The 381,605-nt window shown below is 70.3% G+C and carries 333 protein-coding genes, 6 tRNA genes and 15 pseudogenes; 200 read left to right on the top strand and 154 right to left on the bottom strand.

Going from position 1 to position 381,605, the window contains the following annotated elements:
* Positions 1-93: 93 nt before the first annotated feature.
* Both ABZT93_RS08170 and ABZT93_RS08165 read right to left on the bottom strand, forming a co-directional pair.
* Positions 94-1,125, bottom strand: coding sequence for a phosphatase PAP2 family protein (locus ABZT93_RS08170; protein ID WP_356100681.1), 1,032 nt, complete (start codon positions 1,123-1,125; stop codon positions 94-96).
* Between the two features lie 238 nt (positions 1,126-1,363).
* Complete coding sequence (locus tag ABZT93_RS08165) at positions 1,364-2,635, bottom strand: mannosyltransferase family protein (protein ID WP_356100678.1); 1,272 nt, start codon at positions 2,633-2,635, stop codon at positions 1,364-1,366.
* A gap of 262 nt (positions 2,636-2,897) precedes the next feature.
* Here ABZT93_RS08165 and ABZT93_RS08160 point away from each other — a divergent pair, with 262 nt between their 5' ends.
* Both ABZT93_RS08160 and ABZT93_RS08155 read left to right on the top strand, forming a co-directional pair.
* Positions 2,898-4,499, top strand: a complete 1,602-nt coding sequence (locus ABZT93_RS08160; protein WP_356100675.1) for an MFS transporter — start codon at positions 2,898-2,900, stop codon at positions 4,497-4,499.
* Between the two features lie 115 nt (positions 4,500-4,614).
* Positions 4,615-5,787, top strand: coding sequence for an acyl-CoA dehydrogenase family protein (locus tag ABZT93_RS08155; RefSeq protein WP_356100672.1), 1,173 nt, complete (start codon positions 4,615-4,617; stop codon positions 5,785-5,787).
* Between the two features lie 36 nt (positions 5,788-5,823).
* On the opposite strand, the gene ABZT93_RS08150 is transcribed toward ABZT93_RS08155, so the two are convergent.
* Positions 5,824-6,264: a cell division protein SepF gene (locus tag ABZT93_RS08150; protein WP_164428030.1), complete on the bottom strand. Its 441-nt coding sequence runs from the start codon at positions 6,262-6,264 to the stop codon at positions 5,824-5,826.
* A gap of 1,318 nt (positions 6,265-7,582) precedes the next feature.
* On the opposite strand from ABZT93_RS08150, the gene ABZT93_RS08145 reads away from it, so the two are divergent.
* Entirely contained in the window at positions 7,583-8,485 is a 903-nt protein-coding gene (locus tag ABZT93_RS08145) for a S1 family peptidase (RefSeq protein WP_356100669.1), read from the top strand.
* A 77-nt stretch (positions 8,486-8,562) separates the two neighbouring features.
* On the opposite strand, the gene ABZT93_RS08140 is transcribed toward ABZT93_RS08145, so the two are convergent.
* Positions 8,563-9,447, bottom strand: a complete 885-nt coding sequence (locus tag ABZT93_RS08140; RefSeq protein WP_356100665.1) for an alpha/beta hydrolase — start codon at positions 9,445-9,447, stop codon at positions 8,563-8,565.
* A gap of 88 nt (positions 9,448-9,535) precedes the next feature.
* On the opposite strand from ABZT93_RS08140, the gene ABZT93_RS08135 reads away from it, so the two are divergent.
* The 16 genes and pseudogenes from ABZT93_RS08135 to ABZT93_RS08060 all read left to right on the top strand — a co-directional run.
* Positions 9,536-10,384, top strand: coding sequence for a slipin family protein (locus ABZT93_RS08135; protein WP_356100662.1), 849 nt, complete (start codon positions 9,536-9,538; stop codon positions 10,382-10,384).
* Positions 10,385-10,617: 233 nt separating this feature from the next.
* Positions 10,618-11,700, top strand: coding sequence for a S1 family peptidase (locus ABZT93_RS08130; RefSeq protein ID WP_356100659.1), 1,083 nt, complete (start codon positions 10,618-10,620; stop codon positions 11,698-11,700).
* A gap of 215 nt (positions 11,701-11,915) precedes the next feature.
* Entirely contained in the window at positions 11,916-12,116 is a 201-nt protein-coding gene (locus tag ABZT93_RS08125; RefSeq protein WP_356100656.1) for a hypothetical protein, read from the top strand.
* The gene (locus ABZT93_RS08120; protein WP_356100655.1) at positions 12,113-12,520 is read left to right on the top strand and encodes a hypothetical protein; all 408 of its coding nucleotides are present in this window, start codon (positions 12,113-12,115) and stop codon (positions 12,518-12,520) included. Before ABZT93_RS08125 ends, ABZT93_RS08120 begins: the two co-directional genes overlap by 4 nt.
* Before the next feature lie 78 nt (positions 12,521-12,598).
* Positions 12,599-13,174, top strand: a complete 576-nt coding sequence (locus ABZT93_RS08115; RefSeq protein WP_356100652.1) for a phage tail protein — start codon at positions 12,599-12,601, stop codon at positions 13,172-13,174.
* Between the two features lie 67 nt (positions 13,175-13,241).
* Entirely contained in the window at positions 13,242-13,532 is a 291-nt protein-coding gene (locus ABZT93_RS08110; RefSeq protein WP_356100650.1) for a hypothetical protein, read from the top strand.
* A gap of 47 nt (positions 13,533-13,579) precedes the next feature.
* The gene (locus ABZT93_RS08105; RefSeq protein ID WP_356100718.1) at positions 13,580-13,945 is read left to right on the top strand and encodes a hypothetical protein; all 366 of its coding nucleotides are present in this window, start codon (positions 13,580-13,582) and stop codon (positions 13,943-13,945) included.
* A gap of 13 nt (positions 13,946-13,958) precedes the next feature.
* Positions 13,959-14,708: a hypothetical protein gene (locus ABZT93_RS08100; protein WP_356100648.1), complete on the top strand. Its 750-nt coding sequence runs from the start codon at positions 13,959-13,961 to the stop codon at positions 14,706-14,708.
* 43 nt (positions 14,709-14,751) lie between these two features.
* A complete protein-coding gene (locus ABZT93_RS08095) occupies positions 14,752-15,951 on the top strand; it encodes a hypothetical protein (RefSeq protein ID WP_356100645.1) in 1,200 nt (399 codons plus the stop codon).
* Positions 15,948-16,808 carry a phage tail protein gene (locus tag ABZT93_RS08090; protein ID WP_356100642.1) on the top strand — a complete coding sequence of 287 codons (861 nt, stop codon included), beginning with the start codon at positions 15,948-15,950 and terminating at the stop codon, positions 16,806-16,808. The genes ABZT93_RS08095 and ABZT93_RS08090 overlap by 4 nt, the downstream gene beginning before the upstream one ends.
* A 38-nt stretch (positions 16,809-16,846) precedes the next feature.
* Positions 16,847-17,929, top strand: a complete 1,083-nt coding sequence (locus ABZT93_RS08085; protein ID WP_356100639.1) for a hypothetical protein — start codon at positions 16,847-16,849, stop codon at positions 17,927-17,929.
* A 25-nt stretch (positions 17,930-17,954) separates the two neighbouring features.
* Positions 17,955-18,956 carry a hypothetical protein gene (locus tag ABZT93_RS08080; RefSeq protein ID WP_356100636.1) on the top strand — a complete coding sequence of 334 codons (1,002 nt, stop codon included), beginning with the start codon at positions 17,955-17,957 and terminating at the stop codon, positions 18,954-18,956.
* Entirely contained in the window at positions 18,956-20,083 is a 1,128-nt protein-coding gene (locus tag ABZT93_RS08075; RefSeq protein ID WP_356100631.1) for a hypothetical protein, read from the top strand. The genes ABZT93_RS08080 and ABZT93_RS08075 overlap by 1 nt, the downstream gene beginning before the upstream one ends.
* Before the next feature lie 16 nt (positions 20,084-20,099).
* Positions 20,100-20,273 carry a hypothetical protein gene (locus ABZT93_RS08070; protein ID WP_356100627.1) on the top strand — a complete coding sequence of 58 codons (174 nt, stop codon included), beginning with the start codon at positions 20,100-20,102 and terminating at the stop codon, positions 20,271-20,273.
* Positions 20,274-20,387: 114 nt separating this feature from the next.
* Positions 20,388-21,394: pseudogene (locus tag ABZT93_RS08065) on the top strand (PHP domain-containing protein); the annotation flags it as partial.
* A 346-nt stretch (positions 21,395-21,740) separates the two neighbouring features.
* Positions 21,741-23,396, top strand: a pseudogene (locus ABZT93_RS08060) (PHP domain-containing protein); the annotation flags it as partial.
* A 380-nt stretch (positions 23,397-23,776) separates the two neighbouring features.
* Here the strand turns inward: ABZT93_RS08060 and ABZT93_RS08055 are convergent.
* A complete protein-coding gene (locus ABZT93_RS08055; RefSeq protein ID WP_356100624.1) occupies positions 23,777-24,892 on the bottom strand; it encodes an XRE family transcriptional regulator in 1,116 nt (371 codons plus the stop codon).
* Between the two features lie 242 nt (positions 24,893-25,134).
* On the opposite strand from ABZT93_RS08055, the gene ABZT93_RS08050 reads away from it, so the two are divergent.
* The 5 genes from ABZT93_RS08050 to ABZT93_RS08030 are packed head-to-tail and all read left to right on the top strand — an operon-like array spanning position 25,135 to position 28,865.
* A complete protein-coding gene (locus ABZT93_RS08050; protein WP_356100621.1) occupies positions 25,135-26,043 on the top strand; it encodes an AAA family ATPase in 909 nt (302 codons plus the stop codon).
* A 46-nt stretch (positions 26,044-26,089) separates the two neighbouring features.
* Entirely contained in the window at positions 26,090-26,509 is a 420-nt protein-coding gene (locus tag ABZT93_RS08045) for a hypothetical protein (protein WP_356100619.1), read from the top strand.
* On the top strand, positions 26,506-27,009 hold the full coding sequence (locus ABZT93_RS08040) for a hypothetical protein (protein WP_356100616.1): 504 nt from the start codon (positions 26,506-26,508) through the stop codon (positions 27,007-27,009). Before ABZT93_RS08045 ends, ABZT93_RS08040 begins: the two co-directional genes overlap by 4 nt.
* A 24-nt stretch (positions 27,010-27,033) precedes the next feature.
* Complete coding sequence (locus ABZT93_RS08035) at positions 27,034-27,900, top strand: CBASS oligonucleotide cyclase (RefSeq protein WP_356100612.1); 867 nt, start codon at positions 27,034-27,036, stop codon at positions 27,898-27,900.
* Positions 27,897-28,865, top strand: coding sequence for an S-4TM family putative pore-forming effector (locus tag ABZT93_RS08030; protein ID WP_356100610.1), 969 nt, complete (start codon positions 27,897-27,899; stop codon positions 28,863-28,865). Before ABZT93_RS08035 ends, ABZT93_RS08030 begins: the two co-directional genes overlap by 4 nt.
* 103 nt (positions 28,866-28,968) lie before the next feature.
* On the opposite strand, the gene ABZT93_RS08025 is transcribed toward ABZT93_RS08030, so the two are convergent.
* The 5 genes and pseudogenes from ABZT93_RS08025 to ABZT93_RS08005 all read right to left on the bottom strand — a co-directional run bounded on the left by ABZT93_RS08025 (position 28,969) and on the right by ABZT93_RS08005 (position 33,914).
* Positions 28,969-30,708, bottom strand: coding sequence for an AIPR family protein (locus ABZT93_RS08025; protein ID WP_356100607.1), 1,740 nt, complete (start codon positions 30,706-30,708; stop codon positions 28,969-28,971).
* A 218-nt stretch (positions 30,709-30,926) separates the two neighbouring features.
* Complete coding sequence (locus ABZT93_RS08020; RefSeq protein ID WP_356100604.1) at positions 30,927-32,387, bottom strand: UvrD-helicase domain-containing protein; 1,461 nt, start codon at positions 32,385-32,387, stop codon at positions 30,927-30,929.
* Positions 32,388-32,396: 9 nt separating this feature from the next.
* Positions 32,397-32,900 (bottom strand): hypothetical protein, encoded by a 504-nt coding sequence (locus ABZT93_RS08015; protein WP_356100715.1) that lies wholly within the window; start codon positions 32,898-32,900, stop codon positions 32,397-32,399.
* Between the two features lie 207 nt (positions 32,901-33,107).
* Positions 33,108-33,491 (bottom strand): annotated as a pseudogene (locus tag ABZT93_RS08010) (DUF6083 domain-containing protein); the annotation flags it as partial.
* 159 nt (positions 33,492-33,650) lie between these two features.
* A complete protein-coding gene (locus ABZT93_RS08005; RefSeq protein ID WP_356100601.1) occupies positions 33,651-33,914 on the bottom strand; it encodes a helix-turn-helix transcriptional regulator in 264 nt (87 codons plus the stop codon).
* A 624-nt stretch (positions 33,915-34,538) separates the two neighbouring features.
* Between ABZT93_RS08005 and ABZT93_RS08000 the strand changes: the two genes are divergently transcribed.
* The 3 genes from ABZT93_RS08000 to ABZT93_RS07990 all read left to right on the top strand — a co-directional run bounded on the left by ABZT93_RS08000 (position 34,539) and on the right by ABZT93_RS07990 (position 39,897).
* Complete coding sequence (locus ABZT93_RS08000) at positions 34,539-35,135, top strand: hypothetical protein (protein ID WP_356100598.1); 597 nt, start codon at positions 34,539-34,541, stop codon at positions 35,133-35,135.
* A 329-nt stretch (positions 35,136-35,464) separates the two neighbouring features.
* Positions 35,465-38,920 (top strand): DNA polymerase III subunit alpha, encoded by a 3,456-nt coding sequence (gene dnaE / locus ABZT93_RS07995; protein WP_356100595.1) that lies wholly within the window; start codon positions 35,465-35,467, stop codon positions 38,918-38,920.
* Positions 38,917-39,897: an ImpB/MucB/SamB family protein gene (locus ABZT93_RS07990; RefSeq protein WP_356100592.1), complete on the top strand. Its 981-nt coding sequence runs from the start codon at positions 38,917-38,919 to the stop codon at positions 39,895-39,897. The genes dnaE and ABZT93_RS07990 overlap by 4 nt, the downstream gene beginning before the upstream one ends.
* A 126-nt stretch (positions 39,898-40,023) precedes the next feature.
* Here the strand turns inward: ABZT93_RS07990 and ABZT93_RS07985 are convergent, their stop codons facing one another.
* A complete protein-coding gene (locus ABZT93_RS07985; protein WP_356100589.1) occupies positions 40,024-40,608 on the bottom strand; it encodes a helix-turn-helix domain-containing protein in 585 nt (194 codons plus the stop codon).
* Positions 40,609-40,908: 300 nt separating this feature from the next.
* Here ABZT93_RS07985 and ABZT93_RS07980 point away from each other — a divergent pair, with 300 nt between their 5' ends.
* From ABZT93_RS07980 to ABZT93_RS07955, 6 genes and pseudogenes are all read left to right on the top strand, one after another.
* Positions 40,909-41,394 (top strand): 2Fe-2S iron-sulfur cluster-binding protein, encoded by a 486-nt coding sequence (locus ABZT93_RS07980; protein ID WP_356100711.1) that lies wholly within the window; start codon positions 40,909-40,911, stop codon positions 41,392-41,394.
* Positions 41,391-42,386 (top strand): xanthine dehydrogenase family protein subunit M, encoded by a 996-nt coding sequence (locus tag ABZT93_RS07975; protein WP_356100586.1) that lies wholly within the window; start codon positions 41,391-41,393, stop codon positions 42,384-42,386. Before ABZT93_RS07980 ends, ABZT93_RS07975 begins: the two co-directional genes overlap by 4 nt.
* On the top strand, positions 42,383-44,626 hold the full coding sequence (locus ABZT93_RS07970; RefSeq protein ID WP_356100582.1) for a xanthine dehydrogenase family protein molybdopterin-binding subunit: 2,244 nt from the start codon (positions 42,383-42,385) through the stop codon (positions 44,624-44,626). Before ABZT93_RS07975 ends, ABZT93_RS07970 begins: the two co-directional genes overlap by 4 nt.
* Before the next feature lie 46 nt (positions 44,627-44,672).
* Positions 44,673-45,800: pseudogene (locus tag ABZT93_RS07965) on the top strand (XdhC/CoxI family protein); the annotation flags it as partial.
* 345 nt (positions 45,801-46,145) lie between these two features.
* On the top strand, positions 46,146-47,444 hold the full coding sequence (locus ABZT93_RS07960; protein WP_356100579.1) for an SNG1 family protein: 1,299 nt from the start codon (positions 46,146-46,148) through the stop codon (positions 47,442-47,444).
* 247 nt (positions 47,445-47,691) lie between these two features.
* Entirely contained in the window at positions 47,692-48,249 is a 558-nt protein-coding gene (locus tag ABZT93_RS07955; RefSeq protein WP_356100576.1) for a TetR/AcrR family transcriptional regulator, read from the top strand.
* A 35-nt stretch (positions 48,250-48,284) separates the two neighbouring features.
* Here ABZT93_RS07955 and ABZT93_RS07950 read toward each other — a convergent pair whose 3' ends face one another.
* Positions 48,285-49,058, bottom strand: coding sequence for a maleylpyruvate isomerase family mycothiol-dependent enzyme (locus tag ABZT93_RS07950; RefSeq protein WP_356100573.1), 774 nt, complete (start codon positions 49,056-49,058; stop codon positions 48,285-48,287).
* A 547-nt stretch (positions 49,059-49,605) separates the two neighbouring features.
* The gene (locus ABZT93_RS07945) at positions 49,606-50,196 is read right to left on the bottom strand and encodes a TetR family transcriptional regulator (RefSeq protein ID WP_356100570.1); all 591 of its coding nucleotides are present in this window, start codon (positions 50,194-50,196) and stop codon (positions 49,606-49,608) included.
* A 129-nt stretch (positions 50,197-50,325) separates the two neighbouring features.
* Here ABZT93_RS07945 and ABZT93_RS07940 point away from each other — a divergent pair, with 129 nt between their 5' ends.
* From ABZT93_RS07940 to ABZT93_RS07925, 4 genes and pseudogenes are all read left to right on the top strand, one after another.
* Positions 50,326-51,753, top strand: coding sequence for a coniferyl aldehyde dehydrogenase (locus ABZT93_RS07940; RefSeq protein ID WP_356100568.1), 1,428 nt, complete (start codon positions 50,326-50,328; stop codon positions 51,751-51,753).
* Between the two features lie 303 nt (positions 51,754-52,056).
* Positions 52,057-52,881 carry an SDR family oxidoreductase gene (locus ABZT93_RS07935; RefSeq protein WP_356100565.1) on the top strand — a complete coding sequence of 275 codons (825 nt, stop codon included), beginning with the start codon at positions 52,057-52,059 and terminating at the stop codon, positions 52,879-52,881.
* Positions 52,882-53,146: 265 nt separating this feature from the next.
* Complete coding sequence (locus tag ABZT93_RS07930) at positions 53,147-54,448, top strand: DUF3533 domain-containing protein (RefSeq protein ID WP_356100562.1); 1,302 nt, start codon at positions 53,147-53,149, stop codon at positions 54,446-54,448.
* A 169-nt stretch (positions 54,449-54,617) separates the two neighbouring features.
* A pseudogene (locus ABZT93_RS07925) lies at positions 54,618-55,186 on the top strand (TetR/AcrR family transcriptional regulator).
* A gap of 200 nt (positions 55,187-55,386) precedes the next feature.
* On the opposite strand, the gene ABZT93_RS07920 reads toward ABZT93_RS07925, so the two are convergent.
* The 4 genes from ABZT93_RS07920 to ABZT93_RS07905 form a co-directional block, all read right to left on the bottom strand.
* Positions 55,387-57,204: a GMC family oxidoreductase gene (locus tag ABZT93_RS07920; RefSeq protein WP_356100559.1), complete on the bottom strand. Its 1,818-nt coding sequence runs from the start codon at positions 57,202-57,204 to the stop codon at positions 55,387-55,389.
* Positions 57,205-57,444: 240 nt separating this feature from the next.
* Positions 57,445-58,161 carry a flavin reductase family protein gene (locus tag ABZT93_RS07915; protein WP_356100556.1) on the bottom strand — a complete coding sequence of 239 codons (717 nt, stop codon included), beginning with the start codon at positions 58,159-58,161 and terminating at the stop codon, positions 57,445-57,447.
* Positions 58,162-58,202: 41 nt separating this feature from the next.
* A complete protein-coding gene (locus tag ABZT93_RS07910; protein ID WP_356100553.1) occupies positions 58,203-58,991 on the bottom strand; it encodes an enoyl-CoA hydratase/isomerase family protein in 789 nt (262 codons plus the stop codon).
* A gap of 44 nt (positions 58,992-59,035) precedes the next feature.
* Positions 59,036-59,215, bottom strand: coding sequence for a hypothetical protein (locus tag ABZT93_RS07905; protein ID WP_356100550.1), 180 nt, complete (start codon positions 59,213-59,215; stop codon positions 59,036-59,038).
* A gap of 308 nt (positions 59,216-59,523) precedes the next feature.
* Here ABZT93_RS07905 and ABZT93_RS07900 point away from each other — a divergent pair, with 308 nt between their 5' ends.
* Both ABZT93_RS07900 and ABZT93_RS07895 read left to right on the top strand, forming a co-directional pair.
* The gene (locus ABZT93_RS07900) at positions 59,524-60,177 is read left to right on the top strand and encodes a CGNR zinc finger domain-containing protein (protein ID WP_356100547.1); all 654 of its coding nucleotides are present in this window, start codon (positions 59,524-59,526) and stop codon (positions 60,175-60,177) included.
* A 260-nt stretch (positions 60,178-60,437) separates the two neighbouring features.
* Positions 60,438-61,382, top strand: a complete 945-nt coding sequence (locus ABZT93_RS07895) for an alpha/beta hydrolase (RefSeq protein WP_356100544.1) — start codon at positions 60,438-60,440, stop codon at positions 61,380-61,382.
* Positions 61,383-61,769: 387 nt separating this feature from the next.
* Here the strand turns inward: ABZT93_RS07895 and ABZT93_RS07890 are convergent, their stop codons facing one another.
* A complete protein-coding gene (locus tag ABZT93_RS07890; RefSeq protein WP_356100541.1) occupies positions 61,770-62,405 on the bottom strand; it encodes a TetR/AcrR family transcriptional regulator in 636 nt (211 codons plus the stop codon).
* A 105-nt stretch (positions 62,406-62,510) separates the two neighbouring features.
* Here ABZT93_RS07890 and ABZT93_RS07885 point away from each other — a divergent pair, with 105 nt between their 5' ends.
* Positions 62,511-63,932: an aldehyde dehydrogenase family protein gene (locus ABZT93_RS07885; RefSeq protein ID WP_356100538.1), complete on the top strand. Its 1,422-nt coding sequence runs from the start codon at positions 62,511-62,513 to the stop codon at positions 63,930-63,932.
* 99 nt (positions 63,933-64,031) lie between these two features.
* Here ABZT93_RS07885 and ABZT93_RS07880 read toward each other — a convergent pair whose 3' ends face one another.
* Positions 64,032-64,253: a hypothetical protein gene (locus tag ABZT93_RS07880; protein WP_356100535.1), complete on the bottom strand. Its 222-nt coding sequence runs from the start codon at positions 64,251-64,253 to the stop codon at positions 64,032-64,034.
* 164 nt (positions 64,254-64,417) lie between these two features.
* Between ABZT93_RS07880 and ABZT93_RS07875 the strand changes: the two are divergent.
* Positions 64,418-64,525, top strand: a pseudogene (locus ABZT93_RS07875) (IS5/IS1182 family transposase); the annotation flags it as partial.
* A gap of 393 nt (positions 64,526-64,918) precedes the next feature.
* Here the strand turns inward: ABZT93_RS07875 and ABZT93_RS07870 are convergent.
* Positions 64,919-65,098: pseudogene (locus ABZT93_RS07870) on the bottom strand (YdeI/OmpD-associated family protein); the annotation flags it as partial.
* 20 nt (positions 65,099-65,118) lie between these two features.
* On the opposite strand from ABZT93_RS07870, the gene ABZT93_RS07865 reads away from it, so the two are divergent.
* On the top strand, positions 65,119-65,337 hold the full coding sequence (locus ABZT93_RS07865; RefSeq protein WP_356100721.1) for a hypothetical protein: 219 nt from the start codon (positions 65,119-65,121) through the stop codon (positions 65,335-65,337).
* A 186-nt stretch (positions 65,338-65,523) separates the two neighbouring features.
* On the opposite strand, the gene ABZT93_RS07860 is transcribed toward ABZT93_RS07865, so the two are convergent.
* Positions 65,524-66,444: an AraC family transcriptional regulator gene (locus ABZT93_RS07860; protein WP_356100708.1), complete on the bottom strand. Its 921-nt coding sequence runs from the start codon at positions 66,442-66,444 to the stop codon at positions 65,524-65,526.
* Positions 66,445-66,640: 196 nt separating this feature from the next.
* Here ABZT93_RS07860 and ABZT93_RS07855 point away from each other — a divergent pair, with 196 nt between their 5' ends.
* Positions 66,641-67,423 (top strand): MBL fold metallo-hydrolase, encoded by a 783-nt coding sequence (locus ABZT93_RS07855; RefSeq protein WP_356100532.1) that lies wholly within the window; start codon positions 66,641-66,643, stop codon positions 67,421-67,423.
* Positions 67,424-67,485: 62 nt separating this feature from the next.
* Positions 67,486-68,217 (top strand): annotated as a pseudogene (locus tag ABZT93_RS07850) (nuclear transport factor 2 family protein); the annotation flags it as partial.
* A gap of 84 nt (positions 68,218-68,301) precedes the next feature.
* On the opposite strand, the pseudogene ABZT93_RS07845 reads toward ABZT93_RS07850, so the two are convergent.
* The 3 genes and pseudogenes from ABZT93_RS07845 to ABZT93_RS07835 all read right to left on the bottom strand — a co-directional run.
* Positions 68,302-68,571, bottom strand: a pseudogene (locus tag ABZT93_RS07845) (helix-turn-helix transcriptional regulator); the annotation flags it as partial.
* Positions 68,572-68,746: 175 nt separating this feature from the next.
* Complete coding sequence (locus ABZT93_RS07840; RefSeq protein ID WP_356100529.1) at positions 68,747-69,664, bottom strand: alpha/beta hydrolase; 918 nt, start codon at positions 69,662-69,664, stop codon at positions 68,747-68,749.
* Between the two features lie 2 nt (positions 69,665-69,666).
* Positions 69,667-70,842 carry an alpha/beta fold hydrolase gene (locus ABZT93_RS07835; RefSeq protein ID WP_356100526.1) on the bottom strand — a complete coding sequence of 392 codons (1,176 nt, stop codon included), beginning with the start codon at positions 70,840-70,842 and terminating at the stop codon, positions 69,667-69,669.
* Positions 70,843-71,063: 221 nt separating this feature from the next.
* On the opposite strand from ABZT93_RS07835, the gene ABZT93_RS07830 reads away from it, so the two are divergent.
* On the top strand, positions 71,064-71,912 hold the full coding sequence (locus tag ABZT93_RS07830) for an MBL fold metallo-hydrolase (protein ID WP_356100523.1): 849 nt from the start codon (positions 71,064-71,066) through the stop codon (positions 71,910-71,912).
* 35 nt (positions 71,913-71,947) lie between these two features.
* Here ABZT93_RS07830 and ABZT93_RS07825 read toward each other — a convergent pair whose 3' ends face one another.
* Positions 71,948-72,541, bottom strand: coding sequence for a CGNR zinc finger domain-containing protein (locus tag ABZT93_RS07825; protein ID WP_356100520.1), 594 nt, complete (start codon positions 72,539-72,541; stop codon positions 71,948-71,950).
* 214 nt (positions 72,542-72,755) lie between these two features.
* Here ABZT93_RS07825 and ABZT93_RS07820 point away from each other — a divergent pair, with 214 nt between their 5' ends.
* Genes ABZT93_RS07820 through ABZT93_RS07810 form a run of 3 tightly spaced genes read left to right on the top strand, consistent with a single transcriptional unit; the run spans position 72,756 to position 75,335 of the window.
* Positions 72,756-73,499 carry a 3-oxoacid CoA-transferase subunit A gene (locus ABZT93_RS07820; RefSeq protein WP_356100518.1) on the top strand — a complete coding sequence of 248 codons (744 nt, stop codon included), beginning with the start codon at positions 72,756-72,758 and terminating at the stop codon, positions 73,497-73,499.
* Positions 73,496-74,167, top strand: coding sequence for a 3-oxoacid CoA-transferase subunit B (locus tag ABZT93_RS07815; protein ID WP_356100515.1), 672 nt, complete (start codon positions 73,496-73,498; stop codon positions 74,165-74,167). The genes ABZT93_RS07820 and ABZT93_RS07815 overlap by 4 nt, the downstream gene beginning before the upstream one ends.
* A gap of 1 nt (position 74,168) precedes the next feature.
* Positions 74,169-75,335 carry a thiolase family protein gene (locus tag ABZT93_RS07810; protein ID WP_356100512.1) on the top strand — a complete coding sequence of 389 codons (1,167 nt, stop codon included), beginning with the start codon at positions 74,169-74,171 and terminating at the stop codon, positions 75,333-75,335.
* Positions 75,336-75,544: 209 nt separating this feature from the next.
* On the opposite strand, the pseudogene ABZT93_RS07805 reads toward ABZT93_RS07810, so the two are convergent.
* From ABZT93_RS07805 to ABZT93_RS07785, 5 genes and pseudogenes are all read right to left on the bottom strand, one after another.
* Positions 75,545-75,730: pseudogene (locus ABZT93_RS07805) on the bottom strand (winged helix-turn-helix domain-containing protein); the annotation flags it as partial.
* A 181-nt stretch (positions 75,731-75,911) separates the two neighbouring features.
* Positions 75,912-78,476, bottom strand: a complete 2,565-nt coding sequence (locus tag ABZT93_RS07800; protein ID WP_356100509.1) for a TniQ family protein — start codon at positions 78,474-78,476, stop codon at positions 75,912-75,914.
* Positions 78,477-79,475: an AAA family ATPase gene (locus ABZT93_RS07795; protein ID WP_356100506.1), complete on the bottom strand. Its 999-nt coding sequence runs from the start codon at positions 79,473-79,475 to the stop codon at positions 78,477-78,479.
* A gap of 128 nt (positions 79,476-79,603) precedes the next feature.
* Positions 79,604-81,793 (bottom strand): integrase, encoded by a 2,190-nt coding sequence (locus ABZT93_RS07790; protein ID WP_356100503.1) that lies wholly within the window; start codon positions 81,791-81,793, stop codon positions 79,604-79,606.
* The gene (locus ABZT93_RS07785; protein ID WP_356100500.1) at positions 81,790-82,551 is read right to left on the bottom strand and encodes a TnsA-like heteromeric transposase endonuclease subunit; all 762 of its coding nucleotides are present in this window, start codon (positions 82,549-82,551) and stop codon (positions 81,790-81,792) included. Before ABZT93_RS07785 ends, ABZT93_RS07790 begins: the two co-directional genes overlap by 4 nt.
* Before the next feature lie 278 nt (positions 82,552-82,829).
* Here ABZT93_RS07785 and ABZT93_RS07780 point away from each other — a divergent pair.
* From ABZT93_RS07780 to ABZT93_RS07760, 5 genes and pseudogenes are all read left to right on the top strand, one after another.
* Positions 82,830-84,635 (top strand): annotated as a pseudogene (locus ABZT93_RS07780) (DNA polymerase III subunit alpha); the annotation flags it as partial.
* Positions 84,632-85,612 carry an ImpB/MucB/SamB family protein gene (locus tag ABZT93_RS07775; RefSeq protein ID WP_356100497.1) on the top strand — a complete coding sequence of 327 codons (981 nt, stop codon included), beginning with the start codon at positions 84,632-84,634 and terminating at the stop codon, positions 85,610-85,612. The pseudogene ABZT93_RS07780 and the gene ABZT93_RS07775, both read left to right, overlap by 4 nt.
* 533 nt (positions 85,613-86,145) lie before the next feature.
* Positions 86,146-86,583, top strand: coding sequence for a VOC family protein (locus ABZT93_RS07770; protein WP_356100495.1), 438 nt, complete (start codon positions 86,146-86,148; stop codon positions 86,581-86,583).
* A 716-nt stretch (positions 86,584-87,299) separates the two neighbouring features.
* A pseudogene (locus tag ABZT93_RS07765) lies at positions 87,300-87,967 on the top strand (DNA polymerase III subunit alpha); the annotation flags it as partial.
* On the top strand, positions 87,964-88,932 hold the full coding sequence (locus tag ABZT93_RS07760) for a hypothetical protein (protein ID WP_356100492.1): 969 nt from the start codon (positions 87,964-87,966) through the stop codon (positions 88,930-88,932). The pseudogene ABZT93_RS07765 and the gene ABZT93_RS07760, both read left to right, overlap by 4 nt.
* A gap of 1 nt (position 88,933) precedes the next feature.
* On the opposite strand, the gene ABZT93_RS07755 is transcribed toward ABZT93_RS07760, so the two are convergent.
* Positions 88,934-89,308: a cupin domain-containing protein gene (locus ABZT93_RS07755; protein WP_356100489.1), complete on the bottom strand. Its 375-nt coding sequence runs from the start codon at positions 89,306-89,308 to the stop codon at positions 88,934-88,936.
* Positions 89,309-89,402: 94 nt separating this feature from the next.
* On the opposite strand from ABZT93_RS07755, the gene ABZT93_RS07750 reads away from it, so the two are divergent.
* Positions 89,403-89,846, top strand: a complete 444-nt coding sequence (locus ABZT93_RS07750; RefSeq protein ID WP_329290333.1) for a MarR family winged helix-turn-helix transcriptional regulator — start codon at positions 89,403-89,405, stop codon at positions 89,844-89,846.
* Between the two features lie 171 nt (positions 89,847-90,017).
* A complete protein-coding gene (locus ABZT93_RS07745) occupies positions 90,018-90,881 on the top strand; it encodes an alpha/beta fold hydrolase (RefSeq protein WP_356100487.1) in 864 nt (287 codons plus the stop codon).
* Between the two features lie 56 nt (positions 90,882-90,937).
* On the opposite strand, the gene ABZT93_RS07740 is transcribed toward ABZT93_RS07745, so the two are convergent.
* Positions 90,938-91,927: a lytic polysaccharide monooxygenase gene (locus ABZT93_RS07740; protein WP_356100484.1), complete on the bottom strand. Its 990-nt coding sequence runs from the start codon at positions 91,925-91,927 to the stop codon at positions 90,938-90,940.
* A 140-nt stretch (positions 91,928-92,067) separates the two neighbouring features.
* Here ABZT93_RS07740 and ABZT93_RS07735 point away from each other — a divergent pair, with 140 nt between their 5' ends.
* On the top strand, positions 92,068-92,517 hold the full coding sequence (locus tag ABZT93_RS07735; protein WP_356100481.1) for a GNAT family N-acetyltransferase: 450 nt from the start codon (positions 92,068-92,070) through the stop codon (positions 92,515-92,517).
* A 21-nt stretch (positions 92,518-92,538) separates the two neighbouring features.
* On the opposite strand, the gene ABZT93_RS07730 is transcribed toward ABZT93_RS07735, so the two are convergent.
* Positions 92,539-92,673 (bottom strand): hypothetical protein, encoded by a 135-nt coding sequence (locus ABZT93_RS07730; protein WP_020117828.1) that lies wholly within the window; start codon positions 92,671-92,673, stop codon positions 92,539-92,541.
* A 141-nt stretch (positions 92,674-92,814) separates the two neighbouring features.
* Between ABZT93_RS07730 and ABZT93_RS07725 the strand changes: the two genes are divergently transcribed.
* Positions 92,815-93,426, top strand: coding sequence for a class I SAM-dependent methyltransferase (locus ABZT93_RS07725; RefSeq protein ID WP_356100478.1), 612 nt, complete (start codon positions 92,815-92,817; stop codon positions 93,424-93,426).
* Here ABZT93_RS07725 and ABZT93_RS07720 read toward each other — a convergent pair.
* Together ABZT93_RS07720 and ABZT93_RS07715 are read right to left on the bottom strand one after the other, a co-directional pair.
* Positions 93,423-93,932 carry a DUF402 domain-containing protein gene (locus ABZT93_RS07720; RefSeq protein ID WP_356100476.1) on the bottom strand — a complete coding sequence of 170 codons (510 nt, stop codon included), beginning with the start codon at positions 93,930-93,932 and terminating at the stop codon, positions 93,423-93,425. The two genes, ABZT93_RS07725 and ABZT93_RS07720, sit on opposite strands and share 4 nt — an antisense overlap.
* Entirely contained in the window at positions 93,913-94,842 is a 930-nt protein-coding gene (locus ABZT93_RS07715) for a GNAT family N-acetyltransferase (RefSeq protein WP_356100473.1), read from the bottom strand. The genes ABZT93_RS07720 and ABZT93_RS07715 overlap by 20 nt, the downstream gene beginning before the upstream one ends.
* A 71-nt stretch (positions 94,843-94,913) precedes the next feature.
* Here ABZT93_RS07715 and ABZT93_RS07710 point away from each other — a divergent pair, with 71 nt between their 5' ends.
* Complete coding sequence (locus ABZT93_RS07710; RefSeq protein WP_355745049.1) at positions 94,914-95,285, top strand: GntR family transcriptional regulator; 372 nt, start codon at positions 94,914-94,916, stop codon at positions 95,283-95,285.
* Here ABZT93_RS07710 and ABZT93_RS07705 read toward each other — a convergent pair.
* Together ABZT93_RS07705 and ABZT93_RS07700 are read right to left on the bottom strand one after the other, a co-directional pair.
* Entirely contained in the window at positions 95,270-96,001 is a 732-nt protein-coding gene (locus tag ABZT93_RS07705) for a DUF72 domain-containing protein (protein WP_356100470.1), read from the bottom strand. The two genes, ABZT93_RS07710 and ABZT93_RS07705, sit on opposite strands and share 16 nt — an antisense overlap.
* 15 nt (positions 96,002-96,016) lie before the next feature.
* A complete protein-coding gene (locus tag ABZT93_RS07700) occupies positions 96,017-97,111 on the bottom strand; it encodes a DUF5925 domain-containing protein (protein ID WP_356100467.1) in 1,095 nt (364 codons plus the stop codon).
* A gap of 167 nt (positions 97,112-97,278) precedes the next feature.
* Between ABZT93_RS07700 and ABZT93_RS07695 the strand changes: the two genes are divergently transcribed.
* On the top strand, positions 97,279-98,700 hold the full coding sequence (locus ABZT93_RS07695; RefSeq protein WP_356100464.1) for a xylan 1,4-beta-xylosidase: 1,422 nt from the start codon (positions 97,279-97,281) through the stop codon (positions 98,698-98,700).
* Here the strand turns inward: ABZT93_RS07695 and ABZT93_RS07690 are convergent.
* From ABZT93_RS07690 to ABZT93_RS07655, 8 genes and pseudogenes are all read right to left on the bottom strand, one after another.
* Entirely contained in the window at positions 98,690-98,857 is a 168-nt protein-coding gene (locus tag ABZT93_RS07690) for a hypothetical protein (protein ID WP_356100461.1), read from the bottom strand. The two genes, ABZT93_RS07695 and ABZT93_RS07690, sit on opposite strands and share 11 nt — an antisense overlap.
* Positions 98,858-98,865: 8 nt before the next feature.
* Positions 98,866-99,367 (bottom strand): annotated as a pseudogene (locus tag ABZT93_RS07685) (sensor histidine kinase); the annotation flags it as partial.
* A 164-nt stretch (positions 99,368-99,531) separates the two neighbouring features.
* Entirely contained in the window at positions 99,532-103,344 is a 3,813-nt protein-coding gene (locus ABZT93_RS07680) for a lipopolysaccharide biosynthesis protein (protein WP_356100458.1), read from the bottom strand.
* Complete coding sequence (locus ABZT93_RS07675; protein ID WP_356100456.1) at positions 103,337-104,137, bottom strand: polysaccharide deacetylase family protein; 801 nt, start codon at positions 104,135-104,137, stop codon at positions 103,337-103,339. The genes ABZT93_RS07680 and ABZT93_RS07675 overlap by 8 nt, the downstream gene beginning before the upstream one ends.
* On the bottom strand, positions 104,130-105,119 hold the full coding sequence (locus tag ABZT93_RS07670) for a glycosyltransferase family 2 protein (RefSeq protein ID WP_356100453.1): 990 nt from the start codon (positions 105,117-105,119) through the stop codon (positions 104,130-104,132). Before ABZT93_RS07670 ends, ABZT93_RS07675 begins: the two co-directional genes overlap by 8 nt.
* The gene (locus ABZT93_RS07665) at positions 105,116-105,937 is read right to left on the bottom strand and encodes a glycosyltransferase family 2 protein (RefSeq protein WP_356100450.1); all 822 of its coding nucleotides are present in this window, start codon (positions 105,935-105,937) and stop codon (positions 105,116-105,118) included. The genes ABZT93_RS07670 and ABZT93_RS07665 overlap by 4 nt, the downstream gene beginning before the upstream one ends.
* A gap of 363 nt (positions 105,938-106,300) precedes the next feature.
* On the bottom strand, positions 106,301-107,422 hold the full coding sequence (locus tag ABZT93_RS07660; RefSeq protein WP_356100447.1) for a GNAT family N-acetyltransferase: 1,122 nt from the start codon (positions 107,420-107,422) through the stop codon (positions 106,301-106,303).
* Between the two features lies 1 nt (position 107,423).
* Entirely contained in the window at positions 107,424-107,816 is a 393-nt protein-coding gene (locus tag ABZT93_RS07655; RefSeq protein WP_356100444.1) for a hypothetical protein, read from the bottom strand.
* A 186-nt stretch (positions 107,817-108,002) separates the two neighbouring features.
* On the opposite strand from ABZT93_RS07655, the gene ABZT93_RS07650 reads away from it, so the two are divergent.
* A complete protein-coding gene (locus tag ABZT93_RS07650) occupies positions 108,003-108,797 on the top strand; it encodes an SGNH/GDSL hydrolase family protein (protein ID WP_356100441.1) in 795 nt (264 codons plus the stop codon).
* Between the two features lie 7 nt (positions 108,798-108,804).
* On the opposite strand, the gene ABZT93_RS07645 is transcribed toward ABZT93_RS07650, so the two are convergent.
* From ABZT93_RS07645 to ABZT93_RS07630, 4 genes are all read right to left on the bottom strand, one after another.
* The gene (locus ABZT93_RS07645) at positions 108,805-110,385 is read right to left on the bottom strand and encodes a serine/threonine-protein kinase (RefSeq protein ID WP_356100438.1); all 1,581 of its coding nucleotides are present in this window, start codon (positions 110,383-110,385) and stop codon (positions 108,805-108,807) included.
* Positions 110,386-110,460: 75 nt separating this feature from the next.
* Positions 110,461-112,137, bottom strand: a complete 1,677-nt coding sequence (locus tag ABZT93_RS07640; RefSeq protein ID WP_356100435.1) for a sulfite exporter TauE/SafE family protein — start codon at positions 112,135-112,137, stop codon at positions 110,461-110,463.
* Positions 112,134-113,588: a hypothetical protein gene (locus tag ABZT93_RS07635; protein ID WP_356100432.1), complete on the bottom strand. Its 1,455-nt coding sequence runs from the start codon at positions 113,586-113,588 to the stop codon at positions 112,134-112,136. The genes ABZT93_RS07640 and ABZT93_RS07635 overlap by 4 nt, the downstream gene beginning before the upstream one ends.
* Positions 113,589-113,698: 110 nt before the next feature.
* A complete protein-coding gene (locus tag ABZT93_RS07630; RefSeq protein WP_356100430.1) occupies positions 113,699-115,231 on the bottom strand; it encodes a DUF4331 domain-containing protein in 1,533 nt (510 codons plus the stop codon).
* Positions 115,232-115,438: 207 nt separating this feature from the next.
* Here ABZT93_RS07630 and ABZT93_RS07625 point away from each other — a divergent pair, with 207 nt between their 5' ends.
* The 3 genes from ABZT93_RS07625 (at position 115,439) to ABZT93_RS07615 (ending at position 117,198) form a co-directional block, all read left to right on the top strand.
* Positions 115,439-115,981: a sigma-70 family RNA polymerase sigma factor gene (locus tag ABZT93_RS07625; RefSeq protein WP_356100428.1), complete on the top strand. Its 543-nt coding sequence runs from the start codon at positions 115,439-115,441 to the stop codon at positions 115,979-115,981.
* Entirely contained in the window at positions 115,978-116,802 is an 825-nt protein-coding gene (locus tag ABZT93_RS07620; RefSeq protein ID WP_356100425.1) for an anti-sigma factor, read from the top strand. The genes ABZT93_RS07625 and ABZT93_RS07620 overlap by 4 nt, the downstream gene beginning before the upstream one ends.
* Before the next feature lie 126 nt (positions 116,803-116,928).
* Entirely contained in the window at positions 116,929-117,198 is a 270-nt protein-coding gene (locus tag ABZT93_RS07615) for a hypothetical protein (protein ID WP_351991936.1), read from the top strand.
* A gap of 181 nt (positions 117,199-117,379) precedes the next feature.
* Here ABZT93_RS07615 and ABZT93_RS07610 read toward each other — a convergent pair whose 3' ends face one another.
* Complete coding sequence (locus ABZT93_RS07610) at positions 117,380-118,162, bottom strand: ABC transporter permease (protein WP_356100422.1); 783 nt, start codon at positions 118,160-118,162, stop codon at positions 117,380-117,382.
* A complete protein-coding gene (locus tag ABZT93_RS07605) occupies positions 118,159-119,097 on the bottom strand; it encodes an ATP-binding cassette domain-containing protein (RefSeq protein WP_356100420.1) in 939 nt (312 codons plus the stop codon). Before ABZT93_RS07605 ends, ABZT93_RS07610 begins: the two co-directional genes overlap by 4 nt.
* Before the next feature lie 63 nt (positions 119,098-119,160).
* On the opposite strand from ABZT93_RS07605, the gene ABZT93_RS07600 reads away from it, so the two are divergent.
* The gene (locus ABZT93_RS07600; protein WP_356100418.1) at positions 119,161-119,874 is read left to right on the top strand and encodes a TetR/AcrR family transcriptional regulator; all 714 of its coding nucleotides are present in this window, start codon (positions 119,161-119,163) and stop codon (positions 119,872-119,874) included.
* Here ABZT93_RS07600 and ABZT93_RS07595 read toward each other — a convergent pair.
* From ABZT93_RS07595 to hmgA, 3 genes are read right to left on the bottom strand one after another with little or no spacing between them, the layout of a single operon-like run.
* Positions 119,871-121,025: a type ISP restriction/modification enzyme gene (locus ABZT93_RS07595; RefSeq protein WP_356100415.1), complete on the bottom strand. Its 1,155-nt coding sequence runs from the start codon at positions 121,023-121,025 to the stop codon at positions 119,871-119,873. The genes ABZT93_RS07600 and ABZT93_RS07595 overlap by 4 nt on opposite strands.
* A 40-nt stretch (positions 121,026-121,065) precedes the next feature.
* Positions 121,066-121,815 (bottom strand): GntR family transcriptional regulator, encoded by a 750-nt coding sequence (locus ABZT93_RS07590; RefSeq protein WP_356100413.1) that lies wholly within the window; start codon positions 121,813-121,815, stop codon positions 121,066-121,068.
* A gap of 44 nt (positions 121,816-121,859) precedes the next feature.
* Entirely contained in the window at positions 121,860-123,197 is a 1,338-nt protein-coding gene (gene hmgA / locus ABZT93_RS07585; RefSeq protein ID WP_356100410.1) for a homogentisate 1,2-dioxygenase, read from the bottom strand.
* Positions 123,198-123,367: 170 nt separating this feature from the next.
* On the opposite strand from hmgA, the gene ABZT93_RS07580 reads away from it, so the two are divergent.
* The 11 genes and pseudogenes from ABZT93_RS07580 (at position 123,368) to ABZT93_RS07530 (ending at position 136,682) form a co-directional block, all read left to right on the top strand.
* Positions 123,368-124,228: a hypothetical protein gene (locus tag ABZT93_RS07580; protein ID WP_356100407.1), complete on the top strand. Its 861-nt coding sequence runs from the start codon at positions 123,368-123,370 to the stop codon at positions 124,226-124,228.
* A gap of 480 nt (positions 124,229-124,708) precedes the next feature.
* Positions 124,709-125,329, top strand: a complete 621-nt coding sequence (locus ABZT93_RS07575; RefSeq protein WP_356100404.1) for a TetR/AcrR family transcriptional regulator — start codon at positions 124,709-124,711, stop codon at positions 125,327-125,329.
* 77 nt (positions 125,330-125,406) lie between these two features.
* Complete coding sequence (locus ABZT93_RS07570; protein WP_356100401.1) at positions 125,407-127,638, top strand: molybdopterin oxidoreductase family protein; 2,232 nt, start codon at positions 125,407-125,409, stop codon at positions 127,636-127,638.
* Between the two features lie 210 nt (positions 127,639-127,848).
* On the top strand, positions 127,849-129,270 hold the full coding sequence (locus tag ABZT93_RS07565) for a citrate:proton symporter (protein WP_356100398.1): 1,422 nt from the start codon (positions 127,849-127,851) through the stop codon (positions 129,268-129,270).
* A gap of 33 nt (positions 129,271-129,303) precedes the next feature.
* Complete coding sequence (locus ABZT93_RS07560; protein WP_356100395.1) at positions 129,304-130,542, top strand: MFS transporter; 1,239 nt, start codon at positions 129,304-129,306, stop codon at positions 130,540-130,542.
* A 101-nt stretch (positions 130,543-130,643) separates the two neighbouring features.
* Positions 130,644-131,300 carry a hypothetical protein gene (locus ABZT93_RS07555; RefSeq protein ID WP_356100392.1) on the top strand — a complete coding sequence of 219 codons (657 nt, stop codon included), beginning with the start codon at positions 130,644-130,646 and terminating at the stop codon, positions 131,298-131,300.
* Positions 131,287-132,024 carry a class F sortase gene (locus ABZT93_RS07550; RefSeq protein WP_356100390.1) on the top strand — a complete coding sequence of 246 codons (738 nt, stop codon included), beginning with the start codon at positions 131,287-131,289 and terminating at the stop codon, positions 132,022-132,024. The genes ABZT93_RS07555 and ABZT93_RS07550 overlap by 14 nt, the downstream gene beginning before the upstream one ends.
* Before the next feature lie 231 nt (positions 132,025-132,255).
* Entirely contained in the window at positions 132,256-133,587 is a 1,332-nt protein-coding gene (locus tag ABZT93_RS07545) for an ABC transporter ATP-binding protein (protein WP_356100387.1), read from the top strand.
* Positions 133,588-133,779: 192 nt separating this feature from the next.
* Positions 133,780-134,064: pseudogene (locus ABZT93_RS07540) on the top strand (DUF3574 domain-containing protein); the annotation flags it as partial.
* 139 nt (positions 134,065-134,203) lie between these two features.
* A complete protein-coding gene (locus ABZT93_RS07535; protein ID WP_356100384.1) occupies positions 134,204-135,592 on the top strand; it encodes an aldehyde dehydrogenase family protein in 1,389 nt (462 codons plus the stop codon).
* A 10-nt stretch (positions 135,593-135,602) separates the two neighbouring features.
* Positions 135,603-136,682, top strand: a complete 1,080-nt coding sequence (locus ABZT93_RS07530; protein WP_356100382.1) for a Zn-dependent alcohol dehydrogenase — start codon at positions 135,603-135,605, stop codon at positions 136,680-136,682.
* Positions 136,683-136,743: 61 nt separating this feature from the next.
* On the opposite strand, the gene ABZT93_RS07525 is transcribed toward ABZT93_RS07530, so the two are convergent.
* The 3 genes from ABZT93_RS07525 to ABZT93_RS07515 all read right to left on the bottom strand — a co-directional run bounded on the left by ABZT93_RS07525 (position 136,744) and on the right by ABZT93_RS07515 (position 139,168).
* Entirely contained in the window at positions 136,744-137,694 is a 951-nt protein-coding gene (locus ABZT93_RS07525; protein WP_356100379.1) for a DMT family transporter, read from the bottom strand.
* Between the two features lie 72 nt (positions 137,695-137,766).
* Complete coding sequence (locus ABZT93_RS07520; protein WP_356100376.1) at positions 137,767-138,480, bottom strand: winged helix-turn-helix domain-containing protein; 714 nt, start codon at positions 138,478-138,480, stop codon at positions 137,767-137,769.
* 46 nt (positions 138,481-138,526) lie between these two features.
* Positions 138,527-139,168, bottom strand: a complete 642-nt coding sequence (locus tag ABZT93_RS07515; RefSeq protein WP_356100374.1) for a TetR/AcrR family transcriptional regulator — start codon at positions 139,166-139,168, stop codon at positions 138,527-138,529.
* Positions 139,169-139,244: 76 nt separating this feature from the next.
* Here ABZT93_RS07515 and ABZT93_RS07510 point away from each other — a divergent pair, with 76 nt between their 5' ends.
* From ABZT93_RS07510 to ABZT93_RS07500, 3 genes are all read left to right on the top strand, one after another.
* Positions 139,245-140,399 carry an acyl-CoA dehydrogenase family protein gene (locus tag ABZT93_RS07510; RefSeq protein WP_356100370.1) on the top strand — a complete coding sequence of 385 codons (1,155 nt, stop codon included), beginning with the start codon at positions 139,245-139,247 and terminating at the stop codon, positions 140,397-140,399.
* A gap of 56 nt (positions 140,400-140,455) precedes the next feature.
* Positions 140,456-140,743, top strand: a complete 288-nt coding sequence (locus ABZT93_RS07505) for a YiaA/YiaB family inner membrane protein (RefSeq protein WP_020117785.1) — start codon at positions 140,456-140,458, stop codon at positions 140,741-140,743.
* A gap of 318 nt (positions 140,744-141,061) precedes the next feature.
* On the top strand, positions 141,062-141,688 hold the full coding sequence (locus ABZT93_RS07500) for a TetR/AcrR family transcriptional regulator (RefSeq protein ID WP_356100368.1): 627 nt from the start codon (positions 141,062-141,064) through the stop codon (positions 141,686-141,688).
* A gap of 4 nt (positions 141,689-141,692) precedes the next feature.
* On the opposite strand, the gene ABZT93_RS07495 is transcribed toward ABZT93_RS07500, so the two are convergent.
* Entirely contained in the window at positions 141,693-142,154 is a 462-nt protein-coding gene (locus ABZT93_RS07495) for a MaoC family dehydratase (protein ID WP_356100365.1), read from the bottom strand.
* Positions 142,155-142,261: 107 nt separating this feature from the next.
* Here ABZT93_RS07495 and soxR point away from each other — a divergent pair, with 107 nt between their 5' ends.
* Both soxR and ABZT93_RS07485 read left to right on the top strand, forming a co-directional pair.
* Complete coding sequence (gene soxR, locus ABZT93_RS07490; protein ID WP_356100362.1) at positions 142,262-142,783, top strand: redox-sensitive transcriptional activator SoxR; 522 nt, start codon at positions 142,262-142,264, stop codon at positions 142,781-142,783.
* Positions 142,784-142,916: 133 nt separating this feature from the next.
* Positions 142,917-143,651 (top strand): hypothetical protein, encoded by a 735-nt coding sequence (locus ABZT93_RS07485; protein ID WP_356100359.1) that lies wholly within the window; start codon positions 142,917-142,919, stop codon positions 143,649-143,651.
* On the opposite strand, the gene ABZT93_RS07480 is transcribed toward ABZT93_RS07485, so the two are convergent.
* Together ABZT93_RS07480 and ABZT93_RS07475 are read right to left on the bottom strand one after the other, a co-directional pair.
* Complete coding sequence (locus ABZT93_RS07480) at positions 143,597-144,319, bottom strand: 3-keto-5-aminohexanoate cleavage protein (protein WP_356100356.1); 723 nt, start codon at positions 144,317-144,319, stop codon at positions 143,597-143,599. The two genes, ABZT93_RS07485 and ABZT93_RS07480, sit on opposite strands and share 55 nt — an antisense overlap.
* 90 nt (positions 144,320-144,409) lie before the next feature.
* Complete coding sequence (locus ABZT93_RS07475; protein ID WP_031043581.1) at positions 144,410-145,012, bottom strand: hypothetical protein; 603 nt, start codon at positions 145,010-145,012, stop codon at positions 144,410-144,412.
* A 232-nt stretch (positions 145,013-145,244) separates the two neighbouring features.
* Between ABZT93_RS07475 and ABZT93_RS07470 the strand changes: the two genes are divergently transcribed.
* On the top strand, positions 145,245-148,031 hold the full coding sequence (locus ABZT93_RS07470) for a penicillin acylase family protein (RefSeq protein ID WP_356100353.1): 2,787 nt from the start codon (positions 145,245-145,247) through the stop codon (positions 148,029-148,031).
* 46 nt (positions 148,032-148,077) lie between these two features.
* Here ABZT93_RS07470 and ABZT93_RS07465 read toward each other — a convergent pair whose 3' ends face one another.
* On the bottom strand, positions 148,078-149,391 hold the full coding sequence (locus ABZT93_RS07465; RefSeq protein WP_356100350.1) for a serine-threonine protein kinase: 1,314 nt from the start codon (positions 149,389-149,391) through the stop codon (positions 148,078-148,080).
* Between the two features lie 72 nt (positions 149,392-149,463).
* Positions 149,464-150,695: pseudogene (locus ABZT93_RS07460) on the bottom strand (DUF1343 domain-containing protein).
* Between the two features lie 113 nt (positions 150,696-150,808).
* Between ABZT93_RS07460 and ABZT93_RS07455 the strand changes: the two are divergent.
* Genes ABZT93_RS07455 through ABZT93_RS07445 form a run of 3 tightly spaced genes read left to right on the top strand, consistent with a single transcriptional unit; the run spans position 150,809 to position 153,866 of the window.
* The gene (locus tag ABZT93_RS07455; protein ID WP_356100347.1) at positions 150,809-151,582 is read left to right on the top strand and encodes an SDR family NAD(P)-dependent oxidoreductase; all 774 of its coding nucleotides are present in this window, start codon (positions 150,809-150,811) and stop codon (positions 151,580-151,582) included.
* Entirely contained in the window at positions 151,579-153,246 is a 1,668-nt protein-coding gene (locus tag ABZT93_RS07450) for an AMP-binding protein (protein ID WP_356100344.1), read from the top strand. The genes ABZT93_RS07455 and ABZT93_RS07450 overlap by 4 nt, the downstream gene beginning before the upstream one ends.
* A gap of 26 nt (positions 153,247-153,272) precedes the next feature.
* On the top strand, positions 153,273-153,866 hold the full coding sequence (locus ABZT93_RS07445) for a TetR/AcrR family transcriptional regulator (RefSeq protein WP_031043591.1): 594 nt from the start codon (positions 153,273-153,275) through the stop codon (positions 153,864-153,866).
* Positions 153,867-153,874: 8 nt separating this feature from the next.
* Here the strand turns inward: ABZT93_RS07445 and ABZT93_RS07440 are convergent, their stop codons facing one another.
* The 7 genes from ABZT93_RS07440 to ABZT93_RS07410 form a co-directional block, all read right to left on the bottom strand.
* Positions 153,875-155,098 (bottom strand): acyl-CoA dehydrogenase family protein, encoded by a 1,224-nt coding sequence (locus tag ABZT93_RS07440; protein ID WP_356100341.1) that lies wholly within the window; start codon positions 155,096-155,098, stop codon positions 153,875-153,877.
* Positions 155,099-155,103: 5 nt separating this feature from the next.
* Positions 155,104-156,138 carry a phosphotransferase family protein gene (locus ABZT93_RS07435; protein WP_356100338.1) on the bottom strand — a complete coding sequence of 345 codons (1,035 nt, stop codon included), beginning with the start codon at positions 156,136-156,138 and terminating at the stop codon, positions 155,104-155,106.
* Positions 156,139-156,333: 195 nt separating this feature from the next.
* The gene (locus ABZT93_RS07430) at positions 156,334-156,630 is read right to left on the bottom strand and encodes a hypothetical protein (protein ID WP_356100335.1); all 297 of its coding nucleotides are present in this window, start codon (positions 156,628-156,630) and stop codon (positions 156,334-156,336) included.
* Positions 156,631-157,028: 398 nt separating this feature from the next.
* A complete protein-coding gene (locus tag ABZT93_RS07425) occupies positions 157,029-157,352 on the bottom strand; it encodes a DUF202 domain-containing protein (protein ID WP_356100333.1) in 324 nt (107 codons plus the stop codon).
* On the bottom strand, positions 157,349-157,741 hold the full coding sequence (locus ABZT93_RS07420) for a DUF202 domain-containing protein (RefSeq protein WP_356019809.1): 393 nt from the start codon (positions 157,739-157,741) through the stop codon (positions 157,349-157,351). The genes ABZT93_RS07425 and ABZT93_RS07420 overlap by 4 nt, the downstream gene beginning before the upstream one ends.
* Before the next feature lie 87 nt (positions 157,742-157,828).
* Positions 157,829-158,344, bottom strand: a complete 516-nt coding sequence (locus ABZT93_RS07415; protein ID WP_356100330.1) for an NUDIX domain-containing protein — start codon at positions 158,342-158,344, stop codon at positions 157,829-157,831.
* A gap of 845 nt (positions 158,345-159,189) precedes the next feature.
* On the bottom strand, positions 159,190-160,083 hold the full coding sequence (locus ABZT93_RS07410; protein ID WP_356100327.1) for a DMT family transporter: 894 nt from the start codon (positions 160,081-160,083) through the stop codon (positions 159,190-159,192).
* A 541-nt stretch (positions 160,084-160,624) separates the two neighbouring features.
* Between ABZT93_RS07410 and ABZT93_RS07405 the strand changes: the two genes are divergently transcribed.
* From ABZT93_RS07405 to ABZT93_RS07390, 4 genes are all read left to right on the top strand, one after another.
* On the top strand, positions 160,625-161,575 hold the full coding sequence (locus ABZT93_RS07405) for a hypothetical protein (RefSeq protein ID WP_356100705.1): 951 nt from the start codon (positions 160,625-160,627) through the stop codon (positions 161,573-161,575).
* Positions 161,576-161,604: 29 nt separating this feature from the next.
* Positions 161,605-163,137, top strand: a complete 1,533-nt coding sequence (locus ABZT93_RS07400; RefSeq protein WP_356100325.1) for an APC family permease — start codon at positions 161,605-161,607, stop codon at positions 163,135-163,137.
* Between the two features lie 93 nt (positions 163,138-163,230).
* Positions 163,231-163,959: a molybdopterin-dependent oxidoreductase gene (locus tag ABZT93_RS07395; RefSeq protein ID WP_356100322.1), complete on the top strand. Its 729-nt coding sequence runs from the start codon at positions 163,231-163,233 to the stop codon at positions 163,957-163,959.
* Positions 163,943-164,563, top strand: coding sequence for a cytochrome b/b6 domain-containing protein (locus ABZT93_RS07390; protein ID WP_356100319.1), 621 nt, complete (start codon positions 163,943-163,945; stop codon positions 164,561-164,563). The genes ABZT93_RS07395 and ABZT93_RS07390 overlap by 17 nt, the downstream gene beginning before the upstream one ends.
* Positions 164,564-164,594: 31 nt before the next feature.
* On the opposite strand, the gene ABZT93_RS07385 is transcribed toward ABZT93_RS07390, so the two are convergent.
* Together ABZT93_RS07385 and ABZT93_RS07380 are read right to left on the bottom strand one after the other, a co-directional pair.
* Positions 164,595-165,992: a gluconate:H+ symporter gene (locus ABZT93_RS07385; protein ID WP_356100316.1), complete on the bottom strand. Its 1,398-nt coding sequence runs from the start codon at positions 165,990-165,992 to the stop codon at positions 164,595-164,597.
* Positions 165,993-166,050: 58 nt separating this feature from the next.
* Complete coding sequence (locus ABZT93_RS07380; protein WP_356100313.1) at positions 166,051-166,557, bottom strand: gluconokinase; 507 nt, start codon at positions 166,555-166,557, stop codon at positions 166,051-166,053.
* Between the two features lie 147 nt (positions 166,558-166,704).
* Between ABZT93_RS07380 and ABZT93_RS07375 the strand changes: the two genes are divergently transcribed.
* Positions 166,705-167,406 carry an FCD domain-containing protein gene (locus tag ABZT93_RS07375; protein ID WP_356100310.1) on the top strand — a complete coding sequence of 234 codons (702 nt, stop codon included), beginning with the start codon at positions 166,705-166,707 and terminating at the stop codon, positions 167,404-167,406.
* Between the two features lie 17 nt (positions 167,407-167,423).
* Here the strand turns inward: ABZT93_RS07375 and ABZT93_RS07370 are convergent, their stop codons facing one another.
* From ABZT93_RS07370 to ABZT93_RS07355, 4 genes are all read right to left on the bottom strand, one after another.
* The gene (locus ABZT93_RS07370) at positions 167,424-167,816 is read right to left on the bottom strand and encodes a YchJ family metal-binding protein (RefSeq protein ID WP_356100307.1); all 393 of its coding nucleotides are present in this window, start codon (positions 167,814-167,816) and stop codon (positions 167,424-167,426) included.
* The gene (locus ABZT93_RS07365; RefSeq protein WP_356100304.1) at positions 167,813-169,189 is read right to left on the bottom strand and encodes a M1 family metallopeptidase; all 1,377 of its coding nucleotides are present in this window, start codon (positions 169,187-169,189) and stop codon (positions 167,813-167,815) included. The genes ABZT93_RS07370 and ABZT93_RS07365 overlap by 4 nt, the downstream gene beginning before the upstream one ends.
* 77 nt (positions 169,190-169,266) lie before the next feature.
* On the bottom strand, positions 169,267-173,133 hold the full coding sequence (locus ABZT93_RS07360) for a Pls/PosA family non-ribosomal peptide synthetase (RefSeq protein WP_356100299.1): 3,867 nt from the start codon (positions 173,131-173,133) through the stop codon (positions 169,267-169,269).
* A 297-nt stretch (positions 173,134-173,430) separates the two neighbouring features.
* A tRNA-Leu gene (locus ABZT93_RS07355) sits at positions 173,431-173,518 on the bottom strand.
* A 198-nt stretch (positions 173,519-173,716) separates the two neighbouring features.
* On the opposite strand from ABZT93_RS07355, the gene ABZT93_RS07350 reads away from it, so the two are divergent.
* From ABZT93_RS07350 to ABZT93_RS07340, 3 genes are all read left to right on the top strand, one after another.
* On the top strand, positions 173,717-175,042 hold the full coding sequence (locus ABZT93_RS07350) for a M20/M25/M40 family metallo-hydrolase (RefSeq protein WP_356100296.1): 1,326 nt from the start codon (positions 173,717-173,719) through the stop codon (positions 175,040-175,042).
* 166 nt (positions 175,043-175,208) lie between these two features.
* Positions 175,209-175,442 (top strand): chaplin ChpH, encoded by a 234-nt coding sequence (gene chpH, locus ABZT93_RS07345; protein WP_020117753.1) that lies wholly within the window; start codon positions 175,209-175,211, stop codon positions 175,440-175,442.
* Positions 175,443-175,588: 146 nt separating this feature from the next.
* A complete protein-coding gene (locus ABZT93_RS07340; RefSeq protein WP_356100291.1) occupies positions 175,589-176,440 on the top strand; it encodes a chaplin family protein in 852 nt (283 codons plus the stop codon).
* Positions 176,441-176,501: 61 nt separating this feature from the next.
* Here the strand turns inward: ABZT93_RS07340 and ABZT93_RS07335 are convergent, their stop codons facing one another.
* Entirely contained in the window at positions 176,502-176,690 is a 189-nt protein-coding gene (locus ABZT93_RS07335) for a DUF5703 family protein (RefSeq protein WP_007380901.1), read from the bottom strand.
* 47 nt (positions 176,691-176,737) lie between these two features.
* Between ABZT93_RS07335 and ABZT93_RS07330 the strand changes: the two genes are divergently transcribed.
* A complete protein-coding gene (locus ABZT93_RS07330) occupies positions 176,738-177,406 on the top strand; it encodes a hypothetical protein (protein WP_356100288.1) in 669 nt (222 codons plus the stop codon).
* A 59-nt stretch (positions 177,407-177,465) separates the two neighbouring features.
* On the opposite strand, the gene ABZT93_RS07325 is transcribed toward ABZT93_RS07330, so the two are convergent.
* Both ABZT93_RS07325 and ABZT93_RS07320 read right to left on the bottom strand, forming a co-directional pair.
* On the bottom strand, positions 177,466-179,913 hold the full coding sequence (locus ABZT93_RS07325; protein ID WP_356100285.1) for an ATP-dependent RecD-like DNA helicase: 2,448 nt from the start codon (positions 179,911-179,913) through the stop codon (positions 177,466-177,468).
* Complete coding sequence (locus ABZT93_RS07320) at positions 179,910-180,893, bottom strand: aldo/keto reductase (protein WP_356100282.1); 984 nt, start codon at positions 180,891-180,893, stop codon at positions 179,910-179,912. The genes ABZT93_RS07325 and ABZT93_RS07320 overlap by 4 nt, the downstream gene beginning before the upstream one ends.
* 175 nt (positions 180,894-181,068) lie before the next feature.
* Between ABZT93_RS07320 and ABZT93_RS07315 the strand changes: the two genes are divergently transcribed.
* Positions 181,069-182,124 (top strand): LLM class F420-dependent oxidoreductase, encoded by a 1,056-nt coding sequence (locus ABZT93_RS07315; RefSeq protein ID WP_356100281.1) that lies wholly within the window; start codon positions 181,069-181,071, stop codon positions 182,122-182,124.
* A 401-nt stretch (positions 182,125-182,525) separates the two neighbouring features.
* Complete coding sequence (locus ABZT93_RS07310) at positions 182,526-183,314, top strand: ferritin-like domain-containing protein (RefSeq protein WP_356100278.1); 789 nt, start codon at positions 182,526-182,528, stop codon at positions 183,312-183,314.
* 7 nt (positions 183,315-183,321) lie between these two features.
* Here ABZT93_RS07310 and corA read toward each other — a convergent pair whose 3' ends face one another.
* A complete protein-coding gene (gene corA / locus ABZT93_RS07305; RefSeq protein WP_356100276.1) occupies positions 183,322-184,317 on the bottom strand; it encodes a magnesium/cobalt transporter CorA in 996 nt (331 codons plus the stop codon).
* 61 nt (positions 184,318-184,378) lie between these two features.
* Here corA and ABZT93_RS07300 point away from each other — a divergent pair, with 61 nt between their 5' ends.
* The 5 genes from ABZT93_RS07300 (at position 184,379) to ABZT93_RS07280 (ending at position 188,994) form a co-directional block, all read left to right on the top strand.
* Entirely contained in the window at positions 184,379-185,065 is a 687-nt protein-coding gene (locus ABZT93_RS07300; RefSeq protein ID WP_356100273.1) for a histidine phosphatase family protein, read from the top strand.
* Between the two features lie 96 nt (positions 185,066-185,161).
* Complete coding sequence (locus ABZT93_RS07295; RefSeq protein WP_356100269.1) at positions 185,162-185,752, top strand: DUF3090 domain-containing protein; 591 nt, start codon at positions 185,162-185,164, stop codon at positions 185,750-185,752.
* Positions 185,716-186,528: an SCO1664 family protein gene (locus ABZT93_RS07290; protein ID WP_356100266.1), complete on the top strand. Its 813-nt coding sequence runs from the start codon at positions 185,716-185,718 to the stop codon at positions 186,526-186,528. The genes ABZT93_RS07295 and ABZT93_RS07290 overlap by 37 nt, the downstream gene beginning before the upstream one ends.
* Before the next feature lie 101 nt (positions 186,529-186,629).
* Positions 186,630-187,859 carry a cysteine--1-D-myo-inosityl 2-amino-2-deoxy-alpha-D-glucopyranoside ligase gene (gene mshC, locus ABZT93_RS07285; RefSeq protein ID WP_356100263.1) on the top strand — a complete coding sequence of 410 codons (1,230 nt, stop codon included), beginning with the start codon at positions 186,630-186,632 and terminating at the stop codon, positions 187,857-187,859.
* Between the two features lie 208 nt (positions 187,860-188,067).
* Complete coding sequence (locus ABZT93_RS07280; RefSeq protein WP_356100261.1) at positions 188,068-188,994, top strand: superoxide dismutase; 927 nt, start codon at positions 188,068-188,070, stop codon at positions 188,992-188,994.
* A 44-nt stretch (positions 188,995-189,038) separates the two neighbouring features.
* Here ABZT93_RS07280 and ABZT93_RS07275 read toward each other — a convergent pair whose 3' ends face one another.
* The 8 genes from ABZT93_RS07275 to ABZT93_RS07240 form a co-directional block, all read right to left on the bottom strand.
* The gene (locus tag ABZT93_RS07275; protein ID WP_356100258.1) at positions 189,039-190,055 is read right to left on the bottom strand and encodes a PAC2 family protein; all 1,017 of its coding nucleotides are present in this window, start codon (positions 190,053-190,055) and stop codon (positions 189,039-189,041) included.
* Between the two features lie 181 nt (positions 190,056-190,236).
* The gene (locus ABZT93_RS07270) at positions 190,237-190,908 is read right to left on the bottom strand and encodes a FadR/GntR family transcriptional regulator (protein ID WP_356100255.1); all 672 of its coding nucleotides are present in this window, start codon (positions 190,906-190,908) and stop codon (positions 190,237-190,239) included.
* A 65-nt stretch (positions 190,909-190,973) separates the two neighbouring features.
* Entirely contained in the window at positions 190,974-192,269 is a 1,296-nt protein-coding gene (locus tag ABZT93_RS07265; RefSeq protein ID WP_356100253.1) for an amidohydrolase, read from the bottom strand.
* Positions 192,266-193,027, bottom strand: a complete 762-nt coding sequence (locus tag ABZT93_RS07260; protein WP_356100252.1) for a nucleoside phosphorylase — start codon at positions 193,025-193,027, stop codon at positions 192,266-192,268. The genes ABZT93_RS07265 and ABZT93_RS07260 overlap by 4 nt, the downstream gene beginning before the upstream one ends.
* Entirely contained in the window at positions 193,024-193,893 is an 870-nt protein-coding gene (locus ABZT93_RS07255) for an ABC transporter permease (protein WP_356100250.1), read from the bottom strand. The genes ABZT93_RS07260 and ABZT93_RS07255 overlap by 4 nt, the downstream gene beginning before the upstream one ends.
* Positions 193,893-194,945, bottom strand: a complete 1,053-nt coding sequence (locus tag ABZT93_RS07250; RefSeq protein WP_356100248.1) for an ABC transporter permease — start codon at positions 194,943-194,945, stop codon at positions 193,893-193,895. Before ABZT93_RS07250 ends, ABZT93_RS07255 begins: the two co-directional genes overlap by 1 nt.
* A 1-nt stretch (position 194,946) precedes the next feature.
* Positions 194,947-196,488, bottom strand: a complete 1,542-nt coding sequence (locus ABZT93_RS07245; protein WP_356100245.1) for an ABC transporter ATP-binding protein — start codon at positions 196,486-196,488, stop codon at positions 194,947-194,949.
* Positions 196,469-197,524, bottom strand: coding sequence for a BMP family ABC transporter substrate-binding protein (locus ABZT93_RS07240; RefSeq protein WP_356100242.1), 1,056 nt, complete (start codon positions 197,522-197,524; stop codon positions 196,469-196,471). Before ABZT93_RS07240 ends, ABZT93_RS07245 begins: the two co-directional genes overlap by 20 nt.
* Before the next feature lie 308 nt (positions 197,525-197,832).
* Between ABZT93_RS07240 and mtnA the strand changes: the two genes are divergently transcribed.
* Positions 197,833-198,864, top strand: coding sequence for an S-methyl-5-thioribose-1-phosphate isomerase (mtnA, locus tag ABZT93_RS07235; protein ID WP_356100239.1), 1,032 nt, complete (start codon positions 197,833-197,835; stop codon positions 198,862-198,864).
* A 52-nt stretch (positions 198,865-198,916) separates the two neighbouring features.
* Here mtnA and mtnB read toward each other — a convergent pair whose 3' ends face one another.
* Genes mtnB through ABZT93_RS07220 form a run of 3 tightly spaced genes read right to left on the bottom strand, consistent with a single transcriptional unit; the run spans position 198,917 to position 200,822 of the window.
* On the bottom strand, positions 198,917-199,525 hold the full coding sequence (gene mtnB / locus ABZT93_RS07230) for a methylthioribulose 1-phosphate dehydratase (RefSeq protein ID WP_356100236.1): 609 nt from the start codon (positions 199,523-199,525) through the stop codon (positions 198,917-198,919).
* The gene (gene mtnC, locus ABZT93_RS07225) at positions 199,522-200,241 is read right to left on the bottom strand and encodes an acireductone synthase (RefSeq protein ID WP_356100233.1); all 720 of its coding nucleotides are present in this window, start codon (positions 200,239-200,241) and stop codon (positions 199,522-199,524) included. The genes mtnB and mtnC overlap by 4 nt, the downstream gene beginning before the upstream one ends.
* Positions 200,238-200,822 carry a cupin gene (locus ABZT93_RS07220; protein WP_356100230.1) on the bottom strand — a complete coding sequence of 195 codons (585 nt, stop codon included), beginning with the start codon at positions 200,820-200,822 and terminating at the stop codon, positions 200,238-200,240. The genes mtnC and ABZT93_RS07220 overlap by 4 nt, the downstream gene beginning before the upstream one ends.
* Before the next feature lie 515 nt (positions 200,823-201,337).
* Here ABZT93_RS07220 and ABZT93_RS07215 point away from each other — a divergent pair.
* The 4 genes from ABZT93_RS07215 to mtnK are packed head-to-tail and all read left to right on the top strand — an operon-like array spanning position 201,338 to position 206,228.
* Entirely contained in the window at positions 201,338-202,435 is a 1,098-nt protein-coding gene (locus tag ABZT93_RS07215) for a substrate-binding domain-containing protein (protein WP_356100227.1), read from the top strand.
* Entirely contained in the window at positions 202,422-203,972 is a 1,551-nt protein-coding gene (locus ABZT93_RS07210; RefSeq protein WP_356100223.1) for a sugar ABC transporter ATP-binding protein, read from the top strand. The genes ABZT93_RS07215 and ABZT93_RS07210 overlap by 14 nt, the downstream gene beginning before the upstream one ends.
* Before the next feature lie 25 nt (positions 203,973-203,997).
* On the top strand, positions 203,998-205,044 hold the full coding sequence (locus ABZT93_RS07205) for an ABC transporter permease (protein ID WP_356100219.1): 1,047 nt from the start codon (positions 203,998-204,000) through the stop codon (positions 205,042-205,044).
* A gap of 11 nt (positions 205,045-205,055) precedes the next feature.
* Complete coding sequence (gene mtnK / locus ABZT93_RS07200; protein ID WP_356100216.1) at positions 205,056-206,228, top strand: S-methyl-5-thioribose kinase; 1,173 nt, start codon at positions 205,056-205,058, stop codon at positions 206,226-206,228.
* Here mtnK and ABZT93_RS07195 read toward each other — a convergent pair.
* The 5 genes from ABZT93_RS07195 to ABZT93_RS07175 all read right to left on the bottom strand — a co-directional run bounded on the left by ABZT93_RS07195 (position 206,217) and on the right by ABZT93_RS07175 (position 212,156).
* Complete coding sequence (locus ABZT93_RS07195; RefSeq protein ID WP_356100212.1) at positions 206,217-206,795, bottom strand: SMI1/KNR4 family protein; 579 nt, start codon at positions 206,793-206,795, stop codon at positions 206,217-206,219. The two genes, mtnK and ABZT93_RS07195, sit on opposite strands and share 12 nt — an antisense overlap.
* Before the next feature lie 149 nt (positions 206,796-206,944).
* Positions 206,945-208,561 carry a glycerol-3-phosphate dehydrogenase/oxidase gene (locus ABZT93_RS07190; RefSeq protein ID WP_356100209.1) on the bottom strand — a complete coding sequence of 539 codons (1,617 nt, stop codon included), beginning with the start codon at positions 208,559-208,561 and terminating at the stop codon, positions 206,945-206,947.
* A 56-nt stretch (positions 208,562-208,617) separates the two neighbouring features.
* Entirely contained in the window at positions 208,618-210,156 is a 1,539-nt protein-coding gene (gene glpK, locus ABZT93_RS07185; protein WP_356100205.1) for a glycerol kinase GlpK, read from the bottom strand.
* A gap of 93 nt (positions 210,157-210,249) precedes the next feature.
* Positions 210,250-211,050 (bottom strand): MIP/aquaporin family protein, encoded by an 801-nt coding sequence (locus ABZT93_RS07180; protein ID WP_356100202.1) that lies wholly within the window; start codon positions 211,048-211,050, stop codon positions 210,250-210,252.
* A gap of 332 nt (positions 211,051-211,382) precedes the next feature.
* The gene (locus ABZT93_RS07175; RefSeq protein WP_356100199.1) at positions 211,383-212,156 is read right to left on the bottom strand and encodes an IclR family transcriptional regulator; all 774 of its coding nucleotides are present in this window, start codon (positions 212,154-212,156) and stop codon (positions 211,383-211,385) included.
* A 284-nt stretch (positions 212,157-212,440) separates the two neighbouring features.
* On the opposite strand from ABZT93_RS07175, the gene metH reads away from it, so the two are divergent.
* The 4 genes from metH to ABZT93_RS07155 all read left to right on the top strand — a co-directional run bounded on the left by metH (position 212,441) and on the right by ABZT93_RS07155 (position 220,487).
* Entirely contained in the window at positions 212,441-215,962 is a 3,522-nt protein-coding gene (gene metH / locus ABZT93_RS07170) for a methionine synthase (protein WP_356100196.1), read from the top strand.
* 127 nt (positions 215,963-216,089) lie between these two features.
* Complete coding sequence (locus ABZT93_RS07165; protein WP_356100192.1) at positions 216,090-216,788, top strand: HAD family phosphatase; 699 nt, start codon at positions 216,090-216,092, stop codon at positions 216,786-216,788.
* Between the two features lie 435 nt (positions 216,789-217,223).
* Positions 217,224-218,828 (top strand): ABC transporter substrate-binding protein, encoded by a 1,605-nt coding sequence (locus ABZT93_RS07160; RefSeq protein ID WP_356100189.1) that lies wholly within the window; start codon positions 217,224-217,226, stop codon positions 218,826-218,828.
* Between the two features lie 78 nt (positions 218,829-218,906).
* Entirely contained in the window at positions 218,907-220,487 is a 1,581-nt protein-coding gene (locus tag ABZT93_RS07155) for an ABC transporter substrate-binding protein (RefSeq protein WP_356100186.1), read from the top strand.
* A gap of 108 nt (positions 220,488-220,595) precedes the next feature.
* Here ABZT93_RS07155 and ABZT93_RS07150 read toward each other — a convergent pair whose 3' ends face one another.
* Together ABZT93_RS07150 and ABZT93_RS07145 are read right to left on the bottom strand one after the other, a co-directional pair.
* Positions 220,596-221,267, bottom strand: a complete 672-nt coding sequence (locus ABZT93_RS07150; RefSeq protein WP_016434400.1) for a response regulator transcription factor — start codon at positions 221,265-221,267, stop codon at positions 220,596-220,598.
* Positions 221,268-221,281: 14 nt separating this feature from the next.
* Entirely contained in the window at positions 221,282-222,166 is an 885-nt protein-coding gene (locus ABZT93_RS07145) for a RecB family exonuclease (protein ID WP_356100702.1), read from the bottom strand.
* 913 nt (positions 222,167-223,079) lie between these two features.
* Between ABZT93_RS07145 and ABZT93_RS07140 the strand changes: the two genes are divergently transcribed.
* A complete protein-coding gene (locus ABZT93_RS07140) occupies positions 223,080-224,639 on the top strand; it encodes a site-2 protease family protein (RefSeq protein WP_356100181.1) in 1,560 nt (519 codons plus the stop codon).
* A 19-nt stretch (positions 224,640-224,658) separates the two neighbouring features.
* Here the strand turns inward: ABZT93_RS07140 and ABZT93_RS07135 are convergent, their stop codons facing one another.
* The 13 genes from ABZT93_RS07135 to solA all read right to left on the bottom strand — a co-directional run bounded on the left by ABZT93_RS07135 (position 224,659) and on the right by solA (position 238,760).
* Positions 224,659-225,573, bottom strand: a complete 915-nt coding sequence (locus ABZT93_RS07135) for a phosphotriesterase (RefSeq protein ID WP_356100178.1) — start codon at positions 225,571-225,573, stop codon at positions 224,659-224,661.
* A 127-nt stretch (positions 225,574-225,700) separates the two neighbouring features.
* The gene (locus ABZT93_RS07130; protein ID WP_356100175.1) at positions 225,701-226,993 is read right to left on the bottom strand and encodes an FAD-binding oxidoreductase; all 1,293 of its coding nucleotides are present in this window, start codon (positions 226,991-226,993) and stop codon (positions 225,701-225,703) included.
* A gap of 29 nt (positions 226,994-227,022) precedes the next feature.
* Positions 227,023-227,688 carry a haloacid dehalogenase type II gene (locus ABZT93_RS07125; protein ID WP_356100172.1) on the bottom strand — a complete coding sequence of 222 codons (666 nt, stop codon included), beginning with the start codon at positions 227,686-227,688 and terminating at the stop codon, positions 227,023-227,025.
* Between the two features lie 44 nt (positions 227,689-227,732).
* Entirely contained in the window at positions 227,733-228,671 is a 939-nt protein-coding gene (locus ABZT93_RS07120; RefSeq protein WP_356100170.1) for an aldo/keto reductase, read from the bottom strand.
* Positions 228,668-230,122, bottom strand: coding sequence for an aldehyde dehydrogenase family protein (locus tag ABZT93_RS07115; RefSeq protein ID WP_356100167.1), 1,455 nt, complete (start codon positions 230,120-230,122; stop codon positions 228,668-228,670). The genes ABZT93_RS07120 and ABZT93_RS07115 overlap by 4 nt, the downstream gene beginning before the upstream one ends.
* Complete coding sequence (locus ABZT93_RS07110) at positions 230,119-231,072, bottom strand: M14 family metallopeptidase (RefSeq protein WP_356100164.1); 954 nt, start codon at positions 231,070-231,072, stop codon at positions 230,119-230,121. Before ABZT93_RS07110 ends, ABZT93_RS07115 begins: the two co-directional genes overlap by 4 nt.
* Before the next feature lie 50 nt (positions 231,073-231,122).
* The gene (locus ABZT93_RS07105) at positions 231,123-232,517 is read right to left on the bottom strand and encodes an aminotransferase class III-fold pyridoxal phosphate-dependent enzyme (protein WP_356100161.1); all 1,395 of its coding nucleotides are present in this window, start codon (positions 232,515-232,517) and stop codon (positions 231,123-231,125) included.
* Positions 232,514-233,383 carry an ABC transporter permease gene (locus ABZT93_RS07100; RefSeq protein ID WP_356100158.1) on the bottom strand — a complete coding sequence of 290 codons (870 nt, stop codon included), beginning with the start codon at positions 233,381-233,383 and terminating at the stop codon, positions 232,514-232,516. The genes ABZT93_RS07105 and ABZT93_RS07100 overlap by 4 nt, the downstream gene beginning before the upstream one ends.
* Positions 233,380-234,300 (bottom strand): ABC transporter permease, encoded by a 921-nt coding sequence (locus ABZT93_RS07095; RefSeq protein ID WP_356100156.1) that lies wholly within the window; start codon positions 234,298-234,300, stop codon positions 233,380-233,382. The genes ABZT93_RS07100 and ABZT93_RS07095 overlap by 4 nt, the downstream gene beginning before the upstream one ends.
* 5 nt (positions 234,301-234,305) lie before the next feature.
* The gene (locus ABZT93_RS07090; RefSeq protein WP_356100153.1) at positions 234,306-235,439 is read right to left on the bottom strand and encodes an ABC transporter ATP-binding protein; all 1,134 of its coding nucleotides are present in this window, start codon (positions 235,437-235,439) and stop codon (positions 234,306-234,308) included.
* Positions 235,432-236,532 carry an ABC transporter substrate-binding protein gene (locus tag ABZT93_RS07085; RefSeq protein ID WP_356100150.1) on the bottom strand — a complete coding sequence of 367 codons (1,101 nt, stop codon included), beginning with the start codon at positions 236,530-236,532 and terminating at the stop codon, positions 235,432-235,434. Before ABZT93_RS07085 ends, ABZT93_RS07090 begins: the two co-directional genes overlap by 8 nt.
* A 90-nt stretch (positions 236,533-236,622) precedes the next feature.
* A complete protein-coding gene (locus ABZT93_RS07080) occupies positions 236,623-237,621 on the bottom strand; it encodes a succinylglutamate desuccinylase/aspartoacylase family protein (RefSeq protein ID WP_356100147.1) in 999 nt (332 codons plus the stop codon).
* Positions 237,622-237,626: 5 nt separating this feature from the next.
* Positions 237,627-238,760, bottom strand: coding sequence for an N-methyl-L-tryptophan oxidase (solA, locus tag ABZT93_RS07075; protein ID WP_356100144.1), 1,134 nt, complete (start codon positions 238,758-238,760; stop codon positions 237,627-237,629).
* Positions 238,761-238,946: 186 nt separating this feature from the next.
* Between solA and ABZT93_RS07070 the strand changes: the two genes are divergently transcribed.
* Positions 238,947-239,693, top strand: a complete 747-nt coding sequence (locus tag ABZT93_RS07070) for an IclR family transcriptional regulator (RefSeq protein WP_356100700.1) — start codon at positions 238,947-238,949, stop codon at positions 239,691-239,693.
* Between the two features lie 33 nt (positions 239,694-239,726).
* Here the strand turns inward: ABZT93_RS07070 and ABZT93_RS07065 are convergent, their stop codons facing one another.
* The 3 genes from ABZT93_RS07065 to ABZT93_RS07055 are packed head-to-tail and all read right to left on the bottom strand — an operon-like array spanning position 239,727 to position 245,292.
* Positions 239,727-241,166, bottom strand: coding sequence for an NAD-dependent succinate-semialdehyde dehydrogenase (locus tag ABZT93_RS07065; protein WP_356100141.1), 1,440 nt, complete (start codon positions 241,164-241,166; stop codon positions 239,727-239,729).
* On the bottom strand, positions 241,163-244,027 hold the full coding sequence (locus ABZT93_RS07060; RefSeq protein WP_356100138.1) for an FAD-binding and (Fe-S)-binding domain-containing protein: 2,865 nt from the start codon (positions 244,025-244,027) through the stop codon (positions 241,163-241,165). The genes ABZT93_RS07065 and ABZT93_RS07060 overlap by 4 nt, the downstream gene beginning before the upstream one ends.
* Positions 244,024-245,292, bottom strand: a complete 1,269-nt coding sequence (locus tag ABZT93_RS07055; protein WP_356100136.1) for an aminotransferase class III-fold pyridoxal phosphate-dependent enzyme — start codon at positions 245,290-245,292, stop codon at positions 244,024-244,026. The genes ABZT93_RS07060 and ABZT93_RS07055 overlap by 4 nt, the downstream gene beginning before the upstream one ends.
* 238 nt (positions 245,293-245,530) lie before the next feature.
* On the opposite strand from ABZT93_RS07055, the gene ABZT93_RS07050 reads away from it, so the two are divergent.
* The 3 genes from ABZT93_RS07050 to ABZT93_RS07040 all read left to right on the top strand — a co-directional run bounded on the left by ABZT93_RS07050 (position 245,531) and on the right by ABZT93_RS07040 (position 248,958).
* Positions 245,531-247,204, top strand: a complete 1,674-nt coding sequence (locus ABZT93_RS07050) for a PucR family transcriptional regulator ligand-binding domain-containing protein (protein ID WP_356100133.1) — start codon at positions 245,531-245,533, stop codon at positions 247,202-247,204.
* Between the two features lie 58 nt (positions 247,205-247,262).
* A complete protein-coding gene (locus ABZT93_RS07045; RefSeq protein ID WP_356100130.1) occupies positions 247,263-248,165 on the top strand; it encodes a tRNA (adenine-N1)-methyltransferase in 903 nt (300 codons plus the stop codon).
* Between the two features lie 214 nt (positions 248,166-248,379).
* Entirely contained in the window at positions 248,380-248,958 is a 579-nt protein-coding gene (locus ABZT93_RS07040; RefSeq protein ID WP_356100127.1) for a hypothetical protein, read from the top strand.
* A gap of 57 nt (positions 248,959-249,015) precedes the next feature.
* On the opposite strand, the gene ABZT93_RS07035 is transcribed toward ABZT93_RS07040, so the two are convergent.
* The gene (locus ABZT93_RS07035; RefSeq protein WP_356100124.1) at positions 249,016-249,321 is read right to left on the bottom strand and encodes a ferredoxin; all 306 of its coding nucleotides are present in this window, start codon (positions 249,319-249,321) and stop codon (positions 249,016-249,018) included.
* Positions 249,322-249,565: 244 nt separating this feature from the next.
* Here ABZT93_RS07035 and arc point away from each other — a divergent pair, with 244 nt between their 5' ends.
* The 6 genes from arc (at position 249,566) to prcA (ending at position 255,730) form a co-directional block, all read left to right on the top strand.
* Positions 249,566-251,332 (top strand): proteasome ATPase, encoded by a 1,767-nt coding sequence (arc, locus tag ABZT93_RS07030; RefSeq protein ID WP_356100121.1) that lies wholly within the window; start codon positions 249,566-249,568, stop codon positions 251,330-251,332.
* A gap of 245 nt (positions 251,333-251,577) precedes the next feature.
* Positions 251,578-253,089, top strand: a complete 1,512-nt coding sequence (dop, locus tag ABZT93_RS07025; RefSeq protein ID WP_356100118.1) for a depupylase/deamidase Dop — start codon at positions 251,578-251,580, stop codon at positions 253,087-253,089.
* A 155-nt stretch (positions 253,090-253,244) separates the two neighbouring features.
* Positions 253,245-253,463 carry a ubiquitin-like protein Pup gene (locus ABZT93_RS07020; protein WP_007380863.1) on the top strand — a complete coding sequence of 73 codons (219 nt, stop codon included), beginning with the start codon at positions 253,245-253,247 and terminating at the stop codon, positions 253,461-253,463.
* 48 nt (positions 253,464-253,511) lie between these two features.
* Positions 253,512-254,117 (top strand): endonuclease VII domain-containing protein, encoded by a 606-nt coding sequence (locus ABZT93_RS07015; protein ID WP_356100115.1) that lies wholly within the window; start codon positions 253,512-253,514, stop codon positions 254,115-254,117.
* The gene (gene prcB, locus ABZT93_RS07010) at positions 254,069-254,914 is read left to right on the top strand and encodes a proteasome subunit beta (protein ID WP_329261561.1); all 846 of its coding nucleotides are present in this window, start codon (positions 254,069-254,071) and stop codon (positions 254,912-254,914) included. The genes ABZT93_RS07015 and prcB overlap by 49 nt, the downstream gene beginning before the upstream one ends.
* Before the next feature lie 60 nt (positions 254,915-254,974).
* Positions 254,975-255,730: a proteasome subunit alpha gene (prcA, locus tag ABZT93_RS07005; protein WP_356100112.1), complete on the top strand. Its 756-nt coding sequence runs from the start codon at positions 254,975-254,977 to the stop codon at positions 255,728-255,730.
* A 69-nt stretch (positions 255,731-255,799) separates the two neighbouring features.
* Here the strand turns inward: prcA and ABZT93_RS07000 are convergent, their stop codons facing one another.
* Positions 255,800-256,816: a LacI family DNA-binding transcriptional regulator gene (locus ABZT93_RS07000; protein WP_356100109.1), complete on the bottom strand. Its 1,017-nt coding sequence runs from the start codon at positions 256,814-256,816 to the stop codon at positions 255,800-255,802.
* An 88-nt stretch (positions 256,817-256,904) separates the two neighbouring features.
* Between ABZT93_RS07000 and ABZT93_RS06995 the strand changes: the two genes are divergently transcribed.
* From ABZT93_RS06995 to ABZT93_RS06945, 11 genes are all read left to right on the top strand, one after another.
* Entirely contained in the window at positions 256,905-258,164 is a 1,260-nt protein-coding gene (locus ABZT93_RS06995) for an MFS transporter (protein WP_356100106.1), read from the top strand.
* A gap of 9 nt (positions 258,165-258,173) precedes the next feature.
* A complete protein-coding gene (gene pafA / locus ABZT93_RS06990; RefSeq protein ID WP_020117715.1) occupies positions 258,174-259,535 on the top strand; it encodes a Pup--protein ligase in 1,362 nt (453 codons plus the stop codon).
* Between the two features lie 127 nt (positions 259,536-259,662).
* Entirely contained in the window at positions 259,663-260,667 is a 1,005-nt protein-coding gene (locus ABZT93_RS06985; protein WP_356100104.1) for an FKBP-type peptidyl-prolyl cis-trans isomerase, read from the top strand.
* Positions 260,668-260,756: 89 nt separating this feature from the next.
* Positions 260,757-261,128 (top strand): FKBP-type peptidyl-prolyl cis-trans isomerase, encoded by a 372-nt coding sequence (locus tag ABZT93_RS06980; RefSeq protein WP_007380855.1) that lies wholly within the window; start codon positions 260,757-260,759, stop codon positions 261,126-261,128.
* A 188-nt stretch (positions 261,129-261,316) separates the two neighbouring features.
* The gene (locus ABZT93_RS06975) at positions 261,317-262,270 is read left to right on the top strand and encodes a WYL domain-containing protein (RefSeq protein WP_062230116.1); all 954 of its coding nucleotides are present in this window, start codon (positions 261,317-261,319) and stop codon (positions 262,268-262,270) included.
* A 19-nt stretch (positions 262,271-262,289) separates the two neighbouring features.
* Positions 262,290-263,354, top strand: a complete 1,065-nt coding sequence (locus ABZT93_RS06970) for a WYL domain-containing protein (RefSeq protein ID WP_356100099.1) — start codon at positions 262,290-262,292, stop codon at positions 263,352-263,354.
* The gene (locus tag ABZT93_RS06965) at positions 263,351-263,641 is read left to right on the top strand and encodes a hypothetical protein (RefSeq protein ID WP_280852532.1); all 291 of its coding nucleotides are present in this window, start codon (positions 263,351-263,353) and stop codon (positions 263,639-263,641) included. The genes ABZT93_RS06970 and ABZT93_RS06965 overlap by 4 nt, the downstream gene beginning before the upstream one ends.
* Positions 263,642-263,660: 19 nt before the next feature.
* On the top strand, positions 263,661-263,855 hold the full coding sequence (locus tag ABZT93_RS06960; protein WP_356100096.1) for a hypothetical protein: 195 nt from the start codon (positions 263,661-263,663) through the stop codon (positions 263,853-263,855).
* 258 nt (positions 263,856-264,113) lie between these two features.
* Complete coding sequence (tatA, locus tag ABZT93_RS06955; protein WP_356100093.1) at positions 264,114-264,404, top strand: Sec-independent protein translocase subunit TatA; 291 nt, start codon at positions 264,114-264,116, stop codon at positions 264,402-264,404.
* Between the two features lie 48 nt (positions 264,405-264,452).
* Positions 264,453-265,412: a twin-arginine translocase subunit TatC gene (gene tatC / locus ABZT93_RS06950; protein ID WP_356100090.1), complete on the top strand. Its 960-nt coding sequence runs from the start codon at positions 264,453-264,455 to the stop codon at positions 265,410-265,412.
* Positions 265,413-265,521: 109 nt separating this feature from the next.
* A complete protein-coding gene (locus tag ABZT93_RS06945; protein ID WP_356100086.1) occupies positions 265,522-268,386 on the top strand; it encodes a DEAD/DEAH box helicase in 2,865 nt (954 codons plus the stop codon).
* Positions 268,387-268,447: 61 nt separating this feature from the next.
* Here ABZT93_RS06945 and atzF read toward each other — a convergent pair whose 3' ends face one another.
* Genes atzF through ABZT93_RS06925 form a run of 4 tightly spaced genes read right to left on the bottom strand, consistent with a single transcriptional unit; the run spans position 268,448 to position 275,097 of the window.
* The gene (atzF, locus tag ABZT93_RS06940) at positions 268,448-270,094 is read right to left on the bottom strand and encodes an allophanate hydrolase (RefSeq protein ID WP_356100083.1); all 1,647 of its coding nucleotides are present in this window, start codon (positions 270,092-270,094) and stop codon (positions 268,448-268,450) included.
* 46 nt (positions 270,095-270,140) lie between these two features.
* Positions 270,141-273,683, bottom strand: a complete 3,543-nt coding sequence (locus ABZT93_RS06935; protein ID WP_356100080.1) for a 5-oxoprolinase/urea amidolyase family protein — start codon at positions 273,681-273,683, stop codon at positions 270,141-270,143.
* Positions 273,680-274,276 (bottom strand): urea amidolyase associated protein UAAP2, encoded by a 597-nt coding sequence (locus ABZT93_RS06930; protein ID WP_356100078.1) that lies wholly within the window; start codon positions 274,274-274,276, stop codon positions 273,680-273,682. The genes ABZT93_RS06935 and ABZT93_RS06930 overlap by 4 nt, the downstream gene beginning before the upstream one ends.
* Complete coding sequence (locus tag ABZT93_RS06925) at positions 274,273-275,097, bottom strand: urea amidolyase associated protein UAAP1 (protein WP_356100075.1); 825 nt, start codon at positions 275,095-275,097, stop codon at positions 274,273-274,275. Before ABZT93_RS06925 ends, ABZT93_RS06930 begins: the two co-directional genes overlap by 4 nt.
* Before the next feature lie 478 nt (positions 275,098-275,575).
* Between ABZT93_RS06925 and ABZT93_RS06920 the strand changes: the two genes are divergently transcribed.
* The 6 genes from ABZT93_RS06920 to ABZT93_RS06895 all read left to right on the top strand — a co-directional run bounded on the left by ABZT93_RS06920 (position 275,576) and on the right by ABZT93_RS06895 (position 281,188).
* Positions 275,576-276,289, top strand: a complete 714-nt coding sequence (locus ABZT93_RS06920) for a helix-turn-helix domain-containing protein (RefSeq protein WP_356100072.1) — start codon at positions 275,576-275,578, stop codon at positions 276,287-276,289.
* 249 nt (positions 276,290-276,538) lie between these two features.
* Positions 276,539-278,128 (top strand): ATP-binding protein, encoded by a 1,590-nt coding sequence (locus ABZT93_RS06915; RefSeq protein WP_356100069.1) that lies wholly within the window; start codon positions 276,539-276,541, stop codon positions 278,126-278,128.
* A complete protein-coding gene (locus tag ABZT93_RS06910; protein WP_007380839.1) occupies positions 278,125-278,532 on the top strand; it encodes a roadblock/LC7 domain-containing protein in 408 nt (135 codons plus the stop codon). The genes ABZT93_RS06915 and ABZT93_RS06910 overlap by 4 nt, the downstream gene beginning before the upstream one ends.
* On the top strand, positions 278,529-278,951 hold the full coding sequence (locus ABZT93_RS06905) for a DUF742 domain-containing protein (RefSeq protein WP_020117698.1): 423 nt from the start codon (positions 278,529-278,531) through the stop codon (positions 278,949-278,951). Before ABZT93_RS06910 ends, ABZT93_RS06905 begins: the two co-directional genes overlap by 4 nt.
* Positions 278,932-279,552, top strand: coding sequence for an ATP/GTP-binding protein (locus ABZT93_RS06900; RefSeq protein ID WP_356100066.1), 621 nt, complete (start codon positions 278,932-278,934; stop codon positions 279,550-279,552). The genes ABZT93_RS06905 and ABZT93_RS06900 overlap by 20 nt, the downstream gene beginning before the upstream one ends.
* 166 nt (positions 279,553-279,718) lie before the next feature.
* Positions 279,719-281,188, top strand: a complete 1,470-nt coding sequence (locus ABZT93_RS06895; protein ID WP_356100063.1) for a cytochrome P450 — start codon at positions 279,719-279,721, stop codon at positions 281,186-281,188.
* A 15-nt stretch (positions 281,189-281,203) separates the two neighbouring features.
* Here the strand turns inward: ABZT93_RS06895 and ABZT93_RS06890 are convergent, their stop codons facing one another.
* Positions 281,204-282,148 (bottom strand): RluA family pseudouridine synthase, encoded by a 945-nt coding sequence (locus ABZT93_RS06890; RefSeq protein WP_356100060.1) that lies wholly within the window; start codon positions 282,146-282,148, stop codon positions 281,204-281,206.
* A 94-nt stretch (positions 282,149-282,242) separates the two neighbouring features.
* Positions 282,243-283,367 (bottom strand): hypothetical protein, encoded by a 1,125-nt coding sequence (locus ABZT93_RS06885; protein ID WP_356100057.1) that lies wholly within the window; start codon positions 283,365-283,367, stop codon positions 282,243-282,245.
* A 1,463-nt stretch (positions 283,368-284,830) separates the two neighbouring features.
* On the opposite strand from ABZT93_RS06885, the gene ABZT93_RS06880 reads away from it, so the two are divergent.
* Positions 284,831-285,412 (top strand): GNAT family N-acetyltransferase, encoded by a 582-nt coding sequence (locus ABZT93_RS06880; protein ID WP_356100055.1) that lies wholly within the window; start codon positions 284,831-284,833, stop codon positions 285,410-285,412.
* Between the two features lie 23 nt (positions 285,413-285,435).
* Here the strand turns inward: ABZT93_RS06880 and ABZT93_RS06875 are convergent, their stop codons facing one another.
* Positions 285,436-286,962, bottom strand: coding sequence for an amino acid permease (locus ABZT93_RS06875; RefSeq protein WP_356100052.1), 1,527 nt, complete (start codon positions 286,960-286,962; stop codon positions 285,436-285,438).
* Positions 286,963-287,221: 259 nt separating this feature from the next.
* On the opposite strand from ABZT93_RS06875, the gene ABZT93_RS06870 reads away from it, so the two are divergent.
* The 3 genes from ABZT93_RS06870 (at position 287,222) to ABZT93_RS06860 (ending at position 289,758) form a co-directional block, all read left to right on the top strand.
* Positions 287,222-287,812, top strand: a complete 591-nt coding sequence (locus tag ABZT93_RS06870; RefSeq protein WP_356100051.1) for a PadR family transcriptional regulator — start codon at positions 287,222-287,224, stop codon at positions 287,810-287,812.
* 183 nt (positions 287,813-287,995) lie between these two features.
* Positions 287,996-288,985 (top strand): ATP-binding cassette domain-containing protein, encoded by a 990-nt coding sequence (locus tag ABZT93_RS06865; RefSeq protein WP_356100047.1) that lies wholly within the window; start codon positions 287,996-287,998, stop codon positions 288,983-288,985.
* Positions 288,982-289,758: an ABC transporter permease gene (locus ABZT93_RS06860; RefSeq protein ID WP_356100042.1), complete on the top strand. Its 777-nt coding sequence runs from the start codon at positions 288,982-288,984 to the stop codon at positions 289,756-289,758. The genes ABZT93_RS06865 and ABZT93_RS06860 overlap by 4 nt, the downstream gene beginning before the upstream one ends.
* Before the next feature lie 54 nt (positions 289,759-289,812).
* Here the strand turns inward: ABZT93_RS06860 and ABZT93_RS06855 are convergent, their stop codons facing one another.
* Positions 289,813-290,658: a siderophore-interacting protein gene (locus ABZT93_RS06855; protein ID WP_356100040.1), complete on the bottom strand. Its 846-nt coding sequence runs from the start codon at positions 290,656-290,658 to the stop codon at positions 289,813-289,815.
* Between the two features lie 93 nt (positions 290,659-290,751).
* Positions 290,752-291,681, bottom strand: a complete 930-nt coding sequence (locus ABZT93_RS06850; protein WP_356100697.1) for a 5'-3' exonuclease — start codon at positions 291,679-291,681, stop codon at positions 290,752-290,754.
* Between the two features lie 194 nt (positions 291,682-291,875).
* On the opposite strand from ABZT93_RS06850, the gene ABZT93_RS06845 reads away from it, so the two are divergent.
* The 4 genes from ABZT93_RS06845 (at position 291,876) to ABZT93_RS06830 (ending at position 297,118) form a co-directional block, all read left to right on the top strand.
* Positions 291,876-292,940, top strand: coding sequence for a betaine/proline/choline family ABC transporter ATP-binding protein (locus ABZT93_RS06845; RefSeq protein WP_356100037.1), 1,065 nt, complete (start codon positions 291,876-291,878; stop codon positions 292,938-292,940).
* A complete protein-coding gene (locus tag ABZT93_RS06840; RefSeq protein WP_356100033.1) occupies positions 292,933-295,542 on the top strand; it encodes an ABC transporter permease/substrate binding protein in 2,610 nt (869 codons plus the stop codon). Before ABZT93_RS06845 ends, ABZT93_RS06840 begins: the two co-directional genes overlap by 8 nt.
* Before the next feature lie 293 nt (positions 295,543-295,835).
* Entirely contained in the window at positions 295,836-296,405 is a 570-nt protein-coding gene (locus ABZT93_RS06835; protein ID WP_356100030.1) for an XRE family transcriptional regulator, read from the top strand.
* Positions 296,402-297,118, top strand: a complete 717-nt coding sequence (locus ABZT93_RS06830) for a helical backbone metal receptor (protein ID WP_356100027.1) — start codon at positions 296,402-296,404, stop codon at positions 297,116-297,118. The genes ABZT93_RS06835 and ABZT93_RS06830 overlap by 4 nt, the downstream gene beginning before the upstream one ends.
* On the opposite strand, the gene ABZT93_RS06825 is transcribed toward ABZT93_RS06830, so the two are convergent.
* Positions 297,030-298,154 (bottom strand): TDT family transporter, encoded by a 1,125-nt coding sequence (locus ABZT93_RS06825; protein ID WP_356100025.1) that lies wholly within the window; start codon positions 298,152-298,154, stop codon positions 297,030-297,032. The two genes, ABZT93_RS06830 and ABZT93_RS06825, sit on opposite strands and share 89 nt — an antisense overlap.
* A gap of 70 nt (positions 298,155-298,224) precedes the next feature.
* Between ABZT93_RS06825 and ABZT93_RS06820 the strand changes: the two genes are divergently transcribed.
* Positions 298,225-299,151 carry a LysR family transcriptional regulator gene (locus ABZT93_RS06820; RefSeq protein WP_356100022.1) on the top strand — a complete coding sequence of 309 codons (927 nt, stop codon included), beginning with the start codon at positions 298,225-298,227 and terminating at the stop codon, positions 299,149-299,151.
* Here ABZT93_RS06820 and ABZT93_RS06815 read toward each other — a convergent pair.
* Positions 299,148-299,840 (bottom strand): gamma-glutamyl-gamma-aminobutyrate hydrolase family protein, encoded by a 693-nt coding sequence (locus ABZT93_RS06815; protein ID WP_356100019.1) that lies wholly within the window; start codon positions 299,838-299,840, stop codon positions 299,148-299,150. The genes ABZT93_RS06820 and ABZT93_RS06815 overlap by 4 nt on opposite strands.
* A gap of 67 nt (positions 299,841-299,907) precedes the next feature.
* Positions 299,908-300,645: an FCD domain-containing protein gene (locus ABZT93_RS06810; protein ID WP_356100016.1), complete on the bottom strand. Its 738-nt coding sequence runs from the start codon at positions 300,643-300,645 to the stop codon at positions 299,908-299,910.
* A gap of 96 nt (positions 300,646-300,741) precedes the next feature.
* On the opposite strand from ABZT93_RS06810, the gene ABZT93_RS06805 reads away from it, so the two are divergent.
* From ABZT93_RS06805 to ABZT93_RS06790, 4 genes are read left to right on the top strand one after another with little or no spacing between them, the layout of a single operon-like run.
* Entirely contained in the window at positions 300,742-302,100 is a 1,359-nt protein-coding gene (locus ABZT93_RS06805; RefSeq protein ID WP_356100013.1) for a glutamine synthetase family protein, read from the top strand.
* 27 nt (positions 302,101-302,127) lie between these two features.
* Positions 302,128-303,501 carry an aldehyde dehydrogenase family protein gene (locus tag ABZT93_RS06800; RefSeq protein ID WP_356100010.1) on the top strand — a complete coding sequence of 458 codons (1,374 nt, stop codon included), beginning with the start codon at positions 302,128-302,130 and terminating at the stop codon, positions 303,499-303,501.
* Complete coding sequence (locus ABZT93_RS06795) at positions 303,498-304,298, top strand: 3-oxoacyl-ACP reductase (protein ID WP_356100008.1); 801 nt, start codon at positions 303,498-303,500, stop codon at positions 304,296-304,298. Before ABZT93_RS06800 ends, ABZT93_RS06795 begins: the two co-directional genes overlap by 4 nt.
* Positions 304,299-304,319: 21 nt before the next feature.
* A complete protein-coding gene (locus tag ABZT93_RS06790; protein WP_356100006.1) occupies positions 304,320-305,078 on the top strand; it encodes a DUF2510 domain-containing protein in 759 nt (252 codons plus the stop codon).
* Between the two features lies 1 nt (position 305,079).
* Here the strand turns inward: ABZT93_RS06790 and ABZT93_RS06785 are convergent, their stop codons facing one another.
* Positions 305,080-306,282, bottom strand: coding sequence for an amino acid deaminase/aldolase (locus ABZT93_RS06785; protein WP_356100003.1), 1,203 nt, complete (start codon positions 306,280-306,282; stop codon positions 305,080-305,082).
* Between the two features lie 1,618 nt (positions 306,283-307,900).
* Between ABZT93_RS06785 and ABZT93_RS06780 the strand changes: the two genes are divergently transcribed.
* Together ABZT93_RS06780 and mycP are read left to right on the top strand one after the other, a co-directional pair.
* A complete protein-coding gene (locus ABZT93_RS06780; protein ID WP_356100694.1) occupies positions 307,901-308,704 on the top strand; it encodes a hypothetical protein in 804 nt (267 codons plus the stop codon).
* Positions 308,701-309,885 carry a type VII secretion-associated serine protease mycosin gene (gene mycP / locus ABZT93_RS06775; protein WP_356100000.1) on the top strand — a complete coding sequence of 395 codons (1,185 nt, stop codon included), beginning with the start codon at positions 308,701-308,703 and terminating at the stop codon, positions 309,883-309,885. Before ABZT93_RS06780 ends, mycP begins: the two co-directional genes overlap by 4 nt.
* Before the next feature lie 15 nt (positions 309,886-309,900).
* Here the strand turns inward: mycP and ABZT93_RS06770 are convergent, their stop codons facing one another.
* Positions 309,901-310,890, bottom strand: coding sequence for a serine hydrolase (locus ABZT93_RS06770; protein ID WP_356099997.1), 990 nt, complete (start codon positions 310,888-310,890; stop codon positions 309,901-309,903).
* Between the two features lie 150 nt (positions 310,891-311,040).
* On the opposite strand from ABZT93_RS06770, the gene ABZT93_RS06765 reads away from it, so the two are divergent.
* A complete protein-coding gene (locus ABZT93_RS06765) occupies positions 311,041-311,772 on the top strand; it encodes an SseB family protein (protein ID WP_356099994.1) in 732 nt (243 codons plus the stop codon).
* Between the two features lies 1 nt (position 311,773).
* On the opposite strand, the gene ABZT93_RS06760 is transcribed toward ABZT93_RS06765, so the two are convergent.
* The gene (locus ABZT93_RS06760) at positions 311,774-312,139 is read right to left on the bottom strand and encodes a DUF1844 domain-containing protein (RefSeq protein WP_356099992.1); all 366 of its coding nucleotides are present in this window, start codon (positions 312,137-312,139) and stop codon (positions 311,774-311,776) included.
* A 372-nt stretch (positions 312,140-312,511) separates the two neighbouring features.
* Here ABZT93_RS06760 and infC point away from each other — a divergent pair, with 372 nt between their 5' ends.
* The 9 genes from infC to ABZT93_RS06715 all read left to right on the top strand — a co-directional run bounded on the left by infC (position 312,512) and on the right by ABZT93_RS06715 (position 322,248).
* Positions 312,512-313,195 carry a translation initiation factor IF-3 gene (infC, locus tag ABZT93_RS06755; RefSeq protein ID WP_356100691.1) on the top strand — a complete coding sequence of 228 codons (684 nt, stop codon included), beginning with the start codon at positions 312,512-312,514 and terminating at the stop codon, positions 313,193-313,195.
* 109 nt (positions 313,196-313,304) lie between these two features.
* On the top strand, positions 313,305-313,499 hold the full coding sequence (rpmI, locus tag ABZT93_RS06750) for a 50S ribosomal protein L35 (RefSeq protein ID WP_003977225.1): 195 nt from the start codon (positions 313,305-313,307) through the stop codon (positions 313,497-313,499).
* 97 nt (positions 313,500-313,596) lie between these two features.
* Positions 313,597-313,980, top strand: a complete 384-nt coding sequence (rplT, locus tag ABZT93_RS06745; protein ID WP_356099989.1) for a 50S ribosomal protein L20 — start codon at positions 313,597-313,599, stop codon at positions 313,978-313,980.
* A 155-nt stretch (positions 313,981-314,135) separates the two neighbouring features.
* Positions 314,136-314,981: an RNA methyltransferase gene (locus tag ABZT93_RS06740; RefSeq protein WP_356099986.1), complete on the top strand. Its 846-nt coding sequence runs from the start codon at positions 314,136-314,138 to the stop codon at positions 314,979-314,981.
* Between the two features lie 49 nt (positions 314,982-315,030).
* Positions 315,031-316,149 (top strand): ATP-binding protein, encoded by a 1,119-nt coding sequence (locus ABZT93_RS06735; RefSeq protein WP_356099983.1) that lies wholly within the window; start codon positions 315,031-315,033, stop codon positions 316,147-316,149.
* 139 nt (positions 316,150-316,288) lie between these two features.
* Positions 316,289-317,410, top strand: coding sequence for a phenylalanine--tRNA ligase subunit alpha (gene pheS, locus ABZT93_RS06730; RefSeq protein ID WP_125191436.1), 1,122 nt, complete (start codon positions 316,289-316,291; stop codon positions 317,408-317,410).
* Positions 317,410-319,908, top strand: a complete 2,499-nt coding sequence (gene pheT / locus ABZT93_RS06725; RefSeq protein ID WP_356099979.1) for a phenylalanine--tRNA ligase subunit beta — start codon at positions 317,410-317,412, stop codon at positions 319,906-319,908. The genes pheS and pheT overlap by 1 nt, the downstream gene beginning before the upstream one ends.
* 384 nt (positions 319,909-320,292) lie before the next feature.
* The gene (locus ABZT93_RS06720) at positions 320,293-321,633 is read left to right on the top strand and encodes a transcriptional regulator (RefSeq protein ID WP_356099976.1); all 1,341 of its coding nucleotides are present in this window, start codon (positions 320,293-320,295) and stop codon (positions 321,631-321,633) included.
* Between the two features lie 75 nt (positions 321,634-321,708).
* On the top strand, positions 321,709-322,248 hold the full coding sequence (locus ABZT93_RS06715) for an NUDIX hydrolase (protein ID WP_356099973.1): 540 nt from the start codon (positions 321,709-321,711) through the stop codon (positions 322,246-322,248).
* A 47-nt stretch (positions 322,249-322,295) separates the two neighbouring features.
* Here ABZT93_RS06715 and ABZT93_RS06710 read toward each other — a convergent pair whose 3' ends face one another.
* Complete coding sequence (locus tag ABZT93_RS06710) at positions 322,296-322,553, bottom strand: hypothetical protein (protein ID WP_356099970.1); 258 nt, start codon at positions 322,551-322,553, stop codon at positions 322,296-322,298.
* Between the two features lie 210 nt (positions 322,554-322,763).
* Positions 322,764-323,639: a 3-hydroxybutyryl-CoA dehydrogenase gene (locus ABZT93_RS06705; RefSeq protein ID WP_356100690.1), complete on the bottom strand. Its 876-nt coding sequence runs from the start codon at positions 323,637-323,639 to the stop codon at positions 322,764-322,766.
* Positions 323,640-323,820: 181 nt separating this feature from the next.
* On the opposite strand from ABZT93_RS06705, the gene ABZT93_RS06700 reads away from it, so the two are divergent.
* On the top strand, positions 323,821-325,080 hold the full coding sequence (locus ABZT93_RS06700) for a family 10 glycosylhydrolase (RefSeq protein ID WP_356099967.1): 1,260 nt from the start codon (positions 323,821-323,823) through the stop codon (positions 325,078-325,080).
* Here the strand turns inward: ABZT93_RS06700 and ABZT93_RS06695 are convergent.
* Together ABZT93_RS06695 and ABZT93_RS06690 are read right to left on the bottom strand one after the other, a co-directional pair.
* Positions 325,049-325,249 (bottom strand): DUF1918 domain-containing protein, encoded by a 201-nt coding sequence (locus tag ABZT93_RS06695; RefSeq protein ID WP_356099965.1) that lies wholly within the window; start codon positions 325,247-325,249, stop codon positions 325,049-325,051. The genes ABZT93_RS06700 and ABZT93_RS06695 overlap by 32 nt on opposite strands.
* Before the next feature lie 85 nt (positions 325,250-325,334).
* Complete coding sequence (locus tag ABZT93_RS06690) at positions 325,335-326,249, bottom strand: DMT family transporter (protein ID WP_356099962.1); 915 nt, start codon at positions 326,247-326,249, stop codon at positions 325,335-325,337.
* Here ABZT93_RS06690 and ABZT93_RS06685 point away from each other — a divergent pair.
* The 3 genes from ABZT93_RS06685 (at position 326,248) to ABZT93_RS06675 (ending at position 328,837) form a co-directional block, all read left to right on the top strand.
* Positions 326,248-327,711, top strand: a complete 1,464-nt coding sequence (locus ABZT93_RS06685; protein WP_356099959.1) for a PLP-dependent aminotransferase family protein — start codon at positions 326,248-326,250, stop codon at positions 327,709-327,711. The genes ABZT93_RS06690 and ABZT93_RS06685 overlap by 2 nt on opposite strands.
* 18 nt (positions 327,712-327,729) lie before the next feature.
* Positions 327,730-328,170, top strand: coding sequence for a GNAT family N-acetyltransferase (locus ABZT93_RS06680; protein WP_356099956.1), 441 nt, complete (start codon positions 327,730-327,732; stop codon positions 328,168-328,170).
* Between the two features lie 73 nt (positions 328,171-328,243).
* Positions 328,244-328,837 carry a histidine phosphatase family protein gene (locus ABZT93_RS06675; RefSeq protein ID WP_356099953.1) on the top strand — a complete coding sequence of 198 codons (594 nt, stop codon included), beginning with the start codon at positions 328,244-328,246 and terminating at the stop codon, positions 328,835-328,837.
* Between the two features lie 711 nt (positions 328,838-329,548).
* Here ABZT93_RS06675 and ABZT93_RS06670 read toward each other — a convergent pair.
* Positions 329,549-330,025 carry a DUF6314 family protein gene (locus ABZT93_RS06670; protein WP_356099950.1) on the bottom strand — a complete coding sequence of 159 codons (477 nt, stop codon included), beginning with the start codon at positions 330,023-330,025 and terminating at the stop codon, positions 329,549-329,551.
* 138 nt (positions 330,026-330,163) lie between these two features.
* Between ABZT93_RS06670 and ABZT93_RS06665 the strand changes: the two genes are divergently transcribed.
* Positions 330,164-332,641, top strand: a complete 2,478-nt coding sequence (locus ABZT93_RS06665) for an alpha-L-arabinofuranosidase C-terminal domain-containing protein (RefSeq protein ID WP_356099947.1) — start codon at positions 330,164-330,166, stop codon at positions 332,639-332,641.
* Here the strand turns inward: ABZT93_RS06665 and ABZT93_RS06660 are convergent.
* Positions 332,628-333,065: a carboxymuconolactone decarboxylase family protein gene (locus tag ABZT93_RS06660; RefSeq protein WP_356099944.1), complete on the bottom strand. Its 438-nt coding sequence runs from the start codon at positions 333,063-333,065 to the stop codon at positions 332,628-332,630. The two genes, ABZT93_RS06665 and ABZT93_RS06660, sit on opposite strands and share 14 nt — an antisense overlap.
* Positions 333,066-333,299: 234 nt before the next feature.
* Between ABZT93_RS06660 and ABZT93_RS06655 the strand changes: the two genes are divergently transcribed.
* The 6 genes from ABZT93_RS06655 to ABZT93_RS06630 all read left to right on the top strand — a co-directional run bounded on the left by ABZT93_RS06655 (position 333,300) and on the right by ABZT93_RS06630 (position 340,799).
* Positions 333,300-335,903, top strand: a complete 2,604-nt coding sequence (locus ABZT93_RS06655) for a YfhO family protein (RefSeq protein WP_356099941.1) — start codon at positions 333,300-333,302, stop codon at positions 335,901-335,903.
* A gap of 65 nt (positions 335,904-335,968) precedes the next feature.
* Positions 335,969-336,997, top strand: a complete 1,029-nt coding sequence (argC, locus tag ABZT93_RS06650; RefSeq protein ID WP_356099938.1) for an N-acetyl-gamma-glutamyl-phosphate reductase — start codon at positions 335,969-335,971, stop codon at positions 336,995-336,997.
* Entirely contained in the window at positions 336,994-338,145 is a 1,152-nt protein-coding gene (gene argJ, locus ABZT93_RS06645; protein WP_356099935.1) for a bifunctional glutamate N-acetyltransferase/amino-acid acetyltransferase ArgJ, read from the top strand. Before argC ends, argJ begins: the two co-directional genes overlap by 4 nt.
* Positions 338,142-339,050, top strand: a complete 909-nt coding sequence (argB, locus tag ABZT93_RS06640) for an acetylglutamate kinase (RefSeq protein WP_356099933.1) — start codon at positions 338,142-338,144, stop codon at positions 339,048-339,050. Before argJ ends, argB begins: the two co-directional genes overlap by 4 nt.
* Positions 339,047-340,234 (top strand): acetylornithine transaminase, encoded by a 1,188-nt coding sequence (locus tag ABZT93_RS06635; protein ID WP_356099931.1) that lies wholly within the window; start codon positions 339,047-339,049, stop codon positions 340,232-340,234. Before argB ends, ABZT93_RS06635 begins: the two co-directional genes overlap by 4 nt.
* A gap of 19 nt (positions 340,235-340,253) precedes the next feature.
* Positions 340,254-340,799: an arginine repressor gene (locus tag ABZT93_RS06630; RefSeq protein ID WP_356099929.1), complete on the top strand. Its 546-nt coding sequence runs from the start codon at positions 340,254-340,256 to the stop codon at positions 340,797-340,799.
* 71 nt (positions 340,800-340,870) lie between these two features.
* Here ABZT93_RS06630 and ABZT93_RS06625 read toward each other — a convergent pair whose 3' ends face one another.
* From ABZT93_RS06625 to ABZT93_RS06605, 5 genes are all read right to left on the bottom strand, one after another.
* The gene (locus tag ABZT93_RS06625) at positions 340,871-341,659 is read right to left on the bottom strand and encodes an FAD:protein FMN transferase (RefSeq protein ID WP_356100687.1); all 789 of its coding nucleotides are present in this window, start codon (positions 341,657-341,659) and stop codon (positions 340,871-340,873) included.
* Positions 341,660-341,663: 4 nt separating this feature from the next.
* Entirely contained in the window at positions 341,664-342,458 is a 795-nt protein-coding gene (locus ABZT93_RS06620; RefSeq protein WP_356099927.1) for an FMN-binding protein, read from the bottom strand.
* Positions 342,459-342,486: 28 nt separating this feature from the next.
* Entirely contained in the window at positions 342,487-343,869 is a 1,383-nt protein-coding gene (locus ABZT93_RS06615) for a ferredoxin reductase family protein (protein WP_356099925.1), read from the bottom strand.
* Positions 343,870-343,946: 77 nt separating this feature from the next.
* Positions 343,947-344,375 carry an FMN-binding protein gene (locus tag ABZT93_RS06610; RefSeq protein WP_356099923.1) on the bottom strand — a complete coding sequence of 143 codons (429 nt, stop codon included), beginning with the start codon at positions 344,373-344,375 and terminating at the stop codon, positions 343,947-343,949.
* Positions 344,376-344,385: 10 nt separating this feature from the next.
* Positions 344,386-345,738: a ferredoxin reductase family protein gene (locus tag ABZT93_RS06605; RefSeq protein WP_356099920.1), complete on the bottom strand. Its 1,353-nt coding sequence runs from the start codon at positions 345,736-345,738 to the stop codon at positions 344,386-344,388.
* Between the two features lie 167 nt (positions 345,739-345,905).
* Here ABZT93_RS06605 and ABZT93_RS06600 point away from each other — a divergent pair, with 167 nt between their 5' ends.
* Together ABZT93_RS06600 and ABZT93_RS06595 are read left to right on the top strand one after the other, a co-directional pair.
* Positions 345,906-346,646 carry a response regulator transcription factor gene (locus ABZT93_RS06600; protein ID WP_356099917.1) on the top strand — a complete coding sequence of 247 codons (741 nt, stop codon included), beginning with the start codon at positions 345,906-345,908 and terminating at the stop codon, positions 346,644-346,646.
* Positions 346,643-348,121: a HAMP domain-containing sensor histidine kinase gene (locus tag ABZT93_RS06595; protein ID WP_356099914.1), complete on the top strand. Its 1,479-nt coding sequence runs from the start codon at positions 346,643-346,645 to the stop codon at positions 348,119-348,121. Before ABZT93_RS06600 ends, ABZT93_RS06595 begins: the two co-directional genes overlap by 4 nt.
* 1 nt (position 348,122) lies before the next feature.
* On the opposite strand, the gene ABZT93_RS06590 is transcribed toward ABZT93_RS06595, so the two are convergent.
* Positions 348,123-348,710, bottom strand: coding sequence for a pyridoxamine 5'-phosphate oxidase family protein (locus ABZT93_RS06590; protein ID WP_356099911.1), 588 nt, complete (start codon positions 348,708-348,710; stop codon positions 348,123-348,125).
* Positions 348,711-348,831: 121 nt separating this feature from the next.
* Positions 348,832-349,728 (bottom strand): hypothetical protein, encoded by an 897-nt coding sequence (locus tag ABZT93_RS06585; protein WP_356099908.1) that lies wholly within the window; start codon positions 349,726-349,728, stop codon positions 348,832-348,834.
* A gap of 199 nt (positions 349,729-349,927) precedes the next feature.
* On the opposite strand from ABZT93_RS06585, the gene argH reads away from it, so the two are divergent.
* The 4 genes from argH to ABZT93_RS06565 all read left to right on the top strand — a co-directional run bounded on the left by argH (position 349,928) and on the right by ABZT93_RS06565 (position 354,609).
* Positions 349,928-351,358, top strand: a complete 1,431-nt coding sequence (argH, locus tag ABZT93_RS06580) for an argininosuccinate lyase (RefSeq protein WP_356099905.1) — start codon at positions 349,928-349,930, stop codon at positions 351,356-351,358.
* A 104-nt stretch (positions 351,359-351,462) separates the two neighbouring features.
* Complete coding sequence (locus tag ABZT93_RS06575; protein WP_356099902.1) at positions 351,463-352,440, top strand: aldo/keto reductase; 978 nt, start codon at positions 351,463-351,465, stop codon at positions 352,438-352,440.
* An 82-nt stretch (positions 352,441-352,522) separates the two neighbouring features.
* Entirely contained in the window at positions 352,523-353,089 is a 567-nt protein-coding gene (locus ABZT93_RS06570) for a helix-turn-helix domain-containing protein (protein WP_356099899.1), read from the top strand.
* Positions 353,086-354,609: an MFS transporter gene (locus tag ABZT93_RS06565; protein ID WP_356099897.1), complete on the top strand. Its 1,524-nt coding sequence runs from the start codon at positions 353,086-353,088 to the stop codon at positions 354,607-354,609. Before ABZT93_RS06570 ends, ABZT93_RS06565 begins: the two co-directional genes overlap by 4 nt.
* An 80-nt stretch (positions 354,610-354,689) precedes the next feature.
* Here ABZT93_RS06565 and ABZT93_RS06560 read toward each other — a convergent pair whose 3' ends face one another.
* Complete coding sequence (locus tag ABZT93_RS06560) at positions 354,690-355,361, bottom strand: lysophospholipid acyltransferase family protein (protein ID WP_356099894.1); 672 nt, start codon at positions 355,359-355,361, stop codon at positions 354,690-354,692.
* Positions 355,362-355,732: 371 nt separating this feature from the next.
* Here ABZT93_RS06560 and ABZT93_RS06555 point away from each other — a divergent pair, with 371 nt between their 5' ends.
* From ABZT93_RS06555 to ABZT93_RS06545, 3 genes are all read left to right on the top strand, one after another.
* Positions 355,733-356,902 (top strand): glycerophosphodiester phosphodiesterase, encoded by a 1,170-nt coding sequence (locus ABZT93_RS06555; protein WP_356099891.1) that lies wholly within the window; start codon positions 355,733-355,735, stop codon positions 356,900-356,902.
* A gap of 75 nt (positions 356,903-356,977) precedes the next feature.
* Positions 356,978-357,484 carry a sigma-70 family RNA polymerase sigma factor gene (locus tag ABZT93_RS06550; protein ID WP_356099887.1) on the top strand — a complete coding sequence of 169 codons (507 nt, stop codon included), beginning with the start codon at positions 356,978-356,980 and terminating at the stop codon, positions 357,482-357,484.
* 45 nt (positions 357,485-357,529) lie between these two features.
* Positions 357,530-358,030 carry a GNAT family N-acetyltransferase gene (locus tag ABZT93_RS06545; protein ID WP_356099885.1) on the top strand — a complete coding sequence of 167 codons (501 nt, stop codon included), beginning with the start codon at positions 357,530-357,532 and terminating at the stop codon, positions 358,028-358,030.
* A 98-nt stretch (positions 358,031-358,128) separates the two neighbouring features.
* Here ABZT93_RS06545 and ABZT93_RS06540 read toward each other — a convergent pair whose 3' ends face one another.
* Together ABZT93_RS06540 and ABZT93_RS06535 are read right to left on the bottom strand one after the other, a co-directional pair.
* On the bottom strand, positions 358,129-358,560 hold the full coding sequence (locus ABZT93_RS06540) for a hypothetical protein (protein WP_356099882.1): 432 nt from the start codon (positions 358,558-358,560) through the stop codon (positions 358,129-358,131).
* Positions 358,541-358,900 (bottom strand): hypothetical protein, encoded by a 360-nt coding sequence (locus ABZT93_RS06535; RefSeq protein WP_007380763.1) that lies wholly within the window; start codon positions 358,898-358,900, stop codon positions 358,541-358,543. The genes ABZT93_RS06540 and ABZT93_RS06535 overlap by 20 nt, the downstream gene beginning before the upstream one ends.
* A gap of 69 nt (positions 358,901-358,969) precedes the next feature.
* On the opposite strand from ABZT93_RS06535, the gene ABZT93_RS06530 reads away from it, so the two are divergent.
* The 9 genes from ABZT93_RS06530 to ABZT93_RS06490 all read left to right on the top strand — a co-directional run bounded on the left by ABZT93_RS06530 (position 358,970) and on the right by ABZT93_RS06490 (position 371,457).
* On the top strand, positions 358,970-359,620 hold the full coding sequence (locus tag ABZT93_RS06530; protein ID WP_356099878.1) for an HAD family hydrolase: 651 nt from the start codon (positions 358,970-358,972) through the stop codon (positions 359,618-359,620).
* A 320-nt stretch (positions 359,621-359,940) separates the two neighbouring features.
* Positions 359,941-360,972 carry an ATP-binding cassette domain-containing protein gene (locus ABZT93_RS06525; RefSeq protein WP_356099875.1) on the top strand — a complete coding sequence of 344 codons (1,032 nt, stop codon included), beginning with the start codon at positions 359,941-359,943 and terminating at the stop codon, positions 360,970-360,972.
* A complete protein-coding gene (locus ABZT93_RS06520; protein ID WP_356099872.1) occupies positions 360,969-361,694 on the top strand; it encodes a methionine ABC transporter permease in 726 nt (241 codons plus the stop codon). The genes ABZT93_RS06525 and ABZT93_RS06520 overlap by 4 nt, the downstream gene beginning before the upstream one ends.
* A gap of 66 nt (positions 361,695-361,760) precedes the next feature.
* Positions 361,761-362,585 (top strand): MetQ/NlpA family ABC transporter substrate-binding protein, encoded by an 825-nt coding sequence (locus ABZT93_RS06515; protein WP_356099869.1) that lies wholly within the window; start codon positions 361,761-361,763, stop codon positions 362,583-362,585.
* A gap of 156 nt (positions 362,586-362,741) precedes the next feature.
* Positions 362,742-363,380, top strand: coding sequence for a GNAT family N-acetyltransferase (locus tag ABZT93_RS06510; RefSeq protein WP_356099866.1), 639 nt, complete (start codon positions 362,742-362,744; stop codon positions 363,378-363,380).
* A gap of 118 nt (positions 363,381-363,498) precedes the next feature.
* A complete protein-coding gene (gene cbiE, locus ABZT93_RS06505) occupies positions 363,499-364,710 on the top strand; it encodes a precorrin-6y C5,15-methyltransferase (decarboxylating) subunit CbiE (RefSeq protein WP_356099863.1) in 1,212 nt (403 codons plus the stop codon).
* A gap of 376 nt (positions 364,711-365,086) precedes the next feature.
* Positions 365,087-369,091, top strand: a complete 4,005-nt coding sequence (gene cobT, locus ABZT93_RS06500) for a nicotinate-nucleotide--dimethylbenzimidazole phosphoribosyltransferase (RefSeq protein ID WP_356099860.1) — start codon at positions 365,087-365,089, stop codon at positions 369,089-369,091.
* A gap of 241 nt (positions 369,092-369,332) precedes the next feature.
* On the top strand, positions 369,333-370,574 hold the full coding sequence (cobA, locus tag ABZT93_RS06495) for a uroporphyrinogen-III C-methyltransferase (RefSeq protein ID WP_356099857.1): 1,242 nt from the start codon (positions 369,333-369,335) through the stop codon (positions 370,572-370,574).
* A gap of 64 nt (positions 370,575-370,638) precedes the next feature.
* A complete protein-coding gene (locus ABZT93_RS06490; protein ID WP_356099854.1) occupies positions 370,639-371,457 on the top strand; it encodes an RNA methyltransferase in 819 nt (272 codons plus the stop codon).
* Between the two features lie 54 nt (positions 371,458-371,511).
* Here the strand turns inward: ABZT93_RS06490 and ABZT93_RS06485 are convergent, their stop codons facing one another.
* Complete coding sequence (locus ABZT93_RS06485; RefSeq protein WP_356100684.1) at positions 371,512-372,945, bottom strand: protein kinase; 1,434 nt, start codon at positions 372,943-372,945, stop codon at positions 371,512-371,514.
* Positions 372,946-373,141: 196 nt separating this feature from the next.
* On the opposite strand from ABZT93_RS06485, the gene ABZT93_RS06480 reads away from it, so the two are divergent.
* The 4 genes from ABZT93_RS06480 (at position 373,142) to ABZT93_RS06465 (ending at position 375,805) form a co-directional block, all read left to right on the top strand.
* A complete protein-coding gene (locus tag ABZT93_RS06480) occupies positions 373,142-373,417 on the top strand; it encodes a hypothetical protein (protein ID WP_007380750.1) in 276 nt (91 codons plus the stop codon).
* A gap of 196 nt (positions 373,418-373,613) precedes the next feature.
* Complete coding sequence (locus ABZT93_RS06475) at positions 373,614-373,796, top strand: hypothetical protein (protein WP_028809711.1); 183 nt, start codon at positions 373,614-373,616, stop codon at positions 373,794-373,796.
* Positions 373,797-374,465: 669 nt separating this feature from the next.
* The gene (locus ABZT93_RS06470) at positions 374,466-375,413 is read left to right on the top strand and encodes an aminoglycoside phosphotransferase family protein (protein WP_356099851.1); all 948 of its coding nucleotides are present in this window, start codon (positions 374,466-374,468) and stop codon (positions 375,411-375,413) included.
* An 80-nt stretch (positions 375,414-375,493) separates the two neighbouring features.
* The gene (locus ABZT93_RS06465; protein ID WP_031054045.1) at positions 375,494-375,805 is read left to right on the top strand and encodes a zf-TFIIB domain-containing protein; all 312 of its coding nucleotides are present in this window, start codon (positions 375,494-375,496) and stop codon (positions 375,803-375,805) included.
* 48 nt (positions 375,806-375,853) lie between these two features.
* Here ABZT93_RS06465 and ABZT93_RS06460 read toward each other — a convergent pair.
* The 5 genes from ABZT93_RS06460 to ABZT93_RS06440 form a co-directional block, all read right to left on the bottom strand.
* A tRNA-Val gene (locus ABZT93_RS06460) sits at positions 375,854-375,925 on the bottom strand.
* 33 nt (positions 375,926-375,958) lie between these two features.
* Positions 375,959-376,030: transfer RNA gene (locus ABZT93_RS06455), tRNA-Val, on the bottom strand.
* A 34-nt stretch (positions 376,031-376,064) separates the two neighbouring features.
* Positions 376,065-376,136 (bottom strand) — tRNA-Val (locus ABZT93_RS06450).
* A 1-nt stretch (position 376,137) separates the two neighbouring features.
* Positions 376,138-376,211, bottom strand: a tRNA-Cys gene (locus tag ABZT93_RS06445).
* A gap of 40 nt (positions 376,212-376,251) precedes the next feature.
* A tRNA-Gly gene (locus ABZT93_RS06440) sits at positions 376,252-376,324 on the bottom strand.
* Positions 376,325-376,502: 178 nt separating this feature from the next.
* Between ABZT93_RS06440 and ABZT93_RS06435 the strand changes: the two genes are divergently transcribed.
* From ABZT93_RS06435 to ABZT93_RS06425, 3 genes are read left to right on the top strand one after another with little or no spacing between them, the layout of a single operon-like run.
* Positions 376,503-377,546, top strand: a complete 1,044-nt coding sequence (locus ABZT93_RS06435; protein ID WP_356099848.1) for a chorismate-binding protein — start codon at positions 376,503-376,505, stop codon at positions 377,544-377,546.
* On the top strand, positions 377,543-378,364 hold the full coding sequence (locus ABZT93_RS06430; RefSeq protein ID WP_356099845.1) for an aminodeoxychorismate lyase: 822 nt from the start codon (positions 377,543-377,545) through the stop codon (positions 378,362-378,364). The genes ABZT93_RS06435 and ABZT93_RS06430 overlap by 4 nt, the downstream gene beginning before the upstream one ends.
* Positions 378,365-378,414: 50 nt before the next feature.
* A complete protein-coding gene (locus tag ABZT93_RS06425) occupies positions 378,415-379,242 on the top strand; it encodes a GNAT family N-acetyltransferase (RefSeq protein WP_356099841.1) in 828 nt (275 codons plus the stop codon).
* Between the two features lie 7 nt (positions 379,243-379,249).
* Here ABZT93_RS06425 and ABZT93_RS06420 read toward each other — a convergent pair whose 3' ends face one another.
* Positions 379,250-379,771, bottom strand: coding sequence for a DsbA family protein (locus ABZT93_RS06420; protein ID WP_356099838.1), 522 nt, complete (start codon positions 379,769-379,771; stop codon positions 379,250-379,252).
* Positions 379,772-380,012: 241 nt separating this feature from the next.
* Here ABZT93_RS06420 and ABZT93_RS06415 point away from each other — a divergent pair, with 241 nt between their 5' ends.
* Complete coding sequence (locus ABZT93_RS06415; RefSeq protein ID WP_356099835.1) at positions 380,013-380,459, top strand: hypothetical protein; 447 nt, start codon at positions 380,013-380,015, stop codon at positions 380,457-380,459.
* Between the two features lie 156 nt (positions 380,460-380,615).
* Positions 380,616-380,768 carry a hypothetical protein gene (locus ABZT93_RS06410; protein WP_356099832.1) on the top strand — a complete coding sequence of 51 codons (153 nt, stop codon included), beginning with the start codon at positions 380,616-380,618 and terminating at the stop codon, positions 380,766-380,768.
* A gap of 77 nt (positions 380,769-380,845) precedes the next feature.
* Here ABZT93_RS06410 and ABZT93_RS06405 read toward each other — a convergent pair whose 3' ends face one another.
* Entirely contained in the window at positions 380,846-381,406 is a 561-nt protein-coding gene (locus tag ABZT93_RS06405) for a CGNR zinc finger domain-containing protein (RefSeq protein ID WP_356099829.1), read from the bottom strand.
* Positions 381,407-381,605: the final 199 nt, after the last annotated feature.

Here is a 381,605-nt window from a genome sequence, read left to right as displayed (position 1 = left end):
TGTCGTGGCCCCCGGCTCCGTGGGAGGGAGCCGGGGCCCACGTCATGCCCGGGGTGGTGGTGCGTACCGGCCCCGTCGGCTTCTGGGTGAGGATCAGCCTTCCGGCACCGGCCGGGTGGCCGGGGACGGCGTACCGCGCACGATGCGGTCCGGGTGCGGCGGGCGGCGGCTGCCGAGCGGGGTGACCGGGGCGCGCTCCGAGCGCGTGCTGTGCGGGCCCGGGGCCAGGTGGGCGGGTGACCTGGGGCCACGTGCCGGGGCGGCGGCCTCGCGGGCCGCCGTCTCGTTCTGTGGGGCGGTGAGCGGCTTGAGCCGCGCGGGCGCGGGCGCCGTGACGGGGGTGACCGGGGCCGGGGCCTTCGCGCCGCCGCGGGCCCGCCAGCGGTCGCGCAGGTCGAAGGCGTAGTCCTCGGTGCGGGCGATCAGCGGCTCGAACCAGGGCAGCGCCAGCAGGATCAGCAGGCCCGCGATCCAGCCCAGCAGGACGTCGCTCAGCCAGTGCGTACCGAGGTAGACGGTGGCCATGCCGACGCCCAGCGAGGTCACCGCGGAGATCGCGGACAGCCAGCGGCGGGCTCTCGGGGTGGAGGCCAGATACGCCAGGATTCCCCAGGTCACCACGGCGTTGGCGGTGTGGCCGCTGGGAAATATATCGCCGCCCAGGCCCATCTCGTTCGATCCGATGACGGTCGCGTAGTGCGGTCCGAGTCTTCCCATGCCGTACTTGGCGGCGCCGACCGTGATGTTCAGCAGCAGCAGCGAGGCGCCCAGGGTCAGCAGCGGGCGCAGGGTGTGCTGGCGCCAGGAACGCCAGCCCAGCCAGGCCGCGACCATCACCGCGGTCGGTCCGCGCTGGCCCAGGACCACGTAGTAGTCGACGAACCAGTGGATGGACGCCCACTGCTGGTACGGCCGGAAGAACATGACCTGCCAGTCGAGGCGGACCAGCCACGAGGTGGTCACCACGAGCCACACGATCGCCAGGTAGAAGGCCAGTGCGGCGATCGCGAGGACGGTCCGGTGTCGGCTCGCCCTGGGCACGCTGAGGTTGGCCGGCCGTTCCGGCTCACGGTCCAGCCTGGCGAACACCCGGTCCAGACGGGTGGGGTTTCGTTCGGTACGCACCCAATCGACGTTACAGCGAGTGAGCTCTGTTCCCTGGCGAATCAACGGCTTTGTGATGACGATGTGATGTGGGATTCCTCTCAGCCGGGGGTTTATTTCCAGGGATTCCGCAAAGGCAGGCGGCCCGGTCCTTCAATTCCTTTGATCATTCCGGGTTCCGGTTTTATGGCCCTTATGAATTCGTTCACCGAATCATGGGGTGGAATTCTCCGGACGCTCATCGACGCCCCGGAGTCGATCATGGCGGACCGGAGCCGTTCAGCCAGAAGGCGCCGTACAGGGCGGACGCGGTGGCGAGCAGCGCCACGATCACGGCTGACCTGCGGGTCCTCGTGCGGGCGAGGGCCAGGGCGAGGGGGAGCAGCAGGGGGAAGGCGGGCATCAGCAGGCGCGGTTTCGAGCCGAAGTAGCTCGACGCGCACAGGGCGAGCGCCGTGACGACCCCCGCGTACACCAGCAGCGGCAGCGGCTGGCCCTGCCGTACGCAGACGACGTACAGCCACACCACCAGTCCGACGCCGACGATCAGCCCGACCCCGGCCAGGGCCGACGGGAACGACGTGAACTTGTCGGCGACAAAACGGGCGAACGCGTACCCGCCGTCGAAGCCGTTGCGCCAGCCCGCCTGTACGTCGAGGTAGCCCAGCGGGCCTTTGCCGGTGCGGTGGCCCACCCACAGGACGTAGGCGGCGGCGCCGAGGGGGGCGAGGGCCAGGCCCAGGGCGCGGCGGGCGGGGGTGCGGGGGGAAGCGGCGTGGGGGGCGTGTTCGGCGGTGTGGGCGACGCCCGCCCCGGCCGCGCTTCGGTTCCGCACGAAAGAGAGGGCGTCGGAGGTGGGCGGGTGACCGAGGGCCGCGGTCTCCGGGCTTTTGCCGGTCTCCCGGTCCCGCAGGAACGCGGTGATCCCCGTCGCCCAGACCGCCGCGACCACCGCCAGGCCCACCGGGCGGGTCAGGCCCGCCAGGGAGGCCAGCAGGCCCGCCGTCACCCAGCGGCCGGTCAGCACCGCGTACAGCGACCAGGCCGCCAGCGCCGTGAACAGCGACTCGCTGTACGCCATCGACTGGACGATCCCGACGGGCAGGACCGCCCACAGCAGGACCGCGCAGACGCCCGCCCGAGGGCCGTACACCTGGTCCGTCACCGCGAAGACGCCCCAGGCCGCGGCCAGAGAGGCGAGCAGGGCCACCACGAAGCCCGCGTCGGCGTACGACAACGGGGTCACCGCGGACAGCAGCCGCTCCAGCCACGGGAGGAGCGGGAAGAACGCCAGGTTCGAGTGCACGTCGCCGTTCGGTAGTCGCACCTCGTAGCCGTAACCGAGTTCGGCGACCCTCGTGTACCAGAGGGCGTCCCAACGGGCGGTCAACAGGGTGTACGCGCTCTTGTCGCGCGCCGCGCTCCACAGGGCCAGCGTGAGGAGGCCCAGGGCGCGTACGGCCGCGTAGCCGAGCAGCGCCGGGGCGGCTCGGCGCAGGGCCGGTTCGGTGCGGAGTCCAAGATCGGTCACGGGTCCGATTATCGACCGGCCGCCGCACCCGCCCGGCCGCCGGGGTGGGGCGGCAGGCAGGGGGAGTGGCGTACACCACACGCGTTACGTCCGAAGTCTGAGAGGTCCGCCACTGGGCCTCGGCGCGAACTCGCGTACGCTGACGTGTCACCCGCCGTTCGCTGCGCGGGCCGGAGAACGCCGCTCCTCTCCGGCCGAGATCATGGGGAGTCCCCACCCCGTGTGCCCGCCGAACGCCAGGGAACATCTGGGAGGTACGTACATGTCCGGGACGACCACGGCCGCCGCAGTGCTGCGCCGTCGGGCGGCCGGGGCCGGTGCAAACCGCTGGGTCGTCCTCGTCGTCCTCTGCGTGAGCCTGCTCCTGGTCGCCCTCGACGCGACCGTGCTGCATGTGGCGGTGCCCGCCGTCACCGAGGACCTCAAGCCCGGCGCGATGCAACTGCTCTGGATCGTCGACGTCTATCCGCTCGTCTGCGCCTCGCTGCTGATCCTCTTCGGCACGCTCGGCGACCGCGTGGGCCGCCGCAGAGTCCTCCTCCTCGGCTACGGCCTGTTCGGCGTCGCCTCCGGTGTCGCCGCCGTGGCCGACACCGCCCAGGTGCTGATCCTCGCGCGGGCCCTGCTCGGCGTCGGCGGCGCGATGATCATGCCGGCCACGCTGTCGATCCTCCGCCAGGTCTTCCCCGACCGGCGTGAGCGGGCGCTCGCCATCGGTATCTGGAGCGCCGTCGCCGCGGTCGGCGCGGCGGTCGGGCCGCTGCTCGGCGGTTTTCTGCTCGAACACTTCTGGTGGGGCTCGGTCTTCCTCGTCAACATTCCGTTGATGCTGGTCAGCCTGCCGATCGGCCGACTGCTGCTGCCCGAGTCGAAGGGCGACGGGAAGGGCCCCTGGGACGTGGTCGGCGCGCTGCTGGCCGCCGCCGGGCTGTTCGCCCTCGTGCTCGGTGTGAAGCGGCTGGGCGGCGGGGACCTCGACGCGTTCACCGCGGTGCCGCTGATCGTGGGTGCGGCGCTGCTCGTCCTCTTCGTACGGCGGCAGCGACGGCTCGCGCATCCCCTGGTGGACCTGCGGATGTTCGCGCGCTCCGCGTTCAGCACCTCGGTCGGCTGCATCGTCCTGGCGATGCTCGCCCTCGTCGGGCTCGAACTGATCGCGGCGCAGTACCTCCAGCTGGTTCTCGACCTGTCCCCGCTGGAGACCGGTCTACGACTGCTGCCGCTGACGATCGCCGCGATGGCGGCGGGGCTGGCCGGAGCGCGTCTGCTGCGGCGGTTCGGGCCGCGCCGGATGGTCAGTGCCGGGTTCTGCCTGACGGCCGTGGCCGTGCTGCTGCTCACCGCCATGGGCGACGCGGACAACACGGGCCTGCTGGTGTCCGGGTTCGTTCTGCTCGGGTTCGGCCTGGAGACGACGCTCTTCGGGGCGTACGAGTCGATGCTCAGCGAGGCGCCGCCGGAGCAGGCGGGCGGGGCCGCGGCGATAGGCGAGACCTCGTACCAGCTCGGGGCGGGCATCGGGATCGCACTGCTCGGCAGCGTGATGAACGCGGCGTACACGCCCGGCCTCTCGGGCGTGTCCGGTGTCCCGGAGTCGGCGTCCAGGTCGGCCGGGCACTCCCTGGGCGAGGCCTACGAGGTCGCCGGACGCCTCGGCGGACCCGCCGGGGTGGCCCTGCGCCGGGCCGCCCGGGACTCCTTCGTGCACGGGCTGCACGTGACCTTGCTGGTGAGCGCGGGGTTGTTGCTGCTGGGCGCGGCGATGGCGCTGCGGCTGCCGCGCACGATGCAGTGCGGTGAGGCACCCGCGGCGGTCGAGCTACCGGCGCCCAGGGAAGTCTCGGAGTCGCGGGTCTCCGCCTGACCGGCGTCTGGATGTGCGGCACAGCGCGCTGTAACGTCGGCGACGGAAGCTTAAATTAGCGGTGCTAGTTTCCAGTCGCCCCGCCCGCTGGAGCCCTTCTGCCGGAGGATGTGCCATGCCCCCGTTCGACCCCGCCGACCCCCTCGGCATCGACGACCTGCTGGAGCCGGAGGACCTCGCGATCCGCGAGACCGTGCGGACCTGGGCCGCCGACCGCGTCCTGCCCCATGTCGCCGACTGGTACGAGAAGGGCGAGCTGCCGGGGATCAGGGAACTCGCCCGGGAACTCGGCGAGATCGGCGCCCTCGGGATGTCACTCAGCGGCTACGGATGCGCGGGCGCCTCCGCCGTGCAGTACGGGCTCGCCTGTCTGGAGCTCGAGGCCGCCGACTCCGGGATCCGCTCCCTCGTCTCGGTGCAGGGCTCCCTCGCGATGTACGCCGTTCACCGGTTCGGCAGCGAGGAGCAGAAGCAGACCTGGCTGCCCCGCATGGCCGCCGGTGAGGTGATCGGCTGCTTCGGGCTCACCGAACCCGACCACGGCTCCGACCCCGGAGCCATGCGGACGTACGCCAAGAAGGACGGCACGGACTGGGTCCTCAACGGGCGCAAGATGTGGATCACCAACGGGTCGGTCGCCGGGGTCGCCGTCGTGTGGGCGCAGACCGACGACGGGATCCGCGGGTTCGTGGTGCCGACCGACGCGTCCGGCTTCTCGGCGCCCGAGATCAAGCACAAGTGGTCGCTGCGGGCCAGCGTCACCAGCGAGCTGGTCCTGGACGACGTACGACTGCCCGCCGACGCGGTGCTGCCGGAGGTCGTCGGGCTCAAGGGGCCGCTCAGCTGTCTCTCGCACGCCCGGTACGGGATCGTCTGGGGCGCGATGGGGGCGGCGCGGTCGTGTTTCGAGACCGCCGTCGACTACGCGAAGACTCGGGAGCAGTTCGGGCGGCCGATCGGGGGCTTCCAGCTCACCCAGGCCAAACTCGCCGACATGGCGGTCGAACTGCACAAGGGGATTCTGCTCGCCCACCATCTGGGGCGGCGCATGGACGCCGGCCGCCTGCGTCCCGAGCAGGTCAGCTTCGGCAAGCTCAACAACGTCCGCGAGGCCATCGAGATCTGCCGTACGGCGCGGACGATCCTCGGTGCCAACGGGATCTCCCTCGAATACCCCGTGATGCGGCACGCGACGAACCTCGAGTCGGTGCTCACGTACGAGGGCACCGTCGAGATGCACCAGCTGGTGCTGGGCAAGGCGCTCACCGGCTTGGATGCCTTCCGGTAAACCCTGCCTGGGGCAGGGCCGGCGAGCGGCCCTGCCTCAGCTCTGGTTGAAGAAGCCGTCTGTGCGGTGCTGCGCGGGATCGCCGTTCACGATCTCGGTGTTGGCGGGGGTCAGCAGGAACACCCGGGTGGACACGCGCTCGATGGAGCCGCGCAGTCCGAAGATCAGCCCGGCCGCGAAGTCGACGACGCGCTTGGCGTCACCGGCCTCCATCGCGGTGAGGTTCATGATGACGGGGACCCCGTCGCGGAACAGTTCGCCGATGGCGCGGGCGTCCCGGAAGCTGTCCGGGGTCACCGTGCCGATACGTCGGCCCTTCTCCTCGGCGACGTCCGAAGCCACCTTGACCCGCGGGTCGGTGACCCAGGCATCCCCGGGCTCGGTCCCTTCGGAGTATCCGTCGTCGTCGTAGTAACGCTCGTCATCGTTGTCGTCAACGAGGCCCAGCCAGGCACTCGCCTTGCGCACCGATCCCATGGACGCCTCCTCTCACAGCAGTTTCTCTTGCTTCTGTATCCCTATGGTCATCCATGATGCGGATCGCGCGCCAAGTGAATAGCCGCCGCGCGGGGGGTTTGTGACGGTACTGGTGCACAGCGAATACGTCGAGAGCCCAGGTACCCCAAGGGTCGTTTCCCATACGGCTGCTGACTGTGAGTGAAATATGATTCTTCACGGCGTACGGGTGAGGGCTGGAGCGTACGGGTGAACGGGCCGGCCGGGACGAACCCGCTGCTCAACGCCGTGCCGACCACGGGAAAACACCGTGCCCGGGATTCGCAGGTCCCGCTGCGGTCGGCTTGCGGTATCGATTCTGACGGCGGATCAGGTGCTCGCGCCAGGGTGCGATGTTGTCAAAGTGAAAGGCGCCCCGCGGAAGCAGGGTGCGCAGAGGGTCAGCACAACAGGAAGAGGACAAGGAGCCTTCGCCTGTCCCGCGACCCCCTCGACCAAGCCCCCGCCGCACCGGACGCGGCCTCTGCCGCACGCATCAACTGTGCTCCACGGCGGCGGATTCCAGGTGCCGTCCCGACGCGACACGGTGATCGCCGGCCTGGGTGACGGCGAGCACACAGCTGCGCCGGGGCACGGCGGAGCGGCTCTCGCCGGAGCACGCAGGGGTTGCCGCACCGGGGGCCCTGTCGACCTCGCGGAACTGATCGCCACCGGGCACGGCGAGAGTGTCGCCGACGGCTTCCTCCTCATATCTGCGGATCCGCCGCGCGGCCTGGAGCGGCTCGCCGACGGCACAGTGGCGCTGTTCGGGCGCCCCGGACCGGGGCGCCGGCGCGGGGCGGGCCGATTCGCGGTCGGGGTCTCGGGGGGCGGGAGTTGGCGTTGTGGGGCGCTGGGCGGGGCAGCTCGCGGGGGGCGGTTTTCGGCGATACGGCGAGCGGGGCGGGGAGTCGCCGATTCCGGTTTCCGTGTCCGTTCGCGCCGGACGCAACCCGCCGGACGACAGTCGGAGTCGACCGGGCACCGCGGACGCACCGCGCCCTCACCGACCTCGGATTCTGTCGCTTTCCGCCGCCGGGGAACGCCCTCAGCGGCGCCGTAGGGGCGAGGGAGACGGACGTGGTTCGAGGCATGTCCGTTCCCTCTGGAGCACAAAGGTCTTTCAAAGCCTGGCGGCCGAAAGGCGCCCTTGCGCCGACCGTCCGTTCGGCCGAATACTCCCCCTCAGCGCTTGTCAGGGGCACGGCGTGTTCGAAAACCGGACAGCCGCACCGCTGACTGCGCCTCACGGGCCCCGACCCCACGCGGGCCCCCGAATTCCCCTGGGAGGGAACGAAACGTGAGGATCAAGCGCACCAACCCCCGCAGTGGCATTTCGAGACGGACCCGGCTGATCGCCGGTACCACCGGCCTCGTGGCCGCGGCCGCGATCGCGGTCCCCAGTGCGAACGCGACCGCTGCGACCCCGTTCAGCACCGCAGAACTCAAGAGCGCCAGCAGCTCGGTGCTCAAGGCGGACATCCCGGGTACCGCCTGGGCTGTCATCAACAACCGTGTCGTCGTCACCGCCGACAGCACGGTCTCGCAGGCCGAGATCGCCAAGATCAAGGAGCAGGCGGGCAGCAACGCCGACGCGCTCACGATCAAGCGGACCCCGGGCAAGTTCAACAAGCTGATCTCCGGCGGCGACGCCATCTATGCGAGTAGCTGGCGCTGCTCCCTCGGCTTCAACGTCCGCAGCGGCAGCACCTACTACTTCCTGACCGCCGGTCACTGCACCGACGGCGCGGGCACCTGGTGGTCGAACTCCGGGCACACCACCACGCTCGGTTCGACGGCGGGCTCCAGCTTCCCGACCAACGACTACGGCCTCGTCAAGTACTCGACGAGCTACCCCACGTCCTCGATCTCCGGCACCGTCGGCAGCGTCGACATCACCAGCGCCGCCACCCCGAGCGTGGGCACCACGGTCTACCGCCGCGGTTCCACCACCGGCATCCACAGCGGCCGGGTCACCGCGCTGAACGCGACCGTCAACTACGGCAGCGGTGACGTCGTCTACGGCATGATCCAGACCACGGTCTGCGCCGAGCCCGGCGACTCCGGCGGCCCGCTCTACTCCAACAGCGGTATCGCCTACGGTCTGACCTCCGGCGGCAGCGGCAACTGCTCCTCCGGCGGCACGACCTTCTTCCAGCCGGTCACCGAGGCGCTGAGCGCGTACGGCGTGAGCGTCTTCTAGGACCGGAACGGCCGCGTTCTCGGCCGGCACCTGGTGAGCCCTCGTACGCGTCTGTCGTGTACGGGGGCTCACTGCGGTCAGGACGCGGTCCGCCCCGGGGCGGCGCACAGCCAGTCCAGTACGGCCGGCAGGGCCTCCAGGGCTCCGAAGTGCCCGGTGTCCTGCTGGAGGACGGGGCGGACGCGGGGGATGCGGTCCGCCAGCCACGTGAAGTGACCGACCGGGGTCAACGCGTCCTGGGCGCCGTGCCACAGCAGGACGGGCCGGGTCACGGCCGCCGGGTCGAAGCCCCAGTCGCTGAGCAGGGCGAGTTCGTCGTCGAGCCAGCCGTACGACGAACCGCGCAGCGCCTCCCGGTAGGTGCGCAGCAGCAGCTCGCCGACCGCCGGGGCGGAGACGATCCGCCGGTCGGAGTCCGTGAGCCCGTCGCGCAGCGAGACGAGCAGCTGAGCGGGGTCGCGGCGGATGTCGGCGGCGCGGGCGGCGAGACGCTCGGCGAAGGCGAGCGGGTCGGTCAGCGCCCGGGTGCACTCCTCGACCCGGGACGCGGCCATGCCGTCGAACCAGCGCAGGTCCCTGGCGTCCGGCGGCGCGGGGGACGCCAGTGCCGCCGCCCGCCGTACCCGGGAGGGCAGCAGCGCGGCACAGGCCAGGGCGTGCGGGGCGCCGCCGGAGTGGCCGAGCACCGAGAACCGGCCGAGGCCGAGGGCGCCGGCCAGTTCCGCCACGTCCCGGGCGGCGTCGGCCACACGGCGTCCGGGCAGACGGTCCGAGTCGCCGTAGCCGGGACGGTCGTAGGCGATGAACCGGATGTGCCGGTGCGCGGTCACGACCTCCGGGGACACGACGCCGAAGCGGCAGCCCGGGGTGTCGTGCAGCAGTACCACCGGTGTGCCGTCCGGGTCGCCGTACTCCTCGACCGTCAGCCGGCGGCCGTCGCGCGTCCTGATGCCGTGGACCACCCGTGTCCTCCGTCTCCCTTTGTGTACACAGCGGAGTTACCGTCGAAGTACACACCTTGAGCGCCTGGTTCGGACCCTGGGGGTCGCGATGGTCGAGGAGCTGGTGGCGGCGGGCGTGACGCTCGTGTCCGCCGGAGCGGTGTACGTGATGGCGGCCGCCCGCGTCGTCAAGCAGTACGAACGGGGCGTGGTCTTCCGCCTCGGAAAGCTCCGGCCGGAGGTGCGCGGACCGGGGTTCACGATGATCGTCCCGGGCGTCGACAAGCTCCGGAAGGTCAACATGCAGATCGTGACCATGCCGGTGCCGGGGCAGGAGGGCATCACCCGGGACAACGTCACGGTGCGGGTGGACGCCGTCGTCTACTTCAGGGTGACCTCGCCGGCCGAGGCGGTGGTCCGGGTCGAGGACTACCGGTTCGCGGTCGCGCAGATGGCACAGACCTCGCTGCGGTCGATCATCGGCAAGAGCGAGCTGGACGATCTGCTGTCCAACCGCGAAAAGCTCAACCAAGGGCTGGAGTTGATGATCGACAGTCCCGCGGTGGAGTGGGGGGTCACCATCGACCGGGTCGAGATCAAGGACGTCTCCCTGCCCGAGACCATGAAGCGGTCCATGGCCCGGCAGGCCGAGGCGGACCGGGAGCGGCGGGCTCGGGTCATCAACGCCGACGCGGAGCTCCAGGCGTCGAAGAAGCTGGCCGAGGCGGCCAAGGAGATGTCCGAGCAGCCCGCCGCGCTGCAACTGCGTTTGCTGCAGACGGTGGTGGCGGTGGCTGCGGAGAAGAACTCGACGCTGGTGCTGCCGTTTCCCGTGGAGCTGCTGAGATTCCTGGAGAGGGCGGCGCCGACGCCACAGCAACCGGTGCAGGAGCAACCTCCGTCTCTTGAGCCCCGGCTGGATCCGGATCCCGAAGGGGCGAATTCAGGACAGGACTAGACCTCACCGGTTGATGAGGTGTTACTCGCTCGTAGTGTTTGCGGGGTGAATGGCCCGGGGTGACCGTGGACTGTCAAAAATGGCAGGGGCGCGCAACCGCGTTCTACGCGCGTCCGGAAGTCACCCTTGTGTGCTCCCTGAGGGGTTCGGAAGAGTAAGGGCTCGTCAACCAGCCTTCCGGTCCACGAGATCCCCACAATCTCCTGGGCCGACCCCCCACAGGAGGACGCGAGTTGAAGCACCGACGCATACCCAGGCGGCGGATCGTCATGGCAGGTGCGGGCGTTACCGCGCTGGTCGCTGCGGGAGTCACCTTGCAGACTGCGAACGCCAGCGAGACGCCGGCCCCGCCCGAAGTCAAGAACCTCTCGGCCCCAGCGGCCGGAAAGCTCGCCTCGACGCTCGGGGCGGAACTCGGTGCGGACGCGGCGGGGACGTTCTACGACGCGAAGACCCGGAGTCTCGTCGTGAACGTGCTCGACGAGGACGCGGCGCGGACCGTCTCGGCGGCCGGGGCCTCGGTCAGAGTCGTCTCCCACTCCCTTGCCGAGCTGAAGAGTGCGCGTACCACGCTCGCCGATGACGCGACCGTGCCGGGGACGTCCTGGGTGACCGACCCCACCACCAACAAGGTCGTCGTCACCGCCGACCGCACGGTCTCCGCCGCCGAGTGGGCCAAGCTCACCAAGGTGGTCGACGGGCTCGGATCGGTGGCCGAACTCCAGCGCACGAAGGGGGAGTTCAAGCCCTTCATCGCCGGCGGCGACGCGATCAGCGGATCCGGTGGCCGGTGCTCGCTCGGGTTCAACGTGGTCAAGGGCGGACAGCCGTACTTCCTCACCGCCGGGCACTGCACCGAGGCGATCTCGACGTGGTCGGACGCCGGCGGGAACAAGATCGGCACCAATGAGGTGTCGAGCTTCCCGGACAACGACTTCGGGCTGGTGAAGTACACGGCCGAGGTCGACCACCCGAGCGAGGTGGACCTCTACAACGGCTCGGCGCAGGCGATCACCGGGGCGGCTTCGGCGACCGTCGGCCAGTCGGTGACGCGGAGCGGGTCCACGACCCAGGTGCACTCCGGGAAGGTCACCGGCCTGGACGCGACGGTGAACTACGGCAACGGCGACATCGTGAACGGGCTGATCCAGACCGATGTGTGCGCGGAGCCGGGGGACAGCGGCGGGTCGCTGTTCTCGGGGAGCAGCGCGATCGGGCTGACATCCGGTGGCAGCGGTGACTGCACCTCCGGCGGGGAGACGTTCTTCCAGCCGGTGACGGAGGCGCTGTCGGCGACGGGTGCGTCGATCGGCTGACGGTGGGCCTGTCGGTGTGCTGAGCCCCGTCCCCTGTGTGGGGGCGGGGCTCTCACGCTTCCTGTCATCGTTATCCGTTCGAGACCTCAAGTGCCTCACGCTGCCCTTGGGGCGGCCGTTACATTTGCGGTTCCTGGGGCATCAACTTCCCTTTGACCGATGGAAGTTGATCACTCATCAGATCCTTCACAGGCGATCGTTTCGGGGGAAGCGCTGTGCAGAAGATCCAGTTGACCTATTGGTGGAACGGGCACGAGCCCGGTGACGTCGTGGACGTCGACGACCCGACCGCGCGAGGACTGCTCGACGTCATCGCGCGGCCCGCGGAGGACTCCGAGAGCTCCGAGCACTCCGCCGAATCCGAGCACCCCGACGACGTCGAGGACGGCGGCGAGGAGCCGGAGTCCGGGCGGTGAGCGAGCCGTACGTCACCTTCCCGGACGTGGAGCAGCTGGTCGTCGACCTGCTCAAGGACCGGAGCGAGCTGGCCGGTGTCGTCGTCGATGTCACGCCCCCCTCCGGGTTCGACGGCTCGCAGCGCGCCGTACTGGTCTCCCGGATGGGTGGTGCCTGGGCGGAGGACCCCCGGCTCGACAACCCGCTGGTCGACCTGGAGGTGTACGGCCCCTCCAAGTCCGCGGCCCACACCGTCTCCCTCGTGGCCCGTTCCCTGATGCTCCAGCTCAGGGGCGTGCGCTACGGCGGGGCGACCGTCGTGGACGTCGTCGAGGAGGACGGGCCCCGCTGGCTGCCCGACTACCGGCACGCCAGTGCCAACCGCTATGTCTCCACCACCCGCCTGGTGGTCCGCCCGGCCTGAACGGCCGTGTTCCCGGCGCGACTTCGCCGTACTCCCACACACCAGCACGTCATGTCCATCTCCCAGCAAGGAGCAGTGATGGCCGGAACGAACGCCAAGGAGATCCGGGTCGCGGGCAGTGGCCGTGTGCTCATCGCCCCGCTCGCCACCGCACCGCCGGCCGACACCGCCGCGGCATGGGGTGCCGGGTGGAAGGACCTCGGCTACACCACCACCGACGGGGTCAAGATCTCCAAGAAGGACAAGCTGGACCCCGTGGACACCTGGCAGAGCGTCAGCTCGGCGAGGTTCGTCTACTCCGACCGCGATCTCAGCTTCAAGTTCCAGCTTCTCCAGCTGAACGAGGACACCCTGCCGTTCTTCTTCGGCGGCGGGCAGGTCAAGGAGACAGCGACCGGGTCCGGCCTCTACAAGTACGAGCTGGCGGCCGAGCCGAAGTTCGACGAGCGGATGCTCGGGCTGGAGTTCGCCGACGGTGACGACGTCAAGTACCGCATGATCGTCGCCCGCGGCCAGGTGACCGAGACGGAGGAGCTCGCCCTCGTCCGTACGGCCCCCGTGAAGCTCGGCGTCACCTTCACCGCGCTGGCCACGGTGGACGGTGCCCCGCTGGCGACCTTCCTGATGAAGGACCCGAGCTTCAGCGCGGCCTGACCTCTTCGTCCGTCTCGCGTCATCTCGCTTCGTCTCGCGTCATCTCGCAGCAAGGAGCTCCACCGACATGGCCCCCTTCAACGTCAACGCCGCCCGTGCCCAGCGTCTCGAAGCAGTCGGAAAGAACTGGGAGTTCGAGGTGGACGGCGATGTGTTCCGGCTGCCCACCGAGTTCCCGCGCAGTATCGCCGGGCAGATCGCCGCGCTGGAGGACAACGACATCGACGGGCTGCTGGCACTGCTGCTCGGAGAGGAGCAGTTCGAGCGCTTCTGCAAGTACGACACCAGTGTCCAGGACGTCTCCGCGATCCTGGAGGCGTACGGCAACGACACCGGTATGTCGTTGGGGGAAGGCTGAGCCTCGGCGCGCTGATCGAGGAGCACGCCGAGGCTCTGGAGGCGGATCTGCTCCGCCACTACGGGGTCGACCTCCTCGACTGGCACCGGGGCAGGCTCTCCTCCCGCCGTCTGCGGGTCCTCGTCGAACACCTTCCCGCGGACTCGTCCTTCGCCCGGGCGGTCCACGGTGAACAGGCGGAATGGACGGTCACGGACCATCTGCTCGCCGCGGTGGTCGACCATCTCGCGGTCGCCAATTGGATGTTCGCGACGGTGCATCGGGACGAGGACGCGGAGCCGGCGGAGTATCCGGAGGCGGTGCCGCGGCCGTCGGGGGCAACGGTCGAGGCCGTGGAGACCCTCCAGGTCGCGGGAGAGGGGGGCGCCGCGACACCCGCCGAAATCGTGGCATTTCTCAGTTCTCCCGGATGACAGGACAGTGATCGTGACTTCGCCTCCCGACCCCCGAAAAATCCCTGACTGGGTCCAGGGTTTTATCGACTCGCAGATGTTCAGGACCGCTGTCGATGCGAGGGTCCAGAGTTTGAAGTCCTCCGTCGATCAGCAGATCGGCGAACTGCGGAGCAAGGTCGATGAACTCAAGGCCGACGCCGAAGCCGCCATCAGCCGCAAGCTGCATGCACAGGTGCCCGTCAGCGGGTTCAAGGAGGAGATCGCGGGTCTGAATGCCGCGGTCAACGGGATCAAGGCCGAGTTCAATGTCTTCGATCCCGTCAAGATCTTCGGGATCCAGGACAAATATGACGAGTGGCTCCTGAAAAAGGTTCGCTCGCTGGGTAAGAAGAAGGAGGCCGGGGATCAGAAGCCTGAAAAACCTCTGACTCAGGAAGAGATCACCAAGGATGAGATCAAGAGGGCCAAGAACCGGCTACAGGCGTTGGAAGAAAGGCTTAACAAGCCGCCGACCCTCGATAAACTGCGCAAAGACATCAGTGCGAACCGGACATGGGCCGAGGGCCAATTCAAAGAGCTGAGGGGCAAGAAGCATGCGCCTGATGCTCCCCCCAAGGGCAGGAAATCCGACGCCGTCCCAAGCGTTCGTCAGCTGCAACGGCAGGAGCAGCAACTCAGAAAGACCATCGCGCAGTTCGTCCGTGTGGTGAAGGGAGCGATTCCTGAATCGGCTGCCCTTGCCCAGGAGATGGCCAACATCGAACGGCAATTGAAGAGATGAGCTTTTTGGCCCGCCTGCCCCGCCCGTCCCACAGGAGTCGACCATGAGAACCGCACTGGTCCAGGCAACGAGCGCGCTCACCCGCTTCCGGACCGCCATGACCCAGACGAGCGCGGCCGGAAGTCGACTGCGCACCGCTGCGACCGGGGCCAGCAGTTCGGTCGATCGGCTCAAGAGCTCGGCCACTCAGGCAAGTACCGCCACCGGTCGGCTGCGGACCGGGGCCACTCAGGCAAGCGCCGGGCTGAACCAGGTGCGGACCGCCGCTACCCGGGCCGCCGCCGATGTGCAGCGGGCCGGGCGGAGTGCCGCGTCGGGGGGTGGTCTGTTCTCCCGGTTCAGTCAAGGACTGCGCACTGCCACAACCGCCCAGCGCGGGCTCAACACCGCCATGAAGGCCAACATCCTCGGTGCGATCCTCGCCCTCGTCATGCCGCTCATCACCAAGCTCATCGACATGGCGATGCAGTCGAAGACCGTGCAGGCCGTCATGCAGGCGGCGTTCAAGATCATCGGACAGGTGGTGGGGGCCGTCATGAAAGGGGCGTCGGTCGCCATCAACTGGCTGATCGACGCCGGGAAGAACGTCGTCAACTGGCTCAAGGCCAACTGGCCTCTGCTCGTCGCCATTCTCACCGGACCCGTCGGGATCGCCGTGCTCGCGATCGTCAAGAACTGGGACCGGATCAAGGAAGCGGTCGCGTCGGTCCGGGATTGGATCGTCGACAAGTGGAACGCCGTGGTCGGCTTCCTGCGAGGAGTCCCCGGGATGATCTGGGGTTTCTTCGCCCAACTTCCCGACCAGCTCAGGGGTTTGGGCGGCGACCTCGTCATGGGGCTCATCAACGGCATCAAGAACTCGGCCTCGGCGCTCGTCAACACCGTGAAGAACTTCATCGTCAACACCATTCCCGGGCCCATTCGCAGCATCCTCGGCATCGCGTCCCCGTCCAAGGTGATGATGGGTTTCGGCGGCGATGTCGGCGAAGGGCTCGCCCTCGGCATGGAGGGCGCCGGGAACCGGGTCGCGGGCGCTGCCGGACGGCTGGCCACCACCACCGCGCGGAGCGTGATCGGACCCGGTTACAGCCTCGCCGGAGTCGCCGGCGGCGCGTCGCGCCGGCCCGGAGCCGTCGCCGCGAGCGGATCCGTCACCGTCAACGTGCACCCCCGCCCCGGCCAGTCCGAGTACGAGATCGGCCGGATCACCGCCCGCGAACTCGCCTGGGCGGCCAAGCGATGAGCGGCCGCCAGCTCCAGCAGCCGGTGTTCGAGGTGGACGGCTGGGCCGGGAACACCGTCGACGACGACGGCGTCGAGTGGTGGGTCACCAGCGAACAGGGTTGGGCCGCCACCCCGCCCGTCCGGCTCACCCTGACCGACCGCCCCGAGCGGCACGGCGCGTTCGACGCCCCCTCCTACCGGGGCCCTCGCGTGGTCACCCTGGAGGGCATGGCCATCGCCCCCGAACGCGCCGTACGGGAGGAGGCCAAGGACCGGCTGGCCGCCGTACTCGCCGACGGCAGCACGCTGTCGCCGCTCGTCGTCACCGAACCGCACCGCGTCCGGCGGGCGTTGGTCCGCCTCACCGCCGAGACGAAGATCGTCGACCGCAAGTCCGGGGCCTTCGAGTTCTCCCTCACCATGACCGCGCCGGACCCGCTGCGGTACTCGTACGGGCTGAACACCAGCACCTGCCCGTTGCCCTCCTCCAGCGGCGGTGTCGCCTTCCCCCTCACCTTCCCCCTGGACTTCGGCAGCGGCTCCTCGGGCGGCCGGCTGCTCCTCGAGAACAAGGGCACCGTCCCGGCCTGGCCCGTCTGGCGGATTGTCGGGCCCTGCACACAGCCGGTGATCAGCAACACCGAGACCGGAGAGGAGCTCGCCTTCGAACTCACCCTCCAGAACGGCGAGTTCCTCCTCGTCGACACCGACGCGCGCTCGGTCCTGCTCCAGGGCACGGCCTCCCGCCGCGCCACGCTGCTGCCCGGCTCGGACTGGTTCCCGCTCAGGCCGGGTGCGACGCCCGTGCTCTTCCGCGCCCGCGACTACGAACCGGCCGCCCGGCTGACCGCCGAATGGCGCGACGCCTGGCTCTGATCCCGTCCGCCCTCAGCTACCAGAAGGAACGCACTCGCATGGCTGACTTCGAGCGTGACTCCGGATGGCTCTCCGGAAGCGTCGTCGACGCCGAGGACGCCCGGCTCGCCACTGGCGTGCTCGCCTCGGCGGCCGCGGACCCCGGCAACCCGATCGCGGCCCGCACCGGCATCAGGCCAGGCCCCGGCAGCCCGGGCAACGTCGAGGCGACCTCCACACCCTCGCGCAATGTGACGGTCCGTCCCTTCCAGGGGGTCATCCAGGGCACCCGTACGACCGCCGCGGGCGCGTATCTGATCACGCTCGCCCAGCAGAAGACCCTCGACGTGCTGACCGCGGCCCCGGCCCACTCGTCGTACGCCCGGATCGTCCTCGTCGTGGCCCGGCAGACCGACCGGCAGTACGGCGACGAGAGCGACGGCATGCTGGTGCAGGTGGTGGCCGGGGCGCCCGCGGTGACGCCCGTCGCGCCCACGGTCACCGGTGACCACCTGCGCCTCGCGCAGATCACCGTGCGGGCGAACGCGGGCTCCGTCACCCAGGCGGACATCAAGGACCTGCGGGTGTCCACCGTGGCCGCGGGCGGGGTGCTGCCGTTGCAGTCCCACGAGTCGCTCCCGGCCGAGGGCTACACCGGACAGCGGCTGTACGACCTCGAGACCGGCCTGGACCTGGTCCGCACCGGCACGGACTGGCGTCCCGCGGCCACGGGCGCGGTGGAGTTCTTCGGGCCGGCGGACACGGGCTGGCCGCTGACCAGCGGCTCGGCGGGGGCCACCGGGTACACCTTCAACCAGGTGACCGTGTCGGCGGCCCCGTACCCCCGAATGCTCCTGGTGACCGCGCAGTTGACCGCGCAGACCTCGGGTGCCAACGAGCGCTGGGACCACCTGGTGCGCATCCAGGACGGGACGCCGGTGTCCCTCGCCTGCTTCCACGGCGGCCCCACGGGGATCACCACCAGCGTCGCCCAGGGCCATCGGCTGCTGCCCGCGGCGACCCCGCTGGTGCTGACGCAGTACGTGGCCCGGGGCGGCGGGATGACGACCGGTACCGCCAGTGTGTTCTCGCCCGCCGCGCACTACACCGGCCTGCGCGTGATGGCGTTCCCCGTCCCGTGACCCTGCGACCAGAAGAGGCACGCCCATGAGCACGCCCACCCCAGAACGCGACTCCGGCTGGATCTCCGGTGGAGTCGTCGACGCCGAGGACGCCCGGCTGGCCACGGGCGTGTTCGCCGCGCCCGGTCCGAGCCCGGTCCAGGCCCGCAGCGGTATACGGCCCGCCACCGGGGACCCCGGCCGGGTCCAGGCCACCGCCACCGTCTCCGGCAAGGTCACCGTCGCGCCCTTCCAGGGCGTGATCCAGGGGACCCGGGCCAGTGCGACCGGCGCCTACCTCGTCACCCTCGGCCAGCAGAAGACCCTCGACGTCCTCGGCACGAACCCCGCGGACTCCAGCAACCCGCGCAACGACCTCGTGGTGGCCCGGCAGCGCGACGCGCAGTACGGCGACGCCACCACCGGCATGACCGTGGAACTCGTCAAGGGAACCGCCGCGGCCACCCCCGTCGACCCCGCGGTGACCGGTGACTTCATCCCGCTCGCCCGGATCAGGGTGGCGAAGAACGCCTCGTCCGTCGGCGTCGCCGACATCGACGACCTGCGTCCCTGGACCGCGGCGGCCGGCGGCATCCTGCGGGTGTGGGGCGAGTCCGGCCGACCCACGTACCCCTACCCCGGCATGTACATCCACCGCGGGGACACCAACCATCTGGAGTGGTACGACAGTTCGGGGAGCTGGCGGGCGGTCAACAACGACAGCGGCTGGGCCACGCTCACCCTTCCCGCCGCCTGGACCGTGTACAACGGCGAGACACCGGCCGTCCGCAGGGTCGGTGCGGTCGCCTACCTGCGCGGCGCGATCCGCACCAGTACTGCCCAGTCGGCCAACCCCACGGTGGTCATGACCCTCCCGGCCGCCTTCCGCCCTGCGGTACGGCACCACTGGTACGTGGTGCTCGGCGGCACCCGGACGGGTGTGGAGGGCATCGTCGACACCGACGGCAGCGTGAACCTCTACCCGCAGACGACCGCCCTGCCCGTAGACCAGCTGGTCTATGTCAACACCACCTGGCTGGTGGGCTAGTGGACGGCCGGCCCACCCGCTACACCTACTACACCGCCGACCTCGCCACCGGCGCCATCACCGACGAACTGCCCCTGTACGACGCCACGTTCAGCACCGAGCTCAACGAAGCGGGTGAGTTCCGCGCCCGGTTGCCGCTCGGTGACCCGCGGATCGCCGTCCACCGCCCCCGCGAGCTCACCGAACCGGGACGCGCCGCCCTCTACGTGGAGCGGGACGGCGTGCTCGTCTGGGGCGGGGTGGTGTGGACCGTCAAGTACACCTCCGCGGACCAGCACCTGGAGATCGGCGCGGCCGGTTTCCTCTCCTACTTCGACCACCGCCGCGTCCTTCCCGCGGCCTTCGACCCGGCCGTGTCCGACCTGGCCTCGGTCGCTGTTCCCTTCACCGACCGCGACCAGTCCGACATCGCCCGCGAACTCGTCGCCATCGCGCAGGCGCACCCCGGCGGCGACATCCGCGTGCGCCCCGAGTCCACCGCCCCCTCCGGCATCACCCGCACCCTGGTCTACCCCGGCAGTGACCTCAAGAGCACCGGTGAGGCGCTGCGCGAGCTGGCCAGTCTGGAGGACGGCCCCGACTTCGTCTTCGACATGGCATACGGCAGCGACGGCCGTCCCGTGCGCAGACTCCGCGTCGGCACCCCGCACCTGGGCCGGCAGGGCACCCCGCACGTGTGGGAGTACGGCGCCAACCTCACCGGCTACAGCTGGCCGGTCGACGGCGCCTCCACCGCGAACCGGGTCTTCGCCCTCGGGGAGCAGGGTGAGGGCAGCCAGCTCGTCGCGGTCGCCGAGGACTCCGGCACCGGGCGCCCGCTCACCGAGACCGAGGTCTCCTACGTCCATCTCACCGACGCGGCCCTGCTGCACTCCCAGGCCCGCTCGGCCCTCGCCGCCGTCTCCGTCCCCGTGGTGCTGCCCGAGCTGACCGTGCGCGCCGACCTGGAACCCGTTCTCGGCTCCTACCAGGTCGGCGACGACGCCCTCGTCGTCATCAAGGACGTGTTCTTTCCCGAGGGCACCCGGTTCGGTGTACGGATCACCGGGATCGAGGTCACCCCGGGCAACGACGCGGGTGAGGAGCAGGTCCAGCTGACCGTCACCCCCGCCACTGTCATCCCATGAACCCCAGGAGTACCCCGTGACCAGAATCAACCGCCCCGACACCCTCCTCACCGAGCTCCGCGACATCAAACGCCGTCTGCACGCCCTGGAGACCGCGCAGCGCGCGACGCCCGCGGGCGCCCGGCCGACCGCCGGGTCCGAGCCCCTCGCCGAGGAATCCGCCGAGACCGACACATCCGGGTCCGAGTAGCCGTTTTCGAAGGTGGGAGGCGATTCGAACGCTGCCGTACGCATGTTCGGGTTTTGGCCTATGGCGGAGGTGAGGCGATAGGGAACTGATGTTGTTCGAGAGCGGGAGGTGCGGATGCCTGGCTTCACCCATCTGCACACCGTCTCCGGGTTCTCCCTGCGCTACGGCGCCTCGCACCCGGAGCGCCTCGCCGAGCGCGCCTTCGAGCGGGGGATGGACGCCCTCGCCCTCACCGACCGCGACACCCTCGCGGGCACGGTCCGGTTCGCCAAGGCTTGCGCGAAGGCGGGAGTGCGGCCGGTGTTCGGGGGTGGGTCTGGCCGTGGAGGAGGCCGAGCCCGTACGACAGGATCGGCGCCGTGCGCCCGTGCGCGGCGGTGCCTTCGTCGACGAATCGGCTCCCCGTGTCACCTTCCTCGCCCGCGACGGCGCCCGCGGCTGGGCCGACCTGTGCCGGCTCGTCACGGCGGCGCACTCCGACAAGGGTGAGCGGGGCACGCCGCTGCTGCCCCGGACCGAGAACCGGGGGGACGGGCTGACCGTGCTGCTCGGGCCCGACTCCGACGTCGGCCGTGCCCTTGCCGCCGGCCGCCCCGACCGGGCCGCCCGGCTGCTCACCCCCTGACGGGAGACCTGCGGCGAAGCCCTGCGCCTCGAAGCCGTCTGGCGCGGACGCAAGGGCACCGGCCCGGGCTCCCTGCGGCTGGCCGCCCGTACCGTCGCATTCGCCGCCGAACAGCGGATCCGGCCCGTGCTCAGCAACGCCGTACGCTACGCCGACGCCGGGCCCCTGGGCCCGGTCGCCGACGTCCTGGACTCCGCCCGCCGCCTCGTCCCCGTCGGAGCCGTCAAGTAACTGGACTCCGGCGAGGCCTGGCTCAAGGACGAGGGCGCCACGCCGGCGGCCGCGGAGCGGATCGTCGAGGCCGCGGGCTTCCGGCGCGAGGCCGCCTACCGGCTGCTGGAGCAGACGCAGGCGACGGCCGCCGAGTGCCTGGTCGACCCCGAGGACGACCTCGGCATCGGCACCGTCCACTTCCCCGAGCCGCACCTCGTCGGCGCGGGCCGCCGCAGCGCCCAGCGGGGCCCTGGCCTCGCGGGCGGCGGCCGGGATGGTGCTGAAGCCTCCGCCTGGGCCGTGATCCGCTCCCGTGGAGTGAGTTGGAGCAGGCGAAGACTCGGAGGATCCGTGCTGGGAGCTGCCGCCAGGGCTGGTCTGAGGCTGTTCGTCTGCCCTGGGGTGCTGGATGACAAGGGTGCGGGGGGTGGTTTTCCCCAACTGCTATGCCTCGATGGGGAGGTGGCGATCGGTGCCTGCGTTCGGATGCTGCTCACCTCGCCAAAGAATCGCTTACACGTTCGAATCTAGTCGCTGACCGGGGCTGATGGGGTTAGAGTAATCGAACGAGCGTACGATGCAGATATCGGGCATATAGCCGAAAAGGGGTGGAGTGATGGAGGTGCGGCATGACGGGCTTCGCCCATCTGCACGTCGCGTCCGGTTACTCCGCTCGCTACGGCGCCGCCCATCCCGAGCATCTCGCCCGACGGGCGGCCGAGCGGGGCGTGGCAGCGCTCGCGCTCACCGACCGGGACACGGTCACCGGTACCGTCCGGTTCGCGCAGGCGTGTGCGAAAGAAGGGGTCCGGCCGATCTTCGGTATCGACCTCGCAGTGGAGGCTCTCGCACCTCCGCCGCCCACTCCGCGACGCCGTACTCCGGCGCGCGGTGGTGCGCACGTCGTCGAACCGCCCCTGCGGTTTGTGCTGCTCGCCCAGAACCGAGCGGGATGGGCTCGGCTGTGCCGCATCACGTCGGCCGCCCATGTCGGTGCCGTGTCCGGTACGGCGCCGGTGGTGCCGTGGGAGGCGCTGCGCGAGTACGGCGGCCCCGGCCTGACCGTGCTGCTCGGGCCACTCTCGGAGCCGGTGCGGGCACTGTCGCTGGGCCGGGAGGACGTCGCGATGAAGCTGCTGGCGCCCTGGAAGGAGGTCTTCGGGAGGGACGTCCGATTGGAAACCGTTGCGCAGAAACGTTCCGGCACCGGTCCGGGATCCTTGCGCCTGGCCGCCCGCACCCTGGCGCTGGCCGACCGCACCCGCACCACCGCGGTTCTTTCCAACGCCGTCCGCTACGCCGACCCCGACCAGCACCGCCTTGCCGATGTCCTGGATGCAGCGCGGCTACTACGCCCCATCGACCGGCGTCACCTGGACAGTGGGCAGCGCTGGCTCAAGGACGAGAGAGGAATGGCGAGCGTGGCGCGGATGATCACCGAGTGCGCGGGGACGGATGCCCGCCGGGCCCGGCGTCTGATGGCCGACACAGTTACCACGGCGACCGAGTGCACCGTCGACCCGGCAGCGGACCTCGGCCTCGGTACGCCGCACTTTCCGGAGCTCTCGCTCTTCGGAGCTGAGCCAAGAGCGGGAGGGGCCGCCCAACTGCTGCGCAGGCAGTGCGAGGCCGGCCTGGCCCGACGCGGTCTCGACCGAGACCGTATGGCGCTCGAGCGGATGGCCGATGAGCTGGAAGTGATCTCCACGCTGTCCTACGACTCGTACTTCCTTGCCGTCGGCCAGGTCGTGGCCGACATTCGGGCCAAGGGCATCAGGGTCGCCGCCCGCGGTTCGGGCGCCGGGTCGATGGTCTGCCACGCGCTGGGTATCGCCACGGCCAACCCGCTCGACCATCGTCTGCTGTTCGAACGCTTCCTGAGCGTGCGCCGGGCTTCGCTGCCCGACATCGACATCGACGTGGAGTCCGCCCGGCGCCTGGAGTGCTACGACACGATCTTCGAACGGTTCGGCAAGGAGCGGGTCGCGGTCACCGCGATGCCCGAGACCTACCGGGCACGCCGGGCCCTGCGGGACACCGGCCTCGCACTGGGGATCGCCCCGGCCGAGGTCGACCGGATCGCCAAGAGCTTCCCGCACCTGCGGGCATCGGACATCACCAGCGCGCTCGCCGAACTGCCCGAACTGCGGCAGCTGGCCGCCGAGGCCCACCACTACGGACCGCTGTGGGAGCTGGCCGAGGGTCTCGACGCCCTGATCCACGGCATGGCCATGCACCCCTGCGGTGTGGTCATCAGCGACGCCACCCTCCTGGACCGACTGCCGTGTAGGGTGCGCAGATTTGCGCGCAACGTCAGAGCTGTGACCTGCGGTTCCAGGAGACGTGCGCAACCGATTCTGACCGGCTGTCCGAGGGAAATGCGCAACACGCGAAGACCCCGACAACTAACCGTCACTCTCTGTGAGATCCAGAGCCTGGAGGCGTCAGGAGGATTTGACCTGCTTCTGATGAAGGCCTGGTAGAACACCGGCCCACCCGCGAGAGCCGCAGGGGGCCCGGTGTGTTGTCGACAGGGTAGGGCGGTGTTCCTCCGCGGCGCGTCGCCTGGGTATCCCGAGCGGCGAGTGCCGAAGTCGTGCCACCAACCGCAGAGCTCGTCGAACTACGTGAGCGCCGGGACGACCACCACTGGCCTGGTGGTAGGTCAAAATTCCACGCGAGGTCGTTCGCGGATATCACGGCTGAGCAGGTTACGAATGTCGGCTTCGGGAAGTCCGGAACGGCTGATGAAATCGTCGAACGAGAGTCCCGTTGTTTCCATGAGTTCTAGCGCGCGTTGCAGCAGTACCGGAGCCTCTGGATTCCCCAGAGAGCCTGGCTCTGTTTTCCTCCATCCTCGGACGGACAATGCTTTCCATCCCTGGGCGTAAGTGTGTTCGCTCATGACGCCGAGCGTTTTCGCCCTGACCAGGAGGGCGGCTAGAGAGACGTGCCATTTGGCCTTCAGGCGAAGAAATGCGGGCCAGTCGAGCCGGTCCGGAAGTTCGGATTTAATGTCGTCGGCCGGCATGAGAAACGCGGCGGCAAACTCGTGTGCTTGACTCTCGGTTTCCTTATCGCCAATTTTTCCATTGACGCCATGCAGTACAAGATGGCCTAGCTCGTGGGCCGCATCGAAGCGGGAGCGGTCGCGCAGGCCCTTGTCGGCCCCAAGGGCAACAACGGGTCTATCGGGGAAGTCGACGCAGAACGCATCAACTTTTTCGATGCTGACGCGGAAACGGACGACAATAATTCCATTCATTTCCATTAGTCGCACGACATCTTGAACTGGACCTCGTGAGACGTCCCAGTGGTCGCGGACCTGGGCTGCCGCCTGTTCGATATCGGCGGAATGAAGAGCCTGTCCTTCGTCGATCGGGGCACGCGGCAGATTGAGTTCGGGCAATGCGACGTGTTTTTCGAGCTCAAGTGCGAGTTCCCGTGCAAGGTGCACGTAGGCGAGTGCTTGTTGGCGATCTCGGGGGGAGGTGGACCGAAGGCTGCGGAAGTACCCGTTGATCTGATCTTGGACAGGGGGGCGGGCTGGGGCGGCGAAGAACGCCGGAGGTACCCGCAAGGCGACCGCGAGTCGGCGAAGCGTCGCTGTGGCGGGCTTGGTGTGTCCGTTCTCGAACTGGCTGATCGAGGCTGCGGTGACGGAACCGACTTCCCGGGCCAGTTGCACCTGGGTGAACCCGCGAAGTTCGCGTGCCGTTCGGAGCCGGCTGCGATCGAACAGCGCTGCGATGTCGCCGGGGTCCAGTTGCGGGTCGTTCACGTCGCTCGTCTCCGGGCCAGTCGATGTCCGCCGATCAGCGGACGATTCTCGATCTTGGATGCTCCGCTCGCATCTTAGGCACACCTTGGTTACTGGTCGGTCAAATCACTCGGCTCCAGCGGAACACGCCAGAGCGAAGTGTGTCGAGTTGCATCTCCGTCATGTCGTGTACTCTACCCAAAACGCGGAAGATGATGTTCAGATCTGAGGTGACCCGCCCAGTGTGGGAGGACGGAGCTGAGGTGACGAAAGTCCAGGAGTGCGTGCTGTCGGACGAGGTGATCACCGCCGACTCGGCGGAGGTCGCGTTGTGGGACGCCATCGTGGTGCCGGAGGACATCAAGGAGCGGTTGCGCAATCAGACCGTGTTGTCGCTGCTCGTGCGGCCTGACCTGCCGTTCGCGGTGACGGCGTTGCACGGCTTGTGCACGCTCTACGGCCCTCCCGGCACCGGCAAGACGACCCTGGCCAGGGGCTTGCCAGCACAGGTCGCCCCGTACGTCGCCGGAGGTGTGGTCCGGCGGATCGAGATCAACCCGCACGGGCTGATGAGCGCCGAACACGGGCAGTCGCAGCAGCGGGTAAGCGAGCTCCTCGGCGAGTACGTGCCAGGTCTTGCGTCGGACGGTGTGCCGACCGTGGTGATCCTCGACGAGGTCGAGTCGATGGCGGTCGCCCGCTCGGCGGCGTCGCTGGCCGCAAACCCGGCCGACGTCCATCGCGCCACCGACGCGGTGCTCACCGCCTTGGATCTCAACGCTGCCGAGCACCCGCATCTGTTCTTCGTTGCGACCAGCAACTTCACCACCGCCCTGGACGAAGCGTTCCTCTCCCGCTCCGACGCCGCCATCTTCGTACCGCTTCCCGAGCCGGAGGCACTGCGGGCGATCCTTGCCTCCACGCTACTGACGTTGGCCGACAAGTACCCGGCCTTGGGTGAGCTGGCACGCTCCTCGGTGATGGAGCGCGTCGCCGAGGCAGCTCAGGGATTGGACGGCCGACGTGCGCGCAAGGCGGTCTTCGAAGCCCTGGCGCAGCGGCTGGACACGGTGCTCGACCCCGGCCTCCTCACCGAAGACGACCTGGCCGCCGCAGTGCGCAGCGCCGTAGGGGAGACGGGCCAGCCGGAGGTGTCCCGTGCGGCGTACTAGGCAGGTGGCGGCCTCTCCCGTGCGGAGCGCCAGCGGAACCTGGACGGTGATCGCGGACCTCGTGGCTGACACCGTGGAGCAGTCCTCCGCGCTGTCCCGCGACGAGGCGGTGCAGGCGATGTCCGCCGCCGAATCGGTGGGGCGGATGCTGATCGCGGCAGGGCACCTGCACCAGTACCCGATCACCTTGGTTGCGGGCAAGGTGCACTGTGAGATCACGACGGTGTCCGGCACGGAGGCGCTGACGTTGGAAGAGAACCTCAACCCTGTCCCCGGCGCGGCGGGCGCTGACGATTTCACGATCCACCTGCCGTCCCCGGCGCCGCTGAAGGAGCAGGTGAAAGCAGCCGTCGACGGTCACGCCCGGTTGTCCGACGCAGTTCCGCTCGCTCCGGAGGCGAAGGCGGCCACCTTTGGTTCGCTGATCGACCGTGAGGCCCTGCGGCGGGCGGTGACTCAGCGATGACCTCCACGTACACCTACAGCTACACCCGGACCCACACCGCCACACACCTGACCGACGTCATCCTGGGCACCATCACCGACATCCTTGCTGACCTGGGAATCAACATGGACCGGTTCCGTCGCGATTGGGTGCAGAACGAAGACGCGATCAAGGCGTGGATCGAGGAGGGCTCCCTCGACACGGTCGTCCTGGAGTGCCACCAACCCTCGGGCGTCGTGGCGCCGGTGATCGAGTTCCCGGTGTCCTACACCGCCTCCGGCGACGGCAACGCCGCATTCACTGCCTCCCGCGCCCGGGCCGCCCGGTTCCGAGCCAAGCTCGACCGGGTACCCACGAGCACCACCTACCGGCTGTTCTGCACCTTCAACGGGCCCCGCACCCCGCAACCAGGTTGGGGCCCCGGTCACCGGGCGAGCACCGATGGCCTGCGTGGCATCACCTTCGGCACCCTCGGCTCCGCCCCGCACGCCTCGACTGGCATGCGGTATTTCCACACCTGAGACCAAGAGCAGGGACACACGGCTATGGGATACATCGACGACGCCTTCGCCAACCTCAAGCACAACCTGGAGATCACCCAGACCGAACAGGACCTGGCGAAGGCACGGCACGAGACCATCCGTGACTTTGTCCGGTCGCACTGGGACCTCGCCGACGACTTCCTCACCGGGAGCTACCGGCGCGACACCAAGACGAAGAAGCTCAAGGACATCGACATCTTCGTGGTCCTCGACGCCGACGGCTCTCAGGCTGGCTTCCGCGATCAGGCTCCCATCCAAGTGATCAACGCCTTGGAGACCCTGCTCCGCCAGAAGTGGAGCTCCGCCGCCCGTGACGGTATGGCCGTCGTCATCCCCTACGGCCCCGACGACGACGTCATGTCGATCGATGTAGTCCCCGCCTTCAAGCGAGACGGTGGCGGCTACTACATCCCCGATCCCTCTGCTGGCGGCTGGATCGCGACCAACCCCAAGCGTCACCACGAGCTGAGCATTGCCAAGAACACCGATTGCGACGGTAAGTACGTACCCTTCGTCAAGATGGTCAAGGGCATCAACCGCGAACTCGGCGAGCCCGTTTCCCCCTCCTTCCTGCTGGAGGTCATGGCGCAGTCGCTGGTGAAACCGCCGATCGGGCGCTTCCAGGACGAGATCGTGCTGTTCCTGGCCACCGCCGCCGAACGCATCGGCGACGAGTGGCCCGATCCAGCCGGCCTGGGCGGTGACGTCAACGCCGTCATGAACGCGACCCAGAAACTTGCCGCAGCCAACGCGCTCGACCAGGCCCGAGCCATCGCGGAGAAGGCGGTCGACCTGGAGGACGAGGAGCAGGAACGCGCCGCCTTCGACGAGTGGAAGAAGCTGTTCGGGAACCGGATGACCAGGCCATGAACCTCTCCACCAACCCCGACGGCGTCCACGGGATCCCGCCTCGGGCCATTCACGAGCGACAGCTCGACGACGACATGCTGCTCCTCCAACGCGCCGCGTCGGCAAGCCACCAGCGCGGCCAACTCCTCGAAGCCGTACGTGTCGCCTTCGCTGTCGCCTTCGCCGCCGTCGGCGTCCTGATCACGCTGGTTGGCCACGGACGGACAGTCGTCTCGATCGTTGGCTTCCTCTGGTTCGTCGTCTCCGCGTTTCTCCTCAAGGGCCTCGCCGGGAACACCGCCCGCCAGGGCGCTCTGCTCCAGGAGATGTTCGACATCGCCCTGTTCCACTTGCCGTGGCGTGCAACGGTTGCGGGTGATCCCGTCCCCGAACCCGATGTCCGCCGCCTAGCGCGCAGCCTCGCCAGAGGTGGTGCAAAAGACAGGCGCATCACGGACGGCTGGTATGACCCGACTAACGACGTACACCATCCCTATGACGTTTTCATCGCCCAGGAACAGAATCTCGCCTGGGATGCCCGCCTCCGCCGCCGATACAGCAACCTCATCGCCGCTACCGCTGTGCTGTGGGCTGCCGTTGGATTCGTCGCCGGTCTGGTAGTCGCGGACGCCACTCTGGGCGACACCCTCCTCAGCTTCTTCGTCCCTTCCCTGGCGGTGTACCAGATCGCTTACGAGATCTGGTCCGGCCAACGCAAGGTGGCTGATGAACGCGACCGGCTCACCAAAGTCGTCAACACCGAGTTGCAGAACGGGCGCCCCGGGCCCGTCCCTGACGACGAATGGCACCGCCTACGGAACGTCGCACGGGACGTGCAGGACGGCGTACTCCGCACGCGCCTGGACCCCACCCGAGTACCCGAGTGGTTCTATAAACGCTTCCGTGACGGCGACGAACGCGACTTCGGTGATACCGCAGAAGGCCACCGACTTCGCCTCGCCCAAAACACGCCCCCACCCCCGTAGCCCCTGCCAGGAGGCAGGCTCCACGCCGCTCGCTCAGTCAGGCTGCTTCAGTTGAACGTCGAACCGCCTCGCCCCGACATTCACACGTAGCAGTTGCCGCCAGTCATCGTTCGATGTGGTATCGGCTTTGAGAGACAACTGCCTGCCGGAGCTTGGCGGTGAATTCAGGTGTGCGGGCGATGCGGTCGACGCCGCCAGCCTTGCTCTGGCGCAGGGCGCTCTTGAAGTTCTGTTCCAGCGTGCCCGTCATGCGGGACATGAGGTCGTCGCTGAGATGGGCGAGATCGATGTTGAGTAAGTCCCGCGGGGTGGGCTGCCTCAGCCTGGTCAGGGTGTGGGCGGACATAGCTGCTAGCGGGTAGAGCCAGTTCTCCAAGGTTTCCCCGAGCAGCGGGCGGTCTTCGGCGTACTTGGCGAGGAAGGTCCGCAGGCGGGTGTGGACGTCGAGGCAGAGGCGGTAGATGTCCAGGTCGTGGCGGGGGGAGAAGATCTGCGCGTAGTGCTGGTCGTCCAGCAGCAGCGCGTCCGAGTGGCGCAGGGCGGTGTGTGGTTCGCGCTGCACGAAAGCGGTGAACTCCCGGGCCAGGCGGGTCATGCTGATGACCCGGTCGAGAGGGAAGCCGAGGTTGCGGTAGTAGCTGGCCCGGCGTTCGTAGTAGTAGCCACCAGCGTGCCCCAGGCTTTCCTCGATGTCTTTCTGGATGGCTTCGGTGGCTCGCAGGGCGCCCGCCGGCAGCTGTGTCTGGCTGTTTGTGGCTCGGATGATGCGGTCGCGGGCGGTGCCGGACTCGGGTGCGACCACGATCTTGACCAGAAGGGAGCGGTCGCGGTGCTGGCCTCCGTTCTGGAAGTAGCTGTAGATCTCGTGGCTGGTCTGCAGCCCATTGACGATCTGCGGCTCTTTGACGACGATCCTCTTGCCTGCGATCTGGGCAGCGTCGGCGACGACGGTGACACCGTTGTTGAACCACCAGAAGTCTTCGCCCGTGCCGGACTTGAGGGTCTCGCCGATTGCGTTGTTCACCGCAGTGGACCCGGCGTAGTCACGCACGTTCGATTCGAACAGTTCCAGGCGCAATGCTTCGTTGTCCGAGGTTATGAAGCGGTAGTACTCGTCCAGACGGGCCAGGCAAACGTACCCCTCGCCGAGCGAGGTGCTCATCGGGGTTTCGGTGAACACCAACTGCGCGACGGCTTTGGCCCCTCGGGCGGTGCGTTCGCGTAGATCAGCAGCGTTGAGGTACTCCAGATCCGCCTTGGTGTCCGACGTGATCTTCGCGAGCTCTCGCCGCAGCCGATCTCCCTTTGCCTTCACGTTGGGGTGCGGCGTCTCGGCGGCTTTGTTGGCGTAGATCACCTTGATGCGGACCTGCGGGAACGATGACGCCAGCTCTTCGAGGATGTGTAGGAAGCGCCGTGTGCGGTCCAGGAGCTTGGCGTTCGTGTGCGCGACCAGGTCCTCTTCGTCCCGGCTCATGTCCAACAGCGTCGGCAGATGGAAATGCAACTTCTCTACCACGGTCTCCTGGTAGCCGGTCGAGGTCTTGGCCTGCAGGATCACCAATTCGATCTTGCTGGCACGCGACGGCAGGAACTGATGGGCATCAGCGGTGACGTAGCGCTCGTCAACGAAGGTCCAGATGCCATCGATGCCGCAGTCGTGAGCCCCGTCCACGATGCCGTCCATGATTTCGTCGTTGTCGAGGTCCCAGTCCTGCAGGGCCTTGTCGGCAGCGAAGAACGTGAAGAAGTCATCCCTGCTCTTGTCCGGTGCCAGCTTCCGGTGCTGGTCCTCCAGAATGCGGTCGAGTAGCCGCTGGTCGTTGTTCTGTACGGACGTCATACAGCACCACCCCCACCAAGGCGTCGAACCCGGACAATGATGTTGACAGGCTGCTGAGCCGGTGAACAGGCCGCGTACTGCGCAGAGTTGGAGAAAGCTCCTGGTGTTTCAGGGGCGAGCCCCCAGGTCTCTGACTCTTAAGGCGCCACGGCCCCTGCAAGCTCAATGGAGATCCTGGGGTGCTTGTGTCGGCGGGTGCAGGACCAAGTGATGGGCGATCAGTTTCCAAGGTGGCTGTCGATCCAGGACAGTCCACCGAGGTCGAGATGGTGACGCGCTCGGGTGACTGCGACATAGGCGAGGCGGGCGTCAGTATCGCTGACAGGTTCAGGGATGGGACGGCCCTCGGCGTCCTGCTGGTCGGTGTCCTTGGGGGGTGGGAAGTCGTCACCGATCCGGACGGTTGGCCATTCGCGGCCCTTAGCCTTGTGAGCCGTCGATACCGTGACGTCGGCATGGTCCTCGTCGGTGAGCTCGTCGACCGCGGCGAGGATTGCCTCGGGACCATGTGTGTCGACTAGGTCGACGAAGGGCTGGAGGTCGCCGCCGGAGGGGTCGTAAGCCGCGTAATCCTGTACTTCGCCCCAGGAGGCGAAGAGGACGAGTTCGGGATGGTTGGTTCGGCGGCCTTCCTTGAGGTCGCGCGCGGCCAACGCCAGTCCGGCGAGGGTGTGTCCGCCGCGGGCCAGGGCGACGCGGTGACCTTCGGAGAGGAGCCGCATGACCTCGGCCATGGCGCCGATGTTGGTGCGGCACAGCACTGCATCCGGGTTGGCGATTTCTCCGACCTCCGTGGGCATCGTCTCGCTTCCGGTCAACCGGATGGGGGCCTCGGCAAGTTCGAGCCAGCGGTTGGCCTGTTCGGCGAGGAGGGGGCCGAAGCGGAAGGAGCGGGTGAGAGTGAGTGCGGTGGCGTCGGTGAAGTCGGTCATCACGTCCCGGGCGCCGCGCCAGCCGTAGATGGCCTGTGCGGAGTCGCCCACCATGACGAGCTGGGCGTGTTCACGCTGGGCGTTGAAGACTTGCTCAAGGACGGGGTTCGTGTCCTGGGCTTCGTCGAGGAAGAGGAAGTCCGCTTCGATCTTCGGCTGGGTCAAGGCCCACATCTTCAGATAGTGGTCGTGCTCGAATTGGACGACGCCCTGGTGGGGGTTCTGAAGGTCGGCCCACGCCTTCACCGCGAACGGAAAGACTACGTCGGCGAGTTGGGTGTGCTCGGCAATTGTCGCCAGGCGGCGAAGCCGCGGTACATGATGGCGGCCGAGAGTCCGGTCGGCGGAGTAGCAAAAGCGCTTCACGGCGCGTAGCGCCGCGTTGGAGAGCGTCCTGTGGCTGATCTCGTGATCGCCGATGCGGATGGGCCGGGTGAGGCCGAGGGCCTGACCGGTCTTCCAGGCGGGCTGGCGTGGACCGTTGAGACGACCGCCATAGCTGTGGCCTAGGGCGGCGTACGCGGTCGCGTGGGCGGTTCTGCACGTCACCGTACGCGGGAAGCGCGTAGCGGCGTGGCAGGCGATGTCTTTGTTGAAGGCGATGTAACGGCCGCGTCGATTGGTGCTGGCGGCAAGCATCTCAAGGGTGGTGGTCTTGCCGGTACCGGCTCCCGCTTGCAGGGAGAGGTGGTGTCCCGCGCGGAAGGCGTCGACGGCGTGGACCTGCTCGTCGGTCGGGGTAGACACAAAGGCTCCTCAGGAGGGGCGGGCGGCGCACTTGCCTCTTGGCCGGCGGTGGGGATGGCTGAGGAGAGTGCTCGCTGCGCAGAGCAGTAGTTCTTCCGGGGTGTGCTCGACCAGCAGCTCTTCTAGTCGGCTTGTCAGATGGCGGGCCCGCTCTTCTCCGTGCCTGGCCACGGCATCGGTCACGACCTGGCCCAGGAAGTCCCGGGGCCGTTGGGCCCAGGCCGCCGCAGCCCGACGGACGGTGGTGCGGGCGGTGGGGCAGAGGGCGACGTTCAGCAGGACCTGGCCCTGCCGGTCAGGGTAGTGGGTGGTGAGAACGTCGATGGGGAGTACGGCATCGAGTCGGTGGCGTAGCGCCCGCAGCGCACGGCCAGGAGTCTTGGCGCGCTGTAGGGCCAGCAGCCTCGCGCGGCTGGTGTCACTGGCCAGAGCCACGACACGACGGGCACGACACAGCTCATCGTCGGTGGCGGGCCGGGTCAGGACGATCTCGATCGCGTGGTGCGCGGTCACAGCTGTGGTGCCCTCCTGCTCCGGTCGGCAGGCCCTGGACGTCGGGTGAGCGTCGGGAGCCGGGTGCGGACGTGGTCGTGGTGGAGGAGGGGATCGAAGGGACAGGAGCTGCACGACCGGACGGGCCGGCCGGCACGTAGTCGTCGGCGAGGCCTCGGCGTTCGGCGGAGCGGAAGGGGGAACGAATGTGCCGCGGTCGATCAGGCGGCGAGTGTTGACCGCCAGAGCGCGTCGCAGTCCTGCCAGTTCGGAGGCAGCCGGAAGGGCATCGCGGGCAGGGCACAGCAGAGCGTGCGGCAGTCGGCACCAGTCGCTGCCGTCGCCCGCCGGATGAGCGACACCGCGGCTGACGTGCCAGTGACAGGTAACAGGCACCTTCTCAGCGGGCAGTTCGTCAGGGTGCAGGCGGACGGGCTGCTCGTTGGTGCGGTGGTACCACTCGATGCGGTTACCGCAATCCCGGCAGCAGTCGCTTTGGCCGCACCTCAGCAGACGGCTGGCACTGTCGCCGCTGACGTGGAGAGAACGCCTCGCGCGGAGGTGGGAGGGGCTGCCGTCCCGATGGTGCGGGGAAGGGGGTGTGGAGCGCATGCGGGCGAACCTGTCAGCCAACACGCCGCTCGAGCAGTATCGCTGCCGCAGTTGTCCCCTGGATGGCCGTATTTGCTAAGACTGGCTTTCGAGGGTGCGACCGCACGTTCGCTTCAGGTCACCAATTCGAGCGGTTGGCGAATGCTGTCCTGAAGCCGGTCAGCCGTCGGCCTTCGACGGGGGTTCGTGTCCGTTGCACAGGGCGGAGAAGAACTCGTCGAGTGGAGTGCCGAGGGCGTGCGCGAGGGCGTGCCAGGTCTTCAGAGTTCCGATCGTGCGGCCCTGCTCGATCTCGATGAGAGTGCGTCTGGCGAGGCCACTACGGGCGGCGAGCTCGTCGTAGCTCCACCCTCGGTCCGCCCGCAGGCGCGCGAGCTCCAGGTGGAGCGCCTCGAAGTCAGGATCGGGCGGAAAGATCGTCACCTGACCATCCGACGGGGCAGACACCTGCCCTGTCAGTGCAGACCTCTGCCCTATTTCCCCAGGTGGCGGCCCGGGCGAGAGGGCAGAGGTCTGCACTACCGTGTGCTGCCGCTCCCTTGAGCGGACAACGGCGCGGGACAGGACTGGGAGGAGCGCGCGCCCATGAGGCTCCGCACAACATGCCCGACAGCGCGGCGTGCCTGGACAGTGGAGCTGCGGCCCGGCTCCGGCGGTCCGCAGCTCGTATGTCAGCAGTGCGACCACCGATGCGTGCTGCCCGCGGCGGTATCCGCGCGATCTGCGGCACTCGAACACCTGGCCGGGCATGCCCGACGCGGCGTTCTGCCGTCGTACCTGCGCACCTGTCAGTGCCACGAACGGGGCTGCCGCTGGCACCCCCGTCACCGCGGCTGCGCCGGCCCTGTTCGACTTCTTCTCGCCCGCGAGAGGGGAGGACGGCTTTGGAGACTCGCTGATGCCTGCACGGCCTGTGCCTCGGTGACGGGGCAGGCCGCTGTGGTTCCGGAAACCTTCCTGCGTGTGACCAGGAGGCCGACGGACGGTGCCTCACAGCGGCGTAAACGACAGCCCAAAGGGCCGGGCGATCAGGCCCGGGTGCGGGAGATGCTCAGCTACCTGGCCGCAGCCCTGCCGAGCCATGTCGGGGCTGCAGCCCGACTGCTCGCCGTGCAGTGCGCCCTGCGCATGAACATCGACGGCCAGGTCAGATTGCCGACCGGAGTCCTGCGCAGTCTCCGCCTGAGCCGCGATCCGCTTCCTTGGAGTGAACTGGAGCAGTCGCGATGTCTCCGCAGAGCACCGGCTGCCCCGGGCTCTGCCGACAGTGGGATGGTCGCCCAGATCCTCGACAGTGGGCTGTTTGCCCAGCATCCAGCCCGCCCGGATCGCAGGAGGGCTGCTGACTGGGCACTCCGCATGGCAAGAGAAAGCTGCGCGAGCGCCGACGGCCCGGCTTTGCGGCTGACCGCCCTCTGTCTTGTGGCGCACACGGATTCTGCGGTCGGTCGCGGTTGCGTCGAAGTGGACCGGATCGCGCGTGAGTGTGGGCTCGTTCCCGAGGCGTTGTTCGCAGTGTTCGATCGGTTGGAGGCACTCCTCGCCTCCTGGAGTGTGGCCCTTGATACAGGAGATCTGCACTGGGAGCTGCTGTCAAAAGGTGAACGGCGTCAGTGGGCAGATCCGCGCTGGCGTGAAACCTAGGGCTGACGTGACCGCGACCTCAGGCCTCCGATTGCGGCGAGAGTCGAGAGGGCCGTTCGTGCTGCAGGTCGTTGCCTGTCGATCCTGCCTTGAGCCGCTGAGCGGTGGCGGCGCGGTGTGCGCCCGGGGACGGGTTTCCCCAACTGCTTTGTCGGGTCGGCGAGGTGGCGGGGCGGCCCCGTTTTGGCCAGCTTCACGCCACCGCAGAATCGTTATTGTGTTCGAATCTAGTCGCTGACCGGGGCTGACGGGGTTAGAGTAATCGAACGAGAGTACGATGAACATATCGGGCGTTCGGCCGAAAAGGGGTGGAGTGATGGAGGTGCGGCATGGCGGGCTTCGGCCATCTTCACGTCGCGTCCGGTTACTCCGTTCGCTACGGCGCCGCCCACCCCGAGCACCTCGTCCGACGGGCGGCCGAGCGGGGCATGGCTGTACTCGCGCTCACCGACCGGGACACGGTCACCGGAGCTGTCCGGTTCGCGCGGGCGTGCGCCGGGACCGGGGTCCGGCCGATCTTCGGCGTCGACCTGGCGGTGGAGGCCCTTGCGCCCCCGCCGCCCGCCCAGCGCCGCCGCACCCCGGCGCGCGGTGGCGCGCATGTGGTCGAGCCTCCGCTGCGGTTCGTGCTTCTCGCGCAGAACCAGGAAGGGTGGGCGCGGCTGTGCCGGATCACCTCGGCCGCCCACGCAGGCACCGCGTCCGGTGCAGCTCCGGTGGTGGTGTCGTGGGAGGCGCTGCGTGAGTACGGCGGTCCCGGACTGACCGTGCTGCTCGGGCCGCTCTCGGAGCCGGTGCGCGCCTTGGCGGCCGGCCGGGAAGACGTCGCGATGAAGCTGCTGGCGCCGTGGCAGGAGATTTTCGGGAGCGGGGTCAGGCTGGAAGCCGTTGTGCATAAACGTTTCAGCATTGGGTCCGGATCGCTGCGGCTGGCTGCCCGCACCCTGGCGTTGGCCGACCGCGCCAACATCACCGCAGTGCTCTCCAACGCCGTCCGCTACGCAGATCAGGACCAGCACCGCCTCGCCGACGTCCTGGACGCCGCGAGACTGCTGCGCCCGATCGACCGGCGCCGCCTGGACAGCGGGCAGCGCTGGCTCAAGGACGACAAAGCGATGACGGTCATTGCGCAGATGGTCGCCGAGTGCGCCGGAGGGGATGTCCGGCGGGCCCGCCGTCTGATGGCGGACACCGCTGCCACAGCGGCTGAGTGCACCATCGACCCCGCAGCGGACCTCGGGCTCGGCACGCCGCACTTCCCGGAACCGTCACTCTTCGGCGCCGAGCCCGGGCCGGGCGGAGCCGCACAGTTGCTGCGTCGGCAGTGCGAGGCCGGCATGGCCCGGCGCGGACTCGACCGCGACCGTGCGGCGCTCGATCGGCTGGACCAAGAACTCGAGGTGATCTCCACGCTGACCTACGACTCGTATTTCCTCGCTGTCGGCCAGGTCGTCGCCGACATCCGGGCCAAGGGCATCCGTGTCGCGGCCCGCGGCTCGGGTGCCGGATCGATGGTGTGTCACGCGCTGGACATCGCCACGGCCAACCCGCTCGACCACCGCCTGCTGTTCGAACGCTTCCTGAGCGTGCGCCGCAGGTCGCTGCCCGACATCGACATCGACGTGGAGTCCGCCCGTCGCCTGGAGTGCTACGACGCGATCTTCGAACGCTTCGGCAAGGAACGGGTCGCTGTCACCGCGATGCCCGAGACCTACCGGGCCCGCCGCGCCCTGCGGGACACCGGCCTCGCCCTCGGGATCGCGCCCGCGGACGTCGACAGGATCGCCAAGAGCTTCCCGCACCTGCGGGCCTCCGATATCACCGGCGCCCTCGCCGAACTGCCCGAACTGCGCCAACTGGCGGGCGAGATGGATCGCTACGGGCCTCTGTGGGAGCTGGCCGAAGGCCTCGACTCCCTGGTCCACGGCATGGCCATGCACCCCTGCGGTGTGGTCATCAGCGACGCGACCCTCCTCGACCGGCTACCAGTGCAACCCACCCCACAAGGCGACTACCCGATGGCCATGGCCGCAAAGGAGGAGATCGAGGATCTGGGCAATATCAAATTGGACGTCCTGGGCGTCCGGATGTTGTCGTCGATGGCCCATGCAATCGCCGAGATCGAACGGACGACCGGCAACCGCATCGACTTGGACGATCCACGACAGGTGCCGCTCGACGACGTCTTCGCCTTCAAGCTCATTCAGGAGAGTCAGACCCTGGGCCTGTTCCAACTCGAGTCGCCCGGTCAGCAAGATCTCTTGTCTCGGTTGCAGCCACGCGATCCGCAGGACGTCATCGCCGACATCAGCCTCTTCCGTCCCGGTCCGGTCGCCGGTGGCATGCCCGAGCGGTACATCGCTGCCCGCCATGGCGGCACGCCCTCGTATGCCCATCCGGATCTTGAGCCGGTGCTGGCCGACACCTACGGCGTGACCATCTGGCACGAGCAGATCATCGAGACCTTCTCGGTGATGACCGGCTGCGACCACGCACTTGCCGAGCTCGCCCGGCGGGCGCTCGGCGACAAGGGGCGACTTCCCAGGATCAAGGACTGGTTCCACCGCCAGGCGCAGACCCGGGGCTACAGCCCGGCGGTGAGGGACGAGGTCTGGAAGACCATCGAGGCCTTCGGCGCGTACGGCTTCTGCCGGGCCCACGCGGTCGCCTTCGCCGTACCTGCCCTGCAGAGCGCCTGGCTCAAGGCGCACTATCCGGCGTTCCTGTTGGCCGGTCTTCTCGAACACGACCCCGGGATGTGGCCCAAGCGCGTCCTGGTCTCCGACGCCCGCCGACGCGGTGTGCCGATTCTGCCCATAGACATCAACCACTCCAAGGTGAAACACGCCGTGGAGAAGGTCGACGGAGATCAGTGGGGCATGCGGCTCGCACTGTCCGCGGTGCACGGCATCAGCGAGGAGGAATGCGCCCGGCTCGAGCAAGGGCAGCCGTACGGATCACTGTCGGACCTCTGGCAGAGGGGCCGCCCCAGCAGACCGGTCGCCGAACGCCTCGCGGAGATCGGCGCCCTGCACTCCCTCCACGACGGACGACTCACACGCCGCGACCTGCTGCTGCAGATCGCCGAACTCCATCGGGCCTCCCGCACCCGGTCGGCAGGCAACGGCCAACTGCCCATCGAGGCGGGCGCCGTCGGCGGTGCGGAGCCGAGCGGCTTGCCGGAGATGACCGGACGCGAAGCCCTGAGCGCCGAGCTGAGCACCCTCGGTATCGACGTCTCCAGGCACCTGATGGAGCACCACCACCGGCTGCTGCGCGAGATCGGCGCGACCGACGCGGCGCATCTGGCAGGTATGCGTGCTGGGCAGCAGGTGCTGGTCGCGGGCGTACGGGCCTCCACCCAGACCCCGCCCATCGCCAGCGGCAAACGCATCATCTTCGTCACCCTGGAAGACGGTTCCGGCCTGGTCGACCTGGCTTTCTTCGAGGACTCCCACCCGGCCTGCGCACACACCGTCTTCCACAGCGGGCTGCTGCTGGTGCGCGGCACGGTCCAGGTGCGCGGCACCCGCCGTACCGTCGTCGGCACCATGGCCTGGGATCTGGACGAGATCGCCGCCGCCCGCCGTGACAACGGTCCCGAAGCCGCACTCGCGCTCCTCGGAGCCGGTCATCCGCACCCGACACCTGCACAGCCACAGCGCACCCTGGCCAACGGCACCACCGGTGCCCGCCTGCACCCCTACGCCGATCTCCAGCCCGCCGGCACCCGCTCGGCCGACCTGAAGAAGTTCGGCCATCGCAGTCCAGGGAGCGCAGGATGACCACACGGCAGCGGCACATCGCCCACCTCCACCTGCACGCTGCGCTGAACGAGGCTCAGTACGACGCTATAGTCGAACTAATGTCTGGTATCACGCCTCACGTCCAGGCTGTCCCGCCCAACGCCGTCCAACTCGACCTGACGTCGGCGCTCAGATACTTCGATCTGTCCCCCTACGACGTCGTCCAGTTGGCGATGCTCAGACTGAAGGCCCTCTACGGCATCGACAGCAGCGCCGGACTCGCGGGCAACCGCATGCTGGCCGCGATGGCGGCCGACGCGTCCGCGCCGGGCGACACCACCTGGGTCCCCGCCGGGCAAGTGGGCAACTGGCTGTACCCGCGGCCGGTCACCGCACTGCCAGGAATCGGCCGTGCCACAGCGGAGACGCTCAGCAGGTACGGGCTGCACACCATCGGGCAGATCGTCGATCTGCCTGCGGGAACCCTGCAGCGCCTTCTCGGCGTGGGCCCCGCGCGGCTGCTGGCCGAGCGGGCTCGCGGTCATGACCCCCGGCCGGTCATTCCTTCAGAACCGGCGGCGCACCTGATCGCCGACCTCGTGTTGGAGCGGGACTGCCTCGACCCGGCGCAACATCACCGAGTGGTCCTGGGACTTGCCGACCAGATCGGCCAACGCCTGCGCGGCGAACGTCAGATCACCAACCGACTCGCCCTCACTGTGAGGTACGCCGACCGCAGCTCCACTACACATACGCGTGCGCTGCCAGAACCCACCAACCACTCACCAGCCCTCGCGGTATCTGCCCTGGGCCTGCTGAATGCTCTGGGGCTGCAGAGAGCAAGGGTCCGCGCCTTCGTGATCCGCGCCGACGCTCTGCTGCCGGCCGACAGTGCGTACCACCAGCTCTCTCTGGATCCCGGCGACGATCGCGCCCGCGCAGCCGAAGCCGCCGCTGACCGTGCCCGTCGACGTTTCGGGCCGGAAGCCATACGTCCAGCAACCCTGGCTGACTGACTGCTTTGCCAAGAATCACTGGTTTCTGGCAGAAGAGGGCCGCTCTTCTGTGTGCCGGGGCACTGTCGACCGTCGTACGGGCGGCGGCGGAAGGCGAGACGAGACGGGGCCACAGAACCGGGCGGTTCAGCCGTGGGGTCCCATGCCGCGCAGGAAGGTGTCGACGACGAGCGTGGCCAGTGCGTCCGCGTTCTGCCGGACCTGCTCCGGGTCGCGATCCGCGCCGCCTCCGTGCTGGGCCTCGTCGACGAGGGCGTAGTAGGCCCGCCGCGCCCACAGGAGGTCCGCGTCCGGGGCGAGGAGCCCTTCGCGCTGGGCGCGGGCGAAGAACTCCAGGACGCCGGCGTTGATCTCGGACCAGATCACCTCGGTGAGGGGGGTGTCGGCGAGGGGGTGGCCGAGGGTGAACCGCCAGACACTCTTGGTCCGCAGTACGTTCGCCGTGCCGCGGTGCAGTGCCACGAGCGGTGGGGCGGTGTCCATGTGGGCGTCCTCTACGGCCTCCAAGAGCTGCCGCTTCGCCGAGGCGGCGAGGGCTTCGATGAGGGCCTGGCGGTTGGCGAACCGCCGGTGCACGGTCGTTCTGGCTACGCCCGCCTGCTCGGCGATCTGCTCCATGGAGGCGCTGGGGTCTTCTGCCAGGACCTGCTCGGCCGCCTCCAGGATCGCGCGCACAGTGCGCGCGGCATCGGCCCGCAGGGGTCGGCCCATGACCTATCCACTCCCGGTGTTGATTCGTGATGCACCGACGACCATACGCCTGACCTGCGAATTTGTACTGATTTGCATCAATACTGTTGCATGGGAATGTAAAGTTGCGACAAGGGTGATGCGAGTAATTGGTCTAACTGCTACGTTCCTGTTTTAGATCATGGACCTCCTCTCATGATTCGGCTCCCCGGTCGACGGTTTCCGAAGTCCGCGGAGCGGAGTCCCTCTGGTCCTGGCCTATGTGCCTGATGGCCCCCCTCAAGAGACCGAGCCCTCGGGTGAACCGGAGGAATGACCACGATGGAGATCGAGCTGCGGATCAACGGATCCGCCCAGAAGCTGGACGTCGCGCCGCAGGTGAGCCTGCTCGACGCGCTGCGTGAGTACTTGGGGTTGACCGGTACCAAGAAGGGCTGCGACCAGGGCGCGTGCGGTGCCTGCACGGTGCTCGTGGACGGCCGGCGGATCAACGCGTGCCTCGCGCTGGCGGTGCAGTACCAGGGCCGTGAGATCACGACCATCGAAGGGGTCGACCACCCTCTGCAGGCGGCGTTCATCCGCACGGACGGTTTTCAGTGCGGCTACTGCACGCCGGGCCAGATCTGCTCGGCGATCGGGATGCTCGCCGAGCACAAGGAAGGCGCGCCCAGCGCGGCGACCGAGCAACTCACCGACACCGGCGGGGAGTTGGACGAGGCAGAGATCCGGGAGCGGATGAGCGGCAACCTGTGCCGCTGCGGCGCTTACAACGGCATCGTCTCGGCGATCAAGGAGGTCGCGAAGTGAAGTCGTTCTCCTACCTCAGCGCCCCGGACACGGCCACGGCGCTGCGCACTATCGCCGACTCTGATGACGTCAAGTTCCTCGCGGGCGGGACGAACCTTGTCGACCTCATGCGGGAGGGCATCGAGCACCCGGCGACGGTCGTGGACATCACCCGGTTGCCGCTGACCGGGATCGAGGAACTGCCCGACGGCACCCTCCGCGTCGGCGCCCTGGTGACCAACAGCCGGCTCGTCGCGGACCCCCTGATCAGGACCCGCTATCCGGTGCTGGCCAAGGCGATCCTGCTGGGGGCCTCCGCCCAGCTGCGGAACATGGCGACCGTGGGAGGCAACCTTCTGCAGCGCACCCGCTGTATGTACTTCTACGACGAGGCCTCCGCGTGCAACAAGCGTGTGCCGGGCAGTGGTTGTGACGCGATCGGAGGGTTCTCCCGCGGCAGCGCCGTGCTGGGGACCAGCGAGCACTGCATCGCCACTCATCCCTCGGACATGGCGGTGGCGCTGGTGATGCTCGACGCCGTCGTCGAGGTGGAGAGCGTACGCGGAGTACGACGCATCCCCGTCGCCGACTTCCACCGGCTGCCCGGCGACACACCGCACATCGAGACGGTGCTGGCCGCCGACGAGCTGATCACGGCCATCGAGCTGCCCCAGATACCGGTCGCGGCACACTCGCTCTACCGCAAGGTCCGCGACCGCGCGTCCTACGCCTTCGCTCTCGTCTCCGTCGCCGCCGCACTGTCCGTCGAAGACGGGCTGGTGACCGGGGTCCGGCTCGCACTCGGCGGCGTCGCGACCAAGCCGTGGCGGGCGCGCATCGCGGAAGAGTTGTTGCTCGGCGCCGAAGCCACCGACGAGAACTTCGCCAGGGCCGCGGCAGCCGAACTCGCCCCCGCCCTGCCGCTGCCCGACAACGCCTTCAAGATCGACCTGGCCCAGCGGACGGTCGTGGCCGTGCTGCGGAAACTCAACGCCGAGCGGAGCGCATCGTGACCACACACACCTGGACAGGCTCCGAGCCCGGCACAGGCGCTTCTGTGCCCGTCGGGGGGGCGGTCGGACGGCCGGTGGACCGCCGGGACGGCCACGCGAAGGTGACCGGGGCCGTCCGGTTCACCGCCGAGCACCACTACCCCAACCTCACGTACGCGACGCTCGTGCATGCCACCGTCGCCCGGGGCACGATCACCGGCATCGACACGACCGCGGCGGCCGCGGTGCCCGGCGTCGTTGCAATCCTCACCCACCTCAACGCGCCGAGGATCCGCTCGGTACGCAACCACAACATCGTGCGGGACCTGGGACCGAGTGTGTCGGGCACCAGCCTCGACTACCTCAACACCGATCAGGTCCACTGGGACGGCCAGCCGATCGCCGTCGTGGTCGCCAATACCTCGGCTGCGGCGAACGAAGCCGCTCCGCTCGTCGAAGCGACGTACGACCCGCTGCCCGCACGGGTGGACTTCACCGTCGAGCAGAAGAACGCCACCCCGGCGAAGGGCGACCTCACCTTCGCCGGCCACACGAAGAAGGGCGACGCCGAGGCGGCACTGGCCGCCGCGGACGTCTCGGTCGACCTGCGCTACACCACGCCCGGCCTGCAGCACAACGCGATCGAGCCGCACGCGACGGTCGCCGTCTGGGACGGTGACCACCTCACCGTGCACGACACCACCCAGGCCACGGACCAGAGCCGTCGCTACCTGGCCTGGCGGTTCGGTGTGCCGGTGTCCCACGTCCGCGTCCGTGCCGAGTTCCTGGGGGGCGGCTTCGGGGGTAAGTTCGCCGTCTGGCCCGGCACGGTCATCGCGGCGATGGCGGCCAAGGCCGTCGGGCGGCCCGTGCGCCTGGCCTTGAGCCGCACGGCCGTCAACCGCGCCACCGGCGGGCGTACCGCCTCCACCAACCGGATCGCGCTCGGTGCGACCCGCGACGGCCGGCTCACCTCGCTGATCCAGGACAGCGTCACCCGCACCGGCTCGGCCGGCGGCCTGCTGGAGGCGACCAGCTCACCGGCCCGGCACCTCTACGGCGCCCAGAACATGCTGACCCGGCAGAACCTCGTCGCGATGGATCTGATGCCCAACACCTGGCTGCGCGCCCCTGGCGAGGCGATCGGCAGCTTCGTGCTGGAATCGGCGATGGACGAACTCTCCTACGAGCTGTCCATGGACCCGATCGCCCTACGGCTGCGCAACGAGCCCACAAAGGACCCGACGGGCGGCAAGAAGTTCTCCCAGCGGAATCAGCGTGAAGCATTCGAGAGGGGCGCCGAACGCTTCGGCTGGGCGGACCGCGACCCCGAACCCCGCTCCATGCGTGACGGCGAGTGGCTCGTCGGGATGGGCACGGCCAGCGCCTACCACCCGACTCTGCGTCTGGTCGCCGACGTCAAGGTGCGTCTGAGCGACGACGGCAGCGCGCTCGTGCAGTGCGGTTTCCACGAGATGGGTATGGGCGCCGCGACCGTACAGGCACAGATCGCTGCCGACGCGCTCGGCATCGCGTACGAGAAGGTTCGCGTCGAGTATGGCGATACGGCCCTGCCGACGGGCCCGATGGCCGGCAATTCCAACCAGACGGCGACGGTGGCCACCAGCCTCCTCGCCGCATGCGCCGAGCTGACCCGGAAGGTGACCGCTCTGGCCCGGCGAACGGGCACGACCGGCCAGGAACCGGCGGCCGCCCTGCGCGCAGCGGGGCGACCGTTCCTCGAGGCCTCGGTCGGGTCGGACACCCGGCGGGGTCTGCTGGGCAGTCAGGGCCGGTTCCTCACCAACTTCCTGAAGGACCAGCGCTGGTCCAAGGCAGCCCGCGGCGCGCAGTTCTGCGAGGTGCGGGTGAACGCCGACACCGGCGAACTGCGGATCTCACGCTGGCTCGGCATGTTCGACGTCGGCCGCATCATCAACCCCAAGACCACGGCCAGCCAGCTCCGCGGGGCTGTGGTCATGGGTATCGGCATGGCGCTGTCGGAGCAGAGTCTGGTCGATCCCCGCAACGGGCGCACCATGAGCGCCGGACTCGACTCCTACTACGTGCCGGTGCACGCCGACATCCCTCCGATCGACGTCGCCTGGCTCGACGAACCGGACAAGACGATGCCCCTGGGCATCATCGGGCTGGGCGAGGTCGGCACGACCGGCGTGGCGGCCGCGATCGCGAACGCCGTTTATCACGCGACCGGAAAGCGGATCCGGGACCTGCCGATCACGCTGGACAAGCTGCTCTGAGGACGGCCCGGTCTGCGCAACACGACACGACGAGAAAGCCACTCCCATGCTGGACATCGCGGACGAGCTGAACCGATGGCTTGAGAAAGGGCGGGACTTCGCCGTGGCCACCGTCGTGGCCGTGGGCGGCAGCGCACCGCGTGGGCCGGGCGCCGCGCTCGCCGTCGACGCCGACGGCACCGCCATCGGGTCGGTCTCCGGCGGTTGTGTGGAAGGCGCGGTCTACGACCTGTGCATGCAGGCGCTCGCCGACGGCCAGACGGTGCGCGAGCGGTTCGGCTACAGCGACGAGGACGCTTTCGCCGTAGGCCTGACCTGCGGCGGCGTCCTCGACATCCTGGTCACCCGGGTGCCCGCCGACGGACCGGACAGGAAGGTGTTTCAGACGGCGCTGTCGGCGGCCACCCGGGGCGAGGCGGTGGCGCTCGCCCGCGTGGTCCGCGGCCCGGCAGAGCTGCTCGGCCGGGTGCTGGCGGTCCGTCACGACGGATCCTACGAGGGTGAACTGCGCGGACGCCCGGACCTGGACCGAGCCGTCGCCGACGAAACCCGCTCCCTGCTCAACGCCGGCCGCACCGCCACCTTCGACATCGCACAGGACGGCTCCCACTGCGAGCCCGGCCTGAGCGTTCTCGTCGAATCGAGCGTGCCGCCGCCGCGCATGCTCGTCTTCGGCGCGATCGACTTCGCCGCAGCACTGGTCCGCGTGGCCAAGTTCCTCGGCTACCACGTCACCGTGTGCGACGCCCGGCCCGTCTTCGCCACCCGGACACGCTTCCCCGAGGCCGACGACATCGTCGTCGACTGGCCGCACCGCTACCTGCTTCGCACCCGCACCGACGACCGCACAGTTGTCTGCGTCCTCACCCACGACGCCAAGTTCGACGTACCCCTACTAGAAGCGGCCCTGCGCCTGCCGGCCGCCTACATCGGTGCGATGGGCTCCCGTCGCACCCACGCAGACCGCGACCGCAGACTCCGCGAAACGGGCCTCACCGAAGCCGAACTGACCCGCCTGCACTCACCCATCGGCCTCGATCTCGGCGCCCGCACGCCCGAGGAGACGGCCCTGTCCATCGCGGCCGAGATCGTCGCCACCCGCCACGGCGGAACAGGGCTGCCCCTGAGCGACTCACACACGCCGATCCACCACGACACCGAAGCACTCCGGCCGGGGGTGAGCAGCGCGGGTGGCCGTGTGACACGACCGCGAGTCGACCGTCAGGAGCACCAGAACAGCCTGAGCCCTGTCCGGGTCGGCGTGGCCACCTCGATGCCGGCAGCCCGTGATCAAGACGGGGCCTTCCCGGGGACGGCGGTGGTCGATTTGAATAACGAAAATGATCGGTTTAGTATTAACGTGAAACCGGTCGGTTTCCTCATGGGGGGCGGCCGAGACCGTGATCCACGGTTGCCTTCGTGTGCTGAAGGGTTTTGAGGTTTGCAGGTCCCCCGGTCCGGCGATGGTGCCGTCCGGTCATCTCCCGATGTATCTGTGTTGTCCAGGCCGGAGTAAGTCATGAATGGAATGCACCCCTTCCGCGTGCTGCGCGCGAAACCCCTGTGGATCGCCAGCGGCGTGATCACGGGCGTTCTCGCGCTGCTGTTCGCCGTGCTGTACGTCGGCGCCAACATCGACCCGGCCGGCCACATGAAGGACCTTCCGGTCGGCCTGGTCAACGCCGACAAGGGAGCTGCCGTCGGCGGCAAGCAGGTCAACCTGGGCGCCCAGATCACCGACTCGATCAGCAAGTCCACAGCCGGAGGGGACAAGATCGACTGGAAGGTGATGGACGAGCGGGAGGTGAAGGAGGAACTCGGCAAGGGCAAGCTGTACGGCGCGCTCGTCGTGCCCGCCGACTTCACGTCCTCTGTCACCGCCCTGACCAGCACCACGACCGCCGAAACTCCGGCCCGCCCGGCGCTGACGGTGCTGACGAACCAGTCCGCCGGCAGCCTGGGCTCCAGTCTGGCGCGGGTCGCGACGACGCAGGCGGCCGAGAGCGCCTCGCTCCACATCGGCAAGGAACTGACCGCACAGATCGGCGCCCAGCAGGCGAAGCTGCCCGCGGCGGCACGCGTCCTGCTGGCGGATCCTGCCGCCGTCACGGTGAAGGACGGTCATCCGCTCGACTCGCACAGCGGCCTGGGCCTCACCGCTTTCTACTACGCGCTCGCTCTCGTGGTCGTCGGCATGCTCTCCGCCAACGTCATCAGCGGCCAGGTCGACCACACCCTCGGCTACACCCACAACGACCTGGGCCCGCTGCGCCTGCACCGCCCGCTGATCCGCGCGACCCGGGTGCAGACCCTCGCCATCAGCAGCACCCTCATGGCGGCCCTGTCCCTCCTGATGGGCACCCTGGTCATGGTCGGGGCGGTCGGCATCATGGGCATGGACGCCTCCCACCTGCCGCTGCTGTGGCTGTACTCGGTCTGCGCCGTCGCGGTCTCCGGGATCGGCGCGCTCACCCTCCTCGCGGTCTTCGGCACCCCTGGCATGCTGGTGGCCACACTGGTCTTCATCGGGATGGCGGTGCCGACTGCCAACGCCACCACGCCGATCCAGGCACTGCCCGGCTTCTACCGCTTCCTTGCGGAGTTCGAGCCGCTGCGACAGATCGCCGGCGGCATCCGCGCGATCCTCTACTACGGCGCGCAGGGCGACGCGGGTCTGACCCGGGGCTGGGTGATGATGGCCGTCGGTCTTGTGGCGGCCGCACTGTTCGGGTTCGGCGTGCTGGGGTGGTACGACCGCAAGGGGCTGCACCGCATCCCGGTCGAGACGGAGCCCGAGAAGAACGCCACCCCGGTGTAGCGGAACTCCTTTTGCATCTTCCAGGCCGGGGCCGTTGTGCGGAGTGGCCCCGTGTGTGCCGCCCCCGTGGGGACGGAGGGCGTGCACACCATCAGGGCTCGGCAACGGTCCTTCTCTCCCGCGACCGTCGCCGAGCCCTGAGCGGATTTCAGCGCCCCGGACGGCGCCGTCGGTTCCCGACACCCTGAAGACCGATCGGTTTCCCAATGCGTCCGATGCGAGTCAACCTCACGACAGGACCACCGAAGTGAAATCAACTTCCAGAGAGCGCCTGCTGGAGGCGGCGGCCACGCTCACCTACCAGGACGGCGTCAATATCGGCGTCGACGCGCTGTGCAAGGCGGCGGGCGTGTCGAAGCGCTCCATGTACCAGCTGTTCGAGAGCAAGGACGAACTGCTCGCGGCAAGCCTGAAGGTGAGCAGTGCCGAATTCGTGGCCGCTCTCCTGCCCCCGGCGGCCGACGGATGCTCCCCTCGTTCGCGCATTCTGCACGTCTTCGGGCAGCTGGAGTCACAGGCGGGCGCGTCCGCCTTCCGGGGCTGCCCGTACCTGGCCGTGCAGATCGAGCTGAAGGACCAGAGCCATCCCGCGAGCCAGGTGGCACACCGGATCAAGGCGAACCTGACGGCCTTCTTCCGTGCCGAGGCCGAACGTGGTGGCGCGAGCGACCCCGGCCTGCTGGCCCGGCAGCTGATCATGGTCTTCGACGGAGCCAGCGCCCGCGCGGGGATCGGTGCCGACGCGATGACGGGACTCGTCGCCCCCACGGTGGTCACCCTGCTGGACGCGTCAGGCGTGCGCTGACGCCTCATCCTCCCCACGGGCTTCCGGGTCCTCGTCTACGGCGCGGTGAAGAGCAGCGGGAAGCGCAGGCCCAGCCACGGTTTGCGGCCCCAGACAACGACCTTGGCACGGGCCATGACGGTGGGGGCGGTCCAGCGGCCCAGGGCGAGGAGGAGGAAGGCGACGGGGTCGATGGCTATCGTGCAATCGGGGCGCCTGGGCGGGGTGTCGGCGGCCGTGGGCACACCGTCCGCGAAGGTGACGGCGAAGCGGGCGCGGCCGATCCGCAGCAGATAGCACGCGTGGTGGCCGGCCGCGCCGGCGTTCACCGCGCGCGGCATGGCCTGTCGCATGAAGGGCAGCGTGAGCGCGACCATGTCCCGGTCGACCATGTGGGGCCCGCGCAGCGCGACCGCGATGTCGTATCCGTGCCCGAGCAGGTGCGTCAGCAGGTACGAGCCCAGGGTGGACAAGTCCATCGGCCCCATCGGCGTCAGCACCGCCTGCCGCGGGTCACGATCGGCCGCGGCCGCGACGAAGGCCCGGGCGGTAACGGAGATTTCCGCGCCGAGGACTGCCGGATCCCGCTGCGGGAAGAGGTCCAGAGCGGCACGGTTGGCCGCCGCGAGACCGCTCGGCGTCCCATCGCCGTACGGCCGGTCCTCGCCCGCGCCGATGTCCGCCATCAGCTTCCCCGCCAGCGCGAGGTGCGCAGCCGCTTCCCCCACCGTCCACTCCGCGCCCCGCAGCGGGGTGTGCGGGTCGGCCCCCGCCTCCAGCAGCTCGGCGATCCGGTCGGCAGTGGCGACAATGGCATCCTCGGGTGTCATGAACGCGATCGTGGCTGCGCCCGGACTTGCTGTCCAGTGCCCTGCCGGTCCTGCTCCCGCCTGTACCTGAAGGACTTATCGTGGGTACGGCGTTCATGATCGGGTCCGGCCAGCGAAGGGGCCGTCTCGGTCAGGAACGAACTCCACGGCTCCCTGGGCGAGAAGGGCGCCTTGGCCGATGCGATCGCGTGGGAGTCGGTCCCGGTGCACCGGCCCGGGGAATCGCCCGGGCCATTGGGCGAACCGCCGCACCCGCCCCTGCCGACCAGCAACAAGCGTTGCCCGGCAGGTGGCTGCGCGTCCCACCGGGGCGATGGCACCGAAGTCGATCCGGCCGCCCACATAGAGGTCGTCTCGGACTGGCGAACGGCTTCGGACGCCACCTTCTCCAGCCCGACCGCGTCGAATGGCCAGGTGGCTCACGGCGGCCGGATCGGGCGCCCTTGCCGGGTGCGTAAGGCGCTTCGGTCCGGTCCCTGTTTCCCGTCGGCCCGGCCTCTGTTTCCCACGCCGACGAGCGCGGTGGCGGAGCCGGCTGCGGTGGGTTTCAGGTGGGGCGGCGGATGGCCTGTACGGCGGCGTCGTAAAGGTCGAACATGTCGGCCTGTCCGCCCAGGCGTACCCATTCCTCGTTGGCCGCCTGCATGCAGACGATCGCCGCGGCCGCGATCGCGCGGGCCTGCAGGGTGCGGTGGCTGGAGTGGGGCAGTCGCGGCTCGATGTGCGGAGCGAACAGGTCCTGCCAGCGGGCCTGTTTCTCGGTGTGGCCGGCGCGCAGGGAGTCGTTGCCGAACAGCAGCGTGATGAACTCCAGGCGCCCCTCGGCTGTTATGTCGATCTCCTCGAGCACCTGGAACGCCGCGCGCAGCGCCGTCCAGGCGTCCTCGTCGACCGGTCGTTCGGCGAGGCGCGCGGCGATGAGTTCGCCTTGTTCGTCGAGGCCGCTGAGGGCGAGGTCCTCCTTGTTGCGGAAGTAGTTGAACAGGGTCCGCCGGGAGACACCTGCGGCGGCGGCGACCTCGTCGAGGGTCGTGGTGTCGAAGCCCTTGGTGGCGAACAGCTCGATGGCGGTCCTTGCCAGCAGTGATCGGACCACGGAGCGGGTCTGTTCCCGGATGGGGGCTGGTTTCTGCGTCATGCATCGATGGTACTTCGTTTCTCGTGATGCATCTACTTGCACTCAGTGCAAAGACGTGCGTAGAGTGAATGCCATGAGCGACGTCGACTCCGTCCCCGCCGCCCTCGTCAACAGTTAAGGAACACCGTCATGACCATCACCGACGTCACCACGCAGCCCACCGACGCGGAGCGCTTCCTTCACGTCCTGCAGACCCAGCGCGCCGCCTACCTCCGCGACGGGACGCCCTCCCTGGAGGCGCGGCGCAGCGATCTGAGCAGGTTCAAGAAGGCGCTGATCGCCCGGCGCGGCGAGATCGAGGAGGCGATCGACGCCGACTTCGGTCATCGCTCACGGCACGAGAGTGCGCTGATGGAAGTGGTGGGCGTCGTGCAGGGGATCGACTACCTGCATCGCAACCTTCGTCGGTTCATGCGCCCGACGCATCGCCACATCGAGCTGGTGCTGCGTTTCGGCGGCAACCGCATCGAATACCAGCCGCTGGGCGTGGTCGGCGTGATCTCGCCGTGGAACTATCCGGTCAACCTGTCGCTGATGCCCGTGGTCACCGCGATCGCGGCCGGCAACCGCGTCATGCTCAAGCCGTCGAAGCTGACCCCGGCGACGAACGCGGTGCTCGCGTCGCTGCTCAGCGAGCTCTTCCCGCCCGAGCAGGTCACGATGGTCAGCGGCGACGGCTCCGCGTTCTCCTCCCTGCCGTTCGACCATCTCGTCTTCACCGGCAGCACCGAGGTCGGGCGAGCCGTGATGAAGGCGGCCGGCGACCACCTCGTCCCCGTCACGCTGGAACTCGGCGGCAAGTCACCGACCATCGTGGCCAAGGGGCACGTCCGGGACCAGGTCGTGTCCGACATCGTCTTCGGCAAGCTCCTGAGCGGTGGCCAGACCTGCATCGCCCCCGACTACGCGCTGGTGCACGAATCCGAGATCGACGCCTTCGTCGCCGCCTACGACCGACTGGTGAAGACCGCCTACCCCGACGGCCCGACCAGCGACGACTACACCTCGATCATCGACGGCAAGCAGCACCGGATCCTCACCGACCTGCTCGACGACGCCCGCGCCCACGGGGCGCGGATCATCGAGGTCGGACACCGGCCCGGCGACGCGGCCCTCCGCCCCCACACCCTCGCGCCGACCGTCGTCCTCGGCGTCACGGACGACATGCGCATCGCCCACGAGGAGATATTCGGCCCCATCCTGCCGGTCTTCGGGTACCGCGACATCCACGACGCCATCGACTACGTCAACGCCAGGCCGCGGCCGCTCGCGCTCTACTACTTCGGCGACAACGGCCCCGAGCGGCGCAAGGTCCTCGACCGCACGACCTCCGGCAACGTCACCGTCAACGGCACCATCATGCACGTCGCCCAGGACGACCTCCCCTTCGGCGGCGTCGGCGCCAGCGGGATGGGCAAGTACCACGGCATCGAAGGCTTCCGCACGCTCAGCCACCCCAAGGGCATCCACGTACAGGGACGCTGGAACGCCACCCGCATGCTGCGCGCCCCCTTCAACAAGCGCACCGAGGCCCTCCTCAACTTTCTGCTCCGATAACGGAGCCGTCCGGCTGATCGCGACCTCGTTCTCGTCTCCGGCGCCGGCGGTACAGGCCGACTCGTCACCGAGCGGTTGCGCGCCCAGAACGTGCCGGTCCACGTACCTCCGCCGCGAGGACGACCGCGCGGCCGAGGTGCCGCCATAGGGCACCGAGGTCGGCACCGGGGACACCTCACACGTCACGACCATCGCCCAGGCGGGCTCCGAGCCCGCCTCGGCAACAGATGAAGCACTCGATGACGGTCACAGACCGTCGCAAGCATGGAAAGGAGGAGGGGAGGTGGTGCCCGCGAGGGTGCCGTGTCCCCGACTGCCATGAAGAAGATCGACTACCGCAGCCAGACCACATTGATCACGGGGGCGAGTGCCGGGCTCGGCGCGGAGTTCGCCCGCCAGTTCGCCGAGCGCGGCTCGAACCTCGTGCTGGTCGCCCGCCGCGCGGACCGGCTTGAGGCCCTGGCCGACGAACTGTCCGCGAAGCACCAGGTCACCGTCACGGTCGTGCCGTTCGACCTCACGGTGCCGGCCGCGGGCGAAGCGCTGGCCCAGGAGGTGGCGCGGCGTGGGATCACTGTCACCAGCCTCGTCAACAACGCCGGTTTCGGCACCCACAGCCCGTTCCGCCAGGAGGATGCGGCACGGATCCAGCAGGAGATCAACCTGAACGTGGCCAGCCTCGTCGACGTCACCAGGGCGTTCATCGGCCAGCTGACCGGTGTTCTGGTCAACACTGCCAGCTCACTGGGGTACCAGCCGTGGCCGAACGCCGCCGTCTACGGGGCGACCAAGGCCTTCGTGCTGAACTTCACCGAGGCGCTGTGGCAGGAATCGCGAGGGACCGGCCTGCGGGTGCTCGCCCTCTCCCCGGGTCCGACCCGCACCGAGTTCTTCGACACGGCCGGCTCCGACAACATGGCCCGCGGTGTCCGGTTGCAGACGCCGGCCCAGGTCGTCACCACCGCACTGCGCACGCTGGACCGGCGCAACCCGCCGCCCAGCGTCGTCTCCGGCACCTTCAACTGGGCGATGACCCTGACCTCCCGCTTCACCACCCGCCGAGCCAACGTCCTGGCCTTCGGCGCAATGACCCAGTGGCAGATGCGCTCAACCCAGCCCGGCCACTGACCTGCTCCAGACCCCCGTCAATCGGAGGTCCCCGACTTCTGCCGCGCCGGCGAGACCTCGACCATCCACAGGCGACGCCGACCAATCGCTCGCGGCGGTGAACTGCCCACCGCCGCCCCCTCGGGAGTGCGTGAGTTGCCGAGCGGTCACCGTGTTCCCCCGCGGTTGTGCAAGCCGAGGGTTGAACCCCCAGAGGCTCCCGGCCCGCAATGGCGCCGTCCGGTCTCCTCCCTGTGTATATGTGCTGTCCAGACCGGAGTAAGTCATGAACGGAATCCACCCCTTCCGCGTGCTGCGCGCCAGGCCCCTCTGGGTAGCAAGCGGCGTCATCACAGGCGTCCTCGCGATCCTGTTCGGCATCTTCTATGTCGGCCCCAACGTCGACCCGGCCGGCCATACCAAGAATCTGCCGGTCGGCCTGGTCAACTCCGACAAGGGGGCCACTGTCGGTGGCAAGCAGCTCAATCTCGGGGCGCAGATCACCGGGTCGATCAAGGCGTCCACTGCGGGCGGGGGCAAGATCGCCTGGAAGGTGATGGGCGAGAAGGAGGTGAAGGAGGAACTCGGCAAGGGCAAGCTGTACGGTGCGCTCGTCGTCCCCGCCGACTTCACCTCCTCCGTCACCGCGCTGACCGGACCCTCGGCAACCGGGAATCCAGCTCGCCCTCAGCTGTCGGTGCTGACCAACCAGTCCGCCAGCAGCGTGGGTTCGAGCATGGCCAGGCAGGCGACGACCACGGCGGCCGAGCGTGCCTCGCTCCAGGTGGGCAAGCAGTTGGCCGCGCAGGTCGGCGCCCAGCAGTCCGAGCTGCCGACCGCGGCACGCGTCCTGCTGGCCGATCCGGCGGCGGTGACTGTCAAGGACGGGCATCCGCTCGACTCGCACAGTGGCCTGGGCCTGTCGGCGTTCTACTACGCGCTCGTCCTGGTGGTCTGCGGCATGCTCGCCGCCAACGTGATCAGCGGCCAGGTCGACCACGCCCTCGGCTACACCCACAACGACATGGGCCCGCTGCGCATCCACCGTCCGTTGATCCGGGCCACCCGGGTGCAGAGTCTCGCCATGAGCAGCACCCTTATGGCCGCCCTGTCCCTGCTGATGGGCACCCTGGTCATGGTGGGAGCGATCGGCATCATGGGTATGGACGCCTCCCACCTGCCGCTGCTGTGGTTGTACTCGGTGGCCGCCATCGCCGTCACCGGGATCGGCGCCCTCACGCTCCTCGCCGTCTTCGGTACGCCCGGCATGCTGGTGGTCACGCTGGTCTTCATCGCGATGGCGGTGCCGACGGCCGGCGCCACCACCCCGATCGAGTCGCTGCCCGGCTTCTACCGTTTCCTCGCGGAGTTCGAGCCGCTGCGGCAGATCAGCGGTGGCGTCCGCTCGATCCTCTACTACGACGCCCAGGGCGACGCGGGCCTGACCCGGGGCTGGGTCATGATGGCCGTCGGCCTCGCGTCAGCCGCACTGTTCGGCTTCGGTACGACGAGCTGGTACGACCGCAAGGGGCTGCACCGGACCACCGCCGCGCAGGCGCAGCCCGAGGAGCCTGCCGTCAAGGCGTAGCGGACCGTACTCACGTACGCCAAAGACGGGGTCATTGTGCGGAGTGGCCCTCAGTGCGCGCCGCTTCGTGGGGACGGGGAGGCGTGCACACCCCAAGGGCTCGGATCCCCTACGGCCATGAAAAAACCGATTGGGTTTCCTTTCGTCGGACTGGAGTTGACCTCTAACTATGACAACCCAGGCCAAGGCGACTCCCCGCGAGCGCCTACTGGAGGCAGCCGCCACGCTCACCTACCAAGAAGGCGTCGGCGTCGGTGTCGACGCGCTGTGCAAGGCCGCAGGGTGTCGAAGCGTTCCTTGTACCAGCTCTTCGAGAGCAAGGACGAACTCCTGACGGCGAGCCTGGAGGAACGCATCACTGCCTTCGCGGCGCGACTCCTGCCCGCAGCGGACGATGGTCGCCCGCCGCGCGAACGGATCCTGCACGTGTTCGAGCAAGTGGAGTCTCGGGCGGGCGCGCCGGAATTCCGAGGCTGCCGCTACCTTGCCGTACAGATCGAGCTCGAGGATGAGGGCCACCCCGCAAGCCAGGTGGTCCGCCGGGTCAAGGGGAATCTGGCGGCCTTCTTCCGTACCGAGGCCGAACGGGGTGGGGCGAGCGATCCCGACCTGTTGGCCGAGCAGCTCAGCCTCACGTTCGACGGCGCCGTAGCCCGCGCCGGCATCAGGGCCGAGAATCTGGCTGGGCTCATCGGGCCCACCGTGGGAGTCCTGCTCGACAGTGCAGGCATGCGCTGACGCACCTCGCGACCGATCCGGTCCGCTCTTGGCGGCACTTCACGTGCCTGTAGCCGCCTGCAGACGTCGCGGTGGGCGCCCGCCGCGGTTGACCTATGCCGAGCTGGTGAATTCGGCGCCGGCCCGCTGTGGGCCTGATCAACGCCCAGGGCGTCTCGTGTCCGTCCGAGCCCCTGCTCAGGAGGCGCGGTGCGGTGTGGCTACCTCTTCGGCGGCACTGTCGGCATCCCCAGGAAGGGCAACTTCAGGGCGCCGAATGCATCGGACGGGACTGCCGGGCTGTGAGGCGGTACAGGGGTCAGGCGCTTGTAGGCCTCTCCCTGCGCTGGACGCGGATCTTCCTCGCCCTTGTTGGGCCAGGCCGACATCGCGCGCTCGGCCTGGGCCGTGATCGTGAGGGACGGGTTGACTCCGAGGTTGGCGGAGATCGCCGCTCCGTCGACGACGGAGATGCCAGGGTGTCCGTACAGCCGGTGGTACGGGTCGATCACGCCGGTCTCACGGGTGTCGCCGATGGGGCAGCCGCCCAGGAAGTGCGCGGTGAGTGGCATGCCCATCAGCTCGCCCACGTTACTGCCCGCGAAGCCGTCGACCTCGGCGGCCATGAGCGATGCGGCCTCCGAAGCCACCTTGATCTGCTTGGGGTTGGGCGACCCATGGCCCTGACGGGACATCAACAACCCCTTCCCCACGCCCTTCGGCTTCAGACAGGTCGTGAGGGAGTTGTCCAGCGATTGCATCACCAGACCGATGAGCGACCGCTCGGACCAACGGCGGTTGGAGAGCGAGCGGGCCATGAACACCGGGTGCTTCGCCACGTTGGCCAGCCAGCCCAGGAACCTCGATGCGCCCTCGGCGTGAGGGACTTGCAGGACGATCCCGGCACCCATCGCGTTCGATCCCTTGCCGTAACGGACCGGCTCGATGTGGGTGTTCTCGTCGGGGTGGATCGAGGAAGTGATGGCCACACCGCGCGTGAAGTCGACGCTCCGCCCTCCGGCGGCCTTGCGATACCGCCGGACGCGTGCGTGCACACTCACCAAGGCTTCGGAGTTGGTACGCGTCAGATCGCCCAGCCTGTCTGAGATGTGCGGGAGTTGGCCACCCGTTCTCATCCGGTGCAGCAGCGTCTGCGTACCGTACGTACCGGCCCCGATGACGACCTTCCGCGCCCTGAAGGTGCGGCCCTCGCCCTTGCGTTTCCGGTCCGTCGGCTGGGTCCTGACCGTGTACCCGCCCGGTGAGTCGTCCGTGATCGAGACGACGGTCGTCATGGGGTGGACGACGGCGCCCGCCTGCTCGGCGAGATAGAGGTAGTTCTCGTTGAGGGTGTTCTTCCCGCCGCGGCGACAGCCCGTCATGCACTCACCGCACTCGACACAGGCCTTGCGTGCCGGGCCGACGCCACCGAAGTACGGGTCGGCCACCACCTCTCCCGGCCTGGTCTTCGCCGTCCCGTCGGCGTCCTGGCCGTCGCCGAAGAAGACCCCCACGGGGGCCATGTGGAAGCTGTCGCCCACGCCCATCCGTTCGGCGACCGCCTGCAGCAGTACGTCGGCCTGGGTCATCGTCGGGTTGAGCCGCACCCCGAGCATGCGCCGGGCCTGGTCGTAGTACGGCTTCAGCTCGCCTTCCCAGTCGGTGATGTCCTTCCACTGCGGGTCGTCGAAGAACTGCTTCGGCGGTACGTACAGGGTGTTGGCGTAGTTGAGGGAGCCGCCCCCGACCCCGGCCCCCGCCAGCACCACCACGTTGCCCAGCGGGTGGATGCGCTGGATGCCGTAGAGGCCGAGCTTCGGTGCCCAGAGATAGTTCCGCACGTCCCAGGAGTTCTTGGGCAGCGAGTCGGGTGTGAACCTGCGGCCCGCTTCCAGCACGCCTACGCGGTAACCCTTTTCGGTGAGCCGAAGGGCGGTGACGGATCCGCCGAAACCGGAACCGACGACGATGACGTCGTAGTCGTACGCGGAGTCGTCTCCGGGTTCGTCTGGCTTCGTGGAAGAGTTCTTCCGTGACACGTGCTCTCCTCATTGAGAACGGGTGACTCGGAGCCGTTCTGGTGGGCGGCTGCGCGGTCGGGCGGGTGAAGCAGGCAGTGACAGGCTTGCTGAACCAGACGCTTATGACGTCTCAAGCAATTGAGCGGACGGGTGCGAGGTGACACACCGGCGGGTCGCGTGGTCCGCACCGGACTCGGGGTGCTGGAGAGGCGGTCTGCCGGACCCGTGAGGGGTGTCACCTCGTCACGTCCTGGCGGTCTAGTCGAGTGTCGTTGTGGAGCCGGACGGCGACCAGGCGTCCGTGTCGATCGGTGAGTAGTGCGTGTCCTTGCGGTCCAGACGCAGCATTCGGCGACTGGCGCGTTCCTGGATCACGTCGGCGTCGAGCGGTGTTTCGAACGTGTTGTCCACAACGGTGTATTCGGCGGCGAGGCGTCCCACCGGGGCGATGGCGCCGAAGTCGATCCGGCCGTCCACGTAGAGGTCGTCTCGGACGTAGAAGCGCACCACGTTGCCCCAGACGATGTTGTTGAGTCCGTCGGGCGCCGAGAAGATGTGCTCGACGGTGCACTCGAAGGCGATGGGCGCGCCCTTGATGCGCGGCGGGCGAACGGCTTCGGACGGTTCCTTCTCCAGCCCGACCGCGTCGAACTCGTCGACGTCGGGCTCGAACTCGAAGGCGCTGCGGTTCAGACCGTTGATCTGCGGCAGGGTGGCCATGTTGGTGACGAACTCGCCGGTGTCCCGGATGTTGACGAAGCTGTCCTTGAGCGTGGCCCCGTCCGAGCGCGGCTGGATCGACAGCGAGATCCGGGGCGGCTTGCGCCCGACGACCGTGAAGAAGGAGATGGGGGCCAGGTTGCCCACGCCTTCGGTGGACAGGGTGCTCACCCAGGCGATGGGGCGGGGAATGACACTGCCGATGAGCAGCTTGTAGGCGGACTTCTCGTCCAGGTCCGCGGAGTCGATGATCATGTGGTGTCCCTTGGTGGTGAGTGTGGGGGGAGGGTTGGGGGTCAGCGGCCCTTGAAGGGGAGGACGGGGCGGGGGCGGCCCTCCTTGAGGGCCTTGGCGGCGGAGGCAAGGCCGTCCTTGACGTCCTCGGTCTCGTAGAGGGGGACGGCGAGGTCGAAGAGCTGCTGGTCGGCGGACGCAATGCCGCCCGTGGCCCAGGCGCGCAGCAGCGCCTTGTGGACGACGTGGGCCCGGGTGGGGCCCTGGGCGATCTTCCGGGTGAAGGCCTCGGCTTCGGCGCGCAGTTCGTCGTCGGGGACGACGCGGTTGATGACACCGGCCTCGGCCATGACCGTGGCGGGTACCTGCTCGGAGGTCAGTGCCCATTCGTAGGCGCGGGCCCGGCCGGCCCGTTCGGCCACACGATGGATTCCGCCAAGGAGGGTGACGATGCCGAGCGACTGCTCGGGATGGCCGAAGCGGGAGCTCTCGCCGGCGAGGATGATGTCGGCGCGCAGGGCGAGTTCGAAGCCGCCGCCGAAGCACAGCCCCTGGACCGCGGCCACGACTGGGAGCCGGAGCTGTTCGAACCGGTTGATCACGGCCATGATCTCGTCGAAGTCCGCGCGCAGGCTGGTGCGGTCGGCGCCGAGCCAGGGCCGGAAGTCGCCGCCCCAGCTGAAGTCGGGTCCCTCGGCCCGCAGTAGGACGGCGCGGGCCGGGCTGCGGGTGATGGCGTCGACGGCTTCGCTGAGTTCCTGGGCGAACTCGGGTGCCAAGCGGTTCTGCGGGGGGTTGTCGAGGACGATCGTGGCGACGTCGCCGTCGAGGGAGTGGGTGAGAACGGACATGGGACTTCCTTGGCTCGGGACAGTGCGGACGGGGTCGCCGTCGGTCAGGTGAGGTGCTTGCCGGACCAGTCCAAGGTGGACTGCGCGGCTATGGGGGACTGCGTGCTGCATGGGGCGAAGTGGCCACCGCCGATGCACGTCAGCCGCTCGGGTTCCAGGGCTCGTTCGTGGGCCGTCAGCGCGAGGTCGGTGGGGATGAGGTGGTCGTCGAGGCCGACGATCATGAGGGCAGAAGTCGACCGCGGCCTGCGTGCGGGGTGGGTGCCTGGGACACGGCGCGTTGCGGCGATCGGCGTCGCCGACTCGGCGAACAGCAGACCCCGCTGGGGCAGACCTCGGCCTGTCCTGCCGCCCGGCCCCGCGGTGGCAGAGGGAGCCTCCTGAGTGCTCCGGGGGTCGGACGAGCTCATGAGCGACACCCTTCCTGTGGCCGCGTCACCAATCAAGATGAAAGGACCTTACGCCTTTAGCTCCTTTCACTTCAAGGGGAGGCGATGTCGTACCCTGAGCCAGTGGCCAAACGGTCACGGTCATGTCGGTAGAGCCGGACGGTCAGCGAGAGGGAGGCGTGGTCATGGTGTGGTCCGCGTCCACGCGGTACGAGGTCGAACCGGCGCCGGTCGGGCTGGCGCTCGTGCACGACCTGCTCAACACCATTTCTGCTGGCCGGCCCCGGGCGGCAGATCTCCTGGACGGCCTAACCGACGCACAGGCGTGGGTCGATCAGGCGCTGGACTGCTGGGCCCGCGAGAGGGGGCAGGTCGCCGCGCAGGTGTCTCTCACCGAAAGTGATCTCGAGGAGTTGCGCGGCCTGCGTGCAGAGTTGCGGCGGCTTCTCGCCTCACGAGACGAAGACGGCACGGACACCGACGAGCAGACCGTAGCGCCGGCCGTTCATGTCGCGGCCGCGGCGGTGCGGATGGACCGCACCGGCCGGGCCGTCCTGGAGCCTCGCGGTCAGGGCTGGCGGTATGTGGCCGGCCTGGTGCTCCTCGAGGTGTTCCAGGCTCAGCAGGCGGACGCCTGGCGCCGACTCAAGATCTGCCGTAATGCGCGCTGCACGACGGCGTTCTTCGACCGCTCCCGCAACAACAGCGGTGTATGGCACTCCACCAAGACCTGCGGGAACCCTGAGAACCTGCGTGCCCACCGGGCCCGTCAGCGTGTCCGTACCGGCGGGTTGTAGAAGTCGTCCGGGTCGGTCACCCGGCGGGGGTGTTCAGCGAAAATCGGCACGGTGGGTCTGCTCCTTGCGATGGCGAGCACGGCTTTCGCTTGCGCTGAAATAAGCGAAAGTCGTACGGTTGTTGCCTGCTGGCAGGTCTCCGGCGATAGGCCGACCCTCATGACGTCGTCGTGACCCTGCTCGATGACGTCAGGACTCACGACTCGGTCCGGGCCTGTCGGCCCGTGACGCCGCGACAGCGGCCGGGAGAGGTTGAACGCATGGCATCCCAGACACAGCGACCGCCGACGCCTTCTTCCGGCGAGGACTCGATGACAGGTGGGTCCTCCGCCGGTGACGGTGTCCGTCGCCGGACGATTCAGGCTGGCGCTCTGGAGGTTCCGATCCTGGAGGCCGGCAGCGGGCCGCTCGTCCTGTGCCTCCACGGTTTTCCTGACCATGCAGGCTCCTGGGCAGGGATGCTCGACCGCCTCGCACAGGACGGCTACTGGGCGGTCGCTCCCGCACAGCGCGGATACTGGCCGGACGGCGCGGCGCCCGACGGCTCCTATCGCGCGTCAGCGACCGGGCAGGATGTCCTGGACCTGATCGAAGCGCTCGGGCGCGACCGTGCGGATCTCATCGGTCACGATCTCGGCGCCCGGGCGGCGTACGCGGCGGCGAGCCTTGACGCGACACGCGTCCGCAAGCTTGTCGGGATGGCGGTTCCGTACGGGCCGCAGCTGCGAACCGCCTGGCTCACCGACGGCGACCAGCAGCGACGCAGCTGGTACATGTTCTTCTTCCAGACGGCCCTGGCGGAGTCGGCCGTCGAGTTCGACGACTTCGCCTTCATCGACCGGCTCTGGCGGGAGTGGTCGCCCGGCTACGAGCTGCCGGATGCGGAACGTGCCGCGCTCAAGGAAACCCTCCGTGCTCCAGGAGTGCTGACCGAGATCCTGGGCTACTACCGTCAGCTGTTCTCACCTCCCGCCGACGAGGCGGCGCGAGCGCTGGAGGCCCGGGCGAGCGGCGCCGTCACCGTCCCGTCGCTGTACCTCCACGGTGCCGACGACAACTGCTTTTCCGTGGAGGTGAGCGACGGCATGGACGCCGTGTTCAAGAACGGCTTCGACCGCATCGTCGTACCCGGGGCCGGACACTTCCTGCACCTCGAACAGCCCAAGCAGGTTGCCGATCACATTCTGAGCTTTCTGGACAACTGACTCATCACTCTGCCCCCGAAGCCGCCGTGAGCCGGATGGCCGGGGCGGCGGGTCCAGGGCAGTCGGCCGCGACGTGGCGGAGGTGTGCGTGAAGTACCTGGTGGACCGGCGCCGCACAACCCGAAGGGCACGGACCTGGCCGGGCATCCGCATGCGGCAGCGCACCTGAAGACTCTGGCGCGGACGGTCGCCGACGGACGTTACGGCGTTGTCAATGACGAGCTGGAACGCTTCCCGTGGGTGATGAAGGCCGCTGCCTCACGGACGTCCGCGCCCAGTCGGCACGCGCCGCCACGGGGTCTAGGCGAGCGTCGCGTACGCCGCCGTCCCATGCGTCTGCCTGTCGGCCCGGTCGTGGTCCTCCTCGAAGAGCTGCCAGCCGGTCAGCTACTCATCGCTCGCCACCGTGCCTTGCCTCTGGTGTCCGAAGGCGCGCAAAAGAAAGAACACCATGGATTCGGCGGTCTCCGCGGCAATGGCGGGGTCGACCTGGTTCGGCGGCAGGGGAGTGAGGAAGAACCTGCTCATCATGGGACCGATCACCAGGTCGCCGAGCAGGTCGGCGTGCTCCACCGGTGGGATCTCACCCCGGTCCACCGCACGTTGCGTTATCTCCTGCATGCGTTGGCGCACGGGCAGCATGAAGGCGTTGGTGAGGGCCTCGGCCAGGGAGGGGCTGTATGCGGCCTCGCCGATCAGGGTGCGCAGCACCCCTCCCTCGTTGCCGGTCAGAGAAGTTGCCTTGTCCCGGAGCAGGGCGCGCAGGTCGCCTTCGAGTGTGCCGGTGTCCGGCTGCGCCGTCAGCTCCTTGGCGTACGCGGCGGCGGCGTCGACGACCATGACCTCCTTGGACGGCCAGCGACGGTAGAGGGTGGCAGTGGACACTCCGGCGCGGGCCGCGACGGCGGCCGTGGTCAGTCCGCTGTAGCCGCTCTCGGTCAGGACGGCCATGGTCGCGTCCAGCAGTGCACGGTCGCGAGAGGCATCGCGGGGGCGCCCCCGACGTGCCTGCGTCCCGGTCATCGGACGGCTCCCGAAGCGGAACGTTGAGTAAGGGTGGGGTAGGTCACACAACAAGCATACAGGCATACGAAACGAAAGGCTTTCGTTTCGTATATGCTTCTGGACATGAACACCCACGTACCCACCGGCGGTCAGCCGGACATTGCCGTTACGGCGGCCCCTGCCGCGGAGACCGTGGCGCGACTGCGGGCCACCTTCAACACCGGCCGCACCAAGCCCGTCGCCTGGCGCAAGCAGCAACTGCAGGCGCTGAGGCGTCTGCTGACGGAGCATGAGGACGTGTTCGCGCAGGCGCTGCACACCGACCTCGGCAAGAGCGCGACCGAGTCCCACATGGCGGAGATCGGCTTCCTGGTCAGGGAGATCGACCACACCCTGAGTCATCTCGACCGGTGGCTGCGTCCGAAGAGGGTCTCCGTGCCCCTGTCGCTGATGCCGTCCCGGGCGTGGACCGTGCGTGAGCCGCTGGGTGTCGTGCTGGTCATCGCCCCCTGGAACTACCCGGTCAATCTGGCGCTCGCGCCGGTCATCGGTGCCCTGGCCGCCGGCAACGCCGTCGTCCTCAAGCCCAGCGAGGTCGCCCCCGCGACCTCGGCCGTGCTCGCCCACTGGCTGCCCAAGGTCCTGGACCCGCAGGCCGTGGCCGTCGTCGAGGGCGGGGTGCCGGAGACGACCGCCCTGCTGGAGGCGCGCTTCGACCACATCTTCTACACCGGCAACGGCGCGGTCGGGCGCATCGTCATGACCGCCGCGGCCCGTCATCTCACCCCGGTCACCCTGGAGCTGGGCGGCAAGAGCCCCGCCGTCGTCGAACCCGGCACCGACCTCGCGACGGCCGCCCGCCGCATCGCCCTGGGCAAATTCATGAACGCGGGCCAGACCTGCGTCGCACCCGACTACGTGCTGGCGATAGGTGAGGCGGGAGCCGAGATAGAGGCCCACCTGACGCAGGCGGTCCGCGAGATGTACGGCACCGATCCGGCTCGCAGCAACGACTACGGCCGCATCGTCAACGAGCGCCACTTCGACCGGCTGGCCGACCTGCTGAAGGACGGCCGGACTGTCGTGGGCGGCGACCACGACCGCGACGACCGCTACATCGCCCCGACCGTGCTGGCCGACGTCGACCCCGACTCCCCGGTGATGCGCGACGAGATCTTCGGCCCCATCCTGCCCATCGTCCGGGTCCCCGACCTGGACGCGGCGATCGCCTTCATCACCGGACGGGACAAGCCGCTGGCCCTGTACGCCTTCACCGCCTCCAAGCGTTCCAAGCGGCGCCTGACCGCGGAGACGTCCTCCGGGGGCCTGGTCTTCGGCCTCTCGCTCCTCCAGCTCAGCGTGCCCGACCTGCCTTTCGGTGGCGTCGGTGAGAGCGGTATGGGCCGCTACCACGGCTCGTACTCCCTGGACACCTTCAGTCACCTCAAGTCCGTCCTCGACAAGCCACTCAAGCCGGACACGCTGGGCGTGGCCACCCCGCCCTACACCCGCGGCAAGGACCGCATCCTGCGACGCATCACGTGAGCCGGATCAGCGACGAGCCCGCGAGGGCGCCGTGTCCCCGACTGCCATGAACAAGATCGACTACCGCAGCCAGACCCCTCCGGTCCTCGCCCGACAAGGTCAGCACGCTGCCGGTACAGGCCACGTTGACCTGGTGGGCGGACTCGGCGCGGCCGTCTCGACCCGGACCTCGGTGTCGTACGACAGCCACTTCACGGTGAGCGCCCCGACACGGACCGCCGCGAGTCGCAGAGCGAAGCGGGTCCGGTCGCCGAGGACATCGAGATCATGGGCGTGATACAGATCCGTGCCCAGGGGCCGCGCCTCATCGATGTCGGTCACACACTTCCCGACCGCCGCCGTGGCGCACGACTCCTGATCACGAAGAGCATCCCGTACGCGCCGACAAGGCGTACACCTCCCGCGAAGAACCGCGCCTACCTGCGGCGGCGGGGGATCCACTGCACCATCCCGGATGAAGCTGACCGGGCCGGCAACCGTAGGAGCGCGGCGCACGCGGCGGTCGGCCGCCGAGGTTCGACCCACAGGACTACAAGGCTTGGCACGATGTCGCGTACGGCATCAACCGCCTCAAGAGGCATCGGGCCGTGGCGGTCCACGATCCGGCTGGGTGTCCTCGCCACGCGCCGTCGTTGACCGGATGACGCCACACCGGTGCACGTGTTGCGTCGGCAGCCCCGCAAGGGCTGCGCCCTCTCCGGTTGAACCGGCCGGTGATGGGCGGCTCCGGACGTCATGGCACCGACACCTCCGGAGCGGCCGCTCCTCAACCCGACGGGGACAGTCCACTGCGATGTCGCCGGCGGAGACTTCCCCAACCGGCCCCTGCGGCAGAAACACGCCCCGCCATCCCAGCGCAAGCCCCTGGGTGGCATCGGAAGAACCGACATCGCAGGCTCGGATAGAAGGTGTTCCCCGTCAAGTACAGCGCGTTGAACCCCTGACGGAGTAACCGCCCGCACAAGGTCGGCGACCGGCGCTCGCCCGATCCGGCGCGCCTGGGTCTCGGCCTTCGTGGAGTCCTGGATCCGGTACCGGATCGCGTAGCGGTTCTGCCGGTCCAGTGTCTCGAAGAACTCCGCCGCGGCCGGGTCGGCGGTCAGGGCCGCCGTGAGGTCGTCCGGCAACGTGGCGGCCTTCGCGTCGTCGTAGGCCGCTTCCCATCGTGGTCCCGGGCCATGGCCCGGTGGGCGGGCAAGAGGTGTTCGACGACACCCGTGCCTGGCTGGAGGACTACCAGGAGGTGGCCAAGCCACGGGTACCCGTCGCCGACATCGCCCGCGAAATGAGCCGCCGACACCCCGACCGTGCCCTGCCCATGCTGCTCTGGCTCACCCGAGGCCCCTCGTTCGGGCTCGTCGGAGCCAAGGAACTCGGAGTGCCGCCCGAGGTGTTGGGAGGCTGAGCCGGAAGCGCCCGCCTTGGAAGGGCGAACTGCTGCGACCGGGTTCGGCGCCCCCTTCGGGCCGGTCCGATCGGCCCAGTCAGGCTTTCGGCCCACGGGATGGAATCCGTTGCTCGTGACTCCAACGGGCCAGCGCCCAAAGCAGCCCTCGCCGAACTTGTTCACGCAGTCAGGTGGCGTGGGCGGCTACGCAGGCGGCGACGGACTCTGGGAGGCGCGGAAGGCCAGGGGGGTGCGGCCGGTATGGCGTTGGAAGAACTTGCCGAAGTGGGTGGCGCTGGTGAAGCCGAGGTGGGTTGCGATGGTGGAGGCGGGTTCGGTGCCGTGGGCTAGGAGCCGCTTGGCCTCCAGGACGAGGCGCTGGTCGAGGTAGTCCTTGGCGCTGAGGCCCGCCGCGGCCTGGGTGGCGCGGGTGAGGGTGCGGGTGGAGTAACCGAGCTCGCGGGCGTAGTCGTCGATGCGATGAGTGCGGGTGAAGCCTCGTTCGACCGCGTCGCGGAAGCGCAGAAAGGGCTCGGGGGCCGATTCAGCGGCCTGGCCGTGCTGCCGCAGGTGGGCCAGGCGCAGGAGGACGACGTCGAGCAGGCGGTGCAGCAGGGCGGTGTGGACCGGCAGCGGCTGGCGGTCGGACTGGGAGAACTCCGCGGCCAGTTGCTCGGCCGCAGCTGCCAGCGCGGGAGCCTCCGAGGGATCGGGGCTGTACAGGGGCATCGGGGCAGTGCCGGTGCCCAGTCCGGCCAATTCCGCGGTCTCGGGGGCGACGAAGTCCTCCTGGAAGAAGATCAGGACGGCCTCGACCTGGTCAAGGTTCTGCCATTGGTGCACCTGGCCAGGCCGGATCCACAGCCAGGAACCGGGCGGCAGTACGTACCCGGTGAAGTCGACGCGGTGGCGCAGGGTGCCGGCGGTGACCAGCATCAGGGCGTGGAAGCCCGCCCGGTGCGGAGTGGCGATGTGCCAGGGCCAGTCACGGATGCGGTCGCGGAAGTCGGCCAGGGTCATGACCTCCACGCCCGCCGGGGTTCCGGCCGGAGGCTGGAAAGCCACCTTCGGCAGGCCCGTCTCCCGCTGACCGGGCTTCTGCCGTGCTTGTCGCCTGTGGACCATCACGAGACCGCAGCGTACCTCGCGGGGCATCCGGTTCCGTCCCAGTATGGAGTTGTTCCAGGGGCTCGGGCCCGCGGGATGGAAAACCGGCCGTGTCCGCTGCGGCCGATGACCGGTCGTGAGCCGGCCATCAACGATCCGCCCCTCACCTCGTCCCCTCATCACCGCTCATCCGCACTTCGACAGGAGCACAGTCATGCACGGCACCCTCACGGTCATCGACAAGGGCCAGGTCCGCATCCACAGCTACGTCTCGCCCGAGGACGGCCTGGGCGTCACCACTCAGCTGATCGAGACGCCGTCGCGGATCATCGCCGTAGACGCGCAGTTCGTCCTGGCCTACGCCGACGAGGTCGTCGCCTACGCCAAGAGCTTGGGCAAGCCGCTCGACCGCCTCGTCATCAGCCACGCGCATCCGGACCACTACCAGGGCGCGGCCCGCTTCGGCGTCCCCGTGCACGCGCTGCCCGAGACCACCGCGGAGATCGTCGCCATGGGTGCCAAGACGGACCTGCCCACCGGCGCCGAGATCCCGCTCGCCGATATGACTCCGACCGTGGAGATCACCCCGGGCACCGAGGTCATCGACGGCATCCCGTTCGTGTTCGAGAAGGTCACCGGCGGCGAGATCCACACCACCCTCGTGATCAAGCTGCCCGAGCAGGGTGTCCTGGTCGCTCAGGACGTCGTCTACAACCACACCCACCTGTGGTTCCTGGACAAGGACTTCGACGGCTGGCAGGCCAACATCGACCGCTTCGCAGCCGAGACCGAGTACGACACCATCCTGCCCGGTCACGGCGAGCCGACCACCCCGGCCGTCTGGGCCGAGCTCACCGACTACGTCAACGCCGGCCGGGAGCTGCTCGGGGACGACGGCGACGCCTACAAGAAGGCCATCACCGAGCGCTACCCCGCCTACCAGGGCGCTGCCCTCATCGACGTCGCCAACGCCTACATGTTCGGCCCCAAGAACTGAGTCAGTCCGACCTTCCAGGAAAGCGCCCGAGTCCCAAGAGAGAGAACACCGGGACTTCCCACATGCCCAACCGGCGCATGGCTACCCGTCGCATCCTCCTCGCCACGGTCGCCACGTCCGCCCTGGCGGGCGCCGCGACCGTACCCGCCTTCGCCTCGCCGCCTGTCAGCGCGGGTCACGCCGTCGGGCACGTCGACGGCGGCGCCCGGCTCGACTACCAGAAGACCGTTGCCGTACGTGTCCTCAAGGGGGCGTTCGAGCGGGGTGACACCGCGGTCGTGGACAGGTTCGTGCGGGCCGACTACATCCAGCACAATCCCCTCGCGTCCGATGGCCCCGAGGCGTTGAAGAACTTCGCTGCCGGGTTGCATCAGCAGTTCCCCGACACCAAGTACGACGTCAAGCGGGTCATTTCCGAGAACGACCTCGTCGTGGTGCACTCCAACCTCGTGCTGACGCCGGGAAGTCGAGGCTCGGCCGTATTCGACATTTTCCGGTTCCAGGACGGCAAGATCGCCGAGCATTGGGATGTGCTTCAGGATGTCCCCGGCAGCAGTGTCAACGGCAACGACATGTTTTCCACCGTCAGTCGGCCGCAGACCGGGCGACCTGGTCCGCGCGGGCTCACCGCCTCCAACAAGGACCTCGTCACCAAGGCATTCGACCGGCTCATCGTCGACAAGGATCTGTCCGCGCTCGACACGTACTGGAGCGCCGGGTACCACCAGCACAATCCCGGTATCGCGGATGGTGTGGCCGGTGCGCGGGACGGCCTTGGTGCGTACTTCCGGGCGTTCCCGGAGCTGACCGTCTCCCGCAAACGCGTCGTTGCCGAGGGGGATCTGGTCGCGTGCCTGCTGCTCCTTATCCTCCGCGCGTGCTGCCGCTTCCTCGTCCGCAGCCTTCCACCGCAGCTCCCACTCGGCCGGGTCCGCCCCGCACGCCTGCGCGTACGCCAGCACCACCGCCAGCGACGGCAGCCGCTCACCCGACGCCGCCTGCGCCAGCACGCTCACCGAAAAACCCGCCCGCCCAGCCATCACCCGGTACGTCGGTTTCACGGCCGCCTCGCGCAGCACCCGCAACTCATTGGCGAAACGCTGCACAGCACCGGCCCGAGGATCCACCGGCCGCTCAGGACGTCCCACAACCGCTCCGTTCACTTGCTTTCACAAGACAGAGGGGAAGTTAACCTTTGGCCGTTACGGGGCAATGACGCTCTTCGGCTCCAAAACGCTCATGGCGGTGGTGTAACCGACTGTGACAGGGCGCGGTCACCTGCCTGTGAAGGCGGTTCCAGCAGCAGCCGGAACCGCCTCCGTCTCACGAGCCGATCGAGGCCGCGTCCGGGTCGAGGTGGGTGCGGAACCACGACAGCGCGGCGCCGCTGGATTCTTCGAAGTGCACCTTGTAGGCGTCGAAGTGGCCGCCGGGCAGCAGTACCAGTTCCTTCGGGGCCAGTGCTCGCTCGTAGGCGGCCAGTTGGAGGTCGGTCGGGATCACCGTCTCGCCGGTCTCCACGATCATCATGAGCGGCTTGGGCGAGATGCGGGAGATCCAGACGCCCGGCTCGTACAGGCGCGCGGCCCGGCTGGAGCGCGTCGTCACCGTGTTGTGCTCGCGGCCCGGCGGAACCAGGTCACGGTAGAAGCGCACGGCGTCCGGGCTGTTGTACAGGGCCGGGTCGGCCGGATCGTCGCCGATGGAGGTCTGGTACGGCAGTTCCCCGCCGGCGGCCAGGGCGCGTTCGGCGTCGGCCTGGGCGAGTTCGAAGGCGGCGATGCGCTCCGGCGGGACCTTGCGCTGCCACTGCTCGAATCCGCTGATGGTGGGCACCTGCGAGACCACGGTCTTGATCCGCACGTCGGTCGCCCCGAGCACGATCGCATGGCCGCCCGCGAAGCTCGAACCCCATACCCCGATGCGGTCCGCGTCGACCTCCGACCGGGCCTCCAGGAAGCTGATCGCGCGGCGCCAGTCCGCGATCTGACGCCACGGGTCGACGTCGTTGCGGGGCTCGCCGTCGCTGGCGCCGAACGTGCGGTGATCGTGGATGAGCACCACGAACCCGGCGTCGGCGAACTTGCGCGCGTACGGGTCGAGGCCCATCTCCCGGTTGGCGCCGAATCCGTGCGCCATGGTGATCGCGGGGCGCGGGCCCTCGGCGTCCGGCAGGTAGAGCCAGCCGCGCAGGGTCACGCCCCCGTCCGCCGTGAATTCCACGTCGATGCGTTCCGTCATGGTCACTTGCCTTCCGTGAAGTCGAAGTACTCGGCGGGGACGAGGCCGGCCTCGACGAGGGGGCCCCCGACCTTCGCGTTGATCTGCAGAACGGCGCCGATGGGCCGGTGGTGGATGGCGATCTCCGTGATGAGCCCCTCGTCATCACGCGTGAGGATCGTGATCCCCTTCATCTGGAAGCCACCGAACGCGGCGGCCTCCCACTCCAGATACGTCCGCGGGCCGTCCTGCGCCTTCCGGACGAACTCGAGCCGTTCGTACACGGAGCTCACCGCGGTCATGAGGGCCTCGACGTGCTCCTTGCGCTCGACCGGCTTGGCGAGCGCGCTCGCCTCCATTCGCACGTTCGGCGAGAGCGCCGCCGCGAAGGAGTCCTGGGTGCGCTGCTCGAACGCGGCTGTCCAGGCCGTGGCGGGGCGGCTGTCGGCCGCGTTGGACGCGGTCTCCTCGACGACCGAGGTGATGACGGCGGCGACCGCCGCCGGGTTCTCTGCGTGCGCCCAGTGGCCCGCGTCGACGATCGTCTGTGCGGCGGCGTCGGGGAAGCGGGGCACGACGTACGCGGAGACGATCTCTTCCGTGACGAAGGGGTCGTTCTCGCCGCGCAGGACGGTGACGCTCCCGGTGTACTTGCTGGGCTGCTGCCCGTCCGGGTGGCCGTTGTTCCACGCAGTCGCCGTATCGGCGATCGTCGACGGGTCGACGTGCAGCGCCACTTGGGCGAGCCGGTCGTTCTCCTCGGCCGGGAACGCGGTGGCGAGCGAGGCGCGGAAGGCGCGCTGAGCGTCGAGTCCGAGATCCGGTGCCTGGAAGGCGGCGATCTGCTCCGGGGGCAGGTGAGTGCCGGCCAGCGGGATCGGATTGACCAGCACGAGCGAGCGCACCTGCTCGGCCAGGCGGGCGGCGACGAGCTCGGCGATCTGGCTTCCCATGCTGTGGCCGACGAGTACGACAGGGCCCTCCGTCGTGCGTACGACGGTCTCGAGGTCGTCGGCCCAGCGGGCGAGCGTGAACGGCCCTCGATCCGAGGCGCGCGTACCCATGCCGGCGAGCTCGAACGCGATCGAGGGGACCGACCGCTCGTCGAGGACGGCTCGGACGCTGTTCCAGATGGCGCCGTCGTCCAGGTATCCGTGGACGAGCACCGCGGTCGGCGTCTGCGTCGCTGGGCTGTTCATCTCGTGTCTCCTTTGACGATCGCTCTGTTGCGGCGACGAATCGGAGCCAGTGGCTCTCGGGATTTCTCGGTCGACGCGAGCCCTATGACGTAAGCATAGGGTCTATGCTTGCGTCAACGTCATCGCTCTGTGATCGACGGAACGAGGCCCGGCCCCCGCCGGCGCCCCCCGCGCTCCGGCCGGAGTGGGAGCGACCATCAGAGAATCCGAGGAGTCCACCAATGACGTCGAACGCCTTGACCTACGCGGTTCACATCGCGGACGGCATGCCGACCACCAACGCGGACGTGCCGCCCGATCAGAGCGAGCGCTCCTGGTCGCCGACGTCGAGCATCCTCATCTCGAACGGGGGAGAGGCGCTGCTGGTGGATCCGCTGTTCACGATCGCGCAGTCGGAGGGCCTGCTGCGGTGGCTCGGCGAGCGTGGTGCTCCGGTGACTAGCGTGTACGTCACGCACGGCCACGGGGACCACTGGTTCGGTCTCGGAGCCGTTCTGGAGCAGTACCCCGCAGCGCGCGCCTTCGCGCTGCCCGAGGTCGTCGAGGACATGGCCTACCAGTCCTCGCCCGAGGTCCTCAAGGCGGCCTGGCGCGCATGGTTCCCTGAGCAGATCCCCGAGCGACTGGTGCTCGCCGAACCGCTGGAGGGCGACGTCCTGACCGTGGGCGGGGCGGAGGTCCGCCCGGTCCGTCTGGGGCACACCGACAGCGACAACACCACCTGCCTGCACGTTCCCGACCTGGGCCTGGTCGTCGCGGGCGACGTGATCTACAACAACGTCCACCTCATGCTCGCGGCCTCGGACGCGGACGGGCGGGACGAGTGGCTGAGGGCTCTCGACACGGTCGAGGCGCTGGCGCCGACCGCGATCGTCGCAGGGCACAAGGATCAGACCGCCGATGACGATCCCCGTCACGTCGAGGAGACCCGCCGCTACATCCTCGATTTCAACGCCGGGGTGCGTCGCACCGGCAGCACCCTCGAACTCTACGAGTACATGCTGGAGCGTCACCCGTCACGCATCAATCCCGGTGCGCTGTGGGGCTCCTGCCGGGCGGCGAAGGGCTGAGCAGACGGCCCGTCGGTCGGGTGGCCTGCGGCGCGCTACGCGCGCGCGGCCGCCCGACGCTGCCGCGACGCCCGGAGGTTCACGGCGTTGCCGCAGATGCGCACGTCATGCCATGCGCCGTTGTTGGGGTTCGTGCCGTCATAGAAGGCAACCGAGCAGACCCGGTTACGGCACATCTTCAAACGACGCCACGTACCCGTCAGTTGGGCGTTCGTGATCTCGTTGAGCACGGCCGCGACGACCCACGCGACGTCCTTGCCGCGCGGCGCCACCGAGAAGACACCATCGGCGTCGATCCGCACCTCGAGCGCGCCGCTCACCCCCTTCGGTGCGGATCGGACCGGAGCATCGCGCACTGCACCCGAGACGGTCATCTGCAGCGACGCGCGTAGCTGCTGAAGCCGCACCATCCCCGGTTCGTCGACCTCGATGGCCGGCGCCTCCGCTCCGGTATGCCGACTCCACTCGGCCAGCGCGCCGGAGAGCCACGACGTGGCGGATTCCGGGGTCGAGAGCAGGTCCTCGAGTGCGGGCTTGCCGGCGGCGCGGGTGTTCAAGACCTCCTGGACGAGGATGAGCGGTCCGGTGGCGATGCGGTCCGTGTAGCGTGCGCTCGCGAGATCAGACATAGGCATAGCTTATTAGCTCCAGTCTTCATTGGCGAGGAGAGCGGGATCGCCGCCCTGTCGTCGAGCCCTCCGAGGCATCCATGATGTGGTATGACATAAGCATAAAGGCTATGCCTATGTCGGGTGGTGTCGATCGTTGTGCACCGTCACCCCGCGGGCCGGCCAAGTGAAATCGCTGGAGAGGTCGCGCGATGCCCGAACGCGTGGAGGAACAATGATCGACAAGACCGTCGAGGACGCCGCAGCCGCCGTCTCAGGGATCCGCGACGGCGCCACCGTGATGATCGGTGGGTTCGGCCGCGCGGGCCAGCCGGTGGAGCTGATCGACGCGCTCATCGCACACGGAGCACGCGACCTCACCGTCGTCAACAACAACGCAGGCAACGGCGACACGGGACTTGCCGCGCTCCTGGCGGCGCGAAGAGTACGAAAGATCATCTGCTCGTTCCCGCGGCAGAGCGACTCGTGGGTGTTCGACGGTCTCTACCGCGCGGGAGAGATCGAGCTGGAGCTCGTGCCACAGGGGAATCTCGCCGAACGCATCCGCGCCGCGGGCGCGGGTATCGGCGCGTTCTTCTCGCCGACGGGCGTCGGCACCCAGCTCGCGGAGGGCAAGGAGGTGCGCACGATCGACGGCCGCGACTATGTGCTCGAGTACCCGATCCGAGCCGATGTCGCCTTGATCAGCGCTCTGCGGGCCGACCGTTGGGGCAACCTGGTCTACCGCGAGACCGCCCGCAACTTCGGCCCGATCATGGCGGCCGCGGCGGCTACCACGATCGCCCAGGTCGACCGGATCGTGCCGCTCGGCGACATCGACCCCGAGACCGTCGTGACCCCCGGCATCTTCATCGACCACGTCGTCGCGGTGGGAGAACGCCACTGGCTCGACGAAGGCGTGTTCATCGGCGGAGTCGACGTCGAGGGGAACCCGCTGGCACAGGAGGAGAGCCGATGAGCACTCGCATCAGCCGCACCGACCTCGCTCGTCTCATCGCGGCCGACATCCCCGAGGGAGCGGTCGTGAACCTCGGCATAGGCGCCCCCACCCTTGTCGCCAACTACCTGCCCCACGACACCGAGGTCGTCCTGCACACCGAGAACGGAATGCTCGGCATGGGCCCCGCACCCGAGCCCGGCACCGTCGACCCCGACCTGATCAACGCCGGCAAGCAGCCCGTCACCGCACTGCCGGGCTCGGCGTATTTCCACCACGCCGACTCCTTCGCCATGATGCGCGGCGGTCACCTGGACGTGTGCGTCCTCGGCGCGTTCCAGGTGTCGGAAACCGGCGATCTCGCGAACTGGTCGACCGGCGAGAACGGCGCGATTCCCGCCGTCGGCGGAGCGATGGACCTCGCGATCGGCGCGAAGTCGGTCTACGTGATGACCGACCTGCTCACCAAGCAGGGCACGCCGAAACTCGTCGCCGCCTGCACCTACCCGCTGACCGGAGTCGGCTGCGTGACCCGCGTCTACACCGATCACGCGGTGTTCGACGTCACGCCCGACGGACTGCGCGTGCGCGAGACGTTCGGCGACAACACCGTGGCCTCCCTGGCCGCCCTGACCGGCCTCGACCTCACCCACGTCACCGACGCTGCGGCACCCCTGGAAGGTAACTGACATGCCCGCGAGCTTCGTCTACGACGCCGTCCGCACCCCCTTCGGACGGTACGGCAAGGCCCTCGCCGACGTGCGCCCCGACGACCTCGCCGCGATCGTCATGCGCGCGACCGTCGAGCGCACCGGCCTGGATCCCGCGCGCATCGACGACGTGATCTTCGGCGATGCGAACCAGGCAGGCGAGGACAACCGCGACGTCGCACGCTTCGGCGCGCTGCTCGCCGGCTTCCCCACCTCGGTCACGGGCGTCACGGTCAACCGCCTGTGCGGGTCCTCGGTCGAGGCCGTCATCCAGGCGTCACGAGCCGTCGAGGCAGGAGACGCCGACATCGTGCTCGCGGGCGGCGTGGAGTCGATGAGCCGCGCGCCGTACGTCGTCGAGAAGAGCGCAAGGGCCTTCCCGGCGGGCAACCAGACGATGTGGAACACGTCGATCGGATGGCGCATGGTCAACCCCCGCCTGCCGGAGGAATGGACGATCTCCAACGGCGAGAGTGCCGAGAAGCTCGCCGAAATCCACCGGATCTCCCGTGAGGAGCAGGACGCGTTCGCAGCGCGCAGCCATCGCCTGGCCGCCCGCGCATGGGCGGGCGGCGTCTTCGACCACGAGATCGTCCAGGTCGACGGCCACCACCTCGCCCGCGACGAAAGCATCCGCGACGAATCCACGGTGGAAGTTCTCGCCAGCTTGCGCCCGGCATTCGCCGCCAACGGCACGGTGACCGCCGGGAACTCGTCGCCCATCAACGACGGCGCCTCCGCCGTGCTCGTCGCCCGTGAAGGTGCGCTCGACGGCGAACCCCTCGCCCGCATCGCCGGCCGCGCGGCCTTCGGCAACGACCCCGACGTCTTCGGAGTCGCTCCCGTCGAGGCGGCCAACCGCGCACTCGCCCGTGCCGGGCGCACGTGGACCGACGTCGACCTGGTCGAGCTGAACGAAGCCTTCGCGGCGCAGTCCCTCGCCTGTCTGCGGCTGTGGAGCGACCTCGACCCGCGGAAGGTGAACGCGCACGGAGGCGCCATCGCGATGGGGCACCCGCTCGGAGCGTCCGGAGGACGCATCATCGGTCGCGCGGCCCACGAACTCGCTCGCCGGGGTGGTGGCATCGCCGTCGTGGCCATCTGCATCGGCGTCGGCCAAGGTCTCGCTGTCGTGCTCGAGAGGTGAAGGGCGGCCGAGCCGCGGGCCGGAGCCGGTCGCAGCGCCTTTGCACCGAGCGATAGACGGCGGCGACACCAGCTATCCCGTCGGCACCGCTCCCGCCCTCCCCGGCATCACCCGGATCAGGCTGCTCTCTGCTCCACCTCCCTGCTACGACAGGTCGGCGGCGACGGTCTCTCACCTCCACACGAAACACAGCGCCTCACGGCGCAACTCGAAGACGATCCACGCATCGAGCGCCGCCGCGGTCCTTCCACCTGCGGCCATGTCTCCTTCACCCAGCCGGTGACCTTCTCCTCGTCGCGTTCGACGGCCCGCCTGGCCGGCACCTGGCAGGAGAACCCGTGCCGGATCAGCAGCTTGCGTACGCCCTATAGGGTGTAGCACTTGTGGAAGCGCCGCGATCACCGAATTCGGCTCGCCCAGAGCGAACCGCTCAGCGGTCATCAGCCGAATGCCCTCGCGGAACTCGCGGCGCTCGTCCCGCTCTGCGTGTACCTCATGTCAACGGCATACCGCGAGGATCAAGCCCTGTCACCCGCAACGACAACCCGAGTTCAAGCTCAGTAACTGTTCGATAGATCAGGTTAGTTTGCTATTGGTCCGTTGGTCGAGAAGGGCAAGTAGTCGCTTTGCTTCAGCGATAAAAGTTGCTCCGTCTGGGGTCGCATTGAGGGGCTTTGTGGGCGTGATGATCGCGAAACCTGCAGCGTTTTCGACCTGGACAAGCTGGTAGCGGATGCTGCTGCTGGGGATACCAAGAGACCGACATGCCGCGGCGATGTCATGATGGCCCGGGAGCCGGACGATGTTGCGCAGTCTTTGGGCGTGGTTTCTCAGCTCACTGACAGCAATCATGGCGGGCGACATTTTTACACCGAGGCGTACAAACGGGCTGCAGACCGCGAAGAGCGGTCGGGTTGGGATTTCGGCTTGTCTGAGCAGTTGTGAAACGTAAGCATTGTGGCAGTCAATCTCATTTGCGATTTCCTTTGTGGTTCTTCCCAGATCTGTATAGTGGCGCCTCAGCCAGTCTGTCGTCACCAATGTCCCATCGGCTGCCCGCAGAGGTTCCTTCCTGCGGCGTCGGGGGATGCCTGCTTGCTCTAGGTGTAATCCGATGGTTGAGGAGCTGCAGCCGACGAGGGCGGCGATCTGAGGAGTCGACTTACGTTCGGATACGTACAGCTGAAGCAGTTCTTCCGGCGTCAGACGCCGCCACTGCGACGTCCGGTGATTCTGCGACTGGATCTTCCGGCGAACCCTTCTTGGTCGTTCTGAAGGCACGGGCAAGTCTGCGGGGGTTGCATATTCAATGTAGAGGCGGAACTTGTCGTCGCTGATACCAACGGCCTGAGAGACATCGTCAATGGGTAGGCGCAATGCCAGCTGTTCAGCGACTTCTTCCCGATCGATGTCTTCCGGAGGCAAGCCGGGCCAAGGCAACGTCGGGAGCCACGCTTGCGGAGGTTCCCATTGAAGTGGTTCATGGATTCCATGGGCTTGAAGGTTGGCTTCGGCTTGTTGGTATGCGAGTGCTCGGAGTTCACTGTCAACCAGGTGAGAGTTTTGCATGTGCCACGCCTGGCTACGCGACGAAGATCCAGGCTCTGCTCCGAGAAGGAGGCTTTTGACGTACCAAAGTAGCTGCTCGAATAGGGTTTCGTTGTACAGGCGTCGATTCTGGCGGCAGTACGTGCGAAATGCCTTTGAGTCGAGCGTGACCTCTCCTTCGGAAAATAGGACACGACGGCGGTGGTAGTTGATCGGTGAGTCTTGAACATCTAAGACACGTCCGAGTTGAACGAGGGTTGTGGTCAGGACGGTGCAGTCCTGCTCGCTGACAATCGCCGTGAGGGCTTTCCAGCTAGTCACTGGCAGATTGTTGCCGAGTAGTTTCGCGGCCTGTTGATAAGTTAATTGGGTGGCCGGCAGCAGCAAGAGAGCCGCGGCAGCACGGCGGAAACCCGCCAGTTGGTGCCCAGTTGACGCACCTTGGAGGACACGCATGGTCCATCCGGGCCAGAGCATGGATGGTGTGCGCGAGGCTCGGCGCCGAACCTCTTGCTGGCCGAGTGTGGGCCAGGTGGGAGCCGACGTGGTGGTGCCGTACCGGATTCGGGTAACCCACGACACTTTTTCGTCGACGCTTACGAGGGCACGCGTGGCCAGCCGAGGCCCTGCCTCTTGGTATAAAGCGTGCGCCCAAGTGATGGGGTATGAGGCTTTGGTGCGTGACGATGCGTTGGCGTGCATCAGCCATGGGAAGATCGCATCATATTCGGATGAGTTGTTGTTCAGGACTGTGACTGCAATGCCGGAGCCGACCGCCATGCTGTGGGGGTCACTTCCTTGTCGTTGCCGCCCTGCCGTGGTTGGCAGAGCATCTCCACACTCGGCGAGAACCTCATGTACGAGGGCTGGTGCCGTACTTGCGTGTGATGGAAGGGCACGGAGTACGCGTTGAGCGATGATGCTGATCTCTCTCGTGTGCTGGCGGACATCGGAAAGTTCCCGTGTCGGGCCTAACACCGTTGAGTTGATGTGTTTCTGCCCACGCATCACGCGACCATCCGGGTCGAGTTCCACGCACGAGGCGTAGGAGAGCGGAAACCCGCAGCGAGTGTCACCGGTGCCTTCGATGCAGATACCGGGCTGGGTTCGAATACGGCGTTTGTTGATGTAAGGGAAGTTTCCACAGTTGGGGCAACGGTCAAGGAGGAGTTTGTCGTGGCGGGGGCAGGCGTAGCTCCATGGCAGACGCCACGAGAGTTGCCAGCGCCCCTCTGTTTCTCGCAGGCAGGGCGGGCAGAAGCGGCTGTACCTGCCGGTATGTTGCAGTGTGGGCGGAAGACCAAACTTGCGGGTGGCGAGATCCAGATTGATGACCAGGCCGTTCCAGGGCTCAAGGGTCATGGCGGTCAGGTCGACCGGGCTGACGCCTGTTCGGCTGGCCAGGGCTTCCCGTTCATGGCTGGTCAGTGCCCGCACCATGAAGTCGAAGCTCGCAGTGCCCAGTTCGAAGTATTTGATGAGGTCTGCCTCTGCAGCGTTCAGACGTCGCGCGTAGGCGGCCAGCCAACTGTCCAGGGCTTCGCCGGGAACGGGGGGAAGCCAGATAGGGATGCGATCCGGACTCCAACTCATTCAGGCCGTCTTTCGAGGAGCGGAGGGCTGAGGCCTCGCGGTCAGCAGGCCAGCTTCGATGGCCGCGGCCAACTCCAGGCGAGCCTCCTCGGCTGCAGCGTCATTCTTGACCTTCTTCATCAGCTCGACATCAAGCTGCTCATGCCCGCTGCGGATCGCGCGGTAGCAGCCGCGGTTGATCAGGGCCATGAGGGAAGCGAAGTGGCCACTCGAACGGGCATAGAGATCGTCCGCGAGATCGTCAGCGAGCATGCCGGGATATTTTTCTGCGAGCACGAGTTTTTTCTCGATCGTCAGTAGTAGTTGGCGAAACTGGGCGCGACCTGCCTCGTCCTCCACCTGGAAGGGATGCAACGTCAGCGAGGTGGTCCGGCGCCCGAACTGGGCACGGAGTGCCTCGGACAGAGACCGTCCCTCGCTCAAGATGCCTCGCGCTTGAACTCCCACGCCGACGTAGACCAGGGTCACCGGGAAGGTGTTGGAGAGGAACTTCAACTGGTTGACCATCCGCGTAGGGCTGGAGTTGGGCGATGCCAAGAAGTGGATGTCATCGATGATGAACACAGATGTCTTCAGGCTCAGCACAGCGTCGACAGCCCGCGCCGCCAAGGTATCCGCGTCTCCTGAAGTGGGCAGGGAAAAGAAGCGGCAGATTGCTGCGTTGAGGCCGCGGATCTGAGTATTGCCAGTCAGCGCGATGTAGGCGACTGGCACGCGACGGTGGCCGCCTGGCGTGGTCTCTCCGCGTATGGCGACCTGCTCGATGTGGAAGTCGCGGCCGAACTCCCGCACAGCGGTGCTCTTGCCGATGCCGGGATAGGCGTCGAGCAGTGCTGCTGGCTTCGCTTTGTCTCCGTCCTGTCGATTCGAGTTGACGATTTCGAACAGATCTTGGTGAAGGTTCAGGAGTTGCTGGGTCTTGATCGGGCCGATGTTCGCGTGCCAGACATGGCGATCGTCGTTGTAGCGAAGCAGTTCGGCCGAAGACAGGGACAGCATTTGTCTACGCGACAAGTGGGGTGGCTGCGATCGCCCGGGTCCATTTACGATTTCCAACCACCCATCAAGGCGGGTAGGGGAATACTGGCGATCGCCGCCCTCAAAAATCAGTGAATTGGCTGATGTCTTCAACGGCTGTCCAAGACATCGGCATAGAATGCATCCTCGTCGATTTCGTCGACTCCCATTTCCTCACCGGGGAAGGTGGCTTCGCACTCGTCGTCCGCATCGTCGTCTCCGCCCAGCCCCACATCTGGATCAGGGACGACTTGCGGCTCCTGCGTCGCTCCCGGGACCTCATCTGGAACTCGGCCGGAGGGATCGCTCATTGCACGGATTCGACCGACCGTCGGCAGGCTACTGACCTCGTCGTCGGGTTCGTCGTCACCGATGATGCGGAACCGCTGCTGCGACAGCCGGATAGCCATGCGGCGCTCCGCGCGATCTGCCGTCAACCCCACTCCCCAGCGCTCGAGTAGTTCGACCAGGGCACGCCGGGTGTCGGGAAAGCGGTGCGTCTTCGCGGCGATTTTGCGAGCGTACTGCAGGGCTTCCAGGCTGGCAGGACCGTTCAATGCCGGTGCGTGTTCCCAGTCCAATGAGTGCCATTCAAGTGTCTTTGGATGTTGGAAGTAGACCTTCCTAATGTCGTCGCGGTCCACAGAAATCGGCCACTTACCGGCATGCTGGCCCTGATAGGGACTGGTCTGGTTATAAAACCCTTCCAATGCTGGGCCGTCGTACACCAGGGTGTTGACCTGGACTCCATAGTGCTGGATCGTGCACCACTCTTCCTCTAGTAATTCGAGGGCAAGTCCCGGGCGCGAGGGAATGCGCAGCGGACCAGCACGCATGATGCCGTGCTCGTACATCTCCAGCGGGCTCAGTTTCAGCCCAGGAATCTCCGGGATCTTCAATCCTCGGTGGTGACGGCGATGATAGATCAGTGTGATCCACTCTCGGATTACGGCTTCAAGCTCGTCCACGAAGAAGTAGGCCTCTTCCTCCACCTTTTCGCCGCGGCTGTAGACGTCGGGCCCCTTGTATCCGGGCAAGGCTGCCAACAGTCCCTCATTGAGGGTGCGAAACCAGCGCTCGACCGGCTTGTCGGTCGGGGTATGCGGACGGGCCGGCTGCAGGGTGATATCCAGCTTGGCGCACACGCTCTCGATATGGTTGGACACGTAGATGGCGCCGTGGTCGTACACGATCGCTTCAGCCGCGACACTGGGCAGCAGGCGGTTACCCTCGGCATCCACAAGCTTTTCGGCGTCCAGCACTACCGCGGAAGGCACCCCGCAATAGGGCAGTGTTTCATTCGCAGAGCCGCTCTTGGCTGGTCCGCGTGAGCGGATGGTTTCGTACAGTACCCCGGCGACATCGACGGACTTCGTCGACACGGGAGTCACACGCAGTCCGCAGATGCAGCGGCTGTAAAGATCCATCGCCACCGTAAGCTCGCACCTCACGCATCGGCAGGTGATGGGTTCCATGGCGAACACATCGAGACTGTTGGTGTCGAGGATGACGTACTCGCCCGGTCGTGTGGCCCGCAGTTTTCCGTATACCCCTTGTGGCCTCTGCGCGATGGAGCGCTTTCCCTTGGTGCTGCCGTCGAAGGCGTTCGTCCCCCGGGCAAGTTCCCTCAGAAGATCGTAGGCGGTGCTGCGTTTCGGAATCTTTACCGAGTTTCGACCGTGCTTATTGGTCAGGCGTTCCTCGATCTCGATCAGGATGAGATTCTTCACGGGGCGGCTTTCCTTTTCCCGCTCTTTGAGGACGGTGCGGGCCAAATCCAGCCAACGAGGGTCGACTCGATCGAGGATGTGGGTGGCTCGGCCCCTGCTCACCAGACCGGCGGGGCCCTCTTCTTTGACCTTGGCCACCCATCGGCGCACGGTGGCGGGGTCCACTCCGAGTTCTCGTGCTTTGGCCTCATAGCGACGCATCAAGGGGACGCCGGGCGCGTAATCCGGGCGAGGCTCGCCGGCGAGAGCCAACTCGGGCGAGCCCAACTTGTAGCTGAAACGCACCTCCTGAACATGCTGGTAGCGGACCGTGACTTCTTCGTCCTCCTCCCCACAAAGGCTGCCAAAGAGTGCGGCCGTGCCTGATTGCTGCGGCGGAGCGGGAACCAGGAACTCAGTTGATGGATGGCTGAGAAGCAAGGCGAGGTCCACCTGGCGCCACTGCGGCCGGCTGTCCAGACCTGCGTGTTGCAACAGAACGCGGCGTCCGTCGAGCTCGGCGATGGTGCACTGCTGGCCGTCGTAGACCAACGGCAGCCCGATCCGAAGCGACGTTGTCCATCCGGTCACCGAGACCTCCGTAGAATCCACTCGCCAGACAGAGGCAGGGTCAAGTCCGTGCTCAGCCGTCCTGCCCACACCAGAGACAGGATCGGGGGACGGGCTTCGTGGAGCTCCCGATCGAGTGCCTTGGCCAGCCGGTGCTCAGCCGATGCCAGTTGCTCACCGTCCTGCACCGTTTCCCACGCCAGGTCGATCTCTTCGGTGGGAACTACGCCGGGCCGTCGGTATGCGGCAAGGAACCGAACGTTCTTCAAGAGGGCGGGATCGTCGCCCGACCAAACTTCATACGCCCATCCATGTTGCCGGATGAGCTCACCAGGCCAGGCAAGAGCTTGTGCGATCTTGGGATCGGCAAGCAGCTCTGCTGGTTTGACATTGACGACCTGGACCGTGCCTGAGCCGGTGATTAGCAGGAAGTCAGGTACATGGTGACGCGTCTTACCGTCGACGCGGGCGACCACCCGACAGGGTTGCGCATAAATGTGTCGCACCTGCGGGTCGAAATCGGCCAGCAGCAGCCGTGCCAGCTCAAGTTGACTCTCATACACCACGTGCCCGCCCGTGGTCATGGAGGCGTATTTCCCCGAGAAGTGATCCAGTCCCTTTACTGAGCGGACCCGCCGCCAGGGAACTGTCCCGTCGAAGTCCGCTAGTCGCAGCTCAGACAGGGGCAGTTCTCGAAGGGGATCTTTGTTGTCCTCATAGCGAATCCATACCGTCGGCGGCTGGTGAGCGAGGTGTGCTCGGCCTGTACTTGTCGTCATGGACCCCAAGGTAGGAGCGCCGCTGCAACCACAGCACACGAAGATCAAGATGGTGCGCGAGCTGTTCGATATGGTGTGCAATAAGTGCGCATGGTGATCTGGATTTGCGCATTGGGTGCGCAATGATCCTGGCTCTTGCGCACTAGTGATTGGAGGAGAAGCCGACGAGCGTCGTTCCCGTTGGGGGATTACTCTGCGTGTGCAGTGGGCGCAGTCTCTGGAAATGCGTAACCATTGCGCACTGAGCGCCGACATTGCGCATTAAGTTGTGGACCCTACAGCTGCCGGTGCAACCCACCCCACAGGGCGATTACCCCATGGCCATGGCCGCGAAGGAGGAGATCGAAGCGCTCGGCAACATCAAACTCGACGTCCTGGGCGTCCGGATGCAGTCCGCGATGGCCCACGCCGTCACCGAGATCGAACGCACCACCGGCCACCACATCGAGCTTGATGACCCCCAACAGGTGCCACTCGACGATGTCTTCGCCTTCAAGCTCATCCAGGACAGCCGGACCCTGGGTTTGTTCCAGCTGGAATCGCCTGGCCAACAAGATCTCTTGTCCCGGCTGCAGCCACGCGATCCGCAGGATGTCATCGCCGACATCAGCCTCTTTCGCCCCGGTCCGGTCGCCGGCGGCATGCCCGAGCGGTACATCGCCGCCCGCCACGGTGGTACGCCCTCGTACGCCCACCCGGACCTGAAGCCGGTGCTCGCCGACACCTACGGTGTGACCATCTGGCACGAGCAGATCATCGAGACCCTGCATGTGATGACCGGCTGCGACCGGGCTCTCGGGGAGATCGCGCGGCGGGCGCTGGGCGACAAGGAGCGGTTGCCGAAGGTCAGGGACTGGTTCCATGCCCTGGCGCGCGAGCGTGGCTACAGCCAGGCCGTCCGGGACGAGGTCTGGAAGACCGTCGAGGCCTTCGGTGCGTACGGCTTCTGCCGTGCCCATGCGGTCGCCTTCGCCGTGCCTGCCTTGCAGAGCGCCTGGCTCAAGGCGCACTATCCGGCGTTCCTGCTGGCCGGCCTGCTCGAACACGACCCCGGGATGTGGCCCAAGCGTGTCCTGGTCGCCGACGCCCGTCGGGGTGGCGTGCAGGTCCTGCCGGTCGACATCAACCACTCCCAGGTGAAGCACACCGTGGAGAAGACCGACGGAGACCAGTGGGGCGTTCGGCTCGCACTGTCGGCGGTGCATGGCATCAGTGAAGCGGAGTGCAGGCGAATAGAAGAAGGGCAGCCATACGGATCACTGTCGGACTTCTGGCAGCGGGCCCGTCCCAGCAGACCGGTCGCCGAACGCCTCGCCGAGATCGGCGCCCTGGGCTGCCTGCACGACGGCCGCCTCACCCGACGTGATCTCCTGCTCCAGATAACGGAGTTGCACCGGCAGTCCCGTACCCGCTCCGCGCATGAGGGCCAACTGCCCATCGACGCGGGCGCCGTCGGCGGAGCCGATCCGAGCGGCCTGCCGGAGATGACCGGACGTGAAGCCCTCAGTGCCGAGTTGAGCACCCTCGGCATCGACGTCTCCAAGCACCTGATGGAGCACCACCACCGGCTGCTGCGTGAGATCGGTGCAACCGATGCCGCCCACCTCGCCGGGATGCGGGCCGGGCAGCAGGTCCTCGTTGCCGGCGTACGCGCCTCCACCCAGACCCCGCCGATCGCCAGTGGCAGGCGGATCATCTTCGTCACCCTGGAGGACGGCTCCGGCCTGGTCGACCTGGCCTTCTTCGAGGACTCCCATCCGGCCTGCGCGTACACCGTCTTTCACAGCGGACTGCTGCTGGTACGCGGAACCGTCCAGGTGCGCGGCACTCGCCGTACCGTCGTCGGCACCATGGCCTGGGACCTCGATGAGATCGCCGCCGCCCGCCGCGACAACGGTCCCGAGGCCGCGCTCGCCCGCCTGGGCGAAAGCCGTCCGCACCCGACCCCCGCCCAGTCGCAGCGCACCCTGGCCAACGGCACGACCGGCGCCCGCTTGCACCCGTACGCCGACCTTCAACCCGCCGGCACCCGCTCGGCCGACCTGAAGAAGTTCGGCCACCGCAGCCCCGGGAGCGCGGGATGACTACTCGGCAGCGCCACATCGCCCACCTCTACCTACACGCCGCCCTGACCGAGGATCAGTACGACGAAGTAATCGAACTGATGTCTGGCATTACGCCCCACGTCCAAGCCCTGCCTCCCAATGCCGTCCAACTCGACCTGACCTCGGCACTCAGATACTTCGACCTGTCTCCGTACGACATCACTCAGTTGGCGAAACTCAGACTGAAGGCTCTCTACGGCATCGACAGCAGCGCCGGGCTCGCCGGAAACCGCATGCTCGCGGCCATGGCGGCCGACGCGTCCGCGCCGGGCGACACCACCTGGGTTCCCGCCGCGCAGGTGGCTGACTGGCTGTATCCACGGCCGGTCACTGCGCTGCCAGGGGTCGGCCGCGCCATAGCGGACACGCTCAGCAGATACGGGCTGCACACCGTCGGGCAGGTCATCGACCTGCCCGCGGGAACTCTGCAGCGCCTTCTCGGCGTAAGCCCCGCCCGGCTGTTGGCCGAACGCGCCCGCGGTCACGATCCGCGCCCGGTCGCGACGTCGGAACCGGCAGAGCGCCTGATCGTCAACATCGTCCTCGACCGGGACTGCCTCGACCCGATGAAACACCATCAAGCAGTCCTGGGGCTCGCCGATGAACTCGGTCAACGCCTGCGTGGCGAACACCGGATCACAGGCCGGCTCACCCTCACCGTGCGGTACGCCGACCGCAGCTCTACCACGCGCACATGCCTGCTGTTGGAACCCACAAGCCACTCACCCGCCCTCACGACGTCCGCCCTGGGGCTGCTGAACGCATTCGGGTTGCAGCGGGCGAGAGTCCGCGCTTTCGCGATTCGCGCCGACAATCTGCTGCCGGCCGATGGCGCCTACCGCCAGCTCTCTCTGGATCCCGGCGCCGACCGCGCCCGCGCGGCCGAGGTTGCTGCTGACCGCGCCCGCCGACGCTTTGGGCCGCAAGCTGTGCGTCCGGCGACCCTGGCCGACTGACCGCTTGTCCTGAGAACCGCTGGTCCCTGACGAAGGAGAGTCAGCAACAACGGAAGACCACCGTCTCTGCCCGATCAATCAGCTCATGAAGGCATACCGAACAGGCCGACGTGCCAACCAGTTTGCGGGGCCTCGGCCCAGACGTCGTACTCCGCAGGTCCCCCTCCAAAAGGCTGAGGAAGACCCTCCCCGAGGCAGGCCAGTCCCCGGCACGCCGGATGGGAGAATGGAATAGCAAACACGCACTAGCAACATTCTCCTGTTGATGGTGCCCCGTTGCCCTGCGGAACGAGGCATGACTGAAAGGCCACCGAAGGTGTCTGCCTGGTCCATTGCCTGGAAAGCAAGTGGATGTGTGAGGGTGCGAGAACTGCTCGGTTCCGATCGAACTGGCGGATACTGATTCGCTCGGCCCCCAGGGTGATCGAATCCGTCTGATCAGCCCAACCATCAACTGGTACACGCCACTTGGCTGGAAAGGATCAGCATGATGGACCCGCCTGTCTCGTCGCGGCTTCACAGAAGGACTTGTCGTGCCCGAACTCGACCACACCATCGTTCACAGCTCCGACCGTTTCGCGGGTGCCCGCTTTATCGCTGATCTTCTGGAGGCGCCAGAACCCAAGGCGTTCGGACCCTTCGCCGTCGTTCGCCTCGGCAATGGAATTTCCCTGGACTACGCCGAGCACCTTGTCAGGGGCAAGGACTGGGTACCCGGCCACTATGCCTTCCGCGTCACCGAGGAAGAGTTCGATGCGATCTTCGCGAAGATCCAGGAGCGCGACCTGCCCTACTGGGCCGACCCACGGCACAGCAAGCCGCAGGAAATCAACCATCTGGCAGGCGGCCGCGGCGTCTACATCCATGACCCCGACGGCCACTACATGGAGTTTCTCACCGTCACCCACACCGATGAGTTCCTGACCAGTCTGACGATCCCCGGCTATGACGAGGAGACCGCCCGCTCCTGACGGGGCACCAGCCCGGGGGTTCCGAGCGGCGTGCGGGAACACCCGGGCCGAGGGGGGCCCAGTGCTGTTATAGCCATCGTTTTCCTGCGCCGGCATGCCCGCACCGCCCAGCGTGGTGGTCCCTCATGCGCTCAGAGGTGAGGACCACTCGCCCCCGCAGACCCCGTGCCCCCACCAACCGGTCTGCCTATGCGCCTGTTCGGATGCCTGCGCCCGTGCGACGCGCAGGGTCAGCCGGGCTCCTCCGCCCGCGGCGCAGCCGGTCGCGCTTGGCGTGATCGCATGCGTACTGCGGCGCGAACGTGTGCTGGACAGTGATGCCGCGCTCTTTGGTTACCTGTACCCCGCCGACGTCACCCCCGGCCACCTGCCGCCAACCGTGGAGTACCCGGCGCGATCCGCACCATCCCCGACACCCCTGCGGACATCGTCGCCGTCCCAGGCACATGGTGCAGGGGGGAACTGAGCGCGGCCAGGAGCCACTGAGGCCCGCTGTGTGAGTGCCGAGCGGCGGATGACACTGCACACGGCGATTCGGCTGACGGTTGCGGTGGTGGGGCCAGCACTCATGACGGGGATGAGCTGCCATATTCCATCTGAGGGATGAGGCGTTTGAGATAGGTGATCTCGTCTCAAAGGGCTTGGTCGCCGACTGTGGGCGGTCGAAGTGCGCGGAGGCATCTTCGATCACTTGGGCCGCGATCTCGCGGATGCCCAGGCGAGACCTGCAACTGCACCTGACCGAGCTGCACCGGGGCGCACGCGCCGGCCGCGGGGGGCCAACTCCCCTTGTCCGGCGGGCGGAAGACTGCCCCCGCCGGACTGCGCAATCTGATGGACGACCACCGGGAGTTCCTCGCGGAGTTGGGCGTGGTCAGCGCGCGACGGCTGCGCGAGGCGCGGCACGGCGAGGCCGTGCTGGTCGCGGGGGCCAAGGCGGCCACCCAGACACCGCCGATCCGGTCCGGCAAGCGGGTCATCTTCACCACCCTGGACGACGGCACAGGGCTGGTCGACCTCGCCTTCTTCGACGACTCCCACGACGCCTGCGGGCACACACCGTCTCCACTTCTGGCTGCTGCTGGTGCGCGGTGTCTTGCAGCGGCGCGGCCTGCCCAGCCTCAGCGTGGTGGGCGCGGCCGCCTGGAACCTCGCCGAACTGGTCGAACTGCGGGACGGGGAGGGCCTCGACACGGTGGCGGCGCGACTGGCGGAGCCGGTGCCGGCGAGATCCGGTGGCGAGGGCGACGATCCGACCGGCGGCCGGCGAATCCAAATGCCGACGGGATACGAACTGCATCCGTGGGCCGATCTGCGACTGGCGGGTCAAGAGGCTTCACGGGTACGGAAGTTGTGGCACCAGAGTCCGGGGAGTGCGGGATGACCATCCTCTGCGTACGTTTCCAGCTGCCGCCGACGCGGGAGGCGGCCCTGCCCGAACTGCTGGGTCTCCTGGAGGAGTTCACCCCGGTCGTCGAGGCGCTGCCACCGGACCGGGCACTGGCCGATCTGTGGGGCGCCGAACGCTACTTCAAGCGGGACGCCGTCGAACTGGCCTCGGTGATCCGGGTCCGCGCCCTCACCCTGCACGGCGTCGACTGCGCGATCGGCGCCGGACCCGGACCGATGCTGGCCCGCATGGCACTGAAGGACGCCCGCCCCGGGGTGACCCGCTCGGTTCCCGGGGACGCGGCGGCCGACTTCCTCGCAGGCCGCCCCGTCGCCGCGCTCCCCGGCGTCGGCACCGCGACCGCCCGCACCCTGTGCGAGTACGGTCTCGACACCCTGGGCCGGGTCGCCGCCGCGCCCCTGTCCACGCTCCAGCGTCTGGTCGGCGCCAAGGCCGGCCGCGAACTGCACGAGAAGGCCAACGGCGTGGACCGCGGCCGCGTGGTCCCGAACGGCGTCTCCCGTTCACTGGCCACCGAACGCCCCTTCACCCGCGACGAGTTGGAGCCCGACCGGCACCGTCGCGCCCTGCTTTCCGCCGCCGAGGAACTGGGCTCCCGGCTGCGCGCCCTCGACAAGGTCTGCCGCACCCTGACCCTCACCGTCCGCTACGCCGACCGCACCGCGACCACCCGCAGCCGCACCCTCGGCGAACCGACGGCCCACTCGGCGGCCCTCACCAGGGCTGCCTACGGCATGTACGAGGCCCTCGGCTTCCAGCGCGCCCGGGTCCGCTCGATCGCCCTGCGCGCGGAGGGCCTCGACCCCGCCGAGCAGGCCTCCCACCAGCTCACCTTCGACCCCACCGACGACAAGCTCCGCCGTATCGAGGAGGCCGCGGTCCGCGCCCGGCCGAGGTTCGGGCCGCTGGCGGTGCTGCCGGGGGCGCTGGCCGCGTAGCTCAGTTGGCCCACGGCGGAGTGATACGGGTGCCGTCCGCCAGCGTCGCCTCCAGGCCGATGGAGGTGGTGACCCAGGTGAGGGCGGTGTGGTCGGTGGGGTTCTCGACGGTGAAGGTCGCCCCGGGGGTGACGATCACGGTGTCGCCGGCGGTGATCCGCTGGGTGCTGTCGTCGAGCGTGATCAGAAGTTCACCGATGAGCAGATGGAAGATCTCCTCGCGGTTGACGGTGTGCGCCGGTGCCTTCGTGCCCGCGGGGATCTCGCCGCGCCAGGCGCAGAGCTCCTTGGCGCCGCTGAGGGGAGTGGCGTACGAGACGAAACGGGCGCCGTGAATCTCATGGGTGACGGCATCGGACGAGCGGACTACGGGCATGCGGGGCCTCCGGGGCAGATGGTCAAGCAGCTTGACTATATGACTTCATAGTCAAGCTGCTTGACCAATTCGTCAAGGGTGTTTCAATGCCTGAGTGCAGAACTCCGAAGCCCTCGCCCTGGCCGCCGCCCTGCTCGCCGCCGCTGGTGACCTGACCCAGCGCATCAACGACGGGGTGGTCGCCCGGGGTTTCGAGGCGCGTCCCGCCTGGGGCTTCGCGTTCGCGCGGCTCGCGCCGGACGGGGCCACGGTCACGGAGCTGGCCGCTCATCTCGGCGTGACAAAGCAGGCCGCGAGCCAGCTGGTGGACGAGATCGTGCGTAAGGGCTATGCCGAGCGGCGGCCGCATCCCGCGGACGCGCGGGCCCGGCTCGTCGTACTGACCGAGCGGGGGTGGGCCTGCACCCGTGCGGCGGAGGAGGCCGCCGCGGAGGCCGTTCGGGCGTGGACCGATGTACTCGGTGAGGGTGAAGTGCGCGCGTTGCGCGAGCGATTGGGGCGTATCGCTCCCTATGGTCCCATCAGGCCCGCCTGGTGACGGTTCATCAGTAGATGCATATGAACTGGTTAGCACTGGAAGTTTTTACTGACGCGTAACTTCACAAGTGCACTACTCGTCCGTAACTTTCGAATTGAACAGCATCCTCGTGATCCGGGTCACAGGGCGTAAGGCCATCGCAACTCCCTTGAGCCGCAAGGAGATCACCCGATGCTGCCCTGGAAACGACTGCTCAGACCCCTCGCCGCCCTGCTGCTGACCGCCACGGTCGCCGTCGTCCCCGCCGCCACCGCCGCCCACGCGGCCGACGCCCCGAGCCGGGGCTGGAACGACTACTCCTGCAAGCCCTCCGCCGCCCACCCCCGCCCCGTCGTCCTCGTCCACGGCACCTTCGCCAACTCCGTCGACAACTGGCTGGCCCTCGCCCCCTACCTGGAGGACCGCGACTACTGCGTCTTCTCCTTCGACTACGGTCAGCTCTCCGGCGTGCCCCTCTTCTACGGCCTCGGCCCCATCGACAAGTCGGCGGAGCAGCTGAAGACCTTCGTCGACAAGGTGCTCGCCGCCACCGGCGCCCCCGAGACCGACCTCGTCGGTCACTCGCAGGGCGGTCTGATGCCCCGCTACTACCTCAGGTTCCTCGGCGGAGCAGCCAAGGTGAACGCCCTCGTCGGCATCGCCCCCGACAACCACGGCACCACCCTGTCCGGCATCACCAACCTGCTGCCCTACTTCCCGGGCATCCAGGACCTGCTCACCACCAGCACGCCCGCCCTCGCCGACCAGGTCGTCGGCTCGCCCTTCCTCACCAAGCTCAACGAGGGGGGCGACACCGTCCCCGGCGTCAAGTACACGGTCCTGGCCACCAAGTACGACGAGGTCGTCACGCCGTACCGGAGCCAGTTCCTCAGCGGGTCCGGCGTCCACAACGTCCTGTTGCAGGACCTGTGCCCTCTCGACCTCTCCGAGCACGCGGCCATCGGCCTGTTCGACCGGATCGCCTTCCATGAGGTGGCCAACGCGCTCGACCCGGCCCACGCCACCGCCACCACCTGCGCGTCGGCCCTGAGTTGAGCGCGGCCGGGGTCTGTCCGGCCTGAGCCGCCGGTCAGACCCCGGAGTTCAACAGGTCAACGCCCGTTCCGTCCACCGCTGTTCGCCGTGCGCCGACGCACCGAACCGAACAGGACCGCCGTGCCGGCCGCGAGCGTGGCGGCGCCGCCCATCGCGAGATACCCCGTACTGCTGTCGCCGCCCGTCTCGGCGAGCTTCGGCGAAGTGCCCGCCGCCCGCACGTCATGGGCCGGAAGGCTCTCGGGCTCGGGGGCGTCCACCGGCTCCGCCGACGTACCGGCGTCGTCGTCACCGTGCCCGTGGTGCTCGACCGTCGACTTGCCGGCGCCGTCCTCGATCTGCTCCTCGGAGGGTGCGGAAGCGCTCGGCGCGGGCGTCGAACCGCCCGCCGTGCCGGCGGAGTTGTCCCCGCCCCCGAACGTCACGTCCGAGCAGGAGTAGAACGCCTCCGGACTGTCCGAGCGCTGCCAGACGGCGTACAGGAGCTGTCTGCCGGAGCGCTCGGGGAGCGTGCCGGAGAACGTGTAGAAGCCGCCCGAGGCGACCGGGTCGGTGGCCGTCGCGACCGGGTTCGACAGGTCCAGGTCGTCCCAGGCCAGCGGTTGCGTCGGGTCGTAGCCCGGCTTGGTCAGGTACACCTTGAAGGTGCCCTTGTGCGGGGCGGTCACGCGGTACCTGAAGGTGTACGACCCACTGCTCACGCTCGTCGCCGGCCAGTCCGCGCGGGCCAGGTCGAGCCCCTTGAACTCGTCGTTGTTCGCGCTGCACAGCCTGCCGTCCGGGATCAGCTCCTGGTGCCGCCCGTTCGCGTCGCCGATGCGGATGCCGTTCCAGTCGTAGAGCGCCTGGGTACCGCCGGCCGCGACCGCCGCCCTGCACGCGCCCGACCTCGGACTCTCGGGGCCCTCCGCGTAGCACTGCGAGACCCGGCTGACCGGGTCGCCCATCGAGCCGTGCGCGGTCGCGGGCGCGGCGGCCAGCGCGGTCAGGGCGAGCGGGGCCAGACCGACGGCGACGACGGCTGCGACCTTGCGGCGTGCGGGCATGAAGGATCTCCTCGGAACCGGTACCGATGGGTGCCGGATCAAAGAAACCGCGAAATCCCCGGCCTGTGACGGTCGGTGGCGATCTTTATGGCCCTCTTAAGGGAGCGCTGAGACGGAGATCAGGTAGGTAGCGTGCGGACATGACGAACGAGGAGATCCGACGCGCAGAGGCAGCCGACGCACCGACCGTGAAGGCCGTCACCGACGCGGCGTACGAGCACTACATCGAGCGCATCGGACAGGTGCCGCAGCCCATGGAACGGGACCACGCGGCGAACGTGGCCGCGGGGCAGGTGTTCGTCACGGGCGACCCAGTGGTCGGGCTCGTGGTGGTCGAGGAGCACCCGGACCATCTGTACCTCGACAACCTCGCCGTCCGCCCCGACGCCCAGAGACAGGGCGTGGGCGGACGGCTGCTGCGGTTCGTCGAGGCACACGCGCGTGCGCTGGGACTGCCCGAGGTCAGGCTCTGCACGAACGCGATGATGTGGGAGAACCAGGAGATCTATCCGAAGTTCGGTTATGAGGTCGTGGAACGGCGAGTGGACGGGCCCTACGACCGCGTCCACTACCGCAAGCGACTGGTCTGACACGGGGCATGCCTGCCGCCGTCAGCCGTCGGGCCACCAGGTACGCGCGATGTCCTTGCGGACCTCGGGTCGTCCCGCGGGGCGCTCGTCGGCCTCCTCGGGGAGTCGCCGGGCATCGGTCCTCTTCAGGGGCTTCTGCACGGTGGTACGGCGCATGGCTGCCTCCTTCAAGGCCTACCGAGTTCCCGCGTTCTCACGGAGGTAGACCCTTTCGGGGAGAGTTCCTCATCGCTCACCGGTCTGTCAGTGGCGGCTGTCACGATTCGGCTGTCAGTGGCGGGTGTCACTCTTGGGTGCATGACGGAGAACCGTGAGGGCTGGGGCGGGGCGGCTGACGTGGACTGGGACGCCGAGGCGGGGTCCTTCGACGAGGAGCCGGATCACGGGTTGCGGGACCCCGAGGTGCGGGCGGCCTGGGCCGAGCGGCTGCGGGGGTGGCTGCCGGGAAGGGCGTGCGACCTCCTCGATCTTGGCTGCGGGACCGGGAGCCTGTCGCTCCTCGCGGCCGAGCAGGGACACCGGGTGACCGGGGTGGATCTCTCGTTGGCCATGGTGGAGCTGGCGCGCGCGAAACTCGCCGGACGTGACGCGGTGTTCCTCGTCGGTGACGCCGCGATGCCGCCGGTGGGGGAGCAGCGGTTCGATGTCGTGCTGGTGCGGCATGTGCTGTGGGCGCTGCCGGATCCCGGGCGGGTGCTGCGGCGGTGGTGGGGCTTGTTGCGGCCCGGCGGGCGGTTGGTGCTGGTGGAGGGGGTGTGGGGGGAGGCCGGGATATCGGCCGAGGTGCTCACGGGACTGGCGGAGCCGCTGGCTGGTCACGTGCGGGTGGAGCCGTTGTCGGAGGACTCCCTGTTGTGGGGGAAGGACGTGGACGACGAGCGGTACGCGGTGGTGGTGCGGGGCGACTAGAGGGGTGGGAAGCGGTGTGGTGCTTCGGCGCCGGGGTGTGTCAGCTGCTCCAGTTCGTTCAGAGCCGCCCATGCCGCCGAAGCCGCCTCGGGGTCCGTCCGCGCCAGACCGCTCTCCTCGAACTCGTCCTCGTCCAGGCGCAGGACTTCCCTGCCGTCCGCGGAGACCCACAGGTCGAGGTCCAGATCCTCCACGACCAACTCGGCGCCGCTCACAGTGGCCGGGCGGGTGATGTCGCAGTACCAGCCCTTCAGGGTGCCGTCCGGGGAGCGGACCTCCTTGACGGCGTACCAGCGGTCCCGCCAGTAGTGCTCGGTGAACACGTCGCCCGGCTCGAATCGGACGAAGCCGAAGTCGCGGACGCCCTCGCCCGCCCAGGGAGCGCGGACCGTGACGCGGTTGCCGTCGTCGGCCAGGAGCTCGGCCTCGTAACGGATCTTCGTGCGGCCCGCCTTGAGCAGGACGACGTCCACCCGCCGCAGGGGCTCAGACCAGTTCGCGGACATGACGTACCTCCGTGGCGCAGATCTCGTACCCGAACCACTTGTTGATCGCGAGCATGGGTTCATTGGCCGCGTCGTTGCCCGTGAGGGCCTCCGTGCAGCCGGCGGCGCGGGCGCGGTGCAGGGAGGCGTTCTTGGCGAGCTTGGCGAGGCCGCGGCCGCGGAAGGCGCGGGCGGTGCCGGTCATGGCGGTGGCGTAGCGGCCGGAGCCGTCGGTGTGGGCGGCGCTGAAGGCGGCCGGACGGCCGTCGACCACGGCGATCGTGGTCAGGGCATGGTCGAGGAGCGGGTGCTTCCAGTTCTCCTCGATCCACCTGGCGTAGTCCGTGAACTCGGTGTTCACGTCGCTCGGTTCGTCTTCCGCCGTCTCCGCGTCCAGCTCGAAGAAGGGCCGCGGGTCGTCGGCGAAGTCGGCGGCGGTGCGCAGTTCGACGCCGGGGGGAAGGGGCTGGAGCGGCGGCAGTGTGCCGTTGGCCAGGTCCAGGCGCAGGAAGTGTGCGGAGCGGCTGGGCCGGTAGCCGTGCCGCTCGGCGAACACCCGGTTCTGCGGCTCGTCCAGGACCCAGGAGAACAGCTTGGTCGCCCCGTGCGCCGCCAGGTGCTCCTCGGCGGTGCGGACGAGGAGGGCGCCGGCGCCGCGCCGGACGCGGTCCGGGCGTACGTAGATGTTGTGGTAGCCCTGGCCCGGCTCCGGGCTGTCATGGGCGAGGCCGATCTGGGCCGTGCCGATCACCTCGCCGTCCTCCTCGGCCACGAGGGAGCGGTAGTGCGCCTCCGGAGGGGTGTGGGCGAGGCGGTGCAGCACACCGGCCGGGGTCCACAGCATGAGCGGGAGGGCCAGGTGGCGCGCGTGGGCGAAGCTCTCGACGTCGGCCGGGTCCTGGGGGCGAAGGTCACGCACGATCACAGTCATGAAGGCGCACGTTACGGGCGAGGCCTGCCCGGGTGCCTCTCATTTTCCGGTGGGTGCGGGACAATCGGCTCGTGACCTTGAAGATCCACATCGATGACAGCGCACCGCCGTACGAGCAGGTGCGGGTGCAGATCTCCGAGCAGGCGCGGGCGGGGGTGCTGCCGGTCGGCTACCGGCTGCCGACCGTGCGGGGGCTCGCCGAGTCGCTCGGGCTCGCCGCGAACACCGTCGCCAAGGCGTACCGGGCGCTGGAGAGTGACGGGGTGATCGAGACGCGGGGCCGCAACGGCACGTTCGTGGCTGCCGCCGGCTCGGCCGCGGAACGCGAACTGGCGTCGGCCGCGCAGGCGTACGTCGAGCGGGCCCGGCGCCTGGGGCTCACGGAGAACGACGCCCTGGCAGCCGTACGGGACGCGCTGCGGGCGGCTTACGGGGAGGGCTGAGACAGTGCGGTGAAGGTCTTCGCGTTGCGCACGGCGGCACCGTTCGGGTCGTTGTTGAAGTAGGCGTACACGTCCTCGTGCCCGGCCCAGGTCTCCCGGATCCGCTCGGCCCAGGTCTGCAGGGACCGTCTGCCGTAGTGCGGCCACTCCTGTGCCCGGCCCTCGTGGAAGCGGACGTACCCCCAGTCGGTGGTGCGCCAGAGCGGGGTCACCGGGCGGGCGCGGACGTCGGCCCAGCACAGGGCCGCGCCCCGGGTCTCCAGGACCTTGCGGGTCTCGGGCGTCCACCAGGACACATGGCGGGGTTCGACCGCGACCCGCGTCGACGCGGGGAAACAGGCCAGGCAGGCGTCCAGCAGTTCCGGGTCGGCCCGCAGGGTCGGGGGCAGTTGGAGGAGCACCGGGCCCAGCCGCGGGCCCAGCCCTTCCGCGTGGCTCATCAGGCGGTGGACCGGTTCCTCCGGGTCCTTCAGCCGCTTGATGTGGGTGAGGTACCGGCTCGCCTTCACCGCCACCACGAAGTCCCCCGGCACCCGCTTCCGCCACGCCTCGAAGGTCTCCCGGCTCGGCAGCCGGTAGAACGCGTTGTTGATCTCGACCGTCGGGAAGTGCGCCGTGTACTCCTCCAGCCAGAGCCGCACGGGAACGCCGTCGGGGTAGAGGACGCCTCGCCAGTCCTTGTACTGCCACCCCGAGGTGCCGACGAACAAGGTCATACACCCATCAAAGCACTACAGGTACAACCCCGCGTCCGCCCCGGGCCGCGGCTCCGGCACCGCCGTCGGTGACGTCCCCCGGCGCAGCGCGTACAGCTCCGCCAGAGTCGCTCCCTCGCGGCCCACGCCCTCCTCGGTACCGAGCCAGCCCACCGCCTCCCGGCGGGTCAGCGGACCCACCTCGATACGGGCCAGACAGCGGCCGGGGCGGACGACGGCGGGGTGCAGGCGCTCCAGATCCTCGTTGGTCGTGACGCCGACCAGGACGTTGCGGCCCTGGCCCAGCAGGCCGTCGGTCAGGTTCAGCAGCCGCGACAGGGCCTGGCCCGCCGTGTGCTTGGCCTCGCCGCGGATCAGCTCGTCGCAGTCCTCCAGGAGCAGGAGCCGCCAGCGGCCCTTGCCCGTCGAGTCGTCCTCGCCGATCGCGATGTCCATCAGGTAGCCGACGTCGCTGAACAGCCGTTCCGGGTCCAGGACGCAGTCCACCTGGCACCAGTCCCGCCAGGAACGGGCCAGCGTGCGCAGGGCGGAGGTCTTGCCGGTGCCCGGCGGGCCGTGCAGCAGGAGCAGACGCCCCGCGATGTCCTCCGGGGTCGTCTTCATCAGGCCGTCCATCGCGTCCGCGACCGGCGCCGTGTAGTTCTGGCGGACCTCGCCCCAGGTGCCCGCGGAGATCTGGCGGGTCGTGCGGTGCGGGCCGCGCCTGGGGGAGACGTACCAGAAGCCCATCGTCACGTTCTCCGGCTGGGGTTCGGGCTCGTCCGCCGCGCCGTCGGTGGCCTGGTCGAGGACCTTCTTGGCCAACTTGGGGTCGGTCGCCGTGACGGTGACGTCGGCGCCGCGGTTCCAGCGGGAGACCAGCAGGGTCCAGCCGTCGCCCTCGGCGAGCGTCGCGCTGCGGTCGTCGTCGCGGGCGACGCGCAGCACCCGGGCGCCCTGCGGCAGGAGCGTGGCCCCGGTGCGGACCCGGTCGATGTTGGCCGCGTGGGAGTACGGCTGCTCGCCCGTCGCGAAGCGACCGAGGAACAACGCGTCGACGACGTCGGACGGCGAGTCGCTGTCGTCGACGTTGAGCCGGATCGGCAGCGCGTCGTGTGGGTTCGCAGACATGGGGCCCATGATCCGGCACGGACCCCCCGTACGCACCCGGTTTCTGTGGTGCGTCGGTTGTGTCGCGCCTGTCCCGTGTTTCCGGTCTGTCCGCTACCTCCTGTTACAGAGCTGTGCATCTCCGACATCTGCCCCCACAGGCGTGTTCGCGGATACCGTTGCCCTCGATGGGACGTCATGAGTGGAATTCGGGGGCACGGCGGTGGCGGCTCACCGCTCTGCTCGGAGTGGGCGCGGTGGCTCTGGCACTGATCGTGACCCTCCTCAACACGCTTCCGGGCAGCGGCGCGGGCACCGACGGCACCTCACGCAACGGCGACAGGGTCCACGGCGCCCCGACGACCACACCCGACGCGGACACCCCGGAGGTCGGCTGGGGCTTTACCCACACCCAGTTCAGCGCCGACGAGGGCAGCTCCGAAGCCGGCGAACGGGTCGGACAGCGGATCGAGGACGCGGGCGGACTCCCGCAGAACCAGCACATCATGGGCTGGGGCGCCGCCAACCCCGAGCCGGTCAAGGGGCGTTACGACTTCGAGGACCTGGACCGGCGCATCGACTTCATCCGCGCCTCCCACTCCACACCGACCATCACTTTGTGCTGCGCGCCGGACTGGATGAAGGGCGGCGAGGCGGGCGTCGGCAACACCGACTGGAGCAAGGCCGCGCTGGAGACCGCCCCGGATCCCGCGCACTTCGAGGACTACGCCGCGCTCGCCGCGACCGTCGCCAAGCGGTACCCGGACGTCCGCCACTTCATCGTCTGGAACGAGTTCAAGGGCTTCTGGAACGACGCGAAGTCCCGTTGGGACTACGAGGGTTACACCCGGCTCTACAACCTGGTCTACAAGGCGCTCAAGAAGGTCGACCCCAAGATCATGGTGGGCGGGCCGTATCTCGTGATGGACAGCGTCGACCCGCGCTCCGAGGACGCCTCCGCCACCTTCAAGGGGGCCTGGGGCGCGATGGACCAGCGGATCCTCGACGCCTTCGACTACTGGAACAGGAACAAGGCCGGCGCCGACTTCGTGGTCGTGGACGGCTCCAGCTACACCAACGACGACGAGCTGCTGCCGAACGAGTTCGCGGCCACCGACAAGTTCACCGCGGTGAGCCGGTGGGTGCGGCAGCGGACCGGGAACCTGCCGCTGTGGTGGGCCGAGTACTACGTCGAGCCCGCCGACAGCCGGGACGAACGCGAGGGCTGGTCCGAGAACCGCAGGGTCGCCGTGCAGGCCGCCGGAATGATCGCGCTGGCCAGGGGCGGCACCACGTCCGCCCTCTACTGGAACCCGGAGAACGAGAAGGGCACGGCCTGCGCGGGCTGTCTGTGGACGCCGACCAGCGGCGGCGGTGGCGGGCAGAAGCTGCCCATGTTCGACCTCGTCAGCCGGTTCGGCAAGGCCTTCCCGCCGGGAACCACGTACCGGACCGTCTCCGTCGCCGCCGACGACGTGCCCAACGTCCGTGTCCTCGCCACCGACAGGACGGTCCTGGTGGTCAACACCCTCGACCGGCAGATCAGCGCACGGATCGACGGCAAGCGGTTCGACATGCAGGCGTACGAGGTCAAGTGGCTCAGCCGCTGAGCGGGTCCCAGAACCCGCAGTGATGGCGGAGCCTCGCGGTGCGGGTCGGGACGACGTGGTCCGGTGCCAGGGACAGCACCGTGCGCCGGGACCAGCGGGGCGACGAGGGACCGCCCGGGTCGCCGGCGCGGGCGAAGCGGGTCCAGTAACCGATCATGGTGTCGGCGAGACGGTGTGCGCCACGTCGTCGTGCACCTCGCGCGCGATCCGTGCCCGCTCCTCCACCACGGCCCGGCGCATCTCCGCCCTCGTCCGTTCCCGCTGCGCCCGGCGCCACTGACCCGCGGTCCACGCCAGAGCCACCGTCAGCAGATACACGGCCAGTCCCGTGGAGCCGCCCGCACCGAACGCCAGAGGTGCGGGCAGGCACATCGCCGCGAGCGCCCGTGCCGACACCCGCCGCGGCCTGGTGGCCGAGAGCACGCACAACGAGATCTGCGCCGCGAGTCAACGCTCCCGTCAAGGTCACCTCGGGCATCAGCCCCCACACGGCGAGCCCCGTCACTGCGTTCACGGCCAGTACCAGGGCCGGGGCGCGCGCCTGCCACCGCAGAGCACAGACCTGGGCGAGGATCAGGGCCACGGCGAAGGGCAGTCGCCGGCCGTGTTCCGTGCCCACGAGAGTGCCGAGGACGAGCAGGGGAGTGCCGAGGACGGTGAGCACCATCCCGGCCGACGCCCACCACAGCCTGCGGGCCGTCCGGGGCGAAAGCTCGCCCCGCGCCTCCCCGTCGGACAACTCGTCCGGCTGCTGACCGCCGCGCTCCACGCCCGCACCCTATCGGCGGAAACCGGGGCCGCCGAGGAAGGCGGACCCGGTTCGCACCGGACCTACTTCATGGTCAGGAACCGCTGCACCAGCGCCGCCAGGAACACCGCGAGCAGCGGCAACGCGAACCAGAAGCTGCTCTGCAGCCACCGCAGCTGCCGCACCCCCGGCCGCACCGCGACCCGCACCACCTCACGGGCCGAGAGCAGCAGGATCAGCGCCAGCGCGGCCAGCGCCCCCACCACCGACCAGGGCGTCCAGGTCACCTGCGGACCGATCGGCCCCGGATCGGCCTTCGGGACCTTCCCGGCCGGCTGCTCCCGCAGGGCGTACATGGTCACGTCGTCGTTGGTGAGGACCCGCTTGAGTTCCTTGCGGCTGTCGAGGTTGTCGAGCAGCCGCGGCTCCCACGTTCCCGAATAGCCCACGTCGAGCCGCAGATACGTGACCTGGCTGACGTTGACCATCAGATACGAGTTCGGGCCCGCGTCCTTCAGCGCCTTGACCAGTCCGGACACCAGCACCGGGTCGGTCGGAGCCAGCGTGGGCACATAGGACACCTTCTCCATGTCCTTCGCGCCCCACGGCATCGCCGGCGTCACATTGTCGAGCGTGTCGTTGGACAGCCACAGCAGCCGGACCGTCGGATCGTCGTGGGCGTAGACGTAGTCCATGGCGGCGACCTCGCCGGGCTGGATCCGCTCGAACGGCTCGTTGCCCCAACGGGCCACCAGGAAGCCTCCGATGAGCAGCAGACCCGCCATCAGCGCGGCCACCGGGGCGAGGCTGACCCGGTCCTTCTCGCGCTCCTTCGCGGTGACCCCGGTGCGCGGGAAGAGCGCCAGCGCGGCGAGCAGGCCGGCGCCCGGCAGGGCGAACATGAAGACCCGCAGGGCCATCTCGCCGCCGTACGACTGCATGCCGAAGCCGAGGAACGGCACGAAGGTGAGGACGAGCAGCGCCGCTTCCCGGTACTTGTGGTCCCGGCGCCGCCACCAGCCGTAGCAGGCCAGCGCCATGACCCCGCCGGCCAGCAGCACGCGTACGTACAGGACCAGCTTGTGGCTCGAACTGCCGCCCTCGATACGGCCCGAGACCGAGGAGGAGACGTTTCCGCCGACCCCGCCGACCCCGCCGAACAGGTCGTCGAAGTGACCCGACCAGTACGGCTCGGCCATCCAGCCGATCCAGGCGGCCACCATGACGGCGAACAGGACGGGCAGACCGCGCAGTTCACTGCGGCCGATCAGCACGAGCACCGCCAGCACACCGAGCATCACGAACGGGGTGAGCTGGTGGGCGGGCACGCTCGCCGCGAACAGCCCGATCAACACGGCGAGCAGCACGGCCCGTTGGCGGCGGTTCGTCGGTTCGACCTCCGCCTCGCCGGGGCGCCGCTTCGTCCAGATCACGCGCGGGGCGCGGAACCAGACGAGCAGGACCGCCACGAACACCAGGTACAGCAGATAGGTGAAGCCCTGCGGGGAGAAGTAGTCCTGGCCGACCCAGCCGCTGAGGACGAAGATCCAGATCCCGGTCCACTTGGCCCGCCAGCTCGCCCGCATGTGCCGCACGAGCAGGAACATCGGTACCAGATAGGCGAGTTGGATCGCCGTCGGCCACCAGCGGATGATCTCGGTGAAGTCCGTGACCCCACAGGCCCGCGCGACGAACGCGGCCACCGCGAAGAAGCCCGGCCAGCTCCAGCGGGCGTCCAGGTCGGGCACCGCGGAGCCGGTCCGGTCGATGTAGTCGATGAACCCGAGGTGCTGCCAGGCCGTCGCGAACCTCGGCTCGGCCTCGATCACCGCGGGCAGCGCATGCAGTGAGAACACGGTCGCCACCAGCGTGACCAGCAGCAATGCCTTGTGCTCGCGGCCCAGCCAGAGCAGCGAGGCGAAGACCACGACGAGGAGTGCCGCGCCGACCAGCGTGGGCAGCGGCAGGACCGAGATCAGCCCGAGTCCGCCCATCCGGTCCAGGTCGGCCTCGCCCAGGCCCAGCGCCGGTACCCAGTAGAGGAGCAGCGCGACGGCCAGCAGACAGCCGAGGAACACCCCGAGCCAGGTGGGCTGCAGCCGCTCCCGCAGGGGGAGGGGCCGCGGCGGCTCCGCGGACTGTGCCACCTCCTCCGGTACGGCGGGTTCTTCCGGTACGTCGACCTCCTTGCCGGCGTCGAAGGCCACCTCGAACGGCGCGTCCACCTCCGTCTCGGACGGCCCCAGGGAGGACTCGGACCCCGGCTCCCGCTCTTCCACGGGCAGCCCGAGTTCGGGCGGCTTCTGCAGCGCCCACGTGGGCCGGTCGCGGGTCACGCCCGGCACGGGTGTGCCCGTGGGCGGGGTGCCGGGCCCCGGGCGTACGTCGGGGCGGCGTTCCTGGTGGTCGAAGTCGACGTGGATGCCCAGCGCGAGGGTGTCCTGGTCGAGCGCCCAGCCGGGGCGGCGGGTGCGGCCCGCGGCCGGAACCTCACGCGCACCGAGGTCGGCGAGGTCGCCGTCGGGAGCAGCGCTCGCGGGGACCTCGGCGGCCGGTGCGTGCCGGATCGTCCGGTACAGCCTGGGGGCGGCGATCGCGACGATCACCGCGAGCGAGGAGATCTCGGCGACGCCCGCTCCGGTCAGCCCCATGCGGGGGAGCAGCAGCAGCGTCAGACCGAGCACCATGGCACACAACAGGCCCTGCAGCCAGGCGAGTCCGGAGGTGCGGCTCTGCGCGCGCAGCACCGCGAAATACGTCTCCATGACGACCCGCAGCACCGCTCCGACGGCGAACCAGCGCAGCAGCGGGGTGGCCGCGTCCGCGTAGCCCGATCCGAACACACCGAGGATCCAGGGCGCCCCGAAGAACAGGATCCCGGCCACCGGCAGCATGATCCGCGCCATCCGCTTGAGTGCGGCACGGGTGTTGGCGGCCAGCCGACCGGGGTCGTGCGAGCCCTCGACGGTCAGGGAGGCGCCCATGTTGATGGCGAGCAGGTTGCAGGTGCCGCCGATCGTCGTGGTGATGTAGAAGTACGCGTTGTCCTGGGAGCTGACCTGGGCGGCCACGATCACCGGGACCAGATAGACCACGGCGAGCGAGAACAGCGAGCCGGTGTAGTCGCCCGCGAGGAAACGCCCGATCTCCCTGAGGGACGGCGGCTTCGCGTGGTCCTCGGTCGCCTTCACATGGCGCGGCGCCAGCCGCCGGAACACCATCCAGCCCAGCGGCAGCACGGAGACGGCGATCGCCGCGACCCACGACACGAAGACACCGGCCGTCGGGATCGCCACCGCGAACGCGACCAGGAGTCCCAGCTTGACCGCGGAGAACACGGTGTTGCCGACCGGCACCCACAGCGCGCTGCGCAGCCCGGTCAGCACGCCGTCCTGGAGGGTGAGCACGTTCCAGGCGACGACTGCGGCGATGAAGCCGAGGCCGTTCACCGGCCCGTGCAGGAACCGGTACGACGGCCCCCACGCGTCCAGGGTGAGCAGGAAGACCACCGCGGCGATCGCCACGAGCACCGAACTGCCCATGTACGTACGGGCGATGAGACGCCCGGTGGCCCGGCCCGCCACCGGTATGAAGCGGGCCAGCGCCCCGGTCAGGGTCACCGCGGTCAGTCCCGCGAGGAGTTTCATCGCGGCGATCGCGGCGGAACCCTGGCCGACCGCCGACTCGGAGTAGTAGCGGGCGGCCGCCAGCCAGAAGCCGAGGCCCAGCACAGCGGAGATACCGGTGTTGAGCATCAGCGCGTAGGCGTTGCGGAACAGCTGGTTGCCGCCCCCTCCGCCCCTGCCCAGTCCGGGCAGGCGAAGGCGGCGCCCCGACTGCTCGGGCGCCTTGGCCGCGGTCGACTCGGGCTCGGTCGTGGTCGTCGTGTCAGACACGGGAACGGGAGACCTTCCGGCGGACCTGTCGTGCTCTTCGGACCAACGCGTACCCCTTGGTGAGGGCACGGTCCCTGGCGAAGTCCCGGGCGATCGCACGGCCCTGGACGAGCCGCTCGAACTCCTCGGCCGTGGTGGCGCGCCGCACGGTCAGCCGCGTCAGGGCGTAGGGTCCCTGGCGGCGCCGCGCCAGGCCGTTGTTCACGGCGAGCGCCTGGCCGTACCCGGTCTCGCGCACCGCCCGGCGCACCCGGCGGCTGGAGTAGCCGTACGGGTAGGCGAGCGAGACGGGCGCGGTGCCGAGTTCGTCGGTGACGATCTCCCTGGAGTGGATCAGCTCGTGGCGCAGCGCGCTGTCGTCGAGCTGGTCGAGTTGCGGGTGCGTGTGGGTGTGGCCGCCGATCTCGACGTCCGCCGCGGCGAGTTCGCGGACCTGGTCCCAGTCCAGCATGGTGTCCAGGCCGCCTCCCGTGTCGTACGCGCCCCGGATCCAGCCGGTGGAGACGAACACCGTGGCCGGGAAGCCGTGCTTGGCGAGCACGGGCAGGGCGTGCCGGTGGACGCCCTCGTAGCCGTCGTCGAAAGTGATCAGGACGGGCCGCGCGGGCAGTGGCCGGCCGGTGCGCCAACAGGCCGCGAGATCCGCCGTCCTGATCGGGGTGAGCCCCAACTCTCCCACCAGCTCCATTTGTTGGGCGAAGGCTTCCGGGGACACCGACAGCACGCGGGTGGCGTCGTTCGGGTCGGTGGCGACCGAGTGGTACATGAGGATCGGTACGGGCGGCTCAGCCATCTCTCTCCCCCTCGATCTCCACGATCGAGAACGTGGCCCCGCCGCGTCGCGCCCGCAACGTGCCGACCACATATCCGCCGGCCGCCGTGAGCACCCCGGCGACGATCGCGCCCGCCCGGCCCGCGCCGCCCGGCCGGGACAGCGCGGCGTCCCGCAGCCCGCGCACCACCCCGGACGGCAGCACCCGGGTGGCGTACCGGCGCTCCGACTCAAGTCCCTTGTCCGCACCGACACTTCGGGCCACCAGCGCCTTGGACAGGCCCTCCGCGTACGCGCGCGTGCGGAAGTACCCGAAGTGCTCGCGCGCCTCGGGCACCCGGTGGTGGATCACCGCCCGGTCGTCGATCAGCAGGACCGCGTCCGGTCTGGCCCGGCTCAGCCGGATGCACAGTTCGGTCTCCTCGCAGCCCAGCGGGCGCTTGTCGCCGTCCCGTCCGATACCGGTGGCGAAGCCGCCCGCCGCGTCGAACGCGCTGCGGCGGAAGGAGGCGTTGCCCCCGAGGACGTTGCGCACCTGGATCAGGCCGGACGGGATGCCCCTGTAGGTGCAGCCGACCACCCAGTCGAACTCCTCGGGGAACCAGGCGGGCCGGTGCCCCGACGCCCAGATCGGCACCGTACGGCCGCCGACGGCCATCACCCGCGGGTCGGCATAGGCGGCGGCGAAGTGCCGCAGCCAGTCCCGTTCGGCGACGGCGTCGTCGTCCAGGAAGGCGATCACCTCACCGTGCGAGGCCGTGATCCCCGTGTTGCGGCCCGCGGACAGGCCCCGGGGGCCCGCGTTGGCGAACACGCGGACCTCCCGGACTTCCTTGTACTCCTTGGTCAGGCGGTCCAGGAGCGCCGGATTGTGGTCGACGACCAGCAGCGTCTCCCGGGCCGGGTACGACTGCGTCCGCACCGAGGCGACCGCCGCGAGGATGTCCTCCCAGCGGTCCTCGGTGTACACGCAGATCACGACGGAGATGTCGGGATCGCTCAAGACACCTCTCCCCGGCGCGAGTCGAGCATCGGCGAGTGATGGGCGCGGCGGCGCAGCGCGCGCCGGTTCGACCGCTCCCCGAGGATCACCTTGAGCACCCGGAACCCGTCCCGTACGGCCCGCAGATTGCTCGCGCCGTGGATGCGCAGGTACTCGTAGCTCGGGATCTCCTGCACCTTCAGCCCCGCCTTGACGACCCGGATGTTCATCAGGGTCTCCACCTCGAAGCCCGTGCAGTCGAGGTCGATCTTGTCGAGGCAGTGCCGCCAGAAGGCGTTGTACCCGTAGCAGAGATCCGTGTAGCGGGCGCCGAACTTGCGGTTGACGATGGTGCACAGCGCCCAGTTGCCGAGCTTGCGGATGAAGGTCATGTCGTCGGTGCCGCCGCCGTTGGCGAAGCGGGACCCCTTGGCGAAGTCCGCGCCCGAGACCAGGGCGGAGACGTAGGAGACGATCTCGTTGCCGTCGGCCGAGCCGTCGGCGTCGATCATGACGACGATGTCACCGGTGCAGGCCTCGAACCCGGTGATCAGGGCGTCCCCCTTGCCCTTGCCGTGCTGCTCGACGACCTTCACCTCGGGCCACAGCTCGCGGGCCACCGCGACGGTGTCGTCCGTGGAGTTGCCGTCCACCAGGACCACTTCGTGGATCCAGTCGGGCAGGGTCTTGAAGACGTATGGAAGGTTGTCCGCCTCGTTCATGGCGGGTATGACCACACTCACCGGTGGCGCGATGGCCAGGTGGGTGGAGATCGGCCGGTACTGGCTGGCTGTCGGCACATCCTGGCCCGTAGCCGCCGGGCGCAGAACTGAACTCATGAGTCTGGTTCCCTCTCGTCCGGTGGACCGCCCGCCCCTGGGCGGTCCGGCTTGTTGCTCCGGTTCGAAAGGGGGGTTCTCACGCACGGCATGCCGGAAGGAATCTCCGTACACGCCGGGTGAGCTGGCAAAGCTGGCCGACCGCCGTCGTGCTGTGCATGTTTCGAAGAAACGACAGCCGGTCGCGCGGCACGACTCGGTCACAAAGTGCGGTCACCGAGCACGGCACCCCCCTACCGCGCCCCGCACCCCCGTCGCGGTCCTTGAGCCCTCCCCTAGAGCCGCTCGATGACGGGACGGTGCGGGTGTGATGTATGACGGTATTGACATTTGAACCTGTATGGCAAGACCTGGAACGAGGCCTCACGTTTTTGATGGTTTGACCGTTACAGTCGCACCGGAGCGGATCTTTCCCACTTTCTTCAGCAGTCTGTCGGCGGGTTCGAACAGCTCCGGCCGCGTCACCACGGCGTTGCGCAGTGCCCGTACCGGAACCCGGCGGACGCGGTGTCCGACCGCGACCGGGTGCCGACGGGTCACCCACCCCTCCGACACGGTCAGTTCCCGTGTCTTCAGGGAGTCCTTGTACTCCTTCTGCCCCCGGCCCAGATCGAGGTACGCGACGCCGTCGGTGGCGGCCGCCTCGGCCATCCGCAGATGCAGGACCAGGCCGGGGGAGTACTTCGCGTACTCCGGGTCGTACGCCGGGAACCAGCACGCGAGGACGCGTTCGGTGCGCAGCCCGAAGTGGGCCGCGACCGGCTTCCCGTCGGCGTACAGCACCGAGAGGATCCCGGCGAACGGCTCGGAGCGGGTGTGGAACAGCTGCTCCACCAGCCGGGTGATCCAGTCGTGCGCGAAGCGGTCGCTGCGGCCCGTCCTGCGGTACTGGGCGGACTTCCAGTCCATCAGGGTGCGCAGGGCGGCGGGGTCGCGCTCGTCGTGGACGTAGCGCACCTCGCCCGCCGTGCGGGTCAGTCTGCGTTCCTTGGCGAGGGTGGTACGCGTGAACTTAGGTGAGCGCTCCCGCAGCCCGGCCAGATACGTCTCGTACCCCTGCTCGACGTCCATGACCGGAGAGGGGAACCTGCCGGAGGCTTCCGCCTCGAACGGCCTCTGGCCCTCCACCAGATGATCGAACTCCCAGACGGCCAGCCCGCAGGCGCGCAGCAACTCCCTCGCCTCCCAGCGGAACCCGGGCCGGTGCACCAGCCCCTGCGCGTCCGAGATGCCGAGGCCGACGGCCCGGCCGACCCCGGCGGCGGTTCTCTGGAAGGGGAGGAACGCGGCCGGCTCGCCCTGTTCCCGTACGACCGCGATCCGCACGCCCCGTCTGCACCGGCCCACCGCGAGCGCGAACTCGGGGGACAGGAACGGGTTCGCGAGGCCCGGCGCACCGTGGAGATGGGCCTTGGACTGCATGGCGGTCCAGGCCACCCGATCGGCCGCGCTCAGCTCGCCGGGGCGGTACACGCTGATGTCCACGTCAGAGGTCCTGCCCCTTCGCCGTACGCCGCCGCATCAGCACCAGCAGGAGGATCAGGACACTGATCACCGCCACCGCCAGGACGCCACCGCGCGCCGACCAGCGGTGCGTGGCCAGCATGCCCTGGGCCACCAGCATGTTGAGGACGACCGAGCCGGCCAGCGAGGCCAGCACCCGGGCGAACGGATCGAAGCCGCGCAGTGCGGCGGCGACGCCGGCGGCGGGTGCCGCGAGCAGGAAGAAGAGCGTGAGCGGGGCGCGCAGCGGTGAGTCGGAGCCGGTGAGTGCGAGCAGTGCGCCGAATCCCCCCACGGTGGTCGCGGCGCCCGCGAGCAGTGGCGTCAGGTCTCTGCCCGACGCGTCCGAACACGTTTCGGTATGTGTGGTCTGCATGGGCGACGTTTCCCCCCAGAAAGCGCCGGATGCCGGGCTTCAATGTCGCGCAGTGTCTGGGGGACCGTCAAGAGCGCACCACGTAGCGGTCCATGGTGCCGGCACCGATTTTGGCATGGACACTTCCCGTCGCCGCGTGTCGTTGCTACGACGGATACGGCAGAGATCCTGCTAAAGGGAGGTTCCATGAGACGTTCCCGATTTGCCGCGTACGTCGGCTCACTCCTCCTAGCTCTCGCCGCAGTCCTCACCGGGACAGGCACCGCCCATGCCGCCCAGGGCCCCTACGTGGCCCTGGGGGACTCCTATTCCTCGGGTGTCGGCGCGGGCAGCTACATCAGTTCGAGCGGCGACTGCAAGCGCAGCACGAAGGCCTACCCCTACCTCTGGGCGGCCGCCCACTCACCCTCGTCATTCACGTTCGCCGCATGCTCGGGCGCCCGTACGGGTGATGTTCTGGCAAACCAGCTGACCCCGCTCAGCTCCGCCACCGCGCTCGTCTCCATCACCATCGGAGGCAACGACGCCGGCTTCGCCGACGTCATGACGACCTGTGTGCTCCAGTCCGACAGCTCCTGCCTCTCGCGGATCAACACCGCGAAGGCGTACGTCGACTCGACGCTCCCGGGCCAACTGGACAACGTCTACTCCCAGATCAGCGGCAGGGCCCCCAACGCCCACGTGGTCGTCCTCGGCTACCCCCGCTTCTACCAGCTCGGCGCCACCTGCCTCGGCCTGTCCGAGACCAAGCGCAAGGCCATCAACGACGCCGCCGACTACCTCGACACCGCGATCGCCAAGCGGGCCGCGGACCACGGCTTCACCTGGGGCGACGTCCGCTCCGCCTTCACCGGCCACGAACTCTGCTCCGGCAGCGCCTGGCTGCACAGCCTCAACCTGCTCAACATCGGCGAGTCCTACCACCCGACCGCGGCCGGCCAGTCCGGCGGCTACCTCCCGGTCCTGAACAGCGCGGCCTGATCACCCCTCACGGGGACTCAGTGGGGGAGGCCTCGCCGGTGCCGGTCGGGGTCTCCGCCACGCAGGTCAGCGAGAAGGGGACCGAGTTGGACGTCTTCTCGACGGGGTCGCGGACCTCCACGCTGATGGTGTCCTGGAACGTCCCGCTGTCGTCCTGCGTGGTGACGAACCGCCTGTCCTGCTGGGTCTTCCCGCCCCCGGCCGGGAAGGTGAGCGACTTCCAGTTGCCGTTCACCGAGCCGTTCTTCGACACCCAGCGGTAGGTCACCGTCGCCGGGAGCCGGCCGACCGTCAGCGTGACCGTGAAGGTGGGCGCCGCGGACCTGTCCGGCGGACAGGAGCCCGTGTAGTCGGTGTTCGAGCCCGACAGCGAGACGTTCACCGACTGCGGCGCAGGCGCGCTCGAGGTGCTCTTGCTCGGACTCGGGGACGGGGTGTCCTCACCGGTCTCGTCCGTCCCGGTCTCCGCGGGCGAACTCACCACCGGAGTGGTGCCCTTGGCTGTCTCCCCGTCCTTGTCGCCGTTGTCACGGTTCAACAGCGCGTACGTCAGCCCCGCGATCGCCAGCGCCAGTACCAGCACGCCTGCGACCAGGACGGCACCGGTGCGGCGATTGCGTTCCGGGGGCCCGGAGGTCGCGGTGGGAGTGGAGGTCGGCGTGGGCGCGGGCCGGTACGGGGCCGTCGGCGGCTCCTGCGGGAAGGGCGCCGCCATGGTCGGGGCGAACGGACCCGCCTGCACGGCGTCCGCCCGGGGCGTGCCTCCCGCCCCGATGATCCGCAGCTCCTGCTCGGCCCGGTCGGCCGGCAGCCGCTCCGCCGGGTCCTTGCGCAGCAGCCCCTCGATCACCGGCGCGAGCGGACCGGCCCGGTACGGCGGCGGCAGTTCCTCGTCCACGATCGCGCGCAGGGTGCTGAGCGGGGTGTTCTGGCGGAACGGGGAGTTGCCCTCGACGGCGGCGTACAGCAGCACGCCGAGCGACCACAGGTCGGACTCCGGGCCGGGGGTGCGGCCGAGCGCCCGCTCCGGGGCCAGGAACTCGGGGGAGCCGATGACCTCGCCGGTCATCGTCAGCGCGGAACTCCCCTCCACCTGGGCGATGCCGAAGTCGGTGAGCACCACGCGGCCGTCGTTCGACAGCAGTACGTTGGCGGGCTTCACGTCCCGGTGCAGCACCCCGGCCTCGTGCGCGGCCCGCAGCGCGGAGAGCACCTCGGCGCCGATGTGCGCGGTCCGCTGCGGGCTGAGCGGGCCCTCCGCGTCCAGGAGCTCGGCGAGTGAGATGCCGCGCACCAGCTCCATGACGATCCACGGGCGGCCGTCCTCGGTGGCCACGTCGTACACCGTCACCACATTGCGGTTGGCGACCCGCGCCGCCGCCCACGCCTCGCGTTCGAGGCGGGCGTACAACCGCTCGACCTCGTGTGTCGCCAGCCCGTGCGGCGCCCGCACCTCCTTGACGGCGACCTCGCGGTGCAGCACTTCGTCACGGGCGCGCCACACGGTTCCCATGCCGCCCTCGCCGAGCGGGGACAGGAGGCGGTAGCGGCCCGCGATCACTCGTTCACTGCCCGGTTCTTCGGACACGGGCGTCCCCCATTCGCATCCGGGCGAAATCTCCACTCCGCGTGATGTCGCACGTGATTTCTGTACAAAAGTAGCTCAGCCGAGTGCGGATGCCGCCCCCTTGAGCACCAATCCTGCCCCGAGAGCCACTACGACGAACGCCGACATCAGAGGTGCGGTCCTGCGTACCAGGGCGGTCATCGGGCTCGCGGCCAGGCGGGGGCGCCTGTCCAGCAGCCGTGTGACTCCACTGCCCAGCCTGACGACGGCGAATCCGGCCGCGGTCAGGGTCAGGGCGAGCCCGACGCCGTACGCCACGACGAGCAGCAGACCGAACCAGGCCTGGCCCAGTGCGGCGGCCCCGACGAGCACGACGACGGCGGAGGGGCTGGGCACGAGACCGCCGGCGAAGCCGAGCAGGATCGTGCCGCGGACGGTGGGGGCGACGGCGTGGGTGTGGGTGAAGCCGCCGTGGGTGTGTTCCAGGGCGTGGGGGTGGTCGTGGGGGTGGGGGTGCGGGTGGTCGTGCTCGTGAGTGTGGCTGTGCCCGTGATCGTGGGTGTGTCCGGGCGCGTGGGTGTGCGTGTGCGTCTCCGCCGTCGCCGGGGCGGTCGCCACCGGGGCGGTCTCCGCGTGCGCGGCGACCAGGACCAGCGAGCGTTCCTCGGATTCCTCGGCCTCGTGCGAGTGGTCGTGAGTGTGCCCGTGCCCGTGCCCATGCCCGTGCCCGTGCTGGTGCGCGCGGGTGCGCAGGGCCCGGCGCAGCAGGGTGACGCCCGCCGCGGTCACCATCACCCCGCTCGCGATGCCCAGCCACGCGATCACCGAGGGCGCCGCCGCCGAGCCGGCCGTGACGAGGAGGCCCAGGGCGACCACGCCCAGGGTGTGGGTGACGGTCACGGAGGCGGCCAGCGGCAGGACGTCCTTCATCCGGGCCTTGCCACCACGGGCGGCCGCGACGGCGGCCATCAGGGTCTTGCCGTGCCCGGGGGCCAGCGCGTGCATCGCGCCGAGGACGACCGCGATGAGCAGGGCGAGCGCCGCGAAGCCGACGGTGAGGTCGTGCCGGGCCACCAGGGAGTCCAGGGCGCGGGTCCAGCGGTCGGCGCCACGGGGCAGCACGGAGGCGGCGGGCGCGTCCGAGCGCTCCTCGGCGAGAGCCGGTCCACCGGGCCGCACACGCAGGGAGGCGGTCACGGTGTCGGCGGGGGAGGAGAGCAGCTCCTGGGGATATGTGGTCAGCTCGTCCGAGACCGACTTCGAGGGGACGTCCGACCTCGTGAGCGTCATCCGGTCGCCGCGCGCGGTGATCTCGCGCCAGCCGGGGCCGGAGTCGGTGCCCGCGCTGTGGAAGCCGAGCGTGACGGTGGCGTCCTCGGGCAGCGGGGCGGTCAGCCGGCACTCCACACGCAGAGTCTCCAGCCCGGCCTGCCCGGGACGCACGCGCGCGTGGCTGTTCCGCACGCTCAGGGCGACCGCACGGCCGTCGACGGAGACCTTGCCGCCCTCCGCCGCCTTCCGGCAGCGCTGCGCCGCCCACTCGGTCATGCCGAGCTTCTCGATGTCCGGCTTGGCCTGGGTGGCCGGGATCTCGGCGAGGTCCTCGACGTGTTCGACGCGCAGTACGCCGGGGGCGGCGACGAGACCGTCGTAGCGATTGACGGTGAAGTTGCCGAGGGGGTGGGCGCTCGCGCTGCTGGAAGGGAGCAGCGCGAGCGCACAAGCCGCCGTCAGGACGGCCGTGAGGGACGCGAACAGCCGGCGGGGCCTCACTTGGACGCCTCCTTGAGAGCCTCGCGGGCCTCGCGGGCGCCGAGGGGGGAGAAACCGGGGTTGAGCTTGAGGGCGGAGCCGAGATGGCTCCGGCCTTCCTTCTTGTCACCCGCGGCGAGTTCGATGATCCCGCGGTGGTAGAGGAAGGAGGCGTTGCGGTAGCCGGTCGCAGTGGCCTGCCGGGCGTACGGCAGGGCCTCCTTGTCCCGGCCGTTCACGTGCAGGGCCCAGGCGAGGGCGTCCGCGGTGTGCACGGTGTGCCGGCGGGCCCACTCGGCGCGGGCGGCGCGCAGGGCGGCCGCCTTGTCGCCGTGGTCGGCGGCGGCCATCGCGGTGTCGAGGTCGGCGTTGACGCCGTTGGCGCGGGCGAGGGCCGTCCAGGCGTCCACGAGCGCGTACTGGTCCTGGGCCTTCGCCTCGTCGCCGTCGGCACCCCGGTCCTCGTACAGCTCCCCGAGCGCGACGAGCGGCCCGGGCAGCGGATAGCGGGCCACGACGGCCTCCATGCCCTTGATCGCGGCGGCGCGGTCCCCGCTCGCGGCCTGGGCGCGGGCCCTGCCCTCCAGGGCGGGGAGGTAGGCGTCGTCGGCGGCCAGCGCGCGGGCGTAGTCGGTCAGGGCCGTGTCGTAGTCGCCCTGGTTCCAGGCGAGCTGGCCCAGCGCGGAGGCCACGTAGGCGATGTCGCCGGGGGTGGTCGCGGTGGACAGGGCCCGCTCCAGGACGGTGCGGGCGGTACGCACGTCGCCGCGGAGTTCGTGGACATAGGCGTAGCGGGTGAACACCGGGATGCCGGGCCGCCGTTCGTCCGCGAGGTCGGCGGCCTTCGACGCCTCCTCGTAGCGGCCGAGTTCGACGAGGGCGTCGATCCGGGACGAGAGGGCGCGTTCGTTGTACGGGTTCTGCTTCAGGGTCTTGTCGGCGTAGGTGAGCGCGCCCTTGAAGTCGTGCCGGGCGGCGGCGAGCGCGGCGAGACCGGCGAGGGCCTGCTCGTTGCCCGCGGCCGACTTCAGTGACTTCCCGAGGGCTTGCTCGGCCTGCGGATACCGCGAGGGGTCACCCTTGGTCCGTGCCTGCTCGACGTAGGCGAGCCCGAGCGTGGCCCAGCTGCCGAAGTCCTTCGGCTGGCTGCGCAGATGGGCCTGGATCGCCCTGATGCCCGCGTCGAGGTCCCCACTCGCCATGAGCCCGGGCGAGAGTGCCGACGACGAACTGGCGACCGTGGCGGTGCCACCGTCCCGCAGCGCCCCGAAGGCGATCGACCCGCCCGTCAGCGCGACGGCCAACAGAGCCGCGCATCCGGCGAGTTGAGCGGCCCGCCACCGCCTTTTGGCCTCGGAGACCCGCCGCACGGCGGCGACCTTCTCGTCATCGGCCTGAGCAGCGGGCTCCACGGCCTCCGACGAACCGCTCTGCTCGTCCTCGGGTGCGCTGTCGGTCGTAGACCCGGACATGCCCTCTCCTGATTCGTTCGTGATCGATCGTGTACCGCGGCGCGGCCCGCACCGTGGGGGATGAGTCGTGCGGGCCGCGCCAGTGAAGGGGGGTGGGAGCCTCGGTGGGCCTAGTAGGCGCGCCGCCGCATCCGGCGCCACCACATCAGCGCCGCCCCGATGAGCACGATTCCGGCCGCACCCGCACCCGCGGACCCCGCGATCAGGGACATGTTGTCCGACCCGGACGTCCCCGCGGGGGAGAGCGCGTCCCCGAGCTGGTTACGGACGTCGTTCCCACCGGACGTGCCCTTGGCGAGCGGACCCCGCGAACCCTCCGTGGGCAGCGCCACGTACGGGAACGACTTCTCGAAGTCCTTGTCGTTCTTGTCGACCGCGTCACCGAGGTCGTTCTTGGACCCGACCAGCTCACCCTCGACGACCTGGAGCGAGGCGTCGATCACGTCGTCGGTGAGCCGGCGGCCGTTCGGGAATCCGGCGTTGTCGCCATCAAGCACACCGAGCCGCTTCGGAGAATCGGTGGGCTTGATGGACGTGTTGAGGCGCAGTTCCTCCGCGGGGCGGACGTGGGGCGGCTGGTTCAGCCCCTTCACACCCTTGAGGAACACGTCCACGAGGTCGTTGCGGGGCTCCTTCGGGGCGGGGATCTTGTAGATCGCCTCGATGAGCTTGGGCAGTTCGGGGTTGGTCACGTTCTTCAGGAACTGCCCGTCCTCCCACGGCGAGGACGCGTTGAACTTGTCCTTGTCCTTGAGCGGGTTGACGACCTCGTTGACGAGCGGGTTGCCGAGGCGCGAGACCTGGGAGTAGTACCCCTGCGCGTTCCTGCGCTGGGTCGTCGACCAGATGCCCACCACCGGCTGGTGCGAGGACTCGGCGATCATCTCCGTCGGGACCTGCAGGGCGATCGAGTTGACGTTGTAGCCCTTGAGCGTGTCGTTGCCGACCTCGCTGAGGTTCCCGCCGTACAGGAGGTCGAAGACGCGCAGGTCCGCGAAGAACGGGTCGTCGGCCTGGCCGGCGAACGCCGTCGCGTCGCCGGGGAGCTTGTAGACCGCCTGGTCGCGCAGCTTCTCGTAGTTCGGCATGGACGCCTTGCCGACGTTCGACGGCGCCACCGGGATGTCGTCGGCGACCTTCGTCTTGTACTCGACCTTCTGGTGCTTCAGCCGGAAGAGCTCGATGTCGTACGTCTGTGTGACGTTGAGGTCCGGGTCGTCGAGGCTCTCGACCACGCCGGTGTTGTACAGGAACGACTTCTTGTTCTTGACGTGCGTCTTGAAGGTGAAGCGGTACAGCAGATCGCCCTGTCCGTCACCGTTGTTGTCGATGTGGAGGTCGTACTGCGCGTCCTCGGCGAACTGGTAGAAGTTCGGGCCGCCCCCGGGTTCCTCGAACGGGATCCAGTTCGCGACGATCGTCGTCGAGTCCGGCTTGTCGGGGCTGACGAACGCGTACACGTCCGTGTTGTCGTACTGGGGGTCACCCGAGATCAGCGGGGCCTCCCGGTGACTGGAGGCGGAAGCCGCCCCCGGTTCCAGCGTGGCCACACCGGCGGCTGCGAGCCCCCCGGCGGCCAGCGCACCACATACGAGAGTCACGAGACTCCTGCGTCCCGAGCCGCTCCTGGAGATAGGTGTCATGCCGTCCGTCCTCAGTCCAACTTGCCTGACGCTCGGGGATTCGGAGCGGTGGGCGGGGCGGATTGGTCGAATCTCAAAACTTCTTTTCTGCTGCTCGACCCGCGTTTTCGACGTTCTGATCCGTAACCCCATCCGGAGGTGTGTTCGTTGCGAATACCTCGTGGGACGGGACGGCCCAGGTGCGGCTTTGCGGGAGGGGGCGGCGAGTTGGAAGCGGATGAGCTTCTGTTGCTCGTGGCGGGCGGGGACCAGATGGCGTTCGAGGAGCTCTACGGGCTCGTCGCCGGGCCGGTGTTCGGGCTCGTACGGCGTGTGGTGCGGGATCCGGCGCAGTCGGAGGAGGTGTCGCAGGAGGTGCTGCTGGAAACCTGGCGGTCGGCCGCGCGGTTCGACCCCCGCCGGGGCAGCGCGCTGTCCTGGATCCTCACCCTCGCGCACCGCCGCGCCGTCGACCGGGTGCGCAGCGCCCGCGCGGCCGGTGAACGCGAGCAGCGCGAGGCACACCGGGCCCACCACCCCGCCTTCGACCAGGTGACCGAGGAGGTGGAGGCGGGCCTCGAACGAGAGTGGGTACGCCGGTGCCTGGACCGGTTGACCGAACTCCAGCGCCAGTCGGTCACCCTCGCCTACTACGACGGCTACACGTACCGTGAAGTGGCCGAGCGGCTCTCGCTGCCGCTGGGGACGGTGAAGACGCGGATGCGTGACGGACTGACCCGCTTGCGGGAGTGCCTGGGAGGTGCGGCATGAGCCTCTTCCGCCGGGAAGATCTGCACTCCCTCGCGGCCCCGTACGCCCTCGACGCGCTGGAGCCGCCCGAGCGGGCCCGCTTCGAGAGGCACCTCAAGGACTGCGACAGCTGTGCGGCGGAAGTGCGTGCCCTGTCCGAGGACGCGGTACGGCTCGCGTGGTCGGCCGCCGCGCCGCCGCCGTCCGCGATGCGCGACCGGGTGCTGGCCGCCGTACGGACCATTCCGCAGGAGTCCGCCGTACGGCCGGAGCCGGCCCGCGCGCGACCGGAGCCGGTACGGGCGCGCAAGTCGCAGCTGCCGCCCCATGTCTGGGGCGTGCAGCCGCCGCCCAGGCAGCGTCAGCGGCGTCCCCTGTTCGTGCCCTTCGCGACGGCCACCGCGGCCGCGGCGCTCGTCGTCGCCTCGCTGTTCGCCGTCCAGGCCAACCGGACCCAGGACGAACTGGACGCGCAGAAGGTCCAGGCCAGTGAGATCGCCCACGTTCTCCAGGCCGCGGATGCGCTCACGACCCGGGGGCAGGACGCACAGGGCCGAACGATCGGAGTGATCGCTTCCGCATCGGAGGGGCGTGCGGTCGTCACCCTGAGCGGGTACAGCGCGCCCCCGAGCGGCCGCGTGCGCCAACTGTGGGTGATGCGCCCCAACGGGCAACCGCGCTCCCTCGGGCTCTTCGCCGCCGACACGCCCCTGGTGGCGAGCGGACTCGACAAGTCCGCGACATCACTGGCTGTGACGGTCGAGCCCGACGGTGGGTCACCGCAGCCCACCACCCAGCCGATTGTCCAACTCGCCCTGAAATCTGTTGGATTCGGAGAGTAATCATGGAGGGGTCGTCAACACCCTTACGGGGAAGGTGAATCCTGTGACGCCGATACACGTGTGCTCCGACGGGGCGATAGGGTTACCCTGCCCGGGCCGGGTGGACTCGTACGGGTGGGGAGTGACATGGAACAGATAACAGTGCGCAGGGCGAGGGTCCCTGCGATCACCTGCGGGAGCAGCGCGACCAGTTCGCGCCTCGACCGCCATCTCTCGGTGCTTTCGGGACCTGCCGTCCCGCAGCGTGAGGCGGCCGAGGCGACGTCACTGATGCGCGAGCTGACCGCGCGTGACACCAGCAAGCAGGAGCGCAGTGACAGGGGTGCGCGGGTACGCCGCGTCTCGCTGTTCGCGCCGCTGCGCCGACTGCGCCGTTCGCTGTTCGGCGGGCACTGAGCCCTCGCCGCCCGGTATCGTGCTGCGTTCCTGTCCGTCATCCCCACGGCGTGCAGCACGATCCAGGTGAGTCTCCCGAGCGTGGGGCACGTCCCCCAGGCTCGGTCTCCCGTACGCAACACCTTCGGCTGCCCGCTCCGAGGTCGGCCCGGGCCCGAACTCCCCTCCCGGCAAGAGGCGTTCAGCTCTCCCCGCGCGCATGTCTCCGTACGGCGAGCGGTGCGAAGACCGCCAGCAGCACCGCACACCACAGCAGTGACCCGGCGATCGGATGTGCCACCGGCCAGGCGTCCCCCTCCGGCACCGGGGCGTTGCCGAAGAGGTCCCGCAGGGCCGTGGCCACCGCGCTGATCGGGTTCCACTCGGCGAGAGTGCGCAGCCACCCGGGCAGTCCCTCGGTCGGGATGTACGCGTTGGACAGCAGCGGCAGGATGAACGTCGCGCCGCCCAGCTGACCGGCGGCCTCCTCGTTGCGGGTGAGCAGGCCGAGGAAGATCCCGATCCAGGTGGTCGCGAACCGGAACAGCAGCAACAACGCGACGGCGCCGACCGCTTGGAGCGCGGACCCCTCGACCCGCCACCCCACCGCGAGCCCCACCAGCAGGAACGGCACGGTGCCGGCGGCGGTCACCACCACGTCCGCGACCGACTGGCCGAGCGGCACGGCCGCCCGGCTGATCGGCAGGGTGCGCAGCCGGTCGGTCACGCCCCGGTGGACGTCCTGCGCCGCCTGGAACATCCCGGTCATGATCCCGTTCGCCGCCGTCGCCACCAGCAGGCCCGGCACCAGGAAGGACCGGTACTCCTCGCCCGGCATCGCCAGTGCGCTGCCGAAGACATAGCCGAAGAACAGCAACATCGTGATCGGCATGGTCTGGGTCAGGATCAGCAGCCCCGGGTTGTTCCGGACCCGCCGCAGCTGACGGCCCAGCATCGCGGTGCCGTCGTAGGCCAGCATGCTCATGTCGCAAGCTCCTTGGTGAGTCGCAGAAAGACGTCGTCGAGGGTCGGCGGCCGAATGCTCGCGTCGAGCAACGGCACACCCGCCGCGTCCAGTTCGCGCACCAGCCGGGGCAGGGTGAGCGTGGGGTCCCGGGTGACGGCGCCGACCGAGTTCCGGTCGTGGTCGAACGACGGTTCCCCGCCGGTGAGTTGATCGAGGACCCCGGCCGCCTTCACCAGGACGTCCGGGTCCGCGACGACGATCTCGACGTACGCCCCGATCAGCGCCTTGAGCTGGGCCGGCGAACCGGTGTGGGCGACCCGCCCCCTGTCCACGAGGGCTATGTCGTGGGCGAGTTGGTCGGCCTCCTCCAGGTACTGCGTGGTCAGCAGCACGGTCGTGCCGTCCACCGTCAGCTCGCGCACGGCGTCCCGGACGAGGTTGCGGCTTGCCGGGTCGAGTCCGGTCGTCGGCTCGTCGAGGAACAGGATCTCGGGGCGGCGGATGAGACTCGCCGCCAGGTCGAGACGGCGGCGCATTCCGCCCGAGTAGCTGGACGTGGCCCGGTCGGCGGCCTCGGTCAGTCCGAAGCGGTCGAGCAGCTCGGCGGCCCGCTCGGCCGGCCCCCGCACCCGGTGCAGCCGGGCGAACAGCCTGAGGTTCTGCCGCCCGGTGAGGTCCCCGTCGACCGAGGCGTACTGCCCGGTGACGGCGATGGCGCGCCGTACCGCCTCCGGCTCCCGGACGAGGTCGTGCCCGGCGACCCGGGCGGAGCCGGCGTCCGGCCGCAGCAGCGTGGTCAGCAGCCGTACGGCCGTGGTCTTGCCCGCGCCGTTGGGGCCGAGGATGCCGCAGACCGTGCCCGGAGCGACCGCGAGATCGAGGCCGCGCAGGGCATGGACCTCCCCGAACCGCTTTTCCAGACCTTCACTAAGTACAGCGTACGTAGAAGTCATGCCAGGACCATAGCGCACTACGTACGCTGTACGTAACTAGGATGGTGGCCGAGGTGATGATCGATGGCGGGCCGAGCGGCCGTACCCGAAGTGATCTGGGCCCGTCCCGAGCGGGCCGGGCGTGGACCGAAACCCGCGTTCACCAGGGCTGACATCGCGGCGGCGGCCGTGCGGCTGGCCGACGCCGGGGGCCTTGACGCGGTGTCGATGCGCCATGTCGCGGCCGAACTGGGCTGCGGGACCATGTCGCTGTACAACTATGTCCCCCGTAAGGAGGACCTGTACGAGCTGATGGTGGACGCGGTCAGCGGCGAGCACGAGCTGTTCGAGCCGACCGGTGACTGGCGGGCCGACATGCTGCGCAACGCCCGCCAGACCAAGGCGCTCATGCACCGGCACGCCTGGATGGTGCGGCTGATGTCAGGCGTGTACGGCTTCAGCCCCAACGCCCTGCGCTACCTGGAACACTGCCTCGCCTGCCTCGACCCGCTGGACGCCCCCGCCGGCACGAAGATCGAGCTGGTCGCGATGCTCAACGGGTGTGTGACGACGTACGTCTCGAACGAGCTCTCCACCGCCGAGCGGGTGCGGTCGCTGCCCTGGTCGCAGGAGCAGGAGAACGCCGTCCGGATCGCGTACCTGGGCAGTCAGGTGGCGTCCGGGGCGTATCCACGGCTTGCGGCGTCGTTCATGGAGGACGCGGGGCCGATCGATCTGGACGCGGTGTTCGAGCGGATGCTGGGGCGGGTCCTGGACGGCTTCGAGCCCAGGAGCTAGAGCAGTGCGAGCTGCCCCTCCGGCCCCTCCTCGTGCCCGTCCAGGACCGACGCCGGCCTGCGGGCCGGGTCCGGGACCGGCAGCAGCCCCGCCCCGCGCAGATCGGTCGCGGTGATCTGCGACGTCAACTCCTCCTGGAAGGGCTGGATATCGGCCAGCAGGGCCAGCACGGTGATCAGTTCCAGGAGTTCGGACGTCCACGTCTGGGGCCAGGTCGCCGGACGGATCGCGGACAGCGTGCCCGGCTCCGCTTCCGTGACGCGCGCCGCGAACCACTGCTCCAGCACCCGCACACCCCCCGCCTCGAAGTCCCAGGCCTTGGGCGGTACGGGGGAGACGCGGCCCTCGTCCAGCAGCAGGGCCTCCTCTTCGCGGTCGTAGTCCAGGATCAGCGGCCGGGACGGCAGCGGAGCACGGACGTACGGGCGACGGCCTCCGGGCAGCTTCGGACGGTCGCCGTCGCGGCGCATCAGCCACAGGACGCGGTGGCCCGTCTCGACGCCACGGGACCACAGTTCGGGGTCGCCGGTGAGCGGGACGGTCAGGTCCGGGCGGACCGTCGCCATGATCCAGGCGAGGACGTCCAGGGGTTGCACCGAGATCCCGAGCCGGGTGCGCAGGTGCTCCAGGAGGCCCGGGGTCAGGTTCGGTTCGGTGCCGCCCGGCCGGCGGTACAGCGGGCGGATACGGCCCGGGCGCAGCAGGGGGAGCAGCGAGGTCGCGAGGAGCTGGGGGCCCCGGCCGTCCGTGGGGGTCTCCACCACGAACACCTGCTCCTCGTCCGCCACCCGCCACAGCTCGGGCCGGGCCGCGTCGATCAGCCGGTGGTCCGGGATCAGCCACTGCTCGTCGAAGGGCGCGTGCAGGACCCGCACCGGCTCCGGGCAGGGCCCGGTGGCGCGCGCGAGCCTCTCCGTGCCGCCCGTGCGCCCCGGCAGCGCTCCGACCGCCGAGCGCAGGGTGCGGGAGCGGGTGGGCTCGAACAAAGCCTCCCGGTCGGGCCCCTCGGCCTTGAGCAGAGCGTCCCAGCGGGCTTTCAGGGACGCCGCGTCGGGGCCCGTCGGCCACCCCCGGCCGAGCCGCGGCGGTGCGACGGACCACGGCATGAGGTCCGCCAGCGGCGGAGCGTCGTCGTGCGTCACGCTGGGCATCGTACGACCTTCCGCCGACAGGCAGCCGGGGCCGGTGAGCTCATGTGGCGTCCAGGGTCACCGTGAAGGAGAACCGGTCGCCCCGGTAGTGGATCACCGCCGCGTCGAGCACCCTGCCGCCCGTGTCGTAGGTGACTCCCGTGTAGTGCAGGATCGGGCTGAGCAGCGGGACTTGGAGCAGCCGGGCGGTCTCGGGGTCCGCGAGCCGCGCCTCCACCGTGTCCGTGATGCGGCTGATGTCCGCTCCGACCACGTCCCGCAGCACCTTGGTCATCGGCCAGCGCACCAGGTCCGACGGGTCGATGCGCGCGGCCAGTTCGGGGCGGACGTAGTTGCGGGCGTGGTTGGTCGGCTCGCCGGTCTTCTCGTCGCTGCGCAGTCGGTGGTACGAGGCCACCTCGTCCAATTCCGGGAAATATTCGGCGAGTTCGCTCGGGATCGGCGACTTGCCGTGCTCCAGCAGTTCGGTCGTCATGCCGGACTGCTGGGCCACGATCGCGTCCACCGAGCCGAGCAGCCGGACCGGGCTGCCCCGGCGGGCGTCCGGCTCGATGAAGGTGCCCCGGCGCCGGTGACGGGTGATCAGCCCCTCGTCCTCCAGCTCCTTCAGCGCCTGCCGCATGGTCAGCACGCTCACGCCGTAGTGCCCCGCCAGCTGTTCCTCGGTGGGCAGGCGCAGCGGGTCCTGGGGTGAGCGGCCGAGTATCGAGGCGCGCAGGGACTGCGACACCTGGTACCAGAGCGGCAGCTTGCGGTTCAGGACGATCGAGTCCGGGGCGAAGGAGGTCACGGGCTATCCGTACCTTTCGCGGATCGGTCAGTGCAATGGTCGGCTCAGCGCGACGGGCGGAAGTGGCGTTCCAGGCCCCGCCACACGGCGTCGTAGTGCGGCTGGAGGTGGTCCGCCCGGGCCGCGTGCGCGGTGAGCGTCACCGGCCAGCGCGTCTCGAACATGAACGCCAGCCCGTCGTCCACCTTCTGCGGCTTCAGCTCGGCCGCGCTCGCCCGGTCGAACGTCTCCCGGTCCGGCCCGTGCGCCGACATCATGTTGTGCAGCGAGCCGCCGCCCGGCACGAAGCCCTCCGCCTTCGCGTCGTAGGCGCCCTCGATCAGGCCCATGTACTCGCTCATCACGTTCCGGTGGAAGTACGGCGGCCGGAAGGTGTCCTCGCCGACCAGCCAGCGTGGCGCGAAGACCACGAAGTCGACTCCGGCCAGCCCCGGGGTGTCCGACGGGGACGTCAGCACGGTGAAGATCGACGGGTCGGGGTGGTCGTAGGAGACGGAGCCGATGACGTTGAAACGGCGCAGGTCGTAGACGTACGGCACATGGTTGCCGTGCCAGGCGACCACGTCCAGCGGGGAGTGGTCGTAGGTCGCCGTCCAGAGGTTGCCGCAGAACTTGTTGACCACCTCCACCGGCCCCTCGACGTCCTCGTAGGCGGCGACGGGGGCGAGGAAGTCACGGGCGTTGGCGAGGCCGTTGGCGCCGATCGGGCCGAGGTCGGGGAGCTGGAAGGGGGCTCCATAGTTCTCGCACACATACCCCCTGGCCGACTCGTCCAGCAGCTCCACACGGAAGCGCACCCCACGAGGGATCAGTGCCACGTGTCCCGGCTCCACATGGAGCAGCCCGAACTCGGTGCGCAGCAGCAGCCCGCCGCGCTCGGGGACGATCAGCAGCTCGCCGTCGGCGTCGCTGAAGACGCGGTCCATGGAGTCGGTGGCGTGGTAGAGGTGCACGGCCATGCCGGTGCGCTGGGTGACGTCGCCGTTGCCGCCGAGGGTCCACAGGCCGGCGAGGAAGTCGGTGCCCTCGGGGGGCTCGGGCAGCGGGTCCCAGCGCAGCCGGTTCGGGTCGGGGACCGACTCGGTGAAGGGGGCCGTGCGGATCCGGCCGTTGTGGGTGTGGGTGAACGGTGGGTGCGCGGCGGAGGGGCGGATCCGGTACAGCCAGGAGCGGCGGTTGTGGGCGCGGGGCTCGGTGAACGCCGTACCGCTGAGCTGTTCCGCGTACAGGCCGAGGGGGGCGCGCTGCGGGGCGTTGCGGCCCTCGGGGAGGGCGCCGGGGACGGCCTCCGAGGCGTGCTCGTTGCCGAATCCGGAGAGGTGGGTCAGGCTCTCGGCGGTCTTGCGTGCGTCGCCGCGCGTGATCGCTGCGTCCCCGCTCATGATCGCTCCCTTGCGGTCTGATTCCTATGGAACACCGTAGGATTGCGGTCTGGTCGGCGCAAGAGGGGGTTTTCTGGAACCGATGTCCCGCTCGTGACCTCCTCAGGGAGGAGGAGAACCAGACCCCAGGGGGATTCGCGTTGTCGGACCTGTGTTCTACGCTCCCCGGCATGTCGTGGACGCGGGGACTTCTTGCCCTGCTCGCGGTCTGTGTCCTGCTGGTGACCGGATCCGTGAGCTGTGGCGCCGATGGGGCACGGAAGCAGAAGGACGGGCAGTCGGTCTCACCGGTGGGCAAGGTCCTCGACGACACCGATCACGAGGGTCGGCACTACCGCGAGGTGGACAAGGACAACGCCCCCGATGTCGGCATAGTGGTGCAGCCGGACACCGACGACAGCTGGTCCGTGCGGCTGACCGTCGAGAACTTCACCTTCTCGCCCGCCGCGGCGCGGGCGAAGGCGGTCTCCGGCCGCGGTGTCGCCGTCCTCTTCGTGGACGACCGCCCCGTCACCACCCTGCGCGCCCCGTCCTGCCACCTCCCGGCCACGTACGTCCCGCAGGGCACCCACAAGCTCACCGCCCGTCTCTACGCCGACGACGGCACCGTCTGGGCCGTCGACGGAGCCCCGGTGGAAAGCACGGCAGACGTTACGGCGTCGAAGCCGCGGGCGATGGGGGGTGCGGGTTCGGGGAGCGGTGCTTCGGGGTCGGGGTCGGGGTCCACGGGGAGCGCGGGCGTTGCTTCGAGCCTGCGGTCCACGACGGGCGCCGCCCGTGGTACTCCGGTCTCACGGCTCAGGACGAGCGCGGGCGGCGGCGGGGTTGCCTTGGCGCAGCAGCCCGCGGTGAGGGCGGACGACGGTGTCCCGGCCCGCCAGGGCGTCACGGGCACCGGCGTCCCGGCCCAGCGGAGTGGCGCGGGTGCCGGCGGCGCGGTCTCGGGTGTGGGGCTCGTGGCGGGTGCGGGTGCGGGCGGGTTGGGCTTGCGGTTCACCACGCACGCGCGCGTGAGTGGCGGTGGCTTGTGAGTGCGGCTTGCGGTGAGGGTGGATGGCGGTGTCCCGGCCCCGCAGGGCGGCACGGGCACCCGTGGCACGGTCTTGGGTGTGCGGCCCACGGCCGGCCGTGGGCCGGCGACCCGGCCCCGCAGGTCGGCACGGGCATCGGCGGCGCGGTCTCGGGTGTGGGGCTCGTGGCGGGTGCGGGTGCGGGCAGGGGCGGGGGCGGGTTGGGCTTGCGGTTCACCACGCGCACGCGCGTGAGTGGCGGTGGCTTGTGAGTGTGGCTTGCGGTGCGGGTGGGTGCTGGTGGCCAGGCCCCCGGCAGGGCGGTACGGCCACTGGTGCCACGGTCTCGGACGCGCAGCGCACGGGCGGCCCCGTCCCCGCCCCGCAGGCCGGTCTCGGAAGCGCGGCTCGCGGCCCGTTCCGACGGTGGCCGATGAGTGCCGCGGGCCCCCGGCCCCGTACCAGGTGGCAGGGTTCACCGGACGACGGCGGAAAGGCATCATGAAGCCCGTGCCCCAAGCGACCTCGCTTCGCCGTGCGCCCGTGCAGCGGCGCAGTGCCGAACGGCTGACCAGAATCCTCGACGCCTGCGCCGACCTGCTCGACGAGGTCGGCTACGACGCCCTCAGCACCCGCGCCGTCGCCCAGCGCGCCGGCGTGCCCATCGGCTCCGTCTACCGCTTCTTCGGCAACAAGCGGCAGATGGTCGACGCCCTCGCGCAGCGCAACCTTGAGCGGTTCACGGTCGCCGTCACCGACCGCCTCAAGGAGTCCGGTGCGGAAGGAGGCTGGCGTACGGCGATGGACGTCGTGCTCGACGAGTACCTCGCCATGAAGCGCACCGCCCCCGGCTTCTCCCTCGTCGACTTCGGCAACCAGATCCCCGTCGGCGCCCGCCACGCCGAACCCAACCACCGCGTCGCCGACCGCCTCACCGACCTCCTGTCCGGCTACCTCTCCCGCGAACCGGACGACGATCTGCGCCGCACCTTCCTCATCGCCGTGGAAACCGCCGACACCCTGGTCCACCTGGCCTTCCGGATGGCGCCCGAAGGTGACGAGCGGATCATCCAGGAGGCCCGGGAGATGCTGCGCGCCTACCTGGCGCGGGTTCTGGACTGACCGTCGACAACCCCTCCCGCCCATCCCTACCGGTCGGTATGCTCACCGGGACAGGCACCGCTGCCCCGGGAGGACCCGTGTCCCGCACCGCTCTGCGTATCTGCCCCCTGTGCGAGGCCACCTGTGGTCTGACGCTCACCGTCGAGGGGACCCGGGTCACCGGCGCCCGCGGGGACCGCGACGACGTGTTCAGCAAGGGCTTCATCTGCCCGAAGGGCGCCTCCTTCGGGGCCGTCGACGGTGACCCCGACCGGCTGCGCACGCCTCTCGTACGACGGGACGGGGAGCTGCACGAGGCCACCTGGGAGGAGGCCTTCGACGCGGTCGCCGCCGGCATCCGGGCGGTCGTGGAGGGACACGGGGCGAACTCCGTCGGGGTCGTCCTCGGCAACCCCAACGTCCACACCATGGCCGGCGCCCTCTACCCGCCGGTGCTGCTCGCCGGACTGGGCACCCGCAGCGTCTTCACCGCGTCCACGGTCGACCAGATGCCCAAGCACGTCTCCAGCGGGCTGCTGTTCGGCGACGCCAACGCCATCCCCGTGCCCGACCTCGACCACACCGACCACCTTCTCCTCATCGGCGCCAACCCCCTGGAATCCAACGGGAGTCTGTGCACCGCCCCCGACTTCCCCGGCAAGCTCAAGGCGCTCAAGGCGCGCGGCGGCACCCTCACCGTCATCGACCCCCGCCGCACCCGCACCGCGAGGCTCGCCGACCGCCACATCGCCGTCCGGCCCGGTACCGACGCGTTGCTGCTCGCGGCGATGGCGTACGTGCTCTTCGAGGAAGGGCTCGTCGACACCGGGGAGTTGACCCCGCATCTCCAAGGGCTCGACGAACTCCGCGCAGCCGTACGGGACTTCACTCCGGACTCCGTCGCCGACGCCTGCGACGTCGACGCCCCCACCATCCGTACCCTCGCCCGCGAACTCGCCGCCGCCCCAACCGCCGCCGTATACGGTCGCATCGGCAGCTGCACCGTCCCGCACGGCACCCTCGCGAGCTGGCTCGTCGACGTGCTCAACATCCTCACCGGCAACCTCGACCGGCCCGGCGGCGCCCTCTTCCCGCAGGCCGCCACCGACCGGACGCCCCGGCCCGCGGGACCCAGCCACGGGTTCGCCCTCGGGCGCTGGCACTCCCGGGTGAGCCGACACCCCGAGGCCAAGGGCGAGTTGCCGCTCTCCGCGCTCGCCGAGGAGATCGACACCGCGACCGAGCAGGGCGAGCCGATCCGGGCGCTGATCGCAGTCGCCGCCAACCCCGTACTGTCGGCCCCCGACGGCGACCGGCTCGACAAGGCCCTCGGCTCGCTCGACTTCATGGTCAGCGTGGACCCGTACCTGAACGAGACCTCGCGCCACGCCCACGTCGTGCTGCCGCCGCCCCCGCCCTCCCAGAGCCCGCACCACGACTTCGCCTTCAACACCCTCGCCGTGCGCAACCAGGTCCGCTACACCCGCCCCGCCGTCCCGCTGGAGCCCGGCCGGATGGCGGAGACGGAGATCCTCGCCCGGCTGATCCTCGCCGCGACCGGCATGCACGGCGCCGACCCGTCCGCCGTGGACGACCTGGTCATCGGCCAGACCCTCGGCAAGGCGGTCAAGGACGCCCACTCGCCCGTGCACGGCCGCGAACCACTCGAGCTGGCGGCACTTCTGCAGGGCGACACCGGGCCCGAGCGGCGGCTCGACATGATGCTGCGACTAGGCCCCTACGGCGACGGTTTCGGCGTACGCCCGGACGGGCTGAGCCTCGCGCGGCTGCTCGCGCATCCGCACGGCATCGACCTCGGCCCGCTGAAGTCCCGGCTGCCGCAGCCGCTGAAGACCAGGAGCGGCAAGGTCGAACTGCTGCCGCAACCGATCGCCGACGACCTGCCCCGGCTGCGCGAGGCCCTGCGGCACAAGGCCGACGGGCTGGTCCTCGTCGGCCGCAGGCACCTGCGCTCCAACAACAGCTGGATGCACAACGTCCCCGCCCTCACCGGCGGCACCAACCGCTGCACCCTGCACATCCACCCCGAGGACGCCGAGCGGCTCGGCCTGAGGGACGGCGCCGCGGTGCGGGTCAAGGGTGCCGGGGGAGAGGTGGTCACCGAGGCCGAGCTCACAGACGCGATGCGTCCCGGCGTGGTCAGCCTGCCCCACGGCTGGGGTCACGACCGGCCCGGGACCCGGCTCGGCCACGCCGCCAAGGACCCCGGCGTCAACGTCAACCAGCTCCTCGACGGCAGCCTGCTCGACCCGCTCTCGGGCAACGCGGTCCTCAACGGCGTACCGGTACTGCTTTTCCCCGGGGGCTGAGTCGATATGCGGCTACCGCCGCGCGGCCCCCGGACCCCCAGCCGAAAAACAGCCGCCGTAGCGACGCTGTGAGCAGTGCAAAGCTGTGACCAGCAGTTTTGCGCTTATTGCTCGCATGTCAACGTCTTGTTAACGCCGCTTGACGGGTCCTAACGTCATCGCACTGCCGACTCCGGTGGGAGTTCAAGGGCGAACGTTAGGTATCCACTCATGTTGACCATCCTCGGCTTCGCCATGATCGCGACCTTCCTGGTCCTGATCATGATGAAGAAGATGTCGCCGATCGCGGCGCTCGTACTGATCCCGGCCCTGTTCTGCGTCTTCGTCGGGAAGGGCGCCAAGCTCGGTGACTACGTCATCGACGGCGTCACCAGCCTCGCCCCCACCGCGGCGATGCTCATGTTCGCGATCGTCTACTTCGGTGTGATGATCGACGTCGGCCTCTTCGACCCGGTGGTGCGCGGGATCCTGAAGTTCGCGAAGGCCGACCCGATGCGGATCGTCGTCGGTACGGCGATCCTCGCCGCGATCGTCTCGCTGGACGGTGACGGCTCGACCACCTTCATGATCACCGTCTCGGCGATGTACCCGCTGTACAAGCGCCTGAAGATGAGCCTGGTCGTGATGACCGGCGTCGCCGCCATGGCCAACGGCGTGATGAACACGCTGCCCTGGGGCGGTCCGACGGCCCGCGCGGCCACCGCGCTGAAGCTCGACGCCAGCGACATCTTCGTCCCGATGATCCCGGCCCTGGCCGTCGGCCTCTTGGGCGTCTTCGTCCTCTCGTACGTGCTCGGCATGCGCGAGCGCAAGCGGCTCGGCGTGCTCACGCTGAACGAGGTCCTGGTCGACGAGAAGGTCGAGGAGACCGAGACCGTCCTGGTCGGCGCCGGTTCCGGTGCCTCCGGCCCGGGCAAGGCCGCGCCGGCCACCGGCGGCTCCGGCTCAGGCACCGACGCCGAGGACGACGAGGCCGGCGACGCCGAGCGCTTCCAGGTCCTCGACCCGAACCGGCCCACCCTGCGCCCCAAGCTGTACTGGTTCAACGCGCTGCTCACGGCCATCCTGCTCACCTCCATGATCATGGAGTGGCTGCCGATCCCGGTGCTGTTCCTGCTCGGCGCCGCGCTCGCGCTCACCGTGAACTTCCCGCACATCCCCGACCAGAAGGCCCGCCTCGCCGCCCACGCAGACAACGTCCTCAACGTCTCCGGCATGGTGTTCGCCGCCGCCGTCTTCACCGGCGTCCTCCAGGGCACCGGCATGGTCGACCACATGGCCCGCTGGATGGTGGACGTCATCCCCGAGGGCATGGGCCCGCACATGGCCCTGGTCACCGGCGTCCTGAGCCTCCCGCTCACGTACTTCATGTCCAACGACGGCTTCTACTTCGGCGTCCTGCCGGTCCTCGCCGAGGCCGGCGCGGCGCACGGCGTCACCCCGCTGGAGATGGCCCGCGCCTCGCTCGTCGGTCAGCCGCTGCACATGTCGAGCCCGCTCGTCCCGGCCGTGTACGTCCTGGTCGGTATGGCCAAGGTGGAGTTCGGCGACCACACCCGGTTCGTCGTCAAGTGGGCCGCGCTCACATGCCTGTTGATCCTCGGGGCAGGGATCCTCTTCGGAATCATCTGATCCGCTTCTTTCCCGTCCACGGAGGACTTGATCATGGCGCCCGGTGGGAACCGCGGCTGGCTGCTCCGCCTCGTCATCGCCTTCAGCTTCGCGCAGGGGGCGGTGTCGATGGCCCGGCCCGCCGTCTCCTACCGGGCCCTCGCGCTCGGCGCGGACGAGCGGGCGATCGGCGTCATCGCCGGTGTGTACGCGCTGTTGCCGCTCTTCGCCGCCGTACCGCTGGGCCGCCGTACGGATCACGGGAGGTGCGCGCCGCTGCTGCCGGTCGGGGTCGTGCTCATATCCGGTGGTTGCGCGCTGAGCGGGATCGCGGGCTCCCTGTGGACCATGGCGGTCTGGAGCGGGGTGATGGGCCTCGGTCACCTCTGCTTCGTCATCGGCGCCCAGTCCCTCGTCGCCCGCCAGTCCGCCCCGCACGAACAGGACCGCAACTTCGGCCACTTCACCATCGGCGCCTCCCTGGGCCAACTGGTGGGCCCGGTCGCGGCGGGCGCGCTGATCGGCGGCTCCGACATGGCGGGCACGAGTGCGCTCGCGCTGCTCGTCGCGGGCGCCGGGGCGGCCTTCGCGTGCCTGTCGCTGTGGCGCATCGAGCACCGCGACACGGCGGCCAAGTCCCGTACCGGGCACGGCGACCCGGTCCCCGTCGGACGCATCCTCAGGACCCGGGGCGTTCCCGGGGGCATCTTCGTGAGCCTGTCCGTGCTGTCCGCCACCGACATCCTCACCGCGTATCTCCCGGTGGTCGGTGAGCACCGGGGCATCGCCCCCTCGGTGATCGGCCTGCTGCTGAGCCTGCGCGCGGCGGCCACGATCGCCTGCCGGCTGGTGCTGACTCCTCTGCTACGGCTGCTGGGGCGCGCGTTGCTCCTCACCGTGACGTGTCTGCTGGCGGCCGTGCTGTGCGCGGGCATCGCGCTGCCGGTCCCGGTGTGGGCGCTGGCCGTCGTGCTCGCACTGCTCGGCTTCTGTCTCGGCGTGGGACAGCCGCTGTCCATGACGACGGTCGTCCAGGCGGCCCCCGACGGCGCCCGCTCCACCGCCCTCGCCCTGCGGCTGACCGGCAACCGCCTCGGCCAGGTCGCCGCGCCGGCCACCGCGGGCCTGGTCGCGGGAGTGGCGGGGGTGGCCGCACCGTTCGTGATGCTCGGGACCTTGCTGCTGCTGTCGGCGGGGGTGGCGTTGCGGTCGCCGGGGCGGACTGAAGGGACCGGACCGGCTGCGGGGAAGCAGCCGAAGCGCCCGGGGTTGCGCCGCACGAGCGATATCTGACGGCGCGCCGGGCATTGATGCGGCCGACCGTCGCGCGCATGAAGGACAGTGCTGCCGAAAGAGCGATTTGTATGGAAATCGTCTGAATCGGAGGAGCGCGCATGCCCACCCTGAAACTCCCACGTACCTTCCGCGTCCGCACGGGCGCCTCGGTCGTCCTCACCGCCCTCGCGGCGGCCGGTGCATCGTGGGTGGCGGCGCCGAACGCATCGGCCGCAGGCGAGAACGGCGACATCAGGATCCACCATGTGGGCGTGCCTTTCGGCGTCGCCAAGGATGATCCCCGGGTCTGCAAGTTCTACCTGGATGCCGTCAACTTCGACGTCCTCACCACCATCGCCTACACCATCACGCCCCAGCCTCCGCTGCCCACCGCGGCCACCGTCGCCGGCACCATCCAGCTCGCCGGGGGTGCCGGTCACACCGACCCGCTGGGGGTGGCGGACGGGCAGTACAAGATCACCTGGATCGTGGCCGGCCTCCCCAAGGAGAAGGTCTTCCGCGTCAACTGCCACGACGGCAGGCGCGACGCGGAGCGACGGCCGGGCGACCAGATCGAGGACCAGCGCGACGGCGGGGGCTGGAGCCAGAGCGATCCCGGCGGCCCGAAGGGCGGTGTGCACGCGGGTGGCGGTGGTCTCGTCGACACCGCCGCCGCGTTCGCTCCGGTGACCGCGGCGGGGGCCGTCGGCCTGGTGGCGGTCGGCGGTGTCGCGTACTTCCGGCTGAACCGCCGTCGCCCCGATGGCGCCGCGTAGGCGCAGACGCAGGCCCTGGTACCGGACCCGCGCCTACCGCCTCACCAGGACGGCTGTGCTCACGGTCGTCCTGGTGACGGTGGGGGTCCGGTGTACGGGTGACGACAGGCCGACCGCGCCGGACGGGCCCGACGGTCCGGACACCGTGGTGGCCGCCGGCCCGGACGCGGCGGCCGGTGAGCCGCCGGCCTCAGCCCGCCCCACGCCCACCCGAACGCCCCCGCCCCGCCCGCTGCCCCGGTCCCGCCCGACGACCTTCCGCATCCCCTCCCTGGGCATCGACGCCCCGGTCGTGGGCCTCCGGCTCATCAGAGGACGCGAGTTGGCGACACCACCGGTCGACAAGCCCAAGCTCGTCGGCTGGTACCAGGGCGGCGCCACGCCCGGTGAGTCCGGGACGGCGATCGCCGTGGGCCACCGCGACACCAGGACCGGCCCCGCCGTCTTCGCCGCGCTCGCCCAGGTGAAGCCGGGCAAGAAGATCGAGGCGGGCCGCGCGGACGGCCGTATCGCCGTCTACACCGTGGACCGGGTGAAGGTCTTCGACAAGGCGGGCTTTCCCGACAAGGAGGTCTACGGCCGGGCCCGGCGCCCGGAACTGCGCGTGATCACCTGCGGCGGACTCTTCACCCGCCGGACGGGCTACACCAGCAACGTCGTCGTCTTCGCCCACCTCACCCAGACCCGCGAGCCGCGGCCGGCGCAGAGCGCGACGACGCGCTGAGTACGTGAGGGGCGCGCTGCGTGCGTGACGGCCCGCTGAAGAGCGTGTCGACGCGCCGAGTCCCGCCGTCCGTCGTCTCGCAGGCTGGACCAAAGCGTCTGATCCCGCCCGCTCTCTTCCCTCGGCCGCATGCATTCCGTTAACTTCCGTGACTCACAGCCCCGTACGACCCGCACGGGGCCTCTCGACCGCGGAGCACCAGCGCCTGATCCAGCCCCCGGGGGCACCGTCATGACACGCGCCATATCTCTGCACCATGTGAGCAAGACCTACACCCGGGGAATCCGGGTGGTGGACCGGCTCTCGCTGGACATCGCGCCCGGTGAGTTCCTCGTCCTGCTCGGCCCCTCCGGCTGCGGAAAATCCACCGTCCTCAGGATGATCGCCGGTCTGGAGGAGATCACCGAGGGCCGGCTCGACCTCGACGGCGAGTACGCCAACGACCTGCTGCCCGCCGAGCGGCGGATGGCGATGGTGTTCCAGAACTTCGCCCTCTACCCGAACATGACCAGCCGGGGGAACATCGGCTTCCCGCTGCGCATCGAGGCTCCCGGCGAGGACCCGCGCGCACGCGTGGACGCCACCGCCCGCATGCTCGGCATCGAGGACCTCCTCGACCGCTACCCCGGTCAGCTCTCCGGTGGCGAACGCCAGCGGGTGGCGATGGGCCGGGCCATCTCCCGCCACCCCTCCGCCTTCCTCATGGACGAGCCGCTGTCCAACCTCGACGCCAAGCTCCGCAATCACCTGCGCGCCGAAATAGCGGGCCTCACCCGGGAGTTGGGCGTCACCACGGTCTACGTCACCCACGACCAGGCCGAGGCGATGTCGCTCGGCGACCGGGTGGCCGTCCTGCGCGGCGGAGTCCTCCAGCAGGTCGGCACCCCGCGCTCGGTGTACGCACTGCCCCGCAACGTCTTCGTCGCCGCCTTCATCGGCACCCCGCGGATCAACCTGCTGCGTGGGCTGGTGCGGGCCCCGCTGGACGGCGCGATGACCATCAGCCTGGGCAAGCAGTATCTGCGGCTGCCCGAACCCCTTTCCCTGGACCACCAGTTGCTCCGTGTTCAGCAGGGCCGCGAGGTGATCGTGGGCCTGCGCTCGGAAGCGATCCGCATCGCCGAACGGACCTCCGCCCGCCCCGGGGAGATGCCGATCACCGGTCTGGTGGAGCACGTGGAGTTCCAGGGCCACGAGGTCCTCGTCCACTTCAACACCGGCTCCAGCCCCGCCCTCGTCCCCGACCTGGAGGCCCCGCGCCCGGCCGCGCGCCCGCCCCGGCGCCGCCGCCGCGACGGCACGGTCCTGGACCGCCTGAAAGACCGCGCGGTCTCCCTCCGCGCGGGCCCCGTCGTGGTCCTGGAGGACCCACCGGACCGCGAGCCCCCCGCGGCCGACCCCCGCCTCCCCGGCGACCTCGTGGTCCGCACCACCCCGGACATCGACCTGCGCCGCGGCATGCAGGTCCCCCTCCTCGTCGACATCTCCCACCTCTTCGTCTTCGACCAGCACGGCGAACGCATCTGCCCGTCCCCGGACCGCCTTCCGGACCTGGACGAGTGAGGCGGGCGGCGCGGGGCAAGGGGGGAGAGCAGGCAGACCACGGCCGCCCCGCCCCGGCACCCTCGACCTGATGGAGTGAACTGAGGGCGCGGCAACCGGACTTGGCCGCGCCCTCCCGCTAGGCAGGTGCGTATGACCACACACCTCACCAGGGTCAGGACGCTCCTCACCGGGGCCAGGACCGGACCCGGGATCAGGTCCCTCCTCGCCGGCGCCGCCCTCCTGTTCTGCGCCGCCGCCCCCACCACCTACGCCACCCTCGCCGAGGCCGACTCCTCGGCGCCGGAGCGCGGGGCGCCGTACATCGAGACGCGGCTCTTCTTCGGTACCGCGCGGCCCGACGGAGCGGCGGCCGTCACCGACCGGCAGTTCATGGCCTTCGTCGACAAGGAGGTCACCCCCGGCTTCCCGAACGGCCTGACCGTGCAGAGCGGGCGTGGGCAGTGGCGGGACGCGAGCGAGAAGATCGAGAAGGAGTCGGGCGTCGACGAGCGGGCCCGTGTCGACTTCTGATGTCCGTGGAGGGTCCCGCCCGCTCTGGCGCAAGAAAACTATCGTCGCTAGTTTATGGGGTCGGACGACGAGCACGTCACGGCCCAGCCCGGAAGGACGCACCATGAAGGCGCACGACGGCATGTACATCGAGGGTGAGTGGCGCCCGGCCACCGGCCCGGACGTGATCGAGGTCGTGAACCCGGCCGACGGGCAGGTCATCGCGCAGGTCCCGGCCGGCGCCGCCGAGGACGTGGACCTGGCCGTACGGGCCGCTCGCGCCGCCCTCCCGGCCTGGGCAGCGACCGCTCCGGCCGAGCGCGCCGCCCGGCTGGCCGCCCTGCGGGACGTCCTGGCCGCCCGCTCGGACGAGATCGCCGAGACGGTCACCGCGGAGCTCGGCTCGCCGCTGAAGTTCTCGCAGAACGTCCACGCCGCCGTCCCCGTCGCGGTCGCCGCGTCCTACGCCGAACTCGCCGCGACGCACCCCTTCGAGGAGAAGGTCGGCAACTCCACGGTCCACCAGGAGCCGATCGGTGTGGTCGCCGCGATCACGCCCTGGAACTACCCGCTCCACCAGATCGTCGCCAAGGTCGCCCCGGCCCTCGCCGCGGGCTGCACGGTCGTCCTCAAGCCCGCCGAGGACACCCCGCTGGTCGCCCAGCTCTTCGCCGAGGCGGTCCACGAGGCCGGGATCCCGGCCGGCGTCTTCAACCTGGTCACAGGACTCGGCCCGGTCGCGGGTCAGGCCCTGGTCGAGCACCCGGACGTCGACCTGGTCTCCTTCACCGGCTCCACCGCGGTCGGCCGCCGGATCGGTGCGACCGCCGGTGCCGCGCTCAAGAAGGTCGCCCTGGAACTCGGCGGCAAGTCCGCCAACGTCATCCTGCCGAGCGCCGACCTCGCCAAGGCGGTCAATGTCGGCGTCGCCAACGTGATGTCCAACTCCGGCCAGACGTGCAGCGCCTGGACCCGGATGCTGGTGCACACGGACCAGTACGACGAGGCCGTCGAGCTCGCCGCCGCGGCCGCCGCGAAGTACGGCGAACGCATCGGACCGGTCGTCAACGCCAAGCAGCAGGCACGGGTGCGGAGTTACATCGAGAAGGGTGTCGCCGAGGGCGCCCGGCTCGTCGCGGGCGGCCCCGAATCCCCGCGCGAGCAGGGCTATTTCGTCGCCCCGACCGTCTTCGCCGACGTCACCCCCGACATGACGATCGCGCAGGAGGAGATCTTCGGCCCGGTCCTGTCCGTCCTGCGCTACGAGGACGAGGAGGACGCCCTGCGCATCGCCAACGGCACGGTCTACGGCCTCGCGGGCGCCGTCTGGGCCGGCGACGAGTCGGAGGCCGTGGCCTTCGCCCGCCGGATGGACACCGGGCAGGTCGACATCAACGGCGGCCGCTTCAACCCCCGTGCCCCCTTCGGCGGTTACAAGCAGTCCGGCGTCGGCCGCGAGCTCGGCTCGCACGGTCTCGCCGAGTACCTCCAGACCAAGTCCCTCCAGTTCTAGGAGCCTTCCCGTGGTTCGTGCCGCCGTCCTTCCCGCCGTGGGCGCTCCCCTGGAGATCACCGACATCGACCTCCCGGACCCCGGCCCCGGCCAGGTCCGGGTCCGTCTCGCCGCCGCCGGGGTCTGCCACTCCGACCTGTCCCTGTCCAACGGCACCATGCGCGTCCCCGTCCCGGCCGTCCTCGGCCACGAGGGGGCGGGCACGGTCGTCGCCGTGGGGGAGGGCGTCACCGGTGTGGCGCCCGGCGCCGAGGTGGTCCTCAACTGGGCGCCCTCCTGCGGCAGTTGCCACGCCTGCTCGCTCGGCGAGGTCTGGCTGTGCGCCAATGCCCTGAGCGGCGCCGCCGACGTCTACGCCCGCACCGCCGACGGCACCGACCTCCACCCCGGCCTGAACGTCGCCGCGTTCGCCGAGGAGACGGTCGTCTCCGAGTCCTGCCTCCTGCCCCTCCCCGAGGGCATCCCGCTCACCGACGCGGCCCTGCTCGGCTGCGCCGTCCTCACCGGCTACGGCGCCGTCCACCACTCGGCGCGGGTCCGGCAGGGCGAGACGGTCGCGGTGTTCGGCGTCGGGGGAGTGGGCCTGGCCGCGCTCCAGGCCGCCCGGATCGCGGGCGCCTCGCGGATCGTCGCGGTCGATGTCTCCCCGGAGAAGGAGGAGTTGGCGCGCGCCGCCGGGGCCACCGACTACGTGATCGCCTCCGACACCACCGCCCGCGAGATCCGGGGCCTCACCGGCAAACAGGGCGTCGACGTCGCCGTCGAGTGCGTCGGCCGCGCCTCGACCATCCGCACGGCCTGGGACTCCACCCGCCGCGGCGGCCGTACGACGGTCGTGGGCATCGGCGGCAAGGACCAGCAGGTCACCTTCAACGCCCTGGAGATCTTCCACTGGGGACGCACCCTCACGGGCTGTGTCTACGGCAACTCCAACCCCGCCGAGGACCTGCCCGTGCTCGCCGAGCACGTCCGGGCGGGCCGCCTCGACCTCGGGGCCCTGGTGACGGAACGGATCGCGCTGGACGGCATCCCGGCGGCGTTCGACAACATGCTGGCGGGCAAGGGCGGCCGGGCACTGGTGGTGTTCTGACCGACGGTCGCGCGGATCTCGCCTCGGGTGCTCCGGTCAAGGTGCTCGCGGGCAGGGCGCGTCACACGGAGTCCGAGGCCTTCTCGGGCCGCGGCTCCGGCTCCCGTGCCGTCACCGGGGCCGCGGCCGCCCGTGCGCCGGACCGGGACCGGGACACCGCCACGCCCGCCAGGCACAGCGCCCCGCCCGCGAGCGTGAGCAGGCCCGGGACCTCGCCGAGCGCCAGCCATGACATCAGGACGACCAGGGCGGGGACCGCGTAGGTGGTCGCGCCCATGCGGCTGGCGGTCGTACGGGCGAGGGCGTAGGCCCAGGTGGTGAAGGCCAGGGCGGTCGGGAACGCGCCCAGGTACACCATGTTGAGGGTCGCCGAGGCGGGGGCGTCGGCCGCCTCCGACACCAGCTGACTGGCGAACGGCAGGCAGACGACCGCGCCCGTGATGCAGCCGAACGTCGTCACCTGCAGCGGAGTCGCCGAGCCCAGGGCCGGCTTCTGCGCGACCACTCCGCCGGCGTAGGCGATCGCCGCGAGCAGACACAGGACCACGCCGAGCACCGAGGAGCCACCGTCGTCCGACATCGACAGGCCCACGGTGACAGCGCCGGCGAAGGAGACCGCCATTCCGGCCAGCAGACGGGGCGGCATTGCGTCTTTGAGCAGGCGTGCGCCGAGCAGGGCGATCAGGATCGGGCCGATGTTCACGACCAGGGCCGCGGTGCCCGCGTCCACCTGCTGTTCGCCCCAGTTCAGGACGACCATGTAGAAGCCGAACCACAGGACGCCGGAGATCGCGATGCCGCGCCAGGCGGAGCGTGGGGGAAACCCTTCCCGGCGTAGCAGGCAGATCACGCCCAGGGCGAGCGCGCCGGACAGGAGCCGGCCGAGAGCCAGCGCACCGGGGGAGTAGGCGGCGCCCGCGCTGCGGATCGAGACGAAGGCGGAGGCCCACAGCACGACGGTGACGGTCGCTGCGGAGGCCGCGAGGAGTTCGGTGCGGCGGAGGGAGTTCATCACTCTCCAGAGGCTAGAGAAGGGTGGGGTGGGGAAGCTCGCGGATTTCGGACGGGGTCGGTCGCGAAGACCTCAGTGCAGCGTTTCCGCGGCGATTCCCAGGTGTTCGGCCAGCGCTCGTTCTCCCGTCGCCGTCACCTTCACCGCCCGCTCCGAGCCGATGCGTACGCACCAGCCCGCGTCCAGCGCGTGTCGGCACAGGGCCGCTCCCGCCACGCCGGCCAGATGCGGGCGGCGTTCCGTCCAGTCGAGGCAGCCTCGGGCCAGGGGGCGGCGGCCCTTGCGGTCGAGCAGGATGCCCATGTCCTCGAACCAGGCCAGGCCCGCGTCCGTGAGGGCGAAACCGGTGTCCTGGCGCAGTAGTCGACGCGAGGTCAGGGCGTCGGTCAGGGCGATGCCGAGGCGGCCCGCGAAATGGTCGTAGCACGTGCGTCCCCGGGCCATCGCCGAACCGGCGCTCGACTCCCGCAGGTTTCGGGGGCGCGGGAACGAGTCCGGATCCGGGGAGACCTGTGCCGCCAGGTCCTCCACCAGGTGGGCCACCCTCGCGTCGGCCAGCCGCACGTACCGGTGGCGTCCCTGCCGCTCCTGTGTCAGCAGACCGCCGGCGACCAGCTTGCCCAGGTGTTCGCTCAAGGTCGACGCGGCGACACCCGCGTGGCGGGCCAGCTCGCCCGCCGTCCAGGCCCGGCCGTCGAGCAGGGCCAGCAGACAGGCGGCCCGGGTCTCGTCGGCGATCAGTGCGGCGAGCCTCGCCAACCGGTGGGCCTGCGGGTCCTTGGTCATGCGTCCAGCATCGCGCAGCAACGCTTCGGCGCCCACCGAAATATCCCTACGCCATGAGCCTGACCTGCTCGTACTGCTGCGCAAGCCCGTCCAGCAGAGCCTGCAGTCCGGTCTCGAACGCCCGCTCGTCGATCTTCTCCTGCCGCTCGGCGAGAAGGTGGGCCTGGCCGAGGTGGGGATAGTCCGCGGGGTCGTACGCGCTCTTGTCGTCCACGAACCCCCCGGCGAACGAACCGAGCGCCGAGCCCATGATGAAGTACCGCATCAACGCGCCGATGGACGTGGCCTGCGCCGGGGGCCAGCCCGCGTCGACCATCGCGCCGTAGACCGCGTCGGCCAGGCGCAGGCCCGCGGGACGGCGGCCGGGGCCCTGGGCCAGGACCGGGACGATGTTGGGGTGGTCGCGCAGGGCGGTGCGGTAGGAGAGGGCCCAGTCGTGCAGGGCGGTCCGCCATGCCCGGCCGTCCTCGAACATCGACAGGTCGACCTGGGCGCTCACCGAGTCGGCGACGGCCTCCAGGATCTCGTCCTTCGTCCGGAAGTGGTTGTAGAGGGACGGGCCGCTGACGCCGAGTTCCGCTGCCAGTCGGCGCGTGGACAGTGCCGCGAGGCCCTCCGCGTCCACGAGCGCGCGGGCCGTCTCGACGATCCGGTCGGTGCTGAGGAGGGGCTTGCGCGGTCGGGCCATGGCGCACATAGTAGGGCTGCGGAACAGAAACTAGCAGTGCTAATTTAAAGGCGCCGCTCTCAAGTGAGGTGATCTCGTGGTCGACCTGGGGCTCAGCGAGGAGCAGGCCGCCGTCCGGCGGCTGGCGCGGGACTTCGTGACCCGGGAGATCGCCCCGCATGTCGTCGCCTGGGACCGCGCCGAGGAGGTCGACCGCTCCATCGTCAAGAAGCTCGGCGAGGTCGGTTTCCTCGGGCTGACGATCGACGAGGAGTACGGCGGCTCGGGCGGCGACCATCTGGCGTACTGCCTGGTCACCGAGGAGCTGGGGCGGGGCGACTCGTCCGTGCGCGGGATCGTGTCCGTCTCCCTGGGGCTCGTCGCCAAGACGGTCGCCGGATGGGGGAGCGAGGAGCAGAAGCGGCGCTGGCTTCCCGGGCTCACCTCCGGCGAGTACGTCGGCTGCTTCGGCCTCACCGAGCCCGGCACCGGCTCCGACGCGGGCAACCTCGCCACCCGTGCGGTGCGCGACGGTGAGGACTACGTCATCGACGGCACCAAGATGTTCATCACGAACGGCACCTGGGCCGATGTGGTGCTGCTGTTCGCGCGGTCGACGGACGCTCCCGGCCACAAGGGCGTCTCCGCCTTCCTCGTGCCGACAGATACACCGGGCCTCACCCGCCGGACCATCCACGGCAAGCTCGGCCTGCGCGGCCAGGCCACCGCCGAACTGGTGCTCCAGGGTGTGCGCGTGCCCGCCTCCGCGATGCTCGGCGAGGAGGGCAAGGGGTTCTCCGTCGCCATGTCCGCGCTGGCCAAGGGGCGGATGTCGGTGGCGGCGGGGTGTGTCGGCATCGCCCAGGCCGCGCTGGACGCGGCCGTCCGGTACGCCGGTGAGCGCGAGCAGTTCGGCAGGCCGATCGCGGGGCACCAGCTGGTCCAGGAGCTGATCAGTGACATCGCCGTCGACGTGGACGCGGCCCGGCTGCTGACCTGGCGGGTCGCCGACCTGATCGACCGGGGTCAGCCGTTCGCCGTCGAGTCCTCCAAGGCCAAGCTCTTCGCCTCCGAGGCCGCCGTGCGCGCCGCGAACAACGCCCTCCAGGTCTTCGGGGGGTACGGGTACATCGACGAGTACCCGGCGGGCAAACTGCTGCGGGACGCCCGGGTGATGACCCTCTACGAGGGCACGAGCCAGATCCAGAAGCTGGTGATCGGGCGGGCGTTGACGGGGGTCTCGGCGTTCTGAGTACCTGAGTACCTGAGCGGATGTGGCGGGGGACACAGTCGGACGAGACTCTGGCCATGAGTGACACACCGGTCAAGCAGCAGAACACGGCCGCCTTCTACGGTCAGGCCGTCGCCTCCTTCGCCGTGGCCATGGCCGCCACGGCCGTCGGCATCTTCCGCCTGAACGCCGACGCCTGGGTGCGCGGCTTCCTCGCGATCGCCGTCCTGTACCTCGTCACCTCCGCCTTCACGCTCGCCAAGGTCATCCGAGACCGCCAGGAGGCCGGCCAGATCGTCAGCCGTGTCGACCAGGCCCGCCTGGAGAAACTCCTCGCGGAGCACGACCCCTTCGAGAAGCTGTGACGGGGCCGCCCGGAGGACCGACCGACCCGGTGCCGGTTTCGCGGGCCGGGTCCGGGAGCCTTGAGCGGGCCTGACCCGGCTCGGCCCCTGTCCGGCTCCGCGGACGCGCTGTGCGAGCTTCCCGCTCGGCCGAGGGAGCCCAGGGACCGACCGGTCCTTGGTCGAGCGGCGCCCCCGGGCCCACCCCGAGCCGCTCCCGCGGCACGGCCCCTTTCGTCCCGCTCCGGCCCGCGGTCGGCCTCCGCCGAGCGGGGAGGCTAAGCGCTCGCTCAGGTTCGGCGGTATGGTGGGGGTTCTGACAGTGGAGAGGGGCGTGCGATGAGTACGGCGGAGGAGACGGCCGACGGCGAGATGTCGGCGTGGGGCGAGGTCACGCCCGACGCGGCGCGGCGGCTGCTCGTCGCCGCGGTGGAGGCGTTCGCCGAGCGCGGCTACCACGCCACCACGACCCGGGACATCGCGGGCCGGGCGGGGATGAGTCCCGCCGCGCTCTACATCCACTACAAGACCAAGGAAGAGCTGCTGCACCGCATCAGCCGGATCGGTCACGCGAAGGCGCTGGAGATCCTCCAGGTCGCGGCCCGCCGCGAGGGCACCGCGACCGAGCGGCTCGCGGACGCGGTGAGCTCCTTCGTCCGCTGGCACGCGGGCGGCCGTACCACCGCCCGGGTCGTCCAGTACGAACTGGACTCCCTCGGTCCCGACGCCCGCGCCGAGATCCTCGACCTGCGCCGGCAGTGCGACGCCGAGGTGCGCGGGATCATCGAGGACGGCATCGCGTCCGGCGAGTTCGACGTGCTCGACGTGAAGGGCACCACCCTCGCCGTCATGTCGCTCTGCATCGACGTGGCCCGCTGGTTCAACGTCGACGGCCCCTGGACGCCCGACGAGGTCGGCGCGCTCGACGCCGACCTCGTGCTGCGGATGGTGGGCGCGGCCAAGTGACCGCCTACAGGTAGTACCGGGACACCGACTCCGCGACACACACCGGCTTGTCGCCGCCCTCGCGCTCCACGCTGAAGGCGACGGTGACCTGGACACCGCCCGCCACGTCGTCGACGCCGGTGATCTGCGCGGTGGCCCGCAGGCGGGAGCCCACCGGGACCGGCGCGGGGAAACGCACCTTGTTCGTCCCGTAGTTGACGCCCATCTTCACGCCCTCGACCTTGATCAGCTGCGGTCCGAACAACGGCAGCAGGGACAGGGTGAGGTAGCCGTGCGCGATCGTGGTGCCGAAGGGCCCCCCGGCGGCCTTCTCCGGGTCGACATGGATCCACTGATGGTCACCCGTGGCGTCCGCGAACAGGTCGATGCGCTTCTGGTCGACCTCCAGCCAGTCGGTGTACCCCAGCTTCTCGCCCACCGCCGCCTTCAGGTCGTCCGCACCCGTGAAGATCCTCGGCTCTGCCATGTCCCGGCCTCCTCGCCACATGATGTCTAAGCGACTGCTTAGCATGGTCGGCTCGGAAGCCTCTGTCAACGGACCGCGAGGGTGACGGCATGGGTAGGGTTCGAGGGGTGCCCCAGATTCCCGAGAAGATCCATGAACTCACGGTCGGCCAGCTCGCCGCCCGCAGCGGCGCCGCCGTCTCCGCCCTGCACTTCTACGAGTCCAAGGGCCTGATCAGCAGCCGCCGCACCACGGGCAACCAGCGCCGCTACTCCCGTGACGCGCTGCGCCGGGTCGCCTTCGTGCGGGCCGCACAGCGCGTCGGCATCCCCCTGGCCACGATCCGTGACGCCCTCTCCGAGCTCCCCGAGGAACGCACCCCCACCCGCGAGGACTGGGCCCGCCTCTCCGAGGCCTGGCGCTCCGAACTCGACGAACGCATCAAGCAGTTGAACCGGCTCCGCGACCACCTCACCGACTGCATCGGCTGCGGCTGTCTCTCCCTGGACACCTGCGTCCTGTCCAATCCGGACGACATCTTCGGTGACCGGCTGACCGGGTCGCGGCTGCTGGTGGAGCGGGGCGCAGGCTCGCAGAAGGACGGGCGCCGGGGTCCGGAACGGCAGGAGACGGCGGACGACTGCCGCTGAGCCGTACGGCATGTGTCCCCGTCGGTGCCAGGCGTCACCGTAAACCGCTGGTGTCCCTCCCCGGCGCCTGGTAGCGTCGCGATCTTCGGTCGGCGGCAACACCGCGCCCGGAGTCCTGACGGGACCAACTCCCATGACATCAAAGGCCCTTGACGTGGCCCTCGCGGACATCGACACCGTGTTCAGCGGCTTCGCCAGCCCCACCGAGACCGGCTGCAAGCGGTGTTACCTCCCCGAGGAGACGGCTTTTCTGCGTACGCCGTACACGCGGGTGCCCGACGATCTGGTCCGCCGGTTCGTCTTCGAGGGCCCCGATCACTTCGTGGATCACGCGGCGGTGATGCGCCGTCTCCTGCCGCAGACGGCGCACGCCATGGCCGACGGCAGCATGGACGGCATCGGCTGGGGGGAGCACGGGCTGAGCCGGGTGGACTGGCGGGCCTGGCCGCCCGAGCAGGCGGCAGCCGTCGAAACGTTCCTGCACGCGTGGTGGGGCGACACACTCACGACGCCCGAGCCGCCGTATCGGGTCCATGAGGTGTTCGAGACCTGCGCCACGATCCTGGGCGACCTGACGCCGTTCCTGGACCGGCTGCGGACGCAGCCGGGCACCGAGGCGCATCTCGTCACCTGTGCGAGGGCCTGGATGTTCGACCTGATCACCGACGACTCGCCGTTCCACTGGTGGTACCCCCGCGACGAGCCCTCCCTTGTCGCCGAGCTCCAGTCCTGGCTGGCGGCCCACGCGCCCACCGGTCTCCGTGCCCGGAACGAGCCCGAGTTGGCGCTGCGGGCCGAACTCCTCGGCCTGCCCTACGACGAGCGCTGGGACCACCCGAACTGGACCAGTGCCTCGGCCACCAACTGAGCGTTGGACACGGCCCGTTCACCGTCCGGCAGGAACAGCGTGTCCTCCAGGCCCATCCGGGTCGCGAGGCCCAGCCGCCCGGCCAGCCGCAGTACCGGCCAGGCGCCGGCGTCCTCGCCGTGCAGCAGGACGGGGCGGCCGTGTGCCGGGCCGAGTCCGGCGAGGAGTGTGTGCGCGGCGGCCTCGGGCGTGTCGGTGTCCGTCACTTCCGCGAGGACACGCAACACCTTTGGTCCGAGCGGTGACATCGCGAACCGCGCCGCCGCGTCCGTGCCCGACCAGATACCGGCCTCCACACCGACTCCCAGGTCGATCAGGGCGGCGGCGGTCTCCTCGGCGCCCGGCTCGTGCCAGTTCACCGAGGCGTGGTCGGGGAGCACTCTCCAGGCCCGGACACGGGCGAGCCGGGCCGCGGGGTCCGGTTCGGCCCAGGCGCCGGTGGTCACACCGACCGGGACCGACACCCGCGCACGGATCGCCTCAAGAGTCGCCGCGACCACTCGCGGCGACAGACTGTCCCGCCCACACGGCGTCTTGGGGTGGACATGGATGTCCGTGGCGCCCGCCGCGACGGCCTCGGCCGCCGCCTGCGCCATCGACTCGGGCGTGAGCGGCACCGCCGCACCGTCGGCGGCCCCGCGCGGGCCGTTGAGACACACCTGCACCATTCCTCGATGGTGCCAGGCGGCACCGACAGTTCGACCCTGTCAAACAGGGGGTGCGGCATCCCCGGCGCACCCCCGGTGCGCTCGTACGCTCTAGGCCGACATCAGCAACCGTCCGCGCCTGGCGTCCGCCAGGGCCTCGGGGGTGAGCACGGGCCGCGGCACCAGGATTCCGCAGTCCACGCAGACCGGACCGGTCGAGGGTTCGTGGTCCAGTTCGTACTTCCAGACGAGCCGCTCCCCGTCGCACACCGGGCACACCGCGCCCGGTTCGCGCTCCAGCGCGGAGATCAGCCTGCGCAGCACCTCGGCCAACGAGTCATCGGGGTGCACCCGGGGGTCGTCGCACCACGCGACTCCGAACCCGCCCCAGGTCAGCCGGTGCCAGTCGTCCACACTGCCCGGCCTGCGCAACCCGTCGTGCTTCTCCTTCTTGCGCCGCTCGGCGAACTCGACCTCGTAGGCCAGCCAGACCGAACGCGCCTCCTCCAGTTCCTCCAGTGCGGCCACGAGCCGCGCCGGATCGGGGGAGCGGTCCTCGGGACCGAATCCCGCCCGGGAGCACAAGTGGTCCCAGGTCGCCCTGTGCCCGTAGGGAGCGAACCGCTCAAGGCACTTGCGCAGCGAGTAGCGCCTAAGCGCCAGATCGCACCGCGGATCCCGCACCTGTCTCGCCAGACTCCGGAAACCGGCCATCGCCCTGCACCTCCGTCACACCTGCACCTGTACTTCGGTCACTTCGGCGTCGCCGCACGGACTTCCCGCGGCGTTGCCGAATAGACGTATCGACAAGCGATTTGGCTCCATCCGATTTCCGATGCCCCCCATAAGCTCGAGAACCCCTGCCAAAACTTGACGCATGTTCATCTTCAATCCCGGGGATACCGGCGGTAACGTCCGGCCACACCCCCCGTCGGTTGGAGCTGCCATGCCACGGCGCACCTCACGCACCGCACTCGACAGACTGAGAACTCCCGGCAGACTCACCGGGTTCCTGAAGTCCGCATCCATATGCGTCCTGATTGCCGGTCTTTTGTCCCCGCTTGCCCAGACGGCGTCCGCAGCCGAGACCACGGCGGCCAACGACTACTGCGGCGGCCAGTGTTCCGACATCCTGCCGCCCGGCGAGAACGGCAACGCCACCCTCGCGCAGGTCCTCCTCAACCAGGCCTTCGGCACCCAGCCCGACCACGCCGAGGACCAGCTCGGCCCCTACGCCAACCTGGCCAAGGGGTACCCCTCGCTCACCAGTTCCACGATCAACACGTTCTTCAACGACGCGTCTTTCGGAGTCGCCTCCGACCAAGTCGCCTCCACCCTGAGTCCCGCGGGCCGCACCGACGTGACGATCGTCCGTGACAAGAAGACGGGCGTACCGCACATCACCGGTACCACCAGATACGGCACCGAGTTCGGCGCGGGCTATGCGGCCGCACAGGACCGGCTGTGGCTCATGGACGTCTTCCGGCACGTGGGCCGCGGCCAGCTGACCGCCTTCGCGGGCGGCGCCGCCTCCAACCAGGGCCTGGAGCAGCAGTTCTGGCGCAACGCGCCCTACAGCGAGGCCGACCTCCAGGCGCAGATCGACAACGCGGTCGCGTCCAACGGCGCCCGCGGCCAGCAGGCCCTCGCCGACGCCAACGCCTATCTCGCCGGCATCAACTCCTACATCGACGCCTCCGACAGCGGCCGCTACTTCCCGGGCGAGTACGTCCTGACCGGACACAAGGACTCGGTCACCAACGCCGGCACCATCGACCACTTCAAGATCACCGACCTGGTCGCGCTGGCCTCCGTCATCGGCTCCCTGTTCGGTTCCGGGGGCGGCGGCGAGGTCAACAACGCGATCTCGCTGATGGCCGCCCAGGAGCACTACGGCGTGACGAAGGGCACCGAGGTCTGGGAGTCCTTCCGGGAGCGCAACGACCCCGAGGCCGTCCTCACCGTCCACAACGGCGAGAGCTTCCCGTACGCCACCAAGCCCGCGAACGCGCAGGGCGAGGCGTTGCCCGACGCCGGTTCGGTGACCACCGAGCCCCTGGTCTACGACCCCACGGGCACCGGCGCCGACCAGAGCGCGAGCGCGGCCTCCGCCACGGCGACCGCGAACGCCCTCACCTCCGCAAAGCGCGGCATGTCCAACGCCCTTGTGGTGAGCGGCAAGTACACCGCCAGCGGCCACCCCGTCGCCGTCTTCGGACCGCAGACCGGCTACTTCGCCCCCCAGCTCCTCATGCTCCAGGAGATCCAGGGCCCGGGCATCAGCGCCCGGGGTGCCTCCTTCGCGGGCCTGAGCATGTACGTCGAACTCGGCCGCGGCCAGGACTACTCGTGGTCCGCCACGACCTCCGGCCAGGACATCATCGACACCTACGCCGTCGAGCTGTGCCAGGACGACTACCACTACCTGTACCACGGCACCTGCACGGCCATGGACAAGATCGAGCAGAAGAACTCCTGGGCCCCGACCACGGCCGACAGCACCGCCGCGGGGTCGTACACGATGAGGGTCTGGCGCACGAAGTACGGGCCGGTCGAGTACCGGGCGACCGTCGGCGGCAAGAAGGTCGCCTACACCACCCTGCGCTCCTCCTTCATGCACGAGGCCGACTCGATCATCGGCTTCCAGATGCTGAACGACCCGGACTACGTCAAGAGCCCGCAGACCTTCCAGAGCGCGGTGCAGCACATCAACTACACCTTCAACTGGTTCTACGCCGACTCCACGCACACCGCGTACTACAACAGCGGGAACAACCCGGTGCGCGCGTCCGGCGTCGACGCCGAGTTCCCGGTGTGGGCGCAGGCGGCGTACGAGTGGAAGAACTGGAACCCGACCACGAACACAGCCGACTACACGCCCGCCTCCGCGCACCCCAACTCGATCGACCAGGACTACTACATCTCCTGGAACAACAAGCAGGCCAAGGACTACACGACCGCGTCCTGGGGCGACGGGTCCGTGCACCGTGGCAACCTGCTGGAGGACCGGGTCAAGAAGCTGGTCGCGGCGGGCGGGGTCACCCGGGCCTCGCTGGTGAAGGCCATGGCGGACGCGTCCCTCGCCGACCTGCGCGCGGAGGACGTCCTCCCGGATCTGCTCAAGGTGGTCAACAGCTCGACGGTCACCGACTCCACGGCCGCGGCCGCGGTCAGCAAGCTCCAGGCGTGGCTGACGGCGGGCGGCAAGCGCACCGAGACCTCGGCCGGTTCGAAGAAGTACGCCGACACCGACGCCATCCGCATCCTGGACGCGTGGTGGCCGCTGCTGGCGAAGGGCATCTTCGAACCGGGCCTCGGCACGAGCCTGTACACCGCCATGCAGTCCAACCTGCCCGTCGACGAGTCCCCGTCGGCCGCGCACGGCCCCACCGGCGCCCACGCGGGCAGCTCCTTCCAGTTCGGCTGGTGGAGCTATGTCGACAAGGACGTCCGCGCGGTGCTCGGTGAGAGCGTGCAGGGCCCGCTGGCCGACAAGTACTGCGGCGGGGGCAGCCTCAGCGCCTGCCGGGACATCCTGATCAGCACCCTGAAGACCGCGGCCGGCAAGACCGCGGCCCAGGTCTACCCCGGCGACGACCTGTGCTCGGCGGGCGACCAGTGGTGCGCCGACTCGATCGTGCAGCGCACCTTGGGCGGCATCAAGCACTACAACATCAGCTGGCAGAACCGTCCGACCTTCCAGCAGGTGGTCGAGTTCACCTCGCACCGGTAGAAGCACCTGGAGAAGCACCGGCAGCGGTACGGCTGTTGGCGGCGGGTCACTGGATACGGCCCGCCGCCAGCACCAGTCGGGCCAGCTCACGGTGGCAGATGTCGCTGTGCGCGCCCGCGGGCGGTCCACCGCGTCTGACGACGGCCGCCGCGTCGACGTTCACGCAGCCCTTCACGGGCAGCTTCTTGAGGGCGTCGGCGAGCCTCAGGGACACCGTGCCCGGCACCGCCTGTACGCCGTCGTGTCCCATCGCGCCCCACTTGTCGCCCAGCATCCGGCCGATGCCGAAGGCCGCGACCCCCTGCGCGTCGCCCGCCATCCGCGAGGCCAGCGGATACAGCGTGCCGAGTGCCGAGTCATGGCTGGAGAAACAGCACACGAGCGGCCCGTCGACCCGGTTCTGCTGCCCCTGGAGCACCCCTCCGGCCCGCGCGTCGTGCGGCAGCCGGGTCGCGAACGCGTAGTGCGAGAAAGCGCCTTGGAGCAGCGTGACGGACTTGACCGTCCGCACCCCCTCAGGCAGCCCGCGCAGCGCGAACGACACCAGCCGGCCACCGAAGCTGTGCCCCACGAGGTGCACCCGCATGTTGGGCGCCACCTCCGCGAGCTGCCCCACCACCCGGCCGAGTCCCCGCTCGCCGACGGTCCCCGCGCGCCGCTTCATCGCGTAGTACGTCCCCTGCCGCAGCAGTTCGTGCGCCCCGTCCCACGGGTTGGGAATCGTGAACTCCTGTGCGCCCTGGGGGGATTCGAGACCGGCAAGGACCTGCGCGAACTCCTCGCACACGGCGGCCGCGGGTCCGGCGAGGATCTCCGGCTCGTCCTGCGGCACCCCCTCCGCCAGAGTGTCCGCCGCGAACCACGCCTGCGGCCCCGGCGGCACGACCTCCACCAGCAGGCGCACCAGCCGTCCGAACTCCTCCAACGCGGCTTCGTCGCGAGGCTGTTGGTCCAGCATCCGGGCCAACTGGTCGATCACGGTGGCCCGGCCCGGGAATGTCTCGAGCAGCGCGTGCCGGGTGTCCTTGTCGAGCACCGGACGCGGCGGCATCTCGGCGGCCACCGCCCGCGGGAAGTCCGGGATCGGCTCGTCCGAGAACCGCATCGACGGCCATACGACCCCCACGTAACCGAGCCTCGCGGTCGGCGCGAGTTCCGGGAACGGGGCGAAGAAGTGGCTGTAGAGCCGGGTCGCCCCCGAGCGGTCGCTGTTCCAGCCGTGCGAGAAGACGACCAGGTCCTCGACGCCCCGGTCCACCACCTCCGCGAGCAGCCGGTCCCGCCGGCCGGTGTCCGGGTCCCCGTCCGCGTCGAACGTCAGCTCCCAGTACGGCGTCACACTCATCGCCGGATCCGCCATCACCGACCCCCTCGTCCCCCGCAGTGGTGCGCATCGTCCTGCTACCGGGCGAGGTTGGCCATACTCCACGGCTCATCCGTAGAGGAGGTAGTTCTTTCGAATCCGCCGGAACGTGCTCAGCTCCTCGCGCCAGCCCGCCACGACCTCGTCGGCGGTGGCACCGGCATCGACCATCGTGCGGACCCGGGTGGAACCGGTGAGCTTGTCGATCCAGTTGTCCGCACGCCAGGCGAACCCGGACCAGGTCCGCTTGGCGGTCACGAGCAGGGCGATGCCGGTGCGGACGGGGTCGTACGCGGACCTGTCGTGGACGTGGATCTGGACGCCGCCGATCGTCTTCCCCTGGAACTTGGAGAACGTCGGCGCGAAGTAGGCCTCCCTGAAGTGCACGCCGGGCAGGCCGAGTTCGTTCGCGGCGGCGGCCCAGCGGCCGTCCAGGCCCTCAGCGCCGAGTAGTTCGAAGGGGCGGGTGGTGCCGCGGCCCTCCGAGAGGTTCGTGCCCTCGAAGAGACAGGTACCGGAGTACACCAGGGCGGTGTCGGGGGTCGGCATGTTCGGGCTCGGGGGGACCCAGGGGAGGTTCCAGGCGTCGTAGAACTCCGAGCGCTTCCAGCCCGTCATCAGGACCGTGTCCAGGGGACCGGGGTGGTGAGGAACTCGCCGTTGAAGAGACGGGCCAGCTCCGCGACGGTCATGCCATGCGCCTGGGCGATGGGCTGTCGGCCCACGAAGGTCGCGAACTCCCTGTGCAGGACCGGGCCCTGGGCCGCGCGGCCGGTGACCGGGTTCGGGCGGTCCAGGACGACGAAGCGCTTTCCCGCGAGCTGGGCCGCCTCCATGCAGTCGTACAGGGTCCAGATGTACGTGTAGAAGCGGGCGCCCACGTCCTGGATGTCGAAGACGATCGTGTCCACGCCGGAGGCGGTGAAGATGTCGGCGAGGGGCCTGCCGCTCTTGAGGTAGGTGTCGTAGACGGGGAGGCCGGTCGCGGGGTCGTCGTAGCGGCCCTCGGAGCCGCCCGCCTGCGCGGTGCCCCGGAAGCCGTGTTCGGGGCCGAAGACGGCCCCTACGTTCACTCTTTCGTCGGCGTGCATCACGTCGACGATGTGCTGGACGTCCCGGGTGACGCCGGTGGGGTTGGTGACGATGCCGATACGCTGGCCGCTGAGCTGGGCGTATCCGGATGCGGCCAGGTTCTCGAAACCGGTTCGCCGGTGAGGGTGCGCTGCCTGGGCGGGTGCTGTGGGGGTCAGTGACGCCGTTGCCGTTGCTGCTGCCAGCAGGGTTCGTCTGGATAGGCGCATGAGGTGCACGGTAGGCGCTGCCGCGGGTCGTGGGGAGGTTTCGCTCACCCTTTCCTTCAACATACCGACCGGTTAGTCTGGGCCTGCAGTCGAGCCGGAGTCGAAGGAGACCGATGGTGGAAGCCCTGCAGGGTGCCGGAGTGGTTGTGACCGGGGCGGGAGGTGGCATCGGGGCCGCGCTTGCGCGGCGGTTCGCTGCGGAGGGGGCCCGGGTCGTCGTCAATGACCTCGATGCCGGGCGGGCCAAGGCCGTCGCCGAGGAGGTCGGAGGGATCGCCGTCGCCGGGGACGCCTCGTCCGTCGTCGCCGAGGCTCGTGACGCCCTGAACGGCGTCGTCGACGTCTACTGCGCCAACGCCGGTGTCGCCTTCGGGGGCGGGAACGCCGACGAGCCGCTCGACGAGACCGGCTGGGCCACTTCCTGGGACGTGAACGTCATGGCCCATGTCCGGGCCGCCCACGCGCTGCTTCCCGGGTGGCTGGAGCGGGGCAGCGGGCGGTTCGTGTCGACCGTCTCCGCCGCCGGGCTGCTGACGATGATCGGGGCCGCTCCCTACGCCGTCACCAAGCACGGGGCGCTCGCCTTCGCCGAGTACCTGTCGCTGACGTACCGGCACCGCGGGATCAAGGTGCACGCGATCTGTCCGCAGGGAGTGCGCACCGACATGCTCGCGGCCACCGGGACCGCGGGTGACCTGGTGCTCAAGCCGACCGCCGTCGAGCCGGAGGATGTGGCCGAGGCCCTGTTCCGGGGGATCGAGGAGGACCGGTTCCTGATCCTGCCGCATCCGGAGGTCGCCGAGTACTACCAGGCGCGGGCCGCCGAGCCCGACCGCTGGCTGGCCGGCATGAACCACCTCCAGCGCAAGTGGGAGGAGGTCCGATGAGCGAGTCCCGGTACGCCGCCAAGCCCTGGCTGGGGCTGCTCAGCGAGGCCCAGCGCGGTCCGGTCGAGCCCGACGACTCCCTGGTGCACGCCCTGCGGCGGGCCGCCGCCGAGGCGCCGGAGCGGCCCTTCCTCGCCTACTTCGACGGGCGGCTCGGCTACCGCGAGGTCGACGAGCTCAGCGACTCCGTAGCCGGGCACCTGGCCGCGCGCGGCCTGGAGCGCGGGGACCGGGTGGCGATCCTGCTCCAGAACTCGCCCCTGTTCGTGCTCGCCCTGCTCGGTGCCTGGAAGGCGGGCGCGGTCGTCGTGCCCGTCAACCCCATGTACAAGTCGGGGGAGGTCGGCCATGTCCTCGGGGACGGCGGGGTGGCCGCGCTGATCTGCTCCGACCGGGCCTGGGAGTCGTATCTGCGCGAGACGGCGGCCGACTCGCCGGTGCGGATCGTGCTCACCGGGTGCGAGCTGGACTTCCAGACCCGCGGGGACGCGCGCGTGCTCACCTTCGAGCGGCTCCCGCAGGCCGAGGACGCCGACGACCTGGTCGCGGTCGCGCGGGCCGGGCACAAGGCGCCCGAGGGACGGGACGTCACCCCCTCCGACATCGCGCTGATCAGCTACACCTCCGGCACCAGCGGCACACCCAAGGGCGCCACCAACACACACGGCAACATCATGTACAACGCCGAGCGGCAGCGGACCGGGCTCGGCCTGCCCGAGGGGCCCGTGTACTACGCCCTGGCGCCCCTGTTCCACATCACCGGCATGGTCTGCCAGCTCGGGGCGTGTCTGAACAGCGTGGGCACGCTCGTGCTGACCTACCGCTTCGAGGCGGGCGTGGTCCTGGACGCCTTCGCCGAACACCGGCCGCACTACACGGTCGGCCCGTCGACCGCGTTCATGGCGCTGGCCGCCCACCCGGACGTCACCCGCGAGCACTTCTCGTCCTTCGTCAACATCTCCTCGGGCGGTGCCCCGCTGCCGCCCGCCCTGGTGGAGAAGTTCCGGGCCGGTTTCGGACCGTACATCCGCAACGGCTACGGGCTCACCGAGTGCTCCGCGCCGTGTGCCTCCGTACCGCCGGAGCGGGAGGCGCCGGTCGACCCGGTGTCCGGGACGCTCGCCGTGGGCGTGCCGGGGCCTGAGACGGTCGTTCGGATCGTCGACGACCAGGGCGTCGAGGTGCCCTTCGGGGAGCAGGGCGAGATCGTCGTGCGCGGTCCCCAGGTCGTGCCCGGCTACTGGCGCCGTCCCGACGCGACCGCCGAGACCTTCCCGGACGGCGAGCTGCGCACCGGGGACATCGGGTTCATGGACCCCGAGGGCTGGCTGTACGTCGTCGACCGCAAGAAGGACATGATCAACGCGTCCGGCTTCAAGGTGTGGCCGCGCGAGGTCGAGGACGTGCTGTACACGCATCCCGCGGTGCGCGAGGCGGCCGTCGTCGGGGTGCCCGACGGGTACCGCGGGGAGACCGTCAAGGCGTACATCAGCCTCCGTCCGGGTGCCGAAACCGACCCCGATGCGCTCGCCGTGTACTGCAAGGAGAGACTGGCGGCCTACAAATACCCGCGGCAGGTGGAGATCCTGCCCGAGTTGCCGAAGACGGCCAGTGGGAAGATCCTCCGTCGGGAACTCCGTTCCCGACCGCACGACAACGATTGACCTCTCGGAAGGCAGGTGGCGGCACAGTGCCCAGGACGACGGACGGAGACGGTACGCCCGTCCCGCAGCGGCTGCTGGCCGCCGCCACCCGGCTCTTCGCCGAGCAGGGCTACGACCGCACCTCCGTGCAGGAGATCGTCGAGGCGGCCGGCGTCACCAAGGGGGCGCTGTACCACTACTTCGGCTCCAAGGACGACCTCCTGCACGAGGTGTACGCGCGCGTGCTGCGCGTACAGCAGGAGCGCCTCGACGCGCTCGCGAACGCCGACGAGCCGATCGAGAAGCGGCTGCGGGCCGCTGCCGCGGACGTCGTGGTCACCACGATCGAGAACCTCGACGACGCGATGATCTTCTTCCGCTCGATGCACCACCTGAGCCCGGAGAAGAACAAGCAGGTGCGGGCCGAGCGCCGCAAGTACCACGAGCGCTTCCGCGCGCTAGTCGAGGAGGGCCAGGAAGCGGGCGTCTTCTCGAAGGCGACCCCGGCCGACCTCGTCGTGGACTACCACTTCGGCTCCGTCCACCACCTGTCGACCTGGTACCGCCCCGACGGCCCGATGGGCCCGCAGGAGGTGGCCGACCATCTGGCCGACCTCCTTCTGCGGGCCCTGCGGCCGTAGCGCGCCTCCTACAGGTACTTCTTCAGCTCGCGGCGGGCGAGCGAGCGCTGGTGCACCTCGTCCGGCCCGTCCGCGATCATCAGGGTGCGGGCGCCGGCGTACAGCTCGGCGAGCGGGAAGTCCTGGCTGAGGCCGCCCGCGCCGTGCAGCTGGATGGCCCGGTCGATGATGTCGACGACCGCGCGGGGCGTGGCGATCTTGATGGACTGGATCTCGGTGTGGGCGCCCCTGTTGCCGACCGTGTCCATCAGCCAGGCCGTCTTCAGGACCAGCAGACGCAGCTGCTCGACGGTCACGCGCGCGTCGGCGATCCAGTTGTGGACCACGCCCTGCTGGGCCAGCGCCTTGCCGAAGGCCGTGCGGGAGACGGCCCGCCGGCACATCAGCTCGATCGCCCGTTCGGCCATGCCGATCAGCCGCATGCAGTGGTGGATCCGGCCCGGGCCGAGGCGGGCCTGGGCGATGGCGAAACCGCCGCCCTCCTCGCCGATCAGGTTCGATGCGGGTACGCGCGCGTGGTCGAAGATCACCTCGGCGTGGCCGCCGTGGTAGTGGTCCTCGTAGCCGAAGACCTGCATCGCCCGCCTGACCGTGACGCCCGGGGTGTCCCGGGGAACCAGGATCATGGACTGCTGGCGGCGGATGTCCTCGCCGTCCGGGTCGGTCTTGCCCATCACGATGAAGATCTTGCAGTCCGGGTTCATCGCCCCGGAGATGTACCACTTGCGGCCCGTGACGACGTACTCGTCTGTGCCTTCCGGGGACCGCTCGATGTACGTCGTGATGTTCGTGGCGTCCGAGGAGGCCACCTCCGGCTCGGTCATCGCGAACGCCGAGCGGATCTCACCGGCCAGCAGCGGCTCCAGCCACTGCTTCTTCTGCTGCTCGTCGCCGAACTGGCTCAGGACCTCCATGTTGCCGGTGTCGGGCGCCGCGCAGTTCAGCGCGGTGGGCGCGAGCTGCGGGGAGCGGCCGGTGATCTCGGCGAGCGGGGCGTACTGGAGATTGGTCAGCCCCGCGCCGTACGCGGGGTCGGGCAGGAAGAGGTTCCACAGTCCCTGCCTGCGTGCCTCGGCCTTGAGCTCCTCGACCACGGCCGGGGTGTCCCACGGCGAGGCCAGCTGGGCGCGCTGCTCCTCCGCGACGGCCTCGGCCGGGTAGACGTACTCGTCCATGAAGGCGAGCAGCTTGGCGCGCAGCTCCTCGGTGTGCGCGTCGAACGCGAAGTCCATGCGGATCAGCCTTCCTGGATGCCGTCGTGAAGAGTGGTCAGACCGTGCTGGATGAAGACCGGGACGAGGTCGCCGATGCGGTCGAAACCGCGGCCGACCGTCTGGCCCAGGGTGTAGCGGTAGTGGATGCCCTCCAGGATCACGGCGAGCTTGAACCAGGCGAACGCCGTGTACCAGGACACCGCCGAGACGTCCCGGCCCGAGCGCTCGGCGTACCGCGCGATCAGTTCGGCCGGCTCCGGGTGGCCCGGGGCCTCGGCCGTCGTGGAGACGGGGGAGTCGGGCATGCCGAGCGGCAGGCTGTACATCACCAGCAGGCCCAGGTCGGTGAGCGGGTCGCCGAGCGTCGACATCTCCCAGTCGAGGATCGCCTTGATGCGGTCGTCGTCGCCCATCAGGACGTTGTCGAGCCGGTAGTCGCCGTGCACGACGGTGGCGGCGGGGGACTGCGGCAGGTGGCGGCCGAGAGCCGCGTGCAGCTCGTCGATGCCGGCCAGGTCGCGGTTGCGGGAGGCGTCCAGCTGCTTGCCCCAGCGGCGCAGCTGGCGGTCCAGGAAGCCCTCCGGGCGCCCGAAGTCCGCGAGCCCGACCTCCACCGGATCCACCGCGTGCAGCTCGACGAGGGTGTCGACGAGGGACAGCACGGCGTCGCGGGTGCGCTCGGGGCCCAGGGGGGCGAGCTGGTCGGCGGTACGGTACGGGGTGCCCTCGACGAACTCCATGACGTAGAACGGCGATCCGAGCACCTCCTCGTCCTCGCACAGCAGAACCGGGTTCGGCACGGCTACGTTCGTGGGGTGCAGGGCGCTGATGACCCGGTGCTCGCGCTTCATGTCGTGCGCGGTGGCCAGGACATGGCCCAGCGGGGGCCGCCGTACGACCCACTTCAGGGTGCCGTCCGAGACCGCGTACGTGAGGTTCGACCGGCCGCCCTCGATGAGCCGGCCGGTCAGGGGGCCCTGCACCAGGCCGGGCCGCTCGCGGTCGAGCAGGCCGCGCAACCGGTCGAGATCGAGGCCTGGCGGATGGTCGGGGCTCATCGGGGCTCCTTACGCGCGCGGGAACGGGTACCGACCATCATGCCGACTGGTCGGTATGTCGTCCAGGGGGAACGCGGTGAACGTGATCCGGCCCACGATAGGCCGACAGCTCCCCGCGCGGGTGCGGCGGGGAGCTGTCGGTGGTGCCTGTCAGTGTTTATCGGTTCTTTTGCTTATCAGTTCTTTGCGGTCGGATCAGTGGTCGTCCCAGTGGCCCTCGTGGGCGGCGTGCCGGTGGCCGTCGTGCAGGTAGTCGACGTGATCGCCGTGCAGGACGCTCTCGTGTCCGCAGTCCTGGCCGTGCCGGTGCTCGTGCCCCTCGTGTGCGACATGTCCACCGGACTCGCATTCGTCCCAGTGGCCCTCGTGCTCGCGGTGCAGATGCCCGTCGTGCGCGTAGTCGACGTGGTCCTCGTGCGGCACTTCGGTGTGTCCGCAGTCCGAGCCGTGCGTGTGCGCGTGGGAGGCGTGTTCGTGGTGGAGGGTGGTCATGGGGCTCACCTTCGAAGCGACGGGCGATGACGTCGGACAGGCTGCCATGGGTGGGGTGCATATCGGGCGATTTGGTGTGTGCGTGGCGTGGGGGTGGGGCGGCTGGGGGCGAGGCGGGGGTGGTGGGTGTGGGAGGGGTGAGGTGCGTGGCGTGAAGGGGGACAGCACTCCCACGCGGTCGGTACGCCCCCAGTCGGTGAGCCCTGGGGTCGCATATGCGAGGCCGCGGGACCCCGACGCGCGGCTCGGCCGGGTGCGTGGCCGTGTCGGCGGGTGCCGGACGCCGGTGTTCGGACCTCGCTCGCAGGACGCTGTTCTCCGGCCCTCGTCCTGCGGTGCCTGGTCTCCGGACGCCGCTCTCCGGCCCGCTCTCCGGACGTCTCTTTCTCCGGTCCCCTTCAGAACAGCAGCGCCGCCCCGCACGCCGCCATCGCCACCGTGCACAGGACCGTCGTCGTGGCGGTTCGACGGGTGAGGGTCGGTGGGGTGTCTGACGAGGTCAGGGTGTGGATGCGGCGGTGGGCGACGTACAGGAGGCAGAGCCAGAGGGTGCAGCACAGGGCGCCGGTGATGAGTGCGGCGGAGGACGGACCGCCGTGCAGGGCCGTCTTCATGGCGAGCACGGCGGAGACGGTGCCCGAGAGCGTCGTACGGCGCCAGGCGAGCCGGGTGCGTTCGGGCTGGAGCCCCGGGTCGCGGTCCGCGGTGGCGCTCGCGCTCACCCCTCCCACCCGACGAGCACCACGAAGACCATGGCCACGGCCACCACCGCGACCACCAGGCTGAGCAGTGCCGGGAACCTCGACACCGGCAGATCCTCGCCCCGCCGCATCGCCCGCTCGCAGCGCACCCAGTGGTTGACCGCCCGCAATGAACACAGCACGCCCGCCGCGAGCAGTGCGAGCGCCAGCCCGACGCGCCAGCCCCAGCGCAGATCCGGCAGGAACTGGTCCACGGCGAAGCCGCCGCCGATCAGTGCGAGCGCGGTGCGCAGCCAGGCCAGGAAGGTGCGCTCATTGGCCAGCGAGAACCGGTAGTCGGGGGTGTGGCCCTCCTGGCGGACCTCCTCGGGGGCGAACCAGACGCGGACGTTCCGTGCGAAATCGATCACGCGCACGAGCCTATCGGCCGGGTGCTGGAAGGGCGGTGTCCGGGGCGGTCCCGCGGGGGCGCAGACGCACGCTCACCTGGTCGACGCTCATCCCATCGAGCGGTACGCCTTGAGCCGCTCGTACGCCGCCAGCCCGTCCGGCACCCACTCCCAGTCCCGCAGGCGCAGCTCCACCTCGTCCTCCGGCAGGAAGTCGTGCCACGCGACCTCCTCGACCTGGGGGCTGACCGTCAGCTCGCAGCGGACCTCGTAGACCGCGGACCACCAGGTCCGGTCGGCGCCGTCGTCGTAGAGGAACTTGAAGAGGTACTCCGGGCGGGGCAGGCCCTTCACGCCCAGTTCCTCCTCGGCCTCGCGCAGGGCCGCGTCGTCGTAGGACTCGCCCGCGCCGACCACTCCGCCGACGAACATGTCGTAGAGGGACGGGAAGACCAGCTTGGTGGGGGTACGGCGGTGGACGAAGAGGCGGCCCTCGGCATCCCGGGCCTGGATGAAGACACAGCGATGGCGCAGGCCCTTCGCGTAGGCCTCACCGCGCGGGGACTGTGCGACGACGTTGTCGTCTTCGTCGACGATGTCGAGAATCTCGTCAGCAGCGCTCATGCCCCCCATCCAAGCAGGGGCCCGCAGCCGCAGAGGATCCCGCATCGATGCCGGGTCCGCTGTCCGAGCCGGGCCCCGCTCCGGTGCGGGAACTCGCGGCCACGCCCGCTCCCGCAGCGGGGGAGGGTCCGCATCCATGCGGGAGCCGGCAGCCACGCCTGGCCCGGCAGCCGCAGAGGATCCCGCATCGATGCCGGGTCCGCTGTCCGAGCCGGGCCCCGCTCCGGTGCGGGAACTCGCGGCCACGCCCGCTCCCGAAGCGGGGGAGGGTCCGCATCCATGCGGGAGCCGGCAGCCACGCCTGGCCCGGCAGCCGCAGAGGATCCCGCATCGATGCCGGGTCGCTGTCCGAGCCGGGCCCCGCTCCGGTGCGGGAACTCGCGGCCACGCCCGCTCCCGAAGCGGAGGAGGGGCCCGCATCCATGCGGGAGCCCGCAGCCACGCCTGGCCCCGCAGTCGTAGAGGAGCACGTATCCACGCCGGGTCCGCTGTCCGAGCCGGTACCCGCCCCTACGCGGGCCCGCAGCCACATGGCGGCCCGCAGCCGCAGAGAACCGCACACCCACGCCGGGGCCTACACCCCCTCCCGGCCCCACACCCGTAGAGAACCCCGCACGCACGCGGGAACCCGCAGCCAAGCCGATGTCTGCGCCCATGCCGGTGCCCGCAGTCCCGCCCGGCCTCGCTGTCGAGAAGGGGCCCGCCCCCGCGCAGGAACCCGCAGCCAAGCCGGAGCCCGAGCCCGCAGCCCCGCTGTCGAAAAGAGGTCCGCCCCCGTGCCGACGAACCCGGCCCGGCAGAGACACGCGCCCGCGCGGAGGCCCATGCCCCCGCTCGCGTCCGCGTCAGCTCGGCTGGAGGTTGCGCGCAGGTTCCGGCCGGTTGGCTCCATCGGGCATCGCGGGGTGCATCCCCAGGAGCACGATGCCCGCGACGACGGCCGCGAGCCCCACCGCCTCCCAGGTCAGCGCGCCGGTGTCGGTGCGCAGGCGGTCGCCCAGGAAGCCCACCCCGCACACGATCCCGGCGAGCGGCTGGGCCGCGGTCAGGGCGGGCAGCGACATCCGTAGCGGGGCGGTCTCGAACGCGCTCTGCACCAGGACGAGCCCGGTGATGCCGAGGGCCAGCACGGCGTACGGCTGCCAGCCGGTCAGCAGTTCGACGAGGCCGCCCTCGGAGAAGCGCTGGCCGCTGACCCGGGTGAGGGCGTCCTGGACGCCGTACAGCAATCCGGCCGCCAGGGCCAGCAGGACCGGGCCCGAGCTGAGGCGGGAGCGCTTGGCGTAGGTCGTGAGCAGCAGGGCGAGGCCGATCATGACGCCGATGATCAGCCAGTGCCGCAAGGGGTCGGTGACCGCCGTACCACCGCGCGGCTCGCCCGCCACGATGAACGCGGTCACCCCGCCCGCCAGCAGCGCGAGCCCCGCCCAGCCCTGGCGGCCCAGTGGCTGCTTGGTCTGCTTGCGGGACAGGGCGAGGGCGAACAGCAGGTTCGTGGCGAGCAGGGGTTCGACCAGGGACACCTCGCCCTGGCCGAGCGCGATCGCGCCCAGCACCATGCCGGCCACCATCAGTCCGATACCGCCGAGCCAGCGCGGCACCCTCACCAGGTCGAGGAGAAGCCGGGGGGAGAGGAAGTCGCTCAGCGGGGCCTGACGGGCCGCGTTCTGCTGGAGCACGAAGCCGAAGCCCAGGCAACAGGCAGCACTCACGGCGAGAATCAGAACCAGAACCGACACGCTGCGTACCTCGATCGTCCGGCCGGGCGGCAGGGGGTAGTCGCCGACTGTAGCGTCCCAGCGTCCGGCTTGCCCCTGGGAGTACCCGGATTCGGGCCGTCGACTCGGCCACCGAACGAAACTCGGCGGCGGGGTGTCCTGTCATGGTGCGGTGCCGGGGAGGGCGGCGCCATGGCGTACGCCACAGACGGGGGACCTTGACCCCGCCCCACCAGCACCAATTCGTCACAACTTCCCCTCAGGTATGGAGAGTTGACGCGTGTAATGCGCCTTCGGCTCTTGACGCAAACCATTGGCGGGGGGTTGGCTGTCCGTGATCAGTCGATGGCGGTGAGAATCAGCCCCCACCTGCCCGCACGACTGTCGATCCGCCCCGCACCGACCGTCGGCCTCCCGGCGTCCGCCCAGACAGCCCCCTCCCACCCCACCCGCAACGCCGTATCGGCCTGCTCGTCCCACCTGCCCCACGCGCACACCCACTCACGCAGCTCCCTCCAGCCCCACCCGCCACCACCCACGTTCCGTGAGGAAAACCCACACGGTGTCCCCGCCCCCGCCCCCCTTCGGCCGCAGTCGAAAACGCGCCGCTCAGGCCTTCGACGCGGCCCTCGACGACGCCGAACTCATCGACGCGCGCACCGCGCTGGTGCAGGGCAGGTGGCAGGCGGTCCGGGCGCTGCTCACCCGGACGGGTGATGACTGGGACTGCCGGGGCCACCGCGTCACGGTGCTCGCGGCCGAGCCGTACAGCGAGGCCTGGGCCAGGGACTGGCTGGTGGCCGAGCCGGACTCCGCCGACGCCGCCGTGCTGCTCGCCCTCGCCCTGGTCCAGCGCGTCCTGCGGGGCAAGGGGAAGCCGACCGCAGCCCGCGAGGCCTGCCGGACCGCGGCCCATCTCGTGCCCGCCGATCCGACCCCCTGGCTCGGTCTGCTGATGCTGGAGCGCGACCTCGGGGCGGCGGACGAGGTCGCCGACGTCTTCGGCGAGATCCGGCAGCGGCACGCCGACCACCACCACGCCCACCATCTGATGGTCGCCCGGCTCGCCGAGCGCCGTGCCGAGACGGGCCCCGACCCGCTGCACGAGGTCTACGACTTCGCCAACTGGGCCGCCGAGCAGGCCCCCGCCGACTCGCCGCTCGCGATCCTGCCGGTCATCGCGCACGCCGAGCGCTACCGCGCCCTGGCCGCCGCCGGACACGAGCCGAACGACCCCGCCGCCTCCGGCCACTGGACGGGACGCCGGGCCCGGCAGGTGATGAAGGCGGCCTTCGACTGGTGGCTGGAATGGGAGCACGAAGGCCACCCCCGCCGCCTGGTCGACCTCAACTTCCTCGCCCACGCGAAGGTCTGCGAGGGCCGCGGCGCCGAGGCCGCCGCCCTCTTCCACCGCATCGGCGAACGCCCCACCCCGGCCCCCTGGTCCTACCCGGACCGCGAGCCGTACTCCGCCTTCCGCGCCGCCCGCGATCACGCACTCGGCACGGTGTGACACCCCCGAACCCCAGAAGGACGGTCCCCATGGCCACCGAGAGTTCCAGCAAGAGCAGACCAGGCATCAGTACCTTCAAGGGGCAGGACCGCGTGCTGCGGGCCGGCCGCCTCGGCACCGGGGGCCTGCTGCTCTCCGTCCTCGCGGCGACCGCCCCCCTCATGGTCGTCGCGGGTGTCATGCCCACTACATTCGCGGTCATGGGGATCGTCGGGCAGCCCCTTCTCTTCGTCGTCCTCGGCCTGGTCCTCGTCCTGTTCAGCGTCGGCTACGCCGAGATGAGCCGGCACGTCCACAACGCGGGCGCCTTCTACGCCTACATCTCCCGCGGCCTCGGCGGCACCGCCGGGGCGAGCGCGGCCCTCGTCGCCCTGGTCGCCTACAACGCGCTCCAGGTCGGCATCTACGGCATCTTCGGCTTCGAGGTCTCCGGACTGTTCGCCACCTACGCCGACCTGTCGGTGGCCTGGTGGATTCCGGCGCTGGTGGCCGCGCTGGTCGTCGGCGCGCTCGGCTGGCTGAAGATCGACGTCAACGCGCGTGTGCTCGGCGTCCTGCTGATCATCGAGGTCACCCTGGTCGTCATCTTCGACATCGCCGCCGTCTCCGACCCGGCCGCCCAGGGCCTGTCCCTGCACGCGTTCAACCCGGACACCCTCAGCGGCGTCGGCGTCGGTACCGCCCTGTGCTTCTGCATCGCCGCCTTCACCGGCTTCGAGCAGGCTCCCGTCTACGCCGAGGAGACCAGCCGCCCGCATGTGCTCGTCCCGCGCGTGATGTTCCTCGCCGTCGGCGGAGTCGCCGTGTTCTTCGCGCTCAGCAGCTGGGCCCTGACCGTCGCCACCGGACCCTCGGCCATCGTCGGCGAGGCCCAGAAGCAGAGCGCGGGACTGCTCTTCGGCCTCACCGAGGACCGCCTCGGCACCACCTTCACCGATGTGCTGCACTTCCTCTTCGTGACCGGCATGTTCGCGGCCCTGCTCAGCTTCCACAACGTCGTCGCCCGCTACGCCTTCGCCATGGGCCGCGAGGGCCTGCTGCCCGCCGCCTTCGGCCGCACGAACAGCGCGAGCGGCGCGCCCGGCACCGGCTCGCTCCTCCAGACGGCCGTGTCCGTCGTGGTCATCGCCGTCTTCGCGATCGCCGACGACAAGCCCACGGGCGACCCCACCGTGCCGGTCCTGCACCTGTTCACCTGGCTGGGCAACATCGGCTCGCTCGGCGTGATCGTGCTGATGGCGGCGGCCTCCGCGTCCGTCATCGTCTTCTTCGTCCGGCGCGGCGCGGCGGGCGCCCAGGCCTGGCGCCTGCTCACCTCGGCCCTCGCCGGGATCGCCCTGCTGGTGATCGCCGTCTACACGGTGAAGGACTTCGACGTCCTGGTCGGCGCGGGCCCCGGCTCCTCGCTGAGCTGGGTACTGCCCGGCATCATCGGCCTCGCCGTGCTGGTGGGACTGGCACAGGGCCTGGTCATGCGGTCCCGCAGGCCCGAGGCGCACGCCCGGATCGGGCTCGGCAACGAGGCGTTCCAGCTGGAGAAGGCGGCCGAAGAGGCGTCGTGACTCTCTGAGAACGCCCTGAGAAGTGGTTACGGAAGTCTGACGAGCACCCGCGATTCCTGGTCCCGCAGGCCTCGCGGGTGTTCGAATGAGTAGGTGAACTCCGAACAGCCCGAGGAGCAGCGCGGTCAGCCGATCGGCCGCCGCGTCCTCCTCGGCACCCTCGGCCTGGGCGCGCTCGGCGTGGTCGCCGCGCCCACCCTGCAACGCGGCCTGGAGGCCTTCCTCGGCAGCGCCGCCGACAAGGACCCCACCGGTCTGACGGGGCTGCTCCCCAACGGCGGCGGCTTCCGCTACTACTCGGTGACGTCGTCGGTGCCGCACAAGGACGCCGAGAACTACCAGCTCAAGATCGACGGACTGGTCTCCCGCCCGGGCACCTACACCCTCGCCGACCTGCGGGCGATGCCCCAGACCCGGATCGTCAAGGACGTGCAGTGCGTGACGGGCTGGCGGGTCCCGGACACGCCGTTCGAAGGCGTACGGCTGGCCCGGCTGCTGGACGCCGCCGGGGTGCGGGCGACCGCGGGCGCCGTCCGCTTCACCTGCTTCGACGGGGCCTACTCCGAGAGTCTCACCCTCGACCAGGCCCGCCGCCCGGACGTCCTGGTGGTCCTTCGCATGCAGGACAAGGACATCGGCCACTCCCACGGCGGCCCGGTCCGCCTCTATGTGGCCCCCATGTACTTCTACAAGTCCGCCAAGTGGCTGTCCGGCATCACCGTCACCGAGGACGTCGAGCCGGGCTACTGGGAGGACCGGGGCTACGACGTGGACGCCTGGGTGGGCCGATCGAACGGGCGGGACGATGAGCCTACGAGTTGACGCCCCCGCGCGGACCCGCGTCCGGCGTTTCGGCCGCAGCCAGAAGTGGGTCCATCGGGCCACCGCCGCGCTGATGGGCGTCTGCGTGGTGACGGCCGCCTGCCTGTACGTCCCCCAGTTCGCCGAACTCGTCGGCCGCCGTGAGCTGGTGGTCCGTATCCACGAGTGGGCGGGCCTGGCCCTGCCCGTACCGGCCCTGGTGGGCCTGGTCTCCCGCGCCTTCCGCGCCGACCTGGGTTTCCTGAACCGCTTCGGCCCGCACGACAAGGTCTGGCTGCGGGCCGCCCTGCACCGGGACAAACGCCGGGACTCCCGCCCCGCGGGCAAGTTCAACGCGGGCCAGAAGGTCTACGCCGCCTGGATCGCGGGCGCGAGCCTCGTCATGCTCGGCACCGGCCTGCTGATGTGGTTCACCCACCTCACCCCGATCCAGTGGCGCACCAGCGCCACCTTCGTCCACGACTGGCTGGCCCTGAGCATCGGCATCGTCCTCGCGGGGCACATCGGGATGGCACTGGGCGACCCCGAGGCGAGAAGAGGGCTCAGGACCGGGGAAGTGAGCCAGGAGTGGGCGGAACGCGAACACCCCCTGTGGCGGCCGTAGCCGGACAGGGGGCGCCGCAGCCGCCGTACGGCTAGATGACCAGCGAGAGCAGCAGCACCAGGCCGCCCGCGACCACCGAGATGATCGTCTCCATGACCGACCAGGTCTTGATGGTCTGGCCGACGTCCAGGCCGAAGTACTCCTTGACCAGCCAGAACCCGGCGTCGTTGACATGGCTGAAGAAGAGCGAGCCGGCGCCGATGGCGAGGACGAGCAGGGCCGTGTGGGTGGTGGACATGTCGGCGGCGAGGGGGGCCACCAGGCCGGCCGCGGAGACCGTGGCCACCGTCGCCGAGCCGGTGGCCAGACGTATCGCCACGGCTATCAGCCAGGCCAGCAGCAGCGCCGGGATCGACCAGTCCTCGGAGATGTCCAGGACCATCTGACCCACCCCGGAGTCGATCAGGGTCTGCTTGAAGCCGCCGCCCGCGCCGACGATCAGCAGGATGCCGGCGATGGGCGCGAGTCCCTTCTCGACGAGCGGGGTGAGGCGGTCCCTGCCGAAGCCGGCGGGCCGCAGCAGCGTGAAGATGCCCACGAGGACCGAGGCCAGCAGGGCGATCAGCGGCGAGCCGACGACGTCGAAGACGCGCTGCACGGTGTGGTCGGGATCGTCGATCACGATGTCGACCAGGGCCTTGGAGAGCATCAGGACGACCGGGAGGAGGATCGTGGCGAGCGTCGGACCGAAGGCCGGGCGCTTCTCCAGGTCCTCCGAGGCGCGTTGCGGGACCATGCGGTCGGGCGCCGGCACGTCCACCCAGCGGGCGGCGACCTTCGAGAACAGCGGACCGGCGACGATCACCGTCGGGATGGCGACCAGCACGCCGAGCGCGAGCGTCACCCCCAGGTTGGCCTGCACCGCGTCGATCGCCACCAGCGGGCCGGGGTGCGGCGGGACCAGGCCGTGCATCACGGACAGACCCGCGAGGGCCGGGATGCCGATGCGCATCAGGGAGTAGTTGCCGCGCTTGGCGACCATCAGCACGACCGGGATCAGCAGCACGACGCCGACCTCGAAGAACAGCGGCAGACCGATGACGGAGGCGATCAGGACCATCGCCCACGGCATCGAACGGCCGCCAGCCTTCGCGAGAATCGTGTCGACGATCTGGTCGGCCCCGCCGGAGTCGGCGAGCATCTTGCCGAGGATCGCGCCGAGGGCTATCAGCACGCCGACGCCGGCGACCGTGCTGCCGAGCCCGGTGGTGAAGCTGGTGATGGCCTTGTCGAGCGGTGCTCCGGCGACCGCGCCGAGCACGAGCGTGCCCAGGGTCAGCGACAGGAACGCGTGGAGCTTGAACTTGGTGATGAGCACAACGATGACGGCGATGCCCGCCAGGACGGCGATGCCCAGCTGAGCGTGACCGGCCGAGGTGATCGGCTCCGGTGCGTCCGCTGCCAGCATCTCGACGCTGAGTCTGGTCACGGGGGTTCCCTTGCAGGTACGGGGATGTTCTTCGGAAGGGGCAAAAAAAAGGGGGGTGTTACGGGAGTTCGGCGAGCGCCTTCGCGGCCCGGCCGGTGATCTCCTCCGGGCTGCCCAGGACGTCCACCACGACTCCGGCCTCGTCCTCCTGGAGCGGCTGGAGCGTGGCGAACTGCGAGTCCAGCAGTGCGGTGGGCATGAAGTGCCCCTGCCGGTGCGACATCCGGTCCTCGATGAGGGAGCGGTCGCCCGCCAGGTGCACGAAGACGACCCCGGGCGCCTCGGCCCGCAGCCGGTCGCGGTACGACCGCTTCAGCGCCGAGCAGCTGACCACCCCGCCGAGTCCCGCCCGCCCGTGCGCCCAGGAGCCGATGGCGTCCAGCCACGGCCACCGGTCGTCGTCGGTGAGCGGGGTGCCGGCCGACATCTTGGCGATGTTGGCCGGCGGGTGGAAGTCGTCGCCCTCGGCGTACGGGACGCCCAGCCGGGCCGCGAGCAGGGGACCGATGGTGGTCTTGCCGGTGCCCGCGACGCCCATGACCACGACGACCTTCGGGGTACTCATCGCTGCCTCACTGTCTGCGTGTCGTCTTCGACCTCTGATGCCAACTGATGCAGACGCAACTGAAACCGATTAGGTACGACGAATCAAGAGTCTGTGATGAATAAGTCTGACTTTTTCTGGGTGTGACACGCCCCGTACTCTGAGTGCATGAGCACATTGGGCCGGGGGCTGCACGGACGCGTACTGGACGCCCTCGGACCCGCGATCACCGCGGGGGACTACCCGCCGGGCAGCGTTCTGCGCACCGACGAACTCGCCCAGCGTTTCGACGTCTCACGCTCCGTGATGCGCGAGGCGGTCCGGGTCCTGGAGTCCATGCACCTGGTCGAGTCCCGCCGCCGCGTGGGCGTGACGGTCCGCCCGAAGGCCGAGTGGAACGTCTACGACCCCCAGGTCATCCGCTGGCGGCTGGCCGGCGCCGACCGACCTCAGCAGCTGCGCTCACTGACCGTGCTGCGCTCGGCGATCGAGCCGGTGGCGGCGGCCCTCGCCGCCAAGCACGCGACCGCCGAGCAGTGCGCCGAACTCACCCAGTGCGCGCTCGGTATGGTCGCCAACTCCAAGGGCCACCGGCTGGAGGGCTACCTCTTCCATGACATCGCCTTCCACCGGGTGATCCTCAACGCCTCCGGCAACGAGATGTTCGCCCGCCTCGGTGACGTGGTCGCCGAGGTCCTCACCGGCCGCACCCGCCACGAGGTCATGTTCGAGGACCCCGACCCGGCCGCCGTCACCCTCCACGTCCGGCTCGCCGAGGCGATCCGCGCGGGCGACGCGGGCCACGCGGAGGAACTGACCCGCGAGATCGCGGAGGGCGCCCTCCAGGAACTGGACATCCTCGCCCCGTAGTTCAGTCGCCCCGTGGTTCAGTCGAGGAACTCCCCGTCGACGTAGACCCAGTCCCCGTCGACCCGCTCGAAACGGCTGCGCTCGTGCAGGGAGCCGCCCTTGAACGAGGCGCGGAACGTCACCGTGCCCGCGCTGTGGAAGGCCGAACCGTCGGTCGTGTCCAGGATCTCGAGCCCGGTCCAGCGCATGCCCGCATCCAGGTCCAGTGAGCCGGGACGGGTCCGGGGGTGCCAGGTGCGCAGCAGGTAGTCCCGCTCCAGCTTCACGAAGGCGCTGTAACGCGACCGCATGAGCGCTTCGGCGGTGGGTGCCGCCGCCTCACCCCGGTGGAAGCGGCCGCAGCAGTCGTCGTACGTCTCCCGAAGACCGCAGGGGCAGCCGGGCCGTTGCCGGCCGGAACGTCGGGTCACGGCTGCACCTTCCCGGTGTTGGTCGGCGGGTGCGCCGGCCGCGCAGGGCCGAGCGTCGGCAACGGGGGCAGTTCCACCCCGTGCACCCACGCGTCGAACAGGCCGTTCAGTGATTCGTCCGCGAACCGGTTGACATGGGCCGTGAGCGTGGCGGTGGTGACCGCCCCGCCCCGGTGCAGCCCGGCCCAGCCGCGCAGCATCCGGAAGAACGCCTCGTCGCCCATCGCGCAGCGGATCGCGTGCACGGTGAGCCCGCCACGCTCGTAGAGCCGGTCGTCGAACATCGACTTGCGGCCGGGGTCGGCCAGGCGCAGGTCCTGGGGGAGCGAGGACAGCAACCGGTGTGCGGCGGCGGCCAGTTGCTGGGCGGTACGGCCCCCCGAGCGCTCCGACCACAGCCACTCGGCGTACTTGGCGAACCCCTCGTTCAGCCAGATGTGCCGCCAGTCCGCGATGGATACGCTGTTGCCGAACCACTGGTGCGCCAGCTCGTGCGCGACCAGCCGCTCCCAACCCCGGGCGCCGTCCACGTGGTTGGCGCCGAACAGCGACAACCCCTGGGCCTCCACGGGCACATCGAGCTCCTCCTCCGTGACGACGACCGCGTACTCGTCGAACGGATACGGCCCGAACAACTCCTGGAACAGCTCCATCATCTGCGGCTGCCGCGCGAAGTCCCGTGAGAACTCCGGCAGTAGATGCGCCGGGATGTGCCCGTGCTGCGGCACCCCGCCCGGACCCGGGTCACCGAGCAGCACCGTCTGGTACTTGCCGATCGACAGCCCCACGAGATAGCTGGAGGTGGGCGCCGCCTGCTCGTACACCCAGGTCGTCGTGGACGCCTTGGCGGTACGGGTCAGCAGCCGCCCGCCCGCCACGACCGCGTACGCGGAGGGCGTGGTGATCGAGATCTGGTACGACGCCTTGTCCGCGGGCCGGTCGTTGCACGGATACCAGGACGGCGCCCCGATCGGCTGGCTCGCCACCAGCGCACCGTCCTCCAGTTCCTCCCAGCCGAGCCCGCCCCAGGGGCTGCTGACCGGCTTCGGGTTGCCCGACCAGTGCACCTCGACGGTGAACGCGGCCCCGGGACGCACCGCCTTCGCGGGCCGGACCCGCAGCTTTCCGCCCCGGTGCGTGTAATGGGCCGGCCGTCCGTCCACCCGCACCCGGCCGATCTTGAAGTCGGACAGGTTGAGCATGAACTCGGCGAGCGGCGAGCGCCCCGCTATGGCGTTGATCCGCGCGCTCCCGGCCAGCCGGTTGGGGGCGGGGCGGTAGTCCAGCGCGAGCTCGTACCGATGCACCCGGTACCGGGCGTCACCGTGCTCCGGGAAGTACGGGTCCGAACCCGCCGCCTGCTGAACTGCCACTGCCGCTTCCGCTCCCTGCGCCGCACTGCCACTCGGATCCACCGGTACACCGCTCACCGACTCCGAGTGGCCCGCGTTCAGGGCCGCCATGCCTCGATCGGGTTGCCGAGCCAGCGGGTGTCGTCCGGGACGGACTCCGCGGCCATGACGAGCGACGCGGGACCCAGCGTGGTGCGGGCCCCGATCGTGCTGCCGGGCAGCACGATCCCGCCAGGGCCCAGCGTGGCACCCTCACGGAGAACAACAGTATCCGTCCGCAAGATCCGGTCGTGGAAGAGGTGGGTCTGCAGCACACAGCCACGGTTCACCGTCGCCCCGTCCTCCAGCGTCACCAGGTCGGTCTCCGGCAGCCAGTAGCTCTCCACCCAGACGCCCTTGCCGATCCGGGCGCCGAGCCCGCGCAGCCACGCCGTCAGCACCGGCGTACCGGGCACGGCGCCGGCCAGCCATGGCACGGCCAGCACCTCGACGAAGGTGTCGGCGAGCTCGTTGCGCCACACGAAGCCGCTCCACAGCGGGTGCTCCCCACTGCGGTGCCGCCCCACCAGCAGCCACTTCGCCGCCATCGACACCAGCCCCGCCACCGCACCGGCCGCGAGCAGCACCACCCCGGCCAGCAGCCAGGACCACGGCCCCAGCACGCACAGAGCGGCGATCGTCAGCACGGCGAGCCCCGCCGAGCAGAACACGGGCACGATCCGACACAGCTCGACCAGGCCGCGCGCCCACAGCAGCCCCGCCGAGGGCTCGTACGTGCGGCTCTGGTCGCTGTCGGCCGCGCTGCGCGGCAGCTTCACCGGCGGCAGCCCCAGATAGGACGTGCCCTTCTTCGCCTTCTTCGGCGTAGCCGACAGCACTCCGACGAGCCCGCCGTCCGGCACGGTCCGCCCCGGCGCGGTCATCCCCGAGTTCCCGAGGAACGCCCGCCGCCCGATCTCCGCGCGCCCTATGCGCACCCAGCCACCACCGAGCTCGTACGGCGCGGTCAGCGTGTCGTCGGCCAGGAACGCGCCCTCGCCGACCGTCGTCAGGCTCGGCAGCGCGAGCACCGTCGACACCTCCGCACCGCGCCCGATCCGCATTCCGAGCAGCCGCAGCCACACCGGCGTGACCAGCCCGGCGTACAGCGGGAACAGCGTCTCGCGCGAGCGGTCCATCAGCTGCGTGACCGTCCAGGCCTGCCACCCGATCCGGCTGTGCGTCGGATACGTCCCCTCGCGCAGCCCCAGGCTCAGCAGCCGTACGGCGACCAGGAGCAGCAGCGCGTACGCCAGACCGAAGGCGAGCGTCGCCGGGACGAGAGCGAGGAAGGCGCCCTGGAGCGGGGCATCGCCGGCGAGGAAAGGACGCGCGACCAGGAAGGCCGCCCCGCCCGCCAGCACCGGCAGCAGGGTCAGAGCGAGTCCGGTCAGGCCGTACATCACCCGCCAGTACGTGCCCCGCGCCGGACGCTCCTTCGGCCAGTTGCGCTTGGCCTTGCCGAGCTTGACCGCGGGCGCCCCCGCCCAGCGCTGTCCCGTCGGGATCTGACCGGTGACCGCCGAACCCGGCGCCACCTCGGCGCGCTTGCCGACCCGGGCGCCCGGGAAGAGCATGCTGCGCGTGCCGACGACGGCGTGCGCGCCCACCTTGACCTGGCCGATCTCCAGCCGGTCACCGTCCAGCCACCAGCCGGACAGGTCCACCTCGGACTCCACGGCGGCGCCTCGGCCCAGCTTGAGCATGCCCGTGACCGGCGGCAACGAGTGCAGGTCCACGTCGGGACCGATCTTGGCACCGAGCGCCCGCGCGTACCGCTCCAGCCAGGAGCCGGTCAGCGAGGTCGCCCCGGTGAACTCGGCGAGCCGCTCGGCGGTCCACAGCCGCAGGTGGACGCTTCCCCCGCGCGGGTGGCGGCCGGGCTGGACGCCCCGCAGCAGCAGCCGGGCCCCGCCCGCGGCGATCGCGAGCCGTCCGGGCGGGCTGAACAGGGCGAGGGCACCGGCGCCGATCAGCCACCAGGAGGCGGTCGGCAGCCAGTCGTAGGAGGGCAGGAGGTTCCCGGCGGCGGCCAGCGGCACCAGCCAGCGCAGCCCCATCAGCGTGAACAGGGGGATCAGGACCAGGAGCTGGATCACCTGGGCCCTGAGCGGCACCGGCGCGATCACCCGCGCCGCGCCGTCGTCCTGCGCGGACTCCTCCAGGTGCCGGGCCAGCTTCCGCAGCGTGGGCTGCTGGTAGATGTCGAGGACCGCCGCGCTCGGGTAGCGGGTGCGCAACCGGGTGGTCAACTGGGCCGCCGCCAGGCTGGAGCCGCCGATCGCGAAGAAGTCGTCGCGGGCGCTGGAGACCGGGATGCCGAGGACTTCCGCCCACTGCTCGGCGAGCCAGGCCTCGGTGCCGTACAGCTGCTCGGCCTTCGAGCTGCTTTCGAGCCGCTCCAGCGGCCAGGGCAGCGCGTTGCGGTCCACCTTGCCGGAGGTCCGGGTCGGCAGGTCGTCGACGGGAGCGAGCAACGGCACGAGCGCGGCGGGCAGTTCGGCCCGCAGCTTCTCCACGGCCGCCGCCTGGTCCCAGCCGTCCTGCGTGACGACGTACCCGACGAGGAGCTGGTTGCCGCTGCGGGCGGTGCGCACGGCGGCGGCCGCGCCCGCGACCCCGGGCAGCGCCTGGAGAGCGGCGTCGACCTCACCGAGCTCGATCCGCCGGCCACCGAGCTTGATCTGCTCGTCGGCCCGCCCGAGGAAGACGAGCCCCGCGGGCTCCGCCTTCACGAGGTCACCGCTGCGGTACGCCCGCTCCCAGCCCAGCGATGTCAGCGGCGCGTACTTCTCCGCGTCCTTCTCGGCGTCCAGGTACCGGGCGAGACCGACCCCGCCGATCACCAGCTGACCGCTGGCGCCCATCGGTACCGGCTCCCCGGCCTCGTCGACGACGGCCAGCTCCCAGCCGTCCAGCGGCAGCCCGATCCGGATCGGCTCCTCGCCGCTCATCAGCGAGGCACAGGCCACCACGGTCGCCTCGGTGGGCCCGTAGGTGTTCCACACCTCGCGCCCCTCGGTGACCAGCCGCTGCACCAGCTCGGGCGGACAGGCCTCACCACCGAAGATCAGCAGCCGTACGTCGTTGAGGGTCTCGGGCTCCCACAGCGAGGCGAGCGTGGGCACCGTGGAGACCACCGTGATCTCCTGCTCGACGAGCCAGGGCCCGAGGTCGGCCCCACTGCGGACCTGGGAACGCGGCACCGGCACCAGACAGGCCCCGTACCGCCACGCCAGCCACATCTCCTCGCAGGACGCGTCGAAGGCGACCGACAGCCCCGCCATGACCCTGTCACCGGGACCGATGGGGTCGTCGGTGAGGAACAGCGCGGCCTCGGCGTCCACGAAGGCGGCGGCACTGCGGTGCGAGACGGCGACGCCCTTGGGCTTGCCGGTGGACCCGGAGGTGAAGATGATCCACGCGTCGTGCTCGACACCGGGCCGGGCGGCGGGGGAGTCACTGCGGCCGTTGAGGGTCAGCTCGTGCCCGGCGCCGACCACGGCCCGGACCTCCGCCTCCCCGAACACCAGCTCGGCCCGCTCGTCGGGGTCCTCCGCGTCGACGGGGACGTAGGCGGCACCGGCGGCGAGTACGGCGAGGATCGCGACGTAGAGGTCATTGGTGCCGGACGGCACCCGGACGCCCACCCGGTCGCCCAGCCCGACCCCGGCCTCGCCGAGCCGCCGCCGCAGCCGCTCCACCTCGGAGGCCAGTGCGCGGTAGGTGAGCTGGACCGTCCCGTCGTCCAGGGCGAGCTCGTCGGGGTAGGACCGCACGGAGGCGTCGAAGACGTCGACGAGCGTGCGGGGGGAGGCGGCGGGACCGCCGGAGAAACGGGCGGTGTCGCCGAACTGTTCGCGGATCTCTGCGCTGAGCTCTTCGTTGAGCAGGCCGAGAGCGCTGCTCTCGTCTATGGCTGCCATCGGTCCTCGCGTCTCGATCCCGGAGCCTCCGGGGCGCTGGCGGGCCCGCAGGTCTGCCTGGGGTTGTCCGGGTCCAGCTCGTAACAAGCCGGAAATTTTAGTACGAAGCTAGGCCCGTGCCGCTTGATCGGCCAGGTGGGAGAGCCGTCCGGGGCCGTTCATGACCATCGACAACGCTGTGACCTGGGCGCCTTCACTCCCAAGAGAGATCGCCCACACTGTGCGTGAGGAGCCGTGTCCCGCTCGGTGACGGGAAAACAAGAACGGTGCTGACCGAAGACCGGCCAGCACCGTTGTTGGTGTCCGAGGGGGGACTTGAACCCCCACGCCCGATAAAGGGCACTAGCACCTCAAGCTAGCGCGTCTGCCATTCCGCCACCCGGACAAGGTGTCTGTCGCGCGGGGTCTCCCTCGCGGCGACGAAGGAAACATTACCAGGCTTTCGAGGGGGTCCGATCACCCCCCGTCCCCGTTCCGGGGCGCACGTGAACGGGGTGTGACGGGCCGGGGCCGGGCTTGGGGACGGCCGGGTCGCGGAGAGAGGATGAGGGCGACCACCAGCAGTGACAGCGGGAGGAACAGCGTGAGCGACACGGACACGGCCAGGGGCGTCACCGGCGAGGACGAGGTCGTGGACCTCTGCCGCGAGCTGATCCGCTTCGACACCAGCAACTACGGCGACCACTCCGGCCCGGGCGAGCGCAAGGCGGCCGAGTGGGTCGCGGAGAAGCTCGCCGAGGTGGGGCTGGACCCGCAGATCCACGAGTCGCACCCGGGCCGCGCCTCCACGGTGGCCCGGATCGCGGGCGAGGACCCGTCCCGGCCCGCCCTGCTGATCCACGGCCACCTCGACGTCGTACCGGCCAACGCACAGGACTGGACCCACCACCCGTTCTCCGGCGAGGTCGCAGACGGCTGTGTGTGGGGCCGGGGCGCCGTCGACATGAAGGACATGGACGCGATGACCCTGGCGGTCGTCCGGGACCGGCTGCGCAGCGGGCGCAGGCCGCCGCGGGACATCGTCCTGGCGTTCCTCGCCGACGAGGAGGCGGGCGGCACGTTCGGTGCCCGGCACCTCGTCGACCACCACCCCGACCTGTTCGAGGGCGTCACCGAGGCGATCAGCGAGGTGGGCGGCTTCTCCTTCACTGTGAACGAGCAGCGCCGGCTCTACCTGATCCAGACGGCCGAGAAGGGCATGCACTGGATGAAGCTGACCGTGGCCGGGACCGCCGGGCACGGCTCGATGATCCACCGGGACAACGCCATCACCGAACTGTCGGAGGCCGTCGCGCGGCTCGGCCGGCACAAGTTCCCCGTGCGGGTCACCAAGACCACCCGGGCCTTCCTCGACGAACTCGGCGACGCGCTCGGCACCGAACTGGACCCGGAGGACATGGAGGGCACGCTCGCCCGGCTCGGCGGCATCGCCAAGCTCATCGGCGCGACCCTCAGCAACACCGCCAACCCCACCCAGCTCGGCGCCGGCTACAAGGTCAACGTCATCCCGGGCGAGGCCACCGCGCACGTCGACGGACGTTTCCTGCCGGGCTTCGAGGAGGAGTTCCTCGCCGACCTCGACAAGATCCTCGGCCCCAAGGTCAGGCGCGAGGACGTGCACTCCGACAAGGCCGTCGAGACCACCTTCGACGGCGCGCTCGTGGACGCCATGCAGTCCGCGCTGGTCGCCGAGGACCCGGCCGCCAAGGCGATCCCCTACATGCTCTCCGGGGGCACCGACGCCAAGTCCTTCGACGAGCTCGGCATCCGCGGCTTCGGCTTCGCACCGCTCAAGCTGCCCCCGGAGCTGGACTTCGCGGGGATGTTCCACGGTGTCGACGAGCGGGTCCCCGTGGACGGGCTGAAGTTCGGCGTGCGGGTTCTCGACCGGTTCATCGACGCGAGCTGACGCGTGCCGGCGCGTGTTGACGCCAGTTGACGCATTTATTCGTCCGCGCGTGCGGAATTGGCCGGGAAGAGTGAATGCGCTCATAAGCTCGTATCCCCATTACTCCCTCCTCGTTACAGGTGATGCGATCCGCTACTTGGGGTCGCTTTGCCAACAAGGAGGAACAATGATCAAGAAGATCGTCGCCGCTGCGGCTGCCACTGGTGGCCTGGTTCTCGCGGGCGCGGGCCTTGCCGTCGCCGATGCGGGTGCGCAGGGTGCTGCTGTGGGCTCCCCGGGCGTGCTGTCCGGCAACGTTGTGCAGGTTCCCGTTCACGTCCCGGTGAACGTCTGCGGCAACACGGTCTCCGTGATCGGCCTGCTGAACCCCGCCTTCGGCAACACCTGCATCAACAAGTGATGTTCTGCCTCGCCCTTGGTTGACAGGGATGAGCCCGTCGGCCCCGGAGCGCAAGCCATGCGTTCCGGGGCCGACGGGCCTTTCGATAAGAACAGAACCGCTGTGCAGCGGCATTTCGAGCAAGGTCGAAAGCAGGGATTCGGTACATGCGACAAGTCACCCGCAAGAGCCTGATGACAGTGGCGGCCGCGACCGGCGTGATCGCCGCCGCGGGAGGTGCCGCCCACGCCGACGCGGGCGCGAGCGGATCAAGCGCGAATTCTCCCGGCGTGCTGTCGGGCAACACCGTGTCGGTGCCGGTGCACGTACCGGTGAACGCGTGCGGCAACACCGTGGACGTCGTCGGGGTCCTCAACCCCGCGATGGGCAACAGCTGCGCCAACAAGGGCGGCGGCAGCGGGGCGCCCGGTGGGTACGGCGGCGGTCACGGGGGGCACCACGGTTCCGGAGGCTCGCACGCCGGCGGTCACACCGGTGGCTCGCCCGGCGTGGGCTCGGGCAACCACGTCGAGGCGCCGATCGACGCTCCCGTGAACGTCTGCGGCAACAGCGTCGACATCATCGGCATCGGCAACCCCGCCATGGACAACGACTGCGGCAGCGGCTACGGCGGCGGACAGCACACCCCGCCCGGCGGCCCGGGACACCCTGGCAGCCCGGGGCACCCCGGCGCCCCAGGCCACCCTGGGAGCCCGGGTCACCCCGGCACTCCGGGTCACCCCGGGAACCCGGGACAGCCCGGCACCCCCGGTCACCCCGGGAACCCGGTGGAGCCCGGCACCCCCGGTCACCCCGGGAACCCGGCCACCCCCGGGGCGAACGGCGCGACACCGGGCGGTGGCAACCACCCCGGTACCCAGACGGTCACCCAGCCCCTGGGCAGCGCCCAACTCGCCCAGACCGGCAGCGACCTGCCCATCGGGCTGGTCCTCCCGGCGAGCGCCGGGGCGCTGCTGGCCGGCGCGGTCCTCTACCGCAGGGCGCGGACCTCGGCCTAGGGCATTCCGCGTGAAACGGAGCGGGCCCCGCCGAGGCGGGGCCCGCTCCGTTCGTGCTGTCTCACCACGTGGCACGCACCTGGCGGATGATCCGCCGGCGCAACCGCACCCTGCGGCTGCCGTCGCGCATCAGGCTCAGTCGGTCCAACTCCCAGTGTCCGTACTCTGCATGGTCCGTCAGCAGACGTGTGGCGTCCTTGCGGGAGACCCCGCGCGGTACGTACACGTCGACAAATTCGTATTCCGGCATCGCATCTATTGTGCGGTCCGGGGCCCGGTACGGATAGCGTCTGCACTATGTCTGATGCTGTGCAGCCCACCGCTGCCGAGGTACGTGCCGCCGCCGAGGCGGTCAAGACCGCGCTCGACCGCCACCTGGCCGCGGTCGAACGCAGGTCGGGGGAGGACGACCCCGCCGTCTACGAGGCCTTCAACGAACTGGCCGCGGCCGCCGAGGTGTACGACGAGCTGCTCTACGACCGCTACGACGAGGTCACCCCCTTCGAGATCCCGGGCGCGGAGGACGCCCCCCCGTACACGGGCCCCGAGGAGCCGAACGCGCTGAGCGTGCTGATCCGCCGTGACTACGCCGTGGCGGAGCCGCAGCGGTTGCTGGCGCAGGCCCAGCGGGTCGAGGCGGCCGACGAAGGTCTCGGCACGGAGGCCTCCGGCACGGTGCACGGTGCGCTGGAAGTGCTGTTCGGTGAGTTCGAGCCCGACGAGATCGCCGCCCGGCACAAGGAGTTCGGCCTTGAGGAGGGCGACTCCACCCTGTGGGTGACCGCGGCGGACGAACCCGCCGAGCCGGGGGAGTGGCTGGAGACGCCGTTCGAGCAGGTCGACGTCGAGCGGGTGGTCTGCCGGTTCGATGTCAGCGCCGTGTTCGACGAAGACCTGGACGACGACGCCGACGAGCCCGACGTCGAGGACGAGGATCTGGAACCGCTGGACGCGGATCGCCGCTGAGGCAGGTGAGCGCGGCCCCGGAGAGATGATCTCCGGGGCCGCGCCCCTTTTCGGCCGGGTCAGCCCGGCGTCGGCGACTGGGTCCGGAGAAGAACGGGCAGCCGGGTCGTCCGGGGCTTGGCCGGGATCTCGGCGACCGCCCTCGCAAGGGCCTGATCCACGCCGTGGACGACGGACAGATGGCGGCCCGCCCTGCCGAACGCCGTGTACACCCAGGGTCGGCTGAGGGCCTGCGCCGCGTCCCCCGGCAGCACCACGACCGCCGCGGGCCAGCGGCCGCCGACCGCCTGGTGTGCGGTCAGGGCCCACCCGTGCCGCACGGACTGCTCCACCCGCTCCTTCGGTACGACCACGGGCTCACCGGCGCAGATCAGGTGCAGTCCGTCCGCGTCGGCCCCGACGACCTGGCCCGGGAGCGTACGGCCCGGTGCGGGGGAGTAGGCGACGCGGTCACCGGGGTCGAATCCGCCGAAGCGGCCGGGGCCGGGGTTGAGACGCTCCTTCAGGGCCGCGTTGAGCACGCGGGTGCCGACGGCTCCGCCGTGGCCCGGGGTGATCACCTGGGTCTCCTCGGCGGGGACCCCGATCGCCCGCGGCACCGAGTCCGCGACCAGCTGCACGGTCCGGTGCACGGCCTCGCCCGCGTCCCGCACCGGCACGATCACGACCTCCTTGCCGGGGGCCTCGACCTGGTTCAGCTCACCGATGCCGATCCCGGAGACCAGCTCGCCCAGCGGCCCGGGGTCCGGCCTGCGCGAGGCCACCTGCGGGCAGATCCGCGCGGCGAGCAGGTCCGCGAACACCCGACCGGGCCCCGCAGACCACAGCACCGCCGGATCCCCGGCCAGCACCAGCCGCGCCCCGTCCGGCAGGGACTCCACGAGCAGCGCGGCCGTCTCGACGTCCAGCTGAGGCGCGTCGAGCACGACGAGCAGGTCGAGATCGAACGCCCCGTCGGCGTCCCGACCGGGACCCTCGGCACCGGAGAGGAGCCCGGCGACGGTGGCGACGGTCCCCGTGGGGGCGGGGGAGTCGGTTTCGAGCAGGGCGCCGAAGCGGTCGCGGCCCAGGGGGCTGTGCGTGGCCGCCCACGCCCGCAGCCCCAGCCCTCGCGCCGCCGAGAGCAGCGCCGCCGGTTCCGTCAGGGACGCCTCGCCGCCGGTGTGCAGGACCAGGCCGCCCGCCGCGACCGCGCGGATCAGCTCGGCGGCCGAACCCTTGGCCGATGCCGCGGCGCTCTCCCAGTCCTCGGCCGAACCGTCCTCCTTGGGCACGGAGTTGATCAGCCGGGCCAGCCCGTCGGCGAGGCTCTCCTCCGCGAGGGCGTAGCGCTCCAGCCCGACCAGGATCCGGACCGGCCGCTCAGCTCCCTCCTCGTCGTCCTCCGCGGGCTCCGGGGCCGCCGGGTCGAGGGCGTCCTGGAAGACCAGGGCCTCGGCCTCGGCGATGGTGCTCTGTACGGCCGCGTCGGCGTCCGGCACGCCCCGCTGGGCCAGTGCGGCGGTGAGCGCCGGCATCTCCAGCGCGGTGTGCCCGGCGAGCGCCGCCTGCTCCAGGAGCCAGACGGTGACCGCCCGCCCCCGCCGCTCGTCGTCCGGCGCGCACTCAGCGCCGAGCAGCGCCCGCGCGAACCCGTCGGCCTGCTCGGGCCGTACGCCCGTGACCCGCAGCAACTGCCAGGGATCCGCCCGCAGCTCGTCCTCGGCCCCTTCCCCGAGGACCGCGGCGACCTGCGCCGCGAGGGTCTCGGGCGCCCCGCCCTCGGCCAGTACACGCCGTACGGCCTCCACGGTCTCCGGTACGGGGGCGCCGACGGAACCGCCGATGCCGACCGCACCTGCGCCCCCGACCCCGGCCGCCTCCGCAGATACCGGCCGGGGCCGCACCGGCTCCTGGGCGGGCCGACGCGGTGGCTCGGGTTCGCTGAAGACGGCGGCCACGGGCTTGGCCCCGCTCTCCACCGCCCGTACGGCGGCGAGGAGATCGGCCGCCTTCCCGCTGAGCTTGGCCCCGCTCAGGACGGGCCCCTGCTTCTCGGCCTTGCGCCGGGCGATCCGCTCCCGCTCGATCCGCTGCGCCGCCAACTCGGCCTCGGCCTCGGACAACTGAGCCTTGTCCGCAGCAACGCCCGCTGGGCCACCGCCCTCGCCCGCTTCGGCCCCTGGCTCCTCGCCATCGGCAGGCCCTTCGGTCACGCCCGCACCGGAGCCGCCCTCGGCCGACCCCGCCTCCCCGCCGTCCGCGGAAGACTCTCCGGCGCCCTCACCGGTCCTGGCACCTCCGCCGGCCCCCGCGTCACCGCTTCCCGCCACGGCGTCCCGCCCTGATGCGCCGGCAGCGGCGTCCGGCCCCCAGTTCGCCTCCGCCGCTTCGCCGCCCCCGGTGCCGGTCGCCGCGCCGTCCGCCTCCTGCTCCGGCGCTCCCCCCGTGCCCTCCGGCTCCGGCTCCGGCGCGGCGCCCCGCGTCCCCGGCTCGGTCGTCTCCGTGGGCTCCGGCTCCGTGCTCACAGCGTGCTCCAGTCGTGATCGGGATAGCGGTGCACGGGCGCCGACACATCGTCGAGCGCCCGGCAGATCTCGTCAGGAAGACTAAGGGCCTCCACTGACAATGCCGCCGTGAGCTGCTGCGAGTTGCGCGCGCCGACGATGGGCGCGGTCACCCCCGGCCGGTCCCGGACCCACGCGAGGGCCACCTGGAGCGGCGTCACGGCGAGCCCGTCGGCCGCCGTGGTCACCGCGTCCACGATGTGGCCCGCGGTGTCGTCGAGGTAGGGCGCGACGAACGGCGCCAGATGCTCCGAGGCACCCCGTGAGTCGGCCGGGGTGGAGTTGCGGTACTTGCCCGTCAGGACACCACGGCCCAGCGGCGAAGAGGGCAGCAGCCCGATACCCAGATCGAGCGCGGCCGGCAGCACCTCCCGCTCGATGCCGCGCTGCAGCAGCGAGTACTCCAGCTGTGTGGCGGCCAGCCGGGTCCGCGTCCCGGGCGCCGCCAGTTGCCAGGTGCCCGCCTTGGCGAGCTGCCAGCCGCAGAAGTTGGAGACCCCGGCATAGCGGACGCGGCCGCTGCTGACGGCCAGGTCGAGGGCCTGGAGCGTCTCCTCCAGCGGGGTGCAGGGGTCCCAGGAATGGATGTGCCAGATGTCGACGTAGTCCGTGCCGAGCCGGGCCAGTGAGTCGTCCAGCGCGGAGAGCAGATGTCCGCGCGAGCCGTCTACGCGGATCTCCGGGTCGGGCACGCTGCCCGCCTTCGTGGAGATGACCAGGTCCCGGCGCGGGACCAGACCCTCTATGAGGCGTCCGAGCAGATACTCCGCCTCCCCGTCGCCGTACACGTCCGCCGTGTCGACCAGGGTCCCGCCCGCCTCCCAGAAGGTTTTCAGGAGGTCCGCCGCGTCGTGCTCGTCGGTGTCCCTGCCCCAGGTGAGGGTGCCGAGTCCGATGCGGGACACGCGCAGGCCGGTACGGCCGAGATGCCTCTGCTCCATGGACGCCGAGATTACTGGCCAGAACCTGTCGCGTGGGGGCCTGTGGACAACGGATTCAGACAGGTGCGCGGTAATCGTCGCCAGGTCACCGGCACGGACCGCGACCTGCCCCGGGCAGCTCGGCCGCGCTATGGTCTGCGACAAGGACGTTACTGATCGGTAAGGGGAATCGGCCATGCAGCTCGGGATCAACCTCGGCTACTGGGGCGCCGGAATGGACGCGGACAATCTCGCCGTCGCCCAGGAGGCCGACCGGCTCGGATACGCCGTCTGCTGGGCCGCCGAGGCCTACGGCTCGGACGCGGCCACCGTGCTCACCTGGGTCGCCGCCCAGACCGAGCGCATCGACGTCGGCTCGGCCATCTTCCAGATCCCGGCCCGCCAGCCGGCGATGACCGCGATGACGGCCGCCACCCTCGACTCCCTGTCCGGCGGCCGCTTCCGCCTCGGCCTCGGGGTCTCCGGACCGCAGGTCTCCGAGGGTTGGTACGGCGTCAAGTTCGACAAACCGCTGGCACGCACGCGTGAGTACGTCGAGATCGTCCGCAAGGCCATGTCGCGCGAGCGCCTCTCCTACGAAGGCCAGCACTGGACGCTGCCCCTGCCCGGCGGCCCCGGCAAGCCGATCAAGCTGACCGTGCACCCCGAGCGCGAGCACATCCCGCTCTACATCGCCGCGATCGGCCCCAAGAACCTGGAGCAGACCGGCGAGATCGCCGACGGCGCCCTGCTGATCTTCCCCTCCGCCGAGCACCTGGAGGACACCGCGATCCGGCATCTGCGCGCCGGGCGGGAGAAGGCGGGCAAGACCCTCGACGGGTTCGACATCGCCCCGACCCTCCCGCTGGCCCTCGGCGAGGACAAGGACGTCACCACCCTCGCGGACACCTTCCGCCCCTACACCGCGCTCTATGTGGGCGGCATGGGCAGCCGCAAGCAGAACTTCTACAACCAGCTCGCCCAGCGCATGGGCTTCGAGGCCGCGGCCGCCGAGATCCAGGACAAGTATCTGGCCGGCGACAAGGACGGCGCCGCGGCCGCGATCCCGCACGACCTGATCGACAAGACGACGCTGCTCGGTTCCGTGGACCGCATCGCGGACCGTATGAAGGAGTACGCGGCGGCCGGCGTCACCACCCTCACCCTGGCTCCGGCCGGCTTCACCCTCGACGAGCGCCTCGCCTCGCTCCGCGCCGGCACCGAGGCCCTGGAGCGCGCGGGCCTCGCCTAGACCCTGCTCCTCGGACCGGCTCCTCGTGGCACCTCGCAAGTGCGGCCCGGAGCCGGTCCGGAACGCACGACCACAGCTCGACCGCCGGATCACGCCGTGGCCGAGGCGCCCGCTGGGGCGACGGCACCTCACGGGGTCAACGGCACCCGCCGGGCCGGCCTCGCTGTATCCCGTGCGACCGCCGGAGGTTTCCGCGGCCGTGGTGGGGGCTCGGAGGTCTTCCCCGCCACGGCCGTCACGTGATTCAACGCGCCCGCGCCGCCGCGGTTACGCCTCCGCTACGACCCCGGTGGTCCTCCTTTTGGCGGAGTTGTCCGGCACAGCTGTTGCAGCACCCCTCGCGTCGCATTTGACTCGTTCTTTGCGGATTGCCGCGGAATCCGGCAGAGAGGTGCCCCACGATGCTTTCGGCCAAGAGCCTGTTCCAGGAGATCCTCGACCACGACGAGGCCTTCCGGCTGTTCTGCTCCATCGCGGCCAGCGGGGAGTCGCAGGGCGGCTGGGAGAACGCCCGCATCGCCGCTCTGGTGCCGCAGAGCGAGAGCGGACTCGCCCCCAAGATCACCCGCCACGGCGCCGACGAGGACAAGCACGGGCGGATCTTCAACGCCCTGATGAGGAAGCGCGGCCTCGAGTCCGTCCCCGTCCCGCCGGAGACGGACTACACGATGCTCCTGGAGAAGCACGGCATCGGTCTCGCCCACGACAAGCTCAGGAGCGACCAGCCGCTGACCGTGCCCGACATCATCACCTACCTCGCCCACAGCCGGGTCACCGAACAGCGGGCCTCCGAGCAGATGGAGCTGCTGCGCAAGCACTTCGCCGACCATCCCGACCTCGGCCGGGCGGTGCGGATGATCTCGGGCGACGAGGACAACCATCTCGCCTACTGCCACGAGGAACTCCTGCGCTTCGCCCGGGCCGGTCACGGCCGCGCCATCCAGCACACGCTCCGGGCGTGCGCGCTCGCTGAGATCCGCGTCTACCGGGACGTCAGCCTCGCGGTGACGGCCCACATGGGCCGCATCCTCGGCTGGTCCCGGGCGAAGTCCGCCGTCCTCGCCGCCGGCATCCACGCCGTCTACGTGTACGAACGAGCGGCCGGCTGGCGCCGCATGGTCTCCCTGAAGCCGCCGGAGCGCCGCAATGCCCTCGGGGGACCCGCCACCTCCGCCCCCGAGTTCGCCTGAGCGCCCGCTACAGCCAGCCCCGGCGCTTGAACGTCCGGTACAGCAGCACTTCAAGCACGCCCATCAGCGCGATCACCGCCGGGTACGCCCACACCCAGTGCAGCTCGGGCATGTGGTCGAAGTTCATGCCGTAGATCCCCGCGATCATCGTGGGGATCGCCGCCATGGCCGCCCACGCGGAGATCTTCCGCATGTCGTCGTTCTGCCGGACGCTCATCTGCGCGAGATGCGCCGACAGGACGTCCGACACCAGCCGGTCCAGGCCCTCCACCGACTCGTTCACGCGCGCGAGATGGTCGTTGACGTCCCGGAAGAAGGGCCGCGCCTTGTCGTTCACGAACGGCACCGTCCCGCCGTACGCCCCCACGCCCGCGAGCCGGGTCAGCGGCATCGTGAGCGGGACGGTGGCCCGGCGGAACTCCAGGACCTGCCGCTTGAAGGTGTAGATCCGCGACGCCGTGCCCCGCGAACCGCCGCCGTCCGGCGAGAACACCTCCGCCTCCAGCTCCTCCAGGTCGGTCCCCAGCTCCGTCGCCACCTCCAGGTAGTGGTCCACGACGGCGTCGGCCACCGCGTACAACACCGCGGTGGGCCCCTTGCCGAGGAGCTTCGGCTCCTGCTCCAGACGCTCCCGCACGGCCTTCAGCGGCGAGCCCACACCATGACGGACCGTCACCACGAAGGCGTCACCGAGGAAGAGCATGACCTCGCCGGTGGACACCCTGTCGCTCTCCGGCTCGTACACCACCGGCTTGAGGACCACGAACAGCGAGTCGTCGTACACCTCCAGCTTGGGCCGCTGATGGGCCTTGAGGGCGTCCTCCACTGCCAGCGGATGCAGTCCGAACTCCTTGGTGACCAGCTCGAACTCTTTCTCCGACGGCTCATGCAGACCGATCCAGACGAACCCGCCCGCCGACCGCGCCTGGTCCAGCGCGTCGGACAGGTCCTCGGGCCCCTCGGTCCGGTGCCCCTCCCGGTAGATGGCACAGTCGACGATCACGGAGTGTGTTCTCCCGTCGCTCGCAAGACATTGCGTTCAGGCATACGCCTACCCTTGCCGCATGCCCACGTTGATCCTTGTCAGACACGGACGGTCCACCGCGAACACCGAGGGGCTGCTCGCCGGGTGGACGCCCGGGGTCGCCCTGGACGAGCGCGGCACCGCACAGGCCGCCTCTCTGCCCGGGCGGCTCGAAGGGGTGCCGATCTCCGAGGTCGTCGCCAGCCCCCTCCAGCGCTGCCAGGAGACGATCCAGCCGCTGCTCGACGCCCGCCCCGGTCTGACGGCGCACAGCGAGGAACGCATCGGGGAGTGCCACTACGGCGACTGGTCCGGGCGCAAGCTCGCCGAACTGGGCGACGAACCGCTCATGGAGGTCGTCCAGGCGCACCCGTCGGCCGCCGCGTTCCCCGGCGGCGAGTCCATGCGAGCCATGCAGACGCGCGCGGCGGAGGCCGTACGCGAGTGGAACGCGCGCGTGGAGCGCGATCACGGAGCCGACGCCGTCTATCTGATGTGCTCGCACGGCGACATCATCAAGTCGCTCGTCGCCGACGCACTGGGACTTCACCTCGACCTGTTCCAGAGGATCTCCGTCGAACCGTGTTCCGTCACCGTCATCCGCTACACACGACTGAGGCCCTTCCTCGTCCGACTCGGCGACACCGGTGACTTCGCCTCCCTGGTGCCGCGCGAGGAGGCCGCGGGCGGTGACGCCCCGGTCGGTGGTGGTGCGGGCGCACCGTGATCGTCGGGCGCAGTAGGGTGAAGCGGTTCACACAAGCGCGTTCACGCATGGACGTTCCCGTCGTTCCCGTACTCACGAATCCAATGGAGACAGGACGTGTCCCGTCAGGTGTTCCTCTATGACCCGCCGGACCGCTTCGTGGCCGGCACGGTCGGACTGCCCGGGCGCCGTACGTTCTTCCTCCAGGCCACGGCCGGCCCCCGAGTGACCAGCGTGGCTCTGGAGAAGACACAGGTGGCCGCTCTCGCCGAGCGGATGGACGAACTCCTCGACGAGGTCGTCCGCCGCAGCGGGGGCAGCGCCTCCGTGCCGGCCGTGCCGCCCACCGACATCACCGACACCGCCCCCCTCGACACTCCCGTCGAGGAGGAGTTCCGGGTCGGCACCATGGCCCTCGCCTGGGACGGCGAGGAGCAGCGCATGATCGTCGAGGCGCAGGCCCTCGTGGAGCTCGAGGCCGAGTCCGAGGAGGACCTCGCCGAGGCCGAGGAGAGACTCCTCCAGGACGAGGAGAACGGCCCCCCGATGCTGCGGGTCCGGCTCACCGGCGCGCAGGCCCGGGCCTTCGCCAAGCGCGCCCTGGACGTCGTCAACGCGGGGCGGCCGCCGTGCCCGCTGTGCAGCCTCCCGCTCGACCCGGAAGGACACGTATGTCCGCGCCAGAACGGATACCGCCGCGGAGCGTGACCACGGCAGAGCTGCTCACCCGGGGTGAGCTGACGGTACGCGGGCAGATCCGGGACGCCTCCAACGCGGTGCTGCACTGTGCCGTCTCGTACGAAGGCCAGGAGGTCTTCTGCGTCTACAAGCCGGTCCGCGGCGAGCGGCCCCTGTGGGACTTCCCGGACGGCACCCTCGCCCAGCGCGAGGTCGCCGCGTACGAGGTGTCCGAGGCCACCGGCTGGGGCCTGGTGCCGCCCACCGTGCTGCGCGACGGGCCCTTCGGCGAGGGCATGTGCCAGCTGTGGATCGAGGGTGCGCCCGGCAGCGAGCTGCTGGCCCTGGTCGACGCCGAGGAGCCCGAACCGGGCTGGAAGGCCATCGGTTTCGCCGAGGTCGGCGAGGGGAGGACCGCGCTGCTGGTGCACGCGGACGACGAGCGGCTGCGCCGGCTGGCCGTCCTCGACGCGGTGATCAACAACGCGGACCGCAAGGGCGGCCATCTGATGCCCGCCGAGGGCGGCCGGCTCTACGGCATCGACCACGGAGTGACCTTCAACACCGAGAACAAGCTGCGGACCCTGCTGTGGGGCTGGGCGGGCGAGCCCCTGACGGGGGAGGCGGTCGACGTCCTGCAGGGCCTCAAGGAGGCACTGTCGGGCCGGCTGGGCACCCGGCTGGCCGACCTGATCACCCCCGCCGAGGTCGACGCCACGCGCGCGCGTGTCGACGCGCTGCTGGACTCCGGGAAGCACCCCGAACCGAGCGGCGAGTGGCCGGCCATTCCCTGGCCGCCCGTTTAGCAGCACACTGCACACAGACCCGTACCGCGCAAGATGGCCTTACCGGCCATCCGGCCCGGTCCGGTTCGTATACGGAACATCCGTCCGGTTAGGCTCATGACATGCATGCCTGGCCCGCTTCCGAGGTCCCCGCCCTGCCTGGTCAGGGCCGCGACCTGAGGATCCACGACACCGCGACCGGTGGCTTGGTCTCCCTCGACCCCGGTCCTGTCGCCCGTCTCTACGTCTGCGGCATCACGCCGTACGACGCCACCCACATGGGGCACGCGGCGACCTACAACGCGTTCGACCTCGTGCAGCGCGTGTGGCTCGACACGAAGCGTCAGGTTCACTACGTCCAGAACGTCACCGACATCGACGACCCGCTCCTGGAGCGCGCCGAGCGGGACAGCCTCGACTGGGCCGCCCTCGCCGAGAAGGAGACGGCCCTGTTCCGCGAGGACATGACCGCCCTGAGGATGCTGCCCCCGCAGCACTACATCGGCGCGGTCGAGGCGATACCCGGGATCGTGCCGCTCGTCGAGCGGCTGCGGGACGCCGGTGCCGCCTACGAGCTCGAAGGGGACACCTACTTCTCCGTGGAGTCCGACCCGAACTTCGGCAGGGTCTCGAACCTCGACGCGGCCGCCATGCGGCTGCTGTCCGCCGAGCGCGGCGGCGACCCGGACCGCCCGGGCAAGAAGAACCCCCTCGACCCGATGCTGTGGATGGCCGCCCGTGAGGGCGAGCCCAGCTGGGACGGAGCCTCCCTCGGCCGGGGCCGCCCCGGCTGGCACATCGAGTGCGTCGCGATCGCCCTGGACCACCTCGGCATGACCTTCGACGTCCAGGGCGGCGGCTCCGACCTCGCCTTCCCGCACCACGAGATGGGCGCCTCGCACGCCCAGGTGCTGACCGGCGAGTTCCCCATGGCCAAGGCCTACGTCCACGCCGGCATGGTCGCCCTCGACGGCGAGAAGATGTCCAAGTCCAAGGGCAACCTCGTCTTCGTGTCCCAGCTGCGGCGCGAGGGCGTCGACCCCGCCGCCATCCGGCTCGCGCTGCTCGCCCACCACTACCGGGCCGACTGGGAGTGGACCGACCAGGTCCTCCAGGACGCCGTGGACCGGCTGGGCCGCTGGCGTGCCGCCGTCTCCCGGCCCGACGGCCCCTCCGCCGACACACTCGTCGAGGAGATCCGCGACGCCCTCGCCAACGACCTCGACGCGCCCACCGCGCTGACCGCGGTCGACCGCTGGGCCGCCCTCCAGGAGGAGCAGGGAGGGACCGACATGGGAGCGCCCGGTGTGGTGACCCGTGCGGTGGACGCGCTGCTCGGCGTGGCCCTCTAGAAGGACATCGGCAAGGGGCGCTCCCTCCGCCTAGAGAAAGCGCCCCTTCGTCCTTCGGCCGCCCGTCGGACAGGTCTCCTCAACTCCCCTGCAGGCGAGCACCTGTTCGGTGCAAGGGGCCGTGGGGGCGGCTGTCATGTGATGGGGTGGGTGCGTCACTTGACCCTGGGCCGACCCCGCGCCGGCCCCCTTCGCGGAAGGACGCACCGTGGCAACCGCAGACCGTTCCTTCGCACGTCGCACACTCCTGACCACGACCGCCGCGCTGACCGGAACTGCCCTGCTCGGCGGCACCGCGCACGCCGCCGAGACCCGGCATGCCTCCTGGCCAGCGCAGTTCCCCCTCCCCGACGGCTTCCAGCCCGAGGGCATCACCATCGGGCCCGGCCCGTACGCCTACTTCGGCTCGCTCGCGAACGGCGACATCTACCGGGCGAGCCTGGCCACCGGCCGCGGCAAGGTCGTCGTGAAGGGCTCGGGGCGCCCGACCGTCGGCCTGAAGATCGACCGGCACGGCACACTCTTCCTCGCCGGCGGCGACAGCGGCGAGCTCCGGACCGTCGACACCCGCTCCGGCGAGACCAAGGTGTACGCCACCGGCGGCGCCTTCGTGAACGACGTGATCCTCACCCCGGGCGCCGCCTGGTTCACCGACTCCTTCAAACCGGTGCTCTACAGACTGGCCAAGGGCGCGGTGACGACCGTACCGCTGACGGGGGACTGGCAGCAGGGGCCCGACTTCACGGCCAACGGCATCGAGCGCACGCCCGACGGCCGCGCCCTGCTCGTGGTGAACGACTTCGCGAACGGCGGCGGCCTCATGCGGGTCGACCCGCGCACCGGCGCCGCCCGAGCCGTCGACCTCGGCGCGGCGAAACTCCCCAACGGCGACGGTCTGTTGCTGCTCGGACGGATCCTCTACGCCGTCCAGCAGCGGCAGAACGCGATCGACGTGTTCCGGCTGAACGACTCCGGCACCGGGGGCACCGCCCTCACCCGGATCACCGACCCGCGCTTCCGCATCCCGACGACGGTCGCCGCCTGGGGCAGGCGCCTGTATCTGCCCAACGCCCGCTTCGACGTGGAGCCGACGCCCACCACCGACTACGACGTGGTGGCGGTGCGGCAGGTCTGACACGGCCGAGGGCGGTGCGCATCCCGCGCACCGCCCTCACCGGCTCAGTCCTCGGAGGAGGAGTCCTCGTCGTCCGTCTCCGCTTCCCGCTCCGGTCCCGCCTCCGCCTCCGGCTTCGGCGGCTTGGGAGGCTTCGTACGACCGCCGGGGCCGTCCCGCAGATAGGCGGAACTGTCGCTCCCGTCCGCCGTCGCGTGTCCGCCCGGCTGTCCAGGCTGACCGCCGTCCCGGCGCCGCAGATACCGCTCGAACTCCCGGGCGATGGCCTCGCCCGAGGCCTCCGGCAGCTCCGCGGTGTCCCGGGCCTCCTCCAGCGTCTGGACGTACTCCGCGACCTCGCTGTCCTCGGCGGCCAGCTGGTCCACGCCCACCTGCCAGGCGCGCGCGTCCTCGCCGAGCTCGCCCAGCGGGATACGGACGTCGATCAGGTCCTCCAGACGGTTCAGGAGGGCCAGCGTCGCCTTCGGGTTCGGCGGCTGCGACACATAGTGCGGTACGGCCGCCCACAGCGAGACCGCGGGCACGCCAGCGTGGGTGCAGGCCTCCTGGAGGATGCCGACGATGCCCGTGGGGCCCTCGTACTTGGTCTCCTCCAGGTCCATCCGCTGGGCCAGATCCGGATCGGACGTGGTCCCGCTGATCGGCACCGGACGGGTGTGCGGGGTGTCACCGAGCAGCGCGCCCAGGATCACCACCAGCTCCACGCCCAGTTCGTGGGCGAAGCCCAGCAGCTCGTTGCAGAACGAGCGCCATCGCATCGACGGTTCGATACCTCGGACGAGTACGAGATCGCGCGGCTTGTCACCGCCGACGCGGACCACCGACAACCTTGTCGTCGGCCACGTGATCTTTCGCACTCCGCCGTCCAGCCACACCGTGGGGCGGTTGACCTGGAAGTCGTAGTAGTCCTCGGCGTCGAGCGCCGCGAACACCTCGCCCTTCCACTCCCTGTCCAGATGCGCGACCGCGGTGGAGGCGGCGTCGCCGGCGTCGTTCCAGCCCTCGAACGCGGCCACCATGACCGGGTCGATCAGCTCGGGAACCCCCTCGAGCTCGATCACCCAGTGCCTCCTTCCGACGTGCCCTCGCCTAACGCACCAACCTTACGGCGTCCGGCGGGGGCGCCCGCAGCCCCCTTGCACGGGGGAGTGAACGATCACTGCCCCGTTCGCCACCCGGGAACACCCCGCAGTCCTCCGAGCGGTGTCCCGTCGGGACAGCGGGGCTCCACGCGCGAGTGACTCACAGAGTGGACCGCAGCCACTGTTCCACGCTCGCGATGTGCACCGTCGCCCAGGAGCGGGCCGCCTCGCCGTCCCGGTCCCGCAGGGCCTCCAGGATCGCGCGGTGCTCGTGCAGGGTGCGGCTGACCGCGTCCTCCTGGGTCAGTCCGCGCCAGATCCGGGCCCGGGTGGTGGGACCCGACAGTCCGTCAAGGAGGGAGCACAGTACGGAGTTGCCGGAGCTCTGCACGATCCCGCGGTGGAAGTCGAGATCGCAGGCGACCAGTTCCTCCACCGAGGGGCTGGCGCCGAGCTTGTCCAACTGGGCGCCCAGCGCGTCCAGTTGCTGCTCGCTGATCCGGGAGGCGGCCATCGCGGTGGCGGCCGGCTCCAGGATGCGGCGCACCGCCAGGAACTCCAGGACCGTGTCGTCGCGATGGAAGTCCACGACGAAGCTCAGCGCCTCCAGCAGGAGTTGCGGGTCCAGGCTGGTCACATAGGTGCCGTCGCCCTGGCGTACGTCCAGGATGCGGATCAGCGACAGCGCCCGCACCGCCTCGCGCAGCGAGTTGCGGGACAGCCCCAGCTCGGAGGCGAGTTCGCTCTCCTTGGGGAGCCGGTCGCCGGGGCGCAGCGCGCCGGAGACGATCATGCCCTTGATCTTCTCGATCGCCTCGTCGGTGACAGCCATCTCCGGCCTCCTTCTCGCCCCACTGTGCTGAGACGTCGGATGTCTCAGCCCATTATGGAGGCTGCTCAGACGAGCGCCTCCAGATCCGCGATTACCGCCCGCTCGTCGAGCGTGCGCAGCTCACGGTCCCGCATCAGTACCCGCCCGTCCACGACGGTGTCCCGCACGTCCGCCGAGTGCGCCGCGTACGCCAGCGTCGACCACGGGTCGTGCAGTGGCCGCAGATGCGGGGCGTTCAGGTCCAGGACGATCAGATCGGCCCGCTTGCCCGTCTCCAGCGACCCCAGGTGCTCGTGGAGCCCCAGCGCCCGCGCACCCTCGATCGTCGCCATCCGTACGGCCCGCTCGGCGCCCACCGCCGTCGGGTCGCCGCCGGCCTTGTGCACCAGCGCCGCCTGCCGTACGGCTCCCAGCACGTCCAGCGAGTTGGAGCTGACGGCCCCGTCCGTGCCGAGCCCGACGGTCACCCCGGCGCTCAGCAGCCGCGGCACCGGCGCGATCCCGCAGCCCAGCTTGAGGTTGGAGACCGGACAGTGGGCGACCGAGGTGCCGGTGCGGGCCAGGGCCGCGATCTCCGGTCCCGTGAGGTCCACGGCGTGCGCGAGCAGCACGTCCGGGCCGAGGACGCCGAGCGAGTCGAACAGTTCGACCGGCCGCTTGCCGTACTTCACCTCGACGGTGGCGACCTCGGCGGCGTTCTCCGCCGCGTGGAGGTGCAGCAGCGCCCCGAACTCCCGTGCCAGGGCCGCGATCTCGGTGAGCTGGTCGGGGGAGAGGGTGTAGGCGGAGTGCGCGAAGACGACGGGACGCCGTCCGTGCCGGGCGGCTCCCCGCTCCTCCAGGTCTCGCCGGGCCCACGCGAGCCGCTGCTCGTACGCGAGGCCGTCGGGCGGTTCCGGTACGTCCATGAAGGTGGGTCCTGAGTGCAGCCGCCAGCCCGCCTCCCGGGCCGCCCGCTCGGCCGCCTCGTGGAACCAGTACATGTCGAGCGCCGAGGTCACCCCGGCCCGCACGCTCTCGGCGATCGCCAGCCGCACGGCCGCCGCCACGTTCTTCGGCGCGAGCAGCTCGGCCTCCGCGGGCAGCACTCGCTCCAGGAACCCCTGGAGGGTCACGTCGTCGGCGAGGCCACGCAGCAGGGTCATCGCGAGGTGGGTGTGGGTGTTGATCAGCCCGGGCAGCACCAGGCAGCCCGTGGCGTCAAGGGACTCCTGGGCTGTGAACCGCGTACGCAACTCCTCCGCCTGACCGACGGCCACTATCTCGCCCTCGTGCACCGCCACGGCACCGCCGTGAACCACGGTCCCCGCCTCGTCGACCGTCAGGACGGCTCCGCCGTGCACCAACAGGTCGACGGTCACGGCGTGTCTCCCTCCGCGAGCAGCCGCAGGGCCTCCAGGGACACGACGGCACCCCGCTCGACACCGGCCGCGACGACGTCCCGGTGCGGGTCGTAGACGCTGGTGCCCTCCTCGTCCACCAGCTCGTCCGCGTTCGCCCCGTCGACCACGAGCACGCCACCCGCCACGAGCCCCCGCAGCGAGGCGGTGACCAGCAGCGCCGACAGCTCCATCTCGATCGCCGCGAGCCCGGCACCGTCGTAGGAGAAGAGCGGGATGAGCCCGGGCTGGAAGGCGGCCCGGGTCCAGACGATGCCCCGGTGGTGCGGTGCCCCGGTCTCGCGGGCCGCGCGCTGGAGCGCGAGGACCGCCTCGGGCGCGGAGACCGCCGGGTACTCGGGGGGCAGCAGCTGCTGGGTCACCCCGTCGTCCCGTACGGCCGCCTCGGCGATGACGAGGTCGCCGTCGCCGATGCCGGGCTTCATGGCGCCCGCCGTGCCGAACCGCAGGATCGTGCGGACCCCCGCGTCCGCCAGCTCCTGGAACAGCAGGATCGCGCCGGGCCCGCCCACGCCGTGCGAGGCGACGACGACCGGCACGCCCTTCCAACTGCCGCTGAACACCCGGTACTCGCGGTGGTACGACACCTCCTCGGCACCGTCGAGCAGGGCGGCGACGGCGGCCGCGCGGGCCGGGTCGCCGACGACGACGGCGTGCTCCGGGAGGCCGGTGCGCGGTATGCGGGTGACGGGAAGGAGGTCTGGCTGATCCTGGCTCATGAGGCGACTCCGGACGGAGAAGGGGTACGGCGACGCCGGCGGGCCGTCGTGAGGAAGAGGGCGCCGAGCGTGACGACGTAGGGCGCGGCGTCGGTCGCCTGCTGGGGCAGACCGAGGCCCTGGAGACGGAAGCCGGCCGCCTCGGCGAGACCGAACAGAAGGGCGGCGAGCAGCACTCCGACGGGGGCCGCGCGGCCGAGCATGACCGCGACGACGGCGATCCAGCCGCGGCCCGCCGTCATGTTCTCGGTGAACAAGGTGACGTTGCCGAGGGCGAGTTGGGCGCCGGCGAGTCCGCAGAGGACCCCGGAGACCAGGACGGCCGCGTACTTGTATTTCGCCGGACTCACCCCCAGCGTCGCCGCCGCGTCCGGTGCCTCGCCGACCCCGCGGAGCCGAAGCCCCCACACGTGTCGGGACAGCATCACCGCGGCGACGGCGACCGCCACCCACGACAGATAGGTGAGCGGGGTGAAGCCACCGACCAACGGCAGCCCGGCCAGTGACGGGTCGTCGAAAGTACCCTGCACACCGAAGACCGTACGCAGAAGGAAGCCCGTCAGTCCGACGGCCAGGAGATTCATGGCCACGCCCAGAACCACCGCGTCCCCACGCAGAGTTACCGTGCCGACCGCCAGGATCAGCGAGTACGCGGCCGCCGCGAAGGCCGCCGCAAGAACGCCGAGCCAGGCGCTGCCGGTGAACCAGCTGGTGGCGACCGAGGTGAAACAGCCCATCAGCATCATGCCTTCGAGGCCGATGTTGAACACGCCCGCCCGTTCGCAGATCGCGCCGCCGAGCGCGGCCAGCAGGATCGGGGTCAGCGCGCGCAGCGCCGACATCAGCAGATCGGAGTCGAAGAACATCACACCGCCTCCTTACGGCGGTTGAGCCGGCGGCCGGGGAAGCGGGGGAAGCGCAGCCGGGCCGCCAGGAACACGATCACGATGGCCTGGAGCACCTGCGTCAGCTCGCGCGGCACCTCGGTCGTCCGCTCCATCGCGAGGCCGCCGACCTGGAGGACCGCGAAGAAGAACGACGAGATCACCGTGCCGAGCGGGGCCGCCGTCGCGAGCAGCGCGGCAGTGAGTCCCGTCCAGGTGTAGCCGGGTGCGGTGAGCGAGCCGTCGACGAAGCGGTACGGGAAGCTCAACACCCCGATCGCGCCCACGAGTCCGGCGAGCGCACCCGAGAGGGACATCAACTTCAGGGTGAGGCCCCGGCGTTCGACACCGGCGTACGCGGAGAAGCGTGCGTTGAGGCCCGTCATGCGGATCTCGTACCCGAAGGCGGTGCGCTTGTCCGTGAACCAGTAGGCGGCGGCTGCGAGGACGACGAGGAGAAGGCCAACCGTGACCGTGGAGTCGCCGAACTCGTGCAGCGCCACCCCGTCGGGCATCGCCCGGGTCTGCGGGAGGCTGGAGCCGGGTTCCTTGAGCGGGTAGCGGGCCAGGTAGGAGGCCAGCGAGACCGCCGGATAGCTGAGCAGCAGACTGCTGACCAGCAGCGGGACGCCGAGGTGGTTCTCGCACAGGGCGGCGAGGGCGGCGTACGCGGCTCCCGCCGCCATGCCCGCGAGCAGCGCGAGGACGACCGTGAGGGGCGCGGGCAGCGGCGAGTACAGGCCGGTGACGGCCGCGGTGATCCCGCCGAGCACCATCTGCCCGTCGCCGCCGAGGTTGATCAGCCCGGCCCGCAGCGGGATCGCCAGCGCGAGCGCCATGCCGAGCACACTCGTGCCCGTGGACAGCGTGGAGCCGATGCCGTCGGCGCCCAACGAGCCGGTCAGGACGGCCTCGTAGGCCGTGATCGGGTCCGCTCCGGTGCCGAGGAGGAAGACCGCCCCGATGAGGACGCCCGCGAGCACGGAGAAGGTGACGGGGGAGCGGAGGGCTCCCGTTGTTCGTTCGAGTCTCATGTCAGTCGGCGGCTTCCACTCGCTCGCTCGTCCCGCCCGCCATCGCGAGCCCCAGCGTCCGTTCGTCCGCCTCGGTCTTGTCGTACGTCGCCGTGATCCGGCCCTCGTACATCACCAGCACCCGGTCCGCGAGCCCCCGGATCTCGCTCAGCTCGGCCGAGACGAGGAGGACGGCGTGACCGGCGTCGCGGTAGGCGATCAGCTGGTCGTGGATGTTCTGGATCGCGCCGATGTCCACTCCGCGGGTGGGCTGCTCGACGAGCAACAGCGGGGCGTCATGCGCGAGTTCACGGCCGATCAGCAGCTTCTGGAGGTTGCCGCCGGACAGCGCGGAGGCTTTGGTGTCCGGGGTGGGCGCCTTGATGCCGAAGCGCTCGATCAGCCGCCGGGCGTGCGCCCGGACGGACGCCGGCGGCAGCAGGCCGCGGTGCGAGAGGGACGTACGGTGGTGTCCCATCGCGAGGTTGTCCGCCACCGAGGCCGCAGGGGCCGTACCGACCGCGTGCCGGTCCTCGGGGACGTACGCCAGGCCCTTGAGGCGGCGTTCGGTGGCCGAGGCGTGCGTGATGTCGCCGCCCTTGAGGCTCACCCGCCCGGCCGTGACCGGTCGCAGCCCGGCCAGCGCCTCGACCAGCTCGCTCTGTCCGTTGCCCGCGACACCCGCGATGCCGACGATCTCGCCCGCGCGGACGGTGAGTGCAGCCTCGCGTACTCCGGCGGTCGTCAGGCCGGACACCTCCAGCACCACGTCGGCGGGCGTGCCCGGGGCGTGGATGCGGTCCAACTCGACCGCGCGGCCGGTCATCGCGGCGGCGATCTCGTCGGCGGAGGTCTCGGCGGTGACCAGCCGGTCCACGACCCGGCCGTCCCGCAGGACGGTGACGTGGTCGCTGCCCTCCAGCACCTCGCGCAGCTTGTGCGTGACGAGGATCACCGTTCGGCCCTCGGCGGCCAGCGACTTGAGCACGCTGAAGAGGGCGTCGGCCTCGGAGGGCGTGAGCACCGCGGTCGGCTCGTCGAGGATCAGCGTGCGGGCACCGCGGTGCAGCAGCTTCAGGATCTCCACGCGCTGGCGCAGGCCCACGGGCAGGTCGCCCACGCGCGCGTCCGGGTCCACCGCCAGCCCGTGCTCCTCGGCCAGCTCACGCACCCGGCGGCGGGCCGCGGCCCGGTCCACCAGGCCGAAGCGGCGCGGCTCGGCGGCGTAGACGACGTTCTCGGCGACCGTCAGCGAGTCGAACAGTTTGAAGCTCTGGTGGACCATGCCGAGCCCGGCGGCCATCGCGTCGGACGGGCTGCCGAAGGTGACGTCCCGCCCGTCGATACGGATCGTCCCGGCATCCGGGCGCTCCATGCCGTACAGGACGGACATGAGCGTGGACTTGCCCGCCCCGTTCTCGCCCATCAGCGCGTGGATCTCGCCCCGGCGGACGCTCAGGTCGACGGAGTCGTTGGCGAGCGTGCCGGGGAACCGCTTGGTGATTCCCCGGAGCTCGACCGCGATGTCCGCGCTGTCCCGGGGTTCAGCTCGCGGCGGGGTCATCGACCGTCAGCTTCCCGGCGACGATCTGGTCGCGCAGTTCCTTGACCTTCGCCAGGACGTCCTTGTGGTCGGCGATCACGCACTTCGACGAATCGACGCCGTCCGCCAGGCCGGTGAGGCTGATGCCGCCCTCCTTGAGGCCGTACGACACGGTCGTGCCGGCCTTGCCGGACAGCACCGACTCGATGCCCTTCTCCACGGCGACGTCCGTGCGCTTGATCACGTTGTCGACGACCGTGCCGGGCGCCGAGGGGCACTGGTTGACGTCGACGCCGTACGCGAAGGCGCCCTTGGCCTTCGCGGCCTCGAAAACGCCGTAGTTGCCGGCCGCCGCGGCTGCCATGATCTGGTCGTAGCCCTTGGCGAGCAGGGTGTTCGCCTGCTCCTTGGCGCGGGCCGAGTCGTCGAAGGGGGACTGGCCGCCGACGAAGCGGGTGGAGGTCTGCGTCTTGGCGGCGACCTTCTTCGCGCCGGCCGCGAACGGGTCGCTGTAGCGGCGGAACTGGGGCGTGTCGAGGACGTCGACCGCGCCGACCTTGCCGGACTTGCTGAGCAGGCCCGCCTCGGCACCCGCCAGGTAGACGCCCTCGTGCTCACGGAAGACCGCGCAGCTGACGTTCTGATACGCCTTCGTGGTGCACGCGTCGATGATCAGGAACTGCTGGTCCGGGTTCTTCTGCGCCTGCTGCGCGACCAGGTCGGCGAACTCGAAGCCGACCAGCACGATGACGTCCGGCTTGGTGTCCACCGCGGCTTGCACGTTCTGCTGCTGGGACGCGGTGTCCGTGGACTCGTAGACCTTCTGCGACCCGTCGTGCTGCTTCGCCGCGTCCTTGATGCCGCTGACGGCGAGCTTCAGGAACTCGTTCTGGCCGACGGCGTCGGGGGTGACCAGCGTGAACGACTTGCCGCTGCCTCCGCTCGCGGAGTCGGAGGCGGTGTCGTTCTTGGCGGCGGCGTTGCAGGCCGTGGCCACGGTGACCAGGAGGGCGGTGGCGGCGGCGACTTGGAGCGTACGGCGGTTTCTGCGGGACATCGGGGACCTTCCGGGATACGGCAGAGCGCGCTCCGGCGGGAGCGCGTGAGCGTGGGCGGTGGGTGCCGTGGGGGAGTTGCGGTGCCGAAGGGGACGGGTCAGCGTCGACAGCCGTCGCCGGCACACCGGCCGAAGTCGAGGAAACGGCGCTTGGTCAGCAGCACGGGCTTCCTCCTTCGTCTCGGTCTGCGGACTGATCGCTGGACAGTACCATCCGTTTCCAGACACCTGCTCGAATGTCTCGAACTGTGGTTCCCGCAGGTCATGTACCGTGGCGAACGCCACCGGAACATCAGGAGTGCCCCGAAATGTCCCAGGAATTGCGTGCTGTCGACTGGACCGGAAACGGCCTCGCACTCATCGACCAGACACTGCTTCCGCACCGCACCGAGACTATGGATGTCCGCGATGTGGACACTCTGGTCGACGCGATCCAGCGCCTCGTGGTGCGCGGCGCGCCCGCGATCGGTGCGGCGGGTGGCTACGGCGTCGCGCTGGCCCTCGTGCAAGGGGAGCGCGAGGGCTGGCCGGAGGCCGAGGTGCGCGCGGCCGTCGCCCGGATCCGGGAGGCCCGGCCCACCGCCGTCAACCTCATGGTGTGCGTGGACCGCGTGATGACCCGCTTCGAGGAAGGTCTGGACGCGGTGCTGGAGGAGGCCGCGGCCGTCCAGCGCGAGGACGTCTCGGCGAACCGGGCGATGGGAGCCTTCGGCGCCGACTGGCTGCTCGAGAAGGTGGGCGCGGATCGCCCGTTGCGGATTCTGACCCACTGCAACACGGGTGCGCTCGCGACGGCCGGGTGGGGCACCGCCCTCGGCGTCGTCCGCGAACTCCACGCGCGCGGACGCCTGGAGGTCGTGTACGCCGACGAGACGCGTCCCCTGCTCCAGGGATCGCGGCTCACCGCCTGGGAGTTGGTCCAGGAGGGCATCCCGCACTACGTCCAGGCGGACGGGGCCGCCGCGGGCACGATCCTGCGCGGTGAGGTCGACGCGGCGATCGTCGGCGCGGACCGCATAGCGGCGAACGGCGACACGGCGAACAAGGTGGGCACGGTGGGGGTCGCGCTGGCCTGTGCCGACGCGGGCATCCCGTTCCTGGTGGCGGCACCGACCACGACGGTCGACCTCTTCACCAAGACCGGCGACGACATACACATCGAACTCCGCGACGAGTCCGAGGTGTTGGAGTGGGCCGGCGTCCGGACGGCTCCGACGGAGTCCCGCGGCCACAACCCGGCGTTCGACGTGACGCCCGGACGGCTGGTGACCGGCCTGGTGACCGAGCGGGGCGTGCTGGAGGTCTCGGCGGGCGAACTTCCGGGCGACAGGCTGAAGTAGTCACACACAAAGGAGGGGATCCCCGGCCGGGGACCCCCTCTCTTCGTCCGTCTCAGCGGCCCGTCAGCTCCAACTCCAGCAGCCACTCGACCACTTCGGTGTGATGCCGGGCCTGACGCGGATCGGCACCCCACACGTACAGCCCGTGCCCGGCCACGACCACCGCCGGCATCCTGGGGTTCCGCGCCGCCTCCAGGCGGTCCCCGAGCACCTTCATGTCCTGGCTGTTGGCGATGACCGGCAGCGTCACCTCGACGTCGTGCGCGGGCTGGCCGACGCCCTTGAGCATCTCCAGGTCGCTGAAGACGATCCCGCCCGGCTCCCGCTTGCCCATCGCCACCGAGGCGACCGTGTGCACATGGACCACGGCACCGGCCCCGGTGAGCGCGGCCACGCGCGCGTGCAGCTCGGCCTCGGCGGACGGCTTCCCGCCCTGCACGGCCGCCCCCTGGCCGTCCACCAACACCACGTCCGCGGGCGTCAGTTCACCCTTGTCGTGGCCGCTGGCGGTGACGGCGAGCCGCAGCGGCTCGCGCGAGAGCACCACGGACAGGTTGCCGGAGGTCCCCCGCATCCAGCCGAAGGAGGCGAAGCGGGCGGACTCGGCGGCGAGAACCGCCCCCGCCTCTTCCAGGTCGAGTGCGCTGATGTCGGCGGTCACGTGGTGCTCCTTGAAACGGTGATCTCGTCGAACGTCCCCGCCGCAGCGTGGTCGCCGACGCCTTGCTCGAAGTACGGCTCCCCGGGCCGCCGGATTCCGACGGCGTGCCAGCCCGCCTCACGGGCCGCGTCCAGCTCGCCGGGCCGGTCGGAGAGGAACAGCAGGCGGTCCGGTGCGATGCCGGTCGCCGAGGCGATTCGGCGGTACGACTCCGGCTCCTGCTTGGGCCCCGCGTTCTCGGTGTCGTAGAGCCCGGAGACCAGCGAAGTGAGGTCGCCCTCGGGGCTGTTGGTGAACCACGCCCGCTGCGCGGCGACCGACCCGGACGAGTAGACGTAGAGCCGTACCCCCGACGCGTGCCAGGCGCGCAGCTCCGGTACGACGTCGTCGTAGAAGTGCGAGACGAGGTCTCCGCGGGCGAAGCCCTCGGACCAGATGATCCCCTGGAGGGTCTTCAGCGGGGTCGCCTTGCGGTCCTCGTCGAGCCAGGCGTTCAGCGCCTTCTCGACTTCGGCGGCACCGGCGTCCGGGTCGCCGATCTCCTCGCGCACCTGGGCGACCGCCCGGGCCACCTCGGGGTCCCCGGACCGCTCGGTGAGCAGCGCGGCGAAGCGCGAGCGCGAGTACGGGTAGAGCACGTCGACGACGAACCCCGTGGCGCTCGTGGTGCCCTCGATGTCGAGCACCACGGCGTCGACCGCGTAGTGCAGGCTCACGCGTGGTACCCGGCCGCGATGGTGTCGTAGTCCGGGAAGCGGGAGGCGATCGTGGAGCCGGTGAAGTTGCCGACCCAGCCGTCCTCCTCGTGGAAGAAGCGGATCGCGGTGAAGGACGGGCTGGTGCCCATGTCGAACCAGTGGGTGGTGCCGCGCGGCACGCCCAGCAGGTCGCCCTTCTCGCAGAAGACCGCGTGCACCTCGCCGTTCACGTGCAGATAGAAGATGCCGGAGCCGGAGACGAAGAAGCGGACCTCGTCATCGTCGTCGTGGGTGTGCTCCTGGAGGAACTTCTCACGGGCCGCCTTGGCCTTCGCCGGGAACTCCGGGTCGTCGCTGGGGTGCAGACCGAGGACGTCGACCGTCGTGAAGCCCTCCTCGGCGTTCAGCTTGTCGATCTCGGGGCCGTAGGCGGCGAACACGGTCTCGCTGTCGGCGTCGAAGGGGACGTCCTCGCGGACCGGCCACTGCTCGTAGCGCACCCCGAGCGGCTTGAGGGCCTCGGCGATCTCGGCGGGGTCCGAGGTGCGGCGGACCAGGGTCTCGGGGCCGGACTCGGACCAGGTGGTCAGCAGCGTCATGGGAACAACTCCAGGGCTCTGGAAGGAAAGTCCGGATACCGAGACAAGCACCGGACGGGCGGGGAGGGAAGAAGGGGCGAGGCGGGCAGTTCGTCAGCCGCGACACAGCGCGCCGGGACAGCGGCGTACGCGGGGCATACGCGTCGCTTTCGCGCCAGCTGTCGTCATGGGGGCCTCACTGTGCCGGGTCGGGTGCCGGTCCAGCGATGGTAACTCCGGCCGTGACCTGGGCCGGGTGTGACGTAGTCGATGTCTCACCTGGTGAGAAAGCGGTTCCATGTCTTTGACGTGTGGCTGAAATCGTTCTCATGATCTGCGTATGAAGACGCTGCTGCTCGTGCGGCGGCTGTACGTGGACCTGCTCCGGTCGACCACGGCCAGCTGTCGCTGACCCCTTCCGGAGCCCCGGCCTGCCTGCCCCCACCTCTGTGCGGTGGCGCGTCCCCTTTCCCTGCTCCGGGCCAAGCACTCCCTGCCTCTTCTCCCTTCGCACCACCCCGTTACCTGGAGCCCTCATGTCCCGCGCCCGTCTGTCCCTTGCCGCGCTCTCCCTCGCGTCCGTCTCCGCCCTCGCGCTCTCCGGCTGCTCGCAGTCCACGGACGCGTCGAAGAACACCGGCGACACCGCCGCCTCCGCCTCCGCCGCCACCGGCAAGAAGCCGGCCCCCTTCAGCGCGGGCGCGGTCAAGGTGGCCCTGGTCCGGCAGAGCGGCGCCGGCGACTACTTCGAGCAGTGGGGCAACGGGGCCAAGGCCCAGGCCAAGGCCCTCGGCATCGACCTGACGGTGTACGACGCCCAGGCCGACAACGCCAAGCAGGCCACCGACCTGTCCTCGGCGATCAATTCCGGCGCGAAGGCGATCATCATCGACCACGGCTTCCCGGCGACGATCCAGCCGGAGATCGACAAGGCCGTGAAGAAGGGCATCAAGGTCGTCGTCTACGACGTCGAGACCTCCACCAAGGGCGTGGTCAGCACTGAACAGGACGACGCCAGCATGGCGCAGGCCGTCCTCGACGTGATGTCCAAGGACCTCGGCAAGAACGCCAAGGTCGGCTATGTCAACGTCGCCGGCTACGCGGCCCTCGACAAGCGGAACACCGTCTGGGCGAAGGAACTCGCCGCGCAGGCCTGGAAGCAGCAGTTCAAGGTCGGCAAGGTCACCGACTCCACCGCCACCGACAACGTCCCGCTGGTCTCCGCCGCGCTCACCCAGCACTCCGACGTGACCGGGATCTTCGCGCCCTACGACGAGCTCGCCAAGGGCACCGTCCTCGCCGTCCAGAACAAGAAGCTCCAGGACAAGGTGAAGGTGTTCGGTGCGGACGTCTCCAACGCCGACATCCAGCAGATGACCGCCGCCGACAGCCCGTGGGTCGCCACGGCCGGCACCGACCCGTCCGCGGTCGGCGCGGCCGTCGTCCGAACCGCCGCCCTGGAGCTGGCCGGTCAGCTGAACAAGACCTCCGTGGAGTTCCCGGCCGTCGCCATCACCCAGGACTTCCTGCGCGAGAAGAAGATCGAGAACATGGACCAGCTGCGGGCGGCCCTTCCCGCGCTGAACCTGTCCCAGGTCTCCACCGCGGACTGGATCTCGAATGTCGCCCACTGAGGCTCCCGAGGGCGTCCCCGCGGTCGCACTCACCGACGTCAGCATGGCCTTCGGCGGCAAGACCGTCCTCGCCTCCGTCACCCTCGACATCGCCCCGGGCAGCGTGGTCGCGCTGCTCGGCGCGAACGGCGCCGGGAAGTCCACGCTGATCAAGATCCTGTCGGGCGTGCACACCGACCACGGGGGAGAGGTGCGGGTCGCGGGGGCACCCGCGGCTCTCCAGTCCCCGCTCGCCGCCCGCCAGTTGGGCATCCAGACCGTGCACCAGCGCATCGGCGAGGGCATCGTGCCGGGCCTCTCGGTCGCCGAGAACCTGGTCTTCGAGGAGCTGGCACAGAAGCGCGGAAACCCCTTCCTGAACGGGCGCCGGGTCCTGGAGCGCGCCCGTGAGATCCAGGCGGGCCTCGATCTCGGCTGGAGCGACGCCCTGCTCCGCAGGGATGTCACCGAACTCGGCATCTCTGACCGCCAGTTGCTCATCCTCGCCCGCGCCCTGGCCACCCGGCCCCGGCTGCTGATCCTCGACGAACCGACCTCGGCCCTCTCCGCCGCCGAGGCCGAACGCCTCTTCGCGCTCGTGGAGAAGATGCGCGACGACGGCATCGCGGTCCTCTACGTCTCCCACCGGCTCGGCGAGATCGACGCGCTCGCCGACCGGCTGGTCGTCCTGCGGGACGGCCGTCTCACCGAGGACCAGGCCAAGCCCTTCGACTGGGACAGCGCCCTGCGCGCCATGCTGCAACAATGGCCGGCCCGGCAGGCGCAGGAGGCGACGACGGCACGGCCGGTCGCTCACGGCGACGGTGCCGGTGACGTGATCCTGTCGCTGCGGGGGGTCCGGCTCTTCGAGGGCCGCGCGCCACTCGACCTCGACCTCCGCACCGGCGAAGTCACCGGCGTCGTGGGCCTGTTGGGCGCCGGCAAGACCGAGCTGGCCCGCGGCCTGTTCGGCGCCGAGCCCTTCACGACCGGCTCCACCGAGCTCGACGGCACGCCGTACGCGCCGAAACGGCCCTCCGACGCGATCCGGGCCGGCATCCACCTCGTCCCCGAGGACCGGCACGCCGACGCCCTGGTCCCCGGCTGGTCGCTGGCCCAGAACATCTCCCTGCCGTTCCTGAAGTCGCTGTCCAGGGCGGGCCTCGTCCAGCGGTCGAAGGAGGACGCCCTCGGCCGCGACACCATCGAGGCCCTCGGGGTCGTCGCCCGCGACGAGCACAGCGCCGTGGAGGAGCTGTCCGGCGGCAACCAGCAGAAGGTCGTCGTGGGCCGCTGGCTCGCCGAGACGCCCCGCGTCCTCATCCTGGACGAGCCGTTCCGAGGCGTGGACATCGGCGCCCGGCGGGACATCGGCCGCCGCGCGAGGACCCTCGCCGCCGACGGCGCCGCTGTGCTCGTTCTCTCCGCCGACGTGGACGAGGTCCTGGAGATCGCCGACCGGGTCGTCGTGCTCGCCGCCGGTGAGATCCACCTCGACGCGTACGGCGAGGACGCCGAACGCGACCGCGTCATCCAGACCATCTCGGCGTCCGTGTGACCCCGGCTCCCTGAGGAACTACGCCATGACCACCACCCAGAGCACGGAAGTCCCCACGAAGGCGGCGCTCCCGCCCGCCACCAGCACCGCCGTACGGGTCCAGAACGCCGTCATCAAGTACGGCTTCATCTTCGTCACGGTCGCGCTGTTCCTCTACTTCGCGCTGAGCGAGGGCTCCTTCCGGGAGTCGGCGACCCTCCTCGACACCCTCCGCTACGTCTCAGTCGCCGCGATCCTCGGCCTCGGCGTCACCCTCACCATGGCCGTCGGTGGAATGGACATGTCGGTCGGCGCGGTCGCCGGCCTCGGTGTCTCGGTCGCCGCCCAGACGATGGTCGTCCAGAACCAGGTCGGCGCAGTCGCGATCATCGCGGTGCTCGCGGCGGGCGCCCTCGCGGGCCTGCTCAACGCGCTGCTGATCGTCGTACTGAAGATCCCCGACATGCTCGCCACCCTCGGCACCATGTTCGTGATCCAGGGCGGCAAGCTCATCCTGGTCGACGGCCAGTCCATCACCCCGGGCATGACCCTGGACGACGGCACCACGGCCCCCGGCAGGTTCACCGCCGGGTTCCTGCGCATCGACCGCGGCACGGTCCTCGGCATTCCCGTCTCGGTTCTGATCTTCGGCGGCCTGACCCTCGCCGCCTGGGTCTTCCTCGCCCGCACCCGCTGGGGCCGGGTGCTCTACGCGATCGGCGCCAACCCCGAGGCCTCCCGCCTGGCCGGCATCCGGGTCGGCGCGTACCGGGCCCTCGCCTACGTCCTCTCCGGCGTCCTCGCCTCGATCGGCGGGCTGATCCTGGCGTCCCGCATCGGCCAGGGCGATGTCTCCGCCGGCACCTCGCAGCTCCTGGAGGCGGTGGCCGTGGCACTGGTCGGTACGTCCGTCCTCGGCCGGGGCCGCCCCAACGTCTGGGGCACGGCCCTCGGCGCGGTGCTCATCGGCATCATCACCACCGGCCTGACCATCAAGGGACTGCCCTACTACACCCAGGACGTCGTCGAGGGCGCGGTCCTCATCCTCGCCCTGGTCTTCAGCTTCACGTTGTCCAAGCGCCGTACCGCATAGGGGAGTTCAAGATGGGTTATCGCATCCTGGAGACCGAGGACATCCCGGCGTACCTGCGCGAGCGCGGCCACTGGGAGGACCTGGGCGACATCGCCGTACGGGAGGTCTCCGACGGCAACATGAACCGGGTCTTCCTCGCGTCCTCGGCGGACGGCACCCGCAGCCTCGCCGTGAAGCAGGCCCTGCCCTGGGTACGAGTGGCCGGCCCCTCCTGGCCGATGAACCCGGACCGCGCCGACGCCGAGGCCCGCGCCTACGAGCAGATCGCCAAGGTCGCCCCCGACAAGATCCCGGCGGTCCACGGCTACGACCCCGAGAACTACGCCCTCGTCATGGAGGACATGTCGGACCTGGAGGTCCTGCGCACCCTCCTCAACGAGGGAGCGTCGTACGGCCCCCACACCTCGGCCCGGGTCGGTGAGCTGGTGGCCCAACTCTCTTTCGCGACCAGCGACTTCGGCATGCCGTCCGCCGAACGCAAGGCGCTCATCGCCGCCTCGGTCAGCCCCGAGCTCTGCAAGATCACCGAGGACGTGGTGCTGTCGGAGCCGTACGTCGAGCACGAGCACAACCACTGGCACGAGGGCGTGGACGACCTGGCGGCGGCCTTCCGTGCGGACGCCGAACTGCGTACGGAGGTGGGCGACCTCAGGCACCGGTTCATGACCAGCGCCCAGGCCCTCCTCCACGGCGACCTGCACACGGGCAGCATCATGGTCGGCGAACGCGAAGGCGCCCATGTGGTCCGGGTGTTCGACCCCGAGTTCTCCTTCGTCGGCCCGATCGGCTTCGACCTCGGCCTGTACTGGGCCAACGCGCTGGTCTCGGAGGAACGGGCGCGGGCACTGGGCACACTGAGCGACCACGGCGACCAACTCCGACTGTCCTGGAAGGCGTTCGAGACGGAGTTCCGCCGCCTGTGGCCGGCCCGCGTCGACACCTTCTTCGACGACGCCTACCTGGAACGCTTCCTGGGGCGGCTCTGGACCGACTCCCTGGGCTACGCGGGCACGGAGATCATCCGCAGGATCATCGGCTTCGCCCACCTGACCGACCTCACGACCCTCCCGGATCCGGTTCCGGCGTCCCGACGGGCACTGCTCCTCGGCCGGGAACTGATCGTGCACCGCGAGGAGTTGACCTCACCGGACGCAGTGCGCGAGCTGGTGACGTCACTGACCTGACCCGGCGTCGAACCACTCCTTGCCGGCGGCCCAGTGCCGCACCCAGCCGCCGAAGCCGGACTCGGAGGTCGTGCACCCGAACTCCGAGCCGAACGGCACCGCGCCCACATCGGTGATGTGCCATATGTGCCCCCGGTGTGGGCCCGTGACCACGAGATGCCAGTTCATCGCGCACCCGTCCGTCCCGAGCACGACCGAACCATGGTTGAAAACCTGGTCCATGACGGCGTCAGGATCCTCGTAGGGCCCGTCGTCCTCTTCCCAGAGCCATCCCCGCGTCAGCGGGAACGATTTGCCCAGGTCCCGGTCCGATCCGTCGTTCCCCCAGTCCGAGGGCAGCTCGGCCAGCCCCACGAGCCCGAACTCCGGCGGCCCCTGATACGACCCGTCCGAGACCTCCGCCACGAAGGTGCGGTACGGCTCCGGCAGCACCACCCCATGGTCCGCCTCGAAGGCCCGCACCGCCTCCCAGCCGAGCGCGGACGCGCCGCCGTCGTCCACGCCGAACGCCTCCCGCAGCGCGGCGAGTTCCCCAGCGGCGACCTGATCGTTGTCCATGCATGCCATGAAAGCACCCGGCACCGACAACACCGCATGCGAGAGGGGGCGGCTCCGTCGGCAAGGAGCCGCCCCCTCTCGCATACCGGCCCCATAGGGGAGAGGGCCGTTCTCGGGACGCCGGCCCCGGTCGGGGAGGGTGGGGGCCGGGCCGAGCGCTACTTCTTGTCGAGCAGGTCCTGCACCTTCGCCCGGACGTCGTCCGTGGCCAGGCCCCGGATCGTCAGCGTCGTACGGCGGCGCAGCACGTCGTCCTGCGTCTCGGCCCACTCGTTGTCCCGGGCGTACACGACCTGCGCCCAGATCTCCGGGGCGTCCGGGTGGACGCGCTCGCCCAGCTCGGGGTTCTCGTTCGCCAGGCGCGCGATGTCGAAGGCGAGGGAGCCGTAGTGAGTCGCCAGGTGCTTCGCCGTGTCGGCGGCCATGCGCGGACCCGGCGCCGGGTTGTCCACCAGCAGGCGGTGCGCGACCGCGCGCGGGTTGGCGACACCGGGAAGGGGGAGCCGCTTCGGCAGGGCTGACACGGGCTCGTAGTCGTCGCCCAGCGGAGCGCCCGGGAGCGCCTCCAGCTTCTTCATGACCGTACGGCCGATGTGGCGGAAGGTCGTCCACTTGCCGCCCGCGACGGACAGCATGCCGCCACGGCCTTCCGTGACCACGGTCTCGCGCTTGGCCTTGGCCGTGTCACCGGGACCGCCCGGCAGCACTCGCAGTCCCGCGAACGAGTACGTGATCAGGTCGCGCGAGAGCTGCTGGTCGCGGACGGAGAACGCGGCCTCGTCGAGTATCTGGGCCGTGTCCTTCTCCGTGACCGAGACGTCCGCCGGGTCGCCCTCGAACTCCTCGTCCGTGGTGCCGAGAAGGAGCATGTCCTCCCAGGGCAGCGCGAAGGTGATCCGGTACTTGTCGATGGGGGTCGCGAGCGCGGCCTTCCACGGCGAGGTCCGCTTCAGGACCAGGTGCGCGCCCTTGGACAGGCGGATGGACGGTGCCGCGTTCGGGTCCTCCATCCGGCGCAGGTGATCGACCCAGGGGCCGGTCGCGTTGAGCACGAGCCGCGCGTTCACACCGAACTCGTCACCGGACTGCCGGTCGCGCAGATCCGCGCCGGTCACCCGGCCCCTGGTGAAGCGAAGGCCGGTCACCTCGGCGTGGTTGAGGACCACCGCGCCCGCCTCGACGGCCGCGCGGACCGTCATCAGCGCCATGCGCGCGTCGTTCATCTGGTCGTCGCCGTACACGGCCACGGCCTTGAGGTTGTCGGTGCGCAGCTCGGGCACGTCCTGCGCCGCCCTGGCGGGGGACAGGAGGTGGCCGACGCCGTCACCGAACGCCGAGAGCGCGGAGTAGGCGAAGACGCCCGCCCCGAGCTTCGCGGCGCCGTGCGGCCCGCCCTTGTACACGGGGAGGTAGAAGGTGAGCGGGTTCGCCAGGTGGGGGGCCACCTGGCGGGAGACCGCACGGCGCTCGAAGTGGTTCTCCGCCACCAGCTTCACCGCGCCGGTCTGCAGATAGCGCAGACCGCCGTGGAGCAGCTTGGAGGAGGCGGAGGAGGTGGCGCCGGCGAAGTCGCCGGCGTCGACCAGTGCCACCCTGAGGCCGGACTGCGCGGCGTGCCAGGCGGTGGAGATGCCCAGGATGCCGCCGCCGATCACGAGGAGGTCGTACGACGCCTTGGAGAGCTGCTCCCGGGTCTCGGCGCGGCTCGGAAGGGAGCCGGAGGCCGGGTGCGTACCGAGGGCAGGCACGGACTGCAGGGTGGACTGACTGGTCATGTGGGGTTCTTACTCCTCATCAGAACTTCAAGATGAGCTTGCGTTGAGCTCTCTCGTCAGTTCTCGTCCTCGAGCCAGCCCATGGTCCGCTCGACGGCCTTGAGCCAGCTCTTGTACTCACGGTCGCGCTTCTCCGCGGCCATGTTGGGGGTCCACTCGGCGGCCCGGCGCCAGTTGGCGCGCAGGTCGTCGGTGCTGGTCCAGAAGCCGACGGCGAGACCGGCGGCGTAGGCGGCACCGAGGCAGGTGGTCTCGGCGACCATGGGGCGCACCACGGGGGCGTCCAGGAAGTCCGAGAGCGTCTGCATCAGCAGGTTGTTGGAGGTCATGCCGCCGTCGACCTTGAGGGCCGCGAGCTCGACGCCGGAGTCCTTGGTCATGGCGTCGCTGATCTCACGGGTCTGCCAGGCGGTGGCCTCCAGGACGGCGCGGGCGATGTGCGCCTTGGTGACGTACCGGGTGAGGCCGGCGATCACACCGCGGGCGTCCGGGCGCCAGTACGGGGCGAAGAGCCCGGAGAACGCCGGCACGAAGTACGCGCCGCCGTTGTCCTCGACCGAGAGCGCGAGCGTCTCGATCTCGGCGGCGGTGGAGATCAGGCCCATCTGGTCGCGCATCCACTGCACCAGCGAACCGGTGACGGCGATCGAGCCCTCCAGGGCGTAGACCGGTGCCTCGTCGCCGATGCGGTAGCCGACCGTCGTCAGCAGTCCCGAGTACGAGTTGATGATCTTGTCGCCGGTGTTCATCAGCATGAACGTGCCGGTGCCGTACGTCGACTTGGCCTCGCCCTCGGCGAAACAGGTCTGGCCGAACAGGGCCGCCTGCTGGTCGCCGAGCGCGGAGGCGACCGGGATGCCGCCGAGCAGGTCGCCCAGCTTGCCGCCCTTGACCTCGCCGTAGACCTCGGCGGAGGAGCGGATCTCGGGGAGCATCGACAGCGGCACGCCGATGGACTCGGCGATCTTCTCGTCCCACTCCAGGGTGTGGAGGTTCATCAGCATGGTGCGGGAGGCGTTGGTGACGTCGGTGTAGTGCTTGCCGCCGTCGACACCACCGGTCAGGTTCCAGATGACCCAGGAGTCCATGGTGCCGAAGAGGATGTCGCCGCGCTCGGCGCGCTCGCGCAGGCCCTCGACGTTGTCGAGCAGCCAGCGGGCCTTCGGGCCGGCGAAGTAGGAGGCCAGCGGCAGGCCGGTCTCGCGGCGGAAGCGGTCCTGGCCGACGTTGCGGCCGAGCTCGCGGCAGAGCGCGTCGGTGCGGGTGTCCTGCCAGACGATGGCGTTGTGGACGGGCTCACCGGTGTTCTTGTCCCAGAGCAGCGTGGTCTCGCGCTGGTTGGTGATGCCGATGGCCTTGATGTCGTCGCGGGTGATGCCGGCCTTCTGGATGGCTCCGGCGACGACTTCCTGGACGTTGGTCCAGATCTCGTTGGCGTTGTGCTCGACCCAGCCCGGCTTCGGGAAGATCTGCTCGTGCTCCTTCTGGTCGACCGAGACGATACGGCCGTCCCTGTCGAAGACGATGCAGCGGCTGGAGGTGGTGCCCTGGTCGATGGCGGCGATGAAGGGGCCGGCGGTGTGTGCGTCGGTCACTGTGTGCTCCCGGGGTTCCGTGAGTGAGGCGGACTGTCTACGACTGGTCTACGACTTCTACGACTGCTTTGCTGTACGACCGCTTCGGATGTTCTAAGCGAAAGCGATGTTGTAGATGCCTGCGGCGACCGCTCCGCCGATCAGCGGGCCGACGATCGGGACCCAGGCGTAGCCCCAGTCGGAGCCGCCCTTGTTGGGCAGGGGCAGGAGAGCGTGCACGATACGCGGACCGAGGTCACGGGCCGGGTTGATCGCATAGCCGGTCGGGCCACCGAGGGACAGACCGATGGAGACGACGACGAGTGCGGTGATCAGGGCGCCCAGGGTGCCCAGGCCCTTGCCGTCACCGTTGAGACCCTGCGTGAGGACGGCCAGCACCAGCACGATCGTGCCGATGACCTCCGTGGCGACGTTCTGCCAGGCGACCCGGACCTCGGGGCCGGTGGAGAAGATGCCCAGCACCGGTCCGGCGCCCTTCTCCTGCGCCTCGACGGCCTTGGCGGCGGTGGCCTGCGCGCCCGGGGCACCGACGATCTCCTTGTCGGTCAGGTGCGCGTGGAACTGGCCGTAGTAGGCGACCCAGACCAGCGCCGCACCGATCATGGCGCCGAGCAGCTGACCGCCCCAGTAGATCGGGACGTCACTCCAGGAGATGCCGTCCTTCTTCAGGGCGAGCGCGAGCGTCACGGCCGGGTTGAGGTGGGCGCCCGAGAGCGGCGCCGAGGTGTAGACGGCCGTCAGAACGGCGAAACCCCACCCGAAGGTGATGGCGAGCCAGCCGGCGTTACGGGCCTTGGAGGCCTTCAGCGTCACGGCGGCGCACACGCCTCCGCCGAGCAGGATGAGTATGGCGGTACCGATGGTCTCGCCGATGAAGATGTCGGAGCTGGACACCCGCGACTCCTTTGTCCTTCGTCCAGGGGACCGAACCCCGGGTCCCTCCGGAGGTTCGAGCTGCTCTCGGGGATGAGAGCGATGCCGGCCCTTGGCGTTGTCACACTCTAGCGCGTATTGCCGGTAGGTGTTCGACAATGCCGACCGATGGACGGGAGTCTTGCTCCGGGGTTACGCGCACGTCAAGAGTTCTGTAGTCGAAAACACGATCGTTATTCATGACTGTGAGTCAGCGATCTTGTGCCGGCGATTTGTGTCGTTGTGTCAGGGTGCGACCGAGGGCCGGCACGTCACCGACGTACCGGCCCGTACCGGCCCTCTCCTGGCGGTCCTCAGAACCGCCCGGCGCCCAGGTCCCGCGAGACCGCGCGGGCGCAGTCCCGCACCGCCGCGATCAGCTCCGGACGCAGCGCGCCCTCCTCGTCCGGCCGGCACAGCCGCTCCACGGCGCCCGTGATGCCGACCGCGCCGACCGGCATGCGCCGCCGGTCATGGATGGGCGCGGCGATGGACGCGACGCCCTCCCAGGTCTCCTCCACGTCCGCCGCGTACCCACGCGCGCGCGTGACGTCGAGGAGCTGCTCGAACTCCTCCAGGTCGCACACGGTCCGGTCGGTGAACGCCTTGCGGTCGCTCTCCAGTGCCTCGCTGTGCGCGACCGGGTCGTACGCCGAGAGCACCTTGCCGAGCGCCGTGCAGTGCAGGGGCTGCATGGCCCCGATCTCCAGCACCTGCCGGCTGTCGTCGGGCCGGAAGACGTGGTGCACGATCAGCACGCCCTGCTGGTGCAGCACGCCCAGATGGACGCTCTCGCCGCTGGAGCGGGCCAGATCGTCGGTCCATACGAGCGCACGCGCGCGCAGCTCGTGCACGTCCAGATAGGTGGTGCCCAGGCGTAGCAGCTCGGCGCCCAGCTGGTACCGCCCGGAGGCCTCGTCCTGCTCCACGAACCCCTCCGCCTGGAGAGTGCGCAGGATGCCGTGCGCGGTGCCCTTGGCGAGGCCCAGGGACGAGGCGATGTCCGACAGGCCGAGTCTCCGCTCGCCGCCCGCGAGGAGCCGCAGCATCGCGGCCGCCCGTTCGAGCGACTGGATGTTCCGTGCCATCGCCGTCCTGCCTCCGTCCCCTTCGACAGCCGCGTGTTACGGCGTCGCTGCCGGTGTTCGGCAATGTCGAACACTACCGGTCGTTGCCGACCTCCCGCTAATGGTCGGTCGGCAACTGTTGCGTCACTGGTATCCCACCGGTGACCTGCCCGACACCCTCGTCCGTCCCGTGGACGCGCCGACCGTCCCGGCGGGGACCCGGCTACCCTGGCGTGGTGCGCCCGGCGTGGGACGACTCGCGGGCGCCTGAAGCCGACAGCCGTCGCAACTGAGGGAGCCCTTTCATGGCCTCGTCGCCACTGACCCCTTCCGCCGACAGCCGGACCCGTGTGTCCGCGCTCCGCGAGGCGCTCGCCACCCGAGTGGTGGTAGCCGACGGAGCGATGGGAACCATGCTGCAGGCGCAGGACCCCACGCTCGAGGACTTCGAGAATCTCGAGGGGTGCAACGAGATCCTCAACGTGACCCGCCCGGACATCGTCCGCTCCGTCCACGACGCCTACTTCGCGGTGGGCGTCGACTGCGTCGAGACCAACACCTTCGGGTCCAACCACACGGCCGCGTCGGAGTACGACATCGCCGACCGCGTGCACGAACTGTCCGAGGCGGGCGCCCGCATCGCCCGTGAGGCGGCCGACGAGCACACCGCCCGCGACGGCCGCCAGCGCTGGGTCCTGGGCTCCGTCGGCCCCGGCACCAAGCTGCCCACCCTCGGTCACATCGACTACGCCACCATCCGCGACGGCTACCAGGCCAACGTCGAGGGACTGCTCGCAGGCGGCGCCGACGCCCTGATCGTCGAGACCACGCAGGACCTGCTTCAGACGAAGGCATCCGTACTGGGCGCCCACCGCGCGCTGGAGGCCACCGGCGCGGATGTGCCGCTGGTGGTCTCGATGGCGTTCGAGACCACCGGCACCATGCTCCTCGGCTCCGAGATCGGCGCCGCGCTGACCGCGCTGGAGCCGCTCGGCATCGACATGATCGGCCTGAACTGCTCGACCGGCCCGGCCGAGATGAGCGAGCACCTGCGCTACCTCGCCCGGCACTCCCGCATCCCGCTGCTGTGCATGCCGAACGCGGGTCTGCCGATCCTCACCAAGGACGGCGCGCACTTCCCGCTCGACCCCGAGGGCCTGGCCGACGCACAGGAGACCTTCGTCCGCGACTACGGCCTCTCCCTGATCGGCGGTTGTTGCGGCACCACCCCCGAGCATCTGCGCCAGGTCGTCGAGCGGGTCCGTGACCTCACGCCCGCCGAGCGTCACCCGCAGCCCGAGCCGGGAGCGGCCTCCCTCTACCAGACGGTCCCGTTCCGTCAGGACACCTCCTATCTGGCGATCGGTGAGCGGACCAACGCCAACGGTTCGAAGAAGTTCCGTGAGGCCATGCTGGAGGCCCGCTGGGACGACTGTGTGGAGATGGCCCGCGAGCAGATCCGCGAGGGCGCCCACATGCTGGACCTGTGTGTGGACTACGTGGGCCGTGACGGTGTGGCGGACATGAAGGAGCTGGCCGGCCGGTTCGCCACCGCCTCCACCCTGCCGATCGTCCTGGACTCCACCGAGGTCCCGGTCATCGAGGCGGGTCTGGAGAAGCTCGGCGGCCGGGCGGTCATCAACTCCGTCAACTACGAGGACGGCGACGGCCCCGAGTCCCGCTTCGCGAAGGTCACCAAGCTCGCCCAGGAGCACGGCGCCGCGCTGATCGCGCTGACCATCGACGAGGAGGGCCAGGCCCGCACCCCCGAGCACAAGGTCGCCATCGCCGAGCGACTGATCGAGGACCTGACCGGCAACTGGGGCATCCACGAGTCGGACATCCTGATCGACACCCTGACCTTCACCATCTGTACCGGTCAGGAGGAGTCGAGGAAGGACGGCGTCGCCACCATCGAGGCGATCCGTGAACTCAAGCGCCGCCACCCGGACGTGCAGACCACGCTGGGCCTGTCCAACATCTCCTTCGGCCTCAACCCGGCCGCCCGCGTCCTGCTGAACTCGGTGTTCCTGGACGAGTGCGTCAAGGCGGGCCTGGACTCGGCGATCGTCCACGCCTCGAAGATCCTGCCGATCGCCCGCTTCAGCGAGGAAGAGGTCCAGACGGCCCTCGACCTCATCTACGACCGTCGCGCCGAGGGCTACGACCCCCTGCAGAAGCTGATGGCCCTGTTCGAGGGCGCCACCACCAAGTCCCTCAAGGCGGGCCGGGCCGAGGAACTGGCCGCCCTGCCCCTGGAGGAGCGTCTCAAGCGGCGCATCATCGACGGCGAGAAGAACGGCCTGGAGGCCGACCTCGATGAGGCGCTCCAGACGCGTCCCGCTCTGGACATCGTCAACGACACCCTCCTGGACGGCATGAAGGTCGTCGGCGAGCTGTTCGGCTCCGGCCAGATGCAGCTGCCGTTCGTCCTGCAGTCCGCCGAGGTCATGAAGACCGCCGTCGCCTACCTCGAACCGCACATGGAGAAGGTCGAGGGCGACGAGGCCGGCAAGGGCACCATCGTGCTGGCCACGGTGCGCGGCGACGTCCACGACATCGGCAAGAACCTGGTGGACATCATCCTGTCCAACAACGGCTACAACGTGGTCAACCTGGGCATCAAGCAGCCGGTCTCGGCGATCCTGGAGGCCGCCGCCGAGCATCGGGCCGACGTCATCGGCATGTCGGGCCTGCTGGTGAAGTCCACGGTGATCATGAAGGAGAACCTGGAGGAGCTCAACCAGCGCGGTATGGCCGCCGACTTCCCGGTCATCCTCGGCGGAGCCGCGCTGACCCGGGCGTACGTGGAGCAGGACCTGCACGAGATCTACCAGGGCGAAGTCCGCTACGCCCGCGACGCGTTCGAGGGCTTGCGCCTCATGGACGCCCTCATCGGCGTCAAGCGCGGTGTGCCCGGCGCCAAGCTGCCCGAACTCAAGCAACGCCGGGTGCGCGCCAGTGCCGTGACGGTGGAGGAGGAGCGGCCCGAAGAGGGGCACGTCCGCTCCGACGTGGCCACCGACAACCCGGTGCCCACTCCGCCGTTCTGGGACACCCGGGTCATCAAGGGCATCCAGCTCAAGGAGTACGCCTCCTGGCTCGACGAGGGCGCCCTGTTCAAGGGGCAGTGGGGGCTCAAGCAGGCCCGCACCGGCGAGGGACCGACGTACGAGGAGCTCGTCGAGACCGACGGGCGGCCCCGGCTGCGCGGTCTGCTCGACCGGCTCCAGACCGAGAACCTCCTCGAAGCCGCCGTCGTCTACGGCTACTTTCCGTGCGTGTCCAAGGACGACGACCTGATCATCCTGGACCAGGAGGGCAACGAACGCACCCGCTTCACCTTTCCGCGCCAGCGCCGCGGCCGACGGCTGTGCCTCGCCGACTTCTTCCGACCGGAGGAGTCGGGGGAGACCGACGTGGTCGGCTTCCAGGTCGTCACCGTCGGCTCCCGGATCGGCGAGCAGACCGCCAGGCTCTTCGAGGCGAACGCCTACCGCGACTACCTGGAACTGCACGGCCTGTCCGTCCAGTTGGCCGAGGCGCTCGCCGAGTACTGGCATGCGCGCGTGCGTTCGGAGCTGGGCTACGCCGGTGAGGACCCGAACGACATCGAGGACATGTTCGCCCTGAAGTACCGGGGCGCCCGCTTCTCCCTCGGCTACGGCGCCTGCCCCAACCTGGAGGACCGCGCCAAGATCGCCGACCTGCTCCAGCCGGAGCGCATCGGCGTCCACCTGAGCGAGGAGTTCCAGCTCCACCCCGAGCAGTCCACCGACGCGATCGTCATCCACCACCCGGAGGCGAAGTACTTCAACGCCCGCTGAGCCCGCCGAACCGCCGCCGTCCGGCTCGCCGAGCACACTGATCGCACAAGTCGTACACTGGTCGGTCCACAGCAGGCCGGTTCCCTTCGTGGGAGCCGGCCTGCTCGTCCCCCAAGGAGGTACGTGGATGACCAGCACGGTCCCCGCGGCAGTGACCCGAACGGCAGACGGCTCCGCCCTCCAGGCCGTCCTCCTCGACATGGACGGCACCCTGGTGGACACCGAGGGCTTCTGGTGGGACGTCGAGGTCGAGGTCTTCGCCGGACTGGGCCATGCCCTCGACGACTCCTGGCGCCATGTCGTGGTCGGCGGCCCCATGACCCGCAGCGCCGGTTTCCTGATCGAGGCCACCGGCGCCGACATCACCCTCGCCGAGCTCACCGTCCTGCTCAACCAGGGCTTCGAGGACCGTATCGGCCACTCCCTGCCGCTGATGCCCGGCGCCACCCGGCTGCTGGCCGAACTGTCCGCGCACCGGATCCCCACCGCCCTGGTCTCCGCCTCGCACCGGCGCATCATCGACCGGGTCCTCGACTCCCTGGGCCACCGGCACTTCGCCCTGACGGTCGCCGGCGACGAGGTGCCGCGCACCAAGCCGCACCCCGACCCGTATCTGTTCGCCGCCGCCGGACTCGGCGCGGACCCGGCCAGATGCGCCGTCGTCGAGGACACCGCGACCGGTGTCGCCGCCGCCGAAGCCGCAGGCTGCCAGGTCGTGGCCGTGCCCTCCGTCGCCCCCATCGCCCCCGCCCCCGGACGCACGGTCGTCGGTTCCCTCGAAGAGGTCGACCTGACATTCCTGCGCGGCCTGATCACCCTTCGATGACGGAAATGCCTTGGGTGTTCACCCAGCGTGCAGCGCGGATAGCGCGGTAATTCCCCAGGGCCCTGTCGCAAGAATTCGAAGTGCGCCGGACGGCCGAATTCCGTCCCATCGGCGCCCCGCTATGCGTGTGAGGTTCTTCACTCGACGGGGCCTCGACAGGCGGCCGAGGCTGTGCCGGACGCTCCGCTTCGAGGCGCACGGACGCGCCCATGTGTCCCGATTGGTGAAAGCCTGCACCAATCCTTCCCCTGGCGGGCCTTCGGTGCGTCCACACCCGGTTCCGCTGTGTGATGGCAGCCCAACTCCGGTGACTGCGAACCCTCCTGCAGGTGCGGACTAATCTCACGGTGAGAACATCGCCCTAACCCCGTGATCCGCCGCGCCAACCCCTGCATGCCGGGTACACGGACTGAACAGCTGTGGAGAAACTCGAGCATGAACCGCAAGACTTTGGTGCTGCCGGCCGTCATAGGTCTGCTCGCGCCGGTGCTCGCCGCCTGCGGCGGGTCCAGCAGCGGCAGCGGCGGCGACGACGCCATCGCCGTAGGCACCACGGACCGGTTCACCGCCACGAAGGACGCTCCCGCGCCGCTGGACCCCGCCTACGCCTACGACGTCGGCACCTGGAACGTCCTGCGCCAGACCGTGCAGACCCTGATGATCCAGCCCAAGGGCGACGGCGAACCCGTGCCCGAGGCAGCCCAGTCCTGCGGCTTCAGCGACAGCGGCAACGAACGCTACGTCTGCACCCTGCGCGACGGCCTGAAGTTCGCGAACGGCGACGCCATCACCGCGACCGACGTGAAGTACTCCATCGACCGCGCCCGCGCCATCAAGGCCGACTCCGGTGTCTTCGCCCTGCTGTCCACCATCGACACCGTCGAGACCAAGGGCGACCGCGAGGTCATCTTCCACCTCAAGACCGCAGACGCCACCTTCCCGTACAAGCTGTCGACCCCGGTCGCCGGCATCGTCAACCCCGACGACTACGAGAAGAACAAGCTCCGTGACGGCTTCGACGTCGACGGCTCCGGCCCCTACACCATGAAGGCCGACGTCAAGAACGACGAGCTCGAGGACGCCGTCTTCACCAAGAACCCCAATTACAAGGGGTCGTTGACGGTGAACAACGACAAGGTCGAACTGCGCTCGTACACGGACGCCGACGCCATGGGCACCGCGCTCGAAAAGGGCGACATCGATCTCATCACCCGCACCCTGTCGCCCCAGCAGATCCAGAAGCTGTCGAACGAGTCGGGCGGCGCCGTCGACCTCGTCGAGATGGCCGGCCTGGAGATCCGCTACCTCGCCTTCAACACCAAGGCCCCGGCCGTGAAGTCCCGGGCCGTGCGCCAGGCGATGGCCCAGCTCATCAACCGCAGCGAACTCGTCTCCAAGGTCTACGGCACCCAGGCCGAGCCGCTCTTCTCGCTGGTCCCGGCCACCATCACCGGCCACTCCAACTCCTTCTTCAACAAGTACGGCGACCCGAGCGTCAGCAAGGCCAAGTCCCTGCTGACGGAGGCGGGCATCAGCACGCCGGTGAAGCTGACGCTCCACTACACGACCGACCACTACGGTTCGGGCACCAAGGAGGAGTTCGAGGACCTCCAGAAGCAGCTCAACGCCAGCGGGCTCTTCGACGTCAGCATCAAGGGCGCCCCCTGGGCCACCTTCCGCCCCGCGGAGCAGAAGGGCGAGTACGACGTCTACGGCATGGGCTGGTTCCCGGACTTCCCCGACGCCGACAACTACCTCGCCCCGTTCCTCGACAAGGACAACTTCCTCGGTTCGCCCTACGCCAACAGCCAGATCCGCAACACTCTGATCCCGGACTCCCGCCGCGAGGCCGACCGTCTCTCCGCGTCCGGAAGCCTCACCGAGATCCAGGACATCGTCGCCAAGGACGTCCCCGTGCTGCCGCTGTGGCAGGGCAAGCAGTACGTCGCCGCGCGCGACGACGTCACGGGCACCGCCTACGCGCTCAACTCCTCGTCGACGCTGCAGCTGTGGGAACTCGGCAAGGGCGTGAGCGGCTGACCGGCCGCCGCCCCTTTCGCCCCGGGCCCGGTCGGACGGGCACGGGATCCACAAGAATCGACGACAAGGCACTCGCACGTGAACAAGCGAATCCAGTGGTCCGTCCTGCCCGTCGTGGCAGGGCTGGCCTCCGGCCTGCTGACCGGCTGCGGCACGGAGTCCGGGGGGCCCGGTTCCGACGGCTCCTCGGTGGTCATGGGCATGTCCGACGACGTACTCGCCACGGACCCGGCCTCCGGCTACGACCCCGGCTCCTGGCTGCTGTTCAACAACGTCTTCCAGTCGCTGCTCAGCTTCCCCAAGGGCGGCACGGAACCGGAGCCGGACGCCGCCAAGAGCTGCGAGTTCACCGACACCAAGACCCAGGTGTACGAGTGCACCCTCAAGGATGGCCTCAAGTTCAGCAACGGTGACGCGCTCACCTCCGAGGACGTCAAGTACTCCTTCGACCGTATGCTGAAGATCAACGACGACGCCGGTCCCGCGATCATGTTCCCCATGCTCGACAAGGTGAAGACACCGGACGAGAAGACCGTCGTCTTCCAGCTGAACACCCCCGACGCCACCTTCCCGAGCAAGATCGCCTCCGGCGCGGGCTCCATCGTCGACCACAGGCAGTACGACGCCGACGGTCTGCGCAAGGACGGCAAGGCGTTCGGCTCCGGCCCCTACCAACTCGACTCCTTCGACGACGACCAGGCCGTGTTCTCCGTCAACGAGAACTACAAGGGCACCGCCGAGCCCCAGAACTCCGGCGTCACGCTGAAGTTCTTCCACGGCGACCAGGCCGCCCTGAAGACCGCCCTGACCGACGACAAGGTCGACATCGCCTACCGCGGTCTGAGCGCGGGCGACATCGCCGACATCGAGAAGGCCTCACCCGACTCCGGAGTCGAGGTCGTCGAGGGCACCAGCGCCGAGGTCCAGCACCTCGTCTTCAACATGGACGACCCGGTCACGGGCCGATCCGGCGTCCGCAAGGCGATGGCCTACCTGCTCGACCGCGAGGCCCTCATCCACGACGTCTACCAGGGCACCGCGACCCCGCTCTACTCGATCATCCCGGCCGGTATCGCGGGCCACAACACGGCCTTCTTCGACACCTACGGCGCCCAGCCCTCCAGGTCCAAGGCCGCCGCCGCCCTCGCCGACGACGGCATCACCGGCAAGGTGAAGCTGACCCTCTGGTCGACCCCGTCGCGCTACGGCCCGGCCACCGACCAGGAGCTCAAGACGATCGCCCGGCAGCTCAACGCCAGCGGGCTGTTCGACGCCGACGTCAAGTCCGTGGCCTTCGACCAGTACGAGAAGGACATCGCCGCCGGCAAGTACGGCGTGTACGTCAAGGGCTGGGTGCCCGACTACCCGGACGCCGACAACTTCACGGCCCCCTTCTTCGGCAAGGGCAACGTGCTCGACAACAACTACAGCAACAACAAGATCACCGGCGCGCTGATCCCCGAGACCGCCGCCCAGCCGGACCGCGCCGCGACGGACGAACCCTTCGGCACGCTCCAGAACCTCGTCGCCGAGGACGTCCCCGTCCTGCCGGTCTGGCAGGCCAAGCAGTACGCCGTCGTCCGCGACGACGTCTACGGCCTGGAGTACTGCCTCGACGCCTCCACGGTGTTCCGCTTCTGGGAACTCAGCAAGGGCTGATCCGACAGGCCGACGCCAAACGCCGGTTCAGCGGCCGCACACACGAAGAGGGCGCCCCCAGTCAGGTGGGGGACGCCCTCTTCGCTCTGGTACCGCTGACCGCCCTGCTCACTGAGCGCCGGGACGCACCAGACCGCTCTCGTACGCGTACACCGCGGCCTGCACCCGGTCCCGCAGCCCCAGCTTGGTCAGCACGTGACCCACATGCGTCTTCACCGTGGTCTCGCTGACGAACAGATCCGCCGCGATCTCCGCGTTCGACAGCCCGCGCGCCACCAGCTTCAGCACCTCGACCTCGCGGTCGGTCAGCGTGTGCAGCGTGTCCGGCACCGGCTCGTCACCGGACGGCAGATGCGTGGCGTACTTGTCGAGCAGCCGGCGGGTGATGCTCGGCGCGAGCATCGCCTCGCCCCCGGCCACCACCCGGATCGCCTGCACGAGTTCATTGGCCGGAGCGTCCTTGAGCAGGAACCCGCTGGCCCCCGCCCGCAGCGCCTCCACCACGTACTCGTCGAGGTCGAAGGTGGTCAGCACCAGCACCTTGGCCGGTCCGTCCCGCCCGGGACCGGTGATCTGCCGGGTCGCCTCCACACCGTCCATCCGCGGCATACGGATGTCCATCAGGACCACATCGGGCTGCAGCGCCCGCACCTGGTCGAGAGCCTGAAGGCCGTCTCCGGCCTCGCCCACGACCGCGATGTCCTGCTCGGCCTCCAGAATCATCCGGAACCCGGTACGCAGCAGCGGCTGGTCGTCGACCAGTAGGACGCGGATGGCCACGTAAGTCTCCTTCGCTAGTCCGGCCCCATTCTGCCCTGCTCGCCGGTCGCGGGCTTCACCGGCAGTGGGTAGGGCGGGGGAGTGCCGCCGAACTCCGGGCAGTGCTCCCGGTGGTCGCACCAGCCGCACAGCTTGGTCGGCCGCGGTCGCCAGTCACCTGTCTCCGTGGCCTGCCGGATCGCCTCCCACAGCGCCAGCAGCTTGCGCTCGACACGCTCCAGGTCGGCGAGGACCGGATCGTACGTCAGGACGTCACCGCTGCCGAGATAGACGAGCTGGAGTCGTCGCGGGATCACGTTCTTCAGCCGCCACACCACCAGCGCGTAGAACTTCATCTGGAACAGCGCGCCCTCGGCGTACTCGGGGCGGGGCGCCTTGCCGGTCTTGTAGTCGACGATCCGCACCTCGCCGGTAGGCGCCACGTCGACCCGGTCGATGATCCCGCGCAGCCGCAGCCCCGAGTCCAGTTCCGCCTCGACGAACAACTCCCGCTCCGCGGGCTCGAGTCGCGTCGGGTCCTCCAGCGTGAACCACCGCTCGACCAGTTGCTCCGCCTCGGCCAGCCACGTCGCCAGCCGCTCGCCGTCCGGATCCTCGGCGAACAGCTCCACCACCTCAGGCCGGCTCTCCCGCAGCCGGTCCCACTGACCGGGGATCAGCGACTTGGCCGCGGGCGCGGTCCGCTCCCCGGCCGGGGCGTCGAAGAGCCGCTCCAGCACCGAGTGCACCAGGGTTCCCCGGGTCGCCGCCGCACTCGGCTTCTCCGGCAGCCGGTCGATCACCCGGAACCGGTACAGCAGCGGGCACTGCATGAAGTCATTGGCACGAGAAGGAGACAGGGAGGCGGGCGCGGCGTACGTCCTGACGGCAACCGGGGACCCCGCACCGGTGTCCGTCACTGCTCCTACGACGGGGACCGCTCCTGCCGCGTCGCCCCCGCCCCGCGCACCGACCGCGCCCGCCGTCGGCGCGGTCCGGGCGACGGTCATGTGCTGTGCCGCGTCCCTCGCCTGCGGCTCATCGGCGGGTCCCTCACCCTGCCGACCGACCGCGACCGCCGTCGGCGGGGTTCCGGCGACCGCCCGGGACTGTGCCGCGTCCCCCGCCTGCGGATCCTCGGCGGCCGTGTCCCCGCCCTCCTGACCGGCTACGACCGCCGCCGACGTGGCCCCGGCATCGACCGCGTCCGGTTCCCCTGCCGTCCCGGGCCGGGCCGCGCTCGACGTCTCCGCCGTCCGCGGGTCAGCATCGGCGTCGCCACCCTGCCGACCCGCCGCGACCGCCGTGGGCGCGGTCTCTGGGGCGCCTGTGTCCGGTGCCTGTGTCGTTGCGGGTTGCGCCGCTTCCTTCGTCCGGGTGTCATGGGCGGCCGTGTTCTCGCCGTCGGGACCTGCGGCGACCGCCGTCGGCGTGGTCTCAGGGGCGGCTGTGTCCGGTGCCTCTGTCGTTGCGGGTTGCGCCGTGTCCGTCGCCGGCGGGTCAGCGGCGGCCGTGTGCCCGGCATCCGGACCGACCTCGGCCGCCGTCGGCCCGACCTCGGTCCCGGTCGTGTCCGGTGCCTCGGCCGTCGCGGGTCGCGTCGCACCCGACGGGTCATCGGCGGCGGCCGCGGCCACGCCCTCCGTGCTCGTCTCCATGACCACAGACCATACGGCCCGCCACTGACAGTGACCCATTCGTGGCCGTTGCAGCTGTGGCTCCTGAGGAAACGCGGGGGGTGCCGGGGCGGAACGCGTAACGACCGCCGCATACCATCGACCCGAGACCCTTCCGCACGGCAGGCGCGGAAGATGCTTCGAACGAGGGGACATCGTGGACGAGAGCGGCGGGAGCGGGCAGCCGCGGTCCGGTACGGACCGGCCGGCCAAGCCCCACGCAGGGCCCACGGCCGAGACCACCGACCCCACGGCCCCCGACCCGCACGACGACGGGACCCCGGCCGTCGCCCCGTCCACCGAGCGCGAGGCCCCCCACGCCGACGACGCGACCGAGGGCACCGACGCCGCACGGCAGCCGGCCACGGACGACCACGCCGATGGGCCGGCCGCAGGCAGCGAGACCGGTGCCGGGGACGCCGAGCATCCGCCCACCCCCGTGACCGACCCCGGTCAGCCCGCCGACCTGCGGAAACCCGACACGCCCCACGATCTCCACCCCACCGAGGACCACCGCACCCTCGCCCACTCCGGCGCCCCGAAGAACCCTCCGCCCTCGTCCCCCCAGCCGCGTGGCGGACTGCTGATGGGCCGTCCCTTCGGCGTGCCCGTCTACGTCGCCCCCAGCTGGTTCCTCGTCGCCGCGCTCATCACCTGGGTGTTCGGCGGCCAACTGGACCGCGTGCTGCCGGAACTCGGCGCCGCCCGCTACCTCGTCTCCCTCTTCTTCGCGGTCGCCTTCTACGCCTCCGTCCTCGTCCACGAACTGGCCCACACCGTCGCGGCACTGCGCTTCAAGCTCCCGGTCCGCCGCATCCAGCTCCAGTTCTTCGGCGGTGTCTCCGAGATCGAGAAGGAGGCCGAGACCCCCGGCCGGGAGTTCGTGCTGGCCTTCGTCGGCCCGCTGCTCTCCCTGGTCCTCGCCGGCGTCTTCTACCTGGCCATGCAGCCCGTCGAACCCGGCACGGTCCCCGGCGTCCTGCTCGCCGGCCTGATGGTCTCCAACCTCATCGTGGCCGCCTTCAACCTCCTGCCCGGCCTCCCCCTCGACGGCGGCCGCATGCTCCGCGCGGTCGTCTGGAAGATCACCGGCAAGCCCATGAGCGGCACCATCGCCGCCGCCTGGGTCGGCCGCGCCCTCGCCGTCTGCGTCCTCATCGGCCTCCCGCTGCTCACCCAGTCCGGAGCCCTCGGCTCCTCCGCCGAGGACAACGTCGGCATGGACACCGTGATGGACGCCCTGCTGGCCGCGATCCTCGCCGCGATCATCTGGACCGGCGCCGGCAACAGCCTGCGCATGGCCCGCCTGCGCGAACACCTCCCCGACCTGCGAGCCCGCACCCTCACCCGCCGAGCGGTCCCCGTCGAGAGCGACACCCCTCTCTCCGAGGCCCTGCGCCGAGCCAACGACGCCGGCGCCCGCGCCCTGGTCGTCGTCGACCCCGAGGGCACCCCGCTGTCCCTCGTCCGCGAGGCGGCGATCGTCGGCGTACCCGAACACCGCCGCCCCTGGGTCGCCGTCAGCGGCCTCGCCCAGGACCTCACCGACGGCATGCGGGTCTCCGCCGAACTCGCGGGGGAGGACCTGCTGGACACCCTCCGCGCGACCCCCGCCACCGAGTACCTCGTCGTCGAGGAGACCGGAGAGATCTACGGCGTCCTGTCGGCGGCGGACGTCGAGCGCGCCTTCGTGAAGGCCATGGCCCGGCCGAGCTGAAAGGACGAGCGCGTTCCCCTCAGGAGCCGAAGACCCGTGCCGGATTGACCTCCACGACCTGGTGGAACACCTCGGCCGGAAGTCCGGCCTCCAGCAGCCGCGGTTCGTAGCAGTCGAAGAGGCCTGTGTATCCCATGCCGCCGTAAGCGCGCAGGTGACTCTTCATGCAGACGTCCTGCGAGAGCAGCATCGCGTCGGCGTGACCGCGACGCCAGAACTCGACGACGACCTCGACCTTCTTGCGGATGTCCTCTTCGGCTGTCGCGCGGAGAAGATCGAATTGCACCCAGGCGCCGGTGGCGGCGAGTGCTTCGTGAAAGCCCGGGTCCTCGATGCTGTCGCAGTGCCCCACGATGATCGACCTTGGATCGGCCCCCTCCTCCTTCAGGACGGCGACCTGGTCCATGCCGACCCGGGTACGGAACGCGTGCGTGGTGACGGGACAGCCGATCGCGCGCTGGGCCCGGCCCGCGGCACGGAACACCCGTTCCTCCTGCGCGGTCATCCAGCCGCCGGTCTCTCCCGCGCCGAGTTCACCGATGATGCCGGGCCGGATACCGGTGTCACCGACGCCGTGCTCGAACTCGGCGACAAGGCTACGGGCGAGCGCGTCCACGCTCGACCGGTCGATCTCGGGCGGGTAGTACTTCTCGTGGTACCAACCGGCACCCATCACGATCTGCACGCCCGTGACCTGCGAGAGGTGAGCGAGTGCTTCGGGGTCACGGCCGAAGTCGGGGACCGTCAGATCGACCAGAGTGCGGCCGCCGGCTCCTGCGTACGCGGCGAGTTCGACCGCCGCGAGTTGTCTGTCGAGCAGGACGTAGTCGTCCTTGCCGGAAACACGGAAGCGGTCCGCGAGGAGATGCTCGTGCATGAGCGTGCGGCCGAGTTCCGCGGCAGGGACCGGACCGAGCACTGTGGTGACCGCCATGGTGTCCACCTCACCGGGTCAAGTGTTGTGAGCGAACGCGTCGTCGAACCCTGTGCCGTGATGGCGGGGGCCTTCCACGATCACCTCGTGAAAAGCACCCCGCCGGTGTCACCGCGACCGTGTCGGCTCAGCGCAGTCGGTCCTTGGCCTTGTAGTAGGCACCGCCGAACGGCAGGAACCAGGCCGTGCCGTTGTAGAAGGGGACCGGGACCTTGGGGAAGCCCAGGCCGTGCAGGGGGTTGGCCTCCGGCTTGCCGTCCATCATCTCGGCGACCGCGCGGCCCATGTAGGTGGCCATCTGGACACCGTGGCCGCAGTAACCCATCGAGTAGTACAGGCCCTTGGCCCCTTCGGCCTCGCCCGCGTGCGGCAGGCGGTCCCAGGAGAAGCCGACCATGCCGCCCCACACGTAGTCGACCTTCACACCGGCCAGCTGCGGGAAGATCTCCGTCATCTCCCGCCTGAGGATGTCTCCGCTCTTGAGGTCGGAGGCGGGGTCGGACGGGGCGAAGCGGGCCCGGCCGCCGAAGGCCAGGCGGTGGTCGGGGGTGAGGCGGATGTAGTGCCCGATGTTCTTGGAGTCCACCACCAGGCGGGCCTTAGGGATCAGTTCCCGGGCGCGCGCCTCACCGAGCGGTTCGGTGACGATGATGAAACTGCCGACGTTGATCAGCCGCTTGCGGAACCAGGGCAGCGCCTTGTCGGTGTAGGCGTCGGTCGCGGCCATCACCTGCCGGGCACGGATGGTGCCGTGCAGCGTCTCGACCAGGAAGCCGCCCCCGGGGAGACGGGTGAGTCCGGTCGCCGCGTTGCGTTCGTGGATCTCGGCACCGGCACGCTCGGCCGCGTCCGCGAGGCCGTGGACGTACTTGCCGACATGGAGACCCGCGCTGAGCGGGTCGAGCAGGGCCCCGTGGTAGTAGTCCGAACCCAGTTCGGCCTTGAGGTCGCCGGGGGAGAGCAGCGTGGTCTCGTGGCCGAAGTTGTCGGCCAGGTCGCGCTGGGTGGCCTTCATCGACTCGAAGTGCTGCGGCTTGTACGCCACGCCCAGGCGCCCGGAGCGCTTGAAGTCGCAGTCGATCTGCTCGGCGCGGGTGAGGTCCTCGACGACGTCGACCGCCTCGCGGAACGCGTCGTACAACTCGCGGGCCCGCTGCTGCCCGAAGCGCTTGCGGGCCTCACCCACCCCGATGGTGATGCCCTGTGTGCACATGCTGCCGTTGCGTCCGGAGGCACCCGAGCCGACCTTGTCCTTCTCGACGAGGACCACCCGGGCCCCCTTGCGGGCGGCGTGGAAGGCGGTGGACAGGCCGGTGAGGCCGCCGCCGATGACCACCACGTCCGCCTCGGGGGGCAGGTCCTTGCCGGACCGGTCGGGCAGGGCGGGGGCGGTGTCGAGCCAGTAGGGGATCTGTTTCATGGCGTGCGTCCTCGAATCCGTGCGGAAGTTCAGCAGCCGAGCAGCGCCGGCAGGCCCGACAGGTCGGGCAGCACGTCGTAGGGCTGGTAGTCGGCGCTGCCGGGGCGGCCGTAGCGGTTGATCCACACCCGGCGCCTCAGGCCCAGGTCGCGGGTGGGGATGTGGTCGTACTCCCAGCCCTGCGCGGTGTGGATGACCTGAGAGGGCTCGACGCCGATCGTCTTGAAGGCGTGCTCGAAGGTCTGCCGGTCCGGCTTGTAGGCGCGCGCCTGCTCGGCCGTGATGACGTGGTCGAAGTCGACGCCGATGTTCTCGACGTTGCGCGCGATCAGGTTGTCGTCGCTGTTGGTGATGATGGCGATCTCGTACCGGCTCTTCAACGCGCGCAGGGCGTCCGGGACTTCGGGGAAGGGGCCGAAGGTGGGAACGGCCTCGACGAGGGCGTCGCCGTCGGATTCGCGGTATTCCAGGCCGTGCAGGCGCATGGCATTCCGCAGGCTGGAATGCAGGATCTCGTGGTACGGCCGGTAGGCCTCCAGGACGGCCTGGAAGCGCATCACGCGGAAGTCGTCGAGGAACTCGTCGACGTCCAGGTTGTCCAGGTCCAGCCGGTCGGCGAGGACCTTCAGGGTGGTGGGGCCGAGCTGGAAGTCGACCAGGGTGCCGTAGGCGTCGAAGGTGACGATCTCGCGCATGGTGTTCAGCCTCGATTCGCGGGTTTCACAGGGGAGTTGGGGCCTCAGACGACGCGTTCGCCAGGGCGGACGATCGTGTCGAGTGCGGCCAGGTCGGCCGCGTCGGGGATCCAGTCGGCCGCCGCCGCGTTGGCGGTGACCTGGGAGGGGGTCATGGCGCCGCAGATGACCGAGCCGACGGCGGGCAGGGCGGCCAGGCCGCCGACGGAGACCTGCAGGAGGCTCAGGCCGCGTTCGGCGCCGTACGTGGTGAGCGCCTCGACCCGGTCCAGGGCCGCGTCGGTCAGCCAGCCCTGCCGCCACGACAGGCGGCTGCCGGCCGGCGGCCGCTCACCACGCCGGTACTTGCCGCTGAGCAGGCCGTTGGCCAGCGGGTAGTAGGGCAGCAGGCCGACGCCGGCGCGCAGACAGGCGGGGATCAGGTCGTGCTCGGCGCCGCGGTCGAGCAGGTGGTAGCGGGCCTGGGTCGACACGAAGGCCTCGCTCAGGTCCTCGGCCGGGAGGTTGGAGCAGCCGATGTGCCCGATCGTGCCCTCGGCCACCAGTTCCCGCAGCGCGGCGACCGTCTCGTCGAGCGGGGTGACGCCGTCCGGCTCGTGGTACTGGAAGAGGTCGATCCGGTCCGTGCCGAGGCGGCGGAGCGAGGACTCGACGGCGTACCGGATATAGGGGCGGGAGCCGCGCGGGCCGTAGCGGTCGGCCTCGGCGGACATCTCCATGCCGAACTTGGTGGCCAGCACGACCTGGTCGCGGTGGCCCTTGAGGGCCGCGCCGAGCAGCCGTTCGCCGTCGCCGCGCGCGCCGCCCCGGTCACCGGACCCGCCGTACATGTCGGCGGTGTCGAAGAGGGTGACGCCGGCGTCCAGGGCCGCGTGGACGACGGCCCTGGTGCCCTCCTCGTCCAGGCGGGAGCCGAAGTTGTTGCCGCCGACGCCGACGACGGAAACGGTCGGGCCGCGTTCACCCAGCGCGCGGTATCTCACGAACCGCTCCCGAACCCGATGCAGACGTTCTTGGTCTGCGTGTAACCGGCCAGTCCTTCGAGGCCCTTCTCGCGGCCCCAGCCGCTGTGCTTGTAGCCGCCGAAGGGAAGCTCGATGCCGGTGCCGACGCCGGTGGCGTTGACATAGACCTGGCCGGCCCGGATGCCCGCGGTCAGGCGCATCGCCTTGTCGATGTCGCGGGTCCAGACATAGGAGGACAGGCCGTACGGGCTGTCGTTGGCGATCTCCAGGGCCTCGTCGGCGTCGTCGAACTCGATGACGGTGACGACGGGACCGAAGATCTCCTCGCGGGCGCAACGGGCCTGGTTCGTCAGGCCGGTGAGGACGGTCGGCTCGATGTAGTAGCCGTCGGCGAGCGCGGGGTCGGCGGGCGGGCCGCCGCCGGTCCTGACCGTGGCGCCCTCCTCGCGGGCCAGGTCCAGGTAACCCTGCACGCGGTCGCGCTGGCGGGCCGCGATCAGCGGGCCGACGTCGGGGTCCTCCAGGCCGGGGCCCAGCCGCAGCGAGGCGGCGTGGGCGACCAGCTTGTCGAGGAATTCCTCGGCACCGCGCTGGAGCAGGATGCGGGTGCCGGCCGAGCAGGTCTGCCCGGCGTTGCCGAAGGCCGATGCGGCGACGGCGCCCAGGGCGAGGTCGAAGTCGGCGTCGGCGAAGACGACGACCGGCGACTTGCCTCCCAGCTCCACCACCGCGGGGACGACGTTGGCGGCGGCCGCCTGGGCGACCTTGATGCCCGTGGGCACCGAGCCGGTGAAGGTGACCTGGTCGATGCCCGGGTGCCCGGCGAGGGCCGCGCCCGTGGCGGCGTCACCGGGGACGACGTTCAGCACCCCGGGCGGAAGGCCGCAGTCGAGCGCGATCCGGCCGATCTCCAACGGCGTGAGCGGTGCCTCCGGCGACGGCTTGAGGACCACCGTGCAGCCCGCCGCGAGCGCCGGGGCGGAACCCCTCGCGGTGTTCTGGAGCGGGTAGTTGAACGGGATGATCTGGCCGGAGACACCGATCGGCTCACGGACCGTGTAGTCGATCAGGCCGGGCCCGAGGGGGATCGTCGAACCGCCGAGCTTGTCGGCGAAGCCCGCGTAGAACTCGAAGTAGCGGGCGGCCGCCTCGACGTCCGCCCTGGCCTGGCTCAGCGGCTTGCCGGTGTCCTGGCTCTCCAGCCGCGCCAGCCGCGCGCTCTGGTCGCGGATCGCCTCGGCGATGCGGTGGAGCAGCCTGCCCCGGTCGGCGGCGCGCATGCGGGCCCACTCGGGCGAGGTGAAGGCGGTACGGGCCGCCGCCACCGCCTGGTCCACGTCCGCCGGACCGGCCAGGGCGACCCGGGCGAGGGCCGTGCCGTCCGCCGGGCCGAGGACGGTGAAGGTACGGCCGTCGGCGGCGGGGATCTGCTTGCCGTCGACGAGAAGCAGCCGGGTGTCGTCGGTCATGGCCGGATCTCCCCCTGCACCTCGCCGAAGATGACCACCTCGTCGCCGGGACGGACGGTGCGGATCCGGCGGACCCAGAGCACGATGCCGTCCTGCGGGGCGCGGACCTCTTCCAGCGTGTTGCCGTAGTGGTCGACGATGTGGGCGATCAGGTCGCCCTCCTTGCAGTTCTCTCCCGGCGCGGCGTGCCCGAGGAAGAAGCCGCCGGAGGCGGAGCGCGCGAAGGTGCCGGAGACGGTGGTGTAGCTGTCGCGCAGCTTCGCCTCGCCGTCGACCATGCCGAGCTGCCGCATGATGTTGCGGACCGACTCGATGTGCAGCTCGACGGTGGACTCGCGGTAGGTGCCGCCGCCCGCCTCGATGGTGATCGCGGGCTTGCCCGCCGCGAGGGCCGGGTGGCGGACCGTGCCGCCCCACTTGCCGCCCTTCCAGACCAGCTCGTGCCCGGCCGCGAGGGCGAGCTCCGTGGCCAGGTCCTCGTAGCCGCCCTGGAGGATGGCGAGCGGCGCGATCTCGCCGAAGGTGCCGCCGGTGTGCAGGTCGACCAGCGCGTCGACGGCCGGTACGACCTGCTCGACGAACGTGGCGGCCAGGCGCAGGGAGTACGAGCCGTCGGCGTCGCCGGGGAAGATCCGGTTGAGGTTCAGGTAATCCAGGCCGCTGGTGCGGGCCGCCGCCTCGAAGGCCGGGGTGTTCACACAGGGGATCCCGACCAGGGTGCCGCGCAGGGTGGCCGGGTCGGTTTCGGCGAGCACGCGGCGGACGGACTCCTGGCCGTCGTACTCGTCGCCGTGCACGCCGGCGTCGACGCAGAGCACCGGACCGGGCTCGGCGCCGTTGACGACGATCAGCGGTATGCCGAGCTCCACGCCGTAGCTGCTGGTGCCGACCGGGATGAGGCCCTGGGCGCGCTCGCCGGGGGCGACGGTCAGCGGACCGATTGAGTACATCGGGGAGTTCCTTTCGAGAACGGGTGTCACAGGCGGGTCGAAGGCGGGAGTCACAGCCGGGCGGACGCCTCGGCGAGGGTCTCCGCGAGGATGTCGGCGATACGGTCGAGGAGCTGGCGGTCGCTGATCAGCGGGGGCGCGATCTGGACCAGCGGGGCGGCGCGGTTGTAGACGCGGGCCAGGAGGCCGGCCTCGCGCAGCCGGCGCGGGATCAGGCCGGCGACCAGGTCGGCGCGGGCCCGGTCGCTGAAGCCGCCGCCGTCGAGGTCTCCGACGAGTTCGAGGGCGTAGAAGAACCCGGCGCCGCGGACGTCGCCGACGATCGAAAGGTCCGCGAGGGCGTTCATACGCGTCGCGAGGTGGTCCTGGTGGCCGCGGACGTTCTCCAGGATCCGGTCCCGCTCCATGATCTCCAGGCTGCGCAGGGCGATCGCGGCACTGAGCGGGTGACCGGCGAAGGTGTAGCCGTGGTTGAGGACGGCGCCGGGCTGGTTGATGACCTCGACCACGCGGTCGCCGACCATGGTCGCCCCCATGGGGGCGTATCCGGCGGTGATGCCCTTGGCGACGGTGATGATGTCCGGACGGCTGCCGTACAGGTCGCCGCCGAACCATTCCCCCAGCCGTCCGAAGGCGGTGATGACCTCGTCGGCCACGAGGAGGAAGCCGTACCGGTCGGCCAGGGCCCGCAGGCCCGGCCAGTAGCCCTCGGGCGGGGTGATGCAGCCGCCGCGGTTCTGCACCGGCTCCGCGATCAGCATCGCGATGGTCTCCGGGCCCTCGGCCAGGACCGCGGCCTCCAGCTCGGCCAGCAGATGGGCCGAGTACACCTCGTCGTCCGCGTAGGCGGGGGAGAGCCGGAAGCGGTTGGTGTTGGACACGAAACTGGTGTCGATCGCGCCGGGACCGTACGGCTCGCGCAGCCCGGGGTCGTCGGTGAGCGAGAGGGCCCCGATGGTCAGGCCGTGGTAGGCGCCGCGCCGGGAGATCGCCTTGGTGCGACCCGGCTCCCCGCGCAGGGCGTGGTAGCGGCGGGCGATCTTCCAGGCGGTCTCGACGGCTTCGGCACCTCCTCCGGAGAAGAAGGTGGCCTCGACGCCCTCCGGGGCGATCCGCGCGAGGCGTTCGGCGAGTTCTATCGCGGTCGGGTGCGCGGAGGAGGACCACAGGGGGCTGAAGCACAGCTCGCGCAGTTGCCGCTCCGCCGCCTCGGCGAACTCGGGGGCGTAGGAGTAGCCGAGCTGGCAGCAGTACAGGCCGGAGAGGCCGTCGATGTGGCGTCGTCCGTCCGCGTCCTCGAGGTAGGGGCCCTCGCCGCGCCGGACGACGAAGAGGTTCTCGCCGTCCTGGCCGAGCGAACCGTTGGGGGTCATGTTGAGGAGCAGGTGCCTGGCCGCGGTGGCGGACAGGCCGTCGGCGGGGGTGCGGGTGCTGGTCGTGGTCATGAAGCGGTCTCACTTACTGCGGGCAGGCCCACTCCGGGCTCCGTGGGCAGCAGGCCGTCCTGCCTGCCGGAGCCGCCGAGCCCCCGCACCACAGCGACCAGGACGAGGGCCACCACGGCGACCGCGATGAGGATCGCGCTGACGGCGGTCACCGACGGGTCGACGTTGTACTGGAGGACGTTGAACACCTGGACCGGCAGGGTCACGGTGTCCACGGAGGACAGGAACTGCGAGATGAAGAACTCGTCGAAGCTGGTGATGAAGGCGAAGATGCCGGCGGCGACGAGTCCGGGCATGGCCAGCGGGAGGGTGATGCGCCGCCATATGGTCAGCCGGCCGGCGCCCATGCCGGCGGCCGCGTCCTCCAGCCGTTCGTCGATGCCCTTCAGGGTGGCCATCAGGATCATCACCGCGATCGGCGAGGCCAGCACGGTGTGGCCCAGCGCGATGGCGACCGGGCTGCCGAGCATCGAGGCCGGTTCGAAGAGCAGGAACAGGCCGAGCGCGATGACGACCTGGGGGATGATCAGCGGCGCGAGGACCAGGCCGTAGACCACCGAGCGCAGCGGAAGGTCGCTGCGGACCAGGGCCGTCGCCGCGGTCATGCCCAGGATGAGCGAGAAGGCCGTCGTCATCGCCGCCACCAGGGCGCTGAGCGACAGCGCCGCGGGCCACTTGCTGCCGTCGGCGAAGAGCTGCTTGTACCAGCCGAACGTCCAGGCGTGCGGCGGGAAGGTGCCGAAGGCGTCCTTGCCGAAGGAGGTGACGACGATGACGACGATCGGCAGGGCCAGGAACAGCAGGATCAGCGTGGAGAAGGCGGCCAGCGTGATACGTCCGGCCAGTGTGGCGCGTAGCTCGATCATGACGTCGCCCCCCGCTTGCGAAGGGCCTCGCCCGCCGACTTCAGCGCCCTGAGCAGCAGCAGTCCCGCGAAGGTGAGCAGCAGCAGGATGATGCCGAGCGCGGAGGCGCCGTTCCACTGGTTCTGCTTCATGACCTGTTCGTCGATGAGCGAGGCAACCATGGTCTGCTTCTCGCCGCCCATCAGGGCGGGGGTGAGGTAGTAGCCCAGGCAGAGGATGAAGGACAGGACGCCCGCGTTGACCAGGCCGGGGGCCACCAGGGGGACGTAGACCCGGCGGAAGATGGTGATCCGTCCCGCGCCCATGCCGGCCGCGGCGGCCATCAGACGACGGTCGATGCCCTTCATGACGGCGTACAGCAGCAGGACGGTGTACGGCAGCATCACGGCCGTGGTGCCGATGACGACGCCGACCTCGTTGTAGAGCAACTGGAAGGGCGCGCCCGGGAAGTGGATGTCCGTCAGGACGTTGTTCACGACACCGTTGTCGCCGAGCAGGATGATCCAGCCGTAGGTGCGCACCAGGGCGCTGATGAAGTGCGGCACGACCACCACGGTCATCGCCAGGCCCGCCCACAGGGGCTTCAGCCGGGAGATGGCCGAGGCCAGCAGGAAACCGGTGGCCAGGGCCAGCAGGGAGGTCTCGGCGGAGATCCGCAGGGTGGTGAGGAGGATCTCCAGGTTGGCACCGGCGAAGGCGTCGGCGTACCAGTGGAGGGTGAAGGCGCCGTCCTTGCCCTTGAGGCTCAGCATCAGGGTGCTGAAGATCGGATAGACGAAGAGAAGCAGGAGGAAGACGACGACCGGGGTGGCGTTGAGGAGTCCGAAGCGGGTGCGCCGGTCGGACAGCGCGTGAGCCCGTCGTTTCCTGCCGGGCACCGGGGCGGCGGAGCCCGATACCGGAGCGAGTACGGCCACTGGGGTCACCTCCCGTGTTCCGTGGCGGCGAAGACGCTGACGTTCGCGGGGTCCGCGGTGAGGTCGACGCGCTCACCGGGGGCGGGGGCGCGGCCCGCGGGCAGTTCCAGCCGGACGAGCCCGTCGTCCGCACCGCCGACGGGGCGGACCGTGACGCGTACGAGGGTGCCGACGTAGGTGACCGTCTCGACGGTCCCGGTACAGAAGCCGTCCCCCGGCGGACACAGGGCGAGCCGGCCCGGCTGGATCGCCGCGCGTACGGGTACGCCGTCCGGGACGGCCTGCGGGCGGGCCTTGAGCAGGCCGCCTGTGTCCAGACGTACGAGAACGTGGTCGCTCGTCCGCTCCTCCAGGCTGCCCGGGAGGAAGTTCGCGGCGCCCAGGAAGTCGGCGACGAACGGGGTGCGCGGCCGCTCGAAGAGTTCCCGCGGGGTGTCGAACTGGTCGATCCGCCCGTCCCGCATGACCGCGACGCGGTCGGAGAGGACCAGGGCTTCCTCCTGATCGTGCGTCACATAGATGACGGTGAGGCCGAGTTCCCGCTGGATGCGCTTGATCTCGGTCTGGAGCTGGTCCCGCAGCTTCTTGTCGAGGGCGCCCAGCGGCTCGTCCATGAGGATCACCGGCGGGCGGTAGACCAGCGCCCGGCACAGGGCGACACGCTGCTGCTGACCGCCGGACAGCTCGCGGGGACGGCGTCGCGCCATCGCCGACAGTCCGGCCATCTCCAGGGTCTCGCCGACACGGCGGCGCAGCTCCGCCTTGGGCACACCGCGCAGTTGCAGCGGGAAGGCGACGTTGTCCCACACCGTCATGTGCGGGAAGAGCAGGTACTGCTGGAAGACGAAGCCGAGGCCGCGCTTCTGCGGAGCGAGCCGGGTGACGTCGTTCCCGCCGACCACGATGCCGCCCGAGTCGGGCTCGCAGAACCCGGCGATCATCATCAGCGTGGTGGTCTTGCCGGAGCCGGAGGACCCCAGGAAGGTGACGAACTCGCCCGCCGCGATCTCCATGGAGACCTCGTCGACGGCCGTGACACCGCCGTAGGTCTTGCGAAGTCGCGTCACGGACAGGGGTTTTCCGCTGCCGTTCAGGGTCTGCGCCGGGGTCGGTGACGGCATCACGTCGGTCTCAGGCATGCGTCCACTCCTGCCAGCGCTTGGCCACGGCATCCTGGTTGTCGATCCACCACTCGACGTCGAGGTCGAAGCCGGACTCCAGGTGCTCGGGCGAGCTGCCGAGGTTGGCGGCCGTGGTGGTGGAGAGCTTCTTGTAGGCGGCCGGCACCGACGGGGCCATCGGGTAGATCTCGGCGTAGGCGGCCTGCACCTCGGGGCGCAGGGAGAAGTCGATGAGCTGGTAGGCGGCGTCGACGTTGGCGGCGCCTTTGGGGATGCCGAGGGCGTTGCTCTGCCGGCGGGCGCCGTTCCACTGGTAGGCGAGCGGCGCGCCGCCCTTGATCAGGTCGTCCAGGCGGCCGTGCCAGACGCTGGAGGCGACGACCTCCTTGCGGCCCAGGAGCAGGCCGGGCAGGGCGCCGGTGTCCCAGAACTTGCGGACGTGGGGCTTGATCTCGCTGAGGGCCTTGAAGGCGCGCTCCACGTCGAGGGGGTAGAGCTTGTCCGGCGCCACGCCGTCGGCGAGGAGCGCGAACTCGAGCTCGGGCAGGTCGGCGTCCAGGGCCTGGAGGGCGCGGTTGCCGGAGAAGGCCTCGGTGTCCCAGAAGTCGGCCCAGGAGGAAGGTTTCTTCCCGCCGAAGGCGTCCGTGCGGTACGCCATCACGCTGGCCCAGTAGTTCTTGCCGACCGCGTTGGAGGCGACCAGGTTCTTGGCGATGCCGGCGTTCTTGAAGTTCTTCAGCCGGTCGTAGTCCAGGTCCTGGGTGGCGTCCTGCCGCTTGAAGTGCACGAAGTCGGCGATCGAGTCGTCGATCACGTCGAACTCGGGGCGGCCCTGCTGGATCTGGGCGAGCATCTGCGCGTACTGGATGTTCACCACCTTGACCTGGATACCCGTCTCCTTGGTGAACGGGTCGTAGACCGCCTGCTGGTTGGCGTCGCCGTAGGAGCCCCCGCTGTTGCGGACGACGAGGGTCTTGGAGTTCTTGCCACTGTCGACGGACCGGCTGGTGCCGGTGCCGCAGGCGCTGAGCGTGGTGGCGGTGGCGATGCCCGCGGCCATGCCGCCGAGGCCGCGCAGGAACCCTCTGCGGTCTGTCCGGAGATCTTTCACGGGGTGCCTCCTGATGGTGCTGTGCGTGATGAGGGGCGCGTTTCGGGTCTCGTGCTGGTGGAGCGGGGACGGGCTGTGCGGGGGGTGGGGTCAGTGGTCGCCGGAGGTCCCGGTGGGGGCCGGGGCGGCGATGGCGGCCAGTTCGGTGCCGGGGGCGACGGTCAGGCCGTGCATGCCGTAGAAGATCCGCCCGGTGGCCGGGGCGAGGACTTTGTGCTCCTGACCGTCGGCCGGGTCGATGACGCGGCCGAGGACCTGGTCCGCCGTCACGTCGTCACCGGCGGAGAACTCGGGGTACCACAGGCCCGCCACCTCGGCGGTGACGCCCGCGGCCCAGACCCAGTTGCGGACAGCCGTGTCGTCCCGGGGCCCGGTGTCCAGGACGCCGAGCCGGCCCAGGACCCCGTACAGGCCCCTGACGAGGCGACGGGTGGTGTCCGGGTCGCGTTCGCCGAGCCGGCCGGTCTCGACGAGGATCGCCGGGATGCCCTGGCGGGCGGCGGCCGCGTGACTGTTGCCGCCGTCGGTGTTCGGTCCGAGGACGACGTCCTCGATGCCGAGCGCGGCTGCCATGCCGGCGGTCCTCGCGTCGAGTTGGGGGTCCGAGGTGAGCCGGTAGCCGACGAAGTCCGTCAGGAACTCGTCGATGCCGCCGGAGTGCAGGTCGACGTACGCGTCCGCGCCGTCGAGCAGGTTCGCGAACAGCCAGGCCGCGAGGCGCTCGGTGGGCCCGCCGTCGGCGTCACCGGGGAAGACGCGGTTGATGTTGACGCCGTCGACCGGGGAGACGCCGAGCCGTCCCTGGTACACGGCCGGCGGGTTGGCGACCGGGCAGAGGACGACCTGGCCGTGCACCTCGCCGGCTTCCAGCAGGGCCGCGAGCCGGGCGGCGGCGTCGATGCCGGTGAACTCGCCGCCGTGGACGCCCGCCGTGATGACGACGCGGGGGCCGGGGCGGGCGCCGTTGACCAGGGTCAGCGGGATGTCCACGGTGAGCGTGCCGAGGTCGGCGCGGACGCTGCCGCGGACCTTGGTGCCGGGCTCGGCGCGCAGGGCGCCGACGCGGAGGGGGCTCTTCGGCGAGGTCATGGTTCTCACGCCTCCGCGCGATCGAGGGTGGACAGGAAGTCGATGGGCTGCGGCGAGGCGCCGTCCAGCGCCAGGTCGGCCGCGATGTCCCCGAAGGCGGGCGAGAGCTTGAAGCCGTGGCCGGAGAACCCGGCGAGCAGGACGACGTTCTCGGCGCCGGGCAGCGGGCCGACCAGCGGGCGGCTGCTCTCGGTGTAGCCCTCCATGTAGACGGACAGGCGCGTCGGGTCGGGGTTCAGGTCCGGCATGTGGCGGCCGATCAGCTCGGTGAAGATCTCCAGCTCCTCCGGCTCCACGGTCCGCTCCAGCCGGTTCGGGTCGCCGACGGGGCGGTGCAGGGCGCGGGACAGGCCGAGCTTGACGGACACGCCGTCCGGGGAGGGCAGGCCGTAGCAGTGGGTGGGCGCGGTCCGGATGAAGGCCGGGGACTCCTCGCCGAACCAGGCATCCGTGGTGGGCACGTACCAGGCGCTGATGAGGCGCCGGACGTCCACCTCCCACGGCAGGTCGGGCAGCAGGTCGTTGACCCAGGGACCGGGGGTGACGACCGCGGTGTCGAAGTGCTCGCTGCCGGAGTCGGTGCGGATCTCGACGCCGTTCGCGACGGGGACGATCTCGCGGACCGTGGTGTAGCGGTGGATGCGCGCGCCCAGCTCCTCGGCGCGTCGGGCGGCGGTCTGGATCGTCAGCTCCGGGCGGATGAAACCGGCCCGGCGGTCCAGCACGGCCGCGTCGCCGTCCTCGATCCGGAACTGCGGGAAGCGCTTGGCGAGGGCGTCGACGTCGAGCACCTCGTGGTCCAGGCCGTGCTCGGCGATGGACTGCAGGACGGTGGCCATCTGTGTGTGCTCGGTCGGCCCCATCAGCAGGCAGCCGCTCAGGCGGCGCAGCTCGCGGCCGGTCTCCTGCTGGAGCCGCTCCCAGAGGGCGTCGGCGTGCTGGAGGAGCGGTACGTACCGGGAGTCCTCGAAGTGGGCGCTGCGGAAGATACGGGTCTCGCCGCCGGCCGCGCTGCGGTCGTGGCCCGGGGCGAAGCGGTCGTAGCCGACCACGTCGGCGCCCCGGGCCGCCAGGCGCCAGGCGGCCTGGCTGCCCATCGTTCCGACGCCGACGACGGCGACGCGCTTGCTGGCTGACACGAAGGTGGTCCTTTCGGTCGAGCTGATGGAGACTCCGAGGCCTGTTCGGCCACCGGGGCCAGCCGAGCCGTGCCACATTGTGGAACGGTGTGCTAGAATCTGGCACGAGCTTGGCAGTGGACTTTCTTGGGAGTCAAGGGCCGTGCACCGGGAAAACGCAGAGTTAACGGGGGAAATGCGATGGAAATGAAGAGCGTGACCAGGTCGCTCCGCATCCTGGAGGCGGTCGCCCAGCACCAGCCGGTGACCGTGGGGGAGCTGACCAAGCTCTTCGGGCTGCCCAAGTCGACCGTGCAGCGCACCTTGGTCACCCTGAACGAGGCGGGATGGCTGCGGGCGAACCGGAAGGACACCACGCGCTGGGAGATCGGGGCGCGGGTGCTCGCCGTCCGGCCGGCGGCGCTGCAGGGATCAAGTCTGTTCGCGGCCGCCCGGGAGCCGATGATCCGGCTGCGGGACGCGGTGAACGAGACCATTCACCTGTCGGTGCCGGACGCGTTGCAGTGCATGGTGGTCGTCGACCGGGTGGACTGCACGCACGCCGTACGGACGTTCCACGCCATCGGCGACACCTCTCCGCTGCACGCCACGGCGACGGGACGGGCCGTCCTGGCGCATCTGCCGCAGGCGGACGTCGAGGAACTCCTCGAACGTGGCCTGGAGCGGTTCAACGAGGACACGCCGACCGACGCCGAGCAGCTGCGCGCCGAGCTGCGGAAGGTGCGCGCCGACGGTTACTCCGTCAACCGCAACCAGTACCGGCCGGATGTGTGCGCCGTGGCGGCGGCGATACTCGACGAGGCCGGTACGCCACTGGCGACGGTCGCCGTCTCGATGCCTGATTCGCGGTACGACGCGACACGGCTGCCCGAGCTGGGGCGTCTCGTCGCCGAGACCGCGCAGGAGATCGCGGGGCGCCGCGACGGGGCGTGAGCGCCCTGCCGCGGCGCGGGGTACCGCGCGCTGTCAGCGCACGGGGATCGCGAGGTACTGGTACTCCAGGAACTCCTCGATGCCGACCCGGCCGCCCTCTCTGCCCAGGCCGGACTGCTTCACGCCGCCGAACGGGGCGGCCGGGTTGGAGACCAGACCCGTGTTGAGGCCGACCATGCCGACTTCGAGGCGTTCGCTGACACGCAGCGCGCGGTCGAGACCCTCGGTGAAGACATAGCCGACGAGGCCCCAGGGGGTGTCGTTGGCGCGGCGGACCACTTCGTCCTCGTCGTCGAAGGTGAGGATCGCGGCGACGGGGCCGAAGATCTCCGTGTCCATCAGGCGGCTCTCGGGGGCGACCCCTGCGAGCACGGTCGGCGGGTAGAAGCAGCCCGGCCCTTGCGGGGTGCGTCCGCCGACGAGCACCTCGGCGCCGCGCTCCACGGCGTCGGCGACCAGCTCCTCCACCTTGGCCCGCCCCGCCGCGTCGATGAGCGGGCCCACGTCGACCCCGTCCCGGGTACCGGGGCCCACGACCAGGGCACCCATGCGTGCGGCCAGCCGCCGCCCGAACTCGTCGGCCACCGACCGGTGGACGAAGAAACGGTTCGCGGCCGTGCACGCCTCACCCATGTTGCGCATCTTGGCGACCATCGCGCCCTCCACGGCCACGTCCAGGTCGGCGTCCTCGAAGACGACGAACGGCGCGTTGCCACCCAGCTCCATCGAGGTCCGTACGACCGCGTCCGCGCTCTGCGCCAGCAGCAGCCGGCCCACCTGCGTCGAGCCGGTGAAGGACAGCTTGCGGATCCGCCCGCCGCGCAGGAGCGGCTCGCACACCTCTCCCGCACGGGAGGTGGTGACGACGTTGAGCACCCCGTCCGGAAGCCCGGCCTCCTTGAGGATCGCGGCGAGAGCCAGGCTGGACAGCGGGGTCTGCGGCGCAGGCTTCAGCACCATCGTGCACCCCGCCGCGATCGCCGGACCGATCTTGCGCGTGCCCATGGCGAGCGGGAAGTTCCACGGGGTGATCAGCAGACAGGGGCCGACCGGCCGGCGGGCGAGCAGCATGCGGTGCCGGCCGTCGGGCAGGGTGCCGTGGCCGCCGTCGATCCGCACGGCCTCCTCCGAGAACCAGCGGAAGAACTCGGCCGCGTAGGCGACCTCCCCCCTGGCCTCGGCGAGCGGCTTGCCCATCTCGGACGTCATCAGACGGGCCAGCTCGTCGGCGCGTTCAAGGACGATCTCGTAGGCCCGGCGCAGGATCTCGCTGCGCGCCCGGGGCGCCGTACGGGCCCAGTCCGGCTGCGCCCGCACGGCCGCCTCCTCGGCGAGCCGGGCGTCCTTGGGGCCGGCGTCGGCGACGTGGCAGAGGATCTCGCCGGTCGCGGGGTCGTCCACGGGCATGGTGGTGCCGTCCGCGGCGTCCACCCAGACACCGCCGATGAACAACTGCGTGGGTGTGTCGGTCATGGAGTCACTCCTGGTCGGTCGGCGGCGGGGTCGAGCAGCTCGGCGAGGTGCAGGGCGCGCACGCCCCGGTCACCCGCGAGGTGGTCGATCTGGGTGGCGCAGCTGAAGCCGTCGGCCACCACGACGGCCGGCCCGTCTTGGCCGACGGCGTCGAGGCGGGGCCCCAGGGCCAGGCCGGCGACGGCCATCGAGGTGTCGTAGTGCTGCTCCTCGAAGCCGAAGTTCCCGGCGAGCCCGCAGCAGCCCTCGGCCTCGTCGACCCTGTCCGCGCCGAGCCGGCGCAGCAGGTCGGCGGGGCGGCGCCCGGTGAAGGTGGCGTACTCATGGCAGTGGGTCTGAAGGACGACGCTCGCGGGCACGGGAGGCGGTCTCCAGCCCGGCTCGGCCAGGTCGGTCAGGGCGCCGGTGAGGGTGTGGACCCGTGCCGCGACCCGCCGTGCCGCCTCGGTGCCGAGGAGTTCGGGCACGTCCCGTTTCAGGGCGGCGGCGCAGCTGGGCTCGGCGACGACGACGGGCCGCTCGTCACCGTTGTCGAGGCGGGCGACCGTACGGGCCATCACGCGGCGTGCGACGGACAGCTGGCCGGTGCTGACCCAGGTCAGGCCGCAGCACAGGCCGTCCTCGGCCGTGCAGGGGATTCCGGCGGCGGCCAGCACCCGGCTCGCGGCGCCCGCGACCTCGGGGCGGAAGGCGCGGGTGAAACTGTCGACGAAGAGCAGGGCCCTCGACGGCTCCGCGGTCCCCGCCCCGCGCAGCACCCGGCGCAGGGTGCGTCGGGAGGCGAAGGCAGGGATCCGGCGCCTGGTGGTCACACCACCGAGACGGGCGAGCAGTCTGCCGACGGCACCGCGCAGCAGGAGATTGAGGGGGCGGGCGGCGTATCCGGCGAGCGCGGAGGTCAGGGGCAGCCAGCCCAGCGAGTAGTGCGAGCGGGGTCGCACACGCCCCTTGTAGTGCTGGTGCAGGAACTCCGCCTTGTACGCGGCCATGTCGACGCCGACCGGGCAGTCGCTGGAACACGCCTTGCAGGACAGGCACAGATCGAGGGCGTCCTTGACCTCGGTCGAGCGCCACCCGTCCCGGACGGTCTCCCCGCGCACCATCTCCTGGAGCATGCGGGCCCGGCCGCGCGTGGAGTCGTTCTCCTCTCCCGTGGCCCGGTGACTGGGACACATCACCCCGCCCGCATCACTGCGGCAGCGGCCGACACCGACGCAGCGGCGGGCCGCACCCGCGAAGCCGTCCTCGTCGTGCGGGAAGGTGAACCCGGTCGACAGCGGACGGATCCGGTGCAGGGCCAGGTCGGCGTCGAGCGGTGCCGGGGCGACGATGACGCCGGGGTTCAGCAGCCCCTCGGGGTCGAGGGCCTTCTTGAAGGCGGCGAACGCCCCGATCATCCGTCGGCTGTACATGACCCCCAGCAGTTCGCCGCGAGCCCGTCCGTCACCGTGCTCGCCGGACAGCGTGCCGCCGTGCTCGACGACCAGGGCGGCCGCCTCGGTGAGGAACCGGCGGGTGGCCGCCCGGCCCGCGTCCGTGACGAGGTCGAAGTCGATCCGCACATGGACGCAGCCCGCGCCGAAGTGCCCGTACAACACGCCGCTCAGCCCGTGGGAGGCGAGCAGCCCGCGGAAGTCCCGCAGATAGCCGGCCAGGTCGCCGGGGGCGACCGCCGCGTCCTCCCAGCCGGGCCAGGACTCCCCGCCGTCCACGAGACGGGCGGCGAGACCGGCCCCGTCCTCGCGCACCCGCCACAGGGAGCGCCGCTCGGCCGCGCTCCCCACGACCCGCCCGCCCGTCATCCGGCCCCGGGCCTTGAGCACGTCGAGCAGTTCGGCCGCACGCGCGGCGAGTGCCGCCTCTTCGTCACCGTCGAGCTCGACGTAGAGCCAGGCGCGTCCTTCGGGCAGCCCGGTGACCGACCCCGGGCCCCGGCGAGCGCGCATGGTGGCGACGATCGCCTCGTCCATGCCCTCCACGGCGGTGGGGTTCCAGCGCAGGATCTCCGGCACGTCCTCGGCCGCGTCGACGACGTCGTCGTAGCCGAGGGCCAGCAGCGTCGTGGCCGGCGCGGTCGCCACCAGACGGACCGTCGCGGCGGTGACGACCGCACAGGTTCCCTCGGTGCCGACCAGGGCGCGGGCCATGTGGAAGCCGTGCTCGGGCAGCAGGTGGTGCAACGGGTAGCCGGAGACCTGGCGCGGGATGCGGCCCGACTCGGTGCGGATCGGCGCCAGATCGGCGTCGATCACCCGTCGTACGTCCGCTTCGAGACGGGCGACGCGCTCCGCGTCCGCGGGGTCCACCGGGTGCAGCCCCGTGCCGTCGGCCACGGCTCGCACTCCGTCGGCCGTCACGATCTCCAGCGCCTCGACATGGGAGCTGGTCCGGCCGTGCCGCACGGACCGGTTCCCGCACGCGTCGTTGCCGATCATCCCGCCGAGGGTGCAGCGGCTGTGCGAGGACGGGTCGGGGCCGAAGGCGAGGCCGTGCGGGGCGGTCGCGCCCTGCAACGCGTCGAGGACGACACCGGCCTCCACGCGCGCCGTCCGCGCGTCCGGGTCGATGTCCAGGATCCGGTTCAGGTGCCGGGAGAAGTCCAGGACCACACCCGGTCCGACCGCGTTGCCGGCCATGCTGGTGCCGCCGCCGCGCGCGGTGACGGGAACGCCCGTCTCCCGGCAGGCCCGCACCACCGCGACCACGTCGTCGGCGCTGCGGGGGAACACCACGGCCCGCGGCGGAACGCGGTAGTTGGAGGCGTCGTACGCGTAGGCGCCGATACCGGGCCCGGTCTCCACGCGCAGGCCGGGAGCGGTCTCGGCGAGCCGCGCGATCAGACCCGCCAGGGGATCGCTCATCGCGGCGACGCTCCCGAGGTGCCTTCCTCCACCGCGGCCGCCCACGCCTTGAGCCCCTCGTCGACAGCCCTCTCGTCGACGACGAGCGCCGGGATCATGCGTACGACCTGATTCCAGGCCCCGCACAGCAGCAGGAGCAGTCCCTGGTCGACGGCGGCGCGCTGCACGCGGGCGGCGGTCTCCGGGTCGGGGCTGCCGTCCTCGGTGACGAACTCGCTGGCCAGCATCAGCCCGAGCCCCCGGACATCCCCGATGCCCGGCGTACGGTCGGCCACCGCCTCCAGGCCCCGGCGCAGTCGCGCGCCCATCGCCTCGGCGTTCTCGACGAGCTTCTCCTCGCGTACGACGTCGAGGGTGGCGCAGGCGGCCGCGCAGGCGACGGCGTTGGCGCCGTACGTGCCGCCCTGCGAGCCGGGCCACGCCTTCGCCATCAGCTCCTCGGAGGCGGCGATGCCGGACAGCGGGAATCCGCTGGCCAGGCCCTTCGCGGTGACGAGGATGTCCGGGGTGACGCCGAAGTGGTCGTGCCCCCAGAACCGGCCGGTGCGGCCGACGCCGGTCTGCACCTCGTCCAGGACCAGCAGGAAGCCGTGGCGGTCGGCCCGCTCCCGCAGACCCTCCAGGAACGCCCGGTTGGCCGGGACGTAGCCGCCCTCGCCGAGAACCGGCTCGACGATGATCGCGGCGGTGTCGGCGGGCGAGGAGATCGTCTGGAGCGTGTAGTCCAGCTCCTGGAGCGCGAAGCGGGTCGCGGTCTCCTCGTCCCAGCCGTAGCGATAGGCCGTCGGGAAGGGCGTGACGACCACACCGCTCATCAGCGGGGAGAACCCGGAGCGGAAGCGGGTGCCGGAGGTGGTCATGGAGGCGGCGGCCACCGTACGACCGTGGAAACCGCCGTGGCAGACCAGGACGTTGGGCCGCCCGGTGGCCTGCCGGGCCAGCCGCAGGGCCGCCTCGACGGCCTCGCTGCCGGAGTTGGAGAAGAACAGGCTGTCCAGACCGGTCGGCAACACCTCGCCGAGCTTCTCGACGAGCTGCCGCAGCGGACGGTGCATGACGGTCGTGTACTGGCCATGGACCAGCGTCGCCACCTGCTCCTGCGCCGCCGCCACCACCCTGGGGTGGCAGTGCCCGGTACTGGTGACCCCGATCCCCGCGGTGAAGTCGAGGTAGCGGCGGCCGTCCTCACCGTAGAGGTGGACGCCCTCGCCCCGGGCCGCCACGACGGGGGTGGCCTGGCGAAGGTGCGGCGACAGTGCGGTCATACTCGTCTCCCGGCGTGGGTCGTCGGACGGTTGCGGCCCTTCGAGCGTCTCCGCCGACGAGGGGCGGGCCAAGGCGCGATCTGTCCGGCGGGGTCCCCGTCTTCGGACGTTCTGTCCAGCACGGGACCCGGCAGCGGCCTCACCACCCCGCCCGCCCAGGGGCAGCACCTCCCGCGCAGGTCGGGCTTGCGCAGGTCAGCAAGGGTTGCCACAGTGACCGGGCACCCAGGGAGACACCGTGAACGACAGCCCCTCGACGGCGCCGACGGCACGACCACCGGAAACGGGCGACCAGGACAGCGGCCCGCCCGGCCACGCCCTCACCGTCTCCGACGTCCTGGCGCTGCCCGTCCTGGCCTCCGGACAGCCCCAGGTCGTCACCGGCGTGTCCCACCTCGACCGGCCGGTCCGCTGGGTCCACATCACCGAACTCACCGACCCCGCCTCCTTCCTCAAGGGCGGCGAACTCGTCCTGACCACCGGCATGCCCCTGCCTGAGGAAGCGGCGGGCATCCGCCGGTACGTCGACGAACTCGCCGACGTCGGGGCGGCCGCCCTGGTCATCGAACTCGTACGGCGCTACCACCGCCCGCCCGACGCCCTCGTCCACGCCTGCCGGGCCCGTGACCTCCCCCTGATCACCCTCGCCGAGGACGTCAACTTCCTGGAGGTCACCCAGGTCGTCCACGCACTCATCCTGGGCAACCAGGCCGACGCGATGCGCCGCACCCAACGCGTCCACGAGGCGTTCACCGCCCTGACGCTGCGCGGCGCCGGAGCGGAGGACGTGGTGCGCGCGGCGGCCGAGATGAGCGGCCGCACGGTCGTCCTGGAGAACCTGGTCCACCAGGCACTGATCTGCGAGCCCTCCGGCACCACCCTGGAGGAGGCGCTCACCGACTGGGAACGCCGGTCCAGAGCGACCCCGCCCGCTGACCGCGCGAGCCGAGGCGGCCCGGAAGGCTGGCTCACCGCGCCCGTCGAATACCAGGGCGAACGCTGGGGCCGCGTGGCCATGCTGCCCGCCACTGCCACCGGACCGGCTCTCGGAGCGGAGCACATCACCGTCCTGGAGAGAACGGCGATGGCCCTGACCGTCGCCCGCCTCATCCACCCCACACCCTGGGAACACCTCGCGCACCGCAACGCCCTGCGCGACCTCGTCGAGCAGCGCCACCGCTCCCGCGAGGACGCCCATGCCCGGCTGGCCGCGCTGGGCCTGCCCACAGAGAACAGCCGCTTCCTCACGGTCGTGCTGGACCTCCCCGCACAGGACACCGCGGCGCACCCCGGGACCCACCTCGCCCAGGACCTGCGCACGACGGGAATCCCGGCACTCGTCGGCGAACTCGCACCCGACCGGCTGGGAGTACTCCTCGCCCTGAGCCCCTCGCACCCCTGGCGACCCCCGGTCGAACGGCTGAGCCGCGCCGCACTCGCCCTCTCCCCGCGCGCCGTGGTGAGCGTCGGCTGCGAGGTCGACGACCTCACCGACGTCCCCCGTTCCTTCCGCCAGGCGACCCGCGTCGCCGAGGCCACCCCGCCCGGCCAGCCTCTCCCACCGGGCCGTGCCTTCCACGAACTCGCCGACATCGACCTGCGCCGACTGCTCTACGCGCTCCGCGAGGACACCCGGATCCAGGACTACACGGAACAACGACTCGGCCGGCTCATCGATCACGACACCCACCACGGCACCGACCTGCTGACGACCCTGCGCCAGTATCTCGACGCCGCCGGCAACAAGACCGGCGCCGCCCGCCGCGGCGGCCTGTCCCGTGAGACCTTCTACCAACGCCTGCGCACGATCGAGCGCCTGCTCGGCTGCGACCTCGAATCCGGCGAACAGCGCACCGCGTTGCACGTGGCCGTCACCGCCCTCGACATCCTGCGAGTCCGCGGTCCTATGTGAACCCGCTGCGCCGATCGGCGTGGTCGGCGGCCCCGCCGCGGACCGGTAGGCTGTTCACATGTCCGAACCGACCGGTGCCGCCCGCAGGCGCGGGCCCTTCAAGGTCGGGGACCAGGTTCAGCTGACCGACCCCAAGGGCCGCCACTACACGTTCACGCTCGAAGAGGGAAAGAACTTCCACACCCACAAGGGTTCCTTCCCCCACGACGAGCTGATCGGCGCACCCGAGGGCAGCGTTGTCCGCACCACCGGTAACGTCGCCTATCTCGCGCTGCGCCCCCTGCTCCCCGACTACGTCCTGTCCATGCCCCGCGGCGCCGCCGTGGTCTACCCCAAGGACGCGGGGCAGATCCTCGCCTTCGCCGACATCTTCCCCGGCGCCCGCGTCGTGGAGGCAGGCGTCGGCTCCGGCTCGCTCAGCAGCTTCCTGCTGCGCGCCATCGGCGACCAGGGCATGCTGCACAGCTACGAGCGCCGCGAGGACTTCGCCGAGATCGCCCAGCAGAACGTGGAACGCTACTTCGGCGGCCCGCACCCCGCCTGGCAGCTCACCGTCGGCGACCTCCAGGACAACCTGTCCGACGCCGACGTCGACCGCGTCATCCTCGACATGCTCGCCCCCTGGGAATGCCTGGAGGCCGTCTCCAAGGCCCTCGTCCCCGGTGGCATCCTCTGCTGCTACGTCGCCACCACCACCCAGCTCGCCCGGACCGTCGAGTCCATCCGCGAGATCGGCTCCTTCAACGAGCCGACCTCCTGGGAGACGATGATCCGCAACTGGCATGTGGAAGGCCTGGCCGTCCGCCCGGACCACCGCATGATCGGCCACACCGGCTTCCTCCTCACCGCCCGCCGCCTCGCCGACGGCGTCGAGCCGCCCATGCGCCGCCGCCGCCCCGCCAAGGGCGCCTACGGCGAGGACTACACCGGCCCCAACGCCGACGGAGGCTCCGGCCGCTGAGGCGGCTCCGTGCCGCGGACAACGTACAGGCGTCGGGGTGGAGTTCCCGCAGACCAGGGGAACTCCACCCCGACGCTCTCTTGTTGAGACAGCGGCAGAACCCACCGCAGGGGAACCCGCCCAAGTACCCACCCCGCCGTTCCCCCCACCTGTGACGTGTGGCACCATGCTGGCCACCCCCCCACCGGCACAGCCCTCACAGGAGACGCTCCGAGTGCAGCAATCCGCCGTCCCGGAACTGGCACACACGCACACCCGCCCCATCCACTGGGTCGCCACCGCAACCGCCGTGGCGGGAGTGGTGGCCCTCTCCTCGGTCCTGCAGCCCAACCCCGCGACGGCGGCCCAGGCAGCCGGACCCGAAGCCAGAACCGCCCCGGCGGTCACGACGGCGCCCGACCCGGCGCACGTCCACTTCCCGATCGACTGCGGCCCGGTCAAGGCGAAGGTGCAGAAGCGGGTCTCCGGAGACCTCGACGGCGACGGACGGCCGGAAACAGTCGTCGTGGTGCACTGCGACGCACCCATGGGCACCCCGCCCGACGCCGTCTACGTCATCACACACGCGAAGGGCACCGGCGAACCCCGGGTCGTCGCCACCCTGCTGAGCCCGAAGACGCGCAACACCGTCACCGACTTCACACTGAGCGACGGCGCCGTCCTCGCGACCCTGCTCGGCTACTCCACGTCCGACGTACCCAGTTGCTGCCCGGACGTGAAGGACGAGGCGAAGTGGCAGTGGAAGGACGGCACGTTCATCCGCTCGACCCCCGCGGGTACGCACACCGTCTGACCGAAGCGATCACATCTGTGAGAAATCAGACAGCGGTCACGCAGGGTGTCTTTCCGGTCACTCCGCGTCCGGACCGTAGATCTCGACGCTGTCCGAAACTCGACGTACATGAATGCACTCGCCCGGACACTCCTTCGCCGAGTCGACCACATCCGTGAGAAGCGGCAGCGGTACGGGCGTTGTGGCGCCCCTGGCCTGCAGAAGCTCGTCGTCCGCGCCCTTCACATAGGCCAGACCGTCGATGTCCAGCTCGAACACCTCCGGCGCGTACTGGGCACAGATGCCGTCACCGGTACAGAGGTCCTGATCGATCCAGACCTCCAGGGTCTCGCCGCCGGCCCCGACCTCCTGCTGCACTCTCATCTCTCCTGCCGTTTATGTGCCGAGCTGAACGGGAATCCGGCCAGCTCTGACGGGTGTTGAACACTTCGACCCTACCTTCGGCAGCTTTCCAATCTTGTTCGGTGGGTATTCCCCTGGCGTGAGGGAGAGCGCAAGGGTGAAGATCGGACACACCTCGACAGTCTTTGTGATCTAGGGGTTTCAATCGACACCCACCCAGGTAGGGTCTGGAAGCGTCCAGCTCCCCTTGGAGGAGGTGAGGACCGTGGCAGCCCACGACGACGACATGAACCGCGGCATCCGCCCGGGACGAGGGTCCGACGACCCGTCCGGGCAGATTGCCTACCTTGAGCAGGAGATCGCCGTCCTGCGACGCAAGCTCGCCGACTCTCCGCGACACACGAGGATTCTCGAAGAGCGGATCGTCGAGCTGCAGACCAACCTGGCCGGCGTGTCCGCCCAGAACGAGCGACTCGCCAACACGCTCCGTGAGGCCCGCGACCAGATCGTGGCCCTCAAGGAGGAGGTCGACCGGCTCGCACAGCCCCCGGCAGGCTTCGGCGTCTTCCTCGAAGCGAACGAGGACGGCACCGCCGACATCTTCACCGGCGGCCGCAAACTGCGGGTGAACGTCAGCCCCAGCGTCGAACTCGAAGAGCTCCGACGCGGCCAGGAAGTGATGCTCAACGAAGCTCTCAACGTGGTCGAGGCCATGCGGTACGAGAGCGTCGGCGACATCGTCACCCTCAAGGAGATCCTCGAGGACGGCGAGCGCGCCCTGGTGCAGGGACACACGGACGAGGAACGGGTGGTACGGCTCGCCGAGCCGCTGCTGGACGTGACCATCCGCCCCGGCGACGCCCTGCTCCTCGAACCGCGCTCCGGCTACGTCTACGAGGTCGTTCCCAAGAGCGAGGTCGAGGAACTCGTCCTCGAAGAGGTCCCCGACATCGGCTACGAGCAGATCGGCGGACTCGGCGGCCAGATCGAGGCCATCCGGGACGCCGTCGAGCTCCCCTACCTCCACCCGGACCTGTTCAAGGAGCACGAACTGCGCCCACCCAAGGGCGTCCTGCTCTACGGACCCCCCGGATGCGGCAAGACGCTCATCGCCAAGGCCGTCGCCAACTCGCTGGCCAAGAAGGTCGCCGAGGTCACCGGCCAGGCCACCGGCAAGAGCTTCTTCCTCAACATCAAGGGCCCCGAACTCCTCAACAAGTACGTCGGCGAGACCGAGCGGCAGATCCGCCTCGTCTTCCAGCGTGCCCGTGAGAAGGCCAGCGAGGGCACACCCGTCATCGTCTTCTTCGACGAGATGGAATCCCTCTTCCGCACCCGCGGCTCCGGCGTCAGCTCCGACGTCGAGAACACCATCGTCCCGCAGCTCCTCGCCGAGATCGACGGCGTCGAAGGCCTGCAGAACGTGGTCGTCATCGGTGCCTCCAACCGCGAGGACATGATCGACCCCGCGATCCTGCGCCCCGGCCGCCTCGACGTGAAGATCAAGATCGAGCGGCCGGACGCCGAAGCCGCCAAGGACATCTTCGGCAAGTACCTCACCGAGCGCCTCCCCCTGCACTCCGACGACCTCGGCGAGCACGGCGGCAGCAAGGCCACCACCGTCCAGAGCATGATCCAGACGGCAGTGGAACACATGTACGCCGAATCCGAGGAAAACCGCTTCCTGGAAGTCACCTACGCCAACGGAGACAAGGAAGTCCTCTACTTCAAGGACTTCAACTCCGGCGCCATGATCGAGAACATCGTCGGCCGCGCCAAGAAGATGGCGATCAAGGACTTCCTCGACCACAACCAGAAGGGCCTCCGCGTCTCCCACCTCCTCCAGGCCTGCGTGGACGAGTTCAAGGAGAACGAAGACCTGCCCAACACCACCAACCCGGACGACTGGGCCCGCATCTCCGGCAAGAAGGGCGAACGGATCGTCTACATCCGCACCCTCATCACCGGAAAGCAGGGCGCCGACACCGGACGCTCCATCGACACGGTGGCGAACACCGGTCAGTACCTGTAAAAACAGGGCGGCTGCGGGTGCCCTCACCGGGGTACCCGCAGCCGACTGTTTTTCAGGCAACCAACCGGATCAAACGCGAGCAAGGCAATGACGCAAATGATCTCCCCACCAGCGCAGAGCCGTTCTAGGCTCATCGGTACCGCCGAGTCGCGCAGTGCGGGGACGGGCACCGCACACGCACCGGAGCGCCAGCGGTACTTGAGCGCCGCCCCCGACCGAGGGCGCCGCCGGGCAAGGAGGGCCGCATGACCGTACGGCGAGTAATGGGCATCGAGACGGAGTACGGGATCTCCGTCCCCGGCCACCCCAACGCCAATGCCATGCTCACCTCATCCCAGATCGTCAACGCCTACGCGGCGGCGATGCACCGGGCCCGCCGGGCCCGCTGGGACTTCGAGGAGGAGAATCCGCTGCGGGACGCGCGGGGCTTCGACCTCGCCCGCGAAGCCGCCGACTCCAGCCAGCTCACCGACGAGGACATCGGCCTCGCCAACGTCATCCTCACCAACGGCGCACGGCTCTACGTCGACCACGCACACCCCGAATACAGCTCCCCCGAGGTCACCAACCCCCGCGACGCCGTCCTCTGGGACAAGGCCGGCGAACGCATCATGGCCGAAGCCGCCGAACGCGCCGCCCAGCTCCCCGGCGCCCAGCCCATCCACCTCTACAAGAACAACACCGACAACAAGGGCGCCTCCTACGGCACACACGAGAACTACCTGATGAAGCGGGAAACCCCCTTCTCGGACATCGTGCGCCACCTCACGCCCTTCTTCGTCTCCCGCCAGGTCTTCGCAGGCGCAGGCCGCGTCGGCATCGGCCAGGACGGCCACGAACACGGCTTCCAGCTCAGCCAGCGCGCCGACTACTTCGAGGTCGAGGTAGGCCTCGAGACCACCCTCAAGCGCCCCATCATCAACACCCGCGACGAGCCCCACGCCGACGCCGAGAAATACCGCCGCCTCCACGTGATCATCGGCGACGCCAACCTCTCGGAGATCTCGACCTACCTGAAGCTCGGCACCACGGCCCTCGTCCTGTCGATGATCGAGGACGGCTTCATCGCCGTCGACCTCGCCGTCGACCAGCCGGTCCGCACCCTGCACCAGGTCTCCCACGACCCGACGCTCCAGCGCCTGGTCACCCTCCGCAGCGGCCGCACACTCACCGCGGTCCAGCTCCAGATGGAGTACTACGAACTCTCCCGCAAGTACGTCGAGGAACGCTTCGGCGCCGACGCGGACGACCAGACCAAGGACGTCCTCGCCCGCTGGGAGGACACGCTCAACCGCCTGGAACACGACCCCATGAGCCTCGCCGGCGAGCTCGACTGGGTCGCCAAGCGGGAACTCATGGACGGCTACCGGCGCCGTGACAGCCTCGACTGGGACGCGGCCAAGCTGCACCTCCTGGACCTCCAGTACGCCGACGTACGGGCCGACAAGGGCCTCTACAACCGTCTCGCGGCCCGCGGCCGCATCAAGCGCCTGCTGGACGAGAACGAGGTCGAGCGGGCCCGCACCAAGCCCCCCGAGGACACCCGCGCCTACTTCCGCGGCCGCTGCCTGGAGCAGTACGCCGACGACGTCGCCGCGGCCTCCTGGGACTCCGTGATCTTCGACCTCCCGGGCCGGGACTCGCTCCAGCGGGTCCCAACCCTCGAACCGCTTCGCGGAACGCGAAATCACGTCAAGGAGCTCCTGGACCGCTGCCGCACGGCAGAAGACCTGGTCAGGGTGTTGTCGGGCAACTGAACGGATACCCGGGCCGGGCCGCCCCACAGGGTGGAAAACCCGGCCAGAGGGAATCATCGAGATGGCCCCCGTACGTTGTAGGAACTGCGGGGCCGATGTCAGACCCTGCTTGTAGGGTCTGATCAAGAACGGCGAACCGAGCGGGGTGAGGGGTTATGGCGACCAAGGACACCGGCGGCGGACAGCAGAAGGCCACACGCAACACCGAGGAGGTCGAGGAGCAGACTGCGGAGACGCAGGGTTCCGAGGACCTCAAGGAACGCCAGGAGAAGCTGAGCGACGACGTCGACTCGGTCCTGGACGAGATCGACGACGTACTCGAGGAAAATGCCGAGGACTTCGTGCGCTCCTTCGTGCAAAAAGGCGGCGAGTAGAGGTCGATTGGCTACTTTGCCTTCGTTTTGAAGGTTGCGGGGGGATGGGTGGCCGAGGAACCGAGCAGCAAGGAATGCCGCAAATGTAGGCGGGATCTGTCTCTGGCGGCTTTTGCCCGGGACAAGAACCGGCGTGACGGCCTCCAGGTGCACTGTCGGGAGTGCGTGGCGCAGTACAGCGCCGCGCACTACCGGCGGCGCCGAGAGGCCATGGGTAAGTCGGTTCGGGAACACGTGGATGTCCCGGACGGACACAAGCTCTGCCGCACGTGCGGCGAAGTGAAGCCACACAGCGACTGGCATCGGAATTCCACCGCATCCGATGGCCTGTCTACACGCTGTAAGGCCTGTCGAGCAGTCCAGGGGCGGCAAGACCATCTCAAGCGCGAGTACGGCCTCACCGAAGCCGAGCGGGACGAGATGGTCGCCTCTCAGATGGGGCTCTGCGTGATCTGTCTGAAGGCTCCGCCCGTGCATGTGGATCATTGCCACAAGACGGGTAGGGTCCGAGGCGTACTGTGCTTCAACTGCAATTCGGCCATCGGCAAGTTGGGAGACGATCCCGACGCCGTCCGTCGGGCCGCCGCTTACCTGGAAGGAATCGCGTGGAAGCCAACACTCGTAGCACCGGGCGTCTACCAGCTGCCTTCCTGACGCCTGGGTCGTCGTCCTTCATGGACTTCCTGTCCGAGCACCAGCCGGAGATGCTGCCGGGCAACCGGCAACTGCCGCCCATGCAGGGCGTCATCGAGGCTCCGCACGGGACGACCATCGTGGCCGTCACCTTCCCGGGGGGCGTAGTGCTCGCCGGTGACCGTCGGGCGACCATGGGGAACGTCATCGCCCAGCGGGACATCGAGAAGGTGTTCCCGGCCGACGAGTACTCGGCCGTCGGGATCGCCGGCACCGCCGGTCTCGCCGTGGAGATGGTGAAGCTGTTCCAGCTGGAGCTGGAGCACTTCGAGAAGGTCGAGGGCGCCCAGCTGTCGCTGGAGGGCAAGGCGAACCGGCTGTCCACCATGATCCGTTCCAATCTCGGCATGGCGATGCAGGGGCTGGCCGTGGTGCCGCTGTTCGCGGGGTACGACGTGGACCGGGAGAGGGGGCGGATCTTCTCCTACGACGTCACCGGCGGCCGTTCCGAGGAGCACAACTTCGCCGCCACCGGCTCGGGCTCGGTCTTCGCCCGCGGTGCCATGAAGAAGCTCTTCCGTGGCGACCTGACCGAGGAGCAGGCCACCACTCTCGTGGTGCAGGCCCTGTATGACGCGGCTGACGACGACTCGGCGACCGGTGGTCCCGATGTCGCCCGCCGGATCTACCCGATCGTCACCGTGATCACCGAGGACGGCTTCCGTCGGCTCACCGACGAGGAGTCCTCCGAGATCGCCCGTTCGATTCTCGAGCGGCGGCTGGAGCAGCCCGACGGCCCGCGGGCCGCGCTGCTGTAGGCGCTTGTCGTCTTGTTCAAGGTGATCGCAGTGACTTCCACAGAAAGGGACGGATAACCGGTGTCGACGCCGTTCTATGTCTCCCCCCAGCAGGCGATGGCCGACCGGGCGGAGTACGCCCGCAAGGGCATCGCCCGTGGTCGCAGCCTGGTCGTGCTGCAGTATGCCGACGGCATCGTGTTCGTCGGCGAGAATCCGTCCCGCGCGCTGCACAAGTTCAGCGAGATCTATGACCGGATCGGCTTCGCGGCCGCCGGCAAGTACAACGAGTACGAGAACCTGCGGATCGGCGGCGTGCGCTATGCCGACCTGCGTGGTTACACCTATGACCGTGACGACGTGACCGCTCGTGGTCTCGCCAACGTGTACGCCCAGACGCTGGGCACGATCTTCTCCTCGGCCGGTGAGAAGCCGTACGAGGTGGAGCTGGTCGTGGCCGAGGTGGGTGAGACGCCGGACGGGGACCAGATCTACCGGTTGCCGCACGACGGTTCCATCGTGGACGAGCACGGCTCGGTCGCGGTGGGCGGCAATGCCGAGACGATCAGCAGCTATCTGGATCAGCGTCATCAGGACGGTATGAGTCTGGCGGAGGCGTTGAAGCTGGCCGTGCAGGCGTTGTCCCGGGACACGAACGGCAGTGAGCGGGAGATCCCCGCGGAGCGGCTGGAGGTCGCGGTGCTGGACCGTACGCGTCCGCAGAAGCGGAAGTTCAAGCGGATCGTGGGGCGTCAGCTGGGTCGGTTGCTGGAGGCCGGCGGTGCGTCCACCGAGGCGGAGAGTGCGGACGAGGCGGAGGGCTCCGAGGAGGAGTAGTCCGTCTGTCCTGCCAGACCTTCACCCTTTCTGTGCCCCGGCCGATCACCAGGCCGGGGCACAGGGCGTTCAGGAGGGGCTGGGTGGGGCTGTGGAGCCTCGTACGACCAGTTCGACGGGGATGTCTCCCGCGTCGGGTGTGCGGCCCTCCAGGACGGCCAGGAGGGCTTGCATGCCGCGTTCGCCGAACAGCTCGGCGTCCAGTCGTACGGTCGTGAGCTCGGGGTCGATTGCGGTGGCGAGGGCGAGGTCGTCCAGGCCGGTGACGGAGATGTCGTCGGGGACGCGGAGGCCGAGTCGTCGTGCGGCCTTGTAGGCGCCGGCGGCGAGTTTGTCGTCGTCGCAGACGAGGGCGGTGGGGCGGGGGCCGGGTGCGGCGAGGGCGGCCTCGGCGGCGGTCAGCGCGCCGTCGATCGAGATGGGCGCGTGGGCGGTGCGGACGGAGGTGCCGGGTACCGCGGCCAGCTGTGCGGCCAGTTCGCGCGCGCGTACCTCAAAGGTCCAGGACGGGATGTCGGCCGCGAGGTGCAGGAAGCGGCGGTGGCCGAGGTGCAGGAGGTGGGCGGCGACCTGGCGGATGCCGTCGGTGATGTCGAGGTTGACGGTGGCGGCGCCGAGGCTGCCGGAGGGGTCGCTGTCGAGCATGACGAGGGGGAGCTGGTCGCCGCGGATGGCGGTGAGGGCGTCGGCGGCCATGGAGGAGGCGATGACGCCGTCGAGGGCGGCCTGGGCGGAGGCGAAGGGGTCGCGGGCGGGGCCGATGCCTTCGGGGGAGGGGTAGAGGACGACGCCGAAGCCGTGGTCGGCGGCGACGCGCGCGGCGCCGGTGTAGACGCCGGCGAAGAACTCGGTGGTGAGGGCGGGGACGACGAGGAGGACCGTGCGGGTGTGGCCGAGGCGGAGGTTGCGGGCGGCGAGGTTGGGCCGGTAGCCGAGGTCGCGGGCGGCTTCCCGGACGCGTTCGGCGGTGGTCTCGGAGACGCGGCCGCGCCACTTGTCGCCGAGGACGAGGGAGACGGCGGCCTGGGACACTCCGGCCGCCTGTGCGACGTCGCGGCTGGTCGGTCGCGTGCTGCTGCGTGCCACCGTGGGTCCGCTCCTTCGTCTGGACGTCCGAACAGCGCACATGGTACGTATGGGAGGCGAAGTTATACGTATTACTTGGAGGCGGGACATGGCCGCGGGATACCTGGAGATCCTCAGGGCGAGGCATGCGGCACGCCTGCTGACGGGGACGCTGGTGGGCCGGCTGCCGAACGCCACCGCGGCGATCGCGATCGTGCTGTTCGTCCGTGCCCAGGGCGGCACGTACAGCCTCGCCGGAGTTCTGGCGGCCGTCTACGGGGTCGCCAACGCCGTGGGGCAGCCGGTGCTCGGGCGGCTCGTCGACCTGCACGGCCAGCCTCGTGTGCAGCTCCCGTCCGCCGTGCTGTCGGCTCTCGCGATGGCCGTGTTCGCCTTCACCGGCACCGATCCGCTTCCGCTCGCCTACGTGGCCGTGGCGGCCGCGGGCCTGTTCACGCCGCCGCTGGAGGGCGGCCTGCGCGCGCTGTGGCCGAGCGTGCTGCGCCGGGAGGACCAGGTGCACACGGCGTACGCCATGGACGCGGTGGCGCAGGAAGTCATGTTCACCGTGGGGCCGTTGCTGGTGACGCTGTGCGTGTCGCTGTGGTCGGCACAGGCGGCGCTGGTGGTGCTGAACGTCATCGGGGTCCTCGGGGCGCTCTCGGTCGTCCTGTCGCCGCCCTCGCGCACGTGGCGCTCCGGGCCGCGTGCGGCGCACTGGCTCGGTGCGCTGCGCTCGTCGGGGCTCCTGGCGCTGCTGGGCGCGTTCCTGTTCGTCGGGATGGCGCTCGGGTCCATCACGGTCGCGTCCGTGCCGTACGCGGACGAGCACGGCGGGGACGCGGTGTACGGCTGGCTGATGGCCGGGATCGGTCTCGGGGCCCTGGTGGGCGGCACGGTGTACGGGGCGCGGCAGTGGGCCGGTGAGCCCGCGCGGCGACTCCAGGTCCTGGTGGGCTTTCTGGCGGTGTGTTACCTGCCGCTGACGCTGATGCCGGGCGCGGTCGCCATGACGCTGCTGATGGTCCTCGCGGGTGTGTTTCTGGCGCCGGTGATCGCGTGTGCGTTCGTGCTGGTCGACCGGCACGCGCCGGCCGGGACGGTGACCGAGGCGTTCTCGTGGATCGTGACGACGTTCACGGTGGGCGCGTCGGTCGGAACGGGGCTCGCGGGCCCGGTCGTCGAGGGTGGCGGGGCCTTGTGGGGCTTCGCCGTGCCGGGTGTCGCGGGGGGTGTGTCGCTGGTGGTCCTGCTGGCCACCGGGCGGGTCCTCGCAGCTCCCGCCCGGCGGGCGGTGGTTGCGGCTTCATCGGAAAATGATCCAAACCGTGCTGCCGAACCCCGTTTCAGCTCGGGGGATCGGGCGTAATGTTCAGTCATGGACCGCCGCATTTTCGGGCTGGAGAACGAGTACGGCGTCACGTGTACGTTCAGGGGACAGCGACGCCTGTCTCCCGACGAGGTGGCGCGGTACCTCTTCCGCCGTGTCGTGTCATGGGGCCGCAGCAGTAATGTCTTTCTGCGAAACGGCGCACGCCTCTATCTCGACGTGGGCTCACATCCGGAATACGCGACACCCGAATGTGACAACGTGACCGAACTGGTCACCCACGACAAAGCGGGCGAGCGCATTCTCGAAGGACTCCTGGTGGACGCCGAACGACGCCTGCACGAGGAAGGAATCGCGGGCGACGTCTACCTCTTCAAGAACAACACGGACTCGGCCGGCAACTCCTACGGCTGCCACGAGAACTATCTCGTCGCGCGTCACGGGGAGTTCTCCCGGCTCGCGGACATTCTCATTCCGTTCCTGGTCACCAGGCAGCTTCTCTGTGGTGCCGGCAAGGTGCTGCAGACCCCGCGGGGCGCGGTGTACTGCGTCAGTCAGCGGGCCGAGCACATCTGGGAGGGCGTCTCCTCGGCGACGACGCGTTCCCGGCCCATCATCAACACCCGGGACGAACCGCACGCCGACGCCGAGCGCTACCGCCGCCTGCACGTCATCGTGGGCGACTCGAACATGTCCGAGACGACCATGCTGCTCAAGGTCGGCGCGACCGACCTGGTGCTGCGCATGATCGAGGCGGGCACCGTGATGCGCGACCTGACCCTGGAGAACCCGATCCGGGCGATCCGCGAGGTCAGCCATGACATCACCGGCCGGCGCAAGGTGCGTCTGGCCAGCGGCCGGGAGGCCTCCGCGCTGGAGGTGCAGCGCGAGTACTACGAGAAGGCCGTGGACTTCGTCGAGCGGCGTGGCATCCGTACCGGCACCGTCGACCAGGTCCTGGAGCTGTGGGGCCGGACGCTGGACGCGATCGAGGCGGAGGACCTCGACCGGATCGGCACCGAGATCGACTGGGTCATGAAGTACAAGCTCATCGAGCGGTACCGGGCCAAGCACAACATGACGATGTCCCACCCGCGGGTCGCGCAGATAGACCTCGCGTATCACGACATTCACCGCCGTCGTGGGCTCTACTACCTTCTGGAGAGGAAGGGCCAAGCCGCCCGTATCTGCAACGACTTGAAGATCTTCGAGGGCAAGTCCGTTCCGCCGCAGACCACTCGGGCCCGGCTGCGCGGTGACTTCATCCGCAGGGCTCAGGAACAGCGTCGGGACTTCACCGTCGACTGGGTCCACCTCAAGCTCAACGACCAGGCGCAGCGCACGGTGTTGTGCAAAGACCCGTTCCGATCGGTCGACGACCGGGTGGAGAAACTGATCGCCGGAATGTGAGCAAAGCGTTCCGCGGCACTGCCGGAACGCAACACGGGCGCCGTACGTTTCCCGTACGGCGCCCTTCTCACGCCGTAGAGTTGCGCGCACGCCATCAACAAGATCGACCGATTACGAGGCTCTCACCGTGCGCCGACGCTCCCTTCTCATCGCCGTTCCCGCAGGACTGGCCACACTCGCCGCATGCGGTGACGACAAGTCCGACTCGAGCAAGGCGAGCGACAGCGCGTCACCCTCGCCGTCGTCCTCGGCCTCCCAGGCGCCGCCGCCGAAGATCGTCGCCGGTCCGCTGCCGGCGATCACGGCGGGCACGAAGTTCGGTGAGAAGCCGACGGTCGCCAAGGGCACCGGTGACCCGTCGAAGGACCTCGCGGTCAAAACGGTCATCGCGGGCGGCGGCACCACCATCGCCGAGGGCGATTACATCCAGGCCCACTACCTGGGTCAGATCTGGAGCACGGCCAAGGTCTTCGACAACTCCTACGACCGTAAGACGGCGCTGGTCATCCAGCTCGCGCAGAACAGCATCATCGACGGCTGGCGGTACGCCCTGTCGGGCAAGAAGGCCGGCAGCCGGGTGCAGTTCTCCATCCCGCCCACCTGGGGGTACGGCAAGGAGGGCAACGCGCAGGCGGGCATCAAGGGCACCGACACGCTGGTGTTCGTCGTCGATGTGCAGGACACGTTCAACGCGAAGAGCTCCGCCAAGGGCAAGAACGTCGCGCAGAGTGACGCCAAGCTGCCCAAGGTCGGCACCAACACCGACGGCAAGGCCCCCTCGATCGAGATCCCCAAGGCGGACGCGCCCACCAAGCTGGTGTCGGAGTACGTCATCGAGGGTGACGGCGACGAGGTCGCGGCCGACAGCACGCTGCTCGTGCAGTACAAGGGCGTGGTGTGGGACTCGGGCAAGGAGTTCGACTCGACGTACAGCCGCAAGCAGCTGGCGTCGTTCTCGCTGCAGCAGGTCGTCAAGGGGTGGGCGCAGGGGCTGACCGGCAAGAAGGTCGGCAGCCGGGTGCTGATCTCCATTCCGCCGAAGCTGGGTTACGGCGACAACCCGCCGGCCGGCAGCGGTATCGAGAAGGACTCCACGCTGGTCTTCACCGTGGACATCCTCGCGAAGATGTGACGCACGGGGGGACATGCGCGCAGGTCTCCGTGACCGGGATGTAAGACTGGACCCTGTTGCCTTTCCGTGAACAAGCAGGAGCGAGTGACGTGAGCATCGACAAGCCCGAGATCGACTTCCCTGAGGGCGCGCCCCCGGCGGACCTGGAGATCAAGGACATCTGGGAGGGCGACGGCGAGGTTGCGCAGGCCGGCCAGACCGTCACCGTCCACTACGTGGGCGTCTCCTTCAGCACCGGCGAGGAGTTCGACGCCAGCTGGAACCGTGGTCAGCCGTTCCGCTTCCCGCTGGGTGGCGGCCGGGTCATCAAGGGCTGGGACCAGGGCGTGCAGGGCATGAAGGTCGGCGGCCGTCGCCAGCTGACCATCCCGGCCCACCTCGCCTACGGCAATCAGAGCCCGACTCCGGCGATCAAGCCCGGGGAGACCCTGATCTTCGTGGTCGACCTCCTCGGCGTCTGATCGTCGTACCGGAGTCGCCGGAGACGCCGTAAATGATCGCGTCGCGGTCGGATCGCCGTATGACATCCGACCGGACCTGATCGACCAGGGCCCATGCCTGTCCGGGCATGGGCCCTCGGCTTTTGCCTTGCTCCTTCGGGGCGGTACGGTCAACGTCCGTAAGCACCATAGGGAGGCGAAGGGCGTCGATGGCCATTGCCAAGGCCGAGCGGCTGATGAACCTGGCGCTGTGTCTGCTCGGGACGCGACGGCCGCTGAGCAAGCGTGAGCTCCGGGAGTCCATCGAGGCCTACCTGGAAGCCAATTCCGACGACTCCTTCAACCGGATGTTCGAGCGCGACAAGGACGATCTGCGCGAACTCGGGCTCGTGATCGAGACCGTTGAGAACCTCGACGGCGAAGTCGGATATCTGGCCCGCCGGGACAGCAACCGGCTGCCGCCCATCACGCTCGACGCCGAGGAGGCCGCCGCCCTGGGCCTGGCCGCCAAGGTGTGGCAGCAGGCCAGGCTCGCCGGTGCGGCCAGTGGCGCGCTGCAGAAACTGCGCGCGGCGGGGCTGCCCGAGGACGTCGACCCGTACGAGGCGCACGGCGCGCTGGAGCCGCGCATCCCGGTGCACGAGGCCTCCTTCGAGCCGCTGATGCTCGCCTGCCGCGACCGCCGCCCGGTCGTCTTCGACTACCGCAAGGCCACCGCCGCCCGCCCCGAGCCGCGCCATGTCGAGCCGTGGGCGCTGGAGTGCTGGCGCGGCCACTGGTACCTGGCCGGATTCGACCGGGACCGCGGTGCCGAGAGGGTCTTCCGGCTCTCCCGGATCACCGGCAAGGTGCGCTCGCGCGGGGCGCGGTTCACGGCCCCGGTCCCTGACGTCGTCACCGTCCGCGAGACGGTGGCGGGCTGGGCGGGGGAGACCGCCGACCGGAGCGCGTTGATCCGGCTGCGCACGGGCGCCGGGTACCCCTTGCGGGCGAAGGCCACCTCGGTGCGGGAACTGGGCGACGGCTGGGACGAGTTGGAGATTCCGTACGGCCATGGCCTGGACGCCTGGCTGGTGGAGTTCGGTCCGGACGTGGTGGTCCTGGAGCCCGCCGAGCTGCGGGCCGACGTGGTGGACCGGCTGCGTGCCGTGGCCAAGGGCTGAGGGGGAGCGGAAGAGAACTGTGGCAGGCAAACCGGTCAGGCCCACGAACGCGATCGACCAGACCCGGCGGATGCTCTCGCTGGTGACCTATCTGAAGGAGCGCCCCGGAGCACGGGTCGAGGACGTGGCCCGCGCCTTCGGGATCACCGAGGACGAGCTGGTCTCCGACCTCGATGTGCTGCCCATGTGCGGCACCAGCTTCCGCGGCGGCGATCTGCTCGACATCGACACCGACGGCGAGCGGATCTGGTGGCACAACCCCGCCGCGCTCGGCGAGGAGACGGCCGACCCGCTGCGGCTCGCCGCCGACGAGGCGACCGCGCTGCTGGTGGCCGCCCGCGCGGTCTCCACGCTGCCCGGTCTCAGGGAGGGTGACCGGCAGGCGCTGCTGCGGGCCACCGCCAAGGTGGAGACCGCGGCCGGTGAGGCCGCCGGTGCCAGCGCGCGGCTGTCGGTGACCTTCGAGTCGGAGGGCGGCGTCTTCGCGGACGTCGACCGGGCCATCGCCGAGCGCCGGCGCCTGTGGATCCGCTACTACTCACCCGCCCGTGACGAGCTCACCGAGCGTGAGATCGATCCGATCCGCCTGGTCAGCGTCGGCCACACCTACGTCGAGGCCTGGTGCCGCCGCTCCGAGGCGCGGCGCACCTTCCGGCTCGACCGGGTCGCCGAGATCAAGATCCTCGACGAGCCGTCCGCGCCGCCCGAGGTGGAGCTCAGGGACCTGTCGGAGGGGCTGGTGCAGCCCGCGGCCGAGGACCCCGAGGTGGTCGTGGAGGTCGGCCCCGGCGGCCGCTGGGTCGCCGAGTACTACCCGCACGACAGTGCGGATGAGCTTTCCGACGGCGGGCTGCGTATTACTCTCCGCACCCCCGACCCGGCATCGCTGCGCAGGCTGGCGCTCCGGCTCGGCCGTGACGGCCGCATCGTCTCGCCCCGCGACCTGGCCGACAGCGCCCGCGAGGCGGCCCGCGAGGCCCTGGCGGCCTACGACGGGGTGGAGGCGCTGGGCGCGCAGGGGGCGGGCGCGGGGCGCGAGGGGCAGGACGACGGTCGGTACGACAGGCAGGAGCAGGGGCTTTGAGCGAGTCGGCGACGTCCGGTGCGGGCATCACGGTGGCTGCCGCCTTCGCGGGGATGAGAAGCGCGGCTCCGGTGACCTTCAAGGCGGGCTGCCCGGACTGCCGGGAGCGGTTCGAGCTGGCCGCCAGCGCCTTTCGCCTCGCCATCGGCGCGACCAGCCGCACCACCTTCTACTCCTTCACCTGCCCCGAGTGCGGCGCGGCCGTCCGCAAGCCCGCCGGTGAGCGGATCGTGGAGCTGCTGACCGGCGGCGGGGTGCGGACGCTGCGGCTGCACTCCACCCTTTAGACCCTCTAGGCTCGGTGTCATGTTCTGGCCGATGTTCGCGGTAGCTGTGGGTTTCGTGAGTCTCGTCGTTCTCGGTGTGCTCGCCGTCCGGGTCTTCCTGGAGGCCCAGCGCCTGGGGCGGCAGGTCACGGAGTCCGCCCACCGCATCAACCGGGCCGCGGAGGACCTGGAGCGAGCGGCGGTGAGCACGGCCCGTTCTGTGGACTCACTGTGAGTACGGCTGAGAGTTGGGTGTGAGTCGAGCGGCGGATGCGTTTTGGGCCACTTCGCCCTGTCACCGTGCCCGGGTCGGCAGGTACGCTGCTGGTCGCGGTCCGGATAACGAGGCTCGGCCGCGAACCGGGAGTACGCACAGGGATTGCCAGGCGTTCACCCCTGAGCGTTACGATCGCTGTCAGCACGACTGATCGGACACATGTCCGACCGGTCGGACAGCACCCCACAAGCCGCCTCGGTGAGAAGGTAAAGACTTATGTTCGGAAGGCTCGGCGCCCCCGAGATCATTCTCATCCTCGTCGTCATCGTCCTGCTGTTCGGCGCGAAGAAGCTTCCCGACATGGCGCGCTCGCTCGGCAAGTCCGCTCGCATCCTCAAGAGCGAGGCCAAGGCGATGAAGGAAGAGGGCGGCAGCAACACGGCCACCCCGGCCGGCCCGCCCAGCACCGACGAGCAGAACACGGCTCAGCGCACCATCCAGGCCGCCCCCGGCGACGTGTCGAGCTCGCGCCCGGTCACCGAGCCGACGGACACGACCAAGCGCTGACGCGGGGCCGGTGATCACCGGCCCGCCCGCACGAGATGGGAACGTGGGTTGCTCAAGTCTGCCCGCAAAGAGGAGAGGGATCCCGAGGGGCGGATGCCTCTCGCGGATCACCTTCGTGAGCTCCGCAACCGGCTCGCGAAGGCCTTGCTGGCCATCGTCATCGTGACGGTCGTCGCCGCCTTCTTCTACAACGACATCATCAACTTCCTGACGAAGCCGATCCTGGACTCGATCGGGTGCAGCAAGAGCTTCGAGGAACTCGCCAAGGCGTCGTCGGACGACTCCGCCCAGAAGTGCGCCCGGATCACCATCAACGGCCTGCTGGCGCCGTTCACGCTGGCCCTCCAGGTCTCACTGACGGCGGGTATCGTCCTGGCCTCGCCGATCTGGCTGTACCAGCTCTGGGCATTCGTCGCCCCCGGTCTGCACCGGCACGAGAAGAAGTACGCGTACGCGTTCGTCTTCACCGGCGCCCCGCTGTTCATGGGTGGCGCCTACTTCGCGTACTCGGTGCTCCCCACCACCGCGAAAGTCCTGATCGACTTCACGCCGAGCGGCAGCATCGACAACCTGCTGCCACTCGATGATCTTCTGCAGCTCGTCACGCGCATGGTGATCGTCTTCGGTCTCTCGTTCGAGCTGCCCCTGCTGCTGGTCATGCTCAATCTCACCGGCATGATCACCGGCAAGCGGATGCTCGGCTGGTGGCGGGGCATGATCATGGGCATCACCGTGTTCGCAGCGGTCGCGACCCCGAGCACGGACCCGCTGAGCATGCTCGCGCTGGCCGGCCCGATCTGGGTGCTGTACTTCTTCGCCGTGCTCTTCTCCCTGCTCAACGACCGGCGCAAGCGCCGCCGCGAGGCCGAGGGGCCCGACGACGACGAGGCCTCCGACCTGGACCTCACGCCCGAGGACATCGGCGAGGTCGAGACCGTCTCCGCGAGCCGGGCGCTGCCCGAGCAGCCGGCCACGGATCGGGTCAACGGGTACGACGACGTGACCTGACGAAACGCGCTGAGAGCGGCTGGGTGCCCCCGTCCGGTGGGACGGGGGCACCCTTTGGTCTGTGCGCACACGGTCCGGGAGCGGATTCGTCCGGTGAGGGTTCTGGATAATGATCGTCCTGTTGTCAGTGGGGCCCGGTACGCTCGAAAGCACGATGACAGAGGACCTCTCACCGGCCGAGCGGTACGCGGCAGCCCGCCTGCGGGCAGCCGAGCAGGCCACCGCGCTCGCGGGCTTCCGCGAGATGTACGACTTCGGTCTCGACCCCTTCCAGATCGAGGCCTGCAAGGCTCTCGAAGCCGGCAAGGGCGTGCTGGTGGCCGCCCCCACCGGCTCCGGCAAGACGATCGTCGGCGAGTTCGCCGTCCACCTCGCCCTCCAGCAGGGCAAGAAGTGCTTCTACACGACCCCCATCAAGGCGCTGTCCAACCAGAAGTACGCGGACCTGAGCCGTCGGTACGGCGCGGACAAGGTCGGCCTGCTCACCGGCGACAACAGCGTCAACTCCGACGCCCCCGTGGTCGTGATGACCACCGAGGTGCTGCGGAACATGCTGTACGCGGGCTCGCAGACCCTCCTGGGCCTCGGATACGTGGTCATGGACGAGGTGCACTACCTCTCCGACCGCTTCCGGGGCGCCGTATGGGAAGAGGTGATCATCCACCTTCCCGAATCGGTGACCCTGGTGTCGTTGTCGGCGACCGTGTCCAACGCCGAGGAGTTCGGCGACTGGCTCGACACCGTCCGCGGCGACACCCAGGTGATCGTCTCCGAGCACCGGCCCGTCCCGCTGTTCCAGCACGTGCTCGCCGGGCGGCGGATGTACGACCTGTTCGAGGAGGGCGAGGGCAACAAGAAGGCCGTCAACCCCGACCTCGCGCGGCTGGCCCGGATGGAGGCCCAGCGGCCGTCGTACCAGGACCGCAGACGCGGCCGGGCGATGCGCGAGGCCGACCGGGAGCGCGAGCGGCGGCAGCGGTCCAAAGTGTGGACACCGAGCCGGCCCGAGGTCATCGAGCGGCTCGACGCCGAGGGACTGCTGCCCGCGATCACGTTCATCTTCAGCCGCGCCGCCTGTGAGGCGGCCGTACAGCAGTGCCTGTACGCGGGGCTGCGGCTGAACGACGACGAGGCGCGCGGCAAGGTGCGCGCCCTCGTCGAGGAGCGCACGGCGTCGATCCCCACCGAGGACCTGCATGTCCTCGGGTACTACGAGTGGCTGGAGGGCCTGGAGCGCGGTATAGCGGCCCACCACGCGGGCATGCTGCCGACCTTCAAGGAGGTCGTCGAGGAGCTGTTCGTACGCGGGCTGGTCAAGGCCGTGTTCGCGACCGAGACGCTCGCGCTGGGCATCAACATGCCCGCGCGTTCGGTGGTGCTGGAGAAGCTCGTCAAGTGGAACGGCGAACAGCACGCCGACATCACTCCCGGCGAGTACACCCAGCTGACAGGGCGTGCGGGGCGGCGCGGCATCGACGTCGAGGGCCACGCGGTGGTGCTGTGGCAGCGCGGCAGCAGCCCCGAGCACCTCGCGGGACTCGCGGGCACGCGCACGTACCCGCTGCGCTCCAGCTTCAAGCCGTCGTACAACATGGCGGTCAACCTGGTGGAGCAGTTCGGGCGGCACCGCTCGCGCGAGCTCCTGGAGACGTCGTTCGCGCAGTTCCAGGCCGACAAGTCGGTCGTCGGGATCTCCCGGCAGGTGCAGCGCAACGAGGAGGGGCTCGACGGCTACAAGGCCTCCATGACCTGCCACCTCGGCGACTTCGAGGAGTACGCGCGGCTGCGCCGCGAGCTCAAGGACCGCGAGACGGAGCTGGCCCGGCAGGGCGTCGCCCAGCGGCGGGCCGAGGCGGCCGTGGCGCTGGAGAAGCTCAAGCCCGGCGACGTCATCCATGTGCCGACGGGCAAGTACGCCGGTCTCGCGCTCGTGCTGGACCCCGGCCTGCCCGCCGGGCGGTCCAACGGCCACCGGGGCTTCGAGCACCACGACGGCCCCCGGCCGCTGGTGCTGACCGCCGAGCGGCAGGTCAAGCGGCTCGCGTCGATGGACTTCCCGGTGCCGGTCGAGGCGTTGGAGCGGATGCGGATCCCGAAGACCTTCAACCCGCGCTCGCCGCAGTCCCGTCGGGACCTGGCGTCCGCGCTGCGCACCAAGGCCGGGCACATTCCGCCGGAGCGGGCGCGCAAGCAGCGGTCGCAGGCCGCCGACGACCGCGAGATCGCACGGCTGCGGACGGCGATCCGGGCGCACCCCTGCCACGGGTGCAACGACCGCGAGGACCACGCCCGTTGGGCCGAGCGCTACCACCGGCTGCTGCGCGACACCTCGCAGCTGGAGCGGCGCATCGAGGGACGCACGAACACCATCGCGCGGACCTTCGACCGGATCGTGGCACTGCTGACCGAGCTGGACTACCTGCGCGGCAACGAGGTCACCGAGCACGGCAAGCGGCTGGCCCGGTTGTACGGCGAGCTCGATCTGCTGGCCAGTGAGTGCCTGCGGGAAGGGGTCTGGGAGGGGCTCGCCCCCGCCGAACTGGCCGCGTGCGTGTCGGCGTTGGTGTACGAGTCCCGGGTGGGCGACGACGCCATGGCGCCCAAGGTGCCGTCCGGGAAGGCCAAGGCCGCCCTCGGTGAGACGGTGCGGATCTGGGGGCGGCTGGACGCCCTGGAGGAGGACTTCCGGATCAACCAGACTGAGGGGGTGGGCCAGCGCGAGCCCGACCTCGGGTTCGCCTGGGCTGCCTATATGTGGGCTTCCGGCAAGGGGCTCGACGAGGTCCTTCGGGAGGCGGAGATGCCGGCCGGGGACTTCGTGCGGTGGTGCAAGCAGGTCATCGACGTGCTGGGGCAGATCTCGGCCGCGGCTCCCGTGTCGGGGGGCGACGGATCTTCCTCCGTCGCGAAGAACGCGCGGAAGGCCGTTGATCTGCTGCTGCGGGGGGTTGTGGCCTACTCGTCGGTGGGGTGACCGTTCGGGGGCGGGCCAGGGGCGACTGCGGCTGGCCGCCCCGCCCCCTGAGTGGTTCGACCTACTCGGCGTTCAGATAGGACCGCCAGCCTCCGTGTGCCGTGATGTCCGCCGCGTCCACGAGGGCGGACGGCTCACAGAGAAAACCGGGGACCTGGCCGCCGTCCGCCAGCTGCACCCTGCCCAAGGTCATCGGGCGGGGGAGAGCCGTCAGGAGGCGGCCCAGGCCCTCCGCCGGCAGCCGCCACACCTCCGCCTCGATCTCCGCGCCGCCCTCGCCGACGTGGACCAGGCCCGGCTTCGGCGGGTCGGTCCGCAGGGCGTGCAGGCGGTAGACCGGTGCCGTCGTGGTCGTACGGTCCAGACGGGCGCCCAGAGCGAGGAGTTGGGGGTTCAACGGCTGGCCCGTCAGGTGGGCGCCCACCACCGCGAGACGCGTCTCCGGCTGGAGCAGGCTCGCGATCCTCGCCAAGCGCTCGTCGGTGTGCGCCGGGCCGATCAGCATCACGCCGAACGGCAGGCCGTTGACCTCACCGGCCGGGACGGCGGCCGCGGCCAGGTCGAAGAGGTTCGTGGAGTTGGTGAAACGGCCCAGGCGGGCGTTGGCGCCCAGGGGGTCGGCGGCGACCTCGGCGAGGGTGGGGTGACCCGGGGTGGTCGGCAGCAACAGGGCGTCCGCGTCGGCCAGTTCGGCCAGCGCCCGGGTGCGGAGCTCGGCCAGGCGGTCCATGTCCGCGTAGAGCTGGTGGGCCGGGAGGTCGCGGGCCCGGGTGATGATGGCGGCCACCGTGGGATCGAGGGAGCCGTCGCGCGCTTCTGTCGCCTTGTCGACAAAGACCCCCACTGCTGTGTAGCGCTCGGCCACGAACGCGCCCTCGTAGAGCATCGCCGCCGCCTCCGTGAAGGGCGTGAGGTCCAGTTCGCGGACTGTCGCGCCCGCCGCCGCGAGCTGCTCCACCGCCTCCTCGTACGCCTCGGCCCAGCCCTCGTCCAGTTCGCCGAGCTGCTCGCGCGCCGGGACCGCGATCCGCCAGGGGCCGGGCCGGCGCCCGGGGAGGGACGGGGCGGTGCCGGTCGTCATGTGGGACAGCGCCTGCTCGGCCTCCGGGAGGGTGCGGGCGAACACCGTCACGCAGTCGATCGAGGCACAGGCCGGGACGACCCCGGCCGTGGGGACCAGGCCGCGGGTGGGCTTGAGGCCGACGATGCCGTTGAAGGCGGCCGGCACCCGGCCCGAGCCCGCCGTGTCGGTGCCGAGGGCGAAGTCGACGATGCCCAGTGCCACGGCGACCGCCGACCCGGAGCTGGAACCGCCGCTCACCCTCGCGGGGTCGTACGCGTTGCGGACCGCCCCGTGCGGGGAGCGGGTGCCGACCAGGCCCGTCGCGAACTGGTCCAGGTTCGTTGTGCCGAGCACGATCGCGCCCGCCGCGCGGAGACCGGCGACCACCGGGGCATCGGCGCCCGGACGGTAGGCGTACGACGGACAGCCCGCGGTGGTGGGCAGGCCGGCCACGTCGATGTTGCCCTTGGCGGCGAACAGGCGGCCCGCGAGGGGGAGCCGCTCACCTCGGGCGAGCCGTTCGTCGATCGCGCGGGCCTCCCGTTCGACCTCCTCCCGGGGGCGCAGGTCGATCCAGATCTCGGGGCGGTCCACGGCCTCGACGCGGTCGTAGGCGGCCCGGACCCGGGTGACGGTGCTGGACATGGCTCGTTCCTCTTTCACTGTGCGGGCGTTTCGCTGGGCGGGCGCTTCACTGTGCGGGCGGGGCCAGGACGAGGAGTGCCGTTCCCGCCTCCACCTGGTCGCCCGGCCTGGCCAGGATCTCCGCGACCACGCCGGCCGTCGGCGCGTGCACCCTGGACTCCATCTTCATCGCCTCCAGGGCCAGGAGCGGCTGCCCGACCGTCACCTCGTCACCCGGCTCCACGTTCAACTGCCAGACGGAAGCGGCGAATTCGGCTTCGATCAAGCGGCCGCCCGGAGGGACCGCGATGTCGGTGGGGGCGACGGCCGGCGCGGCCGCCGACTCGGCCCGCGCGAACTCGCCCGCAGCTTCCCAGGCGTCCCGCTCCGCGGCGAAGGCCGTCTGCTGACGCGCCCTGAACTCCGCTATGGGCTCGGCGTGTTCGGCAAGAAAGGCCTGGTACTCGGCGAGCGAGAAGGTGCCCTCCTCGATACGGGGCACGAAACGGCCGGACGTGATGTCGGCTCGCAGCTCCAGGAGTTCGTCCGCGTCCACCGGATACCACTTGATGCGGTCGAAGAAGCGCAGCAGCCAGGGCGAGCCCGCCTCGAACGCGCCGCGCTGCTGCCAGGGCGACCACACCTGGGTCGTACGGCCGACGAACTGGTAGCCGCCGGGGCCCTCCATGCCGTAGACGCACAGGTACGCCCCGCCGATGCCGACGGAGTTCTCGGCCGTCCAGGTGCGCGCCGGGTTGTACTTCGTGGTCACCAGGCGGTGGCGCGGGTCCAGCGGGGTTGCCACCGGGGCGCCGAGGTAGACGTCGCCCAGGCCCAGGACGAGGTACTCCGCCTCGAAGACCGTGCGGTAGACGTCGTCCACCGAGGCCAGGCCGTTGACGCGGCGGATGAACTCGATGTTCCACGGGCACCAGGGCGCGTCGTCGCGCACGCCCGCCATGTAGCGGGCGATCGCCTCGCGCGTCGCCGGGTCGTCCCAGGAGAGCGGGAGATGGACCGTGCGGGAGGGCACCACCAGCTGGTCGGACGGAGGAAGGGAGGCGGTGATCTCCCTTACGGTGGCGAGGAGTTCGTGCTGGGGCAGCCGATTCGGGTCCGTCCGGATCTGGAGGGAGCGGATGCCGGGGGTGAGGTCGGTGATGCCGTCCGGGCCCTGCTCGGCCACCGCCTCCATGAGGGCGTGGACGCGCATGCGCAACGCCAGATCCAGCTGCATGGGGCCGAATTCGACCAGCAGGTTGTCGTCGCCGCTGCGGCGGTACGTGACATCGCCGTCGCGGGCGAGGATGCCGCCGTCCACGATCGCCGGGCGCGCCGAGCCGTCCGTGTTCACCGGCACGAAGCGGACCGTGTCACCGGGGCGCAACTGGCCCAGCTTCCAGCGCTCGGTGCTGATGACGGTCGCCGGGCACACGAACCCGCCGAGCGAGGGCCCGTCCGGACCCAGCAGCACCGGCATGTCGCCCGTGTAGTCGACCGCGCCGACCGAGTACGGGGTGTCGTGGATGTTGGACGGGTGCAGGCCGGCCTCACCGCCGTCGGCGCGGGCCCAGCGGGGCTTGGGGCCGACCAGGCGTACGCCGGTGCGGGCCGAGTTGAAGTGGACCTTCCAGTCGGCGGCGTAGAAGTCGCGGATGTCGTCCTCGGTGAAGAACTCCGGGGCGGCGTGCGGGCCTTCTACGGCGGCGATGTGCCAGGTGGAGGTGTATGAGGGGGCGTGGGAGGGGGTGGCTGCGGAGGTCTCGGAGAGGTGTGCCGATACGGCCGTCCCCTCGCCCTGCCGTCCGCCGTGCAACACATCGCCCGTGCGCAGAGCTCGTCCGCCGTGTCCGCCGAAGCGGCCCAGGGTGAAGGTGCTCGCGCTGCCGAGGAAGACCGGGACGTCGAGGCCGCCCGCGAACAGGACGTATGTGCGCAGCCCGTGTTCGGTGGGTGCGCCGACCTCCAGGACCCCGCCCGCGGGCACGGTCACCGGCTCCCACTGCGCCACGGGCGAGCCGTCGACCGTGACCGGGGCCGGAGCACCCGTCACGCAGACGGTCGTGGGGTGGGTGAACCGCAACGACGGCCCCTGCAGGGTGCATTCGAGACCGGGGGCGTTTTCCGGGTTGCCCAGTGCCTGGTTGCCGAGCCGGAAGGAGCGGTCGTCCATCGGGCCGCTCGGCGGAACGCCGACCTGCCAGTAGCCGGTGCGGCCCGGCCAGTCCTGGACCGTGGTGAGGGTCCCGGCGGTCACGACCTCGATGCGCGGGGTGGGGTCCTGGACGCCGGAGAGGGTCGCGGTGGAGTGGGCGGCCGTCCTGAAGTCGGTGTCGGCCAGCGCGGCCCGGACCAGGCCCAGGTTGGTCTCGATGCCGTCGACGCGGGTGCGTTCGAGGGCTTCGTCCAGCCGCCGGAGCGCATGGGCGCGGTCCGGACCGTACGCGATGATCTTCGCGAGCATCGGGTCGTACGAGGTGGTCACCTCGGTGCCGGTCTCCACCCAGCCGTCGACGCGCACCCCGGTGGGGAACTCGACCCGCGTCAACAGGCCGGCGCTGGGCCGGTGTTCGCGTGAGGGGTCCTCGGCGTAGACGCGGGCCTCGACGGCGTGGCCGCGCGGGGGGCCCGGTTCGCGTACGACGTCCCGCTCGCCCCGGGCCAGGCGGAGCATCCAGGCGACCAGGTCGACGCCGTAGATCTCCTCCGTGACCGGATGTTCCACCTGGAGACGGGTGTTGACCTCGAGGAAGTAGGCCTCCTCGCGGGCGGCGTCGTAGACGAACTCGACGGTTCCCGCGGAGCGGTAGCCGACGGAGGCGCACAAATCGCGTGCGCTGTCGGTGAGTCGAGCGCGGATGCGTGCGGGCAGGCCCGGTGCGGGTGCCTCCTCCAGGACCTTCTGGTTGCGGCGCTGGAGGGAGCAGTCACGGTCGCCGAAGGTGACGACGGTGCCCTCGCCGTCGCCGAATACCTGCACCTCGACGTGGCGGGCGTGTTCGACGAGCCGTTCCAGGAAGACGCCGGCGGAGGAGAAGGAGGCGGCGGCGACGCGCTGCACCCGGTCCCAGGCGTCGGTCAGTTCGTCGGCGGAGCGGCACGCCGACATGCCGATGCCGCCGCCACCGCCGGTGGCCTTGAGCATGACGGGATAGCCGATGGTTCCCGCGGCGTCGAGGGCCTCGTCGAGACCGGCCAGCAGGCCCGTCCCGGGCGCCAGCGGCACGCCCGCCGCCTCCGCCGCGGCCCGTGCGGTGTGTTTCGCGCCGAACAGTTCCAGCTGCTCGGGTGTCGGGCCCACGAAAACGATCCCCGCGTCCTCGCAGCGGCGGGCGAAGGCGGCGTCCTCGGACAGGAATCCGTAGCCGGGGTGGATGGCGCCCGCGCCCGAGTCCTTGGCGGCCTTCAGCACCAGGTCGGCGTCGAGGTACGACTCCTTCGCGGGCGCCGGGCCGAGGCGTACGGCGTGGTCGGCGAGCCGGACGTGGGGGGCTGCCCGGTCGGCGTCCGAGTACACCGCGACGGTACGCAGGCCCAGTTCGCGGGCGGTGCGGATGATCCGGACCGCTATCTCGCCCCGGTTGGCGACGAGGAGGGTGTCGAAGGTCATTCGGCGGCACCGATCGTCATCTGCACGGGCGTCGGGTCGAAGCCGTTGCAGGGGTTGTTGATCTGGGGGCAGTTGGAGACCAGGACGAGGACGTCCCGCTCGGCGCGCAGTGTCAGGGACAGGCCCGGGGCGGAGATGCCGTCGACGATGCCCAGGGTGCCGTCCTTCTCGACCGGTACGTTCATGTACCAGTTGATGTTGGAGACGAGGTCGCGCTTGCCGAGGCCGTGCTTCGCGCCCTCGGCGAGGAAGTTGTCCACGCACGCGTGCTGCGACCAGGTGTGATGGCCGTAGCGCAGGGTGTTCGACTCCTTGGAGCAGGCGCCGCCGACCGTGTCGTGGCGGCCCACGTCGTCGGCGGTGACCGCCATCAGGGGGGTGTGCTCGTTGGACATCAGCACGCTGCCCGTGGTGAGGAAGATGCCGCCCTGCGCCTGGATGGTGTCGGGGGCGCTGTAGCGGACCGACGTGTCGTGGGCGTCGTAGACGAGGAAGTCGACGGCCTGGTTGCCGTGCAGGTCGGTGATGGTGAGCGTCTCGCCCTCGCGGATGACGCGGGACCAGGCGGAGCGGGCCGGAACCACGGTCTTCATGCGCGTCCCTTCGAGGCGAGGAATTCGGCGGTGTTGAGGAAGGCGCGGCGGCCTTCGGGGGTGGCGTCCCAGAGGGGGTCGCCGGCGCGGGTGGGTTCGGCGCGCCAGGCGAGGACCTCCAGGGAGGTGCTGACGTAGGCGGGGCGGGGGTCGGCGGGGTGCGGGACGTTCGCGATCAGGACCGTCACGTCCTGTTCGGCGCGCAGGGTGACGGCGGCGCCGGGGCCCGCCGAGCCGGTGAAGTCGAGGGTGCCGTCCTCGCGGATCCGGACGCCCTGGAAGAAGGAGAGGGAGGGCGGGAGGTCGCGGGGTTCGAGGCCGTTCTTCGCGGCCGCCAGCTTGAGGAGCTCGCGGCCTGCGGGGGAGGGGCCCTGGGGGGTGCCGTCGCCGTAGCGCTCGGTGTTGCGGACCAGGGTGGAGGTGCCGCACAGGGCGTCGTGGCGACCGGAGGTGTCGGCGACGACGCTCGCGAGGACGCGGCCCTGGTCGGACAGGAGGAGTTGGCCCTCACCGAGGTAGGCGTTCCACTGGACCTTGACCGTGTCGGCGACGTTCAGCCGCTCCCAGGGGCGGTCCACCGCGTACAGGAGGAGGTGGGCGCAGGCGTCGCCGTGGAGGTCGGTGAGGCGGAGTTCGGTGCCGCTGGCGAGGACGCGGTGGGTGTAGTTGCCGCCCGCGACGGTCTCCGCCCACACCAGGGGGCCCGCCGCGGCAGGCGGGTCCGGCCAGTCGCGGGCCGGGACGACGGGCATGGCCTCGGCGCGGGTGCCCTCCTGGGCACGGGCGTGCTCTCGGGCTCCGTATGTGGTCTCAGTGGCCATGGCGGACCTCCGGCTCCGGGGGTGTTTCTGTCGCTTGACAGAAATTAGGGGCGGGGTAGGTCGGGGGGATTGCCCGGGTGTTGCCGGGGGGTTACCGGGCGCTCACGCTCACGGGGGTGTCGTGGGGTGTGGGTGGTCGGGGTGGGGGGAGCGGCCGGATGGCTTGGGTGTGGGGTGGTCGCGGCGATGTGGGGGAGTCGGATGGCTCGGGTGTGGGGTGCTCGGGGGTGCGGGGCGAGTCGGATGGCTCGGGTGTGGGGCGGTCGGGGGTGCGGGCGGAGTCGGATGGCTCGGGTGTGGGGTGGTCGCGGCGGTGGGGGGAGTTGGATGACTTGGGTTTGGGGGGAGCCGTACGGTGACTCGGCTCGGTGCCCCGCCCAGGAGTGCACCGGTGCGGAAGGCGGACGTGCCGGCGGTGTGCCCGCGGTGTGACGGTCGCCCGAGGCCGTCCCGGACCCCGTGTGCGAGGATCGAACGCATGGGTACGACAGGTGGGGCGGCGGAGTCCGGGCGGCGGGTCGGCAGGCCGCGGGCCGATCGGCGGCCGGACAGCGGGCTTGCGCCACGTGAGGAACTCCTCGTCGCCGCGGCCGAGTTGTTCACATCCCTCGGCTACGCAGCCACCAGTACCCGGGCCGTCGCCGAGCGCGCGGGCATGCGGCAGGCGTCCATGTACCACTACGTCTCCGGCAAGGAGGAGCTCCTCGCCGAGCTTCTGGAGTCCACGGTCACGCCCTCGCTGGCGTACGCCCGTGAGCTGCTCGCGGACGACAGGCTCCCGGCCGAGGACCGGCTGTGGGAGCTGTGCCGTGCGGACGTCGAGGTGCTGTGCGGTGGCACGCACAACCTTGGCGGGCTCTATCTGCTGCCCGAGGTGCGCGCCGAGCGGTTCGCCGGATTCCACGCCGTGCGGGCCGAACTCAAGGACGCCTACCGGCAGTTGCTCGCCGCGACGGCCGCGGGAGGCGCCCTCGCCAAGGGTGAGCTCGACCTGCGCACGGACCTGCTGTTCGGACTGATCGAGGGCGTGATCCTCGTCCACCGCTCCGACCCCGAGCGACCCGTCTCCGTCTTCGCGGAGGCCACCGCGGACGCGGCTCTGCGCATCGCCGGAATCCAGGTCCGGCACCCGGCCGGAGCCCCGGTCCGGCACCTCGCCGGAATCCGGGTCCGGCACACCACCGGAAGCTGACCTTCACTCGCCGCGGTGAGTGATTCTCGTACGCCCGCACGCCGTCACTCCCCGCGTTCGATTGAAGCCGGAGCGTGTAAATGGGCCGAGGTTACTCCAGTCGCAATGCCCGTTTCAGGCGCTTGCTGAATATGACACGGCGATGATCCGGTCGGACTAAGCTCGCCCGCAGCGCACCGAGTTGATGTGTATTCGTGCGCTTGTTCCCTATATGTGCGACTCCCCGTCGATACGTCTCAGAGGGCCCACATGGTGAGTGTTCAATCCCCCCCAGGACGCCGTGAACTGCCGTATGCGCGCGTGCTGTTGCTCCCCGCCATAGTCATGGCCGCGGTGACCGGGGCCGGCGTCGCACTGGTGCAGCAGCCCGCCAGGGTCGCTGTCGGCTGGTGCGGTGCCGTCGCCACGCTGCTGGTGATCGCGGTGGCGGCCGAAGCCGTCCGGCGTGGTCGTGAACTGCGTGAGCAGCGACTCGAGCACCTCCGCCAGACGGCTCATCTGAAGCAGCGCATCGCCGACCACGACCAGGACCTGGTCCGGTTCGCCACGGAGATCGCGCCCACCGCGCTGGACTGGCTGCGCCGCGGAAGTTCCCCCGGAGAGGTGATTCGCCAACTCGGCGACATCGACCCCGCGTGGGCGGACCTCCCCGACGCGCAGATCCGGCTCCTCAAGACGGTGCTCACCATCGTCGACACCGAGGAGATCATGCGTGACGCCGCGCAGCGCTCCTTCGTGAACATCGCCCGGCGCGTGCAGGCCATTGTCCACCAGCAGGCCAACGAACTGCGGGAGATGGAGGAGGACCACGGCCGCAACCCCGAGGTCTTCGACGACCTCCTGCGCATCGACCACGGCACCGCGCTGATCGGCCGACTCGCCGACTCCATCTCCGTCCTCGGCGGTGGCCGCCCCGGCCGCCAGTGGCCCGAGCCCGTAGCGCTGTACAGCGTGCTGCGCGGCGCCATGTCGCGGATCCTGGAGTACCGGCGCATCGACCTCTCCTCGATCGCCAAGGTCAACGTCAAGGGCACCGCCGTCGAGCCGGTCATCCACGCCGCGGCCGAACTCCTCGACAACGCCACCCGGTACTCCCCGCCCCAGAGCAAGGTGCACGTCACCGCCACCGAGGTGCAGACCGGCGTCTGCATCGAGATCGAGGACGCCGGCGTCAGCCTCAGCGAGGAGGCCCGGCTGCGGGCCGAGGGCATGCTGGAGCGGGCCAAGGCCGGCGTGGACCTCCAGGACCTCGGCGAGTCGCCGCGCCTCGGCCTCGCCGTCGTGGGCCGGCTCTGCCAGGCGTACGACATGCAGGTCTCCCTGCGTGCCTCCGCGTACGGCGGTGTCCGCGCCATCCTCGTCGTACCCAGCGACATGCTCACCGACGAGCCCGGCGTCGGACTCGCCCACGGCATCGGCGCCACCGCCGTACCCAAGGCCGAACTCGGCGCGCTGCCCGGACCCAAGCGCACGATCAAGAAGCGCCGCCCCACCAGCCCCAAGTTCACGACGCCGGTGTCCATCGAGGACGACGTCCCCGAGGTCACCGAGTGGACGGCCAACGGGCTGCCGCAGCGCCGCAGCCGGGTCAAGACCTCACTCACCCAGCGCTACGCCGAGCAGGCGGAGATCGAACGCGCCGAGCGGGAAGGCCGCCCGACCATCTGGTCGACGGCCGCGCGTGAGCCGGAGCCCGAGCCGAAGCCGGACGACACCCCGCCGGGCCTGTGGGTCCAGGCGTTCATGGACGGCCTCAAGCGCCCCACCGCTTCCACAGCCAGTCAGCCGACCGACGAACCGGCCCGTACCGAGGCCGAAGACGAGGGGAACCTCAAGTGATCCAGCAGCGAGGCAACTTCGACTGGATGCTCCAGGACCTCGCCAAAGGCGTACCGGGCATCCAGATGATCGTGGTGCTCTCCGCCGACGGCCTGCGCATCGCCCGGCACGGCGGCGACCCGGACACCGCCGACCGCGTCGCCGCCGCCTGTGCGGGCCTGCAGAGCCTGGCGGGTGCCGTCGCCGGGGAGATCCCGGGCAGCGACGGCAAGATGAAGATGGTCCTGATCGAGATCCACGGCGGCTACTTCTACCTGATGGCCGCCGGCCCCAACGCCTATCTCGCGGTGCTCTCGGACATCATCACCGAACCCGGCCACATGAGCGCCCGCATGAGCGATCTGGTCGTCCGTATCGGCGCGCACCTCACCAGTCCGCCCCGCCGCAACGGGCAGACCGTATGACTCCTCCACAACGCCGACGGCGATTCCCCAAGGCCAGTCCGGAACCGGCACCGCAACCCCCGCAGGAGGGCCAGGACCCACCCGAGGGACCGAAGAAGAACCCCGAGCGGCTGTACGTCATCACCGGCCCCGACGGAACCGAGCGCTCGGAACTCGACCTGGTCACCTTAATCGTGGCGCACGCCGACCCACCGCCCTCCGCCACGCCCGAGCAGGCGGCGCTGCTCAGGCTCTGCACGGCCCCCCTGTCCGTGGCCGAGCTGTCCGCCTACCTCAGCCTGCCGTTCAGCGTGGTGACCGTCCTGCTCACCGAGCTGCTGACGGCCGAACTGGTGACGGCGCGCGCCCCTGTGATCCGTCAGGCGCTGGCCGACCGTTCCCTCCTCGAAGCGGTGATGCATGGACTTCAAAGGCTCTGACACCATCCCCGGTCCGCGAACAGAGGACCACCTCCCCCAGACCGCCCAGGCCGCGGTGAAGATCGTCATCGTCGGCGGCTTCGGCGTCGGCAAGACGACCATGGTCGGCTCGGTCAGCGAGATCAAACCGCTGACCACCGAGGAGACCATGACCCAGGCCGGCATCGGGGTCGACGACAACTACGGCTCCGAGACCAAGACGGCCACCACCGTGGCCATGGACTTCGGCCGCATCAGCATCACCGACCAGCTGGTCCTCTATCTCTTCGGCACCCCGGGCCAGGAGCGCTTCTGGTTCCTGTGGAACGGCCTGTTCGAAGGAGCGCTCGGCGCGGTGGTCCTGGTGGACACCCGACGCCTCGAAGTCAGCTTCGACGTCATGGACCGCCTGGAGGAACGGGGCGTGCCGTTCGTCGTCGCCGTCAACACCTTCCCCGACGGCCCCCGCCACCCCCTCGACGACCTGCGTACCGCGCTCGACCTCAGCGAGGAAATCCCCATCGTCGAGTGCGACGCGCGGCGACGGGCGTCCAGCCGGGACGTGCTGATGACCTTGTTGCAGTTCCTTCATTCGCTGGCGGTGGAGAGGGCTCCTGTGTGAGCCGAGGTCCGGCACAGCCGTACCAGGGCTCCTGTGTGAGCCGAGGTCCGGCACAGCCGTACTGCCACAGACCTCTCCCACGCTCCCGGCTTCGCTCGAACCGCTCGGCCGGGGCCGCACATGACTTCCCTATGACCAGATCGACCTCAGCTCCGGAGCGACCATCGTGACGCCTGAACCCTTTACCCCGGCCGGTACGTACGACCCCGCGGGCGCCCCGCCCCCCGGCTGCCCCGCGCACGGCATCGGCGTCGGCGGACTGCGTCGGCTGTACGGCCCGGGGGCGGAGGACCTGGGCGCCGTGTACGAGGAGCTCCGCGCCGAGCACGGAACCGTGGCTCCCGCGCTGCTCCACGACGACGTGCCGATCTGGGTCGTGCTCGGCCACAGCGAGAACATGCACATGGTGCGCACGCCCTCGCACTACAGCCGTGACACCCGGCTGTGGACTCCCATGCAGGACGGCACGGTCAAGCCGACGCACCCGATGATGCCGCATCTCGCCTGGCAGCCCCTCTGCTCCCACGCCGAGGGCGACGAGCACCTGCGGTTGCGCGGCGCGGTCAACGGCGCCATCTCGACCATCGACCACCGGGGTGTCCGCCGGCACATCAACCGAGCGACCCAGCACCTGGTCAACAGGTTCTGCGAGAAGGGCAGGGCCGATCTGGTCAGCCAGTTCGCCGAGCGCCTGCCGATGATGGTGATGTGCCAGATCTTCGGCATGCCCGACGAGTACAACGACCGGATCGTGGCGGCCGCCCGCGACCTGCCGAAGGGCACAGAGACGGCCATCGAGAGCAACGCGTACATCATGGATGTCCTCACACGGCTCACGGTCCGCCGCCGGGCGGCACCCGAGGACGACTTCACGAGCCATCTCATCAACCACCCGGCACGGCTCACCGACGAGGAGATCAGCCAGCACCTGCGCCTGATCCTGATCGTCGCGTACGAGAGCACCGCCAACCTTCTCGCCAACGTACTGCGGGTGGTGCTCACCGACCCGCGCTTCCGGGCCCAGCTCAACGGCGGCCAGATGACGGTGCCCCAGGCGGTGGAGCAGTCCATGTGGGACGAGCCGCCGTTCAGCGCCGTCCTGGGCTACTTCGCCAAGCAGGACGCCGAGTTGGGCGGCCAGCGCATCCGTAAGGGCGACGGGCTCCTCATGGGTATCGCACCGGGTAACGTCGACCCGCGGGTCCGCCCCGACGCCACGGCCAACATGCAGGGCAACCGCTCCCACCTCGCCTTCAGCGGCGGCCCTCACGAGTGCCCGGGGCAGGACATCGGCCGTGCCATCGCCGATGTCGGTGTCGACGCGCTGCTGACCAGGCTCCCCGACGCGGAACTCGCCTGCGACGAGGACGAGCTGGAGTGGCAGGAGACCATCTCCAACCGGCATCTGGTGGCGCTGCCGGTGAAGTTCGTGCCCAAGCCCCAGCAGGACGTCACGGCGCGGCCGGCGCACCGGATGCCGTCGCAACGCTCCACCGACTGGCAGGTCAGCACGCCACTGCCGCAGGCAGCTGCTCCGGAGCCCAGCGTGTCGGTCACCGTCACCGCACCCACGCCCGAACCGATCCAGCGGCCCGGTGTCCTTCAGCGCCTGCTGCGCTGGTGGCGTGGCGAGTGAGCCGACGACACCGGGTCACCCGGTCGCCCACTCCTCGTACGACGACCAGGCCCGCAGCACGCGTGGGCTGACGAACCGGTGCTCGCGCCCCGTCACCGGATCGGTGAATTCCAGTACCCGCGACAGCAGTTGGAGCGGGCGGCGGAAGTCGTTGGCCTCGACGGCGGCCGTGACCACCGGATAGAGGGGATCGCCGAGGATCGGCACCCCCAGAGAGCTCATATGCACCCTCAGTTGGTGTGTCTGCCCGGTACCCGGCGTGAGCCGGTACCGGGCACGCTCGCCCCGGTGCTCCAGCAACTCGATCCGGCTGACGGCGTTGGGTTCCCCCTCGATCTCCTGGGCCGCCAGGACTCCGCGCTCCTTGACGATGCGGCTGCGCACGGTGCGGGGCAGGGGCAACGCCGGGTCGTACGGGGCCACGGCTTCGTACTCCTTCGCCACCCGTCTGTCCCGGAACAGGGATTGGTAGGCGCCGCGCTCCTCGGGCCGGACGGTGAACATCACCAGGCCGGCCGTCAGACGGTCCAGCCGGTGCGCGGCGCCCAGCGTGGGGAGGGCCAGCTCCCGGCGCAGCCGTGCCAGGGCCGTCTCGGCGACATGGCTGCCGCGCGGGGTGGTGGCGAGGAAGTGCGGTTTGTCGGCCACCACCAGGTGTTCGTCCCGGTAGATGACGTCGATCGGGAACGGGACCGGCTCCTCGGCGGGCAGTTCCCGGTGGAACCACACGAACATCCCCGCCGCGTACGTCGTGTCGCGCGTCACCGGACGTCCGGCGGCATCCACGATCTGCCCCGCCTCCAGCATCCCGTCGATCATCTCGGCCCCGGCCGCGAGCCGCGCCACGAGATGATCCCGCACGGTCACCCAGGTGTCACCGGGCGGCAGCCGCACCCGCACCGGATCGACCCCGTCGCGCTGCGGCAGGGGAGAGGGCGGAGGCGGAGTACGGCGTCTCATCACGATCAAGCGTACGACCGGGTCCTCAGGGACGAGGCCGTACCCGATCGGGTCACCCCCGGCGCTCAACCCCCGGCAGCTCCGGCGGTCGGACTCATGGGATCGCTTCCGCTCCGTTCCGGCCGGAGAACAGCGCGCTCCTGGTCCGCACGGCGGAGGCGCAGGCGAGGGCCAACCGCTGAAGATCCGCCACGTCGAAGTGCGCATCCCAGTGATCACGCAACCAGCCACGCACGACCGTCGAACTGTCCGCGTAGAGCCTGTCGAGTGCCGACCCGACGTTGACGGAGTCGGTCCGGTCCGTGCAGGTGCATCCGGCCCGGGAGAAGTACTCGGCCAGCCGGGGCGCGTACGTCCACTCCACACTCGGGCGAAGCCTCTTGCGCACGATCGTCTCGGTGCCGTCGTGCACCCGCTCCCGGCCCCCGCGTGCGTACAGGCATGTGCCCACCACGAAACCCGCGACAACACGTTGCCACTGCTCGCCACCGACAGCACAGGTGTGGCTGAGACAGACCTCCAGGATGTCCCAGAGCTGATTCCTGTCGGGCAGCCGGAGGACCAGATTGTTGCGGTTGCCGTTCTCGGTGTCGCGCCCCTGGTCGATCAGGTCATGAGCGAGCACGGCAACCATCGTGGTCTCGTCGACGATCTCCCGGAAACGCTCCGAGCGGTCGTCCTGGACGGTATAGATGTGCACCCCGATGTCCGCGCCCCTGATCCGGATGTACTCCTCGGGGCTGAAGAGGTCGGGCAGTTGGAGAATTCCGGTCAGGTTGTCGACGAGCTGGACGGCTCCGCACTCCATTTGTGCGGCGACCACGAGTTCGCCCTCGGTTCCGTGCCACCGCACACATTCCCGGGAGGCGGCCACCGCATCCCGCGCGAGCCGGCTTATCTCCTGCGCCTGTGGTGCCGTTCCCGCGTAGTACTCGCTGATTCCCGCCAGAATGCCCCACAGGAATGTGGCCCTGGCTTCCAGGGCACTGCTCGACTTGGGTGCGGTGCACAAAGCGGTGAAGAGACCCGCCATCTCCATCGCGAAGGAGTAGCGCGCGGTGTGGCCCACGGCTCGTCGGCACCACTGCTGGGCTCGGTCGACGGAGAGTTCCCCGCGCACGTCGATCAGGGGCGGACTCTCCGAGCTGCGCATCAGCCGGTCGCACGCGAGAGTCAACAACCCGCCCGTGTCCCTGCCGAGCAGCGTTTGCCAGTTCACCTGGCACTGCTCACGGCGCAGCAGGGCACGCACCGCCCGAAGGCCGGGGGACCGAACCGCATCGAGGTGCGAGCTGGGTGACCTCAGGACGGATCGACTGCCATTGGTGGTCTCCGCCTCGATCGCATGACAAAGCATTCCGGACAATGCCGTGGCATGAGAATCGGAGAGAAGGGAGTCGACCGAATTCCGCCACCGTGCGGTTTCGAGTATCGGCATGACCTGACCGGCGGGTCCGGGACTCAGGGCGCCCGTCAGGCCCGCCAGGTCACTCACCTGATGCTCCCTCTGCTCGGAGCCCGCCTCCCCTGGTGTGCAGGTGTTGGTGAATCATCTTGTGTGACGGAAGGCCGGAAAAGGGCCCCCTGCTGTACGTCCACGCGTAAGATATCGAGGACGAGCTAATACTCATCGTGCTGATCTCCCGTCGCGTATGCAGGACCTGGAAAGGGCCAGTCCTTCTCAGGTCCTTCGGCTTGGGTAGGACACGGAATCGGAAGGCGTTCCGGGGGACTCGGGACGCGCGGGGGCGCGGGTCACGGCCAGGGTGACGGGCGCCCGGCGAGGTGTGCGTGCCCGATCAGTGGAACGGCCCGGGTGACTCGCCTGGAGCAGAGCCATGCATGATGCCCTCCGGTGGCGGAGTCGACGAAGTCCATGAACTACGCGTTGTGTTCCATACGCTGCGACCGCAGCGTGGCTGAACTCGTGCACCAACCCGGCCTCGTCAACTGCGCGCCGGCGGCCGTTGTCTTCGCGGCGGCAGCCGGACGGTACGGAGGATCGGTGGCCACCACCGCCAGGACAGCGTTGTCGGAGGCGAGGTCGTGGATCATCCCTACCTTCCAGTGCCACCAAGGGTTTCGTCAACTGTGCGGGGCGAGTTGGCGCTGGTGTGAGGCGCCGATGCGGACGGCGGCGAGGGGCCCTTCGGGTGGTCGCCGATCCGCCATTCTCGGCGATGTTCCGGACGGTGTCGTCGGTGAGCGGGCGGCATCCGTCCCGGGCGGATTCGCACTGGTACACGAACTCGCCGACCGCATCGGTGCCTTGCGCTGCATCCGCTCCCCAGGCCCATCGCCGACCGTCGCAGACATTCGGCCACCACCCCACGGGCCCGGGTGCGACACCGCTCATGCCCGCAATTCACCCTGGCAGCCCACCACTTTGCACCATGCGACGATTTCCGGCCGCGGGGAAGGGAGCGCAGTCCCGGCGCACGGAGCGGATCCCCTGGCCGCCGGATGCACGGCCGCGCACTCCGGCCCGCCGATGCGCTGCGGGTACCACCCTCGTTTGCGGCAGTTGGGGAGCAAGTTCGTGGCGGGGACGGCACGTTCGACGTGAGCGGCCGGGGCAGTCGACCCCGTCCCCCCGAGGGCGGGATGCGAGGTCTGCGTCCCCTCGCCGTCAAGGGTAAAACCCGTTGGGACGGGCCTTCCGCGGTTGGCAGGATGCGGGTCATGCCGTACCTCACCGACCCGGTGCTCGCACCAGGCACCCTCTCCAGCCGCACTCAGCCCACCCTCCGCACCGACGACGGCCTGCTCCTGCGTCCCTGGAGGCTCGAGGACGCGCCCGCGGTCCACGCCGCGTTCCAGGACCCCGCCATGCATCAGTGGCACGCCCGTGCCGCCGACTCCGTGGACGAGGTCGGCGGCTGGATCGAGGAGTGGCGGCAGGCCTGGGCCCGGGAGGAGACCGCCCAGTGGGCCGTGGTGGACAGTGATACCGATCTGCTGCTCGGCCGGGTGGCCCTGCGTGAGATCCATCTCGACGACGGGCAGGCCGAGATGGCGTACTGGACGACCGCGGGGGCCCGCGGGCGGGGTGTGGCAGCGCGTGCCACGGTTGCCCTGTCCCGGTGGGCTCTCGACGACGTGGGATTCCACCGTCTTGAACTCATGCACGCCGTCCGTAACGAGGCGTCCTGCCGTGTCGCGACAAGGACGGGCTTCGCTCTGGAAGGGACCAAGCGGAGTGCGATTCTGCATCCGGACGGTTGGCACGACATGCATCTGCACGCGCGTGTGCGGGGCGACTGAGGCGGCCACGGAACCTGGGTGAGTCACCCGGCAGGCGTACGCCTGCGCAGTGCTCGCCACGTCACGCCGGCCGCCAGCGTCGCGGCCAGGAACAGCACCGTGAACCACTGGAAGTACCAGTGGCCCCCCGCCGGGTCGTACACCTCGGCCCGGGGCCAGGCCAGGTTGACGGTCATCAGGAGGCCGTAGAGGAGGGCCAGGGCGTTGACCGGGATGCCCCAGCGGCCCAGGGAGAACAGGCGGCCGCCCTCCTCGTCGGTGCCCGACGAGGAGAACTCGCCCCGCAGGCGGCGGATCAGCAGGGGGCCCGTGACCATCGCGTACGCGAGGTACAGCATCACGATGCAGGTCGTGCCGATCGCCAGGAACGCCTCCGGTGAGGCGAAGTTGAGCAGGAGCAGGGCGGCGGCCAGGATGCCGACGACCAGAGCGGGGGCGGTGGGCATGCCCGTGCGGGGGTTCACGCGCGCGAGGCGGCCCGCGAAGGGCAGCTGGCCGTCGCGGGCCATGGAGAAGAGCATGCGGCAGGCCGCCGTCTGGATGGCGAGAGTGGCCACCGTGATCGCGATCACCACGTCGGCCAGCAGAGCCTTGCCGACCCCGTCGCCGAGGCTGCTGGTGAGGACGTAGCTGAGGCCGTCGACCGACAGGTGCCCGTCGGTGAGGCTGGGGGCGGCGAGCAGGCCGCCCAGGACGATCAGGCCGCCGAGCGCGCCGGCCGCGGCGAGTGCCGTGAGGATCGTGCGGGGCGCGGTGCGCCGGGGGTGGCGGGTCTCCTCGCTCATCTCGCCCGCGCTGTCGAAGCCGATCATCACGTAGGCCGCCGTGAACGAGCCCACCAGCAGTGCCCCGAACAGGCCGTTCTGTGCGGCGCCCGTGGTGTGGAAGGTGATGCTCGGTGTGCGCTCGGAATGGGTCAGCAGGAGTACGACGATCAGGACCGCGCCGATGATCTCGGCGGTGACGCCGACCCGGTTGATCAGGGACATCACACGGTTGTCCACGACGTTCACGACGGTCGTCAGGACGAGCAGGATCACGCCGAGGACCGCCGCGTTGGCCGCCCCGTCCGCCGAGGTCGGTGCCGGGTCGGTGCCGACCAGCTGGAAGCCCGACCAGATCGCCGGGAGCACCATCTGCAGGGCCAGTGCCGCCGCGGCGACCACGACGATCTGCCCGATCACCATGATCCAGCCGGCGAACCAGCCGAAGGTCAGGTTGGAGAGGCGGGACGACCACTGGTAGATGGCGCCCGAGAGGGGATAGCGCGCCGCCAGCTCCGCGAAGCAGGCCGCCACCAGCAGCTGCCCGACCAGTACCACCGGCCAGGCCCAGAAGAAGACGGGGCCGCCGAAGGCGTACCCGAAGGCGAAGAACTGGAAGACGGTCGTCAGGACCGAGATGAACGAGAACCCCGCCGCGAAGGACGCGTACCGGCCCAGGCTGCGGTGCAGCTCCTGGCGGTAGCCGAACTCGGTGAGGGACCGGTCGTCGGTGGCGGGGGAGTGCGGGGGATCGGGACGGACGTCGGAGGGACTGGTCGTCGTCACGGCGGCACCTGCCTTCGGCGGCATGAGGGTGAAAGTGCGGACCAGCGGTGCGGGAGCTGGATTCCTGTCGGGTGACAGAAATTAGGGAGAGGCTGTTTCGGGTGCGTGACGCAGGCATGTCGAAGCGGCTCCCAAGTCCTCACGCCCTTGCGTGGAGCCCGCACACGCGATACATCGTGTCTATTGACGGCCTGTCGTAGATCGCGATATGTTCGGTCACGGATATTCGAGCGCGAGCTTCGGAGGTGAGGTGAAAGGTATGAGGCGCCGCACGCTCCGCAACCCTCTTGCGCTCGCCGTGCTGGCGACGCTGTGGCAGAAGCCCATGCATCCCTACGAGATCGCCCAGACCCTGCGCCGGCAGGGCAAGGACTCCAGCACGAAGATCAACTACGGCTCGCTCTACACGGTCGTGCAGAACCTCGAGAAGCATGGATTCGTCGAGGTCACGGACGTGGAGCGACAGGGCAACCGGCCCGAGCGGACCGTCTACGACATCACCGCGGCCGGGCGTCAGGAGGCCACCGAATGGATGTCGGACCTGATCGCGTCCCCCGCCAAGGAGTACCCGATCTTCGAGACCGCGCTCTCGCTGCTCGCTGTCCTGCACCCCGACGACGTGGTGACGCTGCTGGAGGAGCGCCTCGCCGCCCTGCTGGTCCAGGCGGCGAGCGGCCGAGGCGCACTGGAGAAGCTGTACGAGACACTGCCCCGGCTCTTCCTCGTGGAGAACGAGTACCAGCTCCACATGGTCGAGGCGGAGGCGGAGTGGGTCCGCGGCTTCCTCGACGAGCTCAGAAAGGGCACGCTGCCCGGCATCGAGGAGTGGAAGGCGTTCCACGAACCGTGACCTGAACAAGAACAGGCCCCGGCACGGCTGTTGCAGCAGCCCGCCGGGGCCTCGAACCCCGAACTGAATCCGCCCTGAGGCACATCCAGGCGATCGAGGTGCGGCACACCCAGGATAGCCCGGTGCTCCTCACGCGGATCAGTTGTCATCCGCTCGACCAGGAGACCCAGGAGAGCACCTGCCATGAACACCCGTGCGCCCGCGATCGAGGCGCGTCAACTGATCAAGACCTACGGCGGTGAGGTCACCGCCCTCAACGGCATCGACCTCGTCGTCGAGCGGGGCAGTGTCTTCGGACTGCTCGGGCCGAACGGCGCCGGCAAGTCCACCACCGTCAAGATCCTCACCACCCTGGCCCGCCCCGACTCCGGCTCGGCCACCGTCGCGGGCCATGACGTGCTGCGCCACCCGGACCGGGTCCGGCGGGCCATCGGCGTGGTCGCCCAGGGCTCGGGCGCCGACCCGGTCGCCACCGGCCGCGAGAACCTGCGACTCCAGGGCAGGCTCCACGGCCTGAAGGGCACCGCCCTCGAACAGCGGGTGGACGAGCTCCTCGACCGCTTCACGCTCACCGAGGCCGCCCGGCGTCCGGTCAAGGGCTACTCGGGCGGCATGCGACGCCGGCTCGATGTCGCACTCGGCCTGGTGCACCGCCCGGAGGTGCTCTTCCTGGACGAGCCCACCACCGGTCTCGACCCCGAGGCCCGCACCGCGATGTGGGACGAGATCGGACGGCTCGCCGGGGAGGAGGGGCTGACGATCCTGCTCACCACGCACTACCTCGAAGAGGCCGACCGGCTCGCCGAACGGGTCGCGGTCGTCGACCGCGGCCGGATCGTCGTCGAGGGCACCCCGGACGCGCTCAAGGGCGAACTACGCGGCGACGCCGTGCATGTGGAGCTGCGCGAGCCGCTCGGCGACGCGGGGCGCACCCTGCTGACCGGCGCCCTGCACGGGGTGCCGGGTGTGCACGAGGTGCTGGCCGACGGACACCGCGTCAGCGTCCGCGCCGACGACGGGGCCGCCGCCGTACCCGCCCTGCTCGCCGCCCTGGAGCGGGCCGGGGTCAAGGTCGCCACCGCGACCGTCGCCCGTCCGTCCCTCGACGACGTCTACCTGCGCTACGCGGGCCGCCGTTACTCCGACGCCGAAGACCTGGTGGGTGCCCGATGAGCACGGCCGTCTCTCAGACCTGGTACATGACGCAGCGTCAACTCATGGTGTTCGTACGGCAGCCCGCGTACGCGATCATCACCCTGATCCAGCCGGTGATCTGGCTGTTCCTGTTCGGCAGCCTCTTCAGGAAGGTCGTCGAGCTCGGCGGCTTCGGGACCACCACGTATCTCGACTACCTCGTCCCGGGCGTGGTCGTGATGAGCGCGCTCGGCTCGAACATGTGGGCCGGCATGGGCACGTTGGAGGAGATCCAACGCGGGACCCTGGACCGCTTCCTGACCACTCCGGTCAGCCGGGCCGCGCTGATGAACGGCAACGTCGTCAACAACGGCCTGGTGACCGCGTTCCAGTCGGTGGTCATCGTGCTGCTCGGGCTGCTGGGCGGCGCCGACTATCCGGGTGGTCTCGCCGGGATCGCCGTCCTGGTGCTCGCCTCGGTCCTGCTGGGCACCGTGTTCGGGGCGCTGTCCAACGCGCTCGGCATGCTGGTGCGGGAGCGGGAGTCGATCATCGGGATCAACACCTTCCTGCTGCTTCCGCTGACCTTCCTGTCCAGCGCCTTCATGGCGCCCTCGCAGATGCCCTCCTGGATGCGGCACATCGCCGACTTCAACCCGTTGAACTGGGCGATGGTGGCGGGCCGTTCGGCCCTGTCCGCCGATCCCGACTGGGGGTTCGTGCTGGGCCGCGGGGGAGCCCTGCTCGGGCTGGCGGTCGTGGCGGTGTGGCTGTCGATCAGGACGTTCCGGTCGTACCAGCGGTCGGTGTGAGCGCACGAGAGGGGCGGCACCTCGGAAGGTGCCGCCCCTCTCGGAACGCAGTGCCTAAGCGGCCGGCGCCGCCCCCTCCTGCTCCGCCTCGATGCGCGCGTTCCAGTCCCGCTTGGAGGCCTGCCAGCCGTCCTCGTTGTGGCCGAGGCGCCAGTAGCCGGAGATCGACAGGTCCTCGCGCGGGACCGCGCGCTCGACCCGCAGCAGATGGCGCAGCTGCTTCACGAAGTGCGCCTCGCCGTGCACGAAGGCGCACAGCCGGCCCTCCGGGAACTCCAGCGCGTGAACGGCCTCCACCAGGGCCTCGCCGACCGGGCGGGAGCCGCGGTGCAGCCAGACGACCTCCACGTCGGAGTCGATCTTCTGCTCCTCCTCGGGCCCGGAGACCTCGATGAAGGCGTGCGCCCGGGTGCCGTCGGGCAGGGACTCCAGGGATCGGGCGATCGCGGGCAGCGCGCTCTCGTCACCGACGAGGAGATGCCAGTCGGCCTCCAGGTCGGGGGCGTAGGCGCCGCCCGGGCCCATGAAGCGCACGGTCTCGCCGGGCTGGACGCGCACCGCCCAGGGGCCGGCGAGGCCCTCGTCGCCGTGGATCACGAAGTCCAGGGTGAGTTCGCGGTGTTCGGGGTCCCAGTGGCGCACGGTGTACGTGCGGGTCACGGGCCACTGCTCACGCGGGAACTCCTCGCGGATCCGCTGCATGTCGAAGGGCTCAGGGTAGGTGGCGCCCTCGGCCGGGAACAGGATCTTGACGTAGTGGTCGGTGCAGGTGTCCGTCGCGAACTCGGCGAGTCCTTCGCCGCCCAGCACCACGCGCTGCATGTGCGGGGTGAGGCGTTCGGTGCGGACCACCTGTGCGGAGTGGGGTTTCCGCGGCTTGCGTCCCGGTCCTTCTGCCATGGCGGCCTCCCAGTTCCCTACGCTTAGGCTTACCTAAGTTAGCATCAGCCTCCCTGGCGACGGCATGCCACTTGTGGAAAGCGAGGGCAATATTTACGCGCCGAGCGTCGTCACCAGTCGTTGCAATGAGCCACCCAGCCCCCACCGCTCTGCCAGCTTCTCCAGTGCCGCGGGGTCGCGCGGCGTGCGCGGGACCGCGGTCTCCACCTGCGGCAGCGGGACATCCCCCGCCACCTTCACGACCTTCGGCGCCACGGCCACGTACGGCCGCGACTCGTCCAGCCGCTTGCGCTGCGACGGAGTGAGCTTCGCCTTCGGGTCGTCGACCGCGGCCATGATCCCGGCCAGGTCACCGAACTCGGCGAGCAGCTTGGCCGCCGTCTTCTCGCCGATGCCCGGCACGCCCGGCAGACCGTCGCTCGGGTCGCCGCGCAGCGTTGCCAGATCCGCGTACCCACGGCCGTCGACGCCATACTTCTCGCGCAGCCACGCCTCGTCGGTCAGCTGGAGCGTGCCGACGCCCTTGAGGGGATACAGCACCCGCACCTGACGCTCGTCGTCCACCAGCTGGTACAGGTCGCGGTCGCCCGTGACGATGTCGACCGGGCCCGTCGCCTGTGCGGTGAACGTGCCGATCACGTCGTCCGCCTCGTACCCGGCCACACCCACGCGCGCGATGCCGAGGGCGTCCAGGACGGCCTCGATGACCGGCACCTGCGGCGACAGCGTGTCCGGCACCTCCTCCTCGTCCGGGCCGCTCTCGTGCTCCTCGGCGACGCGGTGCGCCTTGTAGGAGGGGATCAGGTCGACCCTCCACTGGGGGCGCCAGTCGGCGTCCATGCAGGCCACCAGCAAGTCGGGGTGGTGGTCCTTGACCAGGCGGTCGATGAATTCGAGGAGGCCGCGCACGGCGTTCACCGGCGTGCCGTCGGGTGCCTTCACCGACTCCGGCACACCGAAGTAGGCACGGAAGTAGAGCGAGGCGGTGTCGAGGAGCATCAGTCGTCCGGTCACGTCTCGCATCATGCCGTACGGCACCGACACCGGCCGCCGTCGCTCGACCCGTTCGGCGGTGTGAGCGTCCTGTGAACCAGGACACCTGTGTGTTTGGCCGAAAGGCTTATGGGCAGGCGCGGCCTCGGAGCGAGGCAGGTTGCACCTTCAACTGTTCGCGGCCCTTCGTCTCCCACCCAGTGGTCAAGAGACAAGAGGTACGCGTGTCATCACGGCTTGAGGCAGAGCAGCTGTACAAGGTCTTCGGAAGACGGCCCGACGAGGCGGTCGACAGACTCCGTGAGGGCGCGGACCGGGAGGGACTGCGCGCCGAGGGCACCACCGCGGCGGTGATCGACGCCTCCTTCACCGTGGACCCGGGCCAGATCTTCGTGGTCATGGGCCTGTCCGGCTCGGGCAAGTCCACGCTGCTGCGCATGCTCAACGGCCTCCTGGAGCCGACCGCCGGCCATGTTCGCTTCGACGGCCAGGACCTCACCGCGCTCACCGACCGCGACCTGCGCGCCGTACGCGCCAAGAAGATCAGCATGGTCTTCCAGCACTTCGCGCTCTTCCCGCACCGCAGTGTCCTGGAGAACGCCGCCTACGGGCTCGCCGTCCAGGGCGTCCCCAAGGCCGAGCGCGTCGAGCGGGCGACCGAGGCCCTGGAGCTGTGCGGCCTCAAGGGCTGGGAGAAGTCCTGGCCCGACGAGCTGTCCGGCGGTATGCAGCAGCGAGTGGGCCTGGCCCGCGCCCTCGCCACCGACGCCGATCTGCTCCTCATGGACGAGTCCTTCAGCGCGCTCGACCCGCTGATCCGACGGGACATGCAGGACCAGCTCCTTCAGCTCCAGAAGACCCTGAAGAAGACCATCGTCTTCATCACCCACGACCTCAACGAGGCCATGCGGCTCGGCGACCGGATCGCCGTGATGCGCGACGGCCGGATCGTCCAGATCGGCAGCGCGGAGGACATCCTCGTGCGGCCCGCCGACGACTATGTCGCCTCCTTCACCAAGGACGTCGACCGCTCCCGTGTCCTGACCGCGTCCGCCGTCATGGACACGGACGTGAGCGGCGCCGAGGCCGACTGCGGCTGCGAGAGCGACTGCGAGACCGCCACGCTCGACACGCCGTTCACCGAGCTGTGTGCGATGAGCGCCCGGTCGAGCCACCCGGTGGCCGTCCTCGACGCGCAGCGAAAGCTCGTCGGCGTGGTCCCGCAGGAGCGCCTGATCGCCTTCCTCGGCGACGCGGAGGCCCCCCGGGTGGAGGCCGCCCATGCCTAGGATCCCGCTCGGCGACTGGGTCAACGACACCGTCGACTGGCTGCTCGACCACGTGGCCTGGCTCTTCGACTTCCTCAAGTCCGTCTTCACCGGCACCTACGACGGTATCGACGCCGTCCTCCAGGCGCCCCAGCCCCTGCTGCTCGCGGGCATCTTCGCCGTGATCGCGTTCTGGCTGCGCGGCACCCTGGCCGGCGTCCTCACCTTCGCGGGATTCGCCTTCATCGACTCCCTCGAACTGTGGGAGGACGCGATGACGACCCTCTCACTGGTCCTCGTCGCCACGATCATCGCGCTGGTGGTAGCCGTGCCCGTGGGCATCTGGGCGGCCCGCTCGAACCGGGTCAGCGGCCTCGTCCGCCCCGTCCTGGACTTCATGCAGACGCTGCCCGCGATGATCTACCTCATCCCGGCGATCCTGTTCTTCGGCACCGGCGCCTCCGCGGGCATCGTCGCCACCCTGATCTTCGCGCTCGCCCCCGGCGTGCGGATGACCGAGCTCGGCATCCGCCAGGTCGACAAGGAGCTCGTCGAGGCCGCCGAGGCCTTTGGCACCACTCCGCGCGACACCCTCCTGCGCGTCCAGCTCCCCCTGGCGCTGCCCACCGTGATGGCCGGCGTCAACCAGGTCATCATGCTCGGCCTGTCCATGGCCGCGATCGCCGGCATGGTCGGCACCGGCGGCCTCGGCGGCGACGTCAACGAAGCCATCGGCCAGCTCAACGTGGGCCTCGGCTCCGAGGCCGGTGTCGCCATCGTCATCCTCGCGATCTACCTGGACCGCATGACCGGCGCGCTCGGCACCCAGGTCTCCCCGCTGGGCCGCCGCGCCGCCGCCAAGGCCCGCGCGTCCCACGGCGGGCTGAAGATCTGGTCCTACCGTCCCAGCCCCCAGATCGCCGTGATCGGCGTCGTCGTCCTCGCCCTCGTCGCGGGCGGCATGGGGATCTTCGGCGGCACCTCGGGCGAGGCCACGGCCGTCTCCGGGAGCAAGGACGTCGGCCAGGGCAAGAAGATCAGCATCGGCTACGTCCCCTGGGACGACGGGGTCGCCTCGACCTTCCTCTGGAAGGAGATCCTGGAGGAACGCGGCTACCAGGTGGACGCCAAGCAGTTCGACGCCGGGCCCCTCTACACCTCCCTCGCCTCCGGCAACGCCGACTTCATGACCGGCGCCTGGCTGCCCACCACTCACGAGCAGTACTGGAAGAAGTACGGCAAGCAGCTCGACGACCTCGGCGCCTGGTACGACAAGACCTCCCTGGAGCTGAGCGTCCCGTCCTACATGAAGGACATCAACTCCCTGGCGGACCTCAAGGGCAAGGCCTCGCGGTTCGGCGGGAACATCACCGGCATCGAGGCCGGAGCCGGTGAGATGGCCCTGCTCAAGAGCAAGGTCCTGAAGGCGTACGGCCTCGACAAGGAGTACAAGGTCGTCGACAGCTCCACCCCCGCCATGCTGGCCGAGCTGAAGCGGGCGTACGCCAAGAAGGCCCCGATCGCGGTCACGCTCTGGTCGCCGCACTGGGCGTACAACGACAACGACCTGAAGAAGCTCAAGGACCCCAAGCGCGCCTGGGGCTCCGGCGACGGCATCCACACGGTGGCCCGCAAGGGCTTCACCGACGACAACCCGGCCGTCGGACAGTGGCTGAAGAACTTCAAGCTGGACGAGAAGCAGCTCACCAGCCTGGAGGCCGAGATCAACAAGGCGGGCAAGGGCAGGCAGCAGGACGCCGTCCGCACCTGGCTGAAGCAGCATCCCGGCCTGGTCGACAAGCTGGCCCCCGTCCAGAAGACGGCGGCGGAGACGAAGCGGCCGGTCAACGTGGCCTGGTTCCCCTGGGACGAGGACATCGCCGTCACGTATCTCTGGAAGAACGTGCTCGAGAAGCGCGGCTACCGGCTGAACCTCAAGCAGATGGACGTAGGCCCGGTCTACACCGGCCTCGCCTCCGGAGACCTGGACCTCAACTTTGACGCCTGGCTGCCGTACGCCCAGAAGAACTACTGGGACCAGAGCAAGGACAGCCTCGCCGACCTCGGCACCTGGTACCGGCCGACGTCGCTGGAGGTCGCCGTGCCGTCGTACGTCAAGGGCGTGAAGTCCTACGAGGACCTCAAGGGCAAGGCGTCCCTCTTCGACGGGAAGATCATCGGCATCGAGCCGGGCACCGGCGAGATGAACCTCCTCAAGACCAAGGTCCTGCCGGGCTACGGCCTCGACAAGGAGTACGAGGTCGTCGACGGCTCCACCCCCGCGATGCTGGCCGAGCTCAAGCGCGCCTATGCCAGGAAGCAGCCCGTCGCCGTCGTCCTGTGGTCCCCGCACTGGGCGTACAGCCAGTACGACCTGACCAAGCTGACGGACGACAAGAAGCTCTTCGGCGAGGGCAACACGATCCGCACCATCTCCAACGAGAAGTTCCCCGGGCAGTACCCCCAGCTCACCAAGTGGATCAAGGGTTTCCATATGAGCGAGGACGAGCTCGGTACCCTGGAGAGCGAGATCAACAAGTACGGCCAGGGGCACGAGGAGCGGGCGGTCGCCGCCTGGCTGAAGGAGCACCCGGAGATGGTCGGGCGGATGACACCGTCATAACCGCTCCGGGAGCACGGTAAGGATCCGGCCAACCACATAGAGCTACGTCATCGCCCGAACTCCGATGCCGACAAGGGGACTTGGACGGCCCGCGGCGGACAGGTGACCGAAAACCGGCCCCCTGGCACTTTCCAGGGGGCCGTTCGGCTGGCGCGAACTGTGAGGTACGGTCGCACGCCGTATGACCTCTATGTGACGGCCGCATGAAACGGTTTGCCGAACATGCGTAGGGTGCAGACAACTCATCAGGGGACGGGTCACAGGACCGACGAGCGGAGGAGGGAGCCGGAGCCATGGGCGACCACAAAGAACAGCCCCTTCGGGTCGGCGCGGCCGTGCGCCGCCGGCGCCGCGCGCTGGAGCTCACCCTCGCCGTCGTGGCCGAGCGCAGCGGCCTCTCGGTCCCCTTCCTGAGCCAGGTCGAGAACGAACGCGCCCGTCCCAGCCGCAGCTCCCTGGAGAAGGTCGCCGACGCCCTGCGCACCACGGCCGTCGAACTCCTCGCCGCAGCCGACCCCGCGTGCAGCGTCGACGTCGTGCACGCCGAGGACCCGGACCCGGGCTACGAACCCCGGATGCGTTCCCTGGTGCGCGGCCACCACCAGATGCACGCCCAGGAGTTCACCGGCGACCACGACGCGGGCCGTGAATTCCAGTACCGCAACGACCAGTTGATGTACGTCGCCGACGGTGCGGTGGACGTCGAGGCCGAGGGCCGCGCCTACCGGCTGGGCCGCGGCGACACCCTGTACCTGACCGGTGGGGTGCGGCACCGCTGGCGGGCGACCGTGTCGGACACCCGGGTGGTCGTCGTCGCCGTGGCCGAGCACATCGAGGCGGTCCAGGACCGGCCTCGGCGGTGAGAGTCGTCTCCCTGGTCCCCTCGCTGACCGAGGCGATCGCCCACTCGGCACCCGGCGCCCTGGTCGGCGCCACCGACTGGTGCACCCACCCGGCGGACCTGGACGTCCCCCGGATCGGCGGCACCAAGAACCCGAAACTCGACCCGATCTCCGCCCTCGCCCCCGACCTGGTGATCGCCAACGAGGAGGAGAACCGCCCGCCGGATCTCGAAGCCCTGCGCGCGGCGGGCCTGGAGGTCCTGGTCACCGAGGTGCGTGACGTCCCGCAGGCCTTCCGGGAGCTGGCCCGGGTCGTCGAGGCGTGTGGCGCCGTACGGCCGCGCTGGCTGGACGAGGCCGAAGAGGCGTGGTCGGCGCTTCCCGCGCGGGAGCCCCGCGTGACGGCGGTCGTGCCCATCTGGCGCAGGCCGTGGATGGTCCTGGGCCGGGACACCTTCGCGGGCGACGTCCTCTCCCGCCTCGGCGTGGACCATCTGTACACCGACCACGAGGACCGCTATCCGAAGGTCCCCCTGGAGGAGCTGCGGGCGGCTGCCCCGGACGTGGTCGTCCTCCCGGACGAGCCGTACCGCTTCACCTCCGACGACGGCCCGGAGGCCTTCCCCGGTCTGCCCTGCGCACTCGTCAGCGGACGGCACCTGACGTGGTACGGACCGTCGCTGGCCGAAGCACCACGGGCACTGGGCGAGGCCCTGCGAGCAGCGCTCCGCTGACGAGCCCGCGCGCGGTGTGCACGGCGGCGGTGGTCCAGGCGGCGACCAGAGCGACGTAGAGGCCCGTGGCGAGCCAGTCGTAGACGACGAGCCCCGTGTGCCGGGCCAGCGCCTCGGCGCCCGTGACACAGGTGCCGACCGGGAAGGTGAACGCCCACCAGGTCATCGAGAACCGCATCCCGTGCCGACGGGCCCGGATCACATGCGCGGTGGCGAGCGCCAGCCACAGCAGCGCGAACCCCATGACGGGAACGCCGTAAAGGACCGCGAGGACGCCGAAGCCCTGGCTGTAGGGGGCCGGGACGACACCGGGTGCCACGTCCGCGAACTTGCCGACCGCGGTGGTGGACTGGCCGAGCGGGCCCAGCACCAGGAAGAGGGTCGGGGTGAGGGCGAGGGGGAGCGGGCCGCCGGTGACGATCCGGGCGAAGACGAGCGGCAGCATGGCCAGGGTCGCGAGGAGGCTGAGCCCGAACATCGCGAAGCAGGCGAGGAGGAGGGTCTCGCGCGGCTGACCTGCGGGGAGATACGGCACGAGGAGTGGCCCGAGGGCGGCGGACACCATGGGTGCGACGAGGGGCAGCAGCCATACGGGCGTCGCCTGCCGCGGCTCGACCTTCTGCCGTACGGCCATGAGGTACGGCACGACGACGGCGGCCGCGAGCCCCACGGCCGTACCGGCGGTGAACAGCACGGCGTCGAGAGCGACCGTGGCCGTCGTCCCGATCCAGTCCCGGCCGACGGTGAGGGCACCGCCGCCGACCGCCAGCAGGGCCATGGCGAGGCAGCCGTAGAAGGGGGCCGCGGCGGCGTCGAGGAGGTGGGCGCGGGCCTGGTCGGCGTGGTGGCGCCAGTGCAGGGCGCGGGCGCAGAGGAGGGTGAGCAGCAGGGCGAGGGACAGGAGCCAGACGGCGGCGCAGATCGTGCGCAGGCCGGGGAGTTGCACGGGGAGCGCGACGCCGGCGGTGGCGACGATCGAGGTGCCCATGACGCAGGCGTACCAGTTCGGCCCGAGGTGACGGACGGCGGTGACCATGTCTCCACGGTGTCGTCCCGGGAGGGCCGCGACCAGGGAGTACGGCTCTATGAGGGCATAAGCTGTCTTTATGAGCGGTGCGGAGGAGCAAGGGGCGGCGGTGGGCGGGGGGCTGTCCCACCGGGTGCCGGATCTGGGCGCGCTGGAGCTGCTGCTGGCCGTGGCGCGGCTGGGGAGCCTGGGCGGGGCGGCGCGCGAGCTGGGCATCACCCAGCCCGCGGCGAGCAGCCGGATCCGCTCCATGGAACGGCAGCTGGGCGTGGCCCTGGTCGACCGCTCGCCCCGCGGCTCCCGGCTCACGGACGCCGGGGCGCTGGTGACCGACTGGGCGCGGCGGATCGTGGCGGCGGCGGAGGCCTTCGACGCCGGTGCGCAGGCGCTGCGGGTCCGTCGGGACTCCCGGCTGCGGGTGGCGGCGAGCATGACGATCGCGGAGTACCTGCTGCCGGGGTGGCTCCTCGCCCTGCGCGCGGGACGCCCGGACACGGCGGTGTCGCTGCACGCGGGAAACTCCGCGACGGTCGCGGAGCGGTTGCTGTCGGACGAGGCGGACCTGGGCTTCGTGGAGGGCCTGACGGTCCCCTCCGGCCTCGACTCGGTGGTGATAGCCCACGACCACCTGATCGTGGTGACGGCGCCGGGGCATGTGTGGGCCCGCCGACGACGGGCTCTTGAAGCCACCGAACTGGCCGTGACGCCGCTGATCCTCCGGGAGAAGGGCTCGGGCACCCGCCAGGTCCTGGACGCGGCTCTGGGGGGCCTGGCGCGCCCCCTGATCGAGCTCTCGTCCACCACGGCGGTGAAGGCGGCGGCGGTGAGCGGGGCGGGACCCGCGGTCCTGAGCGAGCTCGCGGTGGGCGAGGAACTGGCGATGCGACGGCTGGTGCGGGTGCCGGTGGAGGGAGTGTCGCTGGCGCGGGATCTGCGGGCGGTGTGGCCCACGGGCCACCGACCGGTGGGCCCGGCGAGGGACCTGCTGTCGCTGACGCGCGCCTAGGGGCGGACGGCCGCGGAGACCAGTCCCCGCATCACCCGCAGATCCTCGCCCATCTCCGGATGCCACTGCACCCCCAACACCCAGTGCGAGCCCGGGAGTTCGACGGCCTCCACCGTGCCGTCCGCGGCGTACGCCGAAGGGACGAGGCCCTTCCCGAGCCGGTCCACCGCCTGGTGGTGGTAGGCCGGTACGGAGGTCTCCTCCGGGGCGAGGCCGCCGTACACCGTGCCCGGTACGGGTTTGACCGGGTGGTGACCGAAGACGCCCATGGTCTGCGCGTGGCCGTCGACGTGCTGGACGAGGGTGCCGCCCAGGGCCACGTTCAGGAGTTGCATGCCCCGGCAGATGCCGAGCAGGGGGAGGCCGGTCGCCAACGCCGCCTTGATCAGGGCCAGTTCCCAGGCGTCACGGGCGCGGGCGGGCGGGCCGGTGCGGGGGTCGGGGGTGGCGCCGTAGTGGACCGGCTCCACGTCCGGGCCGCCCGAGATCACCAGGCCGTCCAGGCGGGCCACCGTCGCCGCCGCGTGCTCCGGCGCGTCCGGCGGGAGCATCGCGGCCAGGCCGCCCGCCCGCTGCACCAGACGCGGATATCCGGCCGGCAGCAGCGCCGCCTCCAGCTCCCAGACGCGCCAGCGCGTCCCGGCCTCCAGATAGGTGCTGACGCCGATCAGCGGTCGTACGGTCGTCACACGGCCCTCCCAGGCTTACCAATGGCCCACAGTCATACCTTTGCCCCTGAGGCCACCCGCCGCAAGGTCACGCCAGAAATCCCCGCAGCAGCGCCGCCGTCCCCGCGCAGTGCTCCCGCATCATCTCCCGCGCCCCGTCGGCGTCCCCGTCGAGGACCGCCTCCACCAGCGCCGCGTGCTGCCGCTGGGAGTGCTCCAGGTTGCGGACCAGGAGCGGGATGCAGTCCAGGAGGTCGTTCACCGAGGCCCGTACCGCCGCGTACTGCGCGGTCAGCGTCGGTGAACCGCACAGTTCCGCGAGGGTCAGGTGGAGCAGCGTGTCCTGGCGCCGGTAGTCCGCCAGCGGGGCCTCCTGCGTGGCCGCCAGCGCCTCCCGCAGCCGCTGCGTCTGCTCGTCCGTGAGGCCGTGCGTCGCGCACAGGCCCGCCGCACCCACCTCCAGGACCTCCCGGAAACGCAGCACGTCCTCGATGTCCGCCTCGGCGATCCGGCGCCGCAGCTCCTGCTCGCCCACCGCGTTCGGCGTACGGGGCAGCACGAACGTCCCCCCGTACCGTCCCCGCCGCGACTCCACCAGCCCCTGGTCCTGGAGCACCTTCAGCACCTCGCGCAGGGTCACCCGGCTGATCCCGAGCCGCTCCGCGAGCTCCCGCTCGGCCGGCAGCCGCTCGCCACCCGGCACCAGCCCGAGCCGCACCACCTGCAGGATCTGCTCCAGCGCCTCCTCGAAGCCGTTGCCCGCCCTGACCGGCCGCAGCACCGGCGTCAACCGGTCGTCCGGGCCGCCGTCAGCGTCCACCGACATATGGTCGAGCCCCCTTCCCAAGCAATGGTTCAGAGCAATACCTTATGGCTCCCGGCCCCGGACGGAAAAACGCGCAGCAGCCGAAGGAGCTCTCCCGTGGCAGACCGCACACCCCCGCTCAGCGTCGAGGAGCTGCACGCCCTCGTCGCGAGCGGCGAGATCGACACCGTCGTCCTGGCCTTCCCCGACATGCAAGGACGGCTCCAGGGCAAGAGGTTCGCCGCCCGCTTCTTCCTCGACGAGGTACTCCACCACGGCACCGAGGGCTGCAACTACCTCCTCGCCGTCGACACCGAGATGAACACCGTCGACGGCTACGCGATGTCCTCCTGGGACCGCGGTTACGGCGACTTCGCCATGCACCCCGACCTCGGCACCCTGCGCCGCGTGCCCTGGAACGCCGGTACGGCCATGCTGATCGCCGACCTCGCCTGGAACGACGGCTCCCCGGTCGTCGCCGCGCCCCGCCAGATCCTGCGCCGCCAGCTGGAGCGCCTCGCCGAACTCGGCTACACCGCCCAGGTCGGCACCGAGCTGGAGTTCATCGTCTTCAAGGACACCTACGAGCAGGCCTGGGACGCGAGCTACCGGGGGCTGACACCGGCGAACCAGTACAACATCGACTACTCGGTGCTCGGCACCGGCCGTATCGAGCCGCTGCTCCGCCGGATCCGCAACGACATGACGGCCGCCGGTCTCACCGTCGAGTCCGCCAAGGGGGAGTGCAACCCCGGCCAGCACGAGATCGTGTTCAAGTACGACGACGCCCTGACCACCTGCGACCAGCACGCCATCTACAAGACCGGCGCCAAGGAGATCGCAGCCCAGGAGGGCGTGTCCCTCACCTTCATGGCCAAGTACAACGAGCGCGAGGGCAACTCCTGCCACATCCACCTCTCGCTCGCCGACGCCGCCGGCAACAACGCGATGGCCGGCCCGGACGGCATGTCGGACGTGATGCGGTACTTCCTCGCGGGGCAGCTCGCGGCCCTGAGGGACTTCGCCCTGCTCTACGCCCCCAACATCAACTCCTACAAGCGGTTCCAGCCGGGCTCCTTCGCCCCCACGGCGGTCGCCTGGGGCCACGACAACCGCACCTGCGCCCTGCGGGTCGTGGGCCACGGCCGCTCCCTGCGCTTCGAGAACCGGCTGCCCGGCGGTGACGTCAACCCGCACCTCGCGGTCGCCGGGCTGGTCGCGGCCGGCCTGTACGGCATCGAGCAGAAGCTGGAGCTGCCCGAGGTGTGCACCGGCAACGCCTACACCGGCGAGTACGCCCACGTCCCCACCACCCTGCGCGAGGCCGCCGAGCTCTGGGACAACAGCCCGATCGCCAGGGCCGCCTTCGGAGACGAGGTGGTCGCGCACTACCGCAACATGGCCCGCGTCGAACTCGAAGCCTTCGACGCGGCGGTCACCGACTGGGAGCTGCGCCGTTCCTTCGAACGTCTGTGATGTCGAACGTCTGTGAGAGGTACTTCGTTGTCGTACGAGCATGAGCTGACCGTCCTCAACCCGGCCACCGAGGAGGTCGTCGCCACCGTCCCCGCCGCCACCGCGGCCGACGTGGACGCGGCGGTCGCCCGCGCGGCCAAGGCACAGACCCGCTGGGCGGCCCTCGCCCCCGCCGACCGGGCCCGTCTGCTGCGCCGGTTCGCCGACGTCGTCGACGGGCACGTCGAGGAGCTGGCCCGGCTGGAGGTCCGGGAAGCCGGTCACCTCCTCGGCAACGCCCGCTGGGAGGCCGGCAACGTCCGTGACCTGCTCGCCTATGCGGCCGGGGGAGTGGAGCGGCTGAACGGCCGCCAGATCCCGGTCGCCGGCGGACTCGACGTCACGATCCTCGAACCCCTCGGTGTGGTCGGCGTCATCGCGCCCTGGAACTTCCCCATGCCGATCGCCGCCTGGGGTACGGCACCCGCGCTGGCCGCCGGCAACGCCGTCGTCCTCAAACCCGCCGAGACCACCCCGCTCACCGCCCTGCGGCTCGCCGAACTCGCACTGGAGGCAGGGCTGCCGGAGGGGCTGTTCCAGGTGCTGCCGGGGCACGGGCCCGTCGCCGGTACCGCACTCGTCGAGCACCCCGGTGTCGCGAAGATCGTCTTCACCGGCTCCACCCGCACCGGCCGGGACGTCATGGAGCGCTGCGCCCGCCAGATCAAGCCGGTCACCCTGGAACTCGGCGGCAAGAGCCCCAACATCGTCTTCGCCGACGCGGACCTCGCCCAGGCCGTCGACCCCTTCTCCTTCCTCGACAACTCCGGCCAGGACTGCTGCGCCCGCACCCGGATCCTGGTCCAGGAGTCTGTCTACGACGAGGTCCGGGAGCTGCTGGCCGACGCCGTGGCCTCCGTGGTCGTGGGCGACCCGGCCGACGAGAAGACCCGGATGGGTCCGCTGATCTCCCGTCAGCAACTGGACCGCGTACGGCAGTTGGTGCCCTCCGAAGCCCCCGGTCTGCGCGGCAGCGCACCCGACGGGCCCGGCTTCTGGTTCGCGCCGACCGTCCTCACCGGCGAGGCGCCCGACTCCCAGGCCGCCCGCGAGGAGATCTTCGGCCCGGTCGCCGTCCTGCTGCCCTTCACCGACGAGGAGGACGCGATCCGGCTCGCCAACGACACCCCCTACGGCCTCTCCGGCTCCCTGTGGACCCGCGACATCGGCCGCGCCCTGCGCCTGTCCCGGGCCGTCAAGGCGGGCAACCTGTCCGTCAACTCCCACTCCAGCGTCCGCTACTGGACCCCCTTCGGCGGCTACAAGCAGTCCGGACTCGGCCGCGAACTCGGCCCGGACGCCCTGACCGCCTTCACCGAGACCAAGAACGTCTTCATCAGCACGGAAGGCCCCGCCCTGTGACCTCTTCGACCTCTGCGACCGATCCGATCGTGTGCCGTCGCCTCGTCGGCCGTACGGCCGTCATCACCGGAGCCGGCAGCGGCATCGGTCTCGCCACCGCCCGCCGACTCGCCTCCGAGGGCGCGAACGTCGTCTGCGCCGACGTAGACGAGGCCCGCGGCAAGGCCGCCGCCGACGACATCGGCGGACTCTTCGTCAAGGTCGACGTCACCGACCCCGAGCAGGTCGAGGCCCTGTTCAAGACGGCGTACGACACCTACGGCAGTGTCGACGTCGCCTTCAACAACGCGGGCATCTCCCCGCCCGACGACGACTCCATCCTGGAGACGGGCCTGGAGGCGTGGAAGCGCGTCCAGGAGGTCAACCTGACCTCCGTCTACCTGTGCTGCAAGGCCGCGATCCCCTACATGCGGCGCCAGGGCAAGGGGTCCATCATCAACACGGCGTCCTTCGTGGCGAGGATGGGCGCGGCCACGTCCCAGATCTCCTACACCGCCTCCAAGGGCGGGGTGCTCGCCATGTCCCGTGAACTGGGCGTGCAGTTCGCGCGCGAGGGCATCCGGGTGAACGCCCTGTGCCCGGGCCCGGTCAACACCCCGCTGCTCCAGGAACTGTTCGCCAAGGACCCCGAGCGGGCCGCCCGCCGCCTGGTCCACATTCCGGTCGGCCGGTTCGCCGAGGCCGAGGAGATCGCCGCCGCCGTCGCCTTCCTGGCCAGCGACGACTCCTCCTTCGTCAACGCCAGCGACTTCCTCGTGGACGGCGGGATCTCGGGGGCGTACGTCACTCCGATGTAGGCCTCGTCCTACAGTGCCCCCATGAGCAGGACGCTCCCGCCCGGCTGGTACCCGGACCCCGACGCTCCGCGGCTGGAGCGCCGGTGGGACGGGACCGCCTGGACGGACCACCGGCGCGCTCCCGAGGCCCCCGGCCCGCCAGGAGCGGCCGGTGGGGCCTCGGGGCGCGCCAAGGCCCTCGCTCTCACGGTCTCCGGGATCGTCCTCCTCGCCGCGATCGTCAGCGGGGCGTTCGCCCTCGCCCGGGGCGACGGGGACGACGTGGTGGCCGAAACGGCACCGACGGTCGCGAGCCCGTCGCCCACCACGGCCTCCCCGGCCCCCTCCCGCCTGGTCGACGAACTCGACGGCATCAGCCTGCCGTTGCCCGACGGCTGGGTCCCCTCGAAGTACGTCACCCGCGACGACGTCGTGATGACCACGGAGGGCGGCAGGGTCTTCACGCACACACTGCCTGGGAACCCCGGGAACTCCCCGGCAGGGCTCGCCGAGAAGGACGTACCGCGGGCCGCCGACAGTTCCTACGGCGGCATCCGCGGCCATCGGGTCGTGAGGTCGGAGCGCGTCGCCGTCGGTGGACACCCCGGATATCTGGTGCGCTGGCGGGTGCGGACGGCCCAGGGGCCCGGTGGTTACGTCCAGTCGCTGGCCTTCACACCGGGCAGCGGCGGACCCGCGGACGCCGTCGTCGTCCGCTTCGCCTTCGACGCGGGTCCGGGCGGGCCGCCGCTCGCCGACATGGACCGGATCACCCGGGGGATACGGTCGGTCGACCGTTGACTCAGAGGAATGTGTGGCCTTCCCCGCGATACGTCGGGACGGTGGCCGTCACCGCGTCCCCCTCGATCAGATGCAGCGTGTCGAACCGCTCACACAGCTCACCGGCCTTGGCGTGCCGGAACCACACCTTGTCGCCGAGCAGCAGGTCGTCGGCGGGGCCGCCGAGCAGCGGGGTCTGCACCTCGCCGGGCCCCTCCTGCGGGTCGTACTTCAGCCCCTCCGGCAGATACGGCACCGGCAGCCGGTCGGGACCGGCCGCGCCGGAGGCCGGGTAACCGCCGCCGAGGACGGTCACGACACCCACCCCGGGCCTGCGTACGACGGGCATGGCGAACAGGGCCGCCGGACGCCCGCTGAAGGACGTGTAGTTGTCGAACAGCCTCGGCACGTACAGCCCCGAACCCGCGCCGATCTCCGTGACGGCGTCCTCCGCGGCGGTGTGCTGCACACTGCCCGTGCCGCCGCCGTTGACGAACTCCAGGTCCGGCACGACGGCCCGCACCGCACGCACGACGGCGGCGCGGCGCTCGGCCAGTTCCCGGCGGGCGGTGGCCTGCATCAGCCGTACGGCCCGGGAACGCAGCGGCCGTCCGGCGACCGAGTCCCCGACACCGGCGATGTGTCCCTCGTAGGCCATGATCCCCACGACCTCGAACCCGGGGCGGCGGGCCACCGCGCGGGCCATGTCGGCGACCTGGACGGGGGAGTGCAGCGGCGAACGCCGGGCGCCGACGCGGACCTTGCCGCCGAGGAGCTTCAGCGAGGTGTCCAACTCCAGGCAGACGCGGATGACTTCGGCGCCGCCCGCGCGGGCTCCGTCGATGAAGGCGAGCTGAGCGGGGTCGTCGACCATCACCGTCACGGCGGCCGCGAGCTTGGGATCGGCGGCCAGTTCGGCGTACCCGGCACGGTCGGCGGAGGGGTAGGCGAGCAGGATGTCCTCGAAACCGCTCCTCGCGAGCCACAGGGACTCGGCGAGCGTGAAGGACATGATGCCCGCGAAGCCGTCCTTCGCCAGGACGCGTTCGAGCAGCGCCCGGCACCGCACGGACTTGCTGGCGACGCGGATGGGTTTCCCCGCCGCCCGGCGGACGAGATCGTCCGCGTTGGCGTCGAAGGCGTCCAGATCCACGATCGCGACGGGGGCGTCGAGATGGGCGGTGGCCCGGTCGTAACGGGCCCGGTCGGCGGCGCGTGCAGTCATGAACGAAGCCTGCCAGACAGGATTACCGCAGGGTAGGGGGACGTTCCGGGCAGATGCCCCCGGCCTGGCGGACTGGTTCCCGTTCGCCCAGGAACAACCCGTAGAGTGACGCGCACGCACGCAGGGCCGTACGCCCCCCGTCGCCGCCGCGCCGGGATGCCGGCCCTTCCGTGCGGGTATGCGTGCCCGGACGGCGGTCTTCCACACCGACGACTCCGGCGAGGGCCCGCGCACGACCGAACGGGCCCGGACATGAGGAAACGGGGGGTGCATGAGCACGGAAGCACGCCGCGCCTCGATTCCTCCACGGCCGGCTCAGCCGCCGACGGTGGGCGAGAGCGGGCTCCGCTCCGATTCGGCCGACGAGTCGGTCGCGCGAGAGATCGTCGAGCCGGGCGGACGGACGAGGGATGATTCCGACTGGCAGGCCTTCGGCGAGCGGAACCGACGGGGCTCCGCAGCGCCGGCCCGACCGATGTTCGGCGGGTTCGACTGGCAGGGGTCAGGAGAGCCCGACAGCCGCGGGCCCGGCGACACACAGGGACGTGAGCCTGCCTTCGGGAGTGCTGGAACGGACCGACAGGCCCTCGGCGACCTGAGCGCGGCGCGGGATTCCGGCCTGCCGGGTGGGGAGCGGTCCCAGGGACCGACCGCCGCGGGTCGACCTCCGATACGCACGACGAACGGCAGCGGCCCGGCTCCGACGCCGACCCGCGCTGAGGCGGACGCCACGTCGGACGGCCGTGGGGCCGACGGCGACGGTTCCGCCGGTCGAGCCTCCTCGACGCCCGCGCACAACTCCGGCGCGCGGGACACCCGGCGCGAGGAGTCCCCGAGCTCGGGGGCCCCGTACCCCGGCAGCATTCCGCCCCCACCCCCGGCCTCGGCCCGCTTCCCCGACGCTCCACCGGCCTCCGGTGGCGCAGACCCCGGTACGGACGCAGGCCACCGTGGAACCCGCGCCGGCAGCTCCTCGCCGGATGACAGGACCCCTCGGCCCGGCTCGACGACGCCTGTGCCCTCGTCCAGGCCCGAGACCGACCCGTCCTCGCAGCCCACCGACCCACCCAGGCCCGCCCCCGGCCCGATGCCGCCCGTCTCGGGTGGCCGACCGCGCCCGGCGAGCGAGCGGCCGGAGTCGTACGGGCCGAGCGCCGGTGGTGCGTCCGCGTCCGCCTCCACGAACTCGGGCACGACCACTCCCGGCCCGATGCCGCCCGCTTCGGGTGCTCGGCCGCGCTCGGCGGACTCCGCCGGCGCGCACGTGCCGCCCCGGCCGAGGTCGCAGCCGTCCGTGCCCCCGCGTCGTACCGGCGCCCCCGCCGAGACCGCCTCGGAGACGACCTTCCGGATGCGGCCCGTTCCGACGGCCGGGGAGGCCCGTACGGGGTCCGGGTCCCGGGGTGAGTCCGGCGGCACCGCCGTACCGCCCATGCCGGACACCCGCCCCGGGTTCCCGCCGCGCCCCACGCGGGAGGCGCCGGTCTTCGGGCCCCCGGGTACGCCCCCGGCCCCCACCGCACCTCCCCGGACCGCCCCCCTCGCACCCGACCCCGCCCTCTCCTGGAGCGCCGCCCCGCCCCCGCAGGCCCAAGCTCCCGGCAACGGGCGGCCGGTCGTGTCCTTCGGTGAGCCCGAGGTCGGTTACAAGGAGCGGTCGTGGGGAGTGCGGATCCCTCCCCGGATCGCCGCCGTGGCCGCGTGCGTCGTGCTCGGACTCGGGCTCATCGGGGGTGCCGTGACCGGGAGTTGGCTGATCGGTGACTCCGGCGACGAGGCAGGCAGCGACACCTTCACCCAGGCCGGCGAACTGTGGCACAGCGTGCCCGTCGACCAGCTGTTCCCGCCGACCGTGGACGGCCAGGGCGCCGGGCCCGGCGGCGCCGACCGCACCTGGACGCGGATCGCCGTCGCCCCGGACAGCGGCTGCCGAAACGCCTTCGACCCCCTGCTGAGCAAGGCCCTCGCCCCCGTCGGCTGCGAACGCCTCCTGCGCGCCACCTACACCGACGCCACCCAGAGTTACGTGACCACCGTCGGCCTCCTCTTCACCGACGCCGACGCCACCGCCATGCGCGACCTCGACACCCGCTTCACCCGGGAGGGCCTGGAAACCCGCACCGACCTGATGCCCCTCCCGTACGCCGCGAAGAACACCCTCGCGGCGCGGTTCGGCGCCGGGCAGCGGGCCTCCTGGACGATCTCCGTCCTCACCGACGCCCCGGTCGTCGCCTACGCCGTCTCCGGCTGGGCGGACGGCCGCAAGGTCGACACCCCGGAGCCCGCCGAGAAGGCCATGGAGTCCGGCGACACCACCCCCGCCGCCCAGGCCGGTCTCGGCAACGAGGCACAGGGCCTGGCGGACCGTGTCGAGCGTGCCCTGCGCAAGACCGTCACCTCGCCCCCGGAGCAGCCCTCATGAGCGTCACCACCCGCAGGGCAGGGCTCCTGAGCGTCCTCGTCGCCGCCTCCGTGGCCCTCGTCCCGCCCACCGCCGCGCACGCCGACGGCATCCGCGCCAAGCAGTGGGCCCTGGACGCCATGCACACCCAGCAGGCGTGGCAGACCACCAAGGGCGCCGGCGTCACCGTCGCCGTCCTGGACACCGGTGTCGAGAACGACCACCCCGACCTCGTCGGCAACGTCCTCACCGGCAAGGACATGATCGGCTTCGGCGCCACCCGGGGCGACCGCGCCTGGGCCCGGCACGGCACCGCCATGGCCGGCATCATCGCCGGTCACGGACACGGTGTCGGCAACGGCGACGGGGTCATGGGCATCGCACCCGAGGCCAAAATCCTCCCCGTCCGGGTGATCCTGGAGGACGGCGACCCGGCCCGCGCCAAGGCCCGCAACACCCGCGGCAACGCGCTCGCCGAGGGCATCCGCTGGGCCGCCGACCACGGCGCCGACGTCATCAACCTCTCCCTCGGCGACGACTCCGCCTCCGCGCACCCGGAGGCCGGCGAGGACGACGCCGTCCAGTACGCCCTCGAGAAGGGTGCCGTCGTCGTCGCCTCGGCGGGCAACGGCGGCGAGAAGGGCGACCACATCTCCTACCCGGCCGCCTACCCGGGCGTCATCGCCGCCACCGCCGTCGACAAGTTCGGCACCCGTGCCTCCTTCTCCACCCGCCGCTGGTACGCCACGGTCGCGGCCCCCGGCGACGATGTGGTCATCGCCGACCCCGACCACAAGTACTACGAGGGGTGGGGCACCAGCGCCGCCTCCGCGTTCGTCTCGGGCGCGGTCGCCCTCGTCAGGGCCGCCCACCCCGACCTGACGCCCGCGCAGATCAAGCGACTCCTGGAGGACACGGCCCGCAACGCCCCCGTCGGCGGCCGCGACGACTCCCGCGGCTTCGGCTTCGTCGACCCCGCGGCCGCGCTCAAGGCGGCGGACCGTCTGAAGCCGGAGGGCCTGCAGCCGGCCTCCTACGGCGAGAAGTACTTCGGCTCGGGCCCGGACACCGCAAAGTCGGCTGACGACACGGCCAGTTGGGCGGCCCCGCTGGCGGGCGGCCTGGGCGTGGCCCTGTTGGTCACCGCTGTGGTCCTGTGGCGCGGCCGCCGCGGCCCGCGTCGGACCTACGAGGGCTTCTGAGGCAGGGCGGCAGCCTCAGTGAGCCGCCGCACTCGTGGCGTTCGCCGACGCGGACGCGTCCTCACTCCTGAACACGGACACCGCCACCTTCGCCGCCGCCTCCACCAGCGAAATCCCCTTCGCCTGTGTGGAGTTGCCGTTCGACAGCACGGCCACCAGATACTCGTGGCCGTCCACCGTCACCCGTCCGATGCTGTTGACGTCCCACAGTCCGGTCGTACTGCGCGGCAGCCATCCGTTCTTCAGCGCCCAGCCGGACCCGTCGGCCGCGGCCGACACCCCCCACCGCTGATCGGCCTCTATCCGGCCCATCAGCCCCTGGAGGTACGACCGCGAGGCCGCGCTCAGCACCGAGTCGTCACCGAACACCTGCTGGAGCAGGGTGAGTTGATCGGCCGCGGTCGTCTGGGTCAGCCCCCACAGCGCCCCGTCGCCGCCCTCCGTACCGGTGAGCCCGAACTTCTCGTTGGCGGCGTCGAGCCCCGCGGCCTTCCCGATGACGTCCCACAGCGCGGACGCCGAGGTGTTGTCGCTGTTCTCGATCATCGTCGTGGCGTACGCCTTCTCCCCCGCACTGAGCCGCGTTCCCGCCTCCTGGTGCTGGAGCAGCAGCGCCGCCAGGATGTCCACCTTCACGATGCTCGCCGTGTCGAAGGCGCCGTCGCCGTGGACCGCGCTGTCGCCCGACTCCAGGTCGAGCACCGCCGCCGAGACCTTCTGCTCGCCCGTCACGCTCACCGACGTCATGGCGCCGGCCAGCCGCCCGTCGAGATCCACCACCTGCTCCGCCACCGCCGCCTCCTGAGTCCTTGTCGCCGACGAGGGCGAGACCGACGGCGTCGCCGCCGACGATACGGCGCTGTTCCCGGAGTGCGCCTGCGCCTTCACGTACACCGTCCCGCCGGCCGTGGCGCCGACGACGGCGACACAGGCCAGCGCGGTGTACATCAACGGCCGTCGGGGGAACCTGCGGGCGCGGCGTCTGGCGGCTCTGGAGGACTCCATGGCGCCGATGGTCGGGCCGCCGGCTGTGCGGGCCGTTAGACGGACGTTAGAGCTGTGTCAGCGAACTCTGAAAAACCCGTGAAAGCCGTCACGGCCGGGTTTCCGGGCCCGCACAACCGCAGCAGCAAGCCCCCTATAGGGTCGGTGACCGTGGCGAACAAGAACATTCCCGACTCCGGCTTCTCCGACGACGACGGCTCCGCCGATCCCCGGCTGAGCGCGGCGCTCGCGGCCTGGGCCGAGGACCGTGCCGCCGTGGGCCCGGTCCTGGAGGCCCTCAAGGGTGCCCGGCTCCTCGTCCCCGTCGTGGCCGTGCTCGGCGAGGTCGAGGAGGACGAGAACGGGCTGCGCCGCGAGAAGACCAGCGACATGGCCGTCCCCACCCTGAAGGCCGGATCCCGGACCGCCCTGCCGGCCTTCACCTCCACCGACTCGCTGGCCCGCTGGGACCCCGGGGCCCGCCCCGTCGCCGTACCCCTGCACCAGGCGCTGCAGGCAGCCGCGCACGAGAAGGCGGACACCCTGGTGCTGGACCTGGCGGGTCCCGTGCCCTTCGAACTGACCGGCCCCGCGCTGCTCGCGCTCGCCGAGGGCCGGGCGAGCACCGACCCGCTGGCCGACCCGGCCGTCATCGGGGCCGTACGGGACGCCGTCGCCGCCGAGCCCGCCGTGCTCCGCGCCCACCTCGGGCCGGGGCAGGCCGACGGCACCCTGGCCCTGGTGCTGGAGCCGTCCGCGACGCCCACGGTCGCCGCCCAGGCCGTCGCCGAGCGGCTCGCCGCCGACGAGACACTGAGGGCCCGCCTGGTGCGCGGTCTCGACCTGGCAGTCCTGCCGGCCGGGGCCACGCCTCCGGGCGAGCCCTTGTTCGTACGGGGATGAGCTAGCCGTAGATCGGCCCGGTGTACTTCTCGCCGGGGCCCTGGCCCGGCTCGTCCGGGACCAGGGACGCCTCGCGGAAGGCCAGCTGGAGGGACTTCAGGCCGTCCCGGAGCGGAGCGGCGTGGAAGGAGCTGATCTCCGTCGCGCTCCCGTCCATGAGACCGGCGAGGGCGTGGATCAGCTTGCGGGCCTCGTCCAGGTCCTTGTACTTGTCGCCCTCCTCGGTCAGACCGAGCTTCACGGCGGCGGCGCTCATCAGGTTGACCGCGACCGTCACGATCACCTCGACGGCGGGGACCTCGGCGATGTCGCGGGTCATCTCGTCGAAGTCGGGGGAGTCGGGGGACGCGGGAGGGGTGTCACTCATGTCCCACACGATAGGGCCCGGTGCACGCCGGTTCGCACCACCCCCCGGATGCTGCTAACCTTGTGTGACGACCGGCCGGACACATCTGTGTGTAAGTGTGACTGGCCCACAAGTGGAGGCTCCGATCTCCCACCCGACCGCCCCCCGGGACGGCGGGTCACCCCGGTCAGGCGGCCACCATCGTTCCGTACGGACGATGGAGTCGCCCGAAAGCGCGCCCCGTGTCATCGCGGCGGTGCTCCGGCAGTGTTTGGAGCCCCGTCTGTGATCGTCCCGGGGCATTTTTTGTGTCTCGGCGCGGTTAGGTCTGACGAAAAATGACATAAGCGGCTGTCCGCCAGACCGCCGTGTGGTGCTAACCGAGGAGGATCCATCAGCGCCGAGCCCCGCATCAACGACCGGATTCGCGTTCCAGAGGTGCGACTTGTCGGTCCCAGTGGCGAGCAGGTGGGCATCGTCCCCCTGGCCAAGGCACTGGAGCTTGCGCAGGAGTACGACCTGGACCTGGTCGAGGTGGCGGCAACCGCCCGTCCGCCTGTGTGCAAGCTCATGGACTACGGGAAGTTCAAGTACGAGTCGGCCATGAAGGCCCGTGAGGCGCGCAAGAACCAGGCGCACACGGTCATCAAGGAGATGAAGCTCCGGCCGAAGATCGACCCGCACGACTATGACACCAAGAAGGGTCACGTCGTCCGGTTCCTCAAGCAGGGCGACAAGGTCAAGATCACGATCATGTTCCGTGGTCGCGAGCAGTCCCGGCCCGAGCTGGGCTACCGGCTGCTGCAGCGGCTCGCGGAGGACGTGGCCGACCTCGGGTTCGTGGAGTCGAACCCGAAGCAGGACGGCCGGAACATGATCATGGTTCTCGGTCCGCACAAGAAGAAGACCGAGGCGATGGCCGAGGCCCGCCAGGCGCAGGAAGCCCGCAAGGCAGACGCGAAGGCCAACCCCGGCAAGTCGCAGAACGCCGCGGAGTCCGACTACGTCGAGGACGACACCGACGTCGAGGTCGAGGCCGAGGTCGAGGCCCCGGCAGAGGCTCCCGCCGAGGCGTGACCCCGGGGGACGTGAGTCCCCAGGACCCAACCGATACAAGAGCGACGCTCACAGTGCCCGGTTTCAGGACCGGGCACCGGAGCGCCACCGACGAGGAGATAACGGCGCTATGCCGAAGAACAAGTCGCACAGCGGTGCCAGCAAGCGCTTCAAGATCACCGGCTCCGGCAAGGTGCTCCGCGAGCGTGCCGGCAAGCGCCACCTGCTCGAGCACAAGTCGTCCCGCGTGACGCGTCGCCTCACCGGCAACGCCGAGATGGCCCCGGGCGACGCCGCGAAGATCAAGAAGCTTCTCGGCAAGTGAGGCCGGGCGCCCAGCGCCTGAAGCACCTCTAGACCGGGACCCAATCGATACCGGGCCGTGTGAGTCCAACCACGGCCCCGCTACAAGGAGTTAACAAGTGGCACGCGTCAAGCGGGCAGTCAACGCCCACAAGAAGCGCCGGGCGATCCTCGAGGCGGCCTCCGGCTACCGCGGTCAGCGTTCGCGCCTGTACCGCAAGGCCAAGGAGCAGGTCACCCACTCGCTGGTCTACAACTACAACGACCGCAAGAAGCGCAAGGGTGACTTCCGTCGGCTGTGGATCCAGCGCATCAACGCCGCTGCCCGCGCCAACGGCATCACGTACAACCGCTTCATCCAGGGTCTGAACGCGGCGAACATCGAGGTCGACCGCAAGATCCTGGCCGAGCTGGCCGTCAACGACGCGACCGCGTTCGCCGCGCTGGTCGAGGTGGCGCAGAAGGCTCTGCCGTCGGACGTCAACGCCCCCAAGGCTGCGTGACGCCTCGCCGGCTCTAGGCCGACGTGACTTGATGGACCCGTGGGCTTCTGCCTGCGGGTCCGTTGCGTTGAGTGGCGGGGTGGGCGCGGCACCGCCGACTTCCGCCGTCGTGGTTGATCGCCGTTGCGGCGGAAAGTTGGATGAAAGTGAGCGCGATGCCCCCGGTTGCCCCCGAGCTGATCTCCCCCCGTTCCCCCCGAGTCTCCGCCGCCCGGCGGCTCGCCCGGCGGAACTTCCGGGGGAAGGAGCGGCTGTTCCTGGCCGAGGGACCGCAGGCCGTGCGGGAGGCCGCCGGGCACGGGCTGGTGGAGATGTTCGCCACCGTCGAGGCCGCGGAGCGGTACGCCGACATCGTCGGGGAGGCCCGGGCCGTCGACGCCCGTGTGCACCTCGCCTCCGAGGACGTCATCGCCGACATCTCCACCACCGTCACCCCGCAGGGGCTCGTCGGGATCTGCCGGTTCCTCGACACCCCCTTCGAGGAGATCCTCGCCGGCCGCCCCAAGCTCGTCGCGGTGCTCGCGAACGTGCGGGATCCCGGGAACGCCGGGACCGTCCTGCGGTGCGCCGACGCCGCCGGTGCCGAGGCCGTCGTACTGACCGACGCGTCCGTCGATGTCTACAACCCCAAGGCGGTACGGGCCTCCGTGGGCTCCCTGTTCCATCTGCCGGTCGCCGTGGGCGTGCCCGTGGAGGAGGCCGTCGAGGGCCTCAGGCGGGCCGGGGTGCGGATCCTCGCCGCCGACGGGGCCGGCACCGACGACCTCGACGCCGAGCTCGACCAGGGCACCATGGGCGGGCCCACCGCCTGGATCTTCGGCAACGAGGCCTGGGGGCTCCCGGAGGAGACCCGCGCGCTCGCTGACGCCGTGGTGCGCGTACCGATCCACGGAAAGGCCGAGAGCCTGAACCTCGCCACCGCCGCCGCCGTATGTCTCTATGCGTCAGCCCGTGCACAGCGCGCCTCCGGAGGGTGCCGCTCCGTCACCGAGAACCAGTAGGGTGACCAGCTCGGGGGCCCCTCAGACGCCTGAGAGGTGGGGTACGGGGATGAGTGTCGGCACGAGGAGCACGCAAGGCGTGTCCGAGGCCTGTGCCGGTGGTCCCGCCGAGCTCGGCATCGATCCCGACCAGCTGCCCGACGGTCTCGTCGTCGCGGACGAGCAGGGCCGCGTGATCTGCTTCAACGCCGCCGCGGCCCGCATCACCGCCCTGTCCGCCGAGGACACCATCGGCAGGCGGCTGGAGAAGGCCCTTCCGTTAGAGGATCTGGAGGGGCGGCGCTGGTGGCAGCTGACCGATCCCTACGGCGGCCTCGCGATCCGCAGGCGGCAGCCCGAGCGGAACCTGCTGCTGCCGGGCGGCCGTGAGGTCCTCGTCTCCGCCCAGTACGTGCGCACCGAGCCCACCGGACCCGTCCACCGGGTCGTCGTCAGCCTGCGCGACACCGAGGCCCGCCGCCGCACCGAGCGCAGCCACGCCGAGCTGATCGCCACCGTGGCCCACGAGCTCAGGTCCCCGCTCACCTCCGTCAAGGGCTTCACCGCGACCCTCCTCGCCAAGTGGGAGAGGTTCACCGACGACCAGAAGCGGCTGATGCTGGAGACCGTCGACGCGGACGCCGACCGGGTCACCCGGCTCATCGCCGAGCTGCTCGACATTTCGAGGATCGACTCCGGGCGCCTGGAGGTCAGGCGCCAGCCCGTCGACATCGGCGCCGCCGTCGGGCGCCATATCCAGGCCTACGTCGCCGCCGGCCTCGCCGCCGACCGGTTCCTGCTCCGCCTCGAACAGCCGCTGCCCATGCTGTGGGCCGACCCCGACAAGATCGACCAGGTGCTCAGCAACCTGCTCGAAAATGCGGTGCGGCACGGCGAGGGAACCGTCACGATTGACATCACGCCCACGGCGTCCCCCCGCGAAGGGGAGGACACCGGCACGTCGGTCACGGTGAGCGACGAGGGTCCCGGCATCCCGGAGGAGTCCATGAACCGCGTCTTCACCCGCTTCTGGCGGGGCAGCAAGCGCGGTGGCACCGGCCTCGGGCTCTACATCGTCAAGGGCATCGTCGAAGCCCACGGCGGCACCATCACGGTCGGCCGCGGCCCCCAGGGCGGCGCCGAGTTCCGATTTACGTTGCCCGTGAGCGCTCCGGCCTATCTGAGCTGAGTGCCCGCGGGCGCATCCGTACATCCCCACCCCGTTAGACTCGGCCTTTGGCACCCATGTGTCCCATGGACGGCCCTCTGACCTCTGAGTGAGTCGGTGACGGGGACCTTCAGCCAGCCAATCGGAAGCACGGGAAGAGATGTCGGCACCGAACAAGTCGTACGACCCTGTAGAGGTCGAGGCCCTGAAACCGGAAGAGATCGAGCGCATGCGGGAAGAGGCGCTCGCCGCCTTCGCCGCCGCGGACTCCCTCGAAGCGCTCCAGGAGGCCAAGGTCGCTCACACCGGGGGCACCTCCCCGCTGGCCCTCGCCAACCGCGAGATCGGCGCCCTGCCCCCGCACGCCAAGGCAGCCGCCGGCAAGCTCGTCGGCCAGGCCCGGGGCGCGGTGAACAAGGCCCTCGCCGGACGCCAGGCCGAACTGGAGGCCGAGCGCGACCAGCGGGTCCTGGTCGAGGAGGCGGTGGACGTCACACTGCCGTACGACCGCGTACCGGCCGGCGCCCGCCACCCGCTGACCACGCTCTCCGAGCGCATCGAGGACGTCTTCGTGGCCATGGGCTACGAGGTCGCCGAGGGCCCGCAGGTCGAGGCCGAGTGGTTCAACTTCGACGCGCTCAACATCGGCCCGGACCACCCGGCCCGCGGCGAGCAGGACACCTTCTTCGTCGAGGGCCCGCAGGGCGGTACCGAGTCCGGTGTCGTGCTGCGCACCCACACCTCGCCCGTGCAGATCCGCTCGCTGCTCTCGCGGGACCTGCCGGTGTACGTGATCTGCCCCGGTGTCGTCTACCGCACCGACGAGCTGGACGCCACGCACACCCCGGTCTTCCGCCAGGTCGAACTGCTGGCCGTCGACGAGGGCCTGACCATGGCCGACCTCAAGGGCACCATGGACCACATGGTCCAGGCCCTGTTCGGCGAGGGCATGAAGACCCGGCTGCGCCCGAACTTCTTCCCCTTCACCGAGCCGTCCGCCGAGATGGACATGGTCTGTTACGTGTGCCGCGGCGAGTCCGTCGGCAACCCCGACCGCCCCTGCCGTACCTGCTCCTCCGAGGGCTGGATCGAGCTGGGCGGCTGCGGGATGGTCAACCCCAAGGTGCTGACCGCCTGTGGCGTGGACCCGCAGAAGTACAGCGGCTTCGCCTTCGGGTTCGGCATCGAGCGGATGCTGATGTTCCGCCACAACGTCGAGGACATGCGAGACATGGTCGAGGGTGACGTCCGGTTCACCCGGCCGTTCGGGATGGAGATCTGATGCGGGTCCCGCTTTCTTGGCTGCGGGAGTACGTCGACCTGCCGGCGACCGAAACCGGCCGTGACGTCCAGGCCAAGCTCGTTTCCGCGGGCCTCGAGGTCGAGACCGTCGAGCACCTCGGCGCCGACCTCAAGGGCCCCCTGGTCGTCGGCCAGGTGCTGACCATCGAGGAGCTGGAGGGCTTCAAGAAGCCGATCCGCTTCTGCACGGTCGACGTCGGCCAGGCCAACGGCACCGGCGAGCCGCAGGAGATCGTCTGCGGCGCCCGGAACTTCGCCGTCGGCGACAAGGTCGTCGTGGTGCTCCCGGGGGCCACGCTGCCCGGCGGTTTCTCCATCTCCGCCCGCAAGACGTACGGCAGGACCTCCCACGGCATGATCTGCTCGGGCGACGAGCTGGGCATGGGCGACGACGGCAGCCACGGCATCATCGTGCTGCCCCCGGAGACCGAGGTCGGCAAGGACGCCATCGAGCTCCTGGAGCTGGTCGACGAGGTCCTGGACATCGCCGTCACCGCCAACCGCGGCGACTGCCTGTCCATCCGGGGCGTGGCCCGCGAGGCCGCGATCGCCTACGGCCTGCCGCTGCGCGACCCGGCCCTGCTCGACGTCCCGGGCCCGAACGCCTTCGGCTACCCGGTCCAGGTCTCCGACCCGTTCGGCTGCGACCGCTTCACCGCGCGCACCGTCACCGGTCTGAGCCCCGAGGCCCGCTCCCCGCTCTGGCTCCAGCGCCGGATCCAGAAGGTCGGCATGCGCCCGATCTCGCTCGCCGTCGACGTCACCAACTACGTGATGATGGAGCTCGGCCAGCCGCTGCACGCCTACGACCGCTCCCTGATCCAGGGCACCATCGGTGTCCGCCGGGCCGCGGAGGGCGAGCAGATCAAGACCCTCGACGGCGTCGAGCGGAAGCTGCACGCCGAGGACCTGGTCATCACGGACGAGCGCGGGCCGATCGGCCTCGCGGGTGTCATGGGCGGCGCCAACACCGAGATCGCCGACCACGCCGAGGGTGAAGGCACGACCGACGTCGTCATCGAGGCCGCGCACTTCGACGCGGTCGCCATCGCGCGTACGGCCCGTCGCCACAAGCTGTCCTCCGAGGCGTCCCGGCGCTTCGAGCGCGGTGTCGACCCGCAGGCCGCCGCCGCTGCCGCGCAGCGCACGGTCGACCTCCTTGTGCTGCTCGCGGGCGGCACCGCCGAGGCCGGGGTCACCGAGGTCGTCGCCCCGTCGGCCCCGCACACGATCAGCGTCCCGGCGGACCACCCGGACAAGGTCGCGGGTGTCTCCTACGGCCGCGAGACCGTCGTACGGCGTCTCCAGGAGGTCGGTTGCGACGTGTACGGGCAGGACGAGCTCATCGTCACCGTGCCGTCCTGGCGTCCCGACCTCCAGGAGATCAACGACCTGGCCGAAGAGGTCATCCGGCTGGAGGGCTACGAGAACCTGCCCTCCACGCTGCCCAGGCCGCCGGCCGGCCGTGGCCTGACCCACCGCCAGCGGCTGCACCGCCGGGCGGGCCGGGTGCTGGCCGGTGCCGGGTACGTCGAGGCGCCGAACTACCCCTTCGTGAGCGAGCAGGTCTTCGACCAGCTCGGCCTGGAGGCCGACGACCCGGCCCGCCGGGTCGTCAAGCTGACGAACCCGCTCAACGACGAGGAGCCCGCGCTGCGGACCTCGCTGCTGCCGGGTCTGCTCGGTGCGCTGCGGCGCAACGACGGGCGGGGTTCGCACGATCTGGCGCTGTTCGAGACCGGGCTGGTCTTCCTGCCGCGCTCGGAGCAGCGGGTGGCCGCGGTGCTGCCGGTCGACCGGCGTCCCACGGACGAGGAGTTCGCCGAGCTGGACGCCGCGCTGCCGGAGCAGCCGCGGCACGTGGCCGTGGTGCTGGCCGGTGCCCGGGAACAGGCCGGCTGGTGGGGCAAGGGCCGTCCGGCCGACTGGGCCGACGCGGTCGAGGCCGGTCGCCTGGTCGCGCGCGAGGCCGGGGCCGAACTGGTGGTCCGCCGTGGGCAGTACGGGCCGTGGCACCCGGGCCGGTGTGCCGAGTTCGTCGTCGGCGACACCGTGGTGGGGCACGCCGGTGAGCTGCACCCGCGCGTCGTGAAGGCGTTCGGGCTGCCCGCGCGCACCTGTGCGATGGAGCTGGACCTGGACGTCCTGGAGGCGGTCGGCGACGACACCCCGCAGGCGCCGGCCATCTCCACCTTCCCGGTGGCCACGCAGGATGTCGCCCTGGTCGTCGACAAGTTCGTGCCGCACGCCGAGGTCGAGGCCGCGCTGCGTGAGGGCGCGGGCGAACTCCTCGAGGCGATCCGGCTGTTCGACGTGTACGAGAACGAGGAGCAGCTGGGGGACGGGCGGAAGTCGCTGGCGTACGCGTTGCGCTTCCGCGCGAGTGACCGGACGCTGACCGTGGACGAGGCTTCCGCGGCGCGGGACGCGGCGGTGGCCCTGGCGGGGGAGCGGACAGGTGCGGTCCTGAGGGCCTAGCCGCCGTCGGGCCGCGCCTCCACATGGGTGAGTTCACCCGGTGATCCGGCCCGTGTGGTCCTGCGTTCGACAGAATCGGACCGGCCTTTCGAGGCCGGTCCGATCGCGTGTGCGGGGCCTGGGAAAGGGGCCGTCGGCATGATGTGCACCGGCAACACACCTCCCGTGGCGCCCCCTTGGTCTTGGTCCAAGCCCACGGCCAGGCCACCGCACTGTACGAGGGGGAGCCGGCGGCCCGGCCGGCCTCTTGCGAGGCAGTTCAGTCAACCGGGTGAGAACTCTCCGCGACAGCGCGCACACCCTGCGGATTCGGACACTCCGTTCACACCCCGTGTGAAGACGGACCCACTAATCTGTCGGCACCGAGCCACCCGGGGGGCACAGATGCAGCCCAACACTCTGCTCGACGCGATTCTCGACGAAGCCGGGATCTCGCACGCGGGGCTTGCCGCACATGTGAATCAGGCCGGGCGCGCACGCGGCCTCGCACTCAGGTACGAACACACCGCCGTGGCACGGTGGTTGAAGGGCCAGCGGCCGCGCGGCCAGGTGCCCGACCTGATCTGCGAGGTACTCGCGGGCCGCCTCCAACGCCCCGTCACCCTCGACGACATCGGCCTCGGCGTCCCCGGTGAACCGTCCGTCCCGCACGGCACCTCCCTGTCCGGATTCGTCGAGCGGGCCACCGCCCTGTGGCGCTCGGACGAACAGCAGCGCCCGCACATCCTGGGCGCCCCCGCGGTCACCGGCACGCCCGCCGTCATGCCCGTGTGGGAGTGGGAGAACCCGCCCGAGGATGTCGACGTCTCCCGTGGCGGCCGGCACCGGGTCACCACCGCCGACATCGAGATGCTCCGCGCAGCCCGCACCCACTACGAGCAGATGTACCGCAAGGCCGGCGGCGTGGCGACCCGCAGCCGGATCGTCGGCTTCCTGAACGCCGAGGCCGCCCCGCTGCTGCGGGGCAGCTACACCGACGAGACCGGCCGCCAACTGCACCGCGCCACCGGCGGGTTGGTCGCCGTCGCCGGCATCTGCGCCTACGACTCCGACGCGCACGGCCTCGCCCAGCGCTACTTCCACCAGGCTCTCCGGCTAGCCAAGGCCAGCGGCGACCGCGGACTCGGCGCCTACGTCATCGCCCTGCTGGTCAACCAGTCCCTGTTCATGCGGGAGTACCGCCAGGCCGTCGCCTTCGCCGAGGCCGCGCTGCGGGCCGCGGGCAGGCACATCACCCCGGCGCTCGCCTGCGACCTCTACGCGATGCAGGCCAAGGCGTACGCCCACCTCGGCGACGGCACGACCGCCCTGTCCTGCATCCGGCGGGCCGAGCAGGCCGCCGAACGCATCCGGCGCGGGTACGAGCCCGACGAGACCGGCTATGTCCAGCCGGGCCTCGTCAACGTCCAGGTGGCGGAGGCGCTTCTGAGTCTCGGCGAGCTCGCGGCGGCGGCCGCACACGCGGCGGCCGCCGTCGACAACCCGGCCCACGACCGGGGCCGGGTGCACCGGCTCGCCATGCTCAGCACGATCGAGCTGCGCCAGGGCAACGCGGACAAGGCGGTGGCCACCGCCGTGCAGATGGCGGAACAGGCCCGGGGAATGGAGTCCCAGCGCCTGCGCGACAGACTCAGAGCGGTGCGCGAACACCTGGCCCGCAGTGGCTGCTCGGGCACCGCCGCGGCGGCCGAACTGATCGACGGCGCACTGCGCGTGCCCCTGTAGGTCGGCACACGGGAGCCGACACCCCACAGTCCCTGCTGCGATATTGCCACTTACTCGACGGAAGGTGGCAGAACCGTGCAGTGGACGAAACAGAACGAACAAACTGTGTATGAAAACCGCTGGTTCAAGGTCAATCTCGCCGATGTCGAACTGCCGGACGGGCGGCATCTCGACCACTTCCTGATACGGCTGCGGCCCGTCGCCGTCGCCACAGTGGTGAACGAGGCCAACGAGGTCCTGCTGCTGTGGCGCCACCGCTTCATCACCGACAGCTGGGGGTGGGAACTCGCCGCCGGTGTGGTCGAGGACGGCGAGGACATCGCCGTCGCGGCCGCCAGGGAACTGGAGGAAGAGACCGGCTGGCGACCGGGACGGCTCCGGCACCTCATGAGCGTGGAGCCCTCCAACGGGCTCACCGACGCCAAGCACCACATCTACTGGACCGACGAGGGCGAGTACATCGGACACCCCGTGGACGACTTCGAGTCCGACCGCCGGGAATGGGTCCCCCTGAAACTCGTTCCCGACATGGTCACCCGTGGGGAGGTCCCGGCCGCCAACATGGCGGCCGCGTTACTGCTGTTGCACCATCTGAGGCTCGGTCAGGACGCCTAGGGCCGGACGGGCCCTGCCCTGACCCCCCACCCGAGTACCCCGAAGCCTCAGTGGCCGAAGGCCTGCCAGATCGCCACGACGAGCGCGCCCACGGCGGTGATCGCCGCGACCGCGGGAAGCGGCCAGCGGGCGTGCTCAAGGGCGATGATCCGTGCGCTCAGCTCGTCGATCTCCTTGTCCGTCTGTTCCGTGCGGTGACTGAGCAGAGCGAGTCCGCCCTCGACGCGTGCGTACGCGACATCGAGGCGGCGCCGTAACTCTGCGAGTTCTCCATGGACCACGGGATGCTCCGGGTCGGCGGTCACGGGTCCGCTCCTTTCCGTAGTCGTCACATCCCTTGCATGCGCATGAAGAGTCAACTCGCCTGGTGGGCGCGTGGGGAGAGTGTGCGACAGGCATATGCGGGCCCGGTGCGCACACGGTGTGTGAATGACGCGGGCCCGGCGCTCCGAGGAGTGCCGGGCCCGCGTTCGTCGCACTGTGTCATCAGCACCCTGGAACTGACAGGGTGCGGGTCAGCCGTAGGTGTAGAACCCCGAGCCGGTCTTCCGGCCCAGCCGGCCCGCGTCGACCATGCGCTGGAGCAGCGGCGGAGCGGCGTACAGCGGCTCCTTGTACTCCTCGTACATCGAGAAGGCGACCGAGGCGACGGTGTCGAGGCCGATCAGGTCGGACAGCTTCAGCGGCCCCATCGGGTGGGCGCAGCCGAGCTCCATGCCGTTGTCGATGTCCTCGCGGCTGGCGATTCCCGACTCGAACATCCGGATCGCGGACAGGAGATACGGGATCAGCAGCGCGTTGACCACGAAGCCGGAGCGGTCCTGGGCGCGGATCGCGTGCTTGCCGAGCAGCTTCTCGGCGAACTGCTGGGCACGGGCGAGGGTGCCCTCGGACGTCGTGAGCGCCGGGATCAGCTCGACGAGCTTCTGCACCGGGGCCGGGTTGAAGAAGTGGATGCCGACGACCTGGTCGGGCCGCGAGGTGGCGACCGCGAGCTTCACCAGCGGGATGGAGGAGGTGTTGGAGGCCAGGATCGCGTCCGGGCGGGTCACCACCTGGTCCAGCACCTGGAAGATCTCGGTCTTCACCTGCTCGTTCTCCACGACGGCCTCGATGACCAGATCGCGGTCCGAGAACTCGCCGAGATCGGTGGTGAAACTCAGGCGGGCCTGCGTCTCCGCCAGCTCCTCCGCCGAGATCTTGCCGCGTTCGGCGGCCTTGGTCAGGGAGTTGAACAGCCGGGTGCGGCCGATCTCCAGGGCCTCGCCGGTGGTCTCGGCGACCTTCACGTCCAGACCGGCGCGGGCGCACACCTCGGCGATGCCCGCCCCCATCTGGCCGCAGCCCACCACTCCGACGCGCGCGATGTCTCCCGCCGGGAAGTCCGTCACTTCGTCCCTTTCGCTGGTCTTCACCTGGTGGCAGGTCGGCTGTGGCCGGATCCTGCTCCGTTCGAGCACGTTACTCCCAAGTATCGATGATCGATCGCCGGGGTCCGGCATCCTTCGGGCATTCTGGGGCGCGAAGACGATCCGTGACCGAACGGATCCATGGTGTTGGGGGAGTGTGCATATGGGACGTCTGTCGCGCCGGGCCTTCGCGCTGGCCGCGCTGTCCACCCTGACGACGGCCTCGGGAGCGGCCGCCGCGCCGGGCCACAGGAAGCGGGCGGCGACCGAGATGCGGGGCGTGTGGCTCGCCACCGTGTCCAACCGGGACTGGCCGTCGAAGCCGGGGCTGACCGCCGCACAGCAGCGCGCGGAGCTGATCGCCCACCTCGACCGGGCGGCGGCGGACCGCCTGAACGCGGTGATGTTCCAGGTACGGCCCACCGCCGACGCCCTGTGGCCCTCGCCCTACGAGCCCTGGTCGCAGTACCTCACCGGGACCCAGGGCAAGGACCCGGGCTGGGACCCGCTCGGCACCGCCGTCACCGAGGCGCACCGGCGGGGCCTGCAACTGCACGCTTGGTTCAACCCGTACCGCATCGCCAACCACGCGGACCCGACGAAGCTGGTCGCCTCCCACCCCGCCCGCGAACACCCGGACTGGGTGGTGCCGTACGGCGGGAAGCTCTACTACAACCCCGGGCTGCCCGAGGTCCGCGCCTTCGTCCAGGACGCGATCCTCGACGCGGTGCGCAGGTACCCGGTGGACGCGGTCCACTTCGACGACTACTTCTACCCGTACCCGGTGGCCGGCCAGACCTTCGACGACGACGCGGCCTACGACGCCTACGGCGGCGCCTTCTCGAACCGGGCCGACTGGCGGCGGGACAACATCGACAAGCTGGTCCTGGAGACCGCGGCCCGCATCAAGCGGATCCGGCCCACCGCACAGTTCGGCATCAGCCCCTTCGGGGTGTGGCGCAACGCGGCCACCGACCCGCTCGGCTCGGACACGCGCGCGGGTGTGCAGTCGTACGACGACAACTTCGCGGACACCCGCAAGTGGGTGCGTGAGGGCTGGATCGACTACCTCGTGCCGCAGCTCTACTGGAACATCGGCTTCGCGGCGGCCGACTACGCCGAACTCGTGCCCTGGTGGGCGAGGCAGGCACAGGGGAGCAGGACCAGGCTGTACCTCGGCGAGGCGCTCTACAAGGCGGGCGACCCCGCGCAGCCGGCGGCCTGGCAGGACCCCGCCGAACTGTCCCGGCATCTCACGCTCGCGCGCGAGTACGCACAGGTGCGCGGGCACGTCTTCTTCGCCGCGCGGGAGGTCACCTCCGACCGGATCGGGGCGATGGCGCGGGTGGTCGCCGACCACTACCAGAAGCCGGCGGCTCCCCCGCGCCGGTTCACCGGCCGGTCTGCTGGAACCGGTGCCTGATCTCGGTGTCGGGGCCCGGTGAGCACACGCCCTCGTGCCCGTCCTCGAAGCGGACGCGGTACGGGGGGTTGCCCGCCTGACCCATCACTTCGACGATCTCACCGACCTTGTCCTGCTGCCCGACCACCCTGCCGTGCTGGACAAGCTGGTCGCCGACGGTTGCGCGCATCAGCGGTGCCTCCTCACCAAGTGAGCGGTCCGTGGCCTGATTTTACGGCGCGGGGGCCCACTGGGAGCCGGCGCGTACGCGCCGCTCAGCCCCGCGCCCGCTGGGTGACCGCGATGCACGTGAGCACCGCCGCGGCCGTCAGCGGGGCGGCCACCGTCAGGTGCTCGCCGAGCAGCAGCACCGACCACACCAGTGTGAGCAGGGGCTGGGCCAACTGCAACTGGCTGGCCTTGGGGATCCCGATCGCCGCCATCCCCCGGTACCAGACGACCAGTCCGAGGAACTGCGATCCGGCCGCCACCCACAGCAGCCCGGCGACGCTGTGCGCGGTGAGGCGCACGGGTTCGTACGACAGCGCGAGAGCGGCCGCGGGCACGCCGACCGGCAGGCACAGCACCAGCGCCCACGCGATGACCTGCCAGCCCGGCATGACCCGGGCCAGCCGGCCGCCCTCGGTGTAACCGGCCGCGCACACCAGCAGCGCGGCGAACAGATACAGGTCGGCGGTGGTCAGGGCGCCGCCGCTCTGCTGCACGGTGAAGGCGACCACCGCGGCGGCGCCCGCGAGGGCCGCGGTCCAGAAGGTGCGCGAGGGGCGGGTGCCCATGCGCAGGGCGGAGAGCAGCGCGGTGGTCAAGGGGAGCAGACCCACCACGACGGCGGCGTGCGCGGTGGTCGACGTCCGCAGGGCGAGTGTGGTCAGCAGCGGGAAGCCGACCACGACCCCGCAGGCGACGACCGCGAGCCCCGGCCGGTCGCGGCGGCCGGGCATCGGGACGCGCAGCGCCAGCAGACACCCGCCCGCGACGAGGGCCGCGAGGACGCTGCGCACGGCGACGAGGGACCAGGGTCCGAAGCCCTCGAGACCCCACGCGGTGGCCGGGAAGGTGAGGGAGAAGGCGGCGACCCCGAGGGCGGCCTGAACGGTGCCGAAGGTCGTCTTCGTCGGGGCGGGAACCGCTATCCCGGTCGGGGCGATAGCGCTACTCTTTACTCTCATGCAAGAGCGTAGCAGCGTCACCGAACTGGCGGAACAGTTGCGACGGGAGCTCGACCGCTACTCACCTGGTGGAAAGCTGCCGTCGAGCAGGGCACTCGTCGACCGGTTCCGGGTCAGCCCGGTGACCGTCTCCCGAGCCCTGGCCCAGCTCGCGGCCGAGGGGCTGGTGGTCACCCGCCCCGGTGCCGGTGCCTTCCGCGCACAGCCGCGCGCCACCGGCACCGCGGCCGGGGACACCTCCTGGCAGGAGGTCGCGCTGAGCGCGGACGGCGCCGCCGACCTCGTACCGCGCTCGGTGGACGCGTCCGGCGTCCTGGTCTCGCTGGCGGCCCCGCCGCCCGGGGTGGTCGAGTTCAACGGCGGCTATCTGCACCCCTCCCTCCAGCCGGAGCGCGCGATGTCCGCGGCCCTGGCCCGGGCGGGCCGCCGTCCCGGAGCCTGGGGGCGGCCGCCGACGGAGGGGCTGCCGGAACTGCGCGAGTGGTTCGCGCGGAACATCGGCGGCGCGGTCACGGCCGCCGGGGTACTGATCACCGCGGGCGGCCAGTCGGCGCTCACCACCGCGTTGCGCGCGCTCGCCCCGCCCGGTGCTCCCGTGCTCGTCGAGTCGCCCACATATCCCGGCATGCTGGCGATCGCTCGGTCCGCGGGCCTGCGTCCCGTCCCCGTCCCGGTGGATGCGGACGGGGTGAAGCCGGCCCTGCTCGCCGACGCGTTCCGGGCGACCGGCGCCCGGGTGTTCGTCTGCCAGCCGCTGTTCCAGAACCCGACCGGCGCGGTGCTGGCCCCCGAACGCCGGGGCGAGGTGCTGCGGATCGCCCGCGAGGCCGGTGCGTTCCTCGTCGAGGACGACTTCGTACGGCGGCTGGTGCACGAGGACGCCGGGCCGTTGCCGCGTCCGCTGGCAGCCGACGACCCCGACGGAGTCGTCGTGCACGTGAGTTCGCTGACCAAGGCGACCTCGCCGAGCTTCAGGGTGAGCGCGCTCGCCGCACGCGGCCCGGTGCTGGAGCGCCTGCGCGCGATCCAGATCGTCGACACCTTCTTCGTACCCCGCCCGCTCCAGGAGGCGGCCCTGGAACTCGTCGGCTCGCCCGCCTGGCCCCGCCATCTGCGCACGATCTCGACGGAGTTGAAGACCCGCCGGGACACCATGACCACTGCCCTCCGCGGCCACCTCCCCGAACTCGCCCTCCCGCACATCCCGTCGGGCGGCTACCACCTCTGGCTCCGCCTCCCGGACGGTACGGACGAGTCCGCCCTGACCACCGTGGCCCTCCGCGCCGGCGTCGCGATCACCCCCGGCCGCCCCTACTTCAGCGCGGAACCCCCGGCGGGGCACCTGCGGTTGAGCTTCGCGGCGGTGGCGGGGACGGGGGAGATCGCGGAAGGGGTACTACGGCTGCGGACCGTATGTGACGAGGTGCTCCGGGAGAAAAGCACTCGACTCCGGCTTCCGTGACCTGCCAACCTCACGCCCATGAACGACATCCCGCCCCTCGCCGAGGGCTATGAGATCTCCACCGACCCCGACCGTATCGACCGGGAGCGGGTGCACCACTGGCTGTCGACCGACGCGTACTGGGCGATCGGGCGGCCACGGGAGAAGCAGGACCGGGCCATCGCCAGATCCCTCAACTTCGGGGTGTACGCAGAGGAATCGGGCGATCAGGTGGCTTATGCCCGAGTAATTACAGATCTATCGGATTTCGCCTGGTTGTGTGATGTGTACGTGGACCGGTCGGTGCGGGGTGAGGGGATCGGCACGGCGTTGGTCGGGGCCGTGCGCGAGCACCTGCGGCCCTACGGCCTCAGGCGCATTGTGCTCGCCACCCACGACGCCCACGGGGTGTACGAGAAGCTCGGGTTCGCGCCGCTGGCCAAACCGGATCAGTGGATGGCGCTCGTCTTCGGGCAGTGAGCCCCGGGAGACCCTCGGTAACTCCCCGGTAACGCCTCTTGACCTGCGCACTTTCGCGGCTCACGATCGCCGCATGCAACTTCGGGTCACGTTCGTCGCCGCCGCGCGCAGTTCCTCGCTGCTCGCCGAGCGGTTCGAGGACGACCGTCCGCTGGACCAGGCCGGCTGGGACGAGGTGCTGGGCGTGGCGCCCGACCTCCTGCCGCTCGCGGCGGCCGAACTGAGGTACTGCTCGCCCACGCCCCGCAGCCGCGCGACCGGAGACGCCCTCGGTTACTCCCCTCTGGTCCAACTCGCGCTGCGCGACTGTGACATGGGGCGCTGGCGCGGGTTGACCCTCGGTGAGGCGATGGCCCGCGAGCCGGAGTCCGTGGACGCCTGGCTCGCCGACCCGCGGGCGACTCCGCACGGCGGCGAGTCACTGCTGACCTTCATCTCGCGGGTGGGGGAGTGGCTCGACACCCGGCCGATGGAGGACGGCGGCCGCGTCGTCGCCGTAGCGGAGCCCGCCGTGGTCCGCGCCGCGCTGGTGTACGCGCTGAAGGCGCCGCCGTCGACCTACTGGAACCTCGACGTACGTCCTCTGTCGACAACCACCGTGACCGGCAGGGCGGGCCGATGGAGCCTCCGCTTCGAGGGCGTCCCGACACAGCCTGCACGGGCTTAGCCTTCGGCCACGTCGAGTCGCCGACGGTTATGCCGGGCCGTTGGGACCGGCACTGCGGGTAGCGGGCCGTATCGGGCGGCCGGGGTCGAGCCACCGGTCGCCCTGGGCCTGCGGTCCGCTCGGGGTTGCCGTGGTGGGGAGTCTCGCGCGGCGCGTTGGGGCTTGCACGGGCGGTGGCTGTCGGGTTGTCGGTCGGCGTCGGGTTGTCGGTCGTCTTGGGCGGGTGGGCGTTGGGGGTGCGGTGAGGTGTGGCGCCGCGGTGTTGTGCGGGTGGTTGGGGCGGCCTCGCGTGGGTGGGGTGTCTGCCGTCGTGGGCGGGTGATTGCCGGGTGGTCGGTCGGCGTCGAGTCGTCGCTCGTCTTCGGTGGGCGGCCGCTTCGGGTGGGGCGTGGTGGGGCGCCGGTTGCCTTGTGCCGGTAGCCGCTGCGAGCGTCACGTGGTGGATTCTCGGCCGTCCCGTGCCGGTGGTTGTCGGTGCGGTGCGGCGGGGTGTCGGCATTCCCCGCGCCGGCAACAGGGGGGTGATCCCGGGTGTCGAGCGGCTGGCCGTCTCGTGCCGGTGGTTGCCGGTGCGGTGCGGCGGGTGTTGGTGGTCTCGTGCCGGCAGCACGGTGATCCCGTGTGTCGAGTGGCCGGCCGTCCCGTTGGTGGCTGCCCGGTAATTCCAGGTGTCGGGTCGGCGGCCCGTCTCGTCGCGGTGGTCCCGCGTGGTCACGGGATGGGCGGCTCGTCCGTGCCTGGGGTGGGGGTCTCGCGGGTGTGGTCGGTCGTCAGCAGCAGGGCCTTCGCCGGGCCGCCGACCCGCCATACCGTGCGCCAGTGGTTCGCGGCCAGGACGGTGAAGTCGCCGCGGTAGAGGTCCGCCGCGCAGGGGTGGTCGGCGCGATGGTGGCCGGACGTCAGGTCCAGGTCGTGGAAGGGGCGCCCGTCGGAGAAGCGGACGTCCGCAGTGCCCGGCGTCGCGCCCGGAAGGAAGCGGAGGGTCCGTTCCGCGGGCCGGGGGACGCCCTGCCAGACGAAGATGCCCGACTCGTGGGACAGCAGGCCGCCGTCCTCCAGTCGGCCGAAAGCGGTCGTACCGGAGAACACCCCCTCGTCCCCGCTCGCCAGATCCCGCACGGTTCGCTCGGTCCGCCAGTCCCCGGCCAGATAGGTCAACACGTCCGGCACTGGCCAGAACCCGTCCATCGGCCCCTCCTTTCCGACACTTTCGAAACCGCGCGACCCGTTGACGCTCTGGATCACCCTCCCTATCTTGCCGTTCGAAGTGCTGATCATCGTTTGATATTTCGAACGTGACCTTCGACACAGAGCCGCGGAGTATTCATGTCACGCACCCGCTGGAGACTCGGTCTCGGCGCCACCGCCTTCCTGGTGGCCGCCGGTCTGGTCCCCGCCCCCGCCCATGCCGAGGACGTCACCGACTACGCGATCACCGTCGACCCGGCCGCCAAGGGCGCGAAGATCGACGACACGATGTACGGCGTCTTCTTCGAGGACATCAACCGGGCCGCCGACGGCGGTCTGTACGCCGAGCTCGTCCAGAACCGGTCCTTCGAGTACTCCACCGCCGACAACTCCTCGTACACCCCGCTGACCTCATGGACGGTCGACGGCACCGCCCAGGTCGTGAACGACGCCGGACGCCTCAACGAGCGCAACCGTAACTACCTCTCCCTGGCCGCCGGTTCGGCTGTCACCAACGCCGGATACAACACCGGCATCCACGTGGACGAGGGAAAGAAGTACGACTTCTCGGTGTGGGCCCGCGCGGACGCCGGTACGGCTCTCACCGTCTCGTTGCAGGACGCCGACGGGACGCTCGCGACCGCCCGCAGGGTGGCTGTGGCGAAGGGCGGCTGGGCCCGGTACAAGGCCACCTTCACCGCCACCCGGACCGGCAGCAACGGCCGCCTCACCGTGTCCTCCTCCGCCGCGACCGCCCTCGACATGGTCTCCCTCTTCCCGCGCGACACCTACCGCGGTGAGCCCAACGGACTGCGCAAGGACCTCGCCGAGAAGATCGCCGCCCTGCACCCCGGCTTCGTACGCTTCCCGGGCGGCTGCCTCGTGAACACGGGCTCCATGGAGGACTACAGCGAGACCTCCGGCTGGCAGCGCAAGCGCTCGTACCAGTGGAAGGACACCGTCGGCCCGGTCGAGCAGCGTGCGACCAACGCCAACTTCTGGGGATACAACCAGAGTTACGGACTCGGCTACTACGAGTACTTCCGCCTCTCCGAGGACATCGGCGCCATGCCGCTGCCCGTGGTGCCCGCCCTGGTGACCGGCTGCGGACAGAACCAGGCCGTCGTCGACGAGGCACTGCTCAAGCGCCACATCCAGGACACCCTCGACCTCATCGAGTTCGCCAACGGCCCGGCGAGCTCCACGTGGGGCAGGAAGCGCGCGCAGATGGGCCACCCGAAGCCCTTCCACCTCACCCACATCGAGGTCGGCAACGAGGAGAACCTGCCGAACGAGTTCTTCGCCCGCTTCAAGGAGTTCCGCGCCGCGATCCAGGCGAAGCACCCGGACATCCAGGTGATCTCCAACTCCGGTCCTGACGACTCCGGTACGACCTTCGACACGGTCTGGCAGCTCAACAAGGACGCCAAGGTCGACATGGTCGACGAGCACTACTACAACAGCCCGCAGTGGTTCCTGCAGAACAACGACCGCTACGACTCCTACGACCGCAGCGGGCCGAAGGTCTTCCTCGGCGAGTACGCCTCCCAGGGCAACACCTTCAAGAACGGCCTCACCGAGGCCGCGTTCATGACCGGCCTGGAGCGCAACGCCGACGTCGTCAAACTCGCCTCCTACGCGCCGCTGTTCGCCAACGAGGACTACGTCCAGTGGCGCCCGGACCTGGTCTGGTTCAACAACCACGCCTCCTGGAACTCCGCCAACTACGAGGTCCAGAAGCTGTTCATGAACAACGTCGGCGACCGCGTGGTGCCCTCCACGGCCACCGGCACCCCCTCGCTGCTCGCTCCGATCACCGGCGCGGTCGGCCTGTCGACGTGGGCGACGACGGCGGCGTACGACGACGTGACGGTCACGGATGCCGACGGCCGGGCGCTGCTCACCGACGACTTCTCCTCCGGTGCCTCGCAGTGGACCCACACCGGCGGCGGCAGCTGGAGCGTCCAGGACGGGCAGTACGTGCAGACGGACGTGAGCGCCGAGAACACCATGGTCTCGGCCGGCGACCCGTCCTGGCACGACTACGACCTGAAGGTGAAGGCCACCAAAGAGGCCGGCAAGGAGGGCTTCCTCGTCGCCTTCGGCGTCAAGAACACCGGCAACTACTACTGGTGGAACATCGGCGGCTGGAACAACACCCAGAGCGCCGTCGAACAGGCCGTGGACGGCGGCAAGTCGACGCTGGTCTCCAAGCCCGGCTCGGTCGAGACCGGCCGTACCTACGACATCGACGTCAAGGTGCGCGGCCGTCAGGTGACCCTCTACCTCGACGGGCAGGAGTGGGGCAGCTTCACCGACGACAAGCCGGCCGAGCCGTTCCGCCAGGTCGTGACCAAGGACCAGAAGACCGGTGACCTGATCGTCAAGGTCGTCAACGCCCAGAACGCGGCGGCCCGCACGGCCATCGACCTGGGCCGCGCCAAGGTCGCGTCCAAGGCCCGGGTGACCACCCTGGCGGCCGCCCCGGACGCCGTGAACAGCGAGACGTCGATCGCGGTCGCCCCGGTGCGGTCCACCTTCGACGGGGTCGCCGGGAAGTTCTCGTACACCTTCCCGGCGAACTCGGTGACCTTCCTGAGGATCAGGCAGAAGTAGCAGACGGGTCGGTGGGCTGCTGTCCGACGGGCAGCAGCCCCCGCTCGCCGAACACCTTCTTCGCCACGGCCGTGGCGTTCAGGGCCCTGGGGAATCCGCAGTACCCGGCCGACTGCAGCAGCGCCTCGACGATCTGCTCGGGTGTCAGGCCCACATTGAGAGCCGTGTTGATGTGCACCTCCAGCTGGGTCTCGCAGCCGCCGAGCGCGGTGAGCATGCCCAGCGTGACCAACTGCCGGTCGCGGGGCGCGAGTTGCGGTCGCGAGTAGATCTCGCCGAACCCCCAGGCGATGACCTGGTGGCCCATCTCCGGACTGATGTCGGCGAGCGAGTCGACGACCAGCCGTCCCACCTCGGGGTTGACGCTCCCCAGCATCTCCAGGCCCTTCGCGAAACGCTCCTCGCGGGTGGTGCTCTCGCTCATGTCCGGTCCTCCATGGTCGGCCGCGTTCGAGGGGATCACCCTCCGGAGTATTCCTGAGCGTCCCGCACCCCGGTGGCAGCCCTTTCTGTTCGCTTTCCGATGGTCCGGAATTCATTCCGCCGCCATCGGTGGGAGCACAACCAACCGGATTTGCCCTCCGTCTAAATCGGCGCAGAAACAACACGCTGGGGTGACCACCCCGGACGGGGGCTCGAATTGACCAGCGAACAGGGCGTGCGACCGACCATCCCGCCCGAACCGAAGACCGCGGACGACCTCATACGGCAGCGGTCGCCGCAGCCCGCACCGGGCCCGTCGGCCGGACCGGGGCAGGCCGCGCTGCTGGCGGCCGTGATCACCGTCGTCGTGCTCTGCGCGGCCGACGCGGTAGCCCGCAGCTACCCCTTCGGACCGCGCACCCGGAACGTCAACGACCTGGGAAACCAGTACGTCCCCTTCCACGCGCACCTGTGGGACCTGCTGCACGGACGGGGCACCGGCGGCCTCCTGGTCAACTGGCAGTCGGGATTCGGCACCAGCTTCCTGCCCGACCTCGGCACCTATCTCAGCAGCCCCTTCGCGCTGCTCGTGGCGGTGTTCCCGCGCGAGGAGATCGATCTCGCGGTGTACGTGATCACCGTGCTGAAGATCGCCTGCGCCGGTGCGGCCATGGCCTGGCTGCTGCTGAGGCTGCGCCCTGGACGCTGGTGGGCGGCGGGTCTGCTGGGCGCGTCCTACGCCCTGTGCGGCTGGACCGTGGCGACCGCCTCGTACAACCTCATGTGGCTGGACGGGCTGATCGCCCTGCCGCTGCTGTGCCTGGTCGGCGAGTGGATCCTGAACGGACGGCGCCCGCTCCTCGGGGTGCTGGTCGTGACGGCCGCCTGGATCGCCAACTTCTACACCGCCTACATGGCCACCCTCGCCGCCGCTCTGGTGTTCCTGTTGCGGCTGTGGCTGGCCGACCTGCCGCGCCGCCGCAGGCTCACGGCGGCGGGCCGGGCCGTCCTGACCTTCGCGCTCGGCATGGGCCTGGCCGCGCCCCTGGTGACGGTCGTGTACTTCGGCAGCGCGCACGCCTCCGAGGGCCGGTTCACGCGGTTCGCGCCGGTGGGCACCCAGGATCTGCTGGCCCGGCTGCTGCCGGCGACGTACAGCTTCGGCTCCCCGGCGATCTTCGTCGGCACCACGGCACTGCTGCTCGCCCTCGCCCTGCCCTTCCATCGTGCGGCGCCCCGCCGGGTACGTGCCGGGTGGACGCTGCTCACGTTCGTCGTGATCATGTCGATGCAGTGGGCTCCGACCCATCTGATGTGGCACGCCTTCGCCGAGCCGCAGGGCAGTTCGTACCGCCAGACCTTCGTCGTGTGCGCCCTGCTCGTCGTCGCGGCCTGGCACACGCTGTCGTACGGCCCCCTCGACCGGCGCGCTCTGGGCGCCGCGGCCGGGTTGCTCGCGCTGATCGCCCTCGTCGCGCACGGCAGTCAGCTGATCCGTTCCTTCGCCTGGCCGTTGTTCCTGACGGCGGCCGTGGGCGCCCTGCTCGGTCTGGTCCTGCTCGGCCGGGAGCGACCCGTGCTGCGCATGGCCCCGGCCGCGCTCGCCGCCGTACTGCTCGTCGGAGCGCAGCTGGGTGAGGCCACCGCCACCGACGCCGTGGCCACCCGGATGCGGTTCGGGCACATGGACGACTACGCCCCCTGGGGCGACCGGCAGCAGGACCAGGCGGACGCGATCGCACAGGCCGACGGCTGGCCCCGCTACCGCACCGACCCGGGCCGCGAGCAGACCGTCGGCAACGATCCGCTGGAGGTCGGCGGGCAGGGCGCCCAGTACTACAGCAGCCACACCTCGGCCGTGCTCAGCAGCACCCTCACCGCTCTCGGCGGCGGCTGGACCTCGGGCGGTCGTAGCCTCCAGAGCCTGGACAACGCGGTCACGGACGTCCTCTTCTCGGTGGGCGCCCGGATGCACTCCCCGCCGGACCCGCACCAGAACTGGTTCCCGCAGGACGGCAGCGGGGAGACCGTGACCCGCGAGGACGTCCCGCCCCTGGTGACCGTCCGGCCGTCCGCCGCGACCGGTGCCTTCGGGCCGTCGCCGTACCGCAACCAGGAAGTCCTGCTGGGCACCCGCGTCTACACGCTTCCCCGCATCACCGTCCTCAACGGTGCCGGGAAGCACGCGGACCGCAGCACCGACCGGCGCCAGGGCGTGCGGGTCGGTGGAAAGGCGACGATCACCGCCCGGTGCCGGGCGGGCAACGAGGTCTACCTCTGGGCGCCCTACTTCTCGGGCACCGCACGGCTCGCCGGACCTTCCGCAAACGGCCTGACGGGACGGTTCCGGGCCGACTGGCGGCCGCTCACCAAGATCGCCGCCATGGAGCGGCTCGGCACGGTTCCGGACTCCGGGCGCCTCACGATCGAGCTGTCCGCGAACCGGCTGGGCGTCGTGCCGGACCAGGCGGTCGGCTGCCTGGACACGGGGCGCCTGCACACCGCCGTACGACAGCTCAAGGCCACCGGCGCCACGAAGGTCACCGTCTCCGGCTACGGCGGCACGGTCCGGGCCGAGCTCCCGGCGGGCAGCAAGGGAGTCGCCGTGGTGGCCGCACCCCGGATCGCCGGCTGGCGCTGCGCCGCCGGTGACGCGGCCCTCGTGCCCGCGAAGCAGTACCACGGGCTGATCGCCGTACCGCTCGACGGCAGCTCGACGGGTGTCACCTGCGCCTTCCACCCACCCGGTCTGCGCCTCGGGACGGCGGTCGGGGGCGGTTCGCTCGCGGTGCTCGCCGGGCTCGGCGTGTTCGTGGCCGTGCGTCGGCGGAGGGCGTGAGTATGCACGCGGTTGCATAAACGTGCAGCGAAACGTATAGTCATGCCATCCAGGAGGAGGATGACATGGCGGTACGGGCGGCAGTGGCCGGAGCGAGCGGATACGCGGGCGGTGAGGTCCTGCGACTGCTTCTGGCGCACCCCGAGGTCGAGGTCGGCGCGCTGACCGGCAACTCCAACGCCGGGCAGAAGCTCGGCGCGCTCCAGCCCCACCTGCTGCCCCTGGCCGACCGGGTGCTTGAGGAGACCACGGCCGACGTCCTCGCCGGACACGACGTCGTCTTCCTCGCCCTGCCGCACGGCCAGTCCGCCGCGGTCGCCGAGCAGCTCGGTCCGGACGTCCTCGTCGTCGATATGGGTGCCGACTTCCGGCTGAAGGACGCTGCCGACTGGGAGAAGTTCTACGGCTCCGCGCACGCCGGCACCTGGCCCTACGGCCTTCCCGAGCTGCCCGGTGCCCGCACCGCGCTGGAGGGCACCAAGCGCATCGCGGTGCCCGGTTGCTACCCGACCGCCGTCACGCTCGCCCTCTTCCCGGCCTACACCGCGGGCTTCGCCGAGGACGAGGCCGTGATCGTCGCCGCCTCCGGCACCTCCGGCGCGGGCAAGGCGCCCAAGCCGAACCTGCTGGGCAGCGAGGTCATGGGCTCCATGTCGCCGTACGGCGTCGGCGGCGGCCATCGGCACACCCCTGAGATCGTCCAGAACCTCAGCGGGGTGGCGGGGGAGCGCATCTCCGTCTCCTTCACGCCGACCCTCGCGCCGATGCCCCGCGGCATCCTCGCCACGTGCAGCGCCAAGGCGAAGCCCGGCGTCACCGCCGAGTCCGTCCGAGCCGCCTACGAGAAGGCCCTCGCCGACGAACCCTTCGTCCACCTGCTCCCCGAGGGCCAGTGGCCCGCCACGGCGTCCGTCTACGGTTCGAACGCCGTTCAGGTGCAGGTCGCCCTCGACGAGGCCGCGGGCCGCATCATCGCCATCAGCGCCATCGACAACCTGGCCAAGGGCACCGCGGGCGGTGCCGTCCAGAGCATGAACATCGCCCTCGGTCTCCCCGAGGAGCTCGGTCTTTCCACGATCGGAGTCGCACCGTGAGCGTCACGGCAGCCAAGGGATTCCAGGCGGCGGGCATCGCCGCCGGAATCAAGGAGAACGGCAACCCGGACCTGGCCCTCGTGGTCAACACCGGGCCCCGCCGAGCCGCCGCCGGCGTCTTCACCTCCAACCGCGTGAAGGCCGCGCCCGTCCTGTGGTCCGAGCAGGTCATCAAGAGCGGCGAACTGACCGCCGTCGTGCTGAACTCCGGTGGTGCCAACGCCTGTACGGGACCGAAGGGCTTCCAGGACACGCACGCGACCGCCGAGAAGGTCGCCGAGGTGCTGGACATCGGCGCGGGTGAGGTGGCCGTCGCCTCGACCGGACTCATCGGCCTGCTTCTCCCCATGGACAAGCTACTGCCCGGAGTCGAGACCGCGGCCGCCCAACTCTCCGAGCACGGCGGCGAGAAGGCCGCCATCGCCATCAAGACCACCGACTCCGTCCACAAGACGTCCGTGGTGACCAAGGACGGCTGGACCGTCGGCGGCATGGCCAAGGGCGCGGGCATGCTCGCCCCCGGCCTCGCCACCATGCTGGTCGTCCTCACCACCGACGCCGATGTCGACAGCGAGTCCCTGGACAGGGCCCTGCGGGCCGCCACCCGGACCACCTTCGACCGCGTCGACTCCGACGGCTGCATGTCCACCAACGACACCGTGCTGCTGCTCGCCTCGGGCGCCTCCGAAGTGACCCCGGCCTACGAGGAGTTCGCGGAGGCCGTACGGCAGGTCTGCGACGACCTCGGCCAGCAGCTCATCCGGGACGCCGAGGGCGCCAGCAAGGACATCAAGGTCGAGGTCGTGAACGCCGCGAGCGAGGACGACGCCGTCGAGGTGGGCCGCTCCATCGCCCGCAACAACCTCCTCAAGTGCGCCATCCACGGCGAGGACCCCAACTGGGGCCGCGTGCTCTCCGCGATCGGCACGACCAAGGCCGCCTTCGAGCCCGACCAGCTCAACGTCGCCATCAACGGCGTCTGGGTCTGCAAGGACGGCGGTGTCGGCGAGGACCGCGACAAGGTCGACATGCGCTACCGCGAGGTGCACATCGTCGCCGACCTCGCCGCGGGCTCCGAGACCGCCACCATCTGGACCAACGACCTCACCGCCGACTACGTCCACGAGAACAGCGCCTATTCCTCATGAGCACCACGCGTAAGCACACCGCGCTCCCCAAGGCCCAGATCCTCATCGAGGCGCTGCCCTGGCTGGTCCGTCACAACGGCAAGACCGTCGTCATCAAGTTCGGCGGCAACGCCATGATCGACGAGGACCTGAAGTCCGCTTTCGCCCAGGACATCGTGTTCCTGCACCACGCCGGGCTCAAGCCGGTCGTGGTGCACGGCGGCGGCCCGCAGATCAGCGCCGCCCTCGACAAGCACGGCATCGTCAGCGAGTTCAAGGCCGGCCTGCGCGTCACCACCGAGGACGCCATGGACGTCGTACGAATGGTGCTGGCCGGGCAGGTGCAGCGCGAACTGGTCAATCTGCTCAACCAACACGGGCCGCTCGCCGTCGGAATGACCGGCGAGGACGCGCACACCATCACCGCCACCAAGCACCAGCCCGAGATCGACGGAGAGTTGGTCGACATCGGTCGGGTGGGCGAGATCACCGCGATCGACACGGGCGCGATCGAGGCACTGCTCGCCGACGGCCGGATCCCGGTCGTCTCGTCGATCGCCCGGAGCCAGGACGACGGACATGTCTACAACGTCAATGCTGATACGGCGGCTGCGGCACTCGCTGCTGCTCTTGACGCCGAAACCCTCATGGTCCTCACGGACGTCGAGGGCCTCTACGAGGACTGGCCGCACAGCGACGAGGTGATCAGCCGCCTCACGGCTTCCCAACTGGAGGAGCTGCTGCCGGAGTTGAGCTCCGGCATGGTCCCGAAGATGGAGGGCTGTCTGCACGCCGTGCGCAACGGCGTGACCACGGCCCGGGTCATCGACGGGCGGGTCCAGCACTCGATCCTGCTGGAGATCTTCACGGACGAGGGGATCGGCACGATGGTCGTGCCGGACGCGCAAGAGGGGGATGCCGTATGACCGACAATCAGGAGCTCACCCAGCGGTGGCAGGGCTCGCTCATGAACAACTACGGCACCCCGCGCCTCCCTCTCGTCCGCGGTGCCGGCCTCAAGGTCTGGGACGCCGAGGGCAGGGAGTACCTCGACTTCGTCGGCGGCATCGCCACCAACGCGCTCGGCCATGCCCACCCGGCGATCGTCGAGGCCGTCAGCAAGCAGATCGCCTCCCTGGGCCACATCTCCAACTTCTTCATGGCAGAGCCGACCGTCGCCCTCGCCGAGCGGCTGCTCCAGCTCTTCGGCCGGGACGGCAAGGTCTTCTTCTGCAACTCCGGCGCCGAGTCGGTCGAGGCGGCCTTCAAGATCGGCCGACTGACCGGGCGCACCCACATGGTCGCGACCGACGGCGGCTTCCACGGCCGGACCATGGGCGCCCTCGCGCTCACCGGCCAGCCCGCCAAGCGGACCCCCTTCCTGCCGCTGCCGGATGACGTCACGCATGTGCCGTACGGCGACGCGCAGGCGCTGGCCGCCGCGGTCACCGAGGACACCGCGCTCGTCGTCATCGAGCCGATCCAGGGCGAGAACGGCGTCGTGGTGCCCCCGGCCGGCTACCTCAAGGCGGCCCGCGCGATCACGGCGGCCAAGGGCGCGCTGCTGGTCCTCGACGAGGTGCAGACCGGCATCGGCCGTACCGGACACTGGTTCGCGTACCAGGCCCACGAGGGCGTGCTGCCGGACGTGGTCACCCTCGCCAAGCAGCTCGGCGGCGGACTGCCGCTCGGTGCGACCGTCGCCTTCGGGCGGGCCGCGGACCTCCTCCAGCCAGGGCAGCACGGGACGACCTTCGGCGGGAACCCGGTCGCGTGCGCCGCGGGACTCGCCGTTCTCGACACCATCGAGAGCGACGGGTTGCTGGAGAACGTCAAGCGGCAGAGCGAGAAGTTGCGGGACGGAATCGAGTCCCTCGGACACCCCTTGATCGGCCATGTCCGGGGCGCGGGGCTCCTCCTGGGTATCGTGCTCACCGAGCCGCTCGCGCCGCAGGTGCAGCAGGCGGCTCAGGAGGCCGGATTCCTGATGAACGCGCCCGCCCCCGACGTCGTACGGCTGATGCCGCCGCTGAACCTCGGCGACGACGAAGTGGACGCGCTTGTTCAGGCTCTGCCCGGCATCCTGGGTGCCGCTGAGGGAGACGGATGATCCGGGGAATGAGACGACGATGAGTCATGCGCAGGAGCACGAGCACAACGGGGTCGCGGGGCCTGCCGTGCCGCAGACGCGCACCGCGCGCCACCGCCGGATCGTGGACATCCTCAACCGGCAACCGGTGCGGTCACAGAGCCAGTTGGCCAAGCTGCTGTCCGACGACGGGCTGAGCGTCACGCAGGCGACGCTCTCCCGGGACCTCGACGAGCTGAACGCGGTGAAGATCCGCAACAACGAGGGCGACCTGATCTACGCGGTGCCGAGTGAGGGGGGTTTCCGCACCCCTCGGGCGCCGCTGGGGGAGTCGGCGAAGGAGGAGCGGATGCGGCGGCTCTCCCAGGAGCTGCTGATCTCCGCGGAGGCTTCGGCGAACCTTGTGGTCCTGCGGACTCCTCCGGGGGCCGCGCAGTTCTTGGCGTCGGCCATCGACCAGGCCGAGCTGCACGACATCCTGGGGACGATCGCCGGTGACGACACGTTGATGTTGATCAGCCGGAATCCTACGGGGGGTCAGGCGCTCGCCGAGCACTTGCTGCGGTTGGCTCAGAACGGGCACTAGAGGTTGTCGGTCGGGCGCGGGTCTGTGGGGGCTTGTCGCGCAGTTCCCCGCGCCCCCAAAAGCCAACGGCATCAACCGAGCCTGGCTGCGAGGCCCCCCGTACACCTCACCTCGTCGCCCGCCGTGATCAGCAGTGCCTCCACGTCCGGCAGGCTCTCCAGCCAGGCCAGGCCCTCCCGCGAACCCATCGCGAAGGCCGCCGTCGCCCAGCAGTCCGCCCAGGTGATGGTCGGGGCCACCACCGTCACCGCCAGCAGATCCGTGACCGCCGAGCGGCCCGTGCGGGGGTCGACGATATGGGCACCGCGTTCGGCCGTGCCGGAAGTCGCCACCGCCAGCTCCGCGGCCCCCGCCGCCGAGACCACCGCGGCCAGACCTCCCGGGCGGAGCGGGTCCGAGACCCCTACCCGCCACGGGCGTTCCGGGCCCGGTACGCCCAACAGCTGGACGTCTCCTCCGCCATTGACGCTGACGCCCGTGGCGCCCGACTCAGCCATGCGGCGGGCCGCGCGCTCCACCGCCCAGCCCTTGACGATGCCGGTCGGGTCGAGGCGGCCCTCGTAGCGCATGCTGAACCAGCCGTCGCTCAACCGCTCGGCCTCGGCGCCGAGTTCGAGGACCTCGGCGACCTCGGGATCGCAGTCGCCGACGGTCAGTTCACCGCGGGCCAGGCGGGAGACCTGACTGTCGTCGCGGTAGGTGCTGAACACCTCGTCCACGCGGTGCAGGCCCGCCACCGCCTCCCGCAGTGCCGCCTGCACGGCAAGGGGTTCCCCGCCGCGGACGTCGAAGGAGAAGACCGTCCCCATGACCTCCTCCGCGTGACGCACCGCGGCGGGAGCTTGTGCCGGCTCGGCCACCGTGTCAGCCACCGGCCTGGTCCAGCGCGGACTGGAGCGACTTCTTGTAGCCCTCGCTGGTGTAGGTGGCACCGGAGACCGAGTCGATGTCCGCGCTGCCGGCCGCCACGGCCTCCTGGTTGAGCTTCGGGACGGACAGCGCCGTCTTCTGGTCGCTGGTGCCGCCCTTCGGCGCCTGCACGGCTTCAGCCTTGGTGATCTTGCCGCCGCTGACCGTGATCCGGACCTGGACGGGACCGTACTGGGTCTGCGACACGGCACCGGTCACCGTCTTGGCGGCCGCCCCCGCGCTGCCGCCCGCCGGCTGGGACGGCTGCGCGGACGGCTGGGCCGGGGCCGCGGGGGCCTTGTTGGCCTTGTCGATCGCCGACTGGAGCGACTTCTTGTAGCCCTCGCTCGTGTAGGTCGCCCCGGACACCGTGTCGACCTGCGGGCTCTGCTTGGTGACCACGTCCTGGTTGAGCTTCGGGACGGACAGCGCCGTCTTCTGGTCGCTGGTGCCGCCCTTCGGCGCCTGGACCGCCTCGGACTTGGTGATCTTGGAGCCGCTGACGGTGATACGGACCTGGACGGGACCGTACTGGGTCTGGACCACGTCGCCGGTGAAGGTGCTGCCGGCGGTCGCCCCCGTACCGCCCTGGGCCGACTCCTGCGCCGCCGCCGTCTGCTGCGGGATCGTTCCGCCCGCCTGGGCGGACGCCGGGTCCGAGGACGGCTTCAGCGACAGCATCAGCACGACACCGGAGACGGTGGCGGCGGTCGCGAGCACGACTCGACGGACGGGGTGACTCTTCCTCATCGCTTCAACAGCTCCTGAATTCCCGTCGTCACATCTCGAACGACTCGTGATGGATGCGGCGGGCGGGCACACCCGCGCCGCGCAGTGCTTCGTACACGGACTGCGCGAAACCGTTCGGCCCGCACATGAACACGTCGTGCTTGTCGATGTCGGGGAGCTTGCGCTGGAGGGACTCCGCGGAGATGTCCGGGCGCTCCCCGTCCGGACTGTTCACCGCGTACATCAGCCGGGCGCCGCGCTCGTCCGCGATGGCGGCCAGCTCGTCCCACAGGGCCAGGTCCTGGGTGGTGTTGGCCCGGTACAGCAGGGTGATGTCACCGGACGCGCCGGGCAGGGTCTCGAACAGCGCCCGCATCGGGGTGATGCCGACACCGCCCGCCACCAGCAGCACCTTGCCGCTCCTGCGACGCTGGGCGGTCATCGCGCCGTACGGCCCCTCGGCCCACACCTTGGTGCCGGGCTCCAGTTCACGCAGCCGCTCGCTGTGGTCGCCGATCGCCTTCACCGTGATCCGCAGCATGCCCGGTCGGGGCGCCGCGGACAGCGAGTACGGGTGGGAGGAGAACCGCATGCCCGGCGCCAGGAACCGCCAGCGGAAGAACTGGCCCGCCTCCGCGCCCATCCGGTGCAGCTTGCGCCCGCCGATCAGCACCGAGACCACACCGGGCGTCTCCTCGATCACCGCCTCGACATACATCCGGTGACGCAGGTTCAGCCGGATCGGCGTGAGGATGCGGTACCAGACGACCAGCGTGGTGACCGAGCCGTACAGCGCATACCAGACGGTCTTGGCGACTGGCTCGACCGCGAAGTCGTTGCCGGTGGTCAGCTGGTGCCAGAAGGTCAGGAAGACCGCCGCGTACGTCAGCAGGTGCACGTGGTACCAGGTGTCGTACGGGATCCTGCGGCGCACCCCTCCGATGGACATCAGCCCGATGACGAACAGCAGGCCGGTGCCGATGGCCGCCTTGCCCATGTCCGGCAGCTGGTTGATGGAGTCCATCGTCTGCTGGACGATGTCGCCGAGCCCCTTGCCGGCCTGGAGGGCGTAGCCCCACATGATCAGGAAGACGTGGGCGACGACCAGGCAGAGTGTGTAGCGGCCGGTCATCGCGTGCCAGCGGGCGACCCGGTCGGAGCCCACCCGGCGTTCCAGCGCGGGCACCCGGGCCATCTGCAGCACCACCAGCGCCATCAGATAACCCGCCAGCAGACCGGTGATCCGGCCCGCGTTGAGGATCTTGCTGTTGTCGTCGGCCACGGACGGCGTGTTGTGCCACCACAGCCACAACACGCCCGCCGCGCCCGCCCAAACAGCGAGCAGCAGGACGGTCGCCGGGGAACGGCGCGGTCGGATGCGGCGCATCGTCTGGCGGCGGGCGGCGCGGCCGCTTGCGAGCGTGGTGGTCACGTTTCCTCCGGGGACGGGGGCAAGGGGGGTGGGCGTGGTCCCTTGGTCCTTGGATACGTGCCGTGACGCCGGTGTGTTCAGCTGCCGGCGGAGTCCAGTGCGGACTGGAGTGACTGGCGGTAACCGTCGCTCGTGTAGGTGGCCCCCGAGACCGTGTCGATGTCCGCGCTCTGGGCTTGCAGCGCCTCGGTCCGCAGCCGCGGGATCGCGAAGCTGTTGATCTCCTGGTCCCGGGGGTTGTCCGTGGGGTAGACGACGGCGGTGACGTCGGTGAGCTTGCCGTTCTTCACGGTGACACGGACCTGTACGGGACCCCAGCGGGTCTGGACGGAGTCGCCGGTGACGGTTCGGGTTCCCGTGACAGCGGGGGCGGTCGACCCGGACGTCACCGCCAGGGCCGGCGAGGTGTGCGGCTTCAGCGACAGCAGCATCACCATGCCGGAGACGGTGGCGGCGCTCGCCAGCACGATCCGGCGCAGCGGGCGGTTCTTCTTCAACGCGTGCACGTGTGAGGCCTCACAGCTCGAAGGATTCGTGGTGGATACGGCGATCGGGAACTCCCGCGGCGCGCAGCTCCTCGTACAGCTCCCGGGCGAACCCGTGCGGGCCGCAGAGGTAGACGTCGTGACCGGCCAGGTCGGGGACGGCCGCCCGCAGCGACTCGGCGGTGATACGCGGCCGTTGCCCTTCCGGCCCGTTGAGCAGGTAGTGCACCTTCGCCCCGCGCCACCGCGCGACGGCCTCCAACTCCCCGCCCAGCGCGAGGTCCTCGACCGTGCGCGCCCGGTACAGGAGAGTGACCTCGCCCGGCAGCGTCTCGAACAGCGCCCGCAGCGGGGTGATGCCGACCCCGCCCCCGATCAGCAGCGACTTGGACGAGGTCTGCCGGTCGCCGGTCAGCGATCCGTACGGCCCCTCGGCCCACACGCGCGTGCCGGGCCGCAGCATCGCCACGGCCGTGCTGTGGTCGCCGAGCGCCTTGATCGTGATCCGCATGCGGTCGGGGCGGGGCGGTGCCGACAGGGAGTACGGCGTCGACGTCCACCGCAGGCCCGTGGCGAGGAACCGCCAGCGGAAGAACTGACCAGCCCGCGCGCCGAGTTGGTCCAGCTCCCGCCCGTGTACGACGACGGACCACACGCCCCGCGCCTCCTGGTGCACCGACTCCACCCGCAGCCGGTGCCGCAGGTTCAGCCGCACCGGCGCGAGGACCCGGAACCACAGCACCAGGGCCGCGACGCCGAGGTAGAGCGCGTACCAGGCCGCCGTGGCCACGGAGTTGCCGTTGAAGTCGTTGCCGAGGGCCAGTTGGTGGCCGAAGGAGAGGAACACGGCCGCGTACGTGAGGAGATGGACGTAGTACCAGACCTCGTAACCGGTCCGGCGGCGCACCGCGCGCGCGGAGGTGACGCCGACCGCGAGGAGGATCACCGTCCCCGCGGTCGCCTTGAGCATCTCCGGATAGTCCAGGACCACGGTGACGGTCTCGTGCCACAGCGAGGCGCTGTCCTGGGCGGCGTACCCGGTGAGGATCAGCCCGATGTGCGCGAGCAGCAGACAGACGGTGTACCGGCCGGCCATCGCGTGCCAGCGGGCCACCCGGTCCGAGCCGACCCGCCGCTCCAGCACCGGGACCCGCGCCATCAGACCCACCAGCACCGCACAGGCGTACCCGCACAGCAGCCCGGCGATCCGCCCGGCCCCGGTCATCCACCCGGCCGTACCGACGACGGAACCGGTGTCCGCCCACCACAGGGCGATCACGGCCGCCGCCCCGGCCCACAGGAGGGCGAGCACGGCACCCGCGGGGGAGCGTCGCGCGGGCGGCGCCACGGCCGGTGCGGCCCGCCGCTCGTACACGGTGGTCATGGATGCGTCCTCTCGCTTGTCCGGGACAGCGCTGTTGTCCGGGACCCCACTGTGCGAGGGGAACCTCTCAGGACCCTCTGAAAGGGCCCCCGCAGAGCGCACTCAGAGGAAACTCAGAGCTTGCCCGTGCCTCCTCGGCCGCGCCCAGGGGTGATCCTGGAGAGGACATGAACACCGCCCGCTCCGGCCGCCCCGCCCTCACCCGCCCCGACGGCACCCCGCTGCGCGTCCTCGTCGTCGACGACGACCCGGATCTCGCCGAGGTCCTCTCCGGCGCCCTGCGTTACGAGGGCTGGCAGATCCGCACGGCCGGCGACGGCGCCTCGGCGGTGGCCGCCGCCCGGGAGCTGCTGCCCGACGCCGTGGTCCTGGACGTGATGCTCCCCGACACCGACGGTTTCGCCGTCCTGCGCGCCCTGCACACCGTGAAGTCGGACGTCTGCGTGCTCTTCCTGACCGCCCGGGACACCGTCGAGGACCGCATCAAGGGGATCACGGCCGGCGGCGACGACTACGTGACCAAGCCGTTCAGCCTGGAGGAGGTCGTCGCCCGGCTGCGCGGGCTGCTGCGCCGCGCGGGCATGGCCCGCCAGCTCGACGAGGGCCCACGGCTGACCGTCGGCGACCTGGTCATGGACGAGGAGGCCCGCGAGGTCACCCGCGGCGGCGAGCTGATCGAACTGTCCCCGACCGAGTTCGAGCTGCTGCGGTTCCTCATGCGCAACCCGCGCCGCGTGCTCAGCAAGGCGCAGATCCTCGACCGGGTGTGGTCCTACGACTTCGGGGGCCGCGCCCATGTCGTCGAGCTGTACATCTCCTACCTGCGCAAGAAGGTGGACGCCGGCCGCGAGCCGATGATCCACACCGTGCGCGGGGCGGGATACGTGATCAAGCCGGTGACGCCGTGAGGGACCTCAGGCCGCACACCCTGCGGGCCCGGCTCACCCTCGGCCTGCTGGTGCTGCTGGCGGTGAGCTGCGCCGCGGTCGGGGTCGCCGCGGTCCTCGGGCTCCAGGGCTTCCTCACCGGCCGCCTCGACGAGCAGCTCACCGAGGCGGGGAACCGTTTCGCGGTCAGCCTGGAGCACAAGGGCGAACCGCAGAACAACGACCTCCCCCAGTCTCGAAAAGACTCGACCGGGGGGACCCCCACCGGCGACGAGCACGCCGACACCCGCCGCCAGGCCACGGGCACGTTCGGAGCCCGGCTGGTGGACGGCACGGTCACCAACGCGGCCGTCGTCCGCTCCACCGGCACCCTGGACGTCGACCTGAGCACCGGTGACCGGAAACGGCTCGCGGCCGTCCCGGTCGACGGCCGGGGCCACAGCGTCGGCCTCTCCGCCCTGGACGACTACCGGGTGCTCGCCACCCGGGGACTGGACGGCGACGTCCTGCTCACCGGGATGCCCCTGGAGCCCGTCGAGGTCGCCGTCCACCGCCTGGAACTGGTCGCCGGGATCGTCTTCGGCGCGGCCCTCACGGCCGCCGGCATCGCGGGCGCCCTGTGGGTGCGCTGGTCCCTGCGCCCGCTCAGCCGGGTCGCCGCGACTGCCACCCGGGTCAGCGAACTCCCGCTGGCCAGCGGGGAGGTGGCGCTGCCGCCGCGTGCCCCGGAATCCGACCCGCGCAGTGAGGTGGGCCGGGTCGCCGGCGCCTTCAACCGCATGCTCGGCCATGTCGAGGACGCCCTGACCAAACGTCACGCGAGCGAGGAACGGCTGCGCAGCTTCGCCGCCGACGCCAGCCACGAACTGCGCACCCCGGTCGCCTCGGTACGCGGCCACGCCGAACTCGCCCTGCTGCACCCCGGGCCGCTGCCGCCGGAGATCACCCGGGCCCTGGAACGCATCGCCGCCGAGTCGACGCGCATGGGAGCCATGGTCGACGACCTGCTCCTGCTGGCCCGACTGGACGCGGGCCGCCCCCTGGAGGCCGCCCCCGTCGACCTGACCCGCCTGGTCCTCGACGCCCTCACGGACGCGCGGGCCACGGGTTCCGGGCACCGCTGGGAACTGGACCTGCCCGAGGACCCGGTCACGGTGACGGGCGACGAGCATCGCCTCCAACAGGTCCTGGCCAACCTGCTGTCCAACGCCCGGCTGCACACCCCGGCCGGTACCAAGGTGACGGTGACCCTGGAGACCGACGCCGCCGCGGTGCTGCTGATGGTCCACGACGACGGCCCCGGCATTCCGGAGGAGATCCGGCCCGGTGTCTTCGAACGCTTCACCCGTGCCGACCGCAGCACCAAGTCGGAGACCGGCGGCGCGGGCCTCGGCCTGTCGATCGTGGCGGCGGTGGTGGAGGCGCACGGGGGAGGCGTGGCGGTGGAGAGCAGGCCAGGATCGACGACCTTCACCGTCCGGCTCGGCAGGGCGTGAATCAGACCGCGGACGGCGGCAACGGCAATGGCAGCCCCGGCAGCCCGTCCAGGCTCGTGGCGATGTGCTCCTTCTTGCTGAAGTACTCGCTGAGCGACGCGTCGTCCTCGCGTGAGAACCGCCTGCCGTGCAGGTCGCGCTCGCCCTCGTACGCCATGTACGGCACCGCGTAACCACAGGAGTCACGGACCAGTTCGGCCGTCACGACGACGATCGCCCGCAGTCCGTGCGCGCTCGGGTCGATGTCCGGGAAGTGCGAGAGCAGTTCTTTGAAGCGTGGGTCGTCCCGGAAGACCGGCTCACCGCGTCCGTGCACCCGGACGATGTTCGGCGGCCCCTGGAACGCGCACCACATGAGGGTGATCCGGCCGTTCTCCCGCAGATGTGCCACCGTCTCGGCGGTGGAGCCGGCGAAGTCGAGGTAGGCCACGGTGCGTTCGTCGAGGATCGCGAAGGAGCCGCGCAGACCCTTGGGGGAGAGGTTGACCGTGCCGTCGCCCGAGAGGGGAGCCGTCGCGGTGAAGAAGAGGGGCTGCGCCTCGATGAAGGAGCGGAGCCGGCCGTCTATGCGCTCATAGGTCTTTCCCATGTCCAGGCATTATGGGTGAAGACCTTTCGCCTGTCTAAGGAATTTGGACGCGCCCTCTCGGGACGACGTCCGTGGCCGCCCCGGCCGGCGCTCACACGGGGCGGCCACAGCGCCTGTCACGTCACTTGTTGAGCGTGCAGGCGGCCAGGGAGTCGAGGCCCTGCGGCTTCTCCGCGGTCCGGCCGATGGAGATGGCGATGCGGTCGATGGTCGACTTCCGCTTGTCGGCCAGCGGGCCGAGGATCGCGTTCTGGACGAAGTTCGGTCCGCCCTGGCCGACCGTGTCGACGAGCCGCTTGTTCGCCTCGGCGAGCTGCGTGTTCAGCAGCGTCAGGTTGCGGTCGACCTCGGCCTGCGCGGTGGCCGGGATCGCGGGCAGCTGGGAGGCCACGTCCGGGCAGGTGATGGCGCCCGCCGCGGCGGCCTCGCCCGCACCCTCCGCGTTCCCGGTGTCCTCGGCGCCGCCGGCCGCCTCCGAGGCCGCCTCGCTCGGCGTGGCCTCCGCTCCGGCCCCGGCCTCGGCGCCGCCCTCCTCGCCCCCGCCTGCCTGCTCACCGGTGCCCGCGGCACCGCCGGCGCCCAGGGTGCAGGGGGCCAGCGCGTCCAGGCCCTGCGGCTTGTCGGCCGTGCGGCCGATGGCGGTGGCGATGCGGTTGACCGTGGCGATCCGCTTGTCCTCCAGCGGGCCCAGGATGGCGTTCTGGACGAAGTTGGGCCCGCCCTGGCCCACGGTGTCGACGAGACGCTTGTTGGCCTCGTCGATCTGGGTCTGGAGCAGGGCCAGGTTGCGGTCGACCTCGGCCTGCGCGGTGGCCGGGATCGCGGGCAGCTGGGAGGCCACGTCCGGGCACGTGATGCTGCCGACGTCGGCCAGCGTGCGGGCGGTGGTGGTGCCGCTCTTGGAGGTCTCCCCGGCGAGGGCGGTACCGGCGACGATCGCCCCGGTCAGTGCCACGGCGGCGGCGCCGCCGATGATCGCCACGCGGCGCTTGTTGTACTTCGGAAGAGCCCTGGACATGCGGATGCCTCACTCGGGGTCGGGAAGTGGTCTTCGTTTACAAACGCGGCGCCTGCGTTCGGCGTGGAATACGGGCAAGCGGTTTCCGGTGTTCAAAGGGACCGCAAATTCTTCGCCGCCCCGAGCTCGGATTGACGAATCATGCAGGGCACTGCATAATCATGCATAATGTTGAGTGCAGCGGTGAGGAGCAACGCAAGTGAGCAGCAACAGCGGTGACGTCCGGCTCTGGGGCGGTCGTTTCGCCGACGGTCCCGCCGAGGCGCTGGCGAAGCTGTCCGCGTCCGTCCACTTCGACTGGCGGCTCGCCCCGTACGACATCGCCGGTTCGCGTGCCCACGCGCGCGTGCTGCACAAGGCGGGCCTCCTGAGCGAGGACGAGCTCCAGCGCATGCAGGCCGGACTCGACCAACTCGAGGCCGACGTGGCCGACGGCTCCTTCGTGGGCACGATCGCCGACGAGGACTGCCACACCGCCCTGGAGCGGGGTCTGCTGGAACGCGTCGGACCCGACCTCGGCGGCAAGCTGCGCGCCGGCCGCTCCCGCAACGACCAGATCGCGACCCTCTTCCGCATGTATCTGCGGGACCACGCCCGGATCATCGGCGGCCTGATCGCCGAACTCCAGGACGCCCTGGTCGGCCTGGCGGAGGCTCACCCGGACGTGGCGATGCCCGGCCGCACCCATCTCCAGCACGCCCAGCCGGTGCTGTTCGCCCATCACGTGCTGGCCCACGTCCAGTCCCTGTCCCGGGACGCGGAGCGGCTGCGCCAGTGGGACGAGCGCACGGCCGTCTCGCCGTACGGCTCGGGCGCCCTGGCGGGCTCGTCGCTCGGCCTGGACCCGGAGGCGGTCGCGAAGGACCTCGGCTTCGAGCACGGCAGTGTCGGCAACTCCATCGACGGCACGGCCTCCCGTGACTTCGTCGCCGAGTTCGCCTTCATCACCGCGATGATCGGTGTGAACCTCTCCCGGATCGCCGAGGAGATCATCATCTGGAACACGAAGGAGTTCTCCTTCGTGACCCTGCACGACGCGTTCTCCACCGGCTCGTCGATCATGCCGCAGAAGAAGAACCCGGACATCGCGGAGCTGGCGCGCGGCAAGAGCGGCCGCCTGATCGGCAACCTGACGGGTCTGATGGCGACCCTGAAGGCCCTCCCGCTCGCCTACAACCGCGACCTCCAGGAGGACAAGGAGCCGGTCTTCGACTCCTGCGACCAGTTGGAGGTCCTGCTCCCCGCCTTCACCGGCATGATGGCGACTCTCACGGTCAATCGCGAGCGCATGGAGGAACTGGCCCCGGCCGGCTTCTCCCTGGCGACCGACATCGCCGAGTGGCTGGTCAAGCAGGGCGTGCCGTTCCGGGTGGCCCACGAGGTCGCCGGCGAGTGCGTCAAGGCGGCCGAGGCCGAGGGCAAGGAACTGAACGACCTGACGGACGACCAGTTCGCCAAGATCTCCGCCCACCTGACCCCGGAGGTCCGGTCGGTGCTCAACGTCCCCGGCGCACTCGCCTCCCGCAACGGCAGGGGCGGTACGGCGCCGAGCGCGGTGGCGGTCCAGCTGGCCGAGGTCAAGGCGAACGTGGCGACGCAGCACGAATGGGCTCGGGCGAAGGGCATGTAGGGGCGCGGGGAACTGCGCGACAAGCCACGACGTACCCGCACTCGTCGACGCACCGCACAACCCACCCCCCTGAAGCGAAGGGCATCCCGAGTTACGTTGTCGGCATGCCCTTCGCACGTCTCGCCGCCACCACCACCCCCACCGCGCACATCGGCCTCGGTCTCGCCGCAGTCGCCCGACCCGGCTACATCAACCTCGGCCGAGACCATGACCTCGGCCTCGCGGAGACCCGCACGGTCGACGCCCTGCGAGCCCGCACCCACGAACTCCTCGACGCCGCCTACGCCCAGGGCGTCCGCTACTTCGACGTGGCTCGCTCCTATGGCCGCTCCGAGGAGTTCCTCGCGGACTGGCTCACCAAGAACCCCCACATCGACGACGTGGTCATCGGCAGCAAGTGGGGCTACACCTACACCGCCGGCTGGACCACAGACGCCGAGAAGCACGAGGTCAAGGACCACAGCGTCCGGACGTACGACCGCCAGCGCGCCGAAACCGCGGCACTGCTCGGTGAGCGCCTGGACCTCTACCAGATCCACTCGGTGACCCCCGAGAGCCCGGCCCTCACCGACAGGGAACTCCACGCGAGGCTCGCGGAGGCGGCCGCCCAGGGCACCACCATCGGCTTCTCGACCAGCGGCCCCGCCCAGGCGGACGCCATCCGCGCGGCGCTGGAAGTGACCGTCGACGGCGACCCCCTCTTCCGTACCGTCCAGTCCACGTACAACGCCCTGGAGACCTCGGCCGCTCCCGCCCTCGCCGAGGCGCACGACGCAGGCCTCACGGTGATCGTCAAGGAGGGCATGGCCAACGGCAGGCTCGCCGAAGCGCACGCCCCGGAAGCCCTGAAGGCCGTGGCCGAGGAGACGTCCCTGGGCTGTGACGCCGTAGCCCTGGCGCTCGTCCTCCGTCAGCCCTGGGTCGGAGTGGTCCTCTCCGGAGCCGCCACCACCGGCCAGCTCGCGTCCAACCTGCACGCGGCCGTCGTGGACCTGGACGACGACCAGCTCTCCCGGCTCGCGGCGGTGGTGGAGGAGCCGCGGGTGTACTGGGAGCGCCGCGGGCAGCTGCCCTGGCACTGACGGAACCCTGATCAGCGGCCACGAGTGAGACGACCGCGCCCGCGATGAGACAATGATGTCTCATATGGGCTATGGTTGTCTCATGGCTGTCGACCGTGACCATGTGCTGCGCAGTGCCGCGGCCCTGCTGACCCGCAAATCCACCGCCACCATGGACGAGGTCGCCAAGGCCGCCGGGATCAGCCGGGCCACGCTGCACCGCCACTTCGCGGGGCGCGACGCGCTCGTACGGGCACTGGAAGCGCTCGGCATCGAGGAGTGCGAGAAAGCGCTCGACGCCGCCCGCCCGGAGGAGGGACCGGCGAGCGAAGCCGTACGGCGTCTGGTCCGCGAGGTCGAGTCCGCGGCCGGACTCCTCGCCTTCCTCTACACGGAGAACCAGCTGTTCGAGGGCGAGGAGCAGAACGAGGGCTGGGCCCGGATCGACGCCCGCATCTCCGCACTGTTCCGGCGCGGTCAGCGGGACGGCGAGTTCCGCATCGACCTCACGCCTGCCTGGCTCACCGAAGCACTGTTCGGCCTGCTCGCCTCCGCCGTCTGGTTGCTCCAGAGCGGCAAGGGCGCCCCCAAGGACTTCCACCACATGACCGTCGAGCTGCTGCTCGGCGGCGCACTACGTCATCCCGCACGACCGAGAGAGGAATCATGACCAGCACCCTGCAGCCGGCGACCACGACCGAGGCGGTGAGGCGTCCGGGCCGTTGGCTCGCGCTGTCCGTCCTGGTGCTCGCCGTGCTGCTGGTGGCCGTGGACGCGACCGTCCTCGGCCTCGCGACCCCGTACATCAGCGAGGACCTCAGGCCCACCGGGACCCAGCTCCTGTGGATCGGTGACGTCTACTCGTTCGTCATCGCGGGCCTGCTGGTGTCGATGGGCAGCCTCGGCGACCGCATCGGCCGCAAGCGGATCCTGCTGCTGGGCGCGACGGCGTTCGGCGCGATCTCGATCCTCAACGCCTACGCGACGACACCGGAGTTGATGATCCTGGCGCGGGCGCTGCTCGGCGTCGCCGGCGCGACCCTGATGCCCGCCACCCTGGCCCTGATCCGCAACATCTTCCACGACCCGCGCGAACGCAGCCTCGCCGTCGGCATCTGGGGCGCGACCGCCTCCGCCGGTACGGCGGTCGGCCCGATCGTCGGCGGCTTCCTCCTCGAACACTTCTGGTGGGGCTCGGTCTTCCTGATCAACCTGCCGGTGATGGCGGTCCTGGTGCTCGTCGGCATCAAGTTCCTGCCCGAGTCCCGCAATCCGGACCCGGGCCCGTGGGACATGACGAGCGTCGCGCTGTCCCTGGTCGGCGTGATCGCGGTGGTCTACGCCGTCAAGGAGGCCGCCGCGCACGGCCTGACGTGGGGGCCGGGCGCCGCGGGCCTGCTGGGAGCGGCGGCCCTGTACGCCTTCGTCCGCCGCCAACTCACCCTCCCCGCCCCCCTCCTGGACATGCGCCTGTTCGGCAACCGCGGCTTCAGCGGCGCCGTCCTGGCCGACCTCCTGACCGTTCTCGGCCTCTCCGGGCTGGTCTTCTTCCTCTCCCAGTACCTGCAACTCGTGCAGGGCAGGCGCCCGTTGGAGGCGGGTTTGGCCGAACTCCCGGCTGCGGTGGGAGCGGTGGTGGCGGGCCTCGTGGCCGGAAGGGTGGCCCGCAGGTACTCGGTGCGCTCGGTGGTCTCCGCGGGCCTGGCCGCCATCGGTCTGGCCCTGGCGTCACTGACCCTGCTCGACCGTTCCACGGGCTACCCGATGCTGGGCGCCGCCCTGCTGGTGGTCGGCGTGGGCGCGGGCCTCTCGTTCACCGTGACGGCGGACGTGATCCTGTCGAGCGTTCCGAAGGAACAGGCGGGAGCCGCGTCGGCGGTCTCCGAGACGGCCTACGAACTGGGCGCGGCGCTGGGCATCGCCGTACTGGGCTCGATCGTGACGGGCGTGTACCGGGGCTTCACGGCCCCCGCGGGCACGCCGGAAGGGGCGCACGAGTCTCTCGGCGGCGCGGTGGAGGCAGCATCCGGACTGCCGACGAACACGGCTCAGGACCTGCTGTCGTCAGCCGGTGAGGCTTTCGTGGACGGCCTCACCATCGCCGCGGGCGCGGGAGCGGCGGTCCTGCTCGCGACAGCGGTGGCGGCCTGGTTCATGCTGCGGGGCCAACGGCTCGACAAGGGTTTTTAGGGGCGCGGGGCTGTGTCCGTGTGCGGCTCCGCCGCGTGGGCGCGAGCAACCACGATGCGCCCGCACCCGACGACGAACCCCTACGCGGCCTTCGCCTTCGTCGCATACATGTCCACGTACTCCTGCCCGGACAGCCGCATGACCTCGGTCATCACGGAGTCCGTCACGGCGCGCAGCACATAACGGTCGCGGCCCATCCCGTCGTACCGGGAGAACTCCATCGCCTCACCGAAGCGGACCGTGACCCGCCCCGGGCGGGGCATCCCCGAACCGCCCGGCTGCAACTTGTCCGTGCCGATCATCGCGAAGGGGACGACCGGCGCGCCCGTCATCAGCGTCAGACGGGCGATACCCGTACGCCCCCGGTACAGCCGGCCGTCGGGCGAACGCGTCCCCTCGGGGTAGATCCCGAAGACCTTCCCCTCCTCCAGGACCCGGCGCCCGGTCATCAGCGCGGCCACGCCGCCGCGACCGCCGTCGCGGTCCACCGGGATCATGCCGACGCCGGTGAAGAACCAGGCCATCAGCCGGCCCTTGAGGGACTTCCCGGTGACGTACTCGTCCTTGCCGATGAAGAACACCTGCCGGTCGCAGACCAGCGGAAGGATCATCGAGTCGATGAAGGTGAGGTGGTTGCCGGCCAGGATGACGGGACCGTCACCCGGGATGTGCTCCGCGCCCTCCACCTGTGGGCGGAACATCAGGCGCATGATCGGTCCGAGCACTGCCTTGATGAGCACGAAGCGGGACAACGGGCCCTCCGGTGTCAAGAGAACGGCCAGGGAAACAGTATGAGTCTGTGCAGGTGAGGACATTACTCGCGGCTCGGGGGGTCGTGCACATCGGGCGCTCGGGGTTCACCGAGGTCTTACGCACTGTTGACACTCGTTTACCTGCTGATGGTCCCCGTTGCCTCCCGGAAACCCGGGCGGAACGATGTGACGGAGGTCGCCCCGATCGATGCGTACCCCGCCTCTCCGCCATGAAGCCGACGAACCATCAGACATCTGTTCTCATACGACATCACACGTCACCCGCGTGTTCCGCAGGAGGTCTCCCGCCCGTCATGGACGCGGTCCTACGATCGGCCCGCATCGAAGAGGCGACGGCAGGAGGGGTCCCCATGGGATCGCAGGACGAGCACACGGACGGCACCGGGCGGCGGGCACTTCTCGGGGCCGCGATGTTCGGCGCCGGGGGAGCGGTCCTGGGTCTCTCCGGGACGGCGAGAGCCGCGACCGCCGGATCCGCAGGACACGGAGGCGGCGGCCTCAAGAGCCTGCCCGTGCCGACGGTCATCGGCCACCGGGGCGCCAGCGGCTACCGCCCCGAGCACACCTTCGGCTCCTATCAGCTCGCCCTCGACCTGGGCGCCGACATCGTCGAGGCCGGTGACCTCGTCCCCACCCGGGACGGCCACCTGGTCTGCCGCCACGAACCGGAGATCGGCGGCACCACCGACGTCGCCGACCACAAGGAGTTCGCCGACCGCAAGAGGACCAAGCTCCTCGACGGCGTCTCCGTCACCGGCTGGTTCACCGAGGACTTCACGCTCGCCGAGCTCAAGACGCTCCGCGCGATCGAGCGCATCCCGGCCAACCGCCCGCACAACACCCTCTACAACGGCCGCTGGGAGATCCCCACCTTCGAGGAAGTCCTGAAGTGGCAGGACGAGCAGACCCGCAAGCGCGGCAAGCAGGTCTGGATCTACCCCGAGACCAAGCACCCCACCTACTTCCGGGGGCTCGGCCTGGGCCTGGAGGAGCGGGTCGCGAAGCTCCTGCACAAGCACGGCAAGGACAAGCGCAACTCCCCGGTCATCCTCCAGTCCTTCGAGCCGACCAGCATCCAGCGCCTGAACAAGCTCGTCGACAACCCCCTGGTCGTCCTCCTGTCCGCCGCGAACACCCGCCCCTTCGACTTCGTCGCGACCGGCGACCCGCGCACGGTCGCCGACCTCATCACCCCCAAGGGCCTGAGGGAGATCGCGGGTTACGCCCAGGGCATCGGCCCGACCCTCGACCTGGTCATCACGAAGAAGGCGGACGGCAGCCTCGACAAGGAGACCACCCTGGTCGCCGACGCGCACAAGGTCGGGCTGATCCTGCACCCCTACACCATGCGCAACGAGAACCCCTTCCTGCCGGCGGAGTACCGCAAGGGCACCGACGCGGACGCCTACGGAGACGCCTTCGGCGCCTTCAAGCGGTACTTCGCCACCGGCATCGACGGCGTCTTCACCGACAACGCCGACACCGGCGTCCTGGCCCGCCAGGACTTCGTCAACGGCTGAGCCGACACACCCCGATGGGGGTGACTTAGGGCCGCCCGGGCAACCCAGACCCCGGGCGGCCGTGTCGTACCGCATATGACGCACGACTTGGTCACCGCCCTGCGCCCACTGCTCACCGCCGAGGCCTCGGCGGAGGCACATGCCGCCGGTACGGAACCGGCCGATCTGGAGCAGGCGGTCTGGCTCCGCCTCCTGGAGCACCTGGAGACCCAGGGCCCGCCCCTCGACCCGCCCGGCTGGCTCCGCCGCGCCGTCCGCTCGGAGTCCCGCCGCAGCCGCCGTACGACCCGCCTCGAACGGCCCTACGACACCGAACCCGCGGCCGACGACGACCGCACTCCCGAACAGCTCGCCCTCGCCGCGGCCCGGCGCAGGGCCCTGCACGACGCGGTGCGCCGCCTGCCCGGCCGCTGCCCCTCGCTCATGGCGGCCCTCCTCTCCCCGAGAGACCTCACCTACCGGGAGATCGCGGGGGAGTTGGGTATCTCACAGGGCAGTCTGGGTCCGGAACGTTCCAGATGCCTGGGATGTCTTCGCCGATTGCTGCCACCGGAGGTTGCGGCACACCGGGGGCGGGGATAGGAGTGGGGGACAACAGGCGATCAGGTGAGCGGGAGGCGTGCGCACATGGGCATGAGCGTGACCATCTCTGCGGCGGCCGAGCAGGACGCGGAGCAGATCTTCAGGCTGCAGTACCTGTGCTTCCAGAGTGAGGCGGCGCTGTACGGCAACTACCGCATCGATCCGCTCGTCCAGACCCTGGACTCGGTCCGTGCCGAAGTGGCCTCGGACTGTGTGTTCGTGGCCCGCCTGGGAGACGAGGTGGTCGGCTCGGTCCGCGGCCGCGTCACCGAGGACGGCTCGGCCGCCATCGGCAAACTCTGCGTCCACCCCCGCCTCCAGGGCCACGGCATCGGCGCGCGCCTCCTCCGGGCGGCCGAATCCGCACTGGCGGAGGAGCGGGGCGCCACCAGCTTCCGCCTCTTCACCGGCCACCGCAGCGAGGGCAACCTCCGCCTCTACCGCAGGGTCGGCTACCAGACGGTGGGCACGTCGGAGGGCGGCGCGGACGGAGTCCCGATGATCGTCCTGGAGAAGCCGGCGGGCGCATACGCGGCTACGGCGTGATGAGCGTTTTTGGCCTTTAGGGGCGCGGGGCTGTGTCGATTTGCGGCTCCGCCGCGTGGGCGCGACCAGCCGCGTACGGGGGATGCCGCCACCCGACCTCAGGCGGCATCCCCCGTACGCGCACCCTTGCGCAACCAGTAAATGGCGGAGAGCGGCAGCAGCACAGGGATGAACAGATACCCCATCCCGAAGTCCGACCACACGGTCGCATCGGGAAACGCGGACGGCTCGACCAACGTCCAGGTGCCCACCGTCAGCACGCCCAGCAGCTCGACGACACAGCACACGAGTGCCGCCTTACGGGCAGTCTCCCCACCCCGCACCAACGAGTACGTGATGAACCCGTAGACGACGCCGGCCACGGCGGACAGTGAATACGCGAGCGGCGCCCGGTCGAACTCCGTGGAGATCTGCACGGCGGACCGCGACACCGCTCCGACCACCATCACGCCGTACAGCCAGACGAGCAGCGTCCCCGGCCCACTGGTCAGCCGCCGTCGCCGACTCACCTCAGCCTCCCCAGATGTCATAGAGCCGCACCTCCAGAACGGCCAGCACCACACCGCCGGCGGCAACCGTCACCGATCCCCACCGCGTCCGCTCCGCGAGCGACATGAACCCCGCCGCCGGCACACACGCGAACGCCCCCAGCAGATAGGCGACGAAGATCGTGGTCCCCTGCTCCGGCTTCTCGCCCCGTGCGAGCTGCACGATCCCGACCACCAGCTGGACCAGCGCCAGCACCGACACCACGGCCATGCCGATGAAGTGCCAGTCCTTGGTCGGCTCGTCACGGTAGGCGGCCCAGCCGCACCAGGCGGCCAGCAGCAGCGCGGCGACGCCGGTCACCAGCGTCAGGACATCAAACATGCGGCGAGCCTATTACGGGTCAAACGGCCTGATGCGGCCGCCCCCGCGCCACACCGTAGGGTCGAGGACATGAAGATCCACGCCGAAGCCCTCCTGTTCGACAACGACGGAACCCTCCTCTCCTCCCTGGAGTCCGTCCACCGCTGCTGGACGCGCTGGGCGGAGGAGTTCGGCATCACCGCGGAGGCCTTCGCGCGGGTCGAACTGCACGGGCGCACCGCCGCCGAGATAGCCGCCGAACTGCTGCCCGCCGATGTCGTGCCGGCGGCCGTCGCACGGATCGAGGACCTGGAGGTGGCGGACGTACCCGACGGCGGTGTGCACCTGCTGCCCGGCACCGCGGCCTTCCTCGACTCCCTGCCCGCCGAGCGCTGGGCCGTCGTCACCTCCGCCACCCGCCGTCTCGCCGAGGCCCGGCTCGAAGCCGTCGGCATCCTCCCCAAGACCCTGATCGCCGCCGACGACGTCACCCGCGGCAAGCCCGACCCCGAGCCCTACCTGCTCGCCGCCCGCGAACTCGGCGTCGACCCGTCCCGCTGTGTCGTCTTCGAGGACGCGCCCGCGGGCCTGCGCGCCGGCCGCGCCGCCGGAATGACCACCGTGGCCTTGACCACAACCCACCAGGCCCACGAGCTCGACGCCGACCTGGTGGTCGAGAACCTGTCGGCCCTTTCGGCCCTGGTCACCGCCCAGAACGTGGAGATCTCCGTCCGGCCCTGAAGCCTGTCCACCGCTGTCCGCCATTCGGACAGCGGGTTCTTGGTCGCTCCCATACGTCTGCTTTACTGATCGCATGACCACGACGAGCTGCCGCACCTCTGCGACCGAGGCGACCATGACGCCCGGTGCTCGTTGTATGTGTCGAATGTGCGCCTGTTAGAGGGCCCCCGCACCACCTCCTGAGCCTCGCGCCCCGAAGCGAGCCGCCCCGGCACGTCCGTACGCCGTGAACGCCGTATGTGACCCATGTGCCCGCGCACGACTTCTCTCCCGTACCTGGGCACACCCACGCCCGCGTACTCGACAGTGACGGAACCCCAGTGATCACGACAACAGGCCTGACCAAGGTCTACCGCTCGCGCGGCCGTGAGGTCACCGCCCTGGACGGCGTCGATCTGCACGTCCGCGAGGGCGAGGTGTACGGCGTCATCGGCCAGTCCGGCGCCGGCAAGTCCTCGCTCATCCGCTGCGTCAACCTGCTGGAGCGCCCCACCGCCGGCACGGTCACCGTCGCCGGACAGGACCTCACCGCCCTCGCGGGCCGCGGCCGGCGTGCCGGCAAGGAGCTGCGGCAGGCGCGCAGCCGTATCGGCATGGTCTTCCAGCACTTCAACCTGCTGTCCACCCGGACGGTCCGGGACAACGTCGAGCTGCCGCTGGAGATCCTCGGCAAGTCCGGCAAGGAGCGCTCCCGCAAGGCGCTCGAGCTGCTGGACCTGGTCGGACTCGCCGACCAGGCGGGCGCCTACCCGGCCCAGCTCTCCGGCGGCCAGAAGCAGCGCGTCGGCATCGCCCGCGCCCTGGCCGGCGACCCCGAGGTGCTCCTGTCCGACGAGGCCACCAGCGCCCTCGACCCCGAGACCACCCGCTCGATCCTCCAGCTGCTGCGCGACCTGAACCGGCAGCTGGGCCTGACCGTCCTGCTCATCACCCATGAGATGGACGTCGTGAAGTCGGTCTGCGACTCGGCGGCCCTGATGGAGAACGGCCGGATCGTCGAGTCCGGCACCGTCAGCGAACTGCTCGCGACCCCCGGCTCCGAGCTGGCCTCGGCTCTCTTCCCCGTCGGCGGCGACGCCACCGGCGAGGACCGGACCGTCCTCGACGTCACCTTCCAGGGCGAGGCGGCCACCCAGCCCGTCATCTCCCAGCTGTCGCGCACCTACAACATCGACATATCGATCCTCGGTGCCGCCATCGACACCGTCGGCGGTCTCCAGGTCGGCCGGATGCGCATCGAACTGCCCGGCCGCTACGAGGACAACGTCGTGCCGGTGGGCTTCCTGCGCGAACAGGGCCTCCAGATCGACGTCGTCGGTGAGCCGCAGCTGGTGAAGGAAGGTGCGAAGTGACCTGGTCCGAGATGCAGCCCCTGCTGGAGCAGGCGTGTTGGGACACCCTCTACATGGTGGGCTGGTCCACGCTCATCGCGGTCGTGGGCGGCCTTCCGCTCGGTGTGCTGCTCGTCCTCACCGACCGCGGCGGACTCCTCCAGAACGTCGTCGCGAACAAGGTCATCGGGCAGGTCGTGAACGTGGCGCGCTCGATGCCGTTCATCATCCTGATGGTCGCGCTCATGGGCTTCACCCGCTCGATCACCGGCACCACCATCGGCCGCGAGGCCGCCATCGTGCCGCTCGCGATCGGGGCGATCCCGTTCTTCGCGCGTCTCGTCGAGACGGCTGTCCGCGAAGTGGACGGGGGCCTGGTCGAGGCCGTGCAGTCCATGGGCGGCAACACCTGGACGATCGTCCGCAAGGTCCTCGTGCCGGAGTCCCTGCCGTCCCTCATCGCCAGCACCACCACCACGATCGTCGCCCTCATCGGCTACTCCGCGATGGCCGGCACGGTCGGCGCAGGTGGCCTCGGCGACGTCGCCATCCGCTACGGCTACCAGCGCTTCGAGACCCAGCTCATGTGGATCACCGTCGCGATCCTCGCCGTCGTCATCTCGCTCATCCAGTTCGCCGGCGACTACGCGGCCCGCTCGCTGCACAGCCGCGGCGGACGCTCCGGACCCGCGCCGAAACTCCGTCTGCTGAAGGCGTCCACGGCGGACACCAAGACCGTCTGACACGCTCCCAAATTTCCCGTGCACCCCTTCACGGGATCGCTGCACCCAAAAGGAAAGGCACTTTTCGTGCGTAACACCGCAAAGCTCACCGCCGCCGTCCTCGCCGCCGGAGCCCTCACCTTCGGGCTCAGCGCCTGCGGTTCGTCCGGCTCCGCCTCCGACACCAGCGGACCGCTGGTCGTCGCCGCGAGCCCCACCCCGCACGCCGAGATCCTGAACTACGTCAAGGAGCACCTGGCGAAGAAGGCGGGCCTCGACCTGGAGGTCAAGGAGTTCAGCGACTACACGACGCAGAACCCGGCCACGGAAGACGGCTCGGTGGACGCCAACTACTTCCAGAACCAGCCCTTCCTCGACGACTTCAACAAGAAGCGCGGCACCCACATCGTGCCCGTCGTCACGGTTCACCTGGAGCCGCTCGGCCTCTACTCCCACAAGGTCAAGAGCGCCGACGCCCTGAAGAGCGGTGCGACGATCGCCGTCCCGAACGACAGCGTGAACGAGGCGCGTGCCCTCAAGCTGCTCGACGCCAACGGAATCATCACGCTCAAGGACGGCGTGGGCAACGAGGCGACCCCCTCCGACATCACCAAGAACCCGAAGAACCTCAAGTTCAAGGAGCTGGAGGCGCCCCAGACCCCGCGCTCCCTGGACGACGTCGACGCCGCGGTCGTCAACGGCAACTACGCCATCGAGGCCGACCTCAAGCCCGCCTCGGACGCCCTGGTACTGGAGTCCGCCAAGAACAACCCCTACGGCAACTTCCTCGCCGTGAAGGAAGGCAACCAGGACGACCCGCGGGTGAAGAAGCTCGCCAAGCTCCTCACCTCCGCCGAGGTCAAGAAGTTCATCGAGGACAAGTACGCCGGCTCCGTCATCGCGTCCTTCTGAGCGAGGCGAGGCTACCGGCGCGTATACGACGTATCGCCACGCACGGGGTCCACTCGCTCACGATGTGTGGACCCCGTGATGCGGTTCGGTGCTTTCATGCTGCATGCTGGGCAGTTCAGCAGGCCCTGCAGGTTTCCGACGGCTACGGAGTGGCGCATGAGTGGCACCTTCCCCAACATCTCCATCAGCACGGAGCGGTTGGTGCTGCGCCCCCTCGACGAGGACGACGTACCCGCACTGGCCGAGATGATGAACGACGAGCAGGTCGGAGCCTGGACCGACGTCCCCCAGCCGTACAGCGAGGAGCAGGCGCGCGGCTGGATCACGCGGTACGCGCCGACCGAGCGGGAGGCCGGCCGTGGGATCACCTTCGCCGTCACGGAGTTCCTCACCCAGCGCCTCGTCGGCATCGTCCAGCTGACCAAGACCAACTGGCACGTCCGCGCCACGGAGTTGTCGTACATCATCGCCCCCTGGGCCCGCGGCGAGGGCTATGCCTCCGAGGCCGCGCTCGCCACCGCCCAGTGGCTGTTCACCGACCAGAAGTTCGAGCGGATCGAGCTGCGCACGGCGGCCGACAACACCGCCTCCCAGCAGGTCGCCCAGAAGATCGGCTGTATCAGCGAAGGCGTCCTGCGAGGCGCCTGTATAGCGCGCGTCCGCGCCGACGACGGCACCTGGAGCGACGTCCGCACCGACTTCATCGTGTGGAGCCTGTTGCCCGAGGACCTCGACGGCGCGGGCGACCAGCTGGCCGACGCGGACGGCTTCACGACGTACTCCGACTGGAACTGACCGAATTCGAACTCAGGCCGGTGAAAGAGCTTCCGGGGCGCAGCGGGTACCCTCACCAAGCCGCCCGCGGGCTGCCCACCGACGACGGCCCGCGCACACCCCTGGAGACTGAGAGACGATGGCCGACCGGGTCACGGTGATCGGCTGGGACGGCTCGCCGCTGACCGCCGCGGCACGCTCCGCCCTCGGCGCCGCCACGCTCGTCGCGGGCGCCGCCCACCACCTGGCACTCCCCGAGGTGCCGGCCGCCGCCGAACGCATCCGCCTCGGCAGCGTCGCCCTCGCCGCCCGCCGTATCACCGGCCACCGCGGCACCGCGGTCGTGCTCGCCGACGGCGATCCCGGGTTCTTCGGAGTCGTACGGACCCTGCGCGCACCCGAGTTCGGCCTGGAGGTCGAGGTCGTCCCCGGCGTGTCCTCGGTCGCCGCCGCCTTCGCGCGGGCCGGTATGCCCTGGGACGACGCCCAGGTGGTCGTCGCCCACCGGCGCACCCTGCGTCGCGCGGTGAACGTGTGCCGGGCCCACCCCAAGGTCGCCGTCCTCACCTCGCCCGGCGCCGGACCCGCCGAACTCGGCCTGCTGATGGAGGGCGTCCACCGCACCTTCGTCATCTGCGAGGAACTGGGCACCGACCGCGAACAGGTCACCGTCGTCACCTCCGACAAGGCCGCCGACCACACCTGGCGCGACCCCAACCTCGTCATCGTCATCGGCGGCACCGCCGCCGTCACGGAGGACGGCGGCTGGATCGCCGGCCGCGACCCGGCCGCCACGCCCCGCGGCTGGACCCTGCCCGCCGAGGCCTACGGCGGTCTCATCGGCGAAGGCGAACTGGAACCGCTCCGCGCGGCCCAACTCGCCCGCCTGGGACCGCGCGTCGGCGACCTCGTGTGGGACATCGGCTGCGGCAGCGGCGCCTTCGCCACCGAGGCCGCCCGGGCCGGGGCCGCCGTCATCGCCGTCGACCGCGACCTGAGGGCCTGCGAGCGCACCGAGGCCAACGCGCGCGCCTTCGGACTCCAGGTCCAGATCGTCCCCGGCATCGCCCCGCACGTCCTGGAGAACCTGCCCGAACCGGACGTCGTCCGCGTCGGCGGCGGAGGGGTGGCCGTGGTCTCCGCGGTCGCCGACCGGCGTCCGCAGCGCATCGTCGCCCACGCGGCCACCCGCGACGAGGCCGAACTCGTCGGCCGCGACCTCACCGAGCACGGTTACCGCGTCGAGTGCGCCCTCCTCCAGTCCGTCGAACTCGACACCCGGGCCTGGACGGAGACGGAACGGAGCGTCGCGTTCCTGCTCAGCGCGGTACTCCCGGACCGTACGGCCTGACGCCCCGGGTCGTCCTTGCGCCGTCCCCGTGATCCTGTTGTCGTACCGCGCGCGGTAGGCTGGCCGACTGTTGTACCACTCCCGGCCGACCGGCATTCGTTCGTCAATGTCCGGAAAGCGCGCCCGTTTTGGGGTGGGTGCGGTACGGCAGAACCGGAGGACGCGCAACGTGGCGCAGTCCACAGCGGGCTGTCGCGGATCAACCTGTCGCGACGGGGTAACGGCCGGGACAATGCCAGTTAATGGCTTTGTCGTCTTTCTCGGCGGGCCGTTCGTGCCGCTGGGCACGCACGCTCGTTCTTCACACGGGGGCGGTCGGTGCGCCGTCCCCGGTGAGCTGGTCGTAGAAGCACTAACCGATGGGCGAGGGGTACGCATGACCGACACCGGCCAGGTCCCGGGCGAGGGACTGCCGGAGAACGCAGGCATGGTGGAACAGCCGGGCGTCCCCGCGCCGGGTGCGTACACCTACCTCTCCGAGACCACCGCCGAGGACGAAGACCTGTTGCTGCTGCCGGGCGCCCAGAGCCCGTGGGGCAACGAGGTCGCCCCGCCCGCTCCGGAGCCGGTCGTCGAGACCGTCCACGAGCCGGGCCCGCACGAGATGGCCGGCCGCGACAGCGGAGCGCACGACATGAGCGCGGTGCGCATGCCCCAGGCTCCTACGGTGCCGATCCCGCCCATCACGCCCCGCCGGCCCCTGCACCTCGGCCCGCCCATCCCCGACGCCTCCGCGAGCCCGGTCCGTTCCCTCGCCGACCGCGGCCCCGCGGGCACGCCGGTACGGCAGCCGGCCGCGTCCGGCCCCGAGTACTACGAGGCCCCGCAGCCGCAGGGCGCGGTCCCGTGGGGCGCCCCGGCCCAGGCCGCCGTGCAGACGCCGGTGCGCACGGTGGCCCCGGCTGCCGAAACGGTTGTTCCGGCGCCTGAACCGGTGGGTACGGCGCAGGCGGCGGTGGCCCAGCAGGTTCCCGAGGCGGAGGTCGGCGGGTACGAGGCTCCGGTTGCTCCGGTTGCTCCGGTTGCTCCGGTTTCTCCGGTTTCTCCTGTGCCGGATGCCGGACCGGGCCCCGAGGCCGTGCACGCGCCGGAGCCGTCGCAGGCACCGGCCGCCGAAGCAGGCCAGATCGTGGCCGACGGGTCCGGTGCCGACGGAGTTCAGCCCGTGGAGGGCGAGCCCGCTGACACTGACCTCGACGGGGGGCAGTTGCAGGGAGACACCTCCCTGCCGGACGCGGTTCAGCCCGCCCCCGCGGCCCAGCCTGACGGACCCGGACCCATGCCCGAGGCGGCCCAGGTTCTTGGCGCCGACATGGCAGTCGCCGCGCCGGATGCGGTCGAGGCCGCTGAAGCCGCGGCGGTGAGCGAGGACGCCCAGGTGGGCGAGTCGCCCGAGCAGGTGCCCGTGCCCGAGGCCGGGCCCGCCGTGGAGACCCCGGCTGCGGACGCCGACGCCACCATGCCGGTCACCGAGGCTGTCGTGCCGGAGGCTGTCGTGCCGCAGGCTGTCGCGACCGAGCCCGTCCCGGTCGGGGCGGACGTCGCCGGAGCCGAGTCGGGCCCGGAGGGACAGGAGTCGGTGGTCGCCCTTGCCCCACAGGCCGTTGCCGCCGAGGAAGCGCTCGCGCCGGACATGGCCGCCCCGGAAGCGGTGATGGCCGAGCAAGCCGCCGTGTCCCCGGAGACGGACCCGGTCCAGGACACGGAACCCGGCGTGGTGCAGGAAGCCGACCCGTCCCAGGAGGCCCTGGTCGCCCCGGACACGGCCGTTGCCCAGGAAACCGTCACGGCATCGGAAACCGCGGCTCCGGAATCCGCACCCCCCGTTGAGGAAGCCGTCGCCGCGGCCACCCCGGACACCGCCGAAGCCGTGACTCTCCAGGCTGCCGCGGAGGCCCAACTGGTTCCGCAGCCCGCGGACGCCGTCATCGCACCCGCCGAAGACCTCCCCGCACCCGCGGAGGACGGCTCCGCCGCAGAGGCCCCCGAGCCACTCCCCGTCGAGCAGGCGGCACCAGCGGCTGAGCAGGCCCAGGAGCCCGCCCCCGCCGCCCAGCCCGCCGACAAACCGCAGGCCCCGCACCTCGTACCCGCGCCGGACCTCGTCCAGCCCGCCCCGGAGCCCGTCGCGGCGGACACGGCCGACACCGGCGTACAGCCGACGGACCCGATGGACCCGCCGGCTCCCGCAGACGGAGTCCAGCAGCCCCGGGCCGCCGCGCAGGAGGAGTTCCCGCCCGCCCCGGACCAGGCGCCGCAGGGCCCTCAGACGCCGGCACTCCAGCCGCTCGCGGCCGAATTCCCGGACGCGCAGTCCCAGTTCGCGACCCCGGGGTCCGCCGAGACCCCCGTCGTGCTGCCCGCCGGAGTCCCCTTGGAGCCCCAACCGGGCCAGCCCCTCGGTGAGTTCGTGCCGGTGGACGGATCGGTGCCGACCACCCCGCACCTCGCGCCGACCCCGCCGCACCCCCTGTCGCTCCCCGCGGACGACGCACAGCAAGCCATGGTCCCGGCCCCGCGTGAGGCGGGCGGCGACCCCCAACTCGCCCAGCAGGCGGACGACCTGGACACCCGGGCGGCCGATCAGGAAGACCAGGAAGTCCAGGAAGTGAGCACGGCCCCCGTGGCAGAACCACGACAGTCCACGGGCCCCGCCGCGCCCGCCTACGACGACGCCGAGCGCGAGGCCGTCCTCAAGGTCATGCGGGAGCGCCGCGACATCCGCAACGGCTTCCGCAGCGACCCGATCCCGCACGAGGTGCTGCTCCGGGTCCTGGAGGCCGCCCACACCGCGCCCTCCGTCGGCCACTCACAGCCCTGGGACTTCGTCGTCATCCGCTCCGCCGAGACGCGCGCCGCGATGCAGGACCTGGCCCAGCGTCAGCGCGAGGCGTACGCCAAGTCGCTGCCCAAGGGTCGGGCCAAGCAGTTCAAGGAACTGAAGATCGAGGCCATCCTCGAGACCCCGGTGAACATCGTCGTCACCGCCGACCCCACCCGCGGTGGCCGCCACACCCTCGGCCGGCACACCCAGCCGCAGATGGCCCCGTACTCCGCCGCGCTCGCCGTGGAGAATCTCTGGCTCGCCGCCCGCGCCGAGGGCCTCGGCGTCGGCTGGGTCAGCTTCTTCGACGAACGCGAGATGGTCCGCGCCCTCGGCCTGCCCGAGCATCTGGAGGTCATCGCCTACCTGTGCGTCGGGTACGTCGACGAGTTCCCGGACGAGCCCGAGCTGATGCAGGCGGGCTGGTCCAAGCGCCGCCCGCTGTCCTGGGTCGTGCACGAGGAGACGTACGGCCGCCGCGCCCTGCCCGGTGAGGAGCCGCACGACCTGCTCGGCGAGACCGTCGCGCAGATCCGCCCGCTGGACGCCAAGGCGCTCGGCGAGGCCTGGGAGCGGCAGAAGCGGATGACCAAGCCGGCCGGTGCGCTCGGCATGCTGGAGATCATCTCCGCCCAGCTGTCCGGGCTCTCCCGGCAGTGCCCGCCGCCGATCCCGGAGCCCGCGGCCGTCGCGATCTTCGCCGGCGACCATGGTGTGCACGCCCAGGGCGTCACCCCCTGGCCGCAGGAGGTGACGGCCCAGATGGTCGCCAACTTCCTCGGCGGCGGCGCTGTCTGCAACGCCTTCGCCGGCCAGGTGGGCGCCGAGGTGTGCGTGGTCGACGTCGGTGTGGCCTCCGAACTCCCGGCCACGCCCGGCCTGTTGCCCCGCAAGATCCGGGCGGGTACGTCCGACATGACCACCGGTCCCGCGATGACCCGCGAGGAGGCCAAGCAGGCCATCGAGGTGGGCATCGAGACCGCGCGCGACCTGGTCGCGGCCGGTAACAAGGCGCTCCTCACGGGCGAGATGGGCATCGCGAACACCACCGCGTCCGCCGCCCTGATCTCCGTCTTCACGGGCACCGACCCCGCCGAGGTCACCGGCCGCGGCACCGGCATCAACGACGAGACCCTGGCCCGCAAGACCGAGGTCGTGCGCCGCGCGATCGAACTCCACCAGCCGGACCCCGCCGACCCGATCGGCGTCCTGGCGGCGATCGGCGGCTTCGAACACGCGGCGATGGTCGGCCTGCTGCTGGGCGGCGCCTCCCTGCGCACCCCGGTCATCCTCGACGGCGTCAGCGCGGGCGCCGCCGCCCTGGTGGCCCGCGCGATCGCCCCGGAGGTCCTCGCGGCCTGCATCGCGGGCCACCGCAGCGCCGAACCGGGCCACGTGGCGGCCCTGAACAAGCTCGGTCTGCGCCCCCTGGTCGACCTCGACCTCCGCCTGGGCGAGGGCACGGGCGCCCTGCTGGCCCTGCCACTGGTGCAGAGCACCGCGAGAGCGATGCACGAGGTGGCGACCTTCGACTCCGCAGGGGTGACCGAGAAGTAGGCGCCGGGCGAGAGACCCGGGGACGCTCGGTCTCCGGGACTCTTCGCACGCAGGTCCGGGACGGCAGGCCGTCGCGCGTCCGTGGGCAGTCGTCCCGCAGGGCGGGACGGGTGGGCACGGACGCCCGCGCCCGCACCCGGCAAGACGCCCAGCCATCGGACACCTCAGCCGCCCTCCCCACCCACCCCGTAAAATCCGCACGTCAGGGCCACTGCACAGCCGTAAAGAGGAGCCGCCCCTCATGGCCGAGAACCCCGCCTACCCCGTAGGCCTCCGCCTCACCGGCCGCAAGGTCGTCGTCCTCGGCGGCGGCCAGGTCGCCCAGCGCCGCCTCCCGGCACTGATCGCGGCGGGCGCGGACGTCCTCCTCGTCTCCCCCGGAGCGACCCCCTCCGTCGAGGCCATGGCGGACGCCGGAGAGATCACCTGGCAGAAGCGCCCCTACGCCGAGGGCGACCTGGAAGACGCCTGGTACGCCCTCATCGCCACCAGCGACACCGAGGCAAACACCCGCGCCTCCGCCGAAGCCGAGCGCCACCGCGTCTGGTGCGTCCGCTCCGACGACGCCGACGCCGCCACCGCCTGGACCCCGGCGACGGGCCACAGCGAGGGTGTCACGGTCGCCGTGCTCACGACCGACGCGAAGGGCCGCGACCCCCGCCACACGGCGGCCATCCGGGACGCGGTCGTGGAGGGTCTGCGTGACGGCACCCTCGTCGCCCCCCACCACCGCACCCGCAGCCCCGGCGTCGCCCTCGTCGGCGGCGGCCCCGGCGACCCCGACCTCATCACGGTCCGCGGCCGCCGCCTCCTCGCCGAGGCCGACGTCGTCATCGCAGACCGCCTCGGCCCCCGCGATCTCCTCGCCGAACTCCCACCGCACGTCGAGGTGATCGACGCGGCGAAGATCCCGTACGGCCGTTTCATGGCCCAGGAGGCGATCAACAACGCCCTGATCGAGCACGCCAAGCAGGGCAAGTCGGTCGTACGGCTGAAGGGCGGGGACCCCTATGTCTTCGGACGCGGCATGGAGGAGCTGCACGCCCTCGCCGACGCCGGCATCCCCTGCACGGTCGTCCCCGGCATCTCCAGCTCGATCTCGGTCCCGGGCGCGGCCGGCATCCCGGTCACCCACCGGGGCGTGGCCCACGAGTTCACGGTGGTCAGCGGCCACGTGGCCCCTGACGACGAGCGCTCCCTGGTCGACTGGCCCTCGCTCGCCAAGCTCACCGGCACCCTCGTGATCCTCATGGGCGTCGACAAGATCGGCCGGATCGCCGAGACCCTGGTCGCCCACGGCAAGTCGCCCGACACCCCGGTGGCCCTGGTCCAGGAGGGCACGACCGCCGCCCAGCGCCGGGTCGACGCCACCCTGGCGACGGTCGGTGAGGTGGCCGTCGCCCAGGAAGTGAAGCCTCCGGCCGTCATCGTCGTCGGCGAGGTCGTGGCCGTAGGACCGCGGGTGTCGGAGCCCTCGGAGTAACCCGGGGTAACACAACCCGCTCCCAGCCGTTGGCACCGCTCCCAGGACAAGGCAGTATCACCCTGTGGCCGATCTCATCACCGTCGATGACCCCGACGACCCGCGCCTGCACGACTACACGGGCCTGACCGACGTCGAACTGCGCCGCAAACGCGAGCCGGCCGAGGGCCTGTTCATCGCCGAGGGCGAGAAGGTCATCCGCCGGGCGAAGGACGCGGGCTACGAGATGCGCTCCATGCTGCTGTCCGCCAAGTGGGTCGACGTCATGCGCGACGTCATCGACGAACTCCCCGCCCCGGTGTACGCCGTCAGCCCGGAGCTCGCCGAACAGGTCACCGGCTACCACGTGCACCGCGGCGCGCTCGCCTCCATGCAGCGCAAACCGCTGCCCACGGCGGGCGAGTTGCTCCAGAGCGCCCGTCGCGTGGTGGTCATGGAGTCGGTCAACGACCACACCAACATCGGCGCGATCTTCCGCTCGGCGGCGGCGCTGGGCATGGACGCGGTGCTGCTGTCGCCGGACTGCGCCGACCCCCTGTACCGCCGCAGCGTCAAGGTCTCGATGGGCGCGGTCTTCTCCGTCCCCTACGCCCGCCTCGACACCTGGCCCAAGGGCCTGGAGTCGGTCCGCGAGGCCGGCTTCACCCTCCTCGCCCTCACCCCTGACGCCAAGGCCAGGACCCTCGACGAGGCCGCCCCGCACAAGATGGACCGGGTCGCGCTGATGCTCGGCGCCGAGGGCGACGGCCTGACCACCCAGGCCCTGGTCGCCGCAGACGAATGGGTCCGCATCCCGATGGCCCACGGCGTCGACTCCCTCAACGTGGGCGCGGCGGCCGCTGTCGCCTTCTACGCGGTGGCCACGGGACGACCGCAGGCCTGACCGGCGGTTGCCTCCTGCCTGGGCTCATCGCCTACGGCCGTCCCGGCGGCGTGCTCAGTTCGAGCCGTCGCCGGCCCACCGCTGAGGCGGTACCTGATCCGGCGAGGCGTGCACCTGCCCCTGCCGCTGTTCCCGTACGACACCGTCGCCGCCGCCCAGCCCGCGCGACGGACCCTGGCAGCCCTGGGCCGCGGCGATGCCCAACGCCACGAGCAGGGTCACGACGACGAACACGAACAGCCGCTGGCGCAGGAGACGGGGGTTCGCGGGGCGCAGCCCCGTCCTGGTGTTCCTGGAGGTCGGGCGGCCGGTACCGCTGCGCGGCGCGGGTCGGCTGCCGCTGCCGCTGCCGGAGCGGGTCGTGTTCCGCGAGGAGGAGGACGGGGTGGGCCGGGAACCGGGACGGGACGGGGGCACGCCGTTGCCGCGCGGGGTGCCTCCGCCACGTGACGGAACGCCGCCTCGCGCGGGGGCCTGGCCCCGGGGCTGTCCGGAACCGCGGACCGGGGGAGCCCCCTGGGAGCCGGAGGTGCCCGGCTGTCCCTGGGGTCGTCGCTGGGCGGCCCGCTCCGGGTAGGTCTGGTAGGTCTCGGCGATGCGTCCGGTCGGCCGGTCCGCCTCACCGGCACGCGGGGCGGGCGGCCGCAGATCCGGCAGGCCCTGTGTCTCGCGGGCCGCGATCTCCTTGAGCCGCAGCGACAGTTGGAGGGTGCTCGGCCGCTCCTCGGGATCCTTCGCCAGACAGGCACGGATGAGGGGGGCGACCGCGTCGGGCACGCCGTGCAGCTGGGCCTCCTCGTGCACCACGCGGTACAGCATCACCTCGGAACTGCCGTGCCCGAAGGGCGAGTCACCCGTCGAGGCGTACGCCAGGGTCGCGCCCAGGGAGAACACGTCCGTGGCCGGCGTCACCGCGGCGCCGCGCACCTGCTCGGGTGCGAGGAAGCCGGGGGAGCCGACGGCGGTCCCGACATGGGTGAGGGTGGAGGCTCCGGTCGCCCAGGCGATGCCGAAGTCGATGATCCGGGGCCCCTTGGGGGACAGGAGGATGTTCGACGGCTTGAGGTCGCGGTGCACGACCCCCGCCTCGTGCACGGCGACGAGCCCCTCCGACAGGGCGGCCCCGATGGAGGCGACCTCGGCGGCGCCGAGAGAACCCTCGTCGGCGACCTTGTCGTGGAGGGAGGGGCCGGGCACGTACTGGGTGGCGAACCACGGACGGTCCGCTTCCAGATCGGCCGCGACCAGCCGGGCGGTGCAGCCGCCGCGGATCCGCCGGGCCGCGGAGACCTCGCGCGCGAACCGTGACCGGAACTCCTGGTCCTCGGCCAGATCCGGCCGGATGACCTTCAGCGCGACCCGCTGCCCCTTGCGGTCGGAGCCCAGGTAGACGACGCCCATCCCCCCGGCGCCCAGCCGTCTGTGAAGCCTGAACGAGCCGACGACGCGCGGGTCCTCGCGCCTCAGGCGCATCATCGCCATGTTCATCCCCGCTGCCCGGTCCGTGTGACGAGCCACAGCTTACGTATGTGCGGGCCGCCGCGCGCAGAGGCCGCGCCCTCTCGTCCCGATGGATTGTCAGTGCCGGGTGGGAGAATTGAGGGGTGGTCAGGGAGCCGGAGGGCGGGCGGACTTCGGTTCGGATGTGATCCCAACCACCCGTCGCAGAAGGGGGATTGAACCCGTGAAGGGTGATCGCGTGGAGATAGTCGTGGACGCAGGGGACACGACGCGCACCTACGAGGTGGTGGCGAGCAGGGCGGGCCGCCGGGTGGAGACGGCGGTACGCCGAGGTGTCGTCGAAGTGAGCGAAGTCACGCGCAACGGATCGGTGGTGCGCACGGCCCGGTTCATGGCGACCCGGGTGCTGGCTCTGGTGGAGCAGCCGGTGCCGCGCGAGGACAGCTCGGAGAAAGCGGGGCAGACCGGGCGACCCCTCCGGGAAGACCCGGAGACCTAGGTCCCCGTCTCCACCCACGGGAGTACTCCGCTGGTCATGGCTCATCCTCGGGGAGGCCCGGCAATCGGTACGAGGGCATGACGTGCGGAGAGCCCGGGACGCCTAGATTTGAGGTCAAGCGGCGGGTGCAGCACTCGTCCCCCGAGGTCAGACACCCGCCGCTGCCAATGACAACAGAACGGTCAGGAGAGGGACCATGGCTCTTACGGCACCGCGGACACTGTCCCGCACACGTCAGCCCCGCCGTACGGGCCGGCGTCACCCACTGGTGGCGACGCTGATGGCCCTTCCTCTGGCGGTCCTGCTCCTCGTCGTCTTCGACGGCTGGGAGACAGTGGCCACACAGGCGTCGTCCGTGGGAGTGATGCTGGGGCGCTGAGCGGCGACCCCAGGCCCGGAAGAGCGGTCCGGGCGGGGACATCCACCCATGAAACCCCGTGGGGACGGGGGTGCGGCGGACGGCAAAATGCCGGCGCAGCTGGGGAGCTGCGCCGGCATTGCTTTTCCCTCCGGGGGTTGGGCGGGTTCTTGTTCGGCTTGTTGGGGGCGGGCGTTGTGCGCAGTTCCCCGCGCCCCTGAATGCCTGCGGCGGCCCGTTGCGGCCCGGTGGGGGCGGGTGTAGCGCGTGCGGTCCGGTGGTGGGGGCGGCGCCGGGGTGGGGGTATCCGTCCTCGGTCCGGCGGCTCGGCTGCTTCAGCTGTTCCCTGTAACGGACGCCGCCCGCGGCGGGCGGCCCCCCACCCCGTCCCCTTCTCGCCGTACGCGGCCAACGGCCCGTGGCGCGGGTGACTGCAACTCCTCAGGGGCGCGGGGAACTGCGCGACCAGCCACGACGGGCCTGTACCCGCCTGACGGCCGTCGTGGCGCGTGACGTGACGAGCGGTCCCTCATGGCGCGGGTGACTGCAACTCCTCAGGGGCGCGGGGAACTGCGCGACCAGCCCCCACCAGCCCGCACCCGCCGAACAACAGAACCCGGCGCACCCCCGCAGGCGCCCAGCGCAGTGCCCTACCCTCGCGAACAGACGACCCGCCGCCCAGGGAGCCCCGTGACCCCCCACCCCCTCCTCACCGAGCTCACCCTTAGAGCGAGAAGCGCGGCTCACTCCGGCACGGAGGAGGCGTGCGTGTGCGGCGCGGCAACCCTCGCCGACCGCCCCGACGCCACAGTCGTCCGGCACGCCGACACCGTCGCGAAGGCCCACGCCCCCGACACCACCCCCGCCGACCTGGCTCCCCGCCTCACCACGGCCGCCCACCTCCCCGGCATCCTCCTCAACCCCCTGAACAGGAACCCCGTAGAGCTGCACGGCAGGCTCGTCACCTTCTGGCCGTACGGCGAACCCGTGGACCCGAAGAACCCCGACGCCGCCCCCTGGGAACCGGCCGCCACCCTCCTCGCCCACCTCCACCGCACCCCCGCCCCACCGGACCTGCCTCCCATGCGGGGCCCCGTCAAGGCCGCTCTCGCTGTCGCCCGTCTTCTGAAGGCGACCCGGCAGCAACCGCAAGCCGCCGTCGCCTCATGCCTGCGCGCTTGGCGCACCCTCCCGCCCTGGGCCCGCGCGGAGACCCCCATGTCCGACACCACCACCCTCTGCCACGGCGACCTCCACCTCGGCCAGCTCGTCCGCCACCCCGCCCCCGACGGCCCCTGGCGTCTCATCGACGTCGACGACCTCGGCGTGGGAGAACCCGCCTGGGACCTCGCCCGCCCCGCCGCCTGGTACGCCTGCGGCCTGCTGTCGCCCGAGGAGTGGGCCCGTTTCCTCGGGGCCTACCGGGCGGCCGGCGGCCCCGCTGTTCCGGCCGAGGGCGACCCCTGGCCCGCCCTGGACGTCGCCGCCCGCGCCCTCACCGTGCAGACCGCGGCCAGGGCGATCGCCAAGGCGGCCGAGGCGGGCCGGGCCCTGGACGATGTGGAGCAGGCGGTCGTCGACGCCTGTGACCGAATGGGTTCCACCCCGCCGGAGTTGGCGGACGGTTTCGCGAAGTAGGGTGCAACCGACCAGAGCCGGACAGAGTCTGTCCTGGCGTAACGCTAAGCAGGACCGACCGGCGAGGAGTTGAGCCGACGATGCAGTGTCCGAAGTGTCATGCCCCGATGCACACGTACAACCGCAACGGTGTCCAGATCGAGCAGTGCAGCGGCTGCCGCGGGATCTTTCTCGACTACGGCGAGCTGGAGGCGCTGACCCGACTGGAGGGCCAGTACGGCGGCGGTCCCGTCGTTCCACCGCCTCCGGCCGCTCCGCAGTACCCCGCCGCGCCCGGCGCACCGGCGTGGGGTGCGCCGCAGCACGGCGGGGGGCACTACGGCGGCCACGGGGGTCATCACGGCGGCCACCACCGCAACCGCGGCTTCGGCCACATGCTGTTCTCCAGCTGACCGGGCAACGAGGAAGCCCCCGGCCGCAGGGCCGGGGGCTTCGGTGTGTGCGCGATACTGGGATTGAACCAGTGACCTCTTCCGTGTCAGGGAAGCGCTCTCCCGCTGAGCTAATCGCGCGGGAAACACGATCAAGATCGTGCCTGTACTGCGTGCGCGATACTGGGATTGAACCAGTGACCTCTTCCGTGTCAGGGAAGCGCTCTCCCGCTGAGCTAATCGCGCGGGTCAGACCTTCGATGATGCGTCGAAGATCCAGTGGACGATACTGGGATTGAACCAGTGACCTCTTCCGTGTCAGGGAAGCGCTCTCCCGCTGAGCTAATCGTCCTTGGAGGTGGAGACGGGATTTGAACCCGTGTAGACGGCTTTGCAGGCCGTTGCCTCGCCTCTCGGCCACTCCACCAGGAGTGTGGGGGATCGGGAAGATCTCCCTTGCTCTTTCGAGCGAACGACGAGGTTCGAACTCGCGACCTCAACCTTGGCAAGGTTGCGCTCTACCAACTGAGCTACGTTCGCCTGTCCTTCCGGTCCGCTTGCGCGGCCCGGCGACGAGTTGAACTCTAGCGGATTCCGGGGCCAGCACAAAAACGCGTTTGCGCAGCGTGCTGCCCTGCGCATGTCGACGTGCGTGGTCAGGGCGGCCGCGAGGACATGGCCAGGTCACCCGCAGGACACCCGCCATAGACTCGACAGCGTGCTCGACCTCGCTCCTCTCGCCCGCTTCGGCGACCGCGTCGCCACCGGTCTCCTCGATGTCACCAGCGATCCCACGGCCCTGGACTCCACCGGCTTCTGGGCCGTCGCGGCGACCTTCGAGGGCGGTCTGACCTGCGCCCGCTTCGCCGACGTACGCCGGGCTCCGGTGCCCGCTCCGGCGCCGGGGCGGTGGCGGGGGCCGGCGGCCGGTGACTGGACGTCGTCGCTGGATCGCGCCGCGTACACGGAGGGCGTACGACGGATTCGCGCGCACATCGCCACCGGTGAGGTCTACCAGGCCAACCTCTGTCGTGTCCTGACCGCGCCCCTGGCACCCGGCGCCGACGTGGACGCGCTCACCGCGCTGCTGGCCCGCGGCAACCCGGCGCCGTACGCAGGAACGATCCGCCTGCCCGGACACGGGGTGGAGATCGCCACCGCGTCCCCCGAACTGTTCCTGCGCAGGGCGGGCCGGGTCGTGGAGTCGGGGCCGATCAAGGGGACCGGGCGGACCGAGGACGACCTGCTGGCCAAGGACTACGCCGAGAACGTGATGATCGTGGACCTGGTGCGCAACGACCTGGGGCGGGTGTGCGCCACGGGCAGCGTCACCGTTCCCGACCTGTGCGCCGTGGAGAAGCACCCCGGTCTCGTCCACCTCGTGTCGAGTGTGCGGGGCGAGCTGCGCGAGGGCGCCGGCTGGGCCGAACTGCTCGCAGCCGCCTTCCCGCCCGGCTCGGTCACCGGTGCGCCCAAGTCCAGTGCCCTGCGGATCATCGACGCCCTGGAGACCGCGCCCCGGGGCCCCTACTGCGGAGGCGTCGGCTGGGTCGATGCCGACCGGGGTACGGCGGAACTGGCCGTCGGCATCCGCACCTTCTGGATCGACCGCGCCGAGGGCGTGCTGCGTTTCGGTACCGGCGCAGGGATCACCTGGGGGTCGGACCCCGAGGGGGAGTGGCGGGAGACCGAGCTGAAGGCGTCCCGGCTGCTCGCGGTAGCGTCGGGAACGTACGAAGTGAGTGGAGGGACCCTTACGTGAAGATCTGGCTCGACGGCGGGCTGCAGGACACCGAGACCGCCCGCGTCTCCGTCTTCGACCACGGGCTGACCGTGGGCGACGGCATCTTCGAGACCGTGAAAGCGGTGGACGGCCGTCCCTTCGCCCTCACCCGGCATCTCGACCGGCTGACGCTGTCGGCGCGTGGTCTCGGGCTGCCCGACCCCGATCACGACGAGGTCCGCCGCGCCTGCGCCGCCGTACTCGAGGCGAACCCGACGCCGCTCGGCCGCCTGCGCATCACCTACACCGGCGGCCACGGCCCCCTCGGATCCGACCGGGGCGAGCACGGGCCGACCCTGGTGGTCGCCCTCGGCGAGTCCACCCCGCGCCCCGACTCCACGGCCGTGATCACGGTGCCGTGGACCCGTAACGAGCGCGGTGCTCTCACCGGGCTCAAGACCACCTCGTACGCCGAGAACGTCGTCGCGCTCGCACGCGCGCGTGAGGACGGCGCCTCCGAGGCGCTGTTCGCCAACACGGTCGGGCAGTTGTGCGAGGGCACCGGGTCCAATGTCTTCGTCGTACTCGACGGCGAGATCCACACCCCGCCGCTCGCCTCCGGCTGCCTCGCGGGCATCACGCGCGCGTTGACCGTCGAATGGACCGGGGCCAGGGAGACCGACCTGCCGCTGGACGTCCTGGAGCGGGCCGACGAGATCTTCCTCACCTCGACCCTGCGGGACGTCCAGGCCGTCCATCGCGTCGACGCGCGCGAACTGCCGGGCGCGCCCGGCCCGGTGACGGCCAAGGCCATGCGGATCTTCCAGGAGCGGGCCGGGGACGACCTCGATCCGTGACGGCCGCGGATATTGGGCTGCTCCGGCGCGCGGCAGCGGGTAGAACTCCGGTGATGACCACCACCCTGCGGCCGATCGAGCCGCTCCAGCACGGCGCCGACGGGGCGCTGTCCCGCCACTACACGGTGTGCGTGAACAGCCGTCCCGTCGGGGCGATACACCTCGCGACCCACCCGTCCTTCGGACCCACCGTCGCTCAGATCCGGGACCTGCGGATCGACGAGCCGGACCGCAGACGCGGCCGCGGCACGGTCGCCGCGCTGGCCGCCGAGGAGGTGGCGCGGGGCTGGGGCTGCGGGCAGTTGGAGATCAGGGTTCCCGCCGACGCCGAGCCCGCGCTGCGGCTCGCGACCACGCTCGGCTACGTCCACCGCAACCGCGGCATGGAGAAGCCGCTCGGCGCCGAGGCCCCCCGCCTGCCCGCGGGCAGCCGCGGCAGGCCCATGACGGAGGCCGAGTTCTGGCCGTGGGCGGAGCGCGGCATCACGGAGTACGCCAGGGACTGGAGCGAGAGAGGGGTGCCCGAGGCCGAGGCCCGGGAGAGGTCGCGCAGGGACCACGAAAGGATGGTGCAGCGGGGCCTTGAGACGCCGGAGGCGCTGTTCAGCGTCCTGGAGCACGACGGCGTCCGGGTCGGGGTCCTGTGGCTGGAGTTCATCGACGCCAAGGCCTTCGTCTACGACGTCGAGAGCGAGGAGGCCTTCCGCGGCCGGGGCCACGGCCGGTCCCTGATGCTGCTGGCCGAAGCCCAGGCGATCGCCGCCGGCCGACGGGTCCTGGGCCTCAACGTCTTCGCCGGCAACACGCCGGCCGAGCGGCTGTACGAGTCGCTGGGGTATGTGACGGAGGGTTACTCGATGTACAAGAGCCTGCTCTGAGGCCCGATCATGCCCGCCCGGCGAGGAGCCGGTCCACGCTCTCCTCGATCCGCTCGCGCAGCCCCGCCTGGCTCTTGCCGCCGTCGAGACGCTCGCCGTCGATCACGTACGTCGGTGTGCCGCTCACGCCGATCGCCTTGCCCTCGGCCTGGTCGGCGTCCACGATCAGGATGTGCCGGCCGTCGATCAGCGCGGTGTCGAACTCCTCGGCGTCGAGCCCCAGTTCACGGGCGACCTCGACCAGGAAGCGTTCCCCCTCGCGGTCGAGCTCCTCGACGCGCCCCAGCACCGCTTCGACGTACTCCCAGCCCTTGCCCTGCTCCAGCGCCTCCTCGGCGGCCTGCGCGGCGGCGAAGGAGTGCTTGTGCTTCTCCAGGGGGAAGTGCCGCAGCCGCAGCTCCAGACGGTCGCCGTAACGGGCACGCAGGGCCCGGACATCGTCCAGCGCGTCTCGGCAGTCCGGGCACTGCAGCTCGCACCAGACATCGAGGACGGGCGCGGCGGGACGGACGGGGGAGGGGTCGCTCATGGAACCAGTCTCCCAGCTCGTGACCACCCGGCCGAATCGCCCCAGGCAAGAATCGCCCCCGGCCGCCGTCCGCGACGGCATCCACCCGCTTCAGCGGCACGACCCCGACCGGCACCTGCGGAGGAGGCGACCCGGAGATGTCCCTGATGTCCTGCCGGGGCATGGCCCGGTGGGGGTCGGGAGGTGCAGGATGGATAGGGACGAAGCGGCACGTTGCCGATCGAGCTGCCTGGAGGACCGGATGATTGCCGAGACCGTCTGTTCCGCCGTCGCCGCGGCCGGCCTGGGCATCGCGGCGGTCACCGCGTACCGGAAGCGCTTCCTCGCGGCCACCCGTATCGCCGCCTACTCCCTCGTCCCGCTCGGTCTGGTGATGACCGGCGTCGTCGACTGGCTCGCGGACACCGCCTTCAGCCCGACCGCCTGGGCGGGCTTCGCGGTGCTCGGCCTGTCATGGGTGCTGTTCTCGACCACGCGCGCCGTGGAGCGCCGCCGTGGCACCCGCAAGGAGCGCAGGGCGGCCCGTGGCGCCCAACAGGAGGCGGTGGCTCCCACGGCCTCGGCACCCTCCCTCGGCCCGGCCACGCGCACCCCGGCGGCCCGTCCGGCGGGCAGGACCCGGGCCACCGGCTCCGCCGGGGAGGACTTCAGCGACATCGAGGCCATCCTCAAGAAGCACGGCATATGACGGTCGCGCGGTGAACTGAAACGTTCGCATGGGGGTCCACGCCGGTCCGTAAACGATCACGATCCGATACGGACATCACGGAATCTGGCGAACTCCCGCTCATTTCGGGCGTGTTGATCGCGCCCGGGGCGACGGCTGCGTCATCATCGCCGCGAGATGCTGGACACGAAACAAAGCGAAACCGCGCCGCCGCAGGACGAGCCGCGTGGATGCCTCTTCGCCCTTTCCCAGCCACCGCTGATGATCTTCCTTGCGGTGATCGGGTCTCTTCTGCTCATGGCAGCGCTGCACGACCTGCTGCTGCTCTGAGCCGTACCCGTGGTCCCCGGCGTCACCCGTCGGGGACCACGTCGACACCCGCCAGGCCCCGACCCGCCGCCCGGGCTTCAGCCCGCGGCCTCCTTGCGCCGCGCCCGGTAGGCGGCCACATGCAGACGGTTGCCGCAGGTCCGGCTGTCGCAGTAGCGGCGCGAGCGGTTCCGGGACAGGTCGACGAAGGCCCGTCGGCAGTCGGGCGCCTCGCAGCGCCGCAGCCGCTCCTGCTCCCCGGCCACCACGAAGAACGCCAGTGCCATCCCGCAGTCGGCCGCCAGGTGGTCGGCGACGGAGGCGCCCGGCGCGAAGTAATGCACATGCCATTCGTAGCCGTCGTGATCCGTGAGCTGGGGAGTGGTGCCCGCGGCGGCGACCAGCTCGTTGATCAGGGCGGCGGCGGCCCGAGCGTCCGGGGCGGCGAAGACCGAGGCGAACCTGCCGCGGATCTTGCGCACGGCCGACAGATCGAACTCCGAGAGCACCCCGACACCGCTGATCTCGTGGTTTCGTACGAAATCCGCGAGCGCCGCGACATCCGGCAGCGCGTCCGGGGACGCGTCGTCCTCCGGTGCGGTGTTCACCAGATCGACCACGGTGTCGAGGGCGCACCGGGTGTCGTGGGTGATCAGCACGATTCGCTCCCTGGCCTGAGGGTCGGGCGAAGGCCCGCCGATGCTGGCCGATGGTAATGGCTCGGCGGCGTCCGGTGCCGGGACGCACGACGGGTGCCGTGGCTGCTTTGGATCCCAGCCTCAACCGCCGGAAGCTGCGTCTCGCCCTGAGGAGCGCTCGCGACAAGGCTGGACTGACACAGCGAGACGCAGCGGAGGC

Source organism: Streptomyces sp. NPDC005303, assembly GCF_040607335.1.
Lineage (GTDB): Bacteria > Actinomycetota > Actinomycetes > Streptomycetales > Streptomycetaceae > Streptomyces.
This window is presented reverse-complemented; position numbering and strand designations above follow the sequence as displayed.

Excerpts from the sequence above, each read along its gene's own strand:
- ABZT93_RS08160 (WP_356100675.1), top strand. The coding sequence starts at position 2,898 with ATGTCCGGGACGACCACGGCCGCCGCAGTGCTGCGCCGTCGGGCGGCC.
- ABZT93_RS08155 (WP_356100672.1), top strand. The coding sequence starts at position 4,615 with ATGCCCCCGTTCGACCCCGCCGACCCCCTCGGCATCGACGACCTGCTG.
- ABZT93_RS08150 (WP_164428030.1), bottom strand. The coding sequence starts at position 6,264 with ATGGGATCGGTGCGCAAGGCGAGTGCCTGGCTGGGCCTCGTTGACGAC.
- ABZT93_RS08135 (WP_356100662.1), top strand. The coding sequence starts at position 9,536 with ATGGTCGAGGAGCTGGTGGCGGCGGGCGTGACGCTCGTGTCCGCCGGA.
- ABZT93_RS08115 (WP_356100652.1), top strand. The coding sequence starts at position 12,599 with ATGGCCGGAACGAACGCCAAGGAGATCCGGGTCGCGGGCAGTGGCCGT.
- ABZT93_RS08110 (WP_356100650.1), top strand. The coding sequence starts at position 13,242 with ATGGCCCCCTTCAACGTCAACGCCGCCCGTGCCCAGCGTCTCGAAGCA.
- ABZT93_RS08095 (WP_356100645.1), top strand. The coding sequence starts at position 14,752 with ATGAGAACCGCACTGGTCCAGGCAACGAGCGCGCTCACCCGCTTCCGG.
- ABZT93_RS08090 (WP_356100642.1), top strand. The coding sequence starts at position 15,948 with ATGAGCGGCCGCCAGCTCCAGCAGCCGGTGTTCGAGGTGGACGGCTGG.
- ABZT93_RS08085 (WP_356100639.1), top strand. The coding sequence starts at position 16,847 with ATGGCTGACTTCGAGCGTGACTCCGGATGGCTCTCCGGAAGCGTCGTC.
- ABZT93_RS08080 (WP_356100636.1), top strand. The coding sequence starts at position 17,955 with ATGAGCACGCCCACCCCAGAACGCGACTCCGGCTGGATCTCCGGTGGA.
- ABZT93_RS08040 (WP_356100616.1), top strand. The coding sequence starts at position 26,506 with ATGACCTCCACGTACACCTACAGCTACACCCGGACCCACACCGCCACA.
- ABZT93_RS08035 (WP_356100612.1), top strand. The coding sequence starts at position 27,034 with ATGGGATACATCGACGACGCCTTCGCCAACCTCAAGCACAACCTGGAG.
- ABZT93_RS08030 (WP_356100610.1), top strand. The coding sequence starts at position 27,897 with ATGAACCTCTCCACCAACCCCGACGGCGTCCACGGGATCCCGCCTCGG.
- ABZT93_RS08025 (WP_356100607.1), bottom strand. The coding sequence starts at position 30,708 with ATGACGTCCGTACAGAACAACGACCAGCGGCTACTCGACCGCATTCTG.
- ABZT93_RS08000 (WP_356100598.1), top strand. The coding sequence starts at position 34,539 with ATGCTCAGCTACCTGGCCGCAGCCCTGCCGAGCCATGTCGGGGCTGCA.
- dnaE (WP_356100595.1), top strand. The coding sequence starts at position 35,465 with ATGGCGGGCTTCGGCCATCTTCACGTCGCGTCCGGTTACTCCGTTCGC.
- ABZT93_RS07990 (WP_356100592.1), top strand. The coding sequence starts at position 38,917 with ATGACCACACGGCAGCGGCACATCGCCCACCTCCACCTGCACGCTGCG.
- ABZT93_RS07985 (WP_356100589.1), bottom strand. The coding sequence starts at position 40,608 with ATGGGCCGACCCCTGCGGGCCGATGCCGCGCGCACTGTGCGCGCGATC.
- ABZT93_RS07980 (WP_356100711.1), top strand. The coding sequence starts at position 40,909 with ATGGAGATCGAGCTGCGGATCAACGGATCCGCCCAGAAGCTGGACGTC.
- ABZT93_RS07960 (WP_356100579.1), top strand. The coding sequence starts at position 46,146 with ATGAATGGAATGCACCCCTTCCGCGTGCTGCGCGCGAAACCCCTGTGG.
- ABZT93_RS07950 (WP_356100573.1), bottom strand. The coding sequence starts at position 49,058 with ATGACACCCGAGGATGCCATTGTCGCCACTGCCGACCGGATCGCCGAG.
- ABZT93_RS07945 (WP_356100570.1), bottom strand. The coding sequence starts at position 50,196 with ATGACGCAGAAACCAGCCCCCATCCGGGAACAGACCCGCTCCGTGGTC.
- ABZT93_RS07940 (WP_356100568.1), top strand. The coding sequence starts at position 50,326 with ATGACCATCACCGACGTCACCACGCAGCCCACCGACGCGGAGCGCTTC.
- ABZT93_RS07930 (WP_356100562.1), top strand. The coding sequence starts at position 53,147 with ATGAACGGAATCCACCCCTTCCGCGTGCTGCGCGCCAGGCCCCTCTGG.
- ABZT93_RS07915 (WP_356100556.1), bottom strand. The coding sequence starts at position 58,161 with ATGATCATCGACTCCGCGGACCTGGACGAGAAGTCCGCCTACAAGCTG.
- ABZT93_RS07910 (WP_356100553.1), bottom strand. The coding sequence starts at position 58,991 with ATGTCCGTTCTCACCCACTCCCTCGACGGCGACGTCGCCACGATCGTC.
- ABZT93_RS07905 (WP_356100550.1), bottom strand. The coding sequence starts at position 59,215 with ATGATCGTCGGCCTCGACGACCACCTCATCCCCACCGACCTCGCGCTG.
- ABZT93_RS07900 (WP_356100547.1), top strand. The coding sequence starts at position 59,524 with ATGTCGGTAGAGCCGGACGGTCAGCGAGAGGGAGGCGTGGTCATGGTG.
- ABZT93_RS07895 (WP_356100544.1), top strand. The coding sequence starts at position 60,438 with ATGGCATCCCAGACACAGCGACCGCCGACGCCTTCTTCCGGCGAGGAC.
- ABZT93_RS07890 (WP_356100541.1), bottom strand. The coding sequence starts at position 62,405 with ATGACCGGGACGCAGGCACGTCGGGGGCGCCCCCGCGATGCCTCTCGC.
- ABZT93_RS07885 (WP_356100538.1), top strand. The coding sequence starts at position 62,511 with ATGAACACCCACGTACCCACCGGCGGTCAGCCGGACATTGCCGTTACG.
- ABZT93_RS07860 (WP_356100708.1), bottom strand. The coding sequence starts at position 66,444 with ATGGTCCACAGGCGACAAGCACGGCAGAAGCCCGGTCAGCGGGAGACG.
- ABZT93_RS07855 (WP_356100532.1), top strand. The coding sequence starts at position 66,641 with ATGCACGGCACCCTCACGGTCATCGACAAGGGCCAGGTCCGCATCCAC.
- ABZT93_RS07840 (WP_356100529.1), bottom strand. The coding sequence starts at position 69,664 with ATGACGGAACGCATCGACGTGGAATTCACGGCGGACGGGGGCGTGACC.
- ABZT93_RS07835 (WP_356100526.1), bottom strand. The coding sequence starts at position 70,842 with ATGAACAGCCCAGCGACGCAGACGCCGACCGCGGTGCTCGTCCACGGA.
- ABZT93_RS07830 (WP_356100523.1), top strand. The coding sequence starts at position 71,064 with ATGACGTCGAACGCCTTGACCTACGCGGTTCACATCGCGGACGGCATG.
- ABZT93_RS07825 (WP_356100520.1), bottom strand. The coding sequence starts at position 72,541 with ATGTCTGATCTCGCGAGCGCACGCTACACGGACCGCATCGCCACCGGA.
- ABZT93_RS07820 (WP_356100518.1), top strand. The coding sequence starts at position 72,756 with ATGATCGACAAGACCGTCGAGGACGCCGCAGCCGCCGTCTCAGGGATC.
- ABZT93_RS07815 (WP_356100515.1), top strand. The coding sequence starts at position 73,496 with ATGAGCACTCGCATCAGCCGCACCGACCTCGCTCGTCTCATCGCGGCC.
- ABZT93_RS07810 (WP_356100512.1), top strand. The coding sequence starts at position 74,169 with ATGCCCGCGAGCTTCGTCTACGACGCCGTCCGCACCCCCTTCGGACGG.
- ABZT93_RS07800 (WP_356100509.1), bottom strand. The coding sequence starts at position 78,476 with ATGAGTTGGAGTCCGGATCGCATCCCTATCTGGCTTCCCCCCGTTCCC.
- ABZT93_RS07795 (WP_356100506.1), bottom strand. The coding sequence starts at position 79,475 with ATGCTGTCCCTGTCTTCGGCCGAACTGCTTCGCTACAACGACGATCGC.
- ABZT93_RS07785 (WP_356100500.1), bottom strand. The coding sequence starts at position 82,551 with ATGACGACAAGTACAGGCCGAGCACACCTCGCTCACCAGCCGCCGACG.
- ABZT93_RS07775 (WP_356100497.1), top strand. The coding sequence starts at position 84,632 with ATGACTACTCGGCAGCGCCACATCGCCCACCTCTACCTACACGCCGCC.
- ABZT93_RS07760 (WP_356100492.1), top strand. The coding sequence starts at position 87,964 with ATGACCATCCTCTGCGTACGTTTCCAGCTGCCGCCGACGCGGGAGGCG.
- ABZT93_RS07755 (WP_356100489.1), bottom strand. The coding sequence starts at position 89,308 with ATGCCCGTAGTCCGCTCGTCCGATGCCGTCACCCATGAGATTCACGGC.
- ABZT93_RS07745 (WP_356100487.1), top strand. The coding sequence starts at position 90,018 with ATGCTGCCCTGGAAACGACTGCTCAGACCCCTCGCCGCCCTGCTGCTG.
- ABZT93_RS07740 (WP_356100484.1), bottom strand. The coding sequence starts at position 91,927 with ATGCCCGCACGCCGCAAGGTCGCAGCCGTCGTCGCCGTCGGTCTGGCC.
- ABZT93_RS07735 (WP_356100481.1), top strand. The coding sequence starts at position 92,068 with ATGACGAACGAGGAGATCCGACGCGCAGAGGCAGCCGACGCACCGACC.
- ABZT93_RS07730 (WP_020117828.1), bottom strand. The coding sequence starts at position 92,673 with ATGCGCCGTACCACCGTGCAGAAGCCCCTGAAGAGGACCGATGCCCGG.
- ABZT93_RS07725 (WP_356100478.1), top strand. The coding sequence starts at position 92,815 with ATGACGGAGAACCGTGAGGGCTGGGGCGGGGCGGCTGACGTGGACTGG.
- ABZT93_RS07720 (WP_356100476.1), bottom strand. The coding sequence starts at position 93,932 with ATGTCCGCGAACTGGTCTGAGCCCCTGCGGCGGGTGGACGTCGTCCTG.
- ABZT93_RS07715 (WP_356100473.1), bottom strand. The coding sequence starts at position 94,842 with ATGACTGTGATCGTGCGTGACCTTCGCCCCCAGGACCCGGCCGACGTC.
- ABZT93_RS07705 (WP_356100470.1), bottom strand. The coding sequence starts at position 96,001 with ATGACCTTGTTCGTCGGCACCTCGGGGTGGCAGTACAAGGACTGGCGA.
- ABZT93_RS07700 (WP_356100467.1), bottom strand. The coding sequence starts at position 97,111 with ATGTCTGCGAACCCACACGACGCGCTGCCGATCCGGCTCAACGTCGAC.
- ABZT93_RS07695 (WP_356100464.1), top strand. The coding sequence starts at position 97,279 with ATGGGACGTCATGAGTGGAATTCGGGGGCACGGCGGTGGCGGCTCACC.
- ABZT93_RS07690 (WP_356100461.1), bottom strand. The coding sequence starts at position 98,857 with ATGATCGGTTACTGGACCCGCTTCGCCCGCGCCGGCGACCCGGGCGGT.
- ABZT93_RS07675 (WP_356100456.1), bottom strand. The coding sequence starts at position 104,137 with ATGGCTGAGCCGCCCGTACCGATCCTCATGTACCACTCGGTCGCCACC.
- ABZT93_RS07665 (WP_356100450.1), bottom strand. The coding sequence starts at position 105,937 with ATGAGTTCAGTTCTGCGCCCGGCGGCTACGGGCCAGGATGTGCCGACA.
- ABZT93_RS07655 (WP_356100444.1), bottom strand. The coding sequence starts at position 107,816 with ATGCAGACCACACATACCGAAACGTGTTCGGACGCGTCGGGCAGAGAC.
- ABZT93_RS07650 (WP_356100441.1), top strand. The coding sequence starts at position 108,003 with ATGAGACGTTCCCGATTTGCCGCGTACGTCGGCTCACTCCTCCTAGCT.
- ABZT93_RS07635 (WP_356100432.1), bottom strand. The coding sequence starts at position 113,588 with ATGTCCGGGTCTACGACCGACAGCGCACCCGAGGACGAGCAGAGCGGT.
- ABZT93_RS07630 (WP_356100430.1), bottom strand. The coding sequence starts at position 115,231 with ATGACACCTATCTCCAGGAGCGGCTCGGGACGCAGGAGTCTCGTGACT.
- ABZT93_RS07620 (WP_356100425.1), top strand. The coding sequence starts at position 115,978 with ATGAGCCTCTTCCGCCGGGAAGATCTGCACTCCCTCGCGGCCCCGTAC.
- ABZT93_RS07615 (WP_351991936.1), top strand. The coding sequence starts at position 116,929 with ATGGAACAGATAACAGTGCGCAGGGCGAGGGTCCCTGCGATCACCTGC.
- ABZT93_RS07610 (WP_356100422.1), bottom strand. The coding sequence starts at position 118,162 with ATGAGCATGCTGGCCTACGACGGCACCGCGATGCTGGGCCGTCAGCTG.
- ABZT93_RS07605 (WP_356100420.1), bottom strand. The coding sequence starts at position 119,097 with ATGACTTCTACGTACGCTGTACTTAGTGAAGGTCTGGAAAAGCGGTTC.
- ABZT93_RS07600 (WP_356100418.1), top strand. The coding sequence starts at position 119,161 with ATGGCGGGCCGAGCGGCCGTACCCGAAGTGATCTGGGCCCGTCCCGAG.
- ABZT93_RS07595 (WP_356100415.1), bottom strand. The coding sequence starts at position 121,025 with ATGCCCAGCGTGACGCACGACGACGCTCCGCCGCTGGCGGACCTCATG.
- hmgA (WP_356100410.1), bottom strand. The coding sequence starts at position 123,197 with ATGAGCGGGGACGCAGCGATCACGCGCGGCGACGCACGCAAGACCGCC.
- ABZT93_RS07580 (WP_356100407.1), top strand. The coding sequence starts at position 123,368 with ATGTCGTGGACGCGGGGACTTCTTGCCCTGCTCGCGGTCTGTGTCCTG.
- ABZT93_RS07575 (WP_356100404.1), top strand. The coding sequence starts at position 124,709 with ATGAAGCCCGTGCCCCAAGCGACCTCGCTTCGCCGTGCGCCCGTGCAG.
- ABZT93_RS07565 (WP_356100398.1), top strand. The coding sequence starts at position 127,849 with ATGTTGACCATCCTCGGCTTCGCCATGATCGCGACCTTCCTGGTCCTG.
- ABZT93_RS07560 (WP_356100395.1), top strand. The coding sequence starts at position 129,304 with ATGGCGCCCGGTGGGAACCGCGGCTGGCTGCTCCGCCTCGTCATCGCC.
- ABZT93_RS07555 (WP_356100392.1), top strand. The coding sequence starts at position 130,644 with ATGCCCACCCTGAAACTCCCACGTACCTTCCGCGTCCGCACGGGCGCC.
- ABZT93_RS07550 (WP_356100390.1), top strand. The coding sequence starts at position 131,287 with ATGGCGCCGCGTAGGCGCAGACGCAGGCCCTGGTACCGGACCCGCGCC.
- ABZT93_RS07545 (WP_356100387.1), top strand. The coding sequence starts at position 132,256 with ATGACACGCGCCATATCTCTGCACCATGTGAGCAAGACCTACACCCGG.
- ABZT93_RS07535 (WP_356100384.1), top strand. The coding sequence starts at position 134,204 with ATGAAGGCGCACGACGGCATGTACATCGAGGGTGAGTGGCGCCCGGCC.
- ABZT93_RS07525 (WP_356100379.1), bottom strand. The coding sequence starts at position 137,694 with ATGAACTCCCTCCGCCGCACCGAACTCCTCGCGGCCTCCGCAGCGACC.
- ABZT93_RS07520 (WP_356100376.1), bottom strand. The coding sequence starts at position 138,480 with ATGACCAAGGACCCGCAGGCCCACCGGTTGGCGAGGCTCGCCGCACTG.
- ABZT93_RS07515 (WP_356100374.1), bottom strand. The coding sequence starts at position 139,168 with ATGGCCCGACCGCGCAAGCCCCTCCTCAGCACCGACCGGATCGTCGAG.
- ABZT93_RS07505 (WP_020117785.1), top strand. The coding sequence starts at position 140,456 with ATGAGTGACACACCGGTCAAGCAGCAGAACACGGCCGCCTTCTACGGT.
- ABZT93_RS07500 (WP_356100368.1), top strand. The coding sequence starts at position 141,062 with ATGAGTACGGCGGAGGAGACGGCCGACGGCGAGATGTCGGCGTGGGGC.
- ABZT93_RS07495 (WP_356100365.1), bottom strand. The coding sequence starts at position 142,154 with ATGGCAGAGCCGAGGATCTTCACGGGTGCGGACGACCTGAAGGCGGCG.
- ABZT93_RS07485 (WP_356100359.1), top strand. The coding sequence starts at position 142,917 with ATGACATCAAAGGCCCTTGACGTGGCCCTCGCGGACATCGACACCGTG.
- ABZT93_RS07480 (WP_356100356.1), bottom strand. The coding sequence starts at position 144,319 with ATGGTGCAGGTGTGTCTCAACGGCCCGCGCGGGGCCGCCGACGGTGCG.
- ABZT93_RS07475 (WP_031043581.1), bottom strand. The coding sequence starts at position 145,012 with ATGGCCGGTTTCCGGAGTCTGGCGAGACAGGTGCGGGATCCGCGGTGC.
- ABZT93_RS07470 (WP_356100353.1), top strand. The coding sequence starts at position 145,245 with ATGCCACGGCGCACCTCACGCACCGCACTCGACAGACTGAGAACTCCC.
- ABZT93_RS07465 (WP_356100350.1), bottom strand. The coding sequence starts at position 149,391 with ATGGCGGATCCGGCGATGAGTGTGACGCCGTACTGGGAGCTGACGTTC.
- ABZT93_RS07455 (WP_356100347.1), top strand. The coding sequence starts at position 150,809 with ATGGTGGAAGCCCTGCAGGGTGCCGGAGTGGTTGTGACCGGGGCGGGA.
- ABZT93_RS07450 (WP_356100344.1), top strand. The coding sequence starts at position 151,579 with ATGAGCGAGTCCCGGTACGCCGCCAAGCCCTGGCTGGGGCTGCTCAGC.
- ABZT93_RS07440 (WP_356100341.1), bottom strand. The coding sequence starts at position 155,098 with ATGGACTTCGCGTTCGACGCGCACACCGAGGAGCTGCGCGCCAAGCTG.
- ABZT93_RS07435 (WP_356100338.1), bottom strand. The coding sequence starts at position 156,138 with ATGAGCCCCGACCATCCGCCAGGCCTCGATCTCGACCGGTTGCGCGGC.
- ABZT93_RS07430 (WP_356100335.1), bottom strand. The coding sequence starts at position 156,630 with ATGACCACCCTCCACCACGAACACGCCTCCCACGCGCACACGCACGGC.
- ABZT93_RS07415 (WP_356100330.1), bottom strand. The coding sequence starts at position 158,344 with ATGAGCGCTGCTGACGAGATTCTCGACATCGTCGACGAAGACGACAAC.
- ABZT93_RS07400 (WP_356100325.1), top strand. The coding sequence starts at position 161,605 with ATGGCCACCGAGAGTTCCAGCAAGAGCAGACCAGGCATCAGTACCTTC.
- ABZT93_RS07390 (WP_356100319.1), top strand. The coding sequence starts at position 163,943 with ATGAGCCTACGAGTTGACGCCCCCGCGCGGACCCGCGTCCGGCGTTTC.
- ABZT93_RS07380 (WP_356100313.1), bottom strand. The coding sequence starts at position 166,557 with ATGAGTACCCCGAAGGTCGTCGTGGTCATGGGCGTCGCGGGCACCGGC.
- ABZT93_RS07375 (WP_356100310.1), top strand. The coding sequence starts at position 166,705 with ATGAGCACATTGGGCCGGGGGCTGCACGGACGCGTACTGGACGCCCTC.
- ABZT93_RS07360 (WP_356100299.1), bottom strand. The coding sequence starts at position 173,133 with ATGGCAGCCATAGACGAGAGCAGCGCTCTCGGCCTGCTCAACGAAGAG.
- chpH (WP_020117753.1), top strand. The coding sequence starts at position 175,209 with ATGATCAAGAAGATCGTCGCCGCTGCGGCTGCCACTGGTGGCCTGGTT.
- ABZT93_RS07340 (WP_356100291.1), top strand. The coding sequence starts at position 175,589 with ATGCGACAAGTCACCCGCAAGAGCCTGATGACAGTGGCGGCCGCGACC.
- ABZT93_RS07335 (WP_007380901.1), bottom strand. The coding sequence starts at position 176,690 with ATGCCGGAATACGAATTTGTCGACGTGTACGTACCGCGCGGGGTCTCC.
- ABZT93_RS07330 (WP_356100288.1), top strand. The coding sequence starts at position 176,738 with ATGTCTGATGCTGTGCAGCCCACCGCTGCCGAGGTACGTGCCGCCGCC.
- ABZT93_RS07320 (WP_356100282.1), bottom strand. The coding sequence starts at position 180,893 with ATGGAGCAGAGGCATCTCGGCCGTACCGGCCTGCGCGTGTCCCGCATC.
- ABZT93_RS07315 (WP_356100281.1), top strand. The coding sequence starts at position 181,069 with ATGCAGCTCGGGATCAACCTCGGCTACTGGGGCGCCGGAATGGACGCG.
- ABZT93_RS07310 (WP_356100278.1), top strand. The coding sequence starts at position 182,526 with ATGCTTTCGGCCAAGAGCCTGTTCCAGGAGATCCTCGACCACGACGAG.
- ABZT93_RS07300 (WP_356100273.1), top strand. The coding sequence starts at position 184,379 with ATGCCCACGTTGATCCTTGTCAGACACGGACGGTCCACCGCGAACACC.
- ABZT93_RS07290 (WP_356100266.1), top strand. The coding sequence starts at position 185,716 with ATGTCCGCGCCAGAACGGATACCGCCGCGGAGCGTGACCACGGCAGAG.
- mshC (WP_356100263.1), top strand. The coding sequence starts at position 186,630 with ATGCATGCCTGGCCCGCTTCCGAGGTCCCCGCCCTGCCTGGTCAGGGC.
- ABZT93_RS07270 (WP_356100255.1), bottom strand. The coding sequence starts at position 190,908 with ATGGCTGTCACCGACGAGGCGATCGAGAAGATCAAGGGCATGATCGTC.
- ABZT93_RS07260 (WP_356100252.1), bottom strand. The coding sequence starts at position 193,027 with ATGAGCCAGGATCAGCCAGACCTCCTTCCCGTCACCCGCATACCGCGC.
- ABZT93_RS07255 (WP_356100250.1), bottom strand. The coding sequence starts at position 193,893 with ATGTTCTTCGACTCCGATCTGCTGATGTCGGCGCTGCGCGCGCTGACC.
- ABZT93_RS07250 (WP_356100248.1), bottom strand. The coding sequence starts at position 194,945 with ATGAGACTCGAACGAACAACGGGAGCCCTCCGCTCCCCCGTCACCTTC.
- ABZT93_RS07245 (WP_356100245.1), bottom strand. The coding sequence starts at position 196,488 with ATGACCCCGCCGCGAGCTGAACCCCGGGACAGCGCGGACATCGCGGTC.
- ABZT93_RS07240 (WP_356100242.1), bottom strand. The coding sequence starts at position 197,524 with ATGTCCCGCAGAAACCGCCGTACGCTCCAAGTCGCCGCCGCCACCGCC.
- mtnA (WP_356100239.1), top strand. The coding sequence starts at position 197,833 with ATGTCCCAGGAATTGCGTGCTGTCGACTGGACCGGAAACGGCCTCGCA.
- ABZT93_RS07220 (WP_356100230.1), bottom strand. The coding sequence starts at position 200,822 with ATGACGCTGCTGACCACCTGGTCCGAGTCCGGCCCCGAGACCCTGGTC.
- ABZT93_RS07215 (WP_356100227.1), top strand. The coding sequence starts at position 201,338 with ATGTCCCGCGCCCGTCTGTCCCTTGCCGCGCTCTCCCTCGCGTCCGTC.
- ABZT93_RS07210 (WP_356100223.1), top strand. The coding sequence starts at position 202,422 with ATGTCGCCCACTGAGGCTCCCGAGGGCGTCCCCGCGGTCGCACTCACC.
- ABZT93_RS07205 (WP_356100219.1), top strand. The coding sequence starts at position 203,998 with ATGACCACCACCCAGAGCACGGAAGTCCCCACGAAGGCGGCGCTCCCG.
- mtnK (WP_356100216.1), top strand. The coding sequence starts at position 205,056 with ATGGGTTATCGCATCCTGGAGACCGAGGACATCCCGGCGTACCTGCGC.
- ABZT93_RS07195 (WP_356100212.1), bottom strand. The coding sequence starts at position 206,795 with ATGGCATGCATGGACAACGATCAGGTCGCCGCTGGGGAACTCGCCGCG.
- ABZT93_RS07190 (WP_356100209.1), bottom strand. The coding sequence starts at position 208,561 with ATGACCAGTCAGTCCACCCTGCAGTCCGTGCCTGCCCTCGGTACGCAC.
- ABZT93_RS07175 (WP_356100199.1), bottom strand. The coding sequence starts at position 212,156 with ATGGCACGGAACATCCAGTCGCTCGAACGGGCGGCCGCGATGCTGCGG.
- metH (WP_356100196.1), top strand. The coding sequence starts at position 212,441 with ATGGCCTCGTCGCCACTGACCCCTTCCGCCGACAGCCGGACCCGTGTG.
- ABZT93_RS07165 (WP_356100192.1), top strand. The coding sequence starts at position 216,090 with ATGACCAGCACGGTCCCCGCGGCAGTGACCCGAACGGCAGACGGCTCC.
- ABZT93_RS07160 (WP_356100189.1), top strand. The coding sequence starts at position 217,224 with ATGAACCGCAAGACTTTGGTGCTGCCGGCCGTCATAGGTCTGCTCGCG.
- ABZT93_RS07135 (WP_356100178.1), bottom strand. The coding sequence starts at position 225,573 with ATGGCGGTCACCACAGTGCTCGGTCCGGTCCCTGCCGCGGAACTCGGC.
- ABZT93_RS07130 (WP_356100175.1), bottom strand. The coding sequence starts at position 226,993 with ATGAAACAGATCCCCTACTGGCTCGACACCGCCCCCGCCCTGCCCGAC.
- ABZT93_RS07125 (WP_356100172.1), bottom strand. The coding sequence starts at position 227,688 with ATGCGCGAGATCGTCACCTTCGACGCCTACGGCACCCTGGTCGACTTC.
- ABZT93_RS07115 (WP_356100167.1), bottom strand. The coding sequence starts at position 230,122 with ATGACCGACGACACCCGGCTGCTTCTCGTCGACGGCAAGCAGATCCCC.
- ABZT93_RS07110 (WP_356100164.1), bottom strand. The coding sequence starts at position 231,072 with ATGTACTCAATCGGTCCGCTGACCGTCGCCCCCGGCGAGCGCGCCCAG.
- ABZT93_RS07105 (WP_356100161.1), bottom strand. The coding sequence starts at position 232,517 with ATGACCACGACCAGCACCCGCACCCCCGCCGACGGCCTGTCCGCCACC.
- ABZT93_RS07100 (WP_356100158.1), bottom strand. The coding sequence starts at position 233,383 with ATGATCGAGCTACGCGCCACACTGGCCGGACGTATCACGCTGGCCGCC.
- ABZT93_RS07090 (WP_356100153.1), bottom strand. The coding sequence starts at position 235,439 with ATGCCTGAGACCGACGTGATGCCGTCACCGACCCCGGCGCAGACCCTG.
- ABZT93_RS07080 (WP_356100147.1), bottom strand. The coding sequence starts at position 237,621 with ATGACCTCGCCGAAGAGCCCCCTCCGCGTCGGCGCCCTGCGCGCCGAG.
- ABZT93_RS07070 (WP_356100700.1), top strand. The coding sequence starts at position 238,947 with ATGAAGAGCGTGACCAGGTCGCTCCGCATCCTGGAGGCGGTCGCCCAG.
- ABZT93_RS07065 (WP_356100141.1), bottom strand. The coding sequence starts at position 241,166 with ATGACCGACACACCCACGCAGTTGTTCATCGGCGGTGTCTGGGTGGAC.
- ABZT93_RS07060 (WP_356100138.1), bottom strand. The coding sequence starts at position 244,027 with ATGAGCGATCCCCTGGCGGGTCTGATCGCGCGGCTCGCCGAGACCGCT.
- ABZT93_RS07055 (WP_356100136.1), bottom strand. The coding sequence starts at position 245,292 with ATGACCGCACTGTCGCCGCACCTTCGCCAGGCCACCCCCGTCGTGGCG.
- ABZT93_RS07045 (WP_356100130.1), top strand. The coding sequence starts at position 247,263 with ATGTCCGAACCGACCGGTGCCGCCCGCAGGCGCGGGCCCTTCAAGGTC.
- ABZT93_RS07035 (WP_356100124.1), bottom strand. The coding sequence starts at position 249,321 with ATGAGAGTGCAGCAGGAGGTCGGGGCCGGCGGCGAGACCCTGGAGGTC.
- dop (WP_356100118.1), top strand. The coding sequence starts at position 251,578 with ATGACCGTACGGCGAGTAATGGGCATCGAGACGGAGTACGGGATCTCC.
- ABZT93_RS07020 (WP_007380863.1), top strand. The coding sequence starts at position 253,245 with ATGGCGACCAAGGACACCGGCGGCGGACAGCAGAAGGCCACACGCAAC.
- ABZT93_RS06995 (WP_356100106.1), top strand. The coding sequence starts at position 256,905 with ATGGCCGCGGGATACCTGGAGATCCTCAGGGCGAGGCATGCGGCACGC.
- pafA (WP_020117715.1), top strand. The coding sequence starts at position 258,174 with ATGGACCGCCGCATTTTCGGGCTGGAGAACGAGTACGGCGTCACGTGT.
- ABZT93_RS06975 (WP_062230116.1), top strand. The coding sequence starts at position 261,317 with ATGGCCATTGCCAAGGCCGAGCGGCTGATGAACCTGGCGCTGTGTCTG.
- ABZT93_RS06960 (WP_356100096.1), top strand. The coding sequence starts at position 263,661 with ATGTTCTGGCCGATGTTCGCGGTAGCTGTGGGTTTCGTGAGTCTCGTC.
- tatA (WP_356100093.1), top strand. The coding sequence starts at position 264,114 with ATGTTCGGAAGGCTCGGCGCCCCCGAGATCATTCTCATCCTCGTCGTC.
- ABZT93_RS06945 (WP_356100086.1), top strand. The coding sequence starts at position 265,522 with ATGATCGTCCTGTTGTCAGTGGGGCCCGGTACGCTCGAAAGCACGATG.
- atzF (WP_356100083.1), bottom strand. The coding sequence starts at position 270,094 with ATGTCCAGCACCGTCACCCGGGTCCGGGCCGCCTACGACCGCGTCGAG.
- ABZT93_RS06935 (WP_356100080.1), bottom strand. The coding sequence starts at position 273,683 with ATGACCTTCGACACCCTCCTCGTCGCCAACCGGGGCGAGATAGCGGTC.
- ABZT93_RS06930 (WP_356100078.1), bottom strand. The coding sequence starts at position 274,276 with ATGAAGACCGTGGTTCCGGCCCGCTCCGCCTGGTCCCGCGTCATCCGC.
- ABZT93_RS06925 (WP_356100075.1), bottom strand. The coding sequence starts at position 275,097 with ATGGCCACTGAGACCACATACGGAGCCCGAGAGCACGCCCGTGCCCAG.
- ABZT93_RS06920 (WP_356100072.1), top strand. The coding sequence starts at position 275,576 with ATGGGTACGACAGGTGGGGCGGCGGAGTCCGGGCGGCGGGTCGGCAGG.
- ABZT93_RS06915 (WP_356100069.1), top strand. The coding sequence starts at position 276,539 with ATGGTGAGTGTTCAATCCCCCCCAGGACGCCGTGAACTGCCGTATGCG.
- ABZT93_RS06905 (WP_020117698.1), top strand. The coding sequence starts at position 278,529 with ATGACTCCTCCACAACGCCGACGGCGATTCCCCAAGGCCAGTCCGGAA.
- ABZT93_RS06900 (WP_356100066.1), top strand. The coding sequence starts at position 278,932 with ATGGACTTCAAAGGCTCTGACACCATCCCCGGTCCGCGAACAGAGGAC.
- ABZT93_RS06890 (WP_356100060.1), bottom strand. The coding sequence starts at position 282,148 with ATGAGACGCCGTACTCCGCCTCCGCCCTCTCCCCTGCCGCAGCGCGAC.
- ABZT93_RS06880 (WP_356100055.1), top strand. The coding sequence starts at position 284,831 with ATGCCGTACCTCACCGACCCGGTGCTCGCACCAGGCACCCTCTCCAGC.
- ABZT93_RS06870 (WP_356100051.1), top strand. The coding sequence starts at position 287,222 with ATGAGGCGCCGCACGCTCCGCAACCCTCTTGCGCTCGCCGTGCTGGCG.
- ABZT93_RS06865 (WP_356100047.1), top strand. The coding sequence starts at position 287,996 with ATGAACACCCGTGCGCCCGCGATCGAGGCGCGTCAACTGATCAAGACC.
- ABZT93_RS06860 (WP_356100042.1), top strand. The coding sequence starts at position 288,982 with ATGAGCACGGCCGTCTCTCAGACCTGGTACATGACGCAGCGTCAACTC.
- ABZT93_RS06855 (WP_356100040.1), bottom strand. The coding sequence starts at position 290,658 with ATGGCAGAAGGACCGGGACGCAAGCCGCGGAAACCCCACTCCGCACAG.
- ABZT93_RS06850 (WP_356100697.1), bottom strand. The coding sequence starts at position 291,681 with ATGCGAGACGTGACCGGACGACTGATGCTCCTCGACACCGCCTCGCTC.
- ABZT93_RS06840 (WP_356100033.1), top strand. The coding sequence starts at position 292,933 with ATGCCTAGGATCCCGCTCGGCGACTGGGTCAACGACACCGTCGACTGG.
- ABZT93_RS06835 (WP_356100030.1), top strand. The coding sequence starts at position 295,836 with ATGGGCGACCACAAAGAACAGCCCCTTCGGGTCGGCGCGGCCGTGCGC.
- ABZT93_RS06825 (WP_356100025.1), bottom strand. The coding sequence starts at position 298,154 with ATGGTCACCGCCGTCCGTCACCTCGGGCCGAACTGGTACGCCTGCGTC.
- ABZT93_RS06820 (WP_356100022.1), top strand. The coding sequence starts at position 298,225 with ATGAGCGGTGCGGAGGAGCAAGGGGCGGCGGTGGGCGGGGGGCTGTCC.
- ABZT93_RS06810 (WP_356100016.1), bottom strand. The coding sequence starts at position 300,645 with ATGTCGGTGGACGCTGACGGCGGCCCGGACGACCGGTTGACGCCGGTG.
- ABZT93_RS06790 (WP_356100006.1), top strand. The coding sequence starts at position 304,320 with ATGAGCAGGACGCTCCCGCCCGGCTGGTACCCGGACCCCGACGCTCCG.
- ABZT93_RS06785 (WP_356100003.1), bottom strand. The coding sequence starts at position 306,282 with ATGACTGCACGCGCCGCCGACCGGGCCCGTTACGACCGGGCCACCGCC.
- mycP (WP_356100000.1), top strand. The coding sequence starts at position 308,701 with ATGAGCGTCACCACCCGCAGGGCAGGGCTCCTGAGCGTCCTCGTCGCC.
- ABZT93_RS06770 (WP_356099997.1), bottom strand. The coding sequence starts at position 310,890 with ATGGAGTCCTCCAGAGCCGCCAGACGCCGCGCCCGCAGGTTCCCCCGA.
- ABZT93_RS06760 (WP_356099992.1), bottom strand. The coding sequence starts at position 312,139 with ATGAGTGACACCCCTCCCGCGTCCCCCGACTCCCCCGACTTCGACGAG.
- rpmI (WP_003977225.1), top strand. The coding sequence starts at position 313,305 with ATGCCGAAGAACAAGTCGCACAGCGGTGCCAGCAAGCGCTTCAAGATC.
- ABZT93_RS06740 (WP_356099986.1), top strand. The coding sequence starts at position 314,136 with ATGCCCCCGGTTGCCCCCGAGCTGATCTCCCCCCGTTCCCCCCGAGTC.
- ABZT93_RS06735 (WP_356099983.1), top strand. The coding sequence starts at position 315,031 with ATGAGTGTCGGCACGAGGAGCACGCAAGGCGTGTCCGAGGCCTGTGCC.
- pheS (WP_125191436.1), top strand. The coding sequence starts at position 316,289 with ATGTCGGCACCGAACAAGTCGTACGACCCTGTAGAGGTCGAGGCCCTG.
- pheT (WP_356099979.1), top strand. The coding sequence starts at position 317,410 with ATGCGGGTCCCGCTTTCTTGGCTGCGGGAGTACGTCGACCTGCCGGCG.
- ABZT93_RS06720 (WP_356099976.1), top strand. The coding sequence starts at position 320,293 with ATGCAGCCCAACACTCTGCTCGACGCGATTCTCGACGAAGCCGGGATC.
- ABZT93_RS06700 (WP_356099967.1), top strand. The coding sequence starts at position 323,821 with ATGGGACGTCTGTCGCGCCGGGCCTTCGCGCTGGCCGCGCTGTCCACC.
- ABZT93_RS06695 (WP_356099965.1), bottom strand. The coding sequence starts at position 325,249 with ATGCGCGCAACCGTCGGCGACCAGCTTGTCCAGCACGGCAGGGTGGTC.
- ABZT93_RS06685 (WP_356099959.1), top strand. The coding sequence starts at position 326,248 with ATGCAAGAGCGTAGCAGCGTCACCGAACTGGCGGAACAGTTGCGACGG.
- ABZT93_RS06690 (WP_356099962.1), bottom strand. The coding sequence starts at position 326,249 with ATGAGAGTAAAGAGTAGCGCTATCGCCCCGACCGGGATAGCGGTTCCC.
- ABZT93_RS06680 (WP_356099956.1), top strand. The coding sequence starts at position 327,730 with ATGAACGACATCCCGCCCCTCGCCGAGGGCTATGAGATCTCCACCGAC.
- ABZT93_RS06675 (WP_356099953.1), top strand. The coding sequence starts at position 328,244 with ATGCAACTTCGGGTCACGTTCGTCGCCGCCGCGCGCAGTTCCTCGCTG.
- ABZT93_RS06670 (WP_356099950.1), bottom strand. The coding sequence starts at position 330,025 with ATGGACGGGTTCTGGCCAGTGCCGGACGTGTTGACCTATCTGGCCGGG.
- ABZT93_RS06665 (WP_356099947.1), top strand. The coding sequence starts at position 330,164 with ATGTCACGCACCCGCTGGAGACTCGGTCTCGGCGCCACCGCCTTCCTG.
- ABZT93_RS06660 (WP_356099944.1), bottom strand. The coding sequence starts at position 333,065 with ATGAGCGAGAGCACCACCCGCGAGGAGCGTTTCGCGAAGGGCCTGGAG.
- argC (WP_356099938.1), top strand. The coding sequence starts at position 335,969 with ATGGCGGTACGGGCGGCAGTGGCCGGAGCGAGCGGATACGCGGGCGGT.
- argB (WP_356099933.1), top strand. The coding sequence starts at position 338,142 with ATGAGCACCACGCGTAAGCACACCGCGCTCCCCAAGGCCCAGATCCTC.
- ABZT93_RS06635 (WP_356099931.1), top strand. The coding sequence starts at position 339,047 with ATGACCGACAATCAGGAGCTCACCCAGCGGTGGCAGGGCTCGCTCATG.
- ABZT93_RS06630 (WP_356099929.1), top strand. The coding sequence starts at position 340,254 with ATGAGTCATGCGCAGGAGCACGAGCACAACGGGGTCGCGGGGCCTGCC.
- ABZT93_RS06620 (WP_356099927.1), bottom strand. The coding sequence starts at position 342,458 with ATGAGGAAGAGTCACCCCGTCCGTCGAGTCGTGCTCGCGACCGCCGCC.
- ABZT93_RS06605 (WP_356099920.1), bottom strand. The coding sequence starts at position 345,738 with ATGACCACCGTGTACGAGCGGCGGGCCGCACCGGCCGTGGCGCCGCCC.
- ABZT93_RS06600 (WP_356099917.1), top strand. The coding sequence starts at position 345,906 with ATGAACACCGCCCGCTCCGGCCGCCCCGCCCTCACCCGCCCCGACGGC.
- ABZT93_RS06590 (WP_356099911.1), bottom strand. The coding sequence starts at position 348,710 with ATGGGAAAGACCTATGAGCGCATAGACGGCCGGCTCCGCTCCTTCATC.
- ABZT93_RS06585 (WP_356099908.1), bottom strand. The coding sequence starts at position 349,728 with ATGTCCAGGGCTCTTCCGAAGTACAACAAGCGCCGCGTGGCGATCATC.
- ABZT93_RS06575 (WP_356099902.1), top strand. The coding sequence starts at position 351,463 with ATGCCCTTCGCACGTCTCGCCGCCACCACCACCCCCACCGCGCACATC.
- ABZT93_RS06570 (WP_356099899.1), top strand. The coding sequence starts at position 352,523 with ATGGCTGTCGACCGTGACCATGTGCTGCGCAGTGCCGCGGCCCTGCTG.
- ABZT93_RS06565 (WP_356099897.1), top strand. The coding sequence starts at position 353,086 with ATGACCAGCACCCTGCAGCCGGCGACCACGACCGAGGCGGTGAGGCGT.
- ABZT93_RS06555 (WP_356099891.1), top strand. The coding sequence starts at position 355,733 with ATGGGATCGCAGGACGAGCACACGGACGGCACCGGGCGGCGGGCACTT.
- ABZT93_RS06550 (WP_356099887.1), top strand. The coding sequence starts at position 356,978 with ATGACGCACGACTTGGTCACCGCCCTGCGCCCACTGCTCACCGCCGAG.
- ABZT93_RS06545 (WP_356099885.1), top strand. The coding sequence starts at position 357,530 with ATGGGCATGAGCGTGACCATCTCTGCGGCGGCCGAGCAGGACGCGGAG.
- ABZT93_RS06540 (WP_356099882.1), bottom strand. The coding sequence starts at position 358,560 with ATGACATCTGGGGAGGCTGAGGTGAGTCGGCGACGGCGGCTGACCAGT.
- ABZT93_RS06535 (WP_007380763.1), bottom strand. The coding sequence starts at position 358,900 with ATGTTTGATGTCCTGACGCTGGTGACCGGCGTCGCCGCGCTGCTGCTG.
- ABZT93_RS06530 (WP_356099878.1), top strand. The coding sequence starts at position 358,970 with ATGAAGATCCACGCCGAAGCCCTCCTGTTCGACAACGACGGAACCCTC.
- ABZT93_RS06510 (WP_356099866.1), top strand. The coding sequence starts at position 362,742 with ATGAGTGGCACCTTCCCCAACATCTCCATCAGCACGGAGCGGTTGGTG.
- cbiE (WP_356099863.1), top strand. The coding sequence starts at position 363,499 with ATGGCCGACCGGGTCACGGTGATCGGCTGGGACGGCTCGCCGCTGACC.
- cobT (WP_356099860.1), top strand. The coding sequence starts at position 365,087 with ATGACCGACACCGGCCAGGTCCCGGGCGAGGGACTGCCGGAGAACGCA.
- cobA (WP_356099857.1), top strand. The coding sequence starts at position 369,333 with ATGGCCGAGAACCCCGCCTACCCCGTAGGCCTCCGCCTCACCGGCCGC.
- ABZT93_RS06485 (WP_356100684.1), bottom strand. The coding sequence starts at position 372,945 with ATGAACATGGCGATGATGCGCCTGAGGCGCGAGGACCCGCGCGTCGTC.
- ABZT93_RS06475 (WP_028809711.1), top strand. The coding sequence starts at position 373,614 with ATGGCTCTTACGGCACCGCGGACACTGTCCCGCACACGTCAGCCCCGC.
- ABZT93_RS06465 (WP_031054045.1), top strand. The coding sequence starts at position 375,494 with ATGCAGTGTCCGAAGTGTCATGCCCCGATGCACACGTACAACCGCAAC.
- ABZT93_RS06420 (WP_356099838.1), bottom strand. The coding sequence starts at position 379,771 with ATGAGCGACCCCTCCCCCGTCCGTCCCGCCGCGCCCGTCCTCGATGTC.
- ABZT93_RS06415 (WP_356099835.1), top strand. The coding sequence starts at position 380,013 with ATGATTGCCGAGACCGTCTGTTCCGCCGTCGCCGCGGCCGGCCTGGGC.
- ABZT93_RS06410 (WP_356099832.1), top strand. The coding sequence starts at position 380,616 with ATGCTGGACACGAAACAAAGCGAAACCGCGCCGCCGCAGGACGAGCCG.